Origin of the sequence: Pseudomonas sp. SIMBA_067, assembly GCF_046534675.1 — a bacterium.
Taxonomy (GTDB): domain Bacteria; phylum Pseudomonadota; class Gammaproteobacteria; order Pseudomonadales; family Pseudomonadaceae; genus Aquipseudomonas; species Aquipseudomonas putida.
Map to the genome: position 1 here is coordinate 1 of NZ_JAWRYH010000006.1, position 406167 is coordinate 406167.

Genomic DNA, 406167 nt, shown 5'->3' on the forward strand with positions numbered 1-406167 from the left:
TGCACTGGTCAGAAGGGAGCCCGGCTTCGGCTGCCGCAATGGCGATACGTTGGCTGATTGTCAAAAACGACCTCGCGCTGAAAGGGGCTGTGATGGTCCCTGAACACTAACGAGGAATCGCTTGCCGGAGGTTCCTAGGGCGTCCTAAAACCTTGTAGGAAACGTCTCTAAATGAGCCCTTGGACAATCATTAAACTGTCCACTCATAGGCCCTGGGGTCATGCGGAGGCTTGTGGGAGCGGGCGCGCCCGCGAACACGGGCGAAGCCCGTGCCATCCACCGCGTTGCCTGCTTCGCGGGCATGCCCGGTCCACAGCTACAGCGCAAGTCCAGGTCACACGCCAACCTGTGGGAGCGGATTCAGGCGCCATCACCGGCGTTGCCTGTGCCATCCACTTCAATGCCCGTTTTAATACAGCAGCCACCCAGCATCGCCCTCCTCCAGCACACCGCCATGATCCGTCCGGTCGCCTTTGCGCGCCACCGCGGCCCCTTCGATCAGAAAATGCTCGGCCCCACTCTCTATCACCGCGCCACAGGTGGTCCGGTCACCTACCCTGGCGACCGGCCTGCCGTTAAACGTATACGTAGCGCCGCTTTCTACTTGGTTGACCCCATGCAGCGGGCAATTGTGTTGGTGGCCGACGAGCACAACCGGGTTCATTGGAATTCTCCCTCGGAGGGTGCTGTACGGGATTCGCGATCTATGGCCTCCGGCCAATGAACCTTCGGCGCCAGGCAATGCATGTGGCTCAAGCCATCGTCATCGTTCCAGTCGCGGGGTGGGTGCACGAACTTCGGCAAGGCTTCGGGGCCTTGTTGCATGAACAGCCGGGCGATGGCCCAGTAGGCTTCACCCTTGTATAGGTTGGAGGCGAACTCCACGCGATCGATGACTTCGTTGGTTTCCGGGTTGCGGACAGACAGCTTGACGTTTTCGATAAAGCCGCCGTGGCCGGGAGCGTAGACGCGGTAAACTTCCGCGGTTACGTCGTCCCAGTTGTAGGCGACAGGTTTTACACCCCAGTGCTTACGGCTGAACAAGTAAACGTAGTGGTATCGGAATTGATAGAAATAGACCTTCCTTCGCAGACGATTAAAGCGAATGGGCTCGTCTCTTGGAAGCATCAAATCTAACTTCACAACCGAAAACACACCTCCAAACCAAACAATAGGCCCAATAATTAGTATAACGTACATCATCCATTCACGGGTCCAGCCATAACTCAAGACAGCCCAGTACAACCACAGCGTCAAACCAAAAAAGAACAGTAATACGGGAATGCCAAGCAAGGCCAGAACGCCACGCAACATTAGAGTGGACCTGGATAACTCCAGATAGACATCGTCAACATGGTTCGGCGACGGGCTGATATCCTCCAGATTTAAACTGGGGACTGTTTCTTCATCCACATGCGGCAAATCGCGGCTCCAGCCCAATTCGCGCCTCCATAAAACTCTTGACTCACGCTCAATCATTTTGCCTCCGGTTACATACCTCGGCATACGCACTGTCTATATTACGATCTGGCCAAAACATTACTAGTAATGTCGCTGCCACTACGGAGTGACTTCCTATCGTCGGCAGAAGCTCAACAACTCCAGAAATCTCTAGACTCGCCAACTCTTGATCACCCGCTGCCGCGATATGCAGTTTTTTATCAAAAGCGATATCACTTTTGTAGTCAGGAAGGCGCGGTGAAGAAAATTCAGAATATTTAGCCGATTTGGAAACAGCACTAAAAGAAGCATGGCGATCCTCACCAACAAGGATTTCCCCACCGGAAAACTCTGGAAAATCTCCATCACCATGACGATGCACTATCAAATTCCAGCTATACGCAGAGTCTTTTTTCCTATACCTAGGCAAGACGATCTGAAATTTCAGCTTATGCTCTACTTCTAATCCGACCAATCCACCTATCCGAGGAACAGTCGGATCGGTTATTAGGTTTGACTCAAAGTGCAGCTTGGCTTGCATGCCCAACGTTGCAGCATTGAGTTCGGCAAAAGCTATATCCGCATATTCTGGAGTATCCCAATGAATAATAGGCGTTTCATCTGCTTTTCCAAAGCAGCATCGCCTTGCCCAACGTTCCAGCAGGTCTGATTCATTTCTTTCAGCTTGCTTGCTCGCCGTATATGCTAACAGCACCAGTATCACAGCAATACCTAATGGGCCAAGCAGAGAAGAATTGAATACCGCTCCTGCAAAGAAAATGGCTCCGGTACCAAAAGTCGCCGCAGAGAAATAGAAATACGCCATCGCTACACTGTCACCCGCTGCCGTAGCGCGTTTAGCAGCTGAAATAGCCTGAGCGGCTTCGATAAACCCAGCAACAGAGCTTACTACCGCCCCCAGCCTTATTAAGGCCCCTCCAGTGGCTACGGTGGCTTTGGTCCACGTCCCCCCCGTTCGGCCAGCAGTTGACCTCAATACAAGTCCAACCACCTCAAGTTGCCCTCCCAACAGTCCCAATTGCGAACCTTGCAATGCCAATTTTGCTTCGTAAGCCTTCGGCCCAATCTCCGCTTCCGCTTTTTCCTGATTCCTGCTCAGGGTGTCATGCTGCAAATACAACCCACCTATAGCCAGCAGCAACTCCCAACTGCCTGCCACTCCACGCAAGCCGCGAAACCCAGTTCGCACCAACTCCGCCGCCTGCTGCGAAGTGATCTTCATCCTCTGGAACACTTTTCGCGCATCCGGCTCTAGCGTCCCCGCCGCCACCGAGATATCCACCAACGCCCGCTGCGCCAAGCTGCTCGCCTGGGTCACCTTCATGCTGGCTTCCTCAAACAATCGACCTTGCACATCCGCCGCGGTACCCTCGACCCATACCGACACACTGATCATGGTGTTGGTAAACCGCGGGTCGAGCACTGCCAGGCTCATCAGCCCGTGCTGAATGATCGGCCGCACCTTGTTCCATGCCTTGGTTGAATGGATGTTGATGTCATCGATGTTGCGATGCATCCGGTCCCTGGCCTCGGCAATCGAGGCATTGGCCTTGTGCTGCAATTCGCGTAGATGAGCACTCTGCAAGGCGTAGTACTCGCCCAGTTTCATCTTCACTTCCAGCTCGATCAGGTGCACGCCGTTGTAAAGGAACTGGGTTGCACTGTTCAGGTGCCGCACGGCGGTCTGAATGCCAGGTGGCAAATTGGGCGACAAGCGTTGGCTGGCGGCGTTGAGCGCGCCTTGGGTTTCGGCAATGGCCTGCTTCAAGGTATTGCGCATGCGCAAGCCGGCATCGTCGCTGGCGATGATCTTGCTCAGCATCGAGTAAAGCTTGTCGCTGTCATTCCAGTTGATGGTTTCGGCAGCTGAAAAGCTGGGAAGCAGGCCGGCCAACAACATACGGTCGCGCATCAGTAATGCGCGGTAGGGTGGGCTGTCTGGATCCTCTAGCCATTTCAGCCAGAGGGTTTCGCTGGTGCCGGCCGCAGCAGCCGCGCCAGGCACAATCGCCTCGGTAATGCCGCCACCCAGGCACAGCGCCATGGTCTTGGCATACGCCACGCCAGACTCACGATGATCGCTGTCGTAGTCGTACTGCTCGGCCACCTTGAACATGGGCGTGTCGAACAGCACGGCGTAAGCACGGGCGTCCTTGTCGATGTAGCGCTGAAACTCGGCTTCCTGCTGGTCATACCCGGCCTGGAACGCCGCCCGTTGCGGTTCGTGGTAGCGCTGTTCGAGTTTATCGTCGCTGTCCTTCATCGCTTGCTCGACCATACGCGGCCGCTCTACCGTCGGATCAATCGGTACAAACGGCCCTCTACCCGCCATCGGCTCCAGTGAAGGCACCTTCTGCGCTGCCCACTCCCGGTGCGTGGCGCGAATGGCCTGGAGGATCTGCGAAGTCTGCAATTGGTAGGCACGCATGGGGTCTTCACGCCAGACCTGGCGCTTCACCACCCAGCTCAGGCGCTGGTGGTTGAATTCCTGAATCAGGCCAACGGTATCGTCGAGCACCACCGCCAGCACGCCGTTCTCCAGCTTGTGCCGGTTCATCGCGTTGACCAGGTACCCCTTCAAGGCAAACCTACGTAGCTTGCGAGTGTGAAAGTCATGCGCACTGTCAAACGGCGAGCACCCATGCTGGGCGTACTCGAACACATCCTTGTCGACCTGCAGGTTATCCGGCGTCATGGCAATGCCCAGTAATTCTGGGTTGTTGCGGGCTTGCGTGAGGTCGACCCCCTCGAAGCGGTGCGCAGGCGCCTGGCCTTTCTTGTAGGCATTCAGCACGCTGACCGGCCAGGCATCGCTGGAGAAGGCCAGCCAGGCTGTGCCATACCGGTCGGTATCGATGTTCAGGAAGGCCGAAGGGATATCGTGGTTCTCATTCACACACTTTTCGGGCAGCGACGCGGGTAAGCCGTCTGACGGTTCGTAGGGATTGAAGCGGCGCAGGTGGCCCTGTTCGCTGACTTCGTAGGCCTGCCAGACCTGCTGGTCCAGCAGCACATACAGGTAACCCATGCGCAAGGTACGCAGGCCCATCTTGGCTGAAACGTGCAGGCTACCGGCGACGGTGGTGACGCAACCTGGGCGCGCATCCGGGACCAGGGCGCGGCGCAGCGGTAGTATCGGCAAACCTTGCCGCTCGCAGGCCATGCACTGGTCAGAAGGGAGCCCGGCTTCGGCTGTCGCAATGGCGATACGTTGACTGAGGGTCATAAGCGCCTCTCGTTTACTGGGAGGGGATCGATCAGGCGACGCCATTGCGCCTCGGAATAACGAGCGAGCATTGGGGCAAGAGGACGGCGATCGTTGACGGCTGCCTCAACCAGGCTGCGCACTGCAGCAACGGTATTCAGCTTGGGATGGATGCACAGGTGATGAAGAGCGAAAACCGTGATGTCCTCCTCTGCGCTCAGGCCCAACGCTCGTGCGTCGTCAATATGGTTGGATACACGCACGGCGGCTAATGGCGGTATCTGGCACTGGCTCGCGCCCTCCGAGCCCGCACGCAGCACTCTCCAGACAGCCAGCACGCGCTCGACCAACGCCACATCCTCCTGAATCCGCCGGGCAGGCTCCGGCAAAGAGTGCCGCGGTCCGCCCTGCCCTTTGAGGTGGGCCAACCTTCCACCGCTACTCAGGAACAACCAGCTGTTGATCGGCCACCACGGGCCATGCTCGACCTGCTTGAACGTTGCCGCGAGCAGCTCCAGGCGAACGGGTTCATAGACTGGGTAAAAGTTGAAGTGGCGCTTGGCATCGGGTATTTGGCACATGGCCGTGAGGTGGGCGGCTACCGTGGCCGGTGTTGCCTCGCTGAACAGCCAGCCACTCAAGTAGCGTCGGTGCTGGTGCAGCCCTCTGTACGCTGCTCGAGCCGTCAGCTCGAGCAAGTCACTGCGGGGAAAAGATCCGGGCGAGGCCAGGCAGGCCAATACCGGGTGCAGGTGAGGCGCATGGGCCAGATCGGCCCTGTGCACACGCGTCAACGCTGCTTCGCCCAACGTTTCGCGCAGTCGAGCAAGCAAGTTATGGTCGCTTCTAGCCGCAACCGCTAGTGGGTCTATCAGTACATGGCAATGCAAATGCGCCGCATGGTGCCCTTCAATGCTGCGGGCCAGGTTCTCGATATTCATGCCTTGACCTCGCACTTGTTACTGCCATCAGCCGTGAACTCAAGTGACTGGCTATTGCCATCCCCCTTCGCTACCGCCTTGGTCTGCCCCTGCAGATCGAGTGTCAAGCCGTTGATGGTAATGCCCTGTGCATCCAGCACGATGCTGCCGCCAGGGCTTCTGAACTCGATGCGTTCACTGGCCAGCAACTGGTAGACCGTCGTGCGTGTTTGCACCCCCTGCCCGACGCTGATCGATTGAGCCCCTTTGATCACAAGCTCGCTGTTGTTGCCGATGACAACCCGCTGGTTGGCGCCCGTTGACTCGCTGCGGTTGTTGCCCACTTGTTCGTTCAGGTCATGCTTGATGTTCACACGGCTGTTTTGCCCGATGACCTGGGTATGGTCGCGGGCCGTGTCCTGACGGAAGTTGTTGCCGATGGTCAGTTGCTCATCCTGGCCAACTTGCCCCACTCGATTGCGCCCAATAGTCGTGGTTTCGTCATTGCCCACCACATTGACCTGGTTCCTTTGGGCATGGATGAACACTTCCTCCTTGCCCAGTTCATCCTCGAAACGCAGTTCGTTAAAGCCATCGCCCTTATGGGTCTGGCTCTTGATGGTCATCCGCGTCTTGTGCTTGGGCAGGTCATACGGCGGCAGCTGATTGCCACAGTAGGTGCGCCCGGTGATCATCGGCTGGTCCGGATCGGCGTCGACGTACTGGATGATCACGTCCTGGCCGATGCGCGGAATGGCCATCGAACCCCAGCTGCCGCCGGCCCAGCCTTGCGACACGCGTACCCAGCAGGAACTGAACTCGTTGTCCTGGCTTTCCCGGTCCCAGGGGAAGCTGACCTTCACCCGGCCCCATTGGTCGCAGTAGATCTCCTCGCCCTTGGGCCCTACCACCGTCGCCATCTGCGGGCCGTCGATGCGCGGCTTGGGCAACGCCGCCGGGCGCCATTCGGTTCTGCCGGGCACCAGCACGGCTGCCTGCGTGTAGCGGGTGCCTTGCTGGGCACCCGCAGCCTCTTCCTGCAGGCTGGTGAACTGGGTGCCTTCATGGTGCATACGGGTTACCCGCCAATGCATGTTCAGGTCTTCGCGCGGGTGCCCGATCAGGGTGAAGCTCAGCCCCGGCTGCAGGCGCACGTCGTCGCCTTCCACCTCGGCCATGCGGGCGTCATGGCGCAAAGCTGTGATGCGGGTGGCGGTGAAGGGGGCGCCGACGGCCCCGCGCTTGTAGCGGCCGGGGTAGTCGAAGCGCTCGTACGTGGTGGACTGGTGCTTGAGGTCGCTGCCCTCGGCACGCTGCTCCTGGCGGTAGGCCGGGTGGGTGAAGGTGTAGTCGCGCTGCACCTGGCGCGCGGTACGTACCTGCTCGCTGTAACGCAGGCGGCGCAGGCAAGGCCTGGCCTGGTCGCCGCCGCTGTTGGCGTGGTACAGCACCTGGTTGGGGTCGGTGTCGTCGTCAAAGAAACCTTCGTCCTCGTCATCGCCCTTGATGGCGCCCTGGCTGATCTGCCCCAGCCCCAGCAGCCGGTCGGTGATCAGCAGCTTGTGCAGTTTTGGCGTGTGCTCGAAGCGGTAGACAAAACCCTCTTCGGCGGCCAGGCGGGCGATGAAGTCGAGGTCGGTTTCACCGGCCTGCACGCAGAACTCGCGCACCTCATGCTTGTCGATGCTTCTCAGCTCGTAGCCGGTGATGCCCTGGCGCTTGAGCATGATCTCGAGAATCTGTGGCACGGTTTTCTGCTGGAAGATGCGCCAGTTCGAGCGCAGCCCGGCGCGGGCCAGCACGGGTTCGACCAGGGCGCGGTAACGGGTGCGATGGAAGCCTGTTTCACCCTGACTGAAGGTGCTGACCAGGCCGTGCACGTAACGCAGCGGGCGCTCGCCGCGCCAGATCGTGAACAGCACCGGCTTGTCGAGCAACTGGCCAAAGTCGACATCGTCTTCGAAACTGACCAGTTCCAGCTTCAGCTGGAACGGCGTGCTGATGGCTTCGTCCAGTTCGAACGACACCACTTCGAATTCACTCCGGCCAGCCAGCGGCTGGAAGGTAAAGCGCAAATCGGATTGGCTTGGCATATGGCGGCCCCTGCTACTGCTGCAAAATCGCGTTGAGCGATTCCAGGACTTCGGCGGTGAGCAGGTCGAGGCGGTAGCTGTAGTAGCTGTAAGCGCAGACCATGGCGACGGCGGAGATCACCAGCGGGCTCCACCAGGGCCACTCCCAGCGTCGCGGGCGGTGGGGGCAATGAACGACGTTGCTGTAGGGGTCGCACACCTCTTGCGGCGTGGGGCCACGCAGTTCGCGGATGACCGTGTGCATGCGCGAGATCAAGGCGTTGATGATGTCTTCGCACTTGGGGTCCAGCGCATGCTTGCCCCTGAGGCCCAAGCAGAAGCAGAAGTACAGGAACTCCAGTACATCCTGGAACTCCCTGGGCGCCTGCATGACCCGTTCGAGCAGCACGAAGATCTTCTCGCCGCCCTGGGTTTCGTCGTGGAAGATGCTGAGCAGCGGCTCGTGGCTCCAGCACGAATTGTTGCCCCACGGGCGGCTCATCACGGCCTCGTCCAGGTACAGGCACAGGGCATAGGAATAGACTTCCTGGTGCACGATGGGGTACCCGTGCTGCTGGATTTCTTCGCGAATGTTGCTGACCTGGTTTTGCACGGTCTTGTGCACGTCGGCGAGGTTGGGCAGGTCATCCAGGGTACGCAGGCGAATGACCAGTCCGAACAGCGGGCTTGCCGCATCGAGCATCAGGTTTTCGAAGCCGCCACGCAGCTGGAAGTGCGGGTCGGCGGGGTAACCTTCGAAATCTGGGTCTCCTGCCCGCTGCCCCTGGTCAGCCGGATAGGGTGAATCAGTACCCTCCGGCACTTCGAGCATCGCGTAGACGCTGCTTTCTGATAGGTCATGGGCATCGATAGCGCCCCCGGATTTTACCGGAGGTAGATCGGATGGGCCGGGCATGAAGTGGTCCTTGTCTTCCAGCAAACTGAAGACATGAACACTATCGGGGAATCAATTCTCCAAGGAGTCTGGGGCTTCCCAAATGCTTGTAGGATCCTTCTCTGAATCAAGTTTCCAAACGTTTCCCTGGCAACATCCTGCTAAAGAATAGCGCCCTGAAAGAGCGGGTTTTCCGCTCCTGCAGGGATCGCACAACCCTTCCACAAGCGCGTCGCACTCAGCCAAAGAGCCTGGCCAGGCAGGCCAGTTTCTTCTTGTATGATCGCCGCGCCTCCAGCGCCTGCTCCAGGCTCACCGCCAGGAACCTTGCCTGCTGGTTGGGCTGCATCTGGCCGATCAGGTCGAGGTCGGCGCTGATCACCGTGCCGATCATGGCGTAGCCGCCACCCGACACCGCATCACGGTGCAGGATGATCGGCTCCAGCCCCGCTGGCACCTGGATCGAACCGATCGGATAGCAGCTATCGACGATGTTCGACGGGTCCGAGCCGGCACCGAACGGTTGCTCCCGCGGCTGGAAGCTCAAGGCGCTGCCGCCTTTGTAGCGATAGCCGATACGGTCCGCTTCGGATCCGACTGTCCAGGCCTGGGTGAAGAAGCTTTGCGCTGCGGCCTCGGTCAGGCGATGGAAGTACAGCCCCGGCACCACCCGCACCACCACCTCGCCGCCCAGGGCCTGGCGCAGGGCCATGGGCAGGCTCGCACCGGCGCGCGTCTTGCCGCTGGGCACACCGACCGGCAGCACGTCGCCTGCCATCAGCTTGCGCCCCTGGAACCCGCCCAACGCCCCCAGCGCGTAGGTTGAACGGCTGCCGAGCACCTCAGGTACATCAATGCCACCGGCAACGGCCAGGTAGGCACGGGCGCCCGCCGTGGGGAAACCGAAGCGCAACACCTGCCCTGCGCGCACGGTAAATGCCGTATCGGGGCGCTGCTCGCGGCCATCCAGCAAAGCGGGCATCTGTGCACCGCAGACCGCCACCAGCGCATCCTGCTGGAACTCCAGCTCCGGCCCCACCAGCGCACACTCAAGGGCTGCTGCGCCCGCCGGGTTGCCCACCAGGTGGTTGGCCGCGCGCAGGGCGTACTGGTCGAGTGCACCGGACGGCGGAATGCCCAGGTGGTAGTAGCCTTCACGGCCCAGGTCCTGCACCGAGGTGGCCAGGCCGGGTTTGAGTACCTTGATCATGCCAGTACCTCCTGCAGCGACTTGGGGTAACCGACCGGGTCGGCAAGGAAGGCATCCAGGGAGAACTCGACCGGGCGAATACGCAAGTCGAAACGGCCCTCTTCCACATCTGCCACTGCCTGGTCGTAGGCCCGGCGATCAATGGGCTTGAACTGCACGATGTCACCCGGGCGGAAAAACACCATGTGCGCCTTCAGGTAGTTGAGTGTTTGCCGAGGGTCGTAGATCGGTGCCGGGGTGACGCCGAACATCTGGTAGCCCCCTGCACCGCGCACCGAGTAGATGCAACCGAAGCAACCACCATGGCCCAGGGTGAGTTTGGGCGTGTCGGTACGCGGGCGCAGGTATTTAGGCACCTGCAACTGCCGCTCGCGCTCGACCATCTGGAACATGAACGGCAGGCCGGCGACGAAACCGACCATCGATACGAACCAGGGCGCGCCACTGTGGGCGGCAATGAAGGCGTCGACATCGGCCAGCCCATTAATGCGCGCCGCGTATTCCAGGTCGGTGCTGGCCGGGTCCTGGTGGCGGTCTCGGAAACGCATCAGGGTTTCATGGGTCCAGGGGTCGTTGTACAGCACCGGGATCTCGATGATCCGCGTCTGCAACGAGCGATCGGCCACAGCCTCGGCCTCGGCACCTTGCACCGCTTCAAGCAGCGCCTGCGGCGCGATGCGGTCGGGGTCGAAGCGGATCTGGAACGAGGCATTTGCCAGGCACACGTCCAGCACGCCATCCAGAGCCAGCCGTTCAACGGCGCGGGTGACGGCCATGCCCTTGAAAAAGGCTTCCAGCGACATGCTGTCGCTGACTTCGGCAAACAGGTGCTCGTCTGCGCCGAAGCTGTAGCGGATCGGGGTTGTAGCAAGCGGTTCGGCCATGACTGTTCCTTTTCTTGGAATCTTTATAGAAAGGCAGGCGAAAATAAAATACACGGGCTCCGGCTTGTGCCAGACGGATGCCTCACGGACTCAGCGTGGCGCGCGCACCACAATACCGGCCGCGTCCAGCGCCCTGCGCGTGGCCTCGACCAGGTCGAGAGCGCCGGGGGTGTCACTGTGCAGGCAGATGGAATCGAATTCGATGGCCAGGTCCTGCCCCTCGACCGTGCGCACCAGGCCCTGCTGGCACGCCCGCAACACGCGCTCGGCAACCGCGTTGGGCTCATGGCCCCGCACATTGCGGGTGAACACGATCGAGCCGCTCAGGTCGTACTCACGGTCGGCGTAGAACTCGCGAACCACCGGCTGGCCAAGCGCCTTGGCAATACGGCAGATCACCGAACCCGGCATGCAGTACAACAGCAGCTCCGGCTCTATCACCCGCAGGTTTTCCACCAGCAGGCGGGCAGCTTCCTCGTCACGCGCCAGGTGCATGTACAGGGCACCGTGCGGCTTGATGTGCTGCAGGCGTACCCCTTGGGCACGGGCAATTTCGCGCAGTGCACCCAGCTGGTAGAGCATGTCGTCGACCAGTTCCTGGGCTGGCGCGTTGATATGCCGGCGGCCAAAACCGACAAGGTCACGAAAGCCCGGGTGCGCACCCACCGCCACGCCCAGGGCCTTGGCCCGCTCGACGGTGCGGCGCATGGTGCCGGGGTCGCCGGCATGAAAACCCGTGGCGATGTTGGCCGTGCTTATGTAGCCCATCAGCTCATTGTCGACGCCGTCGCCAATGGTCCACGGACCAAATCCCTCACCCATGTCCGAGTTGAAATCCACCACCTGCATGACTGTCTCTCCTGGTGCTTGTGACTGCATGCAAGCCACGTTAGAGTCTCCTTACCCCCTTGGGAAGATCTATAAACAGATAGGGTGTCTTCGGAAAATCAGATACCTCAGGAGCCAACCGTGTCACTGACCCTGCGCCAGGTCCGCTACTTCGTTGCCACCGCCGAGATCGGCCAGATTTCCCAGGCAGCCATCCACCTGAACATCTCCCAGTCGGCGGTGACCACGGCAATCAAGGAACTGGAAGCCATGCTTGGCGTGCTGCTGTTCCAGCGCTCGGCCCAAGGCATGAGCCTGACCGAGGCCGGCCGGCACTTCCTGAACCGCGCCTACGTGATTCTGCGCAGTGTTGACGACGCACTGAACAGCCCGCTGCCGAACGTGCGCGCCAGCGGCCTGCTGCGCCTGGCGGCAAGCTACACAGTGATCGGCTACTTCCTCCCACACCACCTGCAGCGCCTGGAACACTGGCACCCGGATGTGACCCTGGAGCTGTACGAGCAGGAGCGCAGCGCCATCGAGCAAGGTTTGCTGGAGGGGCGTTTCGACATGGCGGTTGTGCTCACGGCCAACCTCACCCACCCCGACATCGTCTCCGAAACCCTGTTCAACTCCGAGCGCCGGCTGTGGCTGCCCGGCCACCACCCGCTGTGCGAGCGCTCGGCTGTAAGCCTGGCCGATGTGGCCTGCGAACCGTTCATCCTGCTGACCGTAGACGAGGCCGAGCAAAGCGCCATGCGTTATTGGGAACTGGCCGGGCAGCGCCCGAGCGTGCGGGTGCGGACCAGTTCGGTGGAAGCCGTGCGCAGCATGGTTGCCAATGGCAGTGGTGTGGCGATCTTGTCAGATCTGGTGCACAGGCCTTGGTCGCTGGAGGGCAAGCGCATCGAGACGGTGACCATCAGCGACCCGGTCACACCCATGAGTGTAGGGCTGGCCTGGCACCGTGAGCGGGCATTCAGCCCGGCGATGCAGGCCGTGCGTAATTACTTCCATGATGCGTTCCTGGCGCCCCAGCAGTTGTCCGCCCGGCGCTGAGGGGTACTGGCAGGGCCGGCCTCTTCGCGGGTAAACCCGCGAAGAGGCCATCACAGGTTTCAGCCGAACGATCAGGCCACAATGCCGTCATAACCTGAGCCGGTGCCGACACGCAAAGAGGACGCGAAATGACCCAGCCCGACCCGTCATACGTCAAATGGCTCGAAGACCGCGCCATGCTCAAGGCTTCCCAAGAGCGGGCCAGCCTGTATTCAGGGCAGTCACGCCTGTGGCAACAGCCCTACGCCGAAGCCCAGCCCCGCCGCGCCACTGAAATCGCCTCGGTCTGGTTGACCGTCTACCCCGACGCCATTATCGCCCCGCAAGACTGCTCCGTGCTCGGCGCGCTGGCCCACGAAGCGCTGTGGAAGCGCTTGTCGGAGATCGGCATTCAAGGCCTGCACACTGGCCCGATCAAGTTGTCCGGCGGCATCCGTGGCCGCGAACTCACCCCCAGCGTGGACGGTAACTTCGACCGCATCAGCTTCGATATCGACCCGCTGTACGGCAGCGAGCAGGAACTGGTGCAGATGAGCCGCATGGCCGCCGCGCACAATGCCGTGACCATCGACGACCTGATCCCCTCGCACACCGGCAAAGGTGCCGACTTCCGCTTGGCCGAGATGGCCCACGGGCCTTACCCGGGGCTGTACCACATGGTCGAAATCCGCGAAGAAGACTGGCCGCTGCTGCCAGAGGTGCCCAACGGCCGGGATTCGGTCAACCTGCTGCCGGCCCAGTGCGACGAGCTCAAAGCCCGCCATTACATCGTCGGTCAGTTACAACGGGTGATCTTCTTCGAGCCCGGTGTGAAGGAAACCGACTGGAGCGTCACGCCGCCCATCACCGGTGTCGATGGCAAAACCCGTCGTTGGGTCTACCTGCACTACTTCAAGGACGGCCAACCCTCGCTGAACTGGCTGGACCCAACCTTCGCCGCCCAGCAAATGATCATTGGTGATGCCCTGCACGCCCTGGACTGCCTGGGCGCGCGCGGCCTGCGCCTGGACGCCAACGGTTTTCTGGGCGTGGAAACGCGGGCCAGCGGCACCGCCTGGTCGGAAAGCCACCCCCTGTCGATCGTCGGCAACCAGTTGATCGGCGGCATGATCCGCAAGGCGGGCGGCTTCAGCTTCCAGGAACTGAACCTGACCCTGGACGACATCGCGCAGATGTCCAAGGGCGGGGCCGACCTGTCCTACGACTTCATCACCCGGCCGGCCTATCAGCATGCGCTGCTGACCGGTGACACTGAGTTCCTGCGCCTGATGCTCAAGGAAATGCACGCCTTCGGCATCGACCCGGCCTCGCTGATCCATGCCCTTCAAAACCACGACGAGCTGACCGTGGAACTGGTGCATTTCTGGACCCTACACGCCCACGACATGTACCTGTACAAGGGCCAGACCTTGCCAGGGAGTATTTTGCGTGAACATATCCGTGAAGAAATCTACGAACGGCTCTCGGGCGAGCACGCCCCCTACAACCTGCGCTTCGTGACCAACGGCATTGCCTGCACCACGGCCAGCCTGATCGCCGCGGCGTTGGGCATCCGCGACCTTGAGCAGATCGGCGCAGCCGAAATCGAGCTGATCCAGAAAGTGCATCTGCTGCTGGTCATGTACAACGCCATGCAGCCTGGGGTGGTCGCGCTGTCCGGCTGGGACTTGGTCGGCGCCCTGCCCTTGCCCGCCGAAGCGGTCGCGCAACGGATGCTGGATGGCGATACCCGCTGGATTCACCGAGGCGGTTACGATCTGGCCGGGCTCGCCCCACAGGCCGAGGAATCAGTGCGTGGAATGCCGCGGGCCCAGGCATTGTATGGCAGCCTCGACAGCCAGCTGGACCGTGGTGATTCGTTTGCCTGCAAGGTGAAGAAACTGCTGGCAGTGCGACAGGCCTATGGCATCGCCACCAGCCGCCAGGTGCTGGTACCTGAAGTCAGCAGTCCAGGGTTGCTGGTGATGGTTCATGAACTGCCATCCGGGCGCGGTATCCAGATCAGTGCGCTGAATTTTGGCCAGGAAGTAATTGCCGAGGAATTGCAGTTGACCGGGTTCACGCCGGGGCCGGTAGTGGACATGATCAACGAAACGGTCGAAGGGGACCTGACCGAGGACGGACGACTGCTGGTGAACCTGGACCCGTACGAGGCTCTGTGCCTGCGAATCGTCAACAGCAGTGGACATGTGTAAATGGCGCCGGGCTAAGGCGGTGCAGCAGCAGAGGGGCAGGTCGGTCTTGCATTTACAACGCTACGGGCATAGCGTTCGGGAGATTTCTTTTCCGTGCCCAGGAGCAACACCATGTACACCGGCATCGTCCAGGCCGTTCGCCCTCTGCTTGATGTGACCACATACCCGGGCCACAACCAGTTCACCATCGACCTCACACCGGAGCTGCTCGACGAGCTGAAGATCGGCGCCAGCGTCAGTGTCGAAGGCACCTGCCTGTCGGTCACCGAAATCGCCGGCACCCAAGTCAGGTTCGACGCCATGACCGCCACTCTCGAACGCACCAACCTACGCTTCTTCAAGGCGGGCCAGGGGGTCAACATTGAACGTTCGGCGAAAATGAACGCCGAAGTCGGTGGCCACCTGATGGCCGGCCATATCGCCACCACCGCCGAAATCGTCGAACTGTCGATCAAGGAAACCGGCGCCTTCATCAAGTTCCGCATGCCCCCGGAATGGGGCAAGTACGTGTTCCCACGCGGTTTCATCGGGGTCAATGGCTGCAGCCTGACCGTCGCCGATGTCGACGACAACGTCATCACCATCAACCTGATCCCGGAAACCCTGCGCCAGACCACTTTTGCCAGCTACAAGGCCGGCGATCAGCTCAATATCGAGGTCGATCACCAGACCATGGTGCTGGTTGATGTGGTAGAACGCACCATCAAAGGCACCCTGGCCCGCGAAAAACTGCTGCCCTGAGGCCTGCCCATGCTGCCTAACGCCCTCCCCGCGCGCACGGCCAGGCGGCTACGCCTGCAAGTGTTGCGTGGCCGTGTCGGCCTTGGCCTGGTTGCTGGTTTGTCGGTGCTGGCTGGCATGACCGATGCCATCGGCCTGCTGGCGCTGGGTGACTTCGTGTCGTTCATGAGTGGCAATACCACACGCCTGGCCGTGGCCATCAGTGAGGCAGACCTTGCCCTGGTGCTGCGCCTGAGTGGCGCGATACTGGGCTTCGTCGCTGGCAATGCGCTGGGCGTGCTGCTGGCCCGTGGCTTGCGCCGCCGGGCCTGGCCCGTGTTGCTGATGGTTGCGGTACTGCTGGCGTTCGCAGCGGCGTGGCCGGCGGCGGCCACCTTCCCGGCATTGTTGGCCGCCACACTGGCCATGGGCATGATCAATGCCGTGGTTGAACAGGTGAACGGCCTGCCCATCGGCCTGACTTACGTCACCGGCGCCCTGTCCCGCTTCGGCCGTGGCCTGGGGCGTTGGCTGATGGGCGAGCGGCGCAATGGCTGGCGGGTGCAGCTGGTGCCCTGGGCCGGCATGCTGCTGGGCGCCGCGTTGGGCGCCTGGCTGCAACAGCGCCTGGGCCTGCAGGCACTGGCTGGCAGCTGCGCGCTGGCCTGCGTGCTGGCCCTGGTGTCGCGGTTCATCCCACGCGGCTGGCAGCGTGGCTACATGCCGCGCTGATCAATCGATGCGCGGGTGCTGCTGTGCCAGCGTCTCGCGCTTGGCTTCCAGCTCGGCAATCTGCGCATCGATGTCCTCGATCTTCTGCTCGATGTTGTCGTGGTGCTCCTGCAACAGCTCACGCGCTTCTTCGATGTCCGACGCCGCCGGTGCCGCGCCGCGCAGCGGCTTGTTGGCGGTTTCCTTCATGGTCAGCCCGGTCAGCAGGCCAATAGCGGCGATCACCATCAGGTAGTAGGCCGGCATGTACAGGTCGCCCGTGCTCTCCACCAGCCAGGCAGCGAGGGTCGGGGTAAGCCCGGCGATCAACACCGAAATGTTGAAAGCGGCTGCCAAGGCGCTGTAGCGGATGTGCGTAGGGAACATTGCCGGCAGCGTCGAGGCCATCACACCGATGAAGAAGTTCAGCAGCACGGCGATGATCAGGAGCCCGGCAAAAATCACCCCCAGCACGCCGCTGTTGATCAGCATGAACGCCGGAATGGCCAGGGCGAACAGGCCGACGCTGCCGACGATGATGAACGGCCGGCGGCCGAACTTGTCGCTGAGCAGGCCGATCACCGGCTGCACGAACAGCATGCCGACCATGATCGCAATGATGATCAGCACGCCATGGTCTTCGCTGTAATGCAGGTTGTGCGACAGGTAGCTGGGCATGTAGGTGAGCAGCATGTAGTAGGTGACGTTGGTGGCAATCACCACGCCGATGCAAGTCACCAGGCTGCGCCAGTGCTGTGTGGCCACTTCCTTGAACGACACCTTGGGCCCGGAGGCCAGGCCTTCGCGGTCGCCCTGCTCCAGCTTGTCGACATGCTGCTGAAACGCGGGTGTTTCTTCCAGCGCATGGCGCAAGTAAAGGCCGATGATGCCCAACGGCAGGGCCAGGAAGAACGGCAGGCGCCAGCCCCATTCAAGGAACTTTTCTTCGCCCAGAATGGTGGAAATCAGCACCACCACGCCCGCGCCTAGCACAAAGCCGGCAATCGAGCCGAAGTCCAGCCAGCTACCGAGAAAACCGCGTTTGCGGTCGGGGGCGTATTCGGCCACGAAGATCGAGGCGCCGGTGTACTCGCCGCCCACCGAAAAGCCCTGGGCCATCTTGGCCAGCAACAACAGGATCGGTGCCCAGATGCCGATGCTGGCATAGGACGGAATCAGGCCGATGGCGAAGGTGCTGAGCGACATGATGACGATGGTCGCCGCGAGGATTTTCTGCCGCCCGAACTTGTCGCCCAAGGCGCCGAAGAACAGCCCACCCAATGGCCGGATCAGGAACGGCACCGAGAAGGTGGCCAGCGCCGCAATCATCTGCACGCTGGGGTCGGCGTTGGGGAAAAACACCTTGCCCAGGGCATAAGCCACGAAGCCGTAGACGCCAAAGTCGAACCACTCCATCGCATTGCCCAGTGCGGCAGCGGTGATCGCCTTTTTCATCTTGGCGTCGTCGACGATGGTGATGTCCTTCAGGCCGATTGGCTGGACTTTTTTCTTGCGAGGTTTCATACCCGTATCCCTGTCGATGAATGCTCTAAGGGATCAGATACAACGGGACACTAAATAATTCAGCGCTTAATGATTTTTTGTGTGTTTGCGCGGCATCACCGACAGCGCACAAAGAAAAGCCGCTGCAACTGCAGCGGCTTGTTTTACCGAAGGCCTGGCCTCAGATACCTTCGCGCGCCAGGTCCATGGCGAAGTAGGTCAGGATCAGGTCGGCACCGGCACGCTTGATCGCGCCGATGCTTTCACGCACCACCCGGCCTTCATCGATGGCGCCCGCAAGGCCGCCGAACTTGATCATCGCGTACTCGCCACTCACCTGGTACGCCGCCAACGGCAGGCGCGAGGCAGCGCGGATGTCGGCGATCACGTCAAGGTAGGCGCCCGCTGGCTTGACCATCAGCACATCCGCACCCTCCTGCTCGTCCAGCAGCGATTCGCGCACGGCTTCGCGGCGGTTCATCGGGTTCATCTGGTAGCTCTTGCGGTCGCCCTTCAGCGTGGTACCGCCGGCTTCACGGAACGGACCATACAGCGACGAGGCGAACTTGGTGGAGTAGGCCATGATCGCGGTGTCGTGGAAACCGGCACCATCCAGCGCGCTACGGATGGCCTGTACCTGGCCGTCCATTGCCGCCGACGGGGCGATGAAGTCGGCACCGGCAGCGGCGGCAATGACCGCCTGTCTGCCCAGGTTGGCCAGGGTGGCGTCGTTGTCCACGCCATGGTCATGCAGCACGCCGCAGTGGCCGTGGCTGGTGTATTCGCAGAAGCAGGTGTCGGACATCACCACCATTTCCGGCACGGTGTCCTTGCAGATGCGCGACATGCGCGCAACCAGGCCGTTTTCGTTCCAGGTGTCGCTGCCGGTGGCGTCCAGGTTGTGCGACACGCCAAAGGTCATCACCGACTTGATACCGGCACGGGCATAACGCTCGATTTCCTGGGCCAGCAGCTTCTCGGGGATGCGGTTGACCCCAGGCATGCTGGAGATCGGCACGAAGTCATCGATGCCCTCTTCGACGAAGATCGGCAGGATCAGGTCTTCCAGGCGGAATTCGGTTTCCTGGAAGATCGTGCGCAGGGACTCGTTCTGGCGCAGGCGGCGTGGACGAACGGACGGGAATTGGTTGGACATGACAGCTCCAGGGCATTTTGAACGGCGTATACCTTATGCCTGTCGCGCGCCAGTGAAAAGGCTAAATGACGAGATTGTGTCTTGCGTCAATGGTAACGGCCGGGTTTGCCTGTGCCGGCCCCTTCGCGGGTGAACCCGCTCACGCAGAGACAGCACAGCTTCGGGAAAGCCCCACAAAGATGTGAGGCGCCTGCAACAGCTTATTGCAACCAGGGCGGCGTGGGCTCCTCTGCCTTGACCGCGCCATGCTCGGCCTCGTCACGCGCTGCACGGCGGCGTGCGTCATCCAGACGGGCGGCGTCGATCTCCCGCATCACCCCGGACACGTCAGCTTCATGTTCGTCATCTGCGAACACCCCAGTCAACGGGCTGTCGGGCAGCAGGTCACCGGCCTCGAACAGCGCCCACATCTCCTGCGCATACCGGGTGCTTTTCAGCTCCGGGGCAAAGCGCCCGAAATAATGGGCCATGTTGTCCACATCGCGCTGCAGCATGCTGAAGGCGTGGTTGTTGGCGGCTGCATCCACGGCCTGCGGCAAGTCGATGATCACAGGGCCGTCCGGGCCGAGCAGCACGTTGAACTCGGACAGGTCACCATGCACCAGCCCCGCACAAAGCATCAGGACGATCTGGCGAATGACAAAGGCATGGAACGTGCGGGCATCCTCGGCTTCCAGGTGCACGTCGTTCAGGCGTGGGGCGGCGTCGCCATCGGCATCGGTCACCAACTCCATCAACAGCACGCCGTCCTGGAAGTCGTAGGGCTTCGGTACCCTCACACCCGCGCTGGCCAGGCGGAATAATGCCGCAACTTCGGCGTTCTGCCAGGCATCTTCGGCTTCTTTACGGCCGAACTTGCTGCCCTTGGCCATGGCCCGGGCCTGTCGGCTATTGCGCACCTTGCGGCCTTCCTGGTATTCGGCAGCCTGGCGGAAACTGCGCTTGTTGGCTTCTTTATAGACCTTGGCGCAGCGCACCTGGTTGCCGCAGCGCACCACGTACACGGCGGCCTCCTTGCCACTCATCAGCGGCCGCAGTACTTCGTCGACCAGGCCGTCTTCGATCAGGGGTTCGATTCTTTTGGGTGTCTTCATCAGGCTGTGTTCGGGGTCCTGGCTGTGATGGTCGACATCCTCTCACAGCCGGGGACGACTTGCTCGTCTGTCTTCAGCCAGGCTGATCAGGCGCCCTGCCCTAAGCTGTTGATCGGCACCCCACGCGCCCGCCGGCGCGTGACCAGCAAGCCGGAACACACCACCAACACAGCCAGCACCATGGTCGACACCACTTCCAGGCGATGGTCTGGACGCAGCAGCATCACGACCAGCACGCTGCAGATGAATACGATCACGCCCCAGGTGAGCCACGGGAACAGCCACATGCGGTAACCCAGGGTCTTGCCCTGTGCGGTCAGGCGCTGGCGCAGGCGCAGCTGGGAAATCGCGATAACCAGGTACACCAGCAAGGCAATGGCCCCCGAGCTGGCCATGAGGAAGCCGAACACCTTGGCCGGCACCAGGTAATTGGCGATCACGGCCAAAAATGCCGCGCCAGTGGATAGCAGTACCGCTACCACAGGGGTGCCACTGCGGCTGGTCACCTGGGCGCAAGCCGGTGCATCACCGCGGCGGCTCAGCGAGTAGACCATGCGCGAAGCGGTATACAGCGACGAGTTCAGGCAGCTGGTCACCGAAGTCAACACCACAAAATCGATGATGGCTTTGGCATTCGCCACGCCCAGGGTATCCAGCACCGTGACATAGGAACCTTCGGTCGCCAGGCGCGGGTCAGTCCAGGGCACAAGCGCGATGACGATGAATATCGACAGGATGTAGAACAAGGTAATCCGCCAGATCACCGAATTGGTTGCCTTGGAAATATGCTTGCCCGCATCAGAGGATTCGGCTGCGGCAATGGTCACCACCTCGGCGCCGAGGAACGAGAACATGGTGATCAGCATGGCGCTCAGCACCGCACCGAAACCATTGGGCATGAAACCGCCGGTATCCCACAGGCGCGAAACACCACTGACACCGGAACCGGGCAGCAGGCCAAAAATGGCGCACACACCCAGTGCAATGAACGCGACAATCGCCACCACTCTTACCAGTGCCAGCCAGAATTCGAACTCACCGTAGTTCTTCACGCTGAACAGGTTGGTGGCGGTCAGCAACAAGGTAATCACCAACGACAGCACCCAGATCTCCATCTGTGGAACCCAGGAATTGATGATGGTGGCGGCAATATTGGCTTCGATGGGAATGATCAGTACCCAGAACCACCAGTACAGCCAACCGATGGTATAACCCGCCCACTTGCCGATGGCGAGGTCGGCATAGGTGGAAAACGAACCGGTATCCGGCGAAGCAACCGCCATTTCGGCCAGCATGCGCATCACCAGCACCACCAGGCCGCCGGCCAGGATGTAGGCCAGGATGGTGGCCGGCCCTGCTTCAGCAATGGCACGACCAGAGCCGACGAACAGGCCGGCGCCGATCACACCGGCAATGGACAGCATGGTGACATGCCGTGATTTCAATCCATGACTCAAATTGTTCTTGTGGGTTTGCATGGCACTACCTTGTTGTTTTTGTCATGCCCACGCTGGGGCCGCCGGCTGCACGGTCGCCGACGCAGGCGCGAAAAAGCCCGCCCTGCCCTGAATGGTTAGCAGGGCAGTACGGGTTGAGTAAAAGGAAACCGCAGAACCTGTTACCGCGTTGTCAGCTGGCCGCCCGCCGGCTGGCCGCCAGGTCCGCCTTGGGGACGCTGCCACCCGCGAGGGTGACCTGCTCACACACCTTGTCGACGATGTAGGCGCCGATCGGGATGGCCGAGGTGGCCGCCGGCGACGGTGCGTTGCACACGTTGACGCTGCGCGCGGTGTTGACGAACAGGAAGTCGTCGATCAGCTTGCCGTCGCGCGACACCGCCTGGGCGCGTACGCCGGCCGGGTAAGGCGTGAGGTCGGCCTTGGTGATGCTCGGGCAGTACTTCTGCACCTGCTTGAGATAGCCGCCCTTGAACAGTGAGTTTTTCATCTCGATCAGGCCCGGGCGGAAGTTCTTCGCCAGCACCTTGAGAATGCCGGGGGTGGTCAGGGTCTGGAACAGGTCGCCGGCGCTGACGTCGGTCTTGCGGTAGCCCTCGCGCTTCATCGCCAGTACGGCGTTGGGGCCAACCGTGACGGTGCCGTCGATCATGCGGGTCAGGTGCACGCCCAAAAACGGCATCGACGGGTCGGGAATCGGGTAGATCAGGTGGTTGACGATCTGGTTGTGCTGCTTGGGCAGCAAGTAGTACTCCCCCCGGAACGGGCAGATGACAAACTCTGTGCGCAGGCCCAGCATGCTGACCACGCGGTCGGCCATCAGGCCCGAACAGGTCACCAGGAAACGGCTACGGAACTCGTCGCGCTGTGTGCGCACGATCACTTCGCTGGCCTGCTCCTGCAGGCCGACCACCTCTGCCCCATAGCGGATTTCGCCGCCGGCACGCTGGAATTCAGCGCCCATTGCAGCAGTCACTTTGGCGTAGTTGACGATGCCGCTGGACGGCACGAAGATGCCACCCATCCCCACGATATTGGGCTCGCGCTCGCGCAGTTCGTCGGCCGACAGCCAGTGGCGCTCCAGGCCGTTGGCCGCGGTACGCTCCCACAGCGCCTTCATGCGTTGCATTTCCAGCTCGTTGGTGGCTACCAGCAGCTTGCCGCACTCATCGAAGGGGATGCCGTGCTGGGTGCAGAAGGCCTTTGTGGCCTTGTTGCCTTCCAGGCAGAAGCGCGCCTTGAGGCTGCCTGGGGTGTAGTACACGCCAGCGTGGATCACGCCGCTGTTGTGACCGGTCTGGTGGCGGGCCGGGCCGGACTCCTTCTCAAGCAGAAGAATCTTCGCGTCCGGGTAGACCTTGATCAGGTGCATGGCCGTGGACATGCCCACAATGCCACCGCCAATAATGATGAAATCGTACACAGCCTTACCTCACACGCAGGCATTGCCTGGCTCGCTCACCAAGGCCCGCTCGGGCCCTGGTGGCATCATGTTGTGCGACGACGCATGGGCGGGCGCCCGCCCTGCGCCCTGTCATTATTGCCCGCGCTGGTACAGCGGTTTGGGGAAGGCGACGTAACCACGCTGGCGCATCAGTTCACGGCGCAGGCCCTCGTGCGGGGTGAAGCGGTCGCGACCATGCAGCCAGAACAGGTTGTTGATCAGCAGGAAGCTGCCCACGCCCACCGGTACCGACACCTTCTTCCCGCTGCCTTCCAGCGAATCGGACAGGGCGTTCAGCCAGATGCCTTCCTCGTAGTTTTCCGGCTGCACGAACTGGTCAATGTAGCGCATGGTCGGGCGGCCTTCGCCATCGGTGTCGAAAACGGAGTGGAACACATCTTCGGCGACCTTCTTGCTCGGTGGTGCGGTCCAGCGCATTTCGCGGCGGGCCATCGGGTGGCGGAAGAACTCCTCGCACTGCTCCCAGTCATCCAGGTGCAGCAGCAGCGAGTTGCCGCCTTCCATGTTCTTTTCGTCGATCTTCAGCATCAGCACGTAATCGGTAATCTGGTTAACGAAAGTGCCGTCGTTGTGCAGTTCCATCACCCGATGCGGCTGGCGCAGGTAGCTGTCGGAGTTGTCGGAGTTGACCACCACGAAGCGCGCATAGAACTGCCCACTCATGGCGTCGTAGTTGGAACGGCCGATCAGGTGTGCGCAGGCGGTAGTGAACTTGACCATGTCTTCGGCCTGGCTCACGTCATCCAGGCCCAGCGGGGTAATCAGCATGCCGCCGGTGGCGCGATCGAGGATGGTGTTGAGCAGCACAGGGCGCAGGGTGCCTTGGCACAGCTGGTCAAGGATTTCACCCAGCCGGAAACGCAGGAACGATTTGTACTCCAACGCCTGCACCGGCCACTCGGCAACAGCCTGGACGAACGCTTCGACGGTTTCAGGGGCGAAGGTCAGTTCAAGCAGGCGCGGCGACTGTTTCGAAGGGGCAATGGTGTAACCACGCGGCTCGAGCGGCAGTGGCATCACAAGTTCTTCGATCTGCGTAAAAGCGTTCATGGCAGTGTCCTGGCAGAAAAAGTGGAGAGCGCCGTCCGGTCATGACCTGGATCAGTGCGGGCGAGGTAAAAATATCGCCACTAACTGAAAATGTCTACATTTTTGTATTTGGGCGACAATTTAGTTTTTTATCCATTGTTTTTCGTCAGCAGGCGGTTTCGGTATGATCGGCAAAACGTATTGAGGAACAGGATCTTGGAAGCGCTCGCCCCCCGACAAAACTCAGCTTTCAGCGGGTATGAGAGGCTCAAGAAGGACATCATCCGGGGCGTGTTCAAGCCCGGTGAAAAACTGTTGATGAGCGCCCTGAAGGAACGCTACGACCTGGGCGTGGGCCCGCTGCGCGAAGCACTGTCGCAACTGGTGGCCGAGCACCTGGTCAACGCGATCAGCCAGAAAGGCTACCGCGTGGCGCCCATGTCACTGGACGAGATGAACGACATCTACGATGCCCGCGCCAACGTGGAAGCGATGATCATCGCCTTGGCCATCGAGCGCGGCGACGACGCCTGGGAGGCGTCAGTGCTGGCCCACTCGCATACCCTGGCCAAGGTGGTGGAAGTGAAAACCCGCGAGCAGCGCCTGGATGTGTGGGACGAGCGGCACAAGGCGTTTCATACCGCCATTGCCTCGGGCTGTGGCTCCAAGCACCTGCTTCAGGCGCGCACTTACCTGTTCGACCAGGCCGAGCGCTACCGCCACCTGTGGCTGACGCAGACGGTGTTCTCCGAACAGGCCCTTGAGCTCAAGCGCCAGGAGCATGCGGCGCTGGTCGAGGTGATCCTCGCCCGTGACGCCAAACGCGCCAGCGCCATGATGCGCTCGCACCTGATGACCCCGGTGCCGATCATTGCGCAGATCATGCATGCCGAAGGTATCGGAGCCCGCTGAAACACCGCGCCGCTTGCTTCGCGGGTGAACCGGCCAGTGCAGGTAAAAGACGCTAGATGAATTTTTCTTAAATCGCCGGTTGTCTATTCTTTGGCACAATCAAATTTCTATTAGATGCCCAGGAACCAGCATGCCTCGCGTACTGACCATCGAAGACGACGCCGTCACCGGCCAGGAAATCGTCGCCGAACTTACCAGCCACGGCCTGGAGGTCGAGTGGGCCGACAACGGCCGTGAAGGCCTGGCCAAGGCCATTGCCGGTGGCTACGACCTGATCACCCTGGACCGCATGCTGCCCGAGGTCGATGGCCTGACCATCGTCACCACCCTGCGCAGCCTCAAGATCGCCACGCCGATCCTGATGATCAGCGCCCTCTCCGACGTCGACGAACGGGTACGCGGCCTGCGGGCCGGCGGTGACGACTACCTGACCAAGCCGTTTGCCTCCGACGAAATGGCCGCACGGGTCGAGGTATTGCTGCGCCGCAACAGTGTGCCCATGACCCAGACACGCCTCCAGGTCGCCGACCTGCAACTGGACCTGATCAGCCACGAGGCGCGCCGCGGTGACAATACGCTCAACCTGCTGCCCACCGAATACAAACTGCTGGAGTACCTGATGCGCCACAGCGGCCAGGTGATCACACGGATGATGATTTTCGAAGAAGTCTGGGGCTACCATTTCGACCCTGGCACAAACCTGATCGACGTGCACATCGGCCGTCTGCGCAAGAAAATCGACTCCCCCGGCCAGTCGCCGCTGATCCGTACGGTACGGGGCTCCGGCTATGCCATTGCTGAACCCGTCTAAAGGCTGGAGCTCCTCGACAAGCCGCCTGCTGGCGCTGTACAGCTTTCTGTTCGTGGCCTGGAGCAGCATCCTCATGGGGGTGCTGTACTTCGAGGTGTCCAGCTACCTGAACAAGCTCACCCGCCATTCCATGTTGCAGCGCCAACACCTGTTCGCGCACATGAGCGGCAAGCAGCTGGACGACGCCCTGATCGCCAGCCAGGCCTTCGAGGAGCGCAGCTTTGACGCCTATGGCCTGTTCGACACCCACCTCAACCCGATTGGCGGCAGTGTGCGCGCCCTGCCCCCGGAGCTCAGGCTGGACGGCAAGATCCATGAGTTGAAACGCTGCCTGGATGCCGACGACCCACACCTGCCCCGCGACAGCTGCGATGCGGTGGCGATCAAAGTGCAAGATGGCCGCTGGCTGGTACTGTTCCGCGATAACGGCTCACTGTTCGTGGTTACCCGGATCATCCTCGATGCCCTGCTCTGGGGTATCTCCTTGACGCTGATCCCAGGCTTTGCCGGCTGGTACCTGCTACGGCGCAGGCCGCTCAAGCGTATCCGCGCAATCCAGGCCCAGGCCGAGCTGATCGTTGCCGGCGACCTGACCCACCGCCTCCCGTTGTCGGCCCGGCGCGATGAGCTGGACATGCTGGCAGCCATCGTCAACGCCATGCTGGACCGCATCGAGCGGCTGATGCATGAGGTCAAGGGGGTGTGCGACAACATTGCCCATGACCTGCGTACCCCGCTCACCCGCTTGCGCGCCCAGCTGTACCGGATTCGCCAGCAGAGCGACGTCGACTCCGCGCAAGCCGAGGCGCTGGACCAGGCCATCGGCGAAACCGACACCCTGATGGCGCGTTTTCGCGGGTTGCTACGCATCAGCGAACTGGAAGATCGCCAGCGCCGGGCCGGCTTCGTCCAGCTTGACCCGCATGAACTGCTGGTCGAACTGCACGACTTCTATTTGCCTTTGGCCGAGGATGGCGGCATCCACCTGGAATTGCACCAGCCCGCGCAGCTGCCGGCACTGCACGGTGACCGCGAACTGCTGTTCGAGGCACTGGCCAACCTGGTGGGCAACGGTATCAAGTTCACGCCCGAGGGTGGGCAAGTGCGAATTAGCGCGACACACGACGACACCGGCGTGCGCCTGGCTATCGAGGACAGCGGGCCGGGCATTCCCGAAGAAGAGCGTACTGCGGTGCTGAAGCGCTTCTATCGCAGCGATGAAGGCCATCGCCATGCCGGGTTTGGGCTGGGATTGTCGATCGTTGCGGCGATCGTGGACCTGCATGGGTTCAGGCTGGAAATTGGGGAGAGCGAGTTGGGTGGGGCGAAGTTGGTATTGCACTGCCCGCTTGCCGGGCTTGGCAAGTAAAAGCCGGGGCCGCTTTGCGGCCCTTTCGCGGCACAAGGCCGCTCCTACAGGGGTAGCGCAGCATTAAAGGCTTGCGCGACCTTTGTAGGAGCGGCCTTGTGCCGCGAAAGGGCTGCAAAGCAGCCCCAGTACGCCGATCAGTCAGCCAAACGCCAGGTAGTCGTGCCCTTGCTGTCTTCCAGCACCACACCCATCGCGGTGAGCTGGTCGCGGATACGGTCCGACTCGGCCCAGTTCTTGTCCGCACGCGCCTGCAGACGCGCCTGAATCAGGCCTTCCACCTCGGCAGCATCGACCTTGCCTTCGGCACCTGCACGCAGGAAGTCATCGGCCTCCAGCTGCAGCACACCCAGCACTTCACCCAGCTCGCGCAGGCGGCCAGCCAGGCCGGCAGCAGCCTCCGGGTCGCTGTCGCGCAGGCGGTTGATCTCGCGCACCAGGTCGAACAGCACGGCGCAGGCTTCGGGGGTGCCGAAGTCGTCGTTCATCGCCACGCTAAAACGCTCGACAAACGCTTCGCCGCCTTTGGCCGCTACCCGTGGCAAGCCGCGCAGGGCGTGGTAGAAGCGCTCAAGCGCGCCCTTGGCGTCGCGCAGGCTGTCTTCGGAGTAGTTGATCGCGCTGCGATAGTGGCTGGCCACCAGCAGGTAACGCACCACTTCCGGGTGGTACTTCTCGAGCACATCGCGGATGGTGAAGAAGTTGTTCAACGACTTCGACATCTTCTCGCCGTTGATCCGGATCATGCCGCAGTGCATCCAGGCGTTGGCGTACTGCTTGCCTGTGGCCGCCTCGCTCTGGGCAATCTCGTTCTCGTGGTGCGGGAACTCCAGGTCGCTGCCACCGCCGTGAATGTCGAAGCTCTCACCCAGGCAGCAGGTGGACATCACCGAGCACTCGATGTGCCAGCCCGGGCGGCCCGGGCCCCATGGCGATTCCCAGCTCGGCTCACCGGGCTTGACGCCCTTCCACAGCACGAAGTCCAGCGGGTCCTGCTTGGCTTCGTCGACCTCGATGCGTGCGCCGATGCGCAGGTCTTCGATCTTCTTGCGCGACAGCTTGCCGTAGCCGACGAACTTGCCGACGCGGTAGTACACGTCGCCATTGCCTGGGGCATAGGCATAACCCTTGTCGATCAGGGTCTGGATCATCGCGTGCATGCCGGCGATATGGTCAGTGGCACGCGGCTCCTGGTCTGGCGGCAGGATGTTCAGGCGGCGCTCGTCTTCGTGCATCGCGTCAATCATGCGGGCGGTCAACGCGTCGAAGCTCTCGCCGTTCTCGTTGGCCCGGTTGATGATCTTGTCATCGATGTCGGTGATGTTGCGCACATACGTCAGCTCGTAGCCGCTCTTGCGCAGCCAGCGGGTGACCAGGTCGAAGGCCACCATGCTGCGGCCATGGCCCAGGTGGCAGTAGTCGTACACGGTCATGCCGCACACGTACATGCGCACCTTGTTGCCATCCAGCGGCTTGAAGGTTTCCTTCGCTTTGCTCAGGGTGTTGTAAATGGTAAGCACGGCGTTTCCTCAGCTGCCCCAGGAGTCACGCAGGGTGACAGTGCGGTTGAACACCGGGCGGCCCGGCTGGCTGTCTTTCAGGTCGGCGCAGAAGTAGCCTTCGCGCTCGAACTGGAAGCGGTCCTCGGGTCGCGCCTGGGCCAGAGACGGCTCGGCACGGCAACCGCTGAGCACTTGCAGCGAGTCCGGGTTGATGTTGTCCAGGAAGCTGCCGCCGTCCTCGGTCTTTTCCGGGTTCGGCGAGCGGAACAGGCGGTCGTACAGGCGCACTTCGCACTCGACGCTGCCCTCGGCCGGCACCCAGTGGATCACGCCCTTGACCTTACGGCCTTCAGGGTTCTTGCCCAAGGTGTCCGGGTCGTACGAGCAACGCAGCTCGACGATATTGCCATCGGCGTCCTTGATGGCCTCGTCGGCGCGAATCACGTAGCTGCCACGCAGGCGCACTTCACCGGCCGGTTCCAGGCGCTTGTAGCCCTTGGGCGGCTCTTCCATGAAGTCATCGCGGTCGATGTACAGCTCGCGCGCGAACGGCAGCACACGCACGCCCATGTCTTCTTTCGGGTGGCGTGGCAGCTCAAGCTGCTCCACCTGGCCTTCCGGGTAGTTGGTGATGACCACTTTCAGTGGGCGTAGCACGCACATGGCGCGCGGTGCGGTGCGGTCCAGGTCGTCACGGATGCTGAACTCGAGCATCGACATGTCGACCACGCCGTCGGAGCGGTTGGTGCCGATCATTTCGCAGAAGTTGCGGATCGAAGCCGGGGTGTAGCCGCGGCGACGGAAGCCGGACAGGGTCGACATGCGTGGGTCGTCCCAGGCGTCGACGTGCTTTTCGTCAACCAGCTGCTTGAGCTTGCGCTTGGACGTGATGGTGTAGTTCAGGTTCAGCCGGCTGAACTCGTACTGGCGCGGGTGCGCCGGCACCGGCAGGTTGTCGAGGAACCATTCGTACAACGGGCGATGCCCTTCGAACTCCAGGGTGCAGATCGAGTGGGTGATGCCCTCGATAGCGTCCGACTGGCCGTGGGTAAAGTCGTAGTTGGGGTAGATGCACCATTTGTCACCGGTCTGGTGATGGTGGGCATGGCGGATGCGGTACAGGATCGGATCGCGCAGGTTCATGTTCGGCGAAGCCATGTCGATCTTGGCCCGCAGCACGCACTCGCCGTCCTTGAACTCGCCGGCCTTCATGCGGGCGAACAGCTCGAGGTTTTCTTCCACGCTACGTTCGCGGAACGGGCTGTTCTTGCCCGGCTCCTTGAGGTTGCCGCGGTATTCTTTCGCTTGATCAGGGGTCAGGTCGCAGACATAGGCCTTGCCACGCTTGATCAGCTCGACCGCCCAGTCGTGCAACTGGTCGAAGTAGCTGGACGCATAACGCACGTCGCCGGCCCAGTCGAAGCCCAGCCATTTGACGTCGCTTTGAATGGCGTCGATGTATTCCTGGTCTTCCTTGGCCGGGTTGGTGTCATCGAAACGCAGGTGGCAGACGCCCCCGAATTCCTTGGCCAGGCCGAAGTTGACGCAGATCGACTTGGCGTGGCCGATGTGCAGGTAGCCGTTAGGCTCCGGCGGGAAGCGAGTGACGATGCTGCTGTGCTTGCCCGAGTCCAGGTCGGCCTGGATGATCGGCCGCAGGAAGTTCGCAGGGACAGCGGGGGCGCCTTTGGCAGCGGCGTTGGGCGCGTTGTCGGCAGTGGGCTTGCTCATAGGATCCTTGAATGCACGTGTCCGGCCTGGGTAGGCCGATTGAATCAAAGGGCCTATCATAGCCGAAGCAGTCAAGCTGCTGACAGTCGGGCCCGGACAAACTGGCGTGATTTATCACGGCTTTTTGCCCAAGCCTGGCAAAATGGCCAGTGCGCGCCATGTGTCGTGATCGCCTGAATATGCGTCAGGTGATAACCGGCGCCCTGCGCACCCTAATTCCCGATTGCCTTGAAAAAGCGAGTTTCAGCATGTCCAAAGTCAAACTGACCACCAACCACGGCGACATCGTCATTGAACTGAACGCTGAAAAAGCCCCGATTACCGTGGCCAACTTCATCGAATACGTCAACGCAGGCCACTACACCAACACCGTGTTCCACCGTGTGATCAAAGGCTTCATGATTCAGGGCGGCGGTTTCGAGCCAGGCATGAACGAAAAGCGTGACAAGCGTGCCAGCATCCAGAACGAAGCGGACAACGGCCTGAAAAACGCCAAGTACACCATCGCCATGGCCCGCACCATGGAGCCGCACTCTGCTTCGGCGCAGTTCTTCATCAACGCCTCCGACAACGACTTCCTCAACCACAGCGGCAAGAACGTACAGGGCTGGGGCTACGCGGTGTTCGGCGAAGTGATCGAAGGCCGTGAAGTGGTTGATGCCATCGAGAAGGTCGCCACCGGTTCCAAGGCTGGCCACCAGGACGTACCAAAAGAAGACGTGATCATCGAGAAAGCCGAGATCATTGGGTGATACTGCTGATCTCCGATCTGCATTTGCAAGAAGAGCGCCCGGACATTTCCCGGGCGTTTCTTGATCTGCTCGACGGCCGTGCCCGCCACGCCAAGGCGTTGTACATCCTCGGCGACTTCTTTGAAGCCTGGATCGGCGACGATGCCATGACGCCGTTCCAGCAGTCGATCTGCCAGGCCATGCGCCGGCTGAGCGACTGCGGTACGGCCATCTTCCTGATGCATGGCAACCGTGACTTCCTGATTGGCCAGGCTTTCTGCGACGCTGCGGGCTGCACGTTGTTGAGCGACCCCAGTGTGATCGAGCTGGGCGGTGAACAGGTACTGCTGATGCATGGCGACACCTTGTGCACCCGCGACCTGGGTTACATGAAGATGCGCCGCTTGCTGCGCAACCCGCTGAGCTTGTGGATCTTGCGCCACCTGCCGCTGTCAGCCCGCTACAAGCTGGCGCGCAAACTGCGCAGCGAAAGCAGCACGCAAGTGCGGATGAAGGCCACCGAAATTGTCGACGTCACACCGGAGGAAGTGCCCAAGGTGATGGCGGCGCATGGCGTGCGTACGCTGGTGCATGGCCATACCCACCGGCCGGCGATACACAAGCTGGTGGTTGATGGGGAACCGGCACGGCGCATCGTGCTGGGGGACTGGGACCGCCGGGGCTGGGCCTTGCAGGTAGATGAGCAAGGGTTTCAGCTGGCGCCGTTCGAGTTTTCCTGACGGGCACTGCGTGCCCCATGCAGGAGCGGCCTTGTGCCGAGAAGTGGCCGCACAGCGGCCCCAGATCTCAGCATAACCACCGAAATTGCTGGGGCTGCACCGCAGCCCTTTCGCGGCACAAGGCCGCTCCTGCAAGATCGCAGTCGCAGCAGAAAGCGCTACTGTTGCGCCACTGCCCCTTTGTCACGCTCACTGATCACCACTTCCCGATACGCCGGGTCTGCCTTGATCTGTGCCTCGGTAAACGGCATCACCGCCAGCTGCTTGGCCGCAAAGGCCTTGGTCTGGTCACTGGCATGCGCCGAAGCCGCTTCGCTCGACTGGGAGAACGCCAACAACCCCCGAGCCTCTGGCCCCTTGTCGGTGAAGCTGACCAGTTGCAAGTAGCTGGTACCGCTGACCACCAGCCGCTTGCCCGGCCCGTGCGGCACACTGTACATCGCGTTGTACACCCCCAGCGCCTGCGGGCCACCCGGTACCGGCGTACCATCAAGCGCCTGCTGCACCTGCCCCCAACGCGCCTCCCCCGCTACACCGCTGTCGCTCACCTGCTTGAGCGACGCCAGTGCCGCCTCGTGTACCAGCTTGCGCACGGCCGCCTGCTCCACCGCCAAACCACGCGGCGTGTGCTGCGGGTCTGCCGGATCAAAGGCCACCCGCCAGCTTTCCGGGTGCTCGGCCAAGGCATTGAACAGGTTCTGGAAATGCACCAGTCCAATACCACTGTCGAGGTCAGCCTTGCCATTCCAGGCAGCCAGGCTGCTGCACACGGCCTGTATATCTGCGCCTGCGCCCTCGCACCATTGCAGCAGGTCTGGCAGCACCAGGCTGGCCAGGTAGACCTCGTCGTCGGTCACCATGCGCTGCAGGTCATCCACGCCCAGCCTTGCCGTGCCCTGCAGGCGCTGCAGGGCAAAGCGGCCGCGCATGCCCAACGGCTTGTCACTGCGGCTGACCAAGGGTGAATAGCCGGTCAGCGGCTGCGCCGGGTTGGCCATCCAGGCCGGGTCGTTGGAGTTCTGCACGAAATCCTGGCGTTCAAGGCTCGGCAGCAGTCGCGCCGGGAAGATTCCCGGTTGCGCAGCCTGCGCGTCGACCTTCCACTGACAGGCGCTGCGCGAACCATCCAGCACCACCATGCGCCCTTGCCCTTGTGGGTTGCTGCAGGCACCCAGCAGTTGCTGGTCGACATACGGCACCACCGACTGGTTCAGGTACAGCGCCCCACCGCCCTGGTCCACGGCCAAGGTGTTGACCCAAGGAATACCCTGCAACTGCTCGACCGAGCGTTTAAGCGCCGCCAGGCTGTCGGCACGGTTGATCTGGTACCACTGCTGCAACACTCGGGTGTTTTCAAGGTTGGCGTCACGCAAGCTGTAGGCCGCGTGCGCATCCCAGTCCAGGCGCCCGGGCCATTGCACCACCGGGCCGAATTGCGAGCTGTAGACCTGCCGCTCTACCTGACTCAGGCTGCCATCTTCTGCCTTGACCGCAACGCTGATGGTTTGCCGGGCCAGTGGCAGCGACTTGCCATCAAGCAGGTAACGGGTCGGGTCCTTGGGGTCGAGCTGCAGCCGATACAGGGTGAAGTGGTTGGAGGTGTCGACGGTGTGCGTCCAGGCCAGGTGCGTGTTGAAACCGATATTGACCACCGGCAGGCCCGGCAATGCCGCGCCCATCACATCGAGCTGGCCAGGGATGGTCAGCTGCATCTGGTAGAAGCGCATGCCGCCCATCCACGGGAAGTGCGGGTTGGCCAACAACAGGCCGCGGCCATTGGCCGAACGCTGCGCGCCCACGGCCACCGCATTGCTGCCGCGCTCCGTGGCAAAGCGTTCTTGCCGCGCCAGCGCTGTGGCGAAACCTGCCGACGCTTGCTGGCTGCCCGCCGCAGGTGGGTGCGCGCCCGCCAGTGCCTCGACGAACTGCCCTATACCCCCCTCGGCCAATAGCCTGCGCGTCAGCTTGACCAGGTCCTGGCTGGTGATCGACCGCAGCCACTCACCGTTGCCACATTCGGCGGGCAAGCCTTCGCGGCGGCGCTCGGCGAGCGCCCGGTTGTAGCCGCTGGCATAGCCCGCCAGCAGTGCCTGCACCTGCGCCGGTTGCGCCTGCAGGAACGCATCGACTGCCGTCGGGCTGTTGAGCCAGGTGAAAAACAGGTCGCTGGTCAGGTTGTCACGCTGCTCCAGGGTCTTGCCCTTGGCACCAAAATGGCGTGAGCGCTCACCGCTCACGGTCAGCACCTCGTTGGCCAGCAGGCACAGGTTGTCCTGGGCATAGGCATAGCCAACGCCGTAGCCCAGGCCGCGCTCATCCTTGGCCACGATATGCGGCACTCCGTAACTGGTTCGACGGATCTGCGCGCTGGCATCGGTAGCGGGCTGGGCCTGCACCGCAACGCTGAAGGCCACCAGTGCAGCGGCCAGGCCTGCGCACGTCATGGGACGGGAAAGTGGAAACACGGGCACTCCTCGGATTCGGGGTCTATCCCGATCAGACGAGCGGCCAGGTGAAAATTTTACGTGTTACAAGACGATGGAACGTCTTGAAGAGGAACAGCCATTTTTTTTTCGAGTGGGTTGCAGTTTTTGCGTTCTCATTCGTCCTAGTAAGTGAGGCAACCACATTTCGGGTTCGTCCACGAAAAGGAGCATTCACATGTACAACCCGCAACCCTCGACTCACGCCGGGCGCGTCCCAGGCAAAGCGCCCAACGGACAGGACGTTTTTTCTGAGGAACGCATCGGCAACGAACAGATCCGCGAGCTGCTGCGCACCTTCGGCCTGCGAACCAGCCTGATCCGGCTCAAGGTGATCGATGCCTTGCACGCCGCTGACCGCAAGGGCCGCAGCATTGGCGTACGCGGCGTGCACGCACAACTGGAACAGCTGGATATTCCGCTGTCGTTCCTCAGCGTGCGTGAGGTGCTCAAGCGGCTGTGCACCGAAGGTGTCATCGAACTGGGCAACGACAAGTGCTACAGCCTCAACCCCCAGGCGCGCGCCGTACTGGAGCAGACACACACGCCCTGAGCGCATGGCCGGCCACACCTGGCCGGCCCGCACGGATCAGGGCTTGACCTTGCGCCGCAGAATGCCGTTGATCACCACGACCACAACGGCGATGGCGATGGCCGCCATCTGGAAGGTCTGCTCACTGATCGTGCCCTGCTTCTGCAGGTGGGACAGGCCCAGCATCAGGCCCAGTACTACCAGGATGATCAGAAGGGAATATTTGAGGCGCTGCACGTGTGTCATCGAAAGTTCCTTGCAACATCAGGGGCAAATGGCTCGCAACGAGCCGTGGCAATGATACAACGCCCATAGGGCCCGGCGCTGCATTTCCTGCTGGGTAGGGTGGCGACTGCCTGAAAGCATGGGGCTCCAAGCACCCATGCCGGAGGCATCATGTACAAACCCCTGCTGTTCGCGTCCCTGATTCTCACCCCGCTTACCCTTCACGCGCTGGACACCCGCGAGGTAACGGCAGCGCAACTGCTTGAGCTTGGTCGCGACCTGGAGCGCCATGCTGGCGCCAGCCAGTGGCAACAACTGTGGCAGCGCGTGCGTCAGGCTGGCTACCTGCAGGCACCCGACGCCCCACTGCATTTCAGCGCCCCCATGGCCCAGTTGCCTGATTTGGTCCGGCAGACCTTGGCCCAAGCCGATCAGGTGCAGGCGCTGCACCAGACCCAGGCGCTGTACCGCCGCAGCTTTTCCGGCACGGTCATCGGTCAGCGCGGCGGGCAGCCATTGCATGCCTTGTGCCTGCTGGTCGACTGGCGGGCGCTGCCACAAGGCATGCTCGATGCGCCTCAGGCCTACCTGCGCAGCGCCAGCCTGCTGAGCAGCTACCCCTGCAACTGAGGGTACCCTGGCCCATCACTGGACGAGCGGAGCGCCCTGATGGGAAATCAACGGCCACAGCCACATCGTGGAGACATGTCCTACAACGCAGGATATCGCTGCCTGCAATCGCTGTTCACCGAGGCTACAAGCTGCAACCCACATGTCGCCTAGCGATGCGCCGGGGGTGTCACACAGAATTTGCTCACACCGTCGACATAACGCCGCTGGTGATCGGGTCGCACATTCCCCCATCCCGAAGGAGCGCCATATGGAATTACCAGACTTGAGCCTCATCGATATCAGCCAACTGCCCCACTCGCTGCAGGCCCTGGTCGACTGTATCGGCATCGACAACGCCTACCAGTTGACCTGCGCCTACGGCGGCAGGCCCAAGTACATCCCCAAATACCGCGAACGTACCAAGCTCGCCGACGTACTGCCGGCCGAAGCGCTGGACGCACTGATCAAGCGCTTTGCCGGAGTAGCCCTGGAGATCCCCAAGGCTGACCACTTCCTACGCCAGCTGCGCAATCAGCAGATCCAGAAAGAAAGCGCCAATGGCCTTTCACGCAGCCTGCTGGCCAACAAGTACGGTCTGAGCCTGCGCCAGATCGGCAACATCCGTCGCCAGGAAACTTGCGCTCGCTGACGACCAGCACCGAGGCCGCCAGAGGTGGCCATCCTTCCCCTCCATAAAAAGAGCAACAAAACATGTCGATAGATAACAGCCTCATCGGATCCGTGATCAACGCCTTGCCCATGGACCGCATGATCGCAGGCCCCCTGCAGGCCATGGTCCAGGCCCAGGTTACCGCCAGCAAGTCGTACGCCGACTTCCTGATGCAGGTATGTGTGCAAGACGGCAAGGCCGTGGCTATCCAGTTCGATTACGACGAGACCATCGTCGACGAACAGGGTGAATACAAGGGCGTGGTCAGCAAGACCATGAAGGTGCCATTGCTGGCGGCCATCACACACCCGAACATCTCCATCGATGAAGGTAATGTCGAATTCGAGCTGATCATCAATCAGATGTCGGAAGACACCTCCAGCACGGAAATGGGTGCGGACGTGACCGGCTCACTGGGGTGGGGGCCCTTCAAGCTGAACGTAAAGGGCAGCGTCAGCCACAAGTCCGCCCAGACACGCAAGACCGACACCCGCGCCCGCTACGCCTTCAATACGACGATGAAGCGCCAGGAGCCACCTGAAGCGATGATGAGGGTGATCGAGTTCCTCACCGACGCGGCAACCAAGCCAACCGTGGTCAGAACCGCCGAACTGCAAAGCCCGGACGAAATTTCCCAGGCCGACACCTTGAAAGACCCTGCTGCCGATGCAGGCAACAACACCCCTTGAGACGCTCCACGAGCCGCAAACAGCCCCCTGGCCAGCACCGGGGGGGCACCACCTGGCCTGAGGAGTCGAGCCCATGAACAAGCCCCCTGCCCCGATGACCTCCATCGACCTGCGTGAGATCACCCGTGGCCTGCAGGAAGCCGCAAGCGCCACCAACAGCCTGATTGCACAGCAGTACATCAACCTGTTCGACCAGTTCTTCGAGTGCGACAGCGACGCCTTGGGCGCCCCCATGAAAGCCAAGATGGTCGAAGTGGCCATGGATGGGCAGCACATCATGCGCGTCCCCCTGTTTGCACTGGTGTCGCCCAAGGGCCTGGCCCTGGAGCGCATGCAGGTGGACCTGTCGGTCCGGGTCAAAGGGACCGAAGCACAACAGGCACTGCTGACCGCGAGCGAGAACAAGGCTGCCAGCTTCAAGGTCACCATCGGTGGCCAAGGCCGTCAGGGCGAAGGCCGTGACCCTGACGAAGTGCAGATCCGCATGCAGTTCCAGGCCAGCGAGCCGCCGGAAGCCCTGAACCGGCTCATCGAGGAGTACACCAGCCTGATCACCCCGGTACGCGCCCCCGGCCCACTGCCCTCGCCCGACACCAACGAATACATTGAGGCGGCCACTGTCCGTTGACGGCAGCCCCGGCACCGCTTCAGAAATCGCGCTTGTAGAAGATGTCCAGTGAGCTGGCCAGCCCACTGGCAGCTTCCAGATACACCTTCTTGCTCAGCTTGTAACGCAACGCGATGGTGTTGGCAGGCTCGAACACACCCACGCCGTAACGCAGGCTCAGCTTCTCGGTGATGTTGCCGCTGGCGACCACGCTGGTGCTGTTGCCCGAGCCTTCGGTGTCCAGCTGGAAGTCGTCGATCCCCAGGCTCGATGCCAGGCTGCCGGTGATACCGGCACTGCCTGCCAGCCCCAGGCCCAACGCTGCCTCGGCAAGCATGTTGTTGTCCTCGCCAGAGTTGCCCAGAGGCCGCCCCAGCACGAGGTACGACAGCGCCTGCTCCTGGCTCATGGCCGGTTCCGAAAACACCTTGGTTGTGGGTTGCTCGGCACTGCCGCTCAGGCGGATACCGGCAATAACATCATCGACCGTGCGGATGGCTTCGATGTCCAGGTACGGCTGGTCGATCGGGCCGGCGAACAGCAAGCGCGCACGGCGGATGGTCAGGCGCTGGCCGTAGGCACGGTAACGACCGTCAGCCAGGCTCAACTCGCCACGGGTGTCGAGGTTGTCGCCGATATGCACGTGGCCAAGCAGGTTGGCGGTCAGGCCAAAGCCACTGAACGACAACTTGTCGCGGCCCACCTCGACATCGATGTCCATGGCCATCGCCATGGGCGGTTTGCCCTCTTCGGTCTGGTGACCGACGATTACCGTGTCATCCGATACCTTCACGGTCGACGGTGGCAGTTCGCGCACGGTGATCTTGCCTTTGGGTACTTGCACCTTGCCGGTAACCGCCAGTTTGTCGTCGATCAGGCGCAAGGTCAGGTCCGGGGCGACCTCCAGCGTTGCATAAGGCTCGACCGTGACCGGCAGTTGCTGGCCTTGCAGGCGCAAGTCCATGCCCAATGCCTGCCCCCACGTGAGGTTGCCACTCAACTGGCCGCGCCCTGCATCGCCGCTGCGCCAGTTGCCATTGAGTTGCACCTGCTCGCCGGCGATCAGCGCCTGCAACGACAGGTCCTCAAGGCTGGCCGGCAACTCGGCGCCACTCACTTCGCCACCGCTGAGCATCAGGTTGCCGTTGACCTGTGGTGCCAGCAAGGTGCCTGAAAGCCGCCCACTGCCGTTGAGCTGCCCGGCCAGGCGTTCGACCATCGGCACGAACGGACGCGCCACCGACAGGTCCAGCCCGGCCAGGCGGAAATCACCTGACAACGGCTTGTTCATGCCCAACGGGTCGAGGCGCGTATTGACGTTCAGCTCGCCCAGGCGCTCTCCACGGAACGCAAGGCGGGTATCGATACGCCGTGGTGCCAACGTGCTGTCGACACGCAGGGCCTGATAGGGGAAATCGACCCAACGGCCCTTGTCGCGCACACGCAGCGTGCCGCCACTGGCATCAATGACAATGTTGCCTTTGGGGCCGCTGGCCGGGATGTCCAGATTGATATCCGCATTGAGCAGGCCCTGCCAGGCGAAGTCTTTTGGCAGCCACTGGGCAAGGCTGTCGAGCGGGAACTGCTTGAGGTGGTAGCGCAAGCGCGGCTCGGGCGCCAGGCGCTGGTCGTCACCACACAGGCTGGCCTGGCCAGATCGCCAGCAATGGGCACCGAAGTCCAGCTGGCCGCTGGCCAGACGCTGCAGGCGTGCCGGCGATTGCAGCTGCCAATCCTGGCCACCGGCCTGGATACGCCCACTCGCAAGGCGGCCACGCCAGTCACCCTTGCTCAACTGGCCATCCAGTCCGAGGTCAAGCTTGAGTTGCGGGCCATCCAGCGCCAGGGTCAAGGCTTGCTGGCGAATGTCGCCTTTGCCGTTGGCCTGCAGCGTGCCCAATGCCGTGTCGCCCAGGTGAATGCCAGTGGCCTTTAGCTCGATCACACCGCGCTGGGCGTTGTCCAGGCGGGCATCCAGGTCCAACTGTTGCAGCCGGTTTTCGGCCTGGGCCAAGTGCTGGCCCTGCAAGGTCAGCGTGCCTTGAGGAGCCTGCAAGGTGCCGGCAACATCCAGCCGGCCCTTGACCTGGCCTTGCAGCCTTGGCCACAGCTGGCCCAGGCGCGGGAGGTCAAGGTCGATTCGCCCGGCCAGGCGCTGCTGCAAGCTGCCACTGCCGTTGATACGGTTGTCACCCAGCTGGATCGCCAGGGCGCCGAGTGTCCAGTTCTGCCCCGCCCCCTGGGCCTCAGCCTTGAACACTGCCGGCTGGCCGCGCAGGCGGCCCTTGAGATCAAGCTGGGCATCAAGGGTGAGCACCTCGCCCTTCATCTCGCCCTTGCTGCGCAGCGGACCCGCCAAGGTACCCGGCAGCTCCGCCAGCCAATAGGCCGGGTCGAGCGCCGAAAGCTGCAAGTCGACATCCCAGGCCAAGGTGTCGGCAAAACGCACGGCCACACTGCCGGCGGCCTTGCCTTGCCCGGCGGTCAGCGCCAGTTGCGGCAGTTTCACCTGGGTCAGGTCACCTTCGAACGGGCTGACCAGGCTGAACGCCCCTGCCGGGCCGTCCAGGTCGCCTTTGAAGGTGCCCTGATAATTGCCATCGCGATAATGCACCTGCGTATTGAAACGCTTGAGGGTAACCTCGGGGGGTGTCTCCAGCGGGTACAGGCGCAACCACGGGAAGTCCTGCCAGTCCAGCTGCGCATCGGCGGTCAGGCCTTGCTGCCAGTCGGCCGTGGCCTGCAGTTTCACGCGCTGGGTGTCGCTGGCGGTCAGGTCAAGGGCATCGAGCCTGGCGCCTTTGCTGTCGACCAACCCGGACAGCGCCAACGCGATTGGCGACTGTTCAGCCGGCAGGCTGGCCGTTCCCGACAGTTGATAACCCTTGAGCAGGTCGCCCTTGGCATCAAGCTTGAGCTGATTCAACTGCAAGGTATCGGGCAGCGAGCCCGCCGGCTTGAACGCCTCTGAACGAATCTGCAGGGTCGCCGGCAGGTGCTCGGCCAACGCCTGCAACTGCCCGTTCAGCGTGGCGTCGAGGTAACCGCTGCTGGTGCCCGCAAGCTTCAGGGTCTTTTGCAATTCGCCGGTGGCGGTCAGTGCCAACTGCCAGGGTTTGCCGTCCACGGCTGGCAGTTGCAGCTGCGCCTGGAGTTGCACTGGCCAGTCACCTTCGGGCTGCAGGTCGCCCTGCAGGTTCAATTGCAGGTCATCGCGCTGCAGGTGCAGGCTGTCGATGCGCATCCCGGTGCCGGTCCAGTGCGCCGCCAGTTGCAAGTCACCCAGCAGGTCGCTGCCATCCAGCCGCAGTTGGCCGACCTTGACCTCGCCCAGTTCGATGGCCAGCGGCAAGCGCAGCGCCGGCAGCTGCAGCGGGCCGCTTTCGGCCGGCTCGGCACTTGGCGCAAAGGCCATGTCGATGCGTTGTGCCTGCAACCGGTCGATGCACAGGGTGGCGCGCAGCAGGCAGGCAGGCGACCAGGCCAGTAGCGGTGCCTGCAACTCTACCGTGCTGCCACCGTCGGCCCAGCGCAGCATGCTGGCCTGCCAGCTACCCGCCAGGCGCCCCTGGAAATTGGTCACCTCAAGCCCGGGCACCTTGCCCAGCGCCCAGCGGCTACCCGCCTCGGTACCCAGCAGCAGGCCTAGCACCAGGCCCAGGCTCGCGACTACCCCGAGCAGGCCCAGCAGAATGTATTTGATCACGCGTTTCACAGCTCAGGCCCCATGGAAAAGTGCAGGCGAATGCCCCCTTCGTCATCCAGCGCCTTGGCCAGGTCCAGGCGCAATGGCCCGACCGGCGAAACCCAGCGCACACCAAAACCGACACCGGTCTTGAGGCTGGGCAGCTCAAGGTTGTTGAACGAGTTACCCTGGTCGACAAACGTCGCGATCCGCCACTTTTCGGTCAACGAATACTGGTACTCGACACTGCCGGCCACCATGTAACGCCCGCCGATGCGGTCGCCATCGCTGTTTTTCGGTGACAGGGTCTGGTAGTCGTAGCCACGCACGCTCTGGTCGCCACCGGCGAAGAAGCGCAGCGACGGCGGAATGTTGTTCTTGAAGCCATTGGTCGCACTGCCGCCGAACTGTACGCGACCGAGCAAGCGGTGGTTCTGGCCAAGCGTGGTCAGGCCCTTGAGCAGTACATTGCCGTGCAACAGGTTGGTGTCGGAAACCAGCCCTTCCTTGGCCGCCTGTACATCGAACTGCAGCCGGTAGCCGTTGTGCGGATCGATGCGGTTGTCACTGCGCAGGAAGGAATAGCTCACGCCAGGCATCAGCAGGTTGCTCAGCCCGGAATCGTCACCCAGGCGATACTCCTCGCGCTGGTACTTGAGCGAAATGACCCGCTGCCAGCCACTGGGCAGCTTGCTGTGCCACTCGGGGCCGACTGTCAGCAGTTTGCTGAGGGTATCGGTACCGGCAAGCTCCTCGTTCTGGTAGCCGCCGGCGAAGCGCAACTTGTCGGTCAGTGGCGGGTCGAGGGGGATGTCGTACCACAGGCCAACGTTCTGCCGCGGTGCCGACAGCTCGGTTTCCCAACCATAACTGTGGCCCTGCGGGTTGACCCAATGGCGGGTCCAGTTGGCCTTGCCACGCGGACCGACGTCGGTCGAGAAGCCCAGGCCCAGGCCCATGGTGCGTGGTTTGCGGGTTTCCAGGCGGACATCCACCGGGATTTCTTCGCCCACCGCGGCGGTGGGCGCAGCATCCACCCGCACGCCTTCAAAATACCCGCTCGATTGCAGGTCATTGTTCAGTTCGGCAATCAGTTCCGAGTCGTAGGGGGTGCCCGGCTGGAACGACACCATGCGCTGCAGCAGGTCATCGTCCAGCGGCGTGTCGCCGCCGAAGGTCACTGCGCCCAAGTGATAGCGCGGACCACTCTGGTAGACCAGTTCGATATCGGCCACACCGGCCTGCGGGTCGACGGCCAGGCGCTGGCTGCTGAAGCGGCCACTGAAAAAACCGTAGCGCGACGCCTGGTTCTGGATCAGCCGCTTGGCATCTTCGTAATGGCCGTGGTTGAGTTGTTCACCTGGGCGCAGTGCCTTGCTGTCGGGCACACGGAAGGCCTTCATTTCGCTGGCGGGGCCTTCGATGCGCACGGTCACGTTGCGCAGGCGGATCGGCTCGCCCGGGTTGATGCTGAGGATCAGTTGCGGGGAATGGTCTGCGTCTTTGGGGGGCTTTACCTCGGTATCGATCTGCGCCTGGTAGTAGCCAAGTGCCTGCGCGGCTTTGCGCGCCTGCTCTTCTGCCCCGCGACTGAAGCGTAACAATGCTTCTTCATCGCGGTCACCAAGGGTGCCTATATAGCCTTCGACATTGGCCTTGAGCGCTTTGTTGGCTGGTTTTACCTTCACCAGCAACTCGCTCTGGCCCCATGCTGCGAAACTGGCGGCCCAGATAACCAGGCCCCAGGTCAATCTTCCTGAATACGTCATGCGGCAAATGCTACCAGAGCCAGACGCTCAAGGGAGCCGCCTGGCGGGATGTTCAGGCAAAAGTGGAGGTTGAAGAGACTGGATTGGGATGGAAGAAGACCCGTTCCCGGATAGGTCCTACGGCAACCTCACCAATTTCTTCATAGCCCTGGCGCTGGTAAAAGGCCAGGTAATGCTCATTGCCGGTGTCGAGCACCACGCCCTTGGTGCCTGGTTGATCCGCGCACCAGTCGTGCACGGCTTGTAACAATTGCTCCCCGTAATGCTTGCCCTGAAATTGCGGATGTACCCCCAGCAATGGCAACACATGCACCTGATCGGTGGGCAGGCAGGTGGACAGGGCGGCCTGGTAGTCCATGTAACGCCGCGTGCAGCGCAGGCCAGTGCCGAGGATCATGCGCAGGCGCCAGGCCCAGCTGTCGGCAACGCCCAACCGGCGCACCGGCGGCACGATCAGGGCCAGGGCAATCAGGCGGTCGTCCACCAGCAAACCGATGGCAGGTAACTGCAAGTAAAAGTGCTGGCGCACCCATTCGCGCACCATCACCCGCAAGCGTTGCTCATACCCTGGGCGCTGGGCTTCGAAGATATAGGCAAAGGTAGGTTCGTGGCGGTAGGCGTTGTACAGCAGCGAACGCGCCTCGCGGCTGTAGCCGTCATCGAGCAGGCAGACTTGAGCCGGAGCGGCAGTGGTTTCGGGCATTGCGGGCAGACCTCCTGGAATGGGCGTACATTGCCTTGGAGGTGCACCACCGCGCTTCGTTCACCCCCTACAGCACGTTAGCAGCAGGCTTCCCAAGCCGCCATGCTGGTGATGTGGGGCGATGTCGGCTAGCATCCCGCCTTTTACCGGGATCGTCTTTCCATGAAGATCGTCTGTTTCAACATCAACGGCCTGCGAGCCCGCCCGCACCAGCTGGCAGCGCTGATCGAAAAGCACCAGCCGGACGTAATCGGCCTGCAGGAAACCAAGGTCAGCGACGATCAGTTCCCGCTGGCCGACGTAGAGGCGCTGGGTTACCACGTGCACTACCACGGCCAGAAAGGCCATTACGGCGTGGCGCTGCTGTCGCGCCAAGCCCCGTTGAGCCTGCACAAGGGCTTTGCCACCGATGAAGAAGAGGCCCAGCGCCGCTTCATCTGGGGCACCTTCGCCGATGCCGATGGCAACCCGATCACCATCATGAACGGCTATTTTCCCCAAGGCGAAAGCCGCGCCCACCCAACCAAGTTCCCGGCCAAGCAGCGTTTCTACAGCGACCTGCAGGCACTGCTGGAAGGCCAGTTCCGCAACGACCAGCCACTGCTGGTCATGGGCGACATGAACATCTCGCCGCAAGACTGCGACATCGGCATCGGCCCGGACAACGCCAAGCGCTGGTTGAAGACCGGCAAGTGCAGCTTCCTGCCAGAAGAGCGTGAGTGGATGGAGCGCTTGAAAGGCTGGGGCCTGGTTGACAGCTTCCGCCACCTGCACCCGGACGTGACCGACCGTTTCAGCTGGTTCGACTACCGCAGCCGTGGTTTCGAGGACGATCCCAAGCGCGGCCTGCGCATCGACCTGATCATGGCCTCGCAGCACCTGGTGCCGCGCATCAAGGGAGCGGGCGTGGACTATGAACTGCGTGGCATGGAAAAGCCCTCGGACCATGCGCCGATCTGGCTGGAACTGAGCTGATCGCCGGGGGCCATATCCGCATCACCGCCGCCCTGTGGGAGCGGCCTTGTGTCGCGATAGGGCTGCATCGCAGCCCCAGCAATGTAGACGTTGACGCAGAAATCCTGGGGCCGCTGCGCGGCCCTTTCGCCACACAAGGCCGCTCCCACAGTAAGTGTGTGGCGCTTTCGACCTCCGCACTCACAAGCCCAGCCGCAACGCCTCCCCCACCCCGGCCCCACGGACATCGTCCGCCGCGCTGACCAGGGCAAAGTTGTAAGCCCCATGCGACCAGTAACGCGCCTCCAGCTGGCCATCGACCCGCTGCCCGTCCGGCATGCGCCGATACAGCTCGCCCGGTGAGCGCAAGAACAGGCTGATGCGCTGGCCCTTGCCATCCTCAAACACCAGCAGCGCCGCCGGCCCCTGTTCGTTGCTGAGCAAGCGCGCCCCCACCGGTTTGAAGCCATAGCCCGCCAGGTCCGGCAATTGCCCCACGCGGCTGAAATGCCGCCCCAACCAGTCGCGCAACTGCCCCGCATCACTGGCCTGGATATCCAGCGCCTCGCTGCCGGCAAACAAACGGTGCGCCTGGACGGCATCGGCCATGGGCAGGTCGACTCGTGCCAGGGACGCATCGCGCACCTGCCAGCCGCCCAGCCCTCCCACACCCAATGCCAGCATCACCACCGCCGCTGCGGCCCACCGCCGCTGCCGACGCTGGCGCAATTGCCGACGCACCTGCCCAAGGTCCAGCTGCGCCGCCCCAGGCAGTTCGCCAAACCCGGCCAGCGCCGTACGCAACCGGCGGGCATCGGCGCGCCAGCCCTCCACCCGTGCCGCCGCCTGTGGGTTGGCCGCCAGCCAGGCCTGCACCTCGGCCCGGCGCACAGGCGCCAGGCGCTCATCGACGTAAGCGTGCAATTCGTCTTCGCTGGGGATCAGACGCGTCATTTCAGTCTCCGCAAGGCCGGTGGCTGGGGGTTGCCCTCGGTCAGTTCGCGCAAGGCACTGCGGGCGCGCGACAGGCGCGACATCACAGTGCCGATAGGGATGCCCAAGGCCTGGGCGGCTTCCTTGTAACTCAAGCCTTCAATGCTGATAAGCAGCAACAAGGCGCGCTGTTCGGCTGTCAGCCGGGCAAAAGCCTGCAAGTCGGCCTGGGCCAGGACACTGGCCTCAGGGTTGGCCCCTTGCGGCTCCTCCTCGTACTCGGCACGGCCGAACCAGGACAGCCAGCGCGCATGCAGGCGGTCGCGGCGCTTACCATCAAGGAAAAGCCGATAGAGGATGGTAAACAGCCAGGCCCGCAGCGCCTCGGCATCGCGTTGCTGGTCGCGTCGGCTGAGGGCCCGCTCGACCGTGGCCTGCACCAGGTCATCGGCGCTGCCCGGCTCGCGGGTCAGCCACACGGCAAAGCGGCGCAGGCGGGCCAGCAGCTCGCGCCACTGGTGGTCATCCAGATCGTGCATGGAAAAGTCCCGGCCTTTGAAGTTGTCATTGTAAAGGCAGACGCCTGCCAGGAAATTCTATTCCCGCCGATGGAATAAGTTTTTCCCTGCCGCGTCGTACTGGCACCTTCACCAAACCGGACGATGACCATGAACTCACCTTTGCACGGCCCGGCGAAAGCCGTGCGCCTGGCTGCAATCGGCGCCGTGATGCTGGCCGCAGGCGCCGGCTTTGCCTACGCCGCCGGCTGGCTCGGCGAAAGCCGGCTGACGCCACAGCGTATCATCGACACCTTCGAGGCCCAGGCCGGGCATTACCCAGGCTACCGGAAGAACCATGCCAAGGGCCTGTGCGTCAGCGGCTACTTCCAGGCCAGCGGGCAGGCCGCCAACCTTTCTACTGCGCGCGTCTTCAGCCAGGCACGCGTGCCGGTAACCGGCCGTTTCGCCATTGGCGGTGCCAACCCGTTCGCACCGGACACCGGCATACCCGTGCGCAGCCTGGCCATTCAGCTGAGTACCGACGACGGGCAGGTTTGGCGCACCGGCATGAACAACCCGCCAGTGCTGGCAATCAGCACACCGCAAGGGTTCTACGAGCAAGTGCTGGCCAACACGCCAGACCCGGCCACCGGCAAACCGAACCCTGCCAGCCTGCAGGCGTTTTTCGCAGCCCACCCGGAGAGCGCGGCGTTTCGCCAATGGGCGGCGGGCTATAAGCCCAGCAACAGCTTCGCCAGCACCCAATACCACAGTATCAACGCCTTTCACCTGATCGACGCAGGCGGCACGCGCCACCCGGTGCGCTGGCAGCTTGAGCCGCAAACCGCGTTTGCCGCGCTGCCCACCCAGATCGATGACAAACAGTTTCTACAACACGACCTGCAGCAACGCTTGGCCCAGGGCCCTTTGCGCTGGACGCTTCGCCTGGTGCTGGCCGAACCCGGCGATGCGGTGGACGACCCTGCCCGGCCCTGGCCCGCCGAGCGGCGCAGCGTAGACGCCGGCACCCTGGTGCTGGAACAGGTCAACGCCCCTGAGCAGGGGGCATGCCGCGACCTCAACTTCGACCCGTTGATCCTGCCCCGAGGCATAGAGGCATCTGCCGACCCGATCCTCGCCGCCCGTTCGGCTGCCTACTCGGAATCGTTCAACCGCCGCAGCCGTGAATCGCTCAGCACCGGAGCCCGCCCATGAAACCCGAAGCCTTCCACCCTTTCGCCCGCCTGCTGCACTGGCTGATGGCCGTGCTGATCCTGGCCATGCTGTTCATTGGGGTGAGCATGGTTGCAGACCTGTCGCTACGCCACCCTGTACTGATCGGGTTGCACAAGGCCACCGGCCTGGCACTGCTGGTGCTGGTAGTGCTGCGTATCGGGGTGCGCCTGGCCGTGCCTCACCCACCCTTGCCGCGAGACCTGCCAACCCTGCAGCGCTGGGCCGCCGGGGCATCGCACTTGCTGCTCTATGGCCTGATGCTGGCCATGCCGCTACTGGGCTGGGCCATGCTGTCGGCTGGTGACTACCCTCGCCCGCTGGGCTTGCCCGCCATCGCCCCGCACAACCTGCAACTGTATGCCGTGTTGCGCCTGGCACACGGCTGGGCCGGCTACCTGCTGTTCGCCACGGTGCTGGTGCATGTGGGTGCAGCCTTGATGCACGCGTGGGTGCGCCGCGACGGCGTGTTGCGTAGCATGTGGCCTGGCCCCCTGCGCCGCAGCGAATGACCTGCAGCAGCCCGGGGCATTCGACAGTCAATAATCGTTCTTAATAAGATCGGCTTTCTATTTGCCTTACTGCCCTGGACTGCCCTATGAACGTCGCAAAGGATCCTGCAACCCTGAAACCTGCCAGCACCCTGGACTTGCGTCCGCTGCTGCTGGCCAACATGGCCTGTACCATGTCGATGATGGCCTTCGTCGCCCTGATCGGCCCGATTGCCCGCCAACTCGGCATGGCCACCTGGCAGGCCGGCGCTGCCGTGACGGTGGCCGGCGTAGTCTGGGTGCTGCTGGCCCGGCCCTGGGGCCGTGCGGCAGATCGGCTGGGCCGGCGACGTATCCTGTTGCTGGGGACCGCCGGCTTCACCCTGGCTTACTGGCTGTTATGCCTGTTTGTCGAGGGCGCGCTGCGCTGGCTGCCGGGCGCGACCGCAGCGTTCATCGGGCTGATGGTCGCACGCGGCTGCATCGGCGCCTTCTATGCTGCAATCCCGGTAGGCTGCAACGCGCTGATCGCCGACCATGTCGAGCCGCAGCGGCGTGCCCGGGCCATGGCTTCGCTGGGGGCGGCCAACGCGGTCGGCCTGGTAGTAGGGCCGGCACTGGCGGCGCTACTGGCGCGGCATAGCCTGAGCCTGCCTTTCCATATCATGTCGCTGCTGCCGGCCAGTGCCTTTCTCGTGCTGCTGTTCACCCTCAAGCCGCAGGCGCTACCCCACAACCATGCCCCGAGCCCGGTGCGTTTGAACGACCCACGCCTGCGCCGGCCCTTACTGGTAGCGTTCAGTGCCATGCTCAGTGTTACCGTGTCGCAGATCATTGTCGGCTTCTTTGCCCTGGACCGCCTGCACCTGGGCCCGGCAGAAGCTGCCCAGGCCGCCGGCATCGCTTTGACCACGGTGGGCGTGGCACTGATGCTGTCACAGGTACTGCTGCGCAAACTGGAATGGCCGCCACTGAAAATGATCCGGGTAGGCGCTACGGTTTCGGCCCTGGGCTTTGCCTGCGGCTCGCTCGCGACCACCGCACCTTGGCTATGGGGCTGCTACTTCGTCGCGGCCGCGGGCATGGGCTTTGTCTTCCCGTCGTTTTCAGCGCTGGCGGCCAACGCCATGCACGCCTCCGAGCAAGGTGCCACAGCCGGTTCCATTGGTGCGGCCCAAGGCATGGGCGCGGTGATCGGTCCACTGGCCGGCACCCTGGTCTATGCCCTCGATCCGCGCCTGCCATTTCTGGCCGTGGCCGCGCTGTTGCTGCTGGTAGGGCTATGGCCGATGCCGCGCGACCAGCGTGCCTGAGAAGCACAGCGCGCAAGCGTGCAGAGTGTGTTTTAATGCGCATCGCTCATTATTTTTTACACCTCTGATTACAAGGCGGCTATGGACACGGGGACGCGACTCAAACTGGTGCGTGAACGCAACAACCTCTCCCAACGGGAACTGGCCCGCCGCAGCGGGCTGACCAATTCGACGATCTCGCAGATCGAGCAGAATCGCGTCAGCCCTTCGGTCAGCTCCCTGAAAAAACTGCTCGAAGGCATTCCCATGAGCCTGGCGGAGTTCTTCAGCTTCGACGAGCCGGTGCGAGAAGAGCGCTTTGTGTTCCGCGGCGGCGAGCAGCCCGATCTGGGCCGTAACGGCTTGCGCATGCTGCTGGTCGGCGCCAGTGTCGAGGGCCGGCAGATGCGCATGCTGCGCGAGCTGTATGCACCGGGCGCGGATTCCGGCGAGCCGATCGTGCATGCCGAGGGCGAAGAATGTGGCCTGGTCACTCGCGGCACCGTAGAGCTGTGGGTCGATGGCCAAGTCAGCGTGCTCAGCTCGGGCGACGGCTACTACATCCCCACTACCCTGCCGCACAGCTTCAAGAACATCGGCCCGGACGAGGCCGAGATCATCAGCGCCAACACGCCGGCGAACTTCTGACCTTGACGCGCAGCGCTTCGCTAAACACCCGGGCCATCTACCAGAGCCTGCGCAACGCGGCCCTTGGCGTGCATCACCTTGAGGTGAGTGCACGCCGCGATGGCGGTTTGGTCGATGTCGACATCCAGGGCTGGCAGATGACGCTGGCCCTCGATCCCGAAGGCCTGGCGCATTGCATCAGTTGCCAATCCCCTGACGGCCAGCAGGCCGGGACCGAGGACTGGCAGCGCTACGGCACCAACCCGGTCGACCTGCTCAGCCTGTGGGAACGCACTCAGCTCGAGAAGCTGCTGGCCCGCTGACTTAACGCCTCCTCGACAAAGTCCAGGCGGTCCTGCCCAAAGAACATTGCCTCACCTACAAAGCAGGTCGGCGCGCCAAACACGCCGCGTTCGACGGCCACCTCGGTCGCCTGCTTGAGCGCTGCTTTCACTTCAGGGTCAGCCGCCAGCGCGTGAAACGCCTGCGGGTCGAACCCTGCCTGGCTCAGTGTTTTATCCAGAACGGCGCTATCGCTCAGGTTGCAACGCTGCACCCACAGCCCATTGAACAGCACCGACAGCAACGCCTCCAACCGCTCTGGCGAGCGCAACTGGGTGCCCATCACCCCGCGCATCAAGGCCAAGGTATTGACCGGAAACCCCGGCGGCAGCCCGAACGGTACCCCATAGCGCGCGGCAAAGCGTGCCAGGTCGGTGAACATGTAGCGCCCCTTGGCCGGGACCATGGCCGGCGAAGCATTGCCGGTAGCCTGAAAAACCCCGCCCAGCAGCATTGGCCGGTAATGCAGCGTGGCACCCTGGCGGGCACACAGGCCTGGCAGTTGGGTCCAGGCCAGGTAGCTGGCCGGGCTGCCCAGGTCAAAAAAGAAATCGACAGTCTTGTGCATGGTTACGGTCCTTGCGTGGTGAGAGGGGCTTACCAGCGTTCCATCCAGGGGCGCAGGTCCAGTTCGAACGTCCAGGCGTCTCGGGGCTGGGCGTGCAGAAACCAGTAGCTGTCGGCAATGTGCGCCGGGGCGAGGATGCCGTCCTGGTCCTTGAGGGCATAGCGCTCGGGGAAGCTGTCGCGGATGAAGGCGGTGTCGATGGCCCCGTCCACCACCACATGCGCGACATGGATATTCCGTGGCCCCAACTCTCGCGCCATGCTCTGGGCCAGGGCGCGCAAGCCGTGCTTGGCCCCGGCGAAAGCCGCGAAACCTGCTGCACCCCGGGTGCCAGCGGTGGCGCCGGTGAACAGGACCGTGCCGCGCTCACGCTGGACCATGCGCCGGGCAACCGCCTGAGCGGTAAGAAAGCCGGCGAAGCAGGCCATTTCCCAGATCTTGAAGTACTTGCGCGGGGTTTCCTCAAGGATGCTGCAGGGGACATTGGCGCCGATATTGAAAACAAACGCCTCGATCGGGCCGATATCGCGCTCGATAGTATCGACCAGCGCTGCCACCTCCTCCTCCTTGCGCGCATCGGAGCCAAAACCATGGGCCTGGCCGCCAGCAGCGCGGATTTCCTCCAGCAGCGGTTGCAGCTTTTCTGCCTGCCGCCGCGTCACGCAGGCAATGTAGCCCTCCCGGGCAAAGCGCTTGGCAATCTCGCCACCGGTGGCGTCGCCCGCACCGATCACCAGCACTACTTTTTGTTGTTCTGACATGCCTGCCTCCATTGGTGAATGATCGTTTAGTAAACGAACGCTATGTTATGATCCCCGTCATCGTCAAGCCCGCCTGCAGAGGCAAGTGAATGCGTTATTCCAACGAACACAAGCAGCAAACTCGCGAACGTTTGCTGAGCAGCAGCGGTGCGCTGGCCAAGCGTGGGGGCTTTTCCAGCACTGGCGTCGCCGGGCTGATGAAGGCAATCGGCCTGACCGGCGGCGCCTTTTACAACCACTTCCCTTCCAAGGATGACCTGTTTACCGAGGTGGTACGCCAGGAGCTGCACAACAGCCCGCTGGCCCGCCTGGCCACTCAAGGCGCCAGCCGCGAGCGCCTGGGCCGCTGCCTGCAGCAGTACCTGAGCCTGGCCCACCTGCACAATGCCGAAAGCGGCTGCCCGCTGCCGCCGCTGGGTGTGGAAATCGCCCGGGCCGCAGCACCGGTGCGCGAAGAGGCCGAGCACTGGCTGGTCGACCTGCACCAGGCCTGGAGCGCAACGCTGGAGGATGATCAGCTGGCCTGGGTGCTGATCAGCCAGTGCGTAGGTGCATTGATGGTCGGGCGCATGCTGGCCACTGAACATGTGCAGTCGCAAGTGCTGGACGCAAGCCGCCAGTTTGTCGAAAAGGCCCTGCATGAAGTGGGTTAGCCTGCTGCTGGGCCTGACGCTGGCGCTGCCCGCGCTTGCCGAACAAGCCTGCCCATCCGGGCAGTATCAAGTGTGCCTGATGGGCTGTTTTTGTGCGCCGATAGACCCTGGTCAAGCGGGCCAGATTCTAAAGGATGTGGAGGTCATGGCCTCGTCCAGCCTCACGTTCGCCTTGCGCCAGGCCAGGGATGAGGCCACCGCCAGCGGCGTCGAGCCGATCCCGCTGCATATCCGTGCGCAACTCGAACCCTGGTACGACTTTGCCGTGCTCGATGCGGCGCGCTTCCGGGTGGGTGACGAACAGCAAATGAGCGCGGCCAACGCGCTGCTGCAGAACCCCGACGTGAACGCCGTGACGCTGATCGACACGATCATCTTCCGCCGGGCCGGCGATGCCGAGGACAACGTGGCCCTGTGGGCGCACGAGCTCAAGCATGTACAGCAGTACCAGGAGCTGGGCGTGGAGGAATTTGCCCGACGCTATACGCGCAACTATGACGACCTGGAGGGGCCGGCCTACAAGATCGAGGCCGAAGTCGGCAAGGCGCTGCGCGAACGCGCTTCGGGGCAGGCCCACTGATATCAGTTACTACGCGATCCCTGTGCAGGAGCGCATGCGCTCAGGACGCCGCCGAGGCCTCTTCAGCGTCCTGCTCACGGCTGGCATAACGCTGCGCCAGCACCGCGCAGACCATCAGCTGGATCTGGTGGAACAGCATCAGCGGCAGGATCATCGCGCCAATACCGCTGCCCACGAACAACACCTGGGCCATGGGCACGCCCGTAGCCAGGCTCTTCTTGGAGCCGGCAAACAGAATGGTGATGCGGTCCTCAAGGTCGAAGCCCAGTGCCTTGCCAAGCACGCGGGTGCCAAACAGCACCACCGCCAGCAGGATCCCGCACACGACGAACAACCCGGCCAGGTGCTGCGGCGATACCGTGTGCCACAAGCCCGTGACCACGGCTTCGCTGAAGGCGGTATACACCACCAGCAGGATTGAACCCTGGTCCACCACCTTGAGCCAGCGCGCATTGCGCTTGACCCAGGCGCCGATCCAGCGCCGCGCAATCTGCCCGGCAACGAACGGTACCAGCAGTTGCAGGGTGATCTTCAGCACGGCATCCAGGCCAGAACCGGTGTCACCACTGGCGCCCAGCAACATCATCACCAGCAAGGGGGTCAGGAAGATGCCCAGCAGGCTGGATGCCGCCGCGCTGCAAATGGCTGCTGGCACGTTACCGCGGGCCAGCGAGGTGAAGGCGATGGCCGACTGCACCGTGGCCGGCAAGGCGCACAGGTAGAGCACGCCCAGGTACAACTCGTTACCCACCAGCGGCACGAACAGCGGCTTGAACGCCAGGCCAAGCAGCGGGAACATCACGAATGTGCAAGAGAACACCAGCAGGTGCAGGCGCCAATGCCCGGCACCGGCAATGATCGCCTCGCGCGACAGCTTGGCGCCATGCAGGAAGAACAGCAGGCCGATGGCCAGGTTGGTCAGCCAGCCGAAATACACCGCACCATCGCCCGAGCAAGGCAGCACGGTGGCGATCAGAACGACCCCGAGCAAAGCCAGGGTGAAATTGTCGAATAACATCCGCAAATACTTCATCACAGTGTCCGTCTTGTCATTGTGCAAGGGCAGACGATAAGGTCTACGGCTTTTCGGCGCTAACGCCGGAACCCCCATCGGTATCGCTCAACGGACACGTTCCGCAAAAGGACCCGCTCATGCCCCTCTCCCGCCCGGCCGCGCTAGCGGCTGTCATCGCACTGGTTCTGGGCCACACCGGCGCCCAGGCCGACGACCAGTTGCAAGCCAAGGTCGACCAGATCATCCGCCCGTTGATGCAGGAGCAAGGTATCAGCGGGATGGCCGTGGCGATCTACGCACGCGACCATGCGCACTATTTCAGCTATGGCGTGGCCAGCAAGGCCGACAATGTGCCCGTCAGCCGAGACACCCTGTTCGAGATCGGGTCGCTAAGCAAGACCTACACCGCCACCTTGGCCGCGCTGGCCAGCGCCGAGGGCAAGCTGGACCTTGACGCCCCGGCCAAGCGCTACCATCCGGCACTGGCGGGGGCGCCCATCGGTGATGCGACGGTGCTGGAACTGGGCGCCTACAGTGCCGACTGCCTGCCCTTGCAGTTCCCCGATGCGGTGCAGACACCGCAGCAAGTCGTCGATTTCTTCCGCCACTGGCAACCCCGTGCCAAACCCGGCACCCAGCGCTGCTATTCGAACCCCAGCCTTGGCCTGTTCGGTGACCTGGCCGCCCGCGCGCAGCATCAACCGTTTTCTACATTGATGACCGAGGGCCTGCTGGCTAAAATGGGCCTGAAAAACACCTACCTGCACGTCCCGGCCAGTGCTCAGGGCCTTTATGCCCAAGGTTACGACGCCGCCGACAAACCGGTGCGCGTCGGCCCCGGCCCGTACGCCGACGAGGCCTACGGCATCAAGACCAGCGCCAGCGACCTGCTGCAGTACGTGCGGCTGCACATGCAGCCGCAGGGCCTGCCACCGGCACTTGCAAAAGCAACCGCCATTACCCAGCAGGGCTACTTCCAGGTCGGCAGCATGACCCAGGGCCTGGGCTGGGAACGTTATCCCTACCCAGTCACGCTGGGTGCCCTGGTAGATGGCAACAGCGCGCGGATGATCCGTGAACCGCACGCAACCACGCGCTTGCAACCGGCCCTGCCGCCGCTGCCAGCGGCCTGGTACAACAAGACCGGTGCAACCAACGGTTTCGGTGCATACGCCGCCTTTGTGCCCAGTGAAAAGCTGGCAGTGGTGTTGCTGGCGAATCGCAATTACCCGAACGAAGAGCGGGTTCGTGCAGCCTTCGAGATACTGTCCGGGCTGTAGTGCGAGCAGCGATTGTCGAACAAAACGACAGAAATGTAGTGCGCAAAAAAATTCACTACAAAACCATTGACGCCTCTCATCGCCCTTGTGCATGATGAAGCCGTCTCCCTGATCGGGAGCGGTGGCAAGGGTGTTCCAGACGGCTTGCGCGGTAACGCAGGCCGTCCGTGGAGAGGGAACTGTCCAAAAGGCAGCGTGAGAAAGCCCCTGTTGCGATGCTGCTGTAGCAGCGTTGGTAGTGCGCTACACCGTGTTAGCGCCAACTGTGAAAATCACCTACGAATGGGTAATGGGGGCTTTATGATGAACTTGAACAACAATCCGACTATCGATCAACTGGCGCAGCTGTTCGCCGTACGCAAGGACAGCCTTGACGATCACTTGCTGTGGGTCAGCCAAACCGGTGAGGTGCGGCTCGACCGCCTGCCACCGAACACGATCGAAGATGAATTTGAAGAGCACCTGCCCAGCATGCGTGCCCGCTTCAAGGTCTACCGCCGTGGCCAAGGCTACGTCGGCAAGAAGGCCGCCGCCGACACCGAGTTCGTTGGCCGCGTCCTGCAGACCCTGCAACAAGAATGGCCCGCCGCCCGTGAGCGGCAGGCAGTCAAGGTGATCGAACCGCTCAACTGAGGGTTCTCACCCTTAAGCAAGCCCGGCCCGCATAGGCCGGGCTTTTTCATGCCTGGCGCCGCTGGCGGCGGCTTTGCGGCAATGGCAAGGCTCCGGTAGCCATCGCACGGGCGCGGTCGACACCCCACACCAGGGCGCGGGTCATGGTCTCCCCTGGCCGCGCAGGGTAGTACTCCTCCAGCAATGCCCGCCCATCCCCGGCATACAACCCCAAAAACAGCTGAGTCGCCCCCAGACGTGACAAGCGCACCTGCACATCCAGCGTGGTGCCGTCACTGAGGACTTCGTCGTGGCTGCGGCTGTGCAATTGGGCGTCGGCCCACTGCCAATAAGTCTGTTCCCTGACGCGCATGAGCATTCAATCCTCCGTTGCTGGAATGCCCCGACAGAAAACCACAACCTCACCCAGCCGGCGAGCGCAACCCGGCAATGCCATGAGGCGGATCAATAAAGCGCAATAAAAACCCCGCCATTGGGCGGGGTTATGTACGGGGGCGGGATCACTTCTTCAGCGGAACCCGCGGCATGAAGCGGCCTTTTTTACTGCGTTGCAGATGTGCAGGCTGGAGCTGTTCGGAATCATCCAGCGTCATGTGGGCGAACCCCAGGCGGAAGGCCGCCTGGCCGCAGCGCACTTGGCTGTTGATGGGGAACGCATCGTTCAGGTCTTCGAAAAAGGATTCGCTCATGCCCTGTCTCCCTCCAGTGGCAGTCGCGCCGGCAACCAGAAGAGTCGCCCAGAAAACGCGGCCTGTGAAAAAGAGACTAGCTGGTCATTTGCGGACCACCCGGACAAGAGCTTTGCAGCCGACCAGTGGCAGACTGCTCTACTTCAGGCGCACCGCTGTGCCGGTGGCAAATACCACCACCATGCCGCCCTGCACTGACGGCATGCTGATCTCGAAATCCACACCCACTACCGCGTCGGCGCGCAACTGCAGTGCCCGCGCCTTGAGTTCTTCGGTGGCCTGCTCGCGTGCTTCACGCAGGGCGCTTTCCAGGGTTTGCGAGCGGCCGCCGAAAAAGTCGCGAAAACGCGCAAAGAAATCGCGTACGAAGTTGATGCCCTGCACCGATTCGGAGCTGACCACGCCCAGGTATTCGGCAATCGGGCGCCCTTCGAGCTGGCTGGTGGTGGAAATGATCATGAAAGCGCTCCGTCGGCCTGGATAAAGAGGCCGATTCTAACAGAGCGCCGAGCACCCTATTTGCGCGGTTTACGCGCTGACTGCCCGCAACCTTTGCCCGATACGCGCGCCGAACACGTTCACCAGCAACCCCGCCATCACCAGCAAGGCGCCCCAGCCCTGGATGGCGGTCAGGCGTTCGCCCAGCAACAGCGCCGACGAACTCAAGCCAATCACGGGTACCAGCAGCGAGAACGGTGCCACCTTGCCGGCCGGGTGGCGCGACAGCAGCTTGCTCCACAGGCTGTAGCCGAGCATGGTGGCGACAAAGGCCAGGTACACCAGGGCCAGCACCGAGCTCCAGCTGATGTTGGCCAGTGCATGGCCGATCCGCTCCGGCCCTTCCAGCCACCAGGACAACGCCAGGAACGGCAGTGGCGGTATCAGCCCGCCCCAGATCACCAACGCCACCAGGTCAACCGAGCCAAAACGCCGGGTGATGATGTTGCCCATGCCCCACATGGCACCAGCGCACAAGGTCAGTACCAGTGCCAGCAGGGGCACATGGCCGCCATCTTCGCTGCCAATCAACGCCAGGCCGCTGGCCGCTACCAGCAGCCCCAGCACACTGGCCACGCGCAGCCGTTCACCGAGAAACAGCGCGGCAAAACCCAGGGTAAAGAATGCCTGAGACTGCAGGATCAACGAGGCCAGCCCAGGCGGCATGCCGCTGTACATGGCCTGGAACAGGAAGGCAAACTGACCCAGCGAAATCGTCGCGCCGTAGGCGATCAACCAGCGCCAGGGCAGTTTCGGCCGCTTGACCAGCAAGATTGCCGGAAACGCCACCAACAAGAAGCGCAACGCCCCCAGCAACATCGGCGGCAAGCCATCGAGGCCTACCTTGATGACCACGAAGTTGACTCCCCAGGCGACGATCACCACCAGGGCGATGAGCAGGTCCTTAAGCGGCATTGCAGCGTCCTTCCTCAGGCTTTATATACATATTTCGTTACAGCATAAGATGATTCCCTCAAATGGGACCATTACAGTTGCGGCCAAGGGTTGCGCAACAGTGACTGTTCCTGGCCGCTGGACGGAGTTCAATCCTGATAACCAGGCGCTACCCGCTCCAGCATCCGCAACAACGCCGCCCACGCCAGCTGCAGCGCATCCGGGTCGGTCAGCTCACCCTGCTTCAACTCCCTCCCCGGCGCGTTGAACTGCCGCTCGGTATGCGCGCACACTTCAGCCGGCGGCAGTATCAGTTGCCCGGCACTCTGCGCTGCCAACTGGATCTCACAAGCCTTCTCCAGGTAGTACATGCGCAGGAATGCTTCGGCCACGCTACCCCCGGTGGCCAGCAGGCCATGGTTGCGCAGGATCATCACCGGCTTGTCGCCCAGGTCGGCAACCCACCGCTGCTGCTCGTCCATATCCAGCGCGATACCTTCATAGGCGTGATAAGCCACTTGGCCGTAAAACTCCATGGACATCTGGTTGACCGGCAGCAGCCCGCACTCCAGCGCAGCGACCGCGCAACCTGCACGGGTGTGGGTGTGCAGCACGCAGTGGGCGTCCTCGCGGGCGGCATGAATGGCGCTGTGAATGACGAAGCCAGCCGGGTTGACCGGGTGCGGCGAAGGTTCGACCGGCCTCCCCTGCAGGTCAATCTTCACTAGGCTGGAGGCCGTGATTTCGTCGAACAGCAGGCCGTACGGGTTGATCAGGAAGTGATGCTCCGGCCCTGGCAGGCGCAGGGATATGTGGGTGAAGATCAGGTCGCTCATGCGAAAATGCGCGATCAGCCGATAACAGGCGGCGAGTTCCTGGCGCAGGCGCTGCTCCGTTGCGTTCATGGTCGATATCTCTGTAGATGAAGTGGCCTGAAACTACTTGCTCGCCCAAGCATTGAAGCGCTGTTCCAGCTCTTCGCCATGGTCGACCCAGAATTCCACATTCATCGCCAGCGCCCCTTGCAGGTTCTGCGGCGCAGTGGGTACCCAGCTGGCCAAGGCCGGGTCCAGCCTGGCAGCTGCCTGGGTGTTGGTCGGTCCATAGGGAATCTGCTGCACATAGCGCACCTGGGTATCAGGCTGGTTGGCATAGGCAATCAATCGCTTGGCCTGGTCGACATGCCGCGAGCCTTTGATGATGGCCCAGTAGTCCATGCCATACAGGCTCCCAGGCCATACCACGGCCAGCGGGCTACCTTGTTGCGCCGCTACGGCGATGCGCCCGCTGTAGGTCGAAGTCATTACCACATCACCTGCAGCCAGCCACTGCGCAGGCTGGGCGCCCGCGTCCCACCACTGGATATAGGGCTTGAGTTCGCTGAGCTTGGCGAACGCACGCTCGACCCCGGCCGGCGTCGACAGCACCTTGTAGACCTCCTCCACCTTCACCCCATCGGCCAGCAGCGCGAACTCCAGGTTGTACACCGCACGCTTGCGCAGGCCTCGCTTGCCCGGGTACTTGTTCACGTCCCAGAAGTCGGCCCACGAGGCCGGTGCCTCAGCCAGCTTGTTGCGGTCGTAGGCGATGGCCACGCTCCACACCAGCGCAGCCGAACCGCAGTCCTGAGCTGCATCGGGGATCAGCTCGGCGCCATGGCCCAGGCGCTGCCAGTCAAGGTGTTCGTAGACCCCCTCTTCACAGCCGCGCATCAAGTCAGGCCCCTCGATCTGCACCACGTCCCAATCGACGTTGCCGGTGTCGGCCATCACCTGGATTCGCGCCATCTCGCCGTTGTATTCGCTCTGGATCAGCTTGCTGCCATCCTGGGCACTGAAGGGCTTGAAGATGGCCTCATCCTGGGCCTTCTGGCCGGCGCCGCCATAGCCCACCACGACCATCTGCGGCGCGGCATGCGCGCTGCCCAGGCCAAGGGCAAGCAACGTTGCGCATAGGCCAGGAACACGGGGTATTACCTGCATCGTAGCTTCCTCCTGCCGGTGCCCCAAGGGCCCGTTTTCTTGTTGTTGTGAGGTCACACCCTCGCGGTGAGGGTGAACAAAACCTAGTCGCGCACCAGTAAAAAAACAAGTTGATTTTTTACTGGAGCTACACTTTCATAAACAAAACAAGAACAACACCGCACTGGAGCCGCCTGTATGCAGACCGCCTTCCCTCACCTGTTCGAAGCCTTGCAGCTGCGCGGCAAACGCTTGAAGAACCGCATCATGTCCACCGGCCATGACACCTGCCTGCCCACCGACAACCTGGTCAACGACAAGCTGATCGCCTACCAGCGCGACCGCGCAGCCGGTGGCGTCGGCCTGATCGTGCTGCAGGTTGCGGGGGTGCATGACAGCGCCCGCTACACCTCGCATGTGCTGATGGCCACCGACGATGCCTGCATCGACGGCTACCGGCAGCTTGCCGAGGCCTGCCATGCACACGGCACCGTGGTGCTGTCGCAACTGTTTCACCCCGGGCGGGAAATCATGGAGTCGGCGGACGGCCTGCTGGCGGTTGCCTACTCCGCGTCGTCGGTGCCCAACGAACGCTTCCGGGTGATGCCACGTGCACTGGACCAGCCGATGATCGACGAAATTGTCCAGGGCTACGCCAGTGCGGCCCGGCGCCTGCACCAGGCCGGGCTGGATGGCGTCGAGGTGGTGGCCAGCCATGGCTACCTGCCCGCGCAGTTCCTCAATCCGCGGGTGAACCTGCGCGGCGACGGCTACAACGGCAGCCTGGAACAGCGCCTGAGGTTCCTGCGTGAAGTGCTGGCCGCCGTGCGCGCCGCCACCGACGAGCAATTCATCATCGGCCTGCGCATAAGCGCCGACGAGCGCGACAGCCAAGGGCTGAGCGAGGATGAGTCGCTGGCCGCCGCGGTTGCCCTGCAAGCCCAGCTCGACTACCTGCACATCGTCGCTGGCACTTCGGCGTCCCTGGGCGGCGCCGTGCACATCGTCCCGCCTATGGCCATCGAGGCGGCTTACCTGGCCAGAGAAGCGGGAACCTTCAAGCAGCAACTGGACATTCCGTTGTTCGTTACCGGGCGCATCAACCAGCCCCAGGAAGCCGAACTGATCCTGGCCCGCGGCCAGGCGGATGTCTGCGGCATGACCCGTGCATTGATCTGCGACCCGCTGATGCCGAGCAAGACCGAACGCGGCCAGGTCGAAGATGTACGCGCCTGCATTGCCTGCAACCAAGCCTGCATCGGCCACTTCCATCGTGGCTTGGCCATCTCCTGCATCCAGCGGCCAGAAACCGGCCGCGAATTGCAATACGGGCAGCTGACGCCCGCCACCACGCCCAGGCGCATCCTCGTCGCCGGTGGCGGGCCCGCCGGCATGAAGGCCGCCGCCGTGGCCGCCGCCCGTGGGCACCTGGTAACGCTGTACGAAGCCAGCCCGCAGCTCGGTGGCCAGGTGCTGCTGGCCCAATTGCTACCGCGGCGCAGCGAGTTCGGCGGGGCCAGCACCAACCTGCAACGGGAAATGGCCCTGGCCGGCGTGGAAGTCGTTCGCAACACCCGGGTGGACCGCGCCCTGGTCGAGCGCGAGCGCCCCGACCTGGTCATTGCCGCCACTGGCGCTACCCCCTACTGGCCCGCGTTCGAGCGCATGGGTGAACTGCAGGTGGTGGACGCCTGGCAGGTGCTGCGCAATGAAGTGAAGCTGGGGCGTTCGGTGCTGGTGATCGACTGGCGCTGCGACTGGATCGGCCCTGGCATCGCCGAACGCCTGGTGCGCGAGGGGCACCAGGTGCAGTTGGCAGTCAACGGCACCCATTGCGGCGAGAACCTGCCGCTGTACGTACGCGACCAACTGGCCGGCGAGCTGCATCGCCTGGGCATCCCCATCACCCCTTATGCGCGCTTGTATGGCAGCGACGACAACACGGTGTACCTGCAGCACACCGCCAGCGGCGAACCGATGATATTCGAGGGCATCGACACCCTGGTGCTTTGCATGGGCCATCAGCCGGAAGACAGCCTGGCCAGCGAGCTGGCCGGCCTGGTAGAAGTGCGGCGCGTTGGCGACTGCCTGGCACCACGTACCGCGGAAGAAGCGATTCACGACGGCTTGACGGTTGCCTGGTCGCTCTGAGGCTGTACATACTGCGGCTTTTGCGATGGACCGACGTGCATGAGCCAACTCCCCCAGCCCCCCGCCAGCGAAGCCGGGGGCGCCGCACCGCAGTTCCTGGGCACCCGCATCCGCGGCCTGCGCAAGCGCCGCGGCATGACCCTGGCGGAGCTGGCCGCGCACAGTGAACTGACCGCCGGTTACATCAGCCAACTGGAGCGCAACCTTTCCTACCCGTCGATCCCGGCGCTGTTCAACATCGCCCGCAGCCTGGGTGTCACCATCCAGTGGTTTTTCGCCAGCGAAGCCACCACTGCACCAGAGGACCAGGGCTATGTGGTGCGGCGCAACAGCCGCCTGAGCGTGCACTATGAAGATGGCATCGTCGATCAACTGCTCACCCCCCAGCCCAACCGCCAGCTGGAGATCCTGCACTCGCGCTTCCCCCCAGGCACCTACAGCCAGCAAAGTTACAGCCATGAAGGCGAAGAAGCCGGCTACATCCTGAGTGGCAGCTTCGAGCTTTGGGTGGGCGAACGGCACTTCCAGCTGGGTGAAGGCGACAGTTTCAGCTTCTCCAGCCAGGAGCCCCACCGCTACGGCAACCCGGGCGAGGTGGATGCCGTGGTGATCTGGGTGATCACGCCGCCAACATTCTGAAGCACTCCTGCAGGCGTTCGTAACACCGTTGACCTGCAAGACGGTCTACCTTGTCCACCGAACTTGAAAAGGAGCACAACCATGAAGCAGATCCTGATCATTGGCGCGGGCTTTGCCGGCCTGTGGAGCGCACTCAGCGCCATCCGCCAGCTTGACCTCAACGGTAGCAAGGACGTCGAGGTCACCTTGCTCGCCCCCAAGGCCGAACTGCATGTGCGCCCACGCTTCTACGAGCCCAACGTTCACACCATGGCCGCGCCGCTGCAGGACCTGCTCGATGCCGTCAACGTTCGCTTCGTGCAAGGCACGGCATTCCACATTGATGAAGCGGCCCGCCGGGTCAGCTACCGTACCCGCAGCGGCACCCAGTGCGCCCTGCCCTACGACCGCCTTATCATGGCCTGCGGCAGTGTGCTCAACCGGCCTGACATGGGCGGTATCGAGCACGTTTTCGACGTCGACAAGATCGACAGCGCTGCGCGGCTGGAAAGCCATCTCAAATCGCTGGCCAGCCTGCCCGACACGCCGGCGCGCAATACCGTAGTGGTGGCCGGTGGCGGTTTTACAGGTATCGAGACGGCCACCGAGCTGCCGGCACGGCTTCGGGAAATCCTCGGTGAGGACGCAGCGTTGCGTGTGGTAGTCATCGACCGCGGCGCCAGGATGGGTGCTTCGTTGGGAGACGGCATTCGCCCGGCCATCGAACAGGCTTGCGAGGCGCTGGGGGTGGAGTGGGTGTGCGGTGCCACAGTCGCTTCGGTTGACCCAGTCGGTGTGTTGCTGGACAACGGCCAGCGCATCGACGCCAATACCGTGGTGTGGACGGTGGGCTTCAAGGCCAACCCGCTCACCGAACAGATCAGCGGCGAGCGTGACCGCCTGGGGCGCCTGCACGTGGATGGCAACCTGAAGGTCAAGGGCAATGATGCGGTATACGCAGCCGGTGATGTGGCCTATGCCGCCTGCGACGAGCTAGGCAATTACGCAGTGATGTCCTGCCAGCATGCGATTCCGCTGGGGCGCCATGCAGGCAACAATGCCGCTGCCGAGCTGATTGGCGTGGCACCCATGGCCTACAGCCAGCCCAAGTACGTGACGTGCCTGGACCTGGGCGCCTGGGGCGCGGTGTATACCGAGGGGTGGGAGCGTGCGGTGTCGCCACCGGAGGACAAGGCCGAGGCCAAGGTGCTGAAGGCGCAGATCAATACACAGTGGATCTACCCGCCAGCGGCCGATCGGGCAGTGGCACTGGCAGCTGCCGACCCAACCATCCCGGTCGCCTGAAACGGCCTCATCGCCGGCAAGCCAGCTCCCACATGTACTGCGCATGACGCGAAGTCGATGCGTACGGTATGGGAGCTGGCTTGCCAGCGATGAGGCCCTGACAGGGCAGATAATGAGGTTCAGGCAGCAGCAAACAGCTCGTTGGCAATCTGCGCCTGCGCAGCATCAATCGCCTGGCTACGCTGCTCCGGGCCATAGGCCAGGCCATGGGCGCGGACGATTTCCAGGTCGGTCACACCAATAAAGCCCAGGAACACTTTCAGGAAGTCTTCATGCCCGGCGCCAGTCGGCTGGCCAGCGTGCAGGCCACCGGCGGTGGACACCAGCACCACTTTCTTGTTGCCGCACAGGCCTTCCGGGCCCGCTTCGGTGTAGCGGAAGGTCTTGCCGGCAACAGCAACGCGGTCGATCCAGGCCTTGAGCTGGGTCGGCACGGTGAAGTTGTACATCGGCGCACCAATCACCACGGCATCAGCGGCCAGGAACTCTTCCAGGGTTTCCGCGCTCAGCTTGGCTTCGAACGCCTGGGCTGCATCGCGCACGTCTTCAGGGGTACCTGCGGCCACCAGGGTGGCGGCAGAGAAGTGCGCGATGGCGTCGGCGGCCAGGTCGCGGTACACCACCTCCACGCTCGGGTCGGCGGCCTTCCAGGCTTCGACCACTTCACGGCTCAGCTGGCGGGAGGCGGAATTGTCGCCCAGGATGCTCGAATCGATATGCAACAGTTTCATGGGACTCTCCAGTGATTGAAGACCGCAGCGTTGGGCGATCACGATGGAGAGAATCCTACCGGGATGAGTAATGGCTGATAAGCCGGCAAAAATGCGCTAGTTTGTCCCACAGATGGAACAGTGAGACATTCCCATGCAAGACCTCAACGACCTTTTCTACTTTGCCCGCGTGGTCGAAGCCGGCGGTTTCGCTGCAGCCGGGCGCCAGCTGGGCATCCCCAAGTCGCGCCTGTCACGGCGTATTGCCGAACTGGAGGAACGCCTGGGCACCCGCCTGCTGCAACGCACCACACGGCAACTGAAACTCACGGCGGTGGGCGAGCGCTACCTGCACCACTGCCAGGCCATGCTGCTGGAAGCCGAAGCCGCCGATGAAGCCGTAGCCAGCATGAGCAGTGAGCCGCGCGGGCGCTTGCGGGTGTCTTGCCCGGTGGCGCTGGCGCATGCCTTTCTGCCGGATGTGATCAGCCGCTTTCTTGCCCAGTACCCGCTGGTGCAGCTAGACATGGTACTGCTCAACCGCCGGGTCGACCTGATTTCCGAGGGCATCGACGTCGCGCTGCGCGTGCGAGACCTGGGTGATGAAGACCCCGCCCTGGTTACCCGTCGCCTGCGCCAGGCGCAGATGCAACTGGTGGCCGCGCCCGGTTTCGCCGACCACATCCGCGAACCGGGCGAGCTGGCGTCATTGCCGGTGCTGGGCGCCGCCGAAGCAGACCGGCTGGTGCACTTCCGCCTGTTCGGCCCCCAAGGCAAACAGCAGGAAATTGCCCTGGAGCCACGGTTGGCCATCGATGATTTCGTGGTACGTAACGCTGCTGTACGGGCTGGCCTGGGCTTCACCGCGCTGCCCAGCATGTTCTGCGAAGAAGAACTGGAACGCGGCGAACTGGTGCGCCTGCTGCCAGATTGGTCACTGCCAGGCGGCTACCTGCAGGCGGTGTACCCGCATCGGCGCGGTGTATTGCCCGCGGTGCGGGTATGGATCGATCACCTGGCGGCCTCATTCGAGGCCTGTGGAGAGCGGTATGTCTGACAGGAAGATGAGCGAAGCCCAGGTGGCAGCGTTTTGCCTGAGCCTGCCGGGTGCACGGGAAGACTACAAATGGGGCGGCATTCGGGTGTTTTCGGTGGCGGGCAACAAGATGTTCGCGGTGCTGGACCTGGCAGGTGCGGGGCTGTCGTTCAAAGTGGCCGATGAGCTGTTTCTCGGCTACTGCGACCGCCCAGGGGTGCGGCCTGCGCCGTATCTGGCGCGGGCGCGGTGGATCAGCATGGCGCTGCCCTACCCCATGGGTCGTGATGAGCTGTGTGATTTGCTGCAGCGCTCGCACCAACTGGTGGTGCGGCGGTTGCCTAAGCGGTTGCAGGTGGGTTTGTTGATCTAGTCAGCCTGTACAGGCTTCTTCGCGGGCTTGCCCGCGAAGAGGCCGGTACAGGTAAAAATCAATTGAAGGGCAGATAGCGCCCCTCAAAAAACAGCCAGTCCGCCCAGAACACCTGATGCACCAGCACAATCCCCCAGAACACCAACTGATACGAAACCTTGCGGGTCTTGTGCCGAAACAGCTGCTGTGCCAGCAAGGCCCCAGGCCAGCCACCCAGTAATTCACTGGCGTGCAGCACTTTCTCGGGTGTACGCCAGGCCTGTGTACGCGCCTGCTGCTTATCCTGCCAATACAGCAACAGGCTGATCAGGCTCATCGCCGGGTACAGCGCCAACGGCCACCAGGCTTCATCGTTCCAGGCCATGCGCGCAGCACCCAGGCCAGGCAACAGGCAAAGCAGGCCCAACAGCAGCAGCTTCAGGCGCACATTGCGTACGCCTTCACGCTGCCCGCGCAACGCCTCAGCCATGAGCTGTGGACCAGTCAACCCAGCCGAACTGCCAGGTCGCCAGAATCAGCAGGCCGAAGACAATGCGATACCAGGCAAATGCGGCGTAGCTGTGGTTGGCAATGAACTTGAGCAGCGCACGCACAGCGATCATGGCGAAAATGAACGAAGTCACGAAGCCAATGGCAAACACCGGCAAGTCGCTGGGCTGGAACAGGTCCCGGTACTTGTAGCCCGAGTACACCGCCGCACCGACCATGGTCGGCATCGCCAGGAAGAACGAGAACTCGGTCGCCGCTTTGCGCGACAGGCCGAACAGCAGGCCGCCGATAATGGTCGAGCCGGAGCGCGAAGTGCCCGGGATCATCGCCAGGCACTGGACAAAACCGATCTTCAGCGCATGGCTCCAACGCATGTCGTCCACATGGTCCACCTGCACGCTGTGGTCGCGACGCTCGGCCCAGAGCATGATGACCCCACCCACCACCAGCGCCGTCGCCACGGTGATCGGGTTGAACAGGTACTCGTGAATCAGGTCGGCGAACAGCACCCCCAATACCACCGCCGGCATGAACGCCAACAGCAGGTTGCCGGTAAAACGCCGTGCCTTGGGCTGGCTGGTCAGGCCGAACACCACTTCGAGAATCTTGCCGCGAAACTCCCACACCACTGCCAGGATCGCCGCCAGCTGGATAATGATGTTGAAAGCCATGGCCCGTTCGCCGCCAAAACCTATCAGGTCGGCGACGATAATCTGGTGCCCGGTACTGGAAATCGGCAGAAACTCCGTCAGCCCTTCAACCACGCCCAAGATGATTGCCTGGAAGGCAGTCCAAAAATCCATCATTCCCCCGGATTGGAGCGCTGCTTGGTGCAGGCCCCTTGTTCTTGATTTGCTTGAAATTGCCGCACGCGGCCCGGCTGTTTTACAGCGACTGTTGGGCGCAACGCCAGTGGAAAAGTTCACGGTGGCTAAAGGTTTCATCTTGCGCGGCCGAAATCCTAGCAGAGCGCCTTTGCATTCGCTTTACGAGACCTGCTGCAGACTATTACTAAGATATCACTTAGCCATTAGTCGAGTGGGGCCCTGGCGCAAAGGATGCTTGGATGCACCTCAATAAAAAGAACAATGCGGGAGCTCGTGGATGAAGACTCTGAGATCGATGTCGATCAGCCGTCGGCTGTGGCTGATCCTGGTGGTGGCAGTGGCCATGCTGGTGGTGCTGGGCCTGCTGATGCTGCGCCAGATCCACGGTGACCTGTACCAGGCCAAGGCGGAAAAAACCCGCCACGTGGTGCAGACCGCGGCCGGTGTACTGGCCTATTACCAAGGGCTGGAGGCGGCCGGCACACTCAGCCGCGAAGCCGCCCAGCAGCAGGCGCTGCAAGTGGTGCGGGCGCTGCGCTACGACCACGACGACTACTTCTGGATCAACGACCTGGGGCCCAGGATGATCATGCATCCGGCCAACCCCAAGCTCGACGGCCAGGACCTCTCGGCCATTCGCGACCCTGACGGCTTTGCCGTGTTCAACGAGATGGTCGCACTGGCCCGCCTGCAGGGCGCCGGGCCGGTCAACTACCGCTGGCCCAAGCCCGGCGCCAGCGAGCCAGTGGCCAAGACTTCCTATATACAGCTGTTCAAGCCCTGGGGCTGGATCATCGGATCTGGCGTGTACGTTGATGATGTGCAGGCCGAATTCGCCCGCCAGCTGCGCGACGCCTCACTGGTGGGCGTGGGCATCGCCCTGCTGATGGCGCTGGTGGTCTTGCTGATTGCCCGTAGCATCGCCCGCCCCTTGCAGGAGGCCGTGCAGGCCATGGGCAACATTGCCAGCGGCGAAAGCGACCTGACCCGGCGCCTGGACACCCATGGTCGTGACGAAATCACCCACCTGGGCGAGCACTTCAATCGCTTCAACGGCAAGCTGCAAGGTGTGGTCGGCCAGCTGAAGGGCGCCGCCCACGCATTGGCCCAATCCGCCGGGCATGTGGGTGACAATGCGGGTGCCGCACAACAGCACAGTGCCCAGCAATCGCTACAGATGGACCAAGTGGCCACCGCCGTGAACGAGGTGACGTACGCCGTGCAGGACGTGGCCAAGACCGCCGAACAGGCCGCCGGGGAAATGCGCACCGCGCAGCAGCAGGTAGCGCATGGTCAGCAAGCCATCCATGGCAGCCTGGCACAGATCGATCGGCTGTCGCTGACCATCGACCAGGCCGTGCAAGTGATCCGCGACCTGGCCGGGCACAGCACGCGCATCGGTGGCGTACTGGACGTTATCCGCTCCATCGCCGAGCAGACCAACCTGCTGGCGCTGAACGCAGCCATCGAGGCGGCACGGGCCGGGGAGCAAGGTCGCGGCTTTGCCGTGGTCGCCGATGAGGTGCGCCTGCTAGCCCAGCGCACAGCGCAGTCGACGGCCGAGATCCATACCATGATCGAGCACCTGCAAAGCCAGTCGGACGCGGCGGTCAAGGCCATCGACACCAGCAGCGAAGCCTCGCGCCAGACCGTCGAGCAAGCCCGCGAGGCCGGCGCCAGCCTGGATGCCATCAACCAGGTGCTGAACAACCTCACGGCCTTGAATGCATCCATTGCCAGTGCCACCTTACAGCAGGCGCATGTAGTCGAGGAGATCAACCGCAACGTGCTGGATACCGCCGGGCTGTCCCAGCAGACCGCTGACGCGGCGCGCCAATCGAGTGATGCCGGGGTGGCGTTGGGGCAGTTGAGCGAGGAGCTGGAACAATTACTGCGGCAGTTCCGGGTCTAGCCTTTGGACATCGACGCTCCCACAATGTGCGCTACAACTTGGCCCAATGACCCGCTACAATCTCGCCCCTTCCCCGTAGCCTCCAAGGATCGCCGATGACCGGCCTTGAACTCATCGCCGCCGTCCTCGGCGTTACCGCTGTCTGGCTAACGGTCAAGCAGAACGCCTGGTGCTGGCCGATCGGCCTGGTCATGGTGCTGATCTATGGCTGGCTGTTCTACGAGGTAAAGCTGTATTCGGGCATGTTGCTGCAACTGGCCTACGCCATCCTGCAACTGTACGGCTGGTGGCAATGGAAGCGCCCCGGTCATGAGGAAGACGCCCGCCAGGTTTCCCGCCTGCAACGCCCGGCACTGCTCAGCGGCCTGGTCGCCGGGCTGCTGCTGAGCGCGGCGCTGGGCGCGGCCATGGCCAACTGGACCGATGCCGCCCTGCCCTGGCTGGACGCCACCCTCACCGGCTTCAGCCTGGTAGCGCAACTGTGGATGGCCCAGAAGCGCCTGCAATGCTGGCCGCTGTGGGTAGTGGTAGACATCGTCTATGTAGGCCAGTACCTGCACCAGCAGCTGTATTTCACCGCAGGTTTCTTCGCCGTGCTTACCCTGATTGCCGTGCGCGGCTGGCTGGAATGGCGCCGTGACCCGGCGCTGGTGCAGCCATGAGCGCAGAACAGGCCATGAAGGTACTGGTGCTGTGCGGCCCCGAATCCAGCGGCAAGAGCTGGCTCAGTGGCGTGATTCAGGCGCATTTCGGCGGCGTGGTGGTAGCCGAGTACGTGCGGCACTTTATCGACCAGGAGTGCCGCGATACCTGCTACGCGGATATCCCCACCATCGCCCGGGGCCAACTGGCCTGGGAGGACCGGGCCCGCGAGCAGGCCCCACCGCTGCTCATCCTCGACACCCACCTGCTCAGCAACATGCTCTGGAGCTACGCCTTGTTCGATGACTGTCCGCCCTGGCTGGAACAGGCATTGCTTGCAAGACGTTACGACCTCCACCTGCTGCTCAGCCCGCAAGGTGTGGACTGGGTTGCCGACGGCCAGCGCAGCCAGCCCGATCTCAATGATCGCCAACGCTTTTTCGACGACAGCCTGGCCTGGCTGAAGCGGTATGATCAGGCACACCAGATACTTGAGGGCAATTGGCCGCAGCGCCAATTGCGGGCACTGCAGGCGGTTGCTATGCTGCTTAATATCGATGCGCCATCATGCCCTACCGAGTGTTAAGCCACTGAGACAGACCAGTGGGGCAAAGCCCCCGAAAACGCGGGGGTTTCCCCCGCATCGGGGACAGTGTCAAGCCATTGAAACACCCCTGCAAAAACCCTTCCAGTCAAAGCCACTGCTGGCTTGCACAGCAATACCCACGGCTACCTGTATCAACCCTGAGACAGAATACGCCGCAGATTCTCATCCATTTGCCTTAACCCGTTGATCTGAAAACGATTATCAAAAGCGGCACACCTTCTGCTCTGTTGTTCGCATCGCTGAACAGGGCCAGCGCTCAAAGAAGGAGTTGCCGTCGTGAGGAAAAGTGACAAACGCCTCTATCACCTCGTACTGGTGGGTTGTGTATTGGGGTCACTGAGCCTGGCGGCCCAGGCGGACAACGGGATCATCATCATCAAGCGTGACGTGCAGGTGCGCAACGCGACGATCCCCCCCCTGATCCCTGACCCGAGCCCGACCACGGTCAACGCCAACCCTTCTGCCTACGTGCTCAAACAGACCAACGAGCTGAGCGATGGCGACTTTGCCAGCATCAGCAGCGGCGCGGGCATCAGCAACATGATCACCCAGCAGACCAACAACCTGGGCGGCAACCTCGGCAATCAGAACCAGCTGCCCAACCTGGCGGGTGGCCGGGGCACCGGTTCGGGCAACGGCATCTCGAATATGGTCAACTCAAGTGTTCAGCGCGGGCTCGCTCCGTTGCAGATCCTGACTGGCGGGGGCAAGTGAGATGAAGCACATGCTGCTGATTCTGGCCACCCTTTGCAGTGCGCCAGCCCTCGCCGATTCACTCGTTCCCGTCATCAATAACGCCAACATCGACAGCTCCGGCAGCCGCTACCAGGGCAACCTCTCTGTCAACCAGGCGGCTGGCGACAAACAGCAACAGGTCAATGCGCGCGCCATCGCCGTGGGGCCTGAAGCGAACGCCAGCACGCAGGTCCGGCAACGGCTGAACACGCCTGCCGACCCCACAATGGATGCCCGCTCGACCATTCAGGGCAGCGCCTTCAGCAACGGCAGTGGCGCACTGGGGGTCAACCAGAGCGCCGGTGCCAATACCCAGCAAGCCAACGCCTTGAGCATCACCCTCAGTGCTCAACCGCAAAGCATCGACGACAGCGTCCTCCTGCAACAGAACGTGGCGCTGATCAACAACTCCGGAGCAACTGACATTCCAGCCGGCTATCGCCAGGTCACCACCAGTGACCAGGCATTCACCGGTAGCCGTGGGGTGATTCAGTTGAACCAGAGTGCCGGGGTGGGAAACCGCATGGCCAACACCTTGAGCATCCGGGTCGCGGATTGACCCAATCAGTTAAGAACAACACTTAACCTAATAAAGTACGGAGAATCACCATGAAACCCTCGATGGCAATCAAGCCTCTGGTGTTCGCAATTGCTGCGGTCATGGCTGTTGCTGTACAAGCTGGGCAAAACGATCGGCGTAATGACCACCATAACGGCCACCATAACAATGGTCAGCACACGCCTCCACCCACCAAGATCCCTGTGTATGCAACGGCCAATGCCTGGGATACCCAAACCAGCACCGATAACCACATCACCAATCAGGGCACCATCAACGAAGCCGAAATGAACCAGTCGGGTGAAGGTTCGAGCGGCAACGTCGGCATCAACGTGGCGGCCGGTAACGGCAACCAGCAGGATAACGCAGCTGCCATCGCCAACGCCGGCTCCGAGTCGAGCCTGGACAACAGCTTCGTGTTCGGCATGGCCAATGCCACTGCCGATGTCGTTCAAACCAGCTCAGACAACCGTGTCGACAACTATTCGACCCAATCGTCGGCTGTGATGAGCGGCTCGGCCAGCGGGGCTGAGGGCAATATCGGCATCAACGTCGCCGGTGGGGACCTCAACCAACAAAAAAACACCATGGCGATCGCCAACACCGGTGCTCCGCTGGGTAATGCCACTGCCACCGCGTCCGCCGAGCAGGATGGCCCAGGCCTGACGGTGAACAACTCCGCCGACCGTACCTATCGGGTGGATACGATTACCATCACCACCTCGGCAAGCGGTTCGAGCTCGCGTGATGGCACGTTCAACTCCACCGATGACCGCAACTCGTCGTCGAGCTTCAGCGTGGCCGGCGCGCAAAGCGCCAGCTCCAGCGGCTCCAGTGGCTGGAATTCCAGCGGTTCGAAAACCAGCAACGCCAGCGGGTCCAACAGTTCGAGCGCAAGCGGCTCGAACAGCTGGGGTGCCAGCGGCTCGGCCAGCGGCAGCAACAGCTCGTCGAGCAGCGCCAACCTGAACGCATCGCTGGATGCAGCCGCCAACGCTACGCGTACGCTCACCACCGATGATGGCCGTCGCGAGCGCACCCGCTCCAGCACCTTCGACGGTTCGCTGAGTGCATCGCTGGATGTATCGGTCGACAAGTCGCACGAAAGTGCATACGACTCGTCGTTCGAAAAAGCATTCGACTCCAACTACGACAAGTCGCGTGAATCGTCGTACGACAAGTCCAAAGAGTCTTCGTACACCAAGTCTCACGACTCTTCGTACGAGAATGCTTCGGCGTCTGATTTCTCGAAGTCTGGCGAGAAATCAAAACAATCCTCGAACGACGTTTCGAAGAGCTACAGCGAAAGCAGCGCTTACGACTTGAGCAATACCGTGTCCTTCCAAGTGCTGACCCCGACCGGCTGGGCCAACCCTGTGACCAATACTGCAACCCTTAGCGGTTCGGTAAATGGTGGCAGCGGCAACCTGGGCGTGAACGTGGCGGCCGGTGTGGGCAACCAGCAGAGCAACTCGCTGGCCATCTCCAACACCTCGTTCTAAACGCTGCGCTTGAGGCCCCCTCCGGGGGGCCTTTCTTCAACACACCGGAAGGCAACCGATCATGCGTATTTTCGCCTTGGCGTTTTTGCTGTGCCTGGCCAGCGTGAGCGAAGCTGCACAAATGCCGCTGTCCGTACTGCCGGGCGGCGCCGTGGTGTTCAAACCCCTCCAGAGCCTGCGCGAACGCAAATTTGCCGACCTGGTGCAACAGAAAACCGACTTCAGCTGCGGCGCCGCCGCGCTGGCCACCATCCTGCGCCAAGCCTACTGGCTGGATGTGGACGAACATCAGATCATCGAAGGCATGCTGGCCCACGCCGACCAAGACCTGGTGCGCACGCAGGGCTTCTCGATGCTCGACATGAAACGCTACGTCGAAAGCCTGGGCATGCGTGCCCGCGGGTATCGCGTAGCACCCGACACCCTGCACAGCGTGCGTATCCCGGTCGTGGTGCTGATGGACGTGCGCGGCTACAAGCACTTCGTGGTCATGCAGAAGGTCGACAAAGGCTGGGTGTACATCGGTGACCCGGTACTGGGCCACAAACGCTACAAAGTCGAAGACTTCCTCAAGGGCTGGAACGGCATCATTTTCGCCGTGATCGGCCAGGGTTACGACAAGAACAACATCCTGCTCGACCCGCCCCTGCCGCTGACCGCCAAGGGCCGGGTGGACACCTTCACCCCCGTGAAGGACAACGAGCTGCTGGACTTCGGCTTCATCAAAAGCGACTTCTTCTAACGACTGTTCTAATGACAAGGAGCATGATGCTCCAGGGAGCATTTCATGAAGACTTCTTTGTGGCTGGCCATGGCCTGCCTGGCTGCCAGCCTGCCATGCCACGCCGAGGCGTTGAAACCCATTGAGCTGAAGGACCAGGAGCTGGCGAATCTGCGTGGCCGCTACGTGATGCCGGGACGCATCGTCAGCTTCGGCATCGTCATGAGCAGCACCTGGCAAAACGCCAAGGGCGACGTGATTGGGGCGACGTCCACGCTGCAGGTTCAGCAGTCGACCATCAAGCCCCAGTTCTATGTATCGATGATTGATGAAAAAGGTACAGGTACGGCGCCGGGCAGTGCGCCTTCTGCCGGGACTGGCGTGGTGACGGGCGGCAATGGCCTTGCTACTACCGAGGGTGTGACCCAGGTGGTACGTGCGGCCGGTGACAACAACGCGGCCTACAACAACGTCGATATCAACGTCACCAAGGCCAACCAGGCCCCCGCCGTGCAACAGCAAGGCCAGGTGCTGGCCGCCGGCCAGACCCTGGTCGGGGAAAACGGCGCAGGCGCGCTCAGTGTGTCTTCCAGCGGTGTAGGTGTGCAGCTCAATATCAATGCCAGCAACAACCAGGGCAGCAGCGTGCAACGCCTGGCCCAGGGGGGCCTGATGCAGAACTCGACATTGCTCGGCAACGGCAACCGGGTCAGCAACATGACATCCTTGAATGTCGTCATTCGTGAGAACGTGCCGACAGCGGCTTCGCTCAACGGCAGCCTTGACCAGCTCAAAGGTCTTCGCACCTTCGGATACTGATCTACGCTCAGTCTCATCAAAAGTAGTTGGAAGGGACGGCAACTCCATGTACCGATCTTTTACGCTCAGAGCTTTTGTGTGTTTGACTACCTTGGCACCCACAGCACTCTACGCAGCCGCCGATCCACAGGTCGAAGCGCTGAAACAGGAACTGATCGAACTCAAACGCCGTTACGAGGCCCAGCAACAGGCGCTGATGGTACTTGAACAGCGCGTGCGTCAGGTCGAGGAGGCCCCCGCAGCAGCGCCGCCCAAACGCCTGGTCAAGTCCCCCGCCGAGGGGGTCAAAGGTGCGCAGACCGTCGCCTCAGGCGCGCCAGGCACCACAGGCAGCTCTTACGGCCAGGCGCTCACCGCCGATTCCGAGCCGGCGCAAAGCGTTTCCAACCTGTATGACGAAGCCAGCGGATTCTTTGGCGGCGGCAAGTTCAGCTTCGAAACGGGTGTCACCTATACCCATTACGATACCCGTGCCCTGACGCTCAATGGCTTCCTGGCACTGGATTCGATCTTCCTCGGCAGTATCAACCTTGACCGGATCAAGGCCGACAACTGGACCCTGGACATGACCGCGCGCTACAACCTGGCGCAGCGCTGGCAGTTCGACATCAACGTGCCCGTGGTGTACCGCGAATCAACGTATTCGTCCGGCGGTGCGGGAGGCGCCGGGGCGACCAACTCCGATGCGACCGTCACCCGCGACCCGGAAATCGGCGACATCAACGTGGGCGTGGCCTACAAGTTCCTGGACGAGGACGAGACCTGGCCTGACGCGGTTGCCACCCTGCGGGTCAAGGCGCCGACCGGCAAGGACCCATACGGCATCAAGCTGCGCGAGGTCGACGGCAACAGCAACCTGGCAGTCCCGGACAGCCTGCCGACCGGCAACGGCGTGTGGTCGATCACACCGGGCATCTCGCTGGTCAAGACCTTCGACCCGGCCGTGCTGTTCGGCAGCCTGTCGTACACCTACAACATGCAGGACTCGTTCAGCGATATCAGCCCACAGGTCAACAGCAAGGTGCCGGGTGACGTGAAGCTTGGCGACTCCTGGCAGATTGGCGGCGGTATTGCCTTTGCCCTGAACGAAAAGATGAGCATGTCGTTCTCGGTGTCTGACCAGTTCGCCCGCAAGAGCAAGATCAAACCCGATGGCGGCGACTGGCAATCGATCTCCAACAGTGATTACAACGCGGCCAACTTCAACGTCGGCTTGACCTTCGCAGCCACCGACAACCTGACCATCGTGCCCAACCTGTCCATTGGTCTGACCGATGATGCGCCAGACTTTTCCTTCAGCCTGAAATTCCCCTACTACTTCTGACACTTGCCCTCTGCCGGGCCCGCTAGCGCGGGCCCGGCTTTTGGTTACCAGCCTTGTAGCAAACCGCTTTCCCTTCCCCGGCCTGTTATCATCCAGCACAGATGCATGACGATTTAATGGCAAAAGGGAAGTTTTTGTGAAGAACCTGTCAGACCACCCACGTACCCGGCTTGCCGCGTTGGCAACCCTGGTACTGGTGATCCCACTGGGTACGCGCGCCATGCTGGGCTGGTCCAACCCGCTCGGTTACCTGTCCGACCTCGCTCTTGGCAGCCTGCTGATAGTGCTGTTGCACCGTCGGCCATGGTGGCTGGCCCTGCCTGTGCTGCTGGCCTGGGCAGCCCTGTGGGTGGCTTCAGCCGAGTTGGTAAGCGCTGTGGGCCGGTTACCCACCAGCGCCGACCTGACCTACCTGGTCGACCCGCAGTTCATGGAGAATTCAACCGGTGGCGGCCTGGCCCATGCCTGGCTGCCCTTGACCATGGGTGCCGGCCTGCTGGCGTGGCTGGCCACCGCCTGGCGCAGCCGCAGCCAGCGCAGCATGCCGCTGCCACGTACGGCCTGGGCCATTCCGGTACTGCTGTTTGGTGCCCATTGGGGTGGCCAGCAGCTGGCACCTACCGACGCCGACCAGTGGCGCCAATACAACCTCACCCACCAGCTGATGTCGGCCGGGGTCGGCAGCCTGGAGCGCACGGTCGAAGGCTGGATGGGCCATACGCAAACGTTCACACCGCTGGCCAGCAGTGGCCTGACCCAGTCCGACCTGCACGGGCAGCGGCTGCTGGCCGGGCCAGGCAGCGCTCGCAACCTGCTGGTCATTACCGTGGAGGGCATCCCCGGTGCCTACCTGCGGCCCAACCGCCAGGCCCTGCACAGCCGCTTTGACGAAGATCTGATGCCCAAGGTCAGTCAATGGGCCGAGCGGGGAATGAATACCCCGGATTATGTGCTGCATACCCACCAGACCATCCGCGGCCTGTACGCGATGCTGTGTGGTGATTACGACAAGCTGGCCAATGGCACGCCAAAGGGCGTAGAGCTGCTGACGCAGAACGAACGCAACCAGGCCTGCCTGCCAGCGCAACTGCGCCAGGCCGGCTTCACCACCCACTACCTGCAAGGTGCCGGCCTGCGCTTCATGGCCAAGGACCGCATCATGCCGCATATCGGCTTCGACTCGGTACATGGCCTGGAGTGGTTCCGCAACAAGAACTACCTGGATTTCCCCTGGGGCAAGGATGACCGCGCCTTCTTCGAAGGTGCCCTGGACTACGTCGGCCAGCTACAGAAACAAGACAAGCCGTGGATGCTGACCCTGCTCACCGTGGGTACCCACCAGCCGTACTCCGCGCCAGCCGAATACCTGGAGCGCTATGACACGCCAAAACAGGCAGCGGTCGCCTACCTGGATGACGCGCTCGGGGCCTTCCTCGACAACCTCGAACGCCAGGGCGTACTCAAGGACACTCTGGTGGTGGTGACCTCCGACGAGTCCCATGGTATCGACGGCGTGCGCCTGGCCTCATCCTGGGGCTTCAACCTCACCCTGGCGCCGGAGCAGGCGCAGCTGCCGCGTATCAAACGCGGCACCTATGGCCATATCGACCTGGCCACCTCCGTGCTCGACTACTTTGCGCTGCCCATTCCCATGGCGCTTGGCGGCCGCTCGCTGTACCGCGACTACAACACCGGCCGCGAGATGATTTCCTACACCAACGGCATGCTGCGTTACCACAATGGCCAAGGCGTGTTCACAGAGTGTGACTTCCAGCAACGCTGCCGACGGTACGCCAGCGAAGGCTTCATTGCCGATCAGGCCCGCTACCTGGGCCCGGGCGACAGCCTGCTCGGCCAGCAGATCGGCGCCCTGGCCGGGGTGCTCGACCAGTCACTGCTGCAAACCCCGCTCAACCTGCGCTACCAGTTCGGCGGCCCTTCGCCGATCAAGTTGCGCAAGCGCATTCACGATGACTGGGCCGACAACCTGATCGGCGCCCAGTACCTGGAAATGCCGGAAGGCTCGCATACCCGCGTGCGGGTCAAGGTTCGCTCGCTGGACCCCAAGCGTGTGGCCTACATCCAGCTCAAGGCCAAGCAACTGGAGCAGGACGTACCGTTGGGCTTGCCTGCTGAAGTGAAGGTCACCGCCGACGAGCCGCTGGAAATGGAGTTCAGCTTTGACAACCCGACCGAGCGCAAAGCGTTTTCCTTCCACTTGCTGGGCTACGGCGGCGGCAAGGTGGAGGTCAGTGACTTCAGCGTGATCACCGCGCTGCCCGGCGAGGAAGACGCAGCGGATGAACTGACCGAGGGGCATATCGCCCATTCGGGCTGAGCGCCTTACCGCTCATCAGCCGGTCACCGGTGCCTGTCGATTCGACCTTGGCGTGCTCGACTAGTGTGTGAATCCCCCAGCGTGGAGACAGCACCATGAGCACAAGCGAAAGCAGGCACCCGGTGGTTTCACGTAGCCAGTGGCTGGCGGCCCGCCAGCAACTGTGGCTGCACGAAAAAGCCTTTACCCACCACCGCGATGCGCTGGCAGCAGCCCGCCGCGCCCTGCCCTGGGTCAAGGTCGAGCACGACTATCAGTTTCAGGGGCCGGACGGCGGGCTGAGCCTGGCCGACCTGTTTGCGGGGCGCAGCCAGTTGTTGCTTTACCATTTCATGTTCGTCGAGGGCTGGAGCGAGGGCTGCCCCGGCTGCTCGTTCCTGGCCGACCATTTTGACGGTGCCAACCTGCACCTGGCTCACCACGACGTGTCGCTGGTGGCGGTATCGCGGGCACCGTACGCCGAGTTCCAGGCGTTCCGCCGGCGCATGGGCTGGCAGTTCCCCTGGTACTCGTCACACGGCAGCGGGTTCAACGAAGACTTTGGCGTCAGTGTCGGCAGCGCGGGTGAGCGGCAGTACAACTATGAGCCGTATGAGGGCAGTGAAAGCGAATTGCCCGGTTTGAGTGCGTTCTACCGCGAAGCGGATGGCAGCGTGTACCACACCTACTCGACCTATGCCCGCGGGCTGGACATTCTGGTCAATACCTACAACTTCCTCGACATTGCGCCACTGGGGCGCAACGAAAGCGGAACCATGGACTGGGTGCGGCACCATGACCGCTATGAAGGGCAGCCAGACAAGCCACCCTGCTGCCACAGATGATCGAGGCAAGGCACGGTCGTTGTAGGAGCGGCCTTGCGCCGCGAAAGGGCCGCAAAGCGGCCCCGGCAGTCTGTGTTGAATTTGCGATCTTGGGGCTGCTCTGCAGCCCTTTCGCGGCGCAAGGCCGCTCCTACACAGACCGCGCATGGCCAGCTCTTTAGCCGCGCACACCCAGCATCCCGCGCTCGACAATGAAATCAATCACTGCCTGCAACCCCTCACCCTTCTTCAGGTTGCTGAAGGTCCACGGCCGCTGCGGGCGCATGCGCTGGGTGTCGCGCTCCATCACTTCCAACGAAGCCCCTACATAGGGCGCCAGGTCGGTCTTGTTGATGACCAGGAAGTCCGACTTGGTAATGCCAGGGCCGCCCTTGCGCGGTATCTTCTCGCCTTCGGCCACGTCGATCACGTAGATGGTCAGGTCGGCAAGCTCCGGGCTGAACGTGGCGCTGAGGTTGTCACCGCCGCTTTCGACGAAGATCACCTCCAGGTTGCCAAACTTACGCGCCAGCGCCTCGACGGCAGCCAGGTTCATCGAGGCGTCTTCGCGGATCGCCGTGTGCGGGCAACCGCCGGTTTCCACGCCCACAATGCGCTCGGGCTCCAGGGCGCCGGCCTCGGTGAGGATGCGCTGGTCTTCCTTGGTGTAGATGTCGTTGGTAACCACGGCGATCTGATAGTGGTCGCGCATGGCCTTGCACAGCGCTTCCAGCAGTGCAGTCTTGCCAGAGCCGACCGGGCCGCCGACCCCGACGCGCAGGGGTTGTTGATAGCTTTGCATGAAGGCAGTCCTCAGGAACGGAACAAACGGGTGTATTGGGTTTCGTGACGTGATGACGCAATGGCCAGCAATGGCAGGCCGCCACCGATCTGGTCGTCGCCCAGGGCCAATGCCTGGTCGAGGGCCGCAGGCAAGCCGGTGCTCAGGTCGCGCAGCAAGGTCTGGGCAGCCTGCTGGCCGAAAGGCACCAGCTTGACCCCGGCCATGACCGCGCCCTCCAACCAGGCAAAGGCATAGCCAAGGGCCAGCTGGCGCAGCGGAATTGCCCAGTGCACTGCCAACCAGGCCATACCGCCCAGTTGAGTCAGTTCAAGGCTGGCGCGCCAGGCCGGGGCCTGGCCCAGTTGCCAGCCATCAAGCAGCCGCGCAAACGCCGCGCCACGTTGTTGCTCTTCAAGGCGCAGCTCGGTGGTCTCGCGGTTGGCCAGCAGGAAGCGGCTCCAGTGGGCGAACGTCTGGGCATTTTCGGTCTGGCAAGCGTGGTACAGGCGCGCCAGCAGCGGCCAGTCGAGGCAGGCCAGGGTGTCGTCGACCTGCTCGCGCTGCCAGGCAGCGAAACCGTCCACGCCTTTTACCCAGCCCGCCTCCACTGCCCACTCCAGGCCCTGCGAGTAGGTGAAGCCCCCTACCGGCAGGCCGGGGCTGGCCAGCTGCAGCAGTCGCAGCAATGCCATGTCGCTGTCCATCAACCGGCCAGCACCAGCGCGGCGCTGGCTAGCAAGCCGCCGCCAAAGGCCTTCTGCAGGCCACTGTGACGGCGCAACAGGCAACCGACCGCAAAGCCCGCTGCCAGCAGCAGGCCGCTGACCGCGACAAAGCCGGCGCTGAATTGCCAGAACGCACTTGGCGTGGCTTCTACGCCATGGGCCCAGCCATGGAACAGAGCGAACACCGGCATGGCCATGGCCAGCAGCAACTGACGGCTCGGCAGCAATACCGCCCCGCCAGCCACCAGCAGCGACAGGGCGATCAAGGTTTCCATGCCCAGCACGTCGCCAAACAGGTGGCCACACACTGCCCCGCCAAACATCGCCGCCAGGGTTGCCAGGGGCAGTGTCAGGCTGCGTCCGGTCAATGCAGCGAGTACCCCGGTGCCCAGCAGCATCAGCAGGTGATCAAGGCCGGTCAGCGGGTGCAACAGGCCGTCCTGCAGCGGGTTGCTGTCATGGCCAGGGTGGGCGAAGGCTGGGAGGGCCAGCATCAGCAGAAACAGGGCGAACGTCTTTTTCATAGGTTGCTCCGAGGCAGTTCAGGAATGGGCAGGCAGGCGCACGAACGGGTGATCGTGGCCGTGGGCATGGCTGTGGCCGTGCGGTGCGCTCTGGTACGCCCCCGCTTCAGGCTCGAATGGTGCCTGTTCCGCTTCTACCGTCAGGCCCAGGCCACGCAGCATGTCGTCCAGCACATGGTCATGCTGGAAGCGCAACAGGCCAGGCTCGATCTGCAGCGGCACGTGGCGGTTACCCAGGTGATAGGCCGCGCGGGCCAGCAGGTGCGGATCGGCGCAGCGCACCGTCGACACGGCCTCGGGCGCCGCCAGTACGCGAATCAGCTGGCTGCCTTCGGCATCGGCAAGCAGTTCACCGCCACGCAACAGGTGGCCGCGCTCGAGCATAAGCCCGGCTTCGCGCCCATCGTCCAGGGTTACCCGCAGGCGGCTCTTGATGCGGCTGTCCACGTCCAGGGTGACGGTGCCGCTTACAGCAAGCGTGCCGGTGTCGGTGATACGGCGGTTCAAGACAATCATTGGTGCTCCTTTAAAACAGGAAGTAACGCTGGGCCAGCGGCAGTTCGCTGGCAGGCTCGCATACCAGCAATTCGCCATCGGCGCGCACCTGGTAGGTCTGCGCATCAACCTCGATCAGCGGTTGCAGGGTGTTGTGGACCATGTCCGGCTTGCGCACCCGGCGGCAGCCGTTGACCACGCCAATCAAGCTGCGCAGGTTCAGCTCTTCGGCCAGGCCACGGTCCATTGCCGCCTGGGGCAGGAAGGTCATGCGCGTGGCATGTCGCGCGGCACCGAGGGCGCCGAACATCGGCCGGTAGTGCACCGGCTGCGGCGTGGGGATGGACCCGTTGATGTCGCCCATGGGCGCGGTGACGATCATGCCGCCTTTGATCACCAGGGCCGGCTTGACCGCGAAGAACGCTGGCGACCACAGCACCAGGTCGGCCAGCTTGCCCGCCTCTATCGAGCCCACTTCGTGGCCGATGCCGTGGGTCAGCGCCGGGTTGATGGTGTATTTGGCGATGTAGCGCTTGACCCGGAAGTTATCGCTGTAAGCCGTGTCTGGCGCCAAAGGCCCACGGCGCAGCTTCATCTGGTGGGCAACCTGCCAGGTGCGCAGCACCACTTCGCCAACCCGGCCCATGGCCTGGGAATCAGACGAGGTCATGGCAAAGGCGCCCATGTCGTGCAGTATGTCCTCGGCAGCAATGGTTTCGCGGCGGATGCGCGATTCGGCAAAGGCCACGTCCTCGGCGATGCTCGGGTCCAGGTGGTGGCAGACCATGAGCATGTCCAGGTGCTCGTCCACGGTGTTTACCGTGTACGGCAGGGTCGGGTTGGTCGAGGATGGCAGCACGTTGGCCTGCCCGGCAGCGCGGATGATGTCCGGCGCGTGACCACCACCGGCACCTTCGGTGTGGAAGGTATGGATGGTGCGGTCGCCGATGGCCGCCAGGGTGTCTTCGATACAACCGGACTCGTTGAGGGTGTCGGTATGGATCGCTACCTGGATGTCCATTTCCTCGGCCACGCCCAGGCAGCAGTCGATAGCCGCCGGGGTCGAGCCCCAGTCCTCATGCAGCTTCAGGCCCACCGCACCGGCCGCTATTTGCTCACGCAGCGCGTCTGGCCGCGAGGCATTGCCCTTGCCCAGCAGACCGATGTTGATCGGCAGGCTGTCAGCGGCTTGCAGCATGCGCGCCAGGTACCAGGGGCCGGGCGTGCAGGTGGTGGCATTGGTGCCGGTTGCCGGCCCGGTGCCGCCGCCGATAAAGGTAGTGACTCCGCTGTTCAGGGCCTCATCCACCTGCTGCGGGCAGATGAAGTGGATATGCGAGTCGACACCGCCGGCGGTGACGATCTTGCCCTCGGCCGCGATCACTTCGGTGCCGGGGCCCACCGGTACGTTGACGCCAGGCTGCACATCCGGGTTGCCGGCCTTGCCGATCACTGCGATTCGCCCGTGCTTGATGCCGATATCGGCCTTGACGATACCCCAGTGGTCGATGATCAGGGCGTTGGTCAGCACCAGGTCCATGGCCTGGGCGGCCAGCATCTGGCCCTGCCCCATGCCGTCGCGGATGACCTTGCCACCGCCAAACTTCACCTCTTCGCCGTAGATGGTGTAGTCCTTCTCCACCTCTACCCACAACGCTGTGTCGGCCAGCCGCACACGGTCGCCCACGGTGGGCCCGAACATGTCGGCATAGGCCTGACGGGAAATGCGGCTCATACCCTGCCCTCCAGCGGGCCCATCACCTTGCCCTGGAAGCCATAGACTTCACGCTTGCCGGCGTAGGCCACCAGGTGCACGGTGCGCGCCTGACCCGGCTCGAAACGCACGGCGGTGCCGGCCGGGATATCCAGGCGAAAACCCAGAGTTGGCGCACGGTCGAACACCAGCGCGTCGTTGACTTCGTAGAAGTGGTAGTGCGAGCCGACCTGCACCGGCCGGTCGCCGTGGTTGGCCACACTGACACTGACCGTTTCGCGGCCACTGTTCAGCTCGATATCGCCAGCGGCGACCTGGATTTCACCTGGGATCATGCGGGGCTCCTGGGCTGTTTCAGACGATGGGGTCATGCACGGTCACAAGCTTGGTGCCATCCGGGAAGGTCGCTTCGACCTGCACGTCGTGGAGCATTTCGGCGATGCCGGGCATCACTTGCTCGCGGGTCAGCACTTCGCGCCCCTGGCTCATCAGTTCGGCAACGGTGCGGCCATCGCGGGCGCCTTCCAGCACGGCAGCACTGATCAGCGCCACGGCCTCCGGGTAATTGAGCTTCAGGCCACGGGCCAGGCGCCGTTCCGCCAGCAATGCGGCGGTGAACAGCAGCAGTTTGTCTTTCTCTCTCGGGGTCAGCTCCATGGCGCTCTCTCAGGTAGCCCAGATACGCGGTGGGCAGGCTGGCAGGCCGAGGACGGCCGGGCGCAGCACATGCCACAGGCGTTGCAGGGTGCGTTGCAGGTGTTGGTTGTCATGGTCAAGCACACGGATAACCAGCAACGACCCCAGCAGGGTCGCGCCGGCCGGGTTGGCCAGTTCGTCGAGCAGTGGACGTACCTGCTCAAGCACCGCCTGGTCGGCCGGTGCCGCACAGAACGTAGCAAGCAGTGGGTGGCCGCCAAGCTTGTCGAGGCGCCCGCCTTCGATACGCAGGCGTTCATGCAGGCCGACTTCGTCGGGTAATTCGATGTGCAAACGACTGTCCAGAGCGCCCTGCTCGAAACGCTCGTTCATCACAGGGCGCCCCAGGCACAGGGTTTCCCAGGCCAGCAGGCGCGCCCCGGGCTCGAGGGTAAAACGGCTGTGCAGGCTGGCGCGGGCGCCGGAAAAGAAGATGCTGTCTTGCGGCAGCCATTCCAGGGTGCTGCCGGCGGCCAGCTGAAAACGTTGGGTCAGCCGCGCGGTGGGGCCGATGCTGCGGTAGAACTTGCTGGCACCGGGCATGGTCAGCAGCGCATGGCTGCCGGGATCCAGATGGATATCCAGGTCAAGACGGTCGCCGGCGACGATGCCACCCGGCGGGTGCAATACATAGACGTGGCACGGTGCACCTTCCGGGTAGAAAGGCCGCTGCACCAAAAGAGGTCCGAAATGCCTACGCGCACCAAGGCGGGTCACATCGTCGCGCCTGACAAAGCGCAACTGCAGGTGGGCGCTCCAGCCTGCATCGTCCTCTAGTTGTTCGATCTGCTCCGCGAGCGACATCCTGCGGCCCCTGAAATCCGTGGCCTGCTGGCCGTTTAGAGGGTCCGGCGCGGGCACCAGCTAGCACGCGCGGCCTGACCACTCGATCAAATTCGCAGGCTGGATATAGCAGGTTGCGGGCCAACTCCGCAGGTGAAGGCAAATGAAACTTTCGCCTCGGCCGCTCTGGCATCGGGCATACGAGGGGATGGCGCACAAAGCAGGGGCGTGGGTTGGCCCTGTTTCGGTGCCGGCAGAAGTGCAAAAAGGGCCGCAACGCGGCCCCAAAACATCAAACCTCAGTAATCGAAACGGTCAACCGCACGCCTACGTTCGTTGTCGTCACGCCGGTCATAGATCGCTGTGGTCTGGATGTTGACATGGTGCGCCAGCTTCTGCGCGATGGACAGGTCGTGCTCTTCGATCACCCGGGTAATGAACGCCCGGCGGAAGTCATGCGGCATGATTTTCACCCCCACTTGCGCACCGCGCTGGCGGGCAATGTAGTAAATCGCATGCTTGGTGATACGCGCCCGGGTAATGTGGCTACCGCGGCGGATGCGGTTGAACAGGAACAAGTCGTCTTCTGCCCCTGCCGGCAAGTCCTGACGGCGCAAGTCAAGCCACGCCTGCAGCTTCTCGAACGCCCATGGCGGAGCGTACTTGATCAGTTGGTGGTTGCCCTTGCCCACCACCTGCAGGCTGCGTGCCTCGAAATCGACCTGGGCCAGGTCGATGTCCACCGACTCCGACTTGCGCATGCCGGTGCCGTACAGCAAGGCGATGATCGCCGCGTCGCGTACCCCCTGCGGCCGCGGGTCGGATGCACACACATCCATCAGTTCGCGAATCAGGCTGCGGCGCAGGTTGCGCCCTGGCGGCAGGCGGCTGCCAGTGGCCGGTTTGACCTCGCGAATGCGCAACAGCTTCTCATGGTCGATCAGGCCCTGGCGCCAGGCCTCGTTCATCACCCCGCGAATGGCGTTGACGTACAGCGACGAGCTGTTGGGCGCGTAACCGTCGGCACGCAGGGCCGACACCAAGGCGATCACGTGGCCGGGCTCTAGCCGATGCCAGGGCACGTCGACGACATTGCAGTCGACAAAGCCCAGCCGGTCGGCGGCGTCCTGAAGGATGTAGCGCATGGTTTGCTGGCTGGATGGGGCCAGACGGGCCATGTACTGCAGCAGCGGATTTTTCGAGAGATCGGACAAAACGTGAATCCTGTAGCGAAGCGGCCGCCGGCAGCGAACCGGCAAACGCTCAAGCGAGTCAAAACGACCTGCAAACAAGTCCCAATGACCGGCAAGCGCGCATGCCATCAGGACCCTGAACGGTGCCATCACCTTGATATTCAAGGGCTTTGCACTGGCACGGTTCGCAATCTTACCCCAATTGAAGCCTATCGAACGAACCGAGGATCGCCCATGCCAAGTGCAACCCATCGTTTCGCTGGGTCATTATCTGTCTTCCTGTTCTAGCCCAGACAGACGGCATGCCCGGCTGACGCGGTCATTTGTGGGAGCGCGAGACAGGGATTGCTAGAGGATGGCTGCCGGCCACCATGTCGGAAACATCTGCTGCACGCGGGGTTCGGCAAAGCGTTCGTCTATCAATACCAGCACGCCCCGATCCTGGTCACCACGGATAACCCGGCCCGCCGCCTGGATCACCTTGCGCACTCCAGGGTACAGGTAGGCGTAATCGAAGCCCGCCCCAAACTGCTGCCCCAGCCGCTGTTTGAACTGTTCGTTGACCGGGTTGACCTGCGGTAAACCCAAGGTGGCGACAAAGGCGCCGATCAACCGGGTACCTGGTAAATCCACGCCTTCGCCGAACGCACCGCCCAATACGGCGAAGCCCACGCCTTTGCCATCGGCGACAAAGCGGTCAAGAAACCCTTGGCGGGCCGCCTCGTCCATCCCCGGTTCCTGGGCCCACAGGGGAATCTGCCCATGCCGCTCGGCCAGCAGACCGGCCACTTGCTGCAAGTATTCGAAGCTGCTGAAGAACGCCAGGTAGTTGCCCGGCATGCGCTCGTACTGTTGGGCAATCAGCTCGACGATCGGCGCCAGGGAGGCGTGGCGCTGCTGGTAACGGGTGGACACCTGGCTAGCAATCCGCACCTCCAGCTGCTCTGCGCGAAACGGCGCAGCCACTTCCAGCCACGCGGTATCGGCCGGCATGCCCAGCAAGTCGCTGTAGAAATGCCGCGGGCTCAACGTGGCGGAAAACAGTGTCACGCTGCGCGCCGCCTGCATGCGCGGGGCCAACAGGCGTGCCGGGGTGACATTGCGCAGGCACAGGGTAGCCAGCCGACGCTTGCGCGGGGCCTGACGCTGGCTGATGTCGAACAGAAAGTGCTCATCGAACAACTCGGCAACCCGGCTGAACTGCAAGGCCTGGAAGAAGAACTGCAACACCTGCGGGTCCATTTGCGCAGGCGTCTGGTTGATCTGCTCCTGAATCAGCCCGATGCATTGCTGCAGGGCGCGCAGCAGGCCGTCTGGCAGCGACTCGCTGGCTTGATAAGGCGCGCGCTGTTCTTTATAGAGGGCGTTCCACTGCCGGTTAAGGCGGTCCAGCGCACTGACCAGCCCAGGCGGTTTGCTCTGACGCAGGGCCAGCAGCTGCCCTTGGTCAAGGGTGGCGCTGTACATGCTGCGCCCACGCTCGACAAGATTATGCGCTTCGTCCACCAGTACTGCCACGCGCCACTGGTTGAGCTGAGTGAGGCCGAACAGCAAGGCATGCGCATCGAAGTAGTAGTTGTAGTCAGCGACCAGCACGTCGACCCAGCGCGCCATCTCCTGCCCCAGGTAATACGGGCAAACCTGATGCGCCAAGGCCACTTCGCGCAGGTTGGCACGGTCAAGCAAAGGCAGTGCTGCCGCAGCCTCACGCGCTGCCGGCAAACGGTCGTAGAAGCCTGCGGCCAGTGGGCAGGATTCACCATGACAGGCCTTGTCCGGGTACTCACAGGCCTTGTCGCGGGCGATCAACTCCAGGGTGCGCAAGGCAGGTTGAGGCGTGGCATCGGTGATCTGGCTCATGGCATCGAGGGCCAGCGCCCGGCCCGGGGTCTTGGCAGTGAGGAAGAACAGCTTGTCCAGCTGCTGCGGCACCATGGCTTTGAGCAGCGGGAACAAGGTACCGAGGGTCTTGCCAATGCCGGTGCTGGCCTGGGCCATCAGGCAACGCCCGGTACTTACCGCCTTGTACAAGGTCTCGGCCAGCTGCCGTTGGCCCTGGCGGAACTGTGGATAGGGGAAACCCAGCGCCTGAAGCCCTTGGTCACGCTCGGCCAGACGCCGTTGCTGGAATTGGGCCCAGCCCAGAAAGCGCTGGCACTGGGTTTCGAAGAAGGCCCGCAATTCAGCAGCCGTGTAGTGCTCACTGAACAGCGTCTGGTCATCGCTGTCCACGTCCAGGTACACCAGCGCCACCTCGATGGCTGGCAATTGCCGTGCCTGGCACATCAACCAGCCATAGACCTTGGCCTGGGCCCAGTGCAACTGGCGGTGATTGGCCGGCTGACGCGCCAGATCGCCACGGTGCGTCTTGATCTCTTCCAGGCGATTGCTGCCAGGATCATAACCATCGGCGCGGCCTCGCACCTTGAGGGTTTCGAACTGGCCTTCAAGGGTGATTTCCGACTCGTAGCCCGCAGCACGCCGTGCCACTACCCGCTGGTGCCCTTCGATGCCCTCCTGGGCGGTGGGCGACGGCGTAAAGCGCAGGTCCAGGTCACCGACCTTGGCGCTGAACTCGCACAAGGCACGCACCGCCACGCTGTAGCTCAAGGCGTTTCGCTCCAGCGCACATGGCACACCGCAACGGGCAGGCCGTGTTGCCTGCAGAACTCCAGCCAGCGCAGCTGGTTGTCCTGCAAACGGTCACCGGGCCCCTTGACCTCGACCATGCGGTAACGGCCCTGCTCGGGCCAGAACTGGATCAGGTCGGGCATGCCGGCGCGGTTGCTGCGAATGTCCTGCAACAAGCGCAGGAAGCACTGTTTCAGCTGGGCAGCCGGCAAGCAAGCCAAGGCCTGTTCCAGCAGTTCCTCGCTGAGCATGGACCAGAACACGAACGGCGACTGCAGGCCTTGCTTGCCCTTGTAGCACTCGAGAATCGCCTGACGATGGCTGCCATCGTCGAGCCGCCCCAGGCAAAGATCGAATAGCGCACTGCGCCGCTGCTGGAAGTCACTGTCGTGCAGGTCCTGTGGCGCGGCCTGGAACGGGTTGAAGAATGCGCCAGGCACAGGGGCGAAGATGGCCTCCCAGCACAACAGGCCAAACAGGCTGTTGAAGAGGGTGTTCTCCACGTAATGCGCCTGCCCCCCCTCTTGCGCCAGGTGTTGACGCACAGCTTCCTCCACACCCAACGCAGCGTACTCGCGGGGCAGCTCGAGCTCGATCAGCTCCAGCGGTGTGGCACGCTGGCGTCGCTGTGGCGGGCCGCCGAGCTTGCGCGCGAGGCGTGGCAGCATCCGTTCCAGTGCCTGCACTTCCAGCGCGTTAGCCGGTGCCGCCGCGAGCTGTAGTGCCAGCGCATGGGCCTGGGGCCACTGCTCAGTGCGCTCAAGCACCCGCACCTGGCGAATGCGTGCCTGGGCATGGCTGCACTGGCCGTACACTGCCATGGCCTGGTCCCACTCCCCCAGGCGCTCGCATTGCTGGCCCAGGGCGAACTGCAGGCGCGCATGGCGGCGGGCCAGCCACGGGTTGTCACTGTGCAGGCCCTGCAGGGTACCCAGAATCGACACGGGTTCGTCGCCCTGCTCCAGCCGCTCGGCGCACTGGTGCAAGGCCATGGCGAGGTCGACTTCGGCACGTTGCTGCAGGGCTCGCGAGCCCGTGCTGAATGGCACCTGCTCGTAACGCAGCACACCGAGGTCGGCGAGGACGAACTCTGACCAGTCCTGGTACAGGTTGCCGAAGAACAACAGGCGCATGCGGTCGCACAAAGGTTGCAGGCACCACTGGAGGATGCGCACCTCGCTGTCGGGAAACCATTCGGCCAGTGACCGGGCCACCAGCCCCAGCGGTTGCAGCTGTGCCAACAGCTCATGCTTGGTGGCACGCGGGCGGCTCAGTTGCAGGGCGAAGCAGCGGGCCAGTTCGTCTTTGCGCAGCAAGGCGAACAGCTGTTCCAGGCCCAGTTGCTCGGGTTCCCGCACCCAGCCGAGTTTCTGCAAAGGCTGCAGCGCCAGCGCCGTATCGCCGATTTCGGCGTAGTCGAGCCGGTCGCTGCGAAACAGCTCGCCTTTGCGCATGACCATGCGCACCATCAAGGCCTGAGTTGGCGCTTGCAGTTGATTGAAGGCACGGATGAAGGCCAGTTCCTGGTCATCGAGCAGGTCCTGGTAGCGCTGTTCGACCCACAGCACTACCTGGCGGAAGTTATGCAGGTAGTAGAACGGGTCGTCGACGGAATGGGCGATCACTGGCGGAGGTCAGGTTGCGGTAACAGGCACTGTTTATACATACAGATAACCATGCCTGACAAGAGCCGTGGGTCGCGTCACGATCAACGATCCGCTTGGGGCGCAAAGCGCCCCCAGGATTTATGCCTGTTCAGTCGCTCCAGTCATCTCCCCTGCTTCGTCCTTGGCACTGCCAATCGGCGCCTGCAGCAACAGGAAGTACGCCACCGCCGAGCACAACGCCACCACCGCACTGATCATGAACGCCGTAGTGAACGAGCCCGAGTACTGGATGCTGAAGCCAGTAGCGATCGGCGCCACGGAGCCGGCAATGTAGCCGCCGAAGTTCTGGATCGAACCAAACGAGGCCACGCGCGGGCTGTCAACGATGGTATTGACGATCATCCAGGCAGTGGCACTGGCCATGTTGATGCTGAACAGTGCCAGGCACAGCAGGATGACGCAGCCTGTCAGGCCGGTGACGAACGACAGCGGCAAGGTGAACAGCGCCGCCAGCACCAGGCCGGTGATGACGCTGAACTTGCGGCTGCCCAGCACAGTCATGCCACCCTTCACCAGCCGGTCGCAGAAGCGCCCGGCAACGATTGTACCCGCCGCACCAAAGCCGTAGGCCAGCGACACGACCCAGGCGGTCTTGTACAGGTCCAGGCCGTGTTCACGCTCGAAGTAGCCCGGCAACCAGGTCAGGTGCAGCCACAGCATATAGATCACACCCATGAAACCCAGCACGGCACCCCAGGTGCTGCGGTGCTTGAACAGGTCCAGCCAGCCGGCGAAGTACGAAGCCTTCGGCGTTTGCACCGGGGCCACAGGCGCCTTGTGTTCCGCTGGCAGCGGCTTGCCTTCGGCCTCCAGTTCCGCCAGGTAACGCGCCTTGCTCTTGTAGAACGTCAGCCAGCACACCGCCAGCACCACGCCGATCACGCCGGTAATGATGAACATGCCGCGCCAGCCGAAGTTGACCATGAACAGCGTCAGCAAGGGCGGCGCCAGGCACGGGCCAAGGCAGGTCGACGACCAGACCACGCCGGTCGGCGTGCCGCGCTCATTGGCATCGAACCACTCCGACAGGGCCTTGGCCGCCGACGGGAACATGGGCGCCTCGCCAATCCCCAGCAGCACCCGCAGGCCCATGAACCCGGCAAAGCTGTTGACCATGCCAAACGCCGCCTGGGCCACCGACCAGCCCAGCAGCGAGGCGCCGAGCGCGACCTTGCTGCCCAGGCGGTCGATGATCATGCCCATTGGCAACTGGGCAAAGGCGTAGGCAATGGAAAACGCCGACAACAGGATGCCCATCTGCGACGGGCTGATCATCATGTCTTTCTGGATGGAGGTGTTGGCGATCGACAGCGCACTACGGTCCAGGTAGTTGACGATGCCGATCAGCAGCAGGAACACAACGGTGATGCGCTGGTACTTCTTCATAGGGTTCATGTGTCGACCTTTATTATTATTGTTGCCGCGCTGTCAGCGCTTTGGCGATCCATCGATGTTCCTGCGCCCCTCCCTTGCGCAGCGTGCCGCTCAAGGCTGGCGTGCGGTAGCTGCAACCTCCAGCAGGCCACGCCGGCCGAGGTTGTCGATCAACGCGCGCAGGCCAAACGCCCACTGCGGTGCCTGGTCGCTGGTGGTCACGCGGTTGCACAGGGTACCCAGTTGCGGGTTGCTGATGGTCACAACATCGCCCGGCTTGTGGGTAAAGCCATTGCCCGGCTGGTCACGGTCCTGCTTGGGGGCGAACAGGGTACCGAGGAAGAGCACCATGCCGTCGGGGTACTGATGGTTTTCGTTGAGGGTTTGCTGCACCAGGTCTTGCGGGTCGCGGCTGATCTGGCGCATGGAACTGCGGCCAGAAAGTATAAAACCGTCCTCCCCCTCAACCCGCAGGTCCACTTCGGCGTTGCGCACATCGTCAAGGCCGAAGCTTTTGTCAAACAGCCGCAGCAGCGGGCCCAGCGCGGTGGAGGCATTGTTGTCCTTGGCCTTGGACAGCAGCAAGGCGCTACGCCCTTCGAAGTCGCGCAGGTTGACGTCGTTGCCGAGCATGGCGCCCTTGATGCTGCCGTCGCTGGATACTGCCAGCACCACTTCCGGCTCAGGGTTGTTCCAGCTGGACTTGGGGTGGATGCCGATATCGGCACCGTGGCCAACTGCCGACAGCGGCTGGGCCTTGGTAAACACTTCGGCATCAGGGCCAATGCCCACTTCCAGGTATTGCGACCACAGGCCCTGCTCCACCAGCACCTTGCGCAGCGCTTCGGCCTGGGCCGAGCCTGGCACGATCTGCGACAGGTCGGCGCCGATACGGCTGGCCAGGGTGTCACGGATGGCATCGGCCTTGGCCGGGTCGCCCTTGGCCTGCTCTTCCACCACACGTTCCAGCAGGCTGGTGGCGAAGGTTACGCCAGCGGCCTTCACCGCCTGCAAGTCGACAGGCGCCAGCAGCCATGGCTGACTCGGGTCGCGCTGGGTGGGGTCGCTGTTGTCCAGCAACACCGATAGCGCCACCAGCGGTTCGGCCAGCGGCAAGGCGCGCAGGTAGGCCACCGGGTCGGCCACTTCCAGCAGGGCCGAGACAGTCGCCACGTGGGTGCTGATGTCGTAGACCGCGCCGGCTTTCACCAGCACCACCGCCGGCCCCTGGTCCGCCAGCCACACCCGCCCTACCCAGCTGCCGCTGTCGAACACACTGGCATCCTGGCTCAGCGGCAGCGGTTGATTGGCGTTCGATCGGTCAGTCATCTGTGTACCCTTACTGTGCATCATTGGGAAAGTGCCGGCAGTTGCAATTGGCCGGCCAGGCGATCAAGGTCAGCCAGCAGCTGTGGCGAGAGGCTCACGCCCTGCTGCAGGGCCTGGCGGCGCAGGGCAAGGCCAGCCTGCCCAGGCAAGCGCACCGGGCGCGCAGGGTCGAGCGGGCGGCTGGCGAGTACCAGTCGGCCCAGGAAGCTGGTTTCATCGGTGAACGCTTCCAAGCCACCGAAGAAGCGCGGGTCGATGACCACGGCAGTGGCCGAGGCGCCCCACTGCTCAGGGGCATCCTTTCGCCCATGGCCGGCCAGGCCGGACGTCAGGGCTTCGACCAGCAGCGCCAGGGCAAAGCCTTTGTGGCCAAAGCCCTGGCCGCCGAGGGGCAGGATGCTGCCTTGCGGGCGGGTAAAGAAATCGACCGGGTCGTCGCTCAGCTGCCCGTCATTGCTCACCAGTACCGGGTGCGGCAGGCGGCTGCCGGCATCGCGGCACTGGCCAACCAGCCCAAGGGTAACGGTCGACATGCTCACGTCCAGCAGGATCGGCTCGCCCTGGGTCGGGATACCGGCAGCAATCGGGTTGGGGGTGTAGATCGGGTCGATGCCACCGTGGGCGCAGACAAGCCCCACGGAGGGGTCCGATGAATAAACCATGGCCACCAGGCCCTGGTCGGTAAAGGGCTTGAGATAGGCGGCCAGGCAGCCAATGTGCGAAGCACGGCGCACCACCGCAATGCCGATGCCCTGCGCAGTCGCACCTTTTGCCGCGCAGTCCAGGGCACGGCTGACGCAGTAAGGCCCCAACAGGTAATGGCCATCGAACACGCTGGCGATGCCACTGTCCGACACCTGTTCCAGTGCCTGTGCGCGGGCCTTGACCTTGCCTTCCTGCATGCCACCGATGTAGCGGCTGACCAGGTTCAGGCCGTGGGTACGGTGCCCGAGCAGTTCACCTTCGAGCAGAACCCGGGTCACCACCTGGGCGACTTCGGTATCGGCACCGGCTTTTTCGAACAGTTGCTCGACAAAAGTGGTGAGCGCTTGCACGTTGTGGTGTGTGGGTTGAGTCATTGTTGTTATCTCGTAAGCGGGACGGGAGCGGTCAATCAGGTCACGGCGCCGATCTGCCAGGGCACGAACTCGTTCTGCCCATATCCGTGCTGTTCGCTTTTGCTGCGTTCCCCGGAAGCAATGCGCAGCATCTGCTCGAAGATGAACGCGCCACGCTCCTCGATGCTGGTGGAGCCATCGGCAATACCGCCGCAATTGACGTCCATGTCCTCTTCCTGGTGTTCGAACACCCGGTTGTTGGTGGCCAGCTTGATCGACGGTGCCGGGGCACAGCCGTAAGCCGAACCACGCCCGGTGGTGAAGGCGATCAGGTTGGCCCCGCCAGCCACCTGGCCAGTGGCCGAGACCGGGTCGTAACCAGGGGTGTCCATGAACACCAGGCCCCGGGCACGCACGGTCTCGGCGTACTGGTACACATCGACCAGGTTGCTGGAACCCGCCTTGGCCACTGCGCCCAGGGACTTCTCGAGGATGGTGGTCAGGCCCCCGGCCTTGTTGCCGGCCGAAGGGTTGTTGTTCAGCTCGGCGTTCATGCGCTGGCAGTAGTCTTCCCACCAGCGGATGCGCGCCACCAGCTTTTCGCCCACCTCACGGCTGACCGCGCGGCGGGTCAGCAAATGCTCGGCGCCGTAGATTTCCGGGGTCTCGGACAGAATTGCGGTACCACCGGCCGCCACCAGGCGGTCCACGGCGTTGCCCAGTGCCGGGTTGGCGGTGATGCCGGAGTAGCCATCGGAGCCGCCACATTGCAGGCCGACCACCAGATGCCGTGCGCTGACCGGTTGGCGCTGGACGTGGTTGGCCTCGGCCAGCAGGCTCTTGACCTGCTCGATGCCGGCAGCAATGGTTTTCGACGTACCGCCGATGCCCTGGATGGTGAAGGCCCGCAGCTGCGCACTGGCTTGCAGGCCCTGGGTTTCCAGCAGGCTTTCGATCTGGTTGGTTTCGCAGCCCAGGCCAATGATCAGTACGGCAGCAAAGTTGGGGTGCACGGCGTACCCGGCAAGGGTGCGGCGCAGCAAGCCAAGGGCTTCGCCGCTGGGGTCTACTGCGCAGCCAGCACCGTGGGTCAGGGCGACCACGCCGTCGATATTCGGGTAGTCGGCAAGTGCCTCAGGGTGGATGTCACGGCGGAAATGGTCGGCCACCGCCCTGGCGACGGTCGCCGAGCAGTTCACCGAGGTGAGAATGCCGATGTAATTACGGGTGGCAACCCGCCCATCGGCGCGCACGATGCCCTGGAACTGCGCTTCGCTGCCAGGCTGGCTGCGAGTGTCGACACCAAACGCATAGTCACGGGCAAAATCCCCCATTTGTACGTTGTGCACATGCACGTGATCGCCGGCATTGATGGCCTGCGAGGCAAAACCGATGATTTGCCCGTAACGGCGCAGCGGCTGGCCCTGCTCCACGCGTTCGGTCGCGAGCTTGTGGCCTGAAGGAATCGGCTGGCGCACGGTAATCGCCTCGGCATCCAGGTGCAGGCCTTGCGGCAAGGCCTGGCGGGCGATAAGCACGTTGTCCAGCGGGTTGAGGCGGATGACGGCAAGGTCACCGGACTTGGCAATCAGTTGCATGGGACCTCTCAGGGCGGTGCGGCGGGCTTCTTGTTATGGCTGTTGCCACTGTAAGAAGCCTTGCGCAGCATTCCCAATGAGATGATCCGATCAATTGATAACCAGTGGTTATCGGAAGTTGTGATTGGGCGGTGATCCTTGATCGCCTAATAGACTGCCCAAGTGCTCAAGCCAGCACATATCCTGTGGGAGCGGGTTCACCCGCGAACACCGGCGCAGCCGGTGCCATGCACCGCGTCGACTGCTTCGCAGGTAAACCCGCTCCCACAGGGACCCCGTGAACCATCAGGTCTTGTCCAAGGCAGTTGCAGACGTAACTTCCTTCTGTCGCTGTTTGGCGCCTTCCAGCAAAATCTCGACAAACGCCCGGGCCGACGCGCTCAGCGGTTCATCCTTGCGGGTGACCACGCCATACTCCAGCGCGGGTACATGCAAGGGGCTGCGCAGCTCCTTGAACTGCCCGCTGGCCAGCTGCGCGGCAACCATCGAACGCGGCAACATGGCAATCATCGGCGCCGATTGCAGCAGCTGCAGGAACATCGGCATGGAGATGGTCTCGACGCTGTCGACGGGCGTGGCAATACCGGCCACCCGGAACGCCTGTTCCAGGCGGTTGCGGATCGGCGTGCCCACCGGGTACAGCACCCACGGCCAGTCGCCCAGCGCCGACAGTGGCGGGCTTTCCAGCTGGTTGAGCGGGTGCTCGCTGTTGACCACCAGGCTGAACGGTTCGGGTTCGAGGGGCTGGAAGTCGAACAGCTGGCTGAAGCGCTCTTCGGTGAAGCGGCCAATCATGATGTCGAGCTTGTTCTGCTCCAGCATGGTCAGCAGGTGATCACTGGAATGCTCCAACACTTCGATCGACAGCAGCGGGCTGCGTGCCTTGATCGCGGCGATGGCCTGGGGCAGTACCAGTGCAGTCGCGGCAAAGATGCCACCGACGCGGATAAAACCGTGCCCGCCGTTGCGCAGGCGGTTGACCTGGTCGACGAATTGCTGCGACTCGGCCAACGCACCCTGGGCATAACGCACCACGTATTCACCCAGCTCAGTGGGCGGCATGCTGCGTGGCAAGCGCTCGAACAGGGCAAAGCCGAACTGCTCTTCGAGATCGCGCAGCATCTTGCTCAGGGCCGGCTGGCTGAGGTTCATGCGCGTGGCGGTTGCGTGCATGTTGCGGGTGCGCGCCAGGGTGTCGATCAGCACCAGGTGCTTGTAGCGGATCCAGTTGCAAAAGCTGGAATGGGTCAGGTCCGGCGACATCGGCAGCAGGCCTCAGGCAGGTGAAAAGGCAGGGTTATTGCGCCCGCAGGTAGCGCAGCAAGGTATCCAGGGCAACCGAGTTGGGCCGCGAGCGCAGGGTCAGCACGCCCAGGTTGGCCATGGTCAGCGGCAGCTCTACCGGCAGGATGGCAACCATGCCATAGCGGGCATAATGCTCGGCCACGTCATTGGGTACCACCGCAATCATTTCGGAGGCTTCGAGCATGGCGGTGGTGGCCAGGATCGAGGCGGTTTCAACGATGTCCAGTGACTGCACCATGCCCCCGGCCTGCAACGCACTTTCGACGCGGCGGCGCATCGGGCTGCCGATGGGGTGCAAGATCCAGGTCAGGGCCACCAGGTCACTCAATTGCAACCCGACAGCCGCCGCCAGAGGGTGCCCGGCGCGGGCAATCACGCGCATCTGCTCGCCGCCTTCAAACAGCTCGATGTTCAGGTCCTGGCTGTCGCTCTGGTCTGGCAGGCGGCCCACGACCATGTCGAAATCGCCGCGCAGCAACGCGGGCAGCAAGGTATCGCTGGTACCCACTTCCAGCGAGATACGCACCTTGGGGTGGTCGCGCTTGTAGGCCAGTACCGCCTTGGTCAGCACGCCCGGTACGGGGCCCATGACGCTGCCCACCCGCACCAGGCCCAAGGCCCCGCGCGCCAGTTCGGCGATTTGCGCCTGGGCATGCTCGAACTCATGCAGCGCGCTTTGTGCATAGCGGATCATCACCTCACCGTAGAGCGTTGCTTGCATGCCGCGCGGCAAGCGCTCGAACAAACGCACGCCAAGGCGTTCCTCAAGCTGCTGCAGCAACAGGCTGGCCGCCGGTTGCGTGGTGTGCATCGCCGCAGCGGCGCGGCGCAGGTTGCCGAACTCGCCCAGCGCATTGAGCAGCGTGATCTGGCGGCTGGAGATTCTCAATGCACCAAGGCTGGCAGGCGCCTGGGTTGGGTCGATTGGCAAGCGAGACATATCGAATCCGGTATCGCTGATTAAGAATTGGCGATTATGCCTGTATCGCTCGACAACCTACAGTCAGGTCTCCCAGCGCTTGAGCAGAACAAGAGTCGACCATGAGCATACGTATTACCCACCTGAGCGTTCGCGACATTCGTTTTCCTACTTCGCTGTCGCTGGATGGCTCCGACGCCATGAACAGCGCCCCCGACTATTCGGCAGCCTACGTGGTGCTGCACACCGACGCCGAGGGCCTTGAAGGCCACGGCCTGACGTTCACCATTGGCCGCGGCAACGAGATCTGCGCGGCAGCGGTGCAGTCACTGGCCCCCCTGATCGTCGGCCTCAGCCTCGAGGAGATTACCGCCGACATGGGCGGTTTCTGGCACCGTTTTACCGTCAGCGACAGCCAACTGCGCTGGCTGGGCCCGGAGAAAGGCGTGATCCACCTGGCCACTGCGGCCATCATCAACGCGGTGTGGGACCTGTGGGCCAAGCGCGAAGGCAAGCCGGTGTGGAAACTGCTGGCCGACATGACGCCCGAGCAACTGGTGCGCTGCCTGGACTTCAGCTACGTCACAGACGTGCTCACCCCCGAGGAAGCCATTGCCCTGCTCCGCCGCCAGGCCCCAGGCAAGGCCCAGCGTGAGGCGCAGATGCTGCGCGAAGGCTACCCCGGCTATACCACCGCGCCAGGCTGGTTGGGTTACAGCGAAGAGAAGATGCGTAAACTGGCCCGCGAGGCCGTGGAAGATGGCTGGACCCACATCAAGCAGAAGATCGGCGCCGACCTGGAAGAAGACATCCGCCGCGCCAGCATCCTGCGCGACGAAATCGGCTGGGAACGTACCCTGATGATGGATGCCAACCAGGTGTGGGGCGTGGAGGAGTCGGTTGCCAACATGCGCCGCCTGGCCGCCTTCGAACCGCTGTGGATCGAAGAGCCGACCAGCCCGGACGACATCCTCGGCCACGCCACCATTCGCCAACGCATCGCGCCGATTGGTGTCGCCACCGGTGAACACTGCCACAACCGGGTCATGTTCAAGCAGATGTTCCAGGCCGGTGCGCTGGATTTCTGCCAGCTGGATGCCGCCCGCCTGGGTGGCCTGAACGAGGTGCTGATCGTGCTGCTGATGGCGGCCAAGTACGACGTGCCGGTGTGCCCGCACGGCGGCGGCGTCGGGCTGTGCGAATATGTGCAGAACATCGCCCTGTTCGACTACATCGCCGTGTCTGCCTCGCTGCACAACCGGGTACTGGAGTACGTCGACCACCTGCATGAGCACTTCATCGACCCGGTGGTGATCCGCCGTGGGCGTTACATGCCGCCGCAACGCCCAGGCTACAGCATCGAAATGCATGCCGAGACCCTGGAACGCTACCAGTACCCCAACGGCGCGGTGTGGCTCGATATCAACCGTTCCTGAACAACAGGCCTGGGTGTGCCCCCAACTGGTGGCACACCACCAGCACTTTTCACGGGGAAAAAAACAATGACAACCCTCACCAGCGCAGCGGCTTCGGCCCCTGCCGCCACCACCGAGCAGCGCCTGAACGGCCTGCTGCTGCGCAAATTGATGCCACTGCTCATCGTCGTCTACGTGATGAGCTTTCTTGACCGCACCAACATCGCCCTGGCGAAAGCCAGCATGGGCATCGACCTGGGCCTGTCGGCAGCGGCCTATGGCCTGGGGGCCGGCCTGTTCTTCCTGACCTATGCGCTGGCCGAAGTGCCCAGCAACCTGATCATGCACCGGGTGGGCGCGCGCTTCTGGATCACCCGCATCATGATCACCTGGGGCCTGCTCTCGGCGGGCATGGCCTTCGTCCAGGGCGAAACGTCGTTCTACATCATGCGCCTGCTGCTGGGGGTGGCCGAAGCGGGCCTGTTCCCCGGGGTGATGCTGTACCTCACCTACTGGTTCGACCGCGAACAGCGCGCCCGCGCCACGGGTTACTTCCTGCTGGGCGTGTGCCTGGCCAACATCCTCAGCGGCCCGCTGGGCGGTGCGCTGCTGGAAATGGACGGCGTACTGGGCTGGCATGGCTGGCAGTGGCTGTTCGTGCTCGAAGGCTTGCCTGCCGTGGCCTTGGCCTATGTGGTGTGGAAGAAGCTGCCCGATGGCCCGGCTTCGGCGCCCTGGCTGTCGGCCGCCGACGCCCAGGACATCGAACGCCGCCTGGCCGCCGAGCGGGCTGCCGCGCCACAGCAGAGCAAACTGGGGCAGATGTTCCGCGACCGGCAGATCTGGCTGGCAATCGCGGTGTACTTCGTGCACCAGATCACCATCTACACGGTGATTTTCTTCCTACCGGGTATCATCGGCACTTACGCTGCGCTATCACCCTTCCAGATAGGCCTGCTGACTGCCGTGCCGTGGATTGCGGCTGCCATCGGTGCTGCCACCTTCCCGCGCCTGGCCACCTCGCCACGCCGTTGCCGCACCCTGCTGTTCTGCGGTTTGCTGACCATGGCGACCGGGTTGCTGCTGGCGTCGCTGGCCAACACGTTCATCGGCCTGATCGGGTTCTCACTGACCGCCCTGATGCTGTTCGTGGTGCAGTCGATCCTGTTTGTCTTCCCGTCCAGCCGACTGAGTGGCAACGCCCTGGCGGCGGGCCTTGCATTTGTCACCACCTGCGGCCTGTTGGGTGGGTTCGTCGGGCCGTCGGTGATGGGCCTGATCGAGCAGGCCACCGGCAGTACGCGCAACGGCTTGTGGATCATTGCCGCATTGCTGGTGCTGGCAGCGGTGCTCAGCACCCGCTTGCGCCAGGGGCAAGAGCAGGCATAGTCAGCGTGAAACGCTGGCAGGTCGCCCGCAGCGCGGCTCCAGTGCCTGCGCCAGGCGCTCCACCGCCTGTTGCAGGTCATCTGGCTGGTCGCCCAGCCAGACCAGTGCCATGCACTGCTGGTAACGCCCCTGCAGGCTGAACTGCCTGCCCGGCAGTGCATGCAAGGCGGAACCTGCCAGCGCCGCAACGATGCAATCCCACCGCAACGGTTGGCGAAAACGCACCCACAGCATTCGCCCCCCCTGGGGCGTCTGCATCGCCACCTGCTGGCCGAACTGCAACGCCAGCGCGCGTACCAGATATTGCATGCGCCTTTCCAGCTCGGTACGCAGCTCTACCAGGTGTATCTCGATCTGCCTCTTACCCAGCATCAGGGCAAGCGCTTGCAGGCGCAGCGGCGCAAGCCGAAAGGCCCGTTCGGCAAATGCCTTGGCCAGTGCCGCGTCATGGCTTAGCACATAGGCGTAAGGTGCCTCGGCCCCCACTGCGGTCTCGAATGCCCCCATTACCAACAGCGAGCGAGGGTCGACCCAGTCGCGCAAGCGCGTGCGTGGCGGCCCGCTGTAACAGTGTTCACTGTCCAGGTCGTTTTCCAGCAACCATACAGGGTGCTCGCCCAGTAGCTGACCAAGCTGCTGCTGGTAGTGCGGCGACACCAGCCGCCCTTGCGGCATGCCCAGGCAAGACGGCATGACCAGCATGCACACCGGCTCGGCGCCAAGCAACCGGGCCAAGGCCCGCAGGTTCGGGTTGCCGCGGCTATCTGCAGGTACTTCCAGCACCCGCATGCCGGCACGTGCCAAAGCGTGCAGCACCTGCCAGCAACAGGGCGACTGCACCAGCACCGTTCCGCCCTGCAAGGCAAGCCCCACGAGCACTGTATCCAGCAACGCTTGCACATCAGGGGCCAGTTGAACATCCTCGGCACGCCAGTACAGGCTGGAGGAACGGGTATAGGACTCAGCCACGGCATTACGCAGACGGGTGTCGCCGAGTGTTTCCCTCGGTGCAACACCGCTGGCGCGCTGACGGGCCAAGCGCCGCTCGTGCCCTAGCAGCATACGCTCCAGCAATGGTTGCACTGGCAAAGGTGACAGCAGGTGCATGGGCGCTGCCGCTGCCTTGGCAGCGACCTGAGCGTAATAGCCGGACCTTGGCAGACACTGGACGCGGCCCTCTTCCTCTAGCAGGTTGTAGGCACTCTGCACGGTAGCCAATGAAACCCGCAGCCGCCGGGACATTGCACGCAGCGACGGCAACTTGCAGGGGCCACCGCCTGAGGCCTGCTCGATCAACGCTTCCAGGTAGCGATACACCTTGCGATAGGCGAACTCGCCAGGGACCGCTTGCCCCATCAAGGCGCCGCCACTGGGCCACGGCGGCGCCCCGACGACGGCCTTGGCAGCAGCTTGAGGTGCACGTCGCGGCGGGCCAGGTGGCTCTGCAAGCGCCAGGCCGTCAGCGGCGTGCGCCCTTCATAGATCGCCCGCAACTGCCCCAGCGGCAGGCCACTGGTATTCACCAGCCAGTCCCTCACCGCATCGGGGCAGGGTTTGCCTTGCAAGGCCCGGTGCAGGTACGGCAGCGCTACCAGCATGTCGGCATGCCGGCACTGCAGAAAACGCTCCAGCTTCTTCCCCTGCCGGGCGAACGGGCTGAACAGCAGGCACACCAGTTGGGTCTGGTTGATACCGTAGGCTTTACCCAGGGGTAGCGTTTGTACATCGCGAGGCTTGCTGTCGGCCGAATGGTCTGCCAGCCGCAACGCCGGGCGAGCAGCCGGCAGCTCAAGGCTGCGTGCACGCAGCTCGCGCAATTGTGCCGGCGCGTACGGGTCGACGAATGCCGACAATGCCCAGGCATCCTCGATCGTTTCGAGTCCACCACCCAGCATCGCGTCAAGTTGCTGCCCTTCAAGCAGCTGCGGCAGCAGGTCATCCATGGCAATCACCCGCAACGGATCCTCCTCCGTGACAGCGCCCTGTGTCGGCTTCGCCAGGCTGCCCGGAGAGACTTCGATAACACCCTGCAACCGGCTCAGCCCGTGGGCCAGCGTCGCCAGGCACTGATGCAACACATGCGGGCCGCGCTCCCCTGCCAGGCGCAGGCTACGCCGGGCCCAGGCCAGGTATCGGCGCCGCTGGCGCACGGGAATGGCGGTGATCAAGACGTCGGCCGATGTCGGTGCCTGCAGTGCACAACACACGGCATCCGCCAGCTCTAGATGCAGGCGGCTACCCAGCAGGGCTTCGGGCCTGGCATCGACCATGTGACCGAACATCAGCATGGCGTTCCTCGCCAGCAGCCCACGTTCGGGCGCAGCCGAAGGCCGACGGCTGAAGGGCACCACGTCGCGCCCTTCGACCATCTGCAACTGAACCCGCGGGTCATCCTGCATGAACAGGGCACTGAAACTGCGCTCGTGGCCTTCGAGCGTATCGCTGGCGGCCACCGGCAGGCTGACCACTAGCACCCGCAACTGAAAGGTTACCGGCGCACGCAGGGCGATGCTCAGTTGCGCCGCACGCAGCATGGCCAGCAGCCGGACACTGCGGCAATCGCCGCCCTGCAGCACCAGCACGCGGAACGTACCGATGCACTCGAGCCCACCTGCCGCCACCAGCAATCGCTGTATCAGCAATTGCAAGGATGCCCGCTGCGCCTGCGACATTTGGCTCAACAAGCGCTCGAGCACTTGCTGGTAGATATAGTGCATTGCCTGATCGTGAATAGCCGTCACGAAATCACCTCATCAACTTCATGCAGCCAACGCGTGCTGAATCTTGTGTTCAAGTTTCAATACGTCCTGTGCTTACCCCGAAGAAATTTCCTACGATCAAATTGAAGTAATGACGTAACGCATCACTGTCGCCAGACCATCGAAAAAACATCAATGCCGCGACGGCCCGTCGCTACCACACATAGCTGATCCTCAGGCATAGCCATGCTCATTCCACGCTCCTTGCGCAAACTATCATGGGGCTATTATCGGGGGATGCAGAGCGAATATAAGATACAGATCGAGGTAAAAAAACCATTCAGCAAGATTGCAGAGACACACTGAACCTCTAGCGGGAAGCGTTCAAGTCTGAATAGTTGGCGGAATATTTCCACACAATCACAGGCCATTGCCTTATATGTAGTCCACGTCTGACTTCGATGTAGGAATGGTCTTTTTATTAGGGCTGAAATGATTCTGCTCGCCCACAAAAAACCCGGGACTCTGCCCGGATTTGTCGGCATTGCGAACCGCTGTCAGTGTTGCGCCATGTCCAGCACCACTCGCCCACCGCACGGGCATTGGTCCATGTAACGATGTGCCTCCACCACCTGCTCGAACGGGTACACCTTGATGATCTGCGGTGTCAGCAGCTGGTCAGCAGTGAACTGGTTGATGTCGCGCAAGGCACGCTGCAGCGCCACCTGGTCCTGGCTGATGCCAAGTTCCGGTTTGCCGGTGAAGTTACCGATGCAATGCACGTAGAACTGGATATTCTTCTGGAAGGCTGCACAGGCCGGGAAAGGCGTCTGGTTACCGCCCTGCAGGCCATACAGCACCAGGCTGCCACGCGGCGCCAGCACATCGCCCAGCAGCGACATCTGCGGCCCGCCCATGCCGTCGAGGACCATGTCAACGCCGCGGCCATCGGTGTACTTGCCTACCTGCAGTAACAGGTCCTGCTCCTCGGTGACAATCACCTTGTCGGCACCCAGGCCCAGCAGGTACTCACGCTGCTCAGCCTCTTTGGTAGCTGCGAACACTTTCAGCCCCAAGGCCTTGCCCAATTGCACGAAGGCGGGGCCGGCACAATGGCTGGCATCGGTCACCAGCGCGGTCTGCCCGGCCTTGGCACGGGCCAGGTCAACATAGGCAAAATAGGCGATCAGCAAGGGCGTGTAGTGCACACTGGCCTCGATCGGGGTAAGCACATCCGGGTAGCGGGTAATGGCGGTGCGCGGCAGCACGATGACATCACCGTACACCGGGTGGTCATTGGCACTGGTGGCCGGGAAGCTGGCGACCCGGTCGCCCACCGCAATGTCCTCGACCCCTTCACCGACCGCAGTCACCACCCCGGCCATTTCGTGGCCGATGCCCGCCGGCAGGCGTGCCTGGGACGGCGCCAGGTTCTGGCGCCAAAGCACGTCATACCAACTGACGCCAATCGCCTCGACGCGGATCTGTACCTCGTCGGCAGCGGGTGACGGTTCGGCCTGCTCCTCGCAACGGAGCACATCGGCAGCGCCGAACTTGTGGAAACGGATCATGCGGGACATCGCATACCTCGCCTTTGTGAACCTCTAATTACCACTGACTTTATCCGGGCTTTGACGGTTAGACCATCAGTGGTCATTAATAGTCGACATGCTTGTCATCGATTGGGCACCTGACTTTCCCTGCGATTGGTCCCCCTAAACCCGTGCAGGGTAACAGCCTTTGGCCTTAAGATTCACCTCTGCCCCACATTAGGCGAAGCGCACCGATGAATCGAAACGACCTGCGTCGTGTAGACCTCAACCTGCTGATCGTGTTCGAAACGCTGATGCACGAGCGCAGCGTGACCCGTGCCGCAGAAAAACTGTTTCTCGGCCAACCGGCCATCAGCGCGGCGCTGTCGCGCCTGCGCAACCTGTTCGATGACCCGCTGTTCGTGCGCACGGGGCGCAGCATGGAGCCGTCGGCACGGGCCCACGAGATCTTCGCCCTGCTGTCACCGGCACTGGATTCGATTTCCACTGCAGTCAGCCGCGCCGCCGAATTCGACCCGGCCACCAGCAATGCGGTGTTCCGCATCGGCCTGTCGGACGACGCCGAGTTCGCCTTGCTGCCGCAACTGCTCAAGCGCATTCGCGCCGAGGCGCCCGGTATCGTGCTGGTGGTGCGACGGGTCAATTACTTGCTGATGCCAACCCTGCTGGCCTCGGGCGAGATTTCGGTGGGGGTCAGCTACACCAGCGAACTGCCGGCCAACGCCAAGCGCAAGGTGTTGCGCCGCAGCATGCCGAAACTGCTGCGCGCCGACAGCGTACCCGGCAGCATCACCCTGGATGACTTCTGCGCCCGGCCCCATGCGCTGGTGTCGTTTGCCGGGGACTTGTCCGGGTTCATCGACGAAGCCCTGGAAGAAATCGGCCGCAAGCGCCACGTGGTGCTGGCTGTGCCGCAGTTCAACGGGCTGGGGAGCTTGCTGGCAGGCACCGATATCGTGGCGACGGTACCGGACTACACGGCGGATGCACTGACGGCCGCCGGCGGCTTGCGGGCCGAGGATCTGCCGATACCCGTGCGCAGTTTCGAACTGCACATGGCCTGGCGCGGGGCACAGGACAATGACCCGGCGGAGCGGTGGCTGCGGTCGCGGATACAGATGTTCTTCGGGGACCCTGAGAGTCTTTAGAGGATCGTGTCCCGAGAGGTGGTGTAACTCATCCTGCGGCGCTACTGAGCGTCCTCCCCGCCTATGCTTGATCAGCAGAAAACCAAGATTGACCGTGTAAGGATTATTCCTTACCATTCAATCAATACATCTGGGAGAACGCTCATGCCTGCCATCCACGAAATCGCCACGTTGACCTCGAAGGGGCAGGTCACAGTGCCCAAGTCCGTTCGCCAGCTTTTAGGCCTCGACACGGGTGGCAAGATCGCATTCGACGTACGCGCCGGGGAAGTCGTGGTCAGCCGCGTAGAATCCATCCATGAGGACCCTGCCATCGGTGCATTCCTGGGTTTGCTGGAGGCTGATATCCGAAGCGGGCGCAACCTCACCACCCTGCCGGAAGACCTGGCGCAAACCATGCTCGCCAATGCGGGCCACGCTGTAAATCTGGACGAAGATATCGACGGTGAGGTCGCGATCTGATGCTGCGACATGGCTGGACACTGTTGTTCCATGAAGGTGTGACTTTACAGCTACGCAAATTGCAAGAAGCCGCCGCCCGGGCCGAGCAGAACGACCCGCAAGGTTTTGAAAGCAACGCCAACGTCAAGCTGTTTCGGGCATTGAGCCATCTGATCATGGAGGCTGTGCCTGCCGACCCGGGCCGTGACGAGTTCCGCCAAGGCAACACGCTGGGCACCGCCTACCGACATTGGCGGCGGGCGAAAATCGGTAGGCGCTTTCGGCTGTTCTTTCGCTACGACTCAAGGTCCAAGGTCATCGTCTACGCATGGGTGAACGACGAAAATACTCTACGGTCCGCAGGCAGCAAATCCGATCCCTACGCCGTATTCGAGAAGATGCTGGGCCGCGGCAACCCTCCTGATGACTGGGATACGCTGACTGCTGCGACGCGTAGCGACTGGGACGAGCCCAAAGCATAAGCTGCGCGACTGGGTGAGGGATTGCACGTTCGACACCGCCCCCTCGGTGCTTCCACTGTAATCCACTCGTAGCTGCCGGAAAAACGCACATTGCGTTTCTGCGCCCCTTCATTCAACGGTTTGCCGGGCTACACCCGAGCGCTGCTGGACTGTTTGTCTCTACCGCTAACCGGCAAGGCTTGACTCTACCGTAAGGGGCAGACTTTACCCTTGGTACTTCATTACCTGGAGTTTGTCATGAAGCGCAAACGCATGCTCGTAATCCTCGGCCACCCTTCGAACGACAGCTTTTGCGGCGCTGTGTCCGAACGTTATGTCGAGGCTGCCACGCAAGCAGGCCATGAGGTGCGCCTGCTGCGCCTGGACACCCTGGATTTCGATCCGGTCTTGCACGATGGCTATAACCAGATCCAGTTGCTTGAGCCCGATTTGATCAACGCACAGAACGACATTACCTGGGCCGAACACCTGACATTGGTATACCCGATCTGGTGGGGCGGCATTCCGGCATTGCTCAAGGGGTTCTTCGACCGCGTGTTTCTGCCCGGTTTTGCCTTCAAGTACCGCAAGGGCTCGCCCTTCCCGGATAAGCTGCTCAAGGGCCGCACGGCTCACCTTCTGGTGACCATGGACACGCCGCCGTGGTACTACCGGTGGGTGTATCGTATGCCAGGCCTGCACCAAATGCGCAAGACCACCCTGGAGTTCTGCGGCATAAAACCCCTGAAAACCCTGACCTTCGGTCCGGTATTGGGTTCCAGGCCGGAACAGCGTGAAGCCTGGCTCAAACAAGTCCAGGCAGTCGCCAGCCGCTGATCGGCCCCGGTCGGGCCGTGCCCCTGCACTGTCCAGCCGAGCCTCCCTGCTGTGACGCCTTGTCCAACTTGGCTTCCCCCCCCCTGACGCTTGTGCAAAAATGTCGCGCGCCTGTACGAGCACGCGACATCTTTTCGCTTCTGATGCGTCAAAAAAGGGATTTTCATGTACATCGGCAAAGCCGCCCAGCTGTCGGGCACCACCGTCAAAAGCATCCGCCATTACGAAGAAATCGGCCTGTTGCCCCCACCGCAACGCGAAGGCAAGTACCGCATCTACAGCCAGCAAAGCGTAGAGCTGCTGACCTTCATCAAATGCGCTCAGCAACTCGGTTTCAAGCTCAAGGAAATGCAGGCCATTCTGCAGGATCATCGCGGCCAGGAGCTGCCCTGGGATCTGGCCATGCAGGCCATCGATAACAAAAAGCAGGAATTGATGGGGCAGATCCAGGCCTTGCAGCAAGTGCATGACGGCTTGGTTGAGTTTGAGCTGAGCCTCAAGGATGCTCAGATGCAATGCCAGTTCGAACACCTGGAAAAAGCCCGCTGAATCCGCTCCGCCGCCCCTGAACGGCCATGGCGCCCCGTGCCGTTTTCAGCACGCAGGCGCCCCGTCGATTTAGCCTGGCACAGCCCCATCCCCCGGCTGCTCGCCCTCTTGCACTGCTGGCTGCGGCACAATCGAGGCAAAGAACCACGGCGAAATCAGCGTGACCAACAAAATGGTCATGAAGCCGCTGGATGACAGCGCCAGTATCACCAATACCCCCAGGTCAATGACAGGTTTGTAGGCGGAGAACAGCAGCGCGACAAAGCCCATCGAAAAGATCACGACGTTGACCACCGTCGAGCGCCCGACGCCCTGCATGGCCGCCAGGATGGCCTCGTCGATCTCGATGCCCTTCTGCACCAGCATCTTGATCCGTGACAGCAGGTGAACGGCGTAATCCACTACGCCCACCACCAGGAACGTCACCAGTGTGGTACCGATGTTCAACTCGATATCCAACAGGTACATGCTGCCGTACACCGTCACCGACGTGGTCAACAACGTCAGCATGCCGAGGATGCCCAGGCGTACTGACTTGAGCCAGAACATCATCATCAAGGTCACGGCCAGCAACGCCAGCGAGAAGCTCAGCACCTGACCCTGGGTGATTTCCTGCAACACCCCGGTCCATATGTACGGCGTACCGGCATGGGTGACTTGCAGGTTGGCCGGTTTGTTGATGACCAGCCAGGCGTCCAGTTTATCGAGCATCGCCTGGTAATCGCCCGCCACAGAGGAGGTCATGGTGAACAGCGTCACCGCCTTCGAGTAATCGGCATTGAGCACGTTCTGCAAGTCAGTACCGCCACCGTTCTCGAACATCATGATGTGTTGTTCGATGAGTGAGTTGCCATCGACATCGAAGGTCTCCGGTTTGCCGTCATCATCGACCACCGTCACCTGCTCCACCGCCTGCGGCACCCGCAGGAAAGCAGGGTTCATGTCGTTTAGCACGAGGTTCATGCGCTTGATGTAGGTCGCCACCGAATAGGTGTAACTCACGTTCGGCTGGGCCTTGATGAACTGGTCCAGACGTTCGAGGAACTGCACGGTTTCAGTGGTCAGCGCGCCACGCGGAGTCTTGGTGTCGAAAGCGATCCAGCCCGGCGATGTACCCGCGACTCCGGCCCGGTTGATGAACTCGTCGGACATCCGCACCGGGCTGTCCTTCTTGAAGTAGGCAATGCCAGAGTCTTCGATATCGACCTTGAACGTGAACACCGTCATCATCGCCAACAACGGCAGGGTCACCAGCAATACCGGCTTGCGCCAGCGAATCAGCCAGGCACAGAACACCACCAGATAGTGGGAGATCAGCGACGCTTTGAGTTGCACTTTGCGCGGGACGGCATCTTTGCCCCAGATCGAAATCCACGCCGGAATCAGTAGCAACGAGATGATCAGCGCCGCCGTCAGGCCGATGGACATGAACACGCCAAAGTTGCGGATGCTGACAATGTTGTTGGTGGTGGAAATCAGGAACGTCGCAATAGTCGTGACCGTTGTCAAAACTACCGGCGTGACCATCAGGCGCTGGGTTTCACGGTTGGCTTCGCGGAAAGACTTACCCGAATTGAGCTGTTCGTAATACTCGGCCATGACGTGGATCGCGTCGGCACAACAGATGGTGAACAGGAACACCGGCAAGACACTGGTGAGCAAGTCCATCGGCACACGCAGCAGCGCCATCAGGCCAAGGGTCCAGATGGTGCAGAACAGGATATTGAACAGCGGCAGCACCACGCCAAGTGGTTTGCGAAAGAAGAAAACCAGCAGAGAGGTCACCAGCAGGAACACGATCGGGAACAGCATCGCCAGGTCGTGATCGATGATTTCCTGCTGGGCCGCAATGAAGATCGGCATGCCGGCGATGAACACCTCGTCGGTGAACTCCGGGTGGGCGGCCTGGTACTTCGCGATGATCTCGCGGACCTGGTGATAGGCACGCAACTGGGCCTGAGCATCGTCCTGTTTGGTGCCCAGTTCGGCGACGACCATGGCGACTTTCTTGTCCGCCGAGACGACGCCACCGACCATCTGCTCGTTGCCCATGATCTGCGCTTCGACCTTGATCGGGTCCATATCCAGGGCGTGCAGGGTCTTGTGGATCCACAACTCGCCATCGGCACTCAAGCTGATGTTCTCCAGGTCAGCCATCGAGGCCATTTCCTGGATCGGGTTGAGCCGCTCGGCAAGAAAGCTCAGGAACTGCAGGTCATGGCTGTCCCAGTGCCGGGCAATCCCGAGGTCGCGCAGCGCTTTGGCGGCAGCGTAATCGTTCTGCGAAAAACCCTCGGCGAGGATCTGCACCAGCAAGGCCTGAGCATCAGGGTCGCCACTGTGGAGGCCCACGATGCGCTGCAGTTCGACACGGTCCTCATCGTTCGCCAGCATCAACTGGCGTATGGCCTGGGACAGTTCGAACTGGGCGTTCAGCGACGTGGTGTTGAAGACACTCTCGGGGTTGTTCAGCGCCACCATGACCGAGTCATACGTGCCGGTGAACTCGCGCTGCAAATCAATGATCGTCTTGCGCGCCGGGTGAGTGTCCTTGAGCAGATACGGATTGGTGTCCGACATCAGCGCGCCGAGGGTGTAGGTGAAGTAGGCGGTGATCGCCACCAGCACGAACACAATTGCCCGCGCATAGCGCTCGACGAAGTTCAGGTATCTTTCCATGAATGAGGGTTCCAGATGAATCGAGAGCGGCGCTTAGCGGGCAGACACGGCGTATTCCGGCAAGTCGCCGGCTTTCAGCCCGCGCTTGATCGCGGTCTGCGTGAACAGGCGGTCGTCCAGCGCGACGTTGTACTGCAACTGGTTGAAGCGCAGCTGAGAGCGCGTACCGGCGATGAAGTCCTCGGTTTCGCTGAGGGTAATGCTGTCGATCTGGTCGATGGTTTCAGTCTTCAGGGTGCGCATCTGCTTGAACATCACACCTTTTACATCGAAGAAGTCCTGGCGCAGCACCAGTGAGTTCTTCTTGTCAACCCAGACCTTGAGCTTGTTGTAGCCGGTCTTGGCCAGCACGGCAGGCGTCGCCGGCTCACGCTCGATCACGTAGCAATCGCGGCCCTGCAACTGCTCTTCGCCAACCAGCGTTTGGCGATAGTCTTCGGCGCGAATCTTGTCGAGGTCGGCATAGGAGTAGTCGCTCCCCATGAACGCCCCGCGCTTGTCGGTGGTGGAAATCCTTCGGGTCTGTCGGCTGACCGGCAAATACATCCATTGGCTGTCTTCGAGGCCCAGGGCCTCGCGCGGGTTTTCGATGTGGAAGGCGACGTCACGCACATCACTCGGCGCGGAGAAATACATGGTGAATTTGTCGCTGTCCGGGTAATCCTTTTGCAGGTAGCTGAACTCGCGAATGCGGCTGTTACCTTGCTTGTCGATCAGGATCAGGGACACCTGGGACATGAAGCTCTTGCCGTCGTCGCGGTCCCGGGCCTGGCGAATGATGTCGTCGGCCGTGCGTGTTTCAGCTGCCATGGCGGCAGCGGTGCTCAGCAGCAGTGCGCTTACAGTCAGGGTCTTGAAGATGGGCAACATGGCGATTTCCTTTTCATTGTTTGAGTGGTTCGCACACCGCACCGGTGTGGTCAGAACAGATAACCGGCGGACAAGCGCACCTGGTCGCGGTTGTCGTACGCACCGAACTGGCGGTCGGGCTTGCCGAAGAACACATCGACTTCGAGCCCCAACTTGAGCCAGTCCACCGGTTTGTAGGTGAAGATCCCCTGAACGAAACTGTCGTCCTGCGCTGGCGGCGACATGCCGAAAACCAGACGGGTCTTGAGGCGATCCTGGAACTGCGAGCCTTCGGCAGACACGGTGAACAGGTCGTCGCGTTTGTCCTGGACCATGCCGGGCTGCCAGTCGAGCAGCCGCTGATGTTGCCACTGCGTCGAGATCAGCCAGTCCCGCAAGAGGTAATCGACGCCCAGCAGCGACTTGGTCATCGCCGTCTGGTCGCTGCCGTAAGCGCGGTAAGGATTGGTGACCCGCCAATTGTCGAAGTAGGCGACTTCACTGCGCACCACGATGCTGTGGCCGGCATCGATGGCCACACCGGCGCCGCCCATGGAATAGCGCGGGAATTGCCGTTCGAGGCGAATCAGGCCCTCTTCGGTCTGGCCTTCGACGGCGTAAACCGGGTCCTGTTGGCGGGCGTTGAGGGCAACGAAGCTGACATCCACCGTGCCGACCCGGCCGTTGGCACTGGCGCCGTAACCGAAGCCACTGTGACCGTCATACCCGGGCCGCGAATCGACCACAAACATCTGCGGATCGGGTGTGGCAAAGATCGGTGCATCGAACTCGCTGCCGACGGCCGGCGCCTGGTTTTTCACGAAATCAGTGATCACCAGCGCTTCCAGCTCCCACTCGGCGACCGGCTGCACCAGGCGAATCATCGGCACGGCGATGCGGCTGTCTTCCAACAGACCGATCACACCCTCGCGATAATCCAGCGGGTTGATCTGATCGAGTACCCGTAATTCATCTGCTCGCCCCCACACCACCTGCTGCCAGCCCACCGTCAGCTCGCCGTCACCGACGTAGAGCCCCCAGTAAAGGTGCCGCCAATCGGCAGTGGCCCGATAATCGTCCCGGGCTTGCGCGCTGTATGGGTTGTTGCCGTCATAACGAGAGTCGTAACGTGCTCGACCCTTGGCCTTGTAGTAGCCGCTGTCCCAGGCATCCTCCAGGCTGAACTTGAGGTACACGGCCTTTTGCGTGACCTGGTCGTCACCGTGCAGACGCACGGCCGTGGCAACGCCGATCTCCGCTTCATGATGCTCCGGCCACCACTCGGCGATCGCCGCTGGCGAGCCGAGGCTGACCAGCGCGGCCAAAAGGCCGCGGTTCAATCCCAGTCGAGCCATGGCTACATTCCCAACCCGGCACCGCCGTCGATCATCAGGCTTTGCGCCGTGACACCACTCGCCTGCGGGCTCGCCAGATAACGAACCATGGCCGCCACTTCGTCGCCCTGAATGAAGCGCCGCAGCGGCAACTTCTTCTTGGCATTGCGCAGGATTTGCTCGTGGGTGATCCCGGCGATGCGCGCTTGAGCCGCCAATTCGCCTTGCAGCATCGGTGTGTCGATCCAGGCGGGCAGGATGGCATTGACGGTGATTCGCCGTGGCGCCAGGTCCAGCGCCAAGGCTTTGGTCATGCCGATGATGCCGTGCTTGGAGGCGCAGTAAGCGGTGTTGCGGACCTTGCCCGCTCGGCCGAGGATCGACGACATGTTGACGATCCGCCCACCCTCCGCCATCAGTGGCAGGCACAACGAGGTGACGTAAAAGGTGCCGTTGAGGTTGATCGAAATGACCTTGTGCCAGTTGTCGAGGTCTTCGGGTTCGTTCTCGTCGCAGACCCCGGCGCTGTTGACCAGCACATCGACAAAGCCGACCCGGTTGGCCAGGCCCTTGAACAGAAGTTGCAGGCTGGCGAGATCGGCGATGTTCGCTTGATGGGTTTCGATGCGAGCGGCAAATTCGCCCTCGGTGACCCACCTCCGCAACGTTGCCAGATCCCGATCGAGCAAGATCAAAAGGTGCTCGGCCTGGGCTGCAAAGTTTTCCGCGACGGCGCGGCCAATACCATTGGCCGCGCCAGTAATCACAATCGTGCGTGCCTGGCTCATAGCATTTTCAATCCGCCGTTGACGGACAAGACTTCGCCCGTGACGTACAGGCCGCGCTCGGCCAGATAAAGCACCGCGTCGGCAATTTCTTCAGGCCGGGCGAACCGTTTGATCAACAGCCGCGACTGGATTTCCTGCTCATGGGCGCCGACCAGGGCTTGGCTCATGTCGGTGCTGACGATGCCGGGCGCCACCGCGTTGACCCGGATGTTGCGCGGCGCCAACTCCACCGCCAGTGCGCGTGTCAATGCTTCTACACCGCCTTTGGCGGCGGCGTAGTTGCTCTGGCCCTTGCCGGGCTTTTGCGCGGTCACCGAACTGAGGTTGACGATGCAGCCGCTGCGTTGACGCATCATGCAGGGCAGCACCTGCTGACAGCACAACAGCGTGCCGACCAGGTTGGTCTGGATGACCTCGGTGATGTCACTCAACGATTGCGTGGCGAGCAAACCGTCACGGGTAACACCGGCGTTGTTGACCAACAAGTCGATACGCTCGAAACGTTGCTCGACCCGTTCAAAAAACGCCTGAATGCTCTGCGCATCCTTGACATCACACCGCACGGCGAGGCACTCCCGGCCGAGCCCTTCGACCTGGGCCTGCAAGGCAGCGGCTGACGCCTCGTCACGGACATAACTGAAGGCAACCTGATAACCCGCGCCGGCCAGGGCCAGCACGATGGACTTGCCAATGCCGCGACTGCCGCCGGTCACGACGGCTATTTTCTGAGTCATGACCGCTCCTTAAAGTGAGTTATGAGTTTTGAATTGCGCGAGGGTGAAGCCGTGTGTCGCGGCCAGTGCGCGGACCTGCTGCACTTGCTCACGGCTGATATCGCCGTAGGAGCCGTGCTGGCTCATGCCAGACAAGCCCATCAACACCGACTCGGCCATGCACGCATACAGCTGACCTTTTTTCAGATAGGCCCGCACGTTGGGCGCCAGGCCGTCGTCGAACGGCGTCTGGACGATGCCGCCGTGCATGTAGAGCACGTCTTCGCGTTGGCTCGGCAGGTCTTGATGGACGTTCAGCGGCACGGCGATATCGCAAATCACGCTGCGCTCGGCGAAATGTTCGGCACCGAGGAACGGCTGAGGCGCATTGGCAGCGCACAGGACAATCCGTGCGCCCTTGATGGCGTCGAGATCGTTGGTGACCGTGATGAAGGCGTTCGCGCCAAGGCGCTCATCCACCAGACGGGCGATGTGCAAACCGAGGTCGGCTTTTTGGCCATGTGAGTGCAACAAGCCACAAAAACCATCAAGGGTCAGCAGTCGCTGCGCCAACCGGTCGTGTTCGGCTGTGCCTTTGAGGATCGAACGGGCCGCGTCGGCGTAAATCTGTTGCGCGGTTTTCTCCAGGCGCCGAACCGAGCCGTCACGACCGCTGCCAATCAGAATCAGGTGATCTACGGTGGCGGACAGCACCGAGGCATAGGTCGAAGCAACGTTACCGGCGGCACCGACAACGGCAGCGGTTTGCTCGCGCAGTGCCAGACCTTGCTGTACACAGCCTTGCTCGATGGCTTCGAGGCCCATGCCGATGGTCAGGGCATTGCCGGACGTCAGCGCCATGTCGGCAATCTTCAGCGCCTGACAATTGTTGGTGACGATCGAGGTGTACATCCCGAGGCCGGCGATGTTGCAGCCATCGGCGCGGGCATCGGTGACACGCCTGCCGACTTCTTCGCGGATGCTGTCCAGGTCACCGCTGAGGATGTACTCGGCCATGGCATCCGAGTCCATGCACAGCGGGTACAACGTGAACTCTACCGCCATGCCGAGGCGCGACCGAATGATCACCGGGCCGACTGGCACAGCGCGGCGTTCAGGCTTGGTGCGATTGATGAACGTGCGTTTTTGTTCCGGGCTCAGGGCTGCCAGCGAGGGATCGACGTCACCGAGGATATCGGCATCGATCAGGTGGTTGATGAACGCTACCCGAGCGACGATTTCGACCTTGGCATCGATGTTTTCAACGGGCTCGGTCACCCGAAAATCGTCCTGACGGGCTGGCACGGTGGGCATCGAGTCCGCGCAGATACCCGCCGCCAACGGCAACGCATCGCCACGGCGCAGCATGTCGCAGACCCGTTGCAGGGCAGCGATCAGCCCGTCGATTTCGCCCAGGGTGATACAGGATGGCGGCTCCAGGCGAATCACGTTGGAGTTGCTGCCCGACGGTGCTACCCGCAACGCTTCGAATTGCAACAGGTAACCGGCGATCAAGTAACCCAAGGCATCGTTGTACTGGGCCGACGCCTGTACCAGCGAGCTGCTGACACTCAAGTCGTGCAATTCCAGACCCACCAGCAAGCCACGCCCGCGCACATCGGCGATCACATCCGGATAGGCCATCTTCAGTTCATTGAGCGAGGCTTTGAGGTAGGCGCCCTTGGTGCGTATGTCTTTGAGCATCGCGTCGTCATTGGCGAACAACCGGCGCAATGCCGACAGCGCGATATGGCAGGACGGGTCGTCCTCGGCGAAGGTCGAGCTGTGGATGTAGCTGAACTCGCCTTCGTAGTGGCTGCTGCGGATCACCGTCGCGGCGATTTTCATCAAGCCGCCGCCGAGGGCCTTGGACAGGCAGTAATAGTCGCCTTGCAGGTTGAACTGGCTGCTGGCAAGAAACGTCCCGGCGCGCCCAAAACCCGACTGTACTTCATCGACTACCAGCGGGCATTGTTGCTCGTTACACAGCTTGCGCAGCCCCAGATAGAACTCGGCCGCGAACTCGTTGATACCGCCTTCGCCCTGAATCGGCTCCATCAACACGGCGGTAATCGCACTGAACGGCAGTTGCAGTACGTTCAGGTGTTCGCCGTCCCATTGCAGGCTCAACCAGTGGTGCGTGTGCCGGGCCGGCAATTCCTGCAACTGATGGGGCTGCTGTGGGTCGATGAACTCGACGTTCAGACCAAAACGGGCAAACGGCGCGCGGTACTGACGGCCATAGGTCAGTTGCACGGTATTGACCAATTTGCCGTGGAAGCTGCCGCGCAGGGCGACGAATACCGGCTCGATGTGCAACTGCGCCAGGTTGTGTTGGCGAACGGCTTCAACCACCTGACGCAAGGTCACGCTGTTCAGGGTGGCTGGCAGGACACCTGCAGGCAGGTCGAGGTCGCCCACATCCAGCTCGCGGTAAGCGTGTTCGCTGGCGGTCAGGCTGGCCAGGGTGAAATCGATGTCGTCGAACTGCTTCTGCAGGCTCTTCTGGCGACGGAACTCCGCGTGCTTGACGGCAATTTCCACCGCCTCCGCGCCACTGTTGGAGAAAGTCGAAATATAACGTTCGGTGTTCTTCAGTTCGCGATTGAAGGCGTCACTGAGCGCTCGCCCCAATTGCCCGGCCGCACCGCGGATCGACATTTGTGCGTTGAACGGCACGTCGCTGCGCAGCAGCGCACATAGCTGATCGACAAACTGTGGGTCGTTGTGGCCGAACAGTGCCGCACCGTAACCGCCGAGAAAGTCGGTGACCGTGACCATATCGCCCTTGGGGTTGCGGTAGAACAACTGGCTACCGAGGGCGCGCTCAAATTGACACTCCAGGCCCAATGCCTGGAGCAGGCCGACGAATTTGGGCCGAACGAAATCGCGATAATCCATGACAGTCATATCCCTTGAAAGTAAAAAAGAGGCGGTAGTCAGCGGCAGTCCTGAGTGGCCTTTGCGCTGTAGAGCACTTGATAGGCGGCGCTGAATCCGTTGTCGTCGCGGTTCAGCACCAGGCAATGCGCAAGGCTCGCAGCGTGGGGCGCGCCCTGAATGAACGGCAGGTTCGCCACTGGCTGCCGCAAACCGGCAATCGGCGGTACGCTTTGGGCCTGCAATGCGCAACGCGCAAGCATCAGATCCACCAGGCTCGGTGCCGCGCTGAGAATGCCGTTGATCGCCAACCCGCTGGTGATGTGCGAGGCGCGCGCAAGGGCCAGCGTCTGGCACAACACGCGGTCTTTGTGCGCATCGCCGGTGCCGCTGCACACCAACACATCGGTTGGGCTGTCGGGCAGGCTCAAGCGACCGAGGGTGGCATGGGCCGTCATGTCGGCGAGGCACGCCTGAGGACCGGCCGGCAGGTCTTCGCGCCGGCGCAGCACCAACGCTGCCGCGCCCTCCCCGGCAATGCCGCCGGTGCCCCGAAGGTCAAACGGCAGCAGCGTGTTCGAGCCGTTGGCGCTGATGACACCCGCCTGGACCAACCCGGACAGCGCCAAGGCATCCAGCTCGCTGCCCGCACCGACAACGATTGCCGCGTCAATTCGGCCATCCTGCAAAGCGGCCGTAGCCTCACGCAAGGCTGCCAGGTTGCCGGCGACACCTTGCATATAGGCGTTGCACTCGCCCACCAGTTTCAGCGCCAGGCTGGTGACACCCAGCAAGCAGTTGCTCAAGCCTTTAAGCACCAGAAAAGGGTCCTGGGCACGGTCTTGCAGGATCCGTTTGGCGAACGCCGCCATGTCGGCGACGCCGTCCTGCCGACAGCCGAGCAACAACTCGGCATAGGATTCCAGAGACGGATGGGTGTAGCCGCCCTGACAGCAATACAAACCAAAACGGACATCCGGTTGCTCACCGGCCAGGCCGGCTTCTTCCAGCGCCTGACGTACCGCGCTGACACCCCAGATCACTGCCGGCGTGCAGTAACGCTGGAGGTTTTGCGCAAGGTCTTGTCGGCTGCGTTGGTGGTCCTGATCCTGAATTTGCCCGAACGCCACTACGCGTTCGCTGCTGAACCATCGGGCGTTCAGCGCCGTAATTGCACTGCGCCCTTCGGTTGCGGCCGCCCAGAAAGGCTCGACACCCCAACCGCTGGGCAACACGCAACCCGCACCGGCAATCGCGACCGCCTGTTTCATCGCGGCGCCTCCCGGTACTTGCCCAGCGCCAGTGAAGTGTTGAGGCCGCCGAAACCGAAGGAGTTGCTCAGGGCAACGTCGACCTTGCGCTTGACCGCTTGAAGGGCGCAGTAGTCGAGGTCGCATTGTTCGTCGGCATCCTGCAGGTTCAGGGTCGGCGTAACCCGATCATCCCGGCAGGCCAGGGCCGTGAGCATGAACTCCGGTGCTCCGGCGGCCGCAATCAGGTGGCCGAACTGGGATTTGTTGGCCGTCACCAGCAACCGCCGATAATGTTCGCGCTCGGCGAACAGGGTCTTGATCGCCAGGGTTTCGGCGGCATCGTTGAGGGGTGTCGAGGTACCGTGGGCATTGATCAGGTCGACCTGTTGCGGCGCCAGCCCGGCATCCGTCAGGGCCGCCTGCATCGCCAGCACCGCGCCCCGGCCCTGCGGGTCGGGTGCGGTGATTTTGTAGGCATCCAGGCTGCTGCCGAAACCCAGCACTTCGGCGTACGGCGTTGCCCCTCGGGCGAGCGCCCGTTCGAGGGTTTCGAGCACTACAAAACCACCACCTTCACCCGCAATCAAGCCACTGCGATGGCGGTCGAACGGCCGACATAGGTCGGTGCCCCAACGCTGTTCACTGCTGGCGGCGCCGAGCAGATACAGCGCGGTCATGGTGTCCAGGCTCAGCACCGAATCGGCGCCCCCGGCAATGGCCAGCTCGACCTCGCCGCGACGGATCATCTGGAATGCATTGCCGATGGCCTGGGACGCTCCCGCGCAGGCGCTGCTGATATTGATCACCGGGCCTTCACTGCCGATGCCATCGGCAATCACCCGCGCAAGGCGGTCGTTGCTCTGACACAGTGAACTGTCAGGATCGACCTGCGCCTGTCGCGCCATCAATTGAGCCCAGGACGGCGCCTGCGCCGGGTTATCCGCCAGGCTGAGCAGCATGTCCTGCAAACGATGAGCAGGTGCGCCGGACGCTGACAATACCGCCGCGCCACGCAACTGTTCGGGGCTCAGACCACTATCGGCAATGGCTTGGGTGGCCGCGACCCAACCAAAGCGGGTGCGTTTCTCCAGCGACAACCCCCAAGCCGGATGGTCTTTCAAGTGTGCCGGCATCAAGCCCATATCCACGGGCGCTGCGTAACGCACGGGGAACGCACCCGCCTCGACGCCTTCCGGTTGCCATGGCCGAATGCAATGCTCGCCGGCCAACATTCTTCGCCACATGGACTGCCACTCGAAACCGAAGCCGGTAACGGCGCCCATGCCCGTGATCACGATCCGTGTGGGGCTCATGGGTAACTCTCCATTGTCTCTGTGTCCGACGACGTTCTGGCCAGCAGCACCGCGCCCCAATGTCCGCCTCGGCTGTGTTCGAGCAACAGCGTGTAACGGCTGCAATCCAGTGCCCAGGTCACAGCGATTTCACTGAGCAAGGCGCTGGCGCCCAAGTCACCTAGCAACGCCTTGGAGTGTTCGAGGGTATGCCCCGATGGGGTAAACAACGCGGCAATCTGCGGATCCTGTGCATCGGCGACGACTTGCCCGACATCGCTGAGGCACAGTTTTTCGTTGCTCAAAGCGCGCTCGATGACGTCGCGACCAACCGCCAGTCCACGCTCGGGTTGCGCGCTGTAACCACGGGCAAACCCGGCAATACGCAACGCAGATCGAGCACCGCTGCCTGGGTTGGTCGTCAGCAACAGTGCCGCAGCACCTTCGCCGAAAACCCACGGGCCGGGGTTCACAGGTGGGTGAGTAGCGTCGCGCAGGTACAACGCCGGGGTGATGTTCGGACTGCTACTGACGACCACGGCAGCATCGGCACGGCCTTCGCTCAGATGGGCAGCGGCCTCCATCAAAGCATCCAGCCCCGCATTGCCCTGGGAGCAAAAACCGCCCATGGGCCCCTTGCAACGCAAGGCCTCAGCCGCGTGGGCCATGACGCTGCTATTGAGCATCATCAGCGCGTGCAGCGGCGGTGTGTGGGCAAAGAATTGCCCCAACAGATCTGCCGGTTGTGCGCCAATGGCCTGCACTGCATCCCAGCACGAGCTGGGGCCATCCACTTCCGGAATGGCAGCGGTCAATGCGATCCGCTCGTCGGGCAGTTCCAGCCCACGCAAGGTCTCGGCGAGACGGCCGGCGCAATACAGCAGGCGCGCGCCCTGAGGCTCAAGGCTACGGGACAGTCTGCGGTCGTACACACCCGCCGGCAAGGCGGGCGCTGCAACACAATGGGCCAGACGTGCCGGGTCGAAATCCAGCGGTTTCGCGGCCAGAGGTTGACTGTCACGAGGCGTACATTCAGTACCGGCGGCGTTGAGTACCGACGCCGCAGTGATATAAACAGCGGTTGAATTGGATCTGGTCATGTCATGCCCTGCCCAGCACCAACGAACTGTTCACGCCACCAAACCCGAAGGAATTGGAGAGCACGACATTGATCGGTTGCTGCAACGGTTCGCAAAGGAATTTCAACGCCGGAAATTCGGATTTTTCCGGCTGAAAGTTGAGGGTCGGCAAGGCCACGCCCAACTGAATGCTCATCAACGACAGCACCGCCTCAATGGCACCACTGCCGGCCAACGAATGCCCTACGGCAGATTTGTTGGCGGTGAACGTCATCTGCTCCAGGGTTTCGCCGAAGACCTGCGCCAGGCCCAGGGCCTCGCAACGGTCATTGGCCTGTGTCGACGTACCGTGAACATTCACATGGTCCACAGCCGCACTGGTCAGTTCGGCATCGGCCAGGGCCGCCGTCATGCAGGCAGCATACTTGCTGCCGTCGCGGCTGCTGGAGGTGATTTTCTCTGCCTCGCACAGATTCGCGTAACCCAGCACCCGGCCCAGCGGACAGGCCTGACGACGCTCGGCATGCGCGCGGGATTCCAGCACCAACAGCGCCGCCCCTTCACTCAGCACAAAACCGCAGCGGTCCGGCATGAACGGCCGGCTCTGTTCTTGTGGGGAAAAGTCCACGCGCTGGCAGAGTGCGCCCAGCCCATCAAAGCTGTAGTAGGACAATTCATGGGCCATCAACTCCACCGCGCCACACAATGCCAGGTCGATCTCGCCACGGGCGATCGCTCGATAGGCGCTGCCGATGGCCATGGTGCCGGCGGCACAGGCATCGGAATGCGTGGAGATATGGTCACGGACACCCAGCCATTCGGCGAGATGGCGGGTTTGCTGATCAACCCGCCGGGCAAACGCCCCACCGCTGAGGGTGTGGTTATCCAGGTACTGGTCGAGATCGACCCGCCCCTGATCGTCCATGTAACGGCTGGCGTCCCGCAAATCACCGCTCACGCAATGTTTGTTGGCCCCGACGAAAATACCGCTGGCGACTCGGGCAAATGCGCCGTCGGCCAACCCGGCATGGGCCAGCGCCTGACGGGCCACGTAATGCGCCAGCCATTCCTGGCGGGAGGTGGTCTGCAGGTCGCCCGGAAAGGCCGCCGCGATGACCTGCCATTGTTGCTCATCGATAAATCCGGCCGCCGGGTTCGCAAACCCCAGTTCGACAAACGCCGGGTGCTGGCCAATGCAGGAACGGTTTTCGCTGATCATCGTGAACAGCGAGGCCGCATCCAGTGTCGTGGGAGCCACCAGGCCATAGCCGGTGACCAGAACCTCTCGGGCCTGCATCAAGGCACCCTCTACGCCGAAGCCTTCAACTGGGCGGCCGCGTACTGCTCAACCAACAGACGCGAGATCGAGTCACCGTCCAGAGGGGTCAGGCGAGCACTGCAACCGCCACACACCACTTGTTGGCGCTCATTGAGTTGGGCATGAACCGCGCCACACTCAGGGCAAGTCTCGGGGAGGTAGTTGAAAACGTTATGGCATTGCTGCGCCCAGTTACGCACGGTGGTGGCCGAGAAGACATCGCCCGGCTGCATGCCCACGTGCAACTGGCCCGGCGCATAAGCGCTGAGGCTCTGCTCCAGCAAGGCCACGCCGTCCTGCGTGATTCGGCCTTTTTCGACAAACCGGGTGGCATCGCCGAACACCGCTACCGCGTGATCCAGCACGCTGGTTTTCGGCAAAGTGCAACCGTACTGACGGCCCAGCTGGAAGCTCAGGTCGACGATGTCCAGCGAGTCGGCACTGAGGTCGTCAACGATACTGCTGTGCTCTGCCACGTCGCCCCTGTCCAACACCAGCAACTGCGCAAGAATCTCCTGTGTACTGCTGATAACGCTGTCCAATTCCAACGGATTATTCATTGATTGTTTCCCTACAAAAGCCGCATTGAATGAATAAAGGCATCGGGCCAAAAAAAACTGTTTTCAGGCCAGATCTATCGAGGGCCGGGAGTCTAAAGTCTCCCCCTAAGGGGAGAGTCAACGTGCCATCATTGCTTTTTGTGAGAAATCCCGAGGCGCCCTGAACCTTTGATTTATGCAGCTCAATGGGGCTTGGAGAGGAATCGTAAGAGGACAAAATCGATGGCTTGAAACAGCACGATAGTTCCAGAAGCGGGATATCACCGTACCCGCAAGCGGCGCCCTGGATGCTTCAAACCATGAGGGACAAGGCGCCCGTCAGCAGTGCCAGCGCAGTGATCACCAGAGAGGTGAGCACGGCCCACTTGAAGGTGGCTTTCTGGAAGTCGCCGATGTCGCGATCGACCATGCCCACCAGCAGCAGGGTGGAGGCTACCAATGGGCTCATCAGGTGCACCGGCTGGCCAAGCACCGAAGCTCGGGCGACCTCTACAGGGTCGATGCCGTAGGCGGCCGCGGCATTGGCCAGGATCGGCACAACGCCGAAGTAGTACGCGTCGTTGGACAGCACGAAGGTCAGCGGCATGCTGGTCAGCGCCACCACCAGCGGGAACCAGTGGCTCCACGCATCCGGAATCCAGTCCACCAGCGTCTGGGCCAATGCATCGACCATCTTGGTACCCGAGAAAATACCGGCAAAGATGCCTGCGGCGAACACCAGCAACACCACGGTCATGGCGTTGCCCGAATGGGCGAGGATGCGTTCTTTCTGCACATTCAGCTGCGGGTAGTTGATCATCAGTGCGGCGACGAAACCGATCATGAACAGGATGGCCGCATGCATCAGCCCCAGAACCAGCGCAGTCATGACGACAATCACCAGCACCAGGTTCACATAGGCAAGGCGCGGGCGCTTGTGCGGGCTGTCGCCGAGGATTTCCTTGATGTAGCAGTTGCCCCCTCCGGACTCCAGGGCAACATTGCCGATACGCCGGCGCTCGGCACGGCCCAGCAGGTAGGCGGTGAACACGACCCATGCCGCCCCACCGATGACGGTGGGCAACATCGGAATGAAGTATTCGGTCGCATCCAGGCCGAGCGCTGCAATGGCGCGGGTGGCGGGACCACCCCACGGGCTCATGCCGCTCATGATGCTCAATGACAGCATCGATACGGTCGCCAGGATCATCGGGTTCATGCCGATGCGCTTGTACAGCGGCAGCATGGCAGCGCAGGTAATCATGTAAGTCGTGGTGCCATCACCGTCCAGCGCCACCAGCAGCGACAGCAGAGCGGTGCCGATAGCGATCTTGATCGGGTCGCCATTCACCCGCTTGAGAATCTTGCGGATCAGCGGGTCGAACAGGCCGGCGTCGATCATCAGGCCGAAGAACAGGATGGCGAACAGCAACAGCGCTGCCGAGGGCGCCACCATTTTCAAGCCATCAAGCATCATCTTGCCCAGGTCTGGCGCGAAACCGCCAACAAGGGCGAAAACAATCGGCACGATGGTCAGCGCGACGATCGGGGACAGGCGTTTACTCATGATCAGGTAGGTGAAGGTCACCACCATGATCAGGCCCAGAAGTGCGAGCATGGCTTGTCCTCTTGTTTTTATTGTGCGTGGCTGGCCGACGGGAAGACGGCCCCCTTCCCCACCTGGCATCACTTGATGTCAGGTGGGCGTTTGTGTCAATGCGGGGTGTACAGTTAGGTCAGCCGTGGCGATGAGGTTCGGCGGACCAGTCGCCCTGGGCTGCGTCTGCTTCGGCCGCCGGTGCCGCTACCGGCGCACCATTCAGGCGGCGCAGCAGGGTTTCGCGCTCACAGGCACCCTCGGACAGCAAGATCACCACGGTGGCCAGTGCGTTGCTCGCCAGGCTGAACACACGGTGTCGCATCGCATCCCGTGCATGGTTCAGTCCCCGCCCAAGCCGTGAGGGTCGGGCCGGCGCTTTTCGATCGCAAACTTCAGCAGCGCGGCACTGCGGAACAGGCCATGGGCGAACTTGCCATAGGGCAAGGTCACGAACAGTGCCATGACGGTGCCCAGGTGCACGGCCAGCAGGATCGCCATCACCTCGGTGTCACGCAGGGCCAGCAACGCCATACCGGTCGTGCTGACCAACAGCAGAAGCAGGATGAACGCACGGTCCATGGGGCGCTGAGCGGCGTCGCCATGCTCTGGCGCGCGGCGCAGGTTCAACGCCAGCAGGCCCGCTGGCCCGACGATCAGGCCGATGCCGCCGAGGGTGCCGAGGGCTACCGGCAGGCTGAGCAGCGGGTATGGCGCATGCAGGCCCAGCAGGTAGTGATAACCGGTGGCGACCACGGTGGCGGCAAAGCACAGCATGAAGCCGTAGAAGGTCAAATGATGATAGCGTCGACGCCACAGCGTGTAGCGATCGTCGGCGTTGTTGCAGCCTTGGCCATGGCCGCCATCCAGGTACTTGAGCGTCAGCACTGCGCTCGCTGCCTCCTGCAATGCACCGTTGGCCGGTTGCCGCGCTTGGGCGGGCGACACCTTGCGCCAGAAGCGCCTCAACGCCACGCCGAGGGCCAACCCGGCTGCGCTGAACACGCCACCGAACAAGAGCGCCAAGGTGTTGTGCGGGAACACAGCGTAGAAGTCTCCGGCCAGCCGCCCAGGCAGCAAAGTGCCGTTAACCTGCAAGGCCAGCAGCAAGAACAGCGACAGCGCCAGCGCCAACGCCACGGCGACGAAGGTGCCATTGCGCCGGTAGAGCTGACCGAAACGGGCCGGCCAAGCGTACTCAGCGTAGGTCTGCCCGCGCACCTTGGCCATGGCCTGCGGCACGTTCACCGCGAACGCATGCGGTGCGGCGTACTGACAAGCGTGCAAGCAGGCGCCACAGTTGTGGCAGAGGTTGGCCAGGTAGTGGATGTCGGCCTTGCCGAAGTCGAGTCGACGGGTCATCGCCGGGAACACGGCACAGAACCCCTCGCAATAACGGCAGGCGTTGCAGATGCGCATCTGCCGGTCCACCTCCTGCTCGTCCAGGTTCAGCAGCGGGATCAGTTCGGCCTGTGGCGGGGCGGGGTCGAACACGCGGGGGTCAGGCATTTGCACAGTCATGCTGGGCCTCCAGGGGGGAAACACAATGGCCGGCGGCAGCAGCCGCCTGGGTGCCGGCGATGCGGCCAAACGCGGTACCGATGGACATGCCGACACCGGCGGTGTAGCCCTTGCCCAGCACGTTGCCGGCCATCATCTCGCCGGCGACGAACAGGTTGGGGCTGGGCCGTCCAGCGAAATGCACGGCGGCCGTGGCATCGGTGCGCAGGCCGAGGTAAGTGAACGTCACCCCCGGACGCAGCGGGTAACCGAAGAACGGCGGCTTATCGATCGGCAAGGCCCAATGGCTCTTGACCGGTTGCACGCCGTCGGTGCGGCAATCGTCCAGCCGGGTGTGGTCGAACGTGCCGGGGCGGCATGCCTGGTTGTAGGCGCGCAGGGTCTCGAGAAACGCAGGCACCGGCAGCTCAAGGGCTACGGCCAAGGCCTCGAGACTGTCGGCGCGGGTGCCAGGGAACACCGGCGGCATGAAACGGCCCAGGGCCTTCTGGTCGATGATCGAGAACCCCACCTGACCAGGCTGCTGGGCCACCAGGCGCCCCCAGATGGCATAGCGCTTGGGCCAGAAATCCTCGCCTTCGTCGTAGAAACGCTGGCCGTCGCGGTTCACCACCACGCCAAGCGACACGCAGTCGATGCGCGTGCAGATACCGCCGTCGTACAGCGGTGCGCGGGCATCGATGGCGACCATGTGGGCCTGGGTCGGGTCGCCGATGGTGTCGGCACCCAGGTCGATCATGCGCCGCAGCAGCGCGCCATCGTTGAAGCGCGTGCCCCGCACCAGGAAGTTGTCCGCCGGCCACTCGCCGCGATCATTCTGCCCCCAGGCCTCGCGCAGCCATTGTCGATTAGACTCGAAGCCGCCGGCCGCCAGCACGCAACTGCGCGCCTCGATGCGCTCGGCGGGCAGGCGCCGCCCGTTGACGTCGCGGGCCGCCAGGTGGGCAGCGATGAAACGTCCATCGCGCAACTCCAGATCGCACACCGGGCTGTCGTAGCGCACCTGCACACCTAGCCGCTCGGCGCTGCGGTAATAAGCATTGACCAGGGCTTTGCCCCCGCCCATGAAGAAAGCGTTGGTCCGCGCAGTGTGCAGCGCACCCGACAACGAGGGCTGGAAGTGCACGCCGTGGCGGCGCATCCAGCCGCGGCAGTCGGACGAGGCACGAATCACCAGACGCGCCAGGGCCTCGTTGGTCTGGCCATCAGTAACCTTCAGCAGATCCTGCCAGAACTCTTCTTCGGGGTAAGCCTCCACCAGCACGTCCTGCGGGGCATCGTGCATGCACCGAAGGTTACGGGTGTGTTGGGAGTTGCCGCCTCGCCAGGCGCGGGGCGCGGCTTCCACCAGCATCACGCTGGCGCCGGCCTCGCGCGCCATCAGCGCGGCGCAGAGGGCAGCATTGCCGCCGCCAATGACAAGTACATCGATCATGTCGCCTCCAGGGAGCGAGAAGCCAGGGTTGGGCAGCTCCTCGCGGACCCCGGACTCTAGGGGTTCGCATACCTTGGGCGAAACACGATTGCAGGGGGGAGGTCTTCAGTTTTTCTAAAGGGGCGGTCGTTCGCAGGCGCTCACAGCAAACGCGCCCCTGGCCAGCGATCCTGCTGCACCAATTCGCGGGACACTTCATGCAGCACGATTCGCGTGGCAAGTGCAGCAGGCGAGAGTTCATCATCGACCAGGCTCACCACCAAGTTGCGACGCTGAGCTTGCGGATCGTCGATCGAAAACACCCGCAAGCCTGCCTGCATGGCCCGCGCCACAGTGGCGCCGGGTTGAATCGTCGCGGCGTGACCTGCGCTGACGCAATCCATGAGAAGCGACAGGCCATCAACCTCCATGACGATATTCGCGTCCAATCCGACGCGCTCAAGGATGACGCGTAACGTGGCGCGAAGACCGTGCTGGGCACTGGGCATGACCAAGGGCAGCGAGGCGATCTGCTGCAACGTCAGCGACGTCCCCCAGTCAGCCTTGACCAAGGCTACCGGAACCAATGCGAACAGCCGCTCCTCCAGCAGCGGCCGCGCATCCAGCCGAATGCCAGCCTCCAGCTGAAACAACACCGCCAAATCCAGGTGCCGAGTATTGAGCTGGTTCACCAGGTAACCCGACAGCATTTCCACCAAATGAAGACGGATATCAGGGTAGCGCTCGCGCATCCTGGCGATCAGCGCCAGCCCCAACACCGAAGCCGTGGTGGGTGCCATACCGACGCTGGCGTACCCGCTCATACGCCCACTGCGTGCAGCCAACATGGCGTAATCGGCCTGGCGCAGCGTCAGGCGCGCATGGTATTCGAATGCCAAGCCTGCCGCAGTGGGCGTGACGCCAACGCTAGAGCGTGTCAGCAGGCGGGTACTCAACTCACTTTCGAGCTTCGTGAGTTGCTGGCTCAACGCAGATACCCCAACGCCCGTTTCGAGCGCGGCTCTGCCGAGGCTGCCACACTCCAGCACACTCAGAAAGTAACGAAGCTGGCGTAACTCCATCAAAGGCATCTCCTATTCAGCAATGTCGGCGGCTCATATACATTCAGTCATCCGCGTCTGATGGGAATGGTGTTGATGCAGGTATTTGCCACGCTGGCTTCTTGTCATCCTGACTGTCGAAAATACGCCGCGCCTTGCGGAAGTCCTCAACGTTCTCGACAACCCAAGTCCAGACAGGTGACATGCGGATCAACAGCCCCATACCCAGTGGCGTGAGCTCATACTCGACACGTGGCGGAATCTCTCCGAACTCCCGCCGAAGCACCAGGCCATCCCGCTCCATGGAGCGCAGCGTCTTGGTTAAAATTCGCTGAGTCACCCCAGTCATCTGCCTTTTTATTTCGGCATGGCGCATCGTGCCGTACACCCCAGAGCATGCAGAATACCTAACGACCAGCGACTGCCTGCGTGAGCGAGCACTTCTCGCCTGACGCCATCATCGTCTTCTCTAAGCGTTCGGCAAATTGTCTCTGCCTGGCTTAGCGCCTCCTGATCAGTCATTGCTTTCTCAAGTATCACAGGTGTGCCTTCTTACGAACGTTGCCTAATCGTGCAAGCATTTGTTCATCTTACAGGCAGCAGGTCTCAGGCGAAATCATGACCGAAGTGAGCCAGTTCCCCCCCAATCCATTCTCGTGCTAGGCGCCGGTGAGCTTGGGCTGCCGGTTCTACGCAATCTTGCGCGTTTAGCAAAACGCACGCCCGGTTCCACAATCAGCGTCCTGCTCAGAGATTCGACCATTAATACTCAAGTGCCCGAGAAAAAGGTCAAAATCGATGAGCTTCGGCGCTGCGGCATCCAGATGGTGGCCGCTGACCTCGTGACTGACTCAATCGATCAGCTGGCTGAAGTATTCGCACGTTTCGATACCGTAATAGGCTGTGCAGGCATGGTCGCAGGCCGGGAAACCCCGGAGCCGCTTATCTGCAAAGCCTGGGGGCGACAACCACCATCGATCGCGCCGAACTTTCAGGCCCCGGGCGTCCGTTGGCAAAAGAAAAATGGGCGGGAGTGATCGACTCGGTCGGCAGCCATACGCTGGCCAATGCGTGCGCAAGCACAATGTCTGAAGGCTTAGTAGCTGCATGTGGATTGGCCCAGGGAATGGATTTCCCGGCAACCGTTGCACCTTTCATCCTTCGAGGGGTAAGCCTGCTCGGCATCAACAGCGTCACTCAGCCCTTCGAGCGACGCGTCGAGGCTTGGCAAAGGCTCTGCGATCAGTTGAACCTCGACACACCATCGCTGATGGCCCGAGACGTTGGCCTGGAGGGCGCGCTTGCAGCCGCCTCCGAGATGATTGACGGGAAGATCAGTGGCCGGGTGATTGTGGACGTGTGGGATGCTTGAACCACGCCCACTACCCTCAGGCTCATCTGCAGGAACCAAGAACGCTCTTTCCGTGACGGCGTTAGGGTTTGATCGTGCAGCGGTCCAGCGTTTGATTGGGTGCCATTGGCCCAACTCAAACCAGCGACCGCCAGCCTCTTGCGCCAAAGCTAGCAAGAACGTTACCGGCGTGGGCGGAGATCCGCTCTTTTTGCTGCTCCAGATGCGGATAGTTATTCAATTAAAGGAAGCACTGGAAACCGCTAACGTTTCACCCCACCTTATTGTCTAGCCCGATGTTGGCCACCGTTTCATCTGCCACCACGACAGCGCGATCACTCATGAAATCAATCTAAAAGCCCTAAACACCACAATTCAATTTTTCGACCCTCGCGCCTTCAAGTCCAACCTGGCATGACCGAGTTTAAAGGCTGATAATACGGAGCTTGGTCTCTAACTTGAGGGCGCCGGACTTACCCCCTACTCCGCCGCAACAACGAATGCGGCGCCTCTCCAAAAGCCTTCCGAAACGCATGGCTGAAATGCGAGAAATCGGAGAACCCGAATTCCAGCGCGGCCTGGGAAACACTTCTTACCTGGCCGCGTTCGATCGCTGCGCGGCTGGCGTTGAGCCGTTCCTTCCAGATTTCGGCGACCGGGGATTTCTGATGCCGGGCAAACGCCCGGGTCACCGTGCGCTTCGATACGTGATGGGCCACGGCAATCGATTCGATCGACAGCTCCGGCTCGGCCAAGTGCCGCTGAATGTAGTTCATGATCCGCCCGTAAAGATCAAGTTCTTGGTGGGTAGTCTTCAGGTCCTGCAGCTCCAGGCTGAGCACCAGGAGGTCGATGATGGTGCTGGAGTAGCGCCGGGCGATGCCTTCGTTTTGCAGCAACGCAGCGGAACTTACTGCTTGGCCGATCATCTGCCGCAGCGGGATCAACCCGGGGCGGGATTCGTCCAGCACCAGCGCGGTGAGGTCGGTGATACGCGGCAGACGGTGCGCGAGCAGCGGTCGCGGGACGCGGATCAGGTGGTTTTCGGTACCACCCAGGCTGAAGCGGAACGGTTGGGTTGCGTCGTAAAGAAACACACTGCCGGTCGTCAGGCTGGCCTTGCGGGTGTGTTGTTCGATTTCGCCATAACCGTCGAGGGTGTAACCCAGCCAGATATCTTCGGCGGGGTCGCCGCGCAGGTGATGCTCGGAACGCATCCAGTGATGCAGTGGCGAAGACAGGGTGGTGATGTCCAAGGGGCCAATTCCGTTGACCTGTAGCGCACCCTCGAAATTGCTCTGCAACGAGGATTTGCTGTCTGCCGACAGGCAATGTCGGCAGACCACTTCCCGCCAGTAGTCGAAGCGACGGGCCGGCGAAACGGTAAGGGTGGAATAGTGATTGGTCTCAGCCATGATGGCGCTCACCTTGATGCAACTAATTGAGTAAACGAAACACTGTTACCGAGGTTCCGACAGGCAATATCCACGCCAGCGTGAAGCATTGGCGCGGACCTTGGCCAACACGGCCTGCGGCTTGAGTTCAGCGGCGGCGTCCGTCCAAAAGGCACCCATCACTCCTGCCCATTTCGGGGCAAAACCCCTCTTTGTCCCTATACAACGCACCACCGCGGTTCGTGTCCGGGCGGGTGTTTCAGCGCTGTCTTTACCAACCAAACGGTTGTCCTGACGAACAAAGCGACGCTGTTGTGGCGTGCCTAACTTTGACCTCACGGCATTTCCAGCGACCTGCGCCGATGAGGTAAGCCCATGCGAGTTCAACAACAGCGAATGGCCGACGAGTTCAGGTGGCTGCATATGCGCGATCTGGCGCCCGAAGAGTTTATGTCGTGGCTGATCGAGTGGGCAGCGTGCGCTTGGCGTGCCCGTGGTAAAGCCGAGCGTGTGTCCGAAGCCAAAATAACAAGGAGCCTGTGATGGAGTCCGCAATCGACAAACACCTCAAGTGCCCGCGCACCTTATCGCGCCGGGTGCCTGACGATTACCAGCCGCCGTTCCCGATGTGGGTCGGTCGCGCTGACGAGCAGTTGACCCAGGTGGTGATGGCCTACCTGGGTGTGCAGTACCACGGCGATGGCCAGCGCGAGCGGGCCTTGCAGGCGTTGCGCGAGATCGTCGCCAGCTTCAGCCTGGCCGACGGCCCGCTGACCCACGACCTGACGCATCATGTCGATAGTAGCGGCTACGACAACATGATGGTGGTGGGCTACTGGAAAGACGCCAGGGCGTATTGCCGCTGGATGCACTCGGCCGAGGTGGATGGCTGGTGGAGTTCGCCGCAACGCTTGAACGATGGCCTGGGTTACTACCGCGAGATCAGTGCGCCGCGGGCCGAGCAGTTCGAGACGTTGTATGCATTCCAGAGCGATCTGCCCGGGGTCGGGGCGGTCATGGACGGCATCAGCGGCGAGATCGAGGAGCACGGTTACTGGGGCTCGATGCGCGACCGCTTCCCGGTGTCGCAAACCGACTGGATGAACCCGGACGGCGAGCTGCGGGTGGTGTCCGGCGATCCGGCCAAGGGCGGGCGGGTGGTGGTGGTCGGCCACGACAATATCGCCTTGATTCGCTCGGGCCAGGACTGGGCCGCGGCTGAACAGGCCGAGCGCTCGCTGTACCTGGACGAGATCCTGCCGACCTTGCAGGACGGCATGGATTTCTTGCGCGATAACGGCCAGCCGCTGGGCTGCTACAGCAACCGCTTCGTGCGCAATATAGATGCCGACGGCAACCTGCTCGACAAGAGCTACAACATCGGCCACTGGCGTTCGGTGGAAAAGCTCGAACGCTGGGCGGAATCCCACCCGACCCATCTGCGTATCTTCGTCACTTTCTTCCGGGTGGCTGCGGGGCTGCAGAAGTTGCGGCTTTACCACGAAGTGTCGGTGTCGGATGCGAGCAGCCAGGTGTTCGAATACATCAACTGCCACCCGCACACCGGCATGTTGCGCGACGCCCAAGTAAGCGCCAACTAACCAACGAACTCCACGTTTAGCCCTGCACCTGTCGTTGTTACGGCAGCGGGGCTCTTTTTGCCCGCGTTTTGCCACCAAGAAGGACTTGGTCCATGAAACAACTCCGTTACCTGATGGTTGCAGCGGCCGCGCCGTGCCTGTCTGCGCAGGCAGTTGAAGTTTCGCCGGGGGATTATGAAGTGCTGCCGGCGGGCAAAACCATCGGTGTGGTCTATTACCAGCACTCCACTACCGACAGTGCCTACGCCCAGGGCCACAAGGTCAGCTCCGACTTCAACCTGACCTCCAATATCGGCATCCTGCGTTTGCTGCATGTCTATAAATTGACCGATCGGCTGACCGTCGAGCCGCAGTTTCTGCTGCCGTTCGGCCATGTTTCCAGCGGCGGTGACGCCTCGGCCCTGGGCAGCGCCAGCGGCATCGGCGACCTCATTCTCACCGCGCCGCTCAAGTACCGCCTCAACGAGGCCAACGACACGCTCGGCGCCACGGTCTACCTGGTGGCACCGACCGGCAACTACGACCGCAAGGACGCGCTGAACCTAGGCGAGAACCGCTGGAAGGTGGATCTTCAGGCCGCGTACATCAAGCACTTCGGCGAGAAGTGGGCTCTCGACCTGGTCGGCGATACGATCTGGTACGGCGACAACGACGACTTCGGCGCCAACTCGTTACGCCGCGAACAGGAGACGTCCTACGCCGCGCAACTGATGGGGCGCTACATCATCGACCCGGGTACGTCCCTGGCAGTCGGTTTTGGCCACACCTGGGGTGGGGAAAGCCGGGTAGACGGCACCTCCCAGGATGACCGCGGCAAAACCACCAACTTCCGCCTCACCGCCACCAAGTTCTTTACCGCCCAGGACCAGTTGCAGATGCAACTGGGGCGTGACCTCGCGGTAGAAAACGGGCCGAAGGAAAACTTCCGACTGAACCTCAGGTACGTCCGGGTCTTTTAACCGCCTGCACATTCCCAGCTGAAACGGAGCATTCGAACATGACTGAGCAAAACGCTTCCACCGAGCAACAACCTTCGCTGTATACCCGCCTGGGTGGCTACGACGCCATTTATCAGTTCGCCGGCGCGGTATTGCGCAAGACCATGGCCCACCCGGCAATCGGGCATATCTGGGCGCATATGTCCGAGTCGACCTTCCAGAAGGAACACATCAACTTCGTCGATTTCCTCGCGCAACACTGGGGTGGCAGCGCCAAGTACCGCGGCAGGGACATGGTCACGGCACACCGCGGCATGGGGCTGACCGAGGTGCACTGGCAAGCCACGCTGGATTGCCTGGAGGAGTGCTACGACGACTACAACCTGGCGCCGGAGCTGCGCAAGGAGGTCAACGAGTTCCTGGTCAAGTTCAAGCCCGCCGTGATCGGCAGCCCGTCCTACCGCGACGTGGTGCTGGCCAACCCGACGATGGACCCGGCCAAGGGCATGAAGAGCGTCGGCGTGGTCTGGCCCGCACGCGGCGATGCGGCCGGGCAGGCCGGGGTGCCCAAGCTGGAGCAGTAAGCCTGCGACCTGGCCCAACGCAGTCCTGCTCAACACAGCGACTGTCCTGCTCAACCAAGTAGGCTCCCCGCGCTGGCGCTAGGTTAGTACCAGGCCCAACCGCGGCGAGCCTCACGAACAGCTAATTGCCAGCCCCTTGGTCCGGCACCGGAAAGGAAAAAGGACACCCCATGGCCATCACCCGCCCAACGCTCGAACAACTGCAGGCGCTCGCCAGCCGCCTGCACATGCAACTGACGCCCGAGCAAGCCAGCGAGTACCTGGCGCTCATGCAGGGCAGCCTCGACGCCTACGACCTGGTCGACGAACTACCGGACTTCACGCCGCTGGTGCGCTACGAGCGCACGGCGGGTTATCGCCCCTCCAGCGCTGAGAACCCGCTGAACGCCTGGTACTACCGCACCGAGGTGATGGGCGCCAGCACCGGTAAACTGCTCGGCAGGACGGTCGCGCTCAAGGACAACATCTCGCTGGCAGGTGTGCCGATGATGAACGGCGCCTCGCCACTGGCCGGTTTCGTGCCGTCGTTCGATGCCACCGTGGTGACGCGTTTGCTCGACGCTGGAGTAACCATCCTTGGCAAGGCCACCTGCGAACACTATTGCCTGTCCGGCGCCAGCCACACCTCCGACCCGGCGCCCGTGCACAATCCGATGCGTCCTGGCTTCAGTACCGGCGGCTCGTCGTCGGGCAGCGCGGCGCTGGTCGCGGCGGGCGAAGTTGACCTGGCGGTGGGTGGCGACCAGGGCGGGTCGGTGCGTATTCCCGCGGCCTGGTGTGGCATCTACGGTATGAAGCCGACCTTCGGGCTGGTGCCCTATACCGGGGTGATGGCCATCGAGGCCACCTTCGACCATGTCGGCCCGATGACCTGCAGTGTGCGCGACAACGCGCTGATGCTCGAAGTCATGGCCGGTACCGACGGGCTTGACCCGCGCCAAGGTGCGCCGGAGGTCGATAGCTACAGCAACTACGTTGGGCGCGGTGTCAGCGGGCTGCGCATCGGCATCCTCCAGGAAGGTTTCCAGCTCGCCAACCTTGATCCGCGGGTTGCCGAAACGGTACGCAGCGCCATCGCCCGGCTCGAGGCGTTGGGCGCGGTGGTCGAGGAGGTGTCGGTGCCCGAACACACGCTGGCGGGCTCGTTGTGGAACCCGATCGGCTGCGAAGGGCTGACCATGCAGATGATGCACGGCAACGGCGCGGGCTTTAACTGGAAAGGCCTGTACGACGTCGGCCTGCTCGACAAGCAGGCCGGCTGGCGGACCCAGGCCGACGCCCTGTCTCCTTCGCTCAAGCTGTGCATGCTGGTTGGCCAGTTCGGCCTTGAGCACTACCACGGCCGTTACTACGCCAAGGCCCAGAACCTCGCGCGCTTTGCCCGTGCCGGCTACGACAAGGCACTGCAGCGCTACGACCTGCTGGTGATGCCGACCGTGCCCATTGTCGCCCAGCCGCTGCCGGCGCCGGATTGCTCGATCACCGAGAACGTCTCGCGCGCACTGGAGATGCTCGGCAACACCGCCGCACAGGACATCACTGGCCACCCGGCCATGTCCATCCCTTGTGGCCTGGTCGACGGCCTGCCGGTCGGGCTGATGCTGGTCGGCAAGCATTACGCCGAAGGCACGATTTACCAGGCCGCGGCAGCCTTCGAAAACGCAGTGGACTGGCGCACGCTGTAGGCGCTGCGCCTCTGCAAAAAACAACCAGAACAGCAATACCATCAACAACCGCGTCGAACGAGAGGAGTAATCCCATGACGGCAACCTCAACCCCTGGCGAGCGGGCGCGGGCACTGTTTGCAGTGCTCAAGAACAAGGACCTTATCCCCGAGGGCTACATCGAACAGCTCACCGAACTCATGGAACATGGCTGGAGCCCGGAAAACGGCGCGCGCATCGTCGCCAGGGCCTGGGTCGACCCGCAGTTCCGCGAACTGCTGCTCAAGGACGGTACCGCCGCCTGCGCCCAGTTCGGTTTCACCGGCCCGCAGGGCGAATACATCATCGCCCTGGAAGACACCCCGCAGGTGAAGAACGTGATCGTCTGCAGCCTGTGTTCCTGCACCAACTGGCCGGTGCTGGGCCTGCCGCCGGAGTGGTACAAGGGCTTCGAGTTCCGTGCGCGGCTGGTCCGGGAGGGGCGTACGGTACTGCGCGAGCTGGGCACCGAGTTGCCCGACGACGTGGTGGTGAAGGTTTGGGACACCAGCGCCGAAAGCCGTTACCTGGTGCTCCCGCAACGGCCCGCCGGCTCGGAGGACATGAGCGAAGAGCAGTTGCGGCAACTGGTCACCAAGGACGTGCTCATCGGTGTCGCCGTGCCCCGGGTCGGTTGAGTCGGTCCATCCACTTCATTCACCTTCCGGAGTATTCAATATGGATGGCTTCCACGATCTCGGCGGTTTCCAGGGCTTTGGCAAAGTGCCCCATCGCATCAACACCCTGAGCTACAAGCAGGTATTCAAGCAGGACTGGGAACACCTGGCCTACAGCCTGATGTTCATCGGCGCCGATCACTTGAAGAAGTTCAGCGTCGACGAAATACGTCACGCCGTCGAACGCATCGATGTGCGCCAGCATGTCGGCACCGAGTACTACGAGCGTTATGTGATCGCCACCGCCACGCTGCTGGTCGAAACCGGCGTCATCACCCAGGCCGAACTGGACGAAGCACTGGGTTCGCATTTCAAGCTGGCCAACCCCGCCCATGCGAAAGGGCGTGCGGCAATCACCGGGCGAGCGCCTTTCGAAGTGGGCGACCGGGTCATCGTGCGCGATGAATACGTGGCCGGGCATGTGCGCATGCCGGGTTATGTGCGCGGCAAGCAAGGCGTTGTGCTGCACCGGACCACCGAACAGTGGCCGTTCCCGGATGCGATCGGGCATGGCGACCAGAGCGCTGCGCACCAACCGACCTACCATGTCGAGTTTCGCGTGCGAGACCTGTGGGGCGATGCCGCAGACGATGGGCTGGTGGTGGTAGACCTGTTCGAAAGCTACCTGGACAAGATCGAAGGTTCGGGAGCGGCGCGCCCATGAGCAATAGCGCCCAGGCGGGCCGACTGCCGGTGACGGTCCTTTCGGGCTTCCTCGGCGCAGGCAAGACGACCTTGCTCAATCATATCCTGCGCAACCGCCAGGGTCTGAAGGTGGCGGTTATCGTCAATGACATGAGCGAGGTCAACATCGATGCCTCCGAGGTGCAGCGCGAGGTTGCGCTGCACCGTGGCGAGGATGAATTGATCGAGATGAGCAACGGCTGTATCTGCTGCACCCTGCGTGCCGACCTGCTCGAGCAGATCAGCGCGTTGGCGCGCCAGCAGCGCTTCGATTACCTGTTGATCGAGTCCACCGGGATTTCCGAGCCGATGCCGGTCGCCGAGACCTTTGCCTTTCTCGACACCAACGGCTTCAGCCTTAGCGAACTGGCGCGCCTGGATACCCTGGTGACGGTGGTCGATGCCAGCCAGTTCATGGCCTTGCTCGATTCACCCGAAACCGTCGCCCGTGCCGATGCCACCAGCGATACCCCAAGGCGTCCGCTGGCCGACCTGCTGATCGAGCAGGTCGAGTACGCCAACGTGATCCTGGTCAACAAGCGCGACCTGGTCGATGAGGCCGGCTACCAGGCGCTGCGGTCGATTCTGGCCGGACTTAATCCGGGGGCGCAGATCCTGCCGATGGTCGCCGGCAACGTAGCGCTGTCGAGCATCCTTGGCACCGGGCTGTTCGATCTGCCCAGCCTTGCCGCAGCGCCCGGCTGGATGAAGCGGATAGACGCGCACGACACACCGGCTGCCGAGTCGGACACCTATGGCGTGGTGTCGTGGGTGTATCGCGAGCGCGCCCCGTTCCATCCGCAACGCTTGCTCGAATTTCTTGCCCGTCCCTGGCGCAACGGTCGGTTGCTGCGCAGCAAAGGCTATTTCTGGCTTGCGAGTCGCCACCGCGAAACCGCGCTGCTGGTGCACAGCGGCAAGCAATTCCAGTGGGACTACGTAGGGCATTGGTGGCGCTTCATCGACCCCTCGCAATGGCCGCAAGACAAATATCGCCTGCAGGGCATCACGGCCAAGTGGGACAGCATCGTCGGCGATTGCCGCCAGGAACTGGTGTTCATCGGCCAGGACCTGGACACCCAGGCACTGCAACGCGAGCTCGACCACTGTCTGTTGAGCCCGCAGGAAATCGCCAGCGGCCCGTCGGCCTGGCCAGCGTTGCCGGGGGCGGCCGACTTCGACAGCCAGACCGTGTCAGTCCGGCAGGCGCAGTCATCGTCGGCTGATGCCGCCATGCAACCGGAGGTGTCGCATGCTGTTGTTTAATCGTACCAGCCGCTGGGTTTTGGCCCCGCTGGCCGACCGCCTGGAGCAGCCCGACCAGCCGAGCGCGCCATTGTCTTCGGCCAATCCGCTGTTGCGGCGCATCCTGGCAGGCGTGGAGCGCGTGCTGCAGGAGCGGCGCGAGTTCAACGAGCAGGCTCGTGTGCTTGCTTTGCAGGTCAGCCAGCTGGAGCAGCGCCTGGCTGAGCGCGAGGCACTCGCGCAGCAACTGGAGGCGCGCTGGACGCTGGTCACCCAGGGCGCGGATGAGCTGTTCTGGCAACTGCATCCAACGACCGCCGCCACCCCAGCGCCGGACTGTGCGATGCAGTGGACAGGCTCGGCCTCGCTACAGGCGCCGCGCCTGACCCGGTTGGGGCAGTGGAGCGAGCAACTGCACCCTGCCGACCGACAACCCCACATGCAGGCACTGGCCCGGCACTTGGCCGATCGCAGCGGGCGCACGCCGTTTGCGCTGGACGTGCGGATGAAACCAGCGGCCGGCGGTGACTATCGCTGGTGCCGGATCAGCGGCAGTTCGCAGCGCGACGCCCACGGTGTCTCGGTGGCCACGGCCGGCACCCTGCGCGACATCCACGAGCAGTACCTGCGTATCCAGGAATTGGAGCTGGCCGCCGAACGTTTCGATATTTCCCGCGAGATGCTTCACGACGGCCTGTGGGATATCGAAGTGGTGGCGGGCGATCCGGCTAACCCGGGCAACACCATCTGGTGGTCATCGCAGATGCGCAGGCTGCTGGGCTGCAGCACCGTCGAGGAGTTTCCCAACACCTTGGAAAGCTGGACCTCGCGCCTGCATCCCGACGACAGCGAGCGCGCCATCGCGGCATTCGTCGCTCATGTGGAGGACCACAGCGGCAATACCCCGTTTGATGTGGAGTACCGGCTCAGGCACCAGAGCGGCGCCTACCGCTGGTTCCGCGGCCGCGGGCAAACCCGCCGGGGTCAGGATGGGGCCCCGCTGCGGGTAGTCGGGGCTATCACCGATATCCATGCCCGCCATGAGGAAAGCACCATTCGCGAGGCCCAGGCGCAACAGCACCAGGTGATGCAGGAGACCCTCGGCAAGCTTACCCATATCGTCGCCACCATCCAGGGTATCGCCAGCCAGACCAACCTGCTGGCCTTGAATGCCGCCATCGAGGCAGCGCGGGCAGGTGAGGCCGGACGCGGGTTCGCCGTGGTCGCCGACGAGGTGCGCAAGCTGGCCACGCGCACCAGCCAGGCCACTCAGCAAGCGGCGCAGATGATCGACAACTGACCGAGCGCGATGGACCAGTAACGGTCCTTCGTGATCGGCTGTAGCCTGCCAATAGCAGACAACCCGAAAGCCCTTGTTTCTTCACCCGCCCGGAGTTTAGATGGAGCGGTTTGCATTGAGCAGTTGGCCGTCAGCACCTGCGTCTAACGACCAACCTCGAACTACACAGTGTCCTAGGCCACCTGCTTCGCTTCTGGCCGTTGATCTGTAGCCAGACGCCTGGCTCTACCAACACCCCAGGCCAGAGCTCGAGTCATGGATTCGCCTGGGCGAGAATCGAATGTTTCTTCATGCAATGCCATTCCACATCCAGCGTACACACCGATGAACATTTGCGTCTGACCGGTGCGCGAGAGCCTGACCTGGACATCAATCGTGGTGCCGTCATCAAGCTCTTCGTCATGGATACGATGATGAAGCACTGGATCCGCCCAATCCCAAAACACATCACCTCGAATACGCATGCCGCCCTCCTACGACTTTAGTCTTATATGGAACCCTCACCATAGCAATGCAATGAGGCAGTTCAATCACTTAGGCGGTAGAAACATGAGTATCAGACGACCGGCCCCAATTCCGATACAAGAAAATTTTCTTGTACAACTTTCTGGTCAAGTGGACAGAGCAGGCGTCCGCGTTGCCAAGAGGTGCATAAGCGGTTCGAAGCGGCTCCCCGTTAGCTGCCGACTCAACTGGCGACACGGCTTTGCTTTCACAGTCAGCTCCGGTACCTACTACACAATGGTTAGAACTGCAGCTTCCAAGCATTTCGGCTTCCGCGATACCTTCCTGGTCGTCACACTTCGTTCGCTCCTGCAGCGGAAAACAGTCTGCCCCCCTCAAGCATTACCACTGAATCTGTTGTTTTGAACTTTGCATGGCCTGCAAGCTTCCCCTGCATACCCCCACGATTTTGTGATGCAGGAGCGAGGAGTATGCGAGCACTGACTTACCACAGAGCAAACGATGTAAGGGTCGATAACGTTCCTGATCCCGTCATCGTTCAAGAAGACGGCATCATCCTCAAGGTGACTTCCACGGCCATTTGCGGCTCCGACTTGCACCTCTATCGAGGCAAAATTCCAGAAACCGAAGCAGGCGATATCTTTGGCCATGAGTTCATGGGCATCGTCGAAGACACCGGGCGTGCAGTCAACAATCTCCAGATCGGCGACCGCGTGGTGATTCCCTACCGCTTGGCCTACGCCCACTACGTGTAGAGGAGGCAAAGTCATGAACGGGGTCGCCAGCTACTTCTGGATTGCCGTAACGGCAATTCTTCTACTCATCGACCTGTGGGCCATCGTCAGCGTGTTCCGAAGCGACAAGACCGATACGGTCAAAGCGGCCTGGGCCCTGCTGATCGTCGCGCTACCGCTGGTTGGCCTGGGTATCTGGGGCGTTGCTGGCCCGCGTGGTATCAAGCGAGGTACCGGGCCCACTTCCGACGAGCACAGCAAAGGCTGACATTTCCGAGCTCCACTTACAGGGGTTTCAACATGATCGATCAAGCAACAGGCATGAAATCAAGCGAACGCTATCGCGTGGAAAACGTGGAGCGCGCTCATCAGTTTCCAGGCTTCTTTCAAGACGGGAAGTATTATCTCGGCCCTGAACTTCTCACCGCCGTGGGCTGGCTTGAGGGTACACGCTTCATCTACGATAGCCTGGATGCCGCAGGTGAACCCGTTTTTCCAAACCGAGAGGCAGGCACGGTCGAAGGGCTGACGTTGACCCTGGTCGATGGCACCGCGCTTGAACTCTCGCGGATCGAGGCCAGCGAAACCGTTGCCCCCCTTGACCACAGTGCCTCGGGTACAGAACGAGAAGCGCCTAACAGTGGCGCTTCGGTCAAAGGGCCTCTGCGCGGTAAGGTCGTGGTGGTCACTGGCGCTTCCAGCGGTATTGGCCGAGCCGCGGCGCATGCGTTTGCGTGCAAAGGTGCTCGCTTGGTGCTCGCCGCACGCGACGAAGAGGCGTTGTTCGATGTCCTGGATGAATGCACCGATTGTGGAACCGATGCCATAGCGATCACGACCGATGTCACCCGCAACGACCAGGTTCAAGCGCTGGCGGCGCAGGCCGCAGAGTTTGGCCATGGGCGAATCGATGTCTGGGTCAACAACGCCGGGGTTGGTGCGGTCGGCCACTTCGAGGACACCCCATTGGAGGCACACGAACAGGTCATCCAGACCGACCTGCTCGGTTACCTGCGAGGTGCCTACGTCGCCCTTCCCTTCTTCAAGGCGCAGGGCAGCGGCATTCTGATCAACACGCTGTCGCTGGGCAGCTGGGTGGCCCAGCCCTATGCCGCCGCTTACTCGGCGAGCAAGTTCGGCTTGCGTGGACTGACCGAGGCATTGCGGGGCGAATTGACGGCGTTTCCCGACATCCATGTCTGCGATATCTATCCTGCAGTTATGGACACACCGGGCTTCCGGGATGGGGGCAACTACACCGGGCATGCGTTGACACCACCAGGCCCCATATACGATCCCGAAATGGTGGCAAACGCCATGGTGGCCTGCGCAATCTCGCCTCGGGCTCACACCACGGTTGGCGCTGCGGCGCGCCTCGCGCATCTGGCCAGCTACCTGATACCCGGGCTGCCTCGGTTGTCAGGGAGGCTGACGCGCTGGGGGATAAATCGCAGCCCCATAGCCGAAGCATCATCTGGCAACCTCTTTGAGCCTCCAAGTGGCAGGAGGGGTATCGACGGAGGCTGGAGGAAGCCAAAAGACAAAACGCCGCTGCTGATAGGCGCAGCGGCGCTGGGAATCCTTGTGGGTCTTACACTCACACATTCACGACGCAGGTAACCAAGAGCAGTCTGCGCACTGAGCAATGAGCGTGGTCTCATTGCGAGATCACGTGCGCTTTCCCAATCAGCGTAGCCGACGCTGATCACTGAAGATGAATGCGATGAGGGGAAGTGCGTGAAACTTTGCCGATGGGTGCCCAGACGCCTATCCTGCCCACACGCTCCAGGGAACAGCCGCCCTGCCAGCTAGCGTTGCTGGCGGCGCGAGCCCAACTGGATCCAGACCGGCGCATGATCACTGGCCTTGGCTTCGTTGCGCACCCAGGCATCCACGCCCGCCTGCTTCAGATAAGGGCTGAGACTGAGGTTGAGCAGCAGGTGATCAATACGGAGCCCGGCATTACGCGCCCAATGATTGCGAAAATAATCCCAGAACGTGTAGATGCGCTGCTCGGGATACAGGTGGCGAACAGCATCGACCCAGCCCTGCGCCAGTAACTGTTGGAAATACGCCCGCGATTCAGGTTGCAGCAGCGCGTCCTTGAGCCATGAGCGCGGGTTGTAGATGTCCAGATCGGTCGGCACAACATTGAAATCGCCGGCCAACACCGCAGGATGGCCGCTGCCATGCAGTGTTTGGGCATGCTTGATCAGGCACTCGAACCAACGGAGTTTGTAATCGAACTTCGGGCCGGGTTGCGGGTTGCCATTGGGCAAGTACAAACAGCCGACCAGCACGCCGTGCACCGCAGCTTCCAGATAGCGGCTTTGCTGATCGTCCTGCATGCCAGGCAGCCCGCGACGTACCTCCAGCGGCTCGCTATCACGCGCCAGGATAGCCACGCCGTTCCATGAGGGTTGCCCTTGGTAAAGGCAACCATAACCTGCCGCTTCGATGGCCTGGCGAGGAAACTGCTGGTCGGCCGCCTTTAGTTCCTGCAAGCAGGCAATGTCCGGCTGCTCCCGTTCCAGCCAGGCCAACAGCGTGGGCAGGCGGCTGCGGATGCCATTGATATTGAAGGTGGCGATCTTCAGCGCTTTCATGCGTGAGGGTCACTCACATGAGCCTGCACGGCATCTTCCAGTGCCCGGATATGTGCCTCATCGGCCAGTGCCTTCAGCGCCAACCAGTCATCCCAGTCAATCGCACCATCGTCCCGCAGCGCCTCGGCGGTGCGTACCAGTTCATGGTGATAGGCATCCGGCGATTCGCGCCGGTAGCTGATGTCGTCGTACTGCGCGTACCAGGCTTCAAGTTCAGGAATGCTGCGGTCGATACTCATGACGGCTGCCTCGTTCTATCCCTGCTAGTCAGAGCCCAAGAGCCGCGCAACGTTCAACCGCAACAGTCAGTTGGGCAAAACTGGGTGGCAAGCGCGTAGCCTTTCTGGTCACCGATGGCTTCGAACAAGTGGAGTTGACGGGACCTCGTGAAGCCTTGCAGAAAAACGGGGCAGTGGTCGACATTCTAAGTGATAACGAAGGCAGCAGGTGGCCACTGGGAAACGATTGCAGCACCGGTAACGTTCCTTTTTCCATGCCAGCCACTCGTCAATCCTGTTGAATCCTCTTGTCCTGCTGCCTGTCGCTACTGTTAAGTACAGGACCGCAGGGGACTATGGTGAGCGAGATCCGCATTGGAATTTCCGGTTGGCGCTATGGCCCATGGCGCAAGGACTTCTACCCCGAGGGACTGCGCCAGAACGACGAGCTGGCGTTTGCCTCGCGGGCAGTCAACAGTATCGAAATCAACGGTTCGTTCTACGCACTGCAAACCCCCGAACGCTATGGCAAGTGGCGTGACGAGACACCGCAGGGGTTCGTGTTCTCGGTCAAGGCGCCGCGCTACATCACCCACGTACGCAGGCTCCGCGAAATCGACGAGGCGCTTGCCAACTTCTTCGCATCGGGCCCCTTGCTGCTGGGTGACAAACTCGGCCCCTTCCTGTGGCAGTTTCCCCCAAACCTGAAATTCGACGCGCAGCGCTTCAGCGACTTCCTGGCCAAGCTGCCACGCGACCGCAAAGCCGCCCGCAGCCTTGCGCGCCACGCCGCTGAACGCCTGCAAGGCAACGGCGGCACTGCCGTGCCGGGTAATGCGCGCCTGCGCCACGCCGTGGAAATCCGCCACCCCAGCTTCCTCTGTGACACCTTCATCAACCTGCTACGCAAGCACAAGGTTGCCTTGGTGGTCGCCGACAGCGCCGGCAAATGGCCCTATGTCGAAGAGGTCACGGCCGATTTCGTGTACTTGCGCCTGCATGGTGATGTCGAGCTGTACAGTAGTGGCTACACGGCCAAGGCGTTGCGGCGCTGGCGCCTGCGCATACAAGCCTGGGCTGCAGGCAGCCAGCCTGAGGATGCTCAGCGTGTGATGCGCCGCGCCCCGGCAAAACGCACCTCCCGCGACGTGTACTGCTACTTCGACAACGACCAGAAAGTCCATGCCCCTTACGATGCCCGCCGCCTGCTGGACAAGCTAGGGCTTGACGGCGAGCTGGTGACCGAACCAGGCGTCGAGCCGCAGGAGCCGCTATGAACCTGAGAGCCTGCCACCGGACGAGCCGGTCATCGTCGCCGGCGACATCAACGACTGGCGCCTGAAAGCAAATGCGCGGTTATCGGGCTACTTGGTGGAAGCTGTCGGCAAGCCGACACGCAGCTTTTCCGCGCACCTGCCGATGCTGCGCCTGGACCGTATCTACCTGCGCAATGCCCACGACAAGATCGGTCAACCCTTGCGCCACGCCCTGATCGATGCTGCGGGGCGCGGGGTTCGGGTCGAGGTGACGCTAATCCTCCAGGGGCAACCGGACATGCGCTGGGTACGCGCGCTCTCGCGACGGCTCTACAACTACCTGTTGCGCGACCACGTGCGCATCCATGAGTACTGCCAACGGCCGCTCCATGGCAAGGTTGCGTTGGCGGATAACGACTGGTCCACCGTTGGTCTCACATCTGGCAGCAACTGGCATCATGGCGAAATCGGATCACTCGCCGGAAATGTTTCATCCAGTGCATTATCGACATTGGACTCTTTCGTGTGAGACAACTCACCACACTTGCAGTCGCTCATTCGACAGGGTTCGCCATTGCGATGGCCATTCGCACAGGCCTCGCAGCAATAGGCCTTGCCATCCTGGATCACAGCGTTGGCATCCACGGTGCAAGAACAATGGGTGCAGGAACAACGTTGTTCATTCATCACGGCTCTCTCCCTTCGTCATCGGGCACCACGTCATCGGTCCACGGCTCGCCGTCCAGCGGCGCGGAGCGGGCCAGTTCGGCCTCGTCCAGGCCGAAACCGCCACCGATCTCGTGGGCATCTACCTGGCGCAAGGCCTTGTCCGCCGGGCCGCCGCTGCCAGGCTCATCCGGATCGCGGGCACCGGTCTCATCGAGCAGCGTATCGGGGCTCAGGTCATCGAGGGTGACGTTGTCCTCGTGCAGGCTGTCGCTCAACGCCTCGCCGCCGGTCATGCCGCTTTCAGCAACACGCCGGGGCGGGTAATCCTCGGCGATCTCCCGCGCCGGACGCTCGTCGCCGACACGTCCCTGGCGCTCATCGCGGCGTTCGCTGAAATCCAGCTCGTGGACGCTGCCCATGCGGTCCTCGGTGTCGTCGATCTCAATGGGCGGTCTTGGGTCATGAGGTGTGGACATGAACGCTCTCCATCTGTGGGCTTCACCCGGTCGACCCTCCCCGGCGGCAAATGATTCAGAGTTTCTGCCAGCCCCCACCCCTCGCATTTTTGAACTCCTCACGCCACCGCGCCTTCCGTCGCTCAGCAGGCACCCTCCCGCGAGCGGCTGGCCAAACAGTAGGTGAACAACCCTGAAAGGAGTTTCACCATGACACCCACAAAACCCTCTGCGTTTGTGCTTACCCTGTGCCTGGGCTTCGCTGCACCACTTGCCCTGGCTGCCACAGACCTGAACGATCAGCGCGCCCCGGGCGTGCAACCGCACGACAATGGTCAAATGAACGGCCAAGGCGGTGCCACGGGCTCAGGAACACCAGGCGATGGCATGGGTACGGGTAATGGCGGTACTGATGACAATGGGACGGACAACACGGGCGGTGACGGTACCAACAGTGGTTCGGGCACCGGGGGTAATGGCTCTGGTGGCAGCGGTACAGGCTCGGGCAGTGGTGGCGGAGGCTCATCGGGTAGTGGATCCGGCGCAGGTTCCGGCAGTTAGGTGAAATGGCCGAAGGCAATGGACCACTCGGCCTGACTGCAGCGCACTCAGCGCCAATGCGTCATCAACGCACCCCGAATGCCGCCGACCGGGTCTTGCTGAGGTAGCGGTACTTTGGCGATGCGCGCAACGGCACGCTGGTGCGCTGCCCTGTCGGGACGCTGGATGTCGTAGTTTTCCTGCCCGTAGGGATAGGCGCCGACCACCAGAAACTTATCGCTGCACTCGATGCAGCGATGGCCCGTACCAGCTGGCAGCACCAGCACATCGCCCCGCTCCACGCTAACGCTCTGCCCTGATTCCCCGCCAAGCGTCAATCGCGCCTGCCCCCAGGCAATGCCCAGCGCCTCATGAGCGTTAGGGTGAAAGTGGTGATAATCGAAGATTCCGTCGCGCCACAGCGGGGTCCATTGGTGAGCCGTAAACAGCGCTTCGAATGCGCTGGCATTGTCCCCCGACGGATCGAGCTTCAACCGGTAGAACAGCACGGGAAAACGGCTGTTCGGCGTGGCGCCGTCGTCTTCGAAATACAAGGCCTGCACGCTGGCATCTTCTGTATTCATGAGCGTCATGATGCGCACCCTGGCGGTCATCGGTTCACCTTCGAACCCGTCGGCTGTTGCGAGGTTCCAGCCGGCAGACGGGTGAACATACCGTTGAAACTTTCCCGACACGTGCCAAGTCCAGACACCTATCGATGACAGAACGGGAGCAGGCAATGACCGGCACGGTAGGCGACTTTCTGGTGGAACGTTTGTATCAATGGGGAGTACGGCGCATCTTCGGTTACCCCGGCGACGGCATCAATGGGGTGTTCGGCGCGCTGAGCCGGGCCAAGGGCAAGATTGAATTCATCCAGGCCCGCCATGAGGAAATGGCCGCCTTCATGGCCAGCGCACATGCCAAGTTCACCGGCGAACTCGGTGTTTGCATGGCCACCTCCGGCCCAGGCGCCTCGCACCTGCTCACCGGCCTGTACGACGCACGCATGGACCACCAGCCGGTGCTGGCCATTGTCGGTCAACAGGCCCGTGCGGCACTGGGCGGGCACTACCAGCAGGAGCTGGACCTGCTGTCGATGTTCAAGGACGTGGCCGGTGCGTTCGTCCAGCAGGCATCGACACCGGAGCAGGTGCGCCACCTGCTCGACCGTGCGGTGCGCACGGCCGTCGGCGAGCGCCGCGTTACCGCCATCATCCTGCCCAATGATCTGCAGGACCTGCCCTACAACGAACCGCCGAGGGCTCACGGTACGGTGCATTCCGGCATCGGCTACAGCAAGCCCAGGGTGTTGCCGTTCGACGAAGACCTGCAGCGCGCCGCCGATGTACTCAACGCCGGGCACAAGGTGGCGATACTGGTAGGTGCCGGCGCACTGCAGGCAACAGAGCAGGTGATTGCAATTGCCGAAATACTCGGCGCCGGGGTGGCCAAAGCGCTGCTGGGCAAGGCTGTGTTGCCGGACGACCTCCCGTGGGTCACCGGGTCGATCGGCCTGCTTGGCACCGAACCCAGTTATCAGCTGATGACCGAGTGCGACACCTTGCTGATGATTGGCTCCGGCTTTCCCTATTCCGAGTTTCTGCCCAAGGAAGGCCAGGCGCGCGGCGTGCAGATAGACCTGCAACCCGACATGCTCAGCCTGCGCTACCCGATGGAGGTCAACCTGGTCGGCGACGCCAGCGAAACACTGCGCACATTGTTGCCGTTGCTTGAGCACAAGACCGACCGGCGCTGGCGCGACAAGGTGGAGACCTGGCGTGCGCAGTGGGACAAGACCGTGGCCAAGCGCGCGCTGGCCAAGGCTGACCCGATTAACCCGCAACGCGTGGTCCATGAGCTGTCCCCTCGCCTGCCCGACCACGCCATCATCACCAGCGATTCCGGCTCCTGTGCCAACTGGTTTGCCCGCGACCTGCAGATTCGCCAGGGTATGCAGTGTTCGCTGTCCGGCGGCCTGGCTTGCATGGGCGCAGCCGTGCCCTATGCCATTGCAGCCAAATTCGCCCACCCGCAACGGGCAGTGGTTGCTTTGGTGGGCGATGGCGCGATGCAGATGAACAACCTCGCCGAACTGATCACCGTGGCCAAGTACTGGCAGCAGTGGGACAACCCACAATGGATCTGTGCCGTGTTCAACAATGAAGACCTCAACCAGGTGACTTGGGAGCAACGGGTGATGGAGGGCGACCCCAAGTTCGAAGCTTCGCAGTCGATCCCTGACGTGCCCTACCATTTGTTCGCCATTTCCATTGGCCTGCAAGGTATCTACGTAGATCGCGAAGAGGACGTTGCCGCTGCGTGGGAGCGCGCGCTGGCTGCTGATCGGCCAGTACTGATCGAGTTCAAGACCGACCCGAACGTGCCGCCCCTGCCACCCCACATCAAGCTGGAGCAGGCGAAGAAGTTTGCCACTACCTTGCTCAAGGGCGACCCCGACCAGGCGGGCATCATCGTGCAGACAGCCAAGCAGGTGCTCAGCTCGGTGCTGCCTGGCAAGAAGTGATAGCCACCTCTGCTGTTCGCCTGCAACGGGCTCCTGCCCGATCTGCCCCTGGTCATTGAGCGAAGCGTGAAGGAGCTACGCGTTGCCTTCCCGCAGGCAAAAGTGATTCACAAGCAGGAAGGCGCAGGTATGGGGGGGCACAGCCATATCCGAATCTTCGGTAGGTAACCTCTTTGAGCCAATGACCAGAGTGAGCAAGCTGGACACTGACCTGAGAAGCTTAGGTCTTGACCTTTTCATTGCTCGGGAAATAGCCAGGGCCCATGACGGCAATGTGGCAGTGAGTTCCACGAACGAAACGGGTACATCATTCTGTGTGAGTTTCACCCGTACCGGTACCGTGAGGTGACAGCGCTGGCGGCGCCCGAGCTCAATTGCTGCCAGCGGCAACCCGGTCCTGCACCTGCTTGGCGGTGAGGGCCATCCTCCTAAGGGACGGCCCCCCATGGAGCTGCCTGTGAACATCCATCAGGCTCAAGGCGTGAAGCCAAGCCCGTCAGAAAGGTCAGTGCCTTCCGGTTTGCCCCCTTCTCGCGCCGATGCGTTGCCACCCGCCTGATCCATCGATTCTTCGACCGACGTCTTCAACTCGCTACCTTTGGCCTTGAGCGCGTCGGTCAACCGGTCACTACTGGCGCCCATCAGTTCATCTTCCTTGCGGGTACTGGGCAACGCCGCCCCCAATGCCGCGCCCAGCGCTATCCCCAAGGCGGCCAATACCATCGGTTGCTCGTGGAGCATCTGATCGAACTGCCCTTTCAGCGCCGTGGTCTGGTCTGCGACCTTGTGCGCTGAGTGACGCAGGTTATCTGCAGAAGCACCCATCGAGTCCCGCGCACTGCTGCCAAGTTCACCTGCCCGGTCACGCACGTCATGGGCTTTCATGCGCACCGCCTGGCTGGCATCGTGCACCGCCTCCCCTGCATGGGCAAAGGCATCCTTCACCGTGTCCACTGCGTCTGCGATCTTCTCACCCAACCCAGGCCCCTGATGCGCGGGCCCGGGGTTGAAGGGGCGGTTCTGGTTCAAGCCCAGCCAGGCCAGGCCCAGTACGGTGAGGGTAGCGGGTACGGGGTTGTTCTTGAGCGTGGTGCCAAGGTTCTGGAAGAACTCACCGCCATTGCCCTTTGCATAGGCCAATAGCCGATCGACCATCTGGCCAGGGCTCAGGCGCTGTTCGAGGGCATCCACCAGATCGCTGATGTGCTCGCGCCTGGCGTTGATTTCCTGCTCGAGCAGGTCCGGGTCTTTGTGCGCGTCATGTTCGAAGGAAGTGGTCATGGCAGTTTCCTCTTCAACGTATCCTTGTCCTGTTGCATGGCATGCAAGGTGCGATCAGGTGCCAGATGCGCGGGCTCGAACTGCTTCTTGCCCGACTGCAGCATGATGAAACCGATCACCACGGTAATTGCGCCGACGATCAACGCAGCCAACCAGGGCTCGACCACCATTGCCAGGGCATAGACTGCCGCCAGCAACAGGATGATGAAACCCGCCAGAATCACCACAGCCCCCGCTGCAACGGCCGCCGTCCCGGCTTTCAGGGTAGCCAGGTTGTGCTGAAGCTCGGCCTTTGCCAACGCCAGTTCCTTGGTGAACAGCTCCGGTACTTCCCGCATCAGCTGACGCAGCAGGCCACCGACACCGACCGCGTCTTCGTCCGCCGAGCGTAATCCCGGGGTGGTTTGCAAGGGGTCCTTGTTCATCATTCACCTCCTTTGAGTGGATCACGCTCGAACGGGCTACCACTGACCGGCGTACCGGCGCCTGGCCCGATCGGGTCGATGGGGGTGTAAGGTTTGCGGGTGGATACGTCGCTACCGCGATCCGGCGTCACAGGCTGCGCAGGCCGGGGGTGGCGCCAATCGTCCGATGACGCAGCGGTAGCCTGACCATGAGTAGCGCTGGCCCGCATGAACCGCGACACGGCAAAGCCAAGTGCGACGCTACCGGCCAAAAACAGCGCCGGGTTGCTCCGTGCCAACTGGGCACCGCGCTGCAGCAGGCTCTCGGCGTTTTCATGACGCAGCTGCGCGGCCAAGTCGCCCACGCACCCAGCTGCCTGGCTCAGGTACTGCGATAACCCGAAGGTGTCGTTTTCTTGCAGTGCTTGCGCGGCTGAGCGTGCGCCTTGCTCAAGCGAATCAAGCTGATCGGCTGCGGTATCGCGGTAGTGCTCGAATTGCTCGCTGCCTTTCTGCCTGGCTTCACCTAGCAGCGCACCGGCCTCATCGGTGATGGCCTGCGCGTGATCCTGAGTGCTGCCGGGTGAAGACGTCGAGCCTTGATCGGTCTTGTCCATCGTTACGCCCTCGTAACTGAGTAATGAGCGAATGCCCTCATTACTGGGCATTCATTCGGAGGACGCAGGCGGGACGGCGGTAGTTCAGCGTGTGTGATCTATGACGCTTACCTGGCGATCAAAATGAAACGGCACGATCAACCCCAGCCACTGAACCCGGGGCCGAGGCTTGGGCCGCAATGGTAATCAGCGCGAGAGAGGGTGCTGCGCTGCAGCCTGGCAAGTCGGCTGAACGTTTTTCCGGCCCGGCCGGTCGCACGACAGAGACACAGCCAACTGTGCGAACCCTGACCGTGAGGACCTTCCATGAGCGCAACCGCCCCCGTGGGTGCCGAAGAGCACCGCATTGGCCTGACCATCAATGGTCAGCCCCGATCACTGCTGGTCCTTCCCTGGACAACATTGCTCGACCTGCTGCGTGAGCAGTTGGACCTGATAGGCACCAAGAAAGGCTGCGACCACGGCCAGTGTGGGGCCTGCACGGTATTGCGTGATGGCAAGCGCATCAATGCATGCCTCACCCTCGCCGTCATGTGCGAAGGCGCCCACCTGGTGACTATCGAAGGGCTGGCTAGCGGCGGCGAACTGCACCCCCTGCAACGCGCCTTCATCCGCCATGATGCCTTCCAGTGCGGCTACTGCACCCCGGGCCAGATCTGCTCCGCAGTGGGCCTGGCAAACGAAGGCCATGCCAATACCCCCCAGGCCATTCGCGAACAGATGAGCGGCAACCTGTGCCGCTGCGGTGCCTACAGCAACATCGTCGCTGCAGTGGAGGAAGCCCTGCCGTCAATGAACGACCGGCCCCAAGCCACCCAGGGAGGGACGAACCCATGACGCCTTTCAGCTACCACAAGCCTGCATCGGTCAGCGAGGCAATCAGCCTGGCAGACCCCAGCTCGCGCTTCATTGCCGGTGGTACCAACCTCGTCGACCTGATGAAGCAGACCGTGGTTCGGCCCGAACGGCTGATCGACATCTCAGGCATTGGGCTGAACGGTATCCACGCCACCGCCAACGCGGGCGTGCTGATCGGCGCATTGGTCAGCAACGCCGACCTGGCCTGGCATCCGATGATCCAGCAGCGCTATCCACTGCTGTCAGAAGCCATCCTGGCAGGGGCATCCCCGCAGTTGAGAAACATGGCAAGCACCGGTGGCAACCTGCTGCAACGTACCCGGTGCTACTACTTCTATGACACCGGCACCCCCTGCAACAAACGTGAACCCGGCAGCGGATGCCCCGCGCGTGATGGCCTGAACCGTATCCATGCCATTCTTGGCGCCAGCGCTGCCTGCGTCGCGACCCACCCCTCGGACATGTGCGTGGCATTGGCAGCGCTCGAAGCCGTGGTGCATGTACAAGGGCCGTCCGGTGAACGCCAGATACCCTTCGCAGATTTCCATCGCCTGCCCGAGGACACCCCCGAGCGCGACAATCAGCTGGCAGTCGATGAACTGGTGACAGGCATCGAGCTGCCGCCCCCGCTATTTGAGCACCACTACCGATACCTGAAAATTCGGGACCGGGCATCCTATGCATTCGCGCTGGTGTCGGTTGCCGCTGCCCTGCGCTTCGATGGCGAGGTGATACAGCAGGCTCGCCTGGCCCTGGGCGGTGTTGCCCACAAGCCTTGGCGAGTTCCGGATGTGGAGCGCATGCTGATCGGCCAGGTGCCTTGCGAAGCGCTTTTCACCCAGGCCGCGCAAATGCTGCTGCAAGGTGCACAGCCCCTGAGCCACAACGGTTTCAAGGTAACGCTCGCGCAGCGGGCTAGCGTGCGGGCATTGAACGAGGCGGCGCTGGGCGCTGCAGGCAGGGAGGCACGACCATGAACAGAACCACACCGTTGGTCGGCACGCCCCTGGACCGCGTGGACGGCGTGGCCAAGGTAACCGGGCAGGCACGCTATGCGGGTGAGTACCCCGAGGCCGGGCTGCTTCATGGCAGTGTCGTGTCCAGCACCATCGCCCGAGGCCGGGTACTCAAGATCGACAGTACCCTGGCAACCCGCGTGCCCGGGGTGATCGCCGTGCTCGACCATCGCCACCGGCCGCACATTTCCGGTTACGACGACGACTACAGTGACGCCGACTCGGCCGAGGGGTCGCCGTTTCGGCCGCTGTTCAACGACCGCGTGCTCTACAGCGGGCAACCGTTGGCCCTGGTGGTGGCTGACACCTTGCAACTGGCGCGGTATGCAGGGTCGCTGATCAATATCGAGTATGAAGAAGAGGCCCACCAGACAGACCTGGGTGCCAGCCCGCAATCGCATGAAGCACCGGCCGAGACACCGGCACCGCGTGGCGACTTTGTCGCGCAATTCGCCGGTGCACCGCTGCAGGTAGATGCCACTTACCTGACCGCTAATGAGCATCACAACCCGATGGAGCCACATGCGTCGACCGTGCTCTACAAAATGGACGGCACCCTGGAAATCCACGACAAGACCCAGGGTACGCAAAACTGCCAGGACTATCTGCACAAAGTGTTCGGCCTGCCAAAGGCCGACATCAGGGTGCGTGCGGCATTTGTCGGTGGTGCCTTCGGCTCGGGCTTGCGCCCGCAGTACCAGCTGCCGTTGGCAGTGATGGCGGCATTGCACCTGCAACGCTCGGTGCGCGTCACGCTGACGCGCCAGCAGATGTTCACCTTCGGCTACCGGCCCCGCACCGAACAGCGGCTGCGCCTGGGCGCAGACGCGCACGGCCGGCTGCTGGCAATTGCCCACGATGCACTTGGCCAGACATCCCGCTTCGAGGACTTCACCGAGCATCTGGTGGAATGGAGCGGCATGCTCTACCAGTGTGACAACGTTGCGCTCAGCTATCGCTTGGCCCCACTGGATGTGTACACCCCGCTGGACATGCGCGCACCCGGCGCTGCCTCCGGGATGATAGCGCTGGAATGCGCCATGGATGAACTCGCCTGCGCAGCGCAGATCGACCCGCTCGACTTGCGCCGGCGCAACTTCGCCGCCAACAATGCCAACGAGGGCAAGCCCTATTCCAGCAAGGAGTTGCTGGCGTGTTACCAGCAAGGCGCCGACCGTTTCGGCTGGGTAAACCGCAACCCGCAGCCTCGCAGCATGCGCAATGGCCATCAGTTGGTGGGTTGGGGCATGGCTGGCGGCGTCTGGGAAGCGATGCAGATGAAAGCCAGCGCCAAGGCCCGCATCGATGCACAGGGCCAGCTGACTGTCAGCAGCGCCACCACCGACATTGGAACCGGCACCTACACCGTCATGACTCAGATCGCCGCCGACGCTGCCGGGGTCAGGGTGCAGGATATCACCTTCGTGCTGGGCGACTCCTCGCTGCCCACTGCGCCACTTCAGGGCGGATCGTTCACCGTGTCGTCAGTGGGTTCGGCCGTGCGTCAAGCCTGCCTTGTGCTACGCAGCAAAGTGCTGGAACACGCGCGCAACACATACCCAGAGCTCGCCAATACACCCACGGAGCAGATCGTTTTCGCTGATGGCTACCTGTACGCCGGCAGCCTTCGCCTGGCCTTGGGAGACATCGTCGCCAGAGCCGCGGGTGCTGGTTTCGAAGTGCAGATCGATGCCGAGCCAGGCGCCAGGCGCCAACTGTTCTCCACCGCCACTCATTCGGCGGTGTTCGTGGAAGTCCACGTTGACGAGGACCTCGGCACCATCAAGGTGACCCGGGTGGTCAGCGCCGTGGCGGCAGGACGGGTGGTCAACCCAAAGACTGCAACCAGCCAGATCCTGGGAGGCGTGGTGTGGGGTGTGGGCATGGCCCTTCACGAAGAGGCGTTAACCGACCATCGGCTGGGCCGCATCGTCAACCACGACCTGGCGCAATACCACATCCCGGTCAACGCAGACATTGGGGATATCGAGGTGATCTTCGTTGAAGAGAACGATGACATCGTTAATGAACTGGGCTCCAAGGGCGTGGGTGAAATCGGCGTTGTCGGGGTGGCTGCCGCGGTGGCCAACGCTGTCTACCATGCTACGGGCAAGCGTGTAAGGGCGTTACCGATCACACTCGACAAAGTGCTGTGATCCGGCGGGGGCTCGGAACCAGGCGTCCTGGTGGCCAGTATCGAACTCAACCCCCTCAGCTTTCATACCGTCGGACTTGTTGGTGTGAACTTTGATGCCCCACATGGCTTCCCTTGCATACCCGCCCAGAAACCTTACGGCTGCAGGAGCTGACGTCCATGAGAGCGCTGACCTACCACGGAGCAAACGACGTCAGGGTCGATAACGTCCCTGATCCCATTATCAAGGAAGCAGACGACATCATCCTCAGGGTCACCGCCACAGCGATCTGCGGTTCTGACCTACATCTGTATCGAGGAAAAATTCCGGAGACCGAAGCCGGGGATATCTTCGGCCATGAGTTCATGGGAATCGTCGAGGACACCGGAAGTGCAGTTACAAATCTGCAGATTGGCGACCGGGTAGTAATTCCCTTTGTTATCGCCTGCGGCAGTTGTTTCTTCTGTCAGCACGATCTGTTTGCCGCCTGCGAAACCACCAACACCGGGCGCGGCTCAATCGTCAACAAGAAGGGCATTCCTCCGGGCGCGGCACTGTTTGGATACAGTCATTTATATGGCGGCATCCCTGGCGGTCAAGCTGACTACGTCCGGGTACCCAAAGGTAACGTCGGCCCTTTCAAGGTCCCCACCGACCTGGCCGATGACAAGGTCCTTTTCCTGTCCGATATTCTGCCGACCGCGTGGCAGGCGGTCATCAATGCCGAGATTGGCCAGGGTTCATCGGTTGCCATCTACGGCGCCGGGCCAGTGGGGTTGCTGAGTGCCGCCTGTGCACGAATGCTCGGTGCCCAGACCATCTTCATGGTCGATGACAACGATTACCGCCTGGCGTATGCCCAGAAAGCTTACGGTGTTGTCCCCATCAACTTTGAGCAGGACGACGATCCCGCTGACAGCATCATCCGTCACACGTCAGGCATGCGTGGCGTTGATGCGGTAATCGATGCGGTTGGCTTTGAAGCCAAAGGCAGCACTGCCGAAACAGTAATGACGGCACTGAAGATCGAAGGTAGCAGCGGCAAGGCGCTGCGCCAGAGCATTGCTGCAGTGCGTCGCGGCGGCGTTGTCAGCGTCCCAGGTGTTTACGCCGGCTTCATCCATGCCTTCATGTTCGGCGACGCCTTCGACAAAGGTCTGACTTTCAAGATGGGCCAGACCCATGTCCAGAAATACCTACCGGAGCTGCTGGAGCACATCCAGGCAGGACGCCTGCAACCGGAACTGATCGTCACCCACCGCCTGGCACTCGAAGAAGCGGCCATGGGCTACAAGATGTTCGATCAGAAGCAGGACGACTGCCGCAAGGTCATCCTCGTACCAGGCGCTGCGGCGGGCACCCTGGGCCCTGACCACATATGAAGGGGACATGGCCTCGAAGTTTTTTCATCACCCGCTCGCAACGCATGCACCGCTGATGTGAGCCGCTGAGCACCGCGCTGGAACTTTACCTCGCCGTGCCGGCCCCTATCTGAGGTCTATAGGTAAAAGGAGCTAAACGATGAGTGCACAACTGAACGGCAAACGCGTGGCGTTTCTGGTCACTGATGGCTTCGAGCAGGTGGAACTGACCGGCCCGCGCGAGGCACTGGAAAACAACGGTGCGGTGGTTGATATTCTGGGCGAAAAAGAAGGTACGGTCATGGGCTGGAACCATGACAAGCCCGCCGACGCCTTCACCGTAGATGCGACGTTCGAGGGCGCCGACCTCGACCTCTACGACGCCTTGGTGCTGCCTGGCGGCGTGCAGAACTCCGACACCATCCGCATCATTTCTGCCGCGCAGAATCTGGTAAAAAGCCATGACGCGGCTGGCAAGCCGCTGGCCGTCATCTGCCACGGTGCCTGGTTGCTGGTGTCCAGTGGCTTGGCCAAAGGCAAGCGCATGACCAGCTACAAGACACTGCAGGACGACATCCGCAACGCGGGTGGCACGTGGGTAGATGAACAGGTGGTGGTGGACGGCAACCTGATCACCAGCCGCCAGCCAGATGATATCCCCGCCTTCAATGAGCAATTGATCAAGGCACTGGCAAGCTGAGTGTGCTTCTTTCCAGCGCCCCCTGGTCGCATTTGACGCCGACCAGAAGGCGCTGGTCATGCCAGCTGGATATAAACCGAATAGCTGCCCAGCAAAATCCAGAAGCACAGGAAGATCCAGGGCGTGCGCAGGGAAAACAGCAGTGATTTGCGGTGCCCCGCCTGAGAGGTTTCTGCCTCGCAGAACAACGGCGACTCGTCATAGGCCAGGCCCATCATCGGCTCGCTGCGCAGCAAGTGGCTCTGTTTCATCTGCCAGTGCTCGATGATCCGGAAGGCGGCACGGATGCCTGGCCAGGCATTCAACGTACTTAGCACGCCAAGCAGTGCGAGAAAAGCCGGCACCATCAAGGTGAACATTTCGCCCCAGCTCTGGTTCAGGTTGCTCATCGATGATACGAACGCGATCACCAGGAACGACTGGGCAGCGAGATAAGCGTCAGTGCGGTTGGCCAGAATGGTGGTTTCATACTGGATTTCGCGCCGATAGAAATCCAGCCGCTCTTTCGGCGTACCGAACAGCTTCGCATTCCTTTGGTCGATTTCGTGTTCCGGCGTGGTGGGCGTGATGATTCGAGGCACGTGGATACTCCTGGATATCGTATGCCTCGCCCATTACAGCGCAAGACCCGTCAGGGATAGAGTACTCTGCTGACCGAAAATTCATTGGGAATGCGCTTGCCAACCGCTCGTCGCGTAGACCGATGACCCACCTAAACGCTGGCTTCGCGCACGCTTCGAACGGTAATGACCGTTCCCAACTGCAGGAGCATCTTCCATGATCGACTACCCTACCCCTCCATTCCCGTCCCAACCACAAAGCGTGCCGGGCTCACAACGCAAAATGGAACCGTATCCGGATTGTGGTGAGCAAACCTACACCGGCCACAACCGCCTGGAAGGCAAAATCGCCTTGATCACCGGCGCCGACAGCGGGATCGGGCGTGCAGTAGCGATTGCCTACGCTCGCGAAGGTGCTGACGTTGCCATTGCCTATCTGAATGAGCACGAAGATGCGCAGGAGACGGCGCGCTGGGTCGAAGCCGCTGGCCGCCAATGCCTGCTGCTGCCAGGCGACCTTGCGCAGAAACAGCACTGCTACGACATCGTCGACAAGACCGTGGCGCAGTTCGGTCGTATCGATATTCTGGTCAACAACGCCGCGTTCCAGATGGCTCATGAGGGCTTGGACGAGATTGACGATGATGAATGGGTGAAGACCTTCGATACCAACATCACCGCCATTTTCCGCATCTGCCAGCGGGCGTTGCCCTCGATGCCAAGAGGCGGTTCGATCATCAACACCAGCTCGGTCAACTCTGACGATCCGTCACCCAGCCTGCTGGCGTATGCCGCCACCAAAGGCGCCATTGCCAACTTCACCGCAGGCCTTGCCCAACTGTTGGGCAAGAAAGGCATTCGGGTCAACAGCGTAGCACCCGGCCCGATCTGGACGCCGCTGATTCCTGCCACCATGCCCGATGAAGCCGTCAGAAACTTCGGTTCGAGCTACCCGATGGGGCGGCCTGGGCAACCGGTGGAAGTAGCCCCGATCTACGTCTTGTTGGGCTCTGATGAAGCGAGTTACATCTCGGGCTCACGGTACGGAGTAACCGGCGGGAAACCCATCCTCTGATGACAATACCGAGGCCAGCTGTGGCTGGCCTCGAAACAGATCGGCCCTACGCCAATCATCATCCTTGTTGAACCCTGCCGCTGTCGGCCACTCAACTCCTGGGAAGCCAGTATTTATCCGCCCGTGACGAGGTACCTCCATGAATGCCATCGATCTGCTGATTCAAGATCATAAAGTGGTCAAGAAACTGCTGGAAGAACTCTCATCGACCACTGAACGTGCTGTAAAAAAACGCGCTGACTTGCTGCACCGCATTGAGCAGGAACTGCAAGTCCACACCGCGTTGGAAGAGGACATTCTCTATCCAGCGATCAAGCAAGCCGGTGGTAAAGAGGAGGCCAAGATGTATTACGAGGCCAAAGAAGAACACCGGACAGTTGACGCACTGGTACTCCCTGACCTGCTTCAAACCCAGACCGGCACGCTCGAATTCGCAGGTCGAGTGAAGGTGATGAAAGAGCTGCTTGAGCATCACATCGAGGAAGAGGAAGGCGAGCTCTTCCCCACCGCGAAGAAGCTGCTCGGTAAAGATCAATTAGAGGCGCTGGGGCGCGCCATGGAGACCCAGAAAAAAGTGCTCAAGAGCGAGCGGCCCGCCGCTTGAATCAAACACGCCTAGCCGGATCAGCGATCTGGCTAGGCGAGCGCGGGCAACCCTTCACCACCAGGCGATCAGTTATCCAGTTCATCCTTGATGATCTTGCCGTCGTGCGGATCAACCTGGAATTCGTACTGCTTGCCGTCAGCCTTCATGCCTTCACCTTCCCAGTGGCCGTCGTCGGCTTCGATCTTGGTAATTTGCGTGTAGCCGGCGCCTTTCAACGTGGCTTCAGCCTGATCCTTGCTGACCTTCCAGTCAGCACCGGGCGTATCAGCCCACGCGCAAGAAGCACCCATGGCACCTACCAATGCCAAGCCAGTGAACAGTCGAGTCATCGCTTTCATCGCCAACTTCCTTTTGCTGTGAATGTGAACATGCGACCCGGCCGACACGATGCAGGTTCAGTCGGAGCGCTATTCCCAGGCAGTTCTGTTCCAGCGCTAGTCGATAATTACGGGGCCACTGAACCTTACTGTCAGTACAACACTCTGTTCTTGTCAGGTACCGCTTGAATCCAGGGAGCGACTTTCATGACTGATCCGATCATGCAACTGGACGCAGAGCTCGAATGGCTCGGCGAGATCGCCGATGAGCTCGAACGCCAGGTGGCGCCCTGCCCCCTTACCCGGGTATTGCTGGTCGCCTGGTTGACGGAGTGGGTACCCACCGCTCAAGGGCGGACAGCGATGAAGCGGGAACTGCCTCACCTCCCACAAGCATTGAAGTCGGCATATGCAGTGTGGATTAACGCCGGTGGCGCTCGCTGATATTACTGCCAGCGCCCACCCGGCACTGTCCATGTCCTCATGACGCCCGCTTCTTCCATGCTTCGTATCGGGCAAGCAGCGGCTGAACGCTCAACCCGTGCAGCAGGATGCTCAACGCCACCACTGACAACACCAGGTTGGTGCTCAGTACCGCATAGCCTGGGAGCAGCCCATGGTTAAGGGCATGGAAAAGGTAGTAGAAACTGCCGATACCGCGGATGCCAAACCATCCAAGCAGCCCACGTTGCCGAATATCCACCAGCCCCCGAATGGGGAACAGGGCAATGCTGAAGGGACGAATCAGCAGGAACAACGCACCGGCGACCAGTAACGCCCGCCAGTCCCAATGCTCTATCAGCACCACCCCGAGCAAGGTCACGAGGAACACCTCCATTGCTCGCTCGATCAGGCTTCCGAAGGCCAGCATGTCCCCCAGCATGATCCCCGCTGCAACCTGAGAATCGTCCAGCCCTTTCACATCACCTGTCACGGCCAACTCCGGCGCTACATGCTGATGGCCTACCACCGGCTGCACAAGGTGTTCGGCGGCCGGCTGTTGTGGGCTGCTGGACGTGTGAACCTCCGCCTGGCGCAAGCCCAGCCCCGCAGCAAACACCGCGAGAAACCCGTAGGCCTGAATCGATTCGGCGAGCACATAGGCCAGCGCGATCAATGCCAAGGCCAGGTAATCATTGGGCGATACGGTACTGTCGTCGTTACGCAGCCGCAGGAACAGCGTAAGTTTGCCCAGCCCGCGCCCCATCCAGTAGCCAAGAAGCAAACCAGCAGTTACTGCCCATAGCATGTCCTTCATCAACCAGTCAGCGAGCCAGGCCTGCCCGGTGTTCTGTTGCAGGAACAACCCAAGGATGACAAAGGGAAAGGCCACTCCATCGTTCAGGCCCGCCTCCCCGGACAAGCTGAAACGCACAGGATCTTCGTCCTGGGCATCGGCCACCTGCACCAGTGTCGCAAGCACTGGGTCTGTGGGTGCGAGGATCGCCCCGATCAGCACCGAAACACCCCATTCCAGGTGCAGGCCGTAGTGCAACACCAGCGTTACGCCACCGATGCACATCATCATCACAGGCCCTGCCAGGTAAAACGCGGCCAACCATCGGCGGTCATGCAAGGGCAGGCGCAGCTTCAAACCGCTGAAGAACAGCGAAAAAAGCACCGCGACCTCGGTCAGGTGCTCCATCCATTCACTGGACTTGCTGACATCCAGATGAAGAAAGCCCAGCCCGGACGATCCGAGCCCGACGCCCAGGGCAAGGCACACCACAGAGGATGTCACCGGCATCCAGCGTAGATAGGAGGATGAAAGCGCGAGTAGCAGCAAGACCATGCCCAGCATGGCGAACCAGACGATGAAGGTCATCTGCGCAGGTAGCCTGGTAGAGTTGTCGATCAGCTTTTGACTTTCCGTTACGACGCGTCGTTCCACTGCGATAACCCGACTCGGGCTGGCCGGTATTCGCGGCTTGAGCCCACACAGTCGAAGCAACGCCGAAACAATCAGCCATGCCCTTCATGTCGCCTGATCAAGTGCCCGGCGTACCTTGGCGAGCAGTTCGCTGATCTGGAACGGCTTGATCAGCATGTCCATTCCACTGCCCAGAAACGCCTGGCGGTCCAGGGCCGTCTCCGCATAGCCGGTCATGAACAGCACCGGTAACCTTGGGCGATAGGCCCGCGCCATATCGGCAAGCTCGCGCCCACTGATCCCAGGCAGGCCGACATCGGTGAGCAGCAACTGAATGCCGGCCTCTTCACGCAGATGGTCAAGTGCCTGCTCGATGGTTTCGGCCAAGGTGCACCGGTACCCGGCATCGGCCAGCACTTCTGCCACTGACAGGCGTACCGAGGCCATGTCCTCCACCACCAGCACATGTTCACCGGCCCCTTGCTGATCGGCTTGCGGTATGCGCTGCTCGCAGGATTCCTGCTGGTTGCTGGCGGGCAGCATGAGGATGACTTCAGTGCCCCGCCCCGGCACGCTGTGGATCGCCACGTGTCCGCCCGACTGGCGAGCAAAACCGTAGATGGTCGACAGCCCAAGCCCGGTACCCTGCCCTAACGGCTTGGTGGTGAAAAACGGGTCGAATACCTTTTCCAGCAGCTCTGGCGCGATGCCACAGCCATCATCGCGTACCGTCACCGCAACATAAGGGCCGTCCTGCAGGTTGGGGTCGCCGAGTGAGAAGCTCGCCGCCGTATTCACCCAGATATGCCCGCCCTTGGCCAAGGCATCGCGGGCATTGATCACCAGGTTGAGCACCGCGCTTTCCAGCTGGATCGGGTCTACCAGTGCGATCGTCGGCTCACGGGACAGCTCCAGTTTCAGCACGATTCTCTCACCGATGGTGCGGTTGATCAGTTCTTCCAGCGAGCGTACCCGCTCGTTGATATCCACCGGCCGCGTGTCCAGAGGCTGCTGCCGTGCGAAGGCGAGCAGCCGATGGGTCAGCGAGGCAGCGCTCATGGCAGAGCTCAGGGCCGCGTCGGCGTATGCAGGGACCTTTTCGATACGGCTCTCTGCCACCCGTTTGCGAATCAGCTCCAGGCTGGTGATGATGCCGGTCAACAGGTTGTTGAAGTCATGGGCGATGCCACCAGTAAGACTGCCCAGGGCATCCATCTTCTGCAGTTGCAGCAGCTGCGCCTCGGTCTGTTCGCGCTGGGCCGTTTCCCGGGCCAACTGGGTGTTGGCGTCCTCAAGGCGCGCCAGGTGCGAGCGCTCGCGGTGGCGATGCTCGGTGACGTCTTCGACGAACACCAGGCACAACCCAGGCGCCCGGTAGGGCGATAGCTGCCATTCGGTATCCCTGGGCATGCCGCCCACGTGCATGGCCAACGTGCCACGCCAGCGCTGCCCCGCAAGCAGGTGCTGACGCAACTCGGCGATGACGGTTTGCTGGTCTTCGGCAAAGCATTCCTGCAGCGCCTCGGGGTTGTGATTGTCCTGGGTCAGCTGCTCGAAGGCATGGTTGCATTCATGCACCTTCAGCCTGTCGTCAATTACGGCGATCGGGGCTGACACATTGGTGAAGATTTCCCGAAAACTGGCCTCGCTGTCCCGCAAGGCCCGCTCGGTGTCGCGCACCCGCAGCAAGGTACGCAGCGTGGCCACCAGCACATCGGCATCCACGGGGTGAACCAGGTAGGCATCGGCGCCTGCGTCTAGCCCGGTAATGATGTCACCCGTCTGGATCGACGCCGCCGACACGTGGATCACCGGCAGCAAGGCGGTCTCGGGCTTGGCACGCAGCAGGCGGACGATATCGAAGCCGCTCATGTCCGGCAGGTTGACGTCCAGGATCAGGGCATCGAAATGCTCGCTACCGATCAGCGCCAGCCCCGCGCCACCGGTGCCTGCCTCCGTCACGGTGTATCCATGCAATGCCAGCCGGCGACGCAGCGCATAGCGTGTGGCGACATTGTCGTCAACGATCAGCAGGCGGATGTCAGCGTTCATCAGCGCTCTCCTGGGCCAGCGCCATAGGCAGGATGACAAAGAACGATGATCCGCTGCCGGGCGTACTTTCAACTCCCACCTCGCCGCCCAGCAGCGCCGCAAAACGCTTGCACAGCGACAGCCCCAGCCCCGTGCCACGCAAGCGTTTCTGTAGCGGCGAGTCAATCTGGGCGAAATCTTCGAACAAACCACCGAGCAGCTCGGGGGCAATCCCGATACCCGTATCGCTCACGGCAAAACGCACCTGGTCGCTACCCACCAGCTGCGCCGACACACGCACCTCGCCACAGGTGGTGAATTTCAGGGCGTTGGAAATGAAGTTGCGCAGGATCTGCGCCAGCTTCTTGTCATCGGTATACATCTTCGGCAGGCCTTGCGGCTCTTCGAAGATCAGGTCCACCGCGCCGGTGTCGACGATCGGGCGGAACATGCCGCGCAAAGCCGCAAACAGGTCGAGCATATCGAACCAGGCAGGCGAAATGGTAATGCGGCCAGCTTCGATCTTGGCAAGGTCAAGCAGGTCGTCGACCATGTCGCCCAGCTCTCGCGTTGCCGTGCTGATGAACGCCACCTGCAACTGCTGTTCCTTGCTCAACGGCCCGTCCACCTCGTCGGCGAGCAGGCTGGTGATGCTCAGGATCGAACCCAGCGGCGTGCGGAACTCGTGGCTCATGTAGGAAAGGAAGCGGCTTTTCAGGTCCGAAGCCTGGCGCAGTTGCTCAGCCTGGGTGTCCAGCTCGGCATACAGCGCCAGCACCCCTTGGTTGGTGTCCTCCAGTTCGGCGCGCAGCGCCTGGTTTTCCGCCTGCAAGCGGGCGATGAGGTCGGCCTGCTCGACACTGTTGCTGGATGATTCAGCCATGCACGGTCTCCAGGTCGATGACCAACACCGTCACATCGTCCCGCCCACGGCAGAAATCGCGATGCAACACGGCAGCGATGACCGCCGGGTGGCGGTGCACGAGGCCGGGGTAGGTTTGCAGGCTCCAACGCGACTGCAGGCCGTCACTGAACATGATCAACAGATTTCCTTTCACGTGAGCGTAGTCGAACACCTGGCCCTTGCGGTATTGCCCACCGACGATGCCGGGGTGCGAGGCCAGGCCGCGCGGCCGTTCGCGGCCGACCAAGGTTGCGCCGATATTGCCGATGCCGATGAACGACAGGTGGTCAACAGCACCATCGTACCGGGCGATGGCAACCGCACCGCCGCGGGTGCCGGCCATGGCATGGTGCAGTTCGCCAAGCAACTGCTCCGGCGCGCTGAAGGGCGCCAGGGTAAAGGCCTGCACACCCGCCTTGGCCGCACGCTCGGCCTCCTCGCCATGGCCAAGCCCATCGATCAGTACTGCGCTGATACGTTGTTCGGCCAGCGTCACATGCCAGCTATCACCGCAGGCCGGGTCATCGTGCAGCGAATGCTGGGTCACGCCAATGCGTATGTCCCTGCCCGTATGGCCCTGCCGGTAGAGGCGCGCCAGTACCACCGCGCCCTTCGCGTCCGCATGCACATCGAATACCTGCGCCAGGCGGCTGACCGCCCCCAGCCCGATGCCTTGGGTGCCGCCGGTGGAGTAGCCATCGGCCAGGCAGTTGGCCAGGTCGAACCCTTGTGCACGGTCCACCGCCACCAGTTCCATACCCGGGTGGGCGTGATGCGCAAGAACGCGAAGATGCAATTCACCACGCTCGGCGTGCTTGAGCACATTGCTGGCAAGCTCGGTGGCGACAATGGCCGCCCGGCCGGCGTCGGCGGCAGTGAAACCAAGCTGCTCGGCCAGCCTCTGGGCAACACGCCGGGCATGGCCGACCTGGCTGGGGTCATCAAGGCGCAGCACCTGGGTCAAACTCGCTGCCAGGTTCAGGCCCATCGTGTGATCGTTACCCGGGTACCTTGCCCGGGGGTGGTGTCCAGTTCGAATTCGTCTACCAGTCGGCGCGCGCCGGTCAACCCCAGGCCCAGCCCGCCGCCGGACGTCCAGCCATCGGTAAGCGCCAGTTTGACGTCGGCGATACCCGGCCCCTCGTCACGAAATACCAAGCGCAGGCCTACCCGCCCGGCTTCCTCGATGACTTCCCAGTCCATGTCACCGCCGCCACCGTATACCACGGTGTTACGTGCCAGCTCACTGACAGCCGTGACCAGTTTGGTGAGGTCGACCAACCGCATGCCGCAGTCGGTGGCAATCTTGCGGGTCAGCTGACGGGCCAGTACCACGTCCTGCTCCAGGCGTACCGGCTGGCTGCCGCTTTGGCGGATGCTCATGAGTGGCCTACCCGCTGGCGCAACAGGTGCATGCCGCGATCGACATTCAGTGCTGTGCTTACGCCGGGCAGGGTCAGGCCAAGCTCCACGAGGGTGATGGCCACCGCGGGTTGCATACCGACCAAAACCGTTTCGGCATCCATGATCCGGGAAAGGCCGGAGATACTGGCAATCATGCGGCCGATGAACGAATCGACCATATCCAGCGCGGAAATATCGATCAGCACGCCGCGGGCCGAGGTGTGGTCGATGCGGTCGGTAAGGTCGTCCTGCAGGCGCAGCGCCAGTTGGTCATGCATGTCGACCTGAATGGTTACCAGCAGGAATTCACCCATTTGCAGAATGGGAATACGCTCCATCGCCTCACACCTTCTCGCCAGTGCTGGTACCCAGACGCGAAAGCGCCAGCTTCAAGGCGTCCGCAAGGTTGGACTTGGTGGTCAACGTGCCCAGATCAAGGCCCAGGTGCACGATGGTCTGGGCAATCTGCGGGCGAACACCGCTGATGATGCAATCGGCGCCCATCAGGCGGATAGCTGTCACGGTCTTGAGCAGGTGCTGGGCGACCAGGGTATCGACAGTCGGCACACCGGTGATATCGATGATGGCAATTTCGGAGCCGGTATCGACGATGCGCTGCAGCAGCGATTCCATCACTGTCTGGCTGCGTTGCGAGTCGAGTGTGCCGATCAACGGCAGGGCCAGTACGCCCTCCCAGAGTTTGACCACCGGGGTGGACAGCTCAAGCAGTTCTTCCTGCTGGCGCTTGATGACGGCTTCGCGGTTTTTCTGATAAGTACGGATGGTGTGCAAGCCGAATGCATCGAGCAGTTGGGATATTTCCCACAGCTGTTCGGCCAACAGCGCGGGCTGGTCGCGGTAGTGGGCCTGCAGCAGTGTGAATAGCGGGCCTTTGAGGGCGAAGATGAAATTGGCTGTCTGGTGCGATTCCTGCCCAACCTGCGCACGGCTGGCAGACAGTTTTTCGAGGAAATGGCGCGTTTCTTCCCATTCTTCTACGCCAATCTGCGTACCTGCCTCCTTGCGCAGCGCGTCGATCACCAGTTGCAGGAAGTCTCGGGTTTCCTGGCGCAAGTCATGCTCACGGATATTGCGGGTCGCGCCGCTGGCTTCCAGGGCGCTGAGCCATTGCGCCAACAACTGCGGCTGATTACCGACGATTGCTTCGAACGAGCTGTTCTGCAGTGCTGCCATGTACGGTTTGCTCCTGAAAAAAGGCCTGGCCGGCTCATCGATTTTTTTGCCAGCTTCGACAATGACCCCTACCGATGAAAATAGTTGGGGCTCTTAGCGATAATTGATTGCGCCATCTTTTGTGTCGTTAACTCTAGGCCAAGTTCAGGGGGTACGTGGGCTGCACACCCTCATCTACAGAGCTTTCGCGCTCCACTGTGGTCACACGCTATAGATCACTGGAGAAAAGTCATGAAATTCGCGCAATTCTGCCAATGGCTCGCCAAGCACGCCGGTAAACCGAGCACCTTCCTCATCGCTGTAGTGCTGATTGCCATGTGGGCTGCATCCGGCCCCTGGTTTCACTACAACGACACTTGGCAGCTCATCGTCAATACGTCGACGACCATTATCACTTTCCTGATGGTTTTTCTTATCCAGAACACCCAGAACCGGGACAACGACATGATCCACGTGAAGCTCGACGAACTCATCCGCGCTACAAAAACTGCGGAGCAGTCGGTGCTGGATCTCGAAGCGCTCGACAGCCGCCAGATCCATCAGCTTCGCAAGGCGTATGAGGCGATGGGCAGCCGCTGTGGAACGGCCGCACAGCCGCTTGTTGAGGAGGATGGAGACTCTGCCGCCCGGGATAACCTGCAGCGCTAGCGTGGTGTGGCCAGTCGAAGCGCTTTCATCACGCTTCCACTCGTCAACCTTGCTGAACCCTGTTGCCACTGCGCGGGTCGCTAATGATGAGTGCACGAACGAAAGGGAGCCCTCGTGAGCGAAATCTGCATTGGTATTTCCGGTTGGCGCCATGGCCCACCCCGCAACAAGCCCTACCGCAAGGGGCTGGGGGCGCAGCCATGAACGGGACCCTGCCCACCCCCAACTGCATTATCGACAAGGTCACCGCCGTGCACCGCCTGACGGTGCTCACACTCAACGTTCACAAAGGCTTCACGCCGCTCAACCGCCGCTTCATCCTGCCAGAGCTGCGTGAGGCGGTGCGTGCCACCGGCGCCGATCTGGTGTTCCTGCAAGAGGTGCATGGCAGCCACCAACACCATGCCGAGCGCCACTCGGCCTGGCCGCAAACCCCGCAATACGAATTTCTTGCCGACAGCATGTGGCCACAGTTCGCCTACGGGCGCAATGCGGCCTACCCCCATGGCGACCATGGCAATGCGCTGCTGTCCAAATTCCCGATCCGCACCTACGACAACCTGGACGTTTCGGTCCATGGCGACGAGGAGCGCGGCCTGCTGCACTGCCAGCTCGAAGTGCCGGGCCATGAACAGCTACATGCCATTTGCGTACACCTGGGCCTGCGCGAAAACCATCGCCAGCGTCAGGTCAGCCTGCTCATGGCATTGCTCGAGAGCCTTCCGCCAGAGGAGCCGGTCATCGTCGCCGGCGACTTCAACGACTGGCGCCTGAAAGCCGATGCGCGGCTTTCGGGGCACTTGATCGAAGCCTTCGGCAAACCGGCGCGCAGCTTTCCGGCCCGCCTGCCCCTGCTGCGCCTGGACCGTATTTACCTTCGCAATGCGCAAACCTGCAAGGCGCGGGTGTTGTCCAGCTACCCCTGGTCGCACCTCTCCGACCATGCCCCGCTGGTAGCCGAGGTGACGCTATGAAGCAGCCCTGGAGCAACGGCAATCACGTCGAACTGCTGATCAATGGCGAGCAGTACTATCCCCGCGTGTTCGAGGCCATGGCCGAGGCTCGCGAAGAAATCCTCCTGGAAACCTTCATCATCTTCGACGACAAGGTCGGCCAGGCCTTGCGCCAGTCACTGATCGAAGCCGCCCAGCGTGGCGTGCGGGTCGAGGTGGCGGTTGACGGCTACGGCACTGCAGACCTTCCCGACGATTTCATTTCCTCCATGACAGCAGCCGGCGTGCGCTTTCACGCGTTCGATCCGCAACCACGACTGGCGGGCATGCGCACCAACCTGTTCCGCCGCCTGCACCGCAAGATCGTGGTGATCGACGGGCAGCGCGCGTTCATCGGCGGCATCAACTACAGCGCCGACCACCTTGGCGACTTCGGGCCCCAGGCCAAGCAGGACTATGCGGTGGAAGTCGTCGGCCCCGTGGTTGCCCAGGTGCACGCCTCCTGCTGCAGAATGCTTGCGCCGGTTCTGGAAAGCGTGGCCCGAGTGGAGCCGACCAACGCCGCTGCCGGCCCGTCCAGCGCCGTGCTGGTGGAGCGCGACAATGGTCGCCATCGCAACGATATCGAGGTCTGTTACCTGCAAGCCTTCCGCCAGGCCAAGCGACGCATCGTGGTCGCCAACGCCTACTTCTTTCCCGGCTATCGCCTGCTGCGCGAACTGCGCAACGCTGCCCGGCGCGGGGTCGAGGTGACCTTGATCCTCCAGGGGCAACCGGACATGCGCTGGGTCCGCGCGCTCTCGCGCCTGCTCTACAACTACCTGCTGCGCGACGACGTGCGCATCCACGAGTACTGCAAGCGCCCGCTGCACGGCAAGGTGGCGCTGGTGGACGACGACTGGTCCACCGTGGGCTCAAGCAACCTTGACCCGCTGAGCCTGTCGTTCAACCTCGAGGCCAACCTGGTAGTCCGTGACCGCGCTTTCAACCATGGCCTTTACACCCACTTGAGCGAGCTGAGCCAGGAGCATTGCAAGACCGTAACCCTGGAACGTGCGGTGCGTGGCTACTGGTGGCGTGCACCCTTGATCTTCCTGGGCTTCCACCTCACCCGATATTTTCCGCGCATCGCCGGCTGGTTCCCTGCACACAGGCAACACCTGCAGTCGCTGCAAGCAGACAGCGAAATCCCGGTCGACTACCACGAGGGCCAAACCTGATGGCCAATTCACATAGGAAGACCTGGGGCAAACGCCTTCTGACCGTGCTGTTCCTGATACTGATCCCGGTGCTGCTGTTCACCCTGGCGCGCAATCTGGACTGGAACGAAGTGCGCCAGTCGCTGCTGGCATACCGGCCCTCAACCCTGGCCCTCGGCCTGTTGCTGGCGCTGTGCAGCTACCTGGTGTTCGCCAGCTACGACCTGCTCGCCCGTGCCTACACCGGCCACCGCCTGCCGGCCCGTCAGGTGCTGCCAGTGGCATTTGTCTGCTACGCATTCAACCTCAGCTTCACCACCTGGGTCGGTGGCGTGGCCCTGCGTTACCGCCTGTACGGCAGGCTGGGGCTGGATACCGCGACCATCACCCGCATCCTCACCTTGGGCCTGTTGACCAACTGGATGGGCTATTTGCTGCTGGCCGGCACGGTGTTCGCCTTGGGCCTGGTCAAGCTGCCCGAAAGCTGGGCGGTGGGTTCTGGCGGCCTGCGCCTGATTGGCATGTTGATGGTGGCGGTCGCGGTGGCTTACCTGCTCGCATGCGCCTTCGCCAAGCGGCGCACGTGGAGCCTGCGCGGCCATGATGTAACCCTGCCGAGCCTGCGCCTGGCGTTGTGCCAGGTGGCGCTGGGCGCAAGCAACTGGGCGCTGATGGCGGCACTGATCCACCTGCTGCTGCCGCCGGAGCTGATGTATCCCTCCGTGTTGGGGGTATTGCTGATCAGTTGCGTGGCTGGCGTAGTGGCGCATATTCCCGCCGGCCTTGGCGTGCTGGAGACCGTGTTCCTTGCCCTGCTCCACGGCCAGATCGGCCAGGGCACCCTGGTCGCGGCACTGCTAGGCTATCGGACCTTGTACTACCTGATCCCGCTGCTGTTGGCGGTGGTCACCTACCTGATCCTCGAAAAGCGTGCCAAGGCGTTGCGCCAGCAGGCCGGCCTGGCTGCTCAGAAACGCTGATGCACCGTGGGTGCCCGTGCCGGACAGCGGCACGAGCACCCACGGTGCAAGCAGAAACAGCGTTGCTCGTGTATCAGGGCTCTCTGCGGTCGTCTTCAGAGGCCACATCATCGGTCCAGGGTTCGCCATCCAATGGCGCGGAGCGAGCCAGTTCAGCCTCGTCCAGGCCGATGCCGCCACCGATCTCGTTGGCCCCTACCTCGCGCAAGGTCTTGTCCGCCGGGCCATCATCCGTTCCCGGCTCGTAGGGATCACGGGCGCCGCTCTCATCGAACAACGTATCCGGGCTCATGTCGTCGAGGGTGACATTGTCTTCGTGCAGGCTGTCGCTGAGGGCCTCGCCCCCGGTCATGCCACCTTCAGCGACACGCCGGGGCGGGAATTCCTCGTTTACCTCGCGGTCCGGACGCTCGTCGCCGATACGGCCCTGGCGTTCATCGCGGCGCTCGCTGAAATCCAGCTCGTGGACTGAGCCCATCCGGTCTTCGGTGTCGTCGATCTCGCCTTGGGGTCTTGAGTCATCGGGTTTTGACATGAACGTTCTCCGTCTGTGGGCTTCATTCGGTCGACTCCCGCCAGGGGAAAATGATTCAGAGTTTCTTGAACAAAGCCCACCGCGCACTTCATGAACGCCACGCACATGCCCCTCCGGCCGGGATTCATCGAATCTTGTAGGTGAAGGTATTTTTGACATTGGCCACCGCCACCGCCTGCCCGTTCACCATCCGGGGCTGGTAACGGAAGCGCTTTGCCGCTGCCAGCGACGGTTTGACGAACAACGGATGGCACTGGCCGACCACCTGCGGGTCACTGACCTGGCCTTGCGGCGTGACCGTGTAGGCGACCGTGCATTCCCCCTCGATATTGCGATCCAGCGCCCGTTGCGGGTAATCCGGGGCCTCCTTGGCGATGGGCAGGTACTGCCGGCTGGCCGCCTCGGCTGCCGCACGGGCCTGGGCAGCAGCCTCTCGCGCCTGCTGCTGACGTGCCTGCTCTTGCTGCGCCAGTTGCTGCTCGCGCCGCTCAGCCTCCTCGCGCTGCTTGCGGACCTGCTCCTGTTCCTGGCGCTGTTGTTGATCGCGCTTGTGTTGTAGGTCGCGCTTATGCTGCTGCACACGCTTGAGGGCCAACGCTGCCTCATCCACGACCGGTGCCTGGGCTTTTGGTGGCGGCGACGAAGGTTTCTCGACAACAGGCTGGGTCACGGGCTCAGGCGCTGGCGGCTCAGGCACCACTACAGGTGCCGGCAAGCTCACCAGCTGGGTGTGGATCACGGACGCTGGTAAAGCCGCAAGCTCTGGCGTATGCGACAGGTTGAACAGCAGGTAGGCCAACCCCGCGTGCAAGGCGCACGCCACGCCAAACGCCATACCGTGGTCGCGCCAGCTGGCAGGGTCAAAAGTCAGGTTGCTCATGGTCACGGCGCCTCGGTGATCAGGCCCAGGCGGCTGACCCCACCGCGTTGCAACTCGGCGATACCGGCCACCACTGCGGCGTATTCGGTGTTGCGGTCGGCGCGCATGTACACCTGGGTCTGCGGGTCTTGGGCGACGATAGCTGCAATCTTGTCGCGCATCTGTGCGGTGTCGACGGCGCTGTCGGTCTGGCTACGGGTGTCGACCTCGCTGCCCAGGTTCCAGTAGTAGCTGCCATCGGCCTTCACCGAGAGCGTGACGATGCGCTGCTGGCCGGGTGCCGGCAGCGCCTCGGCGGCCACCTTGGGCAGCTCGATCTGCACGCCCTGCACCAGCATCGGTGCAGTGACCATGAAGATCACCAGCAGCACCAGCATCACATCGATGTACGGCACCACGTTCATTTCGGCCTTCAGGCCATGCTTGCGGACGGGTCTGGCGAGCATCGCGTGTTCCTCCTCAGGCCGCTGCCGCCAGGTTGCTGGCGTGGCCCTGCAAACGCCGTTGCAGGCGGCCTTGCAGTTCGTTGCCAAAGGCGTAGTAGCGGCTGATCAAGGTCTGGCTGCGCGCCGAGTAACGGTTGTAGGCCATCACTGCCGGAATCGCCGCAAACAGACCTATGGCGGTGGCGATCAGCGCTTCGGCAATACCGGGGGCCACGGTCGACAGGGTCGCCTGCTGCACCTGGGACAAACCCAGGAACGAATTCATGATGCCCCACACGGTTCCGAACAGGCCGATGTAGGGGCTGACCGAGCCGACCGTGGCCAGGAACGGCAAGCCCTGCTCCAGGCGCTCTTCCTGCTCGGCGATGGTCACCAGCAGGCTGCGTTCGACGCCTTCCAGCACGCTGTCGGGCTGCTGGCCTGGTTGCAGCTGCTGGAACGCCTGGTAGCCGGAAACGAAAAGCTGCTGCAGCCCGGCATCGACGTGAGGCTGTTGCGCCTTGATGCCCTGATACAGCTGGCCGACTTCGCTTTCGCGGAACTGCTTGAGAAATGCCCGGCTGTGCGCTTCGCTACGGCGCAGACGGCTGCCACGCTGGATGATCAGGTACCAGCTGAGCAGCGAGGCCAGGGCCAGGCACAGCATGACGGCCTGGACCACCAGGCTGGCTTCGCTGACCAGGCCCCAGACGGTGGTGTGTTCGAGCGGAGTTGGGGTTTGCATGGGGGTGTCCTTTCAATGTGAGTCTTAGTCAAAGGCAATCAGGTTGCGCTGGCATGACAGGCGGCCGTTACTCCAGGCCGAAGGCTTCGGCCACTGCCGCCCACGGCACGTACTTGTAGTTCTGGTTGCCTTCGGGCATGCGCTTGCGACCGTCCTGCACGACCAGCAGGCCCTTTGCCCAGGGCCCACCGAGGTTGGCCGAGGTCACGTCGAGGCCGTCGGTCTCCGAGGCGCCATCGATACCGCGCTGGGCGTCCAGGCTTACCTGGAAGCTGCCGCGCACCCGGTACGGTGGTTTGGCGTCGACCACCACATAGCTGTCGTTGCCCTGGCTGGAGATCACCAGGTAATCGCCCCCCTTGCCGTGGTACAGCGCCAGGCCTTCGATGTCGTCCTTGACCAGGCCGCCCACGCCGATCACGTTGTCCAGACGGGTCGGGCCATCGCCACGGGCGTCCAGTGCCCAGACCGCAAGGTCTTCTTCGCCGATGAACAGGCGCTGGTAGCGGTCGTCGGCCACGCAACCTTCCGACTGGGTCGCGGTGCTGAAACTGCGCACCAAGGTGCCGCCTGCCTGGCCGCTACTGCCGTCGAGGCGGTATTGAACGAAGCGGCCATCCTTGTCATTGGCGATGGCGTAAATGGCCGCATCGGCATCCTTGAAAAGGCAAAGGCCGTAGATTTCCTTGAGCTCCGTCGGCACCTGGCCGATGTCGCTCAACTGGCCGCTGGCCGGGTCGATGGCAAACAGGTGCAGGCTGTTGCGGTCACGGTTGCTGGCCACAGCCAGGTCGACCTCACGTTCGCCAAGCTGGAACCCCTTGCGCACGTCCACATTGTTCAGGCGGCCCACACGCAGGTCCTGCAGCTGCTTGCCGTGCAGGTCGTAGGCCAGCAGCCCGCCTTTCTTGTCGGTACCCAGTACCCGACTCAGTTCGGGCTGGCGCGTGTTGACCCAGATCGCCGGGTCGTCCGCCGCATCGCCAAGGCTGGGCACGCCGTCGGTCTGCACCTGCGCCTTGATCTGTACCACTGCAGGCGCAATCGGCGCTGGCGTTGGCTTCCAGCGCAGCGTCGCCAGGTGCGTACCCTGGTCGTCGGCCAGCAACAGTTCCAGGCCCTTGTCGTTCACACGGGCGCTGATCTGCTCCGGCTCTTTCAGCCCTTGCAAGCTCAGGGCTCCATCACGCAGCCATTGCCCGGCGCGGCGCTGGTACAGGTGCAAGGCATTGGCGATCGGGTCCAGCAGCATCAGGCCCCCGGGCACCAGGGCCACGCCGGCGGCGGCCTTGGCCAGGCTTCCGAACGGTGCCACCAGGTCCACCGGCTCGCGCACCAGGGGTGCTTCGGCAGCAGCTTCGTAGCGCCACAGGCCGACGTTTTCTTCGTTTACGTACAGGCTATGGCTTGCATCATCCGCCTGGCAGAACGCGCTCTGCGGCGGCAGGCTCAGGGCGCGCACCTGGCGCGCCTCGGCCAGCGGCTGGCCATGTTCGGCGACCAGCCACTGCTCACCGATGCCCTCCTCGCCAACCAGGAACAGGAAGTCATTGGCGGCGCTGTCGCGGTACAGGCACAGGCACAGGCCCTCGATGGCATAGCGGGTCTTGGGCAGGTAGCGCGGGGCGCCCCAACCGCTTTGTGCATCGAAGCGGGCCAGCAACGCCTGTTGACGCTTCTTGTCGACGGTGGCGACCATCAGGCCGGTGCCATCGGTGCGGTGGTCAAGGGTTTCGAAGCGGCCCGGCAACTCGCCAAGTACGCGGCCCTGGCGGTCAACCAGCTGCAGCGCCCTGGCGGTCAGTTGCAGGCGTTCGGCCTGCTTGAGCGCCGGCGTTGGAGCCAGCCACTGGCTGGTTTCGCTGTCGATGACGTTGCGGTCGAGTGTGAAGCTCGGCGCCGCGTTGGCACCGGCGTGGGCCAAGGCGACGTATAGCCCCAGCATGGACAAAGTGAACATACGCATGAGCAGGCAATATCCCTGAAGGGTGCGGTCAGAAGTGGGTGAGCGTCAGGCCGACCTTGTAGGTCGGGCCGTATTCTTCGTACTGGGCGTTGTAGCGACGGTGGCCGCTGTACACGTAATAGGACTCGTCGGTGATGTTCTGCGCCTCGAAGGTCAACTGCAGCTCGGGGGTCAGGAAGTAGCCTGCCTTGAAGTCCACGTGCAGCTGGTCATCGGCATACTGGTCGTGGGCCTTGTCGTCGATGGCCCCCAGCTCCAGCAGGTAGCCCGACTTGTAGTTGGCGGCCAGGCGCATGTTGAAGCGGTCGTTTTCCCAGCCGACCATGAAGTTGCCCACTGTGTCGGACTGATTGGGCAGGTCGATGCTGCGCTTGCCGGTGGCCCCTTGCAGGGTTGCATCAGACTTGCTCAGGGTGAGGTTGGCGCCCAGCAGCAAACCGTTCCAGGGTGCCGGCAGCCAGTCGAACTTCTGCGAGTAGGCCAGCTCCAGGCCATACAGCTTGGCGCCCCCGCCGTTCTCGAAGGTGAGCGCTTCGTCGAAGTCCACCCAGGCGCCAGTGCCCGCCAGGTCGGTGCTGTAGATGAAATGGTCGATGTCTTTGTAGAACAGGAACGCCGAGGCGGTGCCGGCGCGGCCCATGTAGTGCTCGATGCCCAGGTCGAAGTTCATCGACTCCAGCGGTTTGAGTTCGGGGTTGCCGAACGACGCATCGTTCTCATCGATGACAAAACCCGGCGCCAGCTGGCCGAAGGTTGGCCGTACCACGGTGTTGGTCCAGGCGGCCCGAATGGCCGTGGCCGGCGACAACTGGTAGCGGGCGTGCAGGCCTGGCAACCAGTGGTCATAGCGATTGTTGCTGCTGACGTTCTCGTACACACCGTCGCGCAGGCCAGTACCTTTGGCCTCGAACCTGGTACCTTCGTAACGCACACCGGCAATCAGGCGCCAGTCGCTGATGTCCAGCGTGTTCATCAGGTACGCCGCGTTGATGTCCTCGCTCATGTCGAAATCACTGATCCGCGAGGCTTCCTCATCGTAGTAGGCTGCACGGTCGAGGTTACTGATCAGGCCCTTGATTGCGCTGGCGCTGATGCCGTTGCCGAAGTTGCCCAGGGCGTAGTCGACATTGCTGCCCTGATAATCGGCAAGGCTGATGTCATCGAACCCGTCATAGGCCCAGGTTTCGGTATCGCTGGTCTTGTCGCGGCGGCTGAGTTTGCCGCCAAACTTGACCTGCGAGGCGTCGGCGAATTCGTAGTCGCGGGCAAGGTCCAGGCGGATGTTCTTTTCCTGGTCCTTGCCGTCCACCTTCTCCCACTCCACTTCGTCGAGGGTGAACCGGGCCGGGTCGTAGAAGTCGTTGCCCACGCTTAGCCGTGGCTTGCGCGTGCCGTCGAAGCCGACCTCGTCGAAATCGCCGACGAACCTGGCGCCGGCAATGCCACCCGGATCGTGCTCGGTGGCCTGGCTGTAGCCGGCCTGGGCACTGATGGTCCACTGGTCGAGGATGCGCTCGCCGCCAAGTACGTAGGACTGGATTTCCTGGGTGTCCTCGCGCGATTTCAAGTCGCGCCAGCCTTCGGCCTCGCCACGCTGGCCGGGACCCTGCGGGTCGGCGAACTCCAGGCCTTGGGCGTTGCGCGTCTCGGTGTCCTTGAACTTGCTGTAGAGGGTGCGCAGGTAGTAGCTGGAGAAGTCATCCGGCTGGTAATCGAAGTTCAGGCCCAGGCCGGTGCGCTCACGGGTAATCTGGTAGTCGCGGGCCTCGACCTCTTCCAGCCGGGCGCCGTCCTCGAAATCCCAGTTACCGCCGGTTTCGACGTTGTCCGAGCCAAACTTGCGCTTCTGCCAGCTAAACGCCGCAGCCACGCCAAAGTTGTTGATGCCGTCTCCCAGGCTGAAGCGGTCGCTGACCGCGCCGGAAAACTTCGGGCTGTCGCGGCTGACGTTGGTGTCGTGGCTGGCTTCGCCGGTAAGGGTGTAGAACAGCCCGTCATGGTCGAACGCCGACAGGCTCTCGACTTCGATGGTGCCGCCGAGGGAGTTGGCGTCCATGTCCGGGGTCAGGGTCTTGACCACCGACAGCGACTGCACCAGCTCGGCGGGCAGCACATCCAGCGCCACGGCGCGGCGGTCGCCCTCGGGGGCCGGTACCAGGGTGCCGTTGATGGTCACACTGTTAAGGTCCGGGGCGATACCGCGGACGCTGACGAAGCGACCCTCGCCCTGGTCGCGCTCCACCGACAGCCCGGGGATGCGCTGCAGGGCTTCGGCGGCATTGTCGTCGGGCAGTTGGCCAACACCATCGGCATGCACCACGCTCTTGATGCTGTCGGCGCTTTTCTGCTCGCGCAGCGCCTTGTCGATGCTCGCCGCCTGGCCGATCACCTCGACCCGCTCGACCGCATCTTCCGCCCAGGCTGGGGCGGTGGTAATGGCAACGGCCAGCAGGCTGACCCGGAATCCGGCGTTGCGGATGTGACGAAACGGCATTGCCACCTTGAAACCCTCGCTTGCAGTGACCCGATGAACCCGGGAATGGCTGCGAAAGCTAGAAAGGGTGTGTGGCACTTGCGTGACAGCGCTGGGCGGGGCGGCTTGAAAACGCGGCTTTAACATCGTTTTCGGCGCAATTTGAGCTGATATGACCTGAGGCCCGCTGCGGCCCTGGCGATGCCCTGCAAACCTGTGGCGCAGCTGTGGGGCCGGTCTGGGGGCCCAGGGCCGTTACCGACCACTTGAAATCGCGTTTTTTCCTGAAGATCAGCTGAGCCAAATCGACCCCCCGCCCAGTAACAGAACCGTCATCCGCCTTTGTTTCCTTTGCGCCCATCACGCCTTCCGGGCTCATCGAGGAAACCCCATGCACCGCCCCCTGCTAATGGCCGCCCTGCTCTGCGCCGCACAGGCTCATGCCCAGGCCAATGACCCTCTTCCGATCCCGCGCTCCGCCGGCCTGCCCTACGCCGCCGGCAAGCTGGCCGACCGTATCGTGCTCACCCCCGGCCAGAACGCCGCCACGCAGATGGCCATCAGTTACCGCACCGACCTGGCCCAAGCCGACGCGGTGCTGGAGCTCGGCCCGGCCCTCGCCGGCCCTGCGCTGGCAGCCAAGGCCAGCCCATTGAGTGGCAGCACCCAGCGCCTGGACAGCGACAACGGCCCAGCCAACTACCACCAGGTGCGCCTGGAACACCTGCAACCAGACACCGCCTACGTCTACCGGCTCAAGGGCAGCGCGGGCTGGAGCGAATGGCACCAGTTCCGCACGGCCAAGGCCACGTTCGCGCCGTTCTCGTTCATCTACCTGGGCGACACCCAGAACGACATCCTCGCCATCGCCTCGCGCACCATTCGCCAGGCGCTGCGCAGCGTGGCGCACCCTGCCCTGGTGGTGCACGCTGGTGACTTGGTGGCATCGCGCGACGACCTCGCCCACGACGATGAATGGGGTGAATGGAACCAGGCCGGCGGCTGGTCGTACGCTGCCATCCCACAGCTCACCGCGTTCGGCAACCACGAGTACCTGGAAACCCTCAACCCCGATGGCAGCGAAAGCCGTAGCCTCAGCCCTCATGTGACGGCGCAGTTCGCCCTGCCGCGCAACGGTGCCCCGGGTGTGGCGGCAACCAGCTACTTCAGCGATTACCAGAATGTGCGCTTCGTGGTGCTGGACGGCACCTCGGCGCTCGACCTGGGCACCCTGCAAGCACAGACCGACTGGCTGGAGCAAACCCTGAAAAGCAGCAAGGCGCAGTGGAACATCGTGGTCATGCACCAGCCGGTCTATACCTGTGCGCGCCCCGACGATACCGAACCGCTCAAGGCCGCCTGGCAACCGCTGCTGGAGCGCTACAAGGTCGACCTGGTACTGCAAGGCCACGACCACTGCTACAGCCGCCTGACCCACGCCCAAGGGCGCCAGGCCACGCGTGCCGCACAGCAGGCCAGACAGGCAATCGGCCCGGTGTACATGGTCTCGGTGACCGGCTCGAAGATGTATGGCCTGAACGACCGCGCCCGCCACCAGCCGGACCGCACGGCCGAAGACACCCAGCTGTACCAGACCATCACGGTCGAGCAGAACCGCCTGCAGGTGCGCACCTATTCGGCTGACGACCAGCTATACGACGCGTTCGATATCACGCGTGATGCCAAAGGGCGCAAGTTCCTGCAGGAACCCAAGCTGGCGCTGGCCAACGAACGTTACTGCAAGGCCAGCGTAGGGCCGGACGGGCTGCCGTGCACGGCCCGCGGCAAGTGAGCGTCATCGAATTGAGATAAACGCCTTGCATGCTGCTCTGCCTGTGCCGGCGACGGTGCCAGCACAGGCAACAACACACTCACAGGACACCCCATGCGCCCCAGCCCCCTGTTCAAACAGCACGCCCTTACGCTGGTCGGCCTGGTACTGGCCGCCAACGCCGGCCTGCTCGTCTACCTCGCCGCCGGCACGCTTAAAGCCTGGGCCGAGATCAACTGGATGGACGTCGCCGGCGAGGGCGGCACTTGCCTGATCCTCTGCGGCTGGCTGGTGATGCTGCTACGCGGGCGCCCTGCTGGCCGGGTCACCCGCCTGCTTTCGCTGGGCCTGTGCTTCATCGCCTTTTCGATGTGGATGGACACCCTCGACGAATTCATCCGCCTGCCCGACGACGCGGTCTGGGACAACTGGCTGGAGACTGCGCCCATGCCGCTGGGCATGCTGCTGCTGACCCTGGGCATGTACCACCTGCAGCAGGAACAGCACGCCATCACCGCGCAGATGCGCAAGCGTGAGCAACTGTTCCGCGAGCACCGCCTGTTCGACAAGCTCACCCCGCTGTCCGGTGCCCGGTACCTGCGCCAGCACCTGCAGCAGGCCATTGCCCAAGCCGCCCGCGAACAGCAAGCCCTGTCGCTGATCGTCGTCGACCTGGACGATTTCAACCAGATCAACCAGCGCTATGGCCAGGAAGAAGGCGATCTGGTGTTGCAAGTGGTCGCCCAACTGCTGCTGCTCAACCTGCGCCAGCACGACATACTCTGCCGCCTGGCCGGCGACCGCTTCGTCGCGGCGCTGCCCAACACCGGCGAACGCCAGGCCCAGGCCATGGCCAACGCGCTGCGCCAGAGCATCGCACACCTCGCCCATCACACCGGCCGGCATGGCGAACGCCTGCACCTGACCGCCACGGTGGCCAGCGTGATGGCGCTGGACGAAAACGAAGACCACCTGCTGAAACGCCTCAACTACGCCCTGGCCCAGGCCAAGAGCCGCCAGACGCACCAGGTACAACGGGCATGAACGGCTATGACGGCGACAGCCGCTTCATCACCGCCCACCACCTGCCCGCTGCGCTGATCGACCTGGCGCGTTCGCGGCAGATCGACACCCATCACCTGCTACGCGGCTGCGGGCTGTTTTACGACGACGTGGTCAGCGGCAAAGCGCTGATCAGCCCACAGCAGTTCCTTCGCCTGATCGGCAATGCGCAGCGGTTGCTCGATGCCGACGACACCAGCTTTCTCTACGGCCAGCGCCTGTGGCCCGGGCACCACGGTGCCGCCAGCCTGTTGCTGGAGCAGGCCGACCACCTGCTGCAGGCCCTGGAGCGCATCGAGCAGTACCGCGCCCTGCTGTCCCCGTTGCTCAGCCCGGTGCTGCGCCTCGATGAGCGCTACCTGCACCTGTACTGGCGGGAAAGCTGCGCCATCGACGAGCAGCGCCGCTTCCTGCTGGAGTCCAGCATGACAGCGGTGGTGGCCCTCGCGCGGCGCCAGCAACAAGAGCACCTGCCCTGGCGCTTCCGGTTCCGCCATGCCGAACCGGCCTACGTCGAGCAGTACTGGGTGCACCTGGGCGACTCTCTGGCCTTCGACTGCCCATCCACGGTGATGAGCCTGCCCCGGGAATACCTGCTGCGTGCCTGGCCGGGTGCCGGGTCGACCGCCCAGCACGTGGCACGCCAGGCCTGCGATGCACAGCTGGCGGCCTGGGGCTGGCGGGCGAGTTTTCTCGACCTGGTCTACGAGCACCTGCTCGGGCTGATTCGCCAGCCGCTGAACCTGGAACGGGTAGCCGCCGCCTTCGCCACCAGCCCCGCTTCGTTCAAGCGCCGCCTGGCCCGTCATGGGTCCAACTTCCAGGAGCAACTGGACCAGGTGCGCTGCGATCAGGCGCTGTACCTCTACCAGGTCAAGGGCTACAGCAACGACGCGGTTGCGCAGTACCTGGGCTTCAGCGACAGCACCAACTTCCGCCGTTCGTTCAAGCGCTGGACCGGGCGTGTGCCAAGTGAACTGGAAGCCTTGTGGGGCTGATGCCCAGGATTGTCGTGCCGGGATTACCAACGTAATAGACCGCGCCATGGGGCGTGTTGAGCCTCTAGCAGTGGGCCGGTTCGTCGGTCCGCGACCCCACGCTTTTTTTGAACTCCATGCGCAGGCGCCCTCTCCCAATGAAGAGACCGCGAACTGTCCCGGAGCCCGCCATGGCCAAGCCCCTGCAGGAGTACCTGCGCAAGCGTGACTTCAACGCCACACCCGAGCCAGCCGGCAAGCGTGCCCACCCACGGCCTGCTCACGGGTTGCAGTACTGCATCCAGAAGCACGACGCCAGCCATCTGCACTATGACTTTCGCCTGGAGCTGGATGGCACCCTTAAAAGCTGGGCGATTCCCAAGGGCCCATCCCTCGACCCCAAGGTCCGCCGCTTGGCCGTGCATGTAGAAGACCATCCGCTGGACTACGCCAGTTTCGAAGGGCACATCCCTGAAGGCCACTACGGCGCCGGCGACGTGATCGTGTGGGACCGGGGGCTCTGGGAGCCCGAAGGCGACCCGCGCGAGGCCTATGCCAAGGGCAAGCTGCGCTTTCGCCTGCAAGGTGAAAAGCTGTCGGGTGTCTGGAACCTGTTTCGTACCCACCTGGCTGGCAAGAAAGAGCAGTGGATGCTGGTCAAGTCCCACGATGGCGAGGCCCGCAGCGAAGCGGACTACAGCATCGTCGAAGCCCTGCCTGACAGCGTATTGAGCGACCGTACACTGGTCCCCCGCCGCCCAGCCAAGGCGGCGACCTCCACGCGCAAGCGCAAGGCCAGCGCTGGCGCCCTGCCGGACATGCTCCAACCGCAGCTGGCAACCCTGGCCGATTCCCCCCCCGAGGGTGACTGGCGATACGAGGTCAAGTTCGATGGTTACCGCATGCTGGCCCGCATCGACGGGGACGATGTGCGCCTGTTTACCCGCAATGGCCACGACTGGAGCGCAAAGCTGCCCCATCAGGTGCAGGCGCTGAAAGCGCTGGGGCTCGACTCGGCATGGCTGGACGGTGAGATGGTGGTCACAGACGAGAACGGCGTGGCCGACTTCCAGGCCTTGCAGGCCGCCTTCGACAACGAGCACGACGATGACATTACCTACTACCTGTTCGACCTGCCCTACCTCGGCGGCAAGGACCTGCGTGAATTGCCTGTGCAAGACCGCCGGGCGACCTTGGCCAAACTGCTGAAGCACAACGCATCGGCCATCCTGAAGTTTTCCGAAGACTTCAACCAGCCGGTCGACGCGCTGCTCGACAGCGCCTGCCGGTTAGGGCTGGAAGGCCTGATCGGCAAGCGCGCCGAAAGCCCTTACGTTAGCCGGCGCAGCAGCGACTGGATCAAGCTCAAGTGCACGCAACGCCAGGAGTTCGTGATCGTCGGCTACACCGCGCCCAAGGGCAGCCGCCAAGGCTTCGGGGCCCTGCTGCTGGCGCTGCACGACACCGACAGCGGCCAGTTGCGCTACGCCGGCAAGGTGGGCACCGGCTTCAGTGCTGCCACGCTGACGAGCATCCTCAACCGCCTGAAGCCCCTGCACACCGCCAAACCACCTTTGCCTGAGCCCCCCAGCGGTGCCGATGCACGGGGCGTGCACTGGCTCAAGCCAGAACTGCTGGCCGAGGTCGCCTACGCCCAGATGACCCGCACAGGGATCGTGCGCCACGCGGTTTTTCACGGGTTGCGCGACGACAAGCCCGCCACTGCCATTGCCTTGGAACGTGCCATGCAGGTAAAGAACGCAGCACATGCAGAGCCCAAGGGTTTGAGCAACCTGCACCTGACCCACCCCGACCGCGTCATCGACAAGACCAGTGGCACCAGCAAACGACAGGTGGCGGAGTACTACGCCCAAGTCGCCGACTGGCTGCTGCCACAGCTCGAACACCGCCCCGTGGCGCTGGTGCGCGCACCGGAGGGTCTGGACGGCGAGCTGTTCTTTCAGAAGCACGCGGGGCAGTTGCACCTGCCCAAGCTGACCAGCTACACCAAGGACCAGGCCGGCCAGGCGGCAATGGTGCTCAACAGCACCGAGAGCCTGTTGGGCGCAGTACAGATGAACATGCTTGAACTGCACACCTGGAACGCCACCGACAAAAACTTCGACAGGCCTGACCGCTTCATCCTCGACCTCGACCCCGACCCGGCATTGCCATGGAAGGCCATGCTCGAGGCCACCCAGCTGACCCTCACCCTGCTCGATGAGCTGGGCCTGAAGGTGTTTCTCAAGACCAGCGGTGGCAAAGGCATGCACCTGGTCGTGCCGCTCACCCGTCGGGCCGGCTGGGAGGAAGTGAAGGACTTCAGCCATGCCCTGGTCAAACACATGGCAGACTTGTTCCCGGACCGGCTCAGCGCAGTCTCCGGGCCCAAGAACCGGGTCGGGCGCATCTTCATCGACTACCTGCGCAACGGCAAGGGCGCTACCACCGTGGCCGCCTACTCGCTGCGCGCGCGCGAAGGCCTGCCAGTGTCGGTGCCGATCTGGCGCGAGGAGCTGCCCAAACTCAAGAGTGCCAACCAATGGAATATCGGCAACTTGCAGGCGCGGCTTGCGCAGGTGGACGACCCTTGGGCCGAGCTGGGCTCGACCCGGCAATCGATCACCCTGCGCATGCGCAAGCAACTGGGGATCGCATGATGGACTTCGCTCACCTCGACCGCCTGCTGCACCGCTTCGGTACCCGTTCGCGGGCCATCGACCTCGACCCCTTGCTGCCTGAACTGTTGCAGGTACTTCATGCTGAACAGCTTGACCTGCTGCCATTGCCCGGCCACGGGCGCACCCTCGAGCGCTGGCGGGCCTTGGCGCGGGTTGCCGGTTGCGATCTCGGCCTGGCCAAGCTGTATGAAGGCCACACCGATGCCCTGGCGGTCCTCGCCGAGTGCGGCGCCGCCCAGCATGCTCACGACGGTATCTGGGGCATGTGGGCCGCGGAGCCGCCGGATGCCAGGGCCCACATCGTCGCGCGCGATGGCGAACGGGTTCAACTGCAAGGCCGAAAAGCATGGTGCTCGGGCGCACTGCAGATCGATCGAGCGCTGCTGACCGCCTGGGAGAACGACCAGCCACAGCTGGTGGCCGTTGAACTGTCACACCCCAGCCAGCGCATCCAGGCCGAGCAATGGCAGGCCGTAGGCATGGCCAACACCGCCAGTGTCACCGTCGAGTTCGACAACTCGCCCGGGCTGGCCATCGGCACACCCGGCCAGTACCTGTCCCGCCCAGGCTTCTGGCAGGGCGGCGCAGGTATCGCTGCCTGCTGGTACGGCGCGGCCGAGGCATTGGCAGGCTACCTGCGCGAGCACTGCAACAAACCTCGGCCCGACCCCCATGCCGATGCCCACCTGGGGGCGGTCGATGCGGCCTTGTACGGTGCCCGCGCCGCCCTTCGCGAGTGCGCCGCGTGGATCGACCAGCACCCCCAGGACGACGCCAGTTTCGAGGTACGCCGCACCCGCGCCCAGATCGAGCAGGCGGTCGAACAGGTCATTCAGCATGTTGGCCGAGCCCTGGGGGCTACCCCCTTCTGCCGCAGCAGCCATTTCGCCCGGCTTAGCGCCGACCTGCCGGTGTACCTGCGCCAGAGCCACGCTGAACGCGACTTGGCCGAACTGGGTCAGCAAGTGACCAGCACACCGACAGGAGCATGGCAGCTATGAGCGAGAACCTTATTGATGCGGCCACGGGTACGCCGTGGAGTGACTGGCAGCATTCTGCGCACCTGGCACGCGCTACCTGGCTTGCGCCCGAGCAGCTGTGCCCACCCGGCCGACGCCTGGTGCTGCTGGCGCCGCACCCGGACGACGAGGTGCTCATGGCCGGCGGGCTGCTTGCCAGTTTTCGCGGGCGCGAACAGGACCTGGTGCTGATTTCCGCCACCAACGGCGAGGGCAGCCATCCGCACTCACCACACTGGACCGAGCAGCGCTTGCGTCACCAGCGCCCCTTGGAGAGTCGGCATGCCTTGCAGCAGCTAGACCTGGACCTCACCCGCCTGGACTGGCGGCGGCTTAACCTCAAGGACGGCGCATTGCCCCGCGATGAGGCCTTTCTGGTCCGTCACCTGGAGCAGTTGCTGGAGCCTGACGACCTGCTGCTGACCACCTGGCGTGGCGACGGACACTGCGACCACGAGGCCGCAGGCCGCGCCGCTGCCCAGGCAGCCCAGGCGCGCGGGGCACAGCTGGCCGAAGCGCCGGTGTGGGCCTGGCACTGGGCCGCACCCGACGACCCACGCCTGCCCTGGTCGCGGGCGCATCGCTTGCAGGTCGACGAAACGCGCCAGGCGCGCAAGCGCGAGGCCTTGGCTGCCCATGCCAGCCAATTGCAGCCCGACGGTGATCGCCCGCCGGTGCTGCCGACGCATTTGCAGGCGTGCCTGCTGCAACCCTTTGAACTGGTTTTCCTGTGATGGAGTCGCCATGAGCCTCGACGCGCAATACTTCGCCGACCTGTATGCCGACAGCGATGACCCCTGGGCGTTTCGCACCCGCTGGTACGAACGGCGCAAGCGCGACCTGCTGCTGGCCAGCCTGCCCCGTCAGCGCTATGAGCGCGTGTTCGAGCCGGCCTGTGCCAACGGCGAGCTGAGCGTGCTGCTGGCCGAGCGTTGCGTCAGCTTGCTGTGCCAGGACATCGACCCGACCGCCGTGGGGCTGGCGCGCCAGCGCCTGGGGGCCGCGAACCATGCCCGGGTGGAGCAAGGGCATCTGCCGGGCGACTGGCCAGGCGGGCAGTTCGACCTGATCGTGCTCAGCGAAATCGGCTACTACCTCGACCCCACCGATTGGCTGCAGGTGATCGAGCAGTCGGTGGCCAGCCTCACGGCCGATGGCGCCCTGCTCGCCTGCCACTGGCGCCACCCCATTGCCGGTTGCCCGCAGGACGGCCGCGAGGTTCATGCCCTGCTGGCGAGGCACTTGCCGCTGTATCCGCTGTTGCGTCACGAGGAAGCGGACTTTTTACTCGAGTACTGGACGTGCCAGCCCAGCGTCGTCGACCTGAATGAGCCCTGCCCATGATCGCCGTCATCATACCCGCCCACAACGAGGCCCGGCGCCTGGGGCGCTGCCTCAAGGCGGTCAAGGCTGCAAGTGCGCGAGCCGAGGCGGCAGGCTTAGCGGTAGAGGTGCTGGTGGTGCTGGACCGTTGCAGCGACACCAGTGCGCTCGTGGCCCGACGCCACGGTGTGCATACCCTTGAAGTGGACGCTGGCAATGTCGGCGTCGCCCGGCGTGCAGGCGCAGCATGGATGATCGCCCGCGGCGCCCAATGGCTGGCATGCACCGACGCCGACAGCCGCGTCCCGCAGCACTGGCTGACATCGCAGTTGCAATGGCGCGCCGAGGTGGTGTGCGGCACGGTGCACATCGAGCGCTGGCAACCCTGGCAAAGTATCGCCCTGCGCCGGTTGTACCGCAGCCTTTACCAGGCCCGTGAGGGGCACAGGCATATTCATGGCGCCAACCTCGGTGTGTGCGCCAAGGCCTACGAACGCGTTGGCGGGTTCCAGCCACTGCCGGCCCACGAGGATGTTCAACTGGTGCTGGCCCTGCAAGCCAGCGGGGCGCAGATCGTCTGGACCGCCGAGCACAGCGTGGCGACCAGCAGCCGGCGTGATAGCCGCGCAAAGCAGGGGTTCGGCGACTATCTCAGTGGCCTGGAAGGCCAGGTGTGACCACCTGGCGAGTCTCCACCATCAGGAGGCCTTGCGCGGTCGTTTGGTAGCCGGTTTTGCGCCCTTGGCCTTGCCACCGAGGCTGCGTTTGAGCAGTTCGGTAAGGTCGAGGATATCCGCGCCTTTCTCCGCGCTGGCGCCCTCCCCTTTGTCCACTGTCTCGATCTTGCCCTTGCTGGCTTTCTCTTCCACCAGGTCGAGTATGGTCTGGCGAAATGCGTCGTGGTACTCGTCCGGAGCCCAGGACCCACTCATGTCTTCGACCAGGCGTTTGGCCATGCCCAGTTCGCGCTTGTCGACCTTGGCATCGGTCACGCTCTTGTCCAGTTCCAGGGTTTCAACGCTGCGCACCTCCTCGGGCCAGCGCAGGGTGATCAGCACCAGGGCGTCTTCCAGTGGCCGCAGCAGCGCGAGGTGCTGACGGGTATGCAGCACCACGGTGGCCAGGGCTACCTTGCCGGTGCTCTCCAGCGTATCGCGCAACAGCGCATAGACTTTGCCGCCGCGCCGGTCAGGGCTCAGGTAGTAAGGTGTGTCAAAGTGCTGAAGCGGAATCTCTCCAGCCTTCACGAACGAGAAAATATCGATGGTCTGGGTCGCTTCAGGGCGAGCATCGCGAATTTCCTGCTCACTGATCACCACGTAGCGGCCCTTCTCGTACTCCACGCCCTTGACGATGTTGTCCTTGTCGATTTCCTTGCCGGTTACCTTGTTCACCCGCTTGTAGCCCACCGGCTCCATGCTGCGCTTGTCGAGCCAGTCAAAATCCACCCGCTCGGAGCTCACCGCAACGTTGAGCGAAACCGGGATGTGCACCAGCCCGAAACTGATCGCGCCTTTCCAGATAGCCCGCGCCATGTCTACCTCCTATGGGTTAGCAGCGAACGAAGCCCTTACTAAACCTGACTGACGACGGGTGCGAAGGTTTAGTTTGGTTGCACGACGCCAACGGGGGCCTGCAATGCCGGATAAACTGACCCGATTGCAAGCAGCCGAACCGTCAGAGGGAGACCAGCCGCCGAGCATCCCTTCGCACGGCTTGAGGGGGCACCCCAAAACCACGGATGAACACCTCCCGCATATGCCGGCGGTCCCTGAAGCCGGTCTCCCTGGCCACCACATCCAGGCTGTGCAGGCTCTGCTCGATCATCAGCCGGGCAGCCTCCAGCCGCAGGCTCTCGACAGCCTTGGCCGGTGACTGGCCGGTCTCGGCGGTGAACACGCGGGTGAATTGCCGTGGGCTCAGGTGCACCACTTCAGCAAGCTCTTCCACGCTCAATGGGCGGCTGAGGTGCTTGCGGGCGTAATCCAGCGCGCTCTGGATACGGTCCGACTTGGGCGAGAGCGTCAACAGTTCGGAGTGTTGCGACTGCCCGCCAGATCGGCGTTGGTGCATGACCATCTTGTGCGCCACCGACCTGGCCATTTCGCTGCCCAAGTCCTTTTCCACCATACCCAGCGCCATGTCCAGGGCGGCAGTCATGCCGGCAGACGTCCAGATCGGCCCATCGACGATGTAAATCCGGTCTTCCTCGACGTCGATTTTCGGGTGCAGCTCTCGCAACTTGTTCGCATAAGCCCAGTGAGTGGTCGCGCGCCGACCATCCAGTACGCCGGCTTGCGCCAGCACAAAACAGCCGGTGCAAAGGCCAGCTGTACGGCGCGCACCGTCGACAAAGCCCCGCACGCTGGCGAGCACCTCCTCGCTGGGGGGCGTCAGAGGCGTCAGCGTGCCGGTGACCATCCAGGTGTCGGCCAGCCCCGGCGCCCCCACGGGCAGCGTGTCGACATGCATCCCCAGTGACGAGCACACCGTGCCGCCATCGATGGAAAAGTTCTGGACCCTGTAAACCGCTTCGCCCGCCATGATGTTCGTAAGCTCGAACACGGTTTGCGTCGCCAGGGACATGATCTGGAAGCCTTCGGTGATGAGGTAGCCGACCCGGTGCATCGCTGATGCCCTCTGTGCAATGTCCTAAAACAGCACTATATGCGTCGTTTGAGACAAAGACCACCTGCTGCATGATGGCCCCACACCCAACCAACGGAGCATCAGCATGACGCAGCAATTCAAGGGCACCGCGCTCATTACGGGCGCCTCATCCGGTATCGGTTCGATCTACGCGGAGCACTTGGCCCGTCGCGGCTATGACCTGGTGCTGGTGGCACGCGACCGGGAGCGCCTCAACGCATTGGCTGGCCGGCTTACCACCGAAACCCGGCAGAACGTCGAAGTATTCCCGGCAGACCTGGCCAACGCCGATGACCTGGCCAAGGTAGAACGCAAACTGCGCGAAGACGCCAGCATCAGCCTGCTGGTGAACAACGCCGGTATCGGTACCCATACCGGGCTGCTGGAAAGCGACGTTGAGCGCATGGCGCACATGATCACCCTCAACGTCACCGCCCTCACCCGCCTTACCTATGCAGCTGTCCCCGGCTTTGTCGCTCGCAAGCAAGGCGCGGTCATCAATATCTCGTCCGTCGTCAGCCTGGCACCCGAACTGCTCAACGGCGTGTACGGTGGTAGCAAGGCCTACGTCACCGCGTTCACCCAGTCGCTGAACAAGGAACTGGCGGGTACAGGCATCCAGGTTCAGGCAGTACTGCCCGGGGCCACCGCGACCGATTTCTGGCAGACCGGCGGTTTGCCCGTCGAGAACCTGGACCCAGGCATCGTGATGTCTGCCCAGGACCTGGTAAACGGTGCCCTGCAGGACTTCGACAACGGCGTGCTGATCTCCCTGCCGTCGCTGCACGACCTGCAAGCCTTCGACCACTTTGAGGCCAGCCGGCAAGCCTTGTTCGGCCAGCTGTCCAGCAACCGGCTGGCGCAGCGCTACAGCGCCAGGTGATCAGCAGCGAAAGGAACGTAGTCGAGAATGTGTGGGGCGACCAGGCCAGATCACGGGCGCTTCACACCATTTTCACTGCAAGCGAGAAAGTCTTACTCCACCCAGGCTGTTTTTTGAGTGAATCGAAACGAATAGTCTGAACCCACTTTTCGCATCCCCAAGAGGCAACGCTAATGAAGGCAGTCGTTTACACCCAGCCCGGTCTACCGATCCACGACCCACAATCGCTGTATGACGCGCAGCTGCCCACGCCAAAACCGGGGGCCCGTGACCTGCTTGTGGAAGTCCGGGCAATTGCCGTCAACCCGGTTGATACCAAGATCCGTGCAAGCCGCGGTGGTGAACAACCACAAGTGCTCGGCTGGGACGCTGTCGGCGTCGTCCGCGAGGTGGGGCCACAGGTTACGTTGTTCCAACCGGGCGACGAGGTTTTCTACGCCGGTGCCATTGACCGCCCAGGCAGCTACAGCGAGCTTCACGTGGTGGATGAACGCATTGTCGGGCCTAAGCCCCGCAGCCTGGACAACGCTAGCGCCGCGGCCTTGCCGCTCACCTCCATTACGGCCTGGGAGCTGCTGTTCGACCGCCTGGGGGTTGAAGAAAACGGTGGCAAGCAGCAAAGCCTTCTGGTGGTCGGTGCTGCCGGCGGGGTTGGTTCGATCCTGGTTCAACTTGCCCGCAAGCTGACACAGCTCACAGTCATTGGCACCGCCTCACGGCCCGAGACCCAAGCCTGGGTGCAGCAAGCGGGAGCCCACCATGTGATCGACCACTCCGAATCGATTCCACATCAGTTGGAAGCGCTCAAGCTGGGGCCGGTCGACTACGTCATCAGCCTGACCCATACCGACACCTATCTTGCGCAACTGGTGGAAGTGCTGCGGCCACAAGGCAAGCTCGCGCTGATCGACGACCCCGCGCAACTGGATGTGATGCCGCTCAAGCGCAAGTCGCTTTCACTGCACTGGGAGCTGATGTTCACGCGCTCGCTGTACAAGACCGAAGACATGATCAAGCAGCACCAACTGCTTGAGCGCGTTTCGCGGCTGGTCGATGATGGCACGCTCAAGACGACCCTGGGCGAGCACTACGGCACGATCAACGCCGAGAACCTCAAGCGCGCCCATGCCATGATCGAGAGTGGCAAAGCACGCGGCAAGATCGTGCTGGAAGGGTTCTGAAGCCCGAGATCAGGCGCCCGACGGCCAAAAGTGACATGGTAAGTCCCGACGTTCGGGTGCCTTCAACTGGCCAATAGTTCTCTGCGGACGATTTCTGCACCCGCACTCAACGCTCTGAGCTTGCCGCTGGCGACCCTACGCGGTAAGGGCGCCATGCCACAGTTGGTGCAAGGATAGAGCTTGTCTGCCTCTACAAATTGCAGGGCCTTGCGCAGGGTATTGGCTACTTCCTCGGGGGTTTCAATGGTGTGGCTGGCCACGTCGATCGCGCCGACCATCACCTTCTTGCCTCGGATCAGCTCAAGCAGGTCCATGGGTACATGGGAGTTGTGGCATTCCAGCGAAATGATATCGATGCTGGACTTCTGCAGCTTGGGGAAGGCTTCTTCATATTGCCGCCACTCTGATCCCAAGGTCTTTTTCCAGTCCGTGTTGGCTTTGATGCCGTAGCCGTAGCAGATATGCACAGCGGTTTCACACTTGAGGCCTTCGATGGCCCTTTCCAAAGTGGCGACCCCCCAGTCATTCACCTCATCAAAGAAGACGTTGAAAGCGGGCTCATCGAACTGGATGATGTCAACACCGGCAGCCTCCAGCTCCCGGGCTTCCTGGTTGAGGATTTTGGCAAATTCCCAAGCCAGTTTTTCACGGCTTTTGTAATGGCTGTCATACAGCGTATCGATCATGGTCATGGGGCCTGGCAGCGCCCACTTGATGGGCTGACTGGTCTGCTGGCGCAGGAACCTGGCATCGTCGACAAAGACCGGGTTTTTCCGTGCAACGGCACCCACCACCGTCGGTACGCTGGCATCATAACGATCACGGATCCTGACGGTTTCACGGTTCTCGAAATCGACGCCGCTCAAGTGCTCAATGAAGGTCGTCACAAAATGTTGGCGCGTTTGCTCACCATCACTGACGATATCAATGCCGGCGTTTTGCTGCTCTTGCAATGACAAGCGCAGGGCATCCTGTTTGCCTTCGATCAACGCCTCATCCTGCAATTTCCAGGGTGACCAGAGCGTTTCGGGTTCTGCGAGCCAGGAGGGTTTAGGCAAACTGCCGGCAGTCGAAGTGGGTAACAGCTTTTTCACGAGGTAAGACCTTATATAAGTTAATCAGCAGGCGTAATTGGCGGACCACTGCTCAAGCATCGCGTGGTGCGGTTTGATAAAGTGCTCCTCCACAAAATGCCCCTGCTCGATGGCCAACCGGCTACGCTCCTCCCGGTCATAAACAATACGGGTCAGCGAGTAATCCTGATGCTGCAAGCTGGGGTGATAGCACTTCCCTGCGGCAGAATTTGCATTGTAGATTTCGGGACGATAGATTTTCTGGAACGTGTCCATGGTGCTGATGGTGCTGATCAACTCAAGGTTGGTGTAGTCACTGAGCAAATCGCCCGAAAAATAGAAGGCCAACGGTGCAGCACTGTTGGGCGGCATGAAATAACGCACCTTCAAGCCCATCTTCTCGAAATAAGTATCCGTCAAGGAGTACTCATCCTGCTGATATTCAAAGCCCAATACAGGATGCTGATTATCCGTTCGATGGTAGGTCTTGCTGCTGGAAACACTCAGGCAGATAACCGGAGGCTTGTCGAAGTGCTGCTTGTACGTGCTTGAGTTCACGAAGCGCTTGAACAGCTTGCCGTGCAGCTCTCCGAAATGGTCTGGCGTGCTGAACACAGGCTGGTTGGCATTGTGCCCCGGCAGCAGTACGCTGAAATCGTAATCGCGCACGTAGGAAGAAAAATTATTCCCTACCATGCCCGCGATGCGCTCGCCGGTTTGTCGGTCGATAATAGTCGTTTTCAATATTTCAATCAGCGGCAGCGCCTGATCGCCGCCCTCGGCATCGATACTCATCTCGACAGAAATGATGTCAAGTTCGACGGCGTAGCGGTCGCCTTTGGGGTTATCCCAATGCGCCAGGGCGTTGAAGCGGTTATCTATCATCCCCAAGGTGCTGCGCAAGTTCTCTTGCCGGCTCGCGCCCCTCGCCAGGTTGGCGAAGTTGGTAGTAATACGGGTGTTTTCGGACGGGTGATAGTGCTCGTCGAAGCGAGTGCTCTTGATGGAAAACTTGAAGTCTTTATTCGTCATGACCGGGAGCCTGCTCAAATATCCATATTCTCTGTAATTGGCCGGTATTTTAGGTTGGGGGCATGACCGAGGGAACTGAATTGATTTCACAGAACCTTTAGCCATGCTCATGACGCGCCCGGGCGATAATGCGAAGATTCGCCGGGTTAATGTGTGCCCTACCACCACTCGATGATCGCCGCGCGTCAAACGGCGCTCAGGCATCGTTGCCATCGCCGCCAGGCTCCCGCGCCGGCGCGGCAAGGGGCCAGACGGTCATGGCGAATCGCCTTGAGAGGGCTATCGTTGCTTGTCTGGGCAACGACTACCGAGCGAGGGGCGCAGCCATGAATACCAGTGATCTACTCGAACAGTTGCTGCGCGCCGGGCAAGGCTCGCAAGCGCGTCAAGGCAGCGGCGGCATGTCATGGCGAGACGGCCTGGGCGGGTTGGGCGGCTTGCTGGGTGGCCTGTTGGGTGGCCGTGCTGGCAGCGGCACGGGCGGCTTGCCCCAAGGGCGCTCTGCGGGCGGCACCAATTTCGCAGCCCTGGCGTCGTTGGGGATGATGGCGTTCCAGGCCTATCAAAGCTGGCAGCGCAGCCAGGCGACAGCCCCGCAACAGGCGGTGCGTACTGTCGATCAGTTGTCCGGCCCCGAGGCCGAGGACCACAGCCATGCCATCTTGCGCGCGCTGATTGCGGCAGCCAAGGCAGACGGCCGCATCGACCAGCAGGAAGAGCAACTGATTTACGCTGAAATCAAACGTCAAACCAGCGATCCACAGCTACAACAATGGCTGGATGAAGAAGTCAGCAAGCCGCTCGATGTTGCCGAGGTGGCCCAGTCGGCACGGGACCCGGCCATGGCAGCAGAAATGTACCTGGCCAGCGTGATGCTGGTGGATGACCAGCAGGACGCCGAGCGGGCCTACCTTGACGAACTGGCCAGCGCACTGCAAATCGACCCGGCATTGCAGGTGCATCTGGAACAGCAAGCCAAGGCAGGTGCCTGAACGGGCTGTCAATTTACCCAGTGCAAACCAGACGTCTGAGGGACTGCGAAAAAGCTGTCGGTCAGTCGTGGCCTCAGCCTGGAGCCTACGTACCTCAGAAGTTGTATTTGATGCCCGTCATGATGTTTCTTGGAGCACCGTACATACCGTGGTCGCCGGCATAGCTGAGGTATTCGCGGTCGAACACGTTGTTCAGGTTGACTGACGCACTCAGATGCTGGTTGAAGTCGTAGCGCGCCAAGAGGTTGGTGACGGCATAGCTGCCCTGAGTGAAGGTGTGCAGGTCGGCACCGGTTTTGCTCTGCCAGTTCACACCGCCGCCGAGGGTGACCTTGTTCAGAATTCCCGGCAGCCGGTAGCTGGTGAACGTCTTGAGACTGTGACGAGGCAGGGTGGTAACGATGCGCTGGTCGTCAGCGTCGGTGCTGACCGCATAGGCATAACCTGCGGATGCCTGCCAGCCTTCGGCCAGTTCACCGTCCAGGGTGAACTCAGCGCCCTTGGTGGTGGTGCCCTGTTCTGACTTGTACGTGTTGCCGCCTGGGGTATCGATCCAGATGGCCAGGTTGTCCTGCTCGATCTTGAACAGCGCGACGCTGGAGTTCAGCTTGCCGTCAAAGTGGCTGCCTTTGACCCCGACTTCATAACCCGTGCCTTCCATGGGATCCAGGGGTTTGTTGTTGATGTCGCGAACCCAGGACGACTGAGGGTTGAAGATTTTCGTGTAGCTGGCATACAGCGACCACGTGTCGTTGACGTCATACACCACGCCGGCATAGGGAATGTAGACGCCGGTTTCCGATTCCTTGGTCTTGGTTTTTTCTGCGTTGTAGGGCTTATCCTCGATGTCACGGTGCCAGTCGATCACGCGGCTACCCAGCAAGACACTGAGATCGTCGGTGACGTGCAGTCGCGTGGCGAGGTAGGCGGCGTATTGGGTTTCGTCGGCAGTGGATTTGCCCGTGACGTCGAACTCCGGTTTGACCGAGCCGCCGTTCCAGTTCAGCAAGTTGTCGATCGCGCCAGCCGGCGAGCCGGAATAGTCGTATTTCCAGCCGCCGTAGCTGGGCACGTTCTCGTAGTAGTTGGACAAGGTCACACCGGCGATCAACTCGTGTTCGCGGCCCAACAGCCCGAACGGGCCGGTCAGGTAGGCATCGATGTTGTTCTGGCGCGGGATCCCGGAGAAGCGCACCGGCAACTGCGTGGTGCCGCTTCCGTCCGGGCTAAGGCTACCGTTGACGTAGTTGAAGACCTCGTCAAACTTGTTTTCGGAGTGGGTCAGCTCGATCTTCCCGCTCCAGCCATTGGCGAACTGCTGCTCGATCGAGGTGAAAAAGCTGGTTTGTTCATGGTCGTTGTAAGACCACGTCTGAGCCGAATTGAGCGAGCGTTTGAGGTGGGTGCGAGACCCGTCGGTAAAGCGCGTCGGCAGACCGGAGCGCATGGGCGAGTCAACGTCTGTACGTTGGTAACTGAAGCCCATCGTCAGCAAGGTGTCTTCAGTCAGGTCGAACTCGGTAATGCCGTAGATCAGCTGCGAGTCCTGCTTGTAGCGGTCGACCCATGATTGCTCGGTCTTGAAGTCGGCGACCAGGCGACCGCGTACGTTGCCGGTTTCAGTCAGCGGGCCAGATACATCAAAGCCGGTTCCGTAGCGGTCCCAGTTACCGGCTTCTGCGGTGACGCTGGCCTGAGCCTCGAAGGTCGGACGCTTGCGGATCAGGTTGATCGTCGCTGAAGGGCTGCCCAGGCCGCTGATCAGGCCGGTAGCACCGCGCACCACCTCCACCCGGTCATACATGGCCATGCTCTGGGTGTAATTGTCCATGCGCTTGACGGTGGGCACACCATCGATTTCAAAGTTCTGAATCTCGAAGCCGCGCGAGAAGTAACCATCGGATTCCGCACCCAGCCCGTCGCGTAACACAATGATGCCCGGTGTGGCATCGAGGGTATCGCTGAGATTGGTCAGGCGCTGGTCATCCAGGCGCTGGCGGGTCATGACGGTCAGCGACTGCGGGGTTTCCTTGGGGGTCAGGTTCAGGCGGGTCGAACTGCTGGATGAGTAGGCGGTGTAGAGCCCGGTACCTTCTGTCGTCGACCCGGGCGCCTTGCCCGAGATCGAAATGCTTTGGAGCTCCAGCGCGGTAGAGGCCGGCGCTCGCTGGAGGGTGTATCGCCCATCCGGCTGGCGCACCGCAATCAGTTGGCTGCCCGCAAGCAGCGCCTGTAACGCACCGTCGATCGTGTAATCACCATTCAAGCCGGGGCTGTTTTGCCCCGCAATCAAGTCATTGGGAAACGACAACAACAAATGGGCTTGCTGGCCCAGTTGATTGAGCGCAGTGCCCAGGGGCGCTGCGGGGATTTCGTAGTGTTGCACGGTGCTATCGGCGGCTGCCCACACTGGCGATGAAGTGGCAATCAGAACCGCTGCGGCGCAACCCAGGGTGCTGGCGAGCGGGGTTGCGTAGCACGACGAAATACGGCGGTGATGCATGTGAAGTTCCCCGATGTTTTTTGATGTATGGCCTATGAGTCTCGCCAAAAATCAAAACGGCTCATCAAGGATGAAAAAACTTCAAACGTTAGCTGGCGAGGGGCGCAAGTTGACCCACAGGCGAGTGAAACGCTGTACATCCAGTTTAAGCGTCTGGGCGACGGCATCGATGATTCGATCACTGTCTGCCAACGGGTAGGTGCCCCATACTCGCAGATTGGCCAAGGCGGCGTCGCAGCCAAGATAGCCATGACGATACCGCCCAAGTTCGTCGAGAAACGCCTGAAGCGGTTGGCCGTTGGCGACGATCATACCTTCGGCCCAGGCGGGAGCGGATGCTTGCATGACACCCAGATCGAGCATCTCAAGCGGCCCGAAACGCGCCACCTGCCCGGCGTGCAGGGCAGTCCAGGTGCTGGCTTGAGTCGGGATCACCTGAAGCGCGCCGCGATAAACTGCCAACTGGGTTGAGCCATTGTCGAACTGACGTATCGTGAAACGCGCCGAGGACGCTTGCGTGCGAACCTGAGCGGTATCGATAAACACCGCCGGGTTCAAGGCAGTGTCGATCAAGGCCTCGCCGCTGATTAAGCGAAGGTGCCAACCACGGTCAGTGGCGCGAGCATTTATCGCACTATGGGTATTGAGTTCCAACGACAGATCCGAGGCCAGTGCAACACGTCGCTGCTCGCCCACCCCCGTGGTGTAATCGGCACCCATGCGCGACACCAATTCGCTGTCTCGGCTCAACCATGCGCCGGTGCCCACAGCCAGCAGCAAGGCCAGGCCTTTTATTGTCTGACGCCTGCTCAGCCCTTCCTGGGAAGGGCGCAACAGGGCCTGGCGGGCAAGGCCTGGATCGCCTCGGGTGCGTAATGCGTCGAGTTGCGCCCCCAGCGCCAAGGCTTTTTCCCAGGCCAGCTCATGCAAGGGGTTTTCACGGCGCCATGCCATGAAAGCGGCCTGTGCGGATGAATCGAAATCGGCCTCCTGCATATCGAGCCACCACTCCATCGCCTCCTCACACATTTTCGGCGATAGCGTTGGTTCTCGGATAAAGGCGTTCCCGGTGCTAGTCATCGCAGTGATTCCGTCACCAGCATGCATTGCGCACCCGCCTTGATGATATGGCGTTTGACGGTAGCGATTGAAATACACAGCCGCTCGGCAATTTCTGCGTGGCTGAGCCCATCCAGTTGTGACCAGAGAAACGCTTTTTTGACGGCGACGTCCTGTTTGCACAGTGCTTCGTCGAGCCGAACCAGCGTCTCGAAAATGATCAACTGGGTCGCCAAGTCCGGCAGTACGCTTTCGTCTTCCGTCTGGAGCGCATCCAGATAGGCTTTTTCCAAGCGTGCGCGGCGGTAGTGGTTGGACAGGACACTGCGGGCCACCTTGGCCAGGAAAGGCCGAGGCTGGCGGACTTCAATCACCTCGTTACTGGCCAACAGACGCATGAAGGTGTCCTGCATCAAATCAGCAGCGCGGTGTGAGCAGCTCAACTGCCGATACAGCCAGCTGCGCAGCCAGCGGTGTTGCTGTTCGTACAGAGCAGTGAACTGAGCGGTATCGACGGATGCCATTGGCGGCCACAAGAACGATGCAAATGAGACTTAGTATCATATTTGACTAATCGGGTGCCGACAAGAACGTAAAAGGGCGCCGCGTAAGGCTGGTCGGATGAATAAGGACTGAAACCGATGCGCCCAGTTTCTGCATTGCGGGGGTTGCCATATACATATGGAAATACGTATATTCGGCTTTCCATATGTATTGGTGCCGCGATGATCACTCCGCCCGATGTCTTCAAATGCCTGGCTGACGAAACCCGCGCTCGCGCCACCCTGCTCATCGCCAGCCTGGGAGAGCTTTGTGTGTGCGAACTGATGTGCGCGTTGGGCGACAGCCAGCCGAAAATCAGCCGCCATCTGGCGCAGCTGCGCAGCAATGGCATGTTGCTGGACCGGCGCCAGGGCCAGTGGGTGTATTACCGCCTTAATCCGGCGCTGCCCGCCTGGGTTCACGAGATGCTGCAGGTCACCTTGCAGGCCAATTCGCAGTGGTTGGCCGACAACACACTTCGGCTCAAGTGCATGGACGACCGCCCCGTTCGCGACGCCGCCTGTTGTTGATCACCCTTTCGGCCCTGGCACTGCGCCGGCGCCCCTGACGTCCGCCACGAAGCAAAGGAGCCCTCCATGCGAGTCCTGTTCATGTGCACGGCCAACAGCTGCCGCAGCATCCTTTCTGAAGCGCTGTTCAACCACCTTGCCCCGGCAGGTTTCGAAGCGATCAGTTCAGGCAGCTTCCCCAAGGGGCAAGTATTGCCCCGTAGCCTGAGCACGCTGGAGCAGGCCGGTATTTCGACTGCTGGCCTGAGTAGCAAGGGCAACGACGCATTCGAGGGCAACCCGCCAGACATCGTCATTACCGTCTGCGACAGGGCCGCCGGCGAAGCCTGCTCGGTGTATTTCGGACCCGCGCTGAAGTCGCACTGGGGGCTGGAAGACCCGTCGGATGTGGTGGGTGACGAGGCGCGAGTCGACGCGGCCTTCCAGGCCACGCTGGCCCACATCGAATCGCGCTGCCGAGCCTTCTTCGCCCTTCCATTCGCTATCCTCGACCGTGATCAGCTCAAGCACGCGCTGGATCGCATCGGCACGCAATAAGCAGGAGTAAAAAATGTCCGATCATCTCCCCAACCTCGACCTCGCGTTGTTCGATCTGCCCCCAACGGCAACCGTTGCCAGCGAGCACAAACCACGCATCCTGCTGCTGTATGGGTCTACCCGCGAACGCTCTTTCAGCCGCTTGCTGGTAGTGGAAGCTGCGCGCCTGCTGGAGCACTTCGGCGCCGAGACCAGAACCTTCGACCCTTCTGGCCTGCCGCTGCCTGACGATGCGCCAGTCGAACACCCCAAGGTGCAGGAATTGCGCGAGCTGGTGCAATGGTCGGAGGGCCAGGTCTGGTGCTCGCCGGAGCGCCATGGGGCGATGTCTGCAGTGTTCAAGGCGCAGATCGACTGGGTGCCCCTGGCGATGGGCGCCGTTCGCCCCACCCAGGGCAAGACCCTGGCGGTGATGCAGGTGTGTGGTGGCTCGCAGTCGTTCAACGTCGTCAACCAGCTGCGGGTGCTTGGCCGCTGGATGCGGATGTTCACTGTGCCGAACCAGTCTTCCGTACCCAAGGCCTACCTGGAATTCGATGAGGCTGGCCGCATGAAACCCTCGCCGTACTACGACCGCGTGGTGGATGTGATGGAGGAGTTGGTGAAGTTCACCGTGCTGCTACGCGACCGTCAGGATTACCTGGTGGACCGCTATTCGGAGCGCAAGGAAACCGCGGAGCAGCTAGCTGCCCGCGTCAATCAGCGATCGATCTGAAGCGGCTGCAGGGCCCGCTTGCACCAGGATGGCTAGCCCACCCTGGTGCGCTTTCTTTAGCGACGATCAGCGGTCTTGGTCACGCTGCGGGTTATCGCGTTGCGATTGCTGGCCGCCCATGCGGTCTTTATCCGCCTGGTTCTGCTGGTCGGTTACATTGTCTTCAGGCCGGCCGCCTTTGCTACCGGTATCACTGGAACGGTCCCAGTCCTTGTTCATCTTGTCTTCGGGCTTCTGCCCTGGCTGGTTATGACCCGGTTGTTGCCGGTTCGGCATGCCACCGCCCGAGCCTTGACCGCCTTGCTGCCCGGTACCCGCAGTGTTGCTGCCCGCACCGGTGTCAGCATCGCCCTGATTGCCGCCCTTGTCTTGATTATTAGCCATGATCGCTTACCTCAAGTCAGACACAGAAAGGCCTGTGTATTTGTACGACTGCGGCTTTGCTGGCGTGGATGTATTTATTCGCCGCCTTTCGGATAAGCGATACCAAATGCAGCGACTTGATACTGAGCCGCGCTAAATACCGATGTGCTGCAGGACGAAGATCTGGGGAAACAGACACGCCGTGTCTAGGAAAATTGGGGCAATTCATCTGTTTAAGCTGATCTGTAGCGCTGCATGGCTTATCCTTGTGCCTCGCAATCAACTTCGAAGCAGTGAATTGAACAATGGGTTTTGAACAACTAGCTGAGCTACGTGACCGCCTGCGGGCGGAGAAAGTGCAGGAAAAGGCCGAAAGCCCGAAGCCCCCCAAGCGCAAGTCTGCGCCCCAGGCGAAGCCTCGTGAGCAGGACCCGGCGGTAGCGGCGATCTGGCCATTGCAAAAGCATTTTCCACTGGCCTTCCCTGTCAATCCGGCCCCCAAGGTTCCGCTCAAAGAAGGCATCTTCAAAGATGCCGAGCAACACCTGGAGCTGCTTGGCATCACCAGTGAACAGCTCAAGCTGGGTATTTCCACCTGGTGCCGGGGCACCCGTTACTGGGCAAGCATGGTCGAGAACGCCCCGCGCCTGGACTTGAACGGCCAGGTCGCCGGCATTGTGACCGCCACGCAGGCGATCCATGCGAAGCAGCAAGCTGCTCGCCACCGCGGCCAGGACCGACGCAATCGTGCCAAGTCGAAAGCACGTGCTGCGGCCCCCGTTGCCGAGACCGCAGCCGAGCAGACTCCAGACTGAATTCAGACGAAACGGTCGAAGGGTTGGCGCTGCTTGTGCGCATCGCCAACCAGCACATCCTCGCGCTGAAGATCAGTCAGCCACCACTGGACTTGTCCAGGATGGAACTGGATGGGTCCGTGTGGCTGAAGGTCGCTCTCGGATGCAAGCTGCGCTTGAATCCAGCCGATGAATGCCCGCACGTGCGCTCGGCCCAGGTTGTCCTGGCGGGTAACCAGGTAATAGCCAAAGCGCGAAGGCCATGGCCGGTCTATCGCTACCATCAATCTGCCGCTTCGCAGGTCTTCTTCCGCGTGCTGCGCCTGCACAAGCGCAATGCCCTGGCCACTGGCCGCCGCGCGTAACAACAGCAGGTCTTCGTCAAAACTCGGCCCGCGGCGGCTCCGCTGATCGGGCTCGACACCATGCGCCTGCAACCACAACCTCCAGTCCGCACGGTCGGCATCCTGCAGCAGCGGGTAACGCAGGCAGTCCTGCGGCTCATCCAGCGCCAGCCCGCCGGCAAGCAGGCCAGGGCTGGCTACCGGCAGCAGCACAGGCGCCAGTAGCGGTATCGACTCCAGCCCAGGGTAATCGCCCAGGCCATGGCGCAGGGCAATATCGACAGGATCACGATGCAGGTCGACCAGCTCGGCCGTGGACTGCACACGCACGTCGATCTCCGGGTGCTGCGCATTAAAATCCGCCAAGCGTGGCACAAGCCAACCGGACGCGAACGAGGGTTGAGTACTGATCGTCAGGGTTTTAGCGCGCGTCAGCACTTCAAGGTCCAGCAAGGCGCTTTCGATCTGGCCAAACCCGCGTGAAAGCCCTGGATAAAGGCTCGCGCCAGCCTCGGTGAGCTGCACCCCATAACGGCTCCGGGTCAGCAGGATAACGCCGAGGCGATCTTCCAGCAGACGAATCTGTTGACTGATTGCGCCTGGGGTAACCCCCATACGCTCGGCGGCTGCCTTCAGGCTACTATGTGTTGCGCACAGGCCGCAACGGGCTGATCGAGCTGCTGAATGAGTGGCGCGAGGCCGGGGTCAATCATGCTGCACTGGGCATGCAGATGGCCCAGCGCCCGGCGCAGGAGATCATCCAGGAGCTGGCAGAAGAAGTGCTGCCACTGTTTCCATCGCTGACGGGGCCAGAGCCCCATGGGCAGAACTGGTAGGCATTGCGGTGGCTGCTGGTTGTCAAAAAAGCCATCAGCCGAACCACCGGAGGAATGATCGAAGCGAGCTACTGATGCGCTTGTGTGACCGCCATGGCCCAGCTTAGGCTCTTACAGGATCGGCGGGAGATAGACAACCTGGTCTCGCCCTCCCTGTTTGGCTGCGTAAAGTGCGGTGTCGGCGCGCCGCAGTGCATCATCGATCTGCTCGCTATCGGCGACTAAAGTAGATCCTAGGCTGAGGCTCACCCTCAGCGGACCGCTGGAGAGTTGCATCGGTCTGCTGCCAACGAACAGGCGCACGCGTTCCGCGATCCGCACCAGCTCGTCAGCGTCCTTTACCCGTAGCAATGCGACGAATTCCTCACCGCCCTGGCGTACCAGCAAATCGTCCGGGCGAAGGGCAGCTCGCAAACGACGCGCACACTCGCAGAGCACCTGGTCACCGTCAGCATGACCGTACTTGTCGTTTACCGACTTGAAGTGGTCAAGGTCCGCATACAGAGCACCCAGCTTCAGACCTTTCTCCTTTGCCAAACGGCGTTCACGATCCTGGAAGGCCGCCACCGCGCCGCGGTTCCATAGCTGTGTAAGCGGATCAAGCAAAGCCTTGCGTTGCTCACGGTCCATTTCAAGCCGTAAGTCGTGGTTGGCCTGTATCAAGCTGCGCAGTTGTAGATAACCCTCTGCGAGCGTGGCCAAGTCTCTAAAGTTGGCCTGTTGGGCTTCACTTAGCAGGCGTGGGCGAGGGTCGAACATGCATAACGTTCCGATTGCTTTGCCGTTCCCGGCGCGCAAGGGGTGACCGGCGTAGAAGCGGATGAAGGGTGCGCCAATGACCAGCGGATTATCGGCAAATCGCGCATCGTACTCGGCGTCAGCCACCAGCAGGGTGTCGTCACCCAAAATGGCGTAGCCGCAGAAGGACACATTGCGCGGAGTCTCGTATACATCTAGACCAATCCTGGCCTTGAACCATTGCCGATCGTGATCAATCAGGCTGATCAGTACAGTATCCACGTGCGCCACTTCTTGAGTGAGGCGCACCAGGGTATCCAGGTAATGCTCAGCCGGTGTATCCAGCACATTCATCTCATCGAGGGTACGCTGGCGCAGCGTTTCGTCAGTCGGTATGGGGCAAGCCGGCATGTCTTTTCTCCAGTCCATGGGGGGTAGCGTCTGCAAAAGTCCTACGCTGATTGAAGTCTTCACCACACATACTGCAATCGCAAGGTCCAGGTGTTCACATCCGGTGAACCTGTGCGCTCGGAGACAGTGTCCGAATAGGCAATCAACCCGCCGAACTGCGGCGATAGCATGAAGCCCAAGCTGGCACCCAGCAACGTGTTCTCGCGCCAGGAACACGCCGACGAATGGCCCCCAGGCCAGCCAGAAGGCCCAGAAAAACAACGTCCAACCCCCCATCCAGCCGGCCCCGTCGGGCTCGTAGGGCCATTCCCAGCAGGGCAACATCGCCCACCCTGCGATGCCATAGTGAAACATGGTCCAGATGCGAAGCCGATGATCAGGGTCATCGTCATGATGACGACCACATTGATCGTGCGGGGCAGGATTGCCGGCCAGTGCGCGTTCCGTTCGATAGGCTGGTCACTCCAATCAAGAGAGGATCAGCTATGTCCAGCAAGCAGCAGCAATTGGCATCACAGCCTGTGAACCTGACTCAAAAAGCTTCTCTGATCGAGCAGCAATGGAGCCCAAGGGTTGTCGCCGAAATGAACGACTACCACGTGGTGTAGAGCACAGAACAGCGGCACAGACGGAAACAACACTTATGATGATTGAGCCGCAAGGCGTGTTGAACACCGGTCATGAAGGCGGGGAGCGAACAGCGCTGAATGACGTCTGGATCTGAGTCGACATCGCCAGCAGTGGCTAGCCTCATCAGGGCGTGAAGCGGACACCTGTCGAGAGGCGGCCATTTCATGCCCCATGGTTTGTCAGTTCCAGACCTGGCCCGGCGTATATCTGCTGCAACCCGACATAACCTCCGTCAGCGCGCCACAGAAACTCTCCCCCGACGGGTGCCCCAGCACCACCAGCACACGCTTGCGCATCGTCACTTCATCCTGAACAAGAAGCCTTCAGGGTAAAGCCTGCCCCTGGAGGGAGAGTCAATGGCCCCGGGGCCAAGGGGCCAAAGCTGCCGGCCTGCCATGCACGAACGTCAACGCAGGTAGTCCTGCACCCACTTCACCCAACAATCGGCGCCTATCTTCACCAACGCGTCGTTGAAGTCGTAGTGAGGGTTGTGCACCGAGCACCCATGGAACTCGCCTGTACCATTCCCCAGCATGAAGTAACAGCCAGGCCGCGCCTGCAACATGTAGGCAAAGTCCTCGGTGCCCATGACCTTCTTCGGCATCTTGTCCAGTAACGCGCCGTGGGCGAACAAGGGCCTCAGGCTTTCACGCAGCAACGCGCTTTCGTGATCGCTGTTGCATAACGCGGGCGCCAGTTGAGTGTATTGAACGTCGATCTCCACGCCAAAGCTTTCGGCATGCCCCTTGGCCAGGGCGTCAATGCGACTGTTGATCTTGTGCTGGGTCTCGGCCGTGTCTGTGCGCACGCTGAGCAGCATGCTGGCCTCGTCAGGAATGATGTTGTAGACGGTACCGGCCTGGATCATGCCGATGCTGATAACCGCATATTCCTCGACGCTCAGGTTGCGCGACTTGATGGTCTGGATACCGCTGATCAGGCTGTTCAACGCCATCACCGGGTCCACCGACAGTTCCGGCATCGCCCCGTGCCCACCTTTGCCGGTGATACGAATGCTGACCCGCTCGGAGGACGCCATGGTTGGCCCGGCCTGCACCACGCAGGTACCTACCGGCATGCCGGGCATGTTGTGCAGCGCGTACACCGAGTCACACGGGAAGCGCTCGAACAGGCCGTCGTCGATCATCGCCTTGGCCCCGGCCAGGCCCTCTTCGTCCGGCTGAAAGATCACGTTCAACGTGCCGTTGAAGCTGCGCGTGGCCGCCAGTTGCGCAGCGGCTGCCAGCAGGATCGCGGTGTGCCCGTCATGGCCACAGGCATGCATGCGACCGGGGATCTTGCTGGCATGCGCGAAGGGGTTTTTCTCACTCATGGGCAATGCGTCCATGTCTGCACGCAGGCCGATGCTGCGCGGGCTGTCGCCTGCTTGCAACACCCCGACCACGCCATGCCCGCCGACGTTGCGATGCACTTCATAACCCCAGGCCTGCAACTTGTCGGCCACCAGGGCCGCCGTGTCAGGCGTGTCGCCGCCAAGCTCCGGCGCGGCATGAATCTGCCGGCGAATCACGACGAACTCATCCAGTTCAGCCGCCGGGGCCTGAGATTGGTTGCTCGGGAAAGTAGTCATGTTCAAAGTGCCCATGTCACTCGCATCCTTTGTTTTCGGGGAAGTATTTGAGGCAGGCCAGGCTGACAACACCCCCGGCCAGCAGGAAGTACGCCGGCGCCAACGGGGTGCCGAGCGCAGCAATCAGCCAGGTCGCCATCAGCGGCGAAAACCCGCCAAAGATTGTTACCCCCAGGCTGTAGCTGACCGAGGTGCCGAAGGAGCGCCTCGCTTTCGGGAAGCCCTCCATCATCAGCGCAAAGAACGCGCCGGCACCGATGCAGGTAGGCAGTATCAGCACCGCCACGCACATCATGGCCAGGCCCATGTGCTGCACCTGCCCAAGCAGGTAGAACACCGGCAGGGTCAGCACCACCGGCATGGCAACCGTCCACCCCAGCAGGCGCTTCCTGAGCTGGTACTTGTCAGCAAACTTGCCGGCCAACGGGCAGATGACCGCCATGCAGCCGCTGCTGATACAGGCAATTGCCATCGCGCTGCCTGGCGGGTAATGCAAGGCCGTGGTCAGGTAGGTGGGCATGTAGAACACGAACAGGTACATGCCGATGGTCGAGCTGGCCATCAGGCCGATGCCTTGGGCGATACGTTTGAGCAGTTCAGCGTCCAGCGCCTGTTCGGCCTTGTGCGCCGGGGCGGCCTCATGGGTTTCTGGCAAGCGCGTGCGAATGTACCAACCGACCGGGCCGATCAGCAGGCCGAAGATGAAGGGTATCCGCCATCCCCAGCTTTCCAGGGCAGCAGGGTCGAGCAACTGACTGAGGGCAAAGCCAAAGCCGGCCCCCAGCAATGCAGCGTATCCCTGGCTAGCGGCCTGCCAACTGACGTTCTGGCAACGTTTGCCAACCGCACTGGACTCCATCAGGAACACCGACGCGGTACCCACTTCTCCGCCTGCCGACATGCCTTGGATGAGCCGGCCAGCCACCAGCAGCACCGTTGCAAAAATGCCGATCTGCGAATAGGTGGGCGCAAACGCGATCAGCGCAGTACCCAGGGTCATCAGCCCAATGGTCAGGCTCAATGCCGCCTTGCGCCCACGCCGGTCGGCATAGCGACCGATGACCATTGCCCCGACCGGGCGCATCAGGAAACCGACGCCGAAGGTGGCCAACGACATCAATAACGAAGCCATCGCCGACTCGGAGGGGAAGAAATGCTTGCCGATCAGCACAGCGAAGAAGCTGTAGATCGTGAAATCGTACATTTCCAGCGCATTGCCCAGTGAGCAGGCGATCAAGGTCTTGCGTGAGGACGATGCCTGCGCAGTTGAATGCGCGCCCGTCTGCATGAGGGTCGGTGCGGGTAGCGGTCTGGTCATTGTTATCTCCGTTGGCAATTCGCGGCATGCAGCGAATATCGGCCAATCGGGCAACCAACACACTTGCAGTTTCGGCATGCGGCTAACCAATGGTTAATTGACCGGCCCGGGCGTTGACCAATTTGCCCTAAGGTGGCGCACAGATTGCCTTGCCTGTGCGCGCTGCCCCGATAGTGCTCACGCAACCGGGCCAGAAGCGCGGCCTGGCAGCGTGTTCGAGGCCTGCCTACCCTAGACGTTCTCGCCATCCGTAACGCCCCGCGGGGCCTTGATTAACCAAACGGCATGACGTAGCCGAATAAGCAATCACGCTGCTACCTGCTGTTCACCGACGCTACAGCCACCACATCACTGTGCTGGCCTGGAGTCGTGAATGAACACTCGCACTACGTCGTTGCTGTTGATGATCCAAGGGGCATGCCTTGCCGTGCAGGCACAGGCCGAGGGCTTTCCGACGCTCAGCCGGATTGCGCCAGGTTTTGGTTATTACGGGGTGGATCACGGTTTTGATGACAAACTCAAGGTCTACGGCACCGTGGATGCATTCGCCAGCTATCACGACTCGCAGCACCACTCGGGCTTTCGCCTGGCCGGCGGCGGTGCATGGACCAACAAGCTCGGGCTGTATGCCCGCAAAGGGCTGAACCCCGACACCGTGCTGGAGCTCGACGTCGAGGAGGGTTTCAACGTCAATGGCAAAGCCCTGGAGGGGACCTGGGACACCATCGGTACCCTGCGCCTGGCAACGGTCGCCCTGCGCTCGCGAACCCTGGGCAAGCTTGAGTTTGGCAAGACCTACAGCATGGGCACGCCCACCTACGCCGACCCGTTTCTGGCCACCTACGGCTCGCCCTACACCTACTTGGCCCTGCCTGCTGCCGGCAAGGGCGCCTATTACCTGGACCTGCGCGCCAAGCACACCCTGGCCTACACCAGCCCCAACCTGAACGGCTTCAGCATCGGCACCGCGCTAAGCTTCGGCTTCGACGATGCCGCCAGCCAGGGGCGCACCGTGCGTGGTGGCGGTGCCAAGCTGCAATACCGCAACAACCGGGTAATGCTCCTGGCCTCCTACAACCTGTACTACAGCGACCCATGGGACGACGCCGGCGTCTCACGCCAGACCGCCAACTACTACAAGAGCCTGGCGGCGTTCTACGATTTCGGCCCGCTGGCCACCAGCCTGACCTGGCAACGCCAGGACGTTGACCAGGCCGGCACGCCCAGTACCACGCTGTACACCTTTGGGGTGATGGCGCCGGTCGGCGAGCTGGACGTGCTGCGCCTGGCCGTGATGCAGCGCCAGGTCACCGCCCGAGACAAGGACGCAGCAGGGGTGATGATCGGCTATGACCATTTCATCACTCCGCGCTGGGCCATTTATGGACGGCTCGGCCTGATCGCCAACCAGCGTGCGTCGTCCGTCACCTACGCCGGCACCCCGGTGGACCAGGTTGGCGACAACCCCAGCAATGTCTCGCTAGGCATGTACTACCACTTCTGAGGCCACGGGGCGGGTTTGCCTGAGCACCTGCCCGCGCAAGCTGTGAAACAGCTCCTGGGCAGGCGCTGTGAGGCTGTGGCGGTCGATACAGACCAGGTTGATAGGGTAGTCCGGGATCAGCTCCTGCACCGCCATGGCCACGTACTCGCCATGCACGCCCAAAGTGAACCCCTGGTCCACCGCCAGCTCACTGATAGTCATCAACGATTCGGTGTTTTTCAGCAGTTTGAGCGCCATCATCACCGAGGTGCATTCAACGGTGTTCTGCGGGACCTGGAGGCCATTGACCTCGAACAGCTGGTGAAACTGCGAAGCCTGGTCCGACAGCTCATCCAGGCTGATCCAGTGGCCATACTGCAAGGTGCGCAGTGACTTGGAAAACTTTTGTGCGTTGGACGCGTGGCAAATCACCCTGCCCTTGATACTGCCCAGCGCCTCCCAGTCCAGGCTCAGCCGGCTCAGCGGTTGCTGCGAGGTAATGGCAAAGTCCAGGCTGCCGTCGCGCAGGCGTTGCAGGATCTGGCTGGGGCGCAAGTCGGTGATGGTGATCTTCACCCGCGGGTACTTGCGCCGGAAGGCCAGGATGCTCTCATCGACACCATCGAGCATCGCCGTCAGCGATGTCACCCCGATCGACACCGCGCCCAGCGCGGCATCCTGAATGCTCGCGGCTTCGATCTGCAGGCGACGGATGCTCTCCACCACGAGGTTGGCGTGGCGGATGACGCGCTTGCCTTCCTCGGTAAGGGCCATGCCTTTGTGCGACCGCTGCAACAGGCTGAAGCCGACTTCCCGCTCCAGTTCCTTGATCGAACGGCTCAGCGCAGGCTGGGTAATGTGCATGAGCTTGGAAGCTTCAAGGATGCTGCCTGCGTTGTGGATGGCGACCAGCGCCTTGAGTTGATGCAGTTTCAACCGTCTTTTCCCTTGTTGTTATCGGGTCGGTTTGAAATAGGCTTTGGCGACCCTGACAGGCCCTGACTGAAAGGCCTGGCGGCTAAACGTGACGCAACGTGGCCAGCACGCTCGCCGCATCACTGACCTCGAACTTGCCAGGCGCTTCGACAGCAATGTGTTTGACAACCAGGTTGTCGACCACCATGGCGTAACGCAGCGAACGGCACCCCAATCCACGCGCCGACAGGTCCTGGATCAGGCCCAGTGCGTCGCTGAATTCGCCGTTACCATCGCCGATCATCCTCACCGCTTCGCCCACCTGCAGGCTGTTGCCCCAGGCATTCATGACAAAGGCATCGTTCACCGAAACGCAGAGAATTTCATCAACCCCAGCGGCAAACAACGCGGGTGCCTCAGCAACATACCCCGGGACGTGGCGTTCGGAGCAGGTAGGCGTGAACGCGCCAGGCAAACCGAAAATCACTACTGTTTTCTGCTCGCAGCGCGCGCGAATGGAAAAAGCATTCGGGCCGATTGCGCAGGCGCCTTCGTCGTTGTTGTACGCGTACAGTGTAACGTCGGGCAATTGATCGCCAGTCTTGATCATTGTTGTCTCCTGGATGCATGGATGGCTGGGCACGCCATGATGCCGCAGTCCACCAAGCCAGGTACACCATACCCGCCGCAGCGGCGCTTCAACTCGCCAATATCGCCTGGGTATGGTCGATGGAAGGAACAGGCACCAACGCACGCCGAGCCGTCAGCCATTCCCGCATGCGTGCAGTATCGAAAATCTGCCCCTCTTCCATCATCACCAGGATGAGTGCTTGTGACATTCGGTAACATCCACACTGGGAACAATGCCGCTCTTCCCATCCCTGGGTGCATTCGACGGATTGCGCCTGTCCCGCGCAAATCAGACAACTCATGTAAGCCCCCTTTTGTTTTTGTCCATGGAGGTGAGCGCAAGGTTACGAAGATCCTATGCCAGGCGCTGTACATGAGATTTCCATGCCAACTTTTAATTCCCTCCCTGTTCAGACCAAAAATCAAGGGGCCATGCGCCAACGGCTCAGCCGGTTTGTGCCAACTGCACCTGCAAAAATGCCATCAACGCCCCCGCCGCGGGTGACAAGCTGCGCCCCTTGCGGGTGAGCATGCCGATATGCCGCTCTACCATGGGCTCTACAAGCGGTACGAACGCCAGCTTGTCGTTTTCCTGCGGAAAAGCGAGGTACGGCAGGGTGCTGATCCCCACCCCCTCCTCCAGCATGGCGATCAACGAAATCATGTTGGAGATGAAAAGCCGGCTGTGCGATAGCAAACCCTCGGCCTCGGTGCCTGCCAGCAGTTGCGAGGTACCATTGCGGATCATCGGCACGCCCTGCAACTGCGCCCAGTGCAGCGGATCACCCGCCTGCGCCAACGGGTGGTCGCTACGGCACACCACGCCCACCTGATCGTTCACGATCGGGGCGAATTCAACCTGCTCATCATCCATCCACAGGCTGCTGATGCCGAAATCCACCTGCCCTTGGGCCAGCAACTGCTGCACACGTTCGGCGGTGCCATCCTGGATGCTGACCTGCACGTTCGGGTGTGCGGCCACGAACCGGGCCAGCGGCCCTGGCAGCATGCGGCTGGCCACCGAAGGTACCGTGGCGATGCTGACCTGGCCAATTTCATGCCGGGCAAGCAGCGTGGCTTCACGGGCGATACGGTCATGGTGCTCGATCAAACCGCGAAACAACGGCAGGCAATGCTCGCCGAAGGGCGTCAGCTCTACCCGTCCCCCGCCCTTCTCGACCAATGCCTGGCCCAGCTTCTGCTCCAGTTCACGCACGGCCAGGGATATCGCCGGCTGGGTGCGAAAGGCCTGGCGGGCGGCGGCATGGAAGCTCTTGAGTTCGGCGACCAGTACGAAGTAGCGCAATTGGGCGATCTTCAGCTCGGGCAACATGGTTAGCATTCCTTATCAAAGCATTTTTTTTATTAATTTTTATTTGCTGCATATTGCTCGCATGATGAATGTCATGCAAACAGAGGCGTTCATCCATGTCACACAAGACCTACAACAACTACATTGATGGCCAGTGGTGCGAAGGCCACACCACCCTGGGCAACTACAGCCCCTCGGACACCGGCGACCTGATCGGCCAGTACCATCAGGCCAGCGCCGAACAGGCCCGCCAGGCCATCCAGGCCGCCCGCGCCGCACAACCGCAGTGGGCCGCCAGCGGCCTGGAAGCCCGTCAGCAAATTCTGATGGCCATTGGCGACGAACTGATTGCCCGCAAGGAAGAGCTCGGCGAACTGCTCTCGCGAGAAGAAGGCAAGCCCCTGGCCGAAGGCATCGGCGAGGTCAACCGCAGCGGCCAGTTCTTCCATTACTACGCCGCCGAAGTACTGCGCCAGATGGGCGAGACCGCCGCCTCGGTGCGCGCCGGGGTCGACATCGAAGTGCATCGCGAACCGGTGGGTGTGGTGGGCATCATCACCCCATGGAACTTCCCCATGGCCACCGCCGCCTGGAAAATCGCCCCGGCCCTGGCCTTCGGCAACGCCGTGGTGTTCAAGCCGGCCAACCTGGTGCCGGCCAGTGCCTGGGCACTCACCGAGATCATCAGCCGCCAGGGCTTGCCCAACGGTACCTTCAACCTGGTGATGGGCAGCGGCGCCGACGTCGGCGAAGCCCTGGTGCAGTCCGCCGACATCGATGCCCTGACGTTCACCGGTTCGCTGCAGACTGGCCGGCGCGTGGCGGTCGCCACCGCAGGTAACCTGGTGCGCTGCCAGCTGGAAATGGGCAGCAAGAATGCCTTGGTGGTCATGGATGACGCCGACCTTGAACTGGCCGTGGAATGCGCGCTCAACGGTGCCTTCTTCGGCACCGGGCAGAAGTGCACGGCTTCGTCACGACTGATTGTCTGCGACGCCATCCACGACCGCTTCGTCGAGGCCCTGCGCCTGCGCATGCGCCAGCTCAAGGTCGGCCATGCCCTGGAGGCCGGCGTGCAGATCGGCCCGGTGGCCGACGCGCGCCAGCTGGAACAGAACCTCGCCTACCTGCAGTTGGCCCAGGCCGAAGGCGCCACCCTTATCGAAGGTGGCGAACGCCTGCAACTGGAGAGCGACGGCTACTACATGCGCCCGGCGCTGTTCATCGACAGCCGCAACGACATGCGCATCAACCGGGAGGAAGTGTTCGGCCCCATCGCCTGCGTGATCCGCGTACGCGACTTCGAAGAGGCACTGGCCACCCTCAACGACACCGAATACGGCCTCACTGCCGGCATCATCACCCAGTCGCTGCGCCACGCCAGCCACTTCAAGCGCCGCGCCCAGACCGGCTGCGTAATGGTCAACCTGCCCACCGCTGGCACCGACTACCACGTGCCGTTCGGTGGCCGCAAAGCCTCAAGTTTCGGCCCACGGGAACAGGGCCAGTACGCCCGTGACTTCTACACCGTGGTCAAGACCACCTACCTGCGGCCCTGAAGGAGTACACGCCATGCACGACCTCTTGATGATCGACGGCCTGCAGTACTCCAACTGGAGCCCGGAAATATTCCAGCAGATGCAGGCCGGTGGCCTGAGCGCGGTGCACGCCACCATCGCCTACCACGAGAACGCCCGCGAAACCCTGTCGCGCCTGGGCGAATGGAACCGCCGCTTCGAGACCTGGCCCGAGCTGATCCGCCCGGTGCGCACGGCCAGCGACATCCGTCTGGCGCACGAGGAAGGCCGGGTGGGGATTTTCTTCGGCTTCCAGAACTGCTCGCCGATCGAGGACGACATCGCCCTGGTGGAAGTCTTCCGCCAGCTCGGGGTGTTCGTCATGCAGCTGACCTACAACAACCAAAGCCTGCTGGCCAGCGGCTGCTATGAGCGCGAAGACAACGGCATCAGCCGCTTTGGCCGCCAGGTGATCGCCGAAATGAACCGCGTCGGCATGCTCATCGACATGTCCCACAGCGCAGAACGCAGCACCCTGGAGGCCATCGAGCTGTCGAGCCGACCGGTGATCATCTCCCACGCCAACCCGGCCAGCTTCCACGCCGCCAAACGCAACAAGTCCGATGCGGTGCTGCGCGGGATCGCAGCATCAGGCGGGCTGCTGGGCTTCAGCACCTACCCTTTTCACCTCAAGGGTGCCTCGGGCTGCAGCCTGGAAAGCTTCTGCGACATGGTCGCGCGCACCGCCGACCTGATGGGCGTGGAGCATATCGGCATCGGCACCGACCTGTGCCAGGCGCAACCACTGGCCGTGCTGGAATGGATGCGCAACGGCCGCTGGAGCAAGGACAAGGACTACGGCGAAGGCTCCAAGGACAACGCCAACTGGCCAGCGCCCTTGCAGTGGTTCCGCGACAGCCGTGACTTCGGCAACATCGCCCAGGGCCTGCGCGCGCGTGGCTTTGCCGAACAGGATGTGGCCAACATCATGGGCCTGAACTGGTTGCGCCTGCTGGAGACTGCCACCACGGCACAGGCCTGAGCCCCTTGCACGGACAGCATCCACAATAACAACAATCGCAGGTTCCGGAGGCTTCATGAAAAACCCAACCACCCTGCAGGCTGAAGTCCAGGCCATGGGCCTGCCAATGGCACGCGACATCGACTGGCCGCTGTTCGTGATTAGCGGCGGGTTCCTCGGCGCCTTCCTCCTGGCGGCACTGATCGACATCGACAGCGTGTCGGCGCTGGTCAATACCCTGTTCGCCTGGTCGACCAGGTTCTTTGGCCTCTACTGGCAAGTGCTGATGCTGGCAACCTTCGCCGTCAGCCTGTTCATCGGTTTTTCCAGATGCGGGCGCGTCCGCCTGGGCGGCGTCACCCAGCGCCCGGACATCAGCACCTTCAACTGGATCGCGGTGATCATGTGCGCCCTGCTGGCAGGTGGCGGCGCCTTCTGGGCCGCTGCCGAACCGATGATGCACTTTGCCAGCCCGCCGCCCCTATTCGCCGGCCTGCAGCCGCACAGCGAAGCGGCGGCCACCGCGGCACTGGCGCAATCGTTCGTGCACTGGGGCTTTCTCGCCTGGGCTGTGCTGGGCAGCCTGCTGGCCATCGTGCTGATGCACCTGCACTACGACAAAGGCCTGCCGCTGGCGCCGCGTACCCTGCTTTACCCGCTGTTCGGCGAGCGGGCGCTCAAAGGCCCGATCGGCACCTTGGCCGACGCCACCTCGATCATCGCCGTGGTCGCCGGCACCATCGGCCCGATCGGCTTCCTCGGCCTGCAGATCAGCAGCGCCATGCATGCGGTGTGGGGCTTGCCCAACGATATCGTCACTCAGTCGCTGACCATCGTCCTGGTCACGGCCATGTACACCGTCTCGTGCCTGGTGGGCCTCAAAGGCATCCGTTTTGTCAGCGAGATCAACGTCTGGCTGATGATCGGCCTGGCGCTGTTCATGGTGGTGTTCGGGCCGACGCTGTTCATCCTCGGCGGCTTCCCGGCGGCCTTTGCCCTGCATGTGGAGCACTTCATTCCGATGGCGATGTTCCGCGCCGACCCCAAGTGGCTGGACTGGTGGACGGTGTTCTACTGGGGCTGGTTTATTGGCTACGCGCCGATGGTGGCACTGTACGTCGCGCGGATCTCGCGGGGCCGAACCATTCGCGAGATCATCATGACACTGTCGATCATCGCGCCGCTGGTGACCATGTTCTGGTTCACCGTGGTGGGTGGCACCGGTATCGGCCTGGAGCTGCAAACGCCAGGCATCGTCACCGCCCACGGCACCCAGCCCGAGGACCTGCTGCTGGGGGTGACGCAGAACCTGCCACTGGGTGGCCTGATCAGCGCGCTGTTCCTTTTCCTGAGCTTCATCTCGGTGGCCACCAATGGCGATGCCATGGCCTTCACCGTGGCGCTGGCGATGTCCAGCAACGATAAACCGAAAAAATGGCTGTGCGGTTTCTGGGCCATCGGCATGGGCCTGGCAGCGGTGGTGCTGATCACCATCGGCGCTGGCGGCGTGACGGCCCTGCAGTCCTTTATTGTCATTACCGCGGTACCGGTGTCGCTGGTGATCCTGCCAGCCTTGTGGGATGCAGTGCGCATCGCCCGGCACATGGCCCGCGAACAAGGCGTCTGAACATGATCCATCCAGGTACAACAACAATGCCCAACACCGTGCCTGCAATACCCGCGATGCGCCCTGCCAGCCAGGTCATGGACCTGGCCCGGCTGGGCAGCCACTTCCAGAGCCCGCTGAGCTTCGTGCGCAGCAGCATGCGGCGGATGATGCAGCAGCACTGGCACATCCAGCGCAGCTGCTTCGACCTGGACGGCCAAGGCTTCGGCACCGCGATCTACCGCATCGACACGCCGAATGGCCATTACCACTGCGTGATCTTCTCGGCCTACCTGCCGCCGGAAAAGCGCAGCGACCGGGTCATCGCCGACCAGTGGGACGTCACCTTCGTGCTGGTGACGGGTGATGTCGATGCCGAGCAACTGGCCGATCTGCAGCGTAACGTGCCGCTGCAGGAGGCTGGCCGCTTCGATGCCCGCGTGCTGGTACTATCACGGGCCAACCGTAGCTTGCGCAATTTCGACCGGTTCCTGGCGGCGCTGGCTGAGGGCCAACAGCCCGACCCAGGCCAGTTGGCCGAGGTCGGCTACCTGTATCGCACCACGGCAGTGTACGGCAATGGCAAGTTCGGCATCGCCGACTTTGGCTGCCTGCAGGACAACCCGGACTTCAACCAGCCGTTCAGCGCGCAGATGTTCACGGTCTACCTGCTGCGCCACTTCAGCATCGAGCAGATCAACCACATGGCCCAGGCGCTCGACCCGCAGCGGGCAGTGCAACTGGCCCCGCCCCTGCAACGTTACCTGGGGGTCGGCAACGCGACCGGGTTGGGCATGGCCCCGTTCCTGATCAACCACCCGCAGCTGGTGGAACGCTGGATCAGCACCCGGGAAACCGCCCTGGCCCTGGTGTTGGCGCAGCCGGCCGACCCTGACCGGTTGGTGCGCCTGCAGGCACTGCTGGCACGCGCCCGCCTGCATTTGGAACAGTCCCGGACCGAAGACCAGCGCCAGCATGAGCAGAACCTGCAAACCTTGGCCGAGCTTGCTTTACTGACCACCTGGCTTGGCGCACAAGCCATCGGCGCGGGCCTTTGGTCGCGCCTGCTGGCCTGGGCTGAGGCACAGGTGGGGGTGGGCTGCCAAGAACTGCTGGCAAGCCTGCTGCTAGAGCTGTACCCCGAGCAGGTCACGCCACTGGCCGAGCACATGGGCGTCAACGAAAGCTGGCAGCTGGACGCGCAGATGCCCCTTGGGCAACTGCGCCAGCTCATCGAGCAGCAGTACGGCTGGGCGCTGGAGTACGACTTCAGTGCCGTGGATGCCGAGCACTTCTTCTGGTACCGCTCGGCCGAGAAAGAGGAGCCGCGCCTGGGCATGCGCGGCGAGGAACCGGGGGCCGAAAAAGAAATGCAGCTGGGCATTGCCCGTAATATCCAGCAGTGCCACGCCGCATTGCTGAAGCACCTGCAGCTGGAGCCCCAAGCGCTGACCGCGCACTTCCTGATCGCCCAACCGGCGTTCAAGGGCACGGTGCGCCGCCTGCAAGGCATGGCTCAGACGACCTACGGCGAAATCCGCGCCAACCTGCTGGCACGGGACATGCTGCCGATTCACCTGCTGCGCTGCAAACTGGCGTTTTTCGGCGCGGGCAAGTTCGACCCCAAGTCGAGCCGCTGGGTGCGTATCACGCTGTTCCAGGGCGCACCACTGGTCAGCGACATCGGCCAACCGTTCGCAGACGACTGGAATTTCGCGGTCATGCCGCAAGGGGAACTTTGACCATGCGCGTATCGCTTAACGAAATACAGGTGATGTGCCGCAAGGCCTTCGAAGGCATGGGCTTCGCCCCCGGCGACTGCGAGGATGCCGCCGAGCTGGTGGGCTGGCTGCAATTGCAAGGGCTGGATGGCGTGGGTGCGCTGGAAAAGGCCCTGCTCTACCTGCAAGCCGAAGCCGCCCAGCCATACGCCCTGAGCCACGAGGATGACACCCTGCTGGTGATCGACGCCAAGGGCCAGAGCGTGTTGCGCTGCGCCGCAACGGTGGTGGAACTGGCAGCCGCCAAGGCCATGCGCCGTGGTCAGGCCGAGCTGCGCATCCACCACTGCCACAACCGCTTGCTGCTGCTGGGTTACCTGAGCCGGGCAGCTGTGCTGGGGCTGCACGTGCAAGCTCGCTGGGAGGACGCCCGTCAGTGCCACCTGGCCGACTTTACTGCCGGCATTCAGCGCCCGGCACTGCGCAGTGAAGCCCGGCCCGGCACCATTGACGCGGCCGAGCAAAGCGTCACGGTGCTGTTCAGCCGGCCAGGCCAGACCGCAACGGCGCCAGCCAATACGCAGAGCACCTTGCATCAGGGCTTTACAGTCAACGAACACACCTGGCAACGGCTCAAGCAGCTGGCCGAACACATCCTCGTCGAAAGCACCGATGCCTCGCGCCGCCACGGCGCAGGCGGCGGCAGCGATGCTGACTGAAGCCGCTCATCACTCAGGAAACCAACGTATGAAACATGCAATCAAGACAGAGCTGTTCGCCTCCAGGGCCCCCCTGGAATGGGCGGTAGTCGGCAACGGTACGCTCTACACCGCCCAGATCCCCATCGACGCACAGGGCCAGGTGGTTGCTGGCGGCATCGAGGCGCAGGCCCGCCAGACACTGGACAACCTGCGTCACACGCTGGAAGCCGCCGGCAGCTCGCTGGATGCCGTGACCCAGGTGCTGATCTACGTGACCGACCGCCAATACCTGGCCACCGTCAACAGCCTGTATGCCGACTACTTCCAGGCCCCCTACCCTAACCGCGCGGCAATCGTAGTGGCGGGGTTGGCACGCGAAGAAATGCTGGTGGAGCTGGTGGTGTACGCCTGCCTTTGAGGGCATTGAGGGCCTTGAGGCGCTCGTCTGGAGGTTTTCAGCGCCTGTGCGATCGAGCGCCGCCCGCGCGGCGCTCGATATACGCCCCACATAACCCCCAAGACATGCACCCGGAACACTTCCCTTTTCCCCGCCAGGCACCGGCCTGTGCCCCATCTCGGTTCAAAACCCTCTCCCTGATTAAAACCGCACTTATTTGATGCATCGGCCAAAGCCGCCCGACAGCGCCGGCCGGCCATGCCCCTCGCATTTCCCGCATTCCCGGCACTGCCAAGCGTGTTCGGCACTTTCATTGCAAAGGCTGTTTGTGCCCTACGCACAGCCAATCAATCGCAACCGAGGCTTACGCCAGACACAGCATCCCCTTACCCGAGCAAGGCAGCACCCTGAAAAACGCAGATGAATCGCAATAAAGCTGTCGGCGACGGCGGCAAGGAGTGGGTATGTCCCGGGCTTTTTTCAATGAAATGTACGAAGCGAACGGCAGTTGCCGCCCGCATTACCAGGAGTTCGCCCGCTGGCTGGCCAACACCCCGCTGGAGCTGCTGGAACAGCGCCGGCGCGAGGCCGACCTGCTGTTTCACCGTGCAGGCATCACCTTCACTTTGTACGGCGATAGCCAGGACACCGAGCGCCTGATCCCCTTCGATATCATCCCGCGCAGCATCCGCGCCAGCGAGTGGCGCACGGTCGAGCGTGGCTGTATCCAGCGGGTGCAGGCCCTTAACCTGTTCCTGGAGGACATCTACCACGACTAGCGCATCCTCAAGGCCGGCATCATCCCGCCTGAGCAGGTACTGGCCAACGAGGGCTACCAGATCGCCATGCAGGGCCTGGACCTGCACCGTGGGCTGTATGCCCATATCGCCGGTGTCGACCTGGTGCGTGACGGCGATGGCAGCTACTTCGTGCTGGAAGACAACCTGCGTACCCCCAGCGGCGTCAGCTACATGCTCGAAGACCGCAAAATGATGATGCGCCTGTTCCCCGAACTGTTTGCCGCCCAGCGTATCGCGCCCATCGACCACTACCCCAACCTGCTGCTGGACACGCTCAAGAGCGCCAGCCCGCTGGATAACCCCACTGCCGTACTGCTCACCCCGGGCCGTTTCAACAGCGCCTACTTCGAGCATGCCTTCCTGGCCCGGGAGATGGGCATCGAGCTGGTCGAAGGCGCAGACCTGTTCGTGCGTGACGAGCATGTCTACATGCGCACCACGGCCGGCCCCCAGCAGGTGGACGTGATCTACCGCCGGCTGGACGACGACTACCTCGACCCGCTGTCCTTCAACCCTGACTCGACGCTGGGCGTACCGGGGCTTATCTCGGTTTACCGCGCCGGCAATGTGGTGCTGGCCAACGCCGTCGGCACGGGCGTGGCCGACGACAAGTCGATCTACCCGTATGTGGACGACATGATCCGTTTCTACCTGAGCGAAGAGCCGATCCTCAACAACGTGCCAACCTGGCAGTGCCGCAAACCCGCAGACCTGTCCCATGTCCTGGCCCACCTGCCCGAGCTGGTGGTCAAGGAAACCCAGGGCTCCGGCGGCTATGGGATGTTGGTGGGGCCGGCATCGACCAGCGCCCAGATCGAGGATTTCCGCGCGCGTATCAAAGCCCGCCCGCACGCCTATATCGCGCAACCCACCTTGTGCCTGTCGACCTGCCCCACCTTCGTCGACAGCGGCATCGCGCCGCGCCACATCGACTTGCGCCCGTTCGTGCTATCGGGCAGTGAAACGCGCCTGGTGCCTGGCGGCCTGACCCGCGTGGCCTTGCAGGAAGGCTCGCTGGTGGTCAACTCGTCGCAGGGCGGCGGTACCAAGGACACCTGGGTGGTAGAGGACTGAACCATGCTTTCGCGAACCGCTTCCGACTTGTACTGGATGTCCCGCTACCTGGAACGTGCAGAAAACCTCGCACGCATGCTCGAGGTCAGCTATTCGCTGTCGCTGATGCCCCAGGCCGGGCGCAGCGACGGCCATGCCGAACTGGCGATGTCGCTGCTGGCCTCGGGCACGCTGGACGACTACATCCGCCGGCACACCGAGCTCGACACCGAGCGCATGCTGCACTTTTTTGCCCTGGACGCGACCAACCCCAGCAGCATCTATTGCTGCCTGCAGGCCGCCAGGACCAATGCCCATGCAGTGCGCGGCCGGATCACCGCCGACATGTGGGAGAACATCAACGCCACCTGGATCGAAATGCGCAACATCGCCAGCAATGGCCTTGGCCGCTATGGCATCAGCCAGTTCTGCGACTGGGTCAAGGAACGCTCGCACCTGTTCCGCGGCGCCACCTCCGGCACCATCATGCGCAACGATGCCTACAGTTTCATCCGCCTGGGCACCTTCCTGGAGCGGGCAGACAACACCCTGCGCCTGCTCGATGCGCGCTACGAAATGTTCGGCGAGGCCTCCGAAGAGGTCAGCGACAGCTCCGCCCGCGGCTATTACCAGTGGAGCGCCCTGCTGCGCGCGCTTACCTCGTATGAAGCCTTCAACGAAATCTATCGCGGCGCACCCAGCGCCCGTCCGGTGTCCGAGCTACTGCTGTTGCGGGTGGACGTGCCGCGCTCGCTGCATGCCTGCATCGAGGAACTGGACCTGATCCTGGCCGGCCTGCCGGGCAACAGCGGCCGCGCCGCCCAGCGCATGGCAGCCGAACTGAACGCGCGCCTGCGCTACACCGCCATTGACGAAATACTCGACGCCGGGTTGCACCCTTGGCTGAGCGACTTCATTGGCCGCGTCAACCAACTGGGCCAGGCCGTCCACCACTCCTACCTGGAGGTCGTATGAAACTGTCCATCCGCCACGACACCACCTACAGCTACGCCAGCGACGTGAGCAACAGCATCCAGTTCCTGCGCCTGACGCCGCGCAGCAGCGAACGCCAGCGCATCAATGACTGGCAACTGGACCTGCCCTGCAAGGTCAAGGGCCAGATCGACCCCTATGGCAACATCCTGCATGTGCTGACCCTGGACAAACCCCATGGCCACCTGGCACTGACCGCCCGCGGCCAGGTCGAGATCGACCCGGACTGCGAACACGAAGCCGAGGGCCAGTCACCCCTGCCGTTCCTGCGCGGCAGCCACCTGACCCTGGCCGACGACGCCCTGGTTGCTTTCGCCGCCCGGCAATGTGGCAGCCACCGCGACCGCGCAGCGCTGATCGGGCTGATGCAAGGCCTGGCCGAGCACATGCCCTACAGCCCCGGCGCCACCTCGGTGGGCACCACGGCCATCGAAGCGTTCAGGGGTGGCGCCGGCGTGTGCCAGGACCACACCCACGCCTTTCTGGCCTGCGCCCGCAGCCTGGGGGTGCCGGCACGCTATGTGTCCGGTTACCTGTGCACCGAGGACGAACAGCACCTGGCCAGCCATGCCTGGGCCGAGGCCTGGGTCGACGACGCCTGGTACAGCTTCGACATCACCAACCGCCTGACCCGGCCAGAACGTCACCTGAAGCTGGCGGTCGGCCTGGACTACCTGGACGCCTGCCCGGTCAGGGGCGTACGCCGCGGTGGTGGCGCCGAAGCCATGCAGGCCAGCGTCCACGTACATCGCCAGTGACGGGTTTGCTGCAGGCCGGTCTTGCCGCACGGTGCGGCAAGACCACTCCACTCGCAACACAAGGGAAACCGCATGACTTACTGCGTCGCCATGCACCTGGAGGACGGGCTTGTCTTCATCAGCGACTCACGCACCAACGCCGGCATCGACCAGATCTCCACCTTTGCCAAGTTGTTCGTTTTCAGCCTGCCGGGCGAGCGGCTGATCGTGCTGCAGACCGCCGGCAACCTGGCAACCTCGCAGTCGGTGGTGAACCTGCTGCGCCAGCGTACCCAGGGCAGCGGCCCTCATCTGCTGAACGTTGCCACGCTCTACGACGCTACGGTGCTGGTTGCCGACACCCTGCGCGAAGTGGTCAGCCGTGACCGCAGCAAGCTTACTGCCGACGTCGACCTGAGCAGTTCATTCATTGTTGGCGGCCAGATAGCCGGCGGGCCCATGGCCATCTACAACGTCTACGCACAAGGCAATTTCTTCCAGGCCACGCCGGATACCCCGTTCCTGCAACTGGGTGAAAGTAAATACGGCAGGCCAATACTCGACCGCAACCTGGATTACCGCACACCGCTCGATGAGGCGCTGCGCTGCGGCCTGATTTCGTTCGACTCCACCATCCGCAGCAACCTGTCGGTGGGTATGCCGCTGGACTTGCTGGTGTACCGCAATAACACCCTGCAAAGCATGACGCGCCAGCGCATCACCAGCGACGATGCCTATTACCAGCAGATTCGCAGGCAGTGGAGTGACGGTCTGAAAACCCTGCTGGCCGAACTGCCAGCGCCGCCTTATGGCTGAATGAGCAAACTGTTCAGATCCTCTGGTGCCTGTACCGGCCTCTTCGCGGGTAAACCCGCTCCCACAGTGGAAGGATCTGGCTTGCACCATCACTCAGGCTACCGCATCACCTGGTAGGAGCAGCCTTGCGCTGCGAAGAGGCCGGTAGGGCTGAAGATCATCTTTGGCTGCAATGGCCTCTTCGCAGCACAAGGCTGCTCCTACAGGTCCGGTACTTGCCTTGGAATCGAGCCAATCAGTTGGACCACGTCAGTGACGTCAATTGCAATGTTCGAGACGCCGTGGGTTATCCTGCGCTCTCACCCCTGTCACGAGGCTGTCATGTCGTCCGCTGCAACACCGGTGCAAACCCACCGCGCCGACCAAGACTCTCGCAATGCCGCCCAGGTGCTCAGCCTGTGCCTGCCCAGTGACGTACTGCTCTACCTGCTACTGCCGATGTACGCAGCCGATTTTGGCGTGACCCTGGCCGAGGCTGGCATTCTGCTGGCGGCCAACCGCCTGGTGCGCATCATCGGCTACGGCTGGGTAGTGCGTTTCTATGCCCGCCACGGTGACCGCGCGGCCTGCAGCCTCGCCGCCTTCGCCGCCGCCGTGTGTGCTCTGGGCAACGCGGTGCTGACCGGTTTCGCCGCGCTGCTGGTGCTGCGCCTGGTCTGGGGCCTGTGCTTCGCCACCTTCAACCTCAGCACCCAGACCCTCGCCACCGCTGAAGCACAAGGCGCGGCGCGGCGTGCCGGGCGTTCGCGGGCGAGCATCTCCATCGGGCCAATGCTGGCCTTGCCGCTGGGTGCGCTGATGGCCCAGGCCTACGGCCCGCGCAGTGTGTTCTTCGTGCTCTGCATCAGTGCCCTGTTCGGGCTGTGGCGTGCACGTGCCCTGCCCAGCACCGGCCACCCGGTCGCCAGCCGGGGTGGCCGGCGCCTGCGCCTGCCAGACAGCATTGCCACCTGGTCCTTCATCGAAGGGGTGGCCCTGGACGGCCTGTTCATCTTTGGCCTTTCGCTTTACGCACAAACCCACCTGGGTGAGTCCGGAGTGCTGGCAGCAGGTGTGCTGATGGCGGTGCGCTACCTGAGCGAAATGCTCTTCAGCCCCTTCGGTGGGCGCCTGGCCGACCGCTTCGGGCCGCTGCGCATGCTGGTGGTGCTGTCACTGGCCACGTCGATGGCGCTGCTGCTGTTTGGCAGCCACTGGCTGTTCATCGGCGCCTTCTTCGTGCTGGTGCTGCGTGCCCTGCAACTGCCGCTGGTGATGACACTGGTCGCCCTGCGCAACCCGCAACAACGCATCCAGGCCCTGGCCGGCAATGCCATATGGCGCGACATCGGCGCTGGGCTCGGGCCGATGCTTGCGGGGGTATTGCTGCCGCAGGTACCGGCGATCTGGGCCTATGCCGGGGCGGCACTGGCGGTTGCGGTGGCAGCGTTGAATTGTGCCTGGTCGGCGCGGCATTGAGCGCTGGCGCCATGCATGACATGGGCTCACCTATGGGGTGAGGAGTGATCGTTTGAGTCGATCAAATCGCTGAAATCTAATGGGCGCAAACCAACAAGAAGCTCGCACGGAAGCGATCAGCGATAGAGAAAACCACACAATGACTCCAACGTTCTCATTACTCGTCCTGGGCACCGCGATACTCCTGATCGTCGTCATGATCAGCAAACTCAAAGTACACCCGTTTCTGGCCTTGATGGCCGCAAGCCTGGTGGTCGGTGTCGGCACCGGCATGGCGCCTACGGCAATCGTGGCGGCATTCGAGAAAGGCATGGGCAGCACGCTGGGCTTTCTTGCCGGCATCATCGGCCTGGGCAGTATCCTCGGCAAACTGCTGGAGGAATCCGGAGGCGCCAGGCGCATCGCCACCACGCTGCTGAACAGGCTGGGGGAACGCAATGCCTCGTGGGCAATGATGCTCGTCGGCTTCATCGCCGGCATCCCGGTATTCTTCGAGGTCGGCTTCGTCCTGCTGATTCCGTTGATCTACGTGGTGGCACGGCAAACCCGCATCAGCATGCTGTCCCTCGGCGTGCCGCTGGCCACTTCGCTGATGGTGGTGCACTGCATTCTCCCGCCACATCCGGCCGCCACAGCCATCACCGGCATGCTCAATGCGGATATCGGTACTGTCATCCTGTACGGCCTGATCGTTGGCCTTCCGACCGCTATCATCGCGGGCCCCGTGTGGGTTCGCTTTACCTGTAGCCGTGAAGCTGGCGAATCCCAGCAGGCCTTCCTGTCTGCGCGCACGGTGGCTCAAGCAGAAGAGCAGGCAATGCCCGCGTTCGGCATCACACTCACCACCGTACTGCTGCCACTGGTGTTGATGGTCGGCAAAACGTTGGCCGTCACGGTCCTGGACAAGGGCTCTGCGCTGTACGAGTGGGTGGCCTTCCTGGGCAGCCCATTGATTGCCCTGACGCTGTCGGTGGTGTTCGCCTACTGGGCGCTGGGCTTGCGTCGCGGCCTGGATATGGCGCACCTGCTGAGCCTGACCCAGCGCTGTTTCCCTCCCCTGGCCGGCATTCTGCTGATCATCGGTGCCGGCGGTGCCTTCAACGACATGCTCGTGGGCAGCGGCATCGGCAAGGCACTGGCCGATGTGCTGAACCAGACGCAGCTCAACCCGATCATCCTCGCCTGGTTGATCGCCGGGATCATGCACTTTGCCGTCGGCTCGGCCACCGTCGCGATGATTAGCGCGGCCGGCATGGTAATGCCGATCCTTGGCCAGCACCCTGAATACAACCGGGAAATCCTGGTGATCGCCATCGGTGCGGGCGCCATCGGCTGGACCCACATCACCGACTCGGCGTTCTGGGTGGTGAAGGAATACCTGGGCCTTTCCCTGAGTGATGCACTGAAGAAGTTCACTGCCGCTACAGTGCTGGCCTCGGTAGTCGCCTTGTGCCTGACCCTGCTCCTTTCGAAGATTGTCTGATCTACTCTGCACATACCGCACTACAGGTGAAATCATGATTCACGGAAAAACCCTGGAAGCCTGGCAACAAAGCCACCCGATCATCGCCGAGCTGGTGGCCCTGAAGCCAACCAGCTGGTTCAACCCTGGCATCGCCAAGGCTGCAGAAGCCCTGCGCGACGTGGGCCTGACGGCGGCTGACGTGCAAGCCACCAGCGCGCGGCTGCAGCGGTTCGCGCCCTACCTGGCCACCGTGTTCCCCGAGACGGCAGCGGCCGGCGGGGTCATCGAGTCGCACATTACCCCGCTGCCACAGCTGCGCCAGCTGCTTGTCCAGGAGGGATCGCTGCAGAACGTGGGCAGCCTGTGGCTCAAGGCGGACAGCGACTTGCCTATCTCCGGCTCGATCAAAGCCCGGGGCGGCATCCATGAAGTGCTCAAGCACGCCGAGGACCTGGCCCTGGCGGCCGGCTTGATCACCCCCACGGATGACTACACCAAACTGGCGAGCGACCAGGCCCGCGCATTCTTCAGCCAGTACAAGATCGCAGTGGGCTCGACCGGCAACCTGGGGCTGTCGATTGGCATCATGAGCGCCAAGCTGGGCTTTCAGGTGAGCGTGCACATGTCGTCTGACGCCAGGCAATGGAAGAAGGACAAGCTGCGGGCCAACGGCGTCACGGTGGTCGAACACGCCTCCGACTACAGCGTGGCGGTCGAGCAAGGCCGCCAGCAGGCGGCATCAGACCCCAGCTGTTACTTTGTCGACGACGAAAATTCCCCACAGCTGTTTCTCGGCTATGCCGTGGCCGCCGAACGGTTGGCGCGGCAATTCGACCAGGCGGGCATCCAGGTAAACGCAGATCATCCATTGTTCGTGTACCTGCCGTGCGGCGTAGGGGGCGGCCCAGGCGGTGTTGCGTTCGGGCTGAAGCTGGTATTCGGCGATGCGGTGCACTGCATCTTCGCCGAGCCCACCCATTCCCCCTGCATGCTGCTGGGTGTCTATACCGGCCTGCACGATGAAACCAGCGTGCAGGACTTCGGCATCGACAACATCACCGCTGCCGACGGCCTGGCGGTCGGGCGCCCATCAGGGTTTGTCGGCAAAGCCATGCAGCGCCTGATCGATGGTTACTACACCGTGACCGACGAAGAACTGTACCGCTTGATGGTCATCGCCCATGAGCAGGACAAGGTCAAACTGGAACCCTCTGCCCTGGCCGGCGTACCCGGTATGCTGCGGGTGCTGCAAGCAGGCGAGTACCTGGCTCGCCAGGGCTTCACCCCAACCCAGCTGCAGCAGGCTACCCACCTCGTCTGGGGGACGGGTGGCAGCATGGTGCCGGACGATGAATTCAACGCCTATCTGGCGAAAGGGCGCAGCCTGCAGGCAAACGTGTAACCGCAATCTGCTAACGGCGCAGGAAGGATTGATCAATGATAAAGCCCGGCGGCGGCGCCGTGAAACTCAATGGCTCGCACCTGGGCAGCCTGCATGTCTTTCTGGTGGCGGCACGCCACTTGAGCTTCTCGCGCGCCGCCGATGAGCTGTGCCTGACCGCCAGTGCCGTGAGCCATCGCATCAATCGCCTGGAAGATGAGCTGGCGCTCAAGCTGTTCCACCGCATGCCGCGCAAGGTCAGCCTCACCGAAGACGGCGAGCGCCTGTTCGCGGTCATGCAACGGACCATGGATGAGTTAAGCGAAGCCGTGCAAGAACGTGCTCACGCCGAAATCGCCGGCCAGTTGACGTTGTATGTGCGCCCGTCCGTCGCACAATGCTGGCTGGTGCCGCGGCTGGCGCAGTTCACTGCCCGCTACCCTGATATTCAGCTGGATATCAGGGTGGGCAACGAGAGCATCGATTACCGCACCCGCAAGATCGACCTGGTCCTGTGTTATTCGGATGGCCATCATCCGGGGTTGCAGAGCATCCACTTGATGGACGAGCGGATTGCCCCGGTGTGCTCCCCCCGTTATGCAGAAACCCATGCACTGACCGGTGACCTGCACCCCCTGGATCACTGCACCGCCTTGCATGACGTAGCGGCCTGGGACAACGCTGCATTCGATGCAGAATGGCAGCTCTGGGCCAACACCACAGGTACGGGTATCAGCCTCCCGCGCCGATTCCTCACATTCGATCGCTCCGACCTGTGCACGCTCGCCGCGCTGAATCACGTAGGCATCGCCATTGGCCGCGAACAGCTGGTCAAGGATCGCATTACACGAGGTGAGCTGGTTTTGCCGTTCGGTGGTTTCGTCGACACCCCCAACTATGGCTATTACCTGGTCTACCCGCATCATGACCCGATGCCCAAACGCCTGCAGGTGTTGATCGACTGGCTCGTGAAAGAAGCCTGCACTGACCTTTAGGAGCGGCCAGTGCAGGCCCAAGGACTGGGTCAGGCGCGGATACACTGGGCAAACGGCCGGGGAGATATCCGAGCCGGTAGGGTTGTGGCACACCGGCTGGATGAGGAACAAACGGGGCCAGTTCAGCCTGTGTCATGTCCAAAGCCTCAACAACGCCGCGAACGTTACAGGTTCGCAGCGTTATGCGTTCACAGCCGTGGCTCAAGCGATCAGCAAGGAATGCCCGCCAGCGGCCAGACAGGTGCTTGCGTCGCTTTGGCCATAGTGCGTTTTCGCGCCCACTGGGTCAGTGCGGCCATCAGGGCAAAGCCGAGCAGGATCATGACGGGATAGGCCAGCAACAACTCGGTCAGCGAATACTTCCAGGCCAGCGGCCGACCGACACCCAACATTGCCGCATATAACCAGGACACACCGGACAATGCGCCGGAGAACAGTGCAAACATGCGCACGCCGATATTCAGGTCAAGCAAAGAGCCCGCCTTGAGTAAAGCCGGCAAGACATAGCGGTGCAACAACATGCCATTGAATGTCAGCAACAGGACAATAATAACTTTGGCGTGAAGTTTCGGATTGGCAAAGTAACTCACGCCTTTTTCAAGGTAGTCGACACCGATGACGGCAGCCCCGGTGAGCCACAAGAACATCAAGGCGTTCGTTACAGACTTCTGCAAACGTGCCATATGCCTACCGTCATGCCCGGCCGGTTGATGCCCCTTCAACAAGTCCCTGACCATCTCGGCATCGCTGGCAAACACCAGCCCGATGGCAACGCAGCAGGCCAGCAAATGAACATAAATAACCGACAACCGCACCAGCTCCATGGATTCTTTCTGCCCGAACAGGCTAATAATTGTATTAAACTCCACGTCGAATTCTCCACGTAATGCATTAGCGCTAGCGGGCCTTGCTACAGGCGTGCGAACGGCGTGGTCGCAGCGGCAAGCCCCCATTCATATCGTTAATTGAAACAGCGGATTGAAACTTGAATACACAGCGGCTCAACCGTTGAGCCTCGGTTTGGCATAGGCGTTACTCCATGATCAGAGACAATAAAAATCCCCATGTGCATCCCTGCGGCGCACATGCGTTTTAAGGTTGATAACTTCCTGGAAGGTGCCAAGTGCAACTCATGCGAATACACCTGCTGGCAAATATGAGCCATCAACAGTGAAATCGTTCATTTCTTGGGCAAAAGCACCGACCAGCGGTATTTAAAGCCGCACTAGTTAGTTTGCTAGCTTCTTGCAAGCTGACCGAACGGTAAAGTTTTTGATCACTGGATCCAAACTTTGCAACGGGCCTTCACGGCTCTACTTCGTTGTTCGCAGGGCAACTCCAAATCAGGGGAGTGTACAGCGCCACCCCATTTCATTTTTTCGCGGGCAAGCCCGCTCCCACAGGTACAGCGCAGGCTTCGGGCAAAGGCAGTAATCGCGCCCCCAATGAGCCCTGCGCAATCAATGCTCCTGTAGCAACTGGCTCAATACCGCGCGCAATTTCCCAGGCTTGACCGGTTTGTTCAAAAGCGGCGCCCCCAGTTTCTGCAAGCCCCGCCGGCATTGATCGCTGCGGTCGGCGGTGATGATCACCGCCGGTATGGCAACCGCAAAATGCTCACGCAAATACCTGACCACCTCGCAACCCACCACGCCATGGTCCAGGTGGTAGTCGGCCAGGATCAATTCCGGGGCCTGCCCCTGCAAGGCCAGCAAAGCACCTGCCTGGTCGGTCGCGGTCACCACTTCGCAGCCCCACTGCCCAAGCAGCGCGCCCATGCTCTCAAGGATGCTCACTTCGTTGTCCAGTACCAACAGCCGGCGGCCCGGTAGCGGGTTGCCGACGCTTGGCAGCGGCACAGCCTGGTGAGCGGCCAGCGGCACCTCTTTACCCAGCGGGACCTCGATGCTGAACACCGAGCCACGCCCCGGCCACGAACGTACCTCAATCCGGTAGCCGAGAATCTTGGCAATCCGCTCGACGATGGCCAACCCCAGCCCCACGCCCTTGCGATCCGCTGCGCGGCCGACGTCCAGTTGGTTGAACTCAAGGAAGATCGCCTGCAGCCGGTCTTCGGCGATACCCCGCCCGGTATCCCACACTTCCAGCCGCAAATGACCACCCCGGCGCCTTGCCCCCAGCAAGATCCGGCCTTCGTCGGTGTAGCGGCAGGCGTTGCTGAGGAAGTTGCGCAGGATACGTGTCATCAGCCGCAGGTCAGTGCTGATGGCACAATCCGGGATGCGCGCATGCAGCTTGAGGCCTTCCGCATCGGCCACCGAGCGGAACTCCGAAACCAGTGGTGCGAACAACTCGTCGAGGCGGTACACGGCCACGTCCGGCTTCACCGCTGCCTGGTCGAGCCGGGAAATGTCCAGCAGGTCGGTCAGCAAGTCTTCGGCGCCCTCAAGGGCCTGGTGGGTACGCTCCACCAGCACGTGCTCGGCCTCTGGCAATGGCCGCTCGCGCAAGGTGGAGATCAACAGGCGGGCGGCGTTCAGCGGTTGCAGCAGGTCATGGCTGGCGGCGGCCAGGTATTTGTCCTTGCTGCGGTTGGCAGCTTCTGCAGCATCGCGGGCCTCCAGCAATTCATCGGTACGCGCAGCAACCCGTTGCTCCAGCTCGTCATTGAGCTGTTGCAGGCGTTGCTGGGCCAGCTTGCGTTCGGTGATGTCGGCGACAAAACCCTCCACCAGCCCTTCCTGCCCGGGCTTGAGCAGCAGGTTCATCAGCACATCGAGGTGGCTGCCGTCCTTGCGCCGCAAGCGGGTTTCATAGCCGTGCAGGCTGCGCTCACGGGCGAGGATCGCGGTAATCGCCTGCAACTCCTCGGCACCGCCGTCGAACAGGTTGGCGGCCAGGTCCGTCAGGGAAAACAGCACCGCTTGCGGGTCCTCGTAGCCCAGCATGCGCGCCAGCGCCGGATTGGCGGCACGCATGCCGTCCTGCAGGCTAGCCTGGAAAATCCCGTGCACGGCATTTTCGAACAGCCACTTGTAGCGGTTGCGCTCGGCCTCCAGCTCGTCCAGGCGGGCGGAAAGCTCCGGGTAATGGCTTTTGCGTGCCGAGTGGTCGCCCAGCCCCAACAGCCCGGCCAGTGCCCGCTGCTGCTCGTCAGAGGGCCTCGCCATAAACGACCTCGACATCACGCTGGCTCGACGCACGGGGGTTGGTGAGGATGCACGGGTCATCCATCGCATGTTGCGACAGGAACGGAATGTCCGCGGTGCGCACCCCATGCAGGCCCAGGGTTTCATGGAAGCCGATGGCGTGCTTCAGGGCAATCAGGTGCTCCACCAGGCGCCCGCAGATCTGCCGCTGGTTGAGGCCGCGGCAATCAATACCGAACACCTCGGCAATCACCTTGAAGCGCTCTGGCGCCGAGCTGTAGTTGAACGCCACCACGTGCTCCACCAGCACGGCGTTGCACAAGCCATGGGGCAAGTCGAGGAAGCCGCCCAGGCTGTGGGACATGGCATGAACCGCGCCCAGAATCGCATTGGAGAACGCCAGCCCCGCCTGCATGCTGCCCAGCATGATCTTCTCGCGCAGGCCGATATCGGCCGGGTTGGCGATCATCTCCACCAAGTTGCCGTTGATCAGGCGCATGGCTTCCAGCGCGTGGGGGTCGGTCAGCGGGCCGTGGCCGGTGGAAACAAAGGCTTCGATGGCATGCACCAGCGCATCGATACCGGTGCAGGCCGACAGGAACGGGTCCATGCTCAGGGTGGTTTGCGGGTCGATCAGCGACACGTCCGGCACCACCGCCTTGCTGACGATGGAGAACTTCATGCGTTCCTGCTGGTTGGAGATGATCACGAACTGCGAAACGTCCGCCGAGGTGCCGGCCGTGGTCGGGATCAGGATCAGCGGCGGGCTGGGCACGCGGATCGTGTCCACGCCTTCGAATTCGAGGATGCTGCGCCCGTGGGCCACCACGATACCGATGGCCTTGCCGCAATCCATCGGGCTGCCGCCGCCGACGGCGACGATCACATCGCAGTGGTTCTGCCGGTAGATCTCGGCGCCGAGCATCACCTCTTCGACCCGCGGGTTGGGCGACACGGCCGTATACAGGCAGTAATCGATGCCCTGGGCCTGCAAGCTGGCCTCTACGTCCGCCACCCAGCCGGCGGCGATCACGCCCGGGTCGCTGACCACCAGCACCTTGCGGGCACCGAAGGTTTTCGCGTAATTGGCGACGTTATGCCGGCATCCGGCACCAAAGATGATTTCAGGCGATACGAACTTGCGAAGCGGGCTGAAACTCTGGCTCATTGGCAAGCCTGTTCTTATTGTTCTGAAAGGTAACCGCCAGCGTAAAGCATCCCGCAGCGAAAGCAACCAGACCAATGAGCAGCACTGGCTCAGCCACGGGCAGTCAGAGGAACCGGCCACCGTAGTGATGGCCGGGTGGCACATCAACGGTTGGCGAAATACATCGTCACTTCAAAGCCGATGCGCAGGTCGGTAAAGGCAGGTTTATTCCACATGGGCAGTCCTCTTCTTGTGCCGGGGGAGTCCGGTAGATGCATTAATGCACGGGGGGCGCCAGGGCCGAATGCTACTTTGGAAGGAGCTTGCAGGGTGCGTTGGTAGGGGATTTTGTTTCCTGTGCCGGCCTTTTCGCGGGCATGCCCGCGAAAAGGCCGCGACGCGGTCTAGAAGAAGCCCAGCGGGTTGATGTCGTAGCTTACCAACAGGTTCTTGGTCTGCTGGTAGTGGTCGAGCATCATCTTGTGGGTCTCACGGCCCACGCCAGACTTCTTGTAGCCGCCAAACGCTGCATGGGCCGGGTACAGGTGGTAGCAGTTGGTCCACACGCGGCCGGCCTTGATGCCGCGGCCCATCCGGTAGGCGCGGTTGATGTCGCGGGTCCACAGGCCGGCGCCCAGGCCAAACTCCGTGTCGTTGGCAATCGCCAGCGCTTCGGCTTCGTCCTTGAAGGTGGTCACGCCCACCACCGGGCCGAAGATTTCTTCCTGGAACACACGCATCTTGTTGTTGCCTTTGAGCAGGGTCGGCTGGATGTAGTAACCGCTGCCCAGGTCGCCCTGCAGCCGCTCGGCAGCGCCGCCGGTGAGCAGCTGCGCGCCCTCCTCCTTGGCAATCTGCAGATAGGACAGAATCTTGTCGTATTGCTGCTCTGAAGCCTGGGCACCAACCATGGTCTCGGTGTCCAGCGGGTTGCCCCGCGTTATCTTGGCGATCTTCTTCATCACCTCGGCCATGAATGGCTCGTAGATCGATTCCTGGATCAGTGCCCGTGACGGGCAGGTGCACACCTCGCCCTGGTTGAAGAACGCCAGCACCAGGCCCTCGGCGGCCTTCTCGATGAACGCGGGCTCGGCCTGCATGATGTCTTCGAAGAAGATGTTCGGCGACTTGCCGCCCAGTTCGACGGTGGACGGGATGATGTTCTCGGCCGCGCATTTCATGATGTGCGAACCCACCGGGGTGGAGCCGGTGAAGGCGATCTTGGCGATGCGCTTGCTGGTGGCCAAGGCCTCGCCGGCCTCACGGCCGAAGCCCTGGACGATGTTCAACACGCCCGCCGGCAGCAGGTCGGCCACCAGCTCGGCAAAAATGGTGATCGACAGTGGCGTCTGCTCGGCCGGCTTGAGCACCACACAGTTGCCGGCGGCCAGGGCCGGGGCAAGCTTCCAGGCGGCCATCAGCAGCGGGAAGTTCCAGGGGATGATCTGCCCGACCACGCCCAGCGGCTCATGGATGTGATAAGCCACGGTGCCTTCGTTGATTTCGGCCGCGCCGCCCTCCTGGGCACGGATGCAACCGGCAAAATAGCGGAAGTGGTCCGCTGCCAGCGGCACGTCGGCATTGAGCGTTTCGCGCACCGCCTTGCCGTTGTCCCAGCTTTCGGTGACGGCCAGCACTTCCAGGTTCTGTTCGATACGGTCGGCAATCTTCAGCAGCACCAGGGCGCGGTCTTGCACCGAGGTCTTGCCCCAGGCTTCGGCGGCTGCGTGTGCGGCGTCCAGGGCGCGGTCGACGTCCTGGGCAGTGGAACGCGGGAATTCGGCAATCGGCTGGCCATTGACCGGCGAACTGTTGGTGAAGTACTGGCCAGCCAACGGTTGCACGAACTCGCCATTGATGAAGTTGCCATAACGTGGCTTGAAGGACACGACGGCGCCTGGGGTTCCGGGTTGTGCGTAGATCATGCTGAGCCTCTGCGGGTCGATGCCTGTCCCACGACAGGCGATGGACCGATGGTAAAAAGCCCCGCGTGCCAGGCGAATGCATCGTTGGCAGCGGGGCTCTCGTCATTTGGTAGTAGGGCTGCTTGCCTCAGGCCACTGCTTTATGGCTTGGCGCTGGCCGTTTGCTGCAGCTGCTTGGGCAGCTTGAAGGTCCAGAGCATGCCGCCCTGGTTGAAGTCCTTGACCCGCTTGGCCACTTCGCCACCCCACAGCGGTACCGCGCCGCCCCAGCCGGAGACCACCGACACGTATTGCTCGCCGTCCATTTCCCAGGTCACGGGCGAACCAAGCACGCCGGAGCCGGTCTGGAATTCCCAGACCTTGTCGCCGGTCTTGGCGTTGAAGGCCTGCAGGAAGCCTTCCGGCGTGCCGGTGAACACCAGGTTGCCCTTGGTGGTCAGCACCCCGCCCCACAGCGGCGCGTAGTTCTTGTGCCGCCACACCTCCTTGCCACTGATCGGGTCGATGGCACGCAGCACGCCGATGTAGTCTTCGTTGAGCGGCTTGATGGTGAAGCCGGCGCCGAGGAACGCCGCGCCTTTCTTGTAGGCGATGCCTTCGTTCCAGATGTCCATGCCCCACTCGTTGGAGGGCACGTAGAACAGCCCGGTGTCCTTGTTGTAGGCCATCGGCATCCAGTTCTTGGCGCCGAGGAACGCCGGGGCGACGAACACCGAGCTGCCCTTGGCTTCGCTGCCGGGTGCGCCTGGGCGGCTGGCCTCGTTGTAGATCGGCCGGCCGTCCTTGTCCAGGCCGGTGGCCCAGGTGATCTTGTCGACGAAGGGGAAGCCGCGAATGAACTTGCCGTTGGTGCGGTCCAGCACGTAGAAGAAGCCGTTGCGGTCGGCGGTGGCGGCGGCCTTGACCTCCTTGCCGCCATCCTTGTAGTTGAACGAGATCAGTTCGTTGACGCCGTCGAAGTCCCAGCCGTCATGCGGCGTGCTCTGGAAGTGCCACTTGATGGTGCCGTCGTCCGGGTTCAGCGCCAGGCGCGACGAGGAATACAGGTTGTCACCGGGGCGCAGGTGCGAGTTCCACGGTGCCGGGTTGCCGGTGCCGAACAGGATCAGGTTGGTTTCCGGGTCGTAGTAACCGCCCAGCCAGGGCGCAGCGCCGCCGGTCTTCCACAGGTCCCCGGGCCAGGTCTTGCCCGCCTCGCCGCCGGAAATACCATTTTCGATGGCCTTGCCGTCCTTGTACACGTAGCCCATGTGCCCTTCCACGGTGGGGCGCATCCACAGCAGCTCGCCATTTTCCGGGTTGTAGGCCTGGATCTTGCCCACCACGCCGAACTCGCCACCGGCGACGCCGGTGATCAGCTTGCCGTTGACGATCATGGGCGCGGCGCTGATGGAATAGCCTTCCTTGTGGTCGGCCACCTTCTTGCTCCAGACCACCTTGCCGGTGTCCTTGTTCAGGGCCACCAGTTTGGCGTCCAGGGTGCCGAAGAACACCAGGTCGCCGTACAGCGCCACGCCGCGGTTGATCACGTCGCAGCAGGGGCGGATGTCATCCGGCAGGCGTGCATCGTATTGCCACAGTTTCTTGCCGGTGCGCGCATCCACGGCGAACACCCGCGAGTAGGAACCGGTCAGGTACATCACCCCGTCCTTGATCAGCGGCTGGGCCTGCTGGCCGCGTTGCTTTTCACCACCGAAGGAGAACGCCCAGACCGGCCGCAGTTCCTTGACGTTGTTGGCATTGAGCAGGTCCAGCGGGCTGTAGCGCTGGCCCTGCACACCCAGGCCATTGGTCACGATCTGCTGCGGGTTCTTCGGGTCCTGGAGGATTTCTTCAGTGCTGACAGCGGCGTGGGCTGCACCGGCAAGCAGCATGGCGCTGAGCACCAGGCTCACGGCGAACATGGGGCGACGCGGGGATCGGGTCATGACGGCTACCTTTGGTTTTTTTGTTGTGCCCGGGAAAATTTCCCGGTGTGCCGGGAATTCTTGGTTGCCGCCAGTTCGCCAACAATTGCCCGCAGTGCGGAGTTTTCTAGTTCCTTGGTACAGGGCTGCGTCCCCAAGACAAGCGCGATCCCTTGGGGATAGCGTCAGGGGTTGGCGTCGACCCTCTGGAGTTGTTGGCGTTCGTAGCGGGGATACAGATGGCTGACACTGCGAATCAACTCATAACGGGTCAGGGTGATCCCGGCAAAGCGTTCGGGGATGGGGCTGCGGATCATCTCGGCCATGTCGTCGCCACGCGCCGCGCCGTCGCGCATCAGGCCATCCAGCCAGCCCAGGTAATCACGCATCTGCGCAAACGGCCGGGCATCGCTGGCCACCGGCCCGTGCCCGGGCACAAGCAGCTTCCAGGGCAAGGCTTGCAGGGTGTCCAGGTCCTTTTGCCACACCCCCAGCCCCGGGCTGTTGGGGGTGGTCAAGGCACGCTCGTAGAACACCAGGTCGCCAGCGAACAGCACGCCGGTCTTCTCATCCAGAATCGCCAGGTCGGCGCCGGTATGCCCGCCTAGCTCCAGCAACCGCAGGCGGTGCCCGCCCACCTCGTGGATACCCGGCTGCAGCACCTGGGTAGGCAGCACCACTTCGGTGCCGCGCATCCAGTCGCCGACCAGGCGGTACATGTTCTCGGCCATGGCCTCGCCCTGCTGGCGCAGCAAGTCGCCGGTACCGGCCAAGGCCCCAATAGGCACATCGGCAAAGGCCTGGTTGCCCAGTACATGGTCAGGGTGATGATGGGTCAGCAGCACTTCCAGCACCGGCTTGTCGGTGGTGGCGGCAATCGCCTGGCGCAACGCGTCGCCGTAACGCTTCGACGGCCCGCTGTCGATCACCACCACACCGCTGTCGGTGACAATGAACGCGGTATTGACGATATTGCCGCCATTGGCCTTGGCGAAGTTGTCGGTGCTGCCCTCCAGTAGCCAGGTACCCTCCGCAATCTGCCGGGGCACAAGCCGATAGTCCAGGTCTGCCTGGGCCGGCAGCCCCAGGCACAGCAGCAACAGCATCATCCAACGCATGAAGAGCGCCTCTGGTCAGGGGTGAAATCGGGCAATGGGCTCAGGGCACTGCCGCTTCGAACTGGTTGCCGCTGTTGTCCTGCAACAGCAGCCGGGTCGGCCCGGCGCCCTGGATATCGAAGCCCAGGCTGGGGTTTTCGCTGACCGCCGGGTACAGCTCAAGGCTGGCCAGGCGCTGGCCTTTCGCGTCCTGCAACTCGGCATGGTTGAGGAAGAACTCGGGAATACCGCTGACCAGGCCGTTGTCCATCGGGTGGGCCACCTGCAGGCGCAAGCGGCTGCTGTCGCCACGCGGGTAGCGCCCGCCCAGCACTTCACCGAGGTGTTCTTCCCAGCCAGGCTGCGTGCGCACCACGCTGGGCGCGGTACAGCCGCCGCCGGCGGCATCGATCAGGGTCGAGCCGACGTGCCACAGGCCGTCGCGCGTCAGCACGGCGGCGCGCAGCGGCGTGGCCTGTTCGATGCGGATGCGGATCGACAACCACGGCAACACGTGCTCGCCGGGCTGAAAGTCGACAATGCGCGGCAATGGGTTGAGCTCGGCCCAGGCGATTATCCGCACCACCTCGCCAGCGAATGCCCGGGCGTCGATTTCCAGCGGCACCTGCCGTGCGTCCTCGGCAAAGGGCGGCGCCAGCAGCTTGACCCGGTCATCGAAGACGAACGCGGCCTGGCCCAGCAGCTGCTTGTGGTAGAAGTCCCACATCACCGAGGGCACCGGGTCCGTCTGGGGGGCTGGGATAGCAGCCTGGGCTGACCAGGGTATCCAGCAGGCCAGCAGGAAAGTCGCTCGCCAGTTCATGGCCTGCTCCTGATTGAACAACACATAAGCCACTGATTCAGCGAGGCCCTGTGGGAGCGGGCATGCCCGCTCCCACAGGGAAGGTGTGTGCCCCGCTATTGATACATCTCCGGAACCTCGTAGCGCAGGCCGTAAGCTGCATACATCGCCTTGAGCCGGCCATCGCGGATCATCGCCTCAAGGGCTTCTTCCACGGCATAGGCCAGCTGACGGTTGCTTTCATGGACAGCCATGCCGATTTCCCAGGCCTGCTTGCCCAGGTTGGGGTAGGCGTTTTCCGCCAGGGCCAGTTGCGGGTCGGCGGCCTGGTGCAGCTGCCAGTCAACTTCGCCACGCATCGCCATCACCGCGTCCACCTGGCCGGCCTTCATTGCTTCAAACGCCTGCTGTACACCGGGGTAATGACGGGTTTTGGCACTGAGCATGCCGTTGAACACCGAAGTGAGGTAGAACGAAGGCACGCTGTCCACCTCGACCCCGATCGGATGCTGCTGGAACACCGCCACACTGGCCACCGACTTCAGACGACGCTGGTCGTAGGCCACTTGCCAGCGCTCTTGCTGATAAGGGCCGAACATCACCACCTGCGCGTTTTCCAGCTCGCCCAGTTCGTTGCGTTTTTGCGCGTAGGCGTGGTCGTAGGGCACCCTCATCATCAGGTCGGCCAACTGCTGGTGGCGCAGCGGGCTGCCGCGCCAGATGTAATCGCGCAGGTCATCGTCAAGCTTTTCCCCGGCCGGCGCCCAGATCAGTTGCAAGCGCACCCCCAAGGCGGTCGCCAACGCCTGCGCCAGCTCCACATCGACACCCCGGGGCTTGCCGTGGTCCTCGAAACTGTAGGGCGCGAAATCCTTGTACACCGCCACCTTCAGTTCGCCAGCGGCGATGATCGCGTCGTAGTTGCGCACCTGCGCCTGGGCCGTCGCGCACCACAGCAGCAGGCTACAAAGCCACACGGCAAACAGACGCATGGCCGTCACTCCTCGACGTGCACGCTGTCCAGGTAGGTGCGCACCGCCCACAGGGCTTCCTGGCTGAGGTAGTCGGCCATCTTCGGCATGTACACACGGCCATCGCGGACCGCGCCATGGCGTACCCGTTCGACAAACCATTCATCCCCGGCGTCACCGGCATCGAGCATGCGCAGGTCGGGGGCAATACCGCCGGACTTGGCCTCCAGGCCATGGCAGGCAGCGCAATTCTGGTTGTAGGCCGAGGCGCCGATTTCCACGGCCTTGTCGTGCTCGGGCGAGCTGCGGTAAGGGTTTACTGCCGCCCAGCCGTCGCCGTCCAGGCTTACACCGGCGTCCTTGATCGGGGTCAGGCCCTTGGTCTCCACCGCCTGGGGCACTACGTTGCCATGGGCCCAGGCCGTACCGGTCAGCACCGCTGCAGCCAGCAGCCCTGCAGCAAGCAACACATTGTGTTTTGTTGTCATTGTTATGCCCTCACCATTGCACGCAAAGCCTCAACCACAGAGGCCGTGCCGCCATCTTAGAAACAGCCTGCGGGCGCTCGAATGCTGCTTTGGTGGCCGGGCCTTACTCCCTTGGTAGTAGGGCTTGTGGCGAAGGGCCAATTGAGGTGCCGTTCGGGAACTATTCCCGGCAAGGGCGGGACTTTTTCCGTATCCCGCGACAGCTCCCCCGCCCCACCCTGTGCAGGCCAAAACCTCCACTGGGAACTGCAACCATGACAATAAGATCGCTACCCGCCCTTTCCCCTCTGGCCCTGAGCGTGCGCGTCCTGCTACTGGCCGGTGGCCTGGCCCTGGGCAATGTGGCAACAGCGGCCACTGCACCTTCTGCACCTGCCGGCAAGAGCGTCACCTGGGAAGACATCGCCAACGACCACCTGACCACCAAGGACGTGCTGCAGTACGGCATGGGCACCAATGCCCAGCGCTGGAGCCCGCTGGCCCAGGTCAATGACCAGAACGTTTTCAAGCTGACTCCGGCCTGGTCGTACTCCTTCGGCGACGAGAAGCAGCGCGGCCAGGAATCCCAGGCCATCGTCAGCGACGGCGTGGTCTACGTCACCGGCTCGTACTCGCGGGTGTTTGCCCTCGATGCCAAGACCGGCAAACGCCTGTGGACCTACAACCACCGCCTGCCCGACAACATTCGCCCGTGCTGCGACGTGGTCAACCGCGGGGCGGCCATCTTCGGCGACAAGATCTACTTCGGCACCCTGGACGCGCGGCTCATCGCCCTCGACAAGCACACTGGCAAAGTCGTGTGGAACAAGAAGTTCGGCGACCACAGCGCCGGCTACACCATGACCGGCGCCCCGGTGCTGATCAAGGACAAGACCAGCGGCAAGGTGCTGCTGATCCATGGCAGCTCGGGCGATGAATTCGGCGTTGTCGGCCAGCTGTTCGCCCGTGACCCGGACACTGGCGAAGAGGTATGGATGCGGCCCTTCGTCGAAGGCCACATGGGCCGCCTGAACGGCAAGGACAGCACCCCCACCGGCGACGTCAAGGCGCCATCCTGGCCAGACGACCCAACCACCGAAACCGGCAAGGTGGAAGCCTGGAGCCACGGCGGCGGCGCCCCTTGGCAGAGCGCCAGCTTCGATGCCGAGACCAACACCATCATCGTCGGCGCTGGCAACCCTGGCCCCTGGAACACCTGGGCGCGCACCTCCAAAGATGGCAACCCCCACGACTACGACAGCCTCTACACCTCGGGCCAGGTCGGTGTCGACCCCAGCACCGGCGAGGTCAAGTGGTTCTACCAGCACACCCCCAACGATGCTTGGGACTTCTCCGGCAACAACGAGCTGGTACTGTTCGACTACAAGGACAAGGACGGCAAGGTGGTCAAGGCCACCGGGCACGCCGACCGCAACGGCTTCTTCTACGTGGTGGACCGCAACAACGGCAAGCTGCAGAACGCCTTCCCCTTCGTCGACAACATCACCTGGGCCAGCCATATCGACCTGAAGACCGGGCGCCCGGTAGAAAACCCAGGCCAACGCCCGGCCAAGCCGCTGCCGGGTGAAACCAAGGGCAAGCCGGTGGAAGTCTCGCCGCCGTTCCTGGGTGGCAAGAACTGGAACCCGATGGCCTACAGCCAGGACACCGGTCTGTTCTACATCCCGGGCAACCAGTGGAAAGAGGAATACTGGACCGAGGAAGTGAACTATAAGAAGGGTTCGGCGTACCTGGGCATGGGCTTCCGTATCAAGCGCATGTACGACGACCATGTCGGCACCTTGCGCGCCATGGACCCGACCACCGGCAAGCTGGTGTGGGAGCACAAGGAGCACCTGCCGCTTTGGGCGGGCGTACTGGCAACCAAGGGCAACCTGGTGTTCACCGGCACTGGCGACGGCTTCTTCAAGGCCTTCGACGCCAAGACGGGCAAGGAGCTTTGGAAGTTCCAGACCGGCAGCGGCATCGTCTCGCCGCCTATCACCTGGGAGCAGGACGGCGAGCAGTACATCGGCGTGACCGTGGGCTACGGCGGCGCCGTGCCGCTGTGGGGCGGCGACATGGCCGAGCTGACCAAGCCGGTGGCTCAGGGCGGCTCGTTCTGGGTGTTCAAGATCCCGAGCTGGGACAACAAGACTGCGCAGCGTTGACTGCCTGAGGTAAAGCGTTACTGGGGCTGCTTTGCAGCCCATCACCGGCAAGCCAGCTCCCACACTACGGTGCAGATCTCAAGGGCTGTCCAGTCCCTGTAGGAGCTGGCTTGCCGGCGATGGGCCGCGCGACCCCGCAAATGCCCTGTTCCAACTGAGAGCCTTTCACCATGAACTACCTGCCATTTGCCTTGCTGTTGGTACTGTCCCCTGCCTTGGCCGTGAGTGCCGACGACGATGGCAACGATGCCCCCTTGACCATCAACGGCTGCGTCATTGCCGAAGCCAGCCAGTGCCCGGGGGCCAACCTGCGCGGTGCCAAGCTGGCCAACCAGGACCTGCGCAAGATGAACCTGGCCGGCGCCGACCTGCGTGATGCCGACCTGCGCCATGCCCGGCTGGACCTGGCCAACCTGGAAAAAGCCCGCCTGCAGGGCGCCAACCTGACCCGTGCCAGCCTGCAACAGAGCAACCTGCGTGTGGCTGACCTGAGCAACAGCAAGCTGGTGGCCATTCAGGGCTGGGGCTTGTTCGCCCAAGGGGCACAGTTTGCAAAGGCCGACCTCAGTGCAGCCTACTTGCAGTTCGCCAGGCTGTCCGGGGCGAAGCTGCAGCAGGCCAACTTGCAGGCGGCGGACCTGGAGATGGCGTGGCTGAGCAAGGCTGATTTGCAAGGGGCCAACCTGAGCGATGCCAACCTGCAAGAGGCCAAGTTTAGCCAGAGCAACCTTGCGCGTGCCGATTTGCGCGGGGCGCGGCAGCATTACGGGAATTTCCAGGAGGCCAACATGGAGGGGTGCAAGGGGTGCCCGGATACATGGGACAAATGAGTTCAGTTAGCAGGGGCCGCTGACAAACCTCGCCCCGCCACCTTCACCACCCCCAGGTTGATGCCCAGGTGCACCAGCTCGGCATGCGAACTGACCTGCAACTTGCTCTTGAGCAAGGTCAGATGATTGGACACAGTCTTGGCGCTGATGCACAGCTGCTCGGCAATCACCCGCATCGGCGTACCTTTGGCCAGCATGGTGAAAATCTCCAGTTCACGCTGGGTCATGCGCTGCAAGCGCGGGTCACTGGTGCTTTGCTGTGACGTGCACGCCAACTGGGTAGCCAAGGGTTGTTCGATGTAGGCGTGCCCGGCCAACACGCGCTGCACGGCCTCGATCAACACCTCGGGCGCCGAGTTCTTGGTCAGGTAGCCCGAGGCCCCCGCCTCCAGCGCCTGGCGCACCAGCGGCAGCTCGTCGTGCATGCTGAAAAACAGCACCCGTAGCTGAGGCAGGCGCTGGCGCAGGCGGCGGGTGGTTTCCAGGCCGCTGATACCCGGCAGGCCAAAGTCCATGATCACCAGGTTCGGTACTTGCTCCTGTACCCGGGCCAAGGCCTCTTCACCACTGGCGGCCTCACGCACCTGCATCGCCGGCAATACCGTGCGCAGCAGGCTGGCATAGCCCTGGCGGACCACAGCATGGTCATCGACCAATACGATATTCATCACACCTCCTTGGGAATGTTCAGGGCCAGCGCCCAGCCGCCACCCGGGCGGCTCAAGATGCGCAACTCCCCCCCAAGGCTGCGCGCACGCTCGGCCATCGAGTGCAGGCCTACCCCTGGGCGATGGGGCGGGTGCGCACCGCGGCCATTGTCGCGAATGAACAGGCGCAAACCCTTGGCACTGCGCTGCAGGCGCACCCGCACCTGGCTTGCGCCGGCATGCCGGGCGACGTTGGTCAGTGCCTCTTGCAGCAAACGGTACAGGTGCGTTCTGCTCGCCCCGGGCAGCGCCGGCAAGTGCTCGCCAACCCGCAGCCGGCATTCGATGCCCTGGCTGGCCTGCCACTGGCTCACCAGCAGACCGAACGCCTCGGCCAGCGGCATGTAGTGCAGCGCCACCGGATACAGGTTGTGCACCAAGGCGCGAAAACCGTGCTGGAGGCGCTCGCAATTGAGTTCGAGGTCGTGCGCCGTCTGTGTCACCACCGCAGGTTGCTCGGCCACCATACGCAACAGACAGAGCTGGGCACGAATACCTGCCAGGTATTGCCCCAGGTCGTCGTGCAGCGCCTGCGCCAGCTGGGTACGCTCATGCTCCTGTGCCGCCAGCAGTGCCTGGGTCAGCTGCGCATTGTCGCCCCTGGCCTGCTCCAGCGTCGCGGTCATATGGTTGAAGTAAGCCGCCAGCTGGCGCGCCTCCGGCAGGCCCGCCTCGCGCAAGCGCGCAGTCAACTGCCCGCCCGAAACCTGGCGCAAGGCGCACAGCAGCTCATCCAGCAGGCCCATGGCCCGCCGTACCGCCCAGCGAATGGTCAGCAAGCTCAACAGCAAGGCCAGGCCACACAGGCCAAGCAGTTGCTGCAGAGAGTCCCAGACTTCGTCGATCTCATCCCGCGGATCGACCGCAATCAACACCCGGCGCCCGTCATTCAGCTCCAGCAGCCGACTGCTGCTGGGGCGCTCGCCAAACAGCTGGTGGCCCAGCCAGGCATCCAGCCCGGTCTGCGGCGGTAACCGCGGCGCTTCACCCGGCGCCAGCCAGTGCACCCGCACATGGCGCAGGCTCTGGGTCAGCCGGGGTTGCAGGCTTGCCGGGTCGCGTTCGGCAGTGTCACCGAGATACGCCACCACCGCTTCGGCAGACTGCAACTCACGCTCTACATCAGCTATCGCCTGGTGCAACAACACGCCGGCACAGGCTAGCGCCACCAAAGCGAAACAGAACGTGACCCACAGGTTGATCCGCCACAGGGCCGACAGGTTGACAAGGCGCACAGGCGATTCTCCTCGGGGCGTCGTGGCCCATCGTGCTCCCCATCCTAAAGCCGCAGCACCCGCGCCGAATTACTACCTTGGTACCGGGCTAGCGCTACTTTCTGCATATTTCCTCCTCTCGGCGGGCTTCCTATGCTGGCGCCATCTGCCGTGGAGTGTGTTATGCGCCAGCCTGCCCACCTTGCCCTGACCTGCCTGTTGGCCCTGGCCGCGACGCTGTCTGCGCCCCTGGCGCCCGCCGCTCAGGGCCAACCCGCAGCACCACTGCAAGTGCGCATCGGCTACCTGGGCTATCGGCCCGACCCCGGCCCGCTGCTGTCCAATGTCATTTCTGAGCCTGCCGACGCCGGGCGGCAAGGTGCCGAGCTGGCGATTGTCGACAGTAACAGCACCGGGCGCTTCTTGAAGCAGCAGTTCCAGCTGAGCAACGCCACGGTCGACAGCCCCGAGGCGCTGCTGCAGGCGGCAAAGGCACAGCACGAGCAAGGCCTGCGGCTGTTTGTGGTGAATGCCCCGGCCGCCAGCCTGCGCGCTTTGTCTGCCGCCCTGCCCGACAGCCTGCTGTTCAACGCCGGCAGCCCCGACGACAGCCTGCGCAGCAGCCAGTGCCTGGGCAATGTGCTGCACAGCCTGCCGGGGCGGGCCATGCTGGCCGATGCGCTGGTGCAATTCCTGGTGCTGCGCAAGTGGCAGCGGGCGCTGCTGGTGGTTGGCCAGACCGAAGACGACCAGGCCTACGCCGCCGCCCTGCGCCGTTCGGTGAAGCGCTTTGGCGTGCAATTGGTAGCGGAGAAGACCTGGACCTTCGACAACGACCAGCGCCGCAGCGCCCAGGCCGACATGCCGCTGTTCACCCAAACCGCCGAATACGACGTGGTGCTGGTGGCCGACGAGCGCGGCGACTTTGGCGAGTACCTGCCCTACCAGACCTGGTACCCCCGCCCCGTGGCCGGCACCCAGGGCCTGACCCCCACCGGCTGGCACAAGACCGTGGAAACCTTTGGTGCAGCGCAGCTGCAAAAACGCTTCGAGGCCCAGGCCGGGCGCTGGATGAATGACCGCGACTTTGCCGCCTGGATGGCCGTGCGCAGCATTGCCAGCGCAGCCAGCAAGCTGCGCCAGGCCGAACCCCGCGCGCTACAACAACTGCTGCTCAGCGAACAGTTGCCACTGGATGGTTTCAAGGGCCGCAAGCTCAGCTACCGCCCGTGGAATGGCGAACTGCGCCAGCCAATCCCGCTGGTGCAGCCGCGCGCCCTGGTCAGCACTTCGCCGCAGGAGGGCTTCCTGCACCCTTTCAACGAAATGGACAGCCTGGGCTACGACAAGCCCGAAGTGACCTGCAGCTACCCCTGATCCGATAACCACAACAATAAGGAATTCGCCATGCGCCGCCCCCTCTTCCACCGGGCCCTGCTTTACCCCAGCCTGCTGTCGGGCGCCCTGGCGCTGGCCTGCGGGCACGCCATGGCCGCCACTGCCTGGGTCTCCAACGAAAAGGACAACAGCCTCAGCCTGATCGACATGCGAACGCTGGAAGTCACCGAAACCTTGCCGGTGGGCCAGCGCCCGCGCGGCTTGCTGCTGTCACACGACAACAAGCTGCTGTACATCTGCGCCAGCGATTCGGACCGGGTGCAGGTGATGGACGTGGCCACCCGCAAGATCATCAAGGAGCTGCCCTCTGGCAAGGACCCCGAGCAGTTCGCCCTGCACCCCAACGACCGCTGGCTGTACGTGTCCAACGAGGACGATGCGCTGGTGACGGTGATCGACACCGTCACCGACAAGGTGCTCGGGCAGATCGACGTCGGTATCGAGCCCGAAGGCATGGCGGTGAGCCCCGACGGCAAGTGGGCCGTCAACACCAGTGAAACCACCAACATGCTGCACTGGATCGACACCAGCACCCAGACCCTGGCCGACAGCACCCTGGTCGACCAGCGGCCGCGTTTCGTCGAGTTCGACAAGGACGGTTCACGGCTGTGGGCCTCAGCGGAAATCGGTGGCACGGTGACCATCCTCGACGTGACCACGCGCCAGGTATTGAAAACCCTGAATTTCCAGATCAAGGGCGTGCACCCGGACAAAGTCCAGCCGGTGGGCATCAAGCTCAGCGCCGACGGCAAGTACGCTTTCGTCGCGCTGGGCCCGGCCAACCATGTGGCGGTTATCGATGCCAAGACCTTGGATGTGCTCGACTACCTGCTGGTCGGGCGGCGGGTCTGGCAGCTGGCGTTCACCCCGGACCAGAGCCAGTTGCTGGCCACCAACGGGGTCAGCGGCGACGTTTCGGTGATCGACGCGAAGACCCTCAAAGTGCTCAAGTCGGTGAAGGTAGGGCGCTACCCCTGGGGCGTGGTGGTAACACCATGAATGCCCTCGACGTCAGTGATGTGAGCTTCGCCTACGGCCAGCGCGAAGCCCTCAAGCAGGTGGGTTTCAGCCTGGCGCCCGGGCGCTTCGCCGCGCTGCTGGGCCCCAATGGCGCCGGCAAGTCGACCTTGATCGCCCTGCTTACCCGCCTTTACGACCTGCAGCACGGCGACATCCGCGTAAGCGGCTGCTCTCTGCGCAACGCTGCACGCCCGGCGTTGCGCCAGTTGGGCGTGGTGTTTCAGCAAAGCACCCTGGACCTGGACCTGAGCGTTGAACAGAACCTGCGCTACCACGCCGCGCTGCATGGCCTGTCGCGGCGCCAGAGCGACCTGCGGGTGGAAGCCGAACTGGCCCGCCAGGGCCTTGGCGAACGCAGGCGCGATCGTGTACGCGAGCTGAACATCGGCCATCGGCGCCGGGTGGAAATTGCCCGCGCGCTGCTGCATGAACCGCGCCTGCTGCTGCTCGACGAAGCCAGCGTCGGCCTTGACCCCGCCAGCCGACTGGCGCTCAACCAGCACCTGCGCGGGCTGTGCCGCGAGCAGCAGCTCAGTGTGCTGTGGACCACCCACCTGCTGGACGAAGTGCAGCCCAGCGATGACTTGCTGATTCTGCATCAGGGTCGCCTGGTGGCCAGTGGCACCGCCGATGCGCTGAGCCTGGAGCACGGCGGCGACCTCGACAACGCCTTTGCCAGGCTGACCAACGCCCACTCAGGAGCCGACGCCCGATGAACGCTTACTGGCAATGTTTCAACGGCATCATGCTGCGCGAATGGCTGCGCTTCGTGTTGCAGCGCACGCGCCTGCTCAGTGCCCTGGTGCGCCCGTTGCTGTGGTTGCTGGTGTTCGCCGCAGGGTTTCGCGCGGCGCTGGGCATTGCCATCATCGAGCCCTACGACACCTATATCCCTTACGAGGTGTATATCATTCCGGGGCTGGCCTGCATGATTCTGCTGTTCAACGGCATGCAGGGCTCGCTGTCGATGGTCTATGACCGCGAGATGGGCAGCATGCGCGTGCTCTTGACCAGCCCATTGCCGCGGCCTTTCCTGCTGGGCAGCAAACTGTTGGCGACGTCGTTGATTTCCCTGCTGCAAGTCTATGCCTTCCTCGCCATCGCCTGGCTCTACGGCGTGCAGCCACCGGCTGCGGGCTTGCTGCTGGCGCTGCCGGCAATGCTGCTGGTGGCGTTCATGCTCAGCGCCCTGGGTCTGTTGCTATCGAACGCGATCCGCCAGCTGGAGAATTTTGCCGGGGTGATGAATTTCGTGATTTTTCCGCTGTTTTTCCTGTCTTCGGCGTTGTACCCGCTGTGGAAGATGCGCGAGGCCAGCCAGTGGTTGTACTGGCTGTGTGCTGTGAACCCGTTCACCCATGCCGTGGAACTGGTGCGGTTTGCGCTGTATGAGCGGTTGAACCTGTTGGCGCTGGCGGTGTGCCTGGGGTTGACCGCGTTGTTTACCCTGCTGGCGATACTCACCTTCAACCCCCAGCATGCGGCGCTGCGCAAGCCCCGCTGATTAACCAGGCCTGTGAGTGCGCTGTTCTTGTGGGAGCGGCCTTGTGTCGAGATTGGGCTAGCTACATTCCTTTCAGCGCCCGGGCTTCTACTACTTTAGTACTGCCTTTGCTGTCTAATCGTCGCATTCACAACGCACCGCCACTGGCATGTAATGGGCCTATAACAAAAAGGATAAAACCATGCCACGTGCCCTGCGCCCTTTGTTGGCTGCCCTTTCGCTGAGCCTTTCGCTGGGCGTCGCCTGCGCCGACACCACGCCGCTGTTCTCCGCCGAAGGCTATCGCACCACCCTCTATCGCAGCCCGACCCCGCAACAGGTCGAAGGTGGCCAGGTCATCGACACCGCCACGCTGCAGCGCCTGCTGGGGCAGACTCCCAGGCCGGTGCTGGTTGACGTCTATCGCCGGCAATGGCTGCAAGGACGCTTCATCGAAGACGAACCGCACAGCAACCTTCCCGGCAGCCTGTGGCTGGCCAACACCGGCGACGGCGAACTGAGCCCGGCCTTTCAGGACTACTTCATACGTAACCTGCAAAAAGCCACCGCCGGGCAGTCAGAGCAACCGCTGGTCTTCTACTGCCGCTCCGATTGCTGGTTAAGCTGGAACGCGGTAAAACGCGCCAAGGCCCTGGGCTATAACAACCTGTACTGGTACCGCGATGGCCTGGACGCCTGGCAGCAAGCCAACCTGCCGCTGCAGCCGGCGCAACCCGTGCCCTTCCCCTGAAACACTTGCCTGCGAACGCGTGCCCATCCAATAAAAACAAGGTGAAAAGGCCATGTACAAAATTCTGATTGCCGACGATCACCCCCTGTTTCGCGAAGCCATCCACAACGTCATCAGCGATGGCTTTCAAGGCAGCGAGGTCATGGAGACTGCCGACCTGGACAGCGCCCTGGCATTGACCCAGGCGCACGACGACCTCGACCTGATCCTGCTCGACCTGAACATGCCCGGCATGCACGGCCTCAATGGCCTGATCACCCTGCGCAACGAGGCGCCGACCACGCCGGTAGTGATCGTTTCGGCCGAGCAGGAAAAGCAGATCGTGTTGCAGGCCATCACCTACGGTGCCGTGGGCTTCATCACCAAGTCCTCGCCACGCTCACAGATGATCGAAGCGATCGAGCAGATCCTCAATGGCAATGTCTACCTGCCACCCGACATCATCCGTGCGCAAAAAAGCAGCACCAGCCGGCGCCACAACGATACCCCAAGCTTCCCGCCGGAAATGCTCCAGGCGCTGACCCGCAAGCAGCTGCTGGTGCTTGAGCGCATGACCAAGGGCGAATCGAACAAGCAGATCGCCTATACGCTGGATATCGCCGAAACCACAGTGAAGGCGCACGTGTCGGCGATCTTGCGCAAGTTGAACGTGCATAATCGGGTGCAGGCGATCCTGAGTGCCGGCGATATCGATTTTGCTGATTACTTGCGGCGCTGACCTGTTCGGGCCTATTCGCGGGTGAACCCGCTCCCACAGAAGCCCGCGAAGAGGCCAGCGGCTATGTCATGCTGCTGGCCAACAAGTGGCTCATCGCAGTCTTGAGCTTCATCGGCCGCACCGGTTTATGCATCAGGGTATGGCCCAGCTCGCGGATCTGCTGCTTGAGGTCGTTGCTGTAGTTGGCGGTGATCATCAGCGCTGGCAGCGGCTGGGCGCGGCGGGCATTGATCCGCGCCACGGCGTCGACACCATTGCAGTCGTTGTCCAGGTGATAGTCGGCAATCAGCAGGTCGGCCTCGGCGTGGTAATTGTCCACCTGGCGCGCCAGGTCTTCCTCCGACAGCGCCGTGACCACCTGGCAGCCCCAGCCCTCCAGCAGGGTGCGCATGCCGGCGCAGATCGCCGCATCGTTATCCAGCACCCACACCCGCGCCCCACGCAAGCGTTCGAGCATCGGCTCGCAGCTCACCGGGCTTGGCTGGGCCTTGGGCGCGGTGGCGCTCAGCGGCACTTCGACGGCGAACACCGAACCTTTGCCGAGCCATGAACGCACCCGGATCCGGTGGCCGAGGATGCCTGCGATCTTTTCCACGATCGCCAGGCCCAAACCCAACCCGCGGTCCTGGTCCGGGCGCTGGACATCACCGCGCTTGAATTCCTGGAACATGTCTTCCAGGTGCTCTTCGGCAATGCCGATACCGCTGTCCCACACTTCGATCCGCAGGCCGCCACGCTGGCGCCGACAACCCAACACAACGCGCCCGCTGTGGGTGTAGCGGATGGCATTGCTGAGCAGGTTGCGCAGGATCCGCGCCAGCAGCTGGATGTCACTGCGCACCACCGCCGAACAGCCCACAAAATGCAGTTCAAGCCCTTCGCTGCGCGCCACTTCGGCGTATTCGGCAGCCAGGTTGTCCATCAGTTCGCTGAGGGCGAACGGGGCGACATCGGCCTTGATCACCCCGGCATCGAGCTTGGATATATCCACCAGGGTGCCTAGCAGGTTCTCTACATCCTCCAGCGAGTTGCTGACATTTCGAATGAGGTGGGCACTGTCTTTCGGCTCGCGGCGCTCGAGCAGCGCGCTGGTGAACAGCCGCGCCGCGTTCAGCGGTTGCAGCAGGTCGTGGCTGACCGCAGCGAGGAATTTGGTTTTCGACAGGTTGGCCTGTTCGGCCTCGCGCTTGGCCTCGCGCAGGCGCGACTCGGCCTGGCTGCGCTCCTCTATCTCACGCAGCAACTGGTCGTTGAGGCTGGTCAGTTCAGCGGTGCGTTCGCGCACCCGTTGCTCCAGGTGTTGATAGGCCTGGTGCAGCGCCTGGGCGGTATTGCGGCGCTCGGTGATGTCGCGGATCAATACGAAGATGCCCACCACGTCGCCATTGGCCAGGCGGTTCGGTACGTAGGAGCGCAGCATGTAGCGCTCCTGGCCATTGATGTTGGTTTCGGCAAATTCGAAAGTGACACTCTCCCCTGCCAACGCCCGCGCCACATAGGCTTCCAGGCGCTGGTAATGCTGCTCGCTGTGGGCCTCGCGCAGGCTCTGGCCCAGCATCACGCCGTGCGGCCAGCAATACCATTCTTCATAAACCTTGTTGGTGAATTCGTAGACCAGATCGGCATTCAGGTAAGCGATCAGCGCCGGGACATTGTCGGTAATCAGGCGAATCTGGTGTTGGTGGGCGGTCTCGGCCCGCTGTCGGGCTTCGCTCAGCAGCCGGTTGACGGCCTTGAGCTCAGCCATGGCCTGGTTCAGGGCATCGGTGCGTTCACGCACCTGCTCGGCCAGCACCACCGAATGCTGGAACGCCGCATAGGGGTCGTTGCCCCGCGTTACTCCCGACTCGATGCGTTCAATCAACGCGCCGTTGATCCGCTGCAACTTATGGTTTTCGTGCTGCAGCCGGCTGAGCTCGGCCTGCAGTTCAGCGCCCGACAGGAGGCCGGTTGCGGGCAATGGCGACCCCGGTGAAGGTCTGGTTGATATGCATGCCATTGAACTGTTCTCCGTAGGTGTTGAAGCCGATCACCCGCTGCTCGCGCAAGAACGCACCCACCGGCTCCAGGCCGTGATGGGCTTCCAGCTCCAGACGCCGCAGAAAGCAATCACAACCGATGGTCAGCAGCGGCGGGCCAAGGCGCTGGTGCAAACCGTCGAACAGCTGGTGCAGGTTCGGCAACAGCGGGCCCGGGGCCATGGCGGTGAGCACGATGCCATTTTCCACTGCGCAATAGAAACTCAGGCTCAGGTCCGGATGCACTTGCTGGATCGCCCGCACGTAGTACTGGTCATGAATGCGCACGGCCAGCGGATGGGCGGCGAATACCCGGTAATCGAGCGCAGCCACCGGCACGCCGATGTGCCGGGCGTACTCCTCGGCAGCAGGCTCGGCATTCAGCTCGAAGACCCGACGCTGGGCGCTGTCGGCGCCGGTTACCACCAGTTTTTCCTGGCGTGGCAGGATGTGGTGCGTGGTGAACACTTCGAAATCGAGCCAGGTGTTGACCAGCACCACCACTGCGGCACCGTTGTGGAACGTGCCACCGAAATACACATGGGTACGGGTCAGGTAATTGTCGTCACCGGCCGAACCGCCAAAATGCGGGATGTCACCCAGTGCCGCGCTGAGCGCGGCGAGCACCATCTCCTCGCGGCTGGACAGGCCGTCGAGCAGCGTCAGGGCAAAGCTGTGGCCCTTGATCGGCGCCAGGGTGTTACTGCGGCAGGTGCCGACCAGGCGCTCGACCATCTGCTGCGCGTCGATCAGGCTGAAGTGCTCCATCTCATCGATGAGCTCGGTGGCGATGGAAAAATGCCGGTGATCAAAGCCCACCGCCGTGACGCAATTGCGGCCGTAGCCCAGCGGGGTGATTTCGCCAGCGCTGGTGCAACCGACCAGGCGGATACCGCCAAAGCCCTGCTCCAACGCTTCGCCCAAGGCTTGCAAGTCGTATTCGGCGGAACAGAAGAACAGTACGAAACCCAGGTGCGGGTGCAGCAGCTGCCGCGCCAGGTCCTGGGCGGCCAGCCGTGCATCAGGGGCCTGTGACATGGCGCTGACCACACCGTCGTTTTGAGCCTGCTGCATCGTGGTCTCCGGCGCGGGTGGCTGAGGGGTCAGTGTACGAAGGTGAGCAAGGGGGACGAATGCTACTTGGGTAGTGGGTGGGCGGTTCCATGGGCGTAATAGCCCGCATCATTTGGGGCCGCCTTGCGGCCCCAGGGATTCACCAGGTCAACACCGCACCCACCGCAAAGGTATCGGTGTCTTCGTTCTGCGCGCTGGTGTCATGCCCGTCGATGGAAAACTGGTTGTACTCCGCCACCAGCTTGAGGTTATCGTTTACATCATGGAACAGCGCCACGCCGCGGGTCTCGTAGTCCGCCCCGCTGCCCACCGCGCCATTACCATCGTCCTTGGTCTTGCCATAGGACAGCGCCACGCGGTTCTTGCCGAACTTGTACGAGCCCTGCAGCAGGTAGCCATCACTGTCGACATTGCGCAAAACCGGTTCGCCCGCGTTGTTGGTGAAGAACGGGTTGATGCCCTTGGCCTGGAACCCCGAGCCAGTCAGCGACAGCCCGCCCATCTTGGCCTGAACGCCATAGCCGACACCTTTGGAGGTAATGGACTCCACCGTCGAATCGGTATTGTCGGAGGTCTGGTAGCTGCCGTTGACCCAGCTGTAGATCTGCGCCCCGCCCAGGTCGAACTGGTAGGTGATCTCGCTTTCGGTGCGCGGGTTTTCCTGGTACGCCTTGCCGGTCGGGCTGCTGTCGTTGGTGTCTACCGGGTCCATGATGCCCACCGCCACCCGCAGGCCGTCCACCACCGGCGTGCGGTAAGTGATCTGCGAGGTGGGGAACGGGTACGGGTAACCACTGCCGATGTTGCCGAACGACACCCCGCCGCCGTCCACCAGCCCCAGCGTGTCGCTGACCTGGCCATAACCGGCCAGCAGCTCGTCCAGCAGGATGTTGGAGCGGGCGAACAACCCGAAGTCCTTGCCAATCAGCACCTCGCCCCACGTGGGGTTGGCCACGGTGCCGTAGAACTGGCGCACGTCGATGGCGGTGTCGGTGCCGTTGGTTTCACTGTCGTTGATGGTTACCCAGAACGAGGCACGCGCGCCGAGCTTCAGGTCATCCACCTGCTTGCCCATGTTGAAGCCGAGGTAGTTGGGCAAGAAGCCCATTTTCACCCGCGACTGACGGCGGTCGAACTGTTCGCCCTCACGGTCGACCTTGCTGTTGACGTAGAAAGCGTTGATGTAACCGTCGGTGGAAAACGTTGTCTGGTCCTTGTCGTACAGCATGATCTCGGCCTCGGCGACGCCGCTCAGGCCCAGGGCAGAAAAGCTGGCGATGGCGGCTGCGAGGAAACGAGGCGGCAGGTGCTTATTGTTGTTGTGCATGGCGCGCTCCAAACGGGGACTGGATGTCGGAGGCGATTATCGGAAGTGGCCAAATGGCCAGATACGCTGCTTTGGGGCAGGCGGGCAGGTGCTTTGGGCTGGCGAATGCGGCGTGAGGACTTGGTCGCGGTACCAGGTCGGGCCAGGAGGCAAGACTTAGGGTGTACGCATGAATAGCAGGCAGGTATCAGTACAACTGTACGAACTGGGGCCGCCCTGCGGCCCCATTGATACCGATTGCGCTGACCACTGCCCTCAGGAAGCAAGCGCCTGCGAGCGCTGGCGCTCGGGCATCTCATAGCGGTGCGGTTGCTGCCAGGCCAGCCGTGCCTGCACGTCGACCGCCGCGTCCATCACCTTCTGTGCCCAGTTTTCGTCTTTCGGGCACACCACCACAACGCGAAAACCGTGGTCGACGCCTTCCAGCCGCACACCTTCGGAATCATCGACATGCAGGTCGATATCGAACGCCGAGGGCAACTTCGAGGGCGAATGCTCAAGGCCGTTCTGGGCCAGGATATGCTGGTGCCGGTCGCTGTTGACCACACCATCGACATGGATGCCATACAGCATCAGCCAGCGCCGGATGTAGGCCGGGGTGCGCCCCGACGAGGTATAGATCCAGATGCTGCAGCCCTGGCGGCGCAGGTCGCGGATCAGCGAGCGCGTGCCACTGCGCAGGGGCTCGCCCAACCAGCGATGGACGAATTTCGGCAGCTTGCTGTCTTCGGCAGCAGCGTGCTCGGGCAGGCAGGCGAGCGTGTCGTCGATATCGAACGAAATGCGTACCTGGCCACGCTTGAGCTTGCGTTCAAGGGCTTGGCGCCCGCGTGCGAACATGGAGTAACGTTGCATCAGCGGCGCCCCTCACAGGCAGGCACGGGCGTGCCGTTCAGGAAGAACTTGCCGGGCTCAGGCGCCTTCTCTTCAAGGAAAGCAGCGTACTTTTTCTTGATCTTGGGTAGTTCGTACAAAGCCTTTACACCGTGTTTAGCGGAGTTGCGTATGACCGAGGACGGGTTGAAGTAACCCTCGGCGTTTTCCAGCGACAGCACGAAAGGCGGCAGCCCGGCACGCATCAGCAGGTAGCTGACGAGGAGCGAACCTGTGCGGTTGTTGCCTTCGATGAACAACTGCGGCTTGCTGAGGATTCGTACATAAACACCGGCTGCCCGCTTCCAAACCGAATCGCTGCGGTACGAGCAGTACCAGTTGTACAAGTCCTTGATGCCACCTTCGACGTTGTTGAAAAAGTGCGCCTCGGTTGCGGCGAGGTGCGGGGCATATTCCAGGCGACGGGCCGGGTCGCTGCCGCACAGCACGGTGGCATTGATTTCCAGCATCAGGTTCAGCTGTTGCAGGTCGAAGAGGTCGATACCGCGAGCGACATAGTCGTCAATCAGGGCGTAGCCTTCAAGCACGTTCAGCAGCACCTCGTCGGTAAACGGATCCCGCGGTTCGGTGAAATGCCGGCTGAGTTCGGCAAAGCGGCCCTGCACCTCGCGCAGTGCGCGCTCTACCGCTGAAAGATCAAGACGACGCGTTGCTCGCATTGGAAATCCCGGGTAACACTTTAACGGAAGGTAACGCGGCCGGGTGCTGCAACCTCCCTGGCTGCAACACCCGGCCACCTTGGGCGTGCCTGACTCAGCTGAACTTGCCGCTGATGTAGTCGCTGGTCAGTTGCTCGCGTGGGTTCTGGAAAATCTGCGCCGTAGGGCCCATCTCGACCAGGTAACCGGTGCGGCTGCCCTGGGAAATATCGACCGAGAAGAACGCCGTGGTGTCAGCCACACGAATCGCCTGTTGCATGTTGTGGGTCACCAGGGCGATGGTGTAGTCCTTCTTCAGCTCGACCATCAACTCTTCCACGCGACGGGTGGCAATAGGGTCGAGTGCCGAGCATGGCTCGTCCAGCAGCAGCACTTCGGGCTCGGTGGCGATGGCGCGGGCAATGCACAGACGCTGCTGCTGGCCGCCGGACAGCGACAGGCCGCTGACCTTGAGCTTGTCCTTCACTTCGTCCCACAGCGCGGCGCCTTGCAAGGCGTGCTTCACGCGGTCACCCAGGTCGCCCTTGTAGCGGTTCAGGCGCAGGCCAAAGGCGACGTTGTCGAAGATGCTCATCGAGAACGGGTTGGGCTGCTGGAACACCATGCCGATGTAGCGGCGCACGACCACCGGGTCAACACCCTTGCCGTAGACATCCTGGCCCAGGAAGTGCACATGGCCTTCAAACCGGAAGCCCTTCACCAGGTCGTTCATGCGGTTGAGGCTACGCAGCACGGTACTCTTGCCGCAGCCCGACGGCCCGATGAAGCCGGTGATCTCGTTCTTCCTGATCGGCACATGGCTGTCACGCACGGCCATGAAGTTGCCGTAGAAAATCTTGTCCAGCTTGCAGTCCATGACGATCGGGGTGGCTTCACTGACCATGGGAGCGGCTCTTTGCGCAGTGGATACGTTCAAGTGGGATGCTCCCTTTCTCAATACTTGGGCTTGCCGAAGACTCGGCTCAGAATGTTGATTACCAGCACGATCATTACCAGCACCAGCGAGGCCGCCCACGCGAGCTCGAGCTGGTTGTCGAATGGCATGCCGGAGAAGTTGTAAATCAGTACGGCGAGCGAGGCCGTAGGGTTCATGACCGCCAGGCTGCCGTCATGGTAGATCCAGTAGTTGCTGAACAATGCGGTGAACAGCAGTGGCGCGGTTTCGCCAGCGGCGCGGGCCACGGCCAGCATGACGCCGGTGAGGATGGCCGGCAGGCCGGTGGGCAGGACGATCTTCCAGATCACCTGGGCCCGGGTGCAGCCCATGCCGTAAGCGGCGTCTTTCATGATCTTGGGCACCATCTTCATCGACTCTTCAGCGGTCAGCACCACGATCGGCAGCATCAGTACTGCCAGGGCCACACCGCCAGCCGGCGCCGAGTAAGTACCGGTGGTCATCACCACCAGGGCGTAGGCAAAAACCCCGGCCAGGATCGACGGCAGGCCGGTGAGCATCTTGGCGGCAAAGCGCGCGGCGTTGGCCAGCTTGCTGTCGGGGCCGAGTTCGGCCAGGAACACTGCTGCCAGGATACCGACCGGTACCGCGATGGCGGCGGCAATGCCGACCATGACGAAGGTACCGGCCATGGCGTTACCAAAACCGCCACCCATCTCGAAGCCGGTCGGCGGCAGCTCGGTGAACACTTCCAGACTCAGGCGTGCACCGCCGCGGGTGATCAGCATGTACAGCACGGAAATCAGCGGCACGCTGGCCACCAGCGCCGCGAGCCATGCCAGGGTGGTCAAAAGCACGCTGCGCAGGGCACGGCCTTCCAGCTTGCGTTGCAGGCTGGGCAATGCGGCTACAGGGGTCGTCAAGTCAGTCATTGTTTGTTACCACGCTGGGCGTAGAGCATGATCATCGAGCCGAGCACGTTCACCAGCAGAGTGATGAACATCAGGACCAGTGCCGCGTACATCAGCACTTCGACCTCGTTCGGGCCGGCTTCCGGGAAGTTCAGCGCCAGCAGCGCCGCCAGGGTGTTGGCCGGGGCGAACAAGGAAAGGGAAATGGTGTTGGCGTTGCCGACCAGCATGGCCAGTGCCATGGTTTCACCGAGCGCGCGGCCCAGGCCCAGCACCAGCGAACCAAAGATACCGGTAGCAGCCGATGGCACCATCACCTTGAGGATGGCTTCCCAGTGGGTAGTACCCATGCCGTAGGCAGCCTGCTTGGTTTTCATCGGTACGCTGGTCAGCGCATCCTGGGAAACGGCAGCGATGGTCGGCAGGATCATGATCGCCAGTACCAGCGCAGCAGGCAGCAGGCCGGGCCCGCTCAGGGAGGTGCCGAAAAACGGGATCCAGCCCAGCTCGCTGTTCAACCAGGCGGTCAGCGGGCGAATCGCCGGGATGACCACGTAGATGCCCCACAGGCCGTAGACCACGCTGGGGATGGCGGCGAGCAGTTCGACGATGGTGCGAAACACCGCGGCGAGCTTGGCCGGAAGGAAATCCTGGGTGAGGAAAATGGCCATGCTCACGCCGAAGAAACCGGCGATCAACAGGGCGATGAAGGCACTGTAAAGCGTGCCCCAGATCGCTGGCAGAATACCGTACTTGCCCTGGTTGACGTCCCAGACGCTGCCGAACAGCACGTCAAAGCCGTGCTTTTCGATGCCGGGCAGTGCCTTGCGGCCCACTTCGTAGACCAGCGCGAAGACCAGCGCCAGTACCAGCACCACACCAATGCGTGCAAGCGCACGGAAGGTGCGATCGACCAGGAAGTCTTTCGCAGACGGTGGCTGGCACGCAGAATCGGGGTTATCCGGTATGGCAAAGGGTGTGTTCATGGGCAAGTTCCGGGACTAGGGACAAACACCCCCGGCATGGCTTCATGCCGATACCGGGAGCGCCTGGGTATTACTGGATGTTGGCAGACGCTTTGCGCACCTGGTCGACAACCGACGCAGGCAGCGGGATGTAACCCATCGAGTCGGCGATGGTCTGGCCTTTGGTCAGGCTGTACTCGACCATTTCACGCATGGCCTTGGCTTTTGCCGGGTTGCCGTTGTCCTTGCGGAAGATCATCCAGGTGTAGGAAGTGATCGGGTAGGACTTGGCACCGTCCGGGTCAGGCAGCCAGGCCACCAGGTTTTCCGGCATGTTCACCGCAGCCAGTGCTTCGGCACCGCTCTCTGCGTTTGGCACGACGTATTGGCCAGCCTTGTTCTGCAGCACGGCGAAGTCGACCTTGGCCAGCTTGGCGAAGCCGTATTCGATGTAGCCGATGGCGCCCGGGGTCTGGCGGACGGTGGCGGTTACGCCATCGTTCTTCGGCGACTTGATGAACTTGTCGGTGGCCGGCCAGTTGACGGTGTTGCCCTCACCCAGCCCTTGCTTGAAGTCAGCGTTGATGGCCGACAGGTGCTTGGTGAAGACCGCAGTGGTACCGCTGGAGTCGGCACGCACGACCACGGTGATCGGGGTAGCTGGCAGTTTCAACTCAGGGTTGGCCGCGGCGATTTGCGGGTCGTTCCACTGGGTGATCTTGCCCAGGAAGATGTTGGAGTACACGTCGCGCGGCAGCTTCAGCCCTTTAGGGTTGCCCGGCAGGTTGTAGGCCAGGACGATTTCACCGGCGGTCATTGGCAGCAACTGCACGCCTTCGCCAACCTTGGCAATGTCTGCTTCGCTCATGGCCGAGTCGCTGGCGGCGAAGTCGACGGTCTTGTTCAGGAAGTCCTGAACGCCCGCCCCGCTGCCCTTGGACTGGTAGTCAACGGTGACGCCAGCAGTGTTCTTGCTGAAGTCCTTGAACCAGGTCAGGTAGATCGGTGCAGGGAAGCTGGCGCCGGAACCTGTCAGGCGAACGTTTTCTGCAGCAAAGGCTGCCGAAGTGGCGCAAAGGGAGACCGCAACGGCGAGTGCAGCAGACTTCATCAGGCGTTTCATCAAAAAGTGCTCCTTGTGATGGCCGGCACACTTTGCATCAGCTGTGTTACAGCTTTGTGACTGTTGAGTGGCAGGCCGCACGGTAGAGCTTTTTGCCTGTGCCATCAGGCACCGTTTGTCCATTGTCCGGCACTCTCGGTGGACGCCTGGCCTCAACCGTGCTGGCAAATCCAGCAGGAGTGAAAACCATGCCACGCGGTGACAAGGACAAATACACAGACAAACAGAAGCGCAAGGCCGAGCACATAGAGGAGAGTTACGAAGACAGGGGTTTGTCGAAAGAAGAGGCCGAAGCCCGTGCCTGGGCCACCGTCAACAAACAGTCCGGAGGTGGCGACAAGAAGGGCGGCTCGGGGAGCCACACGGCTGCCAGCGAAAAGAAGACAGCCCGCTCCGACTCAGCCAAACGCGCGGCCAAGTCACGCCAGGGTCATTCGCGCAGTTCGGGTGCTTCGCTGGAAAGCCAGAGCAAGCAAAGCCTGATGAAGGAAGCGCGCAGCAAAGACATCAAGGGCCGCTCCACCATGACCAAGGCAGAGTTGGTAGAAGCGCTGCGCAAACAAGGTTGAGGGCGCGATGGAAGGCACCGGCGTAGCCGGTGCCATCAACAACGGTATCCCGTCCTTTACCTGGGCTCCACCGAATCAGCCCATACCGACAATACCCGCTTCATCGCCTTCCTGGCCGAGGTTGCGGCATGCGCACTCGAACTCGGCCTGGGCCCGTGTGGAAAAGTTGAGGCTCAAGCGCATCTTTTCTTGTGTGTCGTAAAGGTCATAACCCTCCCCCAGTGCGGCCGGAAAGCCAAGGCGCCGAGGGTAAACCTCTCTGTTTATTGGCACTGCAGGAACCACAACGAAGCGCGTCTGCATGATCATCCCTCTTCGGCAGTGCTTAAGTATTAGTACCGCTATGCCAAAGCATCAAGATGACTCATGCAATATTTTGGTACGGCTATTGGTATTTGCGAGCACCTGATCCCCGTTGCCCCACCAACCCAGCAAGAGATGCAGGCGCCCTATCAACAGTGATCGACGGTTACAGCGTGAACGACAGCGCCTGGCCAAGGAACCTGGCGCTAACCTGATGGCCTGTTTCATTCACGTCGAACGGCTGGCACATGGCCCCCGTGGTCACCACATCACCTGCCTTCAATGTCTGGCCGCGTTCGGCAGCATGGGCATACAGGTGGGCCAGCGACACCAGCGGGTCGGTCGCAGCATCGCCAGACAAGCCGCGGGCGCGTAACTCGCCATCTACGTACACTTCGGTGGTCTCGGCCAGGTCTGCAAGCAAGGGGACGTTGATGCCTGCCCCGAGGCTGTTGCCCACGACCAACGCTTCAAAGCCCACGTTGTCCGCCACGAAGCTTGGCCAGCCGACGCTTTTGCGGTCGACGAAGCGTGAGCGCACCACCTCGAAAGTGACGCAGGTTGCGCGGATATCCTCGCTGGCCGGCACCCGTCCCGCTTGCGGGGGGATATCGCGGTCAAGCACGAAGGCGATCTCGCATTCGATGGTCACAGGTGTCACCGCCGGCAGCTCGATGCGCACACCATCAGCGTGGCAGCGCTTTGCTTCCAGTTGGCCAATCAGCGGCCGGGACAGGTTGGCCGCACGCATGCCTGCGGGGCTGCCGACACCCAGCTTCCACCCGGCACGCTGGCCAGCGGCGGCGGCGAAGAACTGATCCTGGCTGTCATAGCCTTGTTTCAAGGTTTCGGGCCTGAGGCTGGCAGGCAGTTCCGTGAGCAAGTCACCGCTGCGCCAGTGCTGCAGCAACAGGGCCGCAGTACGTTGGGGTACGAAAAGCGAACTGTTCATCAAGACCTCATGGAAATGGGCGATGCGGGGCAACCGATGCTAGGGTCTGAAATTGATAATGATAAATATATTGTCATGATGCCTGGCATCACAAACCGTTATGAAACGACTTCTGGAAGCTGATGCGATCCATGTGTCGCGATTGGGCCGCAACGCGGCCCCACCGGTCTCGACGGTCCTGCAAGGATCCTGGGGCCGCTCTGCGGCCCAATCGCGACACAAGGCCGCTCCCACAGGGATTGCACAGGCCTGACGATCACTGGTCAGCAGAAACCGGCTGCTTCAGCAGCAATACATAAGCCATCGCTGCCACCGCCGCCACCGCAGCACTGATCAGGAACGCCGAGGCAAACGACCCGGTCTGCTGGATGCTGAACCCGGTCACGATCGGCGCCACCGAGCCTGCCAGGTAGCCACCGAAGTTCTGGATCGAGCCAAACGAGGCCACGCGCTGGCTATCGACCACAGTGTTGGCAATCATCCAGGCAGTCGAGCTGGCCATATTCACGCTGAACAGCGCGCAGCACAGCAGCGCCACGCTGAGCATGAAGCCGCTGCCGAACGACAGCGGAACGGTAAATGCCGCCGCCGCGAACAATGCCGTCACCACTACCCGCTTGCGGCTACCCAACACGCTGGCGCCGTTCTTCACCAGGCGGTCGCAGATGCGGCCCGCGACAATGGTGCCCAACGCGCCGAATACATAGGCCAGCGATACCACCCAGGCCGTCTGGTACAGGCTCAAGCCATGCTCACGCTCGAAGTAGCCCGGCAGCCAGGTAAGGTGCAGCCACAGCATGTAGATCACCCCCATGAAGCCCAGTACGGCGCCCCAGGTGCTCTTGTGGCGAAACAGCTCGGTCCAGGCCGCCAGTTGTGCCCGCAGGCTCGGCCTGGCGCTTGCCACCGGCTGTTTATGGGCCTGTGTCGCCAGCAGCCGCTCACGTTCCTCTGCAGGCAGCTCGGCCAGGTAACGCGCCTTGCTTTTGTAGAAGGCAAACCAGCAGGCGGCGACCAGGATGCCGAATACCCCAGTGACAATGAACATGCCGCGCCAGCCCCAGGTGACCATCAGCAGGGTCAGCAACGGTGGGGCCAGGCACGGCCCGATGCAGGTCGATGACAGCACTATGCCCGTCGGTGTGCCGCGCTTTTCGGCCTCGAACCACTCCGCCAGGGCTTTTGCCGCCGACGGGAACATCGGTGCTTCGCCAATCCCCAACACCACCCTCAGGCCGATGAATGCGGAAAAACTGTTGATCAGGCCGGAGGCCGTCTGCGCCACTGACCAGCCCAGCAGTGCCGCCCCCAGCGAGATCTTGCTGCCCAGGCGGTCGATGATCATGCCCAGCGGCAGCTGCGAGAAGGCATACGCCAGGGAAAACGCTGACAGCAAAATGCCCATCTGCGACGGGGTGATGCCCATGTCGCGCTGGATAGACGTATTGGCGATCGACAGCGCACTGCGGTCGACGTAGTTGATGATGCCGATTACCAGCAACAGGCTGACGGTGATGACCTGGTACTTTTTGAACGGGTTCGGGCTGGCGACCGCTTCCCCTGTGGGGACAAGCTCGGCTTGCGCATACTTGGTATTCATGGGCGTTCACTTTTGTTGTTATTGATTGAACAGCGGATTGGCGCCTTACATCGACGCTTCAAGCAACCACTGGTAGTCCTCGGCAGACGCCTCACGCGGGTTGGTCCGATGGCTGTGATCGGCCAACGCGCCCTGGATTATGCGTGGGTACTGCTCTTCGCTGACACCCAGTTCGCGCAGGCCGGTCGGCAGGCCCAACGCGCGGGTCATGTCGCGAATGGCCTGTTCGATCTGGCTTTCGTTTGCCAGCCCCATCGCTTGGGCGATACGCGCCATCTTGTGCTCGTTCAGCACGGTTGCGGCCTTGCGGTTGAACGTGATGACAGCAGGCAGGAAAATTGCGTTGAGGGTGCCATGGTGCAGGCGCGGGTTGATCCCGCCCAACGCATGGCTAAGGCTGTGCACGCAGCCGAGCCCCTTCTGGAAGGCCAGTGCACCTTGCAGTGAAGCGCTCATCATGTTGATACGCCCATCGAGGTTCTGCGGGTCTCGGGTAGCGCTTTCGATAAAGCGCCATGCACGCCACAGGCCGTCCAGGGCGATGCCATCGGCAGGTGGGTTGAACGCGGGCGCCATGAAGGTTTCCAGGCAGTGGGCAATCGCATCCATGCCGGTGGCCGCGGTAAGTTGCGCGGGCAGGCCAAGGGTGAGCGCCGGGTCGCAAATGGCCGCCTTGGGCACCACATGGGGCGAGATCACGCCCACCTTGCGCCCGTCATCGAGAATCAGGATGGCGCCCCGCCCTACCTCGCTGCCGGTCCCGGCCGTGGTGGGTACGGCAATCACCGGCGCGGTTGCCGGCGTGATTCGTGCCAGGCCGCCTTCGATCACCGCAAAGCTTTTCAATGGCCCTTCGTGCCGGGCACACACCGCCACACCCTTGGCCAGGTCGATCGCCGAGCCGCCGCCAATGGCAATGATGCCGTCACAGCCGCACTCCTTGAACATGGCCACGGCTTCACGCACCGCGGTCTCGTGGGGGTTGGGTGGCGTACCGTCATAGATCGGCAGTTGGGCAGCGCTGTCGGCAAAGGTGTTCAACGCAGTATCGACGATACCGGCAGCGCGCACGCCACGGTCGGTCACGATCAAAGGCCTGGTTATACCAATGCGCTCGCACTCGGCAGGCAAGAGGGCAATGGCGCCGATATCGAACTGGATCTGGGTAATGTAGTTGATCAGGGACATAAGGCTCAGCAGGCTCCTGGCATTGTTGTTATGGGCGGTTCAGCCGCACTGGATGCGACACCGTGCAGCGCCAGTATAGGAATGCGCGCCTGGCCATGGTATTGAGAACAATCCATAGCGGTATAACCAGGACACATACCCGATGACCCCATCACTTAACTCGATCATGTCCAGGCTGCATGCCCGCCACCTGCGCCTGCTCATCGAGCTGGACGAGCACCGCTCGCTGCTGGGTGCAGCAGGCAGCGTCGGGCTTACCCAGCCCGGCGCCAGCAAAGCGCTGCAGGAAATCGAAACCACCTTCGGTACGGTGTTGTTCAACCGCACCAACCGCGGACTGGAACCCACTGCCGCCGGGCACTGCGCCATCCGCTACGCGCGTGTGGTGCAAACCGATATTTCCAACCTGCGCCATGACCTGGATGCAATCCTGCGCGGTGTGGGCGGCCGGCTGGCGGTGGGCGCCATCATGGGCGCGGTGCCATTGCTGATGCGGGCCGTATCACAGCTGGCCAGTATCCAGCCGCAGATGTCGTTCGAGATCATCGAAGACACCAGCCAGTCGCTGCTGGCACAGATCGAAAGCGGCCGGCTGGACATTGCCCTGTGCCGCACCAGCGTCAGCAATACGCCGCAGCTGTTTGCCAGCACCTTTGTCCAGGATGAGACGCTGGCGGTCATCGCCAATGTCGACCACCCGCTCAAACACGCCCAAACCGTCAGCCTTGCCGAGTTGGCCGAAAGCCGCTGGATCGTATACCGGGCCAACATGCCGATGCGCGTGCAACTGGAGCGTGAATTCCACGACGCCGGGCTGCGCTTCCCGCTGCACCTGGTTGAAACCACCTCGATCCTGGCGACATTGTCGCTGCTGCAGGACCGCCCCGACTTTGTGGCGTTGGTGTCGATTGACGTGGCCCGGCAATGCGCGATGAACCAGCAAGTGCGCATACTGCCCCTGGCCATGGGCTCGGTCAGCGACCCCTACGAGCTGGTCACCCGCAAAGGCAGCCAGACGACGCCGGCCATGGACACACTCACCGAACTGCTGTTGCAAGGCGGACAGCACAACAACAGTTAGTTGTGTTTTCAGGCAGGAGCAGCCCATCGCAGGCATCTAGGTGATCGTCATCGTCTCCGCTGCCGACCCTTCGCGTGGGCAGATTCCGCAAACCACTACTGCCTGCTTGAAGACATCCGCCTGCAAGGCACCCCAGAACAGCACCGCTTCGTCTACTAGCTGGTACTGCAAGGCCAGGCTGCTGGCAGACCGCGCCGAGTGGGCCTGAGTGAAACGCGCGGCTAAACCGGCAGCTCTGTGGTCAGCTTGATCTTTTCCATCGGCACTTCGGTCTTCACGTTCTGCACCACGCTCAGGCTGGTCAGGTGCTTGATCTGGAAGCGTCGATAGGCTTCCAGGTCTGCCGCCACCACCCGCAACAGCAAGTCGCAATCGCCCGCCATCACATGGCACTCCACCACTTCAGGCAACTGCCGCACGGCCTCGACAAACTCGTCGGTGGTGTCCTGGTCCTGGCGCTTGAGCCACACCCGCACGAACAGGGTCAGGCCCAGCGCTACCTTGGCCGGGTCCAGCAACGCCACATAGCGCTCGATCACCCCGGCCTCTTCCAGCAGGCGCACCCGTCGCAGGCACGGCGAAGCAGACAACCCCACCTGCTTGGCCAGCTCCTGGTTCTGCAACCTGCCGTCGCGCTGCAGCGCGCGCAGGATGCGCCGGTCGATGGCGTCGAGCTTGATTGGCATTGACAGACCTCATTATCGATATTGTCGGTAGCAGATTCTAAATGCCAATCGTATCAGCGCAACTACGCAAGCCAATTTCAGCGGTTCATTGGAATAATTTGCCTCCACTGGAGGTGACCATGAATACCCTTGAACCTGTACTGAACGATCCCCCTACCACCACGCCACAAAGCGAACGGCGCCGGGGTGCCGTTGCCGCCCTGCCGGTGCAGCTGGGGTTCATCCCTTTTGCCCTTGTCCTCGGCGCGCAGGTCGGGCCGCTGCTCGGCGACCTACGCAGCTGTGGCTTCGACATGGCGTTCGCCGCGGTCTTCCTGGCGCTGCTCAAGGGTATGTGGAGGGGCGTACACGCCGCCCTGGCCTGGCTGTTCAGCCTGATCACTGCCGCACTGTTCTACCTGCTGATTCCCGGTGGCTGGTACGTGCTCGCGGGTACCGTGGCCGGTCTGGTGACCGCTTACCTGTGGGCCAAGCCATACATGGCCGTGGCCACCTACCTGACCCGGGCGCTGGGCTTTGTACTGCTGCGCAACCGTACCCTGGGGCCGCAGCTGACCCAGGTGCTGAACGCCGCACCCGGCTGCGTGCTGATTGCCGTGATCGCACCCAAGTTTGTCTCCGGGCACCCGGCGGACCTTATTGCGCTGGGGCTTACCGTCTACGCAGCTTCGAGGTTCTCTCTCTTGCCGGTGGTGGTGTTTGCCATCGTGATGACGGGGGTGCTACGCATGGTGATGCCGGCATGATCCGCTGCGGCACCTACACTCCATTGACACAAATCAAGCCCTCGCGCCGGGTTCGCGCGACGATGGCTGCAAGCAAGGAATGACTCAAGCACCGCCAGGCGCACAGTGCACAACCCTCGAACACTGTGCGCGGCCTTGGACAAGGAGCCCCACATGAACCCGCTGAAACACATACTGGTAGCCACCGACCTGTCCCCCCATGCCCGCAACGCAGCGGAGCGCGCTGCCTACCTGAGCAACGCGCAGCAGGCCTCACTGGACCTGCTCTACGTTGCCAACCCGGCGCCCTTCGAACGCCTCAAGCAGTTGGTGGCGCCTGATGACGACCTGCTGAAGCGCATGCTGGCTAGCGCCGCCGAGAAAACCCGCGCACTGGCAGCCCTGCTGTTCCAGCGCTACAACATTTCCGCGGGTGTGCAGGTCGCCAGCGGGTCGGTGATCACGGAAATCACCCGGGTGGTGCAAGACAAACACAGCGACCTGCTGGTATGCGGCGCCAAGGGCCAGAGCATGGCGCGGCGCCTGCTGCTGGGTTCAACCGTGCAGAAAATGCTCAACCACATGCCCTGCCCTTTACTGGTGGTCAAGCCGGCCCCTCGTGATACCTATCGCACGGTGCTGGTGCCGGTCGATTTCTCTCCCGCTTCGCTGCGCGCCATCAAACTGGCCAGGGCCATTGCCCCACAGGCCGAAATCATTCTGCTGCATGTGTACGAAGCCCCGTTCGAAGGCAGCGTGCGTTTCGCCCATATCGACCACGACACCCTCACCCATTACCGCAATGTCATCCGCAAGGACGCACAGGCACAACTCGCTGCATTGAGTGAGGCCGCGGGCATTGCCGATGCACGGCAGATTCTGGAGCACGGTGACCCTGGCTGGCGCATTGCCGAGCAGGAGCAGGAGCTGGAGTGCGACCTGATCGTAGTCGGCAAGCAGGGTGCAAGCGCGCTGGAGGAGCTATTGGTTGGCAGCGTCACCAAGCATGTACTGAGCGAATCGCAGTGTGACGTGCTGGTGGCCCCATAGGCTGCAGGAGGGCCGACCAACGCTACTCCAGGTAGTGGTGCAGCGCCCGCGTCAGCCCGTCGAATACCTGCACAACCCGCCTTACCCGGCGCAAATCATGGTGCATGGCAACCCAGATATCGACGCGGAAAGCCACTTCACCCGGCAGCACCTGCACCAGCCCGTGCTGCCTCGCCAACTGGTTGGCACATACGCCAATACCGAGCCCCGCCCTGAGCGCTGCAAACTGGGCCAGATGGCAGTCGGTGCGGACAACGCTGCTCGCCAGGCTGCAGGCAAGGCCCTGCTGCCCTAGGAACGCAAGCTCTGTCAGGTTGCGGTCTGGGCCAATCAGCGGGTAACGGCCCAGGTCATCGAGACTGCGCGGGGTGCCTTTGTCCGCAAGCAACGCTTCGGTTGCGTACAGCCCCACCCGCAGGTCCCCCACATGCCGCGTAACGACCGTCGCCTCGGTGGGCCGACGAATGCGCACTGCTACATCGGCCTCCTGCAACGCCAGGTCTTCCATGCGATTTGAAACGCTAAGCTCCAACGCCAACCCGGGGCTCGCATCGCGCAGCGCTCGCAGCATTGGCGGCAGCACCTCGACACCCAGCAGTTGGCTGGCAGTGACCCGTACGGTGCCGCCGGCCTCACTGGCCTGGGCGGAAGCCGCGCGGGCGAAGGCTTCGGCGGCCAGCGCCATGGACTCGGCATGCGCGACCAGATCCCTGGCGGTGTCGGTCGGCATCAACCCTGCTGGCGAGCGGACAAACAGGCTGGTACCGACGCTGTGCTCCAGCGCGTCGATCCGGCGCCGCGCCGTAGCCTGAGCAATCCCCAGCGCACGGGCGGCGGCAGAAAGGCTGCCAGTTCGAAGGACGGCGAGGAAAACCCGCTGGGTTTCCCACTGTAGTTGCGGGGCGTTCATACATTTCCTATGAGCAGGTAGGCAGCTTTGATCAGTTTCAATCAAGCAGAATCTGCCGCATCCTTTACCAGACCCGCTTCATCAATCAAGCGCCCCAGGCGTGAACAAGGAAGAAAACGACCATGCAACTTGCCGGTGAGTGCCGCTGCGGCGCTGTTACCTACCACTCCACAACCACGCTGCAGGCGGCGGTGTATGCCTGCCATTGCCAGCATTGCCAGGCATGGAGCGGCAGCAGCTTTGCGCTGCACGCCCTGCTACCAGAAGACGCGTTCACGCTGAACGGCCCCATGGTCGAATATCAGTACGAGCAGATGGGGCAGCAATCGCGGCACTACCTGTGCGCGACATGCCACACCCGCATCTACAACACCACCTCGGCCGCACCTGGGCTGTGGGTACTCAGGGCTGGCACACTGCATGAACGCGCTGCGCTGCAGCCTGTTGCGCATATCTGGGTCAGGCACAAGCAACCTTGGCTGGCTTTGCCTGCCGGTACACCGGCCTGGGAAGAAAGCCCTACTGCTGAAGCATTCGCGGCTGCCTTAGGCGGGCATCGCACGTAAAATCGCTATATAGTTTTATACACAGCAAACCTTGAAAGACCAGGCGTTTCATCGATTGCGCTGATGATGACTATCAAGCGGCCTGCCTGTCGGCCTGGCAGGCCATCCCTATAATCGCCTGCAAATCCCTCCGCTCCTGCGCCTGCTACAGGCGACATCCCTCATGGAACCGACCCCCATGCCAAGCAACCGCCAGGCCCGTCGCGGCCTTCCCGAACATAATCAACAGAGTGTCACGCAGCAATGGCTGGCAATCCTCTCTGTGGCCGTGGGTGCCTTCGCCCTGGTCACCAGCGAGTTCCTCCCGGTGGGGGTGCTCAACGATGTGGCCAGTGACCTTGGCATCAGTGCAGGCCTTGCCGGCCTGATGGTGACCCTGCCCGGCATCATGGCCGCGCTGGCCGCGCCGTTGATTTCCGTGGGTGTCGGTGCGCTGGACCGGCGCTACCTGCTGATTGGGCTGACGCTGATCATGATCATCGCCAACACCATCGTGGCCTACGCCGTCGACTTCAACCTGCTGTTGGTCGGCCGCGTGCTGCTGGGTGTCAGTATCGGTGGCTTCTGGGCGACCGCCATCGCCCTCAGCGGCCGCCTGGCTCCCGACGGCATGGGCGTGGCCAAGGCCAACTCTATCATCATGGCCGGCGTAACCCTGGCGACCGTGGTGGGCGTGCCAGTGGGCACCTGGCTCAGCGGCCTGATGGGCTGGCGCATGACTTTCCTGGTCACCGCACTGGTGGGCATACCCGTGCTGCTGGCGCAGGTATTCCTGCTGCCGCGGCTGCTGCCGGAAAAGGCTATTCGCATCAGCGACCTGCCAGCCTTGTTCATCAACCCGCAAGCACGGGTAGGCTTGATCGCCGTGCTGCTGATCGGCCTGGCGCACTTTGCCGCGTACACCTATGTTGCCCCGTTCTTCAAACAGAATGCCGGCTTTGACGGGCCTACGATTGGCTCGCTGTTGCTGCTGTATGGCGTAGCCGGGTTCATGGGCAACATTTTCGCGGGCTACGCTGCCAACCGCAGCGTGCGGCATACCCTGATGCTGGTCGCGCTCATGATTGCTGTCAGCACCGCCCTGTTCCCGCACTTCGCCACCGGCATGACCGGCGCCGCCATGCTGATCGCGCTGTGGGGCTTCGCCTTCGGTGCGTTCCCGGCCTGCGCCAACATCTGGATGTTCGTGGTGGCACCCAAGGATGTTGAACGTGGCATGCCGCTGTTCGTGGCCATGTTCCAGGTGATCATTGCGCTGGGCTCGTTCTTCGGCGGGCAGGTGGTCGACCATATGGGCACCGCAGTGCTGTTGAGCCTGGCCACCGCGTTGGTGGGCTGTGGTTTCGTCACCGTGCTGGTGCTGGGGCGCAACGTCAGCAATAGCCTGGCGGCGCAGCCAGGCTGAGTAGCAGCCTGGAGCGACTGCGGAAAGCTTGAGCTATTGAAGACCGAGGCGCTTGCTTCGCGGGCACGCCCGCTCCCACAGGTGCCGTGCCGGCTTCAGGCTTACGCATTCCCTGTAGGAGCGGCTTTAGCCGCGAACACCGGCGAAGCCGGTGCCATCCACCGCGCTGGATTCTTCGCGGGTGAACCCGCTCCCACAGGGCTAGTGGCAGACAGGCTTATCCCACGCCAGGTTCATGCCGCTCGGGCCGCCGTGGTTGCCTGCCGCAGATCACCGGAACCTCCGCGCCGCGAGCCCTGGCCAGCAGTTCCTCTGTGTCATCGCCCCCGGGCAGCGCGAGCAACAGATCAGGGCGGCTGTCATTGAGCATGAACAGGTTGCGCAGACGTTCAGCTTGCTTGCCGTGCAATTGCCAGTTTGGCGGATAACGTACCAGATCGGCACCGTGCTCACGTGCCCAGCTTTCGATCTCGCCGCCCAGGAACTGGCTGCCACCGTGGATCAACACCCGGATCGGCCGCTGGCGCTGAACGTCATCCAGGGCCTGGCGGCAGCGCCGGGTGTCGGCATAGTTGCGTCCCGCACAGATCAGTACTCGCATGGCCTGCTCTCCTCGCCTGGCTCAGAACCATTGCCCGAAGCGGCGGATGTAGAGGGTCTTCATCCCTTGCGCGACCACGCAATAGCCCAGCAGGGTAGCAACCAGCCAAGGGAAGTATTCCCACGGCAGCGGCACCAGGCCGACCATCGCGCCCACCGGCGAGAACGGGATGTAGATCCCCAATGCCATCACCAGCCCCGTTGCCAGCACCACCGGCAACGCAGCGGTGCTTTGGAAGAACGGCACCTTGCGGGTGCGCAGCATGTGTACCACCAAGGTCTGTGACAGCAACCCTTCGATGAACCAGCCAGACTGGAACAGCGCCTGCATCTCGACGCTGTTGGCGGCGAACACATACCACATCAAGGCAAAGGTGGTGATGTCGAAGATCGACGAGGTCGGGCCGATCCACAGCATGAAGCGGCCGATGTTGCGGGCATCCCATTTGCGTGGCTTGCTGAGAAACTCCTTGTCCATGCGGTCCCACGGCAACGACAGCTGGGAGAAGTCGTACATCAGGTTCTGCAGCAACAGGTGAATTGCCAGCATCGGCAGGAAGGGAATGAACGCACTGGCCACCAAAACCGAGAAAACGTTGCCAAAGTTGGAGCTGGCAGTCATGCACAGGTACTTCATGATATTGCCGAAGGTTTCGCGGCCTTTGAGCACCCCCTCCTCCAGCACCATCAGGCTCTTTTCCAGCAGGATGATATCGGCCGACTCCTTGGCGATGTCGGTGCCGCTGTCTACCGAGATACCCACGTCGGCATCGCGCAGGGCTGCGGCGTCGTTGATGCCGTCGCCGAGGAAGCCCACCGTGTGACCATTGGCTTGCAAGGCCTTGAGCACACGTGATTTCTGCAGCGGGGTGAGCTTGGCAAAGACCGTGCGCTCCTCAACCTGAAGCTTCAGGGTGGTGTCGTCCATGCGCTCGATGTCCTGGCCGAGCAGTGGCAGGCCTGGCTCCAGGCCCACCTCACGGCAGACCTTGCAGGTAACCACCGGGTTGTCGCCGGTCAGCACCTTCACCCGCACGCCCATGTCGCGCAGGGCGGCGATGGCCGGGCCGGCAGTTTCCTTGGGTGGGTCGAGGAAGGTCAGGAAGCCCTGGATCACCAGGTCGCGCTCATCGTCGGTGTGGTACTGCGCCTTGCCTTGGGCAGCCGGGATCTCGCGGGTGGCGACCACCAGCACACGGAAGCCATCCTGGTTGTAGGCCTCGGCGCTGGCCAGAAGCTGCTGGCGACGGAGCGGGTCCAGGGCAACGACGCTGTCGCCTTCCTGCACATGGGTGGCGATAGCGAGCATTTCCTCGACCGCGCCCTTGCTGACCAGCAGGTGATCACCCAAGGCGTTTTTCACCACCACCGACAGGCGACGGCGGATGAAATCGAACGGCAGTTCGTCGACCTTTGTGTAGGCATAAGGCACCTTGAACTCACAGTCCTGGCCAGCGAAATGCAGCACGGCCTGGTCCATCAGGTTGCGGATGCCGCTCTGGTGATGGCTGTTGAGCCAGGCCAGTTCAAGAATATGCCGGTCGCGCTGGCCGTCGAAGCCCACGTGGTGTTCGAGGATGATCCGGTCCTGGGTGAGCGTGCCGGTCTTGTCGGTGCACAGTACGTCCATGGAGCCCAGGTTCTGGATGGCGTTCAGGCGCTTGACCACCACCTTGCGCCGGGCCATGGCCACGGCGCCCTTGGCCAGGTTGGCGCTGACGATCATCGGCAGCATTTCCGGGGTCAGGCCCACTGCCACGGCAAGCGCGAAGAGGAAGGCATCACCCCAGTCGCCCTTGACCACACCGTTGATCATGAACACCACCGGCACCATCACCAGCATGAAGCGGATCAGCAGGCTGCTGACGCTGTTCACACCGCGGTCGAAGGCGGTCTGGCTACGGGAACCGGCAATGGCTTTGGCCAGCGAGCCGAAGTAGGTACGTCGACCGGTGGCGACCACCACGGCGCGGGCGCGGCCGCTGACCACGTTGGTGCCCATGAAGCAGATGTTCGGCAGCTCGAGCAGGTTGCCCTGGTCAGCACCATGCCCGGTTGCGGACTTCTGCGCGACATTGCCCAAGGTGTCGTACTTCTCGACCGGCAGCGCTTCGCCGGTGAGCACCGCCTGGCTGATGAACAGGTCGCGCGATTCGAGCAGACGAATGTCGGCAGGGATCATGTCGCCTGCAGAAAGCTGCACGATGTCGCCGGCCACCAGTTCGTCCATGGGCACTTCGCGCAGTCGCGGGGCCTGCCCGACCTGCTCGCGGCGCAGCACGGTGGCGGTGGTACGCACCATGGCCTTGAGCGCGTCGGCGGCCTTGTTCGAGCGGTATTCCTGCCAGAAGCGCAGCAGGCTGCTGAGGCTGACCATGGTCATGATGATGATGACCTTGGTCAGGTCGGCGTCGTCTGTTTCGCCGGCGCTGACCGGCAACCAGTAGTCGGTGACGAAGCTGATCCCGGCCAGGGTCAGCAGTACATAGATGAACGGGTTGTGCAGGGCCTTGAGCAATTGCACCAGGGCGTGGGGTTGCGGGTCGTGGGCGACCTGGTTGGCCCCATCGCGCTCCAGGCGCTTGCCGGCTTCGTGCTCGGTCAGGCCCTGCTCGCTGGCATCCAGGTTGGCGAGGGTGACCGCCAGGCCATTGCGCGCTTCACAGGCGGCGCGGGTAGACAGGCGGGTTTCGCGTTCGGCCTTGGCCGATGAGGTGTTGCGGTGTTTGACAGTCATGTTGCTGTGCTCCTGCCGCTGCAGCGGCACGACACACAGACGTATCACTCAGGCGGTGAACGAAGGCATGTCGGGTCGCAGAAAAATACTGGGCTTTTCCGACAGTTGTCTGTCCGCTGCCGAGGGTCGGAAGTTGTTTCGGCAGCGAACTTTCTACTCGCGCAGTCCATGGTTTGATTCCTTTTGATAAATACCGGGCAATAGCTGCCCGCGAACTTTTAATTTAAAAAGTTCGAGAGCAAAGATACCGTTTAATATCTTTTATTCAGCGAGAAGTCTGGGGGCTCAAGCGGGCATGAAGACACACCAGCCGCCCGCATCTACTGGGGGGCTCCTGGCTGTCGTCAGGGTACCCGTGCAGGCGGGACGGCCGGGCACGGGCCTGCTGCGGCGCAAGGCCGGCGAACAGGCAATGTGAAACGAATGAAGTGAGGTTCATGAGCTTGCCTCCAACCGGCAGACACCAGTGGCGGCAAGTCACGACGGAGCATCAGGCTCTGGCGCGGCTTGCCCGACCAGGGTGTCGGGACCGGTGTTCCGGTTCAAGTGCCTGACCCGGCCATATGGCAGGGATCAGGCAGCGACTAGATACTGTGTCCATTGAATTCTTCAGTGAATGGAAAAAAGGCCCTTTCTCGGGGCGATCGAACTTTATTCAAGCGTAGTATCGAAGTCAACCCGCAAGGGGAACTTTAAATAAGTTTCACCCACTTTTAATGTAACAACGATCAGGTTCGAGTTTGACGCCCGTCGCCCGGCGAACCTTACACCCTGAACCGCCCCACCAATGCCGTCATCTCCCCCACCAGCCCCGACAGCGCCTTGCTCGCCTCGCTGGTCTGCTGCGCTCCCGTCGCCGAGTTGATCGACAGCTCGCGAATGTTCAGCAGGTTACGGTCCACTTCCCGTGCGACCTGAGCCTGCTCTTCGGCCGCACTGGCAATGACCAGGTTGCGCTCGTTGATTTCGCCAATCGCACTGTAGATGCCTTCCAGCACCTGCCCCGAGGCCAGGGTCACGTCCAGTGTGGACTGGGCACGGTTGGTGCTGGCCTGCATCGACGCCACTGCCGCTTCGGTGCCCGCCTGCACGCGGCCGATCATCTGTTCGATTTCCTGGGTCGATTGTTGCGTGCGGTAGGCCAGCGTGCGCACCTCATCCGCCACCACCGCAAAGCCGCGCCCGGCCTCACCGGCGCGGGCCGCCTCGATGGCGGCATTGAGCGCCAGCAGGTTGGTTTGCTCGGACACCGAGCGGATCACTTCCAGTACCTTGCCGATATCCCGCACCTGCCCGACCAGTTGCTCCAGGTGTGCACTGCTGGCCTGGATCTCGCGGGTCATGGCCTCGGTGCCGTCGATGTTTTCGCTGACTTGCTGGCGGCTCTGCGCGGCCAGCTGGTTGGACTCGCTGGTGGTTTGCGAGGTGGTGATGGCGTTGCGCGCAACCTCCTCCACGGCCGTGGTCATTTCGGTCACCGCGGTGGCTGCCTGCTCCAGCTCTTGCCCCTGCTGGCGCAGGTTGTTGGCGCTTTCCTCGGTAACCGCGTTCAACGCCGTGGCAGCGGCGTCCAGCTGCCGGGCACAGTGGTTGATCTGCCCCAGGGTGTCGCGCTGGCTCTGCTGCATGCGCTGCAGTTCGTGGAACAGCTGGCCGATCTCGTTGTTGCCCTGCCCCTGCACCGGCACGCTCAGGTCGCCACCGGCAATACGCTGGAAATGCCTACCGGCTTCGCGCAGCGGGTGCAAAACCCGCTGGGCAATGAAGGCCCAGCACAGCGCCGCCAGCACCAAGGTCACCGCCAACAGCCCCAGGCTTAGCAGTTGGGCGCGGGCCAGGCGCCGGTCTGACTCAAGCATGATCTGCTGGCCACGTTCGCTCAGTGCGCCCACCAGTTGCTGGCGCAGCGCTTGCAGCCGGCCCATGGCATTGCCGGCATCGCCGTTGACCTTGAAGTACTGCTCCAGCGAGCGCTGGCGGGTTGCCTCACGCTGCCCGGCCACCGCCTTGGCGTAATCGGCAAAGGTAGCCTGCAGCTGGGTTGCCAACGTGCGCAGGGCTGGATCGCGGGTGTTTTCGACAAATTCGTCGACCAGCGTCTGGCTCTTGTCGTTCAGCTCGACCGACAGCGCCATGCGCTTGGCCGCACTCTCGTCATGGCCACCCAGCTGCTCGATGAAGCCCGAGGACACATTGGCGCTGGCGCGAATCGCCATCAACAATGCGTTGTTCAACCGGTCCGACTGGTGTGCGGTCTGGTCCAGCTCGGTGATCTGCTGGTCGCTGCCCACTGCTGCCCACCAGGCACTGACGGTGGAAAACAGCAGGGTCAGGCTGAACAACGACAGCACCCAGAACATTCCGGTACGTATTTTCAGGTTGGCAAGCATGCGGGCAGTACTCCTTGTTGGCACCACTTCTGGTCGAGATTCGACGGTGGGTGTGCTGCTATCGGAGGTGCCGGCGTAGGCTTGAGCCGCAGGGAGGCGGTTATGGGCGGTAACCGAACAGATGTTGCCGGGCGCAGGCTGCGCCACGGCCAACCTCAGCGGTCGAGGAAGTCGACTACCGCCTGCGCGAAGGCCTGCGGTTGGTCCAGCATGACGAAGTGGAAGCTGCCATCGATACGTTTGAAGCTGATGTTTCGCGTCCCGGCGTAGGCACTTGCGAAGGTTGCATCGACGCTGGCAGCGGGTATGCCATACAAGGGGTCATAGGCATAGACGACCTGCACCGGCGACTGGATGCCGCCAAGCTCCGGGCGCAGGTCGGTGGTCATCAGTTCATAGGTGGCATCGGCTACCGTCTTGCGGTCCGAGTGCAGCGCGGCTTCGACCAGTGCCGGCCGGGCCGCAGCGGTCTTGGCCAGCCGGTCGATGGCTGTGCGCTGCATGGCTTCGGCCTGTGCTGCCGGGGCCAGCAGCATCCCATCACGGAATGCGGCAGCCTGCGGTGCAGCCGTTTCGGCAGTTGCCGTGGGGTCGATCAATAACGTGTAGAACGGCAGCGCATCGACAACCATCAGCCGCCCTACCTGCTCGGGGTGGCGTGCGCCAAGCATCAGCGCCACCTCACCGCCCAGCGAATGGCCAATGATGGCCGGCGCCTCAAGGCGCTGGCTGCGGATATAGCCTGCAACCGCCTCGGCCACCGGCGCGGCCACGCGCGCGTCCACAGTGGGCACGGCAGGCGAACCGGCAAAGCCCGCAACCTGCACCAGGTGCAGGCGATGCTGTTGGCGCAGTGCGCTGGCAAGCCCCGACCAAACCTCACGGGAAGAGGCCAGCCCGGGGATCAGGATGACGTCCGGCCCGGTGCCCTCGACTTTTACCGAGATACGTTCGCCCGCTACAGGCACTGGCTGGCTTGGCGCAGCCAATGCCGAGCCCAGCGACAAGCTGGTGCCGATTACTGCAAGCAGGGTGCGTATGCGCATGGTCGCCATTCCTTTGACTTAGACGGAGAAAAGCCCGCCACTATAAGGGGCATGGCAGCCATGGGAAAACTATCGTTTGCCACCCGCTGCGCTGCGCCGTTAAAGTCGGGGCCTGGGCGCCGGCTGCGCCTGCGGTCCGCGCGAAGGGGTTGCCCGAGCCACGCGTCACTACATTCCCATACCAGCTCCCGGCTTGTCGGCGGACCGAGCCCCAAAGGAGTTGGCATGCCCGCCATCAATGCTTCCCGCCACCACGGCTTGCTCGACCTGCCCGCCTTGCGCAAACGCGCCAAGCGCTTGCTGACTGAACTGAAAAACCACCAAGCCGACGACGCCCGCGAGCAATTGCGCACGCTTGGCCTGCCCGGCCCCGACTACCGGCTTGCCGACACTCAATGGCTGGTGGCCCGCGAGGCCGGCTTTGCCAGCTGGCCAAGGCTCAAGGCCCATGCCGACGCCGTGGCTTTCGCAGCACGCCACCCCGGTTTTTCCGCCGATGACGAGGCCAGCGTGCAGCATTGGCGCTGCGGCAACGACATCGCCCACAGCTTGCGTACCGCCGGGTTTGCCGGCGCCTTCCAGATGTTCGACGACCCGATGGTCATGGGGCCTGTACCGGCGCTGCCCGACGAGCAGTACTGGCAGGTGCGCAGCGCCTACGTGCAACAGGCGTTCAAGCTGAGTCCCCTGGACCTGGAACAGCGCCAGGTGGCGCAGCGTAGCGCACTGGCCGGGCTGAACCGCGACAGCGAAATTGTGCTGTGGTGCGAGGCCGACGCTTACGACCAGCTGTTCCTGATTCGCGTGCTCGCCAGCCTGCCCGGCCTGCCGCGTCGGCTTGAGCTGATCGAAATTGACCAGGTACCCGGTATCGAGCGTTTCATCGGCATCGGGCAACTGGCCCCCGACCTGTTGGCCTGGCTGTGGCCGCAACGTCGCGCACTGGGTGAGGATGCACTAACTCTGGCCCGCGAGGCATGGGCAGCCTACACCGCAGCGGATCCACAGGCCTGGGCAGGCCTCGCTGGCCGCCAGCACTCGGCCTTGCCGTTGCTGGGCCGGGCACTGGCGCGCCAGCTGCAGGAGCTGCCGGGGGCGCAGGATGGATTGAGCCTTACCGAACGCCTGCTGCTGCGCGTGCTCGCTTCACGCGGCGAGCTACCGGCCGGCCTCGTATTTGGCCAGCTGATGATGCAGGATGAGCCGCTGCCTTACCTCGGTGACATGATGTTCCACGTGCTGTTGCAGCCGTTGATCCACGCGCCACAGCCGCTGCTGCTGGAAGGACCGGGAGAAGCCTGGGCGCAGCGACCGCTGCGGCTGACGCCGCTTGCCGAGCAGGTGCTTGCAGGCAAGGCGCACTGGCTTGATCACAACCCTGCGCAGCGCTGGGTTGGCGGGGTGCTGGTGGATGCGGCTGACAGGCCTTGGGTAGTGACCGAACAAGGCGAGGTGTGGCGACGTTGATGATTCCTCAGGGCTAGCAAGCCCCTGTGGGAGCGGGTTTACCCGGGAAGCAGGCAACCCGGTGTATGGCACCGGCTATGCCGGTGTTCGCGGGTAAACCCGCTCCCACAGAGCCCTCATCCGGGCTTGCATCTTGATTTTATCCCGCGGCAATAGCGCTCCACGCCTGTGCCAAACGCTGGGTGGCCTGCCGGATCTCATCCACATCCAGCGAAGCAAACCCCAGGCGCAAGGCATTCTCAGTATGACCAAACGGCGAGAACTGGCGACCGCTGCGCACCACCAGGTCCAGCGCCAGCGCCTTGTCGATCAACTGATCCACATTGATCGCGTCGACAAACCGCACCCACAGCGCCAACCCACCTTCCGGCTCCTGCACGGTAATCTGCTCGCCAAACGCATCGTGCAGGCAAGCCAACAGGGTCTGCCGACGCCGACGGTACTCGCGGTTGACCCGACGCAAATGCTTCTTCAGCTCGCCATCGTTGATCAAGTCCGCCAGCATCCGCTGCATCACCGCATCACCCTGCCCCAGGGTCAGCGTCGCCCTGCGCTCCAGCACTGCGGTTACCTCAACCGGCGCGACGATATAGCTGCAACGGAACGTGCTGCCCAAGGGCTTGGACAGTGTGCCGATATAAATCACATGCCGCTGCTGACGGTCGCTGGCCAAAGGCAGATAAGGCCGCCCGGAAAAATGGTATTCGTAGTCGTAGTCTTCCTCGACCACGCAGAAGTCGTGCTGCCGCGCCAGTTCCAGCAACTGCTGCCGGCGCCCGGCTGGCAAGCTGACCGTGGTCGGAAACTGGTGATGGGGCGTTATGTACATCATCCGCACCTTGTGCTGCCGGCACAGGGCATCGATCTGATCGACCCGGCAACCCTCATGGTCCAGGTCCACGGTCACCAGCCGGGCACCGAACTGACGGAAAATCTCCCACGCCGGCGGATAACTCAGGCGCTCGACCAGCACGGCATCCCCCGGCTTGAGCAGCACGCTGGCCAACAGGGACAGCGACATCTGCACGCCTTGGGTCAGGCAGATATGCTCGGCGCCAACGTTCAGGCTGCGATTGTGCCTCAGCATGTCGGCCAGGGCGGTGCGCAGGTAAAGGCTGCTGCAATCGCTGCCATGGCGCACGCTGTTGCTGGTAAAGCTGCTGCGCAAGGCATTGCGGTAGTAGCGATGCAGAACTGCCTGGGGCAACAGCCGATGGTCACAGGCGCCGTTGTCAAAGAACAAGGCCCCTGGCCGCCCCTGCTGCGCTGCAGCCCGTTCGTTCGCCTCGAAGTAGGCAATGGCAGGTTCCTCTGGCAACGCCAGGGCGAAAGGCCCCGTGGTAGCGGGTTCGGTGGCTGTGCCGGTCGCCAGCTGTTGGCTGACGAAAGTGCCCCGGCGCTGCACGCTCTGCAGCCAGCCTTTGGTCTCGGCTTCCTCGTAAGCAAGGATCACCGTCTTGCGGTTGACGTTCAACAGTTGCGCCATTTCCCGCGTGCCCGGCAGCGGCGTGCCAGGGCGCAGGCGGCCCTCGCTGATCGCGGTCACCAGGCCTTCGACGATCTGCCGGTATGAAGCCTGCGCCCCATCGAGCCTGAGCAGTGGCTGCCATTTGCGAAGCTGGACCATGTGAATTATCCAAAACTGGAGGTTCTGCTGGTCCTGGACTATAGCAACAATCGAACCTTCAATTGCCCTGAGGTGTTCATGCAAAGCCGCCACGTCATCGAATTGTCGCCCTCGGGCAAAACCTTCGAAGCCAGCCACGAGCTGCTGCTCGACGCCATGCTCGCCAGCGGCCTGCCGGTACCGTTCTCCTGCCGCCGCGGCGCCTGCGGGTCCTGCAAGGTCAAGGTAGTGTCGGGGCAGTATCAGGACAAGCAGCGAGATGCGGACACCCCCGCGCCCTGCTACCCCCTGGCCGCCGACGAGATACTGCTGTGCCAGAGCCACGCCTGCAGCGACATGCGCCTGGCGATCCCTGGCTGGTCCCTGGACGCCCCGGCACTCGCGTTCCAGGCGCAGGTTCTCAGCCAGCGCGAGCTGAGTGCAGATATCGTCGAACTGGTGCTGCAACCTGCTCAACCGCTGGAGGTGCGGGCTGGCCAATACGTAAGGTTCCAGCTCGACAACGGTGACAGCCGCTGCTTCTCCATCGCCAACCTGCCCGTTCAGGACCAGGGGCAACTGGTGTTTCATATCCGCAAAGTCAGCGGCGGCGTGTTCACCGAAGGCCTGCTGCCCACCCTGCAAGCAGGTGCCGTACTGAACCTTGAGGGGCCGGTGGGCGCCTGCACCTGGCAGCATGAAGACCAACGCCCACTGGTGCTGTTTGCCACCGGCACAGGTTACGCCGGCATCAAGCCCTTGTTGCTGACAGCCCTGGCCCGCGGTGCCAAGGTCACGTTGTACTGGGGTGGGTCATCGACGGCGGACTTCTATGACCGTGCGTTTCTCGAGCAGGCCAGCCATGAACACCCACACTTTCGCTGGCACCCGGTGCTCTCGGCTGAGGCACGCGTGCAGCAGGTGGCGTTGGGCCAGGCGCATCAATGGGCCGACACCCAGGTCTATGCCTGCGGCAATGCCGCCATGATCAGCCAGGCCCGCGAACTGTGCCTTGCCGCGGGCGTACAACCCCACCGATTTGTCGCGGAGGCCTTTGTCGCCAGCGGCGCACTGGCACCCCAGGCTGCAACCGCCAACACCCTGCACCCAGAGCTGGAAAAGGTCGGCCCACGCTACTCGCTGGATGGCATGCTCGCTGCCCGCGAGCAGTCAGTACGGGCCGTGGCCGCGATCGCCAGCCAACTGCGCGTCGGCATGACCACCGCCCAGGCACTGGAGATGGCTGCGCAAACCTTGCAGGCAATGGGCGCGTCCCACACCTGGCACCCCACCTACATCCGCTTCGGCGACGACACCGTGCGTACACCCCGGCAAGGCATCGACCTGCAACGTGTATTACGTACTACGGATATTGTCGTAGTCGACGTCGGCCCGGTATGGGATGGCTACGAAGGCGACTATGGCGACACCTTCGTGTTTGGCCAGCACGACCTGCACCACGCCTGCGTCAAGGCACTGCACGAGGTGTTCGACGAAACGCGCGAGGCCTGGGGCCATGGTTTGACCGGACGCGAGCTGTATGACTTCGCCGAACGCAGTGCCCAGGCCAAGGGCTGGCAGCTGGAACGCAACCTGGCCGGGCATCGCGTCGCCGACTTCCCGCATGTGCTGTATGGCCAGGACAAGCTGGCCGAGGTGGAAATCGTCCCGAGCGAGGTGGTGTGGGTACTGGAAATACAGTTGTGCCACCCCACCGAACCGATCGGGGCGTTTTTCGAAGACATTTTGATTGCTGAAGGCAAGCAGACCATGGCAAGGGTCGCTTGACCGACCCTGCAAAACCGGGCGCGGGTCGATCAATCCAGGCTTACAGGCCGGGGCCGGTGTTCTTGCAAAACCGTCTGTTCCACCTGCTGCTCGAACCACTTCAGCACGGCTTGGCACGCGGGGTGGGCAACGCCGCTGTCCCTTAGCCACAGGGCATACACCCCGCCAGTCTTCAGCGCCTCGCCGAAGGGCACCACCAGGTCGCCGCGCACCAAGGCATCGTGGGCCAGCATTCGGTCAGTCATGGCGATGCCCATGCCGCGGGCTGCCGCGTCCAGCGCCAGGTCGTCCAGATTGAACAACAGCTCTTGGTACTTGTGCTCGGCCGGGGCCTGCTGGGCCTTGAGCCACAGGTTCCATTCGTAGCGCGAAGTGGAGCCGTGGATCAGCGCATGGTCGACAAGCTTCGCCGCGCACTTGGGCGGGGCGCGGCCGTCGCCCAGCACGGGCGCACAGACTGGGATCAGGTACTCGTCGAACAGCGGCGTCAACGGGCGTTCGTCCAGGCCGCCCGGTAGGTAAAGCACATACGCGTCGCAGTCGCCGCCGGTGTCTACCAGGTCGCCGCCGACCGTTTCAATCGACAACGTCAGGCCTGGGTTGAGCGCATAGAACGAGGTCAGCCGCGGCAGCAGCCAGCGTACCGCCAGCGATACGAACATGCGCACGCGAAATGGGCGGCCCAGCGGCGTCGGCGCCAGCTTTTCCTCCAGCGTGCGCAGGGTTTGCAGCATGCCCTTTGCCACCCCGTACACCTCGTGCCCATGGGCGGTCAGCGCGACCTTGCGGCTGGTGCGGTCGAACAACGTGGTCTGGAAATGCTCCTCCAGTTGCTGGATCTGCCGGCTGATGGCGCTCTGGGTCAGGTGCAACTGGCGTGCAGCCTCGGTGAAGTTGCTGGTGTCGGCTACCCGCACCAGCGCCTGCAACGCCTGGAACGATGGCACACGAAGGTTTTTATCCATGCAAATTCCGAATGGATGAATGAATTATTAGCGTTAGAAATTGCGCTTTGGTCCTCGTAAATTGGAGCCAAGACGTGCTTTCGCGGGCAATAGCCAATAACGCCTGTGCATCGATACTGAAGGAGTGACACGCAATGAACAACCACTGTGGCTGGATTGCGCTGGCCGGTGAGTCACCGCAGCGGCCGCGCCTGCAAGGCACTCATAAGGCCGATTGGCTGATCATCGGCGGCGGCATAACCGGCCTGTCCGCAGCCCATGCCCTGGCGCGCCGTTTTCCGTCGCAGCGGATCGTACTGCTGGAGCGCCAGCGGGTCGCCCAGGGCGCTTCGGCACGCAACTCTGGTTTCGTGGTCAGCCACGAGCTGCCAGGTGCTGGCGAACTGATCGGTACAGCAGGTTTTTCCGGCTATCAGGTCGCCTCGCGCATCGGTGTCGCGGCGGGTAATGAAGTGCGCCAGCAAATCCGGGCGCTGGCTATCGACTGCGAGCTTAGCGACCATGGCTACCACTTCGCGGTACACGAGCCTGCCCATTTGCAGCAGGCCGAGCAGGCACTGGAAACCCTGCGTGCCGTGGGTGCCCAGGCAAGCTACCACGAGGGAGAAGCGCTGCAACGGCGCCTCGGTACGGCGTTCTATTCACGCGCGATCCATTGTGCGGGCGGCAACGGCCTGATGCAGCCGGCGCGCTACGTCAAAGGGCTGGCCGAGGGCCTGCCAGAACAGGTGGAAATGTTCGAGCAAAGCGCTGTGACCGACTTGCGCCGTCGCCCTGGCAAGGGCTGGACTGCCCGCACCGAGGCTGGCGAGGTCGAGGCCCGGCAGGTACTGGCCTGTGTCGGTGCGTTTCTGCCCAGGGTCGGGCTCAAGCGCAGCGGCACTTTCCCTCTGGAGCTGAGCGCAAGCATCACCCGCCCGTTGACCGGGGCGCACTGGCAACAGCTGTTCGACGAACAGGGCTGGGGCGTGCTGTCTACCTTGCCGGGCGGCTGCACCCTGCGCCTGCTGCCGGGGCGCCGCCTGCTGATTCGCAACACCGTGGAATACCGTCAGCACGACATCGACAACCGTGGCCTGGCCGTACGCCAGGGTGCACACCTGCAGGGTTTGCAAAAGCGCTTCCCCGGCATCACCGCGCAGGATCTGCAATACACCTGGACCGGCCACCTCAGCGGCACCCGCACAGGCGAGCCGTATTTTGCCCGGGTCGCCGACGGCCTGCATGCCGTGGCCGGCTGCAATGGGTCCGGCGTTGCCCGCGGCACCTTGTGGGGCCGCTTGCTGGTCGAAATGGCACTCGGCATCGACTCGCCGTTGCTCGGCGACGTGCTGGCTCAGGCCAGCCCTGGCTACCTGCCACCCAGACCGTTCTTCGACCTGGGCGCCAAGGTGCGCATGGCCTGGGAAGTACGCCGCGCGCGGCTGGAACGCTGACATTCAAACTACCTCGCAAACAAGAACAAGAGAGCTATCCCATGATCAAGCACACTTGCGTGGCCCTGTTGTCCTCAGCATTGCTGGCCGCGGCAGTGCAGGCCGAAGAGCGGGTCAACATTGCCAACTGGAGCGGCTACATTGCCGACGACACCCTGGCCGAGTTCACCCGGCGCACGGGTGTCCAGACCACCTACGACCTGATCGATAGCAATGAAACCACCGAAGCCAAGCTGATGACCGGCAACAGTGGCTACGACCTGGTGAGCCCGTCCAACCACTTCCTGCCGCGGCTGATCAAGGCGGGTGCCATCGAGGAGCTGGACCGTAGCAAGCTGCCTGGCTGGCACAACCTCGACCCGAAGCTGATGAAGATCCTGGAGACAAGCGACCCGGGCAACCGCTATGCGATCCCGTATATGTGGGTTACCACCGGCATCGGCTACAACGCCGACAAGATCAAGGCCATCTTCGGCAGCACCGAGGTGACGCAATCCTGGAGCCTGCTGTTCAAGCCGGAGAACATCCAGAAGCTGAGCCAGTGCGGCGTGGCGTTCCTCGACAACCCGACGCAAATCATCTCGATCACGCTCAGGACCCTGGGCCTGGACCCGCACAGCGAAAAGCCAGAGGACCTGAAAAAGGCCGAAGCGGCACTGCTGGCGGTGCGGCCCTACATCAGCTATTTCCATCAGTCCAAGTACGTCAGCGACCTGGCCAATGGCAACATCTGCGTAGCGATCGGCTTCAGCGGCGATGTGCTGCAGGCCATGGGCAGCGCGCAGCAGGCGGGCAACGGGGTGAACCTGGGCTACAGCATTCCGCACGAGGGCTCGACCGTGGCGGTGGACATGGTGGTAATGCCCAAGGGCGCACCGCATCGGGAGAATGGGTATGCGTACCTGAACTACCTGCTAGAGCCGAAGGTGATCGCCAGTATCAGTAATACGGTGAAGTACCCCAACGGCAATGCGGCGGCGCTGGAATACATCACGCCTGAGCTGCGCAACAACCCGGCGGTCTACCCGCCCGAATCGGTCCTCGATACGCTGTTCCCGATCAAGACCTTGTCGCCGGCAGGGATGCGCTCGAGTACCCGGCTGTGGACACGAGTGACTAGCGGGAAGTGATGTAACGACCAAAATTCGTCCAGCCCCTCCATGGTGTGCCACAGCGGCGCGTTGGACATCGGCGATACAGCCCGTGCGCAGGCCAAGGCGGGTCTGTTCGCTACCGTACAGACGCTGCGCGGGCAATCGCCGCAGACTGAATGCTGAAAGGCCAGTTCGGTAACCCGGCATACCATGGACAATCCTTGGCTTCTCGCACGCAAGTACCTCCGACGCCTGTACGCCCATGCGGGGCGCTGGCGCTCGCCCCGGCACACCTTCACCTATGAAAGCCTGCTGCGCTCGGAGCTGTACAACGCTGACCAGATGGCCGAGCACGGTCTGCGGCTGGCCCATCAGCACCGTTTGAGCCAGCGGCCAGCCAAAGACGCCCTGCTTGACCGCCTGGCCGACAACGAACGCATGCTCTCTGCAAGCTGCACCGCCCTCGCCGCCGCCCTGCCCGGCCCCCGCCCGGCGCTACCCGCCGCGCAGTGGCTGCTCGACAACTTTTACCTGGTCGAAACCCATATCCGCATTGCCAAGCACGACCTGCCGGCCAATTACAGCCTGCAGCTGCCGCAGCTGGACAACGGCGCCTCCACCGGCCTGCCGCGTGTCTACGACATTGCCCTGGAGACCATTTCCCACGGTGACGGGCGGATCGACGCTGAGAGCTTCAGCCGTTTCGTCGAGGCTTATCAGCAGGCCTGCACCCTGACCCTGGGCGAGCTCTGGGCCATCCCGATCATGCTGCGCCTGGCCCTGATAGAAAACCTGCGCCGTGTAGCGGCGCGGGTCATGGCCAACTGGGCTGACCGCGACCTGGCCAATGTCTGGGCCGACCGGCTTGGCGAAACCGCCGAGCGCGACGCCAAGAGCGTGGTGCTGGTGGTCGCCGACATGGCCCGGTCGCAACCGCCGATGACCGCCGCCTTCGTCGCCGAGCTGGCCAGGCGGCTGCAGGGCCACAGCGCTTCACTCACCCAGCCGCTGCTGTGGGTGGAACAGATGCTCAGCGAGTCGGCGCGCAGCATCGAGGGCCATGTCCAGCTCGATGCCCAGCAGCAGGCCATTGACCAGGTGTCCATCAGCAACAGCATTGGCAGCTTGCGCCTGCTGTCGACCATCGACTGGAAGGTGTTCGTCGAGCACCTGAGCCATGTCGAACAGGCGCTGCACCGCGACCCGGCGGCCATTTACCCTGCCATGGACTTCACCAGCCGTGACCATTACCGGCACAGCGTCGAGCGCCTTGCACGCCACAGTAAATTCAGCGAGCCCGCCGTGGCGCGCACGGCCATCGAGCTGGCCCAGACAGCAGGCGCCGCGCCGGGTGAACCGGCTGGGCACGTGGGCTTCTACCTGGCGGGGGATGGCCTGCCGTTGCTGGAGCAGCACCTGGCCGCGCGGGTGCCGCTGGGCGAGCGCTGGCAACGCCTGCTGCACCGGGCGCCGCTGGCGTTCTACCTGGTGCCAGTGGCACTGCTGTCGTGCCTGCCGGCCTGGGGCTTCATACGCGCCATTGGCCTGGAGGGCTGGCCTTTGGCGGTGCTGGCCGCCATGGCCCTGCCGGTTCTGCTGAGCACCAGCCGCCTGGCCATCGGCCTGGTGAACTGGCTGGTGACCTTGACCGTCAAGCCCTCCTTCCTGCCGCGGCTGGACTACACAGGCGGTATTCCCGAGGACGCCCGCACGCTGGTGGTAGTGCCCACGCTGCTGGCTAATACCGGCGATGTCGAAGAACTGGTCGAAGGGCTGGAAGTACGCTTCCTGGCCAACCGTGACGAACACCTGCACTTTGCCCTGCTCAGCGACTTCATGGATGCCCGTGAACAAAACCAGCCCGAAGACCAGGCACTGCTCGACCTGGCCAGCGAAGGTATCCGTGCCCTCAACCACAAGTATCCAAGCACGGGCGGTGCGCGCTTTTTCCTGTTTCACCGGCCACGCATATGGAACCCCGCCGAGCGCTGCTGGATGGGCCGCGAGCGCAAGCGCGGCAAGCTCGCCGAATTGAACGCGGTGTTGCGCGGCCACGGCCACGCGTGCTTCATGCTGATCGTCGGCGACCTGCAAGCGCTTGGCCACGTGCGCTATGTGATCACCCTGGACACCGACACCCAATTGCCTCGCGGTGCCGCTCGGCAATTCATCGGCGCCATGCAGCACCCGCTCAACCGCCCTCGCTTCGACCCACACACAGGTCGCCTCGACGCAGGCTACGCGATTCTGCAACCGCGGGTGGGCATCAGCCTGCCCAGCGTGTCGCGCTCGCGCTATGCGCGCCTGTTTGGCAGTGACGCCGGTGTCGACCCCTACACGCAGGCCGTTTCGGACGTTTACCAGGACCTGTTTCTCAGCGGCTCCTTCATCGGCAAAGGCATCTACGCAGTGGACGCCTTCGAACAGGCACTGGAGGGCCGTTTCGCCGACAACCGGGTACTCAGCCATGACCTGATCGAAGGCTGCTACGCGCATTCGGGCCTGCTCAGCGATGTGCAATTGTTCGAAACCTACCCGGCCCGCTACAGCGCCGACAGCAAACGCCGGCACCGCTGGATACGCGGCGACTGGCAACTGCTGCCGTGGCTGGTGCCCTGGCTGCACACCGGCACCCATGGCTTGGCGCTAAGCCCGCTCAGCGCCTTGTCGCGCTGGAAGATTTTCGACAACCTGCGCCGCAGCCTGGAGCCGGCGGCGCTGCTGACGCTCCTGCTGTGGGGTTGGCTGGCCAGTGCCACGCCGCTCGCCTGGACACTGGCCCTGCTGGCCTTGCTGCTGGCGCGCCCAGTGCTGGACTCGCTGCTCGAACTGCCGGGCAAGGCCGCTGATGTCCCTGTGTCAGAACACTTGCTGGCAGCGTTGCACACCTCGGGCACCTATTTCTTGCGTGCCGGCCTTTCACTGGCCTGGTTACCCTTCGAAGCCTGCTACAGCCTGGATGCCATCCTTCGCACCTTGTGGCGGCTGGCCGTCAGCAAACAACGCCTGCTGCAATGGAACCCCTCACGCGAGGACGAGCGCTGCAGCGCAGATACCCTGGGGGCGGTGTATCGCCAGCAATGGGGGCAACCGGCCTTGGTGTTTGTGCTGACCGGTGCCTTGGCGATGCAGCCGACGGTACTGCTGATTGCCTCGCCGGTGCTTGTCCTGTGGCTGCTCGGCCCGGCGCTGGCCTGGTGGCTCAGCCGCCCGAGTGACCTGACCGCCCTCATGCCCGGCAGCGAAGACCTGGTCTTCCTGCATCGACTCGCCCGCGCCAACTGGGCCTTTTTCGACAGCTACGTCGGCCCTGCCGACAACTGGCTGCCACCCGACAACATCCAGGCGCCGCCCTTCGCCAACATCGCTCACCGCACCTCACCGACCAACATGGGCATGGCCCTGCTCTCGCACTTGGCGGCCCATGACTTCGGCTACCTCAGTGCGGGCCGCCTGTTCGAACGCCTGGCCTGCATGCTCGACAGCATGGCTCGCCTGGAGCGCTTCAAAGGGCACTTCTACAACTGGTACGACACCCAGGCCCTCAAGCCGCTGTTACCGCTGTATGTCTCGAGCGTGGACAGCGGCAACCTCGCCGCCCTGCTGTTGACACTCAAGCCCGGCCTGCTGGAAATGGCCGACACGCCCCTGCTCGACCGGCGACTGAGCCAGGGATTGCTCGACACCTTTGACACGCTGCTGGACGCCTATGCCCGCACAGGCGCGGACATCCAGCCGATCTCGGCCCTGCGCGAGCAGGTGCGGCTCGCCCATGGCCAGGTGGGCGACGTATACGCCACGCTGCTGCCGATGCTGGTCGAACAATTGCAGCCGCTGATCACACAACCGGCTGCCTTGGCCCCCGGCACAGAAGTTGCTGACGATTGTACTTTCTGGCTGAATGCCCTGAATGAGCAATGCCTGGACCTGAGCCGCGAACTGCAGCAGCTGCAATTGCCCCCCGGTAACGATCAGGCGCCCCACGCTCCGCTGACCTGGCGCCAGCTGGCACAGCTTGACGCAGACCAGTGGCCGCCCCCCGAGCGCCTGGCGGTGGCCAACGTCAGGGCAGTTGCCCGCCAGCGCATCGCCCAGGCACACGCCCTGGCCAGCCGCATTGAAGCGTTGGCCAGCATGGACTTCACCTTCCTGTACGACAACCAGCGCGACCTGTTCGCCATCGGCTACAACGCCGACGAACATCGCCTGGACGCCGCGTTCTATGACCTGCTCGCGTCCGAGATGCGCCTGACCAACTTCGTCGTCATCGCTCAAGGCCAGGTGCCCCAGGACAGCTGGTTCGCCCTGGGCCGGCTGCTCACCAGCAACGCCGGCGTGCCTGTGTTGCTGTCCTGGTCCGGCTCGATGTTCGAGTACTTGATGCCGCTGCTGGTGATGCCGAACTATGAAGGCACGCTACTCGACCAGACCTGCCACGCCGCCGTCAAACGGCAGATCGAACACGGCAAGCTGTCGGGCCTACCCTGGGGTGTGTCGGAATCGGCCTATAACGCGCTGGACGCACATTTCAACTACCAGTACCGGGCGTTCGGCGTACCGGGGCTTGGCCTCCAACGTGGCCTGGGTGAAGAGCGCGTGGTGGCGCCCTATGCCAGCGCACTGGCCTTGATGGTGGCGCCCGCTGCCGCCTGCCGCAACCTGCAACGGCTGGCCACCCTTGGCCTGGCTGGGCGCTTCGGGCTCTACGAGGCCGTGGACTACAGCGAGGCACGCCTGCCCCCCGGGCAAGACGCCGTCGTGGTCCGCTCGTTCATGGCCCACCATCAGGGCATGAGTTTCCTGGCCCTGACCGCTTTGCTGCTGAACAAGCCCATGCAACGGCGCTTCGCCTCCGACCCGCAGTTCCAGGCCAGCATGCTGCTGTTGCAGGAGCGCGTGCCGAAAACCGCTGCGCCCTACCTGCATACCCTCCAGGCGCCGGCCGAGGACACCGCCGAGCGCGACCCCGAGGCACGGCTGCGGGTGTTCAAAGAGCCAAACCGGGCGCAACCGGCCGTACAACTGCTGTCCAACGGCCGCTATCACGTCATGGTCAACCACGTGGGCAGTGGCTACAGCCAGCGCAATACGCTGGCGGTGACCCGCTGGCGCGAAGACGCCAGCCGCGACGACCTGGGCAGCTTCTGCTACCTGCGCGATGTCGCCAGCGGCGCCTACTGGTCCACCTCCTACCAGCCGACACGGCACCGAACAAAGCTCCAGGAGGCGATTTTCAGCGACGGCCGCGCGGAGTTTCGCGTGCGCGAACGCGACTTCGACTGCCATACCGAAATTGCCGTATCGCCCGAAGACGACATCGAGCTGCGACGCCTGCACCTGACCAACCATGGCGACCTGCCCCGCACCCTGGAGCTGACCAGCTACGCCGAAGTGGTGTTGGCACCGGCCTTGAGCGATGCCCTGCATCCGGCTTTCAGCAAGCTGTTCATCCAGACCGAACTGATCCGCCCGCTGCAAGCCATTCTCTGCACGCGACGGCCGCGCTCGCAGCAAGACGCCGTGCCATGGATGTGCCATGTGCTCGCGGTGCACGGCGCCGACATCGAGGCGCTGTCCTACGAAACCGATCGGGCGCGCTTCATCGGCCGAGGGCGCACCCTGGCGCGGCCGGCAGCCATGGACCGGGACAACGAGGCGTTGTCCGATAGCGAGGGGGCGGTGCTGGACCCGATCGTGGCCATCCGCTGCCGCATCACCCTGATGCCCGGCCAGGCGACCACGGTCGACCTGGTCACAGGCGTCGCCGACAGCCGCGACGCCTGCCTGCAGCAAGTCGCCAAGTACCGCGACCGGCACTTGGCCGATCGGGTGTTCGACCTCGCCTGGCCGCACAGCCAGGTATTGTTGCACCAGCTCAACGGTTCGCTGGCCGACGCCCGGCTGTTCGAGCAGATGGCCGCCTCGGTGCTGTACCCCAACGCCAGCCTGCGGCCCAACGCAGCGCTGCTGGCCAGCAACCGACGCAACCAGTCTGGCCTGTGGGGCCAAGGGGTGTCGGGCGACCTGCCAATCGTGCTGGTACAGATCGGCGACCCGGCCAACATTCATCTGGTCAAGCAAATGGTGCTGGCCCATGCCTACTGGCGCCAGAAGGGGCTCGCGCTCGACCTGTTGATCTGGAACGAAGACCAGGCCGGTTATCGCCAGCAACTGCAGGACCTGATCATGGGGATCGTCACCTCCGGCAGCGAAGCGGCCCTGCTCGACCGCCCCGGCGGCATTTACGTAAGGCCTGCGCAGCAACTGTCTGCCGAAGACCGGCTGCTGACCTTGTCGGTAGCCCGGCTGGTGCTCAACGACAATCTCGGCACGCTGGAAGAGCAACTGCACCTGCGCCGCCAGCCAAAGGTCCCGCCGGCTGTTCAGGCCAACCCTGCCAGCCGCCGGCCGGCGCCTGCCAGCCACTCACCGGCCGAGCAACCCACAGTGATGCTGGGCAACCGTTATGGCGGGTTCAGCACCGACGGCCGCGAGTACGTCATTGCGCTGCCACCCGGCTCATCGCCACCGGCGCCATGGGTAAACATCCTGGCCAACCCGCACTTCGGCAGCGTGGTCTCCGAGGCCGGCAGCGCTTACACCTGGTACGAGAACGCCCACGAGTACCGGTTGACGCCCTGGCACAACGACCCGGTTACCGACGCCAGTGGCGAAACTTTCTACCTGCGCGACGAGGACACCGGCGAATACTGGTCACCGACGCCGCAGCCCTGCCCAGGCAGTGGCCGTTACTGCACCCGCCACGGCTTTGGCTACAGCGTATTCGAATATACCGAGCAAGACCTGCGCTGCGAGCTGTGGGTGCATGTGGCACTGGATGGCCCGGTCAAGTTCAGCCGGCTCAAACTGCACAACACTTCGGCACGGGTACGTCGGTTGTCGGTGACCTGCTTCGTCGAGTGGGTGCTGGGCGACCTGCCCGGCAAAACCGCCATGCACGTGGTCAGTGAGACCGACGCTTTCAGCGGCGCGCTGTTTGCCCGCAACAGCTACTCAGTGGAGTTTTCCACGCACGTGGCGTTTCTCGATTGCGACCTGCCAATACAGGGCATGACCTGTGATCGCGGCGAATTCCTGGGGCGCAACGGCGATTGCCAGGCGCCTTTGGGTATGCGCCAGTCACGGCTGTCGGGGCGTACCGGCGGTGGTCTGGACCCGTGCGCGGCATTGCAGGTGGCGCTGCAGCTGGAGCCTGGCGAAAGCCGGGAGGTGGTATTCCGCCTGGGCGCCGCCCGGGACGCCCGCGCCGCTACCCGCTGCGTGCAGCAGTACCGGGGGTTGCAGGCCGCCATGGACGAGTTCGACAAGGTCAGCGCCTACTGGCGGCGCACACTGGACACCGTGCAGATCGAGACGCCAGAACCTGCACTGGATGTGCTGGCCAACGGCTGGTTGATGTACCAGGTGATCGCCTGCCGGTTCTGGGCGCGCAGCGGCTTTTACCAGTCTGGCGGTGCCATCGGTTTCCGCGACCAGCTGCAGGACAGCATGGCCATGGTCCATGCCGCGCCGGCGGCGGCGCGTCAACACCTGCTGGCCTGCGCTGCGCACCAGTATGCCGAAGGCGACGTGCAGCACTGGTGGCATCCACCGCTGCAGCGCGGGGTGCGCACCCGCTGCTCCGATGACCTGCTGTGGCTACCGCTGGCCGCCAGCCGCTACGTAGAGGCCACCGGGGACTACGCTGTGCTTGACGAGCCGGTCGGCTATCTGGAAGGCCGCGCGCTAAACGCCGGGGAAGAGTCCTACTACGACCTGCCTGGCCACTCGGCCCTGGTCGAGAGCCTGTACCAGCATTGTCAGCGCGCCCTCGCCCACGCCCTGCAGTGCGGGGCCCACGGCCTGCCGTTGATGGGCAGCGGCGACTGGAACGACGGCATGAACAGGGTGGGCGAACAAGGGCAAGGCGAAAGCGTGTGGCTGGGCTTCTTTGGCCACGAGGTGCTGCGGGCATTCGGCTGCGTCGCCTTGCGCCAGGGCGACAGCGCCTTTGCGTTGCGCTGCACCACCCAGGCCGCCGCACTCGCCGAAAAACTGGAAGCGCACGCCTGGGACGGCGGCTGGTATCGCCGCGCCTGGTTCGACGATGGCCAGGTACTGGGGTCGGCGAGCAACCAGGAATGCCGCATCGATTCGCTGTCGCAGAGCTGGGCAGTGCTGTCGGGTGTCGCTTCGCCCGAACGCGCCCGCCAGGCCATGGCGGCGCTGGACAGCCACCTGGTACGCCGTGATATCGGCATCGTCAAACTGCTCGACCCACCCTTCGACCAGGGCCAGCTGGACCCTGGCTACATCAAGGGTTACCTGCCAGGGGTGCGTGAAAACGGCGGGCAGTACACCCATGCGGCCATCTGGGCGAGCATGGCCTATGCGCAGCTGGGCGACGCCGACAGGGCCTGGGAACTGCTGCGCCTGATCAACCCGGTGCGCCAGGGCTGCGACGCGTTGATCGATACCTACAAGGTCGAACCCTATGTGATGGCCGCCGACGTCTATGCGGTTGCGCCCCACGCCGGGCGGGGTGGCTGGAGCTGGTACACCGGCTCTGCCGGCTGGATGTACCGCTTGATAGTCGAAAGCCTGCTGGGCCTGCAACGCAGTGGCGACACCCTGCGCCTGCAGCCGCTGTTGCCGGCAGGCTGGCCGGGTTATGTCCTGCATTACCGCTTTGGCAGCACCCATTACCGGATCGAGGTACGCAACGGCAACGGCAGCGAACTGAGCCTGAGCCTGGACGGCGAGCGGCTTGCCGACGCCAAGCTTCGGCTGAAGGATGACGGGGGCGAGCACCACGTCATTGCCCAGTGCCGGGCCTGCTCCTTGCCTGCCATCTGAACCGTTGGGCGCGTCATGGCAGCGCTGGCGCAAGCCTTGGCCCCGCTAGGCTAAGCTTGTTCCGACAGCCGCTGCCATCGATGGTCCCACGCATGCAACACACGGTAAAACCCCAGAACAACCACTTGCTGGCTGCCCTGTCGCCAGAGGCTTTCAGCCGGTTGGCACCGGACCTGGAGCACGTCAACCTGCCCCTGGGCAAGGCGCTGTACGAGTCCGGCGACACCCTGAGCCACGTCCACTTCCCGGTCGATGCCATCGTTTCGCTGCTGTATGTGATGGAGAACGGCGCCTCGGCCGAAATATCGGTGGTCGGTAACGAAGGGCTGGTCGGCATCGCCGTGTTCATGGGCGGCGAAAGCACCCCCAGCCGGGCCATCGTGCAAAGCGCCGGGCATGCCTACCGTCTGCCCGTGCAAAAGATCAAGGACGAGTTCAACCGCCATGGCGAGTTGATGACTTTGATGCTGCGCTACACCCAGGCACTGATCACCCAGATGGCACAAACAGCGGTGTGCAACCGACATCACTCCATCGACCAGCAATTGTGCCGCTGGTTGCTGTTGTCACTCGACCGCCTGCCGGGCGACCGCCTGTGTATGACCCAGGAACTGATCGCCAACATGCTCGGCGTGCGCCGCGAGGGTGTGACCGACGCCGCCGGCAAATTGCAGCGCCTGGGGGTGATCGAGTACAACCGCGGGCAGATCAGGGTGCTGGACCGGGCACGGCTGGAAATGCTGAGTTGCGAATGCTACGCGGTGGTGAAGAAAGAAACCGAGCGACTGCTGCCCTACCTGCCGGGGCCCCAAGGTTGAACCCTGGCCAGATCAGCCAAATCTGCAGCGCGGGCATTGGCCCGCCCCCCCCCCCGCAGAGACTGAACGCCATGCGCCGGAATCAGACAGTCACTAGCGGCCCGCTTTTCCCTTTGCATTCAAATGGCCGCTTTCGACCCAAAGCTGCCCTCGTGGTAAACGAATTCCACTGCCAGCCCCTTACGGTAGCCCCAGGAGATATAAACACCATGGACTTTGTAGCAATCGTGCTTCTTGGCATGTGGCTTTACGCCATCGGGTCACTTATCACATTGCCGTGCAAGATCTTCGGCATGAAGAAGCACTCCCAGGACGTTTGGGCCTTTCTGACGCGGGGGCAACTACTCCAGTAATAGGCTACGCATCGCTCCAAGGCTTTCTAATCCTCTCTCAGCAGGTAGTAAATTGCGCGGATCGTGCGCTAGCGTCCCCCAATTCCTAGGAAGGGCTATCCCAACACAGGTCAGGTCAGCCTGTGCTGACTTGATCGGAAAACCCATAACGTGCCCAGGAACTTTTTTTTGATATAAGTGTCATACTCTTCCTTCGAGAATCATTCCAACCATTACCAAGGAGCGGTAAATATGGCTTTCGATGCCTACATCCAAATCGACGGTATCCCTGGCGAAGCGCTGGATGAGCAGTACACCAACTGGATCGAGATCAATAGCTACAATTTCGCCGTCAATCAAAGCACATCTGCCACCGCGAGCTCTTCTGGCGGTGCGACATCCGGTCGTACGACCCTGACCAATTTCACCTTCACTAAGTTTCTCGACAGCGCGAGTTGCAAGCTGCTGGAAGCAAGCTGTGCGGGCCAACATCTGAAAGAAGTGAAGCTCGTGCTTTGCCGGGCAGGCACAGACAAGCTCAAGTACTACGAAATTGTCTTGGAAGAAGTGATCATTGCCGACTACTCGCAGAACGCCGGCTCGGGCGTTCCTATCGAGGTCGTTCAGTTGAACTACGGACGCATCAAGACCACCTACACCCGGCAGAAACGAACTGATGGTAGCGCTGGAGGGAATGTGACGGGGGGCTGGGACCGGATCAACAATAAGAAGTATGCGTGAGGTAAGACGATGAGTGAGGCACGCAGCTTCATCAACTCCAGAACCCAGTCCTACCAGTCTTTGAAGGCCAGCACACCGGTATCGGGGCATGCTCAGGGCAAATTCGATGTTCTGAATGCGCACATTGCCAACAGTGTGGTTATGGGCGGGGAGCTGGTGATCGTCGGCGACCCCGATACACCCTCTTGCACCAGCCACGAAGCTTTCCTCATGGCCAAGGCTGCTCAGGTGCACGCTGGCTTGCTTACAAGTGGGGTGGACGCGGATGATTTTTTCCTGGAGCACTTCGACTTGCTGCAAAGCGTTCTTGCCAACGCTTCAATGGGAGTTGGTGCAGTCGGTGAAGGCTGGAGCAGGCATCTGCAAAATATCAAGGACACACTTGAGGAGATCGAGAAATTACATCGCGAGTACCTCGGCTCTGGCACCTTGAGTGCCCGCGACGCGTTTTATGCCAAGCGCACCGCTTTGTTCATGAAGCTCGAAAAGCAGCTGGGAAACTTCGCCGCGTACGGTTCAGGGTTACGTAACCAAGGAAAGGTCAAGCAGGCATTGGGCATCTCGACCCGCAGCTACCTCCACTCAGGCGAGATCGCCGGTTATGCCGACAAGGTATCTGGTGTTGCCAAAGCGTCGAATTTGGTCAAGAAAGGCACGTATATCGGTACTGCGCTGGATGTGGCTGCCACAGGCTTGTCGATTCATAAAGCCTGCACAATGGGCCGGGAGGACCAGTGCCGCCGCGCCAAATATGTTGAAAGCTCGGCGTTGATAGGTGGCCTGGGAGGTGGCAGCCTCGGTGGGTATGCGGGAGGTATGGCAGGAGCTGGTGCTTGTGTAGTCGTTCTGGGGGTTACTACAGGCGGCCCTGGAGCGCTGGTTTGTGCTGTGGTAGGCGGTGCAGTTGGCGGTAAAATCTTCGGAGACATCGGGAGCTGGGGAGGTGAGATGGTGGGTGATTTTTTATATCGTGAGGTATCGGAGTGAATGCAGTTGACCCTGGATTGATTGCGCTGTTGATCCTTGCGCCCATAGTTCTGTCTATGATCGTGCTGTGTTACATCGCACATAAATACACTGAGCACTTTGAGTCGTTACTCCCGAACTGTACGTACGTGGCCGGCAATAAAAAAATATTCCAGCATGCAGGCTTACTGGGCAAAGTCATGCGCACGGGGTCGATCTCTTTGGTGCTGGCGATACCGTCAATCTTTTTGCGCAGAGGCTTGATTGACTTAAATGAAGTTAAACGTTTTCCGCCCAACATGAGACGATTATTGGTGAGTATGTTAGCCATCCAAATGGTACTGCTCATTGCTCTAACCATTTTCCATTATGTATATCGTTGAAGCTTAGGGATTCTCCAATCAAGTCAGCACAGGCCGTCTGACCTGTGCTGAAATAGCCCTCCGTCCACTGCCCTCTACAAGCCCTCCGTCTCATGAGTCAGATGAGCTTTTCCGATTTCGAGTAACGCCGGTAAGCGCAAGCAAACCCTTCGCGAGCGTTTCATGGCCGAGATGGAGCAGATGCTGCCGTGGAGCTGATTGGTGGCATTGATTGAGGCGCACTACCCAAAGGCCGGCGGTGGTCGCAAACCATTTTAACTGGTTGCGCCATCCGGCGTCGGTAAATCCATGCGGCCAGGTGGTAGCGGCTACCTCCCAACGCGAATACGCAAGCGAACAGACCGGCCAGCAGGCTCGCGCCCCACAGCGCGCCTCGGTCATCGATGAGTGCGGTCGTAGCGGGCGCTTCAGGGCGGTACAACACGTTAACCCGGTCGCCTATGGCGTAGCCGAACATCAACCCAGTTTCGGGTGAGCTGATCACTCTGCCAGTGGCGTCCTTAAAGTCGATTTGTGGATGACTGCCGCCCGCGTTCACAGCGCTGACATTGCCTCGGGCGCGTTGGGCGTGAACTACAAAGCCCAAGCGGTCCAAGCGGTCTTCAACTAACCAAAATGTAAGGCAGACCAGAAACAAGCCCACCGGAATGAAAACCGAGGCACGGAGGATGTCCCCCGGGAACAGGATGGCGTCTTGCCCATGGCTGGTTCCTTGGTTCGTCCCCTAAACGCATTTCATTGCAGTGAATTTGAAGAGTGCTGTCAAGCCAGAGCCAGCAGTAATGGCGATCGGAGGCCTCGGTTTGCAGTACTCCTTTCCGTGAGTGTCTGCAATGGGTCGAAAGCGGTCGATCGCGAAGCGGCCCCTCCATCCCGAATAGGTGTCCGCTTCAAACCTTGAGGAAGCTAATCGATTATTGGTGACGTGAACTCAGATCCAAACGTCATTCACAGCCGTTCGCTCCCCGCCTTCATGACCGGTATTCAACACGCCTCGCGGCTCGATCATCATGAGTTTCGTCTCCGTCTCTGCTGCTGTTCTGTGCTCTACACCACGCGGCACCACATACAGCTCGCCCGGCTTCACATGCACGCAGCCCTCTGGGAGATCGATGCGCAAGAGGCCTTCGAGTACCAGAAACGCTTCATCGGTCTCGGGGTGCGAGTGCCAAATGAATTCACCTTCGATGCGAACCACCTTGAATTGGTAGTCGTTCATTTCCGCGACCACCCGTGGACTCCACTGCTGCTCGATAAGCGAAGCTTTTTGAGTCAGGTTCACAGGTTGCGGTACGCATTGCTGATGTATGCCGGACATGGCAGATCCTCTCTAGTTGGAGCGACCAGCCTATCGAATGGGACACACGCCTTTCTTGTACGATCCTGCAACTCAGCGAGAAGCACGCAAGCGTTCCAGCCAACGCAGGGGTGGCACGCCGTAGGTGCGAGTGAAGTGCCGGGTCATGTGGCTTTGATCGTGAAACCCTGCGGCGAGGGCGGCATCGACCAGGGTGAAGCCATCCAGGATCAGCCTGCGAAAACAATCCAGGCGCCGTAGCGTGACAAACCGGTAAGGGCTGGTGCCGTACAGGGCGCGAAAGTCCCGCGACAAGCTCCATTGCTCACGCCCGCTGGCCTGTTCGAGCATCTCTAGCGTGATGCCTGCGTGCAGATGCTCCATGATGAACGCTCTGGCTCGCTCGGCGCTGCGGTAATCCAGACGTTTGCGGCCACGTGGCTTACCGCCCACGGCATCCGGGTGCAGCACCAGTGTGTTGCCTGGCACGCCGTGGCACAGCGCCCCCTTGTAGTGAAAGCTCTGAACACCGGCAAGGGTACGGCCTATCGAGTACGTGTCGTGACGATGCGGGTCGTAGCCATGGCCACCAAACCAGGCTTCGATACGCTCCACGCTGCCAGGCGTAGTGCTGCGTATGACCCAATCAGCAGTGGATGACGGGTTTGCTTTTCGATCCATGAGTATGCTTGCCGCTATCGAGCCATGTTGGATGGGGTGCTTGACCCTTGGTGCTTCAGGATTTCCACCTGCGGCGGCATTTATCAATCTTGCGCCTCAGGCGCACGCAAGGCCTTGCTGTAGTAACCAGACGGGTCGAAACAGCAAACGTGCTTCTTGCCGGAGGCAAGCATATCGCATGCGTTGGCTATTCGTTTTGCCCGCGTGTGGGCCTGCTTGGCTGACGTGATCCAGTGTATCCAGTCTACTCGTGCGAGGGTCGTCGTATTGGTCCAGACCAGACGCGCCTCAGGCGTGGCTGCCAGTGCCTCCTGAAAATCGGGGGGGATGTCAGGTTCGGGCTCTTTCTTGACCGGGGTCAACTCCAGTTCAACGATGTCCCCAATGGCCGCATTTGCAGCTTCTAGTAACGCAGCGCTGATCTGCAGCCAATGGCTCAGTTGACCATCCGGTTCAAGGGTTGCCTGGAAAGGGTATCCATTCATTGTGCCTTCAACTGTGGTCCTTCCTCGCCTGGGAAGCCGTGCACTTGCCTCTTTTGGCAGGACCACGAAGGCCCATGACGAATCATTCCCAGGGTTTGCCGGACGAAGAAGCGTTGCTTCGAAGCGGGATTTCACAACGGTCTTTGTCATTGCAACGCCTCCAGTCACGATGCCAGGTTCAATTGCAGTAAAGACACTTTAACCCGGCAAGGCCGCCAGCACCGCACCCACCATGCTGTTGAACGCAGCGGGCGAGTCGACGACGCGCGCAGGGGCTTTTACCTCGCCGTCGGCACGGGTGGCGCGCCGGGCCTGATCGGCCGTTGCTGACAGCTTCACGATCACCACTTCGCGGCGGGGGTTGATATAGATTTTCTGACCGAAGCGCCCACTGGCCTCGACCGAACCGTCACCGTCGTTCTTCTGGTACCAGTAATTGCGGTAGCCGTAACCCGGGCGGCCGGGGCCGAGGTTGCCTTGGGCGAACACCGCCGGGTCCGCAGGCTGGAATGTGCTGTGCACCGCCTGGGTGAAGCTGTCGCCCCTGGCATCGCGGGCCAGTTCGCGGCGCACCAGCTCGGCGAAGCGGGCGGTGTCACGCAGGTTGCAGCTGATGCCGCCACTGGCCATTTCGGTGCCCAGCGGGTCGACCTGCACGTAGGCATCGTCCTCGGCGAAGCGTGACCACAAGCGCTGCTCGACCAGTTGCGCCCAGTTGAGCCCGGTAATGCGCCGCAACGCCCATGCCAGCGCTTCCGGTGAGCCGTTCTGGTAGAAGAACGGCGCCTCGCTACCCGGGTGAGGCGCCTGCTGCACCTGCTGGAGGAAGCTGTAGATATCCCCTGGCATGCCCTCGCGCCGCGGTATCAGGCCGGTGGCGGCAAACAGGCCGAGGTCCGGCGGCATCTGTGGTGGGTACTCCACCGCCACCTGCATGTCCAGGTTGGCCTGCACCGTCGCCTCGCCGAACGGCGTGCCGCGAAGTTCCGGCACGTAATGCGCCAGTGTGCGCTGCGGGTCCAGCGCACCCTCGGCGATCAACTGGGCGGCGATCAGGCCGGTGACCGACTTGGTCATTGACGCCCAGATATGCGCCTGGCCGGGTTGGAACCCTTCCAGATAATGCTCATACACCACCTTGCCCTGATGCAGCACGATCAAGCCGTCGGTGCTGGTTTGCTGAAGGTAACCGGCCAGGGTCAACGGCTGGTCGCCGGCGCTGAAGGCCAGTTGGTCGAGCGCCGCCGCGCTGCCTTCGGCCAAAGCCAGCGGTGTGGCCGCGCGGCCGATGCCACGGGTGGGCGACACCTCGCGGGCGTGGCGCATGGACCAGCGCAAGTACGGTGGCTGAAAGGCGTTGGCCTGGTTGACGCGCAATTCCGGTGCTGGTGGGAACCCCTGCATCACGCCCTGCCCGGTCGGTGCCCCGACCGCCAGCCCTGGTGCCAGCGCACCGGCCAGTATCAGGGCGATGCCGGGCAGGTTGGCGGATGATGGCTGCATGCTGCGCTTGGACATTGTCTTGCTCCTTGGTTGTACTAGAAATTGGCACCCACACTGAACGCGACATAATCGCGGTCGCCGCGGGTGCCGTAATCGCCGTCGAGGTAATCGGTGTAGGCCAGGCTTGCCCAGTACTGAGTGGCCAAGCTGACGTCCACGCCCAGGCTGATGGAGCGCGAGCCTTCGTTGAAGGCCGAGCCGTCAGCGGGTGAGTAGCCTTTGACGTCATGGGCCCAGGCCAGGCTGGGGCGAATGTCCAGGCCCTGGACAAGGTTCGGGTAGCTCCAGGTCGCGCGCAGCCGGTACCCCCACGAGAAAGGCGTGACAAAACCCTCGCCGTTGCAGTCGCCCGGGCTTTTCGAAATCGCCAGGCACAGGCTGTTGTCGGCCAGTTCGCCGTTGCCATAGGCACCGGAGCGGCCATACCGGGCCCCGAAACGCCCCTCCAGCCCACCGACATAGGTGGCGCCCACCTCGCCCATCAGCAGCAGCTGGTTGGCGCCCATGACCTGGCTGAACGCCTGCACGGCCGACACCTGGGCCTGGGTAACCTGCTTGCGCCGGTAACCGTCGAACGGCGTGCTGTCGGTTGCCGGGCGCAGGCCATCGGCGTTCAGCGGGCTGCGGCCGGGGGCATTGAGCAACGACTGCAACACATCGTTGCCGTTGAGTTGTACCGGCATGTTCGGCCGATAGCTCATCTCCCCTTGCACGGCGGTACCGTTGCGCAGGGTGGTGGCGAAGGTGAGGCCGTACAGGCGGATGTCCTCCGGGTATTGCGCCTGGTATCGGGAAGTGCCCATGCGCAATGCACCGGCCAGGGTCTGCCCGTTGCTGGAAGCCAGGAAGGCGCCGCAGTTGGCCAGCGCCACACCGACATTGCCGCACAGCTCCCTGGCAAAACCCGTATTGGCGTAGTAGCGGCTGCTGACCGTGCCCAGGTAGGGGGAGCGGCTGTGGTAGTTGGCGGCGAACAGGCCGAACTCGGTATCCAGCCGTTCGACGTACCAGTGCAGCGAAAAACCCCATTGGCCGCCATTGCGCGGATCCTGGTCGGCGCCCCGGGGCACCCGCACGCCCTCCTCCGTCAGCGTCACACCGAACGGGGCCAGGGCCTGCGAAACGGCCGGGTTGGTGACCATCTGCCCGCCGACATCCAGGCCCCGGCAGCCCTCGGGCATGAAGTCGTTGCCGGAAAAGAACGTTGCGCAGTTGTCCAGCCGGGCCTGTTCCCAGTCCAGCTGGTAAAAGGCGTCGAAAGACAGCGCCTGGTTGAGGTTTTGCGTGACATACACCAGGTTGACCGGCGCCAGGGCGTCTTTCACCTCGGAGCCTGGCCGACGCAGCGCCGCCTGGTTGAAAGGGTTGATCACGTTCAGCCCGCCCTGGATGAACAGGCTTTCCCCCCAATTGACCACCTGTTTGCCCAGGCGCAGCGAACCGGGCTCGCCGTCGATGTCGTAGAGGGCATAGGCGAAGGCATCGAGCAGCTCCGCGCCTGCGGTTTTCGCCGATACCTGGCGATCGTGGTCGTCGATATCGACTGCGCGCTGGCTGTGGTCACGCTGCGCGGTGTCGTACCAGTAGCTGCCGCGCAGGAACACACCGAGGTTGTCGCGCCGCAGCTCCAGGTCGTGGGTGCCTTTGAAGATCGCCGAGAACACATCGCCCGCCCGGTAGTTGCGTCGCCCGTCGTTGCCATTGGCCGCCTGCAACTGCTGTTTGTCGGGGTTGGCGGTGCTGACTGCGCTGCCGAACGACAGGGCCGAGTCGAAACGCCCCTGTAACGGGCCAACGTCGAATTGCACGCCCGCCACCGGGGTGGCGAGCAGGCAGCACAGTGCCGCCAGCGGCGCGCGGCGCCGGCAGAAAAGTAGGGTTGCGCTCACTCTTAACCTCTTGTTGTTTTATTAGAGAGGGAAATGATGGGTTCAGCGCGGACGCGCCGGCCGCCCAGGCCGGCGGTGTCGGTGACCAGAAGTATCAGGCAGGTTGAACGCCCCTCACAAATAGCGTCTTCGGATCAATGCCATGCCGGTTCGTTATGGCTGGATGGGTCGGGCGACGCGATCAGGCTGCCGAGAGCGCTGCGCAGCCTGGCGGGGATGGCGACCGGGCGGTTGTCGCGACGGTCGACGAAAACGTGGGTGAAACGGCCGGCCGCGCAGGCTTCAGGTTCGCCCTCGACGAACACGGCCAGCGTGTAGTGCACCGAACTGTTGCCCAGATGCTCCACGGCGATGCCCACTTCGATGCGTTGCGGGAAGGCAACGGCGGCAAAATAGTCGCAGGCGGACCCGGCCACGTAGGCCACCACCGGGTCGTGGTGGATATCCAGGCCGGCATGTTCGATCAGCCAGGTATTCACGGCACTGTCGAAAAACCCGTAATAGACGACGTTGTTCACATGCCCATACACGTCGTTGTCATGCCAGCGCGTGGTGATCGGCTGGAAGTGGCGGTAGGCGCCGCGCAGCGGGCGCTCCCTGGCCATGGTCAGAACGCCGCCTGGTAGAGGGCCAGGGCATCGGCAAGGGTGACCTTGCGCGGGTTGTTGACCAGCAGCCGTTGCTGTTGCAGGGCATCCTCGGCCAGCAGCGGCAGGCTGTGCCGCGGTACACCGACATCACGCAGCCGGCTGGGCAGGCCGCAGCGTGGCGCCAGCTGCGCAAGCTCATCGATGAACTGGCTGCACAGGTCATGGGGGTCGCCAGGCACCAGGCGCTCGCCCAGCAGTGCCGGCGCCAACGCCGCATAGTCGGCGAACGCCTCGCGCCGGTTGAAGCGCATCACGTGGGGCAGCACCAGCGCATTGGCCAGCCCGTGCGGCACGTGGTAGCGCGCCCCCAGCGGGTAAGCCAGCGCATGCACCGCCGCCACCGGCGCGTTGGCAAATGCCTGCCCGGCCAGGCAGGCGCCCAGCAGCATGGCCTGGCGCGCCGCCAGGTTGCCACCGTTGTGTACCGCCTGGTCGAGGTTGCCGGCCAGCAGCCCCAACGCTTCGCGGGCCAACAGGCTGGACACCGGGTTGCGCTTGAACCGGCTGGTGGTGGCCTCGATGGCATGGACCATGGCATCGATACCGGTGGCGGCAGTGATCGCCGGTGGCAGGCCCAAGGTGCGCTCGGCGTCGAGCAGCGCCAGGTCGGGCAGCAACAGCGGCGAAATGACCGCCATCTTGGCCGCCTCGCCGGTGGTGATCACGGCGACCGGGGTGACCTCGGAGCCGGTCCCGGCGGTAGTCGGCACCTGGATCAGTGGCAGGCGCTGGCCCTTGGCCTGGTCGATGCCATAGACCGCCTCCAGGGTCTGGTCACAGGCGGGGTGTGCCAGCAGCGCCACCAGCTTGGCGACATCCATGGAGCTGCCGCCACCGAAACCTACGATCAGCTCGGCGCCGATATGCCGCGCCCGGCCCACCGCGGCCAGCACGCAGGCATGGCTGGGGTCGGCGCTGACCTCACCGAAGATCGCCACGCTCAGGTGAGCCTGGGTGAACCCTGGCAGTAAATCATCGAGCATGCCCAGGTTGACAATGCCCGGGTCGGTCACGATCAGCACACGGCGCACGCCGCGTTGCTGGCACAGCTGCGCCAGGCGCCCGGCGGCACCGGGTTCGCACAGCAGATGAGGGGTGGTGGCAAAACTGAAAGGCTGCATGCTCATGTTCCTCTTGTTGTTGTGGGTGAACAGCTGGGCAGAGTCAAAAGGCGAAGTGCGCTTCATCCAGGCTCATCAGGCACTGTGCGCCGCCGCGCAACGCCTCGCAGTGGGCATTTGCGCGCGGCAATACCCGCCGCCAGTAGAAGCCTGCGGCGTGCAGCTTGGCTTGGTAGAAGGCACTGTCTGCGCTGCCTGCGGCCAGTGCCGCGCTGGCCGTTACGCCAGCGCGCAGCCACAGCGCGGCCAGCAGCACGTAGCCCGAGTAGGCAAGGAAGTCGACCGACACTGCGCCGATTTCCTGCGGGTCACAGCGGCAGGCATCGACCACCTCGGCGCTCAGGTTGCGCCATTCCTGCAGGCGCTGGACGACCACCTGGGCCATCCCGGCCAGCTCGTCGGCAGCGCAGCCGCGAGCCGCTTCGAGCAACTCATCGATGAGCAGGCGCAACTGCTCGCCACCATCGCCAAGCACCTTGCGGCGGATCAGGTCCAACGCCTGGATGCCGTTGGTGCCTTCGTACAACTGGGTGATACGGCTGTCGCGCATCAGCTGCTCCATGCCCCATTCGCGGATATAGCCATGCCCCCCGTACAGCTGCACCCCCAGGCTGGCGACCTCCTGGCCGACATCGGTGAGGAAGGCTTTGACAATGGGGATCAGCAACGCCGCCCGGCGCCCGGCGGCCGCTTGCACGTCTGGCTGCGGGGCACCGTGCTCCTGATCCAGTGCTTGCGCTGCAAAGGCCGCCAGCATGCGGCAGCCCTCGCTGAGGGTTTTCTGGGTCAGCAGCATGCGCCGCACGTCCGGGTGGCAGATGATCGGGTCGGCATTGCGCTCGGGTGCCATCGGCCCAGCCAGGCTGCGCGACTGCAAGCGCTCGCGGGCATAGGCCAGGCCACCCTGGAAGGCCGCCTCGGCGATGCCCAGCCCCTGCAGGCCAACCTGAAACCGCGCATCGTTCATCATGGTGAACATGCAGGCCAGGCCCTGGTTAGCCTCCCCCACCAGCCAGCCGCGGGCGCCCTCGAAGTTCATCACGCAGGTCGCTGCACCCTTGATGCCCATCTTGTGCTCGAGCGCACCGCATTCGACGGCGTTGCGCGCGCCTAGCCCACCGCTACCGGTGCATTCGAACTTGGGCACCAGGAACAGGCTGATGCCACGCACACCGGCCGGCGCATCCGGCAGGCGCGCCAGCACCAGGTGGACGATGTTGTCGGTCAGGTCCTGGTCGCCGCCGCTGATGAAGATCTTGCTGCCGCTGATGCGGTAGCTGCCATCGCCTTGCGGCTCGGCGCGGGTGCGCAGCAGCGCGAGGTCGGTGCCGGCCTGTGGCTCGGTCAGGCACATGGTGCCGGCCCATTCGCCGCTGACCAGCTTGCCGAGGTAATCGCGCTTGAGCGCTGCGCTGCCATGCCGATGCAAGGCCAGCACGGCGCCCTCGGTCAGGCCGGAATAGATCCGAAACGACAGGGACGCGCCCATCAGCATTTCGTGAAAGCACGCCGCGACCATTTGCGGCAGCCCCTGGCCATCGTGCTCCACGGGGCCGGTCATGCCACCCCAGCCCTGCTGCACATATTGCCGGTAGGCCCGGCGAAAGCCATCGGGGGTGCACACAGCGCCTTGCTCCAGGCGGCAGCCCTGCTCATCGCCCTGGCGGTTAAGCGGCGCAACTACCTCGCCGGCAAACCGCGCGCCTTGTTCGAGGATGCCATCAATGGTTTCGCGGTCCAGCTCGTTGCCCAGGCGGGCACAGTGCGCCGTCACATCGAACAGTTCGTGCAGGACGAAGTGCATGTCACGCAGGGGGGCTCGGTAGCTCATGCGCGGCCCTCGCGCACATCGGCCAGCTGCTTGCCCCCAGCCACCAGGCGCATCAGCAGCCCGGCCGGGCGCCAATGTTCGCCGAACAGGCCTTGCAGGCGTTCCAGCCGCGCCAACAGCAGGCTCAACCCCTGCTGGTCGGCCCAGCGCATCGGCCCACCGACCTCTGCCGGGAAGCCATAGCCATGCAGGTACACCCGGTCGATGTCGGCGCTGCAGCTGGCCACCGACGCCTCGAGAATCTTCGCCCCTTCGTTGACCAGCGCCAGCAGGCAGCGCTCACGGATTTCCTCGTCGTCGATCACCCGCCGGCGCACGCCCAGGTCCTGGGCGACCTTGAGCACCAGTGCATCGACCTCGGGGTCGTGCATGGCCTCGCGGCTGCCGGGGGCGTAACGGTAGTAGCCGTGGCCGGCTTTTTGCCCGAAACGCCCCAGCGCGCACAGGGCATTGTCGACCTGCAGCAGAGGCGCATCCATGGCTTTGCCGGCCAGCTGGCGCGCCCGCCATTCCAGGTCGACGCCCACCACGTCATACATGCGGAACGGGCCCATGGCCATGCCGAATGCCTGCAGCGCCTCGTCCACCTGCCGCGGCGTGGCGCCTTCAAGCAGCAGCTTGCGCGCCTCGGCCGCGTAAGTGGCGAGCATTCGGTTGCCGATGAAGCCCGGGCAGTTGCCGGCCACCACCACTTCCTTGCCCATGCGCTGCCCCAGGGCCTGGGCCGCATCGAGCACTGCGGGCGAGGTGCGCTCCCCGCGCACCACTTCCAATAACTTCATCACATGGGCCGGGCTGAAAAAATGCAGCCCCAGTACCTGTTCGGGCCGACGGGTCACGGCAGCGATGGCATCGATGTCCAGTGCCGAAGTGTTGCTGGCCAGGATGGCTTCGGCTTTGAGCGTGCTGTCCAGGGTGCGGAAGATGTCCTGCTTGAGCGCCAGGTTCTCGTACACCGCTTCAATCACCAGGTCGGCTTCGGCGAGGTCGGCATAGGCCGTAACCTGGCGCACCCGCGCCAGGCAGGCGTCGGCCCCGGCCTGGTCAATACGCCCCTTGGCCACCTGCTGTGCCCAGGTCTGCGCAAGCACCGCCAGACCGGCTTCGGTAGCACGCGGGTCGTTATCCAGCCACAGCACCGGTAGGCCTGCACGGGCCAGGCTGATGACTATGCCGCGGCCCATGGTGCCGGCACCAATCACCGCCGCCTGCTGAATGTTATAGGGAGTACTCACGGGTGACGCTCCTGATGACTGTTATGAAGGCATTGCCCTCACCCTAGTCAGGCGCCTACTATTTTTGAAATTCTCATTTTCCATCCCATGTATTTTTTGCATGAATATAGCCAACTTCGACCTCAACCTGCTGCGCGTACTGGACATGCTGCTACGTGAACAGAACGTTTCCCGCGCCGCCGAGCGCCTGGCCCTGACCCAGCCGACGGTGAGCAATGCCTTGGCGCGCCTGCGCGACCTGCTCGGCGACCCGCTGCTGGTGCGCGTGGGCCGGCGCATGCGCCCCACCCCGCGCGCCCTGGCCCTGGAAGGCCCGATCCGCGCGGCGCTGCAACAGATCGAGCAGACCCTCGGCGCCGGCGACAGCTTCGACCCGCAGCTCAGCCACCGCCAGTTGCGTATCGCCCTCACCGACTTCGCCGAGCAGCTGTGCATGCCCGGGTTGCTGGCCACCTTGCAGACCCACGCGCCGCATTTGCGCGTGGACGTGCTGCACCTGACGCCCAACCTGCCGGTCGAGGCCCTGGACCGAGGCGAACTCGACCTGGTGCTGGGGCGCTTCGATGATGTGCCCGCGCGCTACGAGCGGCGCCACTGGCGCAGCGAAACCCTGCACGTGGCGGTGCGCCAGGGCCACCCCGAAGTGGATGGCGCGCTCGACCTGCAAGCCTTCCTGGGCCTGCGCCACCTGTGGGTGCACGGCGGTCAGACCCGCGGCATGGTTGACCAGTGGCTGGGTGAACAGGGCCTGGCCCGTCGCATCGTCTACACCACGCCCAATTACCTGCAGGCCGCGCACCTGGCCGCAAGCTCCGACCTGTGCGTGGTGCTGCCCACCGCACTGGCGCGCCATTTCGCCCGGCTGCTGCCGCTGCAGGTATTGGACCTGCCGTTCGCCCTGCAGCCCTTCCAGCTGGAGCTGGTGTACCTTGCCCACCGCCAGCACGACCCGGCACTGGCCTGGCTGGTGGCGCGCATCATGGAGATTGGCGCCAGCTGAGCCATCGCATTTGGGCATGGGTGGCCATGCAAGAGTGGTATTGGTTCGCCAATGAGCTCTGTCCTTAGAGTGTTCGCCCTCAGAACAACAAGGACCACCCCATGCGCCTACGCACACTGCCCTGCCTGCTGGCCCTGGCCCTGCCCTACGCGGCGCTGGCCGAAGGCCCCGCCAAGGACGCCACCGACCTCACCCGCCAGAGCAATCAACATTGGTTGCAGCGCCTGCCCTTCGCCGACCGCAGCGATTTCGACAATGCCCGCCGCGGCCTGCTTGAAGCCGCCGACCGGGCCGTGGTCAATGCTGATGGCAAAACGGTCTGGGACCTGCAGCGCTACGCCTTCCTCACGGGCGAGGCACCGGCCACGGTCAACCCGAGCCTGTGGCGCATCGCGCAGCTCAATACCATTGCCGGGTTGTTCAAGGTCACCGACGGCATCTACCAGGTGCGCGGCCTGGACCTGGCCAACATGACCCTCATCGAAGGCGAGCACGGCCTGATCGTGATGGACCCGCTGCTGTCGGTGGAAACCGCCCGGGCCGGTTTGGCGATGTACTTCCGCCATCGCCCGCAGCGGCCGGTGGTGGCGGTGATCTATACCCACCCGCACGTCGATCACTTCGGCGGTGTGCGTGGGGTGATCGACGAGGCCGAGGTCAAGGCGGGCAAGGTGCAGGTCATCGCCCCGCAGGGGTTCTTCGAGCATGCCATCAGCGAAAACGTGCTGGCTGGGCCGGCGATGAAGCGCCGTGCGCAGTACATGTACGGCGCGCCGTTGCCACGCGGGCCACGCGGCCAGGTGGATGCCGGCCTGGGCAAGGGAGTGCCGGCCAATGCCACGGTCAGCCTGATCGCCCCGACCCGGCTGATCGAAAAACCCTTCGAGACCCTGCGCATCGATGGTGTCGATATCGAGTTCCAGCTCACACCTGGCACCGAAGCACCTGCTGAAATGAACCTGTGGTTCCCCCGGTTCAAAGCCTTGTGCATGGCCGAAAACGCCTCCCACGTGCAGCACAATGTGCTGACCCTGCGCGGCGCCCAGGTGCGGGATGCCAAGGTGTGGGCGCACTACCTGGACCAGTCGCTGTTGCGCTATGGCCAGCAAGCCGAAGTGGTGTTTGCCCAGCACCACTGGCCCACCTGGGGCGGCGCGCAGATCCGCGAATACCTGGCCGATCAGCGCGACATGTATGCCTTCATTGACAGCCAGACCCTGCGCCTGATCAACCGCGGCCTTGGCCCCACCGAGATCGCCGCCGAGCTGACCAGCTTGCCGCCACGGCTGGCCAGCAAATGGTACAGCCGCGACTACTACGGCTCGCTCAGCCACAACGTGCGGGCGGTGTATCAGCGCTACATGGGCTTTTACGACGGCAACCCGGCAACCCTCAACCCCTTGCCGCCGAGCGAGGCCGGCACGCATTACGTCAAGGCCCTGGGCGGCGCCGAGCGGGTGCTGACCCTGGCCCGTGAGGCCTACGGCAGCGGTGATTACCGCTGGGTTGCCGAGCTCACCCGGCACCTGGTATTCGCCCAGCCCGACAACAGCGCAGCGCGCGAGCTGCAGGCCGACGCCCTGGAGCAACTGGGGTACCAGAGCGAGAACGCCACCTGGCGCAACGCCTACCTGACCGGTGCGCAAGAGCTGCGCAACGGCGTGGCCCCGGCCGCAAGCAAGGGCGGCAGCGCCGACGACCTGATGCGCGCCCTGACCCCGACGCTGTTCTTCGACTACCTGGGGGTACGCGTGGATGCCGCCAAGGCCGCCGAGCAGGACCTGACCATCAACTGGCACTTCACCGACCTGAACGAAGACTACGCCCTGACCCTGCGCAACGGTGTGCTCACCCACCGCGACCTCACTCGCCACGGGCAGGCGGATGTCGAGGTGAACATGAGCAAGGCCACCCTCGACCGCATCGCCCTGAAGCAGACCGGCTTTCTCAAGGAAGCGACCCTTGGGGACATCAACATCAGCGGCGAGCGCATGAAGTTCATGCGCTTCATGGCCGGGCTGGACGAGCCGGATGGGCGCTTCAATATCGTCACCCCCTGAAGCACCCGCAGCGCCGCTCTAGAACGAGCGGCGCAACCACACGCCCAGCACCAGGCCCGCCACCCCCAACGTACACAGCGGCACGCTCCAGGCGGCGGCGTGGCCCTGCTCGCGGCGCAGCATGCCCAAACCACGGCGGTAGACGCCGCGTTCACGCGCCCGGCCAAGCAGTGCCAGCAGCACCGCCATGCCAGCAAGCACCGGCATTTCGCCACGCCACGCCAGGCAGGCGACCAGCAGCAATGCCACCTGCGTGCGCCGCCAGGCCAGCACCGTACGTTCGGCCTGCAGCCCGGTGTCGCCCGTGGGTTCAGCCATGCCAACGCGCCCATAGCAGGCCCACCAGCGCCACACAGGCAAGCCCGCACGCCACGCTCAGCAGGGGCACCAGGCGGGGCAGCGGCAATGGCGCCTCGCGGCGCAGTGCGCGTTCCACCGCCAGCCAGCGCCAGCCGGCGCCCAGGCTCACCAGCAAGCTGGTGGCCAGCAACGCCAGCTCCATCGCCACCCGCCCCGACGTGGGCCAGGTATGGGCGGCGAAGGTTTCGATGGCGATGGCGCCGCCGAGCAACGCCAGGGCGGTGCGGATCCAGGCAAGAAAGGTGCGTTCATTGGCCAGGGTGAAACGCGGGTCGGGCGCCTTGCCTTGCCCCAGCAACCAGCGCTCCCAAGGGCTGTGACGGTGATCGGAATTCATCGGGGGTCCTGTGTCAGCGCAGCCCTTGGCTGCGCAATGCGCCGGGTGAGAAGTACGAAGCACTGGTGCGCACATCGAAAGCGTACGGCCTTGGCTGCTCGTTGGTCAGGCCCGACAGCTGATAGCGACCACTGCGCAGGTCATAGATCGCCTCCATGGCATTGACCAGCGCCTGCCCGGTGACGTGGTAGTAGCTGTGCGCCTGGGCAGTGCGCCACAACTGCCCCTTGTGATCGAAGAAGTCCGCCTCGACGATGGCCCAGCTGTCCTCGTCCAGGTAATAGCGGCGGCTGGCATAGATATGCTTCGCCCCAGGCTTGAGGGTGCCCACCACTTCCCACACCCGGTGCAGCTCGTAGCGGGTGGGTTGCGGGTTGACGTGGCCCGGCCCGATCAGCGCGGCATAACCGAGCAGTGGCGATGCCAGGCGATAGCTGTTGTACGGCACGTGCAGGGCCTTCTTGCCCACCAAGGTCCACTGGTAGAGGTCCGGTGCACCATTGAACATGTCGCGGCTGTCGGCGGTGCGCAGGCCGGCCGTGCCCGGGGTGATGCTGTCATAGGCCAGCGCCGGGGCGCGCCGCACCCGCCGCTGGCTGCTGCTGTACAGCCACGACAGGCGCGGCTGCGTAACCTGATCGAGGGTTTCGTGCAGCACTACGGCATCGCCCGCCAGGCGCGACGGCGCGGTCATGCGGTAGCTCAGGTAGTACAGCACGTTACCCGTCTGGCCATCGTCAAGCACGTCGGGACGGGCAAACGTCTGTTGCAGGCTCATCGTGGCAAAGCGCCCATCGCCACGCGGTGTGATGCTGTCCGAAGCCAGGCTGAAACTGCCGTTGCGTGGCCGGGTGAGGTGGTTCCACAGCACCTGCAGGCCGTTGTCGGGCCTGGGGAATGCCAGCACGCCGTTAAAGCCTTCCACGCCGTTGCCGTCATTGACCAGGCGAGCGCTGGCAGCATTGTGCCGGGCCCATTCGCCCACCTGAGGCGGTACCGCGACACTGCGGTGGGACGGGTATACCGGCAGGCGAAACGTCTTGGGGTAGCGCTGGATCAAGGCCACCTGCCCCGCCGTCAGTTGCTCACGGTACTGCCCGTAGTTCTGCGCCGTGATGACGTACAGCGGCTGCTCATCGGCGTACGGGTCCAGCGGCGTGCCGTTGACCGCCAGCGACACCTGCCCCGCTTGCAGGCCCCCGCGCCAGGCCGGAATGCGGCCGTCGCTGCTGGCCCCGCGTTCAGCCCCCACCGGCGTCAGGTCTGGAAGCAGCGGCGTGGCCGCGACATGCAGGGCCAGCAGGCCGACGTTGATGAGCAGAATACTGCGTAGCAGGGCGACAGGTTTCATCGGGCTTGGCCTCTTGTTGTTGTGTTGTCCTGGCCGGGCTTGCCTTGGCCCGCCCTTTCGGGGTGATACTAGAAGCCGCGCTTCGAACGCCACAAATAACGTGTTCGGATACGTGCCATATCAGTTCGGCATACCCTTGGAACCGCTCCGATGACCCTGAAACAGCTCCGCTACCTGATCGCCATCGTCGAAGCCGGCAGCTTCTCCTCGGCTTCACGCCGCGCCTACATTGCCCAACCGGCGCTGAGCAGGCAGATCAGCCTGCTGGAAAGTGAACTGGAAATGCAGCTGCTTGACCGCCAGCACGACGGCATTGCCCTGACCGATGCCGGACGCCAGCTTTACGAGGTGGCCCGCCAGGTGGTGCAGAAACTGGACTCGGTGAAGGACGAGCTGAAATCCAGCCGCGGCAATCCCAAGGGCCACGTGGCCATTTCCATTCCGGCCACCGCGGCCGACCTGCTGCTGCCGGAAATCGTCAGGCGCGCCGAACAGCGCTTCCCGGGCGTGACCCTGACGGTGTGGGACGGCCTCAGCCGCGAAGGCGGCCAGGCCATCGAACTGGGCAAGGTGGACTTCGGTGTGGTGCCCAATGCCGAGGAACTCGACCATGTCGAGGCCGAGCCGATCTTCACCGAGGCGCTGTACTGGGTCGGCGCATCAGCAGCGGGCACACCCGACACCATCACCCTGGCCGAAGCCGCCGCCACCCGGCTGGTGCTGCCGCCCCGCGCGCTGCACCTGCGCCGGCGCATCGAACAAGCCGCCATGGAGGCCGGAGTGCCATTGACCGCAGCTTACGAACAACAATCGGCGCCCGGCATCGCCAGCCTGGTGCGTGCCGGCCTGGCGGCGACCATCAGCAACTGGCCGCCGCTGAGCGAACTGCTCGAACCCACGGCGGCGCGGCGCATCGTTGAACCGCGCATCAGCCGCACCATCGCCTTGGCGCACTCCCAGCACAAACCCTTGTCATTCGCCGCCGGTTGCCTGCGCGACCTGGTGCGCGGCGTGCTGATCGACCTGGTCAACAGCGGCCGCTGGCGCGGCGAACTGATCGGCAAAGAGCCCGAACCGCTGGAGGCCGTCCTGGGCGTTCAGCTGGCAGTCTGAGCGCGCGCCTGCCCGTCCCTTGCAGCCGACTCGCGCAGGCGTTGTCGGGTGCGCTGCGGGTTCAAGGTGGCCAGGCCGACCAGCCCGGCCACCACCAGCACCGCGCCGCATACCAGGAACCCCTGGGCATAGCCCGCCGGGTGTTCGGCACCCGCGCCCTGCACCAGCAAGCCGGTCACCACCGGCGCTGCCAGCCCGGCCAGCGAGGCGATGCCGTTGCCCATGGCGAGGATGCCGCCGCGCTGGGCCGCTGGGGTGAACTCGGCGAGCATCGCCGGGCCCACGGAATACATGACCAAGGCCAGGCCACCACTCAAGGTCAGCGCGGCAACCCGCACAGCGGTGCTCAGCCCGGGCAGGATCAGCGACGCCGACAACAGCCCGCCCAGCACCAGGCACACTGAAACGAACACACCACGTGCCACCCGTGAAGGCAGGCCGCGACGCATCAGGCGCTGGGAGAGCCACGCCAGCAGCAAGCTCAGCGGTGTGGTCACGACCACGAACATGACGAAGATGCGCCCGGTCTGCAGCGGGTCGATACCCAGGCCCACTTGCAGGTAACTGGGCACCCAGGTCAGGGTCAACGCCAGCGACCAATTGGCAGCGAAATGGCACAGGTAGTTGCCCAGCACACTGGCGTCGCCCAGCAGCCGGCGATAAGGGATTGCCGGCTCATCGGCCTTGAGCTGGCTGCTGCGCAGGCGCTCCAGGGTGCCCTCCTGGCCCAGCCGCCACCACAGCAGGCACCAGACCAGGCCGATCAGCGCAAGGATGATGAAATTGCTGCGCCAGCCGTAATGCAGGCTGACCCAGGGGATCATCGCACCGGCCACCAGCAGCCCCATGGCACTGCCAGCATGCAGCAGGGCCACCGGCAGGTTGCGCCGATCGTTGGGGAACCACTTGTACAGCGCATGGGTGGCCACAGGCGATGCCGGCCCCTCGCCGATGCCCAACAACACCCGGCAAGCCACGATGGCCCACAGTGAGGTGGCAAACAGCATCGGCAGCTGGATCAGCGCCCAGAACAGGCCCATGCCCAACAGCAAGGTGCGGGTGGGGCGCCGGTTGGCCATGAAGCCACCGACCACGGCGGAGATCGCGAAAAACCAGTGCAAGGCACCGCCGATCAGGCCGAACTGGGTGGCCGTCAGGCCCAACTCGGCGCTCATCGGCACCGCCACCAGGCCGATTACCACCTTGTCGAGAAAGTTGACCAGCATCAGCAGGGCCAGCAGCGCCGCCACCAGCCAGGCAGTACGGGGGTTGGGCAGGGAAGAATCCGCAGTCATGGCGAGTACTCTTGTTATTGTTGTAGGTGTTGCCAAAAGGCCGCCGCAGGGGCGGCCCGATGGTCATGCAGGCATCAGCACGCCTTTGGCGATGGTGTTGCGCTGGATCTCGCTGGTGCCGGTGAGGATACGCATCATCCGCGTGGCGCGGAAAACCCACTCCACCGGGTGGCCCTGCATCAGCCCGGCGCCGCCATGCACCTGCACCGCCTTGTCAGCGATGCGGAAGGCCGCCTCGGAGACGAACAGCTTGCACATCGGCGCCTGGGTACGGATATCGCCGCCGGCGTCGCTCACCTGGGCTGTGGCGTAGACCATGCTGCGCGCAGCGTGCAGCTCGGTGGCCATGTCGGCGATCATGTGGTTCACCGCCTGGAACATGGCGATTGGCTGGCCGAACTGCTTGCGGCTGCGCGCATGCTCGATCGACAGGTTCAGGGCCAGGCCGGCCATCCCCAGCAGGGTCGGGCAATGCAGCAGGCGGTTGAGGGTGATGCGCCCCATGGCCAGCTTGAACCCCTGCCCTTCTTCACCAATCAGGTTGGCCGCTGGCACGCGTACATTGTCGAGCACGATATCGCCATGGGCACCCCCGCCGGACATCACCGAATAATCGCTCTCGATACGTACGCCCGGGGCCTTGAGGTCGACTAAGAACGCCGAAATACCCTGGGCGCCCTGCCCTGGCCCAGTCACTGCCAGCAGCACCGCCAAGTCGGCGTAGGTGGCCCCGGAGATATAGCGCTTGCTGCCGCTGAGCACATAGTGGTCACCGTCACGGCGCGCCTGGGTGCGAATGGCGGTCGCATCCGAACCGGCCTCGGCTTCGGTCAGCGCAAAGCACACGGCTTTTTCAGCGCGGCACACGGGCTTCAGGAAGGTCTCGACCTGGTAGGGGCTGGCCACCTTGAACAGGTGGCCGACCCGCGGCGGCCCAGACAGCTCGCCCAGCACATGCGGGGCCAGCATGGAGCCTGTCAGCACCGTCGCTTCTTTCACCGCGCACAGGTCGGCCACGTTCAGGCCGGCCCCACCCATGCTCTCGGGCAACATGATGGTGTACAGGCCTTGTTCGCTTGAACGCTTCCATACCTGCCGCAGCACCGCCTGCGGGTGCGGGCGCGCCCAGTCCAGGTTCGCCTGCTGCTCCAGCGGGCGAACCTGGTCACGGACGAAACCCTCGATCGCTTCGATGATCTGCGCAGCCTTTGCACTTGGTTGATACATGGTGATGCTCCCTGGTCAGATACGACGTTCGCTGTGTTGCCAGTAGGTGTCCCGGACGAGGCGGCGCACCACCTTGCCGTTGGGGTTTTTCGGCAGTTCGCTGACAAAGTCCACGCCGCGCGGCTTCTTGAACCCGGCCAGCGCACGACCGCAACGCTCGATCAGCTCGGCCGCCTCCAGTTGCGCACCTGGCTTGAGCACCACCACCGCACGTACCGCTTCACCCCACTGCGCATCGGGCACGCCGACCACTGCTACCTCGAACACTTCGGGGAAGCTGTAGATGACTTGCTCCACTTCGCTGGGGTACACGTTGAACCCGCCGGAAATGATCATTTCCTTCTTGCGATCGACGATGAACACGTAACCCTGCGCATCGACCTTAGCCAGGTCGCCGGTGAGGTAGTAGCCGTCACGCATGACTTCGGCGGTGAGCGCCGGGGCGCGCCAATAGCCCTGCATCACGTCCGGGCCCTTGACCACGATCTCGCCGACTTCGCCGGGGGCCACATCTTCGAACGCGTCGTTGACCACCCGCAGGTCGGTCTCGAAGTAGCACCGCCCGCAGGAGGCCAGGCGTTGATAGTCGCCGTCTTCCACCAGGTGGTCCTGCTCGGTCAGCACCGTGACCAGCGAGCAGGTTTCACCAGCGCCGTACCCTTGCACCAGAATCGGCCCGAACAGTTCGATGGCCTTTTTCACCAAGGCTGGCGCCATGGGCGCGGCACCGTACATGACCAGCTTCAGGCTGGCCAGGTCGAAGCGCTCGACGCCAGGGTAATTGACCAGCCGGTTGATCATCGCCGGCACCAGGAACAGCCGCGTCACCCGTTCGCGCTGGATGGTCTCCAGCAACAGGCGGTCGTCGTAACGATCGAGCAGCAAGTTGCAGGCGCCCACCGCCAGCAGCGGCATGATCTGCATGCCGCTGGCATGGGTGATGGGCCCCACGTGAGCCATGACGTCGCCTGGCCCGGAGCGCCGTGTGGGGCTGGCGATGCTCTTGCGCACCAGCGCCTTGCGGTTGCCGAACGAGAGCATGGCGGCCTTGAGCACGCCCGAGCTGCCGGAGGTGTAGTGCAGCACGGCCAGCGCATCGTCGGCCGGGTCCAAACCCAGCGCTGCTTCGCTGCCGCGCTCAAGCAACGCGGCATAACCCAGGTCACCGCCCTCGCCCTCCAGCACGATGAGCTGTCGCAGCAGCGGCAACTCCGCACGCCGCGTCGCCAGCGCCTGGGCAAAGCTAGCGTCGGTGATCAGTGCAACGCTACAGGAGTCTTCCAGCACCCGCACCACTTCATCCAGTGACAGCCGCGCATTGATCGGCACCTTGACCATCGCCGCCTTGTACAGCGCCACTTCCGCTTCCACCAGCTCCACGCGGTTGGCGGCGAGGATCGCCACATGCTCGCCCACGGCCACGCCCAGCGAGCCCAGCCCTGATGCCAGGCGGTTGCTGCGGCGCTCCAGCTGGGCGTAGGTGACACGTGTCTGGCTGTCCGCCACGGCGATGTGGTCCGGCCAGTAGCGGGCACTTCGGGTAATGATCGTTCCAAGGTTCACGTTGTTGTTCTCGTCGACAGGAAGACATCGACGATGCTAAACAGCCATGCGCGGGCAGATGTAATACAAGATTCAGATGCCGGCCATAACGTTATTAGCTGGCGCAATGCATGAGACGTGCTCGAACTGCCGCTCGGTGTGCGTGCTGGAATACGTCGACCACCCGCTAGGCCGTATGATCGAAGGCGATGGCCAGCGCAAGGGCCATTTCAAGGAAGCTGAGCTAAGACCTCAGATCCTCAAGGGCTCTAGCGTCGGTACCGGCCCGGACATCCAAATGTCTGCATGGGGTCGTAATGTGACGGTCATACCTGGTGGACACCCATTCAAGGTTCGATCGTCTGTGCTGGCCTCATCGCCGGCAAGCCAGCTCCCACAGCAATATCACCAGCCTTCAGGCGAGTGCTGGACTTGTGGGAGCCGTGTTTGCCGGCGATGGACCGCTCATTGTCGATGGATTTCAACCTGAAGTAAGGGTACAGCCGTGAGAGCCAATGATCCTCGCTCAGCGACTTGCCGGATGCAATCTTCCCTGAGATCAGATGTAGCACGGCACGACCAATCCCCAGGGCTGAGCCCTCAGACGGCTATCTGCCTTTGAGCATGGGCAGCGTCGCATGCCGTGCTGACGGTGTTCGCCCAGAGCATGATGGAAACCGTTGAATCCGCCTAACCTGCCAGCCTGCCTATGGCGTAATCCTTGAAAACCAGGTACCCGATCCCTTGGGAGCACTGTACATGCTTATCGACTTCAGACCCGCTCAAGCCTCGGATGCGCAAGATATTGCGCGCTTCTTTCAACTGACGTCGGAGGGCATGGCCGATTACATATGGAGCAAGCTTGCAACACCGGGAGAAGCATTGCTGAGTGTCGGCACGTCTCGCTATGCCAGGGAACAGGGCGACTTTTCCTACAAGAACTGCCTGATGGCCATTTTCGAAGGGCGCGTCATCGGCATGATGCATAGCTATGCCTTGCGCGAGACCCCTGACAGGCCTGTCGAGACAGACCCGGTCCTCGCGCCGTATTCCGACATGGAAATACCCGACACCTTATACATATCCAGCCTGGCCCTGGATGAAGCCTGGCGCAGCCAAGGGCTGGGCGTCCAGTTTCTTCGCCACGCTCAGCAACGGGCTGAGGACTCTGGCCTGGATGGGCTATGCCTGATTGATTATGCAGAAAACCACGGTGCACGACGCTTCTACGAACGTCACGGTTTTCAAATTGTTAAAACCTGCCAGATCGTTCCGCATCCGATGCTGAGCGTAACCGGTGAAGCCTATTTGATGTATCGCCCTACCCACAACGTGCTCGAGGAAAAACCATGAACAAGAAGCTGACCGTCTTCCGCGAACTGGATATCCAACCGGTGCGCGACCTTCCTTTTTTTGAAGAGGTCGTGGAAGGCACCCCTCATACGCTGACCTCCAAGTATTATCACGATGAACAGCAAGGTCGCATTTCCGGAGAATGGGAAGCCAGCACCGGAGCGTGGCGCATCGACTACAAAGTTTGGGAGTTCTGCCATGTCTTGAGTGGATGCTGCGTCATCGAGCTTGAGGGTTGCGCCCCCATCACACTGGCCGCTGGCGACACGTTCATTATCGAACCGGGCGCCAAGGGCAAATGGACCGTACTGGAAGACATGAAAAAGAACTTCGTGATCCTCTTGCCCGCGAACTAGGCACCGGGTGGCGTTTCATCGAGCGCAGCGCAAAGCCAGTGTGCATGCTGGCCTGCTGCCGGCGCTCGAATGTTCTTCGGCAGGAGCCCTTTACCTCATGGCTGCGCTGTCGCGCATAGAACCAAGCGTTCGGCGAAGCCACCTATCAACTGAGACCCACATCTAGTGCTCTTTCGTCCACTCCAAGGTGCCAGGGAACCTCGCGACGAAGCGCGTGCCGTCCTCAGGCGTAGAGGTTACTGACAGCGTCCCGTTGTGACCCGTTACGATCTGAGATGCAATATACAAACCGAGCCCCAGCCCCTCCCCGCGACCACCACCTGCTGACCGTTTAAACGGCTGGAACAGTAGCGGTAACAAAACGTCGGGGATTTCTGGGCCATGGTTCATCACTGACAGAACTACATGATTTTCTTGCATGCTTGCGATCACCTCTATCGGGAGATCATGCGCCCCATGAGCAACGGCATTGCCCAATAGGTTTGAAAGCAATTGCCCCATTCTCCCAGCATCACAGAAGACCCCAGGTGAAATGATCACCTCTTGACGGATTTTGACGTTGGGATGACTCATCATGATTTCATTGATGACAGCAATAAAAATGTCACCCAGGTTGTCCACCAAAGTCCGTTTGACCGGAATGCCTCCCCCCAGCTTTCCTCGAGAAAAATCCAGGACATCTTCAATCAAGTTATTCATCCGCTGCGAGCTTTGTCGTATTGCAATGGCAAGCTGCTGCTCGCGACCGGCGGGCAGCCTGGCCTCCAGTAGATCAGCGCTCATTCTGATAGCGCTCAGTGGCGAACGGAGGTCATGCCCCAGTACGGCAATGAACTGCTCCCGGACAATGCCGGTCTCAGCCGCATTGGCCAGTTCAATCGTTTTGGCCTCAAGGTCCGCCAGAACGTCGAGTTGAACAGCTATTAACTGGGCGAAAAGCGTTAGTGTGTTGCACACTGCATCTTCATCAAAATCTGCTGGCACCTGATCAATGGCGCAGAGCGTTCCGAAAAAATCTCCGTTTGTCCTGGTGATAGGAATGGAGACATAGCTTTCCAAGCCGTATGTCTTAGGGGTGTGGTGGGTTGAGTACACCGGATGCTCACTGGCATTCTTGAATATAACGGGTTTGTGGTGCTGACGAATTTCGTGGCAAATCGTCGTTTCCAGCACCAACTCGCCGCCAGGTATGAGCCCAAAATCAATAGAATCATCGACGGCGCAAGCCACCCATTTCCTCTCGGTGACACGCGCAATTGCCGCAAAGCGCATGCCGGTAACATGCTTCACCATATTGAGAATAAGCGGAACGGCCTCGATCTTGGCAATCGTACTAATGTCATGTGAAAGGTCAGACGGATAAGGCATCAAGTCGCCGATTGGATGAATGGCAAATGGGCATTAAAGCGGAAGCCCCAGCGTTTGACAATGAACCCGCGCAGGGTACGCGGCCGTCAACATGGGCATGCGGTTACAATCGATATAGGTGGCTGTCTGGCAGATCCAGTTATGTGGCAGGCGTTGGTCGATTCAGGTGCACGCTGGGTTGGCAGGGATGCGAGAAATGACAATTTGGCTTGCCATCCACCAACGGCAGCTCTGGGTCGGTCGCAGTCGGTCTCCACTGGCCCCTAACGACCCAAAGCGGTCTCTCGCCCAGGGCAGAAATGGACCCAAAAGCTGCGAGGCAGTTCTCGGCCAAAAGCGGCCCTTGATTATCTACGAAATCAGGGCCCATTCAGTAGCCGTGGCAAGAAAGTCGGTGTTGGTTATCAGAAAATCCCGCAGGCAGCAGTTGCGGAATAGTCAGAGCCAGCGGCGAACCTCGGCCTTGTAGCGGCGGTAGTCGTCGCCGAACTTGGATTCGAGATAGCGCTCCTCGCGGGCGATTACCTGTTTCTGGATCACAATCAGCACCAATGGAAGCAAAGCCAAGGCGATTGCTCCGTCGAAGCCGACCGCAATGCCGGCATAGACAAGCGCCATGCCGAGATACATGGGATTGCGGGTCCACCGATAAGGGCCGGTCGTTGCGATGAGGGTCGTTGGTCGCGACGGCGGAATGTTGGTGCCCAGGCGCCGGAACAGCCCCGCCGCCGCAAGCATCATCACCGCGCCGGTAGCGAACAGCAGCGCGCCCGTCGCGATCAGCAACCACCGGTCGATGCCGAAGTAGCTCAGGGCGACGAACCGATCCGCCGCCAGCCCCAACAGCAACGCTCCTAGATAGATGAAGGGCGGAGGTAAGCGCACCCCCGCGCTGTCCGGTTCGACGGCCATGTTCATTTCCTCTGTAAGCGCTCAAGCCAGCATCGACTGCTGGGCAAAAATACCCGCCATCGCGCCCTGCGATGATGCCTGGGTGACCGAGGGCAATATGGGCGTGGTGAGATCGCCGGCGGCGTAGATGCCGGGTGTGCTGGATTGGCGGCGTTCGTCGACCTTGAGGACGACGCCAGTTGGCGTATCCATCGTGGCGAGGCCCAGCGATTCATGCAGGTTTGCGGATGGCTTGTTGCGCGGATGAGCAAACAGGATGTCGACCGCAACAGTGGAGCCAGTGTCGAGATTGACAGTAGCGATATGCCCTTGGTGATGGGCGATCTCGACGATCCGCCCGTCGATGACAGATATGTTGCGGTGAGCCAGATCGGCCTGGATATCAGACGCAATGTCGTGACCATCGGCAAAGACAGTCAACCTGTCGGTCCAATCGAGGAACAGCCTGACCTGGTTGTGAGATTGCGGGCCGGACCACACGAGGCCCCAATGTTGCCCGGCGACTTCAAAGCCGTCGCAATAGGGGCATGGGACGATGGACGTGCCCCAGCTCTCGGCAAAGCCCGGAACATCAGGCATCTGATCTGCGACGCCATAGCTTAGGATTACGCGGCGGGCCTTGAGGCTTTCGTGATCGTCAGTGACAACGCAGAAATCGTCGATTACGCCAGAAATTTTCTCCGCCCGGGCATTGACCAGCCTGACCGTTGGATAGCGCGCCAACTGCTGCCGCGCCGCGGCCAGGATTTCCAGCGGCGGTGTGTGATCGTGACCAAGCAGACCATGTGAATGGCCGGCAAAACGGTTACGCGGGCAGCCGGTATCGAGAACGATGACCTTGCGACGGGCACGGCCGAGCTGTAAAGCGGCGGCGAGACCGGCAAAACTTCCGCCGATGATGATGACGTCATTCATGGTGATGGGCTCCGCTGGAGGGCAGGTTGAAACCTAGCCTTTGGATTGCAAATTTAAGATACCGAGTGGTATCGTATACCTTAAATTAAGATACTGCAAAGTACCAATATCATGACTGAGACCATACAGGGCCGGCGCGGCCGGCCCACCAACGAGGCGCTTGCCCAAACGATACTCAACGCCGCGAGCGAACTTTTTGTGGAATTGGGTTTTCAAGCGACGACGTTGGACAAGGTCGCCCAGCGGGCGAAGATATCCAAGCTCAGCATCTATAGGCGCTTCGAGAACAAAGAGGCGCTGTTCAGCGCAGCCATCACGGCTGGTTGCCAGAAGTCGTTTGCACCACAGGCCCTGCTTGAAGATGCCGAAGGTTCGGTCGAAGACCAACTTATGGCGGTGGGAACATCACTGCTGCGCACGCTGTTGAGACCAGACGTCAGCAGTATCGAAGCCATGGTCATGGCCGATAAAACGAGTCAAAACGCCTTGAGCAAGCGCCACTACGAAGCCGGCGCCGCTCATGTCATCGCCGACATCGAGACCCTGTTGCGCCAACTTCACGCGAAGGCGCTTCTCAACGTGCCCGATTCCCTCCAAGCCGCCCGCTTGTTTGCCGCGCTCTTCAAAGGGTCCGATCTACTGATGATCGCCCGCTTCGATCAGGCGAGAGCAGAGGACGAAAACGAAATCGAATCCTACTGCCGGTCGGCCGTCGCCATGTTCATAGCCGCGCACGGTCGCAGCGACCGCGCAAGTGGATAAGCATTTGATTGCTCCAGAGCAGCTTGGCCTAGGCTTGGGTTTGCGCTTCAGGGTTCGCAGCGGAATCACAGGCTGCGTCCGATAACTGTCGCAGTACTGACGCAAGTGCTCAGCATCGCAGCCTGAATCGACCATAGACTCGGAGACTCCTTCAAGCTGCTGGCTGCTATTGACCGTTTGCTGTCCTTAGCGAGAGACCGCTTTGGGTCGGTTAGCGACGGTCTGCCCTCGACCGTCGCTTTAGATGGTCAGACCTCCGTCTGCTCTGCCATCTCCAAGGCATCGTCGACCTCAATCCCCAGATATCTGACGGTGCTTTCAAGCTTCGTATGGCCAAGCAAGAGTTGGACTGCCCTCAGATTCTTGGTTCTACGATAGATCAATGAGGCCTTCGTTCGCCGCAGCGTGTGGGTGCCGTACAGCGCTGGATCAAGGCCAACGGCTGTCACCCAGGCTTTCACTATTCGCGCGTATTGCCTGGTGGAGAGATGATCTGAACCGTGTAGCCGACTCGGAAACAGACAGTCCTCGCTACGGAGGTGAGCCTGATGCATCCAGGCTTCCAAAGCCATACGGGTTTGCTCGGTGATCTCAAATTGCACTGGATGTTGAGTTTTCTGCTGCATCACAATCGCTCGCGATGACACGTGCTCCCCATGAGCAACGTCGCGTACGCGAAGCTTGGTTAAGTCGCAGGCTCGCAGCTTGCTGTCGATTGCCAAGTTGAACAACGCCAGATCCCGAGATTTCTCCGCGATCTGGAGCCTTACCCGGATGGCCCAGATATTTCTGAGTCGGAGCGGGGCTTTCTGCCCGACTAGCTTTCCCTTGTTCCATGGGCGATGGGTGTAGATAGCACCGGTTTTCATGGGTTGTCCTCCGCGTTAGGGGAGAACAAGGGTGAACTCGATCCGGTGGACGGTCGCCAACCGACCCTTAGCGGACTGTCGCTCCGATTTCACCTTCTTGCCGCTAGAAAGCTTTCTCTTTCATCTGCACGTGCAATGCACCGACAATTCTGAAAAAAAGCGCGGCTTCTGCGTCTCGTGTCGTTCATACATTCGAAAAGAGGGTGAAATGCTGATGGATTTGTCTCGAGACGCGGCGAAGGCTTCTCTTGACGGAGGTATCGACGCCACTGCTGCCCTCACCAGTGGCGTTGCTGCATTCATCTGAAGAGGACCATGCTGGGCTAAAAAAACGTTCGGCAATATGATGGCAAGCGTTCTGGCGGGCACAGTCGATGTTGCGGTACAGACTTATCCGGAGCTGAAACCCAATAAGGACATATGGATGGAAATCGCTAGGGAGTGCGCTGCAAGAAGGGTCTGAACAGGAATGAAGAATGACTCGACAGCGTAGCAAGCGTCCACTATGGGTAGATGGTGGTCATTGTCGACCGGCAGTATCGCCCCATATCAAACGCTTGCATTAAGGCCTACAGATCGGGCTTAGAACGTACCACGCAAGGTCAACAGGTATTCACGGGGGTTACCGTACCAATTGTTCATCGCGTTGGTTCCCACGGTCTGGTAGTACTTCTTGTCGAAGATGTTGTTGACGTTAACCGATGCCGTCCAGTGCTTGTCGATTTCGTAATCGACCAGAGCGTTCCACACGGCATAGCCTGGCTGCTCGTACTCGAATGGATTCACGGTGGTGACGGTGTTTCCGAACGCATCCTTTACAGAAGAGGTTCCGCTGACGTAGTTTCGGCTCTGGATATTGGCGCCGAGGCCAAGCTTCCAGTGGTCCAGATCCCCTGGCAGGCGATAGCTGGTGAACAGCTTGAGCAAATGCTTCGGTGTTTGAGTGCTCAGCGGTTTGCCTCGGTTGGACGCTGTGCCGGTCTTGACCTGCTCGTTGATATTGAAAGTGTAACCCGCCCCGAGCTGCCAGTTCGGCAGAAGCTCGCCGGTGATCTCGGCATCGAAGCCTTTGCTGACAATCTTGCCACCGTCTTCGTAGCAGCATGGGTTGCCGATCACGGTTTCGGAATTGAGCAGCATGGCCTCGTTCTCGCGCTTGGTGTAGTAGACCGCCAGCGAGAGGTTGGCTTTTTTGTCGAACAACTCGGCTTTAGTGCCCACCTCATAAGTATCACCCGTCATAGGCTTGAGCGACTGGTGATCGGTGCCCAAGTAGTTGGTCTGCGGGGTGTAAATCTGGCTGTAGCTGGTATAGACCGACCACTGCTCGTTCAGAGTGTAGACAAGCCCACCGAACGGGGTGATCACCCCGCTCTCCTTGCCGCCGGTAGGGTAAACTTGGCCATCGGATGGCGTCACGCTGGTGATGTTGTCGTCGTAGTCCGAATAACGCGCACCAACAATCAGTTTTAACGGCTCGGCCAGCTGCGCGCGCAGGGTAGCGTAGGCGCCGCTCTTACGCTGGTTCCATGCGGGGAAGTTGATGTACATCCCAGGCATGGCACCTTCAGGCTGATTGCTGATGTCGTCCTGACGTGGGTCGACCGGGATGTTGGCCATGCCTAGACGGAATGACTCGAAACCGCGCCGGGTTTCCTGATGGTCGATACCGAACAGCACCTCGTGCTCCAGGCCGAATGCACGAAAGCGCCCGGAGACGTTGGCGTCGTAAAGGTCTTGGTCAATGGTGTAATTGCGCCCCCAGCGTGAGAACAGCGAGCCTCTTCCAGTCGTGCTGTCGAGGGTACCGGTTGCCTGGCCGATGTTCTGGGTGATGTCTTGGCTGTAACGCGTATAACTGCCGTTGACCTTCCAGTCTTCATTGAAGGCGTGCTCCAGTTTGACGAACAGCTCGTTGGTTTCGTAGTTTGCTGTGGACCAGTCCGCGCCCAGTGATGTGTCGCGGGACAAACCAATGTCGTCGCCAGTGTTGTACCGAGGCAGTCCACTGTCCCAGTAACCCTTTATCTTGCGCCACTGGTGACTGCCGCCAAACGTCAGCAGCGTATCCGGTGTGAGGTCGGCTTCAAGGATCCCATAGTAGATTTCTTTCTTGCTGTTGGTGGTGTCGTAGAAATAATCGCGATCTTCGACGGCGACCACACCTCGCCCACGCAAGCGACCATCTAAACCGAGCGGCCCGGTGACATCGACCTCCTGGCGATAGTTGTCCCAGCTGCCCGCCGAGGTAGTGGTCTTGAGCTGGTTGAACGCCAATGGCTTCTTACGCACCAGATTGAGGGTGCCGCCAGGCTCACCGGTCCCGCTGAACAGGCCATCAGAGCCTCGCAGGATCTCGATATGGTCATACATGGCCATGTCTGGCAACGACTGATAGTTCTGCTGGCGGATCGCCGGAGCACCGCCGTCAGTCTGCACGCTGGTGACCTCGAAACCACGGGAGTAGAACTTGGTATCTACGCCGTTGCCGCCTACCACGGTGATGCCGGTCAGTTTATCCAGCGCCTGTTCCATGTTGGTGATGCCCTGATCCTCGATGTTCTGCCGGGTCAACACCGAGACCGATTGGGGAATCTCACGCAGCGCCACGGGAGTTTTACCCCCAACCGATACAGCGCCTGCGGTGTAGGAACCGGTATTTTCTGTCGTCAGTCCAAGGCCCTGGCTTTGGATGATGGTCGACCCCAGCTCCAGGGCCTTGTCGCCGACTTGGACTTTTTCGATCAAAAGGATGTCACCATTGAAACTCGCCTTCAGTCCGCTTCCACCGAGCAAACGCTGAACCCCTTCACCGGCGCTGAACTGCCCGCTCAATCCCTTGCTCTCCTGCCCCTTCAGTACCTCGCTGGCCACCATCAGCCTCAGACCTGCCTGGTCGGCAAAACGCGTCAAAGCTTGGTCCAGCGAACCTGGAGCAATGTTAAAGGTGTGGAGCGTGCTCTGAGTGCGTTCGGCCGCCTGCGTCGCAGTAGTCATGGCAAAGGCGGCAATGGTGGTAATGGCGAGGCTCAGGGCTGTCCGGCGAATCAAGTGCTGCATGTGTCTCCCCTTGCTGAAATCAGCGAAATAAAAATCACTCTCGACAGGGAAAGACGACAGGCTGCAAAAAGCCGACAGCGCGATAGCAAAAAATTTTCAGCGAGACACACGCACCCTGGTGTTGTCGCGTTCGATGAGGGTCAGCCAGGGCAGTTGGCGAATCCGCACAGGGAGCGAGCGTTGCAACAGCTGCAACTGTGCCGGCAAGTCATTGGTGCCGACGATGCCGGTCACCGGCAATTGGCGCAGCTCTGCGTCGCGGATCCAGATCAGCCCTGAGTGATAAGGTTTCATGGCGTCAAGCACATCACCAAGCGTGCGGTTGTTGAAGACGAGACGATCATGCAGCCAGGCAGTTTCGGCACTCGCGTCTACTGCGTATGGCTGGGACACGCCGTTGTCGTCATAGTCCAGCGCCTGGCCTTCCTGAACCTCAGCCGTTTGCACGGCATCGTTGGCTTGCACGTCTACCCGCACCGCATGTTCAGTGACCACCAGATGGACACTGCTGTCCTGCCGACGCACATCGAAAGCGGTGCCCAATGCGCGCATGCGCCCCTCGCCCGCCTCGACGTCGAAAGGCCTCTTTGGATCAGCAGCGACCTGCACGTACAGCTCGCCGCTATAAAGTCGCAGCACTCGCCGCGATCCATCCACATCGACGTCCACTCGCGTCTGCGGTGCCAGTTCCAGGCGCGAGCCATCCGCCAGTTGCAGCGTACGGCGTTCACCCACTCCCGTGCGCTGGTCCGCCATCCAGCCGTTCTCGGCTGCCTGCCATGTCAGCCCGCAGGCAAGTCCCACCGCCAGCACCAAGCCCAAAACCGGCAGGCGCTGGGGGCGTGATACGGGGCATTGTAGGGCGCTACCCAACTGCTCCCACAGCCGTTCAGCCGCCTGTGCTGCCCGCTGATGCCCCGGCGAGGTTTCGCACCATTGCAGGTAACCCTCCCAGTCGACCTTCTGCTTGTCGCCCGAGTGCAGGTCGACCAGCCACTGCAAGGCTTGTTCGCGCAGGGCAGACTGTGTGGCTTGAGAATCAGGCACGTTCACTTAGTCTTCCATCAGCCCTAGGCGGCTGGCGCAGTGACTCAACGCCCGCATGATGTACTTGCTGACCATGCTCGGTGAAACGCCAAGCCGTTCGGCAATTTCCGTGTGCCCCAGACCGTCGATGCGGTTGAGCAACAGTGCGTGGCGGCATTTTTCGGGCAACTCGTCCAAAGCGTTGTGCAGCAGGCGCAACTGCTCGCGCAAAAGCAGAAGCTCAGCTGGCCCCGGACTGGAGTCGAGCAACTCATCCTGAAGATCGTGCAACGATGCCTGAGTACCACGCCGCGAACGGCTGCGACAAAAGTCGATGATCAGGTTGCGCATCATCCGGATCAGGAAGAACTGCGGATTGCTGATGCTCTGAGTCCGTTCTTGGCGGTCGAGGCTCACATAACGCAGGAAAGTGTCTTGGGTCAGATCCGCAGCCAGATCACGATCACCGAGACGACGGTAGGCGAGTTGCTGGAGTTCGCGGTGGTAAAGGCGAAACAACTGCTCCATTTTGTCGGCCACTGCGCGCTCCGAGAGAGGTGACATCCATTTTTTGTGGAGTGAGCATACTGACTGTGAGAATCATTCGCAATGATGAGGATGCCGGATGAATGTCTGCAATGGGTCGAAAGCGGACGCTCGCCAACGGCAGCTATCACCTCATTGCCGACGCTCAGTCCAAATGTCCTTGCACTAAACATATGGAAATTCGTATATTCGTATTTCCATATGTATTGGTGCAGTCATGATTACACCGCCTGATGTATTCAAAAGCCTGTCCGACGAGACCCGTGCTCGCGCCACCCTGCTGATCGCCAGTCTCGGTGAGCTATGTGTCTGCGAACTGATGTGCGCGCTGAACGACAGCCAACCCAAGATCAGCCGCCACCTCGCACATCTGCGCAGCAATGGCATGCTGTTGGATCGCCGCCAGGGGCAATGGGTGTATTACCGTCTAAACCCCGAGCTGCCAGCCTGGGTGCATGAGATGTTGCAGGTGACCTTGCAGGCAAATTCGCAATGGTTGGCCGACAACTCTCATCGGCTGAAGAACATGGACGGCCGCCCCGTCCGTGACGCTGCCTGCTGCTGATCAACATCGAGCGAGATCTTCATGCTGGTCGCCATTGCAGTCTTTGTTTTCACTCTCATCCTGGTCATCTGGCAACCGAAGGGGCTTGGCGTTGGCTGGAGTGCCGCGCTCGGTGCCCTCATTGCCCTGGCGGCGGGTGCCGTCTCGCTGCACGACATCCCGACCGTGTGGGCCATTGTCTGGAATGCCACCGCCACCTTCATCGCCGTCATCATCATCAGCCTGCTGCTGGACCAGGCCGGTTTCTTCGAGTGGGCCGCGCTGCATGTGGCCCGCTGGGCAGGCGGTAGCGGCTACCGCCTGTTCGCCTTCTGCGTCCTGCTCGGTGCTGCCGTGTCGGCGCTGTTCGCCAACGATGGTGCGGCGCTGATCCTCACACCCATCGTCATGTCGATGCTGCTCGCGCTAAGGTTCTCGCCCGCCGCAACGCTGGCCTTCGTCATGGCCGCTGGCTTCATCGCCGACACGGCGAGCCTGCCGCTGGTAGTTTCCAACCTGGTGAACATTGTTTCGGCCGACTACTTCAGGCTGGGCTTCAGCGATTACGCCTCGGTGATGGTGCCGGTGAATTTCGCCAGCGTGGCTGCAACCCTCCTGGTGCTGTTCGTGTTCTTCCGTCGTGATATCCCGAGGCAGTACACGCTCGCGGCCCTGAAGACGCCAAGCGAGGCGATTCATGACCGCGCTACCTTCAATGTCGGTGGCTGGGTGCTGCTGGTGTTGCTGATCGGCCTGTTCGCCCTGGAACCACTGGGTATCCCGATCAGTGCGGTCGCTGCAACTTGTGCGGCAATCCTTTTTGCCGTCGCCGCTCGCGGGCACCGCATCTCCACCCGTCGTGTGCTGCGCGAAGCGCCTTGGCAGGTGGTGATCTTTTCTCTTGGGATGTACCTGGTGGTCTACGGGCTGAAGAACGCCGGCCTCACCGATATGCTCACCCACTTGCTCAACCAACTTGCGCAGCAAGGGCTGTGGGCTGCCGCCATCGGCACCGGGTTGATCGCTGCATTGCTGTCCTCGGTCATGAACAACATGCCCAGCGTGCTGGTCGGCGCCTTGTCGATCCAGGCCAGCGAGGCGCAAGGGCTGGTGCGCGAGGCGATGATCTACGCCAACGTCATCGGCTGCGACCTCGGCCCGAAAATCACACCCATCGGCAGCCTCGCCACCCTGCTCTGGCTGCATGTGCTGGAGCGCAAAGACATGCGCATCACCTGGGGTTACTACTTCAAGGTCGGCATCCTGCTGACGCTACCGGTGCTGTTGATCACCCTTTCGGCCCTGGCATTGCGCCTGAGCCTCTGACATCCGCCACGAAGCGGAGGAGCCCCCATGCGAGTCCTGTTCATGTGCACGGCCAACAGCTGCCGCAGCATCCTTTCCGAGGCCATGTTCAATCACCTGGCGCCTCACGGATTTGAAGCCGTCAGCGCCGGCAGTTTCCCGAAAGGCCACGTGTTGCCTCGCAGCCTGATCACCTTGCAGCATGCGGGCATCTCTACTGAAGGGCTGAGCAGCAAGGGCAATGACGCGTTCGAGGGTTGCCCTCCTGACATCGTCATCACCGTTTGCGACAAGGCTGCCGGCGAAGCTTGCCCGGTGTATTTCGGCCCTGCACTGAAGTCGCACTGGGGACTGGAGGACCCGTCCGATGTCGTGGGTGATATGGCGTCGGTAGACGCTGCGTTCCGCGCCACGCTGGCCCGGATCGAGTCACGCTGCCAAGCATTCTTCGCACTGCCTTTCGATAACCTCGACCATGAGCAACTCAAGCATGAGCTGGATCGCATCGGTACCCTTTAACAGGAGGAAACATGTCCGAGCAACTGCCTAATCTCGACCTTGCCCTATTCGATGTATCGCCAGCGGCAACCCGTTCCAGCGAGCACAAACCGCGCATCCTGCTGCTGTATGGGTCGACCCGCGAACGCTCTTTCAGTCGCTTGCTGGTAGAAGAGGCCGCACGCCTGCTGGAGCACTTCGGTGCAGAAACGCGGGTGTTCAATCCGTCGGGCCTGCCGCTACCTGACGATGTACCTGTCGACCACCCCAAGGTGCAGGAACTGCGTGATCTGGTGCAGTGGTCGGAAGGCCAGGTGTGGTGCTCTCCAGAGCGTCATGGTGCGATGTCTGCGGTTTTCAAGGCACAGATCGACTGGATCCCCTTGGCGCTGGGAGCGCTTCGCCCCACCCAGGGCAAGACCCTGGCAGTCATGCAGGTGTGTGGCGGCTCGCAGTCGTTCAACGTGGTCAACCAACTGCGCGTGCTCGGGCGCTGGATGCGGATGTTCACCATCCCGAACCAGTCCTCGGTACCCAAGGCCTACCTGGAGTTCGACGACGCTGGCCGTATGAAACCTTCGCCGTACTACGATCGCGTGGTAGATGTGATGGAGGAACTGGTGAAGTTCACCGTCTTGCTGCGTGACCGCCAGGAATTCCTGGTGGATCGCTATTCGGAGCGCAAGGAACACGCCGAGCAACTCTCTGCCCGTGTGAACCAGCGCTCGATCTGAGCGCTATGCCTGGCATGCCCGCTATGGGTCAAAAGCGACCTGTCGTGAATTGCAGATTTCGACCCATTAGCGATCGTCAGGCCGCCTGCTGGATCAGTGCCTGACGCAGGACGTCCGCCAAACGCTTAAGGCCTTCATCCAGCTTGTCGGGAGCAACATGGCTGAAGTTCAGCCTCAGGTGCCCTGGATGTTTGTCAGGCTCTGGGAAGAAGGGCTCTCCGGGCATGAACGCCACATTGGCCGCCAATGCCGGTTCGAGCAATGACCGGGTATCGATGGGGTGCTTGAGCGTCAGCCAGAAGAACAACCCTCCCTCTGGCATCTGCCACTCGGCCAAGTCGGCGAAGTGCGTCTCCAATGCGGCCTGGAAAGCGTCTCGACGAGCCCGGTAATAGTGGCGTAACGCTTCAAGATGACGCTCAAGCCTTTCTGTTCCCAACCATTGAAGCACCTGCCATTGGCCAACCCGACTGGTGTGCAGGTCCGCCGACTGCTTGAGCCGCAGCAAGTGCGGGAACAGGTCGGGGCTGGCAATCAGATACCCAATCCGCAAGCCGGGCAGCAAGGTCTTGGACACAGTACCGGTATAAATCCAGCTGGTGGTGTTCAGGCGGCTGACAACCGGCATGGCCGCGACGCCGTCGAAACTCAGTTCCCGATACGGCTCATCTTCGATCAATGTGACGTTGAACTCATCGAGAAGCGCCGCGACTTCGTCCCTTTTTCTGTCGCTGTAGCGCAGCCCCGACGGGTTCTGGAACGTTGGAATCAGATAGATGAACGCGGGGCGGTTCAGGCTCAGCAGTTCGCGCAGCGACTCCAGGTCCGGGCCATCGCGTTCCATCGGCAGCGAAAGGCAGTGCGCACCGAAGAACTGGAAGCTTTGCAACGCGGCCAGATAAGTAGGGGCTTCCAGCAGTACCGGCGTCCCTTTGTCGATATACAGTTTTGATGTCAGGTCCAGAGCCTGCTGCGAGCCGCTGAGAATCAGCACTTGGCTAGCCTCGCACTTGATTCCCAACGCCCGGGCTTCCCTGGCCAGCGCCTCACGCAACATCGGCTCACCCTCGCTCATCCCGTACTGGCCCATGCTGGTGGGCATTTCAGCCCAGTCCACAGAGGGCAGCATCTCCTCTGCCGGCAGGCCTCCTGCAAAAGACATCATCCCTGGGCGCTGCGCGGCGGCCAGAATTTCACGAATCAAAGAGCTTTTAAGGCGCGAAACACGTTCAGAAAATGCCATGGATCACCTCTGGCCAAGCGCGAACAATATAGGTCAAACTCCTTTACCTAAAGTAGAACGCTCGTCGAGAATAAGTCAACATGATTGACCTAAAAAACCAGGAAGCACAGCAGCAGGCCATGGAAGCGTTTTTCTTTGGCTATCAGGCGTTCACCACCAAGGCCGACGAGATGCTTGAGCGCAGGGGCTTGGGCCGTGTGCATCAGAGGATCGTTTTTTTCATAGCCCGGCACCCACACCTCAGCGTCAAGGAGCTGCTGGCCCTGCTCGGCGTGACCAAGCAGGCGCTGAACATACCGCTACGGCAATTGGCAGAGATGGGATTAGTGGACAGCGTGGCATCGCATACCGACAAACGGATGCGGTTGCTTCAGCTGACCAAAGAAGGCTCGCGACTTGAACAAATGCTGCGACGTGAACAAGTAAAGCTGCTTGAACGGGCATTCGGTGAGGCCGGAGAGGCGGCGGTAGCGGGATGGCTGGCTGTCAATGCGGCATTGGGGAAGATACAACATTCAACGTGAACCCGGATGCCCGGAACATGCGCATAATGCCAAAACCGCCCATTATGGCCCTTCCACTAATTGCACTCAGTTTCAGATGGCAGCCGACTGCCTCAACCTCCGACTCAACCCAGGCGTCTTACCCGTAACACGCTTGAACGCCCGACTGAATGCCGCCTGAGACGTATAGCCCAAACGCTGCGCGACCTCTTCAATAGGCATCCTTTCCAGCGTCAACCACTGGCTGGCAAGCCGCATTCGCACCTCGGTGACGTAGCGCAGCGGGGTCATGCCAATCGTCACTTGAAAACGCTCCGCAAAGACCGAGCGGGACGTATTGCATTGCTCCGCCAACTGCTCGACGGTCCAGTCGCGGCCCGGTTGTTGATGCAGCGCCAAAAGTGCACCTGCCAGCCGCGGATCGCGCAGGGCGGCCACCAGGCCGGAGGCGTTACCGCAGGCGCACTCGACCCAACCTCGAACGACCATGGCGGCGACCACGTCGGCCAATCGCGCGAGGATGCCGGCGAAACCGACGCGTGCGGCGCTGACTTCGCGCTCCATGGTGGTGAGAATAGGCACCAGCCCGGGATAACGCTGGCCGCCTGCATCAATCAGCATCAGGCCCGGCATCAGCTTGCCAAGGCTATGGAGGCTGCCCAATTCGAACGCCATGCAGCCACTGAACAAAAGCGTGGTCGGCATGGGGCCGGCATCGGTGCCGGTTTTCACCCCGCTGACGGCGTCGCCGAGAGGCTCGCCGTCCAGAAGGTCAATTTCTTGCACGGGCACGTGCGTATGCGAGAGCAATTGATGGGCCGCACCATGGGAGATGAAGACGGCGTTACCGGCGGACAGCGCATAGGTTGTCCCGTCTTCCATGCGCAGCACCGCGTTGCCGACCGCCAGGAAGTGGAACCAGGCATGCCCGGGTTTGGCAGCGAAGCCCAAGCCGAAGGCCGGGCCCGCTTGGATACGCCGGTAGTCGACACCGCGCAGGCGCATGCCGCGCAACAGCTCGTTGATGAGATCGGAAGAGAGGGCAAATGGGTCTTTCGGCATTATCCAGGTGTTTTGGTCAAAAAATTGAGTTTTTAGATCATAGATCATCCAAATTCTCGCGCCTAGACTACGGGTCAATTGAAGATTGGGAGATCCGTGCAATGACTGACCTTGTATGCAATGCCGTACCCGACAGCCGTCCCGGCGCCGGGCCGGATGCAGAACCTGCAACCCCCGCGTGGATGGCCGTATTCTCGTTGGCCATGGGCGTGTTTGGCTTGCTGACCGCTGAGTACCTTCCGGCCAGCCTGTTGACGCCAATGGCGACCGAGTTGAGGGTATCCGAAGCGCTGGCTGGCCAAGCGGTAACGGTGACAGCCGTGGTGGCGCTGTTCGCCGGCCTGTTGGTGCCAGGCCTGACTCGCAGTATCGATCGCCGCTGGGTGTTGCTGGGTTTTTCCACATTGATGATCGCTTCCAATCTGTTGGTTGCCGTTGCCTCCAGTTTCGCGGTGCTGTTGTTGATGCGTATCTTGCTGGGCATCGCGCTTGGCGGGTTCTGGAGCATGGCGGCGGCGGTGGCGATGCGTTTGGTGCCGGGGGCTTTGTTACCGCGAGCACTCTCGATCATTTTCAGTGGCATCGCCATCGGGACGGTGGTTGCGGTCCCGCTGGGCAGTTATCTGGGTGGGCTTTATGGCTGGCGCAGCGCGTTCTTTGCAGCGACGGCGGTGGGTGTGGTGACCCTGGCTTTCCAGGCACTCACGCTGCCGAGCCTTGCGCCGCGTCGGCCGGCACGCCTACGCACGGTGCTTGAGGTGTTGCAGCGTCCAGGCATTGCTATGGGGATGTTCGGTTGTGTGCTGGTGCACAGCGGCCACTTCGCGATGTTTACGTATGTTCGGCCATTCCTCGAAGGTACGACCGGCATTGGCCCGCAGGGGCTGTCGCTGATGTTGCTGGGTTTTGGTGTGGCGAACTTTGTCGGCACCTTGGTGGCCGGGTGGATGCTTACTCGTCACCCGTTGGCCACCCTGGTCTTGATGCCCGCGCTGGTGGGCGTTGCGGCACTGGCGCTGGTCCTGTTGCCGGCGTCGGTGCCAGGGCAGGCTGTACTGCTGGCCGTCTGGGGCCTGGCCTTTGGGGGTGTGCCGGTGGCGTGGTCGAACTGGGTCGCCAGCGCGGTCCCTGACCAGGCGGAAAGCGCCGGGGGCATGGTGGTTGCGTCTGTACAGTCGGCCATCGCAACAGGCGCAGCCGCTGGTGGGGCAATGTTCAGCCTTGGTGGCAGCGCAGGCGTATTCGTCGCGGCGGCGGTGCTGATGCTGCTGGCCGCGTTGCTGATTGCACTGCGTGTGCAAGTTCCTTCGGTAGAGGGCGCTTTGCTGAACGGGTCGGCACTCCACTGATAGCCTGACTCTCCAAGCGGCTTATCTACTCCGGCGCCTACCGGCGACCCAAAGCTGCCAGAGCGGAGGCTCAGGTTCTGCTTCTTCCAAGGGCTGCGGTTACCCGCTCATTGCGCCACCTGGTTTCTAAGCACTCCCCGCAACAGCAGTTCGAGCGCCCTGCTTGCCTGCGCCAAGCGCGCAGCGCCGTCTTCAGCCTCCGCGATCCACGCAGCCGCTTCTGCCAAGCTGCCATGTATCAACGAGGCCAGCGCTTGAGCGTCAGCTTCGACGACAACGCCCTGTACCATCAATTGATGTATCAACTGTCGCATCGACTCTACACAATGTTGCTGTGCCTCCGGCGAGCCGCCACCCAACACAGCCCTGGCATCACGCAGCACGATCCGCTGAATCTGAGGCTCCAGGGCCATTTCAAGAAAGGCATGACAGCGCTGGCGAAAGCCGTCCCAGCCATCCTTGGCCGAGTCAGAAATGGCACACAGGCGCACATCCATCTCCGCATCGAGCTGCGCGACCACTGCCGCCAGCAACCCCTTCTTGTCGCCAAAGTGATGGTACAGCGCCCCCCGCGTCAGGCCCGCCTGGGCCGTCAGATCATCCATGGAGGTGTCCGCATAGCCGCGTTCACTGAATACTTTGCGTGCAGTCTCCAACAACGTGGCTCGGGTTTCTTCCATTGCGGCGCGAGTGCGGCGAACCATCCAGCTACTCCTTGTCTTCAGGCGGCATGAGGTGAGCGTATGCGAGTGCCGTCATACAACCTGTAGCCATTGTCTTGATCTCGACGCGCGCTGACAAGCGCCTGCTTCCTGCCCTCTTCGCCTTACTCGATGCAGGGTGGAGGCAAGGCAATCCGATCGGCGGCCCGCTCCCGCAGGCGGCAGTAACTCCAGAAAGCGATCAGCAACACCGCCACGCCGGCGCCCAGTGCCACGTTGAATCCGGCCTTGGCACCCAACACATCGACAACCTGCCCCGATGCCGCAGCCCCGCCGGCAACCCCGACGTTGAGGCCAGCGAGCAACCAGGTCATGCCTTCAGTCAACTTGTTGTGCGGAACAATGCGCTCTACCAGCGACATCGCCACGATCATGGTGGGCGCAAAGAACAGGCCCGCGACCAGGACTGCTGCGGCCAGCCCGATGATGTTGCCTGCCAGCAGCAGCGGCAAGGTGGTCGCCGCGGTCGCCAGCCCCCCCACTAGCAGCAGCTTGCGCAGTGGCGTATCGAGTTTCAGGGCACCGAACACCAGCCCCGCTACGCAGGAGCCGATGGCATAGCACGACAGCACGAAACTCGCCGCAGCCGGCATGCCCATCAGCTCGGCAAACGCCACGCTGACGATGTCGACAGTACCGACGATCACGCCCATCGCGACCATCAGCAAGGTCAGCAGGCGCACATCGGCGAGGCTGAAGATCGACACGCTACCTTGCTCCATGTCGGCGTCGGCCTTGACTGGCGGCTCAGTGCTGACCTGCACGGCCAGTGCGAGCGCACCAATGGCCAGGAGCACCGCGGCGGCCAGTGGTCCTGCTTGCGGCACTACCGCCACGCTCAGCCCCACCGAAATGGGCGGGCCGGCAATGAAGGTAACTTCATCGAGTACGGTTTCTAGCGAAAAGGCTGTCTGCAACTGAGGCTTACCGCGGTAGATCGCAGTCCAGCGGGCACGCACCATGGCCGACATGCTCGGCATGCAGCCGGCCAGGGCGGCGCCAGCGAATAACGCCCAGTCCGCCGTCTGCCAATAGCTGCACGCCAGCAGCAGGAGAATGCCCAGCACGCTGAGCCCGGCGGCGGCTGGCAATACCCGGCGCTGGCCGAAGCGGTCGACCAGACGCGAGACCTGAGGCGACAACAGGGCATAGGTCAATACGAAGGTGGCTGCCACTGCACCCGCCAGGCCGTAACTGCCGCGGATCTGCGACAACAGGGTAATGATGCCTATACCCGTCATCGGCAGCGGAATACGGGCCAGAAGGCCCGCCAGAACAAAACCCTTGGCCCCCCTTGCCTGGAACAATGCGCGGTAGGTTGTGAACATGCTCGACTCTCCTTATCGAATGGCCTGCGTACGCCTGGGCCCCAAATACATACACCTCGTATGATTACGACCCTATTATCATACGGGATGAATGTAAAGCCGCTGTCTTCCCGTATGATGAGCATCCGTGCGTAAGAAAGCCCTCAGCGCGCCAGCGCTGCCCTGATCACCGCCGAGGCAACCAACATCAGCGCCCTAGGCCGTGGCCACGCTGCAACCGCCGGTATCTGGAGCGCCGAACAGACGGCTGGCTGGAAGAAGGTCACCGACGCTGTGCATGCCAAAGGTGGCAAGATTGTGCTGCAGCAGCGTGGTGTTGAGCTGAGCATCGCTCCCAGAGAGCGCTATTACGGCGGCGGAGCCAAGGGCTACACCGACTGGCCGAATGGCAATTACTGAACCCGCGCATCACAACAGGCAAATACACCATGAACAACCCCACCGGCCTTTCACAAGGCCGTCAAGTACGGCTGGGCGCAGGTGACACGCGTCTGGCTGAGGAGAACGCTTCAGATCTGTGCCCCGCCCTGAGGCCGTCCGCAGCCAGATACCTTACAGCGAGCTTATTGACTCAAGCGGACTCCAAAGACGCAGACTTGAAGCCCAAGCTTCGCATCAGATCACGTGCCGCTTCGAAGAACATGGGCTTGAGGCTTTCTGCGTACTCTTCCGTCAAACGACTCGCAGGCCCTGAAATGACAAGGGCGCCCATGAGTTCCTGTTGGGCACCGTAGATGGGCAGCGCCATCGAAGCAGCATGAGGGTCCGTTGCGCCTTTGGAGTAGTAAGGTTTTTGCAAGTCAATCCCGATTTCATAGGGAGCGCGCAAGGCCTGCGCACCCGCTGCTTCATCCATCGGACGCATGTCACCAGGTTGCAGGTTCAAACGCAGTCGATGCGATGAGTTGACGCGATATTGGCACATCCGATACGCACCGTGACGTACATAAAATGAAGCAGTTTCACCCGACTGTTCAGCCAGGTAATGCAAGCGTGGCATCACGTGTTTTTCGAGGTCCAGCGCTTCTTGGTATACAGCGTTCAAACGCATGACTTCACTCGCCAACTGATAGCGACCATCAGCCATGCGGGTAATGAACCCGTGGTTCTCCAGAGACACCATCAAGCGCATGATCGTGCTTTTGATCAGCCCGGTACGCTCAACCAGCTCGACAAGGCTCAGCGCAGAGTCGCCTATCTGAAAAGCGGTCAGCACGGTCAAAACACGGTCTGCCGATGCCACACCATTCACCGCTGGACGCGGCCGCGCTTTTGCCATTTGCAAAACCTCACACGATTGAGGCCCTCCATTCAACGCGAGGGCAGAAAAACCCCATTATCCGACAACGGTCGGCCCCCGCCAACGTAGCATGCGCCGTGGGCCAGATAAAAAAGCCAGCAGGGCAATGGCTGCGCCTGCTGGCAAGGGGTCAATCGGTGTCACATGAGGGTATGTTCAGCGCCTTGAGTTGAGGGCGCTGACTACCCGCTGTCGACCAGTGCCTCATACCGGTACGCTCACCCGCGCGCGTGAAGCTGAGCAGCATCTTGTCAGTCCACAAATACAGGCTGCTGCCGCCAGCCCCCTTGTCGATCGAACCCTGGTTGACCTGCACAAAGTTGCTATCGTCGGAAACGCTTTGATACCCCAGGGTCAGCGAGTGGCCTAGCAGTCGATAGCTGAACGCCGCACTCCAGAGATCATTGTCGATTTCGCCATCGCCACCCGCGGTGTAACCCCCGATGGTATAGCCTTGGCTACGCCCCGAGCTGCTGCCGTTGGCGCCGTCCGCACGGGTGCGGAAATAGTGCAGGTCAGTGGTCAACGAGCTGTCATCGGTCAAGATTTCATCTTGGCGGTCAGGCCGGCGCTGCTCCAGTGGTCAGCTGCGCCATCGCCATCGGAAGGAATCATGCTGCCGCCCAGATGCCGTCCCCTGCCGCTGTCCAGCGTCAGGCCCAACATGGCCGTGGCGTCCACGCCGAACCAAACCACACCCTCGGTAAAGCCCGAGCGCAGGTCGAGCAGAAAACCTTGGGCCCACTCCTCGGTTTTAGAAGGCGCCGCCGCGCCTTCTCGGTTATCGCTGTTGAAGTAAAAATTGCGCATCGACAGTTGCGCATGGCTGTCGATGATCAGATCGGCTTGAGCAGGCAGGCCGATGACCCCGCCAATGGCTGCCAGCGCAATGCGACAGGTCGAATGTTGGGCTTTCAAGAAAAGCTACTCCGAGGAACAGTTATTATTTTTTCGAAACGACGTTTCCTTTAAATGGAGTCAGATTACCCTCAATTCGTCAACAGGCGCACAATAAAGCGGGCCTTAGCGAAAAGCATCACCAAAATTCGCTTCACCCCTCGTCCGGTTATGGTTTATTTTGCAACGCCGTTGCATTAAATAAATCAAAACAACAATCCGGACGCCTTGGCGTCCACTGGCCCTACAGGAGCGCCCATGAGCTTCTTTGCTGCCCCTCCCACGGTAGAAACTACGGTATTCACCCGCCTGCCCGACCGTTTCCGCACCCCGCGCCCGACTGCCTGGGCCAATGCCAACCGCCAGGGCCGTGCCATCGACTCGTTCCTTGAAGGCCCATCGTTCGATCGCCGAGGCCATCTGTACGTGACCGACATCCCCAACGGGCGAATTTTCCGCATCTCGCCCCAAGGCGAATGGGAGTTGGTGTGCCAGTACGATGGCTGGCCGAATGGCCTGAAGATTCACCAGGACGGACGCATCTTCATCACCGACTACAAGCGTGGAATCATGTTGCTCGACCCCCAGACAGGTGCTATCGAGGCGCTGCTCGACTCGGCCGGTTCCGAGGGCTTCAAGGGTGTCAATGATCTGGTGTTCGCCCCCAACGGCGACCTGTTTTTCACCGACCAAGGTCAGACAGGCCTGCAAGACGCCACAGGTCGGGTGTACAAGCTCGACGCCGGGGGCAACCTGACTTGCCTGCTAGGCACTATCCCCAGCCCCAACGGCATCGTCTACGACCCCCACCTCAACCACCTGCTGGTGGCCGTGACCCGTGCCCAACAGATCTGGCGCATTCCCCTGGGCAATGGCTCGATCGTCGGCAAGGTCGGCGTGTTCGCCCAATTGCACGGCGGGCTGGGTGGGCCTGACGGACTTGCCCTGGATGCCCAAAGCAACCTTTACATCGCCCACACCGGTTTCGGTTCGGTGTGGAAGCTGTCGAAAGTCGCCGAGCCACTGGAACGCATCGTCTCCTGCGCAGGGATCAGCAACACCAACCTCGCCTTTGGCGGCGACGACGGCCAGACCTTGTTCATCACCGAATCCGAGACGGGCAGCATCTTGCAGGTCAGGACCAAGGCTCCGGGCCTTGCGATGTTCTCGCACTGCTGACAACGCCCCGCTTCACTGACGACAACTACAAGAAGACCAGACGACATGAACGATCAAAATCCGAATCTATCCCCGCTGAGTGAGGCCGAAGGCGAACGCCTGATGCGCCGCGTGCTGTGGCGCCTGCTGCCGTTCATTTTCTGCTGCTATGTCATCAGCTACCTGGACCGCACCAACGTCGGCTTCGCGGCCATCTCCATGAATCAGGACCTGGGCCTGACCGCCACGATGTTCGGCTGGGCAGCCGGGCTGTTCTTCTTCGGCTATTTCATCTTCGAACTGCCCAGCAACCTGCTGCTGCAACGCTTTGGCGCACGGGTGTGGATCGCCCGCATAATGGTTACCTGGGGCTTGCTTTCGATGGCCACAGCGTTCGCTACCGGGCCGGTCAGCTTCAGCATCCTGCGCTTCCTGCTGGGCGTCGCCGAGGCAGGCTTCACCCCCGGCATCTATCTGTTCTTCACCTACTGGTTCCCGGGCAAGTGGCGCGCCAAGGCGACCGCAGCCTTCCTGCTGGGCATTCCCACCGCCAACATCATCGGCTCACCGCTGTCCGGCTGGTTGATGCTGCAACACGACGTGATGGGCCTGAAGAACTGGCAACTGCTGCTGGTCACGGAGTCCTTGCCGGCCGTGCTGCTGGGGGTCGCCTGCCTGTGGGTGCTGGTCGACAGCCCGGCAAAGGCCAAGTGGCTGAGCGAGCGTGAGAAGCAATGGCTAGGCAACCGGATTTCGCAAGAGCAGCAGTCGATCGGGGCAAGCCATGGCCATACATTGCGCTCGGCACTGACCAACCCGAGGGTGTTCACCCTCGCGGCGGTCAACTTCTGCTGCATCGTGGGCTCGGTCGGCATCGGCATGTGGTTGCCGCAGATCATCAAGGGGCTGGGCATCTCCGCGGACAAGCTGGGCTTCGTAGTCGCGGTGCCTTACATCCTGGGCGCTATCGCCATGACCCTCTGGGCACGCTTGGCCAACCGTAGCGAACAGCGTCTGCCGTACGTGGTTGGCGCGCTGGCTATCGCCGCCCTCGCCTTGGTCGCAGCCGCGTTAGCAGCAGACCCGCTGGTCAAGATCGCTGCGCTGTGCGTCGCAGTGGCCAGCATCCTGTCGTTCCAGGCCACCTTCTGGGCCATCCCTTCGACCTTCCTCACCGGCCGCGCAGCCGCCGGCGGCCTGGCGATGATCGTGTCGATCGGCAACCTGGGTGGTTTCACCGGGCCGTTCATGATCGGCATGATCAAGGACGCCACTCACAGCTTCGTCATACCGTTCTTCGCAGTGGCAGCCATACTGGTGATCGGCATCATCCTGATGGTCTTGCTGGGCGACCCGGCCAAACGGCAAGCCCCCCAGGGCCATGCTGTCTGAGCAATCAATGGCGGCGGTACAAGAGGTACTGCCCCAACAGCCCCAGCATCAGCACCGCGCCGGCGATCCCCAGTGCCTCCGGCGCGCCCCATCGAGCGGCGATCAAACCTGCGGCCATGCCGCCCAAAGCCTCGAAACCAAAGCGCATGGCAATGTAGAAGGCGATGACCCGGCCGCGCAAATGGCTGGGCGCGCCGCTCTGCAACTGCATGTTGGTGCTGACGTTGCTCAATGTGATGCCAAAACCCAATACCGCCAACGCCAGCAGTGCCAGCGGCAGCTCCCCCGCCAACCATAGGCCCATCAAGGCGACCCCGCACGAAAGCGCCCCGACCTCGGTGAACTGTCGCAGCCGCGGCAAGGCGCCGCCTACCGCCAACACCAGCGTCGCCACGAACGCCCCCGCTCCTGCAGCCCCCCATAGCCAACCCAACACCCGCGCATCTCCGGCGAACACCGCGCTGGCCAGGATGGGCAACAGTGCCGCGTAACAGGAAGCCAGCAAGTTGATCATGATCACGTTGACCAACAGCTGGCGCACGTTGCGGGTCTGCCACATATAGTGCAGACCCTCGCGGAACACCTGAGCGGTTGAGCCGCCGGCCTTGGGGCTGGCAGTACCGCGGACCTTGAGCAAGCCACCCAACAGCGCGAGAAAAGCCACGGCAGTGAGCAGGAAACAGGCTGCTTCCCCGGCAAAGGCAATCAGCGCCCCGGCCAGTGGCGGGCCAACGAAGCGCGCGGCATTGATCAGCATGGCATTGAGCACGAGCGCATTCGGCAGGTCGCCCGGGTTGTCGACGAAGCTGCCGATCAGCGCCTGGCGCAGTGGCGTTTCAAGGGCGTTGAGCAGGCCTAGCAGCAGGGCCATGCCGGCGATGAACGGCCCGTCCACCCAGCCCAGCCAGGTTGCGACGCCCAGCACCAGCGACTGCACGATCAAGATCATTTGCACGATGATGAGCAGCCGGCGCTTGTCGTGGCGATCGATCCATGCTCCCGCTAGCGGGCCGATGACCAGTTGCGGCGCCAACGACAGAAAGGTGATCAGCCCCAGTAGCACGGCCGAACCGGTCAGGTGATAGGCCAGCCAAGCCAATGCAACCTGCTGCACCCACTTGCCCAGCGTGGAAACACCCTGGCCGACGAAATAGATCTGGAAGTTGCGATGAGAGAGCGCCCGCACAGCGGCGGGCCAGCGCGTGCGATGCTGTGGTGATAAATCGGTCAAGTCTTGGAATCCTCAATAGCCCCGCGACCAACACCGGTCCATCAGCCACTGCGCACCCCATCGCAAGGTGCGCAGGTGGAGCTGAATCAGCCTGGAAGCAGGCAGCCTTTCTTCTTCAAGGACTCCAGGACCCAGGAGCGGTCGTTGGTGCCTTGGGCAATTTTTTCCATCTGCGCGGTTTCGGCAGCGTGTTTGGCGGTGGCGCCTGCGTAGACCTCGGAAATATGGTCGTAAGGCACGCACAGCAAGCCATCGTCATCACCGATCACCAGGTCGCCCGGCTCGATCACCATACCATCGATGGCGATCGGCACGTTGATCTCGCCCGGGCCATCCTTGTAAGGACCACGGTGCGAAACACCTGCAGCGAACAGCGGGAATTCACCCGCGCCGATGTTGGCAGCATCGCGGATGGCGCCATTGATGACGATACCAGCCACGCCACGCTTGACCGCGTAGGCCACCATCATTTCACCGATCAGCGCGTTGGTCAGGTCGCCGCCGGCATCGACCACGATCACATCGCCCGGCTGAGCGATGTCGATCGCGTAGTGCAGCATGAGGTTGTCACCTGGACGGGCTTTGACGGTCAAGGCCGGGCCGCACAGTACGCCTTGGCGATGCATGGGGCGCAAGCGGGCTCCACCAGCCGTCATGCGATTCATCGAGTCGCTGACATTAGCGACCGGAACCTCACGGTAGCGTGCAACCCACTCCTCGCCAACCTTACGCGGGCGCTCAAGCACTTGGAAGCCAATGCTCATGTGACATACCTCTCTTGGTGTTATTCGATGTCATCGGCTGCTGCCGAATGTGTTTTTAGAATGTCATTTCATTAAAATCATTGCAATGAGATTTTTCAGCCTAGATCCGCCTATCTATGCGATCGATTTTAATTTTCTTGCAACAGCATTTCATTATGGTAGGGTTTAGACCATTGCCGCAGATGCGCGGCTGACTGCCCCTGACAAGAACAAGGTACCCACGATGTCCCGCACCATTCTGCTGACCGGCCCAGAGCTTGCCGCCGAGGCCATGAACCTTGCCGCCGCACAGGGCGTCAGAATCGTTCCCACCACGCCCTACCTGCCAGCCAAAGAACTGGAAGCCATCATTCGCGCCGAACAGCCCGATGCCATCGTGGTACGCCAGGGCAACCTGACCCGCGCCATGATCGAGGCCTCGGACAAACTGAAAGTGATCGCAAAGCACGGCGTGGGCTATAACACCATCGACATCCAGGCCGCCGCAGACCGCTGCATCCCGGTATCGATCGCCGTAGGCGCCAACGCCCAGTCGGTGGCCGAGCTGGCCTTCGCCCTGATGTTCAGCGTGGCCCGCCAAACCGCACTGCTGGACGCGCGCATGCGTGACGGGCATTGGGACAAGGCTTCTGCCAACGGCATCGAGCTCTCGGGCAAAACCTTGGGCCTGATTGGCCTGGGCTCGATCGGCGGCATCCTCATGGACCTGGTGTCGCCGTTGGGCATGAAAGTCAAGGTATTTGACCCTTACCTCAAGCAACTGCCAGACCGCCCGCACGTTGAACGTGAAGAGGATTTCCATCGCCTGCTGGCTGATAGCGATATCATCAGCCTGCACTGCCCACTGACCGAGACCAACCACAACCTGATCGGCGCTGCCCAGCTTGAGCGCATGCGCCCAGGTGCCATCCTGATCAATACCGCCCGGGGCGAGCTGATCGACACTAACGCCCTGGTCAAAGCGCTCAGCGAACGCCGCATCGCCGGTGCCGGCCTGGACACCTTCAACCCCGAGCCGCCGCCTGCCGACAGCCCGTTGTGGGGCCTGCCGACCTTGGTCGCCACGCCGCATGTCGGCGCCAACACCACCGAGGCCCGGGACCGTGTGGGCCTGGTAGCGCTGAAACAGATTCTCGATGTCTGGGCGGGTAATGCTCTGGACCCGCGTTGCGTGGTCAACCGCCACCTGTTCGCCAACTGATCACTACACGCTTCACGCGCCCGCTTGGTGAAAAGCGACGCGTTCACGACGCATCACTCCAGAAAAAAAACAATTGGAGAGCACCATGACTTCAGCAACATCCCTGCCAAATGAACTCGAACGCAGCACCATGCGCCGAGTCGCCTGGCGCCTGCTGCCGTTCCTGATCGTCTGCTACCTGATCGCAATCATCGACCGCGGCAACATTGGCATGGCCTCCTTGCAGATGAACGAGGACCTGCAGCTCACGGCCAAGATCTTCGGCTTTGCCAGCAGCCTGTTCTTCTTTGCCTATTTTTTGGTCGAAGTGCCCAGCAATCTGGCCATGCAACGCTACGGTGCTCGCATCTGGATCGCCCGCATCATGATTACCTGGGGCCTGATCTCGGCAGGCACGGCGTTTGTGCAGGGCGCCAACTCCTTGTACGTGATGCGCTTTCTGCTGGGCGCGGCAGAGGCCGGATTCTTCCCGGGTGTACTGCTGTATCTCACCTACTGGCTGCCGTCGGCCTACCGTGCGCGGATGGTGGCGCTGTTCATGGTGGCCATCCCGGCTGCCAATTTCATAGGTTCACCGCTGTCAGGGTTGCTGCTGAGCCTGGATGGCTGGATGGGCATGCGCGGCTGGCACTGGCTGTTCATTCTGGAAGGTATCCCTGCCGTTCTGCTGGGCATCGCCTGCCTGTTTGTGCTTACCGATCGCCCCGAGCAGGCCAAGTGGCTCAGTGACGAGCAGCGCGGCTGGCTCATCAAGCGCCTGGCTGAAGAAGCGTCGAAAAAGACCGCCATCGGCCATATCTCGCTGTGGAAACTGCTGCGCCACAAAGACATCTGGGTGCTGGCACTGATCTACTCGGGTGCTTCTGCCGCAGGCAGCACCATGAGCGTATGGGCCCCTCAGCTACTGAAAACCTTTGGCCTCAGTGCCATGGAGATCGGACTGGTGAACGCCATCCCTTACGGCATAGCCTCGGTGCTGATGATCATTTGGGGTCGCAGCTCCGACCGTACCGGCGAGCGTCGCTGGCACACCGCAATGACCATGCTGCTGATCGCGGCAGGACTGTTGATGACTTTGTTCACCTCGTCGCTGCCAGCAACAGTAGTGATGCTGACCATGGTTCTGGTGGGTGCCTACTCGATGAAAGGGCCGTTCTGGGCGCTGGTGTCTGGCTGGCTGTCTTCCTCGACCGCTGCTGCGGGCCTTGCAGCCGTGGGCGCCATGGCCAACCTCATCGGCGGCGGCCTCATGGTCAATGCCTACGGCGCCATTCACGATGCCACTGGGAGCTACTCTCTGGCGCTGATGCCATTGGCCGCGCTGTGCACCGTGGCCGGTGTCGCGGTACTGGTAATCGGCCGAAAGCGCCAGCGCGAGCAAGCTGAAACATCCGGCGCCGCCAGCGCAAAATAAACCGCACAAGCCGCACCTCGATGCCCACTTTCCTGCCTCATGAACGTGGGCATCGTCTTTCATAATTACAAGAAAAGAGGAATAGCCATGACGTTGTCTCGTCGCCAATTCTTGCTCGCCACCGGCGCACTGGGCGCTGTCGCCTCCATAGGCACCATGGCCGATGCGCCGTTCAGCAAAGGCGATGCGCCCCCCCGCCTGACGCCGCCTGAAGGCAGCATCGACTGCCACATGCACCTTTACGACAGCCGCATCCCGGCCGCATCTGGCGCTACCCTGCTGCCGCCGAACGCCTCGCTGCAGGATTACCGCAGGTTGCAGGAGCGCCTGGGCATCCGCCGCATGGTCATCGTCACGCCGTCAACCTACGGCACCGATAACCGCGTGATGCTCGAGGGTTTGTTACGCAGTCGTGGCGACGCCCGAGGCGTGGCGGTTGTGTCGAGTGCGATTACCGACACGCAGCTTGCCGAATTACACCAGGCGGGCGTGCGGGGTATCCGCTTCAACCTGAGCGTTGGCAACCAGGCACTCGATGGGCTGGAAAGCCTGGCCGCGCGAGTCGGCGAAATGGGCTGGAACGTGCAGGTCGCTCCCGGGCCGCTACTGCCCGAGATTGCCCCACGCTTGCTGGCATTGCCGGGCAAAATCGTTATCGACCACATGGGCCATGTACCGCAGCCCTTAGCGCTGAAGTCGCCGGCTTTCGCCGCGCTGGTGCGGCTGCTGGACACCGACCGAGCATGGATCAAACTGTCGGCTCCCTACCTGCGCTCGAAGACCGGAGCACCGCTGTTCGAGGATGTCGGCAGAGTCGCCAGTACATTGATAAGCCATCGCCCTGATCGCATGCTATGGGGCAGTGACTGGCCGCACCCGACGCTGCCCGTCAAACAGAAACCCGATGATGCGCTGATCCTCGACCTGCTGATGCACTGGGCACCAAGGGAACAGACTCGAGCTCTGATATTGCGCGACAACCCCGCCCAGCTCTACTTTTTCTGATCACCTGCCAGACCTGATGCCTGGCTTTTTCGTGGGAGGCAAAGGCTGGGCCATCGCCTACAGGGCATCGGGTAGCGCCAGCACAGCCAGCAGTTTGTCTCTGGTCGTTTGAGTGCAAGGCTGCATCGGCTCCCGCAGCTCGTCGGTCATCAAGCCCTGGAACTGCAATGCCGCCTTGACCACGGCCGGGTTGGGCTCGGCAAAGGCCATCCTGATCCAGGGCAGCAACTGGTAGAACGTGCCACGCGCAGCCGCCCAGTCGCCGCTATCCACCTGCCGCAGCATCCGCACGTAAAGGTGCGTATGCACATGGGCCGAAGCCGAAATGGCCCCTGCACCGCCCAGGCACAGGTTGTTGAATATTTGCAGGTCTTCACCGGCCAGCACTTGGGCATGACCGTCCTGGATCAAGGCCATGGTGGTTTCGCTGTCGCCGCTGCAGTCCTTGACTGCCGCGATACGGGGGTGGCGCACGATCCGGCGCAAGGTTTCGCGCTCGATGCGCACGCCGGTGCGGTACGGGATGTCGTATACGATCAACGGCACGCTGGCGGCATTCGCTACGGTATTGAAGAAGGCCTCTATGCCGGCCTGCGAAGGGCGGATGTAGCAAGGCGCCGGTACCAGAAGCCCAGCAATGTCACGCCGCTGGATTTCAGCCTGGAAGGCCAGCAACTCACGCAGGTTGTAACCCGACAGGCCCATCACCACCTGGCCTGGCGCCGCCCAGGCCAGCACGGCATCCAGCACAGCCAGTTGCTCGGCCTTGGACAGTGCCGCCGCCTCCCCCGTGGTACCGCACACCACAAAACCGGCCACGCCGTCTTCGAGCAGCTTCTTCACCAGCTTTTCCAGTGCGGCGAAGTCCACTTCATCGGCGCGCATGGGCGTGACAAGGGCAATCCAGATACCACGGAAATTCGACATGCAAAAACTCCTGATGTTGACCGAAAGTCAGCGTCAGCGGGTGAGGAGTCGAAGTGGTCTGGCAGGGATACCTGGCGCCTTCTGTCTCGTCAGCCCACCTGACGAGACAGCGCGCCTCGGTCAGATGAGCGGCTGTTTCTTGGATTTCTTGGCAACGGCAACGCACGCCTCTGCCTGGGCAATGAAGCCCGAAGCGGAAATGGCGTGGTTGGACATGGACATGCTGGCAAACCCGTTGCGTAGGTATGGCTGGATAATGGTGGGGCGACGTGCCTGGTGTCAACCCTTGGTCTGCATCGGCCCGTGTAGCAGCGTGCAAGCAGGTATTGCCGTCAACGCCACTCGCTGTAAGGCTCCAGCGGCGTTACCGGCAAGGCCAGGTTGCCCCGCCACGGCTCGAACAGGTAGCGCAGGTAGAGCATGGCATGGCTAGGCGCGTAGTCATCGCTGTGCTGCCAGTCGAAGCCGCCGCCCAGTACCCACCGATCACTCAGGCGCCGTTCGAACAGGCCGCGCAGGCGGTAGCCCAGCCCGCTGCTGTCGCTGGCTTCGCTCATGGCATAAATGTTGGAGTCAACGTCATATTGCGCCAGCACCCTGCGATTGACGTGGGCGTCCGGGTACAACCGGCTGCTGCCACTGTGGGCCTGGGACCAACTGACCGAACCCTCCAGCAACAGCGACCAGTCGTAGTTGCGCCAGGCGTAACTGACCGGCACGCCTACCGACGTGTAACGCTGTGGGCTGTAGTAGCCGCCCTGCCCCAGGCTGTAGCCGCCCAGGTCCTTGTCATGGCGCCAGTGCATCAGCGTCAGGCCAACACGCACACGCTCGTCGGCCCTTTCCACCACTCGGTGGTAATAGCCGGCCATGGCCCGAGTGCGCTGGTTGTCGGCAACGTTTTCGCCATACAGCCAGTGATGCCCCAAGCTGGCCCAGACACCGTTGTCGCCCCCTTGGTCCCAGCTCAGGCCAAGCGTGCCGCCATTGGCTGTGACACCGCCCCAACGCACGCCTGTCGGGCGGTCGCGTGCGCCGGCAAACGACAACAGCGAGTTGCTCATGGGCCGCCGCGATGCAGTCAGCGACCAGCCAACTTGACCGAGGTCTCCGCTGAGCGTTGCGCCACCCAGCCAGTTATTGACCGCATAGCCCTGGGTGGTGCCCAGGTCGACCGCCCAACGGCCGCCCTGCCAACCCAGCGCCAGCACGCTGCCATCAGCGGTCTGCGAGCCGCCGGAGCACGCAGGCAGCGATTTCCCGTCAGCGGTCCGGCCGACAAACTGGCAGCTACCGAAGTCGGGTGTGTAGCGGCCCTGATCGTTCTGCTCGAACGAGCCTGCATCCATGCCGATGCGCTCAACACGGGCAAAGGCGGTGCCGTCCTGCCAAGGGGTATCGACATGCAACAAGGTCGACTGGGTACTCAGCTCGGAGGTGCCCGGCGTACCGTCGTCCTGGCGCCAACCGTAGTCGTGCATCAGCGTCACATGGGTATTGCGCTGGCGATACAACGCATCGACGTCGCTGCGCAGGCTACGCGCCAGCCAGTCGTCGGCGTCCTGTTCACGGCTGGCCAGCGTCAGGGCACGGTCATCCCGTGGCGAGGCGGCAGCACGGTCCAGCAACTGCGCATCGGCCATTGCTGCGGCGTAGAGGTCCAGCGCCCGTTGCGGCTCGTGCTGCGCCACCAGGCGGGCAGCGTCCCGGCGCAACAATGGGTCAGGCCGGGGCTGCTGCGCTGCAAGCCGGTCGAGCAGCGCGGCCGCTTGGTCGTGATTGCCCAAGGCCACCCAGACAGCCGCCAGGCGCCGCTGGGCGTTGCTGTCATCGGCGGCCACCTGTGGCACCTGCACGGTCATCATGTGCCGGGCCTTGGTCAGATTGCCTTCAGCCACCGCGCTTTCGATCACGCCAAGGCGCGCTTCCGGTCGCCCGGGCTGTATGGCCAGCACACGCTGGTAATAACCACGAGCCTTGTCAGGCTCACCGCGCGCTGCCGCCCAGTCGGCCAACAATATCAGGTCGTCGGGGCCGCCTTCTCCACGCGCCAGGCTGGCTTCAAGCATGGCTGTCGCCTCAGTAACGCGGCCTTGAACCTGCAGCTGCTGCGCCGAGGCCAGGGTCACGCGGCGCTGAATGCGCTGCTGCAGGGCATGCATGTCAGCGCTCCAGGCTGCCTGCGGCACTGCACCCAGGCTGTCCAGGGCCAAGGCATCACGGTCGCTGGACTCCAGGAACAGGCCATGGGCATAGCGGGTTGCTGGGTCGCGCGGCTGGTGCTGCACCAGTCTGGCGAAGGCCGCATCGGCCTCGGCGGTGCGGCCCTGGTGACGCAGGCTGTTGGCCAACTGATACACCAGCCAAGGCTCATCGGGGGCCAAGGCAGTGGCCTGGGCCAGCACCTGGCTAGCCGCTGCCCAGTCTTCGCGTTGCAGCGCCTGCTCACCCTGCTGACGCAGGCGTGCAAGTTCCAGGCTGCGACGCAAACTGGCGAACTGCACCTGCTGGCGAGTCGGCAGGCTGTCCAGGTACGCCTGCGCCTTGGCTGGCGATTGCGCCTGGTACACACGGATCAGGCCACGCACGGCGCTTTCATTATCCGGTGCCATGCGCCTCACTTGCAGGAACTGCCGCTCGGCGGCAATCGCATCGCCTTCAGCCAGCGAAACATCGGCCAGGCCGAGCAAGGCGTACTCATCTTTCGGGCGTTGCTGGCGCGCCTGCAAGTACAGTGCTCGGGCGTCTCGCAGGTTGTTGGCCTGCAGGGCGCGCTGAGCGTTGTGAAGTTGCGCCCAATACTGGCTGGACGACTCCAGGTCCTTCCATTGGCTGATCCAGTAGGTGTCCTGTTCCTTGGCACTCGCCGTCCGGAACGCTGTGTTGGCGTTTTCGTAACGGCCCTGACGCATCAGCGCATAACCCAGGGCGCCGTGCAGGCTGGCATCGTCCGGGTACCGGCGCAGCGCCCGACGCAGCTGTACTTCGGCTTCGGCATTTCGGCCCTTGTCGAGCAACGCCTTGCCGCGCTGGCCCGCCTGCCAGGACGGGTCGGCCAACAGCGTGCGCTGCTGTTGCAGGTTGGCGCTGGCCTGTGCCAGCAGCGGCGAAGCCGGGTAGCGCTTGAGGAAGGCTTGCCAGGCCGCTGCGCTGGTGCTGCTCACCGCTTGCCCGGACAGGTAGTCGAACTCCCGCTGGGCGGCAGCATCCCGGGCGCCGGGGTCGCGCGCCAGCTGATCGAGCAGTGCCAGCGCTTCGCGGTCACGCTTTTCGGCGAACAGCCAGCCAGCCAGGGTCTGGCGTAACCCGGCACTGCCGGGGTACTGCTGGTCCAGCTGCTGCAACTGCCTGATCGCCTCGGGCCGCTGACCTGGCAGGTTGCCGCGCACGCGCCAGTAATCCAGGGCCAGCTCAAGGCTGGGCGGCTCGCCGGCGAACAGCTGCTCATAAACCGCCAGCGCCTCCCGATTGCGCCCGGTAACGGCCAGCAGGCGCGCCTGCTGCAAGCGCCGCGCAGTCTCTGGCTGCTGCAACGCGAGCAGGCGCGCGGCCTGGCGCGCTTGCAGGCTACCGGGTGCCAAGGCATTGATCCTGGCACTCAGCTGTTCGGCCTCGGTGATGTTCTTTTCGCGCAATGCCAGGCTCAAGGCCGCCAGCAACACATCCGGGTTGCGTGGCTCCAGCAGCTGCAGGCGGCCCAGTGCATCACGCACCAGGTCGTCGCGGTGCAGCGCCTCGCCCCGGCGCACCTGGTCCAGCAGCCATTGCCGCTGCTCCCCGGCGTCCTTGGGTTGTGCGACGGCCTGGCAAGCCACCGTCGCCAGCATCAGCACGCCGATCATTCGCTGCATGGCGCACTCCAGGCCGGCAGCAGGTGGCCGTGCGAGTCAAAACGGTAACGGGCTTCATCCCAACCCTGGCCAAACAGCGCCAGCACCTGGCTGTAGTACGCCTTGGCCTCGACCGGCTGCTGATGCAAACGCTGCCGCTGCGCTGCCAGGCCAGCCACGTGCTCGGGAGAAGCCGCCAGCAAAGGCAGCAAGGCCGCAGAGAAACCGGCCGGGCCATGGCCGCTGGCAGCACCGCTGCGCGCATCCACGTGCTCGGGCGGCAGCCCGTCGCGTGTGGTCAATGCTGCCATCGGGGCATAGCGGGCCACCAGCTCGGCACGCTGGGGCGCGTCCTTGGCCAGCATGCCAACCCACAGGTAGACCCGGATGGCATCGTAATCACCGCCACTGCCATGCTGTGGGTCCGCTGCCAGCTCACCGGCCGGCGTCCACAGTAGCCAGTCCGGGGCGAAGCCTTTGGGTGACGATGCCAGCCACAAGCGCCGCGTATTGGCCGCCAGTTCGCCCCACAGCGGGTCCACCAGGCTGAAGCGGTCGAACAGTTGCAACGGCAGGTAACTGGGGTTAAGCCTCGTGCCACGGGCATCCTCGAAGCCGTAGTCGCCCGGCAGCAGCATCACCCCCAGGCCTGGCAGCTTGCGTACGGTCTGCGCAGCGATGCGCCACAGCAGGCGCTGGCCCAGTTGCGTGTAGGCCGGTTCGCCCCACAACCGCCCCGCTTCCAGCAGGCTGTAGGCAATCCACAGGTCGGCGTCGCTGGCATTGTTGGTATCCAGCACCTGCCACTGCTGCTGGCTGTTACGGCCCCACAGCCAAGCGGGAAGATGCCGGGCGAGGTCACCCTCGGCCAGGTTGTTGGTGGTCCAGCGCAGCAATTGCGCGAAGGCCTGCCGGTCATTGCCTACCAGGGCGAAGAACAGCGCATAGCTCTGCCCTTCCGAGGTGGTGATCAGGCGCTCGTCGCTCGGGTCGATGACCCGACCGTCCACACTCACCAGCTCGGCCTTGAAGCGGTCCCAGGCGGGCCAGGAGCAGGCCGTCGCGGCATTGGCTAAGAAAGGCAGGCCGAAGGTGACCAGCCCCACCAGCAATCGGCGCATGATCACCCCGCCTCACCCAGGCGGCGCTTGCCTGCCCAGCGCAGTGCCCGCCAAAGCAGGAAGGCAAACAGCACCACGCAAATGGCCGCGATCGCCGCCAGCAGCACCGGGTGCTCGGACAAGTGGAACCACAACAGCAACCACCACGGCAATGCACCCACGAAGTAATGCTCGCCCACAAACTGGCTGGTAACGCCGCTGCTGCGCACCAGCGTTACCGAACCGGCCACCGCATCGAGCTTGCCCACATCGCCGAGCGTATCGCGCAGCAAGCCGTAATCGCTGTCGCTGCTGGCCAACAGGGCAACGACACTGCGCTGCGGGTGGAACGGCGACTTCAAACCGGTGATGGCCGCGATCGGTGCCTGCGCGCTCACCGCCACGCGGCTGCTTGCAGCCACCGCCCCGGTGTCGAAGCGCTGGCTGCCCGGCAGCCCTGCGCTGCGGCCTTGCAGCAACCAGTCACGCTGGGCGCTGAGCAGCAGGCCAAGGTTGGGCGCATCGCTCAGGGCTTCAGGCAGGCTGCCTATCAGCAGCAAGTCGGCATCGGCCGCTGCGGCCTGCTTCCAGTCATCCACCAGTTGCAGGCCCAGCGCCGGGTAACCGATTTGCCCGGCCAGCCCGCCAATGGTATCGAGCAAGGTGCCGACCTGCATCGCCGTGGGTTTGCCCGGCATGATGACCAGGGTTTCGGAAAGGTCGGCCATGCGGCTGAACGGGAAGCCGCTGCGGGCAAATGCACGCAAGTCGGGCATGGCGATGTAGTGGTGATAACCGGACAGGTCGATGGTGGAGTTGTCGTCGATCGCTGCCCGCACATCCACCGGCAGGGATGTCTGGCAACGGTCGCGCTGGGCGCTGCCCAAGGTGCTGGCAAAGCTGAAATCAAAGCGCAGGCGGTTGCGGTCGCCGATTTTCAACGCCGGCACCAGTGACTTTTCGGTCAACGCAGTGCTGTCGCCGGATAACACCGCCAGGCGCATTTCTTCGAGGGTGCCGCTGCGTCGGTCATTGCCCACCAGCGGCATGCTGGTGATGTACTGGTCGTTGACGCTGATGCTCAGGCGCGATTCGTCGGTCACCGCAGGCGCCGTGTAGCGGTATAGGGTGCGCAGCGGGATGCCCTGGTTTCGCCAGACAAACAGGTCGGGCGGCAGGTTCAGCTCCAGCGTCACCGGCCTAGGTTGAAGGCCACTGACTTGCAGCTGCTCGGGGTAGTCCAGCAGCTCGGCAAAGCGTACCGGCCGGTCGGTGCGCGTCCAGTTGGGGGCATCGTAAGGCTGACGTGGTTGCAAGGCAGTCATCTGCTCCACTTTCACCCGGGCGCCACGGAACAGGTTGTTCCCAACCGCCAGCGCCGATGCAGCCTTGACCAGATCATCGTCGTTGCGGCCCAGTACCAGCAGCACTTTGCTCCAGCGGTCATCCGGGTGGTCGATCATCTGCAGCACCGGGCCATCCACCGGCGGAAACTGCTGCAGGTCGGCGAGGAAGGCCGGGCGACGGTCGTTGGTGGCAAACACGATGCTTGGCTTTGGCGTGCCCGCCCGCGCCGGCAGGCGGTTGTACAGCACCGGGAAGGTTGCCTTGCGCCAACCGGCCTGGCTGCCGAAGTACGACGCCAGGATCGCCGCCGCGCGTTGCTCACCCAGGCTCGGCACGCCACTGAATACCACCGGCAGTTCCACTTTGCCGGTATCACGCGCATCGAAGAACGGCAGCGGGAAATACGCCAGGTCGTTGTCCAGCGCCAGGGCCTGCTCGTGCAACTGCACCTGGCTCTTGCGATTGAGGTTCAGCCACAGGCCGCTGTGCGCCGGGTCTTCGCAGATGTCGGTGTAGTGCCCGACAAACTCCAGGCGTACCCGGTTGAAGTCGCTGAGCAGCTTCGGGTCCAGCGGCAACTGGCGGCGCACGCGCTGGCCAGGCTGGTCCTTCTCCACGGGCACCACGCCCATCATTTCGTCATTGAGGTAGACGCGCAGATGCGACAGGTTCGGCAGCAGCGCTGGCGAAGGCGTGTAGTCCAGTTGCAGACTGGCGTCAGTGACCAGACGGTCGCGACGCACGCCGAACTCGATGTGTTCAGTGTTGCGCACCCCCAGCAACAGGCTGTCGGATGCATGCCCGAGCTGCTCGAAGGTTTTCATCACTGGCCAGTTCGGTACCGTGGGTACGGCTGGCTCGGCAAGCGGGGCTACAGAGGCGGCAGCAGCAGGCTGCGACAAAGCGGCAAGCAGCGCCATCGCCAGGCCCCAGGTACGCGCGGGATAACCAGTCATCATGCGTCTCGATCAACAAGGTTCAAAGAAGGAACAGCCCGTGGTGTGCGGGGCCAGTAGCTGGCCAGCCAACGTGCCAGCGCGCGCAGTGGCTGCAGCCACGCGTGTACCCACGGCGGCAGGTGCTCTAGCAGGCGCAGGTAACCGACACCGCCCAACTTCAGCACATCGACCAGGCTGCGCAGCGGGCGCTCGACCTCATGCTGCTCGCTCCAGCCCAGCCAGGCATCGGCGCGAGCAAACGTGCAGTGCACCAGGTCGATACGCTGCTGTTGGCTTAGCGCGTTGAATACCAGGCCCACGTGCTGCCCGACCGTACGGGTGACACAGGCCTGGAAGGCGAACTCGCGCTGGCCACGGTTGAGCAGCAGGCGCACCTGCTCCCCCGGTTTCAGCGCAAGGCCGTCGTGCAGTTGCAGGCCGACACCGCCATCGGAGTAATCGACCAGGGTGCACGGGTAGGCGTGACCGCTGGCCAGCACCAGGCCTGCCGGCAGGCGCATCTGCACCCGGTGGGCGCGGCGCACCTGGCGCACTTCGGCGGCCACGGCAACCGCGGCGCCGATGATCAGCAGGTTGTAGACCACCCACAGCGAACTGACGATCACCGTGCCGATTTCTGCCGCCGGGCCGGTGAACAGGCGCCACACGGCAAAGCCCAGGCCCGCTACGTTGAGTGCCGCAAGCCACAGGTACGGCTGGGCGATGTGCCAGTCGAACTGCTCCTGCTCCATCAGGCCGCCCTTGGCGGTAACGTTGAACTTGCCTTTTTTCGGGGCGAACAGCGCGACCGTGGTGGGGCGGGCGATGTACCAGGCCAGCACGGTCTCGTACACCTCGCCCCAGAAGGTTTGCCGGTACTTGCCCTGCATGCGCGAGTTGGTCAGGCTGGCGTGGATCATGTGCGGCAGCACATACAACAGGATCATCAACGCCGGTGCGTAGATGATGTAGGCATGCAGTAGCAGGAACGCCAGCGGTGCGGTCAGGAACACCAGGCGCGGCAGGCCAGCCAGGAAGTGCAGCATCGCATTGGCATAGCACACCCGCTGGAACAGGCTCAGCCCACGCCCGAACACGGGGTTGTCGGTGCGGAAGATCTGCACCATGCCGCGTGCCCAGCGAATGCGCTGGCCGATGTGCGCCGACAGGCTCTCGGTAGCCAGGCCGGCCGCCTGCGGGATGCTCAGGTAGGCCGATGACCAACCCTGGCGGTGCATGCGCAAGGCGGTGTGGGCATCCTCGGTCACGGTCTCCACGGCAAAACCACCGATGCTTTCCAGCGCGGTGCGGCGCAGTACCGCGCACGAGCCGCAGAAAAACGCCGCGTTCCACATGTCGTTACCGTCCTGGATCAGGCCGTAGAACAGCTCCCCTTCATTGGGGCGGCGACGGAACGAACCCAGGTTGCGCTCGAACGGGTCGGGCGAAAAGAAATGATGCGGCGTCTGCACCAGTGCCAGCTTCGGGTCCTTGAGGAACCAGCCCACCGTCATTTGCAGGAAGGAGCGCACCGGCACGTGGTCGCAGTCGAAGATGGCAATCAGCTCGCTGTCGGTCACACCCAACGCATGGTTGAGGTTGCCGGCTTTGGCGTGCTTGCTGTCCGGCCGCACGATGTAGCCCACCCCCACCTCGTCGGCGAACGCGCGGAACGCATCGCGGCGGCCGTCGTCGAGGATATAGATCCGCAGGCATTCGCGTGGCCAGTCCAGGCCCAGGGCCGCCAGTACTGTGGTGCGCACTACCGACAAATCTTCGTTGTAGGTGGGGATCATCAGGTCTACGGTTGGCCAGTGCTGCGGGTTGGCAGGCAGGTTCGCCGGCTTGCGCTGCAACGGCCAGCTGGTCTGGATGTAGCCCAGGATCAGCACGAACCACGAATAGGTTTCCGCCGCCAGCAGGATCACCCCGCACACCAGGTCAGTGGTGTCGTTCCAGTTCAGGGTCGCGGTGTAGCGCCACCATAGATACCGGCAGGATATGATCGTCGACAGCACGATCAGCATCAGTGTCGGGAAACGCCCCGGCATGTGCCGCACCAGCATGGCAATACCCAGCAGCAGGCCGATGAACACCAGCTGTGCCAGGTAGCCGAAGGGCTCCGTCACGCACAGCAGGGCCAGGCCCGTCGCGCACAGCGTCAGCGCACTGTAGAACGCCCGCCGGGCGAACACGCTCAAGCCGCGCAAGCGTGCCGAGGCTTCATGTCTGAAGGCACTGCCACGGTAGCGGGCAGGTACCTGCTGCAACCTGCCGATCACCAGGCTGCGGTAATGGCCCGCAACCTGTCGCGCATTCCGCAACTGCTCGCGCACGGTGGCCCAGACCCCCCGCGCGAACCCTGGCCGGTGTTGCGCCGGTTGCTGCCTTAGCAGCAGCCACAGGCTCTGGATCAACAGGCGGACCGGGTCGCCCAGGCTCGGACGCTTGCCCGCCAGTTGCGGGTACAGGCGCTGGCGCTCGGCCAACAGCGCCTGCCAGGCGGGGGACTCCAGGCGCAGAAACAGGAAGGCCAGCCATACGCCGAGGGTAAACAGGCAGGCTACCGGTAAGCGCGCACCGCGCGCGCTGAACCAGGTGTAGGTCGACAGGGGGCTCAACGTCACGGCTGGCGCCTCGTCAGGCAACGTACCGCCAGGCTCTGCACATCTCGGCAGGCCAGGCTATGCGGCGCGTAATGGCCGAGCGGTGCCTTGCATGCCAGCGCTTCGAGGAACGCCTCGTCGCGGTGCACCACCTGAATCGGCAGGCGATCACGGAACAGGTCACGCCATACCATCAACAAGTCGCTTTGCAAGCGGCTGGCCGGGTCGTAACGGTTGACCAGCAGCATGTCGTAGCGCTCGACCGGCTGGCGGCCGAGCAACAAGTGGCTGGCCATCTCGGCCTCGGCCACCAGTACTCGCACATCGGTCTCGATGCTGTGGCCAGCGGTATCAGGCGGCAGTTGCGGCAGGTCGAACAACACCCAGTCGAAATGCCCGGCCAGCTCGGCCTGACGCGCGCGCCATGCCTGCGCGTCGGGCATGGGGCGCGCCACGCCATCTGGCAGGTTGCCGAACGGCAGCAGGCATAGGCCATCGAGTACTTCATACACGGCATCGCCAACCGGCCGCCCTTGCCGCTCGGCCAGCGCCCAGCCTTCTTGCGTACCTAACGGCAGGTTGAAGTGCAGCCCGAGCAAGTTGCTTGGGCACAGGTCGATCAGCAGCACCCGCTCGCCCACGCCCTGCAGCGCATAGCCCAGCGCGGCCAGCAAGGCGCTGCGCCCCAGGCCACCACGCACGCCGTGCAAGGCCAGGCTGGTCATGCGGACACACCCTCGCGCTGCGCTGCAGCCGCGTGCAACGCGCCCGGGGTGCTGGCCCGATAGCTTTCACCCAGCAACGGCCAGCGCTGCAACGCCTGCTGAACCCCCACCAACATGGAAATGTCCTGGTAGTTCAGGTCTGGCATCGCCAGGTGCTGGCGCAACTGGGCGATATCGTCGCTGCGGTCGGACGGGTCTGCTTTGCCAGTGTTCATGGGCGCTCCTCGGGGATGGGCTGCCAGTCGGGCTGGCCTTGCAGGCGCATGTAGGCGCGCCCCTGATAGTTCACAACCTCCGCCCCGGAGGTCTGCGCAACCTGTTCTGTGGTCGGCAGGTCGGCCAGCAGGCCGGGCACATCCAGCGCCTGCTGCTGGCCCAGGCCGGCGTAAACGCGCGACACAAGCTCGGACAGTGCCAGGTAGCTGGTCGGTGCCGCGACACGCAGCGGCTCGCTGCGGGCCGGCTGCCCCATGCCGATGAACTTCAGGCCGACCGGTACATGGGTGATCGACGGCGTAGGGATTTCACGCATGCCTGACAGCTGCATGCGGTCACCGTGCAGCGCAGCGCCATGTTCCGGGACAATGGCCACGACCACGCGGCGGCCACTGCGCTCCAGCTCGTCGAGGAAGGTGCCCAGCTCACCAAACAGCCGGTTGGCGCGGGTGGCGTAATCGGCCACGCGGGTACCGCCGTCGGCGGTAACGATACGGTTGCCGTCGTGCAGGCTGATGCTGTTGTAGAACAGCGACACATGCTCGGCGGCGCTGCCTTGGCGCTGCCCCCACCAGCGGCGTAACACGTCCAGGTCACTGGCAATCGGCGAGCCGTCGAAACCGACCAGCGCGCGCGGGAAGTCGGTATTGCGCAAGCCGGGCTGCGGCATGTGCTGCTGGGTGATGTCGCCGATGAAGTTGTCGAACTGGCCGCTGTGGTTGAGCAAGGTATTGCTCTGGAAGCCGAGCTTGGCCAGGTTCTGGAACAACAGGCACTGCTCCGGGGCGCTCTGGTAAAGGCCCGCGTGGGACGACTGCCCGCAGCTGGCACGTAGCACGCGGATGGCCGCCGGCCCACTGTAGGAGGTGGCCGAATTGAACTGGTCGAAGACCACGTCCAGGCGCGACAGCAGCGGGTTGTCACGCAGCCCCGCGGCAGACAGGTCATCCCAGGCCAGCGAGCAGATGTTGATGATCAGCAGGTCGAACGGTTGCTCATCAACATTGATGGCAGGGAATGCCGTCACCCGCTCCCGCTCACTGGCGAAGAAACGTTCGAGCCAGCTGTCGAGCGTGGCATTGTCGGCAAGCGCTGCGGCCTGCACGGGCTTGCCGGGGCCGGCAGCCACATTGCCGGACGGCTGGCCGGCGTTGACGGCCAGTGAAGGCAGCCCGCCCACGGCCAGCCACGCCAGCCCCAGCAGGCTCAAGGTGCTCAGGCGCAGCCAATGGCGCAAGTACAGATAGCCCACCAGCAACAGCGCCAACGCACCGAGCAGGTTCCAGTTGATGAAACGGCCCAGCAGTTCGAGCATGTAGTCCCATGAAAAGTCGAGCACACCCGGCTGTGCCAGCAGGCGGCTGAACGGCGGGAACCAGGTGTCCTGGTAGAACAACGCGACACCAATCGGCACCGCCACCAGCTGCCGCGCGACGCGCAGCCATCTCCCCGGCAAAGGCAGCAGCAGGAAAGCGGCGAACAGCAGGTTCGGCAGCGCCTGGAAGTCCAGCATGCCGAGGGCGACCAGCAGGAATTTTGCCAGGAAATAGAGGTTCCACCCTCCCAGTCCAGGCCAGCGCGCCAGTACCGGGAGGGAGGCGATGGTCTTAGTCATTACGGGGTTCCTGGCGTGCAGCGCGATGGCGGACGCCCAGCGGTTTCAGGTAACGGGGTGCAAGGCGGCGGCGCAACCAGCCGCGCAATGCAACGCGCAGGCGCAGCACCAGCAAGGCCAGGGCAAACGTCACCAGCGCAGTGATGGCAATTACTTGCAGGAGCTGCACGAAGTTCATGCTGTACCCCGCTTGCCCAGGGCAATCCGGCGTGGTGCCAGGGCCGACCTTGGGTGCGCAGGCTGTTGCGCCGCTGCATCCAGCCGCGGTGGCTGCGGTGCGCTGTCGTCGAGGAAGGCCGGGGTGGCCAGGCTGTCGACCCCGGCGAGTACCTCTTGGCTGATGAACAGTTCTTTCCACGACAACTGGAAGATGTGGTCAAGCGCTTGCTCGACCCCTTCAGAGCGGCAGGCGAACAGGAACAGGAACAGGACTTCGCCCACCACACAGGCAATGTCACCATCGCGGCGGAATACCGTGCGCGAACAGGCCTGCAGCGGGGTCAGGCCATGGGCCGGGCGCAATACCAGCAACTGGTGGACGATTTCGCCGTTGCGTACACCGTGCCACATGGTGTTCACGGCTTGCGCAAATGCACGGGGCGCTACCAGCCCGCAAATGGCCAGCGGCCGCAGCCGTGCGAGCAAGGCATCGAAGTTGCCCGGCAGATGCCGCCGCCATACGTAACCCTGGATGCTCTCGACCATGGTCAGGAAACGCGACAGGCTGGCACCGAACGGCACGATCTGGGTGGCACCACAGGCCAGCAGCAGTTGCTCGTCCTGATAGCGCAGGGTTGGCGCCATCTCGCGCACCACCAGCTTCAAGGCATTGCCACGTAACTGGCGCAGGCGGTGCAGCTGGCGTGCCAGGCTGTCCAGGCGCTGCCCGCCATCCATGGCAAAGATCACCGTGGCAGACACCGCTCTGCTGGCTTTGGCGCTCAGTTCGTCAAGGTTTTCGCAGACCTGCCAGTGCTCGGAGAAGGCGGGCGCGCCTTCCAGCACCGGGCGCTGGGCCAGGCACAGCAACTCATCACCACCGGTGTCGGATGGCACCTGCGGCGCTCCGGTAACGGCAAACCCGGTGTCAAGGCGCGCCAGCTCCAGGTCTCGGGTACCGGCCTTGCCGAGTGGGTTGCTCCAGAAATGCTGCAGGTAGCGCACCCCACCTTTGCCGCGGTACACCTGGGCCAGCCCGTCTACGCCCTGATTGAACGCGCGCAGCTGCTCCACCCGTCCAACACCCTGCCCGCTGCTGATGACCAGCAGCAGCGCAGCCTCGGCCAGCAATAAGGGCCGCAGGGCATTGCACCAACGGGCAACGTCATCGCCCGCCCAGGCCTCGAGTGGCGCCAGCAGCAACAGCACACGCCCGGGCACGTCGATGCGTGGCAAGTCATCAACCAGGTGCAGGGTGGCTTGCGGGGTGGTCTCGTACAGTGCCAGCTCGGCCGGGCCCTGCGCCGCATCGAGCGCACCCAGCACATCACCCATGGCTTGCGCATCGGTGATCAAGGTTGCCCGAACGTCGTCGAGCATGCCTGCAAGCACTTGGCGGCATAGCAAAGTGGCGTCTTCCGTGGCGTCACAGGCTACCCAGTACAGTCCTTGTTCATGAAGGCAGCTGCTTTCGGCGCCTATGCCGGAAATAGCCAACAACGGCATTCCATTCGTCAAAACAGTGGCTCTACGTCAAAAATTTAAACGGCTTTGAAGCTAGATTTGCACATGGGTCGTCGACGGCTTTTGACCCTCGTCAAAAAAACGACAAAAACACCGACGCACCATTTAAGTGCGTCAATTCTACAGCAGCAAGGCAAAATAATGTCAACCGCAAATGTAATGAATTGCAAAGGTGTGTCGAACGCTGCACCAAGGGCAGGATGCTGCATGCGAATGTGTCGATGTGCGTTAAGGTTACCTGTCAGGCAGATGCTGATTTACCGGAGACACGCATGCTTCGCATTTTTGAACGCTGGCTAGACCCCTTCCCCCCTGACGAAGTACCGCCGCCGCCAGATGGCCTGTTGCGCTTCATGTGGGCCTGCACCCGGGGCGCTCGCGGCTACATTCTTGCCTTGGCACTGCTCAGTGCCGGGGTGTCGATTTACGAAGCCTGGCTGTTTGCGTTCCTCGGCCAGGTGGTCGACCTGCTCTCGGCCTGGCAGGCCGGTGGCGCCGCCGCCAGCACACAGGAAAGCCACGTACTGTGGGGGATAGGCATCGTCCTGGTTACCAGCATCGGGCTGGTGGCGCTGCGCACCCTGGTGCAGCACCAGGTGCTGGCAATCAATCTGCCGCTGCGCCTGCGCTGGGACTTCCACCGCCTGATGCTGCGCCAGAGCCTATCGTTCTTCTCCGACGAGTTCTCTGGCCGGGTTACCACCAAGGTGATGCAGACAGCGCTGGCGGTGCGCGAAGTATTGTTCACGCTCATCGAGATCCTGCCCGGCATCGGCGTGTACTTCATTGCCATCATCGCCCTGGCCGGTGGCTTTGCCCTGAAACTGATGCTGCCGTTCATTGCCTGGCTCGTGCTGTTCGGGCTGGCCATGCTGTATTTCGTGCCACGCCTGGGCAAGGTCGGGCAAGAACAGGCCAACGCCCGGTCGTCGATGACCGGGCGGATTTCCGATGCCTACACCAACATCACTACGGTGAAACTGTTCTCGCACTCCAAACGCGAAGCGCACTTTGCCCGTGCAGCCATGGAGGATTTCAAGCAGACCGGCTTTCGCCAGATGCGCCTGGTCAGCCAGTTCGAAATCGTCAACCAGGCACTGGTAGTGGGCTTGATCTTTGGCGCAGGTGGCTACGCGTTGTGGCTGTGGCACCAGGGCCAGGTCGGCACCGGAGCGGTCGCGGCCATTACCGCCATGGCCCTGCGTATCAATGGCATGTCGCACTGGATCATGTGGCAGATGACCTCGCTGTTCGAGAACATCGGTACCGTGCAGGACGGCATGGCCACCCTCACCCGCGGCCCCAAAGTACAGGATGCGCCGGGTGCCACCGAGCTGGTAACCGGCGGCGGCGCGGTGAGCTTCGACAAGGTCTGCTTCAACTACAACGGCGAGCGCCAGGTGCTCAACGACCTGAGCCTGCATATTCGCCCGGGCGAAAAGGTGGGGCTGGTCGGCCGTTCCGGCGCCGGCAAGTCCACCTTGATCAACCTGTTGCTGCGCTTCTACGACGTGGACAGTGGCGAAATTCGCATCGATGGGCAAAACGTCGCCAAGGTGACGCAAGACAGCCTGCGCAGCGCCATCGGCATGGTCACCCAGGACACCTCGCTGTTGCACCGCTCGATTCGTGACAACATCGCCTATGGGCGCCCGGACGCAACCGACGCGCAAATCCGCGCCGCTGCAGCCAATGCCCAGGCCGATGGTTTCATTAGCCAGCTCAGCGACCGCCAGGGCCACAACGGTTACGACACCTTGGTGGGCGAGCGCGGTATCAAGCTGTCTGGCGGCCAGCGCCAGCGTATCGCCATTGCCCGGGTAATGCTGAAGAACGCACCGATCCTGCTGCTGGACGAAGCCACCAGTGCGCTGGACTCGGAAGTGGAAGTGGCGATTCAGGAAAGCCTGGACGAAATGATGCAGGGCAAGACCGTCATCGCCATCGCCCACCGGTTGTCGACGATTGCCGCCATGGACCGGCTGATCGTGATGGATGAAGGGCGCATCATCGAGCAAGGTACCCACCCCGAGCTGTTGGCGAAGAATGGTACTTATGCCCGGCTGTGGCAGCACCAGAGTGGTGGGTTCCTGGGTGAAGACCAGGGCGTGGCCGAGGCGGTTGAATAGGCTCACCTGAAGCTGACGCGGGCATTGTGGGAGTGACCTTGCCGGGGCGCTCCCACAGAAATCGCGCCTACCTGAATCTGGTACTTCAACCAAACACATGCGAAGGCCGGCGCAGCACCGGGTCGAACGGGTTGACCCGTTCGCCAATCGCCGCCGCCTCGCGCTTGAGCAATGCCACCACGGTCGGCATGCGGTTGGGCCCAAGGCGGTCACTGATGGTCGCCACGCTCAACGCTGCCACCGCATGGCCGTTACGGTCAAGGATCGGCACTGCCAGACCGGCCATGCCGTCGAGCACTCCGGTGTTGCGCCCGGCGTAGCCGAGGCTGCGCACGTTGTCGATTTCGGCACGCAGCAACACTTCGTCGTAATGATGAAAGTCCTTCAACCGCGGCAGGTTGTAGCGGATCACCTCGTCCCGCTCCTCCTCAGGCAGGAAGGCCAGGATCGCCAGGCTGCCCTGCCCCACGCCCAACGCCACGCGGCCGCCGATGTCGCCGGTAAAGGTACGGATCGGGTACGGCCCTTCGCTGCGGTCCAGGCACACGGCATCGAACCCCGAACGCGCCAGCAAAAACAGCGAATCGCCCAGCGAAGCCGACAACCGCAGCAGGCTGGGGCGCACCACATCGCGCAGGTTGCCCGCCTGCCCGGCCTTGGCCGCCAGGGCAAAGAAATCCAGGCTCAGCCGATAACGCTTGCTGGTGGCGCACTGGTCGACCATGCCCTCCTCGATCAGGCTACGCAACAGCCGATGGGTGGTGGGCTGCGCCAGGCCAACCCGCAGCGCCAGCTGGCTGACCTTCTCGCCCTCCCCCCCGCAATCACCTAGCGCGCGCAGCACGGCGAACAAACGCGACACTGCGCTTACGCCAACTTCCTTGGTGCGTTCATTTCGTTTACCGGAATCCATTTTTCGTTAAACCCATAGAAATTTCATTGAGTGGAATAATTTCAAAATAGCTGTCACTCAGTGAAATTACTCTTTGTCGCCATCCTAATCATTGCCCTACTCTCCGGTCCATAGGGCGATATCACAACATCGGCCGCCGCCATAGAAGCGAGCGCCAACGTCCGTAAAAGCTTTGCTTTTCGCCGCTGGCGCTCTGCCCACCCTGAAGCTGCCGGGTTACCCCGGTTCCGTTTGCGATGGAGCACAGCCATGACCTTTCTGTTGATCGACAAGCTTTGCAAGCGCTATGGCGCTACGGAGGCAGTGGCCAGTTCGTCACTGGCCATCGAAAAAGGCGAGTTTGTCTCCCTGCTCGGCCCTTCAGGCTGCGGCAAGACCACCACCCTGCAGATGATTGCTGGCTTCGTCGAAGTAACTAGTGGCCGCATCGTCCTCGACGGCCGCGACATCACCCACGCCAAGCCGGCCAGCCGGGGCCTGGGTGTGGTGTTCCAGAGCTACGCGCTGTTCCCGCACATGACCGTGCGCGACAACGTTGCCTTCGGCCTGCGCATGCGCAAGGTGGCCAATGCCGAGATCGCTCGGCGCGTCGACCAGGCGTTGGCGTTGGTACGCCTGGACAAGCACGCCGAACGTTACCCGCGTGAACTGTCCGGCGGCCAACGCCAGCGTGTAGCCCTGGCCCGCGCACTGGTGATCGAACCGCCGGTGCTGCTGCTGGACGAGCCGCTGTCAAACCTGGACGCGCACCTGCGCGAAGAGATGCAGTTCGAAATCTGCCGTATCCAGAACGAAGTCGGCATCACCACCCTGATGGTCACCCACGACCAGGCCGAAGCCCTGTCGATCAGCGACCGTGTAGTGGTGATGGAAGCCGGTCGCATCACCCAGATCGATGACCCTTACCGTCTCTACGAGCACCCGGGCACGCCGTTCATTTCCGACTTTGTCGGCAAGGCAAACCGCCTGCATGGCGTCACCGGCCCCGGCGGGTTACCGCAGGCAGCCGCCCAGGGCCCGCTGGTCCTCAGCCTGCGCCCGGAAAAGATCAGCCTGGGTGCAGCCGGCAGCGGCAAGCTGGCAGGCCGCGTCAGCTGCCGTTACTTCCTTGGCAGCCAGTGGCTGTACCGCGTCGATACCGCCTTGGGCAACCTGGCGGTGGTGCGCGCCAACGATGGCAGCGCGCCGCTGGACGAAGGTACCCAGGTCGGCCTGGACTGGAACGAATCCCTGCTGCGGGTGCTGAACACAGCCGAGGTGGCCGCATGAGTACGGCAAAACTGCGCAGCAACAGCTGGGGCTACGGCCTTAGCAGCCCGGCCCTGCTGTTGTTCCTGGCGTTGCTGGTGATGCCGCTGGGGCTGACTGTGCTGTTATCGTTCAACGCGTTCGACTACACCAGTGGTATCCAGGCCGGCCAGTACACCTTCAGCCATTACCTGAGCCTGGTGACCGACACCTATTACTACGAAATCTTTTTCCGCACCTTCTGGATCAGTGCCCTGGTCACCTTGTTGTGTGTGCTGATCGGCATCCCCGAAGCCATGGTCCTCAGCCGCATGGGCGCGCCGTGGCGCTCGATCTTCCTGATCCTGGTGCTGACCCCGCTGCTGATTTCGGTGGTGGTGCGCGCCTTCGGCTGGAGCCTGCTGCTGGGGTCTGACGGCCTGATCAACCAAGGCATCAGCGCCCTCGGCGGGCAGCCGGTGAAGCTGCTGTACACCCCGTTTGCGGTGATCATCGGCCTGGTCCACGTGATGCTGCCGTTCATGATCATCCCGGTGTGGACCTCGCTGCAAAAGCTTGACCCGGCCGCCGAGCAGGCCGCGCTGTCGCTGGGCGCCAGCCAGTGGACGGTATTCCGCCGCATCGTGCTGCCACAGATCATGCCCGGTGTGCTGTCGGGCACGCTGATCGTGTTCGGCCTGGCCGCCAGCTCGTTCGCCATCCCGGGCCTGCTGGGCGGGCGGCGGCTGAAGATGGTCGCCACCATGATCTACGACCAGTACCTGGCCGAACTGAACTGGCCCATGGGTGCCACCATCGCCGTCGCCCTGCTGCTGATCAACCTGCTGGTGATGCTCAGCTGGAACCGGCTGGTCGAACGCCGCTACAAACGCGCACTTGGAGTGTGAACCGATGACCCGTAACGGCCCGCTGGCCCTGTCTTTTCATGCCTTGGTGATGCTGTTCATGCTCGCCCCGCTGGTGGTGGTGTGCCTGGTGGCATTCACCCCGGAAAACACCCTGAGCCTGCCCACTGCCGGCTTCTCGCTGCGTTGGTTCAGCGCTGTGTTCGAGCGTGCCGAGTTCCTCGACGCGTTTTACACCAGCCTGAAACTCGCCGCCCTGGCGGCCTCGCTGGCCACCCTGATCGCCGTGCCGGCGGGCCTGGCGCTGACCCGCTACAGCTTTCCTGGCCAGGGCTTTGTCAACGGCCTGCTGCTGTCGCCGATCATCATCCCGCACCTGGTGCTGGGTGTGGCCTTGCTGAGGTTGTTCGCCCTGCTTGGGGTCAATGGCAGCTTCACCTGGCTGGTGTTCGCCCACGTGGTGGTCATTACTCCGTACGTGCTACGCCTGGTACTGGCTGCCGCCATCGGCATCGACCGCAGCGCCGAACAGGCCGCGCAAAGCCTGGGCGCCGGGCGCATCACGCTGTTCTGCAAGGTCACCCTGCCAATGATTCTGCCCGGCGTGGCCGGTGGCTGGCTGCTGGCGTTCATCAACAGCTTCGACGAAGTGACCCTGTCGATCTTCGTCACCTCGCCTGCCACCCAGACCCTGCCGGTGCGCATGTACGTATACGCCACCGAGTCCATCGACCCGATGATGGCCGCCGTCTCGGCGCTGGTGATTGCCGTCACCGCCCTGACCATGATCGCCCTGGACCGCGTGTATGGCCTGGACCGCGTACTGGTGGGCAAGCAATGACAAGGAATGCCCCTATGCCGCTGTTCAAGCGCGTGGCCGAACACGACCGCGAGCCGCTGCCCTTCCTGCTCGACGGCCAACCGGCTCAAGGCATGAACGGCGACACTCTGCTGACCGCCATCCTGACCAACGCCACCCACCTGCGTGGCAGCGACTTCAGCGCCGAACCGCGCGCCGGTTTCTGCCTGATGGGCGCCTGCCAGGACTGCTGGGTACGCCTGCAGGACGGCCGCCGGGTGCGCGCCTGCTCGACCTTTCTGGAACCGGGCCAATGTGTCACCCGCGAACCGGGGCGCCAGCCATGAGCGCAACCGTCATCATTGGTGCCGGCCCCGCCGGCATCCGCGCCGCGCAAACCCTCGTGGCCCATGGCGTGCGCCCAGTGCTGCTGGACGAAGCCAGCCGTGGCGGCGGGCAGATCTACCGCCAGCAGCCGGCCAACTTTCGCCGCTCGGCCAAAGCGTTGTACGGCTTCGAGGCGGACAAGGCCCGGGCCCTGCACAACACCCTTGAACAACTGCGCGAGCAGATCGACTACCGCCCGGAAACCTTGGTGTGGAATGCCGAGCAGCAAGTACTGGACACCTTGCAGCAGGGCCAGTTGGCCGACCGCCTGGCATTCGACCGGGTGATCGTCGCCACTGGCGCTACCGACCGCGTGTTGCCGATCCCCGGCTGGACCTTGCCCGGGGTGTATACCTTGGGCGCCGCGCAGATCGCGCTGAAGTTTCAGGGCTGCGCCATCGGCGAGCGGGTGGTGCTGGCTGGCACCGGGCCGCTGTTGTACCTGGTGGCCTACCAGTACGCCAAGGCCGGCGCCACTGTCAGCGCAGTGCTCGACACCTCGCCGTTCAGCGCCCAGGTACGCGCCCTGCCGCGCCTGTTGCTGCAGCCGGGCACCTTTGCCAAGGGCCTGTACTACCGCGCCTGGCTCACCCGCAAAGGCGTGCCGGTGCATCAGGGGGTGACCCTGCTGGGCATCGAAGGCGAGCAACGCGCCAGCGCCGTACGCTGGTCGCGCAATGGCCAACAACACACCTTGCCGTGCGACGCCGTGGCATTCGCCCACGCCCTGCGCAGCGAAACCCAACTGGCGGACCTGCTGGGCTGCCAGTTTGCCTGGAACACCATCAACCGCGCTTGGCTACCGGTACGTGACGCCCAGGGCCGCGCCAGCAGCCCCGGGGTGTACCTGGCTGGCGACGGCGCCGGCATCCTCGGTGCCGACGGCGCCGAAATGACCGGTGAACTGGCCGCCTTGACGCTGCTGGCCGACCTCGGCAAACCTGGCAACCCGCAACGCCAGCATCAGCTGGAAAAACGCCTGGCTACCCTGCAGCGCTTTCGCCAGGGCCTGGAACAGGCCTTTCCGTTCCCCGAGCAATGGGCTCGGCAGGCCCCGGACCCGTTGACCGTGTGCCGCTGTGAACAGGTCAGCGCTGGCGAAATCCGCGCCACCGTGCGCGCCGGGCACTGGGAAATCAACCGGGTCAAAGCCATGTGCCGGGTCGGCATGGGCCGTTGTCAGGGCCGTGTGTGCGGGGCCGCCGCCGCCGAACTGATTGCCTGCGAAAGCGGTCGGTCCATTGACCAGGTCGGGCGCCTTCGTGGCCAGGCACCGGTCAAGCCCCTGCCCTTCGGCCTGGAGATCAAGCCATGAAGTGGATCGAGGTGGACGCCATTGTTGTCGGCGGTGGCATCGTCGGCAGCAGCGCTGCATTGACCCTGGCCCGCGGTGGCAAACAGGTGGCGCTGCTTGAACGTGACTTCTGCGGCTCGCACTCCAGCGGGGTGAACTATGGCGGGGTCCGTCGCCAAGGCCGCTCGCTGGCCCAGCTGCCATTGTCGATGCGTGCCCATGCCATCTGGGGGCAGTTGCGCGAGTGGATCGGCATCGACGGCGAGTACACCCGCAGCGGCCACCTGAAGCTGGCACGCAGCCAAACCGACTTCGACGCCTTGAAGGCTTATGCCCGTCGGACCCAGGCCTTTGACCTGCGCCTGCAACTGCTGGAGCACCGCGAACTGCGCCAGCGCTTCCCTTGGGTGGGCGATATCGCCGTCGGCGCGTCATATTGCCCCGAAGACGGCCATGCCAATCCGCGCCTGGTGTCACCCGCCTTCGCCCAGGCGGCCCGGCACAGCGGCGCCCAGTTGCACGAACAATGCAAAGTGCTGGAGGTAGACCACGACGGCCAGCGCTTCACCATGCGCACCAGCACAGGCCAGTGCTTCAGGGCGCCCTGGTTGCTGAACTGCGCCGGTGCCTGGTCGGCGCAACTGGCCGAGTACTTCGGCGAAGCGGTGCCGCTGACGGCGGCCCACCCGGCCATGCTGGTCACCGAGCCACTGCCGCTGTTCATGACCGCCAGCACCGGGGTCGAAGGCGGCGGTATCTACGCCCGCCAGGTGGCGCGCGGCAACTGCGTGCTGGGCGGTGGGCGTGGCTTTGCCCTGACCCCGACCACCGCCCGCCCGGGGCAAGCCGCAGTGCTCGACATCCTGCGTAATGCCACCGAGCTGTACCCGGCATTGGCCGGCGCCCAGGCGATTCGCACCTGGAGCGGCACCGAAGGCTACCTGCCCGATGACGAACCCGTGATCGGCCCCAGCCTGCGCCAACCCGGCCTGCTGCATGGCTTCGGCTTTGCCGGCGCCGGTTTTCAGATTGGCCCGGCAGCCGGGGAAGCCCTGGCGCAATGCGTCCTTCATGGCGCGCCGGCCATCAGCCTGGCGGCCTTTTCCATCAACCGTTTTCAGCCCAGCCACCACTACAAGGAAAACCTGTCATGACGCACAAGCAACGTTTGCTCGCCCTGTTCTGCACCGTACCTGGCCTGTTCGCCTGCCTGCCCGCCATGGCGCAACCCACGCTGTACCTGGGCATGAACGGCGGCACCATGGAGCGGCTGTTCAGCGACAACATCCTGCCGTCGTTCGAGAAGGCCAACGGGGTGAAAGTGGTGATCGTTCCCGGCACTTCGGCCGACATCCTGGCCAAGGTCCAGGCCACGCCGAACAAGCCGTCGATCCACGTGATGGTGCTGGATGACGGCATCATGTACCGCGCCATCGGCATGGGCCTGTGCAGCACGCTCAAGCCCAACCCGACGCTGGCCCAGCTGCCGGAGAAGGCCCTGATCAAGGACAAGGCTGCCGCCGTCAGCCTGGGTGTGACCGGGCTTGCCTACAACAGCCGCCTGTTCAAGGAAAAAGGCTGGGCAACACCCACCTCCTGGAACGACCTGGCCGACCCGCGCTTCAAGGACAAAGTGGTGTTCCAGTCGATGGCGTCATCCACCTTCGGCTTGCACGGTTTCCTCATGTACAACCGCCTGCACGGTGGCAGCGATACCGACGTCAACCCGGGCTTCACGGCCTGGAAGAAGAACGTTGGCCCGAACGTGCTGGAGTACATCCCAAACTCGGCCAAGCTTTCGGAAATGGTGCAAACCGATGAGGCCGCGTTGTTCCCGCTCACCCCTACCCAGGTGACGGCGCTGAAGCTCAAGGGCATCCCGGTGGAATACGCCGCGCCCAAGGAAGGCGCCGTGGTGCTCAACCAGGCCGAATGCGTCACCGCCAACAACGACCAGCCGGAGCTGGCGCAAAAGCTTGCCGAGTTCCTGCTCAGCCCTGAGGCGCAGGCACCGGCACTGGAACTGGGTGACCAGATCCCGTCCAACCCCAACACGCCGACCAGCGACAAAACCCGTGGCCAGGTCGAAGCCATGCAGACCTACCTGCAAACTGCCGTGACCATCGACTGGGACCAGGTCAACACCCAGCGCCCGGAATGGAACGCCCGCTGGAATCGCCAGATCGAGCGATAGGCCGAGGCCCCCTGGCCCGCTCCCGGCGCCCCAGGTGCCGGCCAGCGGGCACCGTCACCCCGCCCGCATGGCGCCTCAATCCAGCACTGGCCGCAACAGCGCCTGCGCCTCGTACAGTGGCGGCAAATAACGCATGCGGATTTCATCAACACTCAACCGCGAGGCATGAGTCGTGATGGTCAGCGTCGCTTTCAACTGCCCGGCACGGTCCAGCAACGGTACACCCAGCACCCGCATACCGACTTCATATTCCTGGTCAACAATACAGAAGCCCTGCCCCTTCACCCGGTGCAATTCCGCCTCCAGCTGTGCCCGGTCTGTGAGCGTGTAGGGCGTCAACACCCGCAACGGGTTGCGTGCAAAGTACTCACCTCGCTCCCCCTCACCCAGCCAGGCCAGCCAGATTCGCCCGCCGGCCGTGCAATACATTGGCACCCGCGAACCGGGCCTGATCGACAACGACGCCACATGGCTGTAGCGGCTGCGCACCAGGTGGATGATCTCGTCACCATCGCGGGTACCCACCGACACATGCTCCTGGGTCTGGCGCGCAACCTGCTCGACAATCGGCCGTAGCATGCGCGGCAGCTGCGCCGAGTCCACGTACGCCTGGCCAATACGTAAAGCCTTGGGCGTCAGCCAGTACTCGCGGCTGTCAGTTTCGGCAAAGCCCTCGTGCACCAAAGTCAGCAAAAAACGCCGTGCGGCACTCGGCGTAAGGCCAGACAACCTGGCCGCCTGCGGCACGCTCAGGCGCGGTTGCTCAGCGCTGAACAATTGCATCAGGGCCAGGCCTTTCTGCAAGCCGGCGATCAAATCGCGGGGGTGGATGGCGGGCGTGTTCATCTTTACGACTCGCAAGTGGAAAAAAACAGCCGATTACTGCGATAACCGGATCATGGTTGCGATTATCGCATCAAAAGCCCGATCAACGCATTGTTGCTCTTCCACCTCTGCATCACGCTTGCCTTCACAACAACATCAATAAGGAGGTCAGCATGATTCGTGGTTCCACTGAACTGGTTGCCATCGTCGGTTCGCCCATTGCCCAGGTGAAGTCCCCCGAGAACTTCAACACCTGGTTCGCCAACAACAACTGCAACGTCGCCATGCTGCCCATCGACCTGCACGAAGCCGCGCTGGGCAGCTTTGCCGACAGCCTGCGCGGCTGGCAGAACCTGCGCGGGTGCGTGGTCACCGTGCCGTACAAGCAGGCCCTGGCCAGCCGCCTGGATGGTTTGAGCGAACGTGCGGCTGCCTTGGGTTCGGTCAATGTGATACGTCGCGAGCGCGACGGGCGCCTGCTGGGTGACAACGTAGACGGCGCCGGCTTCCTCGGTGCTGCGCGCAAGCATGGCTTTGACCCGGCGGGTAAACGGGCGCTGGTGATCGGTTGCGGCGGGGTTGGCAGTGCCATCAGCTACGCATTGGGCGAGGCAGGTATCGTCAGCATTACCCTCAGCGACCCCAGCACAGCGCGCATGGGCGCTGTGTGCGAACTACTCGGCAATGCCTTCCCGGGGCTTTCGGTCAGCACGCAGTTCAGTGGACTGGAAGACTTCGACCTGGTGGCCAACGCCTCCCCGGTCGGCATGGGCACAGGCGCAGAACTGCCGTTGTCCGCTGCCCTGCTGGCCACGTTGCAGCCAGACACCCTGGTCGCCGACGTGGTCACTTCGCCCGAAATCACCCCGCTGCTGAACCGCGCCCGGCAAGTAGGCTGCGCGACCCAGACCGGCCCGGAAATGGCCTTCGCCCAACTCGGCCACCTTGGCGCCTTCATGGGCGTGACGCCGCAGGAGATCTGAGGCCATGGCCACTCTTGAACACATACAACACAGCTTTGACCTGGTGGTATTGGGCAGCGGCGCCGGTGGTTTTGCCGCCGCCGCCACGGCGGCTCGCCGCGGGCTGAAGGTGCTGGTAGTGGAAAAGGCCGAACGTTTTGGCGGCACCTCGGCGATATCCGGCGGCGCGGTGTGGCTGTACGGCACCGATCAAGCCCGCGCCGCGGGGGCCAAGGATTCACCCGCGGCCATGCGCACCTACCTCAAACATGTGATCGGCGACGGCTACGACCCTGCCCTCGCGGACGCCTTCATCGAACATGGCCACCAGGCACTGCGTTGGCTGGAACAGCACACCGAGCTGCGCTACGCCCTTCGACCGCACTCCCCGGATTATTACCCCGATGCCCCTGGCGCCACCCAGTTTGGTCGGGCGCTGGAAATGGTCGAGTACGACGGCAAGCACCTCGGCCCACGCTTCAAGGACCTGCAAATGCCACCGCCCGGCATGCTGTTGTTCGGCGGCATGATGGTCAACCGCGTGGATATCCAGCATTTCCTCAGCATTCGCCGCTCGCCCAGGTCGTTGTGGCATTGCCTTAAACTGATGGCACGTTACGCACGGGACCGCCTGCAGCACCCGCGTGGCACCCGGTTGACTACCGGCAACGCACTGATCGCCCGCCTGGCCACCAGCGCCTTTGCCCATGGCACACAGCTGTGGTTGCGCAGCGAGGCCCTGGAACTGATCGTTGAACAGGGCGCGGTCACGGGCGTGGTGGTACAGCACGAGGGGCGCCGCGAACGGGTACTGTGCCGCGGCGGTGTGGTGTGCGCCATGGGCGGGTTCGCGGCGGGCGCACTCGCCGCTGGCTACCGGCCAGCCCAGCAAGCACCGCACCTGACCATGTCACCCGCTGCCAACGACGGCGCTGCCCTGCGCCTTGGCCGGGCTGTTTCGGCAGCGCAGGGCGAGGGCCTGGCGGCCAACTTCTTCTGGGCGCCGGTTTCCGAACTGCGCCACGCCAGTGGCGAGCGTGAGCGCTTCCCGCATCTGGTTACAGACCGCGCCAAACCCGGCGTGATCGCGGTGAACCCGGCCGGGCGGCGCTTTGTGAACGAATCCGACTCCTACCACCACTTCGTGCAGACCATGTTCGCCAACGGCCTTTCCAGCTGCTGGCTGGTCTGCGACGCCGAGGCCATGAACCGCTATGGCCTGGGCCTGGCGCGGCCAAAACCGGTGAACAACCAGGCGCTGATCGACGCCGGTTACCTGTATCAGGCGGCAACACCGCAAGCCTTGGCCAAGGCCATCGGAGTCGACCCGCAGGTATTCGTGCACACCCTGGAGCAATTCAACGCCGACGCCTGCAACGGCATCGACCGCGCGTTCGGCAAAGGCGGCAACAGCTACAACCGCTACATGGGCGACCCGCAGCACACCCCCAACCCATGCCTGGCGCCGCTTGCCAGCGGGCCGTACTACGCCATCCGTATCCACACCGGCGACCTCGGTTCGGCCTGCGGCCTGGTGACCGACGCCCAGGCCAACGTGCTGAACCGCGACGGCCAGCCAATTGCCGGCCTTTATGCGGTCGGCAACGACATGAACTCACTGATGAAAGGCACCTACCCCGGCCCCGGCATCACCCTGGGCCCCGCCCTAACCTTCGGCTGGCTCGCTGCCAACCACATCACCGCGCGCCTGCAGGCGCCGGCCACCCAAACGGAGACCCCGGCATGTACTACGAACTGAGAACCTACACCCTCGACCCTCTGAAAATGGCCGACTGGCTGGCCCTGTACCAAAGCCATGCGCTGGAAGTGCAAAGCGAGCACCTGGGTAACCTGGTGGGCTTTTTCACCAGCGAGTTCGGCGACGTCAACCAGGTGGTGCACATCTGGGGCTATGCCAGCCTCGACGAGCGCATCGCCCGCCGCGCCGCGATGGCAGCCGACCCGCGCTGGGCGGAATTCTCCCGACGCAACCGCGAACTGGCGGCAGTAGTACGCCTGCAATCGCGGCTGATGCGGCCCACCGGCTTTTCGCCGCTGCAGTAAACCGTAAGCCATCTCCTACCAACGCCTGAGCGGAACCCTTGCATGCAACCCCTCGAATGCGACGTACTCGTCATCGGTTCCGGTGCCTCTGGCCTGGCGGCCGCCGTTACCGCCGCGCATCACGGCCTGCACGTGATCGTTGCGGAAAAAGCCAGCCAGCTGGGCGGCACCAGCGCCTGGTCGGGGGGCTGGCTGTGGGTTCCGCGCAACCCGCTGGCCGTTGCCGAAGGCATCGTCGAAAACGACGATGCCCCAGAACGCTACCTGCGTGCGCAAACCCATACGCACGAGCTGGACCCACGCCAGCGTGCATTCCTGCGCCACGGCCCCGAAATGGTGGCGTTTTTCCAACAGCACACCGCTGTACAGTTTCAATCCGGTAGCCGCATACCTGACATGCGCGAAGGTGACGGCAGCGCAAACGGCGGCCGTTCGCTGTGCGCACTGCCCTACGACGGCCGCCTGCTGGGGCCTTGGCTGCACAAGCTGCGCCCGCCGCTGGACATCGTCAGCCTGGCCGGCATGGGCATTGCCGGCGGCGCCGACATGGCCGCCTTTTTCAATGCCACACAATCGCCCAAGGCAGCGTTGCATGTAGGTAAACGCCTGCTGCGCCACGGGCGCGACCTGCTGCTGCACCGACGCGGCCAGCAACTGGTCAACGGCAACGCACTGGTGGCACGCCTGCTGCGCAGCGCCCTGGACCTGGGTGTGACGCTGCTGACCGACAAGCCGGCCAGCCGCCTGTTGGGGGAAGGCCGGGTCAGCGGCGCGCTGTTTGCCGATGGCCAGGCGATTCACGCACGCCGGGGTGTGGTGCTGGCCTGTGGCGGCTTCCCGCACGACCGCAAGCGCATCGCTCAATTGATGGCTCATGCGCCGGATGGCACCCGGCATTACTCTGCAGCGCCCAAAGAAAACAGCGGCGACGGCCTGCGCCTGGGTGAACAGGCCGGTGGCCTGGTAAGTACCAAGCTGGCGCAATCCGGTGCCTGGGCACCGGTTTCGCGGGTACCACGCAAAGATGGTACCTTCGGCCATTTCCCGCACCTGATCGACCGCGCCAAACCCGGCTTCATCGCCGTGCGCCGCGATGGCCGGCGCTTCGTCAACGAAGCCGATTGCTACCATGACTTCATGAACGCACTGTTCGCTGCCACGCCGCAAGGCGAGCCACCTGAAGCCTGGCTGATCTGCGACCACGCCGCGCAACGCCGCTACGGCATCGGCTGGGCCAAGCCGTTTCCCTTCTCCACCCGCTTTTACCAACGCTGTGGCTACCTGCACAGCGGCGCTACGCTGGCACAGCTTGCGCAACGCTGTGGGATCGATGCCGCGCAGTTGCAGCGCACGGTGGACGGTTTCAACCACTCTGCGGCACAGGGTGAAGACCCGACCTTCCAGCGCGGCGCATCGGCCTACAACAGGGCCCAGGGTGAACCGCAGCAGGCACCCAACCCGTCGCTTCGGCCGTTGCTGGAGGGGCCGTTTTATGCGGTTAAACTGCTGCCAGGCAGCCTTGGCACCTTCGCTGGCCTGGGCACCGACGCCTCGGCCCGGGTGCTGGACCACGCGGGGCAGCCGGTACCCGGGCTGTTTGCAGTGGGTAACGACATGCACAGCGTGATGGGCGGGTATTACCCGAGTGGTGGTATTACCCTTGGGCCGGGGATGACCTTTGGGTATCTGGCCGGTAGAGCGTTAAGTGGCCTGCGTTCACAGTGAACACCGCAAGGGCTGATTTTCATAAAGGCTGCCCATGCGCCTGCTCTACCTGAACCACCTTGGGCGGCTGTTGCAACAACCCTCGCGGCAACCGGAAGCTTTTGAACGGTTGCTGGGTGATGGGATTGAAGGCTTTTTCAGCATTCAGTCGATAGCGCATCACGCCATCACCGGTCCGGAAGCTCAGGTCTACGCTGGTTGGCGTCCGCCCATTGAGTGAGCCGCGGCTGAGCAAGCGGAACATCGACCATGGCCCGCGGTACTCCAGGCTGCTGCTGTTACCGTTCTGCCTCAGCAAGGTAAGGGTGCTGCGCACCTGCTGCCCCAAAGTATTGGGCCAGACGATCCCGGTGATCTGGCTCGGCCCATGGGTGTAGGCGATCAATTGGCCATCCAGGTCCAGCAGGCTGGTACGCTGGTTCGCACTGAGCCCCAACGGCTCGATGCTGAACTGCACGCTCAGGTTGCCGCGCTGATCGAAGAAGGTTTCGCGGATGCGATCTGCCTGCTCCAGTTGTTCGATCACGTCGCTGCGAATCAACGAGCGCCCTTGCTGGCCGGCCTGCAGGGCTTCAAGGTTGTCCTTCAGGAAGACCTTCAGGTACTGGTCGTTGAACTGCTGCAGCCGCCCCTTGGGCCCGAAGAACGCCTCAAAGTCGTCCAGGGAGGCGTCAGGTGCTCTCACTACGAAGGGATACCGCCCTGCCAGGCGCTGCTGGAAGAAGCTGTACACCTCGGCATCCCAACGCCGCTCCAGCTCGCGCAGGGCTTCGACGTTGAGCACTTGTGCCGTTTGATCGGCCAATTTCCTGACCTGGTGGTTGATCGGCTCTGGCAAGCCGGTAGAGACTCGCTGCAAGGTACCAATTGGATCCTGACCCGTCATCGAGAAGCGTTGATGCACAGCCTGGAGTGCAGCTTTGCCTCTATCGGGGCTGTCCTGCACCGCCTTGGCGTAATCATGAACGGCGGTAATGGCTCCAAGGGTTTCGTCGTAGTAGCTGGGCTTCTCACCGGTTGCTCGCAGCATGGCGCTCAGCCCAACAAATGCGCGCTGGATGGCCCAGGCCTGTTGTTGCTCGGGCGTGCTGGCTGGCGGTGCTAGCGCTTCAGCATCTTCAAGTGTCTCAACGCCCACGGCTGGTGACAGCAAAGTGTTGTCCTTTACGGTATCCAGCAACCGATGCAGGGGTGCCGCTGGCCCGGTGAATTGCTGCAGAATTGCCACCCCATGGTCCAGATCGCGGAAGTCAGTCACCGAAATTGCGTTCAAGGCGCGCCGCCAACTGTCGATGAAATCCGCGCTGTACAAATTGCGCAGCCGCTCGCTCAACGCCTCACGATCAGCGTCAGAGTAATCGAGCTGGCCGCGCTCACCCAGCGCCCACTGGTCGATCATCGCCATGTCAGCAAACCGCTGGCTGCGCGGTTCGAAGTACTCCTTGAAACCTTTAGCGGTGAGCATCGGTGCCAGCACGACATCATCGCCTTTCCTGGAACTGCCAGCTGACTGATACACCACATCAAAGGCCGGCCCCACCTGATTACGCAGGTCCAGGCCGGTGTGCAACTGTTCCTCAGCCTGCTGTTTGAGGCCCGCATAGACCCGCTCGGCAAGCGGGACCCTGCGCAAACTCTGCTGCACCTCGGCGATGCGCTGACGATACTGGGGCAGATCGGCATCGGCATAGGCCAGTGCATACTTCAAGTGCCGCATCAGGTCGCGTTGCAATTGCCCTTGGCCTGGGAATTTTTGCTGCCACTGGCGAGCCATCCAGTCCTCGACCCAGTCGGGCCGTCGGTTCTGGCGGTCCTCCAGCATCCGGTAAACCCTGAGGGCAGCCATTTGTTGCTCACTGCCAGGCTGTGCCGCGGCCATGGCATCGATTACCCCACTGGCCAAGGCTGGCAAGAAACGCTTGGATAGCAGGCTAAGGTAAGCCTCATCCACGCGTGGACCGATGGCACGTCCTTGATACAGACCTAAATCAGCTACACCCGGCCACGCTGCACGATAGTCGCCAAACACAGCCACCGCGTCGCGGATCTGGTCCAGTGGCTCCAATAGGTTGCGCCCGGTCGGGTCCAGTCGCTGGTCGATCTCGTGATGACTGTATTCCCTGCTCTTGGCGAGCACGTTGGCGGCCTTGGCGCCATTGATATCGAAGTAGCGTTGCCAACTGGCGATGCCAACCCACAAAGCCAGGACGCCTACACCAGAGCCTATCCAGAGCAGCTGGCGCTTGTTGCGCGCCACTTTGACGTTGTCCCCAGCGAGTCCAGATTCCGGATAGATGACGCGCCTAAACGCGTGCTGGATGAAATAGACCAGAGCCTTGCCCTGCGCCTTGCCTTCAAGCAGTGGGAGCTTCGTCTTGTAGGGCTGTGCCGCCTCCCGAACAAAGGCGTTGAGCATGTCGCCCTGCTGCACCACCGAAGACCAATACACGCCACGCACCAAAGCAGGCGTTGTGTAGCGGTCGCTGGCAAGTGTTTCTTTGAGGAAGCCCAATAGTATTGGGCGCAAACCGATCAACTGGGCATGCAATGAGAACAAGCGGGCTCGCAGCAGCGCACCGTCCAGTGCATCCAGTCGTTCTACCATCTGTTCGAACAACTCGCTGATCATCTGACCGTACTGTTCACCATATTCGTCTAGCCAAGCGTCAAACGTACCGATCGCATCCAGTTTGAACGTGAAGCCCAGCATCTTTTCCCGCGAAGCGGCGGGAAGTCCGGCGTAAAGCTGGTCAAAACCATCCAGCAGATCGAACTTGCTCAGAACCACATAAAGCGGCAATCGCGAGCCCAACTGACTGCTCACCTCGTACAGCCGCGTGCGCAACACATGCGCCAATGCAACGCGTTGTTCGGACGTGCCGTGCACTAACGCAGGCAAGTCGATCACCAATACCAAGCCGTTAAGGGCTCGCCGACTGCGGTTGCGCACCAGCCAACCCAGTAAGTGCTGCCACAACCTGGCCGGTGTAGCGGGTGGTACCTCCGGTGCGTCTGCTTCCTCGGCTGGCGGCATTGAGCACGAATCTTGGCGGATGAAGGCGCCTGGTGGATCGATGATCACCGCGTCGTTGCTGACCCACCAACCAATCGGGTACGCCAGCGCTTGCGCCTGTCGGCCGCGCTTCTGTGCCTTGTCGATGCGAGTCAGCGAGAAATCTTGTTCGGTACGGTCAATGAAGCTGGTCTTACCAGCACGCTGATCACCCACCACCAGATACCAGGGCAATCGGTACAATGCGCGTCGGCCGCCAGCGTTATGCAAAAACAGCGAAAGCCCCTGGTCCAACGCCTGCTCTTGCGCTTGAACGTACGGCAATACCCGGTCCAGCTCGACGGCTGCGGCCTGATTGCGCTCTGCCTGCAGACGGCGATTGCGCTTGCGCAACACCACGAGCCAACACAGTAACGACACCACCACGAGTACCAGACTGGCCAGCCCTCGATGGGCCATGCTTGCCAACGGCTGCTGTTCACGCCACGTCCATTGCGGGCCGAGCCACCAGATGGCCACCAGTATCAATGCAGCACCCAGCCCGAGCAGCAGCGGCATGGCCAGACCAATACGAGTCACCAGGGGCAAGCCCCAACGTTTGAGGTGCTTCCATAGTTGATTCATCGTGACTCCCGTTCCTTGTTCCGATCAGCCTCTATCTGCGGTACCGCATACTGCTGAAGACGTTGAAATACCTCTGGCTCCCAGGCACTGGCGGTGGTTTCCTGCATCGTTCTAGCTACACCTGCGCACAAGTCCCGCGCCAGCCAAGACACGCCCCGAGCGGCCAACAGGTCTGCGGCGATGACAGTGGTATGGCAACGCTCACGGGGCGCGTGGAGATCCGCCTGCATCCCCTGTAGCCTGAGCAAGACGGGTTCCACGCCGCCTGCTTCCAGCTGGCTTACCAATTCTTCACGCAGGCTGGCAAACTCATAGTCGGCCGCTTGTTGGCCAGATGCGCCATGTGCCCCCTTGAGCCATGCCAGGCATTGATCATCGACAAACACCTTGCCGTCGCTGAAGCACAGTTGCTGCAATGCCGGCATGCGTTGCACGAACCGCGCGGTCGCGGCGCGAATGGCCTCTGCCACTTCGCCCATTGCCAGCCGGCTGGCAGCGGTTGCCGCCAGGAAGCTGCCGCGTATCCAGTAAGGGCAAGCGGTTACACTCTTTTCGATACGCAGGAGCAATGCCGCGTCAATCCCGGTGCCTGCAATGGCCTCTTCATAATCCCCGGCGATATCCTGTGGCACGGCCATCAGCTCTGTGCGGTTGCCTTGCTTGGTTTGAGGTGCTGCCTGGATGTGGGCCCACAAGCCGAATCGACGTAGCTGGTAGCCCGTCGGGTCGTAAGGGTCCTGCTGATTGATCAGTTCGGCCATGGTCAGCACGGCCTGGCGTGATTCACGCTCGTTGCCCAGCGATACGCGGGGCATTGGTGTAGCGATGACCTCAGCCAGCGGCGCAGGCTTGCTCGCCGAAGAGGCCGTGGCTAAGGATGAGGTTGTAGTCGGCTCGCCCACACCGTTGGCAAGCCCTGTGTATTTAGCAAGCAGGCGCTCAAGTTCACCCAAAAACGCTTCATCCAATTGCGCTGCAGCTTGCTGCCGTTGCAACCGTTGCAAGGCCTCCTGCGCCGACACCGCATGAGCGGGGGTGTACGTGAATCGGTCCAGCCGTGGCAGCGCTTCGGTCAAACGATTGAGTATCAGCGCAACCAACTTGCGTTTACCCAGAAAGCCTTTAGGACCAGGTTTCGGATACGAGCTTTCCCAATACTGTTCGATTAGGCCAGCGAGCATCTCCAGGGTAAAAACCCAACGCTCCCAGCATCGGCTGCGCAGCCAGGCGGCACTCAGATGCGCGGCGATGCGCAAATGCTTGCACTGCTGGCCCAGATACTGCTGGGACGCTTCCTCGATGTAGGCCCAGTCGATTGAGGGCTCCTGCAGCCCGCCCAGCTTGACCATTTCCTGATCAATGGCCTGGTAGGTTTCGTCCTCTACATCGAACAACCCGGCAGGACTCTGAGCGTCGATGGGAGCAAGCAACCGTGCAGTTTCCTGCGGGTTGACTTCTGCTACCAGCGACATGCTTTGCGCGCCTCATCGATGAGTGGGTCCAGCCCCTGAGCGTCAAAGACCAGACCGTGAACGGCCGGGTTGTCACTCTCGACGTGAATACGATGGGCCTTTATCAGTTTTTTGATCTGCTCGATGCCCGGCAAGCCCCTGCCGGCGTCAAGCACCTGACCGTTCTCCATCACCTGCCAAGGGGTAGGAGCAGTTGAGCCACGTTCCCCCTTCAATTGCACGATCACGCGACCGGTATCGATGGGTTGTGCGGCAACCAATTGCAGCCTGGAAATGTTTTGCAAACAGCTGATCACCAGATAGGAATGCTGTGCGGCCGAAGCAATCGCAGGCGCCGATATCATCAGCCCATCATCTTCAGCCCTGAGGCGAAACATCAGGTCCTCTGGCGACCGCCCCGCCTCATTGGTCAACACACGACGCAACGTAGTCGAGTCCTGCTCCGGTGCGGACCATTGCACAGGCACAAGATGAGCAGGAGTTCCGGCTGATCTATCGAAACATACCAAACGCTCCAGATTAGAAACGATGTGCCGACAATCCTGATAGGAATACGCAGGCATCGATAGAAAGTTCAATACCAGCACTAGACTTAGCCCATAAGCTTTTTTACCAGTCATCGCAAGAAAATTCTCTCTCAATAACACGCACGCCCCATTTATCCGACGAGCGCAAGAACTCCGATTACTTTGAGCGCCCAAAACTGACAAGAGCCTAGCCCATAAAAAACAGGTGATACAAACAAATATTTTTTAACATTTTCGTGCTCGACCAAGCGCTACCACCGAGCGCATGGTTTTTAAAGGACTCATGAAGTCCGACCCAGCTTGTTTATAAAAACCAGTCAGATTTGTTTAAACGAAACGTCAATATCAGTGAAATTTCCTACAAGTCACTTAAGACACACTTAAAGAACTTCCACGGAAAATTCCTACATACCAAGGAGAGTTTCTGCGATGGCGAAAACCATGGGATCGGTTGCACCTAAAGAACGTATCAACATCAAGTACGTACCCGCCACGGGCGATGAACAGGCCGAAGTAGAGCTACCGCATAAGATGCTGGTGCTTGGTGATTTCGGGCTGGAAGACACCCGTGCCCTGGAAGACCGTTCGGTGATGCGCATCGATAAACACACCTTCAACAATGTGTTGAACGATGCCGGTGTCAGCCTGGCTATGTCCGTACCCTCTGCGCTCAACACAGCCCCGGACGCGGAGCTGGCGGTCAACCTGCAGTTCAAGGCCATCAACGATTTCGGGCCAGACAGCATCGCCCGCCAAGTACCGGAGCTGAACAAGCTGCTGGAGCTTCGCGAAGCATTGGTCGCCCTTAAAGGCCCCTTGGGCAACGTGCCCACGTTCCGCAAGCAACTGCAGCATCTGCTGAATGACGAGCAAGCGCGCAAACAACTGGCCCAAGAACTGAACCTCGTGCTCGAAGCGCCGAAAGAAGACTGAGACAACGGAGCGTCCCATGCCAAAGCAAAACAACACGACCGTCACGGTTGAATCGACAACGGAGATACTGAGCAACGCCACCCTGCTCGATCAGATCATGGCAGAAACCAGGTTGGTGCCCACTCAAGAGGGCTATCAAGTCGCTCGCCAAGGTGTATCTGCCTTTATTGCCGAAATCCTTAAAAGCCATGACCCAGATCAACTGATCAACAAACATCGCGTCGATCAAATGATTGCTGAGCTGGATCGAGTCCTCAGCAAACAGATGGATGCCATTCTGCATCAGCCTGAGTTCCAGCAACTTGAGTCAGCCTGGCGCAGCCTCAAACTTCTGGTCGACCGTACGGACTTTCGCGAGAACATCAAGCTTGAAGTGCTGCATGTCAGCAAGGAAGACTTGCTTGATGACTTCGAGAACGCGGCCGATATCACGTGCAGCGGAATGTATAAACACGTTTACACCGCAGGTTACGGCCAGTTTGGTGGCGAGCCAGTTGCGGCCATGGTCGGCAATTACAGCTTCGGCCCCTCTTCCCCCGATATCAAACTATTGAGCTACATGGCCTCTGTCGGTGCCATGTCGCATGCCCCATTCCTCGCCGCACCCTCCCCTGAGTTCTTCAACCTCAGCAGCTTTGAAGAGCTGCCCAACCTGAAGGAGATCAAGGACATCTTCGCCGGCCCACGGCATGCCAAGTGGCGCGCGTTTCGTGAAAGTGAGGATGCCCGCCATGTTGGGCTGACCGGACCGCGCTTCATGCTCCGCTCTGCCTATCATCCGCAAGACAATCCTGCCAAGAGCTATCACTACCGCGAGGAGATCGACGGGCGGCACGATAATTACCTGTGGGGCAGCTCAGCCTTCCTGCTGGCCAGCTGCATCAACGACAGCTTTGCCCGCTACCGCTGGTGCCCCAACATCATCGGCCCGCAATCGGGTGGTGCCGTCGAAGGCCTGCCGGTGCACCTGTACGAATCGCTGGGTCAGCTGCAGGCCAAGATTCCTACCGAAGTACTGATTTCCGACCGCAAGGAATTCGAGCTGGCCGAAGAGGGCTTTATCGCCCTGACCATGCGCAAGGACAGCGACAACGCCGCGTTCTTCTCAGCCAACTCGGTGCAGAAGCCGAAAAATTTCCCCAAGACACCCGAAGGCCTGCAAGCACAGACCAACTACAAGCTCGGCACCCAACTGCCCTACCTGTTCATCGTCAATCGCCTGGCCCACTACATCAAGGTGTTGCAGCGCGAGCAGATCGGCAGCTGGAAGGAGCGACGGGACCTTGAATCCGAACTCAACAAATGGATCAAGCAATACGTCGCCGACCAGGAGAACCCGACTGCAGATGTGCGCAGCCGTCGCCCGCTGCGTGCTGCAAATGTCGAGGTTTCCGACGTCGCAGGTGATCCGGGCTGGTACCAGGTGTCGCTCGCCGTGCGCCCGCACTTCAAGTACATGGGAGCGAATTTCGAAATCTCCCTGGTTGGTCGGCTTGATACCCAATGAGTGGCTTTTTCGATGGTTTGGTGACGAACCAGTTCGCAAGCCGGGTGCCGTCCGGGCAAGAGAACGCTACCCAGAAGTTCGCCGCCATCAAGCGCCACCTCGAAACGCTGCTCAACGCTCGCCAGGGTTGCTCACAGAGCAGCCCTGAGCTGGGCCTGCGCGACTTCAACGGGCACGACGTAAGCAGTGGCGACCTCCTGAAGCAAGTGAGCGCAGACATCCGCCGCACCATTCAGCGCTTTGAGCCACGTGTCCACGTGCGAACGCTCAAGGCAGTGCCCGATTGTCATGCCCCGTTGGAGCTGCATTTCAGGCTGGACTGCCACGTGCAGGTCAACAACCACACGGAGCAGCTGCAACTGGAGCTGCTGGTCAACGGCCATAACCGCCACACCCGCGTGAGGTGACCCATGTCACTAAAGGATCGATTCAGCGAAGAGTTGCGTTATCTCCATGAACTGGGGAACGACTTCGCTCAGGACAACCCACAACTTGCCCGGCTGCTCGGCAAGGGTGGTAGCGACCCGGATGTCCAACGCCTGATGGAAGCCTTTGCCTTCCTAACGGCTAAGCTGCGGTTGAAGCTGGAGGACGACCTGCCGGAGCTGACGCACCCGATGCTGCAGCTGCTGTGGCCCAATTACCTGCGGCCTCTGCCGAGCGCCACGATCATCCAGTTCACCCCGCGCAAGCAAGCGCTCAGCCAGTCGCAGCGCATTCCCAAGGGCTCGCGGTTGTTCTCCAACCCTGTGGATGGTGTGCCCTGCGAGTTTCGGACCTGCACGGCGGTGGACATCCATCCGTTCGAGATCGACGCAGTGAGTGCTACCCAGACACTCGACAGTTCAGTGGTTCGGCTCGACCTGAGAACCTTGGTCGAGCGGCCATTGAACACCTTGGGCTGTGCCAGTCTCGATTTTCATTTGAGCGGTGATACTCAAACTGCCCGCACCCTTTATCTGTGGATTGCGCAATACCTCAAACATGTCGAAGTGACGGTGAATGGCGAGGTCCGCCGGCTGACGGCCAGCAGCATCGTCCTCCCAGGCTTCAGCCCGGTTGAAGCCTTGCTGCCTTACCCACAGAATGTCTTCGACGGCTACCGGATTCTGCAGGAATACTTCATATTTCCCGAGCGTTTCCACTTCTTCAGCGTAGCCGGGCTGAAGAAAGTCTGGCCCGATCAGACGACTCAGCAGGTCAGCCTCGAATTTCACTTCACCCGACAGTTACCTGATTCGCTACGTGTCGGCAGAGCAGACTTCAGCCTGTTCTGCACCCCTGCGGTGAACCTGTTCAGTCACAGCGCCGAGCCTATCGACCTGTCCAACCAGTCCGGCCAGGCTGAGCTCACTCCCCGAGGTGAGGCGCGACACGCCTATGAAATCTTCAGTGTCGATCAGGTCATCAGCACCCGCACGACAACAGATGGCAGTACCGGTGAACACCTGCGAACCTTCCGACCCTTCGAGTCGTTCGCCCATGAGATCGAGCATGTGCAAGGGCGCACAGCGCTGTACTACCGCTACACGCTTGAAGAATCCCTGCGCGACGATAGCGTCACCCACCGCATCGCATTTGTCCGCGCAGACGCCAACGCCTACATCGGCGAGCTGGAAACTGCCTCCATCGACCTGACCTGCACCAACCGCGACCTGCCGCGGGCGTTGGCTATCGATGACATCAATGTGATTTCCGAGGTCACGCCGCCCCTGGCTACCTACACCAACATCTGTGCTCCAACCCGCCCCTATCGGCCGGTACTGGACGGCCAGTTGCAGTGGGCCCTGATCTCCAACATGTCGTTGAACTACCTGTCGCTGCTCTCTGCCGAGCCGCTTAAAGCGGTCATCAATGCCTATGACTTCGCCGCCCTGCATGACATCCAGCAAACCCGTATCACCCGCAAGCGCCTCGACGGCATCCGGCATGTTCAAACAGAACCCCTCGATTGGCTGATCAAGGGGCAGCCCATTCGCGGCCTGCGCACGCGGCTGAAGCTGGACCAAAGCGCATTCCTCTGCGAAGGCGACCTGTATCTGTTCGGTTGCGTGCTGGCCCACTTCTTCGCCCTGTACGCCAGCATCAATTCCTTCCACCAACTGGAAGTGATCAACACCACCAACAACGAGCACTACACATGGCCAATCCAGACCGGCAAACAACCGCTGATCTAGCCGACAAGCTGCTCGCCGAGGCGCACCAGTACAACTTCTATCAATTGCTGGAGCGCCTGCACGGCTTGCACGGGGATGACCTGGAACCGCGTTGGCCCGACCCCGCCATCCGACGGCGCGTGCGGCTTGCCAGCGACCCGCGGCTGACCTTTCCTGTGTCCGACGTGTACAAGGCCGAACGCATGCGTGAAGCGGAGGACCGCTATCACGTGTGCACCACCTTCATGGGCCTGCACGGCACTGACTCGCCCTTGCCAACCTATTACCTGGAAGAAGTGTCGTACGAGCATGCCCACGGCATTGGTATACGACCGGCGTTCTTCGACTTCTTCAATCACTACTTGCTCAGCCTGTTGCACCGCATCTGGCGCAAGTACCGCTATTACATCCGCTTTCAGCCGGGCGCGACCGATGGCTTCTCGCAGTACATTTTCGCCCTGCTCGGATTGAATGACAAACAACTGCGCGGCGACACGCCGCTGCCTTGGAGCCGGTTGCTCAGTTTCGCCGGGGTCATCGCCAGCCGCAGCCGTGCGCCGGGCACTGTCGCCGGCATCATCGCCCACTGTTTCGACTTGAAACAGGTGCACATCCGAGAGTTCGAAACCCGCTCGGTTCTCACCACGGCCAAGCAGCTGGTAAGCCTTGGCCGCAGCAACGGCGAGCTTGCCAGGTCGTTCATGGTCGGCAGCCGCACGCGAACCCGCAGCAGCAAGTTCACCATCGTGATCAGCGAACTCGATCAGGAACAGTTGCGTGACTTGTTGCCCAGTGGCCTCAATTTCAATCGCTTACGTGCACTGATCGATTTCCTGTTGCGAGACGGACTGGCCTATGACCTGGAGCTGCGTCTGAAGCAGAACGCGCTATCGCCCTTCTGCCTGCACCGTAGCCAGGGCGCCTACCTGGGCTGGACCAGCTTTGTCGATGACCGCCACGGCCAGATCAGCCCCGTCGTGCGGTTCCGGGGGCGCTCATGAGCACATTGATCTTGAGCATCACCAACCTTGATCAGTTGCAACACAACGTCACTGCCCGACATCGATTCGATTGCACAGGCGGCACCCTCGGCAGCGCCGGGGCCACCTGGCGGATCAACGATCGTGAGCAGACCGTTGCGCCGGTTCACTGCGAGATTCGCTGGATGGAGGGCAGCTTCTGCGTCATTGACCGCAGTCAGCGTACCTACCTGAACGACAGCCACGACAGCTTGGGATCGCTCGCCCCCAGGCGACTGCAGGACGGTGACCAACTGCGCATTGGCGCCTATCGACTACAGGTTCAACTTTCGCAGGCCGATGCACGTTCTCTGGAGGACTTGTTCAGTCCTGAACAGCGAACCCTTGATCACTGGCTACTGGAAGCGCCAGCCAACGCTTGGCGCCCCACTTCAGGCGCCAAGCACGTTGTCACAGACATCTGCTCGGCCTTCGCGCCAGGTATCGGCAACGATCCCTTGGCGGCACTGGACACAGTGACAGGGGCAGCCCAAAAGAGCCCGTTGGAACACCTGATTGCAGGAGAACGTCCATGACGCGACATTCATTAGTGGCCGGTCTGCTGATTGCACTGTTCGGGATTTCGGGTTGCAACTCCCTGAACAAAATCGGCCAAGTGGTCATGGATCCCTCGATACCCGTCGGAGCGCCCAAGGATCACCCTACCCAAGTGGCGTTCAGCATCAATGCCAGCCCAACACTCAATGGCAATCCGAACAGCGTTGTGATGGCGCCCGAGTTGGAGCCCGTCATCGAGCCCAACCCCTATGCCGTTAGCCTGAGCGCAGGTGATCCCTACGTGCTGACTGAAAAAGTCGGGGCTTTGTTCGAATACCTTCAGGAACACTTTCCAGCGATGTCGCCCGTTGATATGCCAGTGGAAGACGGCGAGGAGCCTGCGCGCTCCCCCCTGGAGGAAAATGCCCCCGGCAGCTACGACGATCCGACCGTTGCCCTGACCTTGCCGCGCACCACCACCCTGGCTGCCGAGCCCGTCGCCACGCCCATGGCCATCAAGATTCTGCAACTGCGCGACGATTCACTGCTGCGCAACAGTGTTTATGAGCTGCTGGACAAGGACCCTGCCGAGGCGCTGCGAAGCACCTACATCCGCGATGATGACTACTTGCTGCGCCCCGGCCAGTTCAAGTTCATCCCTTTTGTGCCCATCGAACCCGAAACGCGCTTCGTCGCGGTGATCGCCGACTACCGCAACCAGGAAAACGCTACCTGGAGCCAGGTGCTGCGCATTCCGCCCCGCGGCCACCAGATCATTCTATCGGTGTTGCTCAACGACACGCAGGTTCTGCTCAAGGAGGAGGACTGATGGCGCCTCTAACCCTGCCCTTATCGCTTACTCACGCTGACATGGAGCGCTCATGAGTTCACGTAATCCCGTCTTGTGGCCTGAAGGCCTATTCGTCAAACCGCAGCATTTTCAGCAGGCTGCCCGTGCCGCCGAAGCAGCGTTGCATCAGCGCCTTTGCACCCTGAACGCTGCCTTCTATGGCTTCAGCGAACTACAGTTGAACGACGAGTACCTGAGCCTGGGCAAGATCGCCATCACCCGCGCGCGCGGCATCATGCCGGACGGCACGGTGTTCGATATCCCTGCTGACCTGCCGCCACCTCCACCGTTGGAAGTCGAGGACGACGGCGCCAAAGACAGCGAGATCTTTCTGTGCCTGCCACTGCGTACCGAAGGTGGCCGCGAGGTGAGCTGGCCCGACAATGCCGCCAACTTCCGCTACCGCGCACAGGCAGAGGAAATCAAGGACACGCACAGCGCCGACGGCGACCTGGTGCAGGTTGACCTGGCAGTGCCAAACCTGCAGCTCAAACGCAAGACTGACGATAGTAGCGCTTACACACGGCTGGCTCTGGCACGCATATTGGAACGCCGCCCGGATGGGAGTCTACAACTGGATGAGGGCTTCTATCCCACCAGCGTTTCAGTACGTGCCGTACCCGCGCTGCAACGCTTCCTGGAGGAAATCACCAACTCCCTGCGCGAGCGGGCGCGCAACCTCGCCGCCCGTATTGGTGCCTCAGGGCAATCCGGCATCGCGGACATCCGCGACTTCAACCTGCTGCAGGCCATGAACCGCTGGTGGCCATGCTTCCAGCATCTGGCCAGGCAGGGTCAGACCCACCCTGAGCAACTGTACCTGTGCATGAGCCAGGCCTGTGGCGAGTTCGTCACCTTCACCGACGAGACCCGCCTGCCGCAGGAATATCCCGCCTATCACCACACCGCGCTGCGCACGTCGTTCAAGCCCTTGGAAGACACCCTTCGCCGGGCACTGAGCACGGTACTGCAACCTCGGGCGGTTTCGCTGCCATTGGAGACGCTGGAGTTTGGGGTGATGACCACCACACTGGAAGATCGTCGCCTGATCGACCAAGCCGATTTCATCCTGGCCGTGCGCGCCAATTTGCCACCGCAAACGTTGCGCCAGATGTTTGTGCAAAAGGCCAAAGTCGTTTCGCTGGAATCGTTGAACGAGGTCGTGCCGCTGCAACTGCCCGGTATTCCACTGGTGCCGCTGCCCGTGGCGCCGCGGGATCTGCCTTTCCATGCGGGCTTCACCTACTTCGAGCTGGACCGCCGCGACCCGACCTGGGCGGCCATGAAGGCCTCCAATGGCTTCGGTATTCATGTCGCAGGCGAGTTCCCTGGACTTGAACTGCAGTTCTGGGCGATCAGGAGTGAATGACATGGTAGATAACAAAACCTTCCCCACTGATGCTGCACAGATTGAAAGCAAAAAACTGCAGACGATGATTGAGGAGTCCTTGTCCGGCGACTCACCCGCACCCGCAGAAGCTGGAGATTCCGATCAGAAAACCAAGTCAGAGCCTGTTTATGCAGGCTACGCAGCTGACCCGGACTTCCAACTGCGCGGCGGTTACGAAAACCTGATGCTGGATGCCGCTGCCCCGCTGTTCGGCCTGGTGATACGTCTGCGCACCCTGGATGCGTTGCCCAATATCAAGGACGTACACCAGCAAGTACGCAACCAGATCGACAATATTCGCGAGGAGATACGCCAGCACGGCTACGAACCCACTCAGTTGCTGGCGTACTCCTACGGCCTGTGCCTCTTCATCGATGAAGCAGTCATGGACAGGCCCTGGGGCAAGGCCAGTTGCTGGAGTCAGGAACCCCTGCTCAGCATCTTCCACGACGAAACCTGGGGTGGGGAGAAAATCTTCACTGTGCTCTCGCGCCTGATGCAGGAGCCCGAGCGCTACCAGGACGTGCTCGAGTTCATGTACTTCGCGCTGTGCCTGGGCCTGAAGGGCAAGTACGCCATCGCGCCGAAAGGCGAAGAGTCACTGAATGGGCTTATTCACCAACTTCACGGGATCATCCGCGAATTGCGCGGCCCCGTGCCGGAGTCGGTCGGCGATCCCTATACCAACGTGGCCCCCCGCAATTTCCGCATGAACCGGCAATGGCCGTGGTGGAGCCCGCTGGCTATCTCCGCACTGGTCATGGCGGTGGCCTACGGGATCTACAGCTATCGCTTGCACCTGATCACAACCGAAGTGCTGGAGTCGCTGAACGGCATTTTGCAGCAGTAGCCAACCGTGACAAAGCACCACTGAATTCAACGAATTAGCGAGGTTTTTGCCTCGCTGACAAGCCCATCGCTTCCGATGGCCACGCCACCCGTGGTGCGCGTGCTTTACCCACATGGACGCAGGAGTAACTGCCATGCCAACACCCGCTTACATCAAGATCGAAGGCCAGACCCAAGGCAACATCACCGCAGGCGCCTTCACCCCAGAATCCGTCGGCAACGTTTACCAGGAAGGCCATGAAGATGAAATTCTGGTGCAGGAAATCAAGCACCAGGTCACCGTCCCCGCCGACCCGCAAAGCGGTCAACCGACGGGGCAACGGCAACACAAGCCCTTCATTTTCACCAGCTCGCTGAACAAGGCCACGCCACTGATGTACCAAGCGCTGGTCAATGGCGAAAAGCTGCCAACGGTTGAAGTCAGCTGGTACCGCACCTCGCAAGAGGGCAAGCAGCAGCACTTCTTCACCACCAAGCTGGAAGACGCCATCATCGTCGATATCAACACCGTGCTACCCCACGCTCAGAATGCGGAGAACGCGAACTACACCCAGCTGGTGGAGGTGGCGATGACGTATCGCAAGATCACCTGGAAACACGTAGAGGCGGGTACCGAAGGCTCTGACGACTGGCGCAAACCGATCGCCTGATCTCACTCAAATGCCCCAGGCAGGCGTGCTCTGCCTGGGCTTTTCAAATATTCAGACGGCGGACAAGGATCTTGTATGCCTAGCCAATCTGACTTGCGTTACAGCTTCCAGCCGCTGGTTGGCGAAGCTGAATTCGAAGTGGTGTCGTTCGAACTCCGAGAAGGGATCAGCACACCTTTCGAACTGGAGCTGAAGTTGATCAGCTTCGAAAACGATATCGATTTCGGCCACCTGCTCGACAAACCCGTGCTCTTCACCATCTGGGAAGCGGAACGCCCGGTGCGTTACGTGCACGGTCTGGTCAGTCGTTTCAGCCAGGCGGAAAGTGGCTTCTACCGCACCTACTATGACGCGCTGATCGAGCCACAGCTGGCCCGCGCCAACCTGCGTTCGAACTGGCGCATCTTCCAGCACAAGACCGTGCCGCAAATTCTTGAGCTGATGCTCCAGCGCCAAGGTATCAACCAGTACGAACTGCGCGCCAGCATGGACCATCAGGTCCGCGAGTTCTGCGTTCAGGCCGGCGAGACGGACCTGGCGTTCATCGCCCGCCTGGCGGCTGAAGAAGGCTTCGTCTACCGCTTCGCGCACAGTGAAAAGCTGCATAAGCTGATCATCACCGATCGGCTGCAGTCCTTCGGCCTGATCAGCCATGGTGCCATCAAGGCCGAAGATGAAGACGAAGGCTTCTACGATGACAACGAGCCTGTAGGCCCTGACAGCGTGCTGTACCACGCCGACAGCGGCGGCGATCAAGCCACGCCTTGCCTTCGCCGCTTGCGCTACAGCGAGCAGGTGCGTACTGCCCGCCAAGTGCAGCGCGACTACACCTTTACCAACCCTGCCTACCGCCAGGAGCACAGAGCCGCCGGCCCCTTCCTGGACCATCAGTCCAAAGAGTACGAATACTTCGATTACCCAGGCCGCTATAAACGCGATGCCGTGGGCAAGCCGTTCACTGAAAACCGCATCACAGCGCTGCGCCATGATGTACGTATTGCCGAGGTCCAGGGCGATGACGTGCGCCTACAGCCGGGTCTTAGCTTCACCCTGACCGGCCATCCGCGTAAAGACCTCAATGCGCACTGGCGGGTGAGCACGGTCATCCATAAAGGCACCCAGTTCACCAGCCTGCAGGAAGAAGCCGCCGACGTCGATGCAAGCACGCACTACGAGCAGACCGCCGTGCTGGTCCCCGGTCGGACCGAATGGCGCCCTGCGCCATTGGAAAAACCGCGAATCGACGGCCCACACATGGCCACCGTCGTCGGCCCACCGGGCGAAGAGATCTATTGCGATGAATGGGGCCGGGTAAAAGTCAGTTTCCCCTGGGACCGCGAAAGCCAGAACAACGAGTTCAGTTCCTGCTGGCTGCGCGTATCTCAAAGCTGGGCCGGTGGCAGCTGGGGCTCGATGGCCATCCCGCGCATCGGCCAGGACGTGATCATCCAGTACGTCAATGGTGACCCCGACCAGCCGATGATCACCGGGCGCACCTACTGCGGTGACCAACTGCCGCCCTACGACCTGCCCGATCACAAAACGCGCATGACCATCAAGAGCCAGACCCACAAGGGCGATGGATTTAACGAGCTGCGGTTCGAAGATGAGTTGGGCAAGGAGGAGGTGTTCGTTCACGCCCAGAAAGATCAGAACACCTTGGTCAATAACAACCAGTCCCTCTCCGTGGGCGTCGATCGTACACACCAGATTGGCCAGGACGAATCGGTCGCCATCGGCCGCAACCGACTGCGCGCCGTAAAAGCCAACGACACCTTGAAAGTAGGTGGCGGCAAGAACGACCTCATCGCGGGCGACTACGAAGTCGAAGCAGGCAACACCCTGCGCCTCAAGTGCGGCAAGACCCTGATCGAGATGCAGGCCAATGGCACGCTGAACATCAGCTGCGAGACCTTCAACATCACTGCACAGCAGACCGGGCAGATCAACACCTTGGCGGCAAAGCTAGACCTCAACCCCACTGGCGGTTCGGCAGGCGCGGGAGCAAACGGGCGCGACAGCGGCTCTATCGAGGCCGACGTGGATGGGCATTTCGAATAGCGCTCTCGCTGTCGCCCAGCATTGAACTGAAAAGGACTCCCCGAAATGACCGAATACTTGACGCACGATGTGATCCTCAATCTGGGTGACGAAGCCCCCGAGGATCTGACGCTGAACATGCTGCGCTTTGCCAGCAGGCAAACCACGTTGGTGATAGCGCGTAGCCCTGTCGAAAACAACAAGACCCTGGACGAGGCCCTAGACGACCAACTGAAGATATTACGCAAGAAATCACAGGCGATGACCCTCACCCCCGCGCAGGTGACTCGCCTTGGAAGAAATGAGCATCACGTGGACGGGCGGGAAATGGCGATTCAAATGATGGTCGGCGACAAGCCCCACTACCAGCTTCAGGCGGCCTGCCTGGTTCCGGGGCAGCAACGGATGCTGGTGCTCAACTACAGCAAGCCCGGGCCTTTGAGTGACGACGATATCAGCCACTGGCGCGCTATCAAAGGCGAGCTCCGCTTTGCCTGAACCTCTCCACGGTTCAAGACAAGGACTTTCGGATAGCTAGGAGCTACAGCCAATGGCGCAGACCGTTCATGCCGCCCGGATGGGCGACGCAATTCTTCATCCATCGCTTGCCGCCGAAATGCTCAGCGCGGTTGCCGAGGCCGTGATCTATGCTGCGGCCACCGCAGCGGTAGCCGCCGCCATCAGCTTGGCCGTTGTCGGCACCGTAGCTACGGGCGGTGCGGCGGGGTTCGCCATCGCTGCGGTCGCAGGTGTGGCCGTCGGTGCGATGAGCACCCTTACCGTCGGCGAAGACCAGACTATCGGCGATGCCATTTCCAGCTTTTGCGACAGCCTCGGTAACAGCGTGGACGCCCCTGATCCCTACGGAAAAATCGAGAGTGGGTCAGGCAATGTTTTCATTAACAGCGAGCCCGCTGCTCGCGCGGCCGGCACCACCGGCCCACCTGGAGGCGGCGCAGCCGATGCTGATCAAGAGGAACCCTCCATCCTGGAGAACGTCGGTGCCATGGCAATGGCCGCCGTTCCTTATATGCTCCCGTTCGTGGGGCTGGGTATGGCCATACGTGACATCTTCAACCCGCCAGTGACGACACCGGCCGCCCCGGGTTCAGAGCCCGAGGAAGAGGACAAGATCAGCTGTTCCCGCCACACGCCACTGCCCGACAACTTCATTGCGCAGGGCTCGGACAAGGTATTCATCAATGGCCAGCCCGCAGCGCGCTCAGGTGATAAAACCACCTGCGATGCCACGATTGATGTCAATGAAAACGTATCACCCAATGTACGCATCGGCGGCGGTACGGCGACGGTCCGGGATATTCGCAACGGCAAGAGCAAGATTGCGATGTTCACGGGAATCATTGCGGGGATACTCATCTCCCGAAGGTTTGGGCGCACCAAAGGATGCACAGTAGGGAATCCGGTTGCCGTTGCGACGGGGAGCAAGCTGCAGGAGGGCCCGGAGGACATCGATTTCAGCCTCCCAGGTTTGCTGGGCATCCAATGGGCGCGGCGCTACGACAGCAAAGACATGCGTGCTGAAGGCCTATTCGGGATGGGCTGGAGTATTCCCTATGAGGTGGAGTTAGCTCGCGTTCCACATCCACAAGGCGGAGAGCTATGGATCTACATCGACAACGCCGGTAACCGACTGGAACTGGGACGCATCAGTGCCGGTGACGCTTTCGTCAGTGTAGTGGACGGCTTGGCCTTCTTTCAGCTGGAGGACGGTCAGACCGTTGTCGAAGATATCAATGAAGGGCTTTATCGGGTCTTCGATACCGACCCGCTGAACCCGAAACGCTCACGGCTGATCAGGCTCGGCGACCGCAACCTCAATTGCATAGACCTGCTGTACGACGAACAGGGGCGCCTGAAAGCCCTCTATGACAACTACGGCCAAACGGTCGTGCAGCTTCATTATGACGCCAGGCATTCCCGACGGGTCAGAGACATATCGCGGGTGTTCCTGAAGGGCGGCGGAACACCGACTGTAGAACACAGCGAACTGCTGGTTAGCTATCGCTACACCGACAGCGGGCAACTGCACGAGGTACTGGATGCGACGGAGCAACGGGTCCGCCGCTTCACTTACACCCCCGAGGGCTATCTCAATAGCCATCAACTGGCTAGCGGTGCTGTCCGTGAATACGAATGGGCTCGCTTCGACACTCCCTCAAAGCGCCCTACTCCCAAGCGCTTAGACGGTACGCCCTACCGCTTGCCACCGCTTCTGGAACCCCAACCCGATCACGAGTGGCGGGTGATTCGCCACTGGGGCAGCGATGGAGAAGAGTACCGGTTCGAGTACAACCTGGAAGACGGCGAAACCCTCGTCACGGACAACCTCAACCGTCGTGATCACTACTACTGGGGCCCACTGTACGAGGTCTACAAACACATCGATCCGCTCGGCAATTGCTGGCAAGAGGAGACCGTCGCCGGCCAACTGCTGAAAAGCATCGACCCACAAGGAGGCGAATGGCGCTACAGCTATGATGATATCGGTCGCCTGATCGAAACCCGCGACCCCCTCGGCCGCAGCGAACACATCAAATACTTGCGACATTGGGCATTGCCGGTCCAGGTCACCGATACAGGCGGGCGGACTCGGCAATACGGCTATGACAACCACGGCAACCTGCTTTGGCAGCAGGACCCGCTGGGCCGCAAAACACACTATCAGTACAACCCGGAAGGCCGCGTTACCCAGGTCACCGATGCCCTCGAAAAGAACAAGTACCTGAGCTGGAACACCTGCGGTCAGTTGCTCAGCTACCGCGACTGCAGCAATGCCCAGACGCTATATCACTACGACGCCCATGGCCGCTTGCGCGAAAGCATCAACGCCCGGGGCGAACATACCCACTTTCGCTATGACGCACGTGGTTATCTGGTAGAAAGCGAACGCCCGGACGGTCGCATTGATCGCTATGAAATTGACGTCGCTGGTCAACTGACGCGCTACATCGACCCTGCGCAAAAAAGCCTGCAGTTCCGTTACAACCGCAGCGGCCGGTTAGTCGAGCGTACGGACGCCATGGGTTACAGCGTCAAGTTCCGCTACGACGCCTATGGTCGGTTACTGCAACTCACCAACGAGAATGGCGAGTCATACCGCTTCGGTTGGGATGAACTGGACCGGCTGGTCGCGCAACAGGACCTGGATGGCAGTGGCCGCCTCTATGCCTACAACTTGCTGGATGAGGTCACTCGTCTTACCCATGTGCCCTCGCCTGACGAACAGCCGCCCCTGTCCGACAACGCTCCGCCGACACGCCCGACCGCCATCCGCCATGACTTCGAGCGCGACGCAATCGGCCGTCTTCTCAGCAAGCGCACTGAAGATGGCACCACCGACTACCGCTACGACGCTGCCGACAATCTGCTGTCCATCACCTTCACGGACAACAAAGGAGAACAACAGCAACTCGACTACACCTACGACGCCAACGGGCAATTGCTCAGCGAAACCAACAGCGCTGGCCTGCTGCAGTACCGCTATGACGAGCTGGGCAACCTGCAGACGCTGGTCCTGCCCGACCAGCGCGAACTCAACCACCTGTACTACGGCAGCGGGCACCTGCACCAGATCAACCTCAACGGCCGGGTCATCAGTGATTTCGAGCGCGATGCGGTGCATGACGAAGTCCTGCGCACTCAAGGCAAGCTGGTCACGCGCACGCACTACGACAGCAGCGGTCGCCTGGCCGGCAAGGCCATCCATTACCGCGACGCCCCTGTTGAAGTGCTGCCGCTGCTGGACAAGGCCTATCGCTACGATGCCAGCGACAACCTGGTTGCCGAGGTACTGACCCAGACCCAGCGCCGTGGCATGACCAACGCTGCCAACGATGAGAGCGCGCATCTCGAACGGATCATCGGGTGCTTCAATGTAAGCGCTCCATGAACCCCACATTCAAAGCGCTCAGCTGAGCGCTTTGAATGTGGGGTTCATGGAGCGCTTACCTTTGGTCGACCATGCCCGCAGGGCACCATCCGCGGACTGGAACATGAGCTCGACGTTACGCGGTTCGAGCGCAACGCCGGCATCGACACGCACCTGCCCGTTGGCAACAACCGCAGCGAACGCGTAGACCACAACGAAACCATTTCCATTGGTGACCCCCGTACCGAAGACGTTGGCAAGAACGAAACCATCAGCATCGGCGCCAACCGCAGTGTGACCATCGGTGCGAACAAGACCGAAACCATCGTGCTTGCCAAGGCGGAGACGATCGGACTGGCGAAGGCGTTGACCATTGGGGCGGGGTATCAGGTCAGTGTCGGCGCGGCCATGAACACGACGGTTGGCCTCAGCCAAAGCGAACAGGTCGGCATCCACAAGTCCGTGATCGTCGGCAACCGCTTCAACATCACCGCAGGCGACGAGCTGAGTATCACGGTGGGCAAATCCACGTTGGTCATGAAGTCCGATGGGACCACCTTGCCAAAGATGGGCAAAGCACTCAGCTACGTATTTGAGGCGTGCAATTCCACGGTAGCAGCGCTTCGTAGTCTTCAACTGAAGACGCATGCGGCAGGCATTCCAGTGCGTGGCGCAGCCACGCATAGGGCTCTTGACCGTTGGCTTTGGCGGTTTCGACCAGACTGTAAAGTTGTGCGCTGGCTGTAGCGCCTTTGGGCGTGTCACTGAAAAGCCAGTTCTTTCTGCCAATGACAAACGGCCGGATGGCACGTTCGGCTGTGTTGTTGTGGATAGGCAAGTAGCGGTGCTCAACGTAGCGTTCCAACTTGCTCCAGTTGCTGGCCAGATAGCTGATGGCTTTACCCAACGCATTCTGGGTCGTGAACTGTGGCTGCGTTTTCTCTATCCAGTTTTTCAACTGGGCCAGCACCGGTTGGCTACGCGCCTGGCGGGTCAGCTTGCGATCTTCATCGCTGCCGTCCTTAAGGTCGCGCTCGATACCATAAAGCTTGTTGATCAAATTCAGTGCGATGTCTGCCCGCCCGGTTTTGCCCTTGGGTTGCACTTTCTGTGCTTCAACGAACTTGCGCCGTGCGTGCGCCCAGCAGCCCAATCGCTCCACGCCGTCCTATGCGGCCAGCGCGTTGTAACCGGCGTAGTCGTAGGTCATGACATAGCCGCGGTAATCTCCTGAAACCATTAGTTCCTCCGGCGTCGGAATATCCTTACACAAAGCTCATAAAGCTAAACAACTCCACGAAAAACAAAGCCATGGTGGTTTACCAAGAAAAATCCTTCAAATTATTTCGTCGCTTGCATTTCCGTTCGGCAACCCCTAACACTAACCTCATCACCCGATGGAGATTAACCATGTCCCGCCTCGCCGAGTTCCGCGCCCTCGAACGACTACTCGCGACCAAAAAGTCCGAACTCTCATTCATAAAAATCGACCCGCGCCTCATCCGCGAATTCGAATTCGAAAGCAAACTCCACAACCTGCTTGCCGAATATCAGTTCAATCTATCGAACATACTGGCCATCATCGAGAGTGAAATCGCGAACCAGGATTACGGTGTCTATCAACAACCGCCCCCTGTCGTATCGCCCGCACGTTACAGGGCTCGGCAAAGCAAATACTACATAAACCCTCATACCGGGGAGGAAGTAGAAGCAAAAAGCACCCTGCACAAAACCGTAAGGTTGTGGATCAAGCAGTATGGCCGTGCCGAGGTCGAAAGCTGGGCAACTGCATGGTCGGTGTGCACCCACAAACCTGGCCTGTAGCCATGCTGTGCAGCACAGCCTGCCCTTCCCTGCTTGGACTGCGCCCATCAAGCAACAAGGGTGAAAGCCTTCTACCCGTTAATGACGTGAATCCCTGCCGCGCCCACAGGGCAACGCAACCGTTCGGTAACCGAACAGTAGCCCATCTCTCGAATTGACGCTGCCGCCTTCACTGCGCACCATGCACCGGCCTTGCGTGCCCCCTGCCTTGGACTTGGTCACGCACCTGTAGTACCGCAGCTGAATACAATTTCAAGAAACGAGCAGTTTATGAACCACACCAAGACCACCCCCGCCGCGCCCCGGATGCACCAGGGTTCGATTGGCGACAAGCTTCGCGGCGCCTTCGGCGTCGGCAAGACCCGTTGGGGCATGCTTGCCCTGGTGTTCTTCGCCACCACCCTGAACTACATCGACCGCGCCGCCCTTGGCATCATGCAGCCCGTGCTGGCCAAGGAGATGAGCTGGACGGCGATGGACTACGCCAACATCAACTTCTGGTTCCAGGTCGGCTATGCCATCGGCTTTCTGCTGCAGGGCCGGCTGATCGACAAGGTTGGGGTTAAACGCGCCTTCTTCTTCGCCGTACTGCTGTGGAGCCTGGCCACTGGCGCCCATGGCCTGGCCACTTCAGCGGCGGGCTTCATGGTCTGCCGTTTCATCCTGGGCCTGACCGAGGCCGCCAACTACCCGGCCTGTGTGAAGACCGTGCGGTTGTGGTTCCCGGCGGGTGAGCGGGCCATCGCTACCGGCCTGTTCAACGCCGGCACCAACGTCGGCGCCATGGTCACCCCGGCCCTGCTGCCGCTGATCCTCGCCGTGTGGGGCTGGCAGGCCGCGTTCATCGCCATGGGCTGCCTGGGCCTGGTGTGGGTGGTGTTGTGGGTGCTGAAGTACTACAACCCTGAAGACCACCCCAGCGTGCGCCAGAGCGAGGTGCAGTACATCCAGCAGGACGATGAACCCGAGCCTACCCGCGTGCCGTTCAGCCGTATCCTGCGCCTGCGTGGCACCTGGGCGTTTGCGGTGGCCTATGCGATCACTGCGCCGGTATTCTGGTTCTACCTGTACTGGCTGCCGCCGTTTCTGAACCAGCAATACAGCCTGGGCATCAATGTGACCCAGATGGGCATCCCGCTGATCATCATCTGGCTGACGGCGGACTTTGGCAGCATCGGCGGCGGCATCCTGTCGTCCTGGCTGATCGGCCGTGGCGTGCGGGCCACCACCGCACGGCTGGTGTCGATGCTGATCTTTGCCTGCACCATGGTCAGCGTCGTCTTTGCCGCCAACGCAAGTGGCCTGTGGGTCGCAGTGGCCGCCATCTCGCTGGCGGTCGGCGCGCATCAGGCTTGGACAGCGAATATCTGGAGCCTGGTGATGGACTACACGCCCAAGCACCTGGTGAGCACGGTGTTCGGCTTCGGCAGCATGTGCGCGGCGATTGGCGGGATGTTCATGACGCAGATCGTCGGCAGCGTGCTGACCGCCACCAACAACAACTATGCCGTGTTGTTCACGATGATTCCGGCCATGTATTTCCTGGCGCTGGTGTGGATGTACTTCATGGCACCACGCAAGGTCGAGAGCGCCTGAGGGCGCTAGCCACTTACCTCTACGGGGCCCTTGCGGGCCCTTTTTTTGGTCTGCTGATCAGACCG

357 protein-coding genes and 22 pseudogenes are annotated in these 406167 nt (G+C 62.5%); 181 read left to right on the forward strand and 198 right to left on the reverse strand.

Annotated features, from left to right (window positions below; all coding sequences use genetic code 11):
* Positions 1-409: 409 nt before the first annotated feature.
* From SB765_RS14495 to SB765_RS14535, 9 genes are all read right to left on the reverse strand, one after another.
* A complete protein-coding gene (locus SB765_RS14495) occupies positions 410-664 on the reverse strand; it encodes a PAAR domain-containing protein (protein ID WP_410931493.1) in 255 nt (84 codons plus the stop codon).
* The gene (locus tag SB765_RS14500; RefSeq protein ID WP_410931494.1) at positions 661-1479 is read right to left on the reverse strand and encodes a DUF6708 domain-containing protein; all 819 of its coding nucleotides are present in this window, start codon (positions 1477-1479) and stop codon (positions 661-663) included. Before SB765_RS14500 ends, SB765_RS14495 begins: the two co-directional genes overlap by 4 nt.
* The gene (locus SB765_RS14505; protein ID WP_410931495.1) at positions 1472-4687 is read right to left on the reverse strand and encodes a T6SS effector BTH_I2691 family protein; all 3216 of its coding nucleotides are present in this window, start codon (positions 4685-4687) and stop codon (positions 1472-1474) included. The genes SB765_RS14500 and SB765_RS14505 overlap by 8 nt, the downstream gene beginning before the upstream one ends.
* Positions 4684-5607, reverse strand: a complete 924-nt coding sequence (locus tag SB765_RS14510) for a hypothetical protein (RefSeq protein WP_410931496.1) — start codon at positions 5605-5607, stop codon at positions 4684-4686. The genes SB765_RS14505 and SB765_RS14510 overlap by 4 nt, the downstream gene beginning before the upstream one ends.
* Positions 5604-7679: a type VI secretion system Vgr family protein gene (locus tag SB765_RS14515; RefSeq protein WP_410931497.1), complete on the reverse strand. Its 2076-nt coding sequence runs from the start codon at positions 7677-7679 to the stop codon at positions 5604-5606. The genes SB765_RS14510 and SB765_RS14515 overlap by 4 nt, the downstream gene beginning before the upstream one ends.
* Positions 7680-7692: 13 nt before the next feature.
* Positions 7693-8574, reverse strand: a complete 882-nt coding sequence (icmH, locus tag SB765_RS14520; protein ID WP_341795739.1) for a type IVB secretion system protein IcmH/DotU — start codon at positions 8572-8574, stop codon at positions 7693-7695.
* Between the two features lie 217 nt (positions 8575-8791).
* A complete protein-coding gene (locus SB765_RS14525) occupies positions 8792-9763 on the reverse strand; it encodes a biotin-dependent carboxyltransferase family protein (RefSeq protein WP_063423560.1) in 972 nt (323 codons plus the stop codon).
* Positions 9760-10647: a 5-oxoprolinase subunit B family protein gene (locus SB765_RS14530; protein ID WP_410910635.1), complete on the reverse strand. Its 888-nt coding sequence runs from the start codon at positions 10645-10647 to the stop codon at positions 9760-9762. The genes SB765_RS14525 and SB765_RS14530 overlap by 4 nt, the downstream gene beginning before the upstream one ends.
* Before the next feature lie 90 nt (positions 10648-10737).
* On the reverse strand, positions 10738-11496 hold the full coding sequence (locus SB765_RS14535; RefSeq protein WP_341795741.1) for a 5-oxoprolinase subunit PxpA: 759 nt from the start codon (positions 11494-11496) through the stop codon (positions 10738-10740).
* 120 nt (positions 11497-11616) lie between these two features.
* On the opposite strand from SB765_RS14535, the gene SB765_RS14540 reads away from it, so the two are divergent.
* The 4 genes from SB765_RS14540 (at position 11617) to SB765_RS14555 (ending at position 16181) form a co-directional block, all read left to right on the forward strand.
* Positions 11617-12534 carry a LysR family transcriptional regulator gene (locus SB765_RS14540; protein ID WP_063423564.1) on the forward strand — a complete coding sequence of 306 codons (918 nt, stop codon included), beginning with the start codon at positions 11617-11619 and terminating at the stop codon, positions 12532-12534.
* Between the two features lie 128 nt (positions 12535-12662).
* Complete coding sequence (treS, locus tag SB765_RS14545; RefSeq protein WP_410931498.1) at positions 12663-14729, forward strand: maltose alpha-D-glucosyltransferase; 2067 nt, start codon at positions 12663-12665, stop codon at positions 14727-14729.
* A gap of 111 nt (positions 14730-14840) precedes the next feature.
* Positions 14841-15470 (forward strand): riboflavin synthase subunit alpha, encoded by a 630-nt coding sequence (locus tag SB765_RS14550; RefSeq protein ID WP_095115087.1) that lies wholly within the window; start codon positions 14841-14843, stop codon positions 15468-15470.
* 9 nt (positions 15471-15479) lie between these two features.
* Positions 15480-16181, forward strand: a complete 702-nt coding sequence (locus SB765_RS14555) for a YoaK family protein (RefSeq protein WP_410910633.1) — start codon at positions 15480-15482, stop codon at positions 16179-16181.
* Here the strand turns inward: SB765_RS14555 and proP are convergent, their stop codons facing one another.
* The 6 genes from proP to glaH all read right to left on the reverse strand — a co-directional run bounded on the left by proP (position 16182) and on the right by glaH (position 23885).
* A complete protein-coding gene (gene proP, locus SB765_RS14560; protein WP_341795745.1) occupies positions 16182-17684 on the reverse strand; it encodes a glycine betaine/L-proline transporter ProP in 1503 nt (500 codons plus the stop codon). It abuts the gene before it with no gap.
* 160 nt (positions 17685-17844) lie between these two features.
* Complete coding sequence (hemB, locus tag SB765_RS14565) at positions 17845-18819, reverse strand: porphobilinogen synthase (RefSeq protein WP_016499972.1); 975 nt, start codon at positions 18817-18819, stop codon at positions 17845-17847.
* Positions 18820-19019: 200 nt separating this feature from the next.
* Positions 19020-19913 (reverse strand): PA4780 family RIO1-like protein kinase, encoded by an 894-nt coding sequence (locus tag SB765_RS14570; protein ID WP_049272934.1) that lies wholly within the window; start codon positions 19911-19913, stop codon positions 19020-19022.
* Between the two features lie 86 nt (positions 19914-19999).
* Complete coding sequence (gene gabP / locus SB765_RS14575) at positions 20000-21391, reverse strand: GABA permease (protein WP_410931499.1); 1392 nt, start codon at positions 21389-21391, stop codon at positions 20000-20002.
* Between the two features lie 151 nt (positions 21392-21542).
* Positions 21543-22793 (reverse strand): L-2-hydroxyglutarate oxidase, encoded by a 1251-nt coding sequence (gene lhgO / locus SB765_RS14580; protein WP_341795747.1) that lies wholly within the window; start codon positions 22791-22793, stop codon positions 21543-21545.
* A 114-nt stretch (positions 22794-22907) separates the two neighbouring features.
* Positions 22908-23885: a glutarate dioxygenase GlaH gene (gene glaH / locus SB765_RS14585; protein ID WP_016499976.1), complete on the reverse strand. Its 978-nt coding sequence runs from the start codon at positions 23883-23885 to the stop codon at positions 22908-22910.
* A 195-nt stretch (positions 23886-24080) separates the two neighbouring features.
* Here glaH and csiR point away from each other — a divergent pair, with 195 nt between their 5' ends.
* The 3 genes from csiR to SB765_RS14600 all read left to right on the forward strand — a co-directional run bounded on the left by csiR (position 24081) and on the right by SB765_RS14600 (position 26956).
* Positions 24081-24776, forward strand: coding sequence for a DNA-binding transcriptional regulator CsiR (gene csiR / locus SB765_RS14590; protein WP_341795748.1), 696 nt, complete (start codon positions 24081-24083; stop codon positions 24774-24776).
* Positions 24777-24906: 130 nt separating this feature from the next.
* Positions 24907-25587 carry a response regulator transcription factor gene (locus SB765_RS14595; RefSeq protein WP_016499978.1) on the forward strand — a complete coding sequence of 227 codons (681 nt, stop codon included), beginning with the start codon at positions 24907-24909 and terminating at the stop codon, positions 25585-25587.
* On the forward strand, positions 25565-26956 hold the full coding sequence (locus tag SB765_RS14600) for a sensor histidine kinase (RefSeq protein ID WP_410910631.1): 1392 nt from the start codon (positions 25565-25567) through the stop codon (positions 26954-26956). The genes SB765_RS14595 and SB765_RS14600 overlap by 23 nt, the downstream gene beginning before the upstream one ends.
* Positions 26957-27093: 137 nt before the next feature.
* Here SB765_RS14600 and cysS read toward each other — a convergent pair whose 3' ends face one another.
* Both cysS and SB765_RS14610 read right to left on the reverse strand, forming a co-directional pair.
* Positions 27094-28476 (reverse strand): cysteine--tRNA ligase, encoded by a 1383-nt coding sequence (gene cysS, locus SB765_RS14605; protein ID WP_016499980.1) that lies wholly within the window; start codon positions 28474-28476, stop codon positions 27094-27096.
* Positions 28477-28485: 9 nt separating this feature from the next.
* Complete coding sequence (locus SB765_RS14610) at positions 28486-30189, reverse strand: glutamine--tRNA ligase/YqeY domain fusion protein (protein ID WP_410910630.1); 1704 nt, start codon at positions 30187-30189, stop codon at positions 28486-28488.
* A gap of 248 nt (positions 30190-30437) precedes the next feature.
* Here SB765_RS14610 and SB765_RS14615 point away from each other — a divergent pair, with 248 nt between their 5' ends.
* Positions 30438-30941 carry a peptidylprolyl isomerase gene (locus SB765_RS14615; RefSeq protein WP_031311992.1) on the forward strand — a complete coding sequence of 168 codons (504 nt, stop codon included), beginning with the start codon at positions 30438-30440 and terminating at the stop codon, positions 30939-30941.
* Positions 30938-31660, forward strand: coding sequence for a UDP-2,3-diacylglucosamine diphosphatase (locus SB765_RS14620; RefSeq protein ID WP_341795750.1), 723 nt, complete (start codon positions 30938-30940; stop codon positions 31658-31660). Before SB765_RS14615 ends, SB765_RS14620 begins: the two co-directional genes overlap by 4 nt.
* Positions 31661-31818: 158 nt before the next feature.
* Here SB765_RS14620 and SB765_RS14625 read toward each other — a convergent pair whose 3' ends face one another.
* Positions 31819-34125: an acylase gene (locus SB765_RS14625; protein WP_410931500.1), complete on the reverse strand. Its 2307-nt coding sequence runs from the start codon at positions 34123-34125 to the stop codon at positions 31819-31821.
* 196 nt (positions 34126-34321) lie between these two features.
* Here SB765_RS14625 and SB765_RS14630 point away from each other — a divergent pair, with 196 nt between their 5' ends.
* Entirely contained in the window at positions 34322-34696 is a 375-nt protein-coding gene (locus SB765_RS14630; protein ID WP_410931501.1) for a fe2+ zn2+ uptake regulation protein, read from the forward strand.
* Positions 34697-34732: 36 nt separating this feature from the next.
* Here the strand turns inward: SB765_RS14630 and SB765_RS14635 are convergent, their stop codons facing one another.
* On the reverse strand, positions 34733-34921 hold the full coding sequence (locus SB765_RS14635; protein ID WP_016499986.1) for a hypothetical protein: 189 nt from the start codon (positions 34919-34921) through the stop codon (positions 34733-34735).
* Positions 34922-35071: 150 nt separating this feature from the next.
* Here SB765_RS14635 and SB765_RS14640 point away from each other — a divergent pair, with 150 nt between their 5' ends.
* From SB765_RS14640 to SB765_RS14655, 4 genes are all read left to right on the forward strand, one after another.
* Positions 35072-35530, forward strand: coding sequence for a hypothetical protein (locus tag SB765_RS14640; protein ID WP_410910628.1), 459 nt, complete (start codon positions 35072-35074; stop codon positions 35528-35530).
* A 250-nt stretch (positions 35531-35780) separates the two neighbouring features.
* On the forward strand, positions 35781-36161 hold the full coding sequence (locus SB765_RS14645; RefSeq protein WP_258657081.1) for a Mor transcription activator family protein: 381 nt from the start codon (positions 35781-35783) through the stop codon (positions 36159-36161).
* A gap of 62 nt (positions 36162-36223) precedes the next feature.
* Positions 36224-36871, forward strand: coding sequence for a DUF2589 domain-containing protein (locus SB765_RS14650; protein WP_016499989.1), 648 nt, complete (start codon positions 36224-36226; stop codon positions 36869-36871).
* Between the two features lie 73 nt (positions 36872-36944).
* Positions 36945-37499: a DUF2589 domain-containing protein gene (locus SB765_RS14655; protein WP_341795755.1), complete on the forward strand. Its 555-nt coding sequence runs from the start codon at positions 36945-36947 to the stop codon at positions 37497-37499.
* A gap of 19 nt (positions 37500-37518) precedes the next feature.
* Here SB765_RS14655 and SB765_RS14660 read toward each other — a convergent pair whose 3' ends face one another.
* The 3 genes from SB765_RS14660 to SB765_RS14670 are packed head-to-tail and all read right to left on the reverse strand — an operon-like array spanning position 37519 to position 43635.
* Complete coding sequence (locus SB765_RS14660; protein ID WP_410931502.1) at positions 37519-41193, reverse strand: translocation/assembly module TamB domain-containing protein; 3675 nt, start codon at positions 41191-41193, stop codon at positions 37519-37521.
* Positions 41190-42932 (reverse strand): autotransporter assembly complex protein TamA, encoded by a 1743-nt coding sequence (locus SB765_RS14665; RefSeq protein WP_341795758.1) that lies wholly within the window; start codon positions 42930-42932, stop codon positions 41190-41192. Before SB765_RS14665 ends, SB765_RS14660 begins: the two co-directional genes overlap by 4 nt.
* Positions 42933-42984: 52 nt before the next feature.
* Positions 42985-43635, reverse strand: a complete 651-nt coding sequence (locus tag SB765_RS14670) for a GNAT family N-acetyltransferase (protein ID WP_410931503.1) — start codon at positions 43633-43635, stop codon at positions 42985-42987.
* A 162-nt stretch (positions 43636-43797) separates the two neighbouring features.
* Here SB765_RS14670 and xthA point away from each other — a divergent pair, with 162 nt between their 5' ends.
* Positions 43798-44610, forward strand: a complete 813-nt coding sequence (gene xthA / locus SB765_RS14675) for an exodeoxyribonuclease III (protein WP_410931504.1) — start codon at positions 43798-43800, stop codon at positions 44608-44610.
* 180 nt (positions 44611-44790) lie between these two features.
* On the opposite strand, the gene SB765_RS14680 is transcribed toward xthA, so the two are convergent.
* Positions 44791-45543 carry an anti-sigma factor family protein gene (locus SB765_RS14680; protein ID WP_016499995.1) on the reverse strand — a complete coding sequence of 251 codons (753 nt, stop codon included), beginning with the start codon at positions 45541-45543 and terminating at the stop codon, positions 44791-44793.
* Positions 45540-46061, reverse strand: coding sequence for a sigma-70 family RNA polymerase sigma factor (locus SB765_RS14685; RefSeq protein WP_341795760.1), 522 nt, complete (start codon positions 46059-46061; stop codon positions 45540-45542). Before SB765_RS14685 ends, SB765_RS14680 begins: the two co-directional genes overlap by 4 nt.
* A gap of 123 nt (positions 46062-46184) precedes the next feature.
* On the opposite strand from SB765_RS14685, the gene SB765_RS14690 reads away from it, so the two are divergent.
* The 5 genes from SB765_RS14690 to SB765_RS14710 all read left to right on the forward strand — a co-directional run bounded on the left by SB765_RS14690 (position 46185) and on the right by SB765_RS14710 (position 49988).
* Entirely contained in the window at positions 46185-47237 is a 1053-nt protein-coding gene (locus SB765_RS14690) for a catalase family peroxidase (protein ID WP_410931505.1), read from the forward strand.
* Positions 47234-47767 carry a cytochrome b gene (locus tag SB765_RS14695; RefSeq protein WP_016499998.1) on the forward strand — a complete coding sequence of 178 codons (534 nt, stop codon included), beginning with the start codon at positions 47234-47236 and terminating at the stop codon, positions 47765-47767. Before SB765_RS14690 ends, SB765_RS14695 begins: the two co-directional genes overlap by 4 nt.
* 86 nt (positions 47768-47853) lie before the next feature.
* Entirely contained in the window at positions 47854-49059 is a 1206-nt protein-coding gene (locus tag SB765_RS14700) for an MFS transporter (RefSeq protein ID WP_341795762.1), read from the forward strand.
* An 81-nt stretch (positions 49060-49140) separates the two neighbouring features.
* Positions 49141-49686 carry a cupin domain-containing protein gene (locus SB765_RS14705; RefSeq protein ID WP_016500000.1) on the forward strand — a complete coding sequence of 182 codons (546 nt, stop codon included), beginning with the start codon at positions 49141-49143 and terminating at the stop codon, positions 49684-49686.
* 2 nt (positions 49687-49688) lie between these two features.
* Entirely contained in the window at positions 49689-49988 is a 300-nt protein-coding gene (locus tag SB765_RS14710; protein ID WP_341795763.1) for a hypothetical protein, read from the forward strand.
* Here SB765_RS14710 and SB765_RS14715 read toward each other — a convergent pair.
* Positions 49961-50575, reverse strand: a complete 615-nt coding sequence (locus tag SB765_RS14715) for a 2-hydroxychromene-2-carboxylate isomerase (RefSeq protein ID WP_341795764.1) — start codon at positions 50573-50575, stop codon at positions 49961-49963. The genes SB765_RS14710 and SB765_RS14715 overlap by 28 nt on opposite strands.
* A gap of 29 nt (positions 50576-50604) precedes the next feature.
* Entirely contained in the window at positions 50605-51336 is a 732-nt protein-coding gene (locus SB765_RS14720) for an SDR family oxidoreductase (protein WP_410931506.1), read from the reverse strand.
* An 89-nt stretch (positions 51337-51425) separates the two neighbouring features.
* Here SB765_RS14720 and SB765_RS14725 point away from each other — a divergent pair, with 89 nt between their 5' ends.
* Together SB765_RS14725 and SB765_RS14730 are read left to right on the forward strand one after the other, a co-directional pair.
* Entirely contained in the window at positions 51426-51989 is a 564-nt protein-coding gene (locus SB765_RS14725) for a TetR/AcrR family transcriptional regulator (protein WP_410931507.1), read from the forward strand.
* Entirely contained in the window at positions 51976-52569 is a 594-nt protein-coding gene (locus SB765_RS14730) for a DUF4157 domain-containing protein (RefSeq protein ID WP_410931508.1), read from the forward strand. The genes SB765_RS14725 and SB765_RS14730 overlap by 14 nt, the downstream gene beginning before the upstream one ends.
* Before the next feature lie 40 nt (positions 52570-52609).
* Here SB765_RS14730 and SB765_RS14735 read toward each other — a convergent pair whose 3' ends face one another.
* Complete coding sequence (locus tag SB765_RS14735) at positions 52610-53602, reverse strand: bile acid:sodium symporter family protein (RefSeq protein ID WP_016500006.1); 993 nt, start codon at positions 53600-53602, stop codon at positions 52610-52612.
* A 119-nt stretch (positions 53603-53721) separates the two neighbouring features.
* On the opposite strand from SB765_RS14735, the gene ampC reads away from it, so the two are divergent.
* Together ampC and SB765_RS14745 are read left to right on the forward strand one after the other, a co-directional pair.
* Entirely contained in the window at positions 53722-54864 is a 1143-nt protein-coding gene (ampC, locus tag SB765_RS14740) for a class C beta-lactamase (protein ID WP_341795766.1), read from the forward strand.
* A gap of 300 nt (positions 54865-55164) precedes the next feature.
* A complete protein-coding gene (locus SB765_RS14745; protein WP_016486521.1) occupies positions 55165-55497 on the forward strand; it encodes a hypothetical protein in 333 nt (110 codons plus the stop codon).
* Positions 55498-55543: 46 nt separating this feature from the next.
* Here the strand turns inward: SB765_RS14745 and SB765_RS14750 are convergent, their stop codons facing one another.
* The 6 genes from SB765_RS14750 to SB765_RS14775 all read right to left on the reverse strand — a co-directional run bounded on the left by SB765_RS14750 (position 55544) and on the right by SB765_RS14775 (position 59560).
* Positions 55544-55855 (reverse strand): hypothetical protein, encoded by a 312-nt coding sequence (locus SB765_RS14750; RefSeq protein WP_016500009.1) that lies wholly within the window; start codon positions 55853-55855, stop codon positions 55544-55546.
* Positions 55856-55997: 142 nt separating this feature from the next.
* Positions 55998-56186 (reverse strand): hypothetical protein, encoded by a 189-nt coding sequence (locus SB765_RS14755; protein ID WP_003253897.1) that lies wholly within the window; start codon positions 56184-56186, stop codon positions 55998-56000.
* A gap of 138 nt (positions 56187-56324) precedes the next feature.
* Positions 56325-56645 (reverse strand): YbjQ family protein, encoded by a 321-nt coding sequence (locus SB765_RS14760; protein WP_016500011.1) that lies wholly within the window; start codon positions 56643-56645, stop codon positions 56325-56327.
* A gap of 69 nt (positions 56646-56714) precedes the next feature.
* Positions 56715-57599 (reverse strand): EamA family transporter, encoded by an 885-nt coding sequence (locus SB765_RS14765; RefSeq protein ID WP_229609908.1) that lies wholly within the window; start codon positions 57597-57599, stop codon positions 56715-56717.
* 128 nt (positions 57600-57727) lie between these two features.
* On the reverse strand, positions 57728-58483 hold the full coding sequence (locus tag SB765_RS14770) for a class II aldolase/adducin family protein (protein ID WP_341795767.1): 756 nt from the start codon (positions 58481-58483) through the stop codon (positions 57728-57730).
* Between the two features lie 33 nt (positions 58484-58516).
* Positions 58517-59560: an ABC transporter substrate-binding protein gene (locus tag SB765_RS14775; RefSeq protein ID WP_341795768.1), complete on the reverse strand. Its 1044-nt coding sequence runs from the start codon at positions 59558-59560 to the stop codon at positions 58517-58519.
* A 177-nt stretch (positions 59561-59737) separates the two neighbouring features.
* Here SB765_RS14775 and SB765_RS14780 point away from each other — a divergent pair, with 177 nt between their 5' ends.
* The 3 genes from SB765_RS14780 to SB765_RS14790 all read left to right on the forward strand — a co-directional run bounded on the left by SB765_RS14780 (position 59738) and on the right by SB765_RS14790 (position 63613).
* Positions 59738-61690, forward strand: a complete 1953-nt coding sequence (locus tag SB765_RS14780) for an FAD-dependent oxidoreductase (protein WP_341795769.1) — start codon at positions 59738-59740, stop codon at positions 61688-61690.
* Positions 61691-61729: 39 nt separating this feature from the next.
* On the forward strand, positions 61730-62329 hold the full coding sequence (locus SB765_RS14785) for a helix-turn-helix domain-containing protein (RefSeq protein WP_049277028.1): 600 nt from the start codon (positions 61730-61732) through the stop codon (positions 62327-62329).
* 81 nt (positions 62330-62410) lie between these two features.
* Entirely contained in the window at positions 62411-63613 is a 1203-nt protein-coding gene (locus SB765_RS14790) for an NAD(P)/FAD-dependent oxidoreductase (protein WP_410931509.1), read from the forward strand.
* Between the two features lie 119 nt (positions 63614-63732).
* Here the strand turns inward: SB765_RS14790 and SB765_RS14795 are convergent, their stop codons facing one another.
* Positions 63733-64344 carry an FMN-dependent NADH-azoreductase gene (locus SB765_RS14795; RefSeq protein ID WP_043196405.1) on the reverse strand — a complete coding sequence of 204 codons (612 nt, stop codon included), beginning with the start codon at positions 64342-64344 and terminating at the stop codon, positions 63733-63735.
* A gap of 133 nt (positions 64345-64477) precedes the next feature.
* Between SB765_RS14795 and SB765_RS14800 the strand changes: the two genes are divergently transcribed.
* Entirely contained in the window at positions 64478-65380 is a 903-nt protein-coding gene (locus SB765_RS14800; RefSeq protein ID WP_016500019.1) for a LysR substrate-binding domain-containing protein, read from the forward strand.
* Positions 65373-65732: an MmcQ/YjbR family DNA-binding protein gene (locus SB765_RS14805; protein WP_016500020.1), complete on the forward strand. Its 360-nt coding sequence runs from the start codon at positions 65373-65375 to the stop codon at positions 65730-65732. The genes SB765_RS14800 and SB765_RS14805 overlap by 8 nt, the downstream gene beginning before the upstream one ends.
* A 58-nt stretch (positions 65733-65790) precedes the next feature.
* Here the strand turns inward: SB765_RS14805 and SB765_RS14810 are convergent, their stop codons facing one another.
* The gene (locus SB765_RS14810) at positions 65791-66201 is read right to left on the reverse strand and encodes a DUF1294 domain-containing protein (RefSeq protein ID WP_410910615.1); all 411 of its coding nucleotides are present in this window, start codon (positions 66199-66201) and stop codon (positions 65791-65793) included.
* Positions 66194-67024, reverse strand: a complete 831-nt coding sequence (locus tag SB765_RS14815) for an undecaprenyl-diphosphate phosphatase (RefSeq protein WP_049273419.1) — start codon at positions 67022-67024, stop codon at positions 66194-66196. The genes SB765_RS14810 and SB765_RS14815 overlap by 8 nt, the downstream gene beginning before the upstream one ends.
* A gap of 301 nt (positions 67025-67325) precedes the next feature.
* Between SB765_RS14815 and mcpP the strand changes: the two genes are divergently transcribed.
* The 11 genes from mcpP (at position 67326) to SB765_RS14870 (ending at position 79031) form a co-directional block, all read left to right on the forward strand.
* Entirely contained in the window at positions 67326-68960 is a 1635-nt protein-coding gene (gene mcpP, locus SB765_RS14820) for a methyl-accepting chemotaxis protein McpP (protein ID WP_410931510.1), read from the forward strand.
* Positions 68961-69055: 95 nt separating this feature from the next.
* Positions 69056-69622: a nicotinamide riboside transporter PnuC gene (gene pnuC, locus SB765_RS14825; RefSeq protein ID WP_049273413.1), complete on the forward strand. Its 567-nt coding sequence runs from the start codon at positions 69056-69058 to the stop codon at positions 69620-69622.
* Positions 69619-70188: an AAA family ATPase gene (locus SB765_RS14830; protein WP_410931511.1), complete on the forward strand. Its 570-nt coding sequence runs from the start codon at positions 69619-69621 to the stop codon at positions 70186-70188. The genes pnuC and SB765_RS14830 overlap by 4 nt, the downstream gene beginning before the upstream one ends.
* A 297-nt stretch (positions 70189-70485) precedes the next feature.
* The gene (locus SB765_RS14835) at positions 70486-70923 is read left to right on the forward strand and encodes a hypothetical protein (RefSeq protein WP_241800601.1); all 438 of its coding nucleotides are present in this window, start codon (positions 70486-70488) and stop codon (positions 70921-70923) included.
* 1 nt (position 70924) lies between these two features.
* The gene (locus tag SB765_RS14840; RefSeq protein ID WP_410910612.1) at positions 70925-71503 is read left to right on the forward strand and encodes an adhesin; all 579 of its coding nucleotides are present in this window, start codon (positions 70925-70927) and stop codon (positions 71501-71503) included.
* A 50-nt stretch (positions 71504-71553) separates the two neighbouring features.
* A complete protein-coding gene (locus tag SB765_RS14845) occupies positions 71554-73005 on the forward strand; it encodes a heme utilization protein (protein ID WP_341795775.1) in 1452 nt (483 codons plus the stop codon).
* Positions 73006-73066: 61 nt separating this feature from the next.
* On the forward strand, positions 73067-73747 hold the full coding sequence (locus tag SB765_RS14850) for a C39 family peptidase (RefSeq protein ID WP_341795776.1): 681 nt from the start codon (positions 73067-73069) through the stop codon (positions 73745-73747).
* 45 nt (positions 73748-73792) lie between these two features.
* Positions 73793-74545, forward strand: a complete 753-nt coding sequence (locus SB765_RS14855; protein ID WP_410931512.1) for a hypothetical protein — start codon at positions 73793-73795, stop codon at positions 74543-74545.
* Between the two features lie 46 nt (positions 74546-74591).
* Entirely contained in the window at positions 74592-75869 is a 1278-nt protein-coding gene (locus SB765_RS14860; RefSeq protein ID WP_410931513.1) for a hypothetical protein, read from the forward strand.
* A 136-nt stretch (positions 75870-76005) separates the two neighbouring features.
* On the forward strand, positions 76006-78207 hold the full coding sequence (locus tag SB765_RS14865) for an LTA synthase family protein (protein ID WP_341795778.1): 2202 nt from the start codon (positions 76006-76008) through the stop codon (positions 78205-78207).
* A 95-nt stretch (positions 78208-78302) separates the two neighbouring features.
* The gene (locus SB765_RS14870) at positions 78303-79031 is read left to right on the forward strand and encodes a DUF899 domain-containing protein (protein ID WP_410910609.1); all 729 of its coding nucleotides are present in this window, start codon (positions 78303-78305) and stop codon (positions 79029-79031) included.
* Positions 79032-79188: 157 nt separating this feature from the next.
* Here the strand turns inward: SB765_RS14870 and ureG are convergent, their stop codons facing one another.
* The 17 genes from ureG to SB765_RS14955 form a co-directional block, all read right to left on the reverse strand.
* Positions 79189-79812, reverse strand: coding sequence for an urease accessory protein UreG (gene ureG, locus SB765_RS14875; RefSeq protein ID WP_010953755.1), 624 nt, complete (start codon positions 79810-79812; stop codon positions 79189-79191).
* An 11-nt stretch (positions 79813-79823) separates the two neighbouring features.
* Positions 79824-80498, reverse strand: coding sequence for an urease accessory protein UreF (locus SB765_RS14880; RefSeq protein ID WP_410910608.1), 675 nt, complete (start codon positions 80496-80498; stop codon positions 79824-79826).
* The gene (locus SB765_RS14885; protein ID WP_063423951.1) at positions 80498-81043 is read right to left on the reverse strand and encodes a HupE/UreJ family protein; all 546 of its coding nucleotides are present in this window, start codon (positions 81041-81043) and stop codon (positions 80498-80500) included. The genes SB765_RS14880 and SB765_RS14885 overlap by 1 nt, the downstream gene beginning before the upstream one ends.
* Before the next feature lie 18 nt (positions 81044-81061).
* The gene (gene ureE / locus SB765_RS14890) at positions 81062-81559 is read right to left on the reverse strand and encodes an urease accessory protein UreE (protein ID WP_063423950.1); all 498 of its coding nucleotides are present in this window, start codon (positions 81557-81559) and stop codon (positions 81062-81064) included.
* 10 nt (positions 81560-81569) lie between these two features.
* Positions 81570-83273 carry an urease subunit alpha gene (ureC, locus tag SB765_RS14895; protein ID WP_197864260.1) on the reverse strand — a complete coding sequence of 568 codons (1704 nt, stop codon included), beginning with the start codon at positions 83271-83273 and terminating at the stop codon, positions 81570-81572.
* Positions 83270-83587: an urease subunit beta gene (locus SB765_RS14900; protein WP_016500038.1), complete on the reverse strand. Its 318-nt coding sequence runs from the start codon at positions 83585-83587 to the stop codon at positions 83270-83272. Before SB765_RS14900 ends, ureC begins: the two co-directional genes overlap by 4 nt.
* Before the next feature lie 19 nt (positions 83588-83606).
* Complete coding sequence (locus SB765_RS14905) at positions 83607-83909, reverse strand: urease subunit gamma (RefSeq protein WP_016486440.1); 303 nt, start codon at positions 83907-83909, stop codon at positions 83607-83609.
* 9 nt (positions 83910-83918) lie between these two features.
* Positions 83919-84752 carry an urease accessory protein UreD gene (locus SB765_RS14910; protein ID WP_341795782.1) on the reverse strand — a complete coding sequence of 278 codons (834 nt, stop codon included), beginning with the start codon at positions 84750-84752 and terminating at the stop codon, positions 83919-83921.
* Positions 84753-85030: 278 nt separating this feature from the next.
* Positions 85031-85945, reverse strand: a complete 915-nt coding sequence (gene xerC, locus SB765_RS14915) for a tyrosine recombinase XerC (RefSeq protein ID WP_410931514.1) — start codon at positions 85943-85945, stop codon at positions 85031-85033.
* 327 nt (positions 85946-86272) lie between these two features.
* The gene (locus SB765_RS14920; protein WP_410931515.1) at positions 86273-88534 is read right to left on the reverse strand and encodes an ATP-dependent DNA helicase; all 2262 of its coding nucleotides are present in this window, start codon (positions 88532-88534) and stop codon (positions 86273-86275) included.
* Entirely contained in the window at positions 88531-90180 is a 1650-nt protein-coding gene (locus tag SB765_RS14925; RefSeq protein ID WP_410910606.1) for a VRR-NUC domain-containing protein, read from the reverse strand. The genes SB765_RS14920 and SB765_RS14925 overlap by 4 nt, the downstream gene beginning before the upstream one ends.
* A gap of 120 nt (positions 90181-90300) precedes the next feature.
* Complete coding sequence (locus SB765_RS14930) at positions 90301-91608, reverse strand: MFS transporter (protein WP_410931597.1); 1308 nt, start codon at positions 91606-91608, stop codon at positions 90301-90303.
* A gap of 99 nt (positions 91609-91707) precedes the next feature.
* On the reverse strand, positions 91708-92925 hold the full coding sequence (locus SB765_RS14935) for a fumarylacetoacetate hydrolase family protein (protein ID WP_410931516.1): 1218 nt from the start codon (positions 92923-92925) through the stop codon (positions 91708-91710).
* 20 nt (positions 92926-92945) lie between these two features.
* On the reverse strand, positions 92946-94004 hold the full coding sequence (locus tag SB765_RS14940) for an Ldh family oxidoreductase (protein WP_341795787.1): 1059 nt from the start codon (positions 94002-94004) through the stop codon (positions 92946-92948).
* A gap of 35 nt (positions 94005-94039) precedes the next feature.
* Positions 94040-95581, reverse strand: coding sequence for a UxaA family hydrolase (locus SB765_RS14945; protein ID WP_341795788.1), 1542 nt, complete (start codon positions 95579-95581; stop codon positions 94040-94042).
* A gap of 285 nt (positions 95582-95866) precedes the next feature.
* A complete protein-coding gene (locus tag SB765_RS14950) occupies positions 95867-96844 on the reverse strand; it encodes a LysR family transcriptional regulator (RefSeq protein WP_410931517.1) in 978 nt (325 codons plus the stop codon).
* 34 nt (positions 96845-96878) lie between these two features.
* Entirely contained in the window at positions 96879-97826 is a 948-nt protein-coding gene (locus SB765_RS14955; protein WP_341795790.1) for a LysR family transcriptional regulator, read from the reverse strand.
* 101 nt (positions 97827-97927) lie between these two features.
* On the opposite strand from SB765_RS14955, the gene SB765_RS14960 reads away from it, so the two are divergent.
* Positions 97928-99241: an L-fuconate dehydratase gene (locus tag SB765_RS14960; RefSeq protein WP_016500049.1), complete on the forward strand. Its 1314-nt coding sequence runs from the start codon at positions 97928-97930 to the stop codon at positions 99239-99241.
* 66 nt (positions 99242-99307) lie between these two features.
* Positions 99308-100609, forward strand: coding sequence for an MFS transporter (locus SB765_RS14965; protein ID WP_258656987.1), 1302 nt, complete (start codon positions 99308-99310; stop codon positions 100607-100609).
* Here SB765_RS14965 and SB765_RS14970 read toward each other — a convergent pair whose 3' ends face one another.
* The 3 genes from SB765_RS14970 to SB765_RS14980 all read right to left on the reverse strand — a co-directional run bounded on the left by SB765_RS14970 (position 100610) and on the right by SB765_RS14980 (position 104888).
* Positions 100610-101965, reverse strand: a complete 1356-nt coding sequence (locus SB765_RS14970) for an aminotransferase class I/II-fold pyridoxal phosphate-dependent enzyme (protein ID WP_410931518.1) — start codon at positions 101963-101965, stop codon at positions 100610-100612.
* On the reverse strand, positions 101965-103350 hold the full coding sequence (locus SB765_RS14975) for a hypothetical protein (protein WP_410910539.1): 1386 nt from the start codon (positions 103348-103350) through the stop codon (positions 101965-101967). Before SB765_RS14975 ends, SB765_RS14970 begins: the two co-directional genes overlap by 1 nt.
* A gap of 515 nt (positions 103351-103865) precedes the next feature.
* Positions 103866-104888 (reverse strand): zinc-dependent alcohol dehydrogenase family protein, encoded by a 1023-nt coding sequence (locus SB765_RS14980; protein WP_016500053.1) that lies wholly within the window; start codon positions 104886-104888, stop codon positions 103866-103868.
* A gap of 206 nt (positions 104889-105094) precedes the next feature.
* Here SB765_RS14980 and SB765_RS14985 point away from each other — a divergent pair, with 206 nt between their 5' ends.
* The 5 genes from SB765_RS14985 to SB765_RS15005 all read left to right on the forward strand — a co-directional run bounded on the left by SB765_RS14985 (position 105095) and on the right by SB765_RS15005 (position 108297).
* Positions 105095-106009, forward strand: a complete 915-nt coding sequence (locus SB765_RS14985) for a LysR family transcriptional regulator (RefSeq protein WP_014591302.1) — start codon at positions 105095-105097, stop codon at positions 106007-106009.
* A 144-nt stretch (positions 106010-106153) separates the two neighbouring features.
* Positions 106154-106471, forward strand: a complete 318-nt coding sequence (locus SB765_RS14990) for a type II toxin-antitoxin system PrlF family antitoxin (RefSeq protein WP_014591303.1) — start codon at positions 106154-106156, stop codon at positions 106469-106471.
* Positions 106471-106932: a type II toxin-antitoxin system YhaV family toxin gene (locus SB765_RS14995; protein WP_014591304.1), complete on the forward strand. Its 462-nt coding sequence runs from the start codon at positions 106471-106473 to the stop codon at positions 106930-106932. The genes SB765_RS14990 and SB765_RS14995 overlap by 1 nt, the downstream gene beginning before the upstream one ends.
* A gap of 237 nt (positions 106933-107169) precedes the next feature.
* The gene (locus tag SB765_RS15000) at positions 107170-107748 is read left to right on the forward strand and encodes an NAD(P)H-dependent oxidoreductase (RefSeq protein ID WP_014591305.1); all 579 of its coding nucleotides are present in this window, start codon (positions 107170-107172) and stop codon (positions 107746-107748) included.
* Between the two features lie 165 nt (positions 107749-107913).
* Positions 107914-108297 carry a MerR family transcriptional regulator gene (locus SB765_RS15005; protein WP_003253954.1) on the forward strand — a complete coding sequence of 128 codons (384 nt, stop codon included), beginning with the start codon at positions 107914-107916 and terminating at the stop codon, positions 108295-108297.
* Positions 108298-108366: 69 nt separating this feature from the next.
* Here SB765_RS15005 and SB765_RS15010 read toward each other — a convergent pair whose 3' ends face one another.
* From SB765_RS15010 to SB765_RS15090, 17 genes and pseudogenes are all read right to left on the reverse strand, one after another.
* Positions 108367-110976 carry an efflux RND transporter permease subunit gene (locus SB765_RS15010; protein WP_014591306.1) on the reverse strand — a complete coding sequence of 870 codons (2610 nt, stop codon included), beginning with the start codon at positions 110974-110976 and terminating at the stop codon, positions 108367-108369.
* A gap of 33 nt (positions 110977-111009) precedes the next feature.
* Positions 111010-111846, reverse strand: coding sequence for an outer membrane lipoprotein-sorting protein (locus SB765_RS15015; RefSeq protein WP_410931519.1), 837 nt, complete (start codon positions 111844-111846; stop codon positions 111010-111012).
* Between the two features lie 50 nt (positions 111847-111896).
* Positions 111897-113180, reverse strand: coding sequence for a hypothetical protein (locus SB765_RS15020; RefSeq protein WP_341795797.1), 1284 nt, complete (start codon positions 113178-113180; stop codon positions 111897-111899).
* 2 nt (positions 113181-113182) lie between these two features.
* Positions 113183-113947 (reverse strand): SDR family NAD(P)-dependent oxidoreductase, encoded by a 765-nt coding sequence (locus SB765_RS15025; protein WP_341795798.1) that lies wholly within the window; start codon positions 113945-113947, stop codon positions 113183-113185.
* Positions 113944-114681, reverse strand: coding sequence for an SDR family NAD(P)-dependent oxidoreductase (locus SB765_RS15030; protein WP_410931520.1), 738 nt, complete (start codon positions 114679-114681; stop codon positions 113944-113946). Before SB765_RS15030 ends, SB765_RS15025 begins: the two co-directional genes overlap by 4 nt.
* Positions 114682-114690: 9 nt before the next feature.
* On the reverse strand, positions 114691-117561 hold the full coding sequence (locus SB765_RS15035) for an aminotransferase class III-fold pyridoxal phosphate-dependent enzyme (RefSeq protein WP_410931521.1): 2871 nt from the start codon (positions 117559-117561) through the stop codon (positions 114691-114693).
* 38 nt (positions 117562-117599) lie between these two features.
* Entirely contained in the window at positions 117600-118811 is a 1212-nt protein-coding gene (locus SB765_RS15040; RefSeq protein WP_341795801.1) for a beta-ketoacyl synthase N-terminal-like domain-containing protein, read from the reverse strand.
* The gene (locus SB765_RS15045) at positions 118808-120106 is read right to left on the reverse strand and encodes a beta-ketoacyl-[acyl-carrier-protein] synthase family protein (RefSeq protein WP_341795802.1); all 1299 of its coding nucleotides are present in this window, start codon (positions 120104-120106) and stop codon (positions 118808-118810) included. The genes SB765_RS15040 and SB765_RS15045 overlap by 4 nt, the downstream gene beginning before the upstream one ends.
* On the reverse strand, positions 120103-121017 hold the full coding sequence (locus SB765_RS15050) for a beta-ketoacyl synthase (RefSeq protein ID WP_341798893.1): 915 nt from the start codon (positions 121015-121017) through the stop codon (positions 120103-120105). The genes SB765_RS15045 and SB765_RS15050 overlap by 4 nt, the downstream gene beginning before the upstream one ends.
* 169 nt (positions 121018-121186) lie before the next feature.
* Positions 121187-122461 carry a beta-ketoacyl-[acyl-carrier-protein] synthase family protein gene (locus SB765_RS15055; RefSeq protein WP_341795803.1) on the reverse strand — a complete coding sequence of 425 codons (1275 nt, stop codon included), beginning with the start codon at positions 122459-122461 and terminating at the stop codon, positions 121187-121189.
* Between the two features lie 11 nt (positions 122462-122472).
* A complete protein-coding gene (locus tag SB765_RS15060) occupies positions 122473-123042 on the reverse strand; it encodes an acyl carrier protein (protein ID WP_341795804.1) in 570 nt (189 codons plus the stop codon).
* A 292-nt stretch (positions 123043-123334) separates the two neighbouring features.
* A complete protein-coding gene (locus SB765_RS15065) occupies positions 123335-124639 on the reverse strand; it encodes a CitMHS family transporter (RefSeq protein ID WP_341795805.1) in 1305 nt (434 codons plus the stop codon).
* Between the two features lie 118 nt (positions 124640-124757).
* A pseudogene (locus SB765_RS15070) lies at positions 124758-124925 on the reverse strand (dicarboxylate/amino acid:cation symporter); the annotation flags it as partial.
* A gap of 35 nt (positions 124926-124960) precedes the next feature.
* The gene (gene tcuB, locus SB765_RS15075) at positions 124961-126139 is read right to left on the reverse strand and encodes a tricarballylate utilization 4Fe-4S protein TcuB (RefSeq protein WP_410931522.1); all 1179 of its coding nucleotides are present in this window, start codon (positions 126137-126139) and stop codon (positions 124961-124963) included.
* Entirely contained in the window at positions 126120-127574 is a 1455-nt protein-coding gene (tcuA, locus tag SB765_RS15080; protein ID WP_341795806.1) for an FAD-dependent tricarballylate dehydrogenase TcuA, read from the reverse strand. The genes tcuB and tcuA overlap by 20 nt, the downstream gene beginning before the upstream one ends.
* A 140-nt stretch (positions 127575-127714) precedes the next feature.
* A complete protein-coding gene (locus SB765_RS15085) occupies positions 127715-128635 on the reverse strand; it encodes a LysR substrate-binding domain-containing protein (RefSeq protein ID WP_019751229.1) in 921 nt (306 codons plus the stop codon).
* 43 nt (positions 128636-128678) lie between these two features.
* Positions 128679-129136, reverse strand: a pseudogene (locus SB765_RS15090) (winged helix-turn-helix transcriptional regulator).
* A 96-nt stretch (positions 129137-129232) separates the two neighbouring features.
* Between SB765_RS15090 and SB765_RS15095 the strand changes: the two are divergent.
* Together SB765_RS15095 and SB765_RS15100 are read left to right on the forward strand one after the other, a co-directional pair.
* A pseudogene (locus SB765_RS15095) lies at positions 129233-129570 on the forward strand (aromatic alcohol reductase); the annotation flags it as partial.
* A pseudogene (locus SB765_RS15100) lies at positions 129558-129986 on the forward strand (oxidoreductase); the annotation flags it as partial. The pseudogenes SB765_RS15095 and SB765_RS15100, both read left to right, overlap by 13 nt.
* Positions 129987-130438: 452 nt before the next feature.
* Here SB765_RS15100 and SB765_RS15105 read toward each other — a convergent pair.
* Positions 130439-131380 (reverse strand): AraC family transcriptional regulator, encoded by a 942-nt coding sequence (locus SB765_RS15105; protein WP_341795809.1) that lies wholly within the window; start codon positions 131378-131380, stop codon positions 130439-130441.
* 521 nt (positions 131381-131901) lie between these two features.
* On the opposite strand from SB765_RS15105, the gene SB765_RS15110 reads away from it, so the two are divergent.
* From SB765_RS15110 to SB765_RS15150, 9 genes and pseudogenes are all read left to right on the forward strand, one after another.
* A complete protein-coding gene (locus tag SB765_RS15110; protein ID WP_410910534.1) occupies positions 131902-132960 on the forward strand; it encodes a phenylacetaldoxime dehydratase family protein in 1059 nt (352 codons plus the stop codon).
* Positions 132961-133052: 92 nt separating this feature from the next.
* Entirely contained in the window at positions 133053-133919 is an 867-nt protein-coding gene (locus SB765_RS15115) for a transporter (RefSeq protein ID WP_341795811.1), read from the forward strand.
* A gap of 38 nt (positions 133920-133957) precedes the next feature.
* Complete coding sequence (locus SB765_RS15120; protein WP_341795812.1) at positions 133958-134482, forward strand: group I truncated hemoglobin; 525 nt, start codon at positions 133958-133960, stop codon at positions 134480-134482.
* A gap of 170 nt (positions 134483-134652) precedes the next feature.
* Positions 134653-136167: an amidase gene (locus tag SB765_RS15125; RefSeq protein WP_341795813.1), complete on the forward strand. Its 1515-nt coding sequence runs from the start codon at positions 134653-134655 to the stop codon at positions 136165-136167.
* 74 nt (positions 136168-136241) lie between these two features.
* The gene (nthA, locus tag SB765_RS15130; RefSeq protein WP_341795814.1) at positions 136242-136823 is read left to right on the forward strand and encodes a nitrile hydratase subunit alpha; all 582 of its coding nucleotides are present in this window, start codon (positions 136242-136244) and stop codon (positions 136821-136823) included.
* A 40-nt stretch (positions 136824-136863) separates the two neighbouring features.
* The gene (nthB, locus tag SB765_RS15135) at positions 136864-137526 is read left to right on the forward strand and encodes a nitrile hydratase subunit beta (RefSeq protein WP_341795815.1); all 663 of its coding nucleotides are present in this window, start codon (positions 136864-136866) and stop codon (positions 137524-137526) included.
* Positions 137523-138812, forward strand: coding sequence for a GTP-binding protein (locus tag SB765_RS15140; RefSeq protein WP_410931523.1), 1290 nt, complete (start codon positions 137523-137525; stop codon positions 138810-138812). Before nthB ends, SB765_RS15140 begins: the two co-directional genes overlap by 4 nt.
* A 322-nt stretch (positions 138813-139134) precedes the next feature.
* Positions 139135-139797: pseudogene (locus SB765_RS15145) on the forward strand (PAS domain-containing protein); the annotation flags it as partial.
* Positions 139798-139827: 30 nt separating this feature from the next.
* Positions 139828-140082 (forward strand): annotated as a pseudogene (locus SB765_RS15150) (methyl-accepting chemotaxis protein); the annotation flags it as partial.
* Positions 140083-140264: 182 nt separating this feature from the next.
* Here the strand turns inward: SB765_RS15150 and SB765_RS15155 are convergent.
* On the reverse strand, positions 140265-140555 hold the full coding sequence (locus SB765_RS15155) for a hypothetical protein (protein WP_410910532.1): 291 nt from the start codon (positions 140553-140555) through the stop codon (positions 140265-140267).
* Positions 140556-141026: 471 nt separating this feature from the next.
* Here SB765_RS15155 and SB765_RS15160 point away from each other — a divergent pair.
* From SB765_RS15160 to SB765_RS15170, 3 genes and pseudogenes are all read left to right on the forward strand, one after another.
* Positions 141027-141293, forward strand: a pseudogene (locus tag SB765_RS15160) (alcohol dehydrogenase catalytic domain-containing protein); the annotation flags it as partial.
* Between the two features lie 31 nt (positions 141294-141324).
* Positions 141325-141558: a PLD nuclease N-terminal domain-containing protein gene (locus SB765_RS15165; RefSeq protein ID WP_341795819.1), complete on the forward strand. Its 234-nt coding sequence runs from the start codon at positions 141325-141327 to the stop codon at positions 141556-141558.
* 32 nt (positions 141559-141590) lie between these two features.
* Positions 141591-142910, forward strand: coding sequence for an SDR family oxidoreductase (locus tag SB765_RS15170; protein WP_410910531.1), 1320 nt, complete (start codon positions 141591-141593; stop codon positions 142908-142910).
* A gap of 188 nt (positions 142911-143098) precedes the next feature.
* On the opposite strand, the gene xth is transcribed toward SB765_RS15170, so the two are convergent.
* Both xth and SB765_RS15180 read right to left on the reverse strand, forming a co-directional pair.
* Positions 143099-143896, reverse strand: coding sequence for an exodeoxyribonuclease III (gene xth, locus SB765_RS15175; RefSeq protein ID WP_341795821.1), 798 nt, complete (start codon positions 143894-143896; stop codon positions 143099-143101).
* Entirely contained in the window at positions 143893-144135 is a 243-nt protein-coding gene (locus SB765_RS15180) for a hypothetical protein (protein ID WP_410910530.1), read from the reverse strand. Before SB765_RS15180 ends, xth begins: the two co-directional genes overlap by 4 nt.
* Before the next feature lie 80 nt (positions 144136-144215).
* Here SB765_RS15180 and SB765_RS15185 point away from each other — a divergent pair.
* The 3 genes and pseudogenes from SB765_RS15185 to SB765_RS15195 form a co-directional block, all read left to right on the forward strand.
* Positions 144216-144341, forward strand: a pseudogene (locus SB765_RS15185) (protease); the annotation flags it as partial.
* Positions 144342-144470: 129 nt separating this feature from the next.
* Positions 144471-145391, forward strand: coding sequence for a DUF72 domain-containing protein (locus SB765_RS15190; protein ID WP_258656974.1), 921 nt, complete (start codon positions 144471-144473; stop codon positions 145389-145391).
* 157 nt (positions 145392-145548) lie between these two features.
* Positions 145549-145899: pseudogene (locus tag SB765_RS15195) on the forward strand (phospholipase D-like domain-containing protein); the annotation flags it as partial.
* Here the strand turns inward: SB765_RS15195 and SB765_RS15200 are convergent.
* Together SB765_RS15200 and SB765_RS15205 are read right to left on the reverse strand one after the other, a co-directional pair.
* Positions 145827-146057, reverse strand: coding sequence for a metallothionein (locus SB765_RS15200; RefSeq protein WP_341795824.1), 231 nt, complete (start codon positions 146055-146057; stop codon positions 145827-145829). The pseudogene SB765_RS15195 and the gene SB765_RS15200 sit on opposite strands and share 73 nt — an antisense overlap.
* Positions 146057-146515: a phosphotransferase system, HPr-related protein gene (locus tag SB765_RS15205; protein WP_341795825.1), complete on the reverse strand. Its 459-nt coding sequence runs from the start codon at positions 146513-146515 to the stop codon at positions 146057-146059. Before SB765_RS15205 ends, SB765_RS15200 begins: the two co-directional genes overlap by 1 nt.
* Before the next feature lie 189 nt (positions 146516-146704).
* Between SB765_RS15205 and SB765_RS15210 the strand changes: the two genes are divergently transcribed.
* Positions 146705-147055 (forward strand): hypothetical protein, encoded by a 351-nt coding sequence (locus tag SB765_RS15210; RefSeq protein ID WP_410910529.1) that lies wholly within the window; start codon positions 146705-146707, stop codon positions 147053-147055.
* Between the two features lie 47 nt (positions 147056-147102).
* On the opposite strand, the gene SB765_RS15215 is transcribed toward SB765_RS15210, so the two are convergent.
* Positions 147103-147627 carry a cupin domain-containing protein gene (locus SB765_RS15215; protein ID WP_410910706.1) on the reverse strand — a complete coding sequence of 175 codons (525 nt, stop codon included), beginning with the start codon at positions 147625-147627 and terminating at the stop codon, positions 147103-147105.
* A 146-nt stretch (positions 147628-147773) separates the two neighbouring features.
* Between SB765_RS15215 and SB765_RS15220 the strand changes: the two genes are divergently transcribed.
* Positions 147774-149561: a thiamine pyrophosphate-requiring protein gene (locus tag SB765_RS15220; protein ID WP_341795826.1), complete on the forward strand. Its 1788-nt coding sequence runs from the start codon at positions 147774-147776 to the stop codon at positions 149559-149561.
* Between the two features lie 181 nt (positions 149562-149742).
* On the forward strand, positions 149743-149910 hold the full coding sequence (locus tag SB765_RS15225; protein ID WP_410931524.1) for a hypothetical protein: 168 nt from the start codon (positions 149743-149745) through the stop codon (positions 149908-149910).
* Positions 149911-150035: 125 nt separating this feature from the next.
* Here the strand turns inward: SB765_RS15225 and SB765_RS15230 are convergent, their stop codons facing one another.
* From SB765_RS15230 to SB765_RS15240, 3 genes are read right to left on the reverse strand one after another with little or no spacing between them, the layout of a single operon-like run.
* Positions 150036-150842: a DUF3618 domain-containing protein gene (locus SB765_RS15230; protein WP_410931525.1), complete on the reverse strand. Its 807-nt coding sequence runs from the start codon at positions 150840-150842 to the stop codon at positions 150036-150038.
* Positions 150839-151267 carry a phage holin family protein gene (locus SB765_RS15235; RefSeq protein ID WP_197897593.1) on the reverse strand — a complete coding sequence of 143 codons (429 nt, stop codon included), beginning with the start codon at positions 151265-151267 and terminating at the stop codon, positions 150839-150841. The genes SB765_RS15230 and SB765_RS15235 overlap by 4 nt, the downstream gene beginning before the upstream one ends.
* Positions 151267-151863, reverse strand: a complete 597-nt coding sequence (locus tag SB765_RS15240; RefSeq protein ID WP_341795828.1) for a hypothetical protein — start codon at positions 151861-151863, stop codon at positions 151267-151269. The genes SB765_RS15235 and SB765_RS15240 overlap by 1 nt, the downstream gene beginning before the upstream one ends.
* Positions 151864-152169: 306 nt before the next feature.
* Here SB765_RS15240 and SB765_RS15245 point away from each other — a divergent pair, with 306 nt between their 5' ends.
* The 5 genes from SB765_RS15245 (at position 152170) to SB765_RS15265 (ending at position 157933) form a co-directional block, all read left to right on the forward strand.
* Complete coding sequence (locus SB765_RS15245; protein WP_049273873.1) at positions 152170-152700, forward strand: (2Fe-2S)-binding protein; 531 nt, start codon at positions 152170-152172, stop codon at positions 152698-152700.
* Complete coding sequence (locus SB765_RS15250; protein ID WP_341795830.1) at positions 152697-153698, forward strand: FAD binding domain-containing protein; 1002 nt, start codon at positions 152697-152699, stop codon at positions 153696-153698. The genes SB765_RS15245 and SB765_RS15250 overlap by 4 nt, the downstream gene beginning before the upstream one ends.
* Positions 153695-155893: a xanthine dehydrogenase family protein molybdopterin-binding subunit gene (locus SB765_RS15255; RefSeq protein WP_410931526.1), complete on the forward strand. Its 2199-nt coding sequence runs from the start codon at positions 153695-153697 to the stop codon at positions 155891-155893. Before SB765_RS15250 ends, SB765_RS15255 begins: the two co-directional genes overlap by 4 nt.
* Before the next feature lie 158 nt (positions 155894-156051).
* Positions 156052-157254, forward strand: coding sequence for a zinc-dependent alcohol dehydrogenase (locus SB765_RS15260; RefSeq protein WP_341795832.1), 1203 nt, complete (start codon positions 156052-156054; stop codon positions 157252-157254).
* A gap of 139 nt (positions 157255-157393) precedes the next feature.
* The gene (locus SB765_RS15265) at positions 157394-157933 is read left to right on the forward strand and encodes a type 1 glutamine amidotransferase domain-containing protein (protein ID WP_341795833.1); all 540 of its coding nucleotides are present in this window, start codon (positions 157394-157396) and stop codon (positions 157931-157933) included.
* A 56-nt stretch (positions 157934-157989) separates the two neighbouring features.
* Here the strand turns inward: SB765_RS15265 and SB765_RS15270 are convergent, their stop codons facing one another.
* Positions 157990-158514, reverse strand: coding sequence for a hypothetical protein (locus SB765_RS15270; RefSeq protein ID WP_341795834.1), 525 nt, complete (start codon positions 158512-158514; stop codon positions 157990-157992).
* Between the two features lie 196 nt (positions 158515-158710).
* Here SB765_RS15270 and SB765_RS15275 point away from each other — a divergent pair, with 196 nt between their 5' ends.
* The gene (locus tag SB765_RS15275) at positions 158711-159568 is read left to right on the forward strand and encodes an SDR family oxidoreductase (protein ID WP_341795835.1); all 858 of its coding nucleotides are present in this window, start codon (positions 158711-158713) and stop codon (positions 159566-159568) included.
* A 139-nt stretch (positions 159569-159707) separates the two neighbouring features.
* Positions 159708-160172 carry a hemerythrin domain-containing protein gene (locus tag SB765_RS15280; RefSeq protein ID WP_341795836.1) on the forward strand — a complete coding sequence of 155 codons (465 nt, stop codon included), beginning with the start codon at positions 159708-159710 and terminating at the stop codon, positions 160170-160172.
* A gap of 68 nt (positions 160173-160240) precedes the next feature.
* Here SB765_RS15280 and SB765_RS15285 read toward each other — a convergent pair whose 3' ends face one another.
* Positions 160241-160513 (reverse strand): PepSY domain-containing protein, encoded by a 273-nt coding sequence (locus tag SB765_RS15285; RefSeq protein ID WP_016500096.1) that lies wholly within the window; start codon positions 160511-160513, stop codon positions 160241-160243.
* Positions 160514-160699: 186 nt separating this feature from the next.
* Between SB765_RS15285 and SB765_RS15290 the strand changes: the two genes are divergently transcribed.
* Positions 160700-160936, forward strand: coding sequence for a hypothetical protein (locus tag SB765_RS15290; protein ID WP_341795838.1), 237 nt, complete (start codon positions 160700-160702; stop codon positions 160934-160936).
* 37 nt (positions 160937-160973) lie between these two features.
* Here the strand turns inward: SB765_RS15290 and SB765_RS15295 are convergent, their stop codons facing one another.
* From SB765_RS15295 to SB765_RS15325, 7 genes are all read right to left on the reverse strand, one after another.
* Positions 160974-162317 (reverse strand): cation:proton antiporter, encoded by a 1344-nt coding sequence (locus tag SB765_RS15295; protein ID WP_341795839.1) that lies wholly within the window; start codon positions 162315-162317, stop codon positions 160974-160976.
* A 150-nt stretch (positions 162318-162467) separates the two neighbouring features.
* Positions 162468-164414, reverse strand: coding sequence for a response regulator (locus tag SB765_RS15300; protein ID WP_410910523.1), 1947 nt, complete (start codon positions 164412-164414; stop codon positions 162468-162470).
* Positions 164404-165276 (reverse strand): sensor histidine kinase, encoded by an 873-nt coding sequence (locus SB765_RS15305; protein WP_341795841.1) that lies wholly within the window; start codon positions 165274-165276, stop codon positions 164404-164406. Before SB765_RS15305 ends, SB765_RS15300 begins: the two co-directional genes overlap by 11 nt.
* Positions 165269-166285, reverse strand: coding sequence for an ATP-binding protein (locus SB765_RS15310; protein WP_410910522.1), 1017 nt, complete (start codon positions 166283-166285; stop codon positions 165269-165271). Before SB765_RS15310 ends, SB765_RS15305 begins: the two co-directional genes overlap by 8 nt.
* Entirely contained in the window at positions 166276-166680 is a 405-nt protein-coding gene (locus SB765_RS15315; protein WP_197897583.1) for an anti-sigma regulatory factor, read from the reverse strand. Before SB765_RS15315 ends, SB765_RS15310 begins: the two co-directional genes overlap by 10 nt.
* Positions 166677-167039, reverse strand: a complete 363-nt coding sequence (locus SB765_RS15320; protein ID WP_043196515.1) for an STAS domain-containing protein — start codon at positions 167037-167039, stop codon at positions 166677-166679. The genes SB765_RS15315 and SB765_RS15320 overlap by 4 nt, the downstream gene beginning before the upstream one ends.
* Positions 167040-167043: 4 nt before the next feature.
* Complete coding sequence (locus tag SB765_RS15325) at positions 167044-167895, reverse strand: STAS domain-containing protein (RefSeq protein WP_410910521.1); 852 nt, start codon at positions 167893-167895, stop codon at positions 167044-167046.
* Between the two features lie 231 nt (positions 167896-168126).
* Between SB765_RS15325 and SB765_RS15330 the strand changes: the two genes are divergently transcribed.
* The 4 genes from SB765_RS15330 (at position 168127) to SB765_RS15345 (ending at position 171675) form a co-directional block, all read left to right on the forward strand.
* A complete protein-coding gene (locus tag SB765_RS15330) occupies positions 168127-168543 on the forward strand; it encodes a low affinity iron permease family protein (protein ID WP_341795844.1) in 417 nt (138 codons plus the stop codon).
* 200 nt (positions 168544-168743) lie between these two features.
* The gene (locus SB765_RS15335) at positions 168744-169517 is read left to right on the forward strand and encodes an endonuclease/exonuclease/phosphatase family protein (protein WP_341795845.1); all 774 of its coding nucleotides are present in this window, start codon (positions 168744-168746) and stop codon (positions 169515-169517) included.
* Entirely contained in the window at positions 169514-170716 is a 1203-nt protein-coding gene (gene clsB, locus SB765_RS15340; RefSeq protein ID WP_410931527.1) for a cardiolipin synthase ClsB, read from the forward strand. The genes SB765_RS15335 and clsB overlap by 4 nt, the downstream gene beginning before the upstream one ends.
* Entirely contained in the window at positions 170716-171675 is a 960-nt protein-coding gene (locus tag SB765_RS15345; protein ID WP_410931528.1) for a lysylphosphatidylglycerol synthase domain-containing protein, read from the forward strand. The genes clsB and SB765_RS15345 overlap by 1 nt, the downstream gene beginning before the upstream one ends.
* A gap of 73 nt (positions 171676-171748) precedes the next feature.
* On the opposite strand, the gene SB765_RS15350 is transcribed toward SB765_RS15345, so the two are convergent.
* From SB765_RS15350 to SB765_RS15375, 6 genes are all read right to left on the reverse strand, one after another.
* Positions 171749-172210, reverse strand: a complete 462-nt coding sequence (locus SB765_RS15350; protein ID WP_341795848.1) for a phosphotransferase system, HPr-related protein — start codon at positions 172208-172210, stop codon at positions 171749-171751.
* Between the two features lie 124 nt (positions 172211-172334).
* The gene (locus SB765_RS15355; protein ID WP_410931529.1) at positions 172335-173090 is read right to left on the reverse strand and encodes an energy transducer TonB; all 756 of its coding nucleotides are present in this window, start codon (positions 173088-173090) and stop codon (positions 172335-172337) included.
* Between the two features lie 2 nt (positions 173091-173092).
* Entirely contained in the window at positions 173093-173536 is a 444-nt protein-coding gene (gene tolR, locus SB765_RS15360) for a protein TolR (protein WP_410910516.1), read from the reverse strand.
* A gap of 13 nt (positions 173537-173549) precedes the next feature.
* Entirely contained in the window at positions 173550-174260 is a 711-nt protein-coding gene (gene tolQ / locus SB765_RS15365) for a protein TolQ (RefSeq protein ID WP_063425936.1), read from the reverse strand.
* A gap of 67 nt (positions 174261-174327) precedes the next feature.
* On the reverse strand, positions 174328-176226 hold the full coding sequence (locus tag SB765_RS15370) for a phytase (RefSeq protein WP_410931530.1): 1899 nt from the start codon (positions 176224-176226) through the stop codon (positions 174328-174330).
* Between the two features lie 28 nt (positions 176227-176254).
* Positions 176255-178720 (reverse strand): TonB-dependent receptor, encoded by a 2466-nt coding sequence (locus SB765_RS15375; protein ID WP_410931531.1) that lies wholly within the window; start codon positions 178718-178720, stop codon positions 176255-176257.
* Between the two features lie 370 nt (positions 178721-179090).
* Between SB765_RS15375 and SB765_RS15380 the strand changes: the two genes are divergently transcribed.
* From SB765_RS15380 to SB765_RS15415, 8 genes are all read left to right on the forward strand, one after another.
* On the forward strand, positions 179091-180491 hold the full coding sequence (locus tag SB765_RS15380; RefSeq protein WP_410910513.1) for a metallophosphoesterase: 1401 nt from the start codon (positions 179091-179093) through the stop codon (positions 180489-180491).
* Positions 180492-180584: 93 nt separating this feature from the next.
* A complete protein-coding gene (locus SB765_RS15385) occupies positions 180585-181514 on the forward strand; it encodes a GGDEF domain-containing protein (RefSeq protein WP_341795852.1) in 930 nt (309 codons plus the stop codon).
* A complete protein-coding gene (locus tag SB765_RS15390; RefSeq protein ID WP_410910512.1) occupies positions 181511-182530 on the forward strand; it encodes an AraC family transcriptional regulator ligand-binding domain-containing protein in 1020 nt (339 codons plus the stop codon). The genes SB765_RS15385 and SB765_RS15390 overlap by 4 nt, the downstream gene beginning before the upstream one ends.
* A gap of 170 nt (positions 182531-182700) precedes the next feature.
* Entirely contained in the window at positions 182701-185169 is a 2469-nt protein-coding gene (gene ligD / locus SB765_RS15395) for a DNA ligase D (RefSeq protein ID WP_410931532.1), read from the forward strand.
* On the forward strand, positions 185169-186191 hold the full coding sequence (locus tag SB765_RS15400) for an acyl-CoA dehydrogenase (protein ID WP_410931533.1): 1023 nt from the start codon (positions 185169-185171) through the stop codon (positions 186189-186191). The genes ligD and SB765_RS15400 overlap by 1 nt, the downstream gene beginning before the upstream one ends.
* Complete coding sequence (locus tag SB765_RS15405; protein ID WP_410931534.1) at positions 186188-186943, forward strand: PIG-L deacetylase family protein; 756 nt, start codon at positions 186188-186190, stop codon at positions 186941-186943. Before SB765_RS15400 ends, SB765_RS15405 begins: the two co-directional genes overlap by 4 nt.
* 10 nt (positions 186944-186953) lie before the next feature.
* On the forward strand, positions 186954-187553 hold the full coding sequence (locus SB765_RS15410) for a class I SAM-dependent methyltransferase (RefSeq protein ID WP_341795857.1): 600 nt from the start codon (positions 186954-186956) through the stop codon (positions 187551-187553).
* Positions 187550-188209, forward strand: coding sequence for a glycosyltransferase (locus tag SB765_RS15415; RefSeq protein WP_410910508.1), 660 nt, complete (start codon positions 187550-187552; stop codon positions 188207-188209). The genes SB765_RS15410 and SB765_RS15415 overlap by 4 nt, the downstream gene beginning before the upstream one ends.
* Positions 188210-188230: 21 nt before the next feature.
* Here the strand turns inward: SB765_RS15415 and SB765_RS15420 are convergent, their stop codons facing one another.
* Positions 188231-189067 carry a Ku protein gene (locus SB765_RS15420; RefSeq protein ID WP_341795859.1) on the reverse strand — a complete coding sequence of 279 codons (837 nt, stop codon included), beginning with the start codon at positions 189065-189067 and terminating at the stop codon, positions 188231-188233.
* A 142-nt stretch (positions 189068-189209) separates the two neighbouring features.
* Positions 189210-190160 (reverse strand): GlxA family transcriptional regulator, encoded by a 951-nt coding sequence (locus tag SB765_RS15425; protein ID WP_410931535.1) that lies wholly within the window; start codon positions 190158-190160, stop codon positions 189210-189212.
* Between the two features lie 106 nt (positions 190161-190266).
* On the opposite strand from SB765_RS15425, the gene SB765_RS15430 reads away from it, so the two are divergent.
* Both SB765_RS15430 and SB765_RS15435 read left to right on the forward strand, forming a co-directional pair.
* Complete coding sequence (locus SB765_RS15430; RefSeq protein ID WP_341795861.1) at positions 190267-191064, forward strand: SDR family NAD(P)-dependent oxidoreductase; 798 nt, start codon at positions 190267-190269, stop codon at positions 191062-191064.
* Positions 191065-191237: 173 nt separating this feature from the next.
* Complete coding sequence (locus SB765_RS15435) at positions 191238-192245, forward strand: zinc-binding alcohol dehydrogenase family protein (protein WP_410910505.1); 1008 nt, start codon at positions 191238-191240, stop codon at positions 192243-192245.
* Positions 192246-192307: 62 nt separating this feature from the next.
* On the opposite strand, the gene SB765_RS15440 is transcribed toward SB765_RS15435, so the two are convergent.
* Both SB765_RS15440 and SB765_RS15445 read right to left on the reverse strand, forming a co-directional pair.
* Complete coding sequence (locus SB765_RS15440; protein ID WP_410910504.1) at positions 192308-193339, reverse strand: methionine synthase; 1032 nt, start codon at positions 193337-193339, stop codon at positions 192308-192310.
* A 24-nt stretch (positions 193340-193363) separates the two neighbouring features.
* Positions 193364-194350 (reverse strand): DUF1852 domain-containing protein, encoded by a 987-nt coding sequence (locus tag SB765_RS15445; protein WP_341795864.1) that lies wholly within the window; start codon positions 194348-194350, stop codon positions 193364-193366.
* A 326-nt stretch (positions 194351-194676) separates the two neighbouring features.
* Between SB765_RS15445 and SB765_RS15450 the strand changes: the two genes are divergently transcribed.
* Positions 194677-195342 carry a tellurite resistance TerB family protein gene (locus tag SB765_RS15450; RefSeq protein WP_341795865.1) on the forward strand — a complete coding sequence of 222 codons (666 nt, stop codon included), beginning with the start codon at positions 194677-194679 and terminating at the stop codon, positions 195340-195342.
* Positions 195343-195436: 94 nt separating this feature from the next.
* On the opposite strand, the gene SB765_RS15455 is transcribed toward SB765_RS15450, so the two are convergent.
* From SB765_RS15455 to SB765_RS15465, 3 genes are all read right to left on the reverse strand, one after another.
* The gene (locus tag SB765_RS15455) at positions 195437-197845 is read right to left on the reverse strand and encodes a TonB-dependent siderophore receptor (RefSeq protein ID WP_410931536.1); all 2409 of its coding nucleotides are present in this window, start codon (positions 197843-197845) and stop codon (positions 195437-195439) included.
* An 81-nt stretch (positions 197846-197926) separates the two neighbouring features.
* Entirely contained in the window at positions 197927-198952 is a 1026-nt protein-coding gene (locus SB765_RS15460) for a FecR domain-containing protein (RefSeq protein ID WP_197897558.1), read from the reverse strand.
* Entirely contained in the window at positions 198922-199428 is a 507-nt protein-coding gene (locus SB765_RS15465) for a sigma-70 family RNA polymerase sigma factor (RefSeq protein ID WP_197897557.1), read from the reverse strand. Before SB765_RS15465 ends, SB765_RS15460 begins: the two co-directional genes overlap by 31 nt.
* A gap of 201 nt (positions 199429-199629) precedes the next feature.
* Between SB765_RS15465 and SB765_RS15470 the strand changes: the two genes are divergently transcribed.
* The 3 genes from SB765_RS15470 (at position 199630) to arsH (SB765_RS15480) (ending at position 201229) form a co-directional block, all read left to right on the forward strand.
* On the forward strand, positions 199630-199977 hold the full coding sequence (locus tag SB765_RS15470; RefSeq protein WP_049277060.1) for a metalloregulator ArsR/SmtB family transcription factor: 348 nt from the start codon (positions 199630-199632) through the stop codon (positions 199975-199977).
* Positions 199978-200043: 66 nt separating this feature from the next.
* Positions 200044-200514, forward strand: coding sequence for an arsenate reductase ArsC (locus tag SB765_RS15475; protein WP_341795868.1), 471 nt, complete (start codon positions 200044-200046; stop codon positions 200512-200514).
* A 13-nt stretch (positions 200515-200527) separates the two neighbouring features.
* Positions 200528-201229 (forward strand): arsenical resistance protein ArsH, encoded by a 702-nt coding sequence (gene arsH, locus SB765_RS15480; RefSeq protein ID WP_341795869.1) that lies wholly within the window; start codon positions 200528-200530, stop codon positions 201227-201229.
* Between the two features lie 66 nt (positions 201230-201295).
* Here the strand turns inward: arsH (SB765_RS15480) and SB765_RS15485 are convergent, their stop codons facing one another.
* The gene (locus SB765_RS15485; RefSeq protein WP_341795870.1) at positions 201296-201613 is read right to left on the reverse strand and encodes a hypothetical protein; all 318 of its coding nucleotides are present in this window, start codon (positions 201611-201613) and stop codon (positions 201296-201298) included.
* A gap of 284 nt (positions 201614-201897) precedes the next feature.
* On the opposite strand from SB765_RS15485, the gene SB765_RS15490 reads away from it, so the two are divergent.
* Complete coding sequence (locus SB765_RS15490; protein ID WP_341795871.1) at positions 201898-202407, forward strand: ProQ/FinO family protein; 510 nt, start codon at positions 201898-201900, stop codon at positions 202405-202407.
* A 2-nt stretch (positions 202408-202409) separates the two neighbouring features.
* Here the strand turns inward: SB765_RS15490 and SB765_RS15495 are convergent, their stop codons facing one another.
* Positions 202410-203345 carry a LysR substrate-binding domain-containing protein gene (locus SB765_RS15495; protein WP_410931537.1) on the reverse strand — a complete coding sequence of 312 codons (936 nt, stop codon included), beginning with the start codon at positions 203343-203345 and terminating at the stop codon, positions 202410-202412.
* Here SB765_RS15495 and SB765_RS15500 point away from each other — a divergent pair.
* Positions 203339-203566, forward strand: a pseudogene (locus tag SB765_RS15500) (LLM class flavin-dependent oxidoreductase); the annotation flags it as partial. The gene SB765_RS15495 and the pseudogene SB765_RS15500 overlap by 7 nt on opposite strands.
* Positions 203567-203677: 111 nt before the next feature.
* Here SB765_RS15500 and SB765_RS15505 read toward each other — a convergent pair.
* The 3 genes and pseudogenes from SB765_RS15505 to SB765_RS15515 all read right to left on the reverse strand — a co-directional run.
* Positions 203678-204715 carry a GGDEF domain-containing protein gene (locus SB765_RS15505; protein ID WP_341795873.1) on the reverse strand — a complete coding sequence of 346 codons (1038 nt, stop codon included), beginning with the start codon at positions 204713-204715 and terminating at the stop codon, positions 203678-203680.
* A gap of 59 nt (positions 204716-204774) precedes the next feature.
* Positions 204775-204921, reverse strand: a pseudogene (locus SB765_RS15510) (transporter); the annotation flags it as partial.
* A 34-nt stretch (positions 204922-204955) separates the two neighbouring features.
* Positions 204956-205069, reverse strand: a pseudogene (locus SB765_RS15515) (hypothetical protein); the annotation flags it as partial.
* Between the two features lie 131 nt (positions 205070-205200).
* On the opposite strand from SB765_RS15515, the pseudogene SB765_RS15520 reads away from it, so the two are divergent.
* A pseudogene (locus tag SB765_RS15520) lies at positions 205201-205439 on the forward strand (hypothetical protein).
* Between the two features lie 312 nt (positions 205440-205751).
* Here the strand turns inward: SB765_RS15520 and SB765_RS15525 are convergent.
* Both SB765_RS15525 and SB765_RS15530 read right to left on the reverse strand, forming a co-directional pair.
* Positions 205752-206936 carry a M20 aminoacylase family protein gene (locus SB765_RS15525; RefSeq protein ID WP_410910704.1) on the reverse strand — a complete coding sequence of 395 codons (1185 nt, stop codon included), beginning with the start codon at positions 206934-206936 and terminating at the stop codon, positions 205752-205754.
* Positions 206937-206952: 16 nt separating this feature from the next.
* A complete protein-coding gene (locus tag SB765_RS15530; RefSeq protein WP_410931538.1) occupies positions 206953-208254 on the reverse strand; it encodes an MFS transporter in 1302 nt (433 codons plus the stop codon).
* 373 nt (positions 208255-208627) lie between these two features.
* On the opposite strand from SB765_RS15530, the gene SB765_RS15535 reads away from it, so the two are divergent.
* Positions 208628-209758, forward strand: coding sequence for a porin (locus tag SB765_RS15535; RefSeq protein ID WP_410931539.1), 1131 nt, complete (start codon positions 208628-208630; stop codon positions 209756-209758).
* On the opposite strand, the gene SB765_RS15540 is transcribed toward SB765_RS15535, so the two are convergent.
* From SB765_RS15540 to SB765_RS15555, 4 genes are all read right to left on the reverse strand, one after another.
* Positions 209735-210673 (reverse strand): LysR family transcriptional regulator, encoded by a 939-nt coding sequence (locus SB765_RS15540; RefSeq protein WP_341795877.1) that lies wholly within the window; start codon positions 210671-210673, stop codon positions 209735-209737. The two genes, SB765_RS15535 and SB765_RS15540, sit on opposite strands and share 24 nt — an antisense overlap.
* Before the next feature lie 82 nt (positions 210674-210755).
* Positions 210756-211262: a peroxiredoxin gene (locus SB765_RS15545; protein ID WP_341795878.1), complete on the reverse strand. Its 507-nt coding sequence runs from the start codon at positions 211260-211262 to the stop codon at positions 210756-210758.
* Between the two features lie 88 nt (positions 211263-211350).
* Positions 211351-211491: a hypothetical protein gene (locus SB765_RS15550; protein WP_174369350.1), complete on the reverse strand. Its 141-nt coding sequence runs from the start codon at positions 211489-211491 to the stop codon at positions 211351-211353.
* A gap of 236 nt (positions 211492-211727) precedes the next feature.
* Positions 211728-212615: a LysR substrate-binding domain-containing protein gene (locus tag SB765_RS15555; RefSeq protein WP_410931540.1), complete on the reverse strand. Its 888-nt coding sequence runs from the start codon at positions 212613-212615 to the stop codon at positions 211728-211730.
* Between the two features lie 95 nt (positions 212616-212710).
* Here SB765_RS15555 and SB765_RS15560 point away from each other — a divergent pair, with 95 nt between their 5' ends.
* The 14 genes and pseudogenes from SB765_RS15560 to dsdC all read left to right on the forward strand — a co-directional run bounded on the left by SB765_RS15560 (position 212711) and on the right by dsdC (position 229255).
* Entirely contained in the window at positions 212711-214153 is a 1443-nt protein-coding gene (locus SB765_RS15560; RefSeq protein WP_410910494.1) for an aldehyde dehydrogenase family protein, read from the forward strand.
* A 13-nt stretch (positions 214154-214166) separates the two neighbouring features.
* Positions 214167-215153, forward strand: a complete 987-nt coding sequence (locus SB765_RS15565) for a dipeptidase (RefSeq protein ID WP_016500202.1) — start codon at positions 214167-214169, stop codon at positions 215151-215153.
* Between the two features lie 55 nt (positions 215154-215208).
* Positions 215209-216759 carry a BCCT family transporter gene (locus tag SB765_RS15570; RefSeq protein ID WP_410931541.1) on the forward strand — a complete coding sequence of 517 codons (1551 nt, stop codon included), beginning with the start codon at positions 215209-215211 and terminating at the stop codon, positions 216757-216759.
* Between the two features lie 26 nt (positions 216760-216785).
* A complete protein-coding gene (locus SB765_RS15575) occupies positions 216786-218480 on the forward strand; it encodes a hypothetical protein (protein ID WP_341795882.1) in 1695 nt (564 codons plus the stop codon).
* A 2-nt stretch (positions 218481-218482) separates the two neighbouring features.
* Positions 218483-219178, forward strand: coding sequence for a DUF3726 domain-containing protein (locus tag SB765_RS15580; RefSeq protein ID WP_341795883.1), 696 nt, complete (start codon positions 218483-218485; stop codon positions 219176-219178).
* A gap of 28 nt (positions 219179-219206) precedes the next feature.
* Positions 219207-219578, forward strand: coding sequence for a RidA family protein (locus SB765_RS15585; protein ID WP_028613671.1), 372 nt, complete (start codon positions 219207-219209; stop codon positions 219576-219578).
* Between the two features lie 443 nt (positions 219579-220021).
* Positions 220022-221431: pseudogene (locus SB765_RS15590) on the forward strand (circularly permuted type 2 ATP-grasp protein).
* A 3-nt stretch (positions 221432-221434) separates the two neighbouring features.
* Complete coding sequence (locus SB765_RS15595) at positions 221435-222385, forward strand: alpha-E domain-containing protein (RefSeq protein ID WP_016500207.1); 951 nt, start codon at positions 221435-221437, stop codon at positions 222383-222385.
* Entirely contained in the window at positions 222382-223161 is a 780-nt protein-coding gene (locus tag SB765_RS15600) for a transglutaminase N-terminal domain-containing protein (protein WP_016500208.1), read from the forward strand. The genes SB765_RS15595 and SB765_RS15600 overlap by 4 nt, the downstream gene beginning before the upstream one ends.
* A gap of 72 nt (positions 223162-223233) precedes the next feature.
* Complete coding sequence (locus SB765_RS15605) at positions 223234-223956, forward strand: peptidase (RefSeq protein WP_341795885.1); 723 nt, start codon at positions 223234-223236, stop codon at positions 223954-223956.
* A 321-nt stretch (positions 223957-224277) separates the two neighbouring features.
* Entirely contained in the window at positions 224278-225414 is a 1137-nt protein-coding gene (locus SB765_RS15610) for an MFS transporter (protein ID WP_049274391.1), read from the forward strand.
* 139 nt (positions 225415-225553) lie between these two features.
* Positions 225554-226897: a gluconate:H+ symporter gene (locus SB765_RS15615; protein WP_341795886.1), complete on the forward strand. Its 1344-nt coding sequence runs from the start codon at positions 225554-225556 to the stop codon at positions 226895-226897.
* 34 nt (positions 226898-226931) lie between these two features.
* Positions 226932-228281 carry a D-serine ammonia-lyase gene (locus tag SB765_RS15620; protein ID WP_341795887.1) on the forward strand — a complete coding sequence of 450 codons (1350 nt, stop codon included), beginning with the start codon at positions 226932-226934 and terminating at the stop codon, positions 228279-228281.
* Positions 228282-228316: 35 nt separating this feature from the next.
* On the forward strand, positions 228317-229255 hold the full coding sequence (gene dsdC / locus SB765_RS15625; protein ID WP_410931542.1) for a DNA-binding transcriptional regulator DsdC: 939 nt from the start codon (positions 228317-228319) through the stop codon (positions 229253-229255).
* Between the two features lie 209 nt (positions 229256-229464).
* Here dsdC and SB765_RS15630 read toward each other — a convergent pair whose 3' ends face one another.
* The 10 genes from SB765_RS15630 to pedF form a co-directional block, all read right to left on the reverse strand.
* Positions 229465-230079 (reverse strand): hypothetical protein, encoded by a 615-nt coding sequence (locus tag SB765_RS15630; RefSeq protein ID WP_341798895.1) that lies wholly within the window; start codon positions 230077-230079, stop codon positions 229465-229467.
* A gap of 636 nt (positions 230080-230715) precedes the next feature.
* Entirely contained in the window at positions 230716-232386 is a 1671-nt protein-coding gene (locus SB765_RS15635; RefSeq protein ID WP_410931543.1) for a NahK/ErcS family hybrid sensor histidine kinase/response regulator, read from the reverse strand.
* Positions 232370-233533 (reverse strand): alcohol dehydrogenase-like regulatory protein ErcA, encoded by a 1164-nt coding sequence (gene ercA / locus SB765_RS15640; protein WP_410931544.1) that lies wholly within the window; start codon positions 233531-233533, stop codon positions 232370-232372. Before ercA ends, SB765_RS15635 begins: the two co-directional genes overlap by 17 nt.
* A gap of 143 nt (positions 233534-233676) precedes the next feature.
* Positions 233677-233748, reverse strand: a complete 72-nt coding sequence (pqqA, locus tag SB765_RS15645; RefSeq protein WP_010455123.1) for a pyrroloquinoline quinone precursor peptide PqqA — start codon at positions 233746-233748, stop codon at positions 233677-233679.
* 168 nt (positions 233749-233916) lie between these two features.
* Positions 233917-235437, reverse strand: coding sequence for an aldehyde dehydrogenase family protein (locus SB765_RS15650; RefSeq protein WP_341795890.1), 1521 nt, complete (start codon positions 235435-235437; stop codon positions 233917-233919).
* A gap of 140 nt (positions 235438-235577) precedes the next feature.
* On the reverse strand, positions 235578-237365 hold the full coding sequence (gene pedH, locus SB765_RS15655) for a PQQ-dependent alcohol dehydrogenase PedH (RefSeq protein WP_341795891.1): 1788 nt from the start codon (positions 237363-237365) through the stop codon (positions 235578-235580).
* A gap of 164 nt (positions 237366-237529) precedes the next feature.
* Positions 237530-238462 (reverse strand): quinoprotein relay system zinc metallohydrolase 1, encoded by a 933-nt coding sequence (locus tag SB765_RS15660; RefSeq protein ID WP_410931545.1) that lies wholly within the window; start codon positions 238460-238462, stop codon positions 237530-237532.
* A gap of 40 nt (positions 238463-238502) precedes the next feature.
* Positions 238503-239264, reverse strand: a complete 762-nt coding sequence (locus tag SB765_RS15665; protein ID WP_341795893.1) for a quinoprotein dehydrogenase-associated SoxYZ-like carrier — start codon at positions 239262-239264, stop codon at positions 238503-238505.
* Between the two features lie 95 nt (positions 239265-239359).
* Positions 239360-240235, reverse strand: a complete 876-nt coding sequence (locus tag SB765_RS15670; protein ID WP_341795894.1) for a substrate-binding periplasmic protein — start codon at positions 240233-240235, stop codon at positions 239360-239362.
* Between the two features lie 5 nt (positions 240236-240240).
* Positions 240241-240702: a cytochrome c-550 PedF gene (gene pedF, locus SB765_RS15675; RefSeq protein WP_410910488.1), complete on the reverse strand. Its 462-nt coding sequence runs from the start codon at positions 240700-240702 to the stop codon at positions 240241-240243.
* Positions 240703-240956: 254 nt separating this feature from the next.
* Here pedF and exaA point away from each other — a divergent pair, with 254 nt between their 5' ends.
* Together exaA and SB765_RS15685 are read left to right on the forward strand one after the other, a co-directional pair.
* Positions 240957-242852, forward strand: coding sequence for a quinoprotein ethanol dehydrogenase (gene exaA / locus SB765_RS15680; RefSeq protein ID WP_410910487.1), 1896 nt, complete (start codon positions 240957-240959; stop codon positions 242850-242852).
* 170 nt (positions 242853-243022) lie between these two features.
* Positions 243023-243682: a pentapeptide repeat-containing protein gene (locus tag SB765_RS15685; RefSeq protein ID WP_410931546.1), complete on the forward strand. Its 660-nt coding sequence runs from the start codon at positions 243023-243025 to the stop codon at positions 243680-243682.
* A 2-nt stretch (positions 243683-243684) separates the two neighbouring features.
* Here the strand turns inward: SB765_RS15685 and SB765_RS15690 are convergent, their stop codons facing one another.
* The gene (locus SB765_RS15690) at positions 243685-244350 is read right to left on the reverse strand and encodes a response regulator transcription factor (RefSeq protein ID WP_341795897.1); all 666 of its coding nucleotides are present in this window, start codon (positions 244348-244350) and stop codon (positions 243685-243687) included.
* Positions 244350-245624: a HAMP domain-containing sensor histidine kinase gene (locus SB765_RS15695; protein WP_341795898.1), complete on the reverse strand. Its 1275-nt coding sequence runs from the start codon at positions 245622-245624 to the stop codon at positions 244350-244352. The genes SB765_RS15690 and SB765_RS15695 overlap by 1 nt, the downstream gene beginning before the upstream one ends.
* Before the next feature lie 162 nt (positions 245625-245786).
* Between SB765_RS15695 and SB765_RS15700 the strand changes: the two genes are divergently transcribed.
* The 6 genes from SB765_RS15700 to SB765_RS15725 all read left to right on the forward strand — a co-directional run bounded on the left by SB765_RS15700 (position 245787) and on the right by SB765_RS15725 (position 250973).
* Positions 245787-246980 (forward strand): ABC transporter substrate-binding protein, encoded by a 1194-nt coding sequence (locus SB765_RS15700; RefSeq protein WP_410910485.1) that lies wholly within the window; start codon positions 245787-245789, stop codon positions 246978-246980.
* A gap of 30 nt (positions 246981-247010) precedes the next feature.
* Positions 247011-248000 (forward strand): YVTN family beta-propeller repeat protein, encoded by a 990-nt coding sequence (locus SB765_RS15705; protein WP_410931547.1) that lies wholly within the window; start codon positions 247011-247013, stop codon positions 247998-248000.
* Positions 247997-248737, forward strand: coding sequence for an ABC transporter ATP-binding protein (locus SB765_RS15710; protein ID WP_063425821.1), 741 nt, complete (start codon positions 247997-247999; stop codon positions 248735-248737). The genes SB765_RS15705 and SB765_RS15710 overlap by 4 nt, the downstream gene beginning before the upstream one ends.
* The gene (locus SB765_RS15715; protein ID WP_016500230.1) at positions 248734-249525 is read left to right on the forward strand and encodes an ABC transporter permease; all 792 of its coding nucleotides are present in this window, start codon (positions 248734-248736) and stop codon (positions 249523-249525) included. Before SB765_RS15710 ends, SB765_RS15715 begins: the two co-directional genes overlap by 4 nt.
* A 181-nt stretch (positions 249526-249706) precedes the next feature.
* Positions 249707-250255 carry a PQQ-dependent catabolism-associated CXXCW motif protein gene (locus SB765_RS15720; protein ID WP_341795901.1) on the forward strand — a complete coding sequence of 183 codons (549 nt, stop codon included), beginning with the start codon at positions 249707-249709 and terminating at the stop codon, positions 250253-250255.
* Between the two features lie 52 nt (positions 250256-250307).
* Positions 250308-250973, forward strand: coding sequence for a response regulator transcription factor (locus SB765_RS15725; protein ID WP_016500232.1), 666 nt, complete (start codon positions 250308-250310; stop codon positions 250971-250973).
* Between the two features lie 61 nt (positions 250974-251034).
* Here SB765_RS15725 and SB765_RS15730 read toward each other — a convergent pair whose 3' ends face one another.
* The 9 genes from SB765_RS15730 to pstS all read right to left on the reverse strand — a co-directional run bounded on the left by SB765_RS15730 (position 251035) and on the right by pstS (position 260839).
* A complete protein-coding gene (locus SB765_RS15730; RefSeq protein WP_410931548.1) occupies positions 251035-252933 on the reverse strand; it encodes a NahK/ErcS family hybrid sensor histidine kinase/response regulator in 1899 nt (632 codons plus the stop codon).
* Positions 252902-254065 (reverse strand): nitric oxide-sensing protein NosP, encoded by a 1164-nt coding sequence (nosP, locus tag SB765_RS15735; RefSeq protein ID WP_410931549.1) that lies wholly within the window; start codon positions 254063-254065, stop codon positions 252902-252904. The genes SB765_RS15730 and nosP overlap by 32 nt, the downstream gene beginning before the upstream one ends.
* A gap of 139 nt (positions 254066-254204) precedes the next feature.
* Positions 254205-255392: a porin gene (locus SB765_RS15740; protein ID WP_410931550.1), complete on the reverse strand. Its 1188-nt coding sequence runs from the start codon at positions 255390-255392 to the stop codon at positions 254205-254207.
* A 255-nt stretch (positions 255393-255647) separates the two neighbouring features.
* Complete coding sequence (locus tag SB765_RS15745; RefSeq protein WP_341795905.1) at positions 255648-256247, reverse strand: hypothetical protein; 600 nt, start codon at positions 256245-256247, stop codon at positions 255648-255650.
* The gene (locus SB765_RS15750; RefSeq protein WP_341795906.1) at positions 256247-256945 is read right to left on the reverse strand and encodes a hypothetical protein; all 699 of its coding nucleotides are present in this window, start codon (positions 256943-256945) and stop codon (positions 256247-256249) included. The genes SB765_RS15745 and SB765_RS15750 overlap by 1 nt, the downstream gene beginning before the upstream one ends.
* Before the next feature lie 94 nt (positions 256946-257039).
* On the reverse strand, positions 257040-257828 hold the full coding sequence (pstB, locus tag SB765_RS15755) for a phosphate ABC transporter ATP-binding protein PstB (protein WP_016500238.1): 789 nt from the start codon (positions 257826-257828) through the stop codon (positions 257040-257042).
* Positions 257829-257878: 50 nt separating this feature from the next.
* On the reverse strand, positions 257879-258772 hold the full coding sequence (gene pstA, locus SB765_RS15760; RefSeq protein ID WP_016486166.1) for a phosphate ABC transporter permease PstA: 894 nt from the start codon (positions 258770-258772) through the stop codon (positions 257879-257881).
* Positions 258769-259737, reverse strand: coding sequence for a phosphate ABC transporter permease subunit PstC (pstC, locus tag SB765_RS15765; RefSeq protein WP_016486165.1), 969 nt, complete (start codon positions 259735-259737; stop codon positions 258769-258771). Before pstC ends, pstA begins: the two co-directional genes overlap by 4 nt.
* Positions 259738-259807: 70 nt before the next feature.
* A complete protein-coding gene (gene pstS, locus SB765_RS15770) occupies positions 259808-260839 on the reverse strand; it encodes a phosphate ABC transporter substrate-binding protein PstS (RefSeq protein WP_341795907.1) in 1032 nt (343 codons plus the stop codon).
* Between the two features lie 188 nt (positions 260840-261027).
* Here pstS and SB765_RS15775 point away from each other — a divergent pair, with 188 nt between their 5' ends.
* On the forward strand, positions 261028-261408 hold the full coding sequence (locus SB765_RS15775; protein ID WP_341798896.1) for a termination factor Rho: 381 nt from the start codon (positions 261028-261030) through the stop codon (positions 261406-261408).
* A 75-nt stretch (positions 261409-261483) separates the two neighbouring features.
* Here the strand turns inward: SB765_RS15775 and SB765_RS15780 are convergent, their stop codons facing one another.
* From SB765_RS15780 to SB765_RS15795, 4 genes are all read right to left on the reverse strand, one after another.
* Positions 261484-261717: a hypothetical protein gene (locus SB765_RS15780; RefSeq protein ID WP_341795908.1), complete on the reverse strand. Its 234-nt coding sequence runs from the start codon at positions 261715-261717 to the stop codon at positions 261484-261486.
* Between the two features lie 160 nt (positions 261718-261877).
* Positions 261878-262663 carry a 2-keto-4-pentenoate hydratase gene (locus SB765_RS15785; RefSeq protein WP_341795909.1) on the reverse strand — a complete coding sequence of 262 codons (786 nt, stop codon included), beginning with the start codon at positions 262661-262663 and terminating at the stop codon, positions 261878-261880.
* Positions 262664-262919: 256 nt separating this feature from the next.
* Entirely contained in the window at positions 262920-264263 is a 1344-nt protein-coding gene (locus tag SB765_RS15790) for an MFS transporter (protein ID WP_341795910.1), read from the reverse strand.
* A gap of 45 nt (positions 264264-264308) precedes the next feature.
* Positions 264309-265451 carry an iron-containing alcohol dehydrogenase gene (locus tag SB765_RS15795; protein ID WP_410910479.1) on the reverse strand — a complete coding sequence of 381 codons (1143 nt, stop codon included), beginning with the start codon at positions 265449-265451 and terminating at the stop codon, positions 264309-264311.
* Between the two features lie 142 nt (positions 265452-265593).
* On the opposite strand from SB765_RS15795, the gene SB765_RS15800 reads away from it, so the two are divergent.
* Positions 265594-266532, forward strand: a complete 939-nt coding sequence (locus tag SB765_RS15800; protein WP_341795912.1) for a LysR family transcriptional regulator — start codon at positions 265594-265596, stop codon at positions 266530-266532.
* 221 nt (positions 266533-266753) lie between these two features.
* On the opposite strand, the gene SB765_RS15805 is transcribed toward SB765_RS15800, so the two are convergent.
* Positions 266754-267218, reverse strand: a complete 465-nt coding sequence (locus tag SB765_RS15805; protein WP_012272789.1) for an Lrp/AsnC family transcriptional regulator — start codon at positions 267216-267218, stop codon at positions 266754-266756.
* Between the two features lie 479 nt (positions 267219-267697).
* Here SB765_RS15805 and SB765_RS15810 point away from each other — a divergent pair, with 479 nt between their 5' ends.
* Together SB765_RS15810 and SB765_RS15815 are read left to right on the forward strand one after the other, a co-directional pair.
* Complete coding sequence (locus tag SB765_RS15810; protein WP_341798897.1) at positions 267698-267964, forward strand: AzlD family protein; 267 nt, start codon at positions 267698-267700, stop codon at positions 267962-267964.
* 153 nt (positions 267965-268117) lie between these two features.
* A complete protein-coding gene (locus SB765_RS15815) occupies positions 268118-268993 on the forward strand; it encodes a universal stress protein (RefSeq protein ID WP_410910478.1) in 876 nt (291 codons plus the stop codon).
* Positions 268994-269015: 22 nt separating this feature from the next.
* On the opposite strand, the gene SB765_RS15820 is transcribed toward SB765_RS15815, so the two are convergent.
* On the reverse strand, positions 269016-269903 hold the full coding sequence (locus SB765_RS15820) for a LysR family transcriptional regulator (protein WP_341795914.1): 888 nt from the start codon (positions 269901-269903) through the stop codon (positions 269016-269018).
* A gap of 122 nt (positions 269904-270025) precedes the next feature.
* Here SB765_RS15820 and SB765_RS15825 point away from each other — a divergent pair, with 122 nt between their 5' ends.
* Together SB765_RS15825 and SB765_RS15830 are read left to right on the forward strand one after the other, a co-directional pair.
* The gene (locus SB765_RS15825) at positions 270026-270469 is read left to right on the forward strand and encodes a GFA family protein (RefSeq protein ID WP_341795915.1); all 444 of its coding nucleotides are present in this window, start codon (positions 270026-270028) and stop codon (positions 270467-270469) included.
* 178 nt (positions 270470-270647) lie between these two features.
* Positions 270648-271874 (forward strand): MFS transporter, encoded by a 1227-nt coding sequence (locus SB765_RS15830; RefSeq protein ID WP_041167770.1) that lies wholly within the window; start codon positions 270648-270650, stop codon positions 271872-271874.
* Between the two features lie 217 nt (positions 271875-272091).
* Here the strand turns inward: SB765_RS15830 and SB765_RS15835 are convergent, their stop codons facing one another.
* The 4 genes from SB765_RS15835 to SB765_RS15850 all read right to left on the reverse strand — a co-directional run bounded on the left by SB765_RS15835 (position 272092) and on the right by SB765_RS15850 (position 278647).
* On the reverse strand, positions 272092-272475 hold the full coding sequence (locus tag SB765_RS15835; RefSeq protein WP_341795916.1) for a DUF2493 domain-containing protein: 384 nt from the start codon (positions 272473-272475) through the stop codon (positions 272092-272094).
* Positions 272476-272496: 21 nt separating this feature from the next.
* Entirely contained in the window at positions 272497-275211 is a 2715-nt protein-coding gene (gene mgtA / locus SB765_RS15840) for a magnesium-translocating P-type ATPase (protein ID WP_410931551.1), read from the reverse strand.
* A 764-nt stretch (positions 275212-275975) separates the two neighbouring features.
* Positions 275976-277601: a methyl-accepting chemotaxis protein gene (locus SB765_RS15845; RefSeq protein ID WP_410931552.1), complete on the reverse strand. Its 1626-nt coding sequence runs from the start codon at positions 277599-277601 to the stop codon at positions 275976-275978.
* Between the two features lie 155 nt (positions 277602-277756).
* Positions 277757-278647, reverse strand: a complete 891-nt coding sequence (locus SB765_RS15850) for an alpha/beta fold hydrolase (protein WP_410910475.1) — start codon at positions 278645-278647, stop codon at positions 277757-277759.
* Positions 278648-278872: 225 nt separating this feature from the next.
* On the opposite strand from SB765_RS15850, the gene SB765_RS15855 reads away from it, so the two are divergent.
* Positions 278873-280114 carry a DUF1835 domain-containing protein gene (locus SB765_RS15855; protein ID WP_410931553.1) on the forward strand — a complete coding sequence of 414 codons (1242 nt, stop codon included), beginning with the start codon at positions 278873-278875 and terminating at the stop codon, positions 280112-280114.
* 139 nt (positions 280115-280253) lie between these two features.
* On the opposite strand, the gene SB765_RS15860 is transcribed toward SB765_RS15855, so the two are convergent.
* Positions 280254-281741 (reverse strand): PLP-dependent aminotransferase family protein, encoded by a 1488-nt coding sequence (locus SB765_RS15860; protein ID WP_410931554.1) that lies wholly within the window; start codon positions 281739-281741, stop codon positions 280254-280256.
* Between SB765_RS15860 and SB765_RS15865 the strand changes: the two genes are divergently transcribed.
* Positions 281742-283508, forward strand: a complete 1767-nt coding sequence (locus tag SB765_RS15865; protein ID WP_410931555.1) for a M24 family metallopeptidase — start codon at positions 281742-281744, stop codon at positions 283506-283508.
* Between the two features lie 29 nt (positions 283509-283537).
* Here the strand turns inward: SB765_RS15865 and SB765_RS15870 are convergent, their stop codons facing one another.
* Positions 283538-284473: a LysR family transcriptional regulator gene (locus SB765_RS15870; RefSeq protein ID WP_341795923.1), complete on the reverse strand. Its 936-nt coding sequence runs from the start codon at positions 284471-284473 to the stop codon at positions 283538-283540.
* Positions 284474-284607: 134 nt separating this feature from the next.
* On the opposite strand from SB765_RS15870, the gene SB765_RS15875 reads away from it, so the two are divergent.
* From SB765_RS15875 to SB765_RS15910, 8 genes and pseudogenes are all read left to right on the forward strand, one after another.
* A complete protein-coding gene (locus SB765_RS15875; protein ID WP_341795924.1) occupies positions 284608-285909 on the forward strand; it encodes an NAD(P)/FAD-dependent oxidoreductase in 1302 nt (433 codons plus the stop codon).
* 41 nt (positions 285910-285950) lie between these two features.
* A complete protein-coding gene (locus SB765_RS15880) occupies positions 285951-287039 on the forward strand; it encodes a polyamine ABC transporter substrate-binding protein (protein ID WP_063425775.1) in 1089 nt (362 codons plus the stop codon).
* Between the two features lie 174 nt (positions 287040-287213).
* Positions 287214-295859 carry a GH36-type glycosyl hydrolase domain-containing protein gene (locus SB765_RS15885; RefSeq protein WP_410931556.1) on the forward strand — a complete coding sequence of 2882 codons (8646 nt, stop codon included), beginning with the start codon at positions 287214-287216 and terminating at the stop codon, positions 295857-295859.
* A gap of 92 nt (positions 295860-295951) precedes the next feature.
* Positions 295952-296677 (forward strand): Crp/Fnr family transcriptional regulator, encoded by a 726-nt coding sequence (locus SB765_RS15890; RefSeq protein ID WP_341795926.1) that lies wholly within the window; start codon positions 295952-295954, stop codon positions 296675-296677.
* A 584-nt stretch (positions 296678-297261) separates the two neighbouring features.
* Positions 297262-297750, forward strand: a complete 489-nt coding sequence (locus SB765_RS15895) for an Hcp family type VI secretion system effector (protein WP_198756100.1) — start codon at positions 297262-297264, stop codon at positions 297748-297750.
* A gap of 9 nt (positions 297751-297759) precedes the next feature.
* Positions 297760-298737, forward strand: a complete 978-nt coding sequence (locus SB765_RS15900; RefSeq protein ID WP_198756101.1) for a hypothetical protein — start codon at positions 297760-297762, stop codon at positions 298735-298737.
* On the forward strand, positions 298734-299099 hold the full coding sequence (locus SB765_RS15905; protein WP_198756102.1) for a hypothetical protein: 366 nt from the start codon (positions 298734-298736) through the stop codon (positions 299097-299099). Before SB765_RS15900 ends, SB765_RS15905 begins: the two co-directional genes overlap by 4 nt.
* A 92-nt stretch (positions 299100-299191) precedes the next feature.
* Positions 299192-299294 (forward strand): annotated as a pseudogene (locus SB765_RS15910) (IS5/IS1182 family transposase); the annotation flags it as partial.
* A 67-nt stretch (positions 299295-299361) separates the two neighbouring features.
* Here SB765_RS15910 and SB765_RS15915 read toward each other — a convergent pair.
* From SB765_RS15915 to SB765_RS15960, 10 genes and pseudogenes are all read right to left on the reverse strand, one after another.
* A pseudogene (locus tag SB765_RS15915) lies at positions 299362-299801 on the reverse strand (DUF3592 domain-containing protein); the annotation flags it as partial.
* Between the two features lie 229 nt (positions 299802-300030).
* Positions 300031-300417, reverse strand: a complete 387-nt coding sequence (locus tag SB765_RS15920; RefSeq protein ID WP_016486135.1) for a cupin domain-containing protein — start codon at positions 300415-300417, stop codon at positions 300031-300033.
* 72 nt (positions 300418-300489) lie between these two features.
* The gene (locus tag SB765_RS15925; protein WP_410931557.1) at positions 300490-301077 is read right to left on the reverse strand and encodes an AraC family transcriptional regulator; all 588 of its coding nucleotides are present in this window, start codon (positions 301075-301077) and stop codon (positions 300490-300492) included.
* 83 nt (positions 301078-301160) lie between these two features.
* A complete protein-coding gene (locus SB765_RS15930; RefSeq protein ID WP_410931558.1) occupies positions 301161-301712 on the reverse strand; it encodes a YdeI/OmpD-associated family protein in 552 nt (183 codons plus the stop codon).
* 48 nt (positions 301713-301760) lie between these two features.
* A complete protein-coding gene (locus tag SB765_RS15935) occupies positions 301761-303080 on the reverse strand; it encodes a serine hydrolase domain-containing protein (protein WP_410931559.1) in 1320 nt (439 codons plus the stop codon).
* 20 nt (positions 303081-303100) lie between these two features.
* Positions 303101-304954, reverse strand: coding sequence for a DUF1302 domain-containing protein (locus tag SB765_RS15940; protein ID WP_410931560.1), 1854 nt, complete (start codon positions 304952-304954; stop codon positions 303101-303103).
* A gap of 134 nt (positions 304955-305088) precedes the next feature.
* Positions 305089-305559 carry an acyl-CoA thioesterase gene (locus tag SB765_RS15945; RefSeq protein WP_410931561.1) on the reverse strand — a complete coding sequence of 157 codons (471 nt, stop codon included), beginning with the start codon at positions 305557-305559 and terminating at the stop codon, positions 305089-305091.
* 2 nt (positions 305560-305561) lie between these two features.
* Positions 305562-306725, reverse strand: coding sequence for an iron-containing alcohol dehydrogenase (locus tag SB765_RS15950; protein ID WP_341795950.1), 1164 nt, complete (start codon positions 306723-306725; stop codon positions 305562-305564).
* Positions 306726-306768: 43 nt separating this feature from the next.
* On the reverse strand, positions 306769-308556 hold the full coding sequence (locus tag SB765_RS15955) for an acyl-CoA dehydrogenase C-terminal domain-containing protein (RefSeq protein WP_410931562.1): 1788 nt from the start codon (positions 308554-308556) through the stop codon (positions 306769-306771).
* On the reverse strand, positions 308553-309791 hold the full coding sequence (locus SB765_RS15960) for a 3-hydroxyacyl-CoA dehydrogenase (protein ID WP_341795952.1): 1239 nt from the start codon (positions 309789-309791) through the stop codon (positions 308553-308555). The genes SB765_RS15955 and SB765_RS15960 overlap by 4 nt, the downstream gene beginning before the upstream one ends.
* Positions 309792-309891: 100 nt before the next feature.
* On the opposite strand from SB765_RS15960, the gene SB765_RS15965 reads away from it, so the two are divergent.
* Both SB765_RS15965 and SB765_RS15970 read left to right on the forward strand, forming a co-directional pair.
* Positions 309892-310791 carry a LysR family transcriptional regulator gene (locus tag SB765_RS15965; protein WP_410931563.1) on the forward strand — a complete coding sequence of 300 codons (900 nt, stop codon included), beginning with the start codon at positions 309892-309894 and terminating at the stop codon, positions 310789-310791.
* Between the two features lie 101 nt (positions 310792-310892).
* On the forward strand, positions 310893-312851 hold the full coding sequence (locus SB765_RS15970) for an alkyl/aryl-sulfatase (protein ID WP_410931565.1): 1959 nt from the start codon (positions 310893-310895) through the stop codon (positions 312849-312851).
* A gap of 18 nt (positions 312852-312869) precedes the next feature.
* Here SB765_RS15970 and SB765_RS15975 read toward each other — a convergent pair whose 3' ends face one another.
* The 3 genes from SB765_RS15975 to SB765_RS15985 are packed head-to-tail and all read right to left on the reverse strand — an operon-like array spanning position 312870 to position 314899.
* A complete protein-coding gene (locus SB765_RS15975) occupies positions 312870-313169 on the reverse strand; it encodes a DUF202 domain-containing protein (RefSeq protein ID WP_341795955.1) in 300 nt (99 codons plus the stop codon).
* Positions 313162-313548 carry a YidH family protein gene (locus tag SB765_RS15980; RefSeq protein WP_338747061.1) on the reverse strand — a complete coding sequence of 129 codons (387 nt, stop codon included), beginning with the start codon at positions 313546-313548 and terminating at the stop codon, positions 313162-313164. The genes SB765_RS15975 and SB765_RS15980 overlap by 8 nt, the downstream gene beginning before the upstream one ends.
* A 13-nt stretch (positions 313549-313561) precedes the next feature.
* Positions 313562-314899 (reverse strand): DUF1329 domain-containing protein, encoded by a 1338-nt coding sequence (locus SB765_RS15985; protein WP_410931566.1) that lies wholly within the window; start codon positions 314897-314899, stop codon positions 313562-313564.
* A gap of 150 nt (positions 314900-315049) precedes the next feature.
* On the opposite strand from SB765_RS15985, the gene SB765_RS15990 reads away from it, so the two are divergent.
* Positions 315050-316012, forward strand: a complete 963-nt coding sequence (locus SB765_RS15990; RefSeq protein WP_410931567.1) for a LysR family transcriptional regulator — start codon at positions 315050-315052, stop codon at positions 316010-316012.
* Here the strand turns inward: SB765_RS15990 and SB765_RS15995 are convergent.
* From SB765_RS15995 to SB765_RS16010, 4 genes and pseudogenes are all read right to left on the reverse strand, one after another.
* Positions 315997-317307, reverse strand: coding sequence for an MFS transporter (locus tag SB765_RS15995; protein ID WP_410931568.1), 1311 nt, complete (start codon positions 317305-317307; stop codon positions 315997-315999). The genes SB765_RS15990 and SB765_RS15995 overlap by 16 nt on opposite strands.
* Positions 317308-317370: 63 nt before the next feature.
* Complete coding sequence (locus SB765_RS16000) at positions 317371-318534, reverse strand: acyl-CoA dehydrogenase family protein (protein ID WP_341795958.1); 1164 nt, start codon at positions 318532-318534, stop codon at positions 317371-317373.
* A 15-nt stretch (positions 318535-318549) separates the two neighbouring features.
* Positions 318550-320097 carry an AMP-binding protein gene (locus tag SB765_RS16005; protein ID WP_410931569.1) on the reverse strand — a complete coding sequence of 516 codons (1548 nt, stop codon included), beginning with the start codon at positions 320095-320097 and terminating at the stop codon, positions 318550-318552.
* Between the two features lie 473 nt (positions 320098-320570).
* Positions 320571-320660 (reverse strand): annotated as a pseudogene (locus SB765_RS16010) (ATP-binding protein); the annotation flags it as partial.
* Between the two features lie 175 nt (positions 320661-320835).
* Between SB765_RS16010 and SB765_RS16015 the strand changes: the two are divergent.
* Both SB765_RS16015 and SB765_RS16020 read left to right on the forward strand, forming a co-directional pair.
* The gene (locus SB765_RS16015) at positions 320836-321429 is read left to right on the forward strand and encodes a GNAT family N-acetyltransferase (RefSeq protein ID WP_341795960.1); all 594 of its coding nucleotides are present in this window, start codon (positions 320836-320838) and stop codon (positions 321427-321429) included.
* Entirely contained in the window at positions 321426-321785 is a 360-nt protein-coding gene (locus SB765_RS16020) for a cupin domain-containing protein (RefSeq protein ID WP_019472176.1), read from the forward strand. The genes SB765_RS16015 and SB765_RS16020 overlap by 4 nt, the downstream gene beginning before the upstream one ends.
* A gap of 162 nt (positions 321786-321947) precedes the next feature.
* Here the strand turns inward: SB765_RS16020 and SB765_RS16025 are convergent, their stop codons facing one another.
* The 3 genes from SB765_RS16025 to SB765_RS16035 form a co-directional block, all read right to left on the reverse strand.
* Complete coding sequence (locus SB765_RS16025; RefSeq protein ID WP_341795961.1) at positions 321948-323153, reverse strand: GAF domain-containing sensor histidine kinase; 1206 nt, start codon at positions 323151-323153, stop codon at positions 321948-321950.
* A 438-nt stretch (positions 323154-323591) separates the two neighbouring features.
* Positions 323592-324065 (reverse strand): methyltransferase family protein, encoded by a 474-nt coding sequence (locus SB765_RS16030; RefSeq protein ID WP_220633896.1) that lies wholly within the window; start codon positions 324063-324065, stop codon positions 323592-323594.
* A gap of 21 nt (positions 324066-324086) precedes the next feature.
* Positions 324087-324980 (reverse strand): NAD(P)/FAD-dependent oxidoreductase, encoded by an 894-nt coding sequence (locus SB765_RS16035; protein ID WP_410931570.1) that lies wholly within the window; start codon positions 324978-324980, stop codon positions 324087-324089.
* Positions 324981-325091: 111 nt separating this feature from the next.
* Here SB765_RS16035 and SB765_RS16040 point away from each other — a divergent pair, with 111 nt between their 5' ends.
* Positions 325092-325742, forward strand: a complete 651-nt coding sequence (locus tag SB765_RS16040; RefSeq protein WP_410931571.1) for a TetR/AcrR family transcriptional regulator — start codon at positions 325092-325094, stop codon at positions 325740-325742.
* 30 nt (positions 325743-325772) lie between these two features.
* Here the strand turns inward: SB765_RS16040 and SB765_RS16045 are convergent.
* From SB765_RS16045 to SB765_RS16065, 5 genes and pseudogenes are all read right to left on the reverse strand, one after another.
* Positions 325773-325865, reverse strand: a pseudogene (locus SB765_RS16045) (IS5/IS1182 family transposase); the annotation flags it as partial.
* 125 nt (positions 325866-325990) lie between these two features.
* Positions 325991-326611 carry a tyrosine-type recombinase/integrase gene (locus tag SB765_RS16050; protein WP_410931572.1) on the reverse strand — a complete coding sequence of 207 codons (621 nt, stop codon included), beginning with the start codon at positions 326609-326611 and terminating at the stop codon, positions 325991-325993.
* Between the two features lie 582 nt (positions 326612-327193).
* The gene (locus SB765_RS16055; RefSeq protein WP_410931573.1) at positions 327194-329671 is read right to left on the reverse strand and encodes a TonB-dependent siderophore receptor; all 2478 of its coding nucleotides are present in this window, start codon (positions 329669-329671) and stop codon (positions 327194-327196) included.
* A gap of 96 nt (positions 329672-329767) precedes the next feature.
* On the reverse strand, positions 329768-330724 hold the full coding sequence (locus SB765_RS16060) for a FecR family protein (RefSeq protein ID WP_410931574.1): 957 nt from the start codon (positions 330722-330724) through the stop codon (positions 329768-329770).
* Positions 330725-331237, reverse strand: a complete 513-nt coding sequence (locus SB765_RS16065) for an RNA polymerase sigma factor (protein WP_410910468.1) — start codon at positions 331235-331237, stop codon at positions 330725-330727. It abuts the gene before it with no gap.
* 223 nt (positions 331238-331460) lie between these two features.
* Between SB765_RS16065 and SB765_RS16070 the strand changes: the two genes are divergently transcribed.
* Genes SB765_RS16070 through arsH (SB765_RS16085) form a run of 4 tightly spaced genes read left to right on the forward strand, consistent with a single transcriptional unit; the run spans position 331461 to position 334324 of the window.
* Positions 331461-331808 (forward strand): metalloregulator ArsR/SmtB family transcription factor, encoded by a 348-nt coding sequence (locus SB765_RS16070; protein WP_410931575.1) that lies wholly within the window; start codon positions 331461-331463, stop codon positions 331806-331808.
* 21 nt (positions 331809-331829) lie between these two features.
* Positions 331830-333113 carry an arsenic transporter gene (locus SB765_RS16075; protein ID WP_341795965.1) on the forward strand — a complete coding sequence of 428 codons (1284 nt, stop codon included), beginning with the start codon at positions 331830-331832 and terminating at the stop codon, positions 333111-333113.
* A gap of 27 nt (positions 333114-333140) precedes the next feature.
* Positions 333141-333611 carry an arsenate reductase ArsC gene (locus SB765_RS16080; RefSeq protein WP_341795966.1) on the forward strand — a complete coding sequence of 157 codons (471 nt, stop codon included), beginning with the start codon at positions 333141-333143 and terminating at the stop codon, positions 333609-333611.
* 11 nt (positions 333612-333622) lie between these two features.
* Positions 333623-334324 (forward strand): arsenical resistance protein ArsH, encoded by a 702-nt coding sequence (arsH, locus tag SB765_RS16085; protein ID WP_306378839.1) that lies wholly within the window; start codon positions 333623-333625, stop codon positions 334322-334324.
* Between the two features lie 76 nt (positions 334325-334400).
* Here the strand turns inward: arsH (SB765_RS16085) and SB765_RS16090 are convergent, their stop codons facing one another.
* Complete coding sequence (locus SB765_RS16090; RefSeq protein WP_410910453.1) at positions 334401-335567, reverse strand: PLP-dependent aminotransferase family protein; 1167 nt, start codon at positions 335565-335567, stop codon at positions 334401-334403.
* Between the two features lie 80 nt (positions 335568-335647).
* Between SB765_RS16090 and SB765_RS16095 the strand changes: the two genes are divergently transcribed.
* Positions 335648-336091: a MarR family winged helix-turn-helix transcriptional regulator gene (locus SB765_RS16095; protein WP_341795969.1), complete on the forward strand. Its 444-nt coding sequence runs from the start codon at positions 335648-335650 to the stop codon at positions 336089-336091.
* A 72-nt stretch (positions 336092-336163) separates the two neighbouring features.
* Here SB765_RS16095 and SB765_RS16100 read toward each other — a convergent pair whose 3' ends face one another.
* The gene (locus tag SB765_RS16100; RefSeq protein ID WP_410931598.1) at positions 336164-337132 is read right to left on the reverse strand and encodes an AraC family transcriptional regulator; all 969 of its coding nucleotides are present in this window, start codon (positions 337130-337132) and stop codon (positions 336164-336166) included.
* 101 nt (positions 337133-337233) lie between these two features.
* On the opposite strand from SB765_RS16100, the gene SB765_RS16105 reads away from it, so the two are divergent.
* On the forward strand, positions 337234-338481 hold the full coding sequence (locus SB765_RS16105) for an MFS transporter (RefSeq protein ID WP_410931576.1): 1248 nt from the start codon (positions 337234-337236) through the stop codon (positions 338479-338481).
* Between the two features lie 107 nt (positions 338482-338588).
* On the opposite strand, the gene SB765_RS16110 is transcribed toward SB765_RS16105, so the two are convergent.
* Together SB765_RS16110 and SB765_RS16115 are read right to left on the reverse strand one after the other, a co-directional pair.
* Positions 338589-339185 (reverse strand): TetR/AcrR family transcriptional regulator, encoded by a 597-nt coding sequence (locus tag SB765_RS16110; RefSeq protein WP_341795971.1) that lies wholly within the window; start codon positions 339183-339185, stop codon positions 338589-338591.
* Positions 339186-339307: 122 nt separating this feature from the next.
* Positions 339308-340531, reverse strand: coding sequence for an MFS transporter (locus tag SB765_RS16115; RefSeq protein ID WP_410931577.1), 1224 nt, complete (start codon positions 340529-340531; stop codon positions 339308-339310).
* A gap of 144 nt (positions 340532-340675) precedes the next feature.
* On the opposite strand from SB765_RS16115, the pseudogene SB765_RS16120 reads away from it, so the two are divergent.
* A pseudogene (locus tag SB765_RS16120) lies at positions 340676-340837 on the forward strand (alkene reductase); the annotation flags it as partial.
* Positions 340838-341102: 265 nt separating this feature from the next.
* On the opposite strand, the gene SB765_RS16125 reads toward SB765_RS16120, so the two are convergent.
* Both SB765_RS16125 and SB765_RS16130 read right to left on the reverse strand, forming a co-directional pair.
* Positions 341103-341810, reverse strand: coding sequence for an IclR family transcriptional regulator (locus SB765_RS16125; RefSeq protein ID WP_341795973.1), 708 nt, complete (start codon positions 341808-341810; stop codon positions 341103-341105).
* Between the two features lie 214 nt (positions 341811-342024).
* Positions 342025-342749 (reverse strand): annotated as a pseudogene (locus tag SB765_RS16130) (OprD family outer membrane porin); the annotation flags it as partial.
* A gap of 237 nt (positions 342750-342986) precedes the next feature.
* Between SB765_RS16130 and SB765_RS16135 the strand changes: the two are divergent.
* Entirely contained in the window at positions 342987-343907 is a 921-nt protein-coding gene (locus tag SB765_RS16135) for an SMP-30/gluconolactonase/LRE family protein (RefSeq protein ID WP_410910450.1), read from the forward strand.
* 45 nt (positions 343908-343952) lie between these two features.
* Positions 343953-345278: an MFS transporter gene (locus SB765_RS16140; protein ID WP_410931578.1), complete on the forward strand. Its 1326-nt coding sequence runs from the start codon at positions 343953-343955 to the stop codon at positions 345276-345278.
* A gap of 4 nt (positions 345279-345282) precedes the next feature.
* Here the strand turns inward: SB765_RS16140 and SB765_RS16145 are convergent, their stop codons facing one another.
* A complete protein-coding gene (locus SB765_RS16145; protein WP_410910702.1) occupies positions 345283-346464 on the reverse strand; it encodes an MFS transporter in 1182 nt (393 codons plus the stop codon).
* Positions 346465-346595: 131 nt separating this feature from the next.
* Positions 346596-347273, reverse strand: a complete 678-nt coding sequence (locus tag SB765_RS16150; RefSeq protein WP_410910449.1) for an RraA family protein — start codon at positions 347271-347273, stop codon at positions 346596-346598.
* A 223-nt stretch (positions 347274-347496) separates the two neighbouring features.
* On the opposite strand from SB765_RS16150, the gene SB765_RS16155 reads away from it, so the two are divergent.
* From SB765_RS16155 to SB765_RS16165, 3 genes are all read left to right on the forward strand, one after another.
* Complete coding sequence (locus SB765_RS16155) at positions 347497-348474, forward strand: hydroxyacid dehydrogenase (RefSeq protein WP_410931579.1); 978 nt, start codon at positions 347497-347499, stop codon at positions 348472-348474.
* A gap of 85 nt (positions 348475-348559) precedes the next feature.
* Positions 348560-349888: an MFS transporter gene (locus SB765_RS16160; RefSeq protein WP_410910448.1), complete on the forward strand. Its 1329-nt coding sequence runs from the start codon at positions 348560-348562 to the stop codon at positions 349886-349888.
* An 87-nt stretch (positions 349889-349975) separates the two neighbouring features.
* A complete protein-coding gene (locus SB765_RS16165) occupies positions 349976-350893 on the forward strand; it encodes an amidohydrolase family protein (RefSeq protein ID WP_410931580.1) in 918 nt (305 codons plus the stop codon).
* 57 nt (positions 350894-350950) lie between these two features.
* Here SB765_RS16165 and dapA read toward each other — a convergent pair whose 3' ends face one another.
* The 10 genes from dapA to SB765_RS16215 all read right to left on the reverse strand — a co-directional run bounded on the left by dapA (position 350951) and on the right by SB765_RS16215 (position 365862).
* The gene (dapA, locus tag SB765_RS16170; RefSeq protein ID WP_341795980.1) at positions 350951-351820 is read right to left on the reverse strand and encodes a 4-hydroxy-tetrahydrodipicolinate synthase; all 870 of its coding nucleotides are present in this window, start codon (positions 351818-351820) and stop codon (positions 350951-350953) included.
* 332 nt (positions 351821-352152) lie between these two features.
* Positions 352153-355671, reverse strand: coding sequence for a cellulose synthase complex outer membrane protein BcsC (gene bcsC / locus SB765_RS16175; RefSeq protein WP_410931581.1), 3519 nt, complete (start codon positions 355669-355671; stop codon positions 352153-352155).
* The gene (gene bcsZ / locus SB765_RS16180; RefSeq protein ID WP_341798901.1) at positions 355659-356774 is read right to left on the reverse strand and encodes a cellulose synthase complex periplasmic endoglucanase BcsZ; all 1116 of its coding nucleotides are present in this window, start codon (positions 356772-356774) and stop codon (positions 355659-355661) included. Before bcsZ ends, bcsC begins: the two co-directional genes overlap by 13 nt.
* The gene (gene bcsB / locus SB765_RS16185; protein WP_410931582.1) at positions 356774-359056 is read right to left on the reverse strand and encodes a cellulose biosynthesis cyclic di-GMP-binding regulatory protein BcsB; all 2283 of its coding nucleotides are present in this window, start codon (positions 359054-359056) and stop codon (positions 356774-356776) included. The genes bcsZ and bcsB overlap by 1 nt, the downstream gene beginning before the upstream one ends.
* Positions 359053-361662, reverse strand: a complete 2610-nt coding sequence (gene bcsA / locus SB765_RS16190) for a UDP-forming cellulose synthase catalytic subunit (RefSeq protein ID WP_410910443.1) — start codon at positions 361660-361662, stop codon at positions 359053-359055. The genes bcsB and bcsA overlap by 4 nt, the downstream gene beginning before the upstream one ends.
* The gene (gene bcsQ / locus SB765_RS16195) at positions 361659-362366 is read right to left on the reverse strand and encodes a cellulose biosynthesis protein BcsQ (RefSeq protein ID WP_241800889.1); all 708 of its coding nucleotides are present in this window, start codon (positions 362364-362366) and stop codon (positions 361659-361661) included. Before bcsQ ends, bcsA begins: the two co-directional genes overlap by 4 nt.
* Entirely contained in the window at positions 362363-362581 is a 219-nt protein-coding gene (bcsR, locus tag SB765_RS16200) for a cellulose biosynthesis protein BcsR (RefSeq protein WP_016500278.1), read from the reverse strand. Before bcsR ends, bcsQ begins: the two co-directional genes overlap by 4 nt.
* Complete coding sequence (gene bcsG / locus SB765_RS16205) at positions 362578-364197, reverse strand: cellulose biosynthesis protein BcsG (RefSeq protein WP_341795984.1); 1620 nt, start codon at positions 364195-364197, stop codon at positions 362578-362580. Before bcsG ends, bcsR begins: the two co-directional genes overlap by 4 nt.
* Entirely contained in the window at positions 364190-364375 is a 186-nt protein-coding gene (bcsF, locus tag SB765_RS16210) for a cellulose biosynthesis protein BcsF (protein WP_016500280.1), read from the reverse strand. The genes bcsG and bcsF overlap by 8 nt, the downstream gene beginning before the upstream one ends.
* Positions 364372-365862 carry a BcsE family c-di-GMP-binding protein gene (locus tag SB765_RS16215; RefSeq protein WP_410931583.1) on the reverse strand — a complete coding sequence of 497 codons (1491 nt, stop codon included), beginning with the start codon at positions 365860-365862 and terminating at the stop codon, positions 364372-364374. Before SB765_RS16215 ends, bcsF begins: the two co-directional genes overlap by 4 nt.
* A gap of 290 nt (positions 365863-366152) precedes the next feature.
* Here SB765_RS16215 and SB765_RS16220 point away from each other — a divergent pair, with 290 nt between their 5' ends.
* Positions 366153-368009: an ABC transporter ATP-binding protein gene (locus SB765_RS16220; RefSeq protein ID WP_410931584.1), complete on the forward strand. Its 1857-nt coding sequence runs from the start codon at positions 366153-366155 to the stop codon at positions 368007-368009.
* Positions 368010-368094: 85 nt separating this feature from the next.
* Here the strand turns inward: SB765_RS16220 and SB765_RS16225 are convergent, their stop codons facing one another.
* On the reverse strand, positions 368095-368922 hold the full coding sequence (locus SB765_RS16225) for an IclR family transcriptional regulator (protein WP_410931585.1): 828 nt from the start codon (positions 368920-368922) through the stop codon (positions 368095-368097).
* A gap of 249 nt (positions 368923-369171) precedes the next feature.
* Here SB765_RS16225 and SB765_RS16230 point away from each other — a divergent pair, with 249 nt between their 5' ends.
* The 7 genes from SB765_RS16230 to SB765_RS16260 are packed head-to-tail and all read left to right on the forward strand — an operon-like array spanning position 369172 to position 375689.
* Complete coding sequence (locus SB765_RS16230; RefSeq protein ID WP_410931586.1) at positions 369172-370191, forward strand: ABC transporter ATP-binding protein; 1020 nt, start codon at positions 369172-369174, stop codon at positions 370189-370191.
* The gene (locus SB765_RS16235; protein WP_049275572.1) at positions 370188-371057 is read left to right on the forward strand and encodes an ABC transporter permease; all 870 of its coding nucleotides are present in this window, start codon (positions 370188-370190) and stop codon (positions 371055-371057) included. The genes SB765_RS16230 and SB765_RS16235 overlap by 4 nt, the downstream gene beginning before the upstream one ends.
* A 4-nt stretch (positions 371058-371061) precedes the next feature.
* Positions 371062-371856: an ABC transporter permease gene (locus tag SB765_RS16240; RefSeq protein WP_341795990.1), complete on the forward strand. Its 795-nt coding sequence runs from the start codon at positions 371062-371064 to the stop codon at positions 371854-371856.
* A gap of 14 nt (positions 371857-371870) precedes the next feature.
* Complete coding sequence (locus SB765_RS16245) at positions 371871-372161, forward strand: (2Fe-2S)-binding protein (RefSeq protein ID WP_043201539.1); 291 nt, start codon at positions 371871-371873, stop codon at positions 372159-372161.
* Complete coding sequence (locus SB765_RS16250; RefSeq protein ID WP_341795991.1) at positions 372158-373516, forward strand: NAD(P)/FAD-dependent oxidoreductase; 1359 nt, start codon at positions 372158-372160, stop codon at positions 373514-373516. The genes SB765_RS16245 and SB765_RS16250 overlap by 4 nt, the downstream gene beginning before the upstream one ends.
* Positions 373513-374649 (forward strand): NAD(P)/FAD-dependent oxidoreductase, encoded by a 1137-nt coding sequence (locus SB765_RS16255; protein ID WP_341795992.1) that lies wholly within the window; start codon positions 373513-373515, stop codon positions 374647-374649. The genes SB765_RS16250 and SB765_RS16255 overlap by 4 nt, the downstream gene beginning before the upstream one ends.
* Complete coding sequence (locus SB765_RS16260) at positions 374646-375689, forward strand: ABC transporter substrate-binding protein (protein ID WP_341795993.1); 1044 nt, start codon at positions 374646-374648, stop codon at positions 375687-375689. The genes SB765_RS16255 and SB765_RS16260 overlap by 4 nt, the downstream gene beginning before the upstream one ends.
* A gap of 75 nt (positions 375690-375764) precedes the next feature.
* Here the strand turns inward: SB765_RS16260 and SB765_RS16265 are convergent, their stop codons facing one another.
* Positions 375765-376535 carry an IclR family transcriptional regulator C-terminal domain-containing protein gene (locus SB765_RS16265; protein WP_341795994.1) on the reverse strand — a complete coding sequence of 257 codons (771 nt, stop codon included), beginning with the start codon at positions 376533-376535 and terminating at the stop codon, positions 375765-375767.
* 152 nt (positions 376536-376687) lie between these two features.
* Between SB765_RS16265 and SB765_RS16270 the strand changes: the two genes are divergently transcribed.
* From SB765_RS16270 to SB765_RS16285, 4 genes are read left to right on the forward strand one after another with little or no spacing between them, the layout of a single operon-like run.
* Complete coding sequence (locus tag SB765_RS16270) at positions 376688-377497, forward strand: shikimate dehydrogenase family protein (protein WP_341795995.1); 810 nt, start codon at positions 376688-376690, stop codon at positions 377495-377497.
* 4 nt (positions 377498-377501) lie between these two features.
* Complete coding sequence (locus SB765_RS16275) at positions 377502-379235, forward strand: FAD-dependent oxidoreductase (RefSeq protein WP_341795996.1); 1734 nt, start codon at positions 377502-377504, stop codon at positions 379233-379235.
* Positions 379220-379540, forward strand: a complete 321-nt coding sequence (locus tag SB765_RS16280; protein WP_016500295.1) for an NIPSNAP family protein — start codon at positions 379220-379222, stop codon at positions 379538-379540. The genes SB765_RS16275 and SB765_RS16280 overlap by 16 nt, the downstream gene beginning before the upstream one ends.
* Before the next feature lie 42 nt (positions 379541-379582).
* Positions 379583-381265, forward strand: coding sequence for an FAD-dependent oxidoreductase (locus SB765_RS16285; protein ID WP_410931587.1), 1683 nt, complete (start codon positions 379583-379585; stop codon positions 381263-381265).
* A 19-nt stretch (positions 381266-381284) separates the two neighbouring features.
* Here the strand turns inward: SB765_RS16285 and tssM are convergent, their stop codons facing one another.
* The 3 genes from tssM to vasI are packed head-to-tail and all read right to left on the reverse strand — an operon-like array spanning position 381285 to position 386994.
* On the reverse strand, positions 381285-384902 hold the full coding sequence (gene tssM, locus SB765_RS16290) for a type VI secretion system membrane subunit TssM (protein WP_410931588.1): 3618 nt from the start codon (positions 384900-384902) through the stop codon (positions 381285-381287).
* Positions 384899-386374 carry a type VI secretion system protein TssA gene (gene tssA, locus SB765_RS16295; RefSeq protein ID WP_410931589.1) on the reverse strand — a complete coding sequence of 492 codons (1476 nt, stop codon included), beginning with the start codon at positions 386372-386374 and terminating at the stop codon, positions 384899-384901. The genes tssM and tssA overlap by 4 nt, the downstream gene beginning before the upstream one ends.
* A complete protein-coding gene (gene vasI / locus SB765_RS16300; RefSeq protein ID WP_410931590.1) occupies positions 386362-386994 on the reverse strand; it encodes a type VI secretion system-associated protein VasI in 633 nt (210 codons plus the stop codon). The genes tssA and vasI overlap by 13 nt, the downstream gene beginning before the upstream one ends.
* Positions 386995-387330: 336 nt before the next feature.
* Between vasI and tssB the strand changes: the two genes are divergently transcribed.
* The 14 genes and pseudogenes from tssB to SB765_RS16370 form a co-directional block, all read left to right on the forward strand.
* Positions 387331-387834, forward strand: a complete 504-nt coding sequence (gene tssB, locus SB765_RS16305; RefSeq protein WP_341796001.1) for a type VI secretion system contractile sheath small subunit — start codon at positions 387331-387333, stop codon at positions 387832-387834.
* Positions 387835-387850: 16 nt separating this feature from the next.
* Complete coding sequence (tssC, locus tag SB765_RS16310) at positions 387851-389341, forward strand: type VI secretion system contractile sheath large subunit (protein ID WP_341796002.1); 1491 nt, start codon at positions 387851-387853, stop codon at positions 389339-389341.
* Entirely contained in the window at positions 389338-389748 is a 411-nt protein-coding gene (gene tssE, locus SB765_RS16315) for a type VI secretion system baseplate subunit TssE (RefSeq protein WP_341796003.1), read from the forward strand. The genes tssC and tssE overlap by 4 nt, the downstream gene beginning before the upstream one ends.
* 3 nt (positions 389749-389751) lie before the next feature.
* Complete coding sequence (gene tssF / locus SB765_RS16320) at positions 389752-391518, forward strand: type VI secretion system baseplate subunit TssF (RefSeq protein ID WP_341796004.1); 1767 nt, start codon at positions 389752-389754, stop codon at positions 391516-391518.
* Positions 391482-392498 carry a type VI secretion system baseplate subunit TssG gene (tssG, locus tag SB765_RS16325; RefSeq protein WP_410931591.1) on the forward strand — a complete coding sequence of 339 codons (1017 nt, stop codon included), beginning with the start codon at positions 391482-391484 and terminating at the stop codon, positions 392496-392498. Before tssF ends, tssG begins: the two co-directional genes overlap by 37 nt.
* On the forward strand, positions 392495-393052 hold the full coding sequence (locus tag SB765_RS16330; RefSeq protein WP_410931592.1) for an FHA domain-containing protein: 558 nt from the start codon (positions 392495-392497) through the stop codon (positions 393050-393052). The genes tssG and SB765_RS16330 overlap by 4 nt, the downstream gene beginning before the upstream one ends.
* Entirely contained in the window at positions 393049-393843 is a 795-nt protein-coding gene (gene tssJ, locus SB765_RS16335; protein WP_341796007.1) for a type VI secretion system lipoprotein TssJ, read from the forward strand. The genes SB765_RS16330 and tssJ overlap by 4 nt, the downstream gene beginning before the upstream one ends.
* A gap of 52 nt (positions 393844-393895) precedes the next feature.
* Complete coding sequence (tssK, locus tag SB765_RS16340; protein ID WP_341796008.1) at positions 393896-395233, forward strand: type VI secretion system baseplate subunit TssK; 1338 nt, start codon at positions 393896-393898, stop codon at positions 395231-395233.
* Position 395234: 1 nt separating this feature from the next.
* The gene (gene icmH, locus SB765_RS16345; protein ID WP_410931593.1) at positions 395235-396104 is read left to right on the forward strand and encodes a type IVB secretion system protein IcmH/DotU; all 870 of its coding nucleotides are present in this window, start codon (positions 395235-395237) and stop codon (positions 396102-396104) included.
* Positions 396105-396237: 133 nt separating this feature from the next.
* Complete coding sequence (locus SB765_RS16350; RefSeq protein ID WP_341796010.1) at positions 396238-396753, forward strand: Hcp family type VI secretion system effector; 516 nt, start codon at positions 396238-396240, stop codon at positions 396751-396753.
* A 75-nt stretch (positions 396754-396828) separates the two neighbouring features.
* The gene (locus SB765_RS16355) at positions 396829-398814 is read left to right on the forward strand and encodes a type VI secretion system Vgr family protein (protein WP_410931594.1); all 1986 of its coding nucleotides are present in this window, start codon (positions 396829-396831) and stop codon (positions 398812-398814) included.
* 45 nt (positions 398815-398859) lie between these two features.
* Complete coding sequence (locus tag SB765_RS16360) at positions 398860-399291, forward strand: DcrB-related protein (protein WP_410931595.1); 432 nt, start codon at positions 398860-398862, stop codon at positions 399289-399291.
* A 52-nt stretch (positions 399292-399343) separates the two neighbouring features.
* Complete coding sequence (locus SB765_RS16365) at positions 399344-402703, forward strand: DUF6531 domain-containing protein (RefSeq protein WP_410931596.1); 3360 nt, start codon at positions 399344-399346, stop codon at positions 402701-402703.
* Positions 402704-402904: 201 nt separating this feature from the next.
* Positions 402905-402997: pseudogene (locus SB765_RS16370) on the forward strand (VgrG protein); the annotation flags it as partial.
* Positions 402998-403262: 265 nt separating this feature from the next.
* Here SB765_RS16370 and tnpC read toward each other — a convergent pair.
* Positions 403263-403907, reverse strand: a pseudogene (tnpC, locus tag SB765_RS16375) (IS66 family transposase); the annotation flags it as partial.
* A gap of 185 nt (positions 403908-404092) precedes the next feature.
* Here tnpC and SB765_RS16380 point away from each other — a divergent pair.
* Positions 404093-404506, forward strand: a complete 414-nt coding sequence (locus SB765_RS16380; RefSeq protein WP_341798331.1) for a histone-like nucleoid-structuring protein, MvaT/MvaU family — start codon at positions 404093-404095, stop codon at positions 404504-404506.
* Between the two features lie 306 nt (positions 404507-404812).
* A complete protein-coding gene (locus SB765_RS16385; RefSeq protein ID WP_371855216.1) occupies positions 404813-406102 on the forward strand; it encodes an MFS transporter in 1290 nt (429 codons plus the stop codon).
* The last annotated feature ends 65 nt before the right edge of the window (positions 406103-406167 follow it).

Excerpts from the sequence above, each read along its gene's own strand:
- SB765_RS16260 (WP_341795993.1), top strand. The coding sequence starts at position 374,646 with ATGACGCACAAGCAACGTTTGCTCGCCCTGTTCTGCACCGTACCTGGC.
- SB765_RS15620 (WP_341795887.1), top strand. The coding sequence starts at position 226,932 with ATGATTCACGGAAAAACCCTGGAAGCCTGGCAACAAAGCCACCCGATC.
- SB765_RS14735 (WP_016500006.1), bottom strand. The coding sequence starts at position 53,602 with ATGAAGTATTTGCGGATGTTATTCGACAATTTCACCCTGGCTTTGCTC.
- SB765_RS16245 (WP_043201539.1), top strand. The coding sequence starts at position 371,871 with ATGCCGCTGTTCAAGCGCGTGGCCGAACACGACCGCGAGCCGCTGCCC.
- SB765_RS14640 (WP_410910628.1), top strand. The coding sequence starts at position 35,072 with ATGTACAAACCCCTGCTGTTCGCGTCCCTGATTCTCACCCCGCTTACC.
- SB765_RS14950 (WP_410931517.1), bottom strand. The coding sequence starts at position 96,844 with ATGTCGCCGGACCTGACCCATTCCAGCTTTTGCAACTGGATCCGCTAC.
- SB765_RS15200 (WP_341795824.1), bottom strand. The coding sequence starts at position 146,057 with ATGAATGAACAACGTTGTTCCTGCACCCATTGTTCTTGCACCGTGGAT.
- SB765_RS14630 (WP_410931501.1), top strand. The coding sequence starts at position 34,322 with ATGTACAACCCGCAACCCTCGACTCACGCCGGGCGCGTCCCAGGCAAA.
- pedH (WP_341795891.1), bottom strand. The coding sequence starts at position 237,365 with ATGACCCGATCCCCGCGTCGCCCCATGTTCGCCGTGAGCCTGGTGCTC.
- bcsG (WP_341795984.1), bottom strand. The coding sequence starts at position 364,197 with ATGACTAAGACCATCGCCTCCCTCCCGGTACTGGCGCGCTGGCCTGGA.
- SB765_RS15240 (WP_341795828.1), bottom strand. The coding sequence starts at position 151,863 with ATGGACAAGACCGATCAAGGCTCGACGTCTTCACCCGGCAGCACTCAG.
- SB765_RS15305 (WP_341795841.1), bottom strand. The coding sequence starts at position 165,276 with ATGGCTGAATCATCCAGCAACAGTGTCGAGCAGGCCGACCTCATCGCC.
- SB765_RS14860 (WP_410931513.1), top strand. The coding sequence starts at position 74,592 with ATGTACCGATCTTTTACGCTCAGAGCTTTTGTGTGTTTGACTACCTTG.
- SB765_RS15035 (WP_410931521.1), bottom strand. The coding sequence starts at position 117,561 with ATGGATTATCGCGATTTCGTTCGGCCCAAATTCGTCGGCCTGCTCCAG.
- icmH (WP_410931593.1), top strand. The coding sequence starts at position 395,235 with ATGGTAGATAACAAAACCTTCCCCACTGATGCTGCACAGATTGAAAGC.
- SB765_RS15920 (WP_016486135.1), bottom strand. The coding sequence starts at position 300,417 with ATGTCCGGCATACATCAGCAATGCGTACCGCAACCTGTGAACCTGACT.
- SB765_RS16285 (WP_410931587.1), top strand. The coding sequence starts at position 379,583 with ATGCAACCCCTCGAATGCGACGTACTCGTCATCGGTTCCGGTGCCTCT.
- SB765_RS15885 (WP_410931556.1), top strand. The coding sequence starts at position 287,214 with ATGGACAATCCTTGGCTTCTCGCACGCAAGTACCTCCGACGCCTGTAC.
- SB765_RS16265 (WP_341795994.1), bottom strand. The coding sequence starts at position 376,535 with ATGAACACGCCCGCCATCCACCCCCGCGATTTGATCGCCGGCTTGCAG.
- SB765_RS15950 (WP_341795950.1), bottom strand. The coding sequence starts at position 306,725 with ATGCAGCCTTTCAGTTTTGCCACCACCCCTCATCTGCTGTGCGAACCC.
- SB765_RS14695 (WP_016499998.1), top strand. The coding sequence starts at position 47,234 with ATGAAACCCGAAGCCTTCCACCCTTTCGCCCGCCTGCTGCACTGGCTG.
- SB765_RS16215 (WP_410931583.1), bottom strand. The coding sequence starts at position 365,862 with ATGCCGTTGTTGGCTATTTCCGGCATAGGCGCCGAAAGCAGCTGCCTT.
- SB765_RS16240 (WP_341795990.1), top strand. The coding sequence starts at position 371,062 with ATGACCCGTAACGGCCCGCTGGCCCTGTCTTTTCATGCCTTGGTGATG.
- SB765_RS15260 (WP_341795832.1), top strand. The coding sequence starts at position 156,052 with ATGAGAGCGCTGACCTACCACGGAGCAAACGACGTCAGGGTCGATAAC.
- SB765_RS15110 (WP_410910534.1), top strand. The coding sequence starts at position 131,902 with ATGGAGTCCGCAATCGACAAACACCTCAAGTGCCCGCGCACCTTATCG.
- SB765_RS15030 (WP_410931520.1), bottom strand. The coding sequence starts at position 114,681 with ATGACTCAGAAAATAGCCGTCGTGACCGGCGGCAGTCGCGGCATTGGC.
- bcsQ (WP_241800889.1), bottom strand. The coding sequence starts at position 362,366 with ATGACCAGCCTGGCCTTGCACGGCGTGCGTGGTGGCCTGGGGCGCAGC.
- SB765_RS14750 (WP_016500009.1), bottom strand. The coding sequence starts at position 55,855 with ATGCTCATGCGCGTCAGGGAACAGACTTATTGGCAGTGGGCCGACGCC.
- SB765_RS15245 (WP_049273873.1), top strand. The coding sequence starts at position 152,170 with ATGAGCGCAACCGCCCCCGTGGGTGCCGAAGAGCACCGCATTGGCCTG.
- SB765_RS15495 (WP_410931537.1), bottom strand. The coding sequence starts at position 203,345 with ATGGGGGTTACCCCAGGCGCAATCAGTCAACAGATTCGTCTGCTGGAA.
- SB765_RS15930 (WP_410931558.1), bottom strand. The coding sequence starts at position 301,712 with ATGACAAAGACCGTTGTGAAATCCCGCTTCGAAGCAACGCTTCTTCGT.
- SB765_RS14965 (WP_258656987.1), top strand. The coding sequence starts at position 99,308 with ATGACAACCCTCACCAGCGCAGCGGCTTCGGCCCCTGCCGCCACCACC.
- SB765_RS15505 (WP_341795873.1), bottom strand. The coding sequence starts at position 204,715 with ATGCCGGCTTGCCCCATACCGACTGACGAAACGCTGCGCCAGCGTACC.
- tolQ (WP_063425936.1), bottom strand. The coding sequence starts at position 174,260 with ATGCAAACCCCAACTCCGCTCGAACACACCACCGTCTGGGGCCTGGTC.
- tolR (WP_410910516.1), bottom strand. The coding sequence starts at position 173,536 with ATGCTCGCCAGACCCGTCCGCAAGCATGGCCTGAAGGCCGAAATGAAC.
- SB765_RS16080 (WP_341795966.1), top strand. The coding sequence starts at position 333,141 with ATGCGAGTCCTGTTCATGTGCACGGCCAACAGCTGCCGCAGCATCCTT.
- SB765_RS16015 (WP_341795960.1), top strand. The coding sequence starts at position 320,836 with ATGCTTATCGACTTCAGACCCGCTCAAGCCTCGGATGCGCAAGATATT.
- SB765_RS14720 (WP_410931506.1), bottom strand. The coding sequence starts at position 51,336 with ATGTCAGAACAACAAAAAGTAGTGCTGGTGATCGGTGCGGGCGACGCC.
- tssC (WP_341796002.1), top strand. The coding sequence starts at position 387,851 with ATGCCAAAGCAAAACAACACGACCGTCACGGTTGAATCGACAACGGAG.
- pnuC (WP_049273413.1), top strand. The coding sequence starts at position 69,056 with ATGACCGGCCTTGAACTCATCGCCGCCGTCCTCGGCGTTACCGCTGTC.
- SB765_RS15350 (WP_341795848.1), bottom strand. The coding sequence starts at position 172,210 with ATGTCAAAACCCGATGACTCAAGACCCCAAGGCGAGATCGACGACACC.
- SB765_RS14955 (WP_341795790.1), bottom strand. The coding sequence starts at position 97,826 with ATGTCTCGCTTGCCAATCGACCCAACCCAGGCGCCTGCCAGCCTTGGT.
- SB765_RS14845 (WP_341795775.1), top strand. The coding sequence starts at position 71,554 with ATGAAACCCTCGATGGCAATCAAGCCTCTGGTGTTCGCAATTGCTGCG.
- SB765_RS15605 (WP_341795885.1), top strand. The coding sequence starts at position 223,234 with ATGACTTACTGCGTCGCCATGCACCTGGAGGACGGGCTTGTCTTCATC.
- ureE (WP_063423950.1), bottom strand. The coding sequence starts at position 81,559 with ATGATTGTCTTGAACCGCCGTATCACCGACACCGGCACGCTTGCTGTA.
- SB765_RS15225 (WP_410931524.1), top strand. The coding sequence starts at position 149,743 with ATGACCAGAGTGAGCAAGCTGGACACTGACCTGAGAAGCTTAGGTCTT.
- SB765_RS16230 (WP_410931586.1), top strand. The coding sequence starts at position 369,172 with ATGACCTTTCTGTTGATCGACAAGCTTTGCAAGCGCTATGGCGCTACG.
- SB765_RS16380 (WP_341798331.1), top strand. The coding sequence starts at position 404,093 with ATGTCCCGCCTCGCCGAGTTCCGCGCCCTCGAACGACTACTCGCGACC.
- SB765_RS15280 (WP_341795836.1), top strand. The coding sequence starts at position 159,708 with ATGAATGCCATCGATCTGCTGATTCAAGATCATAAAGTGGTCAAGAAA.
- hemB (WP_016499972.1), bottom strand. The coding sequence starts at position 18,819 with ATGTCCAACCAATTCCCGTCCGTTCGTCCACGCCGCCTGCGCCAGAAC.
- SB765_RS15220 (WP_341795826.1), top strand. The coding sequence starts at position 147,774 with ATGACCGGCACGGTAGGCGACTTTCTGGTGGAACGTTTGTATCAATGG.
- SB765_RS15550 (WP_174369350.1), bottom strand. The coding sequence starts at position 211,491 with ATGTCACAAGCACTCATCCTGGTGATGATGGAAGAGGGGCAGATTTTC.
- SB765_RS15255 (WP_410931526.1), top strand. The coding sequence starts at position 153,695 with ATGAACAGAACCACACCGTTGGTCGGCACGCCCCTGGACCGCGTGGAC.
- SB765_RS15750 (WP_341795906.1), bottom strand. The coding sequence starts at position 256,945 with ATGCGAGCAACGCGTCGTCTTGATCTTTCAGCGGTAGAGCGCGCACTG.
- SB765_RS15335 (WP_341795845.1), top strand. The coding sequence starts at position 168,744 with ATGAACGGGACCCTGCCCACCCCCAACTGCATTATCGACAAGGTCACC.
- SB765_RS15835 (WP_341795916.1), bottom strand. The coding sequence starts at position 272,475 with ATGCGAGTACTGATCTGTGCGGGACGCAACTATGCCGACACCCGGCGC.
- SB765_RS15970 (WP_410931565.1), top strand. The coding sequence starts at position 310,893 with ATGCGCCTACGCACACTGCCCTGCCTGCTGGCCCTGGCCCTGCCCTAC.
- SB765_RS16160 (WP_410910448.1), top strand. The coding sequence starts at position 348,560 with ATGACTTCAGCAACATCCCTGCCAAATGAACTCGAACGCAGCACCATG.
- SB765_RS14990 (WP_014591303.1), top strand. The coding sequence starts at position 106,154 with ATGCCTGCCATCCACGAAATCGCCACGTTGACCTCGAAGGGGCAGGTC.
- SB765_RS14980 (WP_016500053.1), bottom strand. The coding sequence starts at position 104,888 with ATGTCCCGCATGATCCGTTTCCACAAGTTCGGCGCTGCCGATGTGCTC.
- SB765_RS15535 (WP_410931539.1), top strand. The coding sequence starts at position 208,628 with ATGAACACTCGCACTACGTCGTTGCTGTTGATGATCCAAGGGGCATGC.
- SB765_RS15925 (WP_410931557.1), bottom strand. The coding sequence starts at position 301,077 with ATGGATCGAAAAGCAAACCCGTCATCCACTGCTGATTGGGTCATACGC.
- SB765_RS14655 (WP_341795755.1), top strand. The coding sequence starts at position 36,945 with ATGAACAAGCCCCCTGCCCCGATGACCTCCATCGACCTGCGTGAGATC.
- bcsR (WP_016500278.1), bottom strand. The coding sequence starts at position 362,581 with ATGAACACTGGCAAAGCAGACCCGTCCGACCGCAGCGACGATATCGCC.
- SB765_RS15155 (WP_410910532.1), bottom strand. The coding sequence starts at position 140,555 with ATGCGTATTCGAGGTGATGTGTTTTGGGATTGGGCGGATCCAGTGCTT.
- SB765_RS15105 (WP_341795809.1), bottom strand. The coding sequence starts at position 131,380 with ATGGCTGAGACCAATCACTATTCCACCCTTACCGTTTCGCCGGCCCGT.
- nthB (WP_341795815.1), top strand. The coding sequence starts at position 136,864 with ATGGATGGCTTCCACGATCTCGGCGGTTTCCAGGGCTTTGGCAAAGTG.
- clsB (WP_410931527.1), top strand. The coding sequence starts at position 169,514 with ATGAAGCAGCCCTGGAGCAACGGCAATCACGTCGAACTGCTGATCAAT.
- SB765_RS14940 (WP_341795787.1), bottom strand. The coding sequence starts at position 94,004 with ATGACTCAACCCACACACCACAACGTGCAAGCGCTCACCACTTTTGTC.
- SB765_RS14995 (WP_014591304.1), top strand. The coding sequence starts at position 106,471 with ATGCTGCGACATGGCTGGACACTGTTGTTCCATGAAGGTGTGACTTTA.
- SB765_RS14985 (WP_014591302.1), top strand. The coding sequence starts at position 105,095 with ATGAATCGAAACGACCTGCGTCGTGTAGACCTCAACCTGCTGATCGTG.
- SB765_RS15010 (WP_014591306.1), bottom strand. The coding sequence starts at position 110,976 with ATGGAAAGATACCTGAACTTCGTCGAGCGCTATGCGCGGGCAATTGTG.
- SB765_RS15580 (WP_341795883.1), top strand. The coding sequence starts at position 218,483 with ATGCGCGTATCGCTTAACGAAATACAGGTGATGTGCCGCAAGGCCTTC.
- SB765_RS14510 (WP_410931496.1), bottom strand. The coding sequence starts at position 5,607 with ATGAATATCGAGAACCTGGCCCGCAGCATTGAAGGGCACCATGCGGCG.
- tssJ (WP_341796007.1), top strand. The coding sequence starts at position 393,049 with ATGACGCGACATTCATTAGTGGCCGGTCTGCTGATTGCACTGTTCGGG.
- SB765_RS15415 (WP_410910508.1), top strand. The coding sequence starts at position 187,550 with ATGATCGCCGTCATCATACCCGCCCACAACGAGGCCCGGCGCCTGGGG.
- SB765_RS15325 (WP_410910521.1), bottom strand. The coding sequence starts at position 167,895 with ATGGCAGCACTGCAGAACAGCTCGTTCGAAGCAATCGTCGGTAATCAG.
- SB765_RS15805 (WP_012272789.1), bottom strand. The coding sequence starts at position 267,218 with ATGCCAATCAAGCTCGACGCCATCGACCGGCGCATCCTGCGCGCGCTG.
- SB765_RS14960 (WP_016500049.1), top strand. The coding sequence starts at position 97,928 with ATGAGCATACGTATTACCCACCTGAGCGTTCGCGACATTCGTTTTCCT.
- SB765_RS16275 (WP_341795996.1), top strand. The coding sequence starts at position 377,502 with ATGGCCACTCTTGAACACATACAACACAGCTTTGACCTGGTGGTATTG.
- SB765_RS15820 (WP_341795914.1), bottom strand. The coding sequence starts at position 269,903 with ATGAACGCCCCGCAACTACAGTGGGAAACCCAGCGGGTTTTCCTCGCC.
- xth (WP_341795821.1), bottom strand. The coding sequence starts at position 143,896 with ATGAAAGCGCTGAAGATCGCCACCTTCAATATCAATGGCATCCGCAGC.
- SB765_RS15370 (WP_410931530.1), bottom strand. The coding sequence starts at position 176,226 with ATGCGTATGTTCACTTTGTCCATGCTGGGGCTATACGTCGCCTTGGCC.
- SB765_RS15875 (WP_341795924.1), top strand. The coding sequence starts at position 284,608 with ATGAACAACCACTGTGGCTGGATTGCGCTGGCCGGTGAGTCACCGCAG.
- SB765_RS15850 (WP_410910475.1), bottom strand. The coding sequence starts at position 278,647 with ATGCGCATACGCACCCTGCTTGCAGTAATCGGCACCAGCTTGTCGCTG.
- SB765_RS14670 (WP_410931503.1), bottom strand. The coding sequence starts at position 43,635 with ATGCCCGAAACCACTGCCGCTCCGGCTCAAGTCTGCCTGCTCGATGAC.
- vasI (WP_410931590.1), bottom strand. The coding sequence starts at position 386,994 with ATGACTGGTAAAAAAGCTTATGGGCTAAGTCTAGTGCTGGTATTGAAC.
- SB765_RS15635 (WP_410931543.1), bottom strand. The coding sequence starts at position 232,386 with ATGGCGAGGCCCTCTGACGAGCAGCAGCGGGCACTGGCCGGGCTGTTG.
- SB765_RS15060 (WP_341795804.1), bottom strand. The coding sequence starts at position 123,042 with ATGAATAATCCGTTGGAATTGGACAGCGTTATCAGCAGTACACAGGAG.
- SB765_RS14730 (WP_410931508.1), top strand. The coding sequence starts at position 51,976 with ATGAAGTGGGTTAGCCTGCTGCTGGGCCTGACGCTGGCGCTGCCCGCG.
- SB765_RS15140 (WP_410931523.1), top strand. The coding sequence starts at position 137,523 with ATGAGCAATAGCGCCCAGGCGGGCCGACTGCCGGTGACGGTCCTTTCG.
- SB765_RS16225 (WP_410931585.1), bottom strand. The coding sequence starts at position 368,922 with ATGGATTCCGGTAAACGAAATGAACGCACCAAGGAAGTTGGCGTAAGC.
- SB765_RS15085 (WP_019751229.1), bottom strand. The coding sequence starts at position 128,635 with ATGGAGTTACGCCAGCTTCGTTACTTTCTGAGTGTGCTGGAGTGTGGC.
- SB765_RS14880 (WP_410910608.1), bottom strand. The coding sequence starts at position 80,498 with ATGGACAGCGACATGGCATTGCTGCGACTGCTGCAGCTGGCCAGCCCC.
- SB765_RS16075 (WP_341795965.1), top strand. The coding sequence starts at position 331,830 with ATGCTGGTCGCCATTGCAGTCTTTGTTTTCACTCTCATCCTGGTCATC.
- SB765_RS15785 (WP_341795909.1), bottom strand. The coding sequence starts at position 262,663 with ATGAACAGTTCGCTTTTCGTACCCCAACGTACTGCGGCCCTGTTGCTG.
- SB765_RS15470 (WP_049277060.1), top strand. The coding sequence starts at position 199,630 with ATGATCACTCCGCCCGATGTCTTCAAATGCCTGGCTGACGAAACCCGC.
- SB765_RS15300 (WP_410910523.1), bottom strand. The coding sequence starts at position 164,414 with ATGAACGCTGACATCCGCCTGCTGATCGTTGACGACAATGTCGCCACA.
- SB765_RS15475 (WP_341795868.1), top strand. The coding sequence starts at position 200,044 with ATGCGAGTCCTGTTCATGTGCACGGCCAACAGCTGCCGCAGCATCCTT.
- SB765_RS15420 (WP_341795859.1), bottom strand. The coding sequence starts at position 189,067 with ATGGCGCGGGCTATCTGGAAAGGCGCGATCAGTTTCGGGCTGGTGCAC.
- SB765_RS16000 (WP_341795958.1), bottom strand. The coding sequence starts at position 318,534 with ATGTATCAACCAAGTGCAAAGGCTGCGCAGATCATCGAAGCGATCGAG.
- SB765_RS14725 (WP_410931507.1), top strand. The coding sequence starts at position 51,426 with ATGCGTTATTCCAACGAACACAAGCAGCAAACTCGCGAACGTTTGCTG.
- SB765_RS15045 (WP_341795802.1), bottom strand. The coding sequence starts at position 120,106 with ATGAGCCCCACACGGATCGTGATCACGGGCATGGGCGCCGTTACCGGC.
- SB765_RS15895 (WP_198756100.1), top strand. The coding sequence starts at position 297,262 with ATGGCTTTCGATGCCTACATCCAAATCGACGGTATCCCTGGCGAAGCG.
- SB765_RS14765 (WP_229609908.1), bottom strand. The coding sequence starts at position 57,599 with ATGCCGCTTAAGGACCTGCTCATCGCCCTGGTGGTGATCGTCGCCTGG.
- SB765_RS14650 (WP_016499989.1), top strand. The coding sequence starts at position 36,224 with ATGTCGATAGATAACAGCCTCATCGGATCCGTGATCAACGCCTTGCCC.
- SB765_RS14570 (WP_049272934.1), bottom strand. The coding sequence starts at position 19,913 with ATGAAGACACCCAAAAGAATCGAACCCCTGATCGAAGACGGCCTGGTC.
- SB765_RS15315 (WP_197897583.1), bottom strand. The coding sequence starts at position 166,680 with ATGAGCATCCGCCAAAGCGGCAGCCAGCCGGTACGCCTGGAGCAGGAC.
- SB765_RS15375 (WP_410931531.1), bottom strand. The coding sequence starts at position 178,720 with ATGCCGTTTCGTCACATCCGCAACGCCGGATTCCGGGTCAGCCTGCTG.
- SB765_RS15720 (WP_341795901.1), top strand. The coding sequence starts at position 249,707 with ATGCCACGTGCCCTGCGCCCTTTGTTGGCTGCCCTTTCGCTGAGCCTT.
- SB765_RS16140 (WP_410931578.1), top strand. The coding sequence starts at position 343,953 with ATGAACGATCAAAATCCGAATCTATCCCCGCTGAGTGAGGCCGAAGGC.
- SB765_RS15685 (WP_410931546.1), top strand. The coding sequence starts at position 243,023 with ATGAACTACCTGCCATTTGCCTTGCTGTTGGTACTGTCCCCTGCCTTG.
- dapA (WP_341795980.1), bottom strand. The coding sequence starts at position 351,820 with ATGTCGAATTTCCGTGGTATCTGGATTGCCCTTGTCACGCCCATGCGC.
- SB765_RS15650 (WP_341795890.1), bottom strand. The coding sequence starts at position 235,437 with ATGATCTACGCACAACCCGGAACCCCAGGCGCCGTCGTGTCCTTCAAG.
- SB765_RS16110 (WP_341795971.1), bottom strand. The coding sequence starts at position 339,185 with ATGGTTCGCCGCACTCGCGCCGCAATGGAAGAAACCCGAGCCACGTTG.
- SB765_RS15000 (WP_014591305.1), top strand. The coding sequence starts at position 107,170 with ATGAAGCGCAAACGCATGCTCGTAATCCTCGGCCACCCTTCGAACGAC.
- SB765_RS16095 (WP_341795969.1), top strand. The coding sequence starts at position 335,648 with ATGATTGACCTAAAAAACCAGGAAGCACAGCAGCAGGCCATGGAAGCG.
- SB765_RS15830 (WP_041167770.1), top strand. The coding sequence starts at position 270,648 with ATGCCAAGCAACCGCCAGGCCCGTCGCGGCCTTCCCGAACATAATCAA.
- SB765_RS15170 (WP_410910531.1), top strand. The coding sequence starts at position 141,591 with ATGATCGATCAAGCAACAGGCATGAAATCAAGCGAACGCTATCGCGTG.
- SB765_RS15700 (WP_410910485.1), top strand. The coding sequence starts at position 245,787 with ATGCGCCAGCCTGCCCACCTTGCCCTGACCTGCCTGTTGGCCCTGGCC.
- tssE (WP_341796003.1), top strand. The coding sequence starts at position 389,338 with ATGAGTGGCTTTTTCGATGGTTTGGTGACGAACCAGTTCGCAAGCCGG.
- pstA (WP_016486166.1), bottom strand. The coding sequence starts at position 258,772 with ATGACTGACTTGACGACCCCTGTAGCCGCATTGCCCAGCCTGCAACGC.
- SB765_RS14505 (WP_410931495.1), bottom strand. The coding sequence starts at position 4,687 with ATGACCCTCAGTCAACGTATCGCCATTGCGACAGCCGAAGCCGGGCTC.
- SB765_RS15115 (WP_341795811.1), top strand. The coding sequence starts at position 133,053 with ATGAAACAACTCCGTTACCTGATGGTTGCAGCGGCCGCGCCGTGCCTG.
- SB765_RS14525 (WP_063423560.1), bottom strand. The coding sequence starts at position 9,763 with ATGATCAAGGTACTCAAACCCGGCCTGGCCACCTCGGTGCAGGACCTG.
- SB765_RS15800 (WP_341795912.1), top strand. The coding sequence starts at position 265,594 with ATGACCCCATCACTTAACTCGATCATGTCCAGGCTGCATGCCCGCCAC.
- SB765_RS15585 (WP_028613671.1), top strand. The coding sequence starts at position 219,207 with ATGAAACATGCAATCAAGACAGAGCTGTTCGCCTCCAGGGCCCCCCTG.
- SB765_RS15595 (WP_016500207.1), top strand. The coding sequence starts at position 221,435 with ATGCTTTCGCGAACCGCTTCCGACTTGTACTGGATGTCCCGCTACCTG.
- SB765_RS15425 (WP_410931535.1), bottom strand. The coding sequence starts at position 190,160 with ATGCACCGGGTCGGCTACCTCATCACCGAAGGCTTCCAGATCATGTCC.
- SB765_RS16020 (WP_019472176.1), top strand. The coding sequence starts at position 321,426 with ATGAACAAGAAGCTGACCGTCTTCCGCGAACTGGATATCCAACCGGTG.
- SB765_RS15125 (WP_341795813.1), top strand. The coding sequence starts at position 134,653 with ATGGCCATCACCCGCCCAACGCTCGAACAACTGCAGGCGCTCGCCAGC.
- SB765_RS14665 (WP_341795758.1), bottom strand. The coding sequence starts at position 42,932 with ATGACGTATTCAGGAAGATTGACCTGGGGCCTGGTTATCTGGGCCGCC.
- SB765_RS14635 (WP_016499986.1), bottom strand. The coding sequence starts at position 34,921 with ATGACACACGTGCAGCGCCTCAAATATTCCCTTCTGATCATCCTGGTA.
- mcpP (WP_410931510.1), top strand. The coding sequence starts at position 67,326 with ATGAAGACTCTGAGATCGATGTCGATCAGCCGTCGGCTGTGGCTGATC.
- SB765_RS16150 (WP_410910449.1), bottom strand. The coding sequence starts at position 347,273 with ATGAGCATTGGCTTCCAAGTGCTTGAGCGCCCGCGTAAGGTTGGCGAG.
- SB765_RS15790 (WP_341795910.1), bottom strand. The coding sequence starts at position 264,263 with ATGAATACCAAGTATGCGCAAGCCGAGCTTGTCCCCACAGGGGAAGCG.
- bcsF (WP_016500280.1), bottom strand. The coding sequence starts at position 364,375 with ATGAACTTCGTGCAGCTCCTGCAAGTAATTGCCATCACTGCGCTGGTG.
- ercA (WP_410931544.1), bottom strand. The coding sequence starts at position 233,533 with ATGAGCCAGAGTTTCAGCCCGCTTCGCAAGTTCGTATCGCCTGAAATC.
- tssK (WP_341796008.1), top strand. The coding sequence starts at position 393,896 with ATGAGTTCACGTAATCCCGTCTTGTGGCCTGAAGGCCTATTCGTCAAA.
- SB765_RS15265 (WP_341795833.1), top strand. The coding sequence starts at position 157,394 with ATGAGTGCACAACTGAACGGCAAACGCGTGGCGTTTCTGGTCACTGAT.
- SB765_RS15230 (WP_410931525.1), bottom strand. The coding sequence starts at position 150,842 with ATGACCACTTCCTTCGAACATGACGCGCACAAAGACCCGGACCTGCTC.
- SB765_RS16135 (WP_410910450.1), top strand. The coding sequence starts at position 342,987 with ATGAGCTTCTTTGCTGCCCCTCCCACGGTAGAAACTACGGTATTCACC.
- arsH (WP_341795869.1), top strand. The coding sequence starts at position 200,528 with ATGTCCGATCATCTCCCCAACCTCGACCTCGCGTTGTTCGATCTGCCC.
- SB765_RS15980 (WP_338747061.1), bottom strand. The coding sequence starts at position 313,548 with ATGAATTCCGATCACCGTCACAGCCCTTGGGAGCGCTGGTTGCTGGGG.
- SB765_RS14800 (WP_016500019.1), top strand. The coding sequence starts at position 64,478 with ATGCAAGACCTCAACGACCTTTTCTACTTTGCCCGCGTGGTCGAAGCC.
- SB765_RS14870 (WP_410910609.1), top strand. The coding sequence starts at position 78,303 with ATGAGCACAAGCGAAAGCAGGCACCCGGTGGTTTCACGTAGCCAGTGG.
- SB765_RS14815 (WP_049273419.1), bottom strand. The coding sequence starts at position 67,024 with ATGGATTTTTGGACTGCCTTCCAGGCAATCATCTTGGGCGTGGTTGAA.
- SB765_RS16250 (WP_341795991.1), top strand. The coding sequence starts at position 372,158 with ATGAGCGCAACCGTCATCATTGGTGCCGGCCCCGCCGGCATCCGCGCC.
- nosP (WP_410931549.1), bottom strand. The coding sequence starts at position 254,065 with ATGCAGCAGGCTCAAAACGACGGTGTGGTCAGCGCCATGTCACAGGCC.
- SB765_RS14550 (WP_095115087.1), top strand. The coding sequence starts at position 14,841 with ATGTACACCGGCATCGTCCAGGCCGTTCGCCCTCTGCTTGATGTGACC.
- SB765_RS14515 (WP_410931497.1), bottom strand. The coding sequence starts at position 7,679 with ATGCCAAGCCAATCCGATTTGCGCTTTACCTTCCAGCCGCTGGCTGGC.
- SB765_RS16385 (WP_371855216.1), top strand. The coding sequence starts at position 404,813 with ATGCACCAGGGTTCGATTGGCGACAAGCTTCGCGGCGCCTTCGGCGTC.
- SB765_RS15955 (WP_410931562.1), bottom strand. The coding sequence starts at position 308,556 with ATGAGCTACCGAGCCCCCCTGCGTGACATGCACTTCGTCCTGCACGAA.
- SB765_RS15490 (WP_341795871.1), top strand. The coding sequence starts at position 201,898 with ATGGGTTTTGAACAACTAGCTGAGCTACGTGACCGCCTGCGGGCGGAG.
- SB765_RS16125 (WP_341795973.1), bottom strand. The coding sequence starts at position 341,810 with ATGGCAAAAGCGCGGCCGCGTCCAGCGGTGAATGGTGTGGCATCGGCA.
- SB765_RS15665 (WP_341795893.1), bottom strand. The coding sequence starts at position 239,264 with ATGAACTGGCGAGCGACTTTCCTGCTGGCCTGCTGGATACCCTGGTCA.
- SB765_RS16035 (WP_410931570.1), bottom strand. The coding sequence starts at position 324,980 with ATGAATGACGTCATCATCATCGGCGGAAGTTTTGCCGGTCTCGCCGCC.
- SB765_RS15780 (WP_341795908.1), bottom strand. The coding sequence starts at position 261,717 with ATGATCATGCAGACGCGCTTCGTTGTGGTTCCTGCAGTGCCAATAAAC.
- SB765_RS14905 (WP_016486440.1), bottom strand. The coding sequence starts at position 83,909 with ATGGAGCTGACCCCGAGAGAGAAAGACAAACTGCTGCTGTTCACCGCC.
- SB765_RS15815 (WP_410910478.1), top strand. The coding sequence starts at position 268,118 with ATGAACCCGCTGAAACACATACTGGTAGCCACCGACCTGTCCCCCCAT.
- SB765_RS15020 (WP_341795797.1), bottom strand. The coding sequence starts at position 113,180 with ATGGCTCGACTGGGATTGAACCGCGGCCTTTTGGCCGCGCTGGTCAGC.
- SB765_RS15545 (WP_341795878.1), bottom strand. The coding sequence starts at position 211,262 with ATGATCAAGACTGGCGATCAATTGCCCGACGTTACACTGTACGCGTAC.
- tcuB (WP_410931522.1), bottom strand. The coding sequence starts at position 126,139 with ATGACTGTGCAAATGCCTGACCCCCGCGTGTTCGACCCCGCCCCGCCA.
- SB765_RS15610 (WP_049274391.1), top strand. The coding sequence starts at position 224,278 with ATGTCGTCCGCTGCAACACCGGTGCAAACCCACCGCGCCGACCAAGAC.
- SB765_RS15355 (WP_410931529.1), bottom strand. The coding sequence starts at position 173,090 with ATGAGCAACCTGACTTTTGACCCTGCCAGCTGGCGCGACCACGGTATG.
- SB765_RS15660 (WP_410931545.1), bottom strand. The coding sequence starts at position 238,462 with ATGCGTTGGATGATGCTGTTGCTGCTGTGCCTGGGGCTGCCGGCCCAG.
- SB765_RS14495 (WP_410931493.1), bottom strand. The coding sequence starts at position 664 with ATGAACCCGGTTGTGCTCGTCGGCCACCAACACAATTGCCCGCTGCAT.
- SB765_RS14935 (WP_410931516.1), bottom strand. The coding sequence starts at position 92,925 with ATGACTGACCGATCGAACGCCAATCAACCGCTGCCGCTGAGCCAGGAT.
- SB765_RS16100 (WP_410931598.1), bottom strand. The coding sequence starts at position 337,132 with ATGCCGAAAGACCCATTTGCCCTCTCTTCCGATCTCATCAACGAGCTG.
- SB765_RS16155 (WP_410931579.1), top strand. The coding sequence starts at position 347,497 with ATGTCCCGCACCATTCTGCTGACCGGCCCAGAGCTTGCCGCCGAGGCC.
- SB765_RS15560 (WP_410910494.1), top strand. The coding sequence starts at position 212,711 with ATGTCACACAAGACCTACAACAACTACATTGATGGCCAGTGGTGCGAA.
- SB765_RS16050 (WP_410931572.1), bottom strand. The coding sequence starts at position 326,611 with ATGAAAACCGGTGCTATCTACACCCATCGCCCATGGAACAAGGGAAAG.
- SB765_RS15165 (WP_341795819.1), top strand. The coding sequence starts at position 141,325 with ATGAACGGGGTCGCCAGCTACTTCTGGATTGCCGTAACGGCAATTCTT.
- SB765_RS14855 (WP_410931512.1), top strand. The coding sequence starts at position 73,793 with ATGAAGACTTCTTTGTGGCTGGCCATGGCCTGCCTGGCTGCCAGCCTG.
- SB765_RS15410 (WP_341795857.1), top strand. The coding sequence starts at position 186,954 with ATGAGCCTCGACGCGCAATACTTCGCCGACCTGTATGCCGACAGCGAT.
- SB765_RS15775 (WP_341798896.1), top strand. The coding sequence starts at position 261,028 with ATGCCACGCGGTGACAAGGACAAATACACAGACAAACAGAAGCGCAAG.
- xthA (WP_410931504.1), top strand. The coding sequence starts at position 43,798 with ATGAAGATCGTCTGTTTCAACATCAACGGCCTGCGAGCCCGCCCGCAC.
- SB765_RS15040 (WP_341795801.1), bottom strand. The coding sequence starts at position 118,811 with ATGAAACAGGCGGTCGCGATTGCCGGTGCGGGTTGCGTGTTGCCCAGC.
- treS (WP_410931498.1), top strand. The coding sequence starts at position 12,663 with ATGACCCAGCCCGACCCGTCATACGTCAAATGGCTCGAAGACCGCGCC.
- SB765_RS15205 (WP_341795825.1), bottom strand. The coding sequence starts at position 146,515 with ATGTCCACACCTCATGACCCAAGACCGCCCATTGAGATCGACGACACC.
- SB765_RS16350 (WP_341796010.1), top strand. The coding sequence starts at position 396,238 with ATGCCAACACCCGCTTACATCAAGATCGAAGGCCAGACCCAAGGCAAC.
- SB765_RS16030 (WP_220633896.1), bottom strand. The coding sequence starts at position 324,065 with ATGGCCGTCGAACCGGACAGCGCGGGGGTGCGCTTACCTCCGCCCTTC.
- SB765_RS14970 (WP_410931518.1), bottom strand. The coding sequence starts at position 101,965 with ATGGGGCAAGCGGTCCCTGGCGAGTTCGCCTATCGCAAGGTGTATCGC.
- SB765_RS16360 (WP_410931595.1), top strand. The coding sequence starts at position 398,860 with ATGACCGAATACTTGACGCACGATGTGATCCTCAATCTGGGTGACGAA.
- SB765_RS15390 (WP_410910512.1), top strand. The coding sequence starts at position 181,511 with ATGAACGGCTATGACGGCGACAGCCGCTTCATCACCGCCCACCACCTG.
- SB765_RS15455 (WP_410931536.1), bottom strand. The coding sequence starts at position 197,845 with ATGCATCACCGCCGTATTTCGTCGTGCTACGCAACCCCGCTCGCCAGC.
- SB765_RS15965 (WP_410931563.1), top strand. The coding sequence starts at position 309,892 with ATGAATATAGCCAACTTCGACCTCAACCTGCTGCGCGTACTGGACATG.
- SB765_RS15870 (WP_341795923.1), bottom strand. The coding sequence starts at position 284,473 with ATGGATAAAAACCTTCGTGTGCCATCGTTCCAGGCGTTGCAGGCGCTG.
- SB765_RS15450 (WP_341795865.1), top strand. The coding sequence starts at position 194,677 with ATGAATACCAGTGATCTACTCGAACAGTTGCTGCGCGCCGGGCAAGGC.
- SB765_RS14700 (WP_341795762.1), top strand. The coding sequence starts at position 47,854 with ATGAACGTCGCAAAGGATCCTGCAACCCTGAAACCTGCCAGCACCCTG.
- SB765_RS15530 (WP_410931538.1), bottom strand. The coding sequence starts at position 208,254 with ATGACCAGACCGCTACCCGCACCGACCCTCATGCAGACGGGCGCGCAT.
- SB765_RS15995 (WP_410931568.1), bottom strand. The coding sequence starts at position 317,307 with ATGACTGCGGATTCTTCCCTGCCCAACCCCCGTACTGCCTGGCTGGTG.
- SB765_RS14840 (WP_410910612.1), top strand. The coding sequence starts at position 70,925 with ATGAAGCACATGCTGCTGATTCTGGCCACCCTTTGCAGTGCGCCAGCC.
- SB765_RS15795 (WP_410910479.1), bottom strand. The coding sequence starts at position 265,451 with ATGTCCCTGATCAACTACATTACCCAGATCCAGTTCGATATCGGCGCC.
- SB765_RS15400 (WP_410931533.1), top strand. The coding sequence starts at position 185,169 with ATGGACTTCGCTCACCTCGACCGCCTGCTGCACCGCTTCGGTACCCGT.
- bcsB (WP_410931582.1), bottom strand. The coding sequence starts at position 359,056 with ATGATGACTGGTTATCCCGCGCGTACCTGGGGCCTGGCGATGGCGCTG.
- SB765_RS15445 (WP_341795864.1), bottom strand. The coding sequence starts at position 194,350 with ATGACGAATAAAGACTTCAAGTTTTCCATCAAGAGCACTCGCTTCGAC.
- ampC (WP_341795766.1), top strand. The coding sequence starts at position 53,722 with ATGCCCCTCTCCCGCCCGGCCGCGCTAGCGGCTGTCATCGCACTGGTT.
- SB765_RS15990 (WP_410931567.1), top strand. The coding sequence starts at position 315,050 with ATGACCCTGAAACAGCTCCGCTACCTGATCGCCATCGTCGAAGCCGGC.
- SB765_RS14830 (WP_410931511.1), top strand. The coding sequence starts at position 69,619 with ATGAGCGCAGAACAGGCCATGAAGGTACTGGTGCTGTGCGGCCCCGAA.
- SB765_RS14805 (WP_016500020.1), top strand. The coding sequence starts at position 65,373 with ATGTCTGACAGGAAGATGAGCGAAGCCCAGGTGGCAGCGTTTTGCCTG.
- SB765_RS15710 (WP_063425821.1), top strand. The coding sequence starts at position 247,997 with ATGAATGCCCTCGACGTCAGTGATGTGAGCTTCGCCTACGGCCAGCGC.
- SB765_RS14615 (WP_031311992.1), top strand. The coding sequence starts at position 30,438 with ATGTCCAAAGTCAAACTGACCACCAACCACGGCGACATCGTCATTGAA.
- SB765_RS15330 (WP_341795844.1), top strand. The coding sequence starts at position 168,127 with ATGAAATTCGCGCAATTCTGCCAATGGCTCGCCAAGCACGCCGGTAAA.
- SB765_RS15210 (WP_410910529.1), top strand. The coding sequence starts at position 146,705 with ATGACACCCACAAAACCCTCTGCGTTTGTGCTTACCCTGTGCCTGGGC.
- arsH (WP_306378839.1), top strand. The coding sequence starts at position 333,623 with ATGTCCGAGCAACTGCCTAATCTCGACCTTGCCCTATTCGATGTATCG.
- SB765_RS16165 (WP_410931580.1), top strand. The coding sequence starts at position 349,976 with ATGACGTTGTCTCGTCGCCAATTCTTGCTCGCCACCGGCGCACTGGGC.
- pedF (WP_410910488.1), bottom strand. The coding sequence starts at position 240,702 with ATGACAACAAAACACAATGTGTTGCTTGCTGCAGGGCTGCTGGCTGCA.
- SB765_RS14760 (WP_016500011.1), bottom strand. The coding sequence starts at position 56,645 with ATGATCATTTCCACCACCAGCCAGCTCGAAGGGCGCCCGATTGCCGAA.
- SB765_RS16220 (WP_410931584.1), top strand. The coding sequence starts at position 366,153 with ATGCTTCGCATTTTTGAACGCTGGCTAGACCCCTTCCCCCCTGACGAA.
- SB765_RS14930 (WP_410931597.1), bottom strand. The coding sequence starts at position 91,608 with ATGAAGAAGTACCAGCGCATCACCGTTGTGTTCCTGCTGCTGATCGGC.
- SB765_RS15890 (WP_341795926.1), top strand. The coding sequence starts at position 295,952 with ATGCAACACACGGTAAAACCCCAGAACAACCACTTGCTGGCTGCCCTG.
- SB765_RS15215 (WP_410910706.1), bottom strand. The coding sequence starts at position 147,627 with ATGACGCTCATGAATACAGAAGATGCCAGCGTGCAGGCCTTGTATTTC.
- SB765_RS14785 (WP_049277028.1), top strand. The coding sequence starts at position 61,730 with ATGAGCCAACTCCCCCAGCCCCCCGCCAGCGAAGCCGGGGGCGCCGCA.
- SB765_RS15275 (WP_341795835.1), top strand. The coding sequence starts at position 158,711 with ATGATCGACTACCCTACCCCTCCATTCCCGTCCCAACCACAAAGCGTG.
- glaH (WP_016499976.1), bottom strand. The coding sequence starts at position 23,885 with ATGAACGCTTTTACGCAGATCGAAGAACTTGTGATGCCACTGCCGCTC.
- SB765_RS15310 (WP_410910522.1), bottom strand. The coding sequence starts at position 166,285 with ATGGGCCTGAACCTGGCAGCGAGTTTGACCCAGGTGCTGCGCCTTGAT.
- SB765_RS14535 (WP_341795741.1), bottom strand. The coding sequence starts at position 11,496 with ATGCAGGTGGTGGATTTCAACTCGGACATGGGTGAGGGATTTGGTCCG.
- SB765_RS15405 (WP_410931534.1), top strand. The coding sequence starts at position 186,188 with ATGAGCGAGAACCTTATTGATGCGGCCACGGGTACGCCGTGGAGTGAC.
- dsdC (WP_410931542.1), top strand. The coding sequence starts at position 228,317 with ATGATAAAGCCCGGCGGCGGCGCCGTGAAACTCAATGGCTCGCACCTG.
- ureG (WP_010953755.1), bottom strand. The coding sequence starts at position 79,812 with ATGCAAAGCTATCAACAACCCCTGCGCGTCGGGGTCGGCGGCCCGGTC.
- SB765_RS14645 (WP_258657081.1), top strand. The coding sequence starts at position 35,781 with ATGGAATTACCAGACTTGAGCCTCATCGATATCAGCCAACTGCCCCAC.
- pstC (WP_016486165.1), bottom strand. The coding sequence starts at position 259,737 with ATGAACACACCCTTTGCCATACCGGATAACCCCGATTCTGCGTGCCAG.
- SB765_RS14600 (WP_410910631.1), top strand. The coding sequence starts at position 25,565 with ATGCCATTGCTGAACCCGTCTAAAGGCTGGAGCTCCTCGACAAGCCGC.
- SB765_RS14690 (WP_410931505.1), top strand. The coding sequence starts at position 46,185 with ATGACCATGAACTCACCTTTGCACGGCCCGGCGAAAGCCGTGCGCCTG.
- SB765_RS15525 (WP_410910704.1), bottom strand. The coding sequence starts at position 206,936 with ATGACTACTTTCCCGAGCAACCAATCTCAGGCCCCGGCGGCTGAACTG.
- SB765_RS14795 (WP_043196405.1), bottom strand. The coding sequence starts at position 64,344 with ATGAAACTGTTGCATATCGATTCGAGCATCCTGGGCGACAATTCCGCC.
- SB765_RS16055 (WP_410931573.1), bottom strand. The coding sequence starts at position 329,671 with ATGCAGCACTTGATTCGCCGGACAGCCCTGAGCCTCGCCATTACCACC.
- SB765_RS15570 (WP_410931541.1), top strand. The coding sequence starts at position 215,209 with ATGAAAAACCCAACCACCCTGCAGGCTGAAGTCCAGGCCATGGGCCTG.
- exaA (WP_410910487.1), top strand. The coding sequence starts at position 240,957 with ATGACAATAAGATCGCTACCCGCCCTTTCCCCTCTGGCCCTGAGCGTG.
- SB765_RS15690 (WP_341795897.1), bottom strand. The coding sequence starts at position 244,350 with ATGAATATCGTATTGGTCGATGACCATGCTGTGGTCCGCCAGGGCTAT.
- SB765_RS15465 (WP_197897557.1), bottom strand. The coding sequence starts at position 199,428 with ATGGCATCCGTCGATACCGCTCAGTTCACTGCTCTGTACGAACAGCAA.
- SB765_RS15810 (WP_341798897.1), top strand. The coding sequence starts at position 267,698 with ATGGCCGTGGCCACCTACCTGACCCGGGCGCTGGGCTTTGTACTGCTG.
- SB765_RS15385 (WP_341795852.1), top strand. The coding sequence starts at position 180,585 with ATGCGCCCCAGCCCCCTGTTCAAACAGCACGCCCTTACGCTGGTCGGC.
- SB765_RS16115 (WP_410931577.1), bottom strand. The coding sequence starts at position 340,531 with ATGTTCACAACCTACCGCGCATTGTTCCAGGCAAGGGGGGCCAAGGGT.
- SB765_RS16040 (WP_410931571.1), top strand. The coding sequence starts at position 325,092 with ATGACTGAGACCATACAGGGCCGGCGCGGCCGGCCCACCAACGAGGCG.
- SB765_RS15575 (WP_341795882.1), top strand. The coding sequence starts at position 216,786 with ATGCCCAACACCGTGCCTGCAATACCCGCGATGCGCCCTGCCAGCCAG.
- SB765_RS14610 (WP_410910630.1), bottom strand. The coding sequence starts at position 30,189 with ATGAGCAAGCCCACTGCCGACAACGCGCCCAACGCCGCTGCCAAAGGC.
- pstS (WP_341795907.1), bottom strand. The coding sequence starts at position 260,839 with ATGAAACGCCTGATGAAGTCTGCTGCACTCGCCGTTGCGGTCTCCCTT.
- SB765_RS14900 (WP_016500038.1), bottom strand. The coding sequence starts at position 83,587 with ATGATCCCAGGTGAAATCCAGGTCGCCGCTGGCGATATCGAGCTGAAC.
- tssB (WP_341796001.1), top strand. The coding sequence starts at position 387,331 with ATGGCGAAAACCATGGGATCGGTTGCACCTAAAGAACGTATCAACATC.
- SB765_RS16330 (WP_410931592.1), top strand. The coding sequence starts at position 392,495 with ATGAGCACATTGATCTTGAGCATCACCAACCTTGATCAGTTGCAACAC.
- SB765_RS15565 (WP_016500202.1), top strand. The coding sequence starts at position 214,167 with ATGCACGACCTCTTGATGATCGACGGCCTGCAGTACTCCAACTGGAGC.
- SB765_RS14595 (WP_016499978.1), top strand. The coding sequence starts at position 24,907 with ATGCCTCGCGTACTGACCATCGAAGACGACGCCGTCACCGGCCAGGAA.
- SB765_RS15120 (WP_341795812.1), top strand. The coding sequence starts at position 133,958 with ATGACTGAGCAAAACGCTTCCACCGAGCAACAACCTTCGCTGTATACC.
- SB765_RS15740 (WP_410931550.1), bottom strand. The coding sequence starts at position 255,392 with ATGCACAACAACAATAAGCACCTGCCGCCTCGTTTCCTCGCAGCCGCC.
- tssG (WP_410931591.1), top strand. The coding sequence starts at position 391,482 with ATGGCCAATCCAGACCGGCAAACAACCGCTGATCTAGCCGACAAGCTG.
- SB765_RS16270 (WP_341795995.1), top strand. The coding sequence starts at position 376,688 with ATGATTCGTGGTTCCACTGAACTGGTTGCCATCGTCGGTTCGCCCATT.
- SB765_RS15825 (WP_341795915.1), top strand. The coding sequence starts at position 270,026 with ATGCAACTTGCCGGTGAGTGCCGCTGCGGCGCTGTTACCTACCACTCC.
- SB765_RS15745 (WP_341795905.1), bottom strand. The coding sequence starts at position 256,247 with ATGCAACGTTACTCCATGTTCGCACGCGGGCGCCAAGCCCTTGAACGC.
- SB765_RS14745 (WP_016486521.1), top strand. The coding sequence starts at position 55,165 with ATGATGAACTTGAACAACAATCCGACTATCGATCAACTGGCGCAGCTG.
- SB765_RS15015 (WP_410931519.1), bottom strand. The coding sequence starts at position 111,846 with ATGTTGCCCATCTTCAAGACCCTGACTGTAAGCGCACTGCTGCTGAGC.
- SB765_RS16025 (WP_341795961.1), bottom strand. The coding sequence starts at position 323,153 with ATGCCTTATCCGTCTGACCTTTCACATGACATTAGTACGATTGCCAAG.
- ligD (WP_410931532.1), top strand. The coding sequence starts at position 182,701 with ATGGCCAAGCCCCTGCAGGAGTACCTGCGCAAGCGTGACTTCAACGCC.
- SB765_RS16235 (WP_049275572.1), top strand. The coding sequence starts at position 370,188 with ATGAGTACGGCAAAACTGCGCAGCAACAGCTGGGGCTACGGCCTTAGC.
- SB765_RS15430 (WP_341795861.1), top strand. The coding sequence starts at position 190,267 with ATGACGCAGCAATTCAAGGGCACCGCGCTCATTACGGGCGCCTCATCC.
- SB765_RS16105 (WP_410931576.1), top strand. The coding sequence starts at position 337,234 with ATGACTGACCTTGTATGCAATGCCGTACCCGACAGCCGTCCCGGCGCC.
- SB765_RS15295 (WP_341795839.1), bottom strand. The coding sequence starts at position 162,317 with ATGACCTTCATCGTCTGGTTCGCCATGCTGGGCATGGTCTTGCTGCTA.
- SB765_RS15025 (WP_341795798.1), bottom strand. The coding sequence starts at position 113,947 with ATGAGCCAGGCACGCACGATTGTGATTACTGGCGCGGCCAATGGTATT.
- SB765_RS15975 (WP_341795955.1), bottom strand. The coding sequence starts at position 313,169 with ATGGCTGAACCCACGGGCGACACCGGGCTGCAGGCCGAACGTACGGTG.
- SB765_RS15555 (WP_410931540.1), bottom strand. The coding sequence starts at position 212,615 with ATGTTGCCCGAGCTGAAGATCGCCCAATTGCGCTACTTCGTACTGGTC.
- SB765_RS16365 (WP_410931596.1), top strand. The coding sequence starts at position 399,344 with ATGGCGCAGACCGTTCATGCCGCCCGGATGGGCGACGCAATTCTTCAT.
- pstB (WP_016500238.1), bottom strand. The coding sequence starts at position 257,828 with ATGGTCAGTGAAGCCACCCCGATCGTCATGGACTGCAAGCTGGACAAG.
- nthA (WP_341795814.1), top strand. The coding sequence starts at position 136,242 with ATGACGGCAACCTCAACCCCTGGCGAGCGGGCGCGGGCACTGTTTGCA.
- SB765_RS16070 (WP_410931575.1), top strand. The coding sequence starts at position 331,461 with ATGATTACACCGCCTGATGTATTCAAAAGCCTGTCCGACGAGACCCGT.
- SB765_RS14555 (WP_410910633.1), top strand. The coding sequence starts at position 15,480 with ATGCTGCCTAACGCCCTCCCCGCGCGCACGGCCAGGCGGCTACGCCTG.
- bcsC (WP_410931581.1), bottom strand. The coding sequence starts at position 355,671 with ATGCAGCGAATGATCGGCGTGCTGATGCTGGCGACGGTGGCTTGCCAG.
- SB765_RS14885 (WP_063423951.1), bottom strand. The coding sequence starts at position 81,043 with ATGAAAAAGACGTTCGCCCTGTTTCTGCTGATGCTGGCCCTCCCAGCC.
- SB765_RS14770 (WP_341795767.1), bottom strand. The coding sequence starts at position 58,483 with ATGAACGCAACGGAGCAGCGCCTGCGCCAGGAACTCGCCGCCTGTTAT.
- SB765_RS16280 (WP_016500295.1), top strand. The coding sequence starts at position 379,220 with ATGTACTACGAACTGAGAACCTACACCCTCGACCCTCTGAAAATGGCC.
- SB765_RS16355 (WP_410931594.1), top strand. The coding sequence starts at position 396,829 with ATGCCTAGCCAATCTGACTTGCGTTACAGCTTCCAGCCGCTGGTTGGC.
- SB765_RS15845 (WP_410931552.1), bottom strand. The coding sequence starts at position 277,601 with ATGCTTGCCAACCTGAAAATACGTACCGGAATGTTCTGGGTGCTGTCG.
- SB765_RS15615 (WP_341795886.1), top strand. The coding sequence starts at position 225,554 with ATGACTCCAACGTTCTCATTACTCGTCCTGGGCACCGCGATACTCCTG.
- tssA (WP_410931589.1), bottom strand. The coding sequence starts at position 386,374 with ATGTCGCTGGTAGCAGAAGTCAACCCGCAGGAAACTGCACGGTTGCTT.
- SB765_RS15435 (WP_410910505.1), top strand. The coding sequence starts at position 191,238 with ATGAAGGCAGTCGTTTACACCCAGCCCGGTCTACCGATCCACGACCCA.
- SB765_RS14685 (WP_341795760.1), bottom strand. The coding sequence starts at position 46,061 with ATGCACGATCTGGATGACCACCAGTGGCGCGAGCTGCTGGCCCGCCTG.
- SB765_RS15235 (WP_197897593.1), bottom strand. The coding sequence starts at position 151,267 with ATGAACAAGGACCCCTTGCAAACCACCCCGGGATTACGCTCGGCGGAC.
- SB765_RS15935 (WP_410931559.1), bottom strand. The coding sequence starts at position 303,080 with ATGTCCAAGCGCAGCATGCAGCCATCATCCGCCAACCTGCCCGGCATC.
- SB765_RS14755 (WP_003253897.1), bottom strand. The coding sequence starts at position 56,186 with ATGAGCGAATCCTTTTTCGAAGACCTGAACGATGCGTTCCCCATCAAC.
- SB765_RS14530 (WP_410910635.1), bottom strand. The coding sequence starts at position 10,647 with ATGGCCGAACCGCTTGCTACAACCCCGATCCGCTACAGCTTCGGCGCA.
- proP (WP_341795745.1), bottom strand. The coding sequence starts at position 17,684 with ATGAAACCTCGCAAGAAAAAAGTCCAGCCAATCGGCCTGAAGGACATC.
- SB765_RS15460 (WP_197897558.1), bottom strand. The coding sequence starts at position 198,952 with ATGCATGCTGGTGACGGAATCACTGCGATGACTAGCACCGGGAACGCC.
- SB765_RS14715 (WP_341795764.1), bottom strand. The coding sequence starts at position 50,575 with ATGCACAAGACTGTCGATTTCTTTTTTGACCTGGGCAGCCCGGCCAGC.
- SB765_RS14910 (WP_341795782.1), bottom strand. The coding sequence starts at position 84,752 with ATGTCGCTCGCGGAGCAGATCGAACAACTAGAGGACGATGCAGGCTGG.
- icmH (WP_341795739.1), bottom strand. The coding sequence starts at position 8,574 with ATGCCCGGCCCATCCGATCTACCTCCGGTAAAATCCGGGGGCGCTATC.
- SB765_RS15250 (WP_341795830.1), top strand. The coding sequence starts at position 152,697 with ATGACGCCTTTCAGCTACCACAAGCCTGCATCGGTCAGCGAGGCAATC.
- SB765_RS15600 (WP_016500208.1), top strand. The coding sequence starts at position 222,382 with ATGAAACTGTCCATCCGCCACGACACCACCTACAGCTACGCCAGCGAC.
- SB765_RS14790 (WP_410931509.1), top strand. The coding sequence starts at position 62,411 with ATGAAGCAGATCCTGATCATTGGCGCGGGCTTTGCCGGCCTGTGGAGC.
- SB765_RS14780 (WP_341795769.1), top strand. The coding sequence starts at position 59,738 with ATGCAGACCGCCTTCCCTCACCTGTTCGAAGCCTTGCAGCTGCGCGGC.
- SB765_RS15380 (WP_410910513.1), top strand. The coding sequence starts at position 179,091 with ATGCACCGCCCCCTGCTAATGGCCGCCCTGCTCTGCGCCGCACAGGCT.
- SB765_RS14680 (WP_016499995.1), bottom strand. The coding sequence starts at position 45,543 with ATGACGCGTCTGATCCCCAGCGAAGACGAATTGCACGCTTACGTCGAT.
- mgtA (WP_410931551.1), bottom strand. The coding sequence starts at position 275,211 with ATGACTGTCAAACACCGCAACACCTCATCGGCCAAGGCCGAACGCGAA.
- SB765_RS15290 (WP_341795838.1), top strand. The coding sequence starts at position 160,700 with ATGACTGATCCGATCATGCAACTGGACGCAGAGCTCGAATGGCTCGGC.
- SB765_RS15180 (WP_410910530.1), bottom strand. The coding sequence starts at position 144,135 with ATGAGTATCGACCGCAGCATTCCTGAACTTGAAGCCTGGTACGCGCAG.
- SB765_RS15670 (WP_341795894.1), bottom strand. The coding sequence starts at position 240,235 with ATGCGTCTGTTTGCCGTGTGGCTTTGTAGCCTGCTGCTGTGGTGCGCG.
- SB765_RS15715 (WP_016500230.1), top strand. The coding sequence starts at position 248,734 with ATGAACGCTTACTGGCAATGTTTCAACGGCATCATGCTGCGCGAATGG.
- tcuA (WP_341795806.1), bottom strand. The coding sequence starts at position 127,574 with ATGATCGATGTACTTGTCATTGGCGGCGGCAATGCTGCCCTCTGCGCC.
- SB765_RS14810 (WP_410910615.1), bottom strand. The coding sequence starts at position 66,201 with ATGGCTGAGGCGTTGCGCGGGCAGCGTGAAGGCGTACGCAATGTGCGC.
- SB765_RS14775 (WP_341795768.1), bottom strand. The coding sequence starts at position 59,560 with ATGCAGGTAATACCCCGTGTTCCTGGCCTATGCGCAACGTTGCTTGCC.
- gabP (WP_410931499.1), bottom strand. The coding sequence starts at position 21,391 with ATGCAAACCCACAAGAACAATTTGAGTCATGGATTGAAATCACGGCAT.
- SB765_RS15880 (WP_063425775.1), top strand. The coding sequence starts at position 285,951 with ATGATCAAGCACACTTGCGTGGCCCTGTTGTCCTCAGCATTGCTGGCC.
- tssM (WP_410931588.1), bottom strand. The coding sequence starts at position 384,902 with ATGAATCAACTATGGAAGCACCTCAAACGTTGGGGCTTGCCCCTGGTG.
- ureC (WP_197864260.1), bottom strand. The coding sequence starts at position 83,273 with ATGAGCCGCATTTCCCGTCAGGCCTATGCCGACATGTTCGGGCCCACC.
- SB765_RS14945 (WP_341795788.1), bottom strand. The coding sequence starts at position 95,581 with ATGCAACTGATTGCCAAGTCCGGTGACCTTGCCGTCATCCGCCTCAAC.
- SB765_RS15320 (WP_043196515.1), bottom strand. The coding sequence starts at position 167,039 with ATGGAGCGTATTCCCATTCTGCAAATGGGTGAATTCCTGCTGGTAACC.
- SB765_RS15725 (WP_016500232.1), top strand. The coding sequence starts at position 250,308 with ATGTACAAAATTCTGATTGCCGACGATCACCCCCTGTTTCGCGAAGCC.
- SB765_RS15855 (WP_410931553.1), top strand. The coding sequence starts at position 278,873 with ATGCCCGCCATCAATGCTTCCCGCCACCACGGCTTGCTCGACCTGCCC.
- SB765_RS15190 (WP_258656974.1), top strand. The coding sequence starts at position 144,471 with ATGGTGAGCGAGATCCGCATTGGAATTTCCGGTTGGCGCTATGGCCCA.
- SB765_RS15055 (WP_341795803.1), bottom strand. The coding sequence starts at position 122,461 with ATGCAGGCCCGAGAGGTTCTGGTCACCGGCTATGGCCTGGTGGCTCCC.
- SB765_RS15630 (WP_341798895.1), bottom strand. The coding sequence starts at position 230,079 with ATGGAGCTGGTGCGGTTGTCGGTTATTTATGTTCATTTGCTGGCCTGC.
- SB765_RS15065 (WP_341795805.1), bottom strand. The coding sequence starts at position 124,639 with ATGCTCGCACTTCTGGGCCTGATCATGGTGGTGACCTTCACCTACCTG.
- SB765_RS15860 (WP_410931554.1), bottom strand. The coding sequence starts at position 281,741 with ATGGTCCAGCTTCGCAAATGGCAGCCACTGCTCAGGCTCGATGGGGCG.
- SB765_RS15285 (WP_016500096.1), bottom strand. The coding sequence starts at position 160,513 with ATGAAAGCGATGACTCGACTGTTCACTGGCTTGGCATTGGTAGGTGCC.
- SB765_RS15985 (WP_410931566.1), bottom strand. The coding sequence starts at position 314,899 with ATGAAACCTGTCGCCCTGCTACGCAGTATTCTGCTCATCAACGTCGGC.
- SB765_RS15945 (WP_410931561.1), bottom strand. The coding sequence starts at position 305,559 with ATGGCCAGGGAGCGCCCGCTGCGCGGCGCCTACCGCCACTTCCAGCCG.
- SB765_RS14500 (WP_410931494.1), bottom strand. The coding sequence starts at position 1,479 with ATGATTGAGCGTGAGTCAAGAGTTTTATGGAGGCGCGAATTGGGCTGG.
- SB765_RS16255 (WP_341795992.1), top strand. The coding sequence starts at position 373,513 with ATGAAGTGGATCGAGGTGGACGCCATTGTTGTCGGCGGTGGCATCGTC.
- SB765_RS15485 (WP_341795870.1), bottom strand. The coding sequence starts at position 201,613 with ATGGCTAATAATCAAGACAAGGGCGGCAATCAGGGCGATGCTGACACC.
- SB765_RS15900 (WP_198756101.1), top strand. The coding sequence starts at position 297,760 with ATGAGTGAGGCACGCAGCTTCATCAACTCCAGAACCCAGTCCTACCAG.
- SB765_RS15345 (WP_410931528.1), top strand. The coding sequence starts at position 170,716 with ATGGCCAATTCACATAGGAAGACCTGGGGCAAACGCCTTCTGACCGTG.
- SB765_RS14850 (WP_341795776.1), top strand. The coding sequence starts at position 73,067 with ATGCGTATTTTCGCCTTGGCGTTTTTGCTGTGCCTGGCCAGCGTGAGC.
- tssF (WP_341796004.1), top strand. The coding sequence starts at position 389,752 with ATGTCACTAAAGGATCGATTCAGCGAAGAGTTGCGTTATCTCCATGAA.
- SB765_RS14705 (WP_016500000.1), top strand. The coding sequence starts at position 49,141 with ATGGACACGGGGACGCGACTCAAACTGGTGCGTGAACGCAACAACCTC.
- SB765_RS15005 (WP_003253954.1), top strand. The coding sequence starts at position 107,914 with ATGTACATCGGCAAAGCCGCCCAGCTGTCGGGCACCACCGTCAAAAGC.
- SB765_RS16090 (WP_410910453.1), bottom strand. The coding sequence starts at position 335,567 with ATGGCATTTTCTGAACGTGTTTCGCGCCTTAAAAGCTCTTTGATTCGT.
- SB765_RS15705 (WP_410931547.1), top strand. The coding sequence starts at position 247,011 with ATGCGCCGCCCCCTCTTCCACCGGGCCCTGCTTTACCCCAGCCTGCTG.